This is a genomic window from Pleomorphomonas sp. NRK KF1 (assembly GCF_023721755.1).
Lineage (GTDB): Bacteria > Pseudomonadota > Alphaproteobacteria > Rhizobiales > Pleomorphomonadaceae > Pleomorphomonas.
In genome coordinates this window covers 1-417,902 of the sequence record NZ_JAMDLH010000004.1, presented here as the reverse complement: position 1 = coordinate 417,902, position 417,902 = coordinate 1, and the positions used below count along the sequence as shown (strand labels likewise).

Below are 417,902 nucleotides of genomic sequence, written 5' to 3'. Positions count from 1 at the left end.
CTTGCTCTCCCACGGGCTTGGTGTCCCTAAGGGGCGTCGGTCTCCCGTCCACCACCGCAACCGAAAGGATACCAGATCGCGGTGGGGCTAAGTTACAAGGGCGCGCGATATCGGGCGCCGAAGCGATGCTCGCCGACAGCCTTACGCCCCCGAGAACGTCACCTTCACGCCGCGCTGGCGGAAATAGGCCTGCATCAGCTTGCGGCCGGAGCGGTTGCCCTGCGCGAGGCGGGCCGGGTCGAAGACGGCTTCCTTCTGGCCGGCCTCGGCCAGCGCGGCCTTGAGCGTGGCGATGTGCAGGTCGAGATCGGCATTGTCGGCCTGCAGAGAGTCATAAACCCGCTCGATGGCGTCTGCGACGGTCGGTTGGCTCACGGTCGGCTCCTTGTTTCTTTTCTGGCGGTGTTCGCCATGATGTCCGCCCCGACCGTATCGTGATGAAAGCCCGCCCCGTCAATGGGGGATATGGGGCGGATGCGATCAGGCCGCGTCCTCCGCCTCCAGCCTTGCCCTCAGCGTGTCCAGCACCCGGCGGGCGGTGGCGATGTCCTCGGGGGCGAGGCCGTCGGCCAAGGCGGCGGCGCGGGGCGCGTAGAGGCGCAGCGCTTCCTCGTAGGTCTGCCGGCCCCGGTCGGTGAGCACCACGAGGTGGGCGCGCTTGTGGTGGGGGTTGGGCTCGAAGGCGACGAGGCCGTCCTTTTCCAGCTCGTTGACGATGCGCTGCACGTTCTGCCGGTTGGCGCCGAGGTCGCGCGCCAGCCAGGCGACGGGGCGCGGCCGGCGGGCAAAGGCGATGGCGCCCAGCATCTGCCAGCGGGCGCTGGTCAGCCCCAGGGGCGCTACCATGCGGTCGCCCCAGGTCAGCGTCAGGTTGTTGGCCCGGAACAGGGTGAGGATCAGCCCGGTCAGGGCGTCTCCGGCGGGGGCGCGGCCGTCATCGGTCATTGTCACCATCTGTTGTTATTGACACCATGATGTCAAATATGCATCTTGATGACGATACTATCGAGGCGTCGCCGATGCAAGGTGGCGCCGGCAGTCCGGAGTTTCCGACCATGAAGAAGTTGATCCATCCCGTGGCCGGGGTGCTGGCCCTGTCGACCATCGTCGTCTTCTGGCTGTCGACGGCCGTCTCCGAGCTCATCGGCGCGCCCGAGACCGTGACCCTGGTAAAGACCGCCATTCCCTGGGGCTTCCTGCTGCTGATCCCGGCGCTGATGGCGACGGGCGGCACCGGCCTGTCGCTGGCAAGGGGGCGGCGCGGCGGGCTGATCGGCGTCAAGCTCCGGCGCATGCCGATCATCGCCGCTAACGGGGTGCTGATCCTGGTCCCCGCCGCGCTGTTCCTGGCCATGAAGGCGCGCGACGGCGCCTTCGACGGCGCCTTCTACGCCGTGCAGGCGATCGAGCTGGTCGTCGGCGCCGCCAACCTCGCCCTCCTGTCCCTCAGCCTGCGCGACGGCCTGAGGCTGAGCGGGCGGCTGCGGCGGGGGAGGGGGTGAAGAGGGAGGGTGATATGGACCGATCGCCTCGTTCTGCCCGAGGTCCTGCGCCTTCGCGCAGGATGACAATTTATTGATATGAAACAAATACTTGGTCGGATCTCCGAGAACCTCGCCGGTCATGTTGCGCGACCTCAAAGGCCCCGCCCCCTTACCTTTGCCGTGGCAGACCGCCGGATGAAGTGATTGAGATATATCTATTTGTTATATATAGCTTTTGTCATCCTCTGCGAAGGCAGAGGACCTCAGGCAGGATGGAGCGATCGGCCGATATCGAGCGCCCCTCACATGACGAGCGCGAATGCCTTGCCCACGCCGCGCCAATGACAAAACCGGCCGGATGGCTCCGACCGGTTGCGATGCTGTCGCGAAAAGCAGCTCGGCTCAGAACTTCATGCCGACGCCGACGCTGACGACATGCTGGGATAGATCCGCCTCCTTCGAGCCGATTTGCTTTTCGAAGAACTTGTTGTAGCGATACTCGGCGCGCCCGAAGAGCTTCTGCGTGAACGCATAGTCGGCGCCGGCACCGATCGTCAGGCCGTGGAAGTACTCGTTGAAAGTGCCGGTCGCGACGGTCGTGTTGGCCTTGTCGACGATCCGCGTCGCCACATAGCCGGCCGTCGAGTAGAGCAGCAGGTTGTCGAAGGCATAGCCGACGCGGGCGCGAATGGACCCGGACCAATCGGAGCTGAGTTTGTCCGTACCGAGAAGGGTGTAGGTGTCGTCGTAGCGGCCGAGAGTTTTTGCGTTGCCGCCAGTGTAGGTCACGTCGCCTTCGAGGCCCAGCACGAAGTTGCTGTCGAGCTGTTCCTGGTAGCCGGCGAACAAGCTGACATGCGCGCCGGGGAAATCCTGCGTAGTGTTGCCGAACTTGGAGCCATCGGCACGCGTCAGATCGCCGCCGCCGGTGACGCCGAACTGCATGCCGGTCCAGTCGATGGTCCGCGTGGTTGCCGGCTGGTCCGAGATGCTGGGCCGAAGCACGTCCATGTCGGCGGCCGACGCCGTCGATACCGTGAGAGCTGCGACAGCGGCAGCAAGAGCGAGACGCATGAAATTCCCCTTCCTGGGTGGCTGATGACTGCCGGAACGGTCGGGTCCGCGCCTTTCCCGTCATCGACCAAGCGCTCGCGTCGACCGGTTCGGCAGCGAACCCCGTCGAAGCAATTGGTTACAAATTAAGGTTGATGGTTGGTTAAGGTTGTGAGCGATAGCGACGCACGCTTTCCGTTTCATGCATCAGTATTAATGCTACCATGCCTGCACACCCCGTCGGTGGCGGATTGTGCCCGAGGCGCCTTTACGGCCTCGCCGCCGGCTCCGCCAGGCGGGCGTTCTCAACGAACAGGCCCATGTGCGTTCCGCGTCCGGTGATGACGATTTCGGAGCCGCTTCTCAGTTGCTGCTGGATATCAGGCGGGAGGTCGCACAGCTTGTCATTGAGTGTCCGCATTCCGGCAAGACGGACCGAGGTCTTGCAGGACTTTGCGCCGGTATGCTCCAGCGACGCCACGGCGAATGTCATGCTCGTCTCTTCACCCCACAGGAGCGCCACATAGAGCGGAATGGTCGTGGTCACAAACATGTGGCTGAAGGCCGCGAAGGCGATTGGAGCCAGAACAACGCTTACGAGACGCTGCAGGCTGGTTTCCATTTTGGGGTTGCGCGGCAGGTGGGCCATCAACGCGATCCCGAGCATCGCTGAGATCGCTGCGGTCAGCAGGGCGTAGTACTTCACGCTCTCGACGTAAGCGGCCGATGGCAAGAACTGATGCGGCGCGAAACCGTAGGGCAGGAAGAGAAACGAGAAGAGCAGGAAGCCGGAAAGGCCGATCTTGAACGGGGTCAACCCGCGCTTCATCCGAAATCCATCGCCCTGGTTCATCGCCGCACGCTGAGCCACTCCATCCGCCGGCAGGCATAACACGCCTGCCGGGTGCAACGCTACCAAGGCGAGTGGTGACGGCGCCCGCCTTCGCCCCGACCGTATCGTGATGAGGCGCCCGACCCGGGTCTGACGGCTTCATGCAACGAGAACAAGCGGCTGGCGCCCACTCAACCGCCGATGATCGCCATCACCGGCGCGCGGGCGTCTTCGCCGATGTCCTGGGCATCCAGCGCGTTGTTCAGAAGCGCCGTGTCGCAGCCGTGGTCGCGCAGCCAGCGGGCGATGGTCTCGGCCCGGTCCTGGCGGTCGCGGACGAGTTCGGTGGCGAGGCGGAGTTCGGGCGCTACCGCCTTGATGCTGCGCTCGCCCACGTCGATCTCGACAAAATGCGTCCAGGGGCCGTCGCCCCGCGCCTCGATGAAGGCGGATTCGGTGGGCGTTTCGACGGTGCTGGCGTCGACCTCAACGCCGTCCACCTCGTAGGCGGCGTAATACTGGCCGCCGCACTCCAGCCAGGTGGGCGGGGTGAGGCAGCGGAAGCCGGCGAGCGCCCGGGCGAAGATGTCGATCTCGGCGCGCGTGCGCACCAGAAAGTCGACATCGGCCGCCTCGATCGGCGCCCCGCGCAACAGATCGGCGGCGGTGCCGACCAGCCGGTAGTCGAAGCTCCCCTCCCGCTCCACCAGATCGAGCACGGTGGCGAGCGTGTCCTGCAACTGCCCAAGTGTCAGTGTCATGGCGCCGGTCCCTTCGGCGACATTTTAGCAGAGTTGCAGGGCTGGACGAATGCGGTCTTCTGCGTGTGGGGGAGCCTCATGGCGCGGCTTGCGCGGGATCGTCTGCCTTGGCAGAGGAGGGCAGCCGCGCGCTCTCGGCCGCGTCGGAGCGGTAGCCGTCGAAGCAGGGACCGCCATGACGGGTCAGTTCCCGATCCGTCAGCGACAGGAGCGCGGCCGGGTTGCCTTGCACGGCGTCTCTGAACGCATCAGCCGTGAGGGACGCGAGCGCGGGATCGAGCCGCCGCAGCAGGCGCGGCCCCCACTTTCCGTTGCCGGTCCAATGGTTGCGCCCGAGCAGCATCAGGTCGATGAGGCGCGGGTAGAGCTGCGCGGCGGTGGCGGCAATCTCGTCGGCCGGTCGCTCGGCGCGCAGGTCGTCGGCGAGGTCGGTCAGGATGTAGCGCAAGGCATCGAGCGGCGCGCCGGCGAGCGGTTTCGGCCCCGCAGCAAGGATCTGCCGCGCCCGTTGCTGCAGGGTGGCGGCCTCGTCCGGTGCGTCGCCGAGAATCACGCCGTTCGACACCATGTCGATGATGACGGGGACGCCGCGCTCCGCGTCGTTCTCGAAGAAGTAGGCGAGCGTTTCCGGGTCTTGCACGAAGGCCTCGACGGGAAAGCCGTCGAGCACGAAGGACTCCCGCCACGCCCGCTCGAGCCTGGGGTAGAGGATCACCATGTCGATGTCGGAAAAGGCGTTGCCGTCGCCGCGCAGGATCGAGCCGGCCACGAACAGGTGCGATGCACCCTTGAAGCGGGTGGCAAGGCATTTGCGGGCCGCCGCCAGCGCGGCTTCGATGAGCTGGTCCTGCATGCTGTCGTCCTCCATCGGGTGGGACGCGGCAGGCACAAAAAAACCCGCTCGCATCCGGCGGGTCGATCGGTTTCGTCTGAAGCGGCTCTACCTCATGACGCACCCAACCGCCGCGCGGCGGTGGTCGAGGACGTCGAGAGGGCGAGCATGGTGATCATGGGGGGAGGCTAGCGCGGGGGCGGGAATTGTCAACGGCGTTGGGTGGGGGCATGCGGTGGCAAGGGGCGAAGGGAGCCCGATATCGGCTATTGCCTCTTCCTGCCCGAGATCCTCTGCCTTCGAGAGAGGAGGACAGTATGATGGAACAGGAGACCAGCCGGAGAGCGTTGCGCCATCCGATGCGCGACGCTCTATCCAGCGAACGACGCACTATCCCGCTGTTTCCTATACATAAAGCTGTCCTCCTCTGCGCAGGCAGAGGATCTCGGGCAGGAAGAGGCGCCGCCGGACATATCGGCCGCATTTGCCCCGGCGTGGCGTTGCGGTAGCTTGCTCCCCGCCTTGCCCGACAGGGCTCGATGCTGGAGCGGCCACCGCGATGGAACGAGACGATCTGGAAATCTATCTGCACCAGCAGATCCCGCTGACCCGGGCCATGGGCGTGTCTGTGCGGGCCGTCACATCGGGCACCGTCACCCTCGCCGCCCCGCTCGCGCCCAACCTCAATCCCAAGGGCACCGGCTTCGGCGGCAGCGCCTCGACCCTCTGCATCGTCGCGGCCTGGTCGACGCTGTACGCCCGCCTGACCGACGCCGGCCTGCCATCGGAGATCGTCATCCACACCAACACGATGGAGTATCTGCGGCCGATACAAGGGGAGTTCGTGGCGACGGGAGCGATCAGCGCCGAATCCGATTGGCCGGGGTTCCTGAAGACGCTGGAGAGCCGGAAGAAGGCGCGGATCGAGATCGAGGCGGGGCTGAGGTGCGGGGACGAGGCGGTGGGGGCGTTCAGGGGGCGGTTCGTGGCGTTTTTGAGGGAGGGGAGAGCGGACTGATGCCGGGCGCGTCAGGATGAGCGCTTCGAGAGGAGGAGTGCCCTGATGTGCAGGAACCAGAGCACCAGCATCAGGTCTATGAACGGGCAGACCTGAAAGAGCGAGCGGCGTACATGGAGGGTGACGAGGTCAGCCGTTCCGCCGCAATCGCTCGCGACGGTCTGTGGTATGACGGTCTCCCACAGAGACTGAGCGACGTCGAACAAAAGCGGCAGTATAGCCAGCGCGATGACGGTGGAGACGGCCAGGTTCTTGGGCTTGCTTCCCAGGAAGGCGCTGAGAACCGGAACTCCCGCTTCTCTCTTGCGCACCACGGCAAACATGACGATCGCCGAAAAGGCCGCGGCAAGGACTGCCCAAGGCAGCAACACGACGTAGAAACCCAAGAACAAAGGGCCCCCGCTGTCGCACACCGGGTTCGGCGCGTACAGCTCGGATGAGAACATCATGTCACCGAACTTGGCCGGCAGCTGCAGCCACAGGAGGGCGGAGCCGACCAGCCAATAGCGGAGGCGGTTGTCGGAGGTTGTGAACAACTGGCTCACGGCAGCACCGCCGGAGGCACGACACGGGCGCTTTCAACGAACAGGCCCCAAGAGGTTCCTCGCCCGGCTACGACGATCTGCGTGCCAGGGCTCAGCTCTTGATGGAGCGAGGGTGGGAAGTTGCAGAGTTGGTCGCTATACCATGGCATGTAGTCAAGGGTGATCGGTGCGTTGCAGAACCTCGAATTGATCGACTCTCGCCCGTTGACAGCGTAGATTATTTCAACTTCTTGCTGAGAGCAGATGGCTGCTATTATTGGAACTAAACTTGTTACAAGTTGGTGGCCGAGGATGAAAAACATAATAGTCGCAAAAGCAGGGGTAAACACATTGAATGTAACACTGGTCTTGTTTGCATTCGGCGACTCGGACATGAGCAGAAAAGCGGTCGGCAGACCGCACACAAGGCCGCTTATTAAGGATATGTATTTTACTTCAACGAGATATTTGGGTGACGGCAGGAACTGATGGTTCAGCGCCAGGAGTGCATACGGCACCAGTGAAAAGCACATCGCCATAAAAGCGAACAGGCCGAGGGCAACCACTAAGACGGGTGGCCTCTCCCGAAGTGAAGTTTCACTGTCCATCGAATTGCGCTCTTCGACACGTGCCTCAGCGAGGCGTAGCACGCTTGACGGGTGGTGCGCTAGCAATGTGGGGGGGGGAGGGGGGGCGCTATATGGGCCGATCGCTTCATCCTGCCTGAGGTCCTGGCCTTCGCCAGGATGACAATTCTATATATAGGGAACAAGCGGATAGCGCGTCCACTCCGGATGGTGGCGTCACTCAATCCCTTGGTAAAGGCGTAGCACGCTTGACGGGTGGTGCGCCAGCAATGCGGGTGGTGGGGAAGGGGGAGACCTATATCGGCGGCGAGTCCTTTTCTGCCTGAGGTACACCTTGAATTCGCGCGCGAATTCAAGCGACCTTCGCCAGGATGACGGATCTATATGGAGGGAGGGGAGTCCTATATGGGCCGCGAGCCCCTTTCGGCCTGAGGTCCTCGCCTTCGCAAGGATGACAATTTATATATAGGTTACATGCGGATAGCGCGCAGATCACTGGATATTGCGTCGCCCTCCGCTTTGGCGCGCCGTCCGATCAAGCTGTCTCCCGCCTCCATCAAGCTGTCATCCTGGCGAAGGCCAGGACCTCGGGCAGGAAAGGGCGCGCGGGCACTATCGGGCGCTCTTGCGACGCTGCTGAAGGCTCCCATCCCCCCAAAACGCCACCGCCGCCGGCTCTTTCGAACCGGCGGCGGATGTCGCTCGCGGGGTGTCGGCGGGATTACCGCGAGGCGAGGTTTTCTTTTTCGGGGAGGGGTTGGACGGGGACGCCCGGCCAGATCTTCTGGAGGTTGCCGGAGATGACGAGGTCGCTCTCCGTCAGGCCGGAGAGGATGGCGATGTCGGGGCCGTCGGTGCGGCCGGTTTCGACCATGCGCTGTTCCACCGTGCTGTCCTTGCCGATGACGTAGACGTATTTGCCGAGCTGGCTGGAGCCGAGGGCCACTTGCGGGGCCATCAGCACGTCCGGCTGTTCGCCGACACTGAGACGCAGGTGGACGTATTGGCCGGGCAGGAGGTCGAAGGTGGCGTTGGCGATGGTGGCGCGGGCGGCGACGGTGCCGGTGGAGGCGTCGAGGCGGTTGTCGATGAAGGTGAGCTTGCCGGCGTAGGCCTTGCTTCCTTCCTGGCCGGGCAGGGTGATTTCGGCCGTCACCTCGCCCTTTTCGAGCGCGGCCTTGATGGCGGACAGCTCCTTTTCGGCCGGGTTGAAGGTGACGTAGATCGGGTCGAGCTGCACCAGCGTGTTGAGCTCCGTCTGGCCGGAGGTGACCAGCGTGCCGACCGACGCGGCGCCCCGGCCGACGCGGCCGGCGAAGGGCGCGCGGATGGTCGAGCGCTCGATGTCGAGTTCGGCCGCCGCCACCGCCGCCTTGTCGATGGCGATGCCGGCCTCGGCCTGCAACAGCGAACTGGTGCGCTGGTCGAAGCCGTCTTTCGCCAGGAAGCCCTTCTGCGACAGCTCCTCGCCGCGGGCGAGGTTGGAGCGGAGGTACTCCACCTGGGCGGTGTCGCGGGCGAGCTGGGCCTTGGCCTGGGCGAGCGCCGTCTGCGCGTCGCGGTCGTCGATCACATAGAGCACGTCGCCCGCCTTGACGTCGGCGCCGTCGGCCACCACGCGCTCGCGCAGATAGCCGGTGACCTTGGCCTGCAGCGAGACGGACTGGATGGCCTCGGTGCGGGCGGGATAGTCGAGATAGACCGGCAGCGTGCGCTTTGCCACCTTCTCGACGGGGACGGGCATGGCCTGGGGCGCCTGCTGGGCGGGGGTGGCCGCCGCCGGGGTGGCGAAGAGGTCGCCGATCGGCACGTGCTGCGACACGTAGCCCTGCACCGCCGGGTGGAACAGGCTGGCGCCGCCGGCCACCACGGCGAGGGTGAACAGGGAGGTGATGGGGCGTTTGGTGAGGAATGACATGGCGGAAACTCCGGTCACTCGGCGGCCTTGGCGAGGTCGTCGTCGACCTCGTTGGCGGCCACGGGATGATGGGCGTGATGGAAGAGGGCGGCGTCGCGCTCGACGGCGGCGGGGTTCCACCGCTCGCGCAGGCGCTCGATCACCACGTAGAACACGGGGGTGAAGACCATGGTGAGCACGGTGGCCGCCAGCATGCCGCCCACCACCGTGGTGCCGAGCGACTGCCGGCTGGCGGCGCCCGCCCCGGTGGCGAGCATCAACGGCACCGCGCCGAGGATGAAGGCGAAGGCCGTCATCAGGATGGGGCGGAGGCGCAGGCGGGCCGCTTCGGTGGCCGCCTCGACGATGCCGAGGCCGTCGTCGCGCCGCTTGCGAGCGAACTCGACGATCAGGATGGCGTTCTTGGCGGCGAGGCCGATCAGCATGACGAAGCCGATCTGCGAGTAGACGTCGATCTGCATGCCGCGCCACTGGATGGCCCCGAGCGCGCCGAACAGGGCGAGCGGCACGGTGAGCAGCACCACGAAGGGCATGGTCCAGCTCTCGTACTGGGCGGCGAGGATGAGGAACACGAAGACGATGGCTAGGATGAACACCGCCGTCGCCGCCGAGCCGGCCTTCAGCTCCTGGAAGGTGATGCCCGTCCACTCGTAGCCAAAGTCGCGCGGCAGCGTCTCGTTGGCCACCCGCTCCATGGCGGCGATCGCCTGGCCCGAGGAGAAGCCGGGGGCGGGGCCGCCGTTGATCAGCGCCGAGGCGTTGGAGTTGTAGTGCGGCACGGTTTCCGGGCCGACGGTGGGCTTCAATTCGCCGAGGGTGGAGAGCGGCACCATGCCGCCCGTGTTGTTGCGGACGTAGAGGCGCGTGAGATCGGTGGCCGAGGAGCGGGCGTCCTGGTCGGCCTGCAAGGTGACGCGGAAGGTGCGGCCGAACAGGTTGAAGTCGTTGACGTAGAGCGAGCCGAGATAGATCTGCAGCGTGTTGAAGATATCCGGCAGGCTGAGGCCCAGGAGCTTGGCCTTGTTGCGGTCGAGGTCGTAGACGAACTGCGGCGTCGACGTGCCGAAGGACGAGAACAGCTGCTGGGCGTTGAGCTCGGGCTGCTGGCGGGCGGCGGCGAGCAAGCCTTGCGTGGCGTCGTTCAGCGCCTGGCTGCCCTGGCCGGAAAGGTCCTTCACCTGGAACTCGAAGCCGCCGGTGGCGCCGAGGCCGGGGATGGACGGCGGATCGAAACTGAGCGCGAAGGCGTCGGGGATGGCCATCAGCTTGGGCCGGACTTCCTCGACGATGCGCGAGGCGTGCTGTTCGGGCCCGCGCTCTTCCCACGGCTTGAGGATGGCGAACTCCACCGCCGAGTTGGATTGGGCCGCCGACGTCAGGAAGTTGAGGCCGGAGATGGCGCCGACGATCTCGACGCCGGGCGTTGCCTCCAGAATGTCGCGCACCTGTTCGGCCACGGCGTTGGTGCGCTCCAGCGAGGCGCCGTCGGGCAACTGGACCACGACGAAGAAATAGCCCTGGTCTTCCACCGGCAGGAAGGTGGAGGGCGTGCGGTTCCAGAGCCAGTAGGTGGCGCCGATGGTGACGACGAACAGGGCGAGCACCAGATAGCGCAGCCTGACCAGCCCGCCGACGCTGGCCGCATAGGCGTGCGACATGCCATTGAAGGCCGAGTTGAACCAGCGGAAGGGCGCGAAGCGCACCGCCCCCTGGTGGCGCAGGAAGGCGGCCGACAGCGCCGGGCTCAGCGTCAGCGAGTTGAAGGCGGAGATGCCGACGGAGATCGCCACGGTGAGCGCGAACTGGTTGTAGAGCTGGCCGGTGACGCCGGGGATGAAGGCGACGGGGATGAACACCGCCATCAGCACCGCCGTGGTGGCGATGATGGGGCCGGTGACCTCGCTCATCGCCTTGCGCGTGGCGGCCAGCGGCTTGAGGCCGGCCTCGATCTGCCGCTCGACGTTCTCCACCACCACGATGGCGTCGTCGACGACGAGGCCGATGGCCAGCACCATGCCGAGCAGCGAGAGCATGTTGAGCGAGAAGCCGAGGAGATACATCACCACCAGCGTGCCGATCAGCGACACGGGAATGGCGATGGCCGGGATGACGGTGGTGCGCCAGCTTTGCAGGAAGATGAAGACCACGGCGATGACCAGCACCAGCGCCTCGCCCAGCGTCTTCAACACGTCGTCCATCGACGCCTGCACGAAGGTGGTGGTGTCGTAGTGGATGGCGTAGGCGATGCCGGCCGGGAAGCGCTTGGCCAGCTCCTCCATCCTGGCCTTGACGCCAGCCTGAAGGTCGAGCGCGTTGGAGCCGGGCATCTGGAACACGCCGAGCGCCACCGTCGGGTCCTTGCCGAAGAAGGCGGAGGAGGAATATTGCAGCGCGCCCAGCTCGATGCGAGCGACATCCTTGAGGCGCACCACGGCGCCGCTCGCCGCGTCGGCGCGCAGCACGATGTCGCCGAACTCCTCGGGGCTGGAAAGGCGGCCAACGGCGTTGACCTGCATTTCGAAGGCGGTGCCGGCAGGCGCCGGCGCCTGGCCGATCTTGCCGGCGGCGACCTGCACGTTCTGCTCGGCGATGGCCTGTTGGGCGTCGACGGCGGTCAGCCCGAGGTTGGCGAGCTTGTCGGGGTCGAGCCAGACGCGCATGGAATAGCGCCGCTCGCCGAACACCTGCACGTCGCCGACGCCGGGCACGCGCTTGAGCGGATCGAGGATCTGCAGCGCGGCGTAGTTGCTGAGCGCCACCGGATCGACCGAGCCGTCGGGCGAGGTGAGGTTGACGATGAGGACGAAGTTGGGGTTCTGCTTCCTGACCGACACGCCCGTCTGGTTGACGATGGCCGGCAGCGAGGACGAGGCCTGCGACACGCGGTTCTGCACGTCGACGGCGGCGGTGTTGATGTCATAGCCGACGTCGAAGGTGACGGTGATGGTCGACGAGCCGTCGTTGGAGCTCGACGAGGACATGTAGGTCATGCCTTCGACGCCGTTGATCTGCTGCTCCAGCGGCGTGGTCACCGTGTCGGCCACCACCTGCGCGCCGGCGCCGGGGTAGTGGGCCGAAACCACCACCTGCGGCGGCGATATCTCGGGAAACTGGGCGACCGGCAGCAGCACGTAGCAAATGGCGCCGGCCAGCACCATGATGATGGCGATGGCCGAGGCGAAGATCGGTCGTTCGGTGAAGAAGTTTACCATGTGCAGCCCTCGCCGCGACCGGTGGCGGCCGCCATCCAGCAGGGAACCGCCTCGCCGCCGAGGCCGTTGTTGAAGCGATCGCCCACCTCACGCAGCTCGCGGCGCAGGCGCTCGGGGTGAACCCGGTCGGCCCGCATGACGGTGAGCACCAGGGGATCGCGGAGGAGTTCGTCCAGGGTGAGTTCGTGCTTCATGGCGGGTCTCCTGCGCGGCGGGCGGATAGTGGAGGAGGTAGAGCTTTGATGGGCATCGGGTTTTTCCGAAAACCGGGGGCCACTTTTCGGCCCGATGCTTGGTTATTGGTTTGGCATCAGGTTTTTCCGAAAACCGGCAAGCCACTTTTCGGCCTGATGCCTAGACTAAGTGTGCAGGGGGTCGTTGCCGCTCCCGGTGGGAGCTGGCCTTGACGCGTTGGAAAGGGGGTGTTACCCGTCAGTAACATTCCGGACGTTACAGATCGGTAACATGGGCGTCAAGGCGCCTTGGCATGATGGGCAATGACGAATTGGTGAGCTGCTGCGTGAAGAGGCCGCGAGAGCGGATCATAGAGATGGCGCAGCTGCTGTTCCGCAAGCACGGCATCCGCGGCGTCGGCGTGGACGCCATCGCCGAGGAAGCGGGCACCAACAAGATGACGCTCTACCGCCACTTCGGCTCCAAGGACGAGCTGATCGCCGAATGCCTGCGCGAGACGGCCCGCACCGCCGATCCCTTCTGGCGCGACCTGGAACAGAATTTCCCCGGCGACCCCCTGGCCCAGCTGCACGAATGGGTGCGCGCCGTGGCCTCCTACGCCAGCATGGAAGCCGGCGGCTGCGACCTCGTCACCGCCGCCTTCGAACTCCCCGAACCCGACCACCCCGCCCGCCAGGTGGTGGAAGCCTTCAAGCACGAGCAGCGCCAGAAGCTGGTGGGGCTGTGCCGCAAGGCGGGGATCGAGGAGGCGGAGAAGCTGGCCGACACGCTGGGGCTGTTGCTGGAGGGGGCGAGGGTGAACCGCAGAAGCGTGGGGCCGGATGGGCCTTCGGCACGGTTCGTGGCCCTGGCGGAGGCGGTGATCGCGTCGTTCAGCGCGGCGAGCGGGAAGGTGGGGGAGGAGCGACAGGTGGAGGGGGCGTAGGGGCGTCAACATAGCGATAACACGCTCCGTGCCGACTATAATTCGGTTGGCGCCTCTGACTTGATCCGTGGACCTATTTAGCTTTGCACGTTATTCTGGAAGTTGACATTTACACACAAAAGTTGAGAGAACAAATAAAGAACACGCATTCGCGAAGAGTTGCGGGTGGGTGTAGACTCAACTAATCGGCTAGGATGGATACTACAGTCGTAGGGAAATGGAAGGCGGCTTTTGAATGTCAAATGCTGTTGAGCCGCGTTGGCACGGCGATAATTATCAGTCCCGCTTTTTTTGGATCCACGCCGCGTCTCTCCTCGACCCCGAACGTCAAGACGTAGTTGAGGTCACCTTTGAGGCTGACGGCCCGAAGGCATTCGATGATGTAGTTGTCCGTTACGAACCTGGTCGGCCAAGTGCAACGGGATCTGGCCAAGTCACGGTCGATTATCATCAGATTAAGTGGCATGTAGATCGTAGTGGCCGCTTCGGCTACGAGGACCTTACTCTTCCCTCATTCATAAATGCGAAGAGCGTATCTATCCTTGAACGTCTAAAACAGGCGAAGGAGAAGGCACCATTGGGAGCTGCCTTTCATCTTATCACCACCGACAAACTGAAGGATGGCGACCCACTGAATGACATTCTTTCGCTAGTGGACGGATCACTTCGCCTTCAAGTTCTGAACGAAGGCAAGACTCCCGCTAGCAGAATGGGCAAAGTACGTGAGTGTTGGCGTGATCATCTCAGGCTCTCCAACGACGATGAACTTTTCAATATCCTAGACGGGCTACATATTAGAGACAACTATCCAGGTCTCGATTTCCTGCGGGAACAAGTTAGTTTGAGGTTCAGACTGGTTGGCTTAGTCGGAGCTGAGGATACGGCCACCTTTCATTATGATGAAGCGGCAAAGCAGCTGAAGATCAAGAACATAAACCGGCTTAACCGCTCCAGTTTTGAGGAATGGTGTCGGTCTGAGAAATGGATTGTTCAAAAAAGGTCAGCCCCGCGCCGTGGTATCTCTATTAGGACATTTCAGGCTAGCTCTATACCCTCTGACATGTTGGAAGCTTTACCTGATTGCACAATCACCCTCACTGATTACTTCGATGGACGCTATCTGCGTGCCGGCAAGACCTGGGCAGACCTTAAACCACCGATTGTCGACTTTCTGAGGAGAAAACTCTCAGAGCGGGCGAGTATGCGCCTCTTCCTTGATGCTCATTCCTCAGTAGCATTTCTTGCAGGTGCAATACTGGGCTTCAAGACCGGCGCGGACGTTGAGGTTGTTCAGAAAGGTATGAACAACCCCGGGCAAATTTGGGATGCGATGGACGGTAACGATGGCCCGCTGCCAGAGATTACAATCGAGGGAATAGGAGACAGCAAGGATATTGCACTGTCTGTGGGCCTTGCCCGTGATCCGATCCAGCAGGTTAGGGAGTATGTCGCGAGATCGCTTCCCGATGTCGGAACGATCATGCACGTTACCCCCTCTGACGGAGTTACCCAAGACGCAATTAAGGGCGGCACGCATGCTGCGGCGATAGCGAGAGTCATCGCAGGTAAAGTCGCTGCAATTCGCAAGCCCGGCGGAACAGTTCATGTGTTCGTGGCAGGACCCAACGCTTTCTCTTTCTTGCTAGGGCAACAAGCAGAGTCGATGGGGTGTTGTGTTCCCTATGAGTTCGATTTTGGTGGCCGCGTGGACGGCAGTTACCAACCCACCTTCAGCATCTAGAGGAACAAATGGAACTTCGCCCACAGTTTGATGCCTTCTTGCGCGACATTCGCCCCAGCGAGCGAAACAAGGAGGAATGGAAGCGAGGGTCGAGCACTCTCCGCACGCGCCTGTTGGCTGATCCCGATCTGTCACCGATCATTACGACAACCTTTCTTCAGGGTAGTGTAAGGCGATCGACAGCAGTGCGTCCGACGGGCGGTAAGCGGTCGGATGTCGATGTCGTCATCGTCACGACCATCGACCACAACGTCGAGACCCCGGCTGTTGCGATGACGCGGTTCGAGCCGTTCCTAAACCAGCACTATGCCGGCAAGTGGGTCAAACAAGACCGTTCGTTTGGAATCGAGATGTCGTACGTTGATCTCGACCTCGTTGTAACCGCCCTCCCGGTTGAGCCCAATATTCGAGAGGCGCTCTCGGCAATCTATCGCAGCAAGGCTGTTGAGACCGACGAATCAATCGAAGAGGCCGCGAACTGGGTCGTAAATAAGAGTTGGAGGCCAACGCAGCCATTCGAAACAGCAACAAAGCTGGAAGAGGACACCGCCTCGAAGTGGCGTCAAGATCCGCTTATGCTGCCTGATCGCCAAATCAGAGATTGGGGTCCAACCCATCCACTCGCCCAGATCCAGTGGGCCGCCAGCAAGAACCAGCGGTGTAACGGCCACTTCGTGAACGTAGTACGTTCCATAAAGTGGTGGCGGCATGAGCATATTGACCAACTACCCAAATATCCCAAAGGCTATCCACTCGAACACATGATTGGATACGTTCTACCTGACGGTATTGCATGTGTTGCCGAAGGGGTCGTTAAGGCCTTTGAAGGGATACGCGACACCTTCAGACCATTCGCCGACGCTGGCACTGTCCCGAACCTTCCCGATCACGGTGTACCTAGCCACAATGTGCTCAAGCGCCTTTCCGTCGACGACTTCAAGGCCTTCCACGCGCAGGTGACGAAGGCTGCGGATCTCGCACGGCGCGCGCTGAATGAAACTGATAAGGATGCGAGCGGCGCGTTGTGGCAGGAGTTGCTTGGAAAGTGCTTCCCTCTCCCTAGTCCCGGTGGCGGCGATCGAGATAGAGGTTTCGGCCAACCTTCCGCCCCAGCCACTCCCCGACAGTCGGATCGCTTCGCTTGAAAGATGACACTACCGCACGATTTGGCCAAGGGTATCGATTCGCTACCGGAGAAGCATCCTCGCTTCGAGCTTGCTGAGGGCTGGACCGACCGATCACAAGGCATGTGGTCTTTTCGATTTCGTGCTCGTCTCTCGACTGACCCGAGTGAACACATGCCGTTATGGAGCGGCTGGCATCTAGTTGTGGCCGGCTCTCCAACTGACCGCGAGATTCGCATTTATCCAGACGCCATCGACGGTATCGTGGCTACTTTTCCCCATCAGGATTTTAACGGGGAACCCACCGAAGGGCGGCCGTGGCGAACAGGCAAGCCCTGCCTAGAGCGACCGGCTTTCGTTTTTAGGCGCGACGGTTGGTCAGGGGAACCTCAGGAATTTGAGGATCGCTTAGTCTGGTATATTGGCCGCCTTCTCCGATGGATTGATGCTGCGGCTCAGAGCCAGCTTTTGATCGATGGCGATCCGCTCGAACTACCAATGCTGCCAACGGCGGATATGACCCGAGTTCTTGGGTTTCGCGAGACAATTGAAGATTTGGTCTGGTGGGAAGGGCCGATCCCCTCTTGGGGGTTTGCCGGCATTTCGCAAGTCCCGGGTGCACGTTCTTCCGTTGTGTCAAACTTCATGGGCCCGGACCGCCGCAGCATAAGGAGGGTTCCCTTAAGCAGTGCCATACCGGTTGATATCAACCGCGTGGACGCGGTGTGGTTCACCCTGCCAGCTCTTGTTGTATTCGAGCCTTGGCGGACGGCTGCGAGTTGGGCTGAACTAACAAGGCTTTGTGCAAGCGTTTCAGTCGACCTTCCCGCTATACTTTCCGACGCCGGAGCTCGCCTCCGGCGTGTTCAGAGGCTCAAGGACCCGCAGCCGATCTACTTACTTGTTGGATTTCCCCTCGAAGAAGCTCTCGGCGGCCCACCGCAGAGGTTTCACTGGCTCGCCATTCAAAACATGCAGCTGTGCAGGCGTACTGATGTGCGAAGGGGCTTTTCAGGGACAGCCGCCGCTCGGCGCGCATGGGATGCCGAGCTCGCTACCTCCGCGAGAAAGCTAGACTGGGTGCTGTCGGCTAATTGGGCTCCCGATCAGCTCCGCAGGCGCGGAGAAGCCGAAAATGGTGTGCGTGCGAAGACCGTTCTAGTCCTGGGATGTGGAACACTTGGGGCAGCAATCGCCGAGAACCTAGTTCGGATGGGGGTTACCCAAATGGGTGTCCTCGATTGCGACACCTTGCAGGTCGGAAACCTCAGCCGCCATATACTGACAATGACCGATGTTGGACACAACAAAGCGGTTCGACTGGCTAGTCGGCTGAATATGGTGGCACCGGATTCCAATATAAGTGCTTTTCAGTTCAGTTTTCCACCGTCAAGGCAGGCCGATATCGATAGGCTAAAGGGTTGGGATGTGGTCATTGATTGTACTGCGTCAGATGCCGTGCTGCGAGATATGGCTACGTTCGAATGGATGACTGAGCGAGTATTCATCAGTCTCTCAATGACGTGGGGAGCGAAGGGACTTTTCGCTTACACGGCGTCTGAAACCGCCTTTCCGGTGGTTGATGCGACAGAGCGCTTCAGAGCCGCGTCGGCTGTACATGATGCAGAAGCGATTGGTGAGAACGCCGAAGCAATTGGTGAGATGGAGGGCATCGGGTGCTGGCATCCAGTGTTTCCAGCTTCCGCAGACGACGTCAACCTGTGGGCTGCCGTCGGCTCCAAGTTCATACGGGGCGCAATCTTGAAGAGAGAGAAGACCGCTTCGCTATACCTGCAGATGGAGGACGGAAGCGTTGAACGACGGGATATCCGACTCGATTGAGTTCACCGAGGATGGACCCGAGGGAGCGTCTATATGGCTCTCTTCTCATGCTATTGCAGCTATGATCGAGGCCGCGACCAAGGCTGGTCGTTGCGAAACGGGTGGCATTCTCATTGGCAGATACGGAGCGGAGGGGTGGAGTGCGGACGTTGTAGAGGCCACACCCAAACCGAAAGGTTCAGGATCAGGCTGGTTCTGGTTTCGGCGGTCTAAAACTGGGTTGGCTAGCCTTCTCGAATCTCGTTGGCAAGCGGGGCTGTACTATGTGGGTGAATGGCACTCACATCCAGGCGGCGTGCCGGTGCCAAGTCGTGATGACGTTCGTGCGATGCGAAGGATTGCAGGCGACCAGAGTTATCATTGTCCATCACCAGTTCTGATGATCCTTGCGGGACGCCCCAGAACTGGCTGGTCGGTCTCGTCGACGCTATTTCGCCGTGGACATGAGGTCCGTCTTGAGGCTGGGCGGAAGTAGGTGCGCGACGTAAAACCCTGTTGTTCGCCCTTGCCCGCCACCTCTCTTGTGTTATATATTCATATAACTAATGGAGACTCCCATGCACACGACCAATCTGCGCAAGGTCGGCGGTTCGATCATGCTGGCGGTGCCGCCGGCGCTGCTCGACGTCCTGCAACTCTCAGCCGGAGCCAAGGTAGGCCTTGCCGTCGACAATGGGCGGTTGGTGGTCGAGCCCAAGGCGCGGCCGCGCTATGCGCTCGATGAGTTGCTGGCTCAGTGCGACCCGGCGGCCGAGGCCGCGCCCGAGGATCGCGAGTGGCTTGATAACGGGCCGGTCGGTGGCGAGCTTCTGTGATGGAGCGGGGCGATATTTTTCTCGTGTCGCTCGACCCGACCGCCGGTCATGAGCAGCAGGGAACGCGGCCGGTGCTGATCGTCTCGCCCGGGGCGTTCAACCGGGTGACGCGGGTGCCGGTGGTTCTGCCGATCACCAGCGGTGGCAACTTTGCCCGCACGGCCGGGTTTGCCGTTTCGCTGATGGGAGCAGGCACGCAGACGACGGGCGTGGTGCGCTGCGATCAGCCCCGCGCACTCGATATCGGCGCGCGGCGCGGGCGCAAGCTGGAAAGCGTGCCGGAAGCGATCATGGACGAGGTGCTGGCGCGGCTGGCGACGATCCTGGAGTAAACCTTCGGTGCCGCAGCGGTTGTCCCTTCTGTCCGTAAGCTCCTTGAGCTGCTAGCCGCGCGGAAGGAACTATTGACCCAGAACCGTAACGGCCACAAAGACCGCCAGCATAAGCAGGCCCAGTATCACGACGCCAACAAGCATCTGCTCGACTGTCGTCCATAGAGCGCCTTCTGGTCGCTGTCCGGTCAGCGCCGACAAGACGTCAATGACCCTATCAATGGTGTCGATAATGCGCTTCATCCCCATCACCCAACATGCCGCTCCAAGAACCCCAGCAAATACTCGTGGTGTTCGTTCTCTGCCGCGCTGCCGGGGATAAGATCCTGCCCCTCGGAGTAATGAACCTCGGGCGTTCGGCCGTGCTGCTCCAGGCGGGCGGCCAGCCGGCGGGTCATGTCGACGGACCATACCCGGTCGGCGGTGCCGTGGCTGAGGAAGAGCGGGCCGGGGTAGCGTTCGATTTCGATGGGGGTTGTCGGCAGGAGGTTGTCGCTGGTGCCGCGCCAGGTCCAGGCCCGGTGCGCCGGGTCCCAGGGTTGCCAGCCGGGGTCGCCGCTGTCGCGATAGCGGCGCGCGTCGAAGGCGCCGCAGACGACGTCGGCGGGCTGTGCGCGGCGACGGCGTCGGGTAGGCCGGCGAGGCCGTCGCGCGCCATCAGCGAGGCCAGCAGCAGCGCGTGCTCGGCGCCGCGCGACACGCCGTAGAGGGCCACCTTGCCGCCGGTCGCCGGAAAGGCGCGAAGGGCGGCGAGCGCTTCGACGCCGCGATCCAGCGGCACGTTGTCGATGCTGCCGGCGTTCCAGGCGTTGCCGCCCCTGGAGTAGCCGTAGGGGAAGGCCAGGAAGCCATGGGCCGCCAGCAGCACGGCGTTGCGATGGCTCCAGCCCGACAGGGCCCCTTCCGATCCTTGGAAGATCATGACGGCCGGAAACGGCCCGTCGCCCGGAGGGCCGTATGTGGTGCCCCAGTCGGGGATCAACCTGCGGACGATCTTCAGGCTCATGCCGTGCTCCTCCGGTGCGGGGCCTCAAGGACCGCGCCGCCATCGACGCGTCGCCTCACCCATACCGCTCCGCCATGTATCGCCCCGGCGCCATCCCCAGCGTCTTGCGGAACATGGTGACGAAGCTCGGGGCGCTTTCGTAGCCGAGGTCGGCGGCGACGCGTTGGATGGAGGCGCCGGCGGCGAGCCATTTGACGGCCAGCATGACGGCGAGGCGCTGGCGCCAGCGGCCGAAGCTCATGCCGGTTTCGTCGGTGATGCGGCGGGCCAGCGTGCGCTCGCTGAGGCCGGCGCGCCGGGCCCAGGCGGAGAGCGGCGCGCGGTCGGCCGGGTTGGCGAGCATGGCCTCGGCCAGCCGGCGCAGGCAGGGGTCGGCCGGCATGGGCAAGTTGAGGTCCTCGACCTTGGCGGCGGCGATCTCGTCGATCAGCACGGCGAGCAGGCGGCCGTTGGCGCCGCCTTCCTCGTAGAGCGCCGGCAGCCGCGCGGTGCGCGCCATCAGCTCGCGCAACAGCGGGCCGACCGACACGGCCCGGCAGGCCGGCGGCAGGCCCTCGCTCACCGTGGGGTCGATGAAGGCGTTGTAGCCCTCCAGCACGCCGCTCATCTTGATGGCGTGCAGCGCGCCGGCGGGAATCCAGATGGCGCTGCGGGCCGGCACGATCCACAGGTCGCCCTCCACCTCGCAGCTCAGCGCGCCGCTCTGCACCAGAATGAGCTGCGACTTGGTGTGGGTGTGATAGTCCAGCTCCAGCTCGAGCTCGCCCACCGCCTGGGCCAGAAAGCCATAGGTCACCACCGGCCGGGGCACCTCGTCGGGGTCGATCCAGTCGTCCGGCGGCATGTGGATGTTGAGAAGCGGCATGGCGGAAAGATGATCCCCCGGCGGCAGTTTGGCAAGATCGAATAACAATGTGTCCAGACTTCGTAATGACGCCAGGGGGTCGGCTTCCTATTTTTTCCGGCAGGCAATCGATCGGGGCCCGGCGAACGGAGGCCGGCCCTCGGGATCTTGCGAAAGGACGGCCATGAACAAGCTCATCGCCTTTCCCGTCCGCGGCGCGCTCAACCGGCTGCACCGCGACGCCGAAAGCTCGGACCGCGCGCTGATCGACGAGGTGACCGGCGGCCTCTCGGCGGTGCCGAGCGGCGCGGCCGTCGCCGACATGATGGCCGAGGAACAGGCCGATTACCGGGGCGTCTGCCAGGGGCTGTCCGGCAACTTCATGTCGGTGTCGCCCGCCTATGGCCGCTTCCTCTACATGACGGCGCGGGCCTGCAAGGCGCGGCGCATCGTGGAGTTCGGCTCGTCCATGGGCGTGTCCAGCATCTATCTGGCCTCGGCGCTGCGCGACAACGGCGGCGGCAAGCTGATCGGCAGCGAGATCGAGACGTCGAAGGTGGTGCGGGCGCAGTTCCACCTGGGCGCCGCCGAGCTGGGCGACCTCGTGGAGATCCGCGAGGGCGACGCGCTGGAGACCTTGAAGGACGTCGGCGGCCCGGTGGACATGCTGCTGCTCGACGGCGCGATGTCGCTCTACCTGCCGGTCTTGAAGCTCATCGAGCCGCACCTTGCCCTCGGCGCCCCCGTGCTGGCCGAGAATGCCTTCGCGGCGGATTATCTCGACTATGTCGGCGATCCCCGGAATGGGTATTTGACGATGCCGCTGCCGATCGACCGGGGGCGGGGGAATGTGTACTCGGTGCGGGTGGGGTAGGGGAGCGTGGGGTAGGGAGCGTGATAGAGGCCGGGGAGATATCTCGTCCTGAGGTCCTGGCCTGCGCCAGGATGACAATTTAATGATATATGCCAAAGGGATGCGTCGCGTTTCCGCTGTACATCCGGTGACCGAAAGACGCTCCCGCTTCTATCCCTCTCCTGTCATCCTGGCGCAGGCCAGGACCTCAGGCAGGAAGGGGCGCGGGGGTTAGTATCGGGCTCCGCTTGGTTCTTGGAGGGTGATATCGGCCGGGGAGATTTCTCGTCCCGAGGTCCTGCGCCTTCGCGCAGGATGACAATTAATTGATATGAAACAAGGGGATGCGTCGCGTTTCCGGCGGGCGGTCGGTGAGCGAAAGAGGCTCCCGCTTCTATCATGCTGTCCTCCTCTGCGAAGGCAGAGGATCTCAGGCAGGATGGAGCGCGGGGGTTAGTATCGGGCTCCCGCTTCTATCCCTCTCCTGTCATCCTGCGCGAAGGCGCAGGACCTCATGCAGGAAGAGGCGGTGAGGGCGATATAGGGCTCCGCTTGGTTCATGGAGGGTGATATCGGCCGGGGAGATTTCTCGTCCTGAGGTCCTCGCCTGCGCGAGGATGACAATTAATTGATATGAAACAAGGGGATGCGTTGCGTTTCCGGCGGGCGGTCGGTGACCGGAAGAGGCTCCCGCTTCTATCCCTCTCCTGTCATCCTGGCGCAGGCCAGGACCTCAGGCAGGAAGGGGCAAGGGGGTGATATAGGGCGCCCTTGGTTCATGGAGCGTGATATTGGCCGGGGAGATATCTCGTCCTGAGGTCCTGGCCTGCGCCAGGATGACAATTTACTGATATGAAACAAAGAGTTGCCCCTCGCCTCTTCCCGCTCACCCTTCCCCCGTGATGTCCCGTCTTGCCTTGTCCAGCTCCTCGGCGTAGCGGCGGAGGAGGTATTGTTCGGTGAGGAGGCCGATGACCTTGCGGGTGTGGGGGCTTTCGACCACGGCGAGTTCTTCGGCGTTGGCGGCCTCGAACAGTTTGGCGGCGTCGGCCACCGTCATCGAGGGCAGCAGCATGGCCTCGCGGTGGCGGAGGAAGGGGGCGATGTCGGTGCGGCCTTCGGCGGTGTCGGGGGCGTAGGCGTCGGCCACCACCACGATGCCGGCATAGCCGCCGTTGCCGTCGACGGCGATGGCGCGCTGGGTGGAGCCCAGCGGGAACATGGCGCGGAAGCCGTCGAGGCTGAGGCCGGCGGAGACGGTGCGCACGTCCGAGCGCATCATCCTCGACACGGTGAGAGAGCGCATGCGGCCGATGTCGTTGGCGCTGCGGATGGTTTCGCCGCGCAGGTGCAGGCGCCAGGTGGAGAAGGAGTAGCCGAAGGTTTCGCGCACCACCACGGCCGAGACGATGGACGCCGTGAGCACGGCGCTGGCGATGGCGAGGTCGCCGGTGGTTTCCAGCACCAGGAAGGCCATGGTCATGGGGCCGCCGACGATGCCCACCGCCATCGACGCCATGCCGATGACCGAGGCGATGAGCGGCGACAGGTCGGGCGCGAGGCCGGTGGCGATCAGGATCAGCGCATAGGCCTTGCCGACGAGCGCGCCGAGGTAGAGCGAGGCGAAGAACAGGCCGCCGCGAAAGCCCGAGCCGAGCGACAGCGCCGAGGCCGTCGCCTTCAGCACGAACAGGGCCAGCAGCATCTGCCAACCGGCCGAGGATTCCAGCGCCACATGCAGCGCGCCGTGGCCGGAGGCGAGCACGTGCGGGGTGAGAAGCGCCAGGCCGCCGACGCAGGCGCCGCCGATGGCCGGCCGCGCCCAGCCGGGGATGCGGGCGAGGCGGAAGGCGCGCTCGACGCCGGTGGTCAGCTGCATCACGGCCACGGCCAGCAGGCCGCCGACGAGGCCGAGCAGCAGGAAGGGCGCGAGATCGGAGGCGGTGAGGATGGGCACGTGACCGACTTCCACCGTGGTCTGGAAGGCGCCCAGCCAGTCGGCCGTCAGGCTGGCGGCCAGCGAGGCGGCCAGCACCGGCGCGACGAGCGCCACCGAATAGGTGCCGATGATCAGCTCGAAGCCGTAGAAGGCGCCGGTGATCGGCGCGTCGAAGGCGGCGGAAATGGCCCCGGCGGCGGCGCAGCCCACCAGCGTGCGGATGTCGCGTCGGCGCAGGCGCAGCGCCTCGGCCAGGCGCGAGGCGAAGCCGGAACTCGCCTGGGTGTAGCCGGCCTCCAGCCCCACCGAGGCGCCGAAGCCGGAGGAGATCATGGTTTGCAGCGCCACCAGCAGGCTTTCGCCGATGAACATGCGGCCGCCGTGCAGCGCGTTGGCCTCGATGGGGTCGACCGGCTGGCGCTTCAGGCGGCGGCGCGTGGCGACGGCGAGCAGGGCGAGGAGGACGCCGCCGACCACCGGCATCAGCGCCAGCGCCGGGTGGACGAGGCTCTCCTGCTCGCTCAGCCGCTCGCCCGACGGCAGCATGAAGAGCCACTGGTGGGCGAGGTTGGTGATCCGGCTCATGGCGGTGACGACGACGCCGGCAAGGCACCCCACCACCGTCGCCAGCGCCACGAGCCCGAGCTCCCGGTAGCGGCGCAGCCGGATCAGCAGGCGAAAGGCGGCGATTGTGAGGGCGGAGAGGCTGGGCATCGGACGTCGGCTGGCGGTGGAGGGGCGGGGCGGAGAGGCGCGTCGGGCCGAAGCCCACGGGGGGGTAACGCCTTATCGCAGTTTCGGATGCGATGGAAAGGGAGGGGGGTGGTGGGTGAGGCGGTTGCCGGTGAGTTTCCGCCTCCATCTGGCTGTCCTCCTCTGCGCAGGCAGAGGATCTCGGGCAGGAAGGGGCGAGCGGTTGATATCAGGCTTCAGGGAAAGGGAGCTTGATAGTGGCCGGGGAGATTTCTCGTCCTGAGGTCCTGCGCCTTCGCGCAGGATGACAGTTAAGTGATATAAAACAAATGGATAGCCGTTTCGCTTGGGTGGGCGCGGTGGCGATGCTTCATCGGTGGCAAGCGAAGCGGTGGCGTGCGACGCGAGACGAGAGGTCGGGGGCGTACGATGCGGTAGCAAGGTCCACGTGCGGCTTATCCAACTGTTCCCTCTATATAAATTGTCATCCTGCGCGAAGGCGCAGGACCTCAGGCAGAAAGGGGCGAGCGGCTGATATAGATCTCCCTTGGTTCATGGAGCCCGATATCGGCCGGGGAGATTTCTCGTCCTGAGGTCCACCGTGCATTCGCTTGCGAATGCACGCGGCCTTCGCGCAGGATGACAGTTAATTTATATAAAACAAAAGGATAGGCGTTGTGCTTGGGTTTGGGGGGTGCGCCCTCCATTGGGGGTACGCGATGCGCTAGATGGGTGTTTGCGCGGCTTATCCCGCTGTTCCCTCTATATAAATTGTCATCCTGCGCCTTCGCGCAGGATGACAGTTAATTTATATAAAACAAAAGGATAGGCGTTGTGCTTTGGTTTGGGAGGTTGCGCCCTCCATTGTTGGCATGCGATGCGCCAGATGGGTGTTCGCGCGGCTTATCCCACTGTTTCATCTATATAAATTGTCATCCTTGCGCAGGCGAGGACCTCAGGCAGAAAGGGGCGAGCGGCTGATATAGATCTCCCTTGGTTCATGGAGCGTGATAGGGGGCGAAGCGCGCTCTCGTCCTGAGGTTCTCTGCCTTCGCAGAGAATGACAGGAAATTGATATAAAACAATTACTTACCCTTGCCTCGGCTCGCCGTTGACGAACTCTCTCCCGCTTCCCGCTTCCCACTCCGGCGCGGCGGGGCAGGGGGAGAGGTCGAGGAAGCGCGGCTCGGGGCCTGGCTTGCCGCGCTCCACCCAGTCGCGCTTGGCGCGCAGGTAGTCGGTGAGTTCGGCCAGCTCCGCCGCCTTGCGTTCGAGCCGGGCCAGCGCCTCGTCCATCAGCTCGACCTCGCGGGCCGGCGTCAGGCCCTGGCGCTGCAACTCGGCGGCGATGCCGGCGATCTCCCTGAGCGGCAGGCCGATCGCCTGGGCGAAGCGGATCATGCGGGCGGTGGAAGCGTCGCGCTCGGAGAAGATCTGGTAGGGGTTGCGGCCGCCCTTGGCCCCGGTTTCCGGCGCGAGCAGCCCCTTGCGGACGTAGAAGCGGATGGTGTCCTGGCTGAGACCCGTCCGCGCCGCGAATTCGCCGATCAGCATGTGACACCCCTTGACCATGGACCTTGGTCCAGCCTTATCAAGGATGCTCCATTACATCCGGAGCCCTTCCATGTCGAGCGATCCCCTCACCATTCCGCCGCGTTCCCTGGCCTTCGTCACCGGGGCGACCGGCCTTCTTGGCAACAACCTGGTGCGCGAACTGCTCGCCGAGGGCTGGCGCGTGCGCGCGCTGGTCCGCTCGCCGGAGAAGGCGGCGCGGCAGTTCGCCGGCCTCGACGTGGAGATCGTTGAGGGCGACATGCTGGACGTGCCGGGCTTTGCGGCGGCGCTGGCCGGCGTCGACGTCGTCTTCCACACGGCCGCCTATTTCCGCGACTCCTACAAGGGCGGCAGCCACTGGCCGGCGCTGAAGGCGGCCAACGTGGACGGCACGCGGGCGCTTCTCGCGGCGGCCCATGCCGCCGGGGTGCGGCGCTTCATCCACGTCAGCTCGATCGCCGTGCTCGACGGCGCGCCGGGCGCCCTGATCGACGAGACCATGGAGCGCCAGGAGCGCGACGCCGACGACTACTATCGCAGCAAGATCCTGTCCGACCGCGAGGTGCTGGCCTTTCTCGATGCCCACCCCGATTTCTGGGCGGCCATGGTGCTGCCCGGCTGGATGCACGGGCCGGGCGACATCGGTCCCACCTCTGCCGGGCAGACGGTGCTGGACGTGGCGGAAGGGCGCCTGCCCGGCGTGCCGCCGGGGTCGTTCTCGGTGGTGGATGCGCGCGACGTGGCGCGGGCGCTCATCCTCGCCAACGCCAGGGGGCGGCGCGGCGAGCGCTACATGGCCGCCGGGCGGCACATGACCATGGCCGAACTCGTTCCGCAGATCGCCGCGGCGGCGGGGGTGAAGGCGCCGTCCTGGCGCATCCCCCAGGCGCTGCTCTACGTGATCGCCGCCGGCAACGAGGTCTATGCCCGGCTGACCGGCAAGCCGGTGCTGCTGAGCTGGGCCGTGGCGCGCTCCATGGCGCGGGAGGCCGGCCGCACGCGCTTCGACCCCCAAAAGAGCCAGCGCGAACTCGGCCTCACCTTCCGCCCGCTGGCCGAGACGCTGGCCGACGAGGTGGCGTGGTTCAGGAAGAATGGGGTTCTCACGGCAGGGTAGCGGCAAAGGCTGCCGGCAACCGTTTCCGACGGGCACAAACTGCCGGGTGTGCCGGCCTCGCTACGCCTCCATGTCGATCGCGGCGCGCTGGGCGAGCCAGGACATGTAGGTGTCGACCGAGTAGGTGCCGGCGCTGCCGTTGCGGGCACGGATGACGGAGGACGAGGTGTCCTGCGTCTTCACCATGTCGCTCACCTGCCTGTAGACGGCGGCGGCCGTCTCGCGGCTGAGCGAGGCGACGTTGGGGAAGAAGATGTGGTTTTGTCCGGGCTCGCCCACCGGATCGGTCCAGTTGGGGTCGGCGCCGACGACCGGTTCGGGGGGCGTTGGCGTGTCGGAAGCCAACGTGCTTGGTGCCGATACCGTCGGTGCCGAGAAGCCTTCACTCGTGGCATCGGTTGTCGGGCTGGTCGTCTCCGGCTGCGAAGTTGCCGCCGAGGCGTCATGTCTATTGATGTAATCGGTGATGAGGGAAAGATAGGTTTCCAGTGAATCGATTTGTTGCTGATCGTATCCACCGCTGACGACCCGTCCGACATCTTCGTGATTTTCTATCCTGACCTCGACGAAACCCCTGACCTTTCGTGCGGTGTCGATCGTCAGGCTGGTGATGTTGGGAAGGCAGATCGTGTGGTCTTCGTGGTTGGCGGCGGCTTGGATTGCCTTGAGGCGAGCAACGAATTCCGCATGCCTCGCAGCCTCGTCGGCCCGCCGTTGCTGTTCCTGCGCTTTTTCCTCGGCGCTTGGTATGATCACCGTGAGTTTCGACTGCTGGTCGTCCGAACGAACGACGGGTATCGACCTTCCAAGAATGGCGCGGATGCCATGGAGGCCGCCTTCAGCCGCCGTGTTCACCGGATCGGTCGCGGGCGCTGCCACGGCTGGCGCCTCGGTTCCCTGGGAGCGCGATAGCGCGGGAAGGCGGAGGCTATCCTCCGGTCTTACTTTGGGTGGATTGGCGATGACCCTGGCGATGCCCCGCAAACTGCCATCGATCGAACCGGTTGCCATGCTGGCCTCCACTGCTGCTCGCAGGTTGTGTCGCATGTTTCGTGCCAACCCTGCGTTCAGCCTCGGCGCGCCTCCCCCCCGACATAACGCCTGATTAGCTCGACCTCGGCGGTGAGCGCGGCGGCGCGGGATTCGACGCCGAGGCGGGCGAACTCGGCGGCGGCTTTCGTGCGGTCGTCCATCTCCCACTTGAGGAGGGCGCGGATGTCGTCCTCGGTGAGGTGGCGGCGTTCGGCCTCGCTGGTGCCGGTGCCGAAGACATGGCGGACGAGCGAGGCGCTTTCCTCGCGCGCCGGCACCGCCTCGGCATTGTCGAGGGCGGCGACGAGCTGCCTGAGCAGGGCGGTTTCGGCCTTGTCGCGCCGCTTCATGGCCGCGGCGAGGTCGCCGCGCAGGTGCGTTTTCAGGGTTTCGACGGGGAAAGTTGAGGTGTCCATCATTTATCTCATTGCTCCTTTTCGTTCCCTATCATAAGCATGATTCGGAACTTTTGGGAGTCTTTTTGATGGCGAACATGCTGCTCACCGTCGATGAAGCCGCCGAGGCGCTGAAGCTGCACCCGAAGACGGTGCTGCGCCACATCCGCGAGGGGCGGCTCGAGGCGACGCGGATCGGCAAGGCCTATCGCATCGACCGCTCGAAACTCGACGCCTTCGCCGGCCTCGCCCAGGGGCACGCCCGGCCCGCCGCCGGCGCCCGCGCCACCGTCATCGTCGACGTGCCGGACATCACGGTGGAGGCGGCCGAGCGGCTGGCGACCTTCCTCGGCGCCGCCGCTCTCTCCGGCGACGCCGAGACGCCGCCGCTCACCATCAACACCGCCTTCGACCCGGTGAACAGCGCCTTCAAGGTCGTGCTGATCGCCGCGCCGGCCGACGCGGCGCGGATGCTGGAGGTGATCGAGATGGGCCTCTCCCGCTGAGCCTCGCTCGAAGTCCGCTCCGGTTCTCGAACCCGTCGCCAAGGGCATCCGCCCGAAAAGTTGCAGACTTTTCGGGCCAAGCGGATGCCCAGGGATGCCTCACCCCAGCGAGTTTGGAGCGAGGCTCCGGAGCCCTACGACGGGAGCGCGATATCGACCCCTCGCTCTACCTTCCTGAGGTCCTCGCCTGCGCAAGGATGACAATTTATATAAATGGAACAATGACATATAGCGTATCGCTTGGCCTCTGAGGTTTCCCCATCCGCCAAGGCGGAACGATGCGCATCCCTGGGATGCAAGCGGCCTATCCCACTGTCACATTTATATAAATTGTCATCCTTGCGCAGGCGAGGACCTCGGGCAGAAGGGGGCGCGGGGCTTATATAGGGCTCCCGTTGACGAATGGTGCCTGATATCTGCGGCTCGCTCCACCGTCCCGAGATCCTCTGCCTTCGCAGAGGAGGACAGCTTGATGGGGAGGGGATTTATTGGGCTCCACATCGGACGCTTTGGGGGGGGCTGGGCGTTGTGTTGACGTTGTCACCACAAAGGATCATAACGAGGCATGTCCAAGCAGCAAGCCACAGCCGACGTCAACATCCACCTGCGCGCCCGCCCGCAGGACCGGGTTCTGATCGACCGGGCCGCCGAGCTGGTGGGCGCCAACCGGTCGCAGTTCATGCTGGCTTCCGCCATCAAGGAGGCCAAGGCGGTGCTGCTCGACCAGACCTCCGTCTATATGGACGCCCCCGCCTTCCGCAAAACCCTCGACTGGATGGATGCCCCCGTCACGCCCGAGGAAGCCGAAGGGGTGAAGCGCCTGATGGCCGCACGGACGAACTGGTCCCGTGGCTGACGACGGCTTTCCATTCACGGCGCCGGCCCTGCTTTCCGACGATCACGACATTGGCGCCTTCCAGTCGGGCGAACCCAGCCTCGACGACTGGCTGCGCGGCCGCGCCCTTGCCAACATGGCGCTCGGCGCCAGCCGCACCTTCGTGTCGTGCCAGGCCGGAGGCCGCCGCGTCGTGGGCTTCTACGCCCTCGCCATGGGGCAGATCCTTAATCAGGAGGCCGTCGGTTCGGTTCGGCGCAACATGCCCCGGGTCATTCCGGCGGTCGTGCTCGGGCGCCTCGCCGTCGACACGGCCTGGCAGGGCAAGGGGCTCGGCGCCGCGCTGCTGAGGGATGCCGTGCTCCGCGCCCTCAGGGCAGCCGGGGACGTGTCGGCCCGGCTGGTGGTGGTCCACGCCATATCGCCGGAGGCCGAGGCCTTTTACCTCAGGCACGGGTTCAAGCGCCTGCCGGTCGATGCGCCGACGCTGGCGCTGGATCTCATGAAGGTCGCCAGGCTTTAGCTTGTGCTTTTTGCCAGCGCTACTTTCGTCGCGGTCGGGTGGCGGGCGACGGCGCGTGGGGCCGGGCGCGGATGAGGTGTCGGGCGGACGGGGCCATGCGGGCCGGGGCGGCGGATCGCTAGAATTGGCGATAGTGTAACCTGTTAATTTTCTCAATATCGACGGGTTTTGCCCGAAGTTTAGGCAGAAGTCGTTTGGGCGGCCCGATGGCAACGTTACGATCCCTTTCGGGAGATGGCGAAGGTCGATCCGATCGATCATCCTGCCGTGTTTTGGGAAAACAGATGTTTTACCGCGAAACGTGCAACGTCTTCTGAGGGCGAAATCGCATTGGTTGCGAGAAAATCTGATTGCGCCATCGGAGTATCTATTCTCCTCCATTGGTTGAGCGGTCGCGAAGACTGCAAGCGAAAGATATTATGTTTTCTATAAATCGATGCCTGGGCCGTGATCGTAAATTAAGAAAACCGATTTCTATTATGGCCTGCTCCAGTTTTTACTTAAGGGTCTGTTCAGCAGTTCCACCCTAATCATTTCATATGTTGTTATGGGAGGGCCAATTGAGCAAGTTTCTGAGTCGTTTCAGCCTGGGAACGGTGCTGGGCTTTTTCACGCTGCTCATCTGCGTCGCGGTCATCGGGCTCAGCGCCCGGCAGATGGTCGCCAGCTACTCCTCGTGGCAGACGGCGCGCACCGTCACCGCGCTGACCAACCAGAACGTGGCCGTGTTCAACGTGCTGCAGGCGCTGCGCTACGAACGGGTGGAAACCGACACGGTTCTGCGCCTGCCGGCCGACAAGGCACAGGCGATGCTCGGCGGCCTTGCCGACTATCGGCGGACCGTGGATACCAACATGGTCAAGGTGGCGGGCGAACCGCTCACCGACGTGCCGGCCTGGGCGGCGACGGCCAAGGCGATCGACGAGGGCTACCGGACCGTCCAGGCGCTGCGCGCCAGCGCCGACGCCAACCTTGCCGTGCGCGCGGAGGCGCGCGACGCGGCGCTGCTCGGCAGCTACATGAAGGACACGGCCGGCATCGTGGCGGTGTTCGAAGCCGCTTCCAAGCAGCTCGACGCCGAGATCCGTCGCCGCGACGCGGCGAGCGGCGAGCTGCTGCTCACCAAGCAGATGGCCTGGAACACCCGCTCCGTGTCCGGCACGCCGGCCGTGCTGCTGCAGGGCGCGCTGGCCGCCGGCAAGCAGCTTGCCCCGGCCGAGGCGCGCGCCATCGTCGCCGGGCGGGCGCAGGCCGAGATCGCCTGGGCCAGCATGAAGGAAATGGCCAGGACGCAGGACCTCGGCCCGGCCTTCGAGGCCGCGGTGAAGACCGCCGACGCCGCCTATTTCTCCGGCGCCTTCAACGACGCCTATCTCAAGGCGCTCGACGACCTCACCACCGGCGACAAGACGGCGCTGACCTTCGACGCCTTCAAGGGCGAGATCACCGTGGCGCTCGCCAAGATCGCCGCCGTATCCAGCGCCGTGCTCGACGTGGCGCTTGCCCGCACCGAGGCGGTGGCGAGCCGGCAGCAGGGTCTCTTCATCGCCTATGCCGCGCTGATGGCGCTGGCGATGGCGCTGTCGCTGGTGAGCTACCTGGTGGTGCGCCGGCACGTCGTCCGGCCGCTCGACGCCATGACGCGGGCGATGTCGCGCCTTGCCGACAACGACCTTGCGATCGATATCCCCGGCGCCGGCCGTGGCGACGAGATCGGCGCCATGTCGTCGGCGGTGGGCTTCTTCAAGGACAAGCTCGCCCACAACCGCCAGCTGGAACAGGAGGTCGCCGCCGAAAAGGCCAGGGCCGAGGGCGAACGCCGCCGCGTCATGACCGAAATGGCCGACGACTTCGAGGCGGCGGTCGGCTCCGTGGTGGGCGCCGTCTCCACCGCCTCCCACCAGCTGCAGGGCGCCGCCCAGACCATGTCGGCAACCGCCGAGGAGACGACGCACCAGTCGACGGCGGTGGCCGCCGCCGCCGAACAGGCCTCCTCCAACGTGCAGACGGTGGCCTCGGCCGCCGAGGAGCTGGCGGCCTCCGTCGGCGAGATCGGCCAGCGCGTGCAGCACTCGGCCCAGATCGCCGGCGAGGCGGCCCGCGACGCCGACAGTGTGGCGGCCAAGGTGGGGCGGCTCGCCGAGGCGGCGCAGAAGATCGGCGCCGTGGTCGAGCTGATCAACTCCATCGCCGGCCAGACCAACCTGTTGGCGCTGAACGCCACCATCGAGGCGGCGCGGGCGGGCGAAGCGGGCAAGGGCTTTGCCGTGGTGGCCGCCGAGGTGAAGAACCTCGCCGACCAGACGGCCAAGGCGACCAGCGAGATCGCCCGGCAGATCGAGGAGATCCAGGGCTCGACCCTGGAATCGGCCTCGGCCATCGGCACCATCACCACCACCATCCGCGAGATGAACGATATCGCCATGGCCATCGCCTCGGCCGTCGAGGAGCAGGGCGTTTCCACCAACGAGATCGCCCGCAACGTCCAGCAGGCCTCGGCCGGCACCAGCGAGGTGTCGTCCAACATCGTCGGCGTGACGCGGGCGGCCTCCGAAAGCGCCGCCGCCTCCACCCAGGTGCTGGCCTCCGCCTCCGAGCTGAGCCGCCAGTCGGCAAGGCTGGGGGAGGAAGTGGGGAAGTTCCTCGCCACCGTCCGGGCGGCCTAGCGGCCTGACCGAAATTCTACTGGGGCGGGCATAGGGCTTAGTGTTCTGCGCTTCCGGTGCTCACGAACGTTTAGTTCGCTCCGCTCCGGTTCTCGAACTCGTCGCCAAGGGCATCCGCCCGAAAAGTTGCAGACTTTTCGGGCCAAGCGGATGCCCAGGGATGCCGCGCCCCAGCGAATTTCGCCTCAGGCCGCAGGAGCCCTACGAGTTGGGGAGCGTGATAGTGGCGGCTCGCTTCTCCGCCCCGAGATCCTCTGCCTTCGCAGAGGAGGACAATTAATTTATATGAAACAACAAGTTAGTTCGTCTGCTAGCCGGCGGGCGGGCTGTCTCCCGCTTCTATCAAGCTGTCATCCTGGCGAAGGCCTCTTGAATTCGCGCGCGAATTCAAGGTGGATCTCAGGCAGAAAAGGACGAGGGGGACGTATAGGGCTCCCCTTGGGCGCCCGATATCGGCGGCTCGCTCCTCCGTCCCGAGATCCTCTGCCTTCGCAGAGGAGGACAGCTTGATGGGGAGGAGGAGATAGGTCGGCGGAGTGGATCGTGTCGCTTGGCGGGCGCTTCGGGCCAAGCTCCCGCTTCATATCCCTCTCCTGTCATTCTCTGCGAAGGACGCTTGCATTCGCGAGCGAATGCAAGGTGAACCTCGGGCCGAAAAGGGCACGGGGCTTCTATAGGGCTCTCCTTGGTGAAGGGAACTCGATATCGGCCGATTGCCCCACCGTCCTGAGGTCCCCGCCTGCGCGGGGATGACAGGAAAGTGATATAAAACAATGTTTTATGCCGGTTCGCCTATCTCTATCAGTTTGCTCTCTGTAAAGGCGCAGCGATGCGCTCTCCATGGTGGTGCGCGGGTTATCCAACTGATTCCTATATATAATTTGTCATCCTTGCGCAGGCGAGGACCTCGGGCAGAAAGGGGCTCTGGGCTTCTATAGGGCTCCCCTTGGTGAAGGGCGCCCGATATCGGCCGATTGCCCCACTTTCCTGAGGTCCTCGCCTGCGCAAGGATGAAAATTTATATAAACGGGGCAATGGGATAGGCGTAGCGAGCAGCCTCTGAGGTCTTCCCCTCCACATAAGGCGGCGCAATGCGCTCTCCATGGTGGTTCGCGGGTTATCCAACTGATTCCTATATATAATTTGTCATCCTTGCGCAGGCGAGGACCTCGGGCAGAAGGGGGCTCTGGGCTTCTATAGGGCTCCCCATGTTGAAGGGCGCCCGATATTGGCGGCTCGCTCTACCTTCCTGAGGTCCTCGCCTGCGCAAGGATGACAAATTATATAAATGGAATAATGGGATAGGCGTAGCGCCTCGCCTCTGAGGTTTTCCCCTCCACATAAGGCGGCGCAATGCGCTCTCCATGGTGGCGCGCGGCTTATCCAGCTGATTCTATATATAAATTGTCATCCTGGCGTAGGCCTCTTGAATTCGCGAGCGAATTCAAGGTGTACCTCAGGCAGAAAAGGGTGTGGGGCTTCTATAAGGCTCCTTTGGTGAGTGGCGCCCGATATCGGCGGCTTGCTCTACCGTCCCGAGGTCCTGCGCCTGAAGCGCAGGATGACAATTACATGATATAAAACAATTACTTATATCGTCTCTGGTGCCGGCTGCGCCCCTCTCGCCCCTACTCGGTGATCTCCGGCTCCACCAGTTTGGCGAGTTTGCGGAGCGACTCCTGCCAGCCGAGATAGCAGGCTTCGCGGGGGATGGCGTCGGGGATGCCTTGTTGGACGATGGTGACGTCGGTGCCGACCGACACGGCGGTGAGGCTCACCGTCACCGTCATTTCGCCCGCCGGGCCGGGGGCGTCGAAAACATCGGTGTAGACCAGCCGTTCGCCGGGGACGAGCTCCTGGTAGGTGCCGCCGAAGGCGTGGCTGGCGGCGGTGGTGAAGTTGCGGAAGCTCATGCGGAAGGTACCGCCGACCGTCGGGTTGTGCTCGTGTACGGTGCAGGTGAAGCCGTTGGGCGGCAGCCAGCTCGACAGCGCGTCGGGCTCGACGAAGGCCCGGTAGATCTTTTCGGGCCGGGTGGTGAAGACGCGGTGGAGTTTCACGGTGCTGGTCATGATCGGTCCTCCCTGAAGCCTATATGTGTTTCCCCTCATGCCAACCATAGCACGACCGGGGCCGGGCCGGGAGCGCCGCCGCGCCGGTTGGTGTAAAAGGGATCGGGGAGAACCGACATGACCGCCTATTTCGTCGCCCAGATCCGCATCGACGACCCGGACGAGTACCAGCGCTATCTCGACACCTGCGATGCCGTCTTCGCCCGCTTCAATGGCGAATATCTCGCCGTCGATCCCGCGCCGACCGTGCTGGAGGGTGCGTGGCCCTATTCCCGCTCGGTGTTGATCCGCTTTCCCTCGGAGGCCGATCTTCTCGCCTGGTACAACTCGCCCGACTACCAGCAAATCCTCAGCTACCGCCTCGCCGGCGCCGAGTGCGACAGCATTCTGCTGCACGGCAAGGACGAGGGGTAGCGCCGGGTCAGCGAGCGGCGAAGCGCTTCCGGGCGGCGTCGGTGACGGGCATGTAGAGCGACACCGCTGTGCCCTCGGGATCGCGGAACTGGAAGGTCTTGTTGCCCCAGGGCATCACCTTCAGGTCGTGGACGAGGGTGACCTTGTCTTTCAGGCGCGCGTAGGCGGCGTCGATGTCGTCGACCTGGAACTCCAGGATGGCGGTGCGGTTGCGGCCGGGTTCGGCGCAGCCGGCCTGCCAGAGGGCGACGGTGTCCTCGGCGCCGATGGCCAGCGTGCCCGACGGCGTGACGATCTCGGCGAACACCGGCGCCAGCCAGTCGGCAGTGATGCCGGTCACCATCTCGTAGAAGGCCACCATGGACTTGATGTCATGGGCGATGAGGCGCGTGGAGGCGAATTTCATGACTGTCTCCCGTGGGGCGGCTTAACGTTGGCCGTTACATATGATACGATACGGTATCGTAGCGAAAGAGTCGAGAGGGTGTGATGGGGACCGCGCGTGGGGACGCTTCCGAAGGGGGCGAGGTGATGGACGAGCGGGTGCGGCGGTCGCGGGCGGCGGTGCTGGCCGCCACGTCGGACCTGCTGTTCGAGCGCGGCTATTCCGGCGTCAGCGTCGACGAGGTGGCGCGGCGCTCGGGCGTGGCGAAGACCACCATCTACCGCCATTGGCCGTCCCGGACCGACCTGTTGCGCGACGCCTGCGCCAGCATCGGCACGCCGCAGACGGCGCCGGATCTCGGCAGCCTCAGGGCGGATATCGCGGCGCTGATGGGCGCCCTGGCCGAGGCGCTGACCACGGCGCGCTGGACCGCCGTGCTGCCGTCGATCGTCGATGCCGGCGAACGCGACCCCGACATGGCCGAGATGTATCGCCGCCTGCAGCAGGGCTATTCGTCGCCGTTCGAGGCGGCGATCCGGCGCGGCATCGACCGGGGCGAACTCCCCGCCGACACCGACGTCGCCGCCCTCGCCGCCGCGCTGATCGGCCCGCTGTTCTTCCGCCGCTGGTTCGCCCGCGAACCGCTGACCGAGGGCTTCGTGAGGGAGATCGTGCGGATCGTGGTGGGGTAGGGGTCAGGCGATGCCGAGCCTGTATTTGTCCATCAGTTGCCAGAACCAGTCGACGTCGAGGTTCTGAACCCGGCGGTCCTCGATCACGGTCGGAGCCGTACGGTCGAAGAGCGCGTAGCAGATTTCCGCGTCGTCAAGGCGACTGCGGTAGGCGATGCCGTCGACGTTGTCCCTGAGCGCGTGAATGGCCTTGGACCACGCTTGGGCCACCGCGTAGGGCAGGCCGGAATGGGTGATTTCCGCCGTGGCGCCGAGCCGCGACAGGCCGGGGCCGTGCAGTTCGACGAGCCTGAGGTCGCGCGTCACCCGGAGGGCCGCGTAGGCTTTCGCCTCGATGAAGTCGAGGCCAAGGGTCGTCTGGCCCGGCGACTGCAGGAACACCTCGGCGAAGGCGCCATCCACCGTTTCGGCCGCGTAGAGAACGCCATAGCTGCCGTCGGGGGCATTGAAGCGGCCCGCGTTCGTCCGGTCGTGGAAGATCGGGTCGAAAGCCGCGGTGTGGAAGCGATGGACAAGCGTTCCCGCCGCCAGATGATGAATGGCAGGCTTTCGCGCATCGATGTCGGCGGGCGGCGATGTCGGCGGGCGGCAGCGGGCCGCTCAAGATCCCATTTCGCCGTAGCGCCTCGCGGCCTCGACGACGCGGTCGACGTTGCCCTCCTTGAGGACGTCGATCGGCTTGCGGCCATCGAGCAGGGCGTCCGGCTGGATCATGAAGTTGAACACCGCCCACGGGCTCCGGGTGGGCAAGGCGTCGCGAACCTCTTTCAGGCCGGGAACGGGCCGGCCGTCGCTCAGGAACTGCGCCGTCGGGTAGCGGTGATCGTCGCCGGGGCCGGGCACCGTCAAGAGGTGGCCGTCCCGGACCTTCTGGTTCACCGCCTGACGCGAGATGCCGTTCAGGAGCGTTCGGACCTCGCCGAGCGTATAGGCGCCGCCATTGGCCCTGAGGTCGGCCAGCGCCTGCTGCTTGCCGCGCAGGATGGCCCTCGCCCGGGCGTCGGGCTCGTAGGCCGAGTTGTTCGGGGGGGACGTGTCCAGGGCGGTGTTGGCGAGAGGCATGGCAATCTCCTTGACCCCCAATATAGGACGGGTGTCCTCGGGCGTCAATTTCGACAACTTGGACAAGCATGCGCTTACACCCCGCTGGTTGCCCCGTGGGTCTCCTCCGCCGCGCCCTTCTCACCGCAGCCGATACTCCCGCTCCACCCTGACGGGCAGGAACGCGACGAGGTCCGCCGTGTCGAACTCGACCTGGAGATCCAGCCGTTTCTGCCTCGCCCACGCCATCGCCGCTGTGGCCTCGGCGGGCGGCGCCTTGGTGGCGAGGCTGCAATTCGTGGCGCGAGCGCCCCTTGGCCGGCCTTGAGAAAAACAGCTATGGAGGGTTGGGGCGCCATCGCCTTGCCGAATGAACGCGGAGAGTTTCCGATTGAAAAAGCTTCTGTCCATTGTGCTTGTCATCGTCACCGCCTTGGCGGTCACCCTCGGCTGGCGCTGGTATAGCTACGTGAGCAACACGGACAGCCCCTATGACGAAGTGGGAATCGAGCTGAACAGCCGCATGCCCCTGCCGCTGCGCAAGTGGGGCTGCGACAGGTTGAAGGCGACCTTCGGCGCCGTGCTGCCGCCCTATGGATGCAGCGCCGAAGACGGCAAGACCTGGATCGAGTGAGGTTGGGGGCTTGTCACCTGCTGGCGCGCGAGCGGCGGCGATGGCCCCTCACCGCAACCGGTAGCTCCGCTCCACCCTGACGGGCAGGAACTCGACGAGGTCCGCCGTGTCGAACTCGACCTGGAGATCCAGCCGCTTCTGCCTCGCCCATGCCATCGCCGCCTTGGCCTCGGCGGGCGGCACCTTGGTGGCGAGGCTGCAGTGCGGGGTCCAGTTGCCCTCGCGGTAATGCGGGTCGCAGAGGGCGGGGTCGATGTGGCGATGCAGCCTCTGGTGCAGCGCCATCAGGGCATCGTTGGGGCGCGGTCTCGCCCAGAGCACCAGAAGATCGTTGTCGAAACAGGCGATGCCGTCGAAGGCGATGGTCAGCATGGACTGGGCGGCGAACACCTCGTCCAGCGCGTCGACGACGCGGCCCGGATGGTCGGGGAAGACGGCCAGCGTGAGGTGCGGCGGGTAGTCGAGGGCGGCCATCGAGGCGCTGGCCTCGAAGGCGCTCGCCTCGTCCCAGAGCTTCAGGATGGGAGCGGCCGTGTCGTTCAGGCACTTGAGGGTGATGGCATAGGGCATTGGCTCACCCTGCATCCTCTTCTGGCGGGAGGCCTGATCCTTGCACGAGCTTCGTGACGCGGGAAGACGATACCGCCCCGCCAGACGGCAGGTGAAGCGGGCTCGCCACGACATGGAAGCGTCTGGGGTCGAGCAAGCGCTCGACGAATGGCAGGCTCGGCGCATAGAGGAAGCTGCCGCCCGGCTGAAGCCGGTCGAGGATGGTCATGTAGGCGATGGCATAGCGCTTCGCTTCGCTGCCCGAATGAAGGTGCGCGTGGACGAAGTGCAGGCTGAAGGACAGGTGGGCGACGATCGTCCGCCAGCCTCCGGGCGCCGTGGGAGGGCTGAACCAGTCGCCGGGCATGGCCTGGCCATGGTCCGAAGCAAGGCGATCGATTCCCCAGGCCGGGTACCCTTGCGAGCGCAGGAAACCGACCAGTTCGGCGGCTTCTCCGCAGCCGATGTCGAGCAGCGGGCCGGTGAGGTCGTCACCGGTCAGACCGAGGATCTCGCATTGCAGGGACGGCGAGTATTGCCGGCAAATCGGGGCGGCGCCGTTCAGCACATCGTCGAGTGCGCCGACCGAGCGCAGCATGCCCAAGGTGATGTCCTGCAATCGGTCGTGGTGCGCGCCGAGCGCTGTTCCAGCGGACCCTTCCGGTTCGTCGGTCGCGTCGGCGATGACGTCGGTCATGGCTCGGTAGGAGTCCAGCACGCGCGCCCGATCCTGCGCGGAGGGCCGCATGTACTGATAGCGGTCGAGCAGATAGGCGAGAAACCCGTTCGCCATTCCGACCGCGAGAGACTGTCGCGCGCTGGCCGACGACAGCTCGACCCTGATGGTCTCCTGGTGGCGGGACAGAAAACAGGACATCGGCTTGGAAATCCGCCGCAGCTTCGGGAGGCCGGAGACGATGTCTCGGAGCGTCGTGTGCTCATTCTCGTTGAGACGATGTCGTAGAAGCGACAGTGCGGTTTCCATGCCGGTCCCTTTCACGTCCCAGAGGAAGCGTCGAACAGGGCGCTCGAAGAGCCGAGGCGCTTCCATATCTTCACGCTCGAAAGCAAGTTGATGTGTGGCAAGCCGATCTGCGAACTTGTCGCCCGACCCGTGGCGAGATCGGCACCGTACGACGCTCCGGCCGCCCGGTCGAGGGACCTCGGCCCCCTTGCCGATCGCCGCCTCTCCGGTTACCTTGATCCCGTGCTAGGCGATGCCCCCGGATGATGATGGGCGGCGGCCGGCGCAAATCCTCCCTTTCAGATCCAATTTCGAGGATGGCACATGTGTGACCATTTGTTTGTCGTGACCGGCGGCCCCGGTTCGGGCAAGAGCACGTTGATCGAGGCGTTGGCGCGGCGCGGCGTCGCCAGCATGCCGGAGGCCGGGCGGGCGATCATTCAGGATCAGGTGGCGATCGGCGGCACGGCGCTGCCCTGGGGCGACCGGGCGCTTTACGCCGAGCTGATGCTGGGCTGGGAGCTGCGCTCCTACCACGAGGCCGAGGCGATGGCCGGGCCGGTGGTGATGGATCGCGGCATTCCCGACGTGATCGGCTACCTGACGCTGATCGGCCTTCCCGTGCCCGCCCATGTGGAAGAGGCGGCGCGGCGCTTCCGCTACAACCGCAAGGTCTTCCTCGCCCCCTACTGGGAGGCGATCTTCACGGGGGATGCCGAGCGCAAGCAGGACAAGGCCGAGGCAGAGGCAACCTGCCGCGCGGTGGCGGCGACCTATGCGCGGCTCGGCTACGAACTGGTGGAGCTGCCATTCGCCAGCGTGGAGGCGCGGGCGGAGTTCGTGATGGAGCGGGGGGGCGGTAAAGTTGACCGTCCAGCTCCGGAGTCTGCCGCGCGGACGCAACAGCAAGGATCAACACACTGGGTGTGACGCGGCAACCCTAAACGTCAGATTGCCAACGGAGGTGAGTTGTGCTCCATTGCTAAATACTTCAATCCGATATCAATTAGCGGATAACTAGGAATTATCGGCTCATGACTGAAGACAAAAACTCTGTTTGGCAAGAGTGGAGCTCGATATTGCCGTCAATTGATCTTAATATTTGGTCGTCCAAAGATCATATCGTTGGGGACATTGTAGGTCGCCTGATCACGGACGATGTTCACAGTGCCGCCTTTAAGAATAATTTCCAAAGATGTGCGTTCAGAAATTGTTCTATAAATAGTTGTCGATGGAGAGAGGTTGATTTCAAAGACTGTGCTTTTACGAGTACTGTATTTTTTGACTGCGACCTAAGCGGTGGGTCGACGGTCTCCTGCACATTTTCTAAATGTAGATTCGTTGATTGCGATTTTACAGGGGCTGCATTCCACGAGTGTATATACAATGATTGCCTATTCGAGCGTTGCAAGTTTCAGACCTCGATGATCAGAAATTCAAGACTTAGCCGTTGTAGTTTCTCAAGCTGTGAAACATCAAACAAACTATTTGATGGATGCCTACTGTTTGACAACATTTTCAATGAAACGCGACTGGACTTCAGATCTATTATTGATAATTTTGGGCTTACTATTCAGCAAATTTCTTCAATTCTAATTCGAAACGATAGATCCTATCCAGGCTCAACTCAACATGAATTCCATGACAGCGTGTATGAATATAAAGAGCTGAATCCATTCGAGATCTTTCGCCTATCTTTCTACTTAGGTGGTTCAGAATTCTCTGATGGCGCTATCCTTGATAGTGTTTTTGATCCGAAATCATGGACATTCATGGTTCGGGCGCCTGTTAACTTTTCTCGACTTTTGCAGGATTTCGCAGATTTTATTCTTTTTTTGTACGACGGGAGCAGTTGCCCATCTTTACTTGTGCTCAAGTTGTCCATCTTGTCAGATGAAATATGGAGTACGTTTGCAGAGAAATATGAAGACGCACATCTCGCGCAAACGGCCGCAGGAATACATCTGCAATGCCTGCAACGCCTTGACCTGCTAGAGCAAGTGAGCCAATTGATTGCATCAAACGGCGGCAATAGAATAGTTTATAGATCTTTTGACGATGCCGACGATGAGCAAATAGCAGCCGTCGCGAACGATCTATCTAAGAAGCTGAAGGACGCCTCAGTTTCTATCCGACCTCGAAATTCACCAGTTGATATCGTTTTTACGATTGGTAACTCTGTAACACTCCTTCTCGGAATCTATATTTTCCTCAATACCCGCACTCGCTTTCAATTGCAGAAAATTGGAAAACAGCCGCTAGCAGAAGAAATCGGCACGATAGTGAACTTTGAAATTGGCGGAGCTCAAAAAGAGGAGATGAAAAGTCTATTGGTGATTAGTGGAAGCGTACCAAAAGTAGCTCATTTCCGGTTTGATATTAATTTCAGTGGAGCAATGCTTAAACGACTTAAGGATGTCATTCAGGATGTCAGGCTAGAGAAGTAAGCAAAGTCTCAAAAGCTCGCCCCGAGGCGATTATGTTTTCTCGAGTCGTAAAATAGTTAATTCTAATTATTTCTCCTGTTCCGTCATACGGGAAATACAAAGACGACCCTCTTACTATTGGCAATTGTATATTCACGGCAACTTCGAGGAAGTTTGATCTGAATTCTTCAAAATCTCCTCCGTTTGTATTTGGGAAGTATGCCGTCGCCAAGTACCCGCTTTCAATTGGAGCAAGAGAAACCGGTAGCCCACTAGTTGCGCGCCGCAGGGTGTTGTACTGCTCAATCACGAAGGATTGAGCGCTGAAGAGGAGATCCAGATACCTCTGTGGCCGCCTAGCCAAATCAGTGATGACTCTTAATGCCGCAGCGTCAAGGGCACATCCAATGACATCAACGATTTCGCTAAAATATGACCTAGCGGAGGCCGGATGCAGGATTGCCGCGACCTTGGCCGAATTTAGTCCTAGACCTTTAGTCAGGCCGCGAACCCTTATTATTCGAACAGGTCCATCCAGATTGATACTTCCAAGAGGTGAAGGGACTGACTGATCTGCAGCCTCGTCAATGACCAAAATATCTCCTGGTCTCAATGCAGTTCTCAGATTTTCGATCTCTTCCGGGCTTCTGTTGTATCCAATTCCATACCGCGGCTGCGTGACAATGAGAGCAATTGGATCACTTGAGAGACGATCAATAAGCGAAATATCATTTGCTGTTATCCTGTAACCATTTCTGGGGCTCGATGGGAAGAGGCCAACATTCAACCCAAGCAGCTCGGCTTGTTCTATTGATGCAAAATATGAAGGTAACTCAAATATTACTTCCGATACTCCTAAGTATTTCAGGTAAGAGGTTACGCACATAAGCGCCGACGACACGCCGGGAGCCATTGTAAATTCATTCAGAGGTACATCCCTTTTTTCAAACGCTGAAATAGCGCCACCGATTATCATTTTTTCTTCATATATTACATCCCCAGTGTCGGTTCTATACCCGCAGAGCTGGTCAGCGGTCATAATGAGCGGATCATAACTCGCAGCTGTCGGCACTACCGTGTCCATGACAGCGCCTGGCTGGGCAATCCAGCTTGCTGAGGCGACTATGCCCTTAAATCTATCCGCCACGTCGTCAAAGTCCTCGGCATAAACATGCATTTCCGGAGCCAGACGGTTTGGAAGGACGCGGCGAGTCATGAGCCGATAATTCCTAGTTATCCCACCCTCAATCTCCCCAGCGTGTTGGCCTTCAACACCGCTTGTTTCAGGCGTTCGTCGCTGACGTGGGTGTAGATTTCGGTGGTGGAGATCGAGCGGTGGCCGAGGAGGCGTTGGACGAAGCGGATGTCGATGCCGGCTTCGAGCAGGCTGGTGGCGGCGGAGTGGCGCAGCATGTGCGGGGTGATGTGGCGGGCGAGGCCGGCGGCCTTGACGAGGCGGTGGAGGCCGTGGCGCACGCGGTTGGTGGAGAGGCGGGCGCCGGTCTTGCCCACGAGGAGCGGCGTGGAGGGCGCGGCGCGCGTCAGCCCGTTGTCGCGCAGGAAGGCGCGGAGCTCGGTGACCACTTCGGTCGAGGTGAGGAACACCTGTCGCTCGCGATTGCCCTTGCCGTGAACGCGCAGGGTCCGGCGCTCCAGATCGATATCGCCGACCGAGAGCGAGGTGAGCTCGGAGACGCGCATGCCGGTGGTGAACATGAGCAGCACGGCGAGCGCCATCTGCGGTCCGGCCTCGCGGCGGACCTCGAACAGGCCCCGCAACTCCTGGGCGGTCAGGCAGCGCGGGAGCCGCTTGGCGAGGCGGATGCGCACCTCGGCCAGCCGGAAGGGCGTCGTCTCGATGTCGCCGCGCCGTTCGCACCAGGCAAACATGGCGCGGAGGCAGGCCAGACGTCGCTTGACGGTGGCCGGTGCGAGATTGCGCGCGGTGGACAGCCACTCGGCATAGGCGGTGAGCCCGGCCGGCTCGGCCGGCGACGGTCCGGCCGCTTCACCCAGATAGCGGGCCAGCTCCTTGAGATCCTGGCCGTAGGCCTTGACGGTGTTGGCGGAAAGGTCTCTGCCGCCCTGGCAATGGCGGAGGAAGGCGGCTGAGGTCGCAATGAGGTCCATCTGGGTCTCCAGGGGAAAAATCCGTGTTTCATCAGCCGACTAGCACGGAGGGGACGGCGCCGACACCGCGCAGGCGGCGACGGGTCGCAGGTCTGATACCGCTGGATGTGACGTGCGGACGATGCGGGCCTGCCGGCTCGGCCAAGACCTCGTCGAACCGCCATTCGCCAGCGTGGAGGCGCGGGCGGATTTCGTGATGGGGTGGGTGGCGGTAAAGGGAGAAAAATGCATCTCCGGCGCGCACCCTCGATAAACGTCGTATGGTAACCTTGGTTTTTTGGGCGATTATGCCCACACCGACAGGCTGTCCAAGGGAGTGTGGTCATGGCGCAGGTTGAGGAAGACTTTCCGTTTGGCGCGGCGCACGCCTCGATCGTGACCGGCAGCCGGACGACGTTGCAGATCGCCGACTCGGTGCTGCGCATGGTGGCCAAGCCGGTGCCGGAGGAGATGATCGGCTCGGAGACGCTGCGCCGCCTCGTCGAGGAAATGTGGATGTGCATGATCGATGCCGGCGGCGTCGGCATCGCGGCGCCGCAGGTCGGCATCTCCTGGCGGCTGTTCATCGGCGCGGCGATGAACATCCTGCCGTCGACCGTGTTCATCAATCCGGAGGTCGAATATTTCGGCGAGGCCGATGTGCTCGGCGAGGAAGGCTGCCTCAGCGTGCCGGGCTGGCGCTCGGCCAAGGTGCTGCGCCACCCCAAGGTGACCGTGCGCTACCGCGATCTTGCCGGCGCCGCCCGCGTCGCCACCTACGAGGGGCTGGCGGCGCGCATCGTCCAGCACGAGTTCGACCACCTCAACGGCAAGCTGTTCATCGACTTCGACGACAGCCCGGATGTCGATCATCCGCTGCGGCGGCGGGCGCTCAGGGCGATGACCGAAATGGAAGAGCGCATGAAGGTCGAGGTGGAGGACGCCTGACGCCGTGGGCGGGAGACGGACGGTTCCAGCGATTGCGGCCGATCGGCGCAGACCGGCCCGCGCAACGAGGAGGTGGGCATGCGGACCATCGTCATCACGGGCGCCAGCGACGGCATCGGCGCCGCGGCGGCGCGGCAGCTCAAGGCCGGCGGGCACCGCGTGGTGCTGGTCGGGCGCTCGCCGGCCAAGACCGAGGCGCTGGCGCGGGCGCTCGACGCGCCGTTCCACGTGGCCGACTACGCGCGTCTCTCGGAGGTGAAGCGGCTGGCCGGCGAGCTTGCCGCCTACGAGCGGATCGACGTGCTCGCCAACAATGCCGGCGGCATCATGGGGCCGCGCACCGTCACCGAGGACGGCTTCGAGAAGACCTTCCAGGTCAACCACCTGGCCGGCTTCCTGCTGACGCGCCTTTTGATGGACAAGCTCGCCGCGAGCGGCGCCAGCGTGATCCAGACATCGAGCTTTGCCGCCAACGTCTGGGGGCGGGGGTTGGACGTCGACGATCTCGGCCAGACGCGCGGCTATTCGCCCACCAGCGCCTATGGGCGCAGCAAGCTCGCCAACATCCTGTTCACGCGCGAGCTCGACCGGCGCCACCGCGCCGACGGCATCGCCGCCGTGGCCTTCCATCCGGGCTTCGTGCGGTCGAACTTCGCCGAGGACACCATCTTCTTCATGCGCTGGTTCTACCACACGCCGCTGCGCTACCTCGCCACCATCAGCCCCGAGGCCAGCGCCCGCCGGCTGGTGAGGCTCGCCGAGGGAGCGCCGGGCCGCGACTGGCAACCGGGCGAGGTGTATCTGAAACGCGCGCGCATGCCGGTGCTGTTCCGCGACGACGGAAGCGTGGCGCGGGCGCTGTGGGAGCGCAGCGAGGATATGGTGGCGCCGTTCGTCGGCTGAGCGATTGGGGCCGGTGTCGCAGAAATGAAATGATATAACGTTACGGTGCTTCCGTTGCCGATTGTGCCCCTTTCGGCCGCATCGGGAAGCCGTGACCGGTTCCCCAGCGCCCCCGTTGATGAAGAGCGGCGGGGGCGCTTTTCGTTTTTGGGGGGGAAGCGCGATATCGGGCGTCGAGGAGAGGGCGCGTGATAGCGGCCGGGAGCTTCGTTCTGCCTGAGGCCCTCTGCCTGCGCAGGCGGCGCTTTGCTCGCCGTTTGTCGTTCTGTCTCCCCTAACCATAAGGCTGTCCTCCTCTGCGAAAGCAGAGGACCTCAGGCAGGAAGGGGCCATGAGGGTAATATCGGGCGCCCGTGGTTAGGAGAGTTTGATATGGGCCGAGGTGCGTTCTCGTCCTGAGGTCCTAGCCTTCGCCAGGATGACAGTTAATTGATATGAAACAAGGGGATGCGGCGTGTTTCCGGTGCGCTTCCGGTGGCCGGAAGGGGTTCCCGTTCCCATCACTCTCCCGTCATCCTGGCGAAGGCCAGGACCTCAGGCCGAAAAGGGCGCGAGGGTGATATCGGGCTCCCCTGGTTTCGGGAGTTTGACATGGGCCGAGGTGCGTTCTCGTCCTGAGGTCCTGGCCTTCGCCAGGATGACAATTAATTGATATGAAACAAGGGGATGCGGCGTGTTTCCGCTGTGCTTTCCGTGACCGGAATAGGCTCCCGTTCCCATCAGGCCGTCATCCTGGCGAAGGCCAGGACCTCGCGCAGGAGGGGTGTGAGGGTGATATCGGGCGCCCGCTCCTATCACTCTCCCGTCATTCTGGCCTTCGCCAGGATGACGGTTAATTGATATGAAACAAGGGGATGCGGCGTGTTTCGGCTGCGCTTTCGGCGGCCGGAAGGGGCTCCCGCTTCTATCATGCTGTCATCCGGGGCGTGCCGGGGCGTCTGCTGCACCACTTCGTGCGCAGCTACTTGGAGACCGGGCGCTGCGACTTCTCCAACCGCGAGATCCGCCGCGACCGCGCGTTCAACCTTCCCGACTTCAAGGACAACCTCGAAACCCGCCTGATCCTCCTGCGCCGCCGACTGGAAGAACGCGGCGGCCCCGTGCGCCTCCTCCGTCCGGAGCGGGGCCAGATCCGGCTGGTGATCGACGGCGTGCCGGAGATCAGGGTGGTGGAGGCGTAGGGGGCGTGTCGCCAAAGGCGAAGGGCCGCGCTGGGCGGCCCTTGCAGGTTTGGTGTCGCTTCCGAAGCCGTTCTGTCAGCGGACCGAGCGGATCATGGCGATCATGACGACGCCGATGACGGCGACGACGGCGACCGTGGGGAAGATCATCTGGTAGCCGATGGCCGAGATGGCGACGGCGGCGATGGCCGGGCCGAGGATCTGGCCGCCGGTGTTGGCGAGGTTGAGCACGCCGAGGTCCTTGGCGGCGGTGGCCGGGTTGGGCAGCACCTCGACGTTGAGCGCCTGATCCACCGAGTTGAAGATGCCGCTGCCGATGCCGGCGATCAGCGCGTAGACCAGCATGGTCCAGGGCGCGGTGGAGAAGAAGGGCACCAGCGCGCCGACGGCGACCATCAGCCCGGCGAGCGCCACCGGGCCCTTGCGGCGGCCGATCTTGTCGGAGATCGGGCCGGCCACCAGCGCCATGGCCAGCGCCGTGACCATCAGGATGATGGAGATCAGCTCGATCTGCCGGCCGACGTCGCCCTCGGCCACCTTGAGGTAGTCGGTGAGGATGAACAGCTGGTAGCCCTGGATGGCGAAGGTGGCGGTGGTGATCATCAGCTTGCCGAACAGGGCGAGGTAGTAGTCGCGGGCGTTGCGGCGGGGAATGGAGAAGTTGTCGAGGATCATGTCGCGGCTGAGGGTGCGCCTCGGCATCGGCCGGCTGGAGGCCTCGCGCATGATCATCGCGGCGATCGGCCCCGACAGCAGGATCAGCACCGCCATGGAGACGAAGCCGGTCATCAGGTCGTCGAGGAAGCGGGCGTTGAAATACTGCCCGCCGTAGAGGCCGAGCGTGAAGCCGAAGGCGTAGATCGACGAGATGGTGCCGCGGTGGGCCGGGGCGATCCGGTCGGAAATCACCGCCAGGAGCGGCGCGACGATGGCGTTGAGGAACACCTGGAAGATGCACCACTCGACCAAGAGCAGGCCGACGCTGTCGGCCTTGCCCATCAGGATCAGCATGGCGGCCGAGCCAACCGAGCCGGCGATCAGCCAGGGCGTGCGGCGGCCGAGGCGCGAGCGCGTCAGGTCGGACAGGGCGCCGATCAGGATGTTGGCGACGGTGGCGACCACCATGGCCGCGATCGACAGCATGGCGATGATGTTGGCCTTGTTGCCGGGATCGATGATGGCGACGCGGGCCGGCAGCAGCACGGTGGCGGTGCCGAAATAGGGCCCGAGCCACAAGAGCACGCCGGCGCAGAGCGCGATGCCCAGGCGATAGGGAACGCGCGGCTGCTCGGCGTCGCCGATGGAGGCAGACCAGGGGAGGGCGGCTTCGCCCTCGGACGAAGGAACAGAGGTCATGGGAAATCTCCGCAGGGATCGACCACGCCGCCGGGGATCAGGGGGTGGGCCCCGGCGGCGGGTCGGCTCGGCAAAAGGGGGGGATCAGTTGCCGGCGATCTTGCCAGTGACGTTGCCAGTGACATTGATGGTGGCGGTGAGACGGTCGGGATCGCCCCAGAAGCCGGCGGCTTCGACGCGGATGAGACCGGATGCGACGCGGATGCGGCGGGTGGCGGCATCCCAGCGGCCGAGCGGCAGCAGCGAGGCGGTCACCTCGACCGTCTTCCGCTCACCGGCGGCGAGATCCACCACGGCAAAGCCGAGCAGCTCGCGCTCGTCGGCCCGGTCGCCGTCGGTGCGCGCACCATAGACCTGCACCACGTGATGGCCGGCCACGGCACCGGCGTTGGCCACCGTGACGCGGAGCTTGAGGCTGTCATCGCCGGCCGGATCGACCTGCATGTCGGACAGGCGATAGGCCGAGTAGGACAGGCCGAAGCCGAGGGGGAAGTCGGCGGCGACGCCGTTCTTCTGCATCAGGCGGTGGCTGTACCAGTGGTCGTAGGTGATGGCCTTGGCATCGCGGTCGAAGAAGGGCGTGTCCCTGGCATCGGCCGGGATCGGGTAGGGCAGGCGGCCGCTGGGGTTGCGCTTGCCGAAGACCACCTCGGCCAGCGCGTGGCCGCCTTCCATACCGGCGTACCAGCCGATGAGGATGGCGGGCACCAGATCCTTCCAGTCGTGGACGATGACGGCGCCGGCCGTCTCGATCACCACGACGGTGCGCGGATTGACGGCGGCCACGGCCCTGATCAGCGCCACGTCCTCCGGCAGCAGGCCCAGCGACAGGCGATCGCCGCCGGCTTTGCCGCCGCCGACCACGCTGGTGCCGCCGCCGAGGGTTGCGAGCACCTTGTCGCGCTGGGCGCGTTCCGCGTCGTTCCGCGCCTCGGGGTAGAGGGCGAGGAGGTCGGCGCGGGTTGCCACCGAGCCGTCGACGAACTCGCCTTCGTCGGCCGAGGTATAGCCGACGACCACGACGGCTGCGTCGGCCTTGGCGGCCAGCGCGGCGGCCTTGGCCGGATCGCCGGACGCGTCGGAGTGCAGCGCGACGGAGGTGCCCTCAAGCGCCTTGCCGAGGCCGGCGAGCGGGGTGACGACATAGGGCGCGCGCACCGACGACGAGCCGAGGTCGCCGGTGTTGGGCGTGTCGCAAAGGCGGCCGACGACGGCAAGCGAGGCGAGCTTTCTCGGATCGAGCGGCAGCACCGGGGCGGCGCCCACCGTCTCGTTGCGCAACAGCACCATGGCGCGGCCGGCCGCCTCGCGGGCGAGGGCGACGTGATCGGCGGAGGCGACCACCGACGGCGCGGGATCGGCGGCGTCGCGCTGGGCATAGAAGCGCAACTGCGTCTTCAGGATGCGCAGGCCGGCGCGCTCGACGTCGGCCCAGCTGCACTTGCCGCTGTCGAGGTCGGCCGGCAGGCGTTCGCCGCGCTGCTGGCGCATCGGCGCCTCGACGTCGAGCCCGGCGACGAGGGCCTTGCCGCCGTCGCGCATGCCCCAGATGAAGTCGGTGATGACGAAGCCTTCGAATTGCCAGGTGTCGCGCAGCGTCCTGGTCAGCAGGTCGGCGTTCTGGCCGGCCCAGGTGCCGTTGACCGAATTGTAGGAGCTCATTACCGCGAAGGCGCCTTCATCGATGACGCGCTTGAAATGCGGCAGGAAGGTTTCGTGCAGGTCGGCCTCGGCAATGGTGACGTCGACCGAGAAGCGGGCGTTCTCCATGCTGTTGAGCGCGAAGTGCTTGGCGCAGGCCATGGCATGGTGCTGGATGCCGCGCGTCAGCGCCGCGCCCATCTCGCCGAGGATCACCGGCTGGTCGGAGTAGGTCTCCTGCACCCGGCCCCAGGCCGGATGGCGCGGCAGGTTGATGCAGACGCCGCCGAAGAAGTTGGCGCCGAGGGCGCGGATTTCCCGGCCGATCACCTCGCCGACCTTCTCCTCCAGTGCAACGTCCCAGGTGGCGCCGCGCGCCATGGAGACGGGGAAGCAGGTGGAGCGGCCGAGAACCGAGCCGCGCGGACCGTCGGCGAAGCGCACGCCGGGAACGCCCAGCCGGTCCACCGCGCCCATGACGTAGGGGTAGACGTTGTAGCCGTCCTCGACCAGGCTCTGCATGGCCTCCCAGAAGGGCTGGTCGCCACCGAGCAGCGAAAGGCGTTCGTCGGCGGTCATGCGGGCATAGAGCGCGCGGGCTTCGTCAACGGGCTTGGCGCCTTTGCGCACCCGGTCGACGGCCTGCGTGAAGGTGTCTGGGGCGAAGGCTTCCGGTGCCGGCGACGCAGCGTCGGGCGCCGCCTCCGTGTGGGGGCGGTTAAGGGTCATTCTGGTCCTCCCTCGAGTAACGCGATGCGCCTTACTTAATACATACTAGGTATTCTGTAAAGCCGGGGCGCGACGCTGACGGAGGCGAAAAAGATGTGCTATAAGAAGGCCATCCGTGAATTTACGAAGAGAGTCGATTCCCTTGGCCCGAGAGCTTTCACCCCCGCCCCGCCTGACGCGCGAGCGCAAATCGGCCGACGCGCGCCGCTCGCAGATCATCGAGGCGGCGACCCAGCTGATTGCCGAGCGCGGCTTCTGGGGGGTGACGCTGCGGGACGCCGCCGTGCTCTGCGGCATCACCGAGGCGGGCGTGCTGCATCACTTCCAGAACAAGGCGCGGCTGTTGATCGCCGTGCTGGAGTATCGCGACGAGGCCGACTTCCAGGCGCTGGCCGGGCTGCTCGGGGTGAGTCGGGACGACATCGACCTCGATCCGCTGCCGGTGACGCTGCGCCAGCTCTGCACCGCCCTGATCCGCCGCAACGCCGGCCAGCCGGAAATCGTCCGCCTCTACAGCGTGCTCAACGCCGAATCGCTGGAGCCGACGCACCCCGCCCACGGCTATTTCCAGGACCGGGAAGACATGGCGCTCACGCTGTTCGCCCGGTCGATCCGGGGCGTTGCCAACGCCGAGCACGTCGCCCGGCACGTGCTGGCCCTGATGGACGGGCTGCAACTGCGCTGGCTGCGCAAACCCGACGAGATCGACCTTGTCGACGAATGGAACCGCCTGTTCGACCACGCCTTCGCCAAGCTGGAAGTTGCGAGGTAGGGGGAGAGGGGCGCTTGGCTGAGGGCGCGTGATACGGGCCGCCCACTCTCCCGCCGGACTTGCCGCCGCCATCCGCACTACCACGGATGCGCGGCCGGTGTCGCATAAGTGCAATGGTATAACGTTACGCCTCCTCTGTCACTTCGGACAGGGGAGCTCCAGATGCGCTTGATCAAGACATTCCTGATCGCCTTCGCCGCGACGTCGGCGATCGTGCCGGCCGCCGTCGCCGCCGACGGCGTCGCCAAGAACGTCATCGTCATGATTTCCGACGGCGCCGGCATCAACACCTGGCACGCGGCGAGCTACTACCGCCACGGCGGCCTGGGCCACGAGGTCTATGACGGCTTCGACACCAAGCTGTTCATGTCGACCCACCCGCTCAACACCAACAAGGAGCCGACGGGCACCGACGAGGGCTCGGTCAAGTTCGATTCGGCCGCCATCTGGGATGCCGCGCCGGTCGACACCGTCTTCAAGGGCGCCATCGGCGACTATGCCGGCTTCTTCGCCGGCTACGACTACGTCCGCGCCGACGTGACCGACAGCGCCGCCGCCGCCACGGCGCTCGCCACCGGCCACAAGACCTACAACAACGCCATCAACTGGTCGAACACCGACCAGCGCCTCACGCACATCGGCGAGATGGCGGTGGAAAGCGGCCGGGCGCTGGGCGTCATCACCTCGGTGCAGTGGAGCCACGCGACGCCGGCCGGCTTCCTCGCCCACAACCGCAGCCGCAACGACTATGTCGGCATCGGCAAGGAGATCGTGGAGAGCGGCCTTGCGAGCGTCGTCATGGGTTCGGGCCACCCCTATTTCGACAAGAACGGCAAGCCGATGGAGCCCAAGGACGACGCGGCCTTCAAGTATGTCGGCGGCAAGGACACCTGGGAGAAGCTGAAGGCCGGCGCCACCGACTACAAGCTGATCGAAACCCGCGCCGACTTCGAGGCGCTGGCCGCCGGCACGCTGGACCTCGGCGGCAAGACCAAGGTGCTCGGCACCGTGGAAAACAACGCCACGCTGCAGTTCAACCGCGCGGGCGTCGCCGCCGGCAACCTCCTCGCCAATGAGCCGGACCTGCCCACCATGACGCGCGGCGCGCTGGAAGTGGTGGCCAAGGACCCCGACGGCTTCTTCCTGATGGTCGAGGGCGGCGCCGTCGACTGGGCCGCGCACGCCAACAACCTGCCGCGCCTCATCGAGGAGCAGATCGACTTCAACCAGTCGGTCGAGGCGGTGGTCGACTGGGTGGAGGCGAACTCCTCCTGGGACGACACGCTGGTGATCGTCACCACCGACCACGGCAACGGCCTGCTCCTGGGCCCGGATTCCGACAAGGCCGCCTATTCGGACATCGTCAGCCAGGGCGCCGGCGCGCTGCCGCTGGTCCGCTGGCACAACGACAACCACACCCGCGAGCTGGTGCCGCTCTACGCCAAGGGCAAGGGCGCCGACTTCTTCACCACCGTCGCCAAGGCGGAAGCCGGCCTCGCCGCCTACCATGTGCCGGCGGAAAGCCAGGTCTTCGTCGACAACACCGACGTCTACAAGGCCAGCGCCAAGGCCTTCGGCTTCAACGCCCAGTACTGACGCCGACAGCGATAGCAGGTCGCCGATCGTGCCCCGTTCGGCGACCTCGGGAGGGCCGGTCCCCGGTTCCCCAGCGCCCCCGCTGATGAAGAGCGGTGGGGGCGCTCTCGTTTTCTGGGGGAGGGGAGCGTTATATGGGGGCGGTTCGGGGAGCGCTATATCGGCGTTGCGCCCCTTTCTGCCCGAGGTCCTCGCCTGCGCAAGGATGACAATTTATATATAGGGTACAGGCGGATAGCGGTTGTATACGCTTGCGGGCGTTGTGTTCCGCGCGGGTGGCAGTGATGACGCGTTGGGGGGTGGCGAGCGGCCTATCCCACTACTCCCCTCTATATAAAGCTGTCATCCTTGCGCAGGCGAGGACCTCGGGCAGAAAGGGGCGCAACGCCGATATCGGTCTCCCTAATCCACGGTTGCACACCCCCCGCATTTCCGCGAAGCTCGGCCCATGAATCCGGGCTGGGTCTACATCGTCACCAACAAGCCGCAGGGCGTGCTCTATGTCGGCGTCACCTCCGATCTGGAGGGGCGCATCTGGGAGCATCGCAACCACGTCTATCGCGGGTTTTCCGACAGTTACAATTGCACGCGGCTGGTCTGGTACGAGGACTACGACGAGATCGTCGACGCCATCGCGCGCGAAAAGCAGGTGAAGCACTGGAAGCGCGGATGGAAGATCAAGGCGATCGAGGAGATGAACCCGGAGTGGGAGGATCTCTTCGAGACGATCATGTGGTGAGGGGGAGCGTGATATCGGCGTTGCGCCTCTTCCGGCCTGAGGTCCTCGCCTGCGCAAGGATGACAGCTTTATATAGAGGGGAGTAGTGGGATAGGCCGCCTGCGAAGCCCCAATGCGTCATCGCCGCCATTACGCGGAACACAACGCCGCAAGTGAACGCAACCGCTATCTGTTTGTCACATATGTATAAATTGTCATCCTTGCGCAGGCGAGGACCTCAGGCAGAAAGGGGCGAGGGGTTGATATCGGACTCCCCCTTTTCCCCCTCAGCCTCTCTCTCCCTCAACCCCTCCCGCGCCCCGGAAATGGATAGTTTTCCGGATCTCTGGTATGATCTTTTTATGTAGACATCATACTCGACTCGGTTTTATGGTCGCCTCGCATTCCGGTTTGTTCGATGTGCAACGACCGCGTCCCCGACGCGAGCGAGGAGTTTTGCCGTGTCCATTCGTACCTGCCTCACCGCCCTTCTGGCGGCGTCCGCCCTCGTGGCGTTTCATCCCACCACGAGCCTTGCCGCGCCCAAGACGGAGCTGGTGCTGGCCATCGGCGGCGAGCCCGACGATGGGTACGATCCGGTGCTCGGCTGGGGGCGCTATGGGCATCCGCTGTTCCAGTCGACGCTTCTGACGCGCGAGGCGGATCTTTCGACGACGCCCGATCTCGCCACCGCCTGGAGCCTGAGCGACGACCGGCTGACCTGGACGGTCAAGGTGCGTGAGGGCGTCAAGTTTTCCGACGGCACGCCGCTTTCGGCCAAGGACGTCGCCTTCACCTTCACTGAAACGGCCAAGTCGGGCGGCGCCGTCGATCTCTCCGTCATGGAAAGCGCCACCGCCACCGACGACGAGACGGTGGTGATCAAGCTCAAGCGGCCGTGGATCACCTTCGTCGAGAACTTCTACTCGCTCGGCATCGTGCCGGCTGCCGAATATGACGCCGGCTATGCCCGCAAGCCGGTCGGCTCCGGCCCCTACCGCATGGTGTCGTGGACCGAGGGCGAGCAGCTGATCGTCGAGGCCAACCCGTTCTACTACGGCAAGACATCGCCCTTCACCCGCATCACCTTCCTGTTCACCGGCGAGGACACGTCGCTGGCCGCCGCCAACGCCGGCAAGGTGGACGTGGTGTCGGTGCCCGCGACGCTGGCCGACAGCTTGCCGAACGGCTTCAAGGCGGTGATCGCCGATACCGTCGACAACCGCGGCATCGTGTTCCCCATGCTGCGCAACGAGGGCAAGACCGACGCCGGCGGCTACCCGATCGGCAACGACGTGACCTCGGACATCGCCATCCGCAAGGCGATCAACCTCGGCCTCGACCGCAAGGCGCTGGTCGACGCGGTGCTGCTCGGCCACGGCACGCCCGCCTACGGCCCGGCCGACGGCCTGCCGTGGTCCAACCCGGAGGGGCGGCTCGACGAGGACGTCGACGCCGCCAAGGCGCTGCTCGATCAGGCCGGCTGGGCGCCGGGCGGCGACGGCGTGCGCGTCAAGGACGGCCTCCGCGCCGCCTTCGACGTGATCTACCCCTCCAGCGACAGCGTGCGCCAGGGCCTCGCGGTGATGCTTTCCGAGCAGATGAAGGCGCTGGGCATCGAGATCACCCCCAAGGGCGACACCTGGGAGGGCATCGGCCGGCTGAAGCACGCCAACCCCGTTCTGTTCGGCTGGGGCAGCCACAGCCCGCAGGAGGTCTACAGTCTCTACCAGAGCGATTGGGCCGGCATCGAGTCCTACAACGCCGGCTATTTCAGCAACGCCGCCGTCGATGCCCACTTCGCCGAGGCGCAGGCGGCGGAAAGCCTCCAGGCGTCCTACCCCTTCTGGAAGCAGGCCGAATGGGACGGCAAGACGGGCTTCTCGGCCAAGGGGGACGCCGGCTGGGCGTGGATGGTCAACCTCGACCACGTCTACTTCGTCAGCGAGTGCATCGACGTGGGTGAGACGCAGATCGAGCCGCATGGCCACGGCTGGCCGATTACGTCGACGCTGCAGAACTGGAAGTGGACCTGTAACTGACCGAAATTCTACTGGGGCGGGCATCTGGCATAGAACGCTGCGCTTCCGGTGCTCACGGACCTCAAGTCCGCTCCGCTCCGGTTCTCGAAGCCATCGCCATCTGCCGCACCCCAGCGAATTTCGGACCAGTTCCAAGAGGTGGAACTCAAGTGACTATCTGGACCCGATTCGTCGCGATCCGCTTCCTCCGGCTGGCCTTGTTGCTGGCCGGGGTGGCGGTGGTCGCTTTCGCGCTGGCCAAGCTGTCGCCGGTCGATCCGGTCACCGCCTATCTCGGCCCCAACATTGCCAAGGTCGGCCCCGAGCAGCGGGCGTTGATCGCCGCGCGCTGGGGGCTCGACCAGCCGGTGACGGTGCAGTTCCTCCATTGGCTCTCCAACCTCGTCTCCGGCGATTTCGGCTGGAGCGCCACCTACAACGCGCCGGTGACGGCGGTGATCGGCAGCCGCGTCGCCGCCTCGGCGGCGCTGATGGGGCTGGCCTGGCTGCTCTCCGGCGTCATCGGCTTTTCGCTCGGGGTGATCGCCGCCACCTTCCAGGGCGGCTGGTGCGACCGGATCATCCGCGTCTACGCCTACGTGCTGGCGTCGACGCCGACCTTCTGGATCGCCATACTCTTGCTGATGGGCTTCTCGGTCGCGCTCGGCTGGACGCCGGTTTGCTGCGCCGCGCCGATCGGTCTCTTGCCGGGGGAGGCGACGCTGTTGCAGCGCCTCCATCACCTGATCCTGCCGCTGGTGGCGCTTTCCATCCTGGGCATATCGCAGATCGCGCTGCACACCCGCGCCAAGATGATCGACATCCTGGAATCCGACTTCGCCACCTACGCCCGGGCGCAAGGGGCGAGCCGCCTCGACGTGGCGCTGCGCCACGGGGCGCGCAACGCGGCGCTGCCGGCCATCACCGTGCTGTTCGCCTCGCTGGGCGAGTTGTTCGGCGGCTCCATCCTGGCCGAGCAGGTGTTCGCCTATCCCGGCCTCGGCAGCGCCACCATCGAGGCCGGCGTGCGCGGCGACGTGCCGCTTCTCCTCGCCATCGCCATGGGCACGACGCTGTTCGTCTCGGTGGGCAACACCATCGCCGACATTCTCTACGTGGTGGCCGATCCGCGCATCGACCTCGCTTCCGACGCCGCCCTCAGGGAGATCGGACCATGACCGCCGTCGCAGACGACTGTTGCGTCACCCCCGCCCCGCGCTTCGGCACGCGCAAGGCGGTGCTGATCGTCGCCGCCCTGGCCGCCGCCGGGCTTGCCGCCGTCATCGTCTTCGCCCTGCTGTCGGGCGATGCCGGCGTCGTCACCAACTTCCGGGCGCGGCTCGCCGCCCCGTCGTTGTTCCACCCCTTCGGCACCGACGCGCTCGGCCGCGACATGCTGGCGCGCACGCTGAAGGGGCTGGCTCTCAGCTTCCGCGTCGGCCTGTTCGCGGCGACGGCCTCGACGGTCATCGCCCTGGTGCTGGCGCTGGTGGCGGCCGGCGGGCCGCGCTGGGCCGACGCCATCGTCGCCTATCTCGTCGACATGACCATGGGCCTGCCGCATCTGGTGCTGCTCATCCTGATCTCCTTCGCCTTCGGCGGCGGCGCCAACGCGGTGATCATCGCCGTGGCGCTCACCCACTGGCCGCGCCTCACCCGCATTCTGCGCGCCGAGATCCTGCAACTGCGGCAGGCCGAGTACGTGACGATCTCGCGCAACTTCGGCAAGTCGCCGCTCCACATCGCCCGCCATCACTTCGCGCCGCATCTCATTCCGCAGATGCTGGTGGGGCTGGTGCTGATGTTCCCGCACGCCATCCTGCACGAGGCGGGGCTGACCTTCCTCGGCTTCGGCATCGAGCCGACGACGCCGGCCATCGGCGTGCTGCTGTCGGAGAGCCTCAGGTACCTCACCGCCGGCAAGTGGTGGCTGGGCCTGTTCCCCGGCCTGGCGCTGCTCATCGCCGTGCTGGCCTTCGACGCCATCGGCAACGGCCTCCGCACCCTGACCGATCCGCGCGGGAGCCAGTCATGACGCTTCTTTCCGTCGACCGCCTGACGGTCGCCTTCCGCCGCTACAGCGGCCTGATCGACCGGGTGGACATCGACTGCCTCGCCGACCTCACGCTCGACGTGGCGCGCGGCGAGATGGTGGCGCTGTTCGGCGCCTCGGGGGCGGGCAAGAGCCTGTTCGCCCACGCCGTGCTCGGCCTGCTGCCGCCAAACGCCGTGGTCAACGGCTCGATCCGCTTCGAGGGCGAGCGTCTCGACGCCTCGCGCATCGCCCATCTCAGGGGGCGGCGCATCGCCCTGGTGCCGCAATCGCTCAGCCATCTCGATCCGCTGGCGACCGTCGGCCGGCAGATCGGCTGGGCGGCGAAGCGGGTGGGGCGCAAGGGCTTCACGCGGGAGGACGCGGTGGCGGCGCTCAACCGCTTCGGGCTCGACGAACTGTTCCTTGAGAGCTACCCGCACACGCTGTCCGGCGGCATGGCGCGACGGGTGATGCTGGCCATCGCCTCGGTGGGCGACCCCGACCTCGTCATTGCCGACGAGCCGACCAACGGGCTCGATCCGGTCAATGCCGAGAAGGTTTTCGGCTTCCTGCGCGGCTTTGCCGACGACGGCAAGGGCGTGGTGGTGATCAGCCACGACCTCGCGGCGGCGGTGGCCTCGGCCGACCGGGTGGCGGTGCTCAGGGACGGCGCGCTGGTGGCGACCGAGCAGGCCGCGACCTTCATGCGCAACGGCGGCGAGGGGCTGACGCCCTACGCGCGGGCGCTGTGGAGAGCGCTGCCGCAACACGAGTTCAGAGCCTGACCCGCAGTTCTACTGGGCCGGGCACCTAGCTTCGTCTTCTGCGCTTCCGGTGCTCACGAACCTCAAGTTCGCTCCGCTCCGGTTCTCGAATCCATCGCTATCTGCCTCGGCCCAGCGAACTTCGGGCCAGGCTCTCACGGAGGCCGGTTCATGCTTGAGGCGCGCGACATTTCCTTCCGCTACGGCCCGCGCGATCCGCTGGTCGTGCAGGGCTTCGACCTCGCCATCGGCCCCGGCGAGGTGGTGGGCCTTGCAGGTCCCTCGGGGCGCGGCAAGTCGACCATCGGCCGGCTGCTCGCCCGGCACCTCCGCCCGACGGCCGGGGCGGTGACGGTGAACGGCGCTCAGCCGCCGGCGCGCGGTTTCAACCCGGTGCAGTTCCTGTCGCAGACCCCGATCTTCGCCGCCAATCCGCGCTGGACGGTGGGGCGGATCGTCGGCGAAGCGTGGACGCCCGACGCCGACACCGTGCACGGCCTCGGCGTGCGGCCGGCTTGGTTCGACCGCTTCCCGCACGAACTCTCCGGCGGCGAGCTGCAGCGCATCACCATCCTGCGCGCCCTGGCGCCGGGCTTGCGCTACCTCATCGCCGACGAAATCACCTCCATGCTCGACCCGCTGGCCCAGGCGGAGATCTGGAAAGCGCTGCTCGGGTTGGTGAAACAGCGCGCCATCGGCCTCCTCGCCATCAGCCACGACGCGCATTTGTTGGGGCGCGTGGCGGATAGGGTGGTGACGGTTTGAGGGGGATGGGTGAGGGGAGTGTGATAGGGGCCGGGGAGATTTCTCGTCCTGAGGTCCTGGCCTTCGCCAGGATGACGGTTAATTGATATGAAACAAAGGGATAAGTCGCGTTTCCGGTGCCAGTTTGGTGGCCGGAAGGGGCTCCCGTTCCCATCACTCTGTCATTCTGCGCGTAGGCGCAGAACCTCGGGCCGGAAGGGGCGCTGAGGGAGATATCGGGCTCCCGCTCCTATCACGCTGTCATCCTGGCGAAGGCCAGGACCTCGGGCCGGAAGGGGCGCTGAGGGAGATATCGGGCGCCCGCTCCCATCACTCTCCCGTCATCCTGGCGAAGGCCAGGACCTCGGGCCGGATGGGGTGCGAGGTTGATATCGGGCGCCCCTGTTTGGTGGAGCTTGATATGGGCCTGGGAGATTTCTCGTCCTGAGGTCCTGGCCTTCGCCAGGATGACGATTAATTGATATGAAACAAAGAGATGCGGTGTGTTTCCGGTGCCAACTCGGGGGGCGGAAGTGGCTCCCGTTCCCATCACTCTCCCGTCATCCTGGCGAAGGCCGCTTGCATTCGCGCACGAATGCAAGGTGGACCTCGGGCAGGAAAGGGCGATGTCGGTGATATCGGGCTCCCGTGGTTAGGGGAGCTTGATATGGGCCTGGGAGATTTCTCGTCCTGAGGTCCTCGCCTTCGCGAGGATGACAGGAAATGGATATGAAACAAAGAGATGTGGTGTGTTTCCGGTGCGCTTTCGGTGAACGGAAGGGGCTCCCGCTCCCATCACTCTCCCGTCATCCTGGCGAAGGCCAGGACCTCGGGCCGGATGGGGTGCGAGGTTGATATCGGGCGCCCCTGTTTGGTGGAGCTTGATATGGGCTGGGGCGCGTTCTCGTTCTGAGGTCCAGCTTGCATTCGCGCGCGAATGTAAGTGGCATTCGCCTGGATGACGATTAATTGATATGAAACAATAATTTAGATGTCTCTGGCGCGTCCTCAAACATAAAGGGCGCGGCCCCGGAGGGTCGCGCCGCTTTGTTGTGGGGCTCGTCAGTTCGACTGGCGGGCGGCCTGGAGGGCGAGGAGTTGGTCCTTGCAGGGTTGGGAGACGCTGGCGGCGTTGTCGCGCAGGCACTGGGCGAGGCGGCCGTTGCCGAACTGGATGCCGGCGCAGAGGGTTTTCAGGTCGGTCTCGCAGGCGGTGCGGAGGGTCATCATCTGCTGGCGGCTGAGCTGCTGGGCCGAGGCGGCGGTGGCGCAGACGACGAGGGCGATGGTGAGGAGGGTACGCATGGGAATCTCCTTGATCAGAGCAGTTTCAGCAAAAGTGGGAACCGGTTTTGCGTCCGAAACCGCGGCAGAGAGCTGGAAGGGCAAGGGTCAGCCGCGGGCGAGGCGGGGCACCCGCGCCGCTTCGAGCTGTTCGGGGGTGAGGGTGGCGCGCAGGGCGGTGATGGCGCCCTTCAGCGTTTCGGCCTTCGCCGCGTAGTCCTTGAGGGCGTCGGCCAGCGCCTCGGCGCGCCCGAAGGCTTCGGGGCCCTCCAGCTTCTCGTCCGGCGCGCCGATCAGCGACAGCACGGCGTCGCGCTTGGGCACCAGGGCGATGAGGGCATTGGTGTAGGCCCGCCAGGCGGCCTCTTGCTCGGGGCGGATGCCGATGGCCGTTTCCTGGGCGGACAGCGCGCTGGCGAGGCGGAAGCGCAGGAGCGCGCCGGTGTAGGTGTGCCTGACGGCGGCAAGGCGACCCTCCAGATAGGGGCGGTCGAAACCGGCCTCGGCGACGGGCCAGTCGCCGTCGGCATAGCCGGCCGGCGCCATGGGGGCGGCATCGTCGGCGCGGACGGCGAGCGGGAGCGTGACGAGAAGGGCAGTGGCAAGAAGGGCGATCAGATAGGCGCGTCGCATGGCAACCTCCGTGTGTCTGCGATGGAGAGACCATGGCGGCCGCAGTTTTCGGCGGAATGTCGCGCCTGTAGGAAAATGTAGCGGTTTGTTGCAGGGGGGCTGACGACGGGCATCCGGGGGGCTCGTCCGGACGCAGTTCGGAACGCAAAACCGGTTCCCGCCTTCGCGCTACGGTATGCACATATCTGCGGCGAGAGGATCCAGGGACAGTGTAACGCGGAGGATCAGGCTGGCTTGGCTTTTTGGAGCGCGATATCGGCGTTGTGCCCCTTCCGGCCTGAGGTCCTCGCCTTCGCAAGGATGACAACTTGATAGAAAGGGGAAACAGCTGGAGTGCACGCGTACAGCTTGATGCCGCATGAGCGGCAAGCGTTGCCGATGACAGCGCGATGCAAGGAGCCCTCCACCTAACCGATTGTCATCACTACATATAATGCTGTCATCCTTGCGAAGGCGAGGACCTCAGGCCGGAAGGGGTGCAACGCTGATATAGAGCGCCCACGGATGCAGCGCGACGATGGGGGTGTGGGAAAGGCGGACCTGATATCAAGCCTTCGCCCTGTGGTTTTCCCCGCACCAAGGATAGGCGCTCGGGGACGTGTGCATGCCATAGCACTTTTGCCGGAACGGCTTCAGTGGTTCGACCGAGACATTTGCATTCGCTTGATACAAGCCTCGGAGCAAATGTCTCGGTCAAGTGAACCACTGACAAGCTATTGTTTCTAGTGGAGCTTTTGAATTTGACATTTGAGCTGACGCTCTATGTCAGGCGGGACTCAAATGTCAAATTCGCTCCACTAGCCCGGCCGGAAGCGCGGCAGGGTGAGTTCGACCTTGCCGCCGCGTTCGTCCTTGCCGAGCCGGATCTCGCCGCCCTGGGCCTCGATCAGCGTGCGGGCGACGGCGAGGCCGAGGCCGGCGCCGCCGGTGGCCCGCGCCCGCGACGGTTCGGCGCGCACGAAGGGTTCGAGCAGCAGCTCGGCGTCCGCTTCGGCAAAGCCCGGCCCGTCGTCCGCGATGACGATCGTCAGCCGGTCGTCGGCGGCCTGAAGGCTGACGCGGGCGCGCTGGCCGTATTTGACGGCGTTGTCGACCATGTTGCCGACGACGCGGCGGAGGGCGAGGCGGTCGCCGATCACCCAGGCCTCGCCGTCGGGCGGCGCCGCCTCCAGGGTGGCGGGCAGGCCGGCCCGGCGGAAATCGGCGACTTCGCCGCGCAGGACCTCGGCAAGGTCGAGCATCTCCTCTTCGAGGGCGCCGACGCCGGCGCGCGAGGTGAGCAGGGCGTTGTCGAGCAGGTCGATCATGTCGGTGATGTCGGCGGTGGCGCGCTCGCGCTCGGCGGGGTCGGGCAGGCGTTCGAGGCGCAGGCGCAGGCGCGTGGCGAAGCTGCGCACGTCGTGCTGGATGCCGCCGATCAGGGCCATGCGCGAGCGGGTCATCACGCGCAATCGGTTTTGCAGCCGGTCGAAGGCGCGGGTCAGCGCCCGGATCTCCGGGGTGGACGAGCGGATGACCGGCAGCGGCACCGGTTCGCCCGAGGGATCGATGGCGTCGACCGCTTTCGCCAACTGCGTCAACGGCCGGATTTCGCGGTGAAACAGCAGGAGGGCAATGAAGGCGAACAGCGTGCCTATGAAGCCGGCGGCGAGGCCGGCCGGCTGGCCGAAGAAGGTCACGAGGAAGGGCGTGCGCGCCTCGACCACCAGCACCGCGCCGTCGGTCAGCATCACCTCGAAGACCAGCGGCCGGGCCGAGCGCGCCTTGGGGCGGAAGGCGCCGTCGGGCGGCGGCCAGAGCCGGACCGACAACAGGCGGCCGCCGTCGAGCGTGCGATAGGCTTCGTATTCGGCCTGCCCGCTCATGTCGTCGCCGGCGTCGAGAGTGGTGGCGGCGGGCGCAAGCGACAGCGACAGCAGCGAGGATTGCAAGGCCCGCAGCACGAGCGGCCGGCGGTCGGCGGGCGTCGTCGAGAGGAGCTCGGTCATCGCGCTCAGCTGGGCGGCGGGCAGGCGCGTTGCCGCGAGGGACAGGTCGTTGGTCCGGTAGAACAGGACGATCAGGGCGAGCCAGAGGGCGAGGAGGGCGCTGGCGCCGATGGCGAGAAGGCGCGCCGCCAGGCCGAACCGCATATCAGGGAACCTGGCGCACGGGCACGGTGAGCAGGTAGCCGCCGTTGCGGACCGTGTTGATCAGGTTGCAGCCGGGGCTCAGCGCGTCGAGCTTCTTGCGCAGGCGGGAGACGAGGATGTCGACCGTCCGGTCGAAGGGGTCGGCGCTGCGGCCGTGCGTCCAGTCGAGGATCTGGTCGCGCGACAGCACGCGGCGTGGGTGCAGCACGAAGCAGGCCAGGAGGTCGAACTCGGCGCTGGTCACGCCGACGAGCTCGCCGTTGGCGCCGACGAGCTGGCGGGCGTCGATGTCGATGACGAAGGCGTCGAAGGCGAAGCGGCGGGTCGCCGTCTGCTGCGGCGCGGCGGAGGCCCGGCGCAGGAGCGCGCGGATCCTGGCGAGCAGCTCGCGCGGGCCGAAGGGCTTCACCACGTAGTCGTCGGCGCCGATTTCCAGGCCGACGACGCGGTCGGTCTCGTCGCTCTTGGCGGTCAGCATCAGGATCGGCACGTTGCCGGTGTTGCGCAGCCGGCGGCAGATGGACAGGCCGTCCTCGCCCGGCAGCATCAGGTCGAGCATGACGAGGTCGGGCTGCAGGCGCTCCAGCACCCGGTCCATGGCGCGGCCGTCCTCGGCGAGCTCGACGACGAAGCCCTCCCGCCCGAGCAACTCGGCCGTCAGGCGGCGGATTTCCTCGTCGTCGTCGACGAGCAGAATGGTTTTGGAACTTGTTTCCATGACCGAAGGACGACACTTCGCGGATGAAAAATCAACTGCAAAACGCGGGCTTGTACAAAACGCTACAAGACGGAAATCTCTTTCAACATCATGACATTGCCGGTTCAAGCGGCAGCAAAGGCAGCCCCTCAGCTTCAGTGAAAATCTCGAGACTGCGGCGAACGCGCCGTCACGGCGGATCGGAACGATGAACCAGATTGTCAGGCAGAAAGACGCGAGCCGGACGGCGCCGCCGTCTCCTCCCCCGGCCTCCTTGCCGGACGCGCCGGTCGACAGGCCCGCCGTTGCCAGGCCGCGACCGGAGCCGCGCCGGACGAACCGGCTCGTTGTCGCCGGCCTCGGCGCTCTTGCCGTTCTCCTGACAATTCTTGTCGGCATGCGCTATCTGGTGCCGCGCCCGGTGGACGTTGTGACGGTGGCGCCGGGGCCGTTCCGGCCGGAGCTGTCGGGCCCCGGCGTGCTCGACGCCCTGTCGAAGGCCAACGTCGGCTCCAGCCTGCAGGGGGTGATCACCAAGCTGGCCGTGGAGCGCAACGACCGGGTTTCCAAGGGCGATCTGGTGGCGGAAATCGCCGCCGACGACCTCAGGGCGGACCTCGACGCGGCCAAGGCGGCGCGCGAGGCGGCGCGACAGTCGGTGGAGGCGGCCGCCTCGGACGTCCGGCGCATGGAGGCGACGGTGGAGAACGCCCGCGCGACGCTGGCCCGGCAGAGCGCGCTGCTGCCAGGAGGCGCCACCAGCCGGACGACATTCGAAAGCGCCGAGACGGCGGCGCGGCAGGGCGAGGCCGACCTCGCCAAGGCCCGCTCGGCGCTGCTCGGCGCCAAGGCGGAGGAGGCGTCGGCCGCCGCCGCCGTGGCCGCCAGCGAGGCGCAAGTCGACAAGTCGGTGATCACCGCGCCGATCGGCGGCGTCGTCGTGTCGCGCAACCTCAACCTCGGCGACGTCGCCGCGCCGACGAGCCCCATCGTCACCATCGCCGATCCCGCGAGCATCGTGCTGTCGGCCCGCTTCGACGAGAGCACCATCGCCCGCATCGAACCCGGCCTTGCCGCCACCATCGTGTTCGGCGGCGAGGCCGCCTTTGCCGGAACGGTGGTCCGGGTCGGCCGCGAGGTGGACCAGGAAACGCGGGAGTTCACCGTGGACATCGCCCCGGCTCGATTGCCGCCCAACTGGGCGCTCGGCCAGCGCGGCACCGCCGTCATCTCGCTCAAGGGCCGGGACGACGCCATCGCCGTTCCGGTGTCGGCCATCGTCCGTCGCGACGGGGCGGCCGGCGTCTGGCTGGCGAGCGGCGGGCGGGCGGCGTGGCGACCGGTCGAGCTCGGCCGCGTCGGCGGCGGGCGGGTGGAGATCCCAAGCGGTCTTTCGGCCGGCGACAGGCTGATCGTCTCGCCCCATGGCGTCTATCGGCTGATGCCGGTCGCGGGCGAGCGGGGCGCGTCATGAACCTCGCGCTCAAGGACGTACGCCACAACTTCGGGCGCTTCCTGATGACGGTGGCGGGCGTCGCCTTCCTGGTCACGGCCTCCATCGGCATGATCGGCCTCTATCGCGGCATCGTCGCCGACGCTCTCCTGGTGATCGACCGCATCGGCGCCGATCTCTGGGTGGTGCAGGGCGGCCGCGCCGGGCCGTTCTCGGAAAGCTCGGCCATCTCCTCGGACATGGACCGGCGGGTGGAGGGCGTGGACGGCGCGGCGGGCGTGCGCCGGTTCGTGCAGATCAGCCAGCAGTTCGAGCACGAGGGGCGCACCCTTCGGGCCTCGCTGACCGGGCTCGACTACCCCAGGGACACCGGCGCCTGGGTGCCGCTCGTCTCGGGACGCCACCTTGCCAACGGCCATTTCGAGGCGATCGCCGACGCGAGCGTCGGGCTGGTGCTCGGCGACGTCGTGCGGCTTGGCCTGGACGACTTCACCATCGTCGGGGTGACCAGGGGCATGGTGGACATCAGCGGCGACGGGTTGCTGTTCGTCACCGTCAACGACGCCATGGCGGTCGCCCAGCGGCGCACCAGCGAGGAGGTGCTGCTGGCCCGCGGCGCCTCGGGACGGGCGACATCCGGCTCCGGCAGCTCGGTGGCGCAGGACAGCAAGATCGCCGCCGTGCTGGTGACGCTCGACCCGGCGGCGGACGAGGCGGCGGTGCGCCGCGCCATCCTCGCCTGGGGCGACGCCAACGTGCTGAGCCGCGCCGACCAGCGCAACCTTTTGCTGGACCAGCGCCTGTGGCGGCTGCGCATCCAGATCCTCGCCTTCACCGGCGTGCTGCTGGTGGTGATGGCCATCGTCATCTCGCTGATCATCTACATGCTGACGCAGGAGAAGCGCCACCAGATCGCCATGCTGAAGCTGATCGGCGCGCGCAACGGCGTCATCGTCGGCATGATCTCGGTGCAGGCCTACCTGATCGGCGCCGGCGGGCTGGTGCTGGGGCTGGGGCTCTCCAACCTGATCTTCCCCTTCTTCCCGCGCCGGGTGGTGATCGACCCCGGCGACATCGTGCTGCTGGCGCTGGCGATCGCCGTCATCTCGGGCTTTGCCAGCCTTCTCGGCATCTCGCGGGCGCTGAAGGTCAGGGCGCAGGAGGTGCTGTCGTGAGCGCGCCGGTTCTGAGCGTGCGCGACGCCCGCCGCCATTACGCGAGCGGCGACACCATCGTGCGGGCGCTCGACGGCGTTTCGCTCGACATGCGGGCGGGCGAGGTGGTGGGCATCATGGGGCCGAGCGGTTCGGGCAAGAGCACGCTGCTGTTGATCGCCGGCCTTCTGGAACCGCCGACCTCGGGCGAGGTTCTCATTCGCGGCGAGCGGGTGTCGGCGCCGGATGCCGAGCTGGACGGGTTGCGCGACTTCCGCCGCCGCAACATCGGTTTCGTGTTCCAGAAGGCCAACCTCATTCCCTTCCTCACCGCCGCCGAGAACGTGGCGCTGGCGCTGGAAATCGACGACGTGCCCGCCCGCCCGGCGCTGGCCTATGCCGAACACCTTCTCGACAGCGTCGACCTCGGCCATCGCATGGGCAACCTGCCGGCCCGGCTGTCGGGCGGCGAGCAGCAGCGCGTCGCCGTCGCCCGGGCGCTGGCCAACGACCCGGCGCTGATCCTCGCCGACGAGCCGACGGCGGCGCTCGACAGCGTGCGCGGGCGGCAGGTGATCGGCCTGTTCCGCGAGATTGCCGACACGCGGCGGGCGGCGGTGGCGGTGGTCACCCACGATCCGCGCGTGCTCGACCTGTTCGACCGCACGCTGGAACTGCGCGACGGGCGCATCGTGGCCGAGACGGTCGCCTGACGGGCCGCAACAAAACGACACAAAACGCAACGGCGGCGAAAGACCGGGGACACGTGGCGGCGCGATCGTCGTCCCATGCCAGCCGTGCCCGCGGCTTGCCCCAGATGGAGGCTTTCACGATGTTCAAACCCCTGCTTGTCGCGCTTGCAATCCTCGCCGGAGCCATGTCGACCGGCGCCAGCGCGGCGACCGGCGCCGTCGCCACCGGCAACGTCAACTTGAGGGCCGGGCCGTCGACGGCCTATCCCATCGTCACCACGGTTCCGGCCGGGTCGGGCATCGTCACCCACGGCTGCCTTGCCGACTACAGCTGGTGCGACATCGGCTTCGCCGGCCTCAGGGGCTGGGTGTCGGCGCGCTATATCCAGATCGTCTACAACGGCGCGCCGGTGGTGCTGTCGCCGGCGGTGGCGCCGAGGGTGGGCGTCGTCGTGGTCGGCTTCAACCAGACCTACTGGAACGCCCACTATGCCGCCTATCCCTGGTACGGCTCCTGGGCGCGCTACTATCGGCCCTATCCGGCCGTGCCGCCGCGCGTCACCTCGCACGACCGCTCGGTGACCTGCGCCGACGGCAGCTGCACGGCGACGCGCTCGACCACCGGCATCTACGGCGGCTCGACCGGCCAGGTCCGCACCTGCGCCGGCGGCGAATGCAGTGCGACGCGCACCACCGTCGGCCCCCAGGGCAACTCCGCCACCCGCGTCCGCAACTGCAGCGCCAACGACCGCTCCTGCAGCGTGACGCGCACGGGCCCGGCCGGGGGGACCGCGACGCGCTTCTTCGGGCGGTAGGGCTGCCTTTTCAGGGAGCGTGATACGGGCCGAGGTGCGATCTCGTCCCGAGGTCCACCTTGCATTCGCACGCGAATGCAAGAGGCCTTCGCCAGGATGACGGTTAATTGATATGAAACAAGGGGATGTGGTGTGTTTCCGGTGCCAACTCGGTGACCGGAAGTGGCTCCCGCTCCTATCACTCTCCCGTCATCCTGGCGAAGGCCAGGACCTCGGGCAGGATGGGGCGATGTCGGTGATATCGGGCTCCCGCTTCTATCACGCTGTCATCCTGGCGAAGGCCAGGACCTCAGGCCGAAAAGGGCGGTGGGGGCGATATCGGGCGCCCCTGTTTGGTGGAGCTTGATATGGGCCGCCGAGCTCTACCTTCCTGAGGTCCTGCGCCTTCGCGCAGGATGACAATTAATTGATATGAAACAAGGGGATGCGGCGTGCTTCCGGTGTCAGTTCGGTGACCGGAAGTGGCTCCCGCTCCTATCACTCTCCGTCATCCTGGCGACGGCCAGGACCTCAGGCAGGAAAGGGCGCGAGGGTGATATCGGGCTCCCGCTTCTATCACGCTGTCATCCTGGCGAAGGCCAGGACCTCAGGCCGAAAAGGGCGATGGGGGCGATATCGGGCGCCCCTGTTTGGTGGAGCTTGATATGGGCCGCCGAGCTCTACCTTCCTGAGGTCCTCGCCTTCGCGAGGATGACAATTAATTGATATGAAACAAGGGGATGCGGCGTGTTTCCGGTGTCTGTTCGGTGACCGGAAGGGGCTCCCGTTTCTATCACCCTCCCGTCATCCTGGCGAAGGCCAGGACCTCGGGCAGGACGGGGCGGTGTCGGTGATATCGGGCGCCATTGGTTCGGGGAGCTTGATATGGGCCGCAGCGCTTTCTCGTCCTGAGGTCCTGGCCTTCGCCAGGATGACAGTTAATTGATATGAAACAGGTAGTTGCGGCGTGTTTCCGGTGTCAGTTCGGTGACCGGAAGGGGGTCCCGTTTCTATCACGCCGTCATTCTGCGCGAAGGCCGCTTGCATTCGCGCGCGAATGCAAGGTGGATCTCAGGCCGAAAAGGGCGCGAGGTTGATATCGGGCTCCCCCGGTTAAACGACAAGGGCGCGACCCCTGAGGCCGCGCCCTTTTCCGTGTCTGTTCTGATCCCTTACGCCGCCCGGATCGTCGCCAGGAAGCGCTTCATTTCCTCGGCGAGGGCTTGCGACTGGGTGGAGAGGTCGCCGGCCAGTTCGTTCACCCGGCCGGCGGCGTCGCCGACGCTTTGGGTGGTGGCGGCCACCGTGGAGATGTTGGCGGTGACTTCGGCGGTGCCGGCCGACGCCTGGGCGACGTTGCGGACGATCTCGTGGGTGGCCGAGCCCTGCTGTTCGACGGCCGAGGCGATGGCCGAGGAATAGTCGCTCATCGACTGGATGGTGCCAGCGATGGAGCCGATGGCGGTCACGGCGCGGTCGGTCGACGACTGGATGGCGCCGATCTGGTCGGAGATGTCGGCGGTGGCCTTGGCGGTCTGGGTCGCCAGCTCCTTCACTTCGGCGGCGACCACGGCGAAGCCGCGCCCCGCTTCGCCCGCCCGCGCCGCCTCGATGGTGGCGTTGAGCGCCAAGAGGTTGGTCTGGGCGGCGATGTTGGAGATGAAGGCGATGATGTCGTTAATCTTGCCGGCGGCGTGCGACAGCTCCTGTACGATGGACGCGGTGCTGTTGGCCTCGGTGACGGCGGTCTGGGAAATGTCCACCGACTGCGCCACCTGACGGCCGATCTCGCCGACCGAGCTCGACAGCTCCTCGGCGGCGGCCGAGACGACGGCGACGTTGGCCGACGCCTGTTCGGCGGCGGCGGCGACGGTGTTCGACCGGCCGGCGGTGTCCTCGACGCTGGCGGCGAGGTCGCGGGCCGACAGGCTGAGCGTTTCCGAGGCCTGACCGACGGCGCCGACGATGCCGCCGACGGCCTGTTCGAACATGTCGGCGAGGCGGGCCATTTCCTGCCGGCGCTGCTCCTGGCGGCTGGCCTCGTCGCGGGCCGCTTCCTCTTCCAGCGCGCGGTTGCGCAACAGCGAGGTCTTGAACACCTCGACCGAGGCGGCCATGGCGCCCATCTCGTCGCGCTTGCCGACGCCGGGGATGGCGGTGTCGAGGTCGCCCTGGGCGATGCGGCCGATGGCGCCGGTCATCGACGTCAGCGGGCGGATGACGCGGCGGCGCACCACGAAGAGCACGGCGGCCGAGCCGACGACGGCGGCGATCAGCGAACCGAGCGACACCCAAAGATTGGAGCGGCTCTGGGCGATGGTGGCGTCGAGCGCGTCGGCGGCGACGTTGAAGGCGGCGTCGCGCAGGCCGATCACCTTCTCCCACATGGCGACGGTGCGGCTGCGATAGCCGGCGCCGTCATAGGGGAACTTGCCGTCGGCAAAGCCCGGCTCCACCTCGGCGAGGATGCCGGCGTAGTAATCTACGTAGCCGCTCTTGGTGTCGGCGAGGGCGGCCTTGAAGGCGGCCGGGGTGTCCGGCAGGTCGCCGAGCGCGGCGAGCGTGCCCCACACCTGGTTGGTGGGCCCGCGCAGCATCGCCAGCTCGACCTTCTGCTCGGGGGTGACGGGCTGGGCGGCGGCCACCACGGTCTGCATGGTGCCGGCGAAGCGGCCGCCGTAGTTGCGCAGGTCCCAGGCGGTGGAGGCGATGTTGGCCCAGCGGAAGGCGACGCCGCTCGAGCGCGACAGGAGGCGCGTCTGCGTCGCCATGACGGTGCCGGCTGACGTGTTGATGGCGGTGAATTTCTCGGTGATCGCCTTGACGGCGTCGCCGCGCTGGTCGACCGGCAGGGCGAGCTTCTCGTCGGAGAGGGTCCGGGCCGCCTTGAACTCGGTCTCGATGCCGGTCATCGCGGCATTCAGCGCGTCGGCGCCGTCGAGCCCGTCGGCGGTGGCGGCGTCGACGGCGGCGCGGGCCTTGGCCATCACCGCGTCGGTCTTGCCGCGCAGGGTGGAGAGCTCGCCGGAGGCCTTGATCTCCTCGGGCGACTTGCTCTGCGATAACAGCGTGGTGAGGCCGCGCTCGCCGTTCATCTGGTTGGGGATGTCGGACACCGCTCGCAACGTTGCGAGCCGGACGGCGCCCTGTTCGGCTTCGGCGAGAACGCCATACTGGCGCAGGGCCGCCGAGGTGGCGATGGCGCAGGCGATGAGGGCGATGAACAGGATCGAGATGGACAGCAGGCGGCTCAAGGACATGCACACAACTCCGTTGAAGCGATACACGATTGAGTGCAACCGGCTGAACGTGACGTTAACGGGGAGCGTAAACTTGCGGAGGGAGGTCAGATTTGTGGGGGATTGGGGATGTTACGGATGGGGCGAGGGGAGGGAAAAGGGAGCTTGATAGGGGCCGCAGTGCCATCTCGTCCTGAGGTCCTGGCCTTCGCCAGGATGACAGTTAATTGATATGAAACAAGGAATTGCGGCGTGTTTCCGGTGCCAACTCGGTGGCCGGAAGGGGCTCCCACTCCTATCACTCTCCCGTCATCCTGGCGAAGGCCAGGACCTCGGGCAGGACGGGGCGCGGGGGTGATATCGGGCGCCCACTCCTATCACGCTGTCATTCTGCGCGTAGGCCGCGTGAATTCGCGTGCGAATTCACGGTGAACCTCAGGCCGAAAAGGGTGCGAGGTTGATATCGGGCTCTCTTGTTTCAGGGAGCTTGATAGGGGCCGCGGCGCCATCTCGTCCTGAGGTCCTGGCCTTCGCCAGGATGACAGTTAATTGATATGAAACAAGGAATTGCGGCGTGTTTCCGGTGCCAACTCGGTGGCCGGAAGGGGCTCCCGCTCCTATCACTCTCCCGTCATCCTGGCGAAGGCCAGGACCTCGGGCAGGAAAGGGCGATGTCGATGATATCGGGCTCCCGCTCCTATCACGCTGTCATTCTGCGCGTAGGCGCAGAACCTCAGGCCGAAAAGGGCGATTGGTCGATATCGGGCTTTCTTGTTTCGGGGAGCATGATAGGGGCCGCAGCGCCATCTCGTCCTGAGGTCCTGGCCTTCGCCAGGATGACAGTTAATTGATATGAAACAAGGAGTTGCGGCGCGTTTCCGGGGTCAACTCGGTGGCCGGAAGGGGCGCCCGCTCCTATCACGCTGTCATCCTGGCGAAGGCCAGGACCTCGGGCCGGAGAGGGCGCGAGGTCGATGTCGGGCGCCCGCTCCTATCACGCTGTCATTCTGCGCGTAGGCGCAGAACCTCAGGCCGAAAAGGGTGCGAGGTTGATATCGGGCTTTCTTGTTTCGGGGAGCTTGATAGTGGCCGCAGCGCCATCTCGTCCTGAGGTCCTGGCCTTCGCCAGGATGACAGTTAATTGATATGAAACAAGGAGATGCGGCGTGTTTCCGGTGCCAACTCGGTGGCCGGAAGGGGCTCCCGCTCCTATCACTCTCCCGTCATCCTGGCGAAGGCCAGGACCTCGGGCCGGACGGGGCGCGAGGTTGATATCGGGCGCCCGCTCCTATCACGCTGTCATTCTGCGCGTAGGCGCAGAACCTCAGGCCGAAAAGGGCGCGAGGTTGATATCGGGCTCTCATGTTTCAGGGAGCATGATAGGGGCCGCAGTGCCATCTCGTCCTGAGGTCCTGGCCTTCGCCAGGATGACAGGAAAGGGATATGAAACAAGGAGATGCGGCGTGTTCCCGGTGCGTCGGCGGAGACGAGGTGAGGCTCCCGCGTCCATCAAGCTGTTCTCCTCTGCGAATGCAAGGTGGACCTCATGCCGGAGAGGGCGCGGGGGGGGATATCGGGCATCGCCGTCTCCGCTCTATCCCCTTGGTTAACCGGCAAATCTCCAATGTCCCAGGCTATTTGATTGTTTTTGTTAACGAGTGGGCAAGGCAAAGGGGGCGATGCTTTGGGCGGGTTGAAGGAGTGGGCAACCATGCGGTGGCACTGGACAATCGGCGCTTTGGCGCTTCTGGGTGGCGTGGCGCTGGCCGCTCCGGCGCTGGCCGAGGACTGGCAGATTGCGAGCGTGAGCGGCAAGGCCTTCCGTCTCGAGGGCGCGTCCTGGGTGCCGGTCAAGGCGGCCGAGGAGATCGCCGTGGGCGACACGGTGAAGACGCTCGGCTCGGGCACGCTGACGCTGACGCGCCAGGGCGTGACCGTGACCGTCGCGCCCAACAGCCGCGTGCAGATCGCCGAGCGCATGAACGGCACGTTCACCGACGTGATCCAGACCGCCGGCAGCACCGAGGTGGAGGTCGACCCCAGGCGACGCATTCGCCTGGCGGTCGCGACGCCCTACATGGCGGCGGTGGTGAAGGGCACGGTGTTCACCGTGTCCACCTTCCAGGGATATTCGGAAACCACCGTGCAGCGCGGCCGCGTGGCGGTGATCGACACCCGCAACCGGCTGGAGGCCGAGGTGACGGCCGGGCAGGCGGCCAAGGCCGGGCCGGCGTCGCCGCTGTCGCTTTCCGGCGACGGCACGCTCGACACGCCCGAACCCTTCAAGGGCAAGGTGGTGACGCGAGCGGCCGACGGCACGCTGACGGAGTCGGTCAACGGCGCCGGCAAGACGGTGACCAGCCGGGCCGGCGGCAACGCCAACGGGGCCGGCAACTCGGAAAACAGCAATGCCGGCGGCAACGCGGGCGGCAACGGCAAGGGCAACTCGGGCAATAGCAACGCCGGCGGCAATTCCGGCAACTCCGGCAGCAACAACGCCGGCGGCAACTCCAATGGCGCCGGCAATTCCGGCAATAGCAACGCGGGTGGGAAATCGAAGTGATGGCGAGCCGGATCGACGCGGCGATCGTCTGGGCGGCGGCGCGGTTCGGCGCCGTTTCGCGGGCGCGCCTCGTCGAGCTGGCGATCCGGGCGGCCATGGTGGCGGCGGTGGTGATCGCCGCCGGCCTGACGGGCTGGCTCGACAGGCTCGACGACCGGCTGACCGACCTGCGCTTCGGGGCCGCCACGCGGGCGCCCGGTTCGTCGCTGGTTCTGGTGGACATCGACGCCAAGAGCCTCGCGGCCGTCGGCGTGTGGCCGTGGGACCGGACGATCCACGCCCGCCTCGTCGAGCAATTGGAGGACCTTGGCGCCCGGCAGATCGCCTTCGACATCGACTTCAGCGCCCGCTCCAACCCGGCATCCGACAAGGCCTTCGCCAAGGCGATCGGCGCGGCGGAGGTGCCGGTGTTCCTGGCCGCCTTTCGCCAGAGGCTGGCGGCAGGCGATACCGACATTCTGCTGAACCGGCCGATCGACATGCTGGCCGCCGAGGGCTGGCCGGCGCTGGTCAACGTGCCGGTGGACCGCGACGGCCGCGTCCGGCGCTTCCCCTCGGAAATGACGGTGAACGGCGAGCGGCTCGACGCCCTGCCGGCGCTGATGGCCGGGGCGGGCGCGGGGCAGGGGCCGATCGCCATCGACTATTCCATCGACGCGCGCGCGCTGCCGCACGTCTCCGCCTCCGACGTGCTCTATGGCAGGGTGAAGCCCGAGGCGGTGGCCGGCAAGACGGCGCTGATCGGCGCGCGGGCGCTGGAGCTGCACGACATGTTCCTGGTGCCGCGCTGGGGCATGGTGGCCGGCGCCGAGGTGGTGGCGCTGGCCTCGGAAACGCTGACGCAGGGCCGCAACCTTGCTCGCCTGCCGGCGCCGCCCCTGGCGCTGCCGCTGATGGCGCTGGCCCTCGGACTGTCGCTGCTGCCGGCGCGCCGGGCGCTGATGTCGCTCGCTGCACTGGCCCTGCTGACCGAGGCGGCGGCGGTGGCGCTGCAGGTTTCCTCGGCGCTGGTGCTGCCGACGGCCATGCTGCATGTGGCGGCGGCCGGGCTGATGGCGATGGTTCTCTTTCGCGAATACGGGCTGCGCTGCGCCATGCTGACCGTGGCGCGGCGCGAGACCGTCAACACCCGCCGCTTCCTGGAGCGGGTGATCGACGACGGCTTCGACGGCATCGTCCTGATCGACGAGCGCGACGGCCTGACGCGCATCAACGGCGAGGCGATGAGGCTTCTCGGCCTTGGCGATGCGACCCCCAAGACGGTGGCCGACCTGCCCGCCCCGCTGCCGGCCGTGGTGGCGGCGGTGCGCCGGCCGGACGGCGGCCGGGCCAGCGCCGTCGACATGGTGGAGCTTGGCGGCCGCGTACTGGAATACTCCGTCGTCGCCTTCCCGCTGGAGGGCGGCGCCTTCCGGCAGGGCGTCAACCGCATGTGCGTGTCGGTGGCGTTGCGCGACGTGACGGCGCGTCAGCGCGTGGCCGACCGGCTGCGCCACATGGCCCTGCACGACGAGCTGACCGGCCTTGCCAACCGCGCCGGCCTTGCCGAACTGGCGACCGGGGCGGGCGGCGCGCTCATCTATTTCGACCTCGACCACTTCAAGGCCGTCAACGACAGCCTGGGCCACAAGACCGGCGACCAGCTGCTCGTCGAGGTGGCGCGGCGGGCCGAGGCGCGCGTCGGCGGCGCGGGCATTCTGGCGCGCATGGGCGGCGACGAGTTCGCCGTCTACTGCCCCGAGGGGCTGGACGCGGCCGGCGAACTGGCCGCCGCGCTGCTTTCCGATTTCGCGACGCCGTTCACCGTCGGCGGCCACCGGGTGACCGTGGGCGCCAGCTTCGGCGTGGCCGGCGGCGACTGGGACTGCCGCGACCTCAACATCCTGATGCGCCGGGCCGATCTGGCGCTCAACGCCGCGCAGAAGCAGGGCCGCCGCCGCATCGCCCATTTCGAGGCGGCGATGGAGGCGAAGCTGATGCGCCGGCTGATGCTGGAGAGCGAGCTGGCCGCCGCGCTCGACCGGGGCGAGCTCCACGTGGCCTATCAGCCGCAATACGACCTTCGCACGGGCGAGGTGGTGAGCGCCGAGGCGCTGATGCGCTGGCGCCACCCGAGCCTGGGCAACGTGCCGCCCAACGTGTTCATCCCCATCGCCGAGGAAACCGGCCTCATCCACCAGCTGACCGGCTGGATGATGAAGCGCGCCGCGCTCGACGCCGTGGCCTGGGCGCGGCCCATTCCGGTGGCGGTGAACGTCTCGGTGCTCGACCTCAAGTCGGGCGACGTGCCGGCCATGGCGGTGGCGGCGCTGGAGCATTCCGGCCTGCCGGCCAGCCGTTTCGAGCTGGAGGTGACCGAATCCGCCTTCGTCGGCGCCGACCCCACGGTGAGCGACGCCTTCGACCGGCTGCGCGCCCGCGGAATCGCCCTGGCGCTCGACGACTACGGCACCGGCTACGCCTCGCTGGGCTACCTGCACCGCTTCCCCTTCACCGTGCTGAAGATCGACAAGAGCTTCGTCGACGGCGTGCCCTGCGACCCCGACGCCATGGCCATCCTGCAATCGGTGGTGGTGCTGGCCCGCGGCCTCGGCCTGAAAACCGTGGCCGAAGGTGTGGAACTGCCCGAACAGCGCGACGCGCTGGAACAGCTTGGCTGCGACATCGGCCAAGGCTACCTGTTCTCGGCGCCGGTGAGCAACTCGGTGCTGGCGAAGATGCTGGCGAAGGAACGCGCGGCGGTGGGGTAGGGGGGAGCTCCCCCTTTGCTATCACGCCGCTGCAATGTGAAGCTCCCGTTCCCATCAAGCCGTCATCCTGGCGAAGGCCGCTTGCATTCGCACGCGAATGCAAGGTGGACCTCAGGCAGAAAGAGGCGAGGGGGAGCTATAGCGCTCCCCTTTCCATCAGGCTGTCCTCCTCTGCGAAGGCAGAGGATCTCAGGCAGAAAGAGGCGAGGGAGGCATATAGGGCGCCCTCATTCATGGAGCCTGATATCGGCCGAAGCACCTTCGCGTCCTGAGGTCCTGGCCTTCGCCAGGATGACAATTTATTGATATAAAAGGGCTATTTCCTCGCCTCACCCGTGTCTCTGCGGTGCCCCATCATGCCGCTATGAGGTGAAGCTCCCGCCTCTATCAAGCCGTCATCCTGGCGAAGGCTAGGACCTCAGGCAGAAAGAGGCGAGGGGGGACTATAGGGCTCCTCCTCTCCATCACGCTGTCATCCTGGCGAAGGCCAGGACCTCAGGCAGAAAGAGGCAAGCGAGATCTATAGGGCGCCCTGTTTCATGGAGCCTGATATCGGCCGGGGAGCCTTCGCGTCCTGAGGTCCTGGCCTTCGCCAGGATGACAGTTAATTGATATAAAAGGGTAATTCCGCGTCTCACCCACCATCGCGCCGCTACGAGGTGACGCCCTCCTCCCCATCACGCTGTCCTCCTCTGCGAAGGCAGAGGACCTCAGGCAGGAAGAGGCGAGGGAGAGCTATAGGGCGCCCTGTTTCATGGAGCCTGATATCGGCCGAAGCACCTTCTCGTCCTGAGGTCCTGGCCTTCGACAGGATGACAATTTATTGATATAAAAGGGCTATTTCCTCGCCTCACCCGTGTCTCTGCGGTGCCCCATCATGCCGCTACGAAGTGAAGCTCCCGCCTCTATCAAGCCGTCATCCTGGCGAAGGCCAGGACCTCAGGCAGAAAGAGGCGAGGGGGGACTATAGGGCTCCCCTTCCCATCAAGCCGTCATCCTGGCGAAGGCCAGGACCTCGTGCAGGAAGAGGCGAGGGGGAGCTATAGGGCGCCCTCATTCATGGAGCGTGATATCGGCCGGCCAGCTCTACCTTCCTGAGGTCCTGGCCTTCGCCAGGATGACAATTGATTGATATAAAAGGGCTGTTTCCTCGCCTCACCCGTGTCTCTGCGGTGCCTCATCGCGCCGCTGCGAGGTGAAGCTCCCGCTCCCATCAAGCCGTCATCCTGGCGAAGGCCAGGACCTCAGGCAGAAAGAGGCGAGGGGGGACTATAGGGCTCCTCCTCTCCATCACGCTGTCATCCTGGCGAAGGCCGCTTGCATTCGCACGCGAATGCAAGGTGGATCTCAGGCCGAAAAGAGCGAGAGGGAACTATAGCGCTCCAACTCCACCCCTCATTCACCACACCGCCCCACTCCCCACCCCTCCATCTTGCCTCCGCCGCCGCCTTGGCGTATCTCCATCCCATCGCGAAAAGCGATCGCTTCCCTTGATCCGCCCGTTGGCGGAGTAAACAGGTGGACGACTTCCCGTCTTCAGCATTCGCTGAAGATTGGTTGGTCGAGCAGCCGCTGATCGATCAGGTCGAACCGACCTGATCGGCGGGTGCTCCGGCGATCAAGCACAAGCGGTCGGCGCTCGGCGCTGATCGACCAGCGATTTCCAGAAACCATCCGTCTGCCCGGCGCATCCCCGCGTCTGGCGCCTTGTGCTTGGACTCCGTCCGGTCGCCGTCAACCGCGATCGGCGCATCGCCATGGATTGCTCCCATGAACAGACCCCTCATCGTCATCTACGCCACCATCCTGCTCGACGCGGTCGGCATCGGCCTCATCTTTCCCATCCTGCCGACGCTGCTCGCCGAGGTGACCCACGCCGGCAACGTCGCCCCCTACATCGGCATCATGACCGCGCTCTACGCGGCGGTGCAGTTCGTGTTCGCGCCGGTGCTGGGCGCGCTCTCCGACCGGATCGGCCGGCGGCCGGTGCTGCTGATCTCGCTTCTGGGCGCCGCCATCAACTACCTGCTGCTCGCCTTCGCCGGCAGCCTGACGCTGCTCCTCATCGGACGGGCGATCGCCGGGCTGACCTCGGCCAACGTGTCGGTGGCCACCGCCTACATCACCGACATCACCCAAGAAGACCAGCGCGCCCGCCGCTTCGGCCTGATGAACGCCATGTTCGGCATCGGCTTCATCGTCGGGCCGGTGCTGGGCGGCACGCTGGGCGACCACTGGCTGCGCCTTCCGTTCATCGCCGCCGCCGTGCTGAACGGCGTGAACCTCCTGATCGCGCTGTTCATTCTGCCGGAATCCCGCGCACCCTCGCGTGAGCCGGTGAACCTCTCCGCGCTCAACCCGCTGAAGCCGCTGGCCTGGGTGGTCCAGGTGAAATCCCTCTGGCCGCTGATCGTCATCTTCTTCCTGCTGTCGGCCACCGGCGAGGCCTATGGCACCAGCTGGGCGCTGTGGGGCGGCGACGCCTTCGGCTGGAACGGCATGATGATCGGCCTGTCGCTGGGCGCTTTCGGCGTCTGCCAGACGCTGGCGCAAGCCTTCCTGCCGGGGGCGGCGGCAAAGCTGCTCGGCGAGCGCGCCGCCATCCTCACCGGCCTCACGGGCACGTGCCTCGCGCTGATCGCCATGGCCTTCGCCACAAAGGGCTGGATCGTCTTCGCCATCATGCCCCTCTTCGCCCTCGGCGGCATCGGCGTGCCCACCCTGCAAGCCATGGCAACGCGAGAGGTGAGCGAAAGCCAGCAAGGCCAGTTCCAGGGGGTGCTGGCCTCAGCGCTGAGCCTGGCGTCCATCGTCGCCCCGCTGGGGTTCTCCAGCTTCTACGCCGTGGTGCGCGGGACGTGGCCGGGCGCGGTGTGGCTGAGCGTGGTGGCGGTGTATGCGGTGGCGATGGTGATGGTGGGGCGGAGGAGGTGATACGCGTTTCGCTTGAACTGGACTCATCCAGCTCAAGCGAGCTTCGGCCTGACCGGCCGGGCGCTTCCGCCTCTGTCAGGTTTCGCCGAAAGGTCGAAACCCCACGAAAAGGCTTGATTGAGTCTTTCCAAAGTCGTTTTGGCAGCACAGTCTCATGTCGGCAGAAAAGCCGTGTCCATCTGCTGGTATTATTGGATAATTTTCCCATACGACGATGGGTTTCGAAAAGTTCCGCTTTCAGACGACGTGGCCTTAGTGTCCCGCCTTTCGAATTCGGTCGCTTGACGTCTCTCTACCGTTTGAATGAGTATTTTTGCCTGTAGCTTGCTGAGGTCGTAATCGCCCTGTATGACTTGAAACATACGTATGAAAATATAGCTTATTAGCGCTCCAATCACTCCGGAGGTAACTCGCGTAGAGACTGACCAAACGCGAGGGAAATTGGAACTTAAGTACGCGTCTAGTGGGTTAGCGATGACTAAAAAGATCATAGCACCCAAGACGATGATCACGAGAAGCCTAAGTGATCGTAGAATGCGGTCCATCGCGCCTGCTAATTTCCTGATCTCTTCGACTGTGAACTGATCGGCATTGGTAAATGGTAATCCGCGAGCGAGTCTCACTAACACGCCTGCCGCTATAACGGACATAGATACCAGTAGGGCCTGCTTTGATGTGTCCCAAGTAGACACAGAGATAGCTACGGCAGAAATGCCGCCAACCACCATCGGTCCCAGGGCTGCAAACCCGAGTCGCATCAAGCCCTCCCCAGGCTCAGGCCGTTATTCTACCATCAAACAAGAAGCGACGATGCACCTCTTTAAATTGCCGGAGCACGTCCTCTAAATCCAAGAGCGAGCTTGAAGTTCCCATACGCTTGACATTCATATCGAGCGAGAGGCGGGCATCGCTTCCCAAGAACTCTCCATCCTTGCCCTTTACCCGAATTTGCCCATCGGGCAGGTCCCGGAGCCCAGACTCAAGGTTCCGCATAAACTGCTTATCGATCCGCCGACGTTGGGCTCGATATCCAATGCTAACTCGAACCTCAAGAGCGGCCTCGGACGGCATCTGGTCTATCAGTTGTTGAGCCTTGAGCGGTCCGAGAAGATCATCGAGTATCTTCTTCGCCGAGTTGAATGATGATACGATCCGATCTCCCAGCCCCCGAGTTTCTGTGTACTCTCTGATTTTTGCTTCGTCTTCGGTATACGGGGCAAGGCGCGTTTCTTGAGGAATCGTCTCTGGTACGATGCCGCCGATTTGTATTTCTTTGATATCGCCGAGATCTGCTCCCATTTGCTCTCGATCGAATACCGATTTTAGGACTATGCGGTTTCCGGGATGCAAGTAGCCGCTCTTCTCGCAGAGCATCCAGTTGAGGTAATCTTGGATGGGCCCGGTCGATAACGCCTGATGCTGTATCTGATAGAAATGATCTCCAATCGCGCACCAGTATGTTATCGCGTGCACATACTCGGAGCCTTCCGGCGCTTTCATCTCATATATGCTGAGCTCCGATAGAACCTCGTCAAGCGACCTGTGCTCCTCGTCTTTTGAAACGAGATCAAGTATAGCTTGCATGTCTCCAGGCAGAAATAAGCATATATTACCGAATACGAGATCTTCTTCTCGATTTATATGTATATTATTTAGCAGTAGCTTGTTTTCTGTAGCGTTTGGAAAGGATGTCATTCTATGGCTAGCTTTTGAGCGTAGCGTATCGCCGGAGCCCATAGGCTTTTCGAGGGCGTTACTAATTGCGGAGGCGAGTGACTCAGTACCGCAAATGCTGACGGCGCGGTCGAGGCGACGATAATGAACTTTGCACCTTTTGGATTTTTGCACTTCAATCTCCAACGCTTGAAACGCTGGCGTGCATGCTAGAGTGCCAAATGTCTTTTGGGTAGTGACTTTGCGCGATGTATACTAATTGAATAAACGCCATGCTGACAAAGGCCTAGCATGAAAGCCGCCTTCAGTTTCGAAGGCTCAAGTGCGGAATATTGACATTGCGCGGGTACGCCAATGTGCAATGCTTTTTCATAGGGCTGTGTATACCGCCTTCTCACTCCACGCCGTCCCTCTCTCTGACCGGCATGAGATTGGTAAAAGCTGAACGGTGCCGTGCAATCCGGTTCGCTATCCCCCTGAGACTATACTGTTTTCGATGTGATGGCCGAAGATTACTCGTTCCGTCCCGTCTCTATCCCCCTCAATCCCCGACAGCGGAGTCTGAGTCATTTTGTTGCTCGGTTCTGAAATGAATCTACGTCCCAACACCCCGATGCCTACACTCTCGCGAAGAGCAAACGGTGGGTAGCTACTCCTACGCGATTGTACTGCGTGTCGCTCGCGTGTTGGGGTGGTAAAGTTAACGCGGATAACAGCGATGGAGAGTGATCATGGGTAATAACCTACACGTCTCTTACGATCTTATGGATCCCGGTCAAAACTATGACAAAGTAATCGACAAAATTAAGTCTTTGGGTGAGTGGGCTAAAATTCATAAGTCGTTTTGGTATGTAAATTCAAGTTATACGGCGGCTGAGGCGGTAAACATTGTTTGGTCTGCAATGGATGTGAACGATAAGCTTTATATTTTCGATGCAAAAAACAATAGTGCAGCTTGGGAAAATCTATCAGATGAAGTTGCTGAATTTATAAAAAATAGATGGTTGAAATAAGAGCGTCTTGTCCTGGCCTTCACCGGGATGATGACAGACCGACAGGACGGGCGCAGGCGGCAGCCGCTACCGTTGGCTGTGGGTAGCTGTTGGGCGAGTTTCCCCGCAACCCGCCCCGCCATTAACACCTCGCTCCGCCCTGGGGCACTTGGGGCGCCGGCTTCCCTAGGGTTACTGTCCCTTCCCCACCCTTTCCCCGTTAACTTTTCCCCCTCACCATAACCCTTGCCCCACGACGCGCCCGTCGGCTCCATCAAGGAGAGCCGGCATGGCAGATGACATGATGAACAGGCGCGCCTTCGGGCGGACGGATGAGCGCGAGCGGGACGGCGGTCGGCCGTACTGCAGCGGGCGGGGGATGGAGCCTATCGGCCAGCCCTTGAACCGGGCGCTGGGGCGGATTGCCGCCGAGGGCGGTGTCGACCTCACGGGCGTCGTCGGCGAGCGCCGGGTGGCGCATCGGCTGCCGGGGTTGGCCTCGGCCGAGGTGCCGCCGCGCTGGAAGGGCCGGCCGGAGACGGTGACCGACCGCGCGCTGGAGGGGCAGCCCGACACCTGGTTCTCGGCGGCGCAGATGAGCCGCGACGAGGTGCGGGCGCTGTTCGACTATCGCGATGACGGCCGGCTCTACTGGCGCGAGCTGACCGGGCGGCGGCGGCCGGAGGCGGGCGGCGAGTTCTATCGCAAGAAGCTGGACGCCGGCCCGATCTGGACCATCCAGCTCGGCAGCCGGGCGACTGTCACGCGCTACATGCGCCGCTACCTCGTGTGGAACTGGCACTTCGGCGGCACCGACCGGGTGCTGCTGCCGATCAACGGCGACACGCTGGACGACCGCATCGAGAACATCCGCCTGGGGGCGCCGGTTGGCGGGTTTGCTGCGGCCGAGGCGGCGGCCGTGCCCCGGGTGGAAACGGGCGTCACCTGCCCGTGCTGCGGCGGGCTGGCGCCGGTTCTCTCGCCCAACCTGATCGCCCGCGCCTACGAGTTGCCGCCGCAGCAGGAGGCGATCCTCGCCCGCGTCTGGGCCGGCAAGGGCAAGCCGGTGACCGGCGAGGCGATCATCGGCGAGATGTATGCCGACGATTTCGACGGCGGGCCGGAATACGAGACGGCGCGCAAGTATTTCAAGACGCAGCTGTGTTTGCTGAGGAAGCGCATCGAGGGCTCGGGCGTGCGCATCGAGGCGGCCGGCTATCAGCGCGGCTACAAGCTGGTGCTGGGTGCGGAGGAAGGCAAACCGGAGACGGGTAGGGTGGCCGAGACAGACGAGGAGTGATCCGTGCCGCGCAAGGGGAAAGTGGATGCCGGTTGGCTGCTGGGCCGGCTCGTCGACGAGGCCACCGCCGACATCGCCGACCTCTACGACGCCGAGGGCAAGTTGAAGCCGGTGGCCGACTGGCCCGAGGTGTGGCGGCAGGGCCTGGTGCAGGGCGTGGAGATCGAGGAGCGCTTCGAGGGCCGCGGCAACGCCAGGGAGCAGGTGGGGTTCGTGAAGAAGGTGCGGCTGAGTGATCGGCTGAAGCGGCTGGAGCTGATCGGCAAGCACATCGGGGTGAAGGCGTTCGAGGAGACGGTCAGGGTGAAGGGGCTGGAGGGGCTGGGGGAGCGGTTGATGCGGGCGCGGAAGAGATTGGCGGAGGAGGGGGATGGGTAGGTTCATGGAGCGCTATATCGGCCGCTTGGTTCCGTCTGCCCGAGGTACACCTTGAATTCGCGCGCGAATTCAAGCGGCCTGCGCAAGGATGACAGCGTTATGTATAGGGATGACAAGCGGTTAGGTGGGGGCTCCGTCCCGTTCCGCTGCGATTTCGCGATGCTCATCCCTTGCTCCGCTTCGAGCAGCCACTCCGCGCGCTCCAGCTATCTCCCGCTCCTATCATACTGTCATCCTTGCGAAAGCGAGGACCTCAGGAAGGTTGAGCGAGGGGGACGTATCACTCTCCCTCGGTTCATGGAGCGTGATATCAGCGGCTTGGTTCCGTCTGCCCGAGGTCCTCGCTTTCGCAAGGATGACAGTACTATATTTAGGGATAACAGCTGGTTAGGCGGCGGTGCTGCGGGTGCGTGGTGCTCTTGGAGAGCGCACGCATGACCGCTCATCCCGACCCCAACGAAGATCTCATTCGCCTTGCGGCCGAGTGCCGGTACGATCCCGACCGCTGGTCGATCGCCGCCTATGACTGGGGCGAGGGGGATCTGGCCGCGCACGCCGGCCCGCGCGCGTGGCAGCGGGAGATCAACCGGGAGATACGGGATCATCTCAACGATCCCGCCAAGCGTTTCACGCCGCTCCGCATCGCCGTCGCTTCCGGCCACGGCATCGGCAAGTCGGCCGAGATGGGGATGCTGTCCAACTGGGCGATGTCGTGCTGGGCCGATTGCAAGATCGTGGTCACCGCCAACACGCGCTCGCAGATGCAGACCAAGACGGCGCCGGAGGTGGGGCTGTGGTTTCGCCGCTCGGTGACGGCGCACTGGTTCGACACGCAGGCGCAATCGATCCGCAGCCGCGACAGCAAGCGGGCCGACAGCTGGCGGCTCGATTTCGTCACCTGGTCGGCCGAGAACACCGAGGCTTTCGCCGGGCTGCACAACCAGGGGCGCATCATCCTGCTGCTGTTCGACGAGGCCTCGGCCATCGCCGACAAGGTGTGGGAGGTGGCCGAGGGCGCGCTGACCGACGAGGAGACGGTGATCGTCTGGGTGGCCTTCGGCAATCCGACGCGCAACGCCGGCCGCTTCCGCGAATGCTTCCGCCGCTATCGCCACCGCTGGATCACCCGCCACATCGACAGCCGCTCCGTCGAGGGCACCAACAAGGCCTACCTGCAATCGATCGTCGACGATGCCGGCGGCGAGAACAGCGACGTGGCGAAATACCGCGTGCGCGGCGAGTTCCCCAGCCAGTCGCCGATGCAGTTCATCGGCGAGGCCGACGTGGAGGCGGCGCGGGCGCGGCACCTCCGGCCCGAGCAATATGGCTTCGCGCCCAAGATCATCGGCGTCGATCCGGCCTGGACCGGCGTCGACACGGTGGAGATCGTGCTGCGCCAGGGGCTGATGGTGAAGAGCCTTGCCAGCCTGCCGAGGAACGACAACGACGTGGAGGTGGCGAACCTCATCGCCCGGCTGGAGGACGAGGAGGGCGCGGAGGCCGTGTTCGTCGACGCCGGCTATGGCACGGGCATCGTTTCCGCCGGGCGGACGATGGGGCGGAACTGGCGGCTGGTCTGGTTCGCCGGCAAGCCGATCGATCCCGGTTACCTCAACAAGCGGGCGGAGATGTGGGGCACGCTGAAGCGCTGGCTGAAGGACGGCGGCGCGCTCGACCCCGACGACCGCATGCTGTCCTCCGACCTGATCGGCCCGGAAACCGTGCCCCGCCTCGACGGCAAGATCCAGCTGGAAAGCAAGGCCGACATGAAGGCGAGGGGGATTCCGTCGCCGAACAGGGCCGATGCCCTGGCGCTGACCTTCGCCGAACCGGTGGTGAAGCGGGGGGCTGGGGTGGGGGCGACGGCGCGGCGGGCGGCGGAGGAGAGGTACGACCCGCACGGGGGGCTGTGAGGGGTTTAGGCCAGTTCTTGTCAGTCATGGATAGCGCTGGTGTGGTTCCTGGAGCGCTATATCGGCCGGGAGTTTCATTCTGCCCGAGGTCCTCGCCTTCGCAAGGATGACAGATTTATATGAATGAAAACAGCATGATAGCGTAGCGCTTCTCGCTCTGGCTCCCGCTTATATCACGCCGTCATCCTTGCGAAAGCGAGGACCTCAGGACGGTAGAGCGAGGGGGGAGTATCATGCGTCCTTTGTTCGGTAAGCCCGATATCGGCCGTTCGCCGATCAGGCCGCATCACTGATCCGGATGTCCAGCTTGAGGCCGAGCGCGGTCAGCATGTTGATCAGGCTGTCCAGGCTGAACATGCCGATCTTGCCCCGCATCAACGCGGAGACGCGCGGTTGGGTGACACCAAGCGCCTTGGCGGCTTCGGCCTGGGTCCAGCCCTTCGCCTTGATCGCATCTTCGATCGCATCCATGAGCGCGGACCGCAACTTCATGTTCTCGGCTTCGGCCGGCGTATCCTCGATCGCGTCCCAGACGCTTGCAAATCTCTGACTGGTCATTTGCGCAGTCTCCGTACCAAGTCGTTGTAGCGATCCTTCGCCAGTTTCACGTCGGGCAGGCTCGTCTTCTGCGTCTTCTTCTGGAAGCAGTGCAGAACATAGATCGCATCCTCAAACTTCGCGACGTAGATGACGCGAAACTGCCCGGCGGCGTCGGTAATGCGGATCTCCTTGACGCCGCTACCGATCGAGGACATGGGCTTGGAATCGAATGGCTCTTTGCCGCGTTGCACTCTGTCGAGCTGCCGCCCTGCATCCCGTCGCGCTTCCGGGGGAAACTCGCGAAGATCGTCGAGCGAGGTCTTCTCAAACACCACGTCTTTCATGGTGATTATATACATTTCGGTATAACGGAGTGCAAGTGCAACATCTGCCCATGCGCACATCGGGCAGGCTCCGTTTGCCAATGTGCTCTATTCTTTTCCTGCGCCGGTCACGCCGTCCCTGTCCCCTCCGGCGCGGCGTCGAGGTCGATGGCCTCGCTGCGGGCGTAGCAGGTGCAGACGACGACGTTGACGTAGGTGAGCAGGGCGAGGCCGACGAGGGCCATCAGATAGCCGCAGGCGAGGCCGATGGGGTCGAGGGCGCCGTCGGGTGTCACCAGCGTCGGCAGCAGCTCGAAAGTGGCGAGGTGGGCGATGATGATCAGCAGCCAGACGACAAAGGCGGCGACCAGCGCCAGCACCAGACGCCAGTAGACCGTGTGGAGCGACATCACGCCCCGGATGAGCGCCCGGTGCAGGCCGGCGCCCTTGCCCGTGATGCCGGCGGGAATCCAGCTGCCGAAGAGGGTGACGATCAGCGGTAGCGCCAGCACCAGCAGGCCGGCGACGATCAGCAGTTCGGCCAGCGGCGGATACATGCCGAAAATCATCAGCGCCGTGGTGCGGTAGGTGGCGTAGAGCGTGACCGCCGTGAGGAGGACGGCGATCAGCACCACCTTGAAGCCGGCGGCCATGGAGCCGGGCGCGGTGAAGCCGGCGGCGCGGGTCAGGGGGGTGCCGAACAGCACCAGAAACGGCAGGTTGGTGGAGAGATAGAGGCAGGCGACGATTTCGCCGACGTGCCCCGGCTCGGCGAACAGCCCGAGGCCGATCAGCGCCTCCCAGCCGACGATCAGGAGCGCCAGCAGAAGGTAGAGGAGGTAGTGATCGCGCATGATGCGCGCCGATCTGACCAGCATGGTTCGCTCCCCGCGATGATTGGCGCCCTGCCTATCGCAAATGCCTTGCAAGCGCTACCGCCGCCTGCCAACCGCACCTCGGAAACCCCACCCGCCGTATGGACGAGAGGTACGATCCATACGCGGGGCTATGATCCATGTGCCTTTCCTCGTCCACTCCCAAGGTGGAGCAATACAAGACCTCGGCGCAGGCGCAGGAGCCGGATAACGGCGCCATTCAGACGGCGGCGGCGCGGCGGGCGACCGACCGGCTGAGGGCGGGGGCGTCGACCATCCTCACCAGTGCCAATGGGGTTCTCGATAGTGCGAATACCCAGAAATCCGTGCTCTTGGGGGTGTAATGGAAGCGCGCGCCAATGAAACGCAGGTCCAGTATCACCGCCGCCGGGCCGAGGAGCTGAAGCGGGTTCGCCAGCCGTGGGAATCCACCTGGACGGGCCTTGCCGATTTCGTGGCGCCGCACCGGCTGCGCCTGGAAGCGGCCAACGAGCGGGCGATCTCGCGCAAGCGCATTCTCGACCCCTCCGGCACCTTCGCCTGGCGGACGCTGGCCTCCGGCATGCACTCCGGCCTGACGTCGCCGGCCCGTCCCTGGTTCCGCTTCGCCACCGTCGATCCGGAGCTGCGCGAATGGGGCCCGGTGAAGCTGTGGGTGGACGAGGTGGAGGCGATCGAGCGGCGGATGTTCCAGCGCTCCAACGTCTACACCGCCTTCCACGAGGGCTACGGCGACATCGGCCTGTTCGGCCAGTCCTGCGGCATATTGATCGAGGGCGGCGACGACCCGCTGCACATGATCCAGCTGCTGCATGGCCGCTTCTGGATCGCCCGCGACGCCGAGGGCCGGGCGACGACGCTTTACCGAATGCTCAGGTGGTCGGTGGAGAAGATCGTCAGGCGGTTCGGGCTGGATACGATCTCGTCGTCGATCCGCTCGGCCTATGACGCGGGGCGCTACGACCAGACCTTCGACATCTGGCACGCCATCGAGCCGCGCGTCGGCCGCGACCCGCAGAAGATCGACAAGCGCAACAAGCCCTTCCTCTCCAACTACTGGGAGGTCAATGGCGGCGCCGGTTCGAGCGGCGACGGCCTGCTGGAGGAAAGCGGCTTCGACAGCAACCCGATCATCTGTCCGCCGTGGCTCGTCTGCGGCGACGACAGCTGGGCGCAGTCGCCCGGCATGGACACCATCGGCGACGTCAAGTCGCTGCAGGCCATGGTGCGCGACAAGCTGGAGGTGATCGCGAAATTGGCCCGGCCGCCGTTGCAGGGGCCGACCTCGCTGAACGGCAACCCGATGTCGCTTCTGCCGGGCGCCGTCACCTTCGTCGACGACCCGACGGGGAAGGGATTGCGCCCGGTGATGGAAGCGTCGCCGCAGATCGGACCGCTGCTCCAGGACATTGCCGAGACGCGGCAGCGCATCGCCACCGGCTTTTACGCCGACCTGTTCCTGATGCTTTCCAACATGGAGGGCGTGCAGCCGCGCAACCAGATGGAAATCGCCGAGCGCAAGGAAGAGAAGCTGCTGGCGCTCGGGCCGGTGCTGGAGAACATCTACAACAACCAGCTGGAGCCGTGCGTCGACCGGGCCTTCGAGATCGGGTTGAAGCGCAACCTGTTCCCGCCGCCGCCGCGCGAGATCCAGAACCAGCGCCTCGCGGTGGAATACATCTCGACGCTGGCCCAGGCGCAGAAGGCGGTGGCGACAGGCGCCGTGGAACGGCTCGTCGGCTTCGCCAGCCAGTGGGCGGCGATGAAGCCGGAGGTGCTGGACAAGCTCGATGCCAACCAGTCGATCGACGTCTACGCCGACCTGATCGGCGCCCCGGCGGCCATCGTGGTGCCCGACGACAAGGTGCAGGAAGCGCGGGCGGCGCGGGCCGAGGCGGAGCAGCAGGCGAAGATGGCCCAGATGGCGAAGACGGTGGCGCCGGCGATTTCGGCTGGAGCGGATGCGGTGCGGGCCGGGAAGGAGGCCGGTGTGGATCCGGCAGCGGCGCAGCAGTTGATGGCGCAGCTGGGGATTGGGGGTTCGTAAGGGAGACCGATATCGGCCGGAGAGCTCTACCTTCCTGAGGTCCTGCGCCTTCGCACAGGATGACAGCTTTATGGGAAGGGGCGCCCACCTAACCGCTTGTTCCAAAATATCAATTTCCTGTCATCCTGCGCGAAGGCGCAGGACCTCGGGCAGAACTGGGTGAGTGGCTACTATAGGGCGCGTCCGAATGGCGCCCATGCCGGATTGCGCGATTTAACCTCCTAAAATCAACAGGATATCTTTGTGATGCTCGATGAGTTCCAAGCGCGTGAGGCGCGGGATGTTGAGGCGCGGAAACACGCTGCCGAGGAGGAGGCCGATCTGCGGGAGGCTTTCCGGCTGATGATGGAAACGGCCGAGGGCAAGCGGGTGGTGTTCTGGCTGCTCGGCCGGGCCGGGCTCTACGCCAATGCCTTCGATGCCGGCAGCGAGGCGGCCGAGCGCTATCGCCTGGGGCGGCAGTCCCTGGGCCTCGAAATCCTGCAGAAGCTCGATCTGGTGGACGCGCGGCTCTACCCGCGCCTGCTGCTGGAACGCGGCGAAGCGAGGGAACTGGAACGGGCCGCCCGCGTGGCCGGCGGCAAACCGAGCGAGGATGGGGAATATGCTTGATCGATGGATGGTTGGCGCGGCGTTCGCGCCCGAGGGTGACGGCATGGGCGACGGCGGCGATGCCGGCGCGGCGCCAGTCGGCGGAGTACAGCCGGAAAGCCTGATGTTCCCGAGCGAGGCCGCGCCCGCCGAGGGCGAGGCCTCATCGCCCGAGGGCGAGGCGCCGGAGACCGACGCCCCCAACCCCGCCGACGAAGTCCCGGAAGACGGCCGCTACGACTTCGACCTGCCCGAGGGCATGGCGATGGACGAGAAGCTGGCCGAGGCGATGCAGCCTGTCCTGAAAGACATCGGCCTGACGCGCGGCCAGGCGCAGGCGCTGGCCGGGGCGCTCGCCGCCCATCGGCAGGCGGAAGCGTCCGCCGGCGCCCATGAGTGGGCCGACATTCAGACCGGCTGGATCGCCTCGGCCAAGAAGGACCAGGAGATCGGCGGCGCCCGCTGGGACGCCTCGGTGGCCACCGCGCAGGGGGCGCTCGCCCGCTTCGGCACGCCGGGGCTGCGCACCTTCCTCACCGAAAGTGGCGGCGGAAACCACCCGGAAGTTATCCGGTTCATGGCGCGCGTCGGAAGCGCGATCGCCGAAGACCGGCCGGAGAGCGGCGGGGCAGGGGCAGGACGCCCCGTTGATGCCGCCCACCTGCTGTTCCCGAGCGACAAGCCCAAGGGGTAAATGACACATGGCCACCGTTGGCACCTACTACCCGAACCTGATCGACGCGCAGAAGCAGAGCGCCGAGGGCACGGTTCTCGAAATCCTGTCGCAGCAGAATCCGGTGCTGGACGACGCGATGGTCACCGTCTGCAACCAGCAGGCCATCCATCGCCACATGATCCGCACCGGCCTGCCGTCCGTCGCCTGGGGCCGCCTCTACAAGGGCGTGCCGCAGTCGAAGGCCACCGTGCAGCAGGTGGACGACACCACCGGCTTCCTGGAGGCGCGCTCGGAGATCGACGTGCGCCTCTTGGCGCTCGCCAAGGATGCCGCCAAGCAGCGCCTCGTCGACAGCGCGCCGTTCCTCGAAGCCATGAACCAGGAGATGGCGACCGGCATCTTCTATCACGACGTCGCTACCACGCCGGAGAAGTTCAAGGGCCTCGCCGCCCGCTACAACGCCTATTACGACGGCCCCAACGCCACCAAGCCCAACGTCGCCGCCGGACAGGTGATCGACGGCGGCGGCCGCGGCGCCGACAACACCTCCATCTGGTTCGTCACCTGGGGCGACCACGCGACGTCGCTGCTGACGCCCGAGGGCATCCCCACCGGCGTTCAGGTGGCCGACAAGGGCGAGGAAGTGACGCTGGATGCGGCCGGCAACAAGTTCTACGTCAAGTCGACGCTGTTCTCCTGGCACGTCGGCATGTTCGTGAAGGACTGGCGCTACAACGCCCGCATCGCCAATATCGACGTCTCCGACATGATGGCGGGGTCGGTGGACATCTGGAAGCTCCTGCGCGAGGCCTACTATCGCCTGCAGTCGCGCCGGCTGAACGCCACGTCGAGCCGCATCGCCATCTACATGAACCGCGATGTGCTGGAAGTGCTGGACGCCCAGTCGTCCGACCGGTCGCTCATCACCAATGCCGGCACGGCCAACTACAACGCGCCGGGCCTCAAGCGCGACAGCGTCGAGGGCAAGGAAGTGCTGACCTATCGCGGCATTCCGATCCGCGAAACGGATGCACTGCTGAACACGGAAGCGGCTCTCCCCGCTTACGCCGGCTGACCGTCTGAGCCGAAACTCTACTGGGGCGGGCAGCACTGGCATTCGTCTGATCCGAAAAGTCTGCAACTTTTCGGGCGAATGCCTTGGCTTAGCGTTCTGCGCTTCCGGTGCTCACGGACCTCAACGTCCGCTCCGCTCCGGTTCTCGAACGCGTCGCCATCTGCCGCGCCCCAGCGAGTTTCGATCTCAGACTTTGCCACTCCTGCACCCGTTGCGACGGGCGCTTCCCGAGCCTAATTTTTCAAGGAATCCAACATGATCCTGGACACTCAGGCGCTGTTCTCGGACGCTCAGGCGGTGACCGCGACGGCCGCCTCCACCAACACCATCGACTTCGGCCCGATCTCGCCGGCCACGCGCAACCTCGACGTCGGCAAGGGCGACGACGTGGCGCTGCTGGTGCAGGTGGTGGAGGACTTCAACAACCTCACCTCGCTTCAGATCGACCTGGAGCTCGACAGCACCACGACGTTTACGCCCGACCGCGTCATCCCGCTCGCCACCGTGCCGCTCGCCAAGCTGAAGGCCGGCTCGCAGGTCGCCTGCGACGGCCTGCCGCGCGGCCTGACCCTGCAGTACGGCCGCCTCAAGTACACCGTCACCGGCACGGCGCCGACCACCGGCAAGATCACCGCCGGCGTGGTGGCCGGCGTGCAGTCCAACGGAGTGGCCATCTGATGCGCGTCACCGCCGTCCGCAAGGGCTACTTCGGCGGCAAGATCCGCGACGCCGGGGAGGTGTTCGATCTCCCCGACGCGCTGATGCGGGACGGGCTGAAGCCGTCGTGGGTGGAAGCGGAGGGAGAGACGCCGCCTCCTCCGGATGGCGAGGGCGAAGCCGCCGCAACCCCGCGCAAGCGCGGGAGAAAGCCGAAGGCGGCAACCGCGCCCGACGCCCCCGAAGGCAACGGCCTGACCGAAGCCCTCGGCGGCCCCCCGCCCGATTGGCTGCCGGGGGACTTGGGCGAATGAGACAAGGATGAATGAGACAGGCGGGCTTCGGCCCGCCTGAGCTTTTATGGGGGAGCGGTGCCCTATATTGGCCGCGTGCCTCTTTCGGCCTGAGGTCCTCGCCTTCGCAAGGATGACGATTTATATAGAGGAAACATTGGGATAAGCCGCTTCTCAAGCTTCCTTCGCGCTATCGCCAGCCACGCGCGGGCATGGCATCTCGTGAGAGAGGCGCACCGCTATCCGATTGGTACATATATATAATTCTGTCATCCTTGCGCAGGCGAGGACCTCAGGCAGGAAGGGGCGGTACGCTGATATAGGTCTCCCACGAACCGCACCAACGCCGATAGCTCTCCCCTTCACCACATGATCGTCTCGAACAGATCCTCCCACCCTGGGTTCATCTCCTCGATCGCCTTGATCTTCCACTCGCGCTTCCAGTGCTTCACCTGCTTTTCGCGCGCGATGGCGTCGACGATCTCGTCGTAGTCTTCGTACCAGACCAGCCGCGTGCAGTTGTAGCTGTCGGTGAAGCCACGAAAGACGTGGTTGCGATGCTCCCAGATGCGCCCCTCCAGATCGGAAGTGACGCCGACGTAGAGCACGCCCTGCGGCTTGTTGGTGACGATGTAGACCCAGCCCGGATTCATGCGGCGAGCTTTGCGGAAACGCGAGGGGTGTGCAAGGGAGACTTATATAGGCCGCTCGCTCCGTTCTGCCTGAGGTCCTCGCCTTCGCAAGGATGACAATTTATATAAATGATACAGGCGGATAGCGGCGCGCCTGAACCTGCGAGCGCCATACTCCGCAGCATGACAGTGATGGCGTTTGGGGGCTTCTCGCAACGCTTATCCCACTGACTCCTATATATAAATTGTCATCCTTGCGAAGGCGAGGACCTCAGGCAGGAAGGGGCGGTACGCCGATATCGGGCACCCTTGGGCGCCCATTCATCGAGGGCGCGCAATCCCCCGCTCATCCCCCCACCTGTACTTACCTCACTCGCCCCCGCTCAAGTATATCCGCCACTTTCCGTGCGCCGCTGCCACACCTTCCGGCAAAATCGAGACATATTGCCGTCTCGGCGGCCCAAGCTCGCCCGTTTAACGAAGCGTTAACCAATCTAGACGGCTAACTGGAGCAACGACGCTCGGAAGCGCTCGCGGGATGACGTGCCCGGAGAAGACATCGCCCCATCCACCAGCCGGTCCACGTAGTGAGCCGGATTCGGTTTCTTCCCGATAGTTGGGTCGGCTGCGATGCGTCAAGTTTACTCACCAAGTCCACTTTTGTGACGGACTGATCCGCGGGGGTGTTTCTTGACCTCTGTTCTCGCTCTCCTTGCCGGGCTTTACGCGGCCCAGGCGGCCGGCCCGAACGGCTTTTACGACATGTGCGCCGTCACGGCGGCCGAGTGCCAGCCGGTGGCGGCAACGCGCAGCCTGGGCTTTGACGAGATCGACAGGATCAACCGCGCGGTCAACGGCGAGATCCGCCCGGTGGTGGAGCCGGAGGGCAAGGACGTCTGGCTCTTGGCGCCGAGCGAGGGCGACTGCGACGACTACGTGATGACCAAGCGCCACCGGCTGATCGCCGCCGGGCTCGGCAGCGACGAGGCGCGCGTCGCCGTGGGGGTGGCCAAGGGGCAGCTCCACGCGGTGCTGGTCGTCCGTCTCGGGCCCGAGTTCTACGTGCTCGACAACCTGACCGACGAGATGCTGCCGGTTGAGCGCTCGGACGTCCATATCCTCACCGTGCAGTCGCCGGCCAACCCGCGCGACTGGCTGAAGGCGCCGGGCAGGCGGTGGCGGCGGGGCGGTAGGGAGGCTTTGTTTCTCGCGCAAGCCCTGGCGTATAACCGGCTCCGCTTTCGACCGAGGGAGACCGGGAATGGACCTTCGCTACGGCCTTGCCGGCCCCGCTGACGCCGCCAACCTCGCCGCCCTCTCCATCGAGGTGTGGCTGCACACCTATGGGCGGGACGGCATCCGCCAGGCCTTTTCGGACTACGTGCTCAACGAGTTCACCGTGGAGCGGTTCGTGGGCCATGTCGCCGATCCGCGCGGGGCCGTGCTGAAGTGCGAGCGCGGCCCATATCTCCTCGGCTATCTCCGGCTGGATTTCGAGGCCGCCTGCCCGACAGTACCCGGCGTCACCGGCGAGATCGCCACGCTCTACGTCCGGTCGCGGCATGCACGGCAGGGTATCGGCGCGGGCCTTCTCGCAGAGGCGGCGGGCCTTTGCCGGGCGCGGGGGCTTGAGAGGTTCTGGCTGGCCGTCAACCACGAAAACACGCCGGCCCTCCGGTTTTACGAGGCGCAAGGCTTCCGCCGCCAGGGCTCGCGCGACTTCGAGCTGGAGGGGGAGCGGCACGAGAACTTCATTCTGGTGAGGGGGGTAGGGGAGTGAGGGGCGGAGCCGGTGCGGGCTGATCGGGGAGCCTGATAGCGGCCGATTGCCCCCTTCTGCCCGAGGTCCTCTGCCTTCGCAGAGGATGACAGGAAAGTGATACAAAACAATATATTAGAGCAGTTCCAGCAAAAGTGGGTGCCGATTTTGCGTCCGGAATTGCGTCTTAACAAATAGATAGAGTTTTCGGGCTCCGGAGAGGCGTCGTAAAGGCTGGCAGGTTGTCATCGGTTGTCCAGTTTTTCTCAATATAGAGCTGTCTTCCTCTGCGAAGGCCGCTTGCATTCGCGCGCGAATGCAAGGTGGACCTCGGGCAGGATGGGGCGACGAGGGGTATATCGGCCGATGGCGACAAGTCAGGCGGGGCTCGCCCATCTCATCCGTCAGAGCGCCACGACAGCGTTCAGCCGGATGCTGCCGGTTTCGCCGGCCCGGTCGTGCGGACGGACGATGATTTCCACGTCTTGATCGAAGGCGGTGAGCATGCGCATCAGACGCTCCACCGACCAGCCGCGAAAGTTGCCGCGGAGAATGTGCGACAGGTCGGGCTGGCCGATGCCGAGCCGCTTGGCGGCAGCGGATTGCGTCAGCTTCCGCGCCTTGATGAGCCGATGCAGCACGACGACGATCTGCGACTTGAGCATGGCTTCCCCCGCGTCGGGAAGCTCCAGATCGGCGAAGATGTTGCCGCTGCCGGCCTCAACGATCGCAGGCTCTTGCTCTGTTGTCATGGCTAGCGCCCTCCTTTGTTGAAGTGCTGGCGATAATGCTCTTCGGCATCGCGCAGTCGTTGCTTGATCAGGTCGATCTCGTGTTTCGGTGTCTCCGCGCCCTTTTTCGATTTCTTCTGGAAGACATGAAGCACGTAGACGGCCTCGACGAAACGGACGGTGTAGACAGCCCTGAACGTGTCGCTGTCGTGATCTTCGACGATCTCAAGAACGGAGCGTCCTCCGAAACCCTTCAGCGCCTTGGCGTCCAGAGGTTCTTCACCGCACTGCACGAGGTGAAACGCATGACCGAAATGCCGCCTCACCTCTTCCGGCAGGGCCACCAGGTCCTTCTTTGTGAAGCCAACAAAGAAGCACCGCTTGGGAGTGAGAGGCGGCAAAGTTATGGGTCAATTATGGGTATTTATCCATGACCTGTCAATGCATTTGCGGCGCGTTTCTCACGCCACCGCCACCCATCCCCGGAACGAGAAGGCGGCGTAGAAGAGGGCGATTTCGGAGAAGCCGGCGTCGCGGAGCAGGGCTTCGTCTTCCTCCGTCGTCAGGGCCGGCAGGTGCCGGGCCATCTGGGCGGCGGCGTCCGGGGTGGGGTTGCCGGCGAAGGCGAGCGAGCGGGAGAGCCAGCGGGTGAGGTCGGCGCCGGGGGCGGCGCTGTGGTGGGCGACCACCAGGGCCGCGCCGGGGCGGAGGCGGCGGTGGATCTCGCGCAACGTGCGCAGGCGTTCGTCGCGGTCGAGGAAATGCAGGGTCAGGAGGCAGGTGGCGCCGTCGAACGGGCCGGATGGGGCGGCGTCGACGGTGCCCAGCCGGAGGTCGGCGCGGCCGGCGTGCGGGCCGAGCATGTGGCGGGCGAGATCGAGCATGCCGGCGGACGGGTCGACGCCCAGGAAACGCCAGCCGGGCTGGCCTTCCGCGAAGGCGCGGAGCTCCAGGCCGCCGCCGGCCCCGACGACCAGGATCTCCCCTGTGTCGGGCGCGCGCTCGGCCAGCAGGATGGCGGCCATGCGGTGGAGATCGGCAAGGCCGGGCACCTTCTTCGGCGTCGCCTCGGCATAGCCGGCGACGACGGCGGGATCGTTGAAGGGCGACATCAGCCGAACACCAGCGCGCGATGGACGGAGAGGGCGGCGGTGGCGCCGTCGGCGACGGCGAGGCTGACGCTGTGCGGCGCGTGGGCGATGTCGCCGGCGGCGTAGAGGCCGGGGACGGTGGTCTTGCGTTCGGCGTCGGTGGTGACGATCTCGCCCAGCGGGCCGTCCTCGACGGTGGCGCCGAGCTCGGCGGCGATGGGGCTTCCGAGGGTGGAATAGGGCGACACGTAGAGCGCGTCCACCGGCACGTCGCGGCCGTCTTCCATGATGGCCGCCGTCATCTGCGGGCCGTCGCCGACGAACTCGGCCAGCCGCGCCGGCTCCACGGCGACTCCGCGCCTCTCCAGCATCGCCGCCGCGTCGGCGTCGAGGTCGGCGCCGTTCGTGAACAGCGTGGTCGGCCCCCATTCGGCGACGAGGCAGGCCTGATGGGCGGACATCGGCGTCCGCCAGAGCACGCCGAGCTTGCGGTCCGAGAACTCGAAGCCGTGGCAATAAGGGCAGTGCAGCACCGTCTTGCCCCAGCGCTCCCAGAGGCCGGGGATGGGATCGAGCCGGTCGCGCAGGCCGAAGGCGAGGATGGCGAGGTGGGAGGAGATCGTCTCGCCGGTGGCGAGGGTGAAGGCAAAGCCGCCGCCCGTCGCCTCGGCCGCCACCGCCTCGCCGTCGATGACGCGCACGGTGGGATAGGTGGCGAGTTGCTGGCGCGCCGTCGCGAGGATGTCGCGCGGGGCGCTGCCGTCGAAGCCGAGGAAGCCGTGCGAGGCGCTGGCGAAGCGGTTGCGCGGCTGGCCGGCGTCGATCACCACCACGTCGCGGCGGGCGCGGCCGAGATAGGTGGCGGCGGCGAGGCCGGCAAAGGCGCCGCCGACGATGACGACATCATGCTGCATGGGGGGCTCCTGGGTCGGGCTTTTTGGTGGGGCTTTCGGGTGAGGCTTTCGGTTGAGGCTTTCCGGGGGCTGGCGGCGGATTTCATGTAACTTTGTAAGTTACGATTCGCGGCTTTTCAAGCGGCGACCGGGTGGCGACGGTCGGTTGATCGTGAAGAACGGCCGACCCGGCGCGGATGTTCCATCGAAGGCTGATCCGAGGCCGAAGGAGCGACGCCGGCTATCAGGCCTGGAGCTGCCAGCAGTTTTCCGAGGAAACGCTGCGGCTCTCGTGGTCGGCGTCCTCCTGATCGGCCTGCCGGTGTCGAGAATGAGCGGTGACAACTTCGCGCCCGAGATCGCGGCCGTCCGTCGGGAAACCGGCGGACGGCTTTGAGGTTGGGGATGACGGGGGAGCCCGATAGCGGCCTTGAGATTTCTCGTCCCGAGGTCCTGCGCCTTCGCGCAGGATGACAAACTATATGAATGAAAACAAATATATAAGGCTGTCATCCTGCGCGAAGGCGCAGGACCTCAGGCAGGGCGGAGCGAGGGGCTGATATCGGGCGATCGCGGCGACCGAAGCTTGTCGGCGCCGGCGATGCGGTCGAGCCATTCGGCCATCAGCTGGCGTTCGCCGGGGCTGAGGGCGGTGAGGGTGTCGAGGTTGGCGCGGAGGGTGATGGCGGCGACTTCGGGGGCGTCGGCTGGCGCGGGGGCGGTCGCGGTGATGGCAGCGATCAGGGTTTCGCGGGCGGTGGTGGCGAGGCTCATGTCGCGCGCTTCGGGCGGCATGGCGTTGAGCGTCATGACGGTGCCGGTGGCGACGGCCTGGATGAGCGCTGTCGCGCGGGCTTCCTCCATCCTGAGACGGCCGGCGGCGGCCAGCGCCCGCACGAAGTGGCGGAGCACGCCGAGGCTCGTGCCGCTTGTGGAGGCGGGCGGCATGCGCGGGGCGGTGAGGATGGCGTGGAGGGCCGGGTTGTCGACGCCGAAGGCGACGTGAAGGTCGAAGGCGCGGCGGAAGTTTTCCAGCGGGTCGGCCGATTGCTGGCGCGTCGATTTGGCCGCCACGTATTTCCACAGGCCGTGTTCGGCGGTGGCGTCGAGGAGGCCCTGCTTGTCTTGGAACAGGCGATAAAGGGTGGGCGCCTGCACGCCGGCCGCCGCCGCCACGGCGCGCGTGGTCACCGCCGCCGCCCCACCGGAGCGGAGCAGCGCTTCGGCCGCTTCGAGGATGCGGCTGCGGGCGGATGTATCGTCGGATTCACTCTCCATGGCTCCGAGAATATCACTGGCAGCGGAGAGTGGGTAGCGTTGATAGCGGCTTCATGTTATCATTGATATCAGAATCAGGTTATCAGCGATACGGAGTGAAGCCATGACCATCGCGAACAAGGTCGTCGTCATCACCGGCGCCGGCAGCGGCATCGGCCGCGCCACGGCGCTGCATCTCGGATCATTGGGCGCCAAGGTGGTGCTGGGCGCGCGTCGGGAGGCGGAGATCGCCGGGGTGGCGGAGCGCATCCGGGCCGAGGGCGGCGCGGCGGACCATCGGGTCACCGACGTGACCCAGGCGGAGGCGGTGGCGGCGCTGGTGGGGCGCGCCGTCGAGCGGTTCGGTCGGCTCGACGTGATGGTCAACAATGCCGGCATCGCGCCGCTGTCGCGCCTCGACGAGGGGAAGGTGGCCGAGTGGGAGGCGATGATCGATGTCAACTTGCGCGGCGTGCTCAACGGCATCGCCGCCGCGCTGCCGGCCTTCGAGACGGGCGGCGGCCACATCGTCAACGTGGTGTCGACGGCCGGCCTCAAGGTCGGGCCGGCCATGGGCCTTTACGCCGCCACCAAAAACGCCGTCAGGACGCTGACCGAGGCGCTGCGGCAGGAGTCGACATCGGGTCTGCGGGTGACGGAGATTTCCCCCGGCTTCGTTTCCACCAACCTCGGCGATTCCATGCCGGAAGGGCCGATCAAGGAGGCGATGATGGCACGGATGCAGGAGATCGCGCTGCCGGCGGAGGCGGTGGCCAAGGCGATTGCCTATGCGATCGATCAGCCGCCGGAGGTGGAGATCGGCAGCATCGTCATCCGGCCGACCGTGCAGGATTGAGGGAGAGGGGAGGCCGATATGGGCGGGGCGCCTCACCATCGCGAGGTTCATCGATCCGAACCGGTCATGGGCGAGGACGGTCTCACTTCGCCGCTTGCGAGCGTAGCGCGTCCGGGATGATCAGCTTGCGCCGGACGGCGTTGACCGTGGCGGCCATCTTGTTGCTCACGCCCATTTTCTGGAAGATGTTGTTCCAGTGGAACCGCACCGTGGCGCGCGAGATGCCGGTGATCTCGGCGATTTCCCAATCGGTCTTGCCGGAGGCGGACCAGCACAGCACGTCCTTTTCCCGCGCCGTCAGGCGGGGAAAGTCGCCCGCCGCGTGAAAGCGCAGATAGGTATCGTAGAAGACCGACGACAGCAGGAAGACGTCGGCGAGACCCTCGATGTTCTGCTCGCCCTCGCGCCGCGACCGCGAAATGCCGAAACCGGCGATCTCGCCGGCCGTGTTGACGATGGACACGCTCATGCCGTCGGCAAGGCCCGCGTCCTCGGCCTCCCGCATCAGCGTCTGCCAGGCGTCATGCGTCTGCCCGTGAAAGCGCGGCGTCTGGGAGAGCTTGGCGATGGCCTGCGACCAGAAGAAGGCGCCGGGCCGGCTGATGATGAGCTGGAACACCGGGTCGACGAGGTGGCGGGCCTTCTCCCGGTAGTATTTCATCCAGTCTTCGGGGTAGGTGGTCCGCAGTCCGTGAAAGGCGCTTTTGCCGATGGAGGGGTGATCGGTCATCAGCCAAAGCATCGCCTTGTCGTAGCCGAGATGGGCGGCGAAGGCGCGGTAGATATCGAAGGCTTCCTCCGCGGTCTGGGCATTCATGATGGCCTCGGCAGCGGATTGGAGCTTGCTCATCGCATACCCTATCAACGTTGTCAGGTTTCACGCTCGCGCGGCGGCTGCTAAATATTCAACAGGCTTAGTTTGGTTAAATTCTCTGTCAGTTCATGAATACCTCGTCCTGGCCGAGTTGAGGACAAGTCCCTCATTTCAGCATCAAACACGTCGATCGTAAACGTTCGATGTCGCAGCAGTTGCGGCAATTTTAGTCATGTCTTTTGTCGAGAGGGCAAAATGATCAAAGCGGCTACATCCATCTTCGGGGCGTTTCTTGTATCGATTGCAGTGGCTGGGTCCGGACACGCTGCCGGCGAGAGCAAGCTGATCGCCGCCGTGCCGACCATCAAGACGGATACCGCCAGCCTCAAGCAGGCGGCGGCGAAGGGCAAGGCGGCGGGTTGGAGCGTGCCGACGAGCGCCAAGGCGCTCGGCCTTGACGGCACGTGGAAGTTCACCACCCACCGCAAGGAGAAGGGCATCGTGGTCTTCCTGCGCGGCAAGGTCGCCTACGGCTCGGGCAAGAGCAGCAACGCCTTCACCGACTACACGATCATGAGCAACAAGAAGGAGCCGACCTCGCCGGTGCTTGTGGTGCTGAAGTCGGGCAGCAAGCAGGTCTGGTACATGCCCTTCAGGAAGGGCGGCCAGCTGACGCTGCTGAACATCGCCAACAAGGAACAATGGCTTTCGTTTTCGAAGTGATGCCAACGCGTCGGCGGTTCGCGGCCAACGTTAGAGTAGTTCCAGCAAAACCGGTTCCCACTTTTGCTGGAGTTGCTCTAGGCGGGCCGTCGGCGAAGGGGGAAACATGGCGAGATATCTTGCGACGTTCTTGCTCGTTCTGACCTCTCTTCTCTCGGCGGGACTGTCCGCCCAGGCGCGGGAGGGGAAAGCCGACTTCAGGTTCGAGGGCGAGGTCGAGTCCTTCATCGGCGAGAGGCCGACGCTCCTGATCTCCGTGGAGCGCCGGCTGGGCGAGCGCTGGATCCGCTTCCCCGAGCTGGGATGCGGCTACAAGGCGGAAGGAAACGGCGAGAGTTGGCACGCGGAGCTGATCGAGGGCGATCAGTCCTGCTCGCCCGGCTTTTCCGTGTTCGTCAGGGCGGGTAGCGATGTTTCAAGGCAGGACCCGTGGTGGTTGGGAATTCGGACCCAAGGCGCTTCCGGCGGGATGGGCTTCAGTGGCGGCTTGAAGAGCGTCGGCGACACCGACATGCACACCCGGCGCTTGTGTGAGCGCCGGAAAGAGGACTGCAATCCCTGGACGAGCGAATATGCCGACGCGGACCTTGAGCCGGTTCAGGTGGTCGAAGAGGAGCTGTGCATCCTTTGGGGGAGTAATCACCAGAAGCGTCCTTACAAGATTGAAGAGGATCTGCTCAAGGACGACAGGGACGTCGTGACGCCCCTCAATCTCGCGGCGTTGTCGCCGTCCTGCGTCATGGGGCCAGAGGGCTTCGAGCGCCAGAGGGCTTCGAGCGGTGGACCCTGCAACTGACCGGGGAGCCTTTGGGCGGCAGCCTGACGAGCCCGGACCTGAAAAAGGGCATGTATCTGACGGCCGCCGTCTGGACCAATCCCGACCAGCGGGAAGACGACCCGGACCAGATCATTCGCGCGCTGGCCCGTCTGCCGGCCGGCCGGGCCCTGAGGCTCGAATGCATGACGGCCGACCTCAAGCCGTGCAAGGCAACCGTCGAGAACCGGAATGCCGATGTCGATCAGCCCGAGCTTACCCTGACCTACTCGGCCGGGAACCCGAGGGGAGAACAGCTCGCCTTCTTTCTCAACCTCGAACGCGAGCGGCGGACGCGGCTTCTCGAGGGGCGGTCGACCGAGGGCAACATGTATTGGGACGGGTATTTCAGCCCGGGCCGCTACGACTCGCTCACCAAGACGATCGAGTACGGGCGTTTGCTGGGCGGATATGCCGTCTCGCGGGTGATGCTGCTGGGCAGCTGCGGCAAGGATGTCGGCAAGGCGGCGCTGTCGGAGAACGCCTACGTGGCGGTAAACGATGGGCTGGGGCGCTTCAAGCGATGGGAAGCGCGGGGCATGAGGATCGCCGGCACCATCGATGTGCCGCCGGGCTTCGAGATGGTGTTCAACCGGATCGGCAACTTCAGGGACTGGTTCAGCGAAGAGGAATACGCGCAGTTCGCCGACGTCCTCAAGAACTACACCTGTTCGAGCCCCGAACTGCGGCAGATGGAGCAGAACATGGTCTCCTTCATCCATCGCGACTTCATCAGGCAGCTGGTGCGATAGGGCATCACGCGGTCGGACCGTGGGGGGCGACGCTGGCGGGCAGCCCCCCGCATCGGCTTTCATCATCATGGAGACGTGGCAATGAAGAAGCGCCTCAAGCCCCTTTCGGTCGGGATATCCGCCTTCCTTCTCGGAGCGGTTCTCCTCGATGGTCCTGCTTTTTCGAGATCGATCATCGACATCTGGATCAAGCCGGGAATGGTGGGCAAGTTCGTCAAGGGGTCGATCGGCAGCGGCGAATTTCAGCTGCGCTATGTCGGGGAAGAGTTGACGCTGATCTACAGCGGCTCTCCCTGTCGATCGCGGCTGTTCAATGCGCAGGCCCCCTCGGAAGAGGTCATGGTGAGCTTTGAAGAGATGCAGAAAGGCAGGGGCGGAGAAGCCTGCCCGTCCGGCCCCCGCCTGGACTTCTCCTCTCGTGCCGACGGGGCCTTCACGCTGGAATGGTGGCACAAGGGCCGGCTGATGCGCAGCGCGGTGCTCTGGGAGGCGGGAACGCCGCCGCCGCCGCTCGAGCTTGCCAAGGAAGAGGGCGGGGATTCCAGGCTGAGGCAAGCACTCGGCCTGACGGAGAATACGCCGCCGCCGGCGGGGCCGAAGGTGATCCGGCAACGACTGGGCATCGAACTGCTGGCCGACCCCGATGGAACCATGCGCGTTGGCCGCATCGCGGACGGATCGCCGGCGCTCGATCCGAACTCGTCCCGGCCACGGAGCGGTGATGTGGTCGCCAGCGCCTATCCGAGGGGAGGCGAGGAGAAGGTGTGCGCCGATCTTGCCTGCATCGAGGCGATGGTCGCCGCCATGCCCGATGGAGAGCGGCTCTTTCTCGCCGGTCCCGAAGAGTACAACACAAAGGACTTGCGCGTTCTGCCGCCGATCATACCGGACAACGTCGCATGGAAAACGCTGGCGCGAGGCGAGAAAGCCGAAGCCGTCTTCCCCGAGCAAACGATGAATGCCTATCTCGCGGCGCTGCTGACCGGCCTCGTCATCGATGGAAAGACAACCTTCGAGATGAAGGACTGGACCGGGAAGGCATCGACCTACCTGGCCATGGTCATCGGGCAGGCGTTGCCCGATTCTCCCGCCGAGCGGGCAGGCCTGCGCGCCGGCCAACTGATCTGGGATTCAAGCTACCCGAGCACGACGCCGTATGCTTGGCGAGCCGGCATCGTGGAGATGGGATGGGCCCGGAAGGAGCCGCAGGCGCGCATCGCGGTCAAGGACGTCCAGGACGACATCTATCTGTCGCTTCAGGAGCCGGGGCATCTGAAAGACGGGCTCCCGCATTTCGGGGCCGGCGACGGGTCCGACGATCTCGCTCGCATGTTCGGCGGCAGCCTGATGATGGAGCGCATGCGCCTGCTGGCTCTCGGTGATTTCGACAGGCTGGAAGAGCTTCTGGAGGCCGACAGCAGCGGCGCCACAAGCGCGGCCGGGCTGGTTGGCGCGGTGCTGGACGCCGTGGCGCCCGGCGCCCTCAAGGCGAACGCCCAGACCTCGCGCTACTCCGGCCTGATGGCCATGTACGGCGTCTTGCGCGCCCGCCGCCTCGGCTCCTGCGGCGAACCGATGGATGCCATGCAGCGTGTGAACACGCGCTGGACCCGATGGGTGAACGGTTACAACCAGACCGTCCGTGAGAGTGACCGGATCACGACGACCACGAACTATGACGTCCCGCGCGGGTTCGGCGAGATCGTGGAGGTCGCGGGATCGCAGGTCTCCGGGCTGGAGTACGAGCAACTGCTTGTCCTGTTCGACGAAATGAACTGCGACCACCCGCTGCGGCGCGGCCTTGAGGACAACATGCGGGCGTTCTTCCACGGACAACCGGCGGTGTTCCGGCCAGCGCTGTAGAGCGTCGGACACCGCCTTGTTTCTCTGGGACGGCGGGAGTATGGGAGCGCGGCAACTTGAGGTGGCGGGCGCGGGGGCGCTCGGCGCTGGTTTGGTGGGGTCGGGGTCGGTATCATGATTCTTCGCGGTGAGTATTTCTCGCCCGTGCTCCAGATGGAGACGCGGGTGTCGGTGTTCGTGCCCAATGGGGTGGGGGCGGGCGGCAAGCGGTCGGCGGTGTATCTCTTGCACGGCATCTGCGGCCGGTCGGGCGACTATCTCGACTACACCACGCTGGCGACCTTCGCCGCCGAGGGCGAGGCCATCGTGATCATGCCGGAGGTGGCGCGCAGCTTCTACGCCGACATGCGCTATGGCCTCGACTACTTCACCCACGTGGCCGACGAGCTGCCGCGCGTCTGCGCCGACCTCTTCAACGTCGACACGGCGCGCGAGCGGACGGGCGTGGTCGGCGCGTCGATGGGCGGCTTCGGCGCGCTGCGCGTCGCGCTCTCCCGGCCCGAGCGGTTCGGCTGGTGCGCGGCCTTCTCCTCGCCCTGCCTCAACCTGCGCGAGGATTTCGACCTTAAGGCGCGCGACCTGACGGTGGAGGCGCTGAAGGGCATGTGGGGCGAGCGGCTGATCCGGGATTTCCAGGCGGTGCTGGGCGAGGACCTCGCCTACGACCCCCGGCTCGACGTTCCCGCCCTGGCGCGCGGGCTTGCCGGGGCGGCCGTCAAGCCGCGCATCCGCACGGCCTGCGGCCTGTCCGACGCGTTCTTCCTCGCCGACAACCGCCGCTTCGCCGCGGAGATGGAAACGCTGGGCTTCGATTACGGCTACGAGGAATGGGAGGGCGGCCACGACTGGGCCTTCTTCGGGCCGGCGCTCGAGAAGGCGCTGAAGTGGGGCGCGGCCGGGTGAGGGGGAGGATGATAGGAGCGGCGAGATTTCTCGTCCTGAGGTCCTGCGCCTTCGCGCAGGATGACAGAATTATATTTTAGAAACATATAGATAGATTGTCATTCTGCGCGAAGGCGCAGAACCTCGGGACGAGATGGCGACAGGCTGGTATCGGGCGACGCACGATCCATGGCGATTTGCCGGCTCGTGGTGACACGCCGTTCACACGGCCACGAAGCTGCCGTCGAAGAAGAGTTCTACGCCGCCGACGAAGCTGCTCTCGTCGGAGGCCAGGAACAGCACCGCCCTGGCGGTTTCCTCGCTGTGGGGCGCGGCTGGGTGAGGGGAGGATGATAGGGACGGCGAGATTTCTCGTCCTGAGGTCCTGCGCCTTCGCGCAGGATGACAGAATTATATTTTAGAAACATATAGATAGATTGTCATTCTGCGCGAAGGCGCAGAACCTCAGGACGATATGGCGACAGGCTTGTATCGGGCGACGCACGATCCATGGCGACACGCCGGCTCGCGGTGACGAGCCGGTCACACGGCCACGAAGCCGCCGTCGAAGAAGAGTTCTTCGCCGCCGACGAAGCCGCCGTCGTCGGAGGCCAGGAACAGCACCGCCCTGGCGGTTTCCTCGCTGTGGGGCGCGGCTGGGTGAGGGGAGGATGATAGGGGCGTCGGGATTTCTCGTCCTGAGGTCCTCTGCCTTCGCAGAGGATGACAGAATTATATTTTAGAAACATATAGATAGATTGTCATTCTGCGCGAAGGCGCAGAACCTCAGGACGAGATGGGCGAGAGGCTTGTATCGGGCGACCCGGCGGCTCATGGCGATTTGCCTTCACACGGCCACGAAGCCGCCGTCGAAGAAGAGTTCTTCGCCGCCGACGAAGCTGCCCTCGTCGGAGGCCGGGAACAGCACCGCCCTGGCGGTTTCCTCGCTGTGGGGCGCGGCCGGGTGAGGGGAGGCCGATAGGGGCGGCTCGCCCGACCTTCCTGAGGTCCTGCGCCTAAAGCACAGGATGACGATTAATTGATATGAAACAAGGGGATGCGTCGCGTTTCCGGTGCTTCTCAGGCCGCGAGATGAAGCTCCCGTTCCTATCCCTCTCCTGTCATTCTGCGCGAAGGCGCAGAACCTCAGGACGAGATGGGCGAGAGGCTGGTATCGGGCGACGCTCGATCCATGGCGATGCGCCGGCTCGTGGCGACGCGCCGTTCACACGGCCACGAAGCCGCCGTCGTCGGAGGCCGGGAACAGCACCGCCCTGGCGGTTTCCTCGCTGTGGGGCGCGGCTGGGTGAGGGGAGGATGACGCCTTCGCGGAGGGGGAGGCCGATAGGGGCGGCTCGCCCTACCTTCCTGAGGTCCTCTGCCTTCGCAGAGGATGACGATTAATTGATATGAAACAAGGGGATGCGTCGCGTTTCCGGTGCTTCTCAGGCCGCGAGATGAAGCTCCCGTTCCTATCCCTCTCCTGTCATTCTGCGCGAAGGCGCAGAACCTCAGGACGATATGGGCGACAGGCTGGTATCGGGCGACGCGCCGGTTAGACGGCCACGAAGCCGCCGTCGACGAAGAGTTCTTCGCCGCCGACGAAGCTGCCGTCGTCGGAGGCCAGGAACAGGACTGCCCTGGCGATCTCGTCGGTGTGGGCGAGGCGGCCGAAGGGGATGGTCTGGCGCATCCAGTCCTCGGCGCCGGCGTTGGCATCGAGGTAGGTGCGCATGGCCGGGGTCAGCACCATGCCGGGGGAGACGACGTTGACGCGGATGCCCCGGCCCTTCAGGTCGATCGTCCACGTTCGTGCGAAGGAGCGCATCGCCCATCTGGTGGACGTCTTCCTGAGCGGCATCATCCGGCGCTGACGTCCGGCTGGCGGCGTATTCCTATATAAAACAAATAGATGGAAGCTTGCACGGCTTCCCGTCGAACCATCTTCCCGCCGCCGGGGCATAGCCTTCGGGGCGGGGACGAGGGGGCGCGTCTTTCGCGGGGCGGGGCGAAATTCGAACGGAACCCATGGCCGGGTGGGGCGTTGGGCCCTCACAAACCCAACTTTTCAATGGAGCTGTCCCCGCGGCTTTCCGCTGTTTTCGTCATTGCGATTGCCGCCAAGATTTGCCCGGAAACAAGGAGCGTGCACGTGTTTCCAGTCTTGGCCTCCCTTCTGGTCGGCGCCATCGGCCTGTTTTTTCTGATTGGCGGGGTGTGGCTCGTCTCGCTGGGCGGATCGGCGTTTTACGCCGTTCTCGGCCTGCTGCATCTCGGCTCAGCCTTCCTCTTCTATCGGCGGCGGGCGACGGGGCTGGCGCTTTACGGCTTCATGCTGCTGATCACCCTTCTCTGGGCGCTGTGGGAGGTCGGGTTCGACTGGTGGGCGCTGTCGGCGCGGGGCAGCCTGCTGATGGTGATCGGCGCGCTGCTTCTGTTGCCGCCCGTCGTCTGGCCGCTCGCCGAAAAGGGGCGGAAATGGCACGGCTACGGCGCCTCCAGCGCCATTCTGGCCAGTTGCCTCGCCCTGGTGTCGGTGGTCGGCGTGGGGTCGATGTTCAACGATCCGCATGACACGGCGGGGGCCTTCAGCGACGCCCGCATGTCGGAAACCAGCGACGTCGAGACCCGTATCCCCGATGGCGAATGGCATGCCTACGGGCGCACGGCCGCCGGCCGGCGCTACTCGCCGCTCGAGCAGATCACCCCCGACAACGTCGACAATCTCAAGGTGGCCTGGACCTACCACACCGGCGACGTGCGCGGACCCGACGATCCCGGCGAAACCACCTATGAGGTGACGCCGCTGATGGTCGACAACACGGTCTACATCTGCACGCCGCACAACCTGGTGATCGCCCTCGACGCCGTCACGGGCAAGGAAAAGTGGCGGTTCGATCCGCATCTCAAGCAACCCGCCTCGCAGACGACCCAGCACCTGACCTGCCGCGGCGTCTCCTATTTCGACGGTTCGGCCGTCGCCGGGCCCACCACCGCCGGCAACACCGGGCTGGGTGCCGCCGCCACGGCCGCCGCTCCCGGCGCGACGGCGCCTGCCGATCAGGCCGCCGCCAGTGAGACGCCCGCCAGTGAGGCGCCCACCGACGAAACCGAGGGTCAGCGCGTTTCCGAAAGCGCCGCCGAGGTGACGACGGGCGCCGCCGGCGTGCCGCAGAACGTCGTCACCGGCCAGGCCGAGCGCGACGCCCCGAACCCGGTAATCAACCGGGAACCGCCCGGCGCCCTGTCCGTCCCAATCGATCCGACCTGCGTCAGGCGCCTGTTCGCCCCGACGTCCGACGGCCGCCTGATCTCGCTCAGCGCCGAAACCGGCCAGATCTGCCCCGGCTTCGGCGGCGAGGACGGCACCGTCAACCTGTGGGCCAACATGCCCAACATCACGCCCGGCTCGATCTACTCGACATCGCCGCCGGTGGTGACCGATCGCCTGGTGATCGTCGGTGGAGCGGTCAACGACAACGTCGCGACCACCTCGCCGTCGGGCGTGATCCGCGCCTATGACGCCTTCACGGGCGAGCTGGTGTGGAACTTCGACGCCAAGAAGCCGAACGACACGGCGCCGATCGCCAACGGCCAGGTCTACAGCCAGAACTCGCCCAACTCGTGGAGCGTTTCGAGCTACGACCCCGATCTCGGCCTGATCTACCTGCCGATGGGCAACGAATCCCCGGACCAGTATGGCGTCGGCCGCAGCCCCGAGGTCGAGAGATACTCGTCGTCGATCCTGGCGCTCGATGCCGACACCGGCGAGGTGGCCTGGGTGTTCCAGACGGTGCATCACGACCTCTGGGACATGGACGTGCCCGCCCAGCCCAGCCTCGTCGACCTGACGATCGACGGCAACCGCGTGCCCGCCCTGGTGGCGCCGACCAAGCAGGGCGAGGTCTTCGTGCTCAATCGCGCCACCGGCGAACCGGTGCTGCCCGTCACCGAGGAGCCCGCGCCGACCGGCGGCGTCCCGGGCGAGACGCCTGCGCCGACCCAGCCGGTGTCGGCCGTCTCGTTCAAGCCCAAGCCGCTCACCGGGAGCGACATGTGGGGCGCGACGCCGCTGGACCAGATGGTCTGCCGCATCCAGTTCCGCCAGCTCGAATACGACGGCCGCTACACGCCGCCGACCGAAAAGGGATCGATCGTCTATCCCGGCAACTTCGGCGCGTTCAACTGGGGCGCGGTGGCCGTCGATCCCAACCGGCAGGTGATGTTCGCCATGCCGGTCTACCTGGCCTTCACCTCGAAGATGGTGCCGCGCTCGGACGATTATGCCCGCGTGGTGACCAAGGACGGAGAGGCCGTGTTCAACGAGAACTTCGGGGCGCCCTATGCCTCGAAGATGGGGGCCTTCCTGTCGCCCCTCGAACTGCCCTGCCAGTCGCCGCCGTGGGGCTACGTCGCCGGGGTCGATCTCAAGACCGGCAAGACAGTGTACCAGCACGTCAACGGCACCGTGCGCGATCTGTCGCCCATTCCGCTGCCCTTCAAGATGGGCGTTCCCGGCATCGGCGGACCGATCGTCACCAAGGGCGGCCTGGCCTTCCTCAGCGGCACCATGGACTACTACGTCCGCGGTTACGACCTGAAAACCGGCAAGGAGATCTGGCGCGATCGCCTGCCGGCCGGCGGCCAGGCAACGCCGTCGACCTACATGGGCGCCGACGGCCGGCAGTATCTCGTCGTGGTGGCCGGCGGCCATGGTTCCACCGGAACCGAACCCGGCGACGCCATCATCGCCTACGCGCTGCCGAACGCCTGACGGGGCACGCCCCGACGAAGGGGCGGCGCCGACCAACCACCGACAACCAATCAAGGGAGTGCTCACATGCTGTGGAATGCATCGAAGATCAAGGGTTACACCGTCGTCGCCACCGATGGCGAGATCGGCACCGTCAGCGATCTGCTGTTCGACGACCAGAGCTGGCACATCCGCTGGCTCGTGGTCGATGCCGGCACCTGGTTCACCGACCGCAGGGTGCTGCTGCCGACCTCGACGCTGGGCCACGCCAACGCCGAGAACGAGACCTTCTCGGTCAAGCTGACGCGGCAGCAGGTCAAGGACAGCCCCGACGTCGACACCCAGCGGCCGGTGTCGCGGCAGGCCGAGCGCGACATCTACCACTATTACGGCTGGAGCCCCTACTGGGGCGTCGGGCTCTATTCGGGCGGCTACGGCAGCGGCATGACCGCGCCGACGCCCGTCATGGTGCCGCCGCCGGACACCTCGCGCGTTGAGGCCGAGGCGATGGAGGCGCAGCACCGGCGCGACGACCCGAACCTGCGCAGCGTCGACACCGTGGTCGGCTACTACATCAAGGCCACCGACGGCGACATCGGCCACATCGAGGACATGCTGATCGAGGAGTCGGACTGGAGCATCCACTACCTGGTGATCGACACCAAGAACTGGTGGCCGGGCAAGAAGGTGCTGATCCTGCCCAGCTCGGCGCAGGACATCAACTGGGACGACAAGACCGTGTCCGTCGACGTCAGCCGCGACAAGGTCAAGAACAGCCCCGTCTACGACGAGTCGACCATCGTCGACCGCGATTACGAGAACCAGTTCGGCGCCTACTATAACGACTCCGATCCCCGCATGCGCCGCCTCGGCTAGCGAAACTCTACTGGGGCGGGCATCCCTGGGCATCCGCTTGGCCCGAAAAGTCTGCAACTTTTCGGGCGGATGCCCTTGGCTTAGTGTTCTGTGCTTCCGGTGCTCACGGGCCTTAAGCCCGCTGCGCTCCGGTTCTCGAACCCGTCGCCATCTGCCGCGCCCCAGCGAGTTTCGCCCGAGCTAGAATTTGAGCCGACACCGGTGTGTCAAGGACGCCGGGGTCGGCTTTCCCATGCAAAGATGCGAGGGCGCCATGAAGATCGAAACCAAGGACTATCGCGTTCCCGAGGGGCACAAGGTCGACCTCGGCAAGTGGCCGACGCGCGTCGAGCCGGTCTACAAGTCGAAGGCCGATTACAAGGTGCGGCTGAAGCGCGCCGTCGGCGAGCTCAGCCGGCAGCAGCGGATGCTCTATGCCGGCAACCGGAACGCCGTTCTCCTGATCTTCCAGGCCATGGACGCCGCCGGCAAGGACGGGGCGATCCGGCACGTGATGTCCGGCATCAACCCGCAGGGCTGCCAGGTGTTCAGCTTCAAGCACCCCAGCGCCGAGGAGCTCGACCACGATTTCCTGTGGCGGACGACGCGCAACCTGCCCGAGCGCGGGCGCATCGGCATCTTCAACCGCTCCTATTACGAGGAGGTGCTGATCGTGCGCGTGCATCCGGAGATCCTGATCAGCGAGGGGCTGCCGGACGCCCTCAAGAAGGAGAGCCACATCTGGCGCGACCGCTACCGCTCCATCACCGACCTCGAACGCCACCTCGACCAGAACGGCACCCGCATCGTCAAGTTCTTCCTGCACCTCTCCAAGGACGAGCAGCGCAAGCGCTTCCTCGCCCGCATCGACAACCCGGAGAAGAACTGGAAGTTCAGCGTCGACGACATCAAGGAGCGGCAATACTGGAGCGCCTACATGCGCGCCTACGAGGACTGCCTTGCCGCCACCAGCACCGACCACGCGCCCTGGTTCGTCGTGCCGGCCGACGACAAGAAAACCGCCCGTCTCATCGTGTCGCAAATCATCCTCGACACCTTCGCCGACCTCAAGATGAGCTATCCGACGGTGGACGAGGAAAGGCTGCGCGAGCTGCAATCGATCCGCACGCAGCTGGTGGAGTGAGGCGGGGCGTTGCCAACTGCCTCTTTACGGCTCCCCGAACTGTGCCGAAGACTGATCCTGTCCAATGCGCTGACCTGGGAATCTCGGGACGGAAACGAGAAGTATAATCTGGCGTCCATTGAGGGTGCGCTGGTCAGCGGCGAGCATGACACTGTCATATATTACCTGTATCCAAGCTCTTCGGATGGTGTGGATGTAGAGTTCGTCGTTGTGAGCAGCTATCGGAAGGCATGGAACTTTGCCCATGTGAAGCGCCGCGACAAGATCATCCAGCCGATCAAGAAATTCTACTATCAGCGGCATAGGGTGCCGAAATAGAAAAGGCCCCCGAAGGGGCCTTATGCGAGAGTGCCTTACCGTGGTATGCCGACCTCTAGGAGGTGCACCTGCAACAGCGACCTTGCGGAAGCCTCGCTACCTGCTGCTGGTCTGTATATAGGGCATTTTGCCCTGTTTTGTCAATGTGAGGTTGACATCGCCGGCGTCACTCGCAGCCGATTTCGGCCTGGATTTCCCGCACTTGCTGGCGGCTGTGGCAGACGTTTTCGCAGGGTATGCCGTCGTGGTCGCCGTCGGCCCGGCGGTAGCCGCCGCACCAGAGCGCGACCGCCTCGCGACAGCTGTCGACGGTCTTGCAGGTGGCGCCGCGTACCAGGACGATCATGTTCGTGCTCGCCAGCGGAGGACGCGGAAAGGCCCCGGCCGGCGAGGGGGCGGCCAGAAGCAGCGCAGCAAGGGCGAGGGGCCACCGGGAAGGCATCTTGTTCGACCGAGCAGGGATTTCCGCAGAATTACGCCGAGTGGGGGCGTGCGTCCATGCAACTCGCGTCGAAGGCGGTTCGCCCCAGGACATGCGGCGCAACCCGGAACTACCCCGCCCCCATCACGCTGTCCTCCCCTCCCCATCATGCTGTCCTCCTCTGCGCAGGCAGAGGAGGGCAGCATGATATGCAGGAAGAACAATCGGTTGGGTGACCTACCCATCCGGCCGGTGCCCCTTTCTGTCGGCTTGGCGTGAACCGTCGGCCGACTTGCGGGTTGTGTCGGCATGACCTACGCCGCTCTCCTTCCCTCCGCCCTCATCGGCGCCATCGCCAGCGCCCGGTCCATGACGCCCATGGCGATGATAGCCACGGTGCGGCTGGCCGGCCGGAACGTGCCGGGGCGCCTCTACCTGCTGGATCACCCCCTCTTCAAGCTCGGCGCCCTGGCCATGGGCTTTGGGGAGGTGCTGGGCGACAAGATGAAGTCGGCGCCCGACCGCACCGTCTTCCTGGGCTTGCTGGCGCGCGTGATGAGCGCCGGCATCGCCGGGGCGGCGCTGGCTCCGCGCGGACGGGAGAAGGCCGGGGCGGCGCTGGCGGTGGGCACGGCCGTTCCCCTGGCCTACACCACGCTCGCCGGCCGCAAGCGGGCGATGACCTCCATGGGACAGACGCCAAGCGGCCTGATCGAAGACGCCCTGGTGGTGGCGGCCTGCGCCGGTGTCGTGGCCCTGGCGATGAGGCGCGGGCGGTGAGTGCCCCTGCCGATTTCGCCGTTTCCCGTCCATAGGCGTGTTGACCGCCGCGCCGAAAGGCATTGATGTGCCGGCGGCAGGGAGTTCCGGCGCGGGTGGCTGTTCATGGTGGGGTTGGTCGACATCAACGAGGCGGTGCAGAACGTGTCGGAGGCGATCTCCAGCGTTCTCGACGTCGACGTCATCATCTCCGATGCCGAGTTCCGCAAGGTGGGCGACACCAAGCGGCACTTCAACCGGGAAGTGACGGAGATCCGCGACACCTACGTCATCGGCCACGTGCTGCAAACCGGCGAGACGGCGACCATCGCCAGCAAGGCCGACAGCCCGCAGTGCATGGCCTGCGTGGAGCAGGCCGAGTGCAACCTCGAAGCCATGATCTGCGTGCCGATCGAGCGCGAGGGCGCGCGCGTCGGGGCCATCGGCCTCATCGCCATCACCGAGGCGGCGCGGGCCAAGCTTCTGGACAACCGCGACAATCTCGTGGTGTTCACCCGCCGCATGGCCGACCTGATCGTCAGCAAGCTGATCGAGCAGGAGACCGCCGAGAAGCTGACCATCGCCAAGAACCGGCTGACCGGCATCATCGACTCCATCGAGGAGGGCATCGTCGCCGTCGACGCGGCGGGGCGGATCGTCCACACCAACGCCGTGGTGGAAGAGGTGCTGGGCGCCGACGGCGCGGCGCTGATCGGCCAGCCGGTGCAGGCTTTCTTCAGCGGCGGCTACGTGGGGACGCTGCTTTCAGAGGGAACGGCCTTCACCAACATCGAGCTGCGCGTCGGCGAGCAGGGGCGCGGCACCCACGTGCTGATTTCCGGCAAGCCGGTGGCCGAGGGCGAGAAGACCGCCGGCTCCATCCTGGCGCTGAAGAAGATGGACGACGTCTACAAGGTGATCAACAACCTGACGTCGTCGCCGCTGGCCACCTCGTTCGACGAGATCGTCGGCGCCAGCCCGCAGATCGCCCGGCTGAAGCGCGAGGCGCTGAGCGTGGCCGCCTCGGGCTCCAACATCATGATCACCGGCGAAAGCGGCACCGGCAAGGAGCTGCTGGCGCGCGCCATCCACCACGCCAGCCCGCGCGCGGCCAAGCCCTTCGTGGCGCTCAACTGCGCCGCCATGCCCGAGACGCTGATCGAGAGCGAGCTGTTCGGCTTCGAGGACGGCGCCTTCACCGGCGCGGCGCGCGGCGGCCGTCCCGGCAAGTTCCAGCTGGCCCACGGCGGCACCATCTTCCTCGACGAGATCGGCGACATGCCGCTGCACCTTCAGCCCAAGCTGTTGCGCGTGCTGCAGGAAAAGACGGTGGAGCGCCTCGGCGGGCACAAGTCCGTCGCCGTCGACGTACGCGTGATCGCCGCCACCAACCGGGTGCTGGAGGAACTGGTGGCGCGCGGCGAGTTCCGCGAGGACCTCTACTACCGGCTCTCCGTCATTCCGCTGCACATCCCGCCGCTGCGCGCCCGCGTCGGCGACGTGAAGCTGCTGCTCGCCCACATGCTCCGCCTCTACGGCCAGAAGCTCGGCAAACCCATCAAGGGCTTCTCGGCCAATGCCGAGGAGGCGCTCACCGCCTGGCCGTGGAAGGGCAACGTGCGGGAACTGGCCAACGCCGTGGAATACGCCGTCAACATGGAACAGACGCCCTACGTCACGTTCGAAAGCCTGCCCCAGAGGATACGGGAGGGGGCGAAGGTGGCGTCGGCGGGGGCGGGGGTGTCGGCACCGGCGGCGGGGGTGCTGCGGAGCGCGGAGACAGAGGCGATCCGCAAGGCGCTGGCGGAGTGCGGGGAGACGTTGGAAGGGAAGAAGCGGGCGGCGGCGATGCTGGGGATCAGTCTGGCGACGCTGTACAGGAAGAGGAAGGGGATGTGAGGGGGGGGCAGAGGTGTGCCTTGCGTTGCGTGCTATTGAATGAAGCTCAAATGATCAAGAGCGACGCACCAACGCGCCTCACAGAGCGGATTTTGCTTCTTAAGCTAAAAATCAGGGGCATCGTAGTCAGCAATCTCTCCATGGAATGACGATGTATCGACCGTCATGTCGTCAATGACTGGCTCGGAATCAACGATTCTGCCACGGAAGGTCCCTGGGAAGCTCTCTGAAGTTTCCAGCGGATCGTTCGTGTTCATTCCATAGCGCAGGACAACATACCAAGTCAGTGGCCCCTGAAACTCATCTTCTTTGAACCGGATCTCTTTCTCGAAGGTTTCCACCGTGTCAACCTGCGTCGACGTCGAAAGGAGATCTAGATCTGACCAGGCCTGTGTGTCCTGATAGTTCATCGTTTGCACTGCTTCGACGATCTTCTGGCGCAACATTTTGTCCTTGTCATCCATATCCTTCACCCGATCATCGGAGTGCCAATGCCGATTCTCTCAATGTATCGCCATTTCAACGTTTCGCAGAGACCGACGATATCGGGATAGATGTGACTCTGATCTATGCCCATTTTGAAAAGCGTCCGTCGAAACCTCGATCGCATTCTGGCCGGAATGATGAACTTGTCAGCGCTCCTTGGTAGCCACGGCCGGTCAGGTTGATTATGGGCCGAAAACAAACCACGCTGGTTTACAATCCTCGGTGCCGACTTCGCAGGTATGAGAAACATCACGCGATCGATCGCGAAGGGATTCGAGTCCTTTACAGGGTCTACAACGTCCTCAGAAGGGATATTGACTGCATGGACGACAGCATTCTCGTTTGGCTCCCCACTTGAAATCGCAAAATAGCAGGCAACTAGGGGATTGGTAGTCCAATCCAGCAGGCGGGTTGGGAGGCCGTGATGCTGTGCAACTGCAAGCCAATTCCAGTCGCCCGTTACAGAAAGCTGGAACATCGGTCCTGCCGATTGCTGGAACGCGCGAAAGACCCTTTCCTCGTAGAGAGCTGAGTATACGGCAGGCGGTCTCCCAACTGTCGGTATGAACTCGTGTTGCTCTGAGCCACACCCCCGAAAGACTCTCATGGGATGGGCTTTTGCGTCGATAAACTCGATGAATTTGATCCAGTGAGTCTGTGTTTCGCGGACCATCGCTTCATATTCTGCTGGTCCTGGCGCGCCATGCGGGCGCTTATCGAGTACGCGAGGCAGCGATTTTCGGGATGGTTGCGTCGTCGTCATGGTGAGGGACTCCGCATAGCGTGGTAGAGAGCGCTAGGGAAATCACCCGCTATGCGCGATACTGGAAAACATAGCTGGACAGTCCGGCGATCACGCTCTGGCCAGAATACCACTTTGGGGTCTCCTATTCGCTCGCGTACTTCGTCGCAGGTTGATGGCGACTCGCTTGATCCGATGATGAGAAGATCAATCGGCCCTTCTACTCGGCTCTCTCCGTTCCAGTCTATGAAAGTAAAAGCAGTCGAGCCTCCGAGGTTCTCGATCCAAATTTCGGTCTGCATGACGAGCGATTTCGCCTCGAAGCGTCCGACACCGAGGAGACGGAGTTTCTGATCATTTCTGCGACTTTGGCGAAGCTCGGGCAATTGTGACGGGGGAAGTAGCGGTAGCCGTGCATCCTCGACGAAGTAAGCGACACTACGTGCTGCGAAGTCTGCTGCTTCGACAGGTTCCAAACCTCGCTCACCCCATGCGTGCGCAAAAGCTGCGGCGAGAACGTCCCCCGCACCAATACGGAAATAGCTTTCCGCGGAGTAGCTCTTTATCGAAATTGGGTCCCCGCCGAAAAATACTTGCAGCCCTCCAAAACCATCCTTGGTTAGGATGATCTGCGGAGCAGGTTTATCTTCGAAAACATTTTGCGCTGCTTCTGCGAGGTAATCTTCTGTCGGCAATTTACCGTCTAGTCCACCAAAACCGAGAAGCTCCTCTTTAGAAAGGATCACCGCCAGTCTGTCGGCCTTCGAACCATTTTTGTGGAATTTTACGTAAGAATTTTGCGGGGCGTAAACAACAGTGCGACCCTTAACCTCCGCAGTTCCCTCCATAAGCCCAAAACGCAGTACGACATCGCCGGCAACAATGAGCGGCTTCTCTTGCTCTGCTTCAGCGGGGATAGGGGGAACATAAGATTTCTGCAGAGTATCGAGATATTCGAAGATCAGCTCGTGTTTGGTTGGTTCCAGCTTCCCGATAATCCCGAAACTGGCAAGGGTTGCTTCGACGTCTTTTCTCCATGCATTCGGCACGTAGGTGTGGAGCACCGTGTTTTCTGACAGCTCGCTCACCGCGATGGCCGCTCGCATTCCTGATCCGAACAAGCGCTCCCATTTCGGATACTGGCAATGTTCAAGATACGTGCCGCCGGCAATAATCATGCTCGCATGACCTCAACAGAGCAACGAGTAGCTGAAGCAAAGTCTACAACTGCGATGTAACGTGATCCAGCTTCCACACAGGTTATTAGCTGGGCGAGTCCCTGAAAAGCCGCCAGGGTGCCTACGATGTCGCCGCTATTCGTCACGCAAACAAGGCTGCGCCACTTTTCATTTTCAGAGATTTGGACGAACAGTATGTCACCGTCTTCAATACTTTGCACGTGGTCCGACCTGATTCCGACAAGATCGACATTGAAACGAAGGTCACAGCTATCTTCCATGACCACAGGTCTTCGCCTCGTCGCAGCTTGGCGAGTGCTCTTTGGCGCGTACCCTGCCATCAGGTAGTCCCCCTTCTTGAACGGGGATATGCCAGCTCCACACATTCGCGGTGCTTTAGGCAACCGTTGCACTGACCGCATGCATACTCATGGACGTGGCATGAAAAGGTGAGACCGATCAGCTCGTATGGAAAGCCCGAAGTTCGCAAGAGCGTTCTTGTTGACATCCGTCGTGCAGGGGCAGTGACACGCACACGTCCTTCCTGCAACGAGAGGGTACGGTCGAGGGATTTCAAAAAGGGTGTCTTTCCATCAGCGTGCTGATCTGTTGACACCGAACCAAGGATAATCTCTGTCGCGCCCTCAGGCATCAGTTTCATGGCCGCGAGTGTTACAAGCATTTGATTTCTATACGGCCAGAACTCTTCGGCTGATGAACCGTTCGCAGCCGCCTTTGCCGCCATCGAGCCAGATCCTAGAGACGAAAGGTTCGCGTAGATTATGCGGTGTTCGAGACCAATCTGGCTGCATAATGCAGAAGATGCGGCTATTTCACCCTTGGCTGCGCGCTGACCATAGTCGACGGTGACGCATACATCGGGCCTAAGCCACCATGCTAGAGCTGACGAGTCTAGCCCGCCCGAGAACAGAAGCGCCCTCATCTCAGAGAACTCCAGATCGCGCGGTAAACTGCTGTTGTGAAATCATTTGTTATCGTGCAGCCAGTTCCCTCCAGCATTGTCAGACTTTCCTGTCTCGGCACTTCCGCGAGAGCTACAACTGGGATTCCCAGATTCCGAGCATATCCAACCTCAAACAACGTGCCCGCATCCTCTCCGTCGATTACCGCGAGAACTGTGCCGCACGACCGTAGTCCCTCAAGGTCCTTGTTCGCGATGTAATCAGGGCCACCAAAAGCGCCTACATCGTGAATTGGCGAAAACACATCTCCACCTAGTATCGCCAGGCAGCCACGCATCTCTTCGACGAGCCACCTTTGCGGAAGCGTAAAGAAGGGCGCGGCGATGTATATGCGACTAGCTGTTTCTCCGTCTGCAAACGGAGCCAAGTCCTCAAGCCCATCAAGCGAAACTTGCGTTCCGCGCGTCGATACATAGCGTGCAACCGCGCGTGATGCGAAGTCGGCAGCCTCGGCCGCCGGCCATTTGCGTTCGCCCCAAAGGTGGGCGAAGACGGCGCTGAAGATGTCGCCCGAACCCAGCTTGAAAACGGTTTCCGATCGATAGGCGGGAATCTTTATGTTACCGCTTGGCTGCATGACCACAGCTCCGAGCGGGCCGCGCTTGACCACAACGATGTCGGCACCGAAGCGATCGCGTATAGTCTTGTAGTTCCAAGGGTCACTGCTGCAAGCGCCATACTCAAGCTCCGCCTCGTTGAGTACGACAGCGAGTTCTTTCGCTGTTGAACCATTGGCATGAAAAAGGAGGGCCGCCGCTGGATGCTGGGGGTCGTAGATCGCGCGTTCGGCGCTTATGGTTGCATCGCCTTCGACCATACCGAACCGCAGTACCACGTCGCCGCTAGCCGAAAGTGACGGAAATGGGATGTCGGGTGTGCCGACAAGTTCTGGCACGGAGAGGGGGTGAAGGTAGTGGAACGCGATATCGTGCGTAATCTCCTGTAGATCTGCCGTCATCCCCAATCCGCGCATGGTCTGTCGTACGTCTTCTGCCCAGCCAGCACACGCATAGGCTACTAAGCGCGAGTCTGGCGAAAGCCCAGATAGCGCTACAGCCGCGCGCCCTGCGGATCCAAAGATACGCGACCAGTGAGGGCGTATGCATTCCTCACGGTAGACGCCGCCAACGATGATCATGCTGTACGTCCGCCGACAACGTGGCAATGGCCTGAACCGAGCTCAGTAACAGTTACGACGTACTCCACCCCGTTCTGTAGGCACTCAAGGAAAGTTGCGTAGTTCTGGAATGAGGCTAGCGTGCCAACAATCATCCCGTCGGATCTGATTGCTACTGCAATGGGGTGCTTTTCAAAAAAATCCGTGCCGATCCGGAGAGCGTCACCTTTTGAAAGACCGGAAAGAGCAGGAAGGCGTATTCCCTCTAAGTCAGTGTCTATACTGATACTGCATTGGTCGGCGCCTTCAAACCCGCCCGAACCAGCTCCTTCAGCATCTTTGCCAATCTTCGGTTTCAGTACGCCCAAATCCTCAGGACGTTTACGGTTACCCGTCGGTTTGCTCTTGCCAGCCATCGAATCAAGCCTCCAGTTCTAATTTTAGGAGATCGCTTGATGAAACGTAATCGGATTAGTTGAACAGCGTCCGCATATCCCGCCACATAATGGCGTCAAGAAGAGACGCCCTAACCTGAATCGCTTTCGCGAAATCGAGGAATTTTTTCTCGAGAGCTTCGTAGTCTTTCGGTAGGCGATAGTTCTCAGGGAACAGTCCCATAAGTGTCCCTGCCCGAAGGACATGAACATCAAGGATGGCGACCTCATCGCTCCCTAACCAATTCCTGACAATCCAGGACGCGGTTTTGGGGCCAATGCCAGGTAACTCCATCAGCTGCTGACGAAACGTATGATGATTGTCAGTCTGCGGTGGGCGCTCACGGATCGCATTTAGTGCAACATGGAGCCGATCAGCCCGTTGCCGTGGGTAGCGGTATTTATGCCACCTTCCCTTTACTAAGAGCGGCATACTGAGCAGCTCCTCGATTTCTTGACGAGAAGGGACCGGGTCAGAGGAATAAACGCCGGCCTCGAAAAGGTGCTCCCATGCGGCGCGATTAAGCTCCATCTTCACGCCGTAACCGCCCAAAAGGCAAAACGCCAAATCTTCGGCTAATGGAGTGCCTTTTGGACTGACGTAGTCCTCAGGGTCATCGGCCTCGAACTCTGCCATTTTGGCCCAATACGCTGGACTGCCTACCCAACCGCTCAGGCCAAAACGTACGCCGGGCACGACTTCGTCGTCAGGGCGGAAACGAGGTGCGGGATTCGATATAGCGGACATGGCCAAAACTGTATATGCAATGCATATGAATGACAAGATCCCAGAGATTGTCCGTAGGGTCGAGAGCAAACGGCGCGAGACGCTGATGTCTCAGGTTGAGCTGTCGCGCTTGCTGAATGTCCATCAGGGGCATTTATCAAAGATATTGTCCGGAAAAGCGCCGCTTTCGAAAAAGATGTCCTTACGAATGGCGGATCTTTTGAGTGATTGGCCGCACGCGGTATCGAGCGACCCTGCTCTGGAGCAAGAGCTTCTTGCTGCCGTTAGGGGTTCGAGGGTTTTTCAAGAATTTATTCGAGTAGCTCTTAGAATGCATAATTGTTGACCTTCATTATGCATTTCGTATAATTGGTTCGATGGGGAGCATTCCTGTAGCAGTCATGCCTCGATAACGGACGTGGCTGGCCGATTGAAGCTACCTCTTCAAGAAGCGGGGCCTTCCGCTCACATGCTCTCCGGTTACTTCTCCTTAACGTATTCTCATTTTGCGAAATCGCGAAGCGGTGAAAAACCGTTTCCAGTCAGCCGGTTGGTCGTTCTCGCTTCTCATTTTGCGAAACCTCGCGGGTGATGGCCGGCTGGGGCGGGAGGAGCGAGGCGGGTGGGGGTGGCTGATGAGGCCGGATCGGGGGCGCGGGGCGTAGCGGAAGATTACTTATCGGGCGTGCCGCTGTGATGGGCAGGGCGCGGCTCTTGCCGGGCGGCCGGGGCGTGGCGGCGGCCGAGGGCGGGAGGCGGTTCCGGAAAGGATATCAGGGTGTTGGGCGGGACGGGCGGGCGGGCTGGTGCCGGCCGGTCCGGGATTTGGCGCGCCGATTGGGCGGCTTTCCGCCGTCCGGGACGCCCCCGGCGCGGCATAGCCCTTTGGCGTGAGAGCGCCGCGTCGGCCAATTCTGGCACAGGCCGTGCAATTCAGTGTTTGCCGGCAAAGACGCCGGTCGAGTGAAGTTTAAACGTGGGTAACGACGAGAGGTCGTTTCAGAGGTCAGGTCATCGGGTCGGGCAGGCCGGATGATCCGAAGGGGCGGTTCGGGGGAATACGCCAATCATAGGCTTTTTGCCGAAGGAATGTCTTGCGTGGCCGGTGTCGATCGGCCGCGAGGCCGGAGGTTTGTACTTTTCGGCCGGGTTCAAGTGGAGAGAAGAACATGTGTGCGTTCAATCAACCGAAGAATACTGACGATGCCACCATCAACAAGGTGCGCGGGGCCATCGTCCATCGCGGCCTGTGGATGGGGCTGATCCTGATGGAGGCCAAGAAGCGCGGTCTCGACTGGGAGAGCATCGGCCATCAGGCGATCTTCGACACCGGCTGCCTGCACGGCGACGGCATCAAGGAGCGGATGGACACCGAGGGCAGCATGGTTTCCTTCGGCGAGACCTTCTTCACCGAGGACGTGCGCAAGATCTTCGAGATCGAGGTGAAGAAGCTCGACGAGAGCGAGCTGGTGCTGGAGTACGGCCATTGCCCGCTGGTCGCCGCCTGGAAGCAGATCGGCGTCGACAGCGAGGTGATGGCCAAGCTCTGCGACATCGCCATGTCCGGCGACCGGGGCATCGCCAGCCGCTTCGGCGAGTTCGAGTTCGAGCTGGGCAAGACCATCGCCGAGGGGCACCCGGTGTGCGAAGTCAAGTTCTCGCGGCGGGCATGACCGACATGACCATCGCCCGGCTCGACGCCCAGACCTACCGAACCTATGTCGACATCCTCAAGAAGGAGCTGATTCCGGCGCTCGGCTGCACCGAGCCGATCGCCGTCGCCTATGCCGCTGCCTATGCCACCGCCGTGCTGAAGACCCGCCCGGAGCGGGCGGAGGCCTGGTGCAGCGGCAACATCGTCAAGAACGTCAAGGGCGTGGTGGTGCCCAAGACCGGCGGCCTCAAGGGCATCGACGCGGCGGCCATCGCCGGCATCGTCGGCGGCGACGCCAAGGCCGGCATGCAGGTGCTGGAGGCGGTGGAGCCGGTCCAGCGGCTGGAAATCCGTCAGCTGCTGGAGGCCGGCTACTGCCGCACGCATCTGATCGAGGGCGACGAGACCCTGCACATCATCGTCAAGGTGTTCGCCGGCGAGGCGTCGGCCGAGGTGTCGATCAAGGGCTCGCACACCAACATCTGCCGCGTCGTCCGCGATGGCGAGGTGCTGGTCGACCGCGAGGTGGCCGTCGGCGCGGCGGCCGACGACGGGGCGTCGGCGCTCAACGTGCGCGACATCATCGCCTTCGCCGACACGGTGGAGATCGAGGACATCGCGCCGATCATCGCCGACCAGATCGAGAAGAACACCCGCATTTCCGAGGAAGGGCTGAGCGGCCACTATGGCGTCGGCGTCGGCCGCACGCTGCTGAAATACGCCGGCTCCGACATCCGGACGCGGGCGAAGGCGCGGGCGGCGGCCGGCAGCGATGCCCGGATGAGCGGCTGCGCGCTGCCGGTGATCATCAACTCGGGCAGCGGCAACCAGGGCATGACCGCTTCCCTGCCGGTGATCGCCTATGCCGAGGAACTGGCGGTGGGCGAGGACATGCTCTATCGGGCGTTGGTCCTCTCCAACCTGATCGCCATCCACCAGAAGACGCTGATCGGCAAGCTCTCGGCCTTCTGCGGCGCCGTCAGCGCCGCCTGCGGGGCGGGCGCGGCCATCACCTACATGCAGGGCGGCGACTTCGCGGCGATCTCGCGGACGATCACCAACGCCATCGGCAATGTCGGCGGCATCGTCTGCGACGGGGCGAAACCCTCCTGCGCCGCCAAGATCGCCTCGGCGGTCGACGCGGCGATCATGGCCCATCACCTCGCCGTGGAAGGGCAGGCCTTCTCTGACGGCGAGGGCCTGGTGACCGCCGACGTGGAGGGCACCATCGCCAACATCGGCCAGGTCGCCAGCGTCGGCATGAAGGGGACCGACCTCGAAATATTGAAACTGATGATCGGTGCGTAAGTCCGCTCCGGCGGCCATGCGAGGCGATTTTCCCAAGCAAAGTCCCGGCACCGCATAGACCAACGGAGCCAGGACACACCGTTTTCCCATCGAAGAAGAAACCTTAAACGTGGAGTGACATGATGGAAAAAGCACTGAACCTCAAGAAGGTCGTCCTGTTGGCCGGCGCGTTGTCGGCCTACTGGATCGGCTCGGGCTTCTCGACCGGGCAGGAGATCCTGCAATTCTTCGCCAGCTCCGGCACCAAGGGCCTGATCGCCGCGCTCATCTTCATGGTGATCATGAGCGTGTTGACGTTCCTGCTGTTCAGCGTCGGCCAGCGGAAGCAGTTCAAGAACCCCTATGACGTGTTCGAACACTACTGCGGCAAGTATGTCGGACAGGTCTACATCTGGTACAGCGTCGCCCTGATCTACGGCATCATGGTGGTGATGCTGGCCGGCGCCGGCGCCACCATCCACCAGTATTTCCAGGTGCCAACCTACGCGGGCATCTGGATCATCGGCCTCCTGGCGCTCGGCACCACGCTGCTCGGCGTCGAGAAGCTGATCAACATCATCGGCACCATCGGGCCGGTGAAGATCGTGTTCATGGTCATCGTCGGCTGCGCCGGCCTCTACACGCTGTCGCAGCAGCCGGGCCTTCTGGCCGCCGCCGACGCGGCGATGCCGACGCTGGGCTTTGCCCAGGCCTCGTCCAACTGGGCCTGGTCGGGCGCGCTCTACGCCTTCCTGGCGCTGATCGTCAGCATTCCCTTCCAGGTGGCTTGCGGCGCCTCGGCCGGCAGCCTCAGGGAAGCGCGCGTCGCCGCCATCGTCGGCGTCGCCGGCTTCACGCTGGCCATCGTCATGCTGGTGCTGGCCGAGCTGGTCTACCACGACCTGATCGTCGGCGAGCAGGTGCCGACGCTGGCGATCACCAACGCCATCTCGCCGGTGCTGGGCTTCATCTTCACCGCGCTGATCGTCTTGTGCATCTACTCGGCGGTGGCCTCGTTCCTCTTGATGACCGTGCGCAAGTTCGCCGCCGACAAGACGATGAAGTTCAACCTGATCGCCACCGGCCTTGCCGCCGTCGGCATCGTGTTCGGCGGCATCCTGCCGTTCGACCAGCTGGTCAACCTCTTGTTCCCCTTCGCGGGCTACTCGGCCATCGTCTTCGCCGGCTTCATGATCTACAAGGAGTTCATCGCCCGCAAGGTCGAGGGCGCCGTCGGCCCGGCCGCGATCGAGAAGGCGAAGTAACACCGCGTTCGTCGGACAGCGTCCTCGGGTTCCCCCTGCCGAAACGGTGCGGGGAACCCGTTGGCGTTTCATGGCCGTAGCCGAAAGGCGGGCGTCTCGAAGGTGGACCGGGGGCGGATAGGGCGCTAGAGCATCATCCGACCGGAGTGAAACGAGGGTCGAAAAGATGATGCTTCCCAAACAAGAGTATAGAGCGCCGATCTGATTCAATCAGATCGAATAGCGCTCTATGCCCGCTACGCCGCGTCTTCCGGAGAGCTCCATGACCACGACCACCACCCATCTCGCCATCGGCAGCCTTGCCGTGGGCATTTCGGTGCTGGCGCTGAAGGCCTTCGCCTACTGGCTGACCGGCTCGGTGGCGCTGCTGTCGGATGCGCTCGAGAGCATCGTCAACGTGGTGACGGCGCTGGTGGCGCTGGTCGCCATCCGCGTCGCCGCCGCGCCGGCCGACGCCGCCCACCCCTATGGCCACTACAAGGCGGAGTTCTTCAGCGCGGTGATCGAGGGGGCGATGATCATCGTCGCCGCCGTGCTGATCATGAACGAGGCCTGGAAGGGCCTGTTGTCGCCGCGCCCGCTGGATGCGCCCTTCGAGGGCCTTCTGGTCAACGGCTTGGCGACGGCCATCAACGGGCTGTGGTGCTGGGTGCTGATCGTCTGGGGGCGGCGGCACAAGTCGCCGGCGCTGGTGGCCGACGGGCACCACCTTCTCTCCGACGTCTTGTCGTCGGGCGCGGTGGTGGTGGGCGTGCTGCTGGCGGTGCTGACCGGCTGGTACGTGCTCGACCCCATCCTGGCCGGGCTGGTGGCGATCAACATTCTCCGTTCGGGCTGGAATGTGGTGACCTCGTCGCTGAGCGGGCTGCTGGACGAGGCGGTGCCGGAAGAGCAGCTGTCGCGGATGCGCACGGTGATCGCCACCGCCACGGACGGCGTCATAGAGGTGCACGACCTCAGGACGCGCCACGCCGGCCGCATGACCTTCGTCGACTGCCACCTGGTGGTGCCCGGCACGATCACCGTCAACGAGGCGCACGCCAAATGCGACGCCATCGAGGACGCCCTGCGCGAGGAGTTCGGCGACGTGACCATCACCATCCACGTGGAGCCGGACAGCCAGGCCGAGGAGGGGCCGGCGCTGGTATTGTAGGGCGGTGCGGGAACCGGGGCGCGGCGCGCCGGGTTGATGGAGCCTTCAGGCTGGAGGAGGCCGGTATGACGGAGTTCGAAGGCGGGTGCCTGTGCGGCGCCGTGCGTCTCAAGGCAACGGGGCGGCCCTATAGGGTGGGCCTCTGCCACTGCATCGACTGCCGCAAGCACAGCGGCGCGCTGTTCCACGCCTCGGCGATCTTTCCCGAGGAGGCGGTGGAGGTGAAGGGCGAAACCTCCGATTACAAGGGGCGGCACTTCTGCCCGCGCTGCGGCTCGTCGGTGTTCGGCGTAAGCGGCGACGAGGTGGAGGTGAGCCTGGGTTCGCTCGACGCCCCCAACCAGCTGACGCCCACCTACGAACTATGGTCCATCCGCCACGAAAGCTGGCTGCCGCAGTTCTCGCTGAAACACAGCTACGAAAGGGACCGCGAGGGCACGGGGCGGTATGAGGATTAGGGGGAGGGGGAGGAGAGGGAGACCTATATCGGCCTTGCGCCCCTTTCTGCCCGAGGTCCTCGCCTGCGCAAGGATGACACATCTATATAGAGGGGCATTGGGATAAGCCGCCCGCGAAGCCCCGCTGTATCATCACCGCCACTACGCGGAACACAGCGCTTGCAAATGCATTCAACCGCTGCCCGCTTGTATCCTATATATAAATTGTCATCCTTGCGCAGGCGAGGACCTCGGGCAGAAAGGGGCGCGCGGCTCATATAGGGCGCCCCCGGGGGCAAGCCGCCGACATAGAGCTCCCCTTACGCGCCCCCCTCCAGCTTTTCCGACGAGAACCACACATCGCGATAGATGGCGAGGGCGGTGTCGTCGGGGGTGCGGTCGGTGGTGCGCCAGATGGAGCGGAGGGCGCGGACGGCGGCGGGGCTTTCCGGCAGCTTCTGGGGTTTCACCTCGTCGGAGGCGCCGACGCAGGGGATGAACCAGGCGCGCATCAGGGGGGTGACGGCGAAGCCGCCGTTGCAGGCCCTGACGAGCAGCGTCACGGCGATGTCCTCGCTCGGTCGCCAGGGGAAGATCAGCCGCCCCTCGGGGTTGAGGGCGTCGAGCCAGTCGACCGGCGGCGCGGCGACGCCGGCGTTCACGTAGATCACGTCGGATTTCGGCAGCGGCTGGGCCGTGGCGTCGCCGGTCACCACCGTCACGCCCTCCATGGGGGCGAGGTTGCGGCGGGCGAGCTCGGCGAGGCGCTCGTCGATCTCGAAGGCGGTGACCGAGCCGGTGGGCAGCACCAGCATCTGCAGGATGGCGGTGTAGTAGCCGGCGCCGGCCCCGACGTGGGTCACCGCCTCGCCGGCCTGAGGGGCGACGGCGCCCATCCAGGCGGCGTGCAGGGAAGGCTCGCCGTTGTTGATGCCCTTGGCCGCGTCCAGCGTCACCAGCACATCCTGGTAGAGATAGGCGGGGTCGGCGCTCGGCGTGTCGACGGGGCGGCCGTGGAAGACGATGCGCCAGGGCCCCGGAGGGCAGAAGGCCTCGCGCGGGATGGTCTCGAAAGCCCGCGCGAGCCGGGGGTCGGACCACTTGCTGGCGGCGCCCATCAGCCGGGCGTAAAAACTCCTGATTTCCTCGATGCCGGCGCGTTTTGGCATGACGGGGCCTCGTGTTCCGGAAGGGGGTATCAGGGACATATGGGGGCGATCGCCGAGATGGGAAGGTGGGAGGGGGAGAAGGAGCACGATATGGGCGGCGCGCCGTCTCGTCCCGAGGTCCTGCGCCTTCGCGCAGGATGACAGTTAATTGATATATAACAACAAGTTATGTCGAGCTTGATCCTCTGTCTCCCGTCTCCATCAAGCTGTCCTCCTCTGCGGAAGCAGGCTTGAATTCACGTGTGAATTCAAGGTGGATCTCGGGCAGGATGGAGCGCGACGACGCTATAGAGCGACGGGAGTTCCAGCTTGCCTTTTGTCCGTTAAACAGGACAATTAGTCATGGGCACAAACCATCAGACCAAGCCGTTCGACACTGCCGAGCATCTTCAAACCGGTGATGACATCGCCGCTTATCTGGAGGCTGCGTTCGAGGACGGCGATCCGGCGCTCGTCACCCATGCCCTCGGCGTGATCGCCCGGGCGCAGGGGATGAGCAAGCTCGCCCGCGATACCGGCCTCGGGCGGCAGAACCTTTATGTGGCGCTGTCCGAAGGCGGCAACCCGACCCTGGCGAACTTCATGGCCATTACCAAGGCGCTTGGGTTGGCGGTTCGGGTGGAGCCGGTTCAGCATGGCGCGGCGGAGTGAGGGCTATCTTCTGGAGACCGATATAGGCGCCTGAGATTTCTCGTCCTGAGGTCCTGCGCCTTCGCGCAGGATGACGGCTTTATATAAATGAAAACACATACATAGATTGTCATCCTGCGCGAAGGCGCAGGACCTCAGGACGAGTGGGGCGCGAGGCGGATATAGGGCGCCCCATCCCTCAGCTTGGCGTCCCCACCTCCGGGTTGAGGTCCGACAGGGCCAGTTTGCGGAGCAGGCTTTCCAGCGTCGCCTGTTCGTTCGCCGTCAGGGCGGCGAGGACCTTGCTTTCGAAGGCCATGTCTTCGCGGAAGGCGCGTTCGGTGAGGTCGGCGCCTTCGGGCGTCAGCTGGACCAGCATGCTCCTGGCGTCGTCCGGGTCGGGCAGGCGGGTGATAAGGCCGGCCTTTTCGAGGCGGGCGAGGCGGGCGGTGAGGCCGCCGGAGGAGATCATCAGCCAGCGGTAGAGCTCGGTGGGGCGCAGGCAATAGGGCGGGCCGGAGCGGCGCAGCGTGGCGATGACGTCGAACTCGCCGCTGTCGATGCCGTATTTTCGGAAGATCGCCTCGATCGGCGGGCGCAGGCTGAGGGTGATCCAGCGCATGCGGCCGAGAATGGCCATGCCGGCCGTGTCGAGATCGGGCAGCTCGGCCGCCCATTGCGCGCGCCGCGCGTCGACGCCGTCCTGCGCACCGTCCGGTTGTCTTGACATCAAGACGTCTCCTGTTATCTTGATGTCAAGATAACTCTGTCGACGGATGCAAGGCAATGACCCATATCAACCGTCCTCAGCTGTCAAAGGTTCCCGTCTGCGTCACCTGCGGCACGCAATATCCCGAGGCCGAGCGGATGGAGGGCTGCCCCATCTGCCAGGACGAACGGCAATATGTCGGCTGGGGCGGGCAGCGTTGGACCAGCTCGGCCGAGGTGGCCGCAGGCCACGAGATCCGCTTCGAGGATGCCGTGGGGGTGATGACGCTGCAGCTTTCGCCGCGCTTTGCCATCGGCCAGCGCGCCTTCCTGATCCCCCAGGCGGGCGGCATGGTGATGTGGGAATGCCTGCCCACGGTGACCGACGCCGCCGTGGGCCGGATCGCCGGGATGGCCGGGGACGGGGGCGGGGTTCAGGCCATCGCCATTTCGCATCCGCACTTCTATTCGGCCATGCTGGAGTGGAGCGTCGCGCTGGGTGGCGTGCCGATCTACCTCCACGAGGCGGACGAGGATTGGGTGAGTTTCGACAGCCCCTACCTGCGCTTCTGGGACGGCGATCGTTTCCCGCTCACCGACGCCATCGACCTCGTGCATCTGCCCGGCCATTTCGAGGGCAGCAGCGGGCTTCTGTGGAAAAACGGGCCGCGCCCCGGCGGCAGCCTCTTCCCCGGCGACGCCATCCAGATCGGCATGGACAGGCGCATCGCCAGCTTCATGTACAGCTATCCCAACGCCATCCCGCTGGGGCGCAGGTCGCTGGCCCGGCTGAAGGCCAAGGTCGACCCGCTGGCGTTCGCCGATCTCTACGGCTCCTTCGAGGGCAAGGAGATGATCGGCGACGCGAAGGAGAGGGTGGAAGCGTCATTTGCCCGATATGAGGCGGCGCTAGAGGGGTAGGGGAGTCCGCAAGGAAAACGGCGCGAAACCGGTTCCCGCTTCGCCGAACTGCCCCGGGAGAAGACCATGAGCCCGACCAAGCTCGGATGGCTTGCTTGCCTCTTCGTTTTCAGCGGGGCCACGCTTGCTCACGCCACCTGCCTCACATCCGTCACCGAGCTCAAGGCCAAGGGCATAAAGGCACATTGGCTGGAGGCGACCGCCGATGATGGCAAGCCGCTCAAGATCGTCATCGCCGACGGAGCGGGCGGTCTCGTCTATTCGGCCAGCAAGGCCGGCGAGCTGTGGCTGACCGGGAAGGCGTCCGTCTGTCGGTCCGGAGGCGCGACGACGGTGACCTTGAAGAACACCAAGGCCACGAAGAATGTCCCGATGGTCACAAGGATGGTGCTGCCCTCCACCCTGTCGGCCCCCATCGTCAACGACGAGATCAGGCTGGCGGGAGGCGCCTGGAGGGGGACGTTTGTCGGGCGCTAGAGCGCTATTTACGAGCTGCCACGCCTCGGCGAGTTTCGGGGGGAGCGCTTGAGCGGCAGCGCTATATTGGCCGATTGCTCTACTCGTCCTGAGGTCCTGCGCCTGCGCGCAGGATGACAGCTAGATATTTGTTTTTATTATATAATCTTGTCATCCTGCGCGAAGGCGCAGGACCTCGGGCAGAAAGGGGCGAACGGCAAGTATCGTGCGCCCTCTCACCTTCACTCGCGCCGATCCCGACGGAAATCGCCGCGACTGCGTGTCACTGCCAATCAAAGAGGAGGGAAAACCATGCGCATCACCGTTGAAACCACCGTTGCCGCGCCGATCGCCGAGGTGTGGCGGGCCTATGTGAACCCGGAGGACATCAAGGCGTGGAACGCCGCCTCCGACGACTGGCACACCACCACGGCCAGCGTCGACCTCCGCGAGGGCGGGGCGTTCTCCTCGCGCATGGAGGCGAAGGACGGCAGCCAGGGCTTCGACTTCGCCGGCACCTATACGAGGATCGTGCCCGAAGAGCGCATCGAGTACGCGTTCGGCGACCGGACGGCCGAGGTGCTGTTCCATGAGCGGCCGGAGGGCGTCCACGTCAGCGTCAGCTTCGATCCCGAGACGACCTTTCCGGAGGAGTACCAGCGCGCCGGCTGGCAGGCGATCCTCGACAACTTCAAGCGCCACGTGGAGGGGCGGACGGCCTGAGCACGCCGTTCGTTACCATCGCGGGCCGGTTGCTTTTCAGCCGGTGAGGGGAGCGGGATATCGGTGGCTCGCTCCATTCTGCCCGAGGTCCTGCGCCTTCGCGCAGGATGACAGTATTATATTAATGAAAACAGTTACATAGCTTGTCATTCTGCGCGAAGGCGCAGAACCTCGGGACGAGAAGGTGCTGAGGGAGATATCAGGCGGCCAACGCGCATGGCCCCCTGATATCGCCGATCACTCTCGCCGCAACCTGGCGTCGGTTCATCGCTCGCGCCGAGTCCTTTGGGCGAATTGTCTACCTCGGAAAACAAGATTATGAAGGGTCCCCTTATTGGGAGTTTCCCTTAGGACGCCGTTCGGTCTGACGGAACCGGACCGGCGCTCCAGGTTGGTGGTTGGAGGACTATCGGAACGTCGTGGCCAACGCTTCTCGAGGAGGAAAAGCGTGGACAGGTCGGAGGAACGTCACGCACGGCACATCAGGGACACGCTGGCCGCCGGCGGGGCGGTCCGCTCGGTCGTCGCCGCGTCGTGGCACCGGTCGCAGGAGCTGCATAAGCTCGATCCGGCGGCGCCGCGCCCGCCGGTCTGGCGGTTGACCGAGCAGGAGATCACGCTGGCCCGGCAGCCGCTGGAGCCGCTGATCGCCTGCGCGGAAAGCGCCATGGACCGGCTGCATGCGGCCGTCGGCGGCGTCGGCTGCTGCGTGCTTCTGGCCGACCGCAACGGCGTGCCGCTGGAACGGCGGGGCGCGGCCGGCGACGACGCCACCTTCAGCGCCTGGGGCCTGTGGATCGGCACCCCATGGAGCGAGGACAGCCAGGGCACCAACGGCATCGGCACCGCCATCGCCGAGCAGCGGCCGGTGACCATCCATCGCGACCAGCATTTCTTCAGCCGCAACGCGCTGCTCAGTTGCACCTCCTCGCCGATCCACGACGCCGACGGGCAGTTGGCGGCGGTGATCGACGTCTCCTCCTGCCGGGCCGACCTGACCGAGGGCTTCCTGACGCTGATCGCCCAGTCGGTGGTCGACGCCGCGCGGCGCGTCGAGTGCGATCTGTTCCGCCGCGCCTTCCCCGGGAAACGCATCGTTCTGGCGCCGTCGCCCGAGGGGCGGGCCGATGCGCTCATCGCCGTCGACGGGCACGAGCTGATCGTCGGCGCCACCCGCGCCGCCCGGCAGTTGCTCGGCCTCAGCGCGGCGGATCTCAAGGGACACACGCCGATCGGCGATCTGATCGCTCGCGAGAGGGAGGCCGACGACCTCGCCGCCGGTGAGCGGGCGGTGGTTCAGCGGGCGCTTGCCCGGGCGCGCGGCAACGTGTCGCACGCCGCCGAGTTGCTCGGCATCAGCCGCGCGACCCTCCACCGCAAACTGAACAAGCTCGGTTTGCATGAGCGGGTCGCCCACGCCTAGGCTGATCCACATCCCCTCATCCGACTGTCGCAGAACTGCGACACTGGCGGCCAGCAGCGGTGGTGAGCCGGCTGGATATTGGATTTTGCGTACGCAACTCTCCGGACAGCGCGATCAACGCGCGCCCTGTCTGGGAGGACAAGATGACCTATCAGAGCACCGTCAAGGCCGCCGACCTGCCGTTCCGCACCAAGTATGGCAACTACATCGGCGGCGAGTTCAAGGACGCGCTGAGCGGGCGCACCTTCGACAACCTGTCGCCGATCACCGGCCAGAAGCTTTGCGAAGTGGCGCGCTCGGAAGCCGCCGACATCGAGGCGGCGCTGGACGCGGCGCACGCCGCCCGCGAGGCCTGGGGCAAGACCAACGTCGCCCAGCGCGCCTACATCCTCAACCGCATCGCCGACCGCATGGAGGAGAACCTCGGTCGCCTGGCGCTGGCCGAGACCTGGGACAACGGCAAGCCGATCCGCGAGACGACGGCCGCCGACATTCCCTTGGCCATCGACCATTTCCGCTATTTCGCCGGCTGCCTGCGCGCCCAGGAAGGCACGCTCAGCGAGATCGACCATGACACCATCGCCTATCACTTCCACGAGCCGCTCGGCGTCGTCGGCCAGATCATTCCCTGGAACTTCCCCATCCTGATGGCCGCCTGGAAGCTCGCCCCGGCGCTGGCCGCCGGCAACTGCGTGGTGCTGAAACCGGCCGAGCAGACGCCGGCCTCGATCCTCGTGCTGATGGAGATCATCGGCGACCTGTTGCCGCCGGGCGTGCTCAACGTCGTCAACGGCTTCGGCCTCGAGGCGGGCAAGCCGCTGGCATCGTCGAAGCGCGTCGCCAAGATCGCCTTCACCGGCGAGACCTCCACCGGCCGGCTGATCATGCAGTATGCCGGACAGAACCTGATCCCGGTGACGCTGGAGCTGGGCGGCAAGTCGCCCAACATCTTCTTCGCCGACGTTATGGCCGAGGATGACGACTTCTTCGACAAGGCCATCGAGGGCTTCGTGATGTTCGCCCTCAACCAGGGCGAGGTCTGCACCTGTCCGAGCCGCGCCCTGGTACAGGAAAGCATCTACGACAAGTTCATCGAGCGGGCGCTGACCCGCGTGCACGCCATCAAGCAGGGCAGCCCGCTCGACCCGGAGACGATGATCGGCGCCCAGGCCTCCGAGGAGCAGCTCAACAAGATCCTCGGCTATTTCGACATCGGCCGTGAGGAGGGCGCCAAGGTGCTGACCGGCGGTGCGCGCGCCCACCTCGGCGGCGATCTCGAAGGCGGCTACTACGTGCAGCCGACCGTCTTCCAGGGCAACAACAAGATGCGCGTGTTCCAGGAAGAGATCTTCGGCCCGGTGGTCTCCGTCACCACCTTCAAGGACGAGGACGAGGCGCTGGAGATCGCCAACGACACGCTCTATGGCCTCGGGGCCGGCGTCTGGAGCCGCGACGCCAACCGCCTCTACCGCTTCGGCCGCAACATCCAGGCCGGCCGCGTCTGGACCAACTGCTACCACGCCTACCCGGCCCACGCGGCCTTCGGCGGCTACAAGCAGTCGGGCATTGGCCGCGAAACCCACTCCATGATGCTCGACCACTATCAGCAGACCAAGAACCTGCTGGTCAGTTACAACCCCAAGAAGCTGGGCTTCTTCTAGAGCCTGGCCGAAATCCGCTGGGGCGGGCAGCTAGCCTAGAGTGCTGCGCTTCCGGTGCTCACGAACCTTAAGTTCGCTCCGCTCCGGTTCTCGCACTCGTCGCTATCTGCCGCACCCCAGCGAATTTCGCTTCAGGCTCTCTTCGCCTGGTCGAAATCCGCTGGGGCGGGCAGCTAGCTTAGAGTGCTGCGCTTCCGGTGCTCACGGGCTGTTTTCTAGGACGCAACGCCGGACGCAAAACCGGTTCCCACTTTTGCTGGCGTTGCTCGAAGTCCGCTCCGCTCCGGTTCTCGCGCTCGTCGCCAAGGGCATCCGCCCGAAAAGTTGCAGACTTTTCGGGCCAAGCGGATGCCCAGGGATGCCGCACCCCAGCGAGTTTCGCTCCAGGCTCTGCGAGCCCTACGTGCCAAGAATAGGAGCGCCGATCTGGGGAAGCCGGGTCGGCGTTTCGAGCTGTTGGTGGGAGGGGAGCGCTATATCGACCGCTCGTTCCGTTCTGCCTGAGGTCCTGCGCGAAGGCGCAGGACCTCAGGCAGAAAAGGGCACTGTGGGCATTATCAGGCACCCCCTGCGATCCAGAGCATTCGCCGGGCTGCCAGTTTTGCTGATTCTTCGGCGAATGCCTAGCGGATGAGCGCTTCGAATTCATCCGGCGTGGTCCGCTTGGCGCCCCCCATGCGATTGGTCTTAGCTACCCACGGCCTCGTCCCCTCGACAAGCCAGTCGTCGCCGAAGCGGATCAGACTGAAGCCGACCAGGAAATCGCGGCCGTCGAACGAAAGAAGGGCGACGCGTTCGGTTTCGGCGTCACCCTGAAACAACTTGGCGTGTCCGGAGAAAAGGCGCTGTTGCCGTTCGCTGTTCACTTCTTCCGGCAACGGGGTGCCGATTTTCGAAATTGAAAGTTCTGACAGGCGCTCTGCCTGTACAGCGTCGAACATATCCCACGCAGCTGTCGGGTAGTCTGGATTGGCGTAGGAATGGCCCTCCAGAAGCGTGTCTATGATCACAGGATTGTTCGCCAGCATCAGACTGTAAGTGAGAAACTGGACATCTTTTGCCATCATACCCGCGTAGAACGCTTTGTTGACCGAGATGAAAAAGGGATCGTTGGCCGGCATCGCGAAAGAGGGCATGATCACCTTGAGCTGCCCGGCTTGCGCCACGAAGTCGTAGCCCTCGCTCATGCGATCGACGGCGGTCGTCGCCAGAATGGCCTCGAAATCCTGTTTCTTCACCGCATCCAAGAAGCCGGTAACGGCCTCTTCCGGCGTTTTGAAATGGGCCTCTTCGGCAGCATAAGCCTCGGTCAACGAGAGACTGGCGACGACAGCGACGACGGCAACGATCCAAGACTTCAACAAACGCATGATGCTCTCTGCCAGTGACTGTGGCCCGGTTCCATTTTCCGGAACCGAAAGCCGAGTGTCCGGCCCATTTCACGGCGACGCACCGACGCCATCGGTGGCGTTGAGGAGGCGGTGTTTCGCCTGGGCATAGCGGTCAGTCTTGCTGTTTTCCCGTGTGCCAGCAAGGGCGTGTAACCACGACGTGTTCCCGGGGCGAACTCGGAACCGGATGCACGGATGCCGCCGGGCGGGCGTTCCGTCTCTACCATCTGATCGGATCGTCACGGAAGGGGAGCCGCCTTGCGCCAATATGGCTCTCATTGATGTTGGATCTGTATCATCGTCATCTCAATGGGACGGGCGCCGTGATCCGGCACGTCATGGTCGGCGCGAGCGATGTCGGGCGCTCCAGGCGCTTCCATGGCGCGGTGCTCGGCACACTGGCGCCGGGGTGTTGGAGAACGACCTCGGCGAGGAACGTCATCCGGCCTGCTTTCTGTCCGCTTGCAGGGTGGCGACAAGCCTCAATGAAGTCCCATGATTTCAGGTATTTGCAGATTTCGGCGAGAGACTTCTCCTGCGAGAATGGCCGGTTCGATGGCCGCCATTTCCCGAGCCGTCCGAGTGCGGATGGATAGCCCGTTCGTCACCATCCCATGCCGGATCGACATCCATCCGGGAAAATACCCAGGCGATGGATAGTGTTGGATCGGTATATTTTTCAATGTTACACCTTAACGCGCGGGTGCAAAGTGGGCGGGTCGTGGTGTTCCGGCACTGCGGGCTCTAGAGCATTGTGCGGAAAAGTGGAAACCGGTTTTCCGCAAAAACAATGCGACAACAATGAGATAGAGCTTGTTGGCGAACCAGAGTTCGCCGGACAGGCTCTTGTTCGAAAAGCATTCCGCGTGAAAGCGTAAATGTCAACTTGCCGGATGAGGAGAGGCGCCCGGTCTTTGCAGGAGGAGTTACTATGTCCAGTAAAGCCGTTATTGCATTCGCGCTTGCCACTCTGATGGCCGGCGCGTCTCTCGCCGCCGATGCCTCCAAGCTGATCCTGCCGGGTGACATCACCCTTGAGCAGGCCGACAAGGCCATCGCCGCCGCCAAGGCCAAGGCCATGGAGCAGGGCACGCTGATGAACATCGCCATCGTCGATGCCGGCGGCAACCTCAAGGCCTTCGCCCGCATGGAAGGCGCCTTCCTCGGCAGCGTCGACATTTCGATCAAGAAGGCCAAGACGGCCCGCCTGTTCAACATGCCGACCAAGGATCTCGGCGATCTGGCCCAGGTTGGCCAACCGCTCTACGGCATCGAAGTCACCAACGACGGCCTCGTGGTCTTCGGCGGCGGCGAGCTGATCAAGGACAAGGACGGCGTCATCATCGGCGCGATCGGCGTGTCCGGTTCGTCCGTCGAGGATGACATGGCCGTTGCCCAGGCCGGCGCCGCCGCCGCCAACTGATCGCCAAAACCACCTCAGGCGGGACCGGCTCGACACGTTCGGGCCGGTTTTTCTTTTGGCGAGGCGAGCGGCCGATATCGGGCGGCGCTTCCCCTCCATCCTGATCGGATCGGCACCGAAAGGGAGCGACATCGCACCGAAATTGGCCGTGAACGGTGCTAGGTTCCCGTCATCGGCAATTCGGAGCGGGAACATGATCAACCACGTGGTGGTCGGCTCGAACGACATCGAGCGGTCCAAGGACTTCTACGACGCGGTGCTCGGCACGCTGGGGGCGGGGGAGGCGGTTCGCAACGTGGCGGCGAGTGGCCATGTCAGGTTGTTCTACCGGCACGACGGCGGGTCGTTCTGCGTCAGCCAGCCGATCGACGATCGTCCGGCGAGCCCTGCCAACGGCGGCACCATTGCTTTCCGCTGCGCCTCGCCCGAGGGTGTCAGGGCCTTTCACGACGTGGCGGTGGCCCATGGCGGCGTCTCCATCGAGGACCCGCCGGGCGTGCGCGACAATCCCGTGGTCGGGCCGGTGTATCTCGCCTATGTGCGCGACCCCGACGGCAACAAGCTCTGCGCCATCCACAGGGGGGCGGCATGAGCGATCATTCGAAGGCGCTGCTCAACCGCCCCGGCGTCGGCTTCACGGCCAGCGTCGCCCAGGGCTGCGACCTCCGGTTCAGCCGCGTCATCGTCGACCGTCCGACGCTGATCGTGGTCGATCACGGCTCGAAGATCCTGGAGGCGCCCGGCGGGTCGTGGACGGTGGCGGGCGGCGAGGGCGTGGCGCTGGCCGGCGGACAGACCTTCGACGTGACCAACCGCCTGTCGGACGCCGGCCGCTATGGCGCGCGCTGGCTGGTGTGGGACCCCTCGATCATCGCCTCCTTCGAGCGGAGCGGCGAGGGCGCGACGGTGCAGGGCGTGGCGGCGTTCGGCCGGCTGGACGCGGGCTTTGCCGAGGTCTTCGACCGTGCCATCGAAGCGATCGGCGACGTTGATGGCGTGCCGGAGGCGGTGGCGCGGCATCGGCTCACCGAGGTGCTGGTCTGGCTGTCACTTCAGGGCATCCGCTTCTCGTCGACGGAGAGCCCGAGCTTTGCCACGCGGGTGCGGCGGCTGATCGAGGGTTCTGCCGATGCGCGCTGGACGGCGGCGGAGGTGGCCGATCGTCTCGCCGTCAGCGAGGCGACGCTGCGCCGCCGCCTTGCCGCCGAGGGAACCACGCTGGGCGATCTCCTCGCCGACGTGCGCATGGCCCAGGGCATGCTGCTGCTGCAATCGACCGATCTCTCCGTCAACCGCGTGGCGCTGGAAGTCGGCTACGAATCCGCCTCCCGCTTCGCCATCCGCTTCCGCCGCCGCTTCGGCTTCCCACCCACGGCGATCCGGGGGCATGCAAGAGGGGCGGTGAGCGTGGGGTGAGGGGAGCTTGATAGTGGCGTCGGCGCCCTCTCGTCCTGAGGTCCTCGCTTTCGCAAGGATGACAATTTATATATAGGATACAAACGGATAGCGGTTGCGTGCACTTGCGGGCGTTGTGTTCCGCGTAGTGGCGGTGATGACGCATCGGGGCTTCGCGAGCGGCTTATCCCAGCGCCCCTCCGTATAGATGTGTCATCCTTGCGCAGGCGAGGACCTCAGGCAGAAAAGGGCGCAACGCCGATATCGGTCTCCCCACATCACCACATGATCGTCTCGAACAGATCCTCCCACGCCGGGTTCATCTCCTCGATCGCCTTGATCTTCCATTCGCGTTTCCAGTGCTTCACCTGCTTTTCGCGCGCGATGGCGTCGGTGATCTCGTCGTAGTCCTCGTACCAGACCAGTCGCGTGCAGTTGTAGCTGTCGGAAAACCCGCGATAGACGTGATTGCGATGCTCCCAGATGCGTCCCTCCAGATCGGAGGTGACGCCGACGTAGAGCACGCCCTGCGGCTTGTTGGTGACGATGTAGACCCAACCCGGATTCATGGGGTGAGCTTCGCGGAAATGCGGGGGGTGAGGCAACCGTGGATTGGGGGCGCCCTATAGATCCCGCGCGCCTCTTTCTGCCTGAGGTCCTCGCCTGCGCCAGGATGACGGCTTGATGGGGGCGGGAGCCTCATTCGTGATGCGATGGGCGGGTGGGTAGGCCACAAGAGGCGCCCGGGGCAAATTCCCGGGCAAGCTTGACAAGCTCCACCCGGAAGGCGACGACAACATCGCCAAATTATTGAGATTGCGTAATCTCGCACCTGCGTGCCCGGGAATTTGCCCCGGGGTACCCGCATGAGATACTATCTAATTGTTTTATATCAATTAACTGTCATCCTGGCGAAGGCCAGGACCCAGGACGAGATGGCGCTTCGGCCCATATCAGGCTCCAAAAGGCGAGGGCGCCCTATAGATCCCGCTCGCCCTTTTCTGCCCGAGGTCCTCGCCTGCGCAAGGATGACAATTTATATATAGGATACAAGCGGATAGCGGGGCGCATATACTTGCGAGCGGTGTGTTCCGCGTCGTGACGGTGACGCCGTGTGGGAGCCCAGCGAGCGCCTATCCCACTGCTCCCCTCTATATAAAGCTGTCATCCTTGCGCAGGCCGCTTGAGTTCGCGCGCGAGCTCAAGGTGTACCTCAGGCCGGAAGGGGCGCGACGCCGATATAGATCTCGCCGACGCCCATACCGCGCTTCCCTCTCCAGCCCTCACCCCGCTTCGACGCGCCTTTCGCCGGCGAGGGCCAGCGCCTTTGCCTGGTCGGGCATCAGGGGGCGGCCGAGGAGGTAGCCTTGGAGGTGGGTGCAGCCGCCGTTGCCGAGGATCTCGGCCTGTTCCTCGGTTTCGATGCCTTCGGCGGTGCATTGCAGGCCGAGGGTGGAGGCGAGCGCCAGGATGGCCTGGATGATCGCCTGGCTGGACGACTTGTCGGCGACGCCTTCGACGAAATAGCGGTCGACCTTGATGCGGTCGATCTGGAAGTCGATCAGGTAGCGCAGCGAGGAATAGCCGGTGCCGAAGTCGTCGAGCGCGATGTTGACGCGCGCGTCGCGAAGGTTGCTCAGAACCGCCTCGACCCCGCTTTCCATCTGGAGCAGCGTCGACTCGGTGATCTCCAGCTCCAGCCGCTCGCTCGGCAGGCCAGAGAGCCGGAGCGCCCGGCGAACCTGCGCCTCGATGGCGCCGGCGCGGAACTGCACCGGCGACAGGTTGATCGAGACGAACAGCGGCGCCGGCCAGGTCATGGCCTCGGCGCAGGCCTTCTCCAGAACCCAGGCGCCCAGGCGGTTGATGAGGCCGGTCTCCTCGGCGACGGGGATGAACTCGTCGGGCGGCACCGCGCCGCGCGTCGGATGCCGCCAGCGCAACAGGGCCTCGAAGCCGGCGAGGCGGCGGCCGGCCGCTTCGTAGATCGGCTGGTAGACGAGGTAGAACTGCCCGAGCTCCCAGGCTTCGTCGAGGTCGGCCTGCAGCTCGCGGCGCGTTTCCATGGCGCTCGCCAGTTCGGCCGAGAAGACGCGGATGAGGCCGCGGCCGTCCGCCTTGGCCTTGAACAGGGCGAGGTCGGCGTTCTTCAGGAGGGCGCCGAGGTCGCGCCCGTCGCGCGGGCAGAGCGAGATGCCGATGGAGCTGGAGATGGTGAGGTGATGGCCCTCGATCTCGAACGGCTCCCCGATGGCGGAGACGATGATGTCGGCGATCCTGAGGGCGTTGATCTCGTCCATCACGCCCATGCAGATGATGGCGAACTCGTCGCCGCCGAGGCGGGCGATGCGGTCGGTGGGACCGAGATGTTCGACCAGCCGCCCGGCGACGGCCGCCAGCAGCTTGTCACCGATGTCATGGCCCAGCGTGTCGTTGATGGTCTTGAAATAGTCGAGGTCGGCGAAATAGAGCGCGTAGGGCGAGACGCCGTCGTCCCTGTCGAGCCGTTCCAGCCACTCGACGAAGCACAGCCGGTTGGCGAGGCCGGTCATCACGTCGGTGCGCGCCTGACGATACTGCAGGGCGGCCTGCCTGCGATCGCGCCGCAACTGGCGGATCCACAGCGCCGTGACGATCAGGATCACCGCCGAGATCACGAAGGCGGTGACCACCAGCGGAATGACCGTGCGGCGGATTTCGTCGTTGACGGTCCGGGCCGCCACGCTGACGACGACCGACGCCGGATAGCTGGCGAGCCGGCGGACGGAGGCGTAGCGCTCGTCATCGCCGAGGATGCCGGCCGGAACGAGCCCGCCGGCGGCGGGCAGGGCGAACAGCGCGTTGGCATCGTGCCTCGGCGGATTGGCTTCCGCGTCCATGTCCAGTACGAGCGCCGGCGACTGGGCCATGACGGTGCCGTCGTCGAGGATGAAGGCGATGAGGCTGCCCTTGCCGACGTCGACGCGCGCCAGGCGGCTGGCGAAGTAGCCCTGGTCGGAAGCGGCGTTGACGACGCCGAGGAAGTCGCCGTCGGCGCTGGTGAGGCGACGGGTGAGCACCAGGTTGGGACGGCCGGCGATACGCCCGAAGAGCGGTGGGCTCAGATAGGTCGGAGGCCCGGTCAGGTTCTGCATCGCCTTGAAGTAGGGCCGGTCGCCGAAGTTGAAGTTGGGCATGGGCCAGGTCCGGGTGGACGCCAGGACACGCCCGGTTTCGTCGACCACCGCGAGCGCGTCCAGGAAGGCGAGGCCGGACTTGCGCGCGCGCAGCATCTCGTTGGCCGGCCGGGTCGTGGTTTTGGCGATCAGGGAGAGCTGATCGTCGACGCCACTGGATTTGAGATGGTCCGCCACGCCGACGAGCACCAGATCCATGGCCTGGAAGGCGTAGTTGATCTCGTCGGACATCACGTCGGCGATGTTCGCCTGGATCCTGAGCTGCTTCTCGATCGTCCTGACGCTCAGTTGCGCGGCGGCCGACAGCGTCGCCACGGCGATGAACAGGATCAAAAACGCATCGATAATCAATATGATGATTTCAAGAGGCGAGACCGCCGAATGGGGCGCGTCCCTCATCTTTTCGATTTCGCGAAGCAATTTCGGCCTGCCATTTCCGCGTGACGAGCGTCTATTCTACCCCAGATAGATTACCAATAGTGGAAGCTTTGCAGTGAACGCCAGCTTACTCCGATGACGCAGATTCAATATTGAGTCTGTTGGACTATACTAAAATCCATACCGAAGGAAAGTCTGCGGCGGATCTGGCGAAATGGACAATTGTGCCTAAGCGTGCCCGGCGAGCGGGGCTCGCCAGTATGCTTCATCTCATTGATTTCATGTATGTTTCTGCCCTTTTGGGCGGGCGGCGGGGCGCTCGGCCCCGCGCGTCTCGGCTACTGCACGACGCTGCCGGTGTGGGCGCTCTGGCTGGCCGCGATGGGGAAGCCGGCCCTCTTCAGCTCGGCGCGCGCTTCCTGGCTCGCCATGGACAGCAGGTAGGCGACGAAGGGCAGATCGCAACGCTGGGCCTGCTGCGCCATCTGCTCGGACAGGGCGGCGATGTGGTGGAGCGTTTCCACCGGGGTCCTTGCAAGATTTGTCATGGCCGATCTCCTCTCAGCCCGGAGGCGGCGACACGCCGCCTCCAACCCAACACGAACCTCCGGCAGCCGTCGAAGGTTCCCCCGATCCAGCAAACGTGATCGGCGGGACAGGAAGGCGGCCGCGTTGACGAGGGGCCGGGGATCGGTAGACTCGCCCTGCGATCGGAGGTTCCATGGACGCCGCGCCGCTCTATCTTCTGACCTCGCTCGCCCTGGTCGGCAGCCCCGGACCCAACACCATGAGCCTTGCCGCCATCGGCGGCGCCTTCGGTGCGCGCCGGGGCGTTCCCTACATGATCGGGCTCGATCTCGGCATGGTGGCGGTGGTGGCGCTGGTGGGCTCGGGCCTGTGGGCGGCGATCCTGTCGTTCCCCGGCATCGCGCCGGTGGTGACGGTGGCGGCCAGCGCCTACCTCGTCTACCTCGCCTTCCGGATCGCCACGGCGCCGCCGATCTCCCGCATGGAAGCGCCGGGGCGGGCGCCCGGCGTGCTGCCGGGGGTGCTGCTGTCGCTGACCAACCCCAAGGCTTACGTGTCGGTGGCGGCGGTGGTGTCGCGCTTCACGCTGCTGCCGGGCCGGTCGGTGGCCGACGAGCTCCTGAAGGGCGGCCTGTTCCTGGCGCTGGTGGTGATCGTCAACGTGCTGTGGCTGGCGGCGGGATCGCTCCTCGCCCGCGCGGTGACCAACCCGAGGGTGAGGCGATGGGTGAACGTGACGTTCGCGGCGGTGCTGGTGCTATCGGTGGCGGCGGCGTTTCTTTGAGGGGAGCGTTATATCGGTGTTGCGCCCCGTTCTGCCCGAGGTCCTGCGCCTAAAGCGCAGGATGACAGTTAATTGGTATAAAACAAATAGATAGAGCGTTGTGTATGGGTCTGGGCGGGCGTGCCCTCTATTGGGGGGCAATGCGCCGAGTGGGTCGGCGCGCGGCCTATCCAACTGGTCCCTCTATATAAATCGTCATCCTGCGCGCAGGCCGCTTGCATTCGCGTGCGAATGCAAGGTGGACCTCGGGCCGGAAGGGGCAAAGGGTTGGTATAGCACTCCCGCCTCCATCAGGCTGTCCTCCTCTGCGAAGGCAGAGGATCTCGGGCAGGAAGGGGCGCCGAGGGATGTATCGGCGGGCTGGCGAGAGTGGGAGCATGATATCGGCGGCTTGCTCCACCGTCCTGAGGTCCTCTGCCTTCGCAGAGGAGGACAGGAAAGGGATAGGGAACGGGTGCCTGGCATGTGTCCGCTTGCCCTCGCCCTTCGGCCTTTCCACGCTTCGAGGTGAAACTCCCGCTCCCATCAACCTGTCCTCCTCTCTCGCAGGCAGAGGACCTCGGCCCGGAAGGGGCTGTGAGGGATGTATGGGGTGGAGGTGTTGCATCGGGCCTTTGCGTGGTAGAGCATGCGTCGGGTCGTTCCAGACACAGGACGGTTGCCAATGTGTTGGAGCGGCCTTTGAAAAAGCGCCCGCCGGCCAAGTTGAATGGTCGCCGAGCGCATGCTCCGGCGTCATTGGCTGGAGCCCCCGCGCGCCCTGTCGCTTGACCATGGAGTTGCCCGAGGAGTCATGAGCCGGATCTCTAGAGTTCTCTGCGTCGCGGCCTGCGTTGCGGCTTGCGTGGCGCTCGTCGCCATGCTGTTGCCGGGAGCCGCGTCGGCCAACATACGCGGGCCGTCGGGGCTGCCGCTGCCGCGCTTCGTCAGCGTCAAGTCGAGCAAGGTCAACGTGCGACATGGCCCCGGCACCGACTATGCCGTGAAGTGGAGCTTCGTGCGGCGCGGCCTGCCGGTGGAGATCTATCAGGAGTACGGCAACTGGCGGCGCATTCGCGACTGGACCGGGGAGGACGGCTGGATTTTCGGGCCGCTGCTGTCGGGCCGGAGAACGGCGCTGGTGGAGCCATGGTCGGGCGGCGAGGCGGCGCGGCTCAGAAAGCGCCCCGACGGACCGGTGGCGGCGGTGCTGGAGCCCGGCGTCATCGTCCGGCTGCGCGAATGCGACGGCCGGTGGTGCGAGGTGGCGACCTCGAAGGTGTCCGGTTTCGTCAAGCAGGACCGGCTGTGGGGCGTCTACCCCGGCGAGCGGTTCAAGTGACGTGACGGGGGCGGCTCATAGCCTGCTTCAGGGGCCGCTCCGGCGGGTGGCGCTGCTCGTGGCGCTTCTCAACCTTGGCTATTTCGGGGTGGAGTTCGCGGTGGCGCTGGCCATCGGATCGGTGTCGCTGTTCGCCGACAGCGTCGACTTCCTCGAAGACACGGCGATCAACCTCCTGATCGTGCTGGCGCTCGGCTGGTCGGCGCCGGCCCGGGCGCGGGTGGGCATGGCGCTGGCCGCGATCATCCTGGTGCCCGGCCTCGCAACGCTGTGGACCGCCTGGCAGAAATTCATGGAGCCGGTGGCGCCGGAACCGCTGGCGCTGTCGCTGACCGGGCTCGGGGCGCTTGCCGTCAACCTTGCTTGCGCGCTGCTGCTCGCCCGCGTGCGCCACCACGGCGGCAGCCTCGGCAAGGCGGCGTTCCTGTCGGCCCGCAACGACGCGCTCGCCAACGTGGCGATTATCGCCGCCGGCCTCATCACCGCCTTCCTGTGGCAAACCACCTGGCCCGACCTGATCGTCGGCCTCGCCATCGCGGCGATCAACGCCGACGCGGCGAAGGAGGTGTGGGAGGCGCGGGAAGAGGGGAAGGCGGGGTGAAAGGGGGAAAGGTGGGGGAGACCCATATGGGCGTCGTCGCCTTCTCGTCCTGAGGTCCTGGCCTTCGCCAGGATGACAATTGATTGATATAAAACAGATATTTATGCGGCTTGTGGCTCGCCCGGCCGACTTGTCGCCCGCTGCCATCACGCTGTCCTCCTCGGTGAAAGCCGAGGATCTCGGGCCGGTCGGGCGAGAGGCCGATATCGTGCGCCACCCATCAGGACGGCGAAGGGCAGACGGCTTCCCGGATGGCTGCGAGCCTGTCGTTAGCCATGTTTCCCTAGAGCCCGTCCGGCGAACTCTGGTTCGCCAACAGGCTCTAGCTCTTTGTTTTTGAAGCAACTCCGGACGCAAAACCGGTTCCCACTTTTGCTGGAGTGGCTCTAGGTCCGCAGGACTGCGATTGCCGGGGCCATGAGGCCTGAATAGATTGCCACCTCAGGCTGCTGACGCGGTTTGGCTCGCCTTTGTCATAGGGAGTGACGCCTGAACCGGGATGTCTCTTCAGCGGCGATTCGAGGGGCGCCCGGTGGGCAGGGCTGGAGGACGTTCGGGACATGTACGATTACGAGATGTGGCGATGGCTTTTCGCGGCCTGCCTGACGGGCTTTGTCGGCGGTTACATCGCGATCCTGACCAATCGCAATCCCTGGATTTGGGGCGTGGTCTGCTTCTTTACTTCGGGGCTGGGCATCATCGTGCTGATGATCCTCGGCAAGGCGCCGGAGCCGAAGCCGCTCCCCCGCGCGGCCTGGGAGATCAACCTCGACGCCGCGCCGGCGCCCGTCCCCGTGCGCCCCGAGCGCGCCTGGTGGGACCACCTCAAGGAGATCGACGCCGACGTTCGGGAGGCGGCCACTGAGGTGGCCCAGCTGTCGGACGACTATGAGGACGTGCTGGCCGACCAGTTCGTTTCGCCGGCCGACAAGAAGGACTATCTCCGCTCGCTGGTCGAGGCGCTCAAGGCGCAGCATGCCGCGCTTCTCGAACAACAGGCCGGCGAGAACGAGGCGGAGCTGCCGTCGATGCAGGCCAAGCGGAAGCTGGCGCTGGAAAAACGGGTCGACCGCTCCCGGGCGATGATGGCGGAGATCACGGCCAACGGCATGGTCTGCCGGCAGACCGGCAAGAAGGTGGCCATGATGCAGCTCTATGCCGGCCGCCAGATCGACGATCACGGCTATGCCTACCTCCGCTACGAGGACGGCACGGCCGAGCTCCGTTCCGGGGACTATTTCACGCTGGCGCCGAGCGACGGGCCGTAGCCTCGGCCCCGACGGGCGGCTTTCCCGTTTCCCTTCTTGTGAGTATACGTGCATAACCGACTGTCGCGCCGGCGATCGGCGGCGCATATTATGGGTGTATTCCCAAAACGGAGTCCGGATGGCGAGACCGCAGAAGCCCCGCACCGTCAGCGACGACTTGCCTGCCAGCTATTTCAAGCCCCAGGGCATTCCGATGGTCTCGCTCAGCGAGATCGTGCTGACGCTGGACGGACACGAGGCGTTGCGCCTCGTCGACGTCGAGGGGCTGGACCAGCAGGAAGCGGCGCTGAGGATGAACGTGTCGCGGTCGACGCTGTCGCGCATCCTCGGCGAGGCGCGGCGGGTGACGGCCACCGCCATCACGCGCGGGCTGGCCTTGCGCATCGAGGGCGGCAGCGTGACGCGGCCCAAGGATGGCGGCTGCGGACACAGGCCGAAGGACAGCTTCGTCGAAGGGGATACGCCTGCGAAACTGAAGGACGAAGACCGATCATGACCCTGCTTGCCGTTCCCTCCGACGCCCCCGGCGGCTTCGACGCCGACATTTCCGGCCACTTCGGCCACTGCGACGCCTTCTCGCTGTTCCGCATCGACAATGGCGCGGTGGTGGAATCGGCCGTGCTGCCGGCCCTGCCGCACGACAACTGCCTGGCGCCGGTGCGCCAGCTGGCCGAACGCGGCGTCACCGCCATCGTCGCCTACGGCATGGGCGCGCGGCCGCTCTCGGGCTTCCTCGCCTCGGGCATCCAGCCGTTCTACGCCGGCGAGTGCCGCAAGGTGGGCGAAGTGGTGGACGCCTTCGTGAACCAGCAACTCCCCGCCTTCAGTGACGACCACACCTGCGCGCATCATGCGGAGGGTGAAGACTGCCACCACTGAAAAAGCCGGCCTGAAATTCTACTGGGGTGCCACACCCCAGCGAATTTTGAGGCCGGCTTTGGGAGCGAGCTGGAGGGGAGGGTGATACGGGCCGCCGCGCCTTCTCGTCCTGAGGTCCTGGCCTGCGCCAGGATGACAGTTAATTGATATATAACAAAGAGATACACGGCGTTTCACCCGCATCTCTGGCAACCAGCAAAGCTCCCGCCCCTATCCCCCTCCCGTCATCCTGGCGCAGGCCAGGACCTCAGGACGAGAAATCGCAGCGGCTCGTATCGGGCTCCCTGAGCAGGGTGCGTGATATCGGCTTCTGTGCGCCTTGCCTGTCGCCGGCCGGTTCCACGTCGGATCATCGCCGCGCTGCGATTCGATAGCCGTGGCGGTGGTTTACAAGGGAATGGCCCTGATATGCCCACACTCGATTGGATCGGTCGCGCGGTAGCGTGCAGCACGCCGGAGGAAGGCGCCAACGGCGACCGTCAGGTCGAGAGGCTTTGACGATGGGCGATCATCCTGCCGAGTTCCTGCTCTATGTCGCCGAGGATGGGCAAACGCGCATCGACGTGCGGCTGCGGGATGACACGGTCTGGCTCAACCAGCTTCAACTGGCCGATCTCTTCCAGACGACGAAGCAGAACATCAGTCTGCACATCAAGAACCTGTTCAGGGAGGGTGAGCTGGAGCCGGGGGCAACTGTCAAGGATTACTTGACAGTTCAAACCGAGGGACGGCGGACCGTCTCCCGCGCCGTGGCCCACTACAATCTGGACATGATCATAGCCATCGGCTTTCGCGTGCGGTCGTCGCGCGGAACGCAGTTTCGGCAATGGGCCAACGCGAGGCTCGGCGAGTACATCATCAAGGGCTTCGTCATGGATGACGAACGCCTCAGCCAGGCCCGCCACGACTACTTCGACGAGCTTGTGCGCCGTATCAGGCGCATCCGCGTCTCGGAGCGGCGCTTCTACCAGAAGATCGCCGACATTTTCGCGACCAGCGTCGACTACGATCCGAAGTCGGACATCACCAAGACCTTCTTCTCTACGGTCCAGAACAAGTTCCACTACGCCATTCACGGCATGACCGTGCCTGAGGTGATCGAGGCGCGCGCCGATGCGGCGCGGCCGCTGATGGGCATGACGTCCTTCAAGGGTATCGTACCCAGAGCGGCCGACGTGACCAGCGCGCTGAACTATCTGAGCGAGGATGAGCTGGTGGCGATGGAGCGCATCGTCTCGCAATATCTCGACTTTGCCGAGGGACAGGCGGAACGGCGCATCTCTTTGTTTTATATCACTCTCCTGTCATCCTCGCGAAGGCGAGGACCTCAGGACGAGAAGGCGCGGCGGCTTGTATCGGGCTCCCTGAGCAGGGTGCGTGATATCGGCTTCGGAGCCTCTTTCTGCGTGAGATCCTCGCCTGCGCAAGGATGACAATTTATATAGAGGTTTCAGTGGGATCGGCCGGTCGCAAGCTGACTGGGCGAAGCGGATGCCTGCGATAGCAGGCGCTCCTACCGCCTCGCCCGATACGCCTCCACCAGCTTGTCGAGGAAGGTGAACAGCTTTTCGTTCATGGCGGTGTAGTCGTTGGCGCGCAGGGCGGCGGGCTGCTGGACGAAGCGGTTGGTCTTGCGGGCGGTGAGGTCGGCTTCGGAGGCGGCTATGAGGAGGTCGATCACCTCGGGGGTGAACTCCATGTGGCACTGGAAGCCGTAGGCGAGCGGGCCGTATTCGACGATCTGGCGTGGGCAGCCTTCGCTTGTGGCGATCACCACCGCGTCGGGCGTCAGGCCGGGCATGTCGGAGTGCCAGTGGCCGACTTCGAGGGTGGGGCCGAAGTGGGCGAACTTGTCGTTGGCAAGGCCGGCCGGCGTCAGCGTGATGGGGAACTTGCCGATTTCGGTTTCCGGGCTGTGCTCGCAGGGCGCGCCGAGCGCCTCGCCCATCAGCTGCGAGCCGAGGCAGACGCCGACGACGACCTTGCCGGCGGCGATCGCCCGGGCGATCAGCGCCTGCTCGGCACGGCTGTCGAAATGCGGGCAGTCCTCGACCGTGGTGGCCGGCGACTGCGGGCCGCCCATCACCGCCAGCATGTCGAAGCCGTCGACGGAGATTGGTAGCGGCTCGCCGAGATAGACGCGGGAGTAGGCCACGCTGTGGCCGCGGCTCGCCGCCCAGGTTTCATAGGCGCCGGGCGCCTCGAAGGCTTCATGGACGACGATGTGAATGCGCATGGCTCGGCTCCTTTCGGCTGGGCGGCGACCTTAGCGGAGGAAGCGGGGCGAGCGGAAGCCCCGGCGAGGGGCGACACAGTTGTAACGAAGCGTATCGCGGGCCTCGCCGTCGCGACGGCTGAATACAAAGCATCGGTATATTCGCGATTGCCAAAATAATGGTATGGGCAAACATGCCGTGGCCAGGGCGGTTGCGGCGAGAGCGGCAGCGGCCTCGTGCCGGCACTGCCCGGCGATCGGCATGGGGTTGGAGGCAACGATGAGCGAGATGACGAGCGGCCGGCAGTTCAGCTGGCGGGCCATGACTTCGATGATGACCACCGGCGGCTTCCTGATCATGGGCGTCACCGGCCTGATGCTGTTCGCAACGCCCGAGGGACGGCTCGCCTATTGGGTCGACTGGTCGCTGGGCGGCCTCACCAAGGAGGAATGGGGGGCGATCCACGTCACCTCCAGTCTGTTGTTCCTGATCGCCGGCTTCATCCACCTGTGGTTCAACTGGCGGCAGTTCGTGGCCTATCTGCGCCACCGCTTCCAGCAGAAGGTGTCGATCCGGCCCGAGGCGCCGGTGGCGACGGCGCTGCTGGCCGTGCTGGTGGCGGGAACGCTGTGGGGCGTGCCGCCCTTCACCTGGGTGCTCGACCTCAGCGCCGCCATCAAGGCCTCATGGTCGGTGGACGCCAGCCTGGAGCCGCCGTTCGGCCACGCCGAGGAAGCGACGCTGGACACCATGGCGCTGCGCACGGCTACGCCGGTGGGGGCGATCGTCGGCGCCATCCGCGAGGCCGGATATACGGTGGAGACCACGGCCGACACGCTGCGTCGGGTGGCCGACCGCAACGGTGTCAGCCCGGCCGAGATCTGGGTGGAGGTGGTGAGGCGCGTGCCCTCCGTCGTTCCGGCGCCCATCGACGCCAGCGCCGCCTGGACGCCCGAGCTGGTCGACCAGCGCTTCGAGGGCGCGGGCTTCGGCGCCAAGACGCTGGCCGAGGTGGCGACCGAGCTGGCGCTTCCGACCGACGAGGTGCTGGCGCGCCTTCAGGCGGCCGGCATCGCCGCCGCCCCCGGCGACCGGCTGAAGGCCGCCGCCGAGGACGCCAAGGCGACGCCGACGGAACTTCTGAAGGTGATCCTGGTGCCCGGCTTCAAGCTGCCGGAGTGAGGGATGGTGGCGCGCCGCTTGGAACCGGGCGGCGCGCCGGCCGTTGTCCCGTCAGCGCCCGGCGTTCTGCCGGCGTGGCTTGCAGGAGGGGCGGCGCTGCCGCCAGAGACGACATGCTGTTTTGCCGCCGCCGGAAAGAGCCCCTCTGCCGGGCCATGAAGATCGCCATCCTCTGGACCGCCGTGGCGCTGGTCGTCGCGCCGGTGGTCGGCCGGATCATCGACGAGCAGGGGAAGTAGGTTTGCGCAGGGGGCGCTTCTGTGCGCATATAGTGTGCGCATGAACCGTGAGGGCTTCCCATGTCAGCTCAACAAGCCTCTCGCAAGGCAACCAACCTGTCGCTCGACGCCGAACTCGTCCGAGAAGCGCGTGCTCATGGCGTGAACATCTCCCAAGCGGCCGAAGCCGGGGTGAGGCGGGCTGTGGCCGATGCGCGGGCCGAACAATGGCGGCGCGACAATGCCGTCGCCGTTGCCAGCTCCAACCGCTGGGTGGAAGAGAACGGTCTGCCGCTCGATCGTCATCGGCAGTTTTGATGGCTCGGTTCGACATCTTTCCCAACGCCGACGGCAAGGGCTTCCTGCTGGATGTCCAAGCCGATCTGCTCGATGGCCTCAATACCCGCGTCGTCGTGCCGCTCATTCCGATCCGGTCGGCTCCGATGCCGGCCAAGCGGCTCAACCCGGTGTTCGAGATCGAGGCTGAACCCCACGTGATGGTCACGCAGTTCATGGCGGCGGTGCCCAAGGCTTTGCTGAAGGCTCCTGTCGCCAGTCTGATCGATCATGACGTTGAGATCGCCAACGCGCTGGACATGCTGTTGGTGGGGTTCTGAAGGGCTGACGCGCCGGTGAGGAAGCTCGCTCCCCCTCAACGTCGCATCTGGCGCGCCCAGCGGCCGGGCGAGGTGCCCATCAGTTTGCGGAAGGCGCGGGTGAGGTGGCTTTGGTCGGCAAAGCCGGCGGTGGCTGCCGCCTCGGCGATGGCGACGCCGGAGAGGATCAGCCGTCGGGCAAGGCGCAGGCGGGCTTCCAGCCGGTGTTCGGCCGGCGTCAGACCAAAGGCGCGGCGATAGAGCCGGTGCAAGTGGAAGGGCGACAGGCCGGCAAGGCGGCCAAGCGCCCGGAGGTCGACATCCTCATCGAGCCGTTCGCCGGCAAGACGCCGGGCGGCGCGCAGCGGCCGGGGCATCGGGCCGGGTAGGGCCGCGCGTGGGGCGAGGCGATCGGTTTCCGCGAGGAGGGTGGCGCGAAGGCCGTTCGTGTCGGGGCGGCCTGCTTCCGCTGCTGCGAAGAGGGCGTCGAAGGCGGCGCGCCAGGCGACATCCCGAACGGCGGTCGCCTGCCAGGGCGGCAGTTTGCCCGGCGGAAGGGCGACGACGCGATGGCTGCCGCCGGCGCTGGCGGCGAAGGCGTGCGCCGTGTCGGGCGGGATGACGAAGCCGTCGCCGGGTTCAAGGCAATGCGTGCCATCGGGGAGGACGACGTGGCGCGTGCCGGCGTCGACGAGGCCGAGGATCAGCGACAGGTGGGCGTGCAGCGGCGTCGCGGCGACGGAGCCGTCCACCCGCACCGTCTCGACCGCGCCGGTACCGTCGCGCCCGTGATGAACCTCGCCCGCCACGGCTGTCCTCAGTTGATGTCGTCAGTTGATCGCCGGCGCGAACAGCGCCATCAGCGTCATACCAGCCTCGCCGGCCCGGATCGAGTGCAGGGTGGCGGGCGGGATGATCATCAGCGCCCCCGCGGCATAGTCGACCGGCTGGCCGGCGAGATCGGCGACGCCCCGGCCGGCGACGACGAAGTGCTGTTCCACCTGCCCATCGTGCCGGTGCGGCAGCATCGCGCCGCCGGGGGCGATGCGCACCATCAGCGTCGAGAAGGCGCCGCCGGTGGCCGCGCCCCGGACGAGCGGCTTCAGCTCGACGCCGGGAAAGGTGGGATGCGCCGTCCAGCCCTCGCCGGACGCACCGGGCGCGGCGCGGTTGCCCTCGGCCATTGTGTCCAGAAGCGTCTTCATGATCCTGCCTTTCGCGGGTTCGGAGGCGTGGGTGCCTCGCGGTTGACGGGGGCAGGATAGGAGGGGAGGGCGGCGACGGATTGGACGATGTTGCTGTTTTTGGGGGGGCGGCGGAGGCCGTTATCCAAGGCTCCATTGCGCAGTCTCTCCCCGATCCGTCACAAGGCGAACGAGAGCGTCGAGGCGATTGTCTTCCCCAGTCGATTGACCGAGCTCGTCGCCGACACTCCGCGCAAGAACTCTGACTTGCTCGCCGAGCTCGCCGACCCGGCGCCGCACCAGCGGCCAACCCACGCCGGCTTCCTTGGCAAACTCCCTCCAGCCGTCGGCGTTCATGTCCTGTAGCGTCGCCCTCTTGCCGAACCGCATGGCCATGTTGGGGGCGAGTTCGGGGTAGGCGATCGTCGACAGGAGATCGTAGAGCGGGGCCAGCCTCGGCCCCTCCTCACCATAGAGGATCGAGACGTTCTTTCCGTGCGCGTCGGCATTGCCGGCGATCAGGTTGAAAACGGCGGCGTCCAGCAGTTTGAGCACGTCGACGGCGGGCCGTGCCGAGACGCGCCGGACGAGATCGAAGCAGTCCTTGAACGTGGGGCCGCCTTCGCTGGCGTATTTGGTTTCCGGCGGCACGCCGAGGGCTTGGCAGAAATCTTCCTGATGCAAGCGGCGTACGATGCCGTTCGTGTCGCGACGGCGGTCATATCGCTCGACCAGGAGGAACGGGCGGCGCTCAGCGGATCTGAGTTCGACCGGCGCGACATCCAGCCCGACGGCGGCCGCCAGTCGCATCACGAAGGCTTCGTTCTCGGCCGTTCCCGGAAAGCGCGCGATTGGCGGCTTCAGAATGTGCGTGGTGGGCTGGTCGGGCAAAGGCAGCGCGACTTGCCCATTGACCAGAACGACGGGCACCTTGGATTGCGCGCCGGCCAGAGACAAGCGAAGCCCTTCCTGACCGGCCAGAAGCGGGCGCATCGGCAGGGCGTCCAGAACGCGGAGAATGCCCGCCTCGTCGAGCGGTTCGGGCTGCCGTCTGGCCAAAATGTCCGGCTCGGAAGGCACCTCGCCGGACGGCAGCAGTTGCAGTGCGCCGGCAACATCGCCGCCCAGGCGATCGAGCAGCGCGAAGTCGTTGGCGGGCGAAACTCCCAGCGCCTGCGCGGCCGCGGTCCGCTGCCCCTCTTCCGGCAGCAGGCCACCGAAGAACGGGCGGCATTCCCGCCGGCTGAACGGAGCGGCGCGCAGGGGCAGCGAGGCGGACAGGGAGCGCGGCGCGACGCCTTCCAGCCACGAGGGGGCATAGGTAAAAGCGATGTCGCCGTGCCGATCCTGCGTGAACTGGCCGACAACCTGTCCGTCCCACCAGACGTTGAGGCGTCTGTCCGTCATCGTGCCCCCTCTCCGGGCAACTGGATATCGATCGCGCAGCCAAGCGCTTGCAACACCTGCAGCACCTTTCCGATCTGCGCCGTCGGCTTGCCGGCTTCGAGGTCGACGATGAACCGCAGCCCGACGCCGGAAGCACCCGCAAGCTCGTCCTGCCGCAAGTCTTGCGCCTTGCGGGTAGCGCGGACGATGTCGCCGATCTCGGCGGGGCTGAGGATGCGTTTGCTCATGTTCTTTCCCGAGCGGGAAAATAGCCCAGAATCCTGGCGCCTGTCCAGGAAATTTTCCCGAGCGGGAAATCTACATGGATGAGGGCCGGGCGATCGTGAAAATTTCCCGATCGGGAAATCGGGTGGCATGCCGGACATTGGCTCTGAGTGCCTGCGCCACTGCTTCGGACGACACGTGGCCCTTCATATCCGCCTCTCCGCAGCCCAACGAAACGCACCGCACGGTCGTCTGCATGGAACCGGCAGGGCCTCTCCGGAATTTGGTTAGGGTGGATCGATATTTCTCGCGGGGGACATCCTCTCCGCGCCCCTTTAGCCATGGAGGCCGCACATGACACTCGGCACAATCCTGATCATCATCCTCATTCTTGTCCTGCTCGGCGCGCTGCCGACCTGGCCCTACTCCTCGCGCTGGGGCTACGGCCCGTCGGGCGGCCTTGGCCTCATCCTGCTGATCATCATCATTCTGGTGTTGATGGGCCGAATTTAGCGGCCAACCGCGTCCGTCACTCGACGGCTGGAACGAATACGCCGCCGCGATGGAGAGATCCGTCGCGGCGGTTTCTCGTTGATGCTCCGCGCCCTACGGGTCGCCGTTCTGGTTCACTCGGGCAGCAGGCTGCGCAAGTCTCTCCGACCATCAACCACGCGGACGATTTCAACTATTTCGATGGGGCCGTCGTCCGTGTCCGGTTCGGTTTCGTAGAGCAGCACAAAGGGGCTTTCGACGAGCATGCGGGCCGCCGGATGGATGTCTGGGCGCCGTGCGCCGAGGCGTGGCTGATCGGCCAGGAGCTGCGCCTTATGCTCCATCCGCGCCAGATAGCGATCGGCTGCCGATGGCTGTTCCGCGCCGATCGTCAGGTAGATGTCGATGAGATCGGCTCTGGCTTGGGGCGTCCAGACGAGTCTAGCCGGCATGACGCGAGGCGGTCTTGAGCTTGGCGCGCGCCTCTTTCCTCAGTTCGTCGAAATCGAGCGGTGCCGCCGGGCCGCTGGCCTTGCCCTCGTCCCACAGCGCCTTGAGGCGGCGGATTTCCTCGGCGCGGGCCAGCCACTTGGCTTCCCAGTCGCGCATGGCCTCGCGGACGATCTCGCTGGTGGTGGCATAGGCACCGGTGCCGACGGCTTCGCGCATCATCGCGGCCTGCTGTGCGGTCAGGGCGAGGCTCATCTTCTCGACGTTGGGCATTGTCGCCTCCTGCTCGTTGGTAGGAAAGTTTACTACCACTATCGCATCCTGCCAAGATGATCGATCGCTGGCCGGTGGAGTTGAGACCTATATCCACCTTGCGCTTCATTCTGCCCGAGGTCCTGCGCCTTCGCGCAGGATGACAGAATTATATAATTAAAACATATAGATAAATTGTCATCCTGCGCGCAGGCCGCTTGAATTCGCGCGCGAGTTCAAGGTGGACCTCAGGCAGAAGAGGGTGAGAGGCACCTATCGGACGCCCCCCGTCACCGCGCAAACCACCGCCTGCCTAGAGTGCGGCACGGTTTTCGAGGTGGTTCATGGCATCGACGGTTTCCATTTGCAATCTGGCCCTTGGCCATCTCGGCGCCGACAAGATCGACGCGCTGTCCGAGGCGAGCAGCGAGGCGCGGGCGTGCAATCGCTTTTATGGGCAGACGCTGGACGCGCTGCTGGCGGCTGGTCCCCCCTGGCGGTTCGCCCGCCATGCGACGGTGCTGGCCGAGGTGACCGGAACGGCGGCCGGGGCGGGCAGTCTCGGTCGCTGGGCGCATGCCTATGCGCTGCCGGTGGACCTGATGCGGGTGCGGGCGCTGCGGCTGCCCGACGGGCCGCTGTCGGATGACGGCGCCTATCCATACGAACTCTCCGGCGACCGGCTTCATGCCGATATCTCGCCGGCCGTGCTGCACTACATCCGCCGGATCGACGACCCCAGCAAGTTCACGCCGCTGTTCGTGGAGGCGCTGTCCTGGCACCTCGCGGCACGCCTCGCCATGCCGCTGACGCGCGACGCCGGCCAGCGGCAGGCCGCTTTCCAGATGGCCTTGCAGACGCAGGCGGCGGCCAGCGCGGCGGATGCCAACGACGAGCCCGCCGACGTCGGCTTCGTTTCCGACTACGAAAGGGTGCGCGGGGCATGACGCTGAGGGCCTATCAGCCGGCTTTCGTCGGCGGCGAGCTGTCGCCCGCCCTCTGGGCGCGGGTCGACACCAAGAACTACGCCGTCGGCCTGAAGACGGCGCTGAACCTGACCATTCAGGCCCACGGCGGGGCGCAGAACCGCGCCGGCCTGGAGTTCGTGGGCGAGGTGAAGGCGAGCGGTCACCGAACGCGGCTGATCCCCTTCCAGTTCAACGAGAGCCAGTCCTACGTGATCGAGTTCGGCGAGGGCTCGCTGCGCTTCTGGCGCAATGGCGGGCTGATCATCGCCCCGGGCGGCGGCATCTACGAGCTGGCCTCGCCCTATGTGTCCGCCGACCTCGACGAACTGGTGTTCGCCCAGGAAGCGGACGTGATGTACATCGTCCACCCGCGCCACCCGGTGAAGAAGCTGTCGCGCTATGCCGATAACAACTGGACGCTGACGGAGCCGACCTTCGCGCCGGCCATGACGGCGCCCACCACCATCGCCGCGGCGGCGCAGAGCAGCACCTCCGGCCAGACCGGCTACAAGGCGCGCACCTATCGCTACAAGGTGGCGGCGGTGAGCGAGGCCAGCGGCGAGGAGAGCCTGCCCTCGGGCGAGGCCTCCTGCGTCAACGACCTTTCCATCGACGGCGGCATCAACCGTGTCAGTTGGAGCGCGGTGACCGGCGCCAGCAAATACGTGGTCTACAAGTTCTCCAACGGCTCGTTCGGCTACATCGGCTCGACCACCGACCTGTTGCTCGACGACGAGAACATCACCGCCGACACGGCCGACGGGCCGCAGATCGGCCGCAACCCGTTCGACGGGCCGGGCAACTATCCGCGCGCCGTCACCTTCATCCAGCAGCGGCTGGCGCTGGCCTCTACCGACAGCGAGCCGCAGGCGGTCTATCTCTCGCAGACCGCCAACTACGAGAACTTCGGCTACGCCTCGCCGGCAAAGGACAGCGACGCCATCACCTTCCGCATGCGGGCGCGGCAGGTGAACATCGTCCGCTCCATGCTGGCGGCGCGCTATGGCCTGTTGCTCCTCACCTCGTCGGCCGAATGGGTGGTGACGGGCGGCTCGGCGTCGGACGCCATCACGCCCAGCGCCATCGTCATCGCCAACCAGGGCTATCGCGGCGCGGCGCCCGTGCAGCCGATCAACGTGGGCGAAACCGTGCTGTTCGCCCAGCGCTCGGGCGGGGTGATCCGCGACTTTTCCTACAGCTACGGCGACGACGCCTGGGTGGGCAAGGACCTGACCATCATGAGCCGCCACCTGTTCGAGAACCGCTCGATCAAGGCCTGGGCCTATGCGCAGGCGCCGAGCTCCATCGTCTGGGTGGTGCTGGACGACGGCTCGCTGGTGTCGCTCACCTACATGAAGGAACACGAGGTGTGGGCCTGGACGCGGCACGAGAGCGGCGCGGGGGCTGTGTTCGAGGACGTGACCACCATCGCCGAGAATGGCGAGGACGTGCCCTATTTCGTGGTGAGGCGGACCATCGGCGGCGCGACCAGGCGCTATATCGAGCGGCTGCACAGCCGCGCCTTCGACCGGGTGGAGGACGCCTTCTTCGTCGACTGCGGCCTCACCTATTCGGGGCCGCCGGTGACGCGGCTCATCGGCCTTTCCCATCTGGAGGGCTGCGAGGTGGTGGCGCTGGCCGACGGCAACGTGGTGCGCGGCCTGACGGTGGAAGCGGGCGCGGTGCGGCTGCCGGTGGCGGCGGCCAAGGTGCACGTGGGACTGCCGTATGAAGCGGTGCTCAGGACGCTGGACCTCGACTTGGGCATGGTGAACGAGCTGGGCAGCGCGCAAGGGCGGTTCAAGTCGGTGTCGCGCGTGGTGCTGAGGGTGGAGAAGACGCGCGGCATCTTCGTCGGCCCGCGCGACGAGGCGCGCGACGGCGAGCGCATCGTCGAATTCAAACAGCGCTCCACCGAGGCGTGGAACCAGGCGATCGGCCTTTACACCGGCGACATCGACATGGTGCCGCCGGCCGACTGGAACCGCGCCGGCGGCCTCTACGTCAAGCAGTTCGACCCGCTGCCCATGTCCATCCTCGCCATCATGCCGGAGGTGACGCTTGGGCGTTGACATCCAGATTGTACCGGCGCGCGGCAAGCACTGCCGGTCGATTGGCCGGCGCATGCGTGCGACCGACGTCACGGAGGTGTGGCGGGCCGGCCGGGTGGGGCCGGTCACGGCGCTCCGCCGGTCGATGCGCCAGTCCACCGCCTTCACCGTGCTGATCGATGGTCGGCCGGAGATCATGTACGGCGTCGGCGATCTCGACGTGCTCGCCGGTGTCGGCGGCGTCTTGCTGCTCGGCACCGACGCCATCACCGAGAACTGGCGCTGGTTCCTGAGGGCGACGGCCGAGGGACTGCCCGGCCTGTTTGGTCGATACGAGGTGTTGCGCAACGCCGTGGACCGCGAAAACGCCGGCTCGCTACGCTGGCTCAAATGGCTGGGCGCCACGTTTCTCATGGAGATCGACGTCCACGGCCACCCCTTCGTTCTGTTCGAGATGAGGAAGCGCCGCGATGTGTGATTTGGGAACCGCATTGATGGTCGGCGGCGGGCTGTTGAGCGGCGCCGGCCAGATCGCCAGCGCCAATGCCCAGTCGAAGGCCGCCCGCTATAACGCCGAGGTGCAGCGGCAGAACGCCATGCTGGCCGAGCGGCAGGCCAAGAACGTGCTGGATGCCGGTACGCGCGAGGAGCAGAAGCAGAAGGCCATCACGCAACAGCTTATGGCCAAGCAGCAGGCAGCGATGGCCGCCAACGGCGTCGATACGACGTTCGGCACGCCACTCGACCTGATGGTGGACACCGCCAAGCAGGGCGCCATCGACGCGCTGACCATTCGCACCAACGCCTACCGGAACTACGACGACGTGCGCAACCAGGCCGTCAGCGCCCGCAACCAGGCGGCGCTCTACGACATGGAAGCCAAGAACAGCCGCACGGCGGGGATACTGGGCGCGTTCGGGTCGATGGCGTCGAGCTTTGGCAGCGCGTATTCGAATTCCGTGAAGATGAATCCGAAGACCGGCGGCGGCGGGGGGTAATCCCGATGGATCGGGCAAGGTGCGGCTGCAATATGCGGTGGCATACCTCTTGACCGTGTGGCAGTCTGGCGACACAAAAAAGGGTGTCGCACGTGTCTGCCAATTTCGGGCATCTCAGCCGGATCAGCCCAGAGCTTCATAGACTTGGCGTATTGGCGGAGCGTTTTTTCGCCGAAGACGCCAATACGTCGCTGATCAAGAGCCGCCAGTTCGGCGAGCATATGCTGAAGGAGATCGCGGCGCTCTCCGGCGTCTACGATCCCACGGCGCGTGAGACGGCCAACGAGCTTCTGAGGCGGCTCGCCACCCAGCAGGTTTTGCCCCGCGAGGTGGCCGACGTGTTCCATGCCGTGCGCAAGAGCGGCAACGAGGCGGTGCACGGCCTGGGCGGCACGCCGGCCGAGGCGCTGTCGGCGCTGAAATTCTGCCGGGCGCTGGGCGTCTGGTATCGGCGGGCCTATGGCCGCGATCCTAATTTTCAGCCCGGCCCTTTCGTTCCACCCAGATCGTCGTCGGATATCGATCAGGCGACCCAAGCCGAGCTGGAGGATCTGCGCCGGCAGGTGCGCGAGGCGGAAGCGCGGCTCGCGGCTGCCAATGCCTCGGCTGAGGAACTCGCCAAGGCGCGCGCGGCGGCCGAGGAGCTCGCCAGGCAGGCGGCTGCCGACAATGTCGTCTGGGAGCGGACGGCGATCGAGCTGGAGGCCAACAAGACCGACCTCTCGCGTCAGCTCGCGGCCTTGCAGAAGGCGGCCGAGGCCCAGCCCCAGCAAGTTCAGAAGGAGCTTCAGCAGGCCGGCGTCAAGGCTGCCGGACGGCTTGAGCTCGACGAGCGCCAGACCCGGCGGCTGATCGACGTGCAACTGGTCGACGCCGGCTGGGAGGCCGACACCACGCTTCTTCGCCATTCCCTCGGCACGCGGCCGGAGGCGGGGCGCAACCTTGCCATCGCCGAGTGGCCGACCGACAGCGGCCACGTCGATTACGCGCTGTTCGCCGGCCTTATCTGCGTCGGCGTGATCGAGGCCAAGCGCGAGTCGGTCGATGTTCCCTCGACGCTGGTGCAAGCCGAGCGCTATGCGCGCGACATCCGTCTTGCGCCGGAAAATCTGCCGGAGGACGGACCGTGGCAGCACGGCCTCGACAAGCCGTTCCGGGTGCCCTTCGCGTTCGCCACCAACGGCCGGCCCTATGTGCGGCAATGGCTGACCAAATCGGGCATCTGGCACCGCGACGTGCGGCGGCCGACCAACCACGCCACGCCCATGACGGCTTGGTTCGCGCCGCAGGACCTTCTCGACAAGCTCAAGGTGAACGTGGACGCCGCCGCCGGCAGCCTCGCCGAGGACAGCTTCGGCAAGGGCAGGATGCGCCCCTACCAGGAAGAGGCGATCGCGGCGATCGAGGAGGCGATCGATGCCGGCCGGCGCGACATCCTGGTGTCCATGGCGACCGGTACCGGCAAGACGCGGACGGCCATCGCGCTGATGTATCGCCTGTTGAAGCACAAGCGGTTCCGCCGCATCCTGTTCCTGGTCGACCGCAAGGCGCTGGGCAAGCAGACGAGCGACGCGCTGGCGACGACGGAGATCGAGGGGCTTCTGAACTTCGCCCAGATCTACAAGGTGGCCGGCCTCGACAAGAAGCTGCCGGAGGCCGATGACCACGTGCAGGTGGCCACCGTGCAGTCGCTGATCGCCCGCATTCTCAACGAGCCGGACCCGGCCCGGCGGCCGACGCCCGGCACCTTCGACTGCATCATTGTCGATGAGGCCCATCGCGGCTACACGCTGGATGCCGAACTGAGCGAAAGCGAGGTCGGCTTCCGCAATCTCGACGACTACCAGTCGGCCTATCGGCAGATCCTCGACTATTTCGATGCGGTGAAGGTGGCGCTCACCGCCACGCCGGCGCTTCATACCCGCGAGATCTTCGGGCCGGCCATCTTCCACTACGGCTACCGCCAGGCGGTGGTGGAGGGCTACCTCATCGACCATCTGCCGCCGAAGCGCATTACCACGGCCCTGTCGGAAGCCGGCATTCATTTCAAGGGCGGCGAAGAGGTGGAGATCATCGACCGCAGGACGGGACAGATCGACCTCTTTGCGTTGCCGGACGATGTGCCGCGCGACTACGAGGTCGGCGAGTTCAACAAGAAGGTCTACTCCGAGCCCTTCAACCGCATAGTCTCAGGCGTCATCGCCAGGGAGATTCCGCCGGACAGGCCGGGCAAGACCTTGATCTTCGCGGCGCGCAACGAGCACGCCGACGACGTCGTTCGCCTGCTGATCGAGGAGCTTGAGGACGAATACGGCAAGGACGCCGTGCCCGACGGCATGGTGATGAAGATCACCGGCAAGGTCGACAATGCCGACGACCTGATCCTGAAGTTCAAGAACGACCCTTATCCGAAGTATGTCGTCACCGTGGACCTTCTGACCACCGGCATCGACGTTCCCACCATCTGCAACCTGGTGTTCGTGCGTCGGGTGAGGAGCCGCATCCTCTACGACCAGATGATCGGTCGCGCCACGCGGCTCTGCCCGGAGATCGGCAAGGAGAATTTCCGCATCTTCGACGCGGTGGACCTCTATGCCGAATTGCAGGAGATGAGCGACATGCGGCCGGTGGTGGTCAAGCCGGATATCTCGCTCGGCCAGCTGGTCGCCGACCTCGGCAAGGCCGACACCGAGGACGAGCGGACCTGGGTGGCCGGACAGGTGATCGTCCGCATGCGGTCGCTTGCCAAGCGCATGGCCGACGAGGCGCGCGAGAGCTTTGAACGCCATACCGGCGAGTCGCCCGAGAGCGCCATCGAGCGCCTTGCCAAGCGCTCCGGCGCCGAACTCCGGGCGTGGCTTACAGCCCATCCGCGTGCCGTCGAGCTGCTGGAGTGGCGGCGGCGCGGCGCGGGCGGCGGCGATGGCGTGGTGATCGCCCCGCACGAGGACGAGCTGTTGCGCATTGAGGAGGTGTTCGGCAAGAACACGACGCCGGAGGACTACATCACCGGCTTCGAGCGCTTCGTGCGCGAGAACATGAACCGCGTGCCGGCGCTGATCGCCGTGACGCAGCGGCCGCGCGACCTGACGCGCAAGCAACTGTCGGAGCTGGCCGGCCTGCTCGACGAGAAGAACTATTCGGAATCCATGCTGCGGGCGGCCTACGGCAAGGCGCGCAACGCCGACATCGCCGCGCACATCATCGGTTTCGTGCGGCAGGCGGCGCTCGGCGATCCGCTGGTGCCCTATGCGAAAAGGGTGGACGACGCCATTGCCCGGATCGAGGCCAGGGGCGTGTGGACCAAGGATCAGAAGCGATGGCTCTACCGCATCGGCCGGGCCCTGCGCGACAAGCCGGTGGCCGACCCGAGTCTGCTCGATCAGGGTGTGTTCGCCGACAAGGGCGGTTTTGGCCGCATCTCGCTGGAGTTCGACGGCAAGCTCGACGATGTGCTGCGCACCATCAACGAGACGATATGGCCGCCGTCGGCTGCCTGAGTTGACCGCCACGACCCACCCGCTACAACACCCAAAACATCCCCGAACCTTGAGATTCCCAAAGCCATGAACGCCAATGCCATCGTCCAGAAACTCTGGCGCCTCTGCACCATTCTGAGGAAGGATGGCATCACCTACCAGCAGTATGTCACCGAGCTGACCTACCTTCTGTTCCTGAAGATGATGGCCGAGCGCAACCGCGAGACCGGCAGCCTGCCCAAGGGCATGCGCTGGGCCGATCTCGTCAAGGCCAACGGCCTTGCGCAGCTGGAGCACTATCGCAACACGCTGACCACGCTGGGCGCCACCAGCACGCGCCTCGGCAAGGACGACGCCCTGGTGCTCAAGCCGGGTGAGAGCGCCACCAAGGAAGAGCGCCAGCGCTATGCCGACGCCCGGCCGCTGCCGGACATGGTGCAGAAGATCTTCGACAGCGCTTCCACAATCATCCGCGAGCCGCAGAACCTGGCAACGCTGGTCACCGCCATTGATGACCTCGACTGGTTCTCCGAGGAGCGCGACCAGTTCGGCGATCTCTACGAGGGGCTGCTGCAGAAGAACGCCGAGGAGACCAAGAAAGGCGCCGGGCAATATTTCACCCCGCGCGTGCTAATCGAGGTGATGGTGCGGCTGATGCAGCCGCAGCCCGGCGAGGTGATCCAGGACCCGGCCGCCGGCACCGGCGGCTTCCTGATCGCCGCCGACCGCTACATGAAGGCGCGGAGCGAAGGCTATTTCGATCTTCCCGACAGCGGGGTATGGCAGAAACGCCACGCGTTCCACGGCATGGAAAACGTAGCGGGCACGCTGCGTCTGTTGCTGATGAATCTCTATCTGCACGATATTGAGAACGACAATATAGATCTCGGCGATACACTATCCAAAAAGGGGCAAGACCTGGATCGGGCAAACCTGATCCTCACCAATCCGCCCTTCGGGCCGGCAGGCGGCCCGCCGACACGCGACGATCTCGTCATCACACGCACCGTCTCGTCCTATCAGTTGCCCTTCGTCGAACACTGCATCCGGGCACTGAAGCCCGGCGGCCGGGCGGCCATCGTCGTGCCCGACAACGTGCTGTTCGAGGACGGGCGTGGCAAGCAGCTGCGCCAGAGGATGATGGACTGGTGCGACCTTCACACCATCCTGCGCCTGCCCACCGGCATCTTCTACGCCCAGGGCGTGAAGACCAACGTCATCTTCCTGACGCGCGGCAAGACCGAGACCGGCAACACCAAGGCGGTGTGGATCTACGACCTGCGCGCCCAGATGCCGAAGTTCGGCAAGACGACGCCGCTGACCGAGGCGCATTTCGAGGGCTTCGAGGCGGCTTTTGGCGACGACCCCCACGGCAAGAAACGCGGGCCCGACGAGGGCGAGGCGGGCCGCTGGCGCAAGTTCAATCGCGATGAGATCGCCGGCCGTGGCGACAACCTCGACATCTCCTGGCTGCGCGAGGCCGAGGACGAAGCGGAAGAAGGCCTGATCGAACCCTACGACATCGCGGCCGCCATCATGGGGCATTTGCAGGCTGCCATGCTGGAGATTGAGGGATTGATGGCGGAGTTGGGTGGCGACGCGGCGGAGGCGGCGCAATGAGCGCTGAGATCTCCAGCATGTATATCAGGGGCAAGGCGGCGCTGGCTGTCAACAAACCCGTTGAGCCCGTGCCTCCAGGTTGGGCATGGGTTCTATTGAGTGACATTGCGCGGCAGGAAACGGGGCACACTCCGAGCCGCTCCCACCCAGAGTGGTGGGGCGGAGATGTTCCTTGGATTGGTATTCGGGATGCGGGTCTCCACCACGGGGGCGTCATCTACGAGACTTTGCAGACCACGAACCATCTAGGGCTGGCGAACTCTTCTGCGCGATTGCTGCCAAAAGGAACGGTGTGTTTGTCGCGAACGGCTTCAGTGGGCTATGTCACGATAATGGGGCGCGACATGGCGACGAGCCAAGACTTTGCGACTTGGACCTGTTCAGACGCTCTGCTTCCTGAATTTCTTCTGAAGGCGTTGATGGCCGAAGGCGAAAACCTTCGTAAGTTTGGCAAGGGCACAACGCACACTACAATCTATTTCCCGGAGATACGTGCGCTTCATATTTGTCTCCCCCCCTTTGCCGAGCAAAAGCGCATAGTGGCCAAGCTGGATGCTCTGAACGCGAAATCCGCCCGCGCCCGCACCGAACTCGCCCGCATCGAAACCCTTGTCGCCCGCTACAAACAGGCCGTGCTCAGCAAGGCGTTCAGTGGGGAGCTGACGAAGGATTGGCGCAATGGAAGGACGGGACTTGTCGAATGGCGAACCTTGCCGCTTGACCAGCTAGTCGCAGACGGGCCGACAAATGGTTGGTCGCCCAAAGCCGACGGCGCATCGAGCGGGCTAAAGTCGCTTAAGCTATCGGCCACCTCGAGTGGCAAGCTTCGCCTAGATGCTGAAACTATCAAGTATCTCAATCAGAATATCGCGGGAAATTCAAAATATTGGTTGCTACCAAATGATATTCTCATTCAGCGGGCCAACTCTCTAGAGTTGCTCGGTACTACGGTTCTGTTCGATGGCCCCCCTCGTGAGTTTATTTATCCGGATCTGATGATGAGGATTAGGGCTGACGATGCAAAAGCTAACCCTGTCTACCTTGCGACTTATCTAAACAGCGATCCTGCGAGGTCGTACTTCCGAGCCCATGCCACCGGAACGGCTGGCAACATGCCAAAAATCAACGGCGCTGTTGTCCGTGGTACTCGCATTCCGACTCCTCCTCTCGCCGAACAACACGAAATTGTCCGCCGTATCGAGTCCGCCTTCGCCCGGATCGATCGCCTCGCGGCTCAAGCCAAGCGGGCGCTGGAGCTGGTGGGCAAGCTGGATGAGGCGATCCTCGCCAAGGCGTTTCGCGGCGAGCTGGTGCCGCAGGACGACAGTGATGAGCCGGCCGAAAAGCTGCTGGAACGCATCCGCGCCGAGCGCGCAGCGGCGCCGAAGGTCAAGCGGAGCCGGGGGAGAGGATGAGAGTCTACATCGCGAATTTCGGAAGGTCGAACTGGGCTTGGCCATCATGTTTGCAACGCAACTCAGTAGTGACCATGACGGAAGTGGATGGCTTTGAGTTTTGGCAGGCTGGTGACCGAGAGGGTTTCATTGCCAAAGCCATGAAGCGGCGCACTGCCGCCGGCCTCGAGCCTACCCGATCGGTCGCGTCACGTTGGTTCAACCTGATAACCGCGATTGCGGAGACCTCTGATGACGTTTGGATCCACCGCGAGAAGGATCAATTGTGGTGGACAAGATCGCTCTCCGATGCTCCCAGCTTCGAGCGGCAGTTCGAGCCGCTTCCGGACAGGCGCGACGTCATCGTCTGTTTCAAGCGGTGCGAGCCATGGCGGAACATGACGTTGCAGAACAACGGCTTGCTTTGGAAGGCGCTTCATCCGAAGGCGCGCGAGTTCCTCTTTACAGAAGGTACACTTATGCAGCTGAGCTCTGACAACGCCAATTATGCCCTTGCACTGATAGAGGGCCGCTCCCTCGAGCCGTGGCATCTTTTGCCCGACTGGAAGAAGAAGGCGGCAAAGAAGGAGCCCGGCACAGTATTCAGCCCTAGACAGATAGCTGTCGCTCGAATGGCTATGACTGCGAAGGGAACAGTCGACGACGCCAACGGCCAGCTCGTTCTGAAGAAGGTGAAGAACAAGGATCTGCTGATCCCTGATGCCGAGTTGGAGGCCTACATAGACTCTCTCATCGAGGCTCAGGGCGCTATCTGTGCCTTGACCGGACTGGCGTTGCAGTTCGATGGCACCGAAACCGATAAGCAAATGTTGGCTTCGCTTGATCGGAAAGACAGCAACGGCCATTACGCGAAGGGCAATCTCCAAGTGGTTTGCCGCTTCGTCAACAAATGGAAAGGCGACATGCCGGACCCTGAGTTCCGACGGCTGATGGACATTGTCCAAGACGTCGAGCGTCAGTGAGAGAAACCATGCTCATCCCTGACTATCAAACCCTCATGCTGCCCGTCCTGCGCCTTGCCGCCGAGGGGGAAACGCGGGTGGCCGATGTGGCCAAGCGGGTGGCCGATGAACTCGGGCTGACCGCCGAGGAGCGCGAGCAGTTGTTGCCGAGCGGGCGGCAGCGGGTGCTGCATAATCGCGTTCACTGGGCGAAGTTCTACTTGAGCAAGGCGGGGTTGATCGCCTCGCCGGCGCGTGGGCGCTTCGTGGCGACGGAGAAGGGCAAAGCGCTGCTCGCCAGCGGGCCGGAGCGGATCGACGTGGCGCTGTTGCTGCAGGATCCGGAGTTTCGCGCCTTCTACCGCAACGAGGGTGGCGATGCGGCGGAGGGCGCTGGCGGAGAGGTATCTGACGCCGCGCCGGTGACGACGACGCCGGAAGAGCAGATCGATGCCGCCCATGCCACCTTGACGGCGGCGCTGCGCGACGAGCTGTTGCAGCGCATCCTCGCCAACAGCCCGGCCTTCTTCGAGCAGGTGATCGTCGATCTCCTGGTTGCCATGGGCTATGGCGGCAGCCACAAGGATGCCGCCGCCCAGCTCGGCCGCAGCGGGGATGGCGGCGTCGACGGCGTCGTCAACGAGGACCGGCTGGGGCTCGACCGCATCTACGTGCAGGCCAAGCGCTATGCGCCAGGAAGCCCGGTGGGGCGGCCCGACGTCAACGGCTTTGTCGGCAGCCTGGTGGGGCTCGGCGCCACCAAGGGCGTGTTCGTCACCACCTCCACCTTCAGCCAGCCGGCCCGCGATTTCGTCAAGCACCTGACGCAGCGGGTGATCCTGATAGATGGCCGGGAACTGGCCGACCTGATGATCGAGCATGGCGTGGGGGTGCGCGAGTACCGCAAGGTGGCGTTCAAGCGGCTGGACGAGGATTTCTTCGGGGAGGAGTGACGGGGCGGTTATCGGAGTTGGCACATAATCGGGAGTTATGCGGCAGATCCGATAAGGCGCGCGCCGATCCGGAGCGCTATATCGACGGCTTGCTCTATTCTGCCCGAGGTCCACCTTGCATTCGTACGAATGCAAGCGGCCTGCGCGAGGATGACAGGAGAATTATATATTGGGAACAGGCGGATAGCTCGCGCCCCCTTCCTGTCGGGTGATGCGTAAGCAACTGTTTCATATGTATAATTCTCCTGTCATCCTTGCGAAAGCGAGGACCTCGGGACGAAAGAGGTGGGCGGCTGGTATCGGGCTCGTCTACTCCCCCAGCCCCCGGCAGGCTGCCCTGACCAGCCACTCGATCTGCGCTTCGAGGGCGGTGAGTGGTACCGATCCGGAGCGCTATATCGACGACTTGCTCCATTCTGCCCGAGGTCCACCTTGCATTCGCACGAATGCAAGCGGCCTTCGCGCAGGATGACAGGAGAATTATATATTGGGAACAGTCGGATAGCTCGCGCCCTTCCTATCTGGCAGTCATCCCCGCGCACGCCGCTTGCATTCGTGCGAATGCAAGGTGGATCTCGGGCAGGATGGAACGAGCCGCTGGTATCGCGCTCTTCTTCCCATCAACTTGTCCTCCTCTGCGCAGGCAGTATCTCGGGTAGGCAGGGGGATATCGGGCGGGTTCGATGGCGGGGAGGCGAACGCTGTAGCGTTTAGCGGTACTGGTCCGGAGCGCTATATCGGCCGGGAGTCTCGTTCTGCCCGAGGTCCTGCGCCTTCGCGCAGGATGACGGAATTGTATAATTAATACAAATATTTAGATGTCATCCTGCGCGAAGGCGCAGGACCTCAGGACCAGAACGCGAACCGCTGGTATCAGGCTCCCCTCACTCCCCCAGCCCCCTGCACGCCGCCCTGACCAGCCACTCGATCTGCGCTTCGAGCGCCGTCAGCGGGACCGCCACCAGGCGCTCTTCCAGCCCCAGGGTGACGATGCCGTGGACGGCGGCGAAGAGGGTGCGGGCGGCTAGGGTTTGCTGGGCTTCGTCCATGTCGGGGACGAGGAGGGTGAGGGGTTCGGCGACGTGGCGGAACAGGCGGAGCTGGTCGTCGGCGGCCCAGGCGGGGAGGGCGGTGCCTTCGGCGAGGCGGAGTTCGAACAGGGTGCGCCAGAGGCGGAGGTTGCCCTTGGCGAAATGCAGGTAGGCATGGGCGATGGCGACGAGGCGGTTCACCGCGTCGGCCTTGGATTCGAGCGGCAGCGCGTCGGAGGCGGCGGTCAGCGCCTCGCCGAGGCGACCAAGGGTGCGCGAGGAGACGCGCAGCGCCAGTTCGTCGAGATCAGTGACGATGTTGTAGAGGCCGCCCAAGGCTATGCCGATGTCGGCGGCGAGGTCGCGCGCCTTGAGGCTGGCCATGCCCCCCTCGGCGATGCGGCGCTCGGCGGCGTCGGTGAGGGCGGCAAGCTGCGCCTGGCGCCGTTCGGAGAGGGGGGCATTCATCCGTCTTCACCTTGAAATTGCGAGGCGTGAACATCGTTCATTTCAGTCTTGAACAATGTTCATTCTTCCGCTATATCCATCTCATGAACAATGTTCATATCACGGAGGCGGGGTGAGGTGAAGAGCGTGGCGGGGGAGCTTTTCCATCGTCATTTGCGTTTCATCTGCCGATCCGCTTCCTTGTTCCCCCTGGCCGTATCGCCCCCAAGGCCCTCTCGGGAGGTTTCATGACCAAGCCGCTCCTCATCCAGCGCCGTTTCGGGCCGCTGTTCCTGGTGCAGTTCTTTTCGGCCTTCAACGACAATTTCCTGAAGAACGCCCTGGTGTTCACCATCCTGTTCCAGATGGGCGTCGCCGGTGGCGAGGCGCTGGTGACGATCGCCACCGGCATACTGATGCTGCCGTTCATCTTCCTGTCGGGCCTCGGCGGTGAGCTCGCCGACCGTTACGACAAGGCGCGCGTCGCCGGCTGGCTGAAGCTGGTGGAGATCGCCATCGCCGGCCTGGCGGTGCTGGGCTTTGCCATCCAGTCGATTGCCGTGCTGATGACGGCGCTGGTGCTGTTCGGCGTGATCTCGGCGCTGTTCGGGCCGATCAAATACGGCATCCTGCCCGACCTCCTGGCGCCGTCCGAGCTGCCGCGCGGCAATGCGCTGGTGGAAGGGGCCACCTTCATCGCCATTCTCACCGGCACCTATGCCGGCGGCTTCGCCACGGGCGCCTATGGCGGTCCATGGGTGTTCGGCGTCGCCATGATGGTGCTGGCGGTGGCCAGCTGGATCGCCGCGCTCTACGTGCCCAAGGTGGGCGCCGCCGCGCCGGAGACGGTGATCGACCGCAACGTCGCGCGCTCCACCGTGCGCCTGATCGGCGAACTCTGGGGCGAGCCGCGCCTCTGGCGCACCGGCGTGATGGTCAGCCTGTTCTGGATGTTCGGCGTGGTGGCGATGGCGCTGATGCCGACCTTCGTGAAAGACATCCTCGGCGGACGCGAGGTGGCGGTGTCGGCCTACCTCACGGTGTTCGCGGTGTCGATCGCCGTGGGGTCGGCGCTGGGCGCCTGGCTGTCGGCCGGCCGCATCGTGCTGCTGCCGGTGCCGGTGGCCTCCGTCGCCATCGGTCTCGCGGCGCTCGATCTCGCCTGGACGCTCAGCGGCCTGACGCCGGCGCCGTCGACCGAAAGCCTCGCCGAGTTCTTCGGCCGGCCCGGCGCCATTCATGCCGCCATCGACCTCGCGGCGCTGGCGATTGCCGGCGGCGTGTTCATCGTGCCGTCGTTCGCCGCGGCGCAGCACTGGGCGCCGGTGGAGCGGCGCGCCCGCGTCGTCGGCGCCATCAATGCGTTGACGGCTCTGTTCATGGTGGCTGGCGCCGGCACGGTGGCCCTGGCCCAGGCGCTGGGCGCGACGGTGCCGATGGTGCTGGTGGCGCTCGGCCTCTTCGCCTTCGGTTCGGCCGTGTGGATCTTCAAGGTGCTGCCGACCAACCCGCTCAGCGATTTCGTCTCCATCCTGTTGCGCGCCGTGTTCCGCATGGAGGTGACCGGCCTCAAGCACGTGCCGCCGGCCGGTGAGGGGACCATCGTGGCGCTCAACCACACCAGCTTCCTCGATGCCGTCGTCGCCGTGTCGCTGCTCGACCGCAACCCGGTGTTCGCCATCGACCACACCATGGCCGAGGCGTGGTGGGTGAAGCCCTTCCTGCGCTTCACCCGCGCCATGCCGCTCGACCCGACCAAGCCGCTGGCGACGCGCGCGCTGATCGCCGCCGTCAAGGCCGGCGAGACGCTGGTGATCTTCCCCGAGGGGCGGATCACCGTGACCGGCACGCTGATGAAGGTCTATGACGGCGTCGGCCTGATCGCCGACAAGGCCGAGGCGCCCATCGTGCCGGTGCGGCTTTCGGGCCTGGAAACCACCGTGTTCAGCCGTTTGAATTCCATGCAGGTGAAGCGGCGCTGGTTCCCCAAGGTGACGGTCAATATCACCGAGCCGGTGCGGCTGTCTCTGCCGGAACATCTGAAGGGCAAGGCGCGCCGCCAGGCGGCGGGCAACGCGCTCTACGGCATCATGTCGGACATGATGTTCCGCACCACCGACACCGACCTCACCATCTTCGAGGCGATGGTGGCCGCCGCCCGCCAGCACGGCGCCGGGCGCATGGCGCTGCGCGACCCGGTGGGCGGCAAGCTCAGCTACCGACGCATGCTGATGGGCGCGCGCATCCTCGGCCGCAAGTTGTCGGCGCTGACGGCGCCGGGCGAGACGGTGGCGCTGATGGTGCCCAACGCCGTCGGCGGCGCGGTGGCCTTCCTCGGCCTGCAATCGGCCGGGCGGGTGCCGGCGATGATCAACTTCACGGCCGGAGCGGCCAACATCCTCGCGGCCTGCGAAGCGTCGAAGGCCAAGGTGTTCGTGACGTCGCGGGTGTTCGTGGAAAAGGGCCGGCTGGAGCCGCTGATCGCCGCGCTGGAAGGCAAGATCAGGATCGTCTGGCTGGAGGACGTCAGGGCCAGCGTGACGCGGCTCGACAAGCTGGACGCTTTCCTCAACTGGCCGACGCGGCTGAGGAAATCCGGGCCGGACGATGCGGCGGCCATCCTGTTCACCTCGGGCTCCGAGGGGACGCCGAAGGGCGTGGTGCTCAGCCACCGCAACATCCTCGCCAACGTGGCGCAGGTGGCGGCGCGCATCGACTTCTCGCGCACCGACACGGCCTTCAACGCGCTGCCGATCTTCCATTCGTTCGGTCTCAGCGCCGGGCTGATCCTGCCGCTGGTCTCGGGCGTGCCGGTGTTCCTTTACCCGACGCCGCTGCACTACCGGATCATCCCGGAGCTGGTCTACCAGACCAACGCCACCGTGCTGTTCGGCACCGACACGTTCCTCTCCGGCTACGGCCGCATGGCGCACCCCTACGACTTCCGCTCGCTGCGGCTGCTCGTTGCCGGCGCCGAGGCGGTGAAGGAGACGACGCGCAAGCTCTACGCCGAGAAGTTCGGCCTGCGCATCTTCGAGGGTTATGGCGTGACCGAGACGGCGCCGGTGCTGGCGCTCAACACGCCGATGCACAACCGCGCGGGAACGGTGGGGCGCCTCTTGCCGGGCGTCGAGCATCGGCTCGAGGCGGTGGAGGGCATCGAGGCCGGCGGGCGCATGTACGTGCGCGGGCCCAACGTGATGCTCGGCTATCTCCGGGTGGAGAACCCCGGCGTGCTGGAAGCGCCCGAGGGCGGATGGCACGACACCGGCGACATCGTGGCGCTCGACGACGACGGCTTCGTCGCCATCAAGGGCCGCGCCAAGCGCTTCGCCAAGATCGGCGGCGAGATGGTGTCGCTGGCGGCGATCGACGCGCTGGCGACCCAGTGCTGGCCGGACGCGATGTCGGCCGCCGCCAGCGTGCCGGATGCCAAGAAGGGCGAGCGGATCATCCTGGTGACCGACAGGAAGGACGCCACAAGGGAGGAGTTCATGGCGTTCGCGCGGGAGCGCGGCGCGACGGAACTGATGATGCCGAGCGAGGTGCTGGTGGTGCCGGGATTGCCGCTGCTCGGGTCGGGGAAGACGGACTTTGCGGGGTTGGAGCGGCTGGTGAAGGAGAGGGTGGCCGGCGGGGTGTGATGTTGCCGGCTGGTTGAACGTTGGGGGCTTCGGGGGAGCGTGATAGGGCCCTCGGAGCCCTTTTCTGCCTGAGGTCCTGCGCCTAAAGCGCAGGATGACAATTAATTGATATAAAACAATAGGATAAGCGTCGAGCTAGGGTTTGGGGAACAATGCGCGCGCTATCGGGGTAGATGATGGGGCGCTATCGAGGCAAGCGCTACTGTGGTGAGGTTCGCGAGCGGCTTATCCAATTGTTCCGTATATATAAATCGTCATCCTTGCGAAGGCGAGGACCTCGGGCGGGAAAGGGCGAGGGGGATGTATAGGGCGCCCTTCACCATCAAGCTTTCCTCCTCAGCGAATTCAAGGTGGATCTCGGGCAGGATGGGGGAGGTGAGTGCTATATCGGGCTCAGGCGTCGATCGTGTTGCCCCTCCAAGCGCTTCAGACCACCACGGAAACCTCAAGTCCTTAGCGTCGCACCGACAGCGTCGGACCGCCAGGCGTCCTGGCGCGCAAGCGACATGAGGACCAGATGCCCGTTGTGCCGACCTATGAAGACCGGGGCATCCGCCTCGACCCCGGCCTCAACTTCCGCGACAACACCCACGCCACGCCGGAGATGTTCGGCTCCGGCATCGGCACGGCGCTCGGCGGCGTCGGCAAGGGGCTGGCCGACATTGGGCAAGCGGTGTCGGAGGCGACCATCGCCAAGGAGAAGGCGAGGGCAGAAGCGGCGGGTGGTGCCAAGGCACCGCCCGATCTCGCCCATGTGGAAAACGAAGCGGCGGCGAACCTGGCCGTTCAGCGCGTTGCGGCCGGCCTCGTTCAACTGAGAAACGGGAACAGCGAGACGCCGGGCTACGGTTCTGAGACGGGAACAGGGCCGGTCGATAGTTTTCTCCGGCACCAGGAGGATATCGACAAGTTCGTGCAGGAGACGCGCGACAGACTAACCTCAGATGAGCAGGCCATCTTCGACGGGAAGGTCGCTTCGATCGTTTACGATGCGAAGACGCAAGGGTTTGAAGCCCAGGCGCAGGCGCGGAAGGAAGAAATTCCGAAAGGTTTCTGGGCGGGGGCTCGTACCTACCAGGATCAAGCCGTCGAGGCGGGGGGCGACGAAGCGCGCTATCAGAGCTCCCTCGCCCTGGGGCTCAAGGAGATCGAGAAACTTGGCTTCCTTCAGCGGTGGGAACCCGAATACGCGGAGCAGGTGACGGCGGCTTACATCTCCGACACTCGCAAGCGCGCGACGCTGAAGATCGCCGAGGCCGACCCGATCGAGGCCCTGAAATACAGCCTCGACTATGCCACTGAACTGACGAATGCCGACAAGATGGCGCTTCACGACGCCATGGAGCCGGGCCTGAAGGCGGCGATGAAGCGCGAGAGCGCTCACTACAGCCAGGCGAATCCGGCCCCGGACCAGTTCGCGGCAACCGACCTGCCGCCGGCCGCCTATGTGCTGCTCGGTGCCATCGGGCAGACGGAAGCGTCCTCCTATGATGCCCGGAGCGGTGGCGGTCGCTTCGATGATTTCGCAACCTATCCGGACGAGATCGGCATCGGTGGCGCATCTAAGGCTGGCCGATACGGGCTCGACGGTTCTACGTGGGTGCGTGTCGCTGGCCAAGCGGGACTGCCCGATTTCAGCCCTGCCTCGCAGGACCGGGCTGCCTGGTGGCTGGCCAGGAAGAACTACAATGTCCAGACCGGCCGCAGCCTGGAAGAGGATATCAGCGCCGGCCTTTGGAATGACATCCGCAAGGAGCTGGCGCCGACGTGGGCAGGGCTTGCCAAGCTCTCCGACGAGGATTTCGTGAAGCTCATGGGCGTCCGGGCCGCCATTGCCAACGGTGGCGGGCAGACGCCGCCGCGCGGCATCGGCTCCGATGTGACAGCCACAGGGAACGCCGGGGTTGCACCGCCTATTGGCGCTCCCGTGCTGACGCCGACCGTGCAACTGCCGCCCGAAGTGGAGGCCGTTCTGGCCAGGCTCCCTCAGGCCCGGGCCGATGATCTCAGGAAGGCTGCTCTGGCAGGCGTGTTGGAAAGCGGGCAGGACAGAGCTCGGGCCGACATGGTGCTTGGGGCGACCAGAGCCGAGGCCTATCGACAGCGGATCGACAGCGGCGACAAGACCCTGACGCTGCGCGAGATCGACGAAGACGTGGTGCTGAAGCCCGACCAGAAGGCGGAGCTGCGACCTGCCTGGGAAGCCAAGAACCAGGAGAGGTTGGAGACGGAGCGGAATGTCCAGAAGTTTACTGTAGGGGAGCTGAAGTTAGACCCTTACAGCAAGGAGGGATTCGCCCAAAATGATGCCGTGTGGGATCAGCTTGTAAGCTGGCAAAGTCCAGAAAAAGCATTGCCTATTCTTAAGTCTTTGGTGAGGCAAACCAATATTGTCCCGGCGAAGATTGTCAATGGTATTCAAGTTATGCTCGCCTCGAGGGATCCGGAGAAAGTTCAGGGTGCACTTCAACTGGCGCAGCAACTGATGAGCGTGTCCAATGGTGCTTTTAGGAGTGATGTCGATGGTGGGGGGGTGGAGGACGCGGCTATCGATTTCCGGTATATGGTAACTGAGCTTGGTTACTCGGCCCAGGAGGCGTCCGAGTATTATATCCGAGTCAATGATCCAAATTATAGGCCGGCAATCGATAAGCAAAATATTGATGATGCGCTTCTCACAATTAATATCGATGATATCGTTCGCTTGTTCGGAATGGGAGAAATGGCTCCATTTCCTATATTTGATTCCGATCAGGAAAAAGAAATACTAGATTTGTATAAGGAAATATATCGCCGTGAGGCGGGGAGTGCCCCTTATCTATGGACTGCTAAGGCGAGGGCCGATGAAAAGTTCTCGCGGTTGTACGGTGTAACACTTTCTATGGGCTTTCCGGTGATCGCGAAGTATCCACCGGAAGCCTACTACCCGGATATTGGTGGCTCCACACAATGGATGCAGGAGCAGCTATTTGACGCCGTACGAGCGGCTGTAGGTGATCCGACGATAAAACCTGGCGAGCTCATGATTGAACCTACGGACGATACAGAGCATCGATTGGCTGCGGGAAGGCCCCCTGCCTATGAGGTGTTCATCGTTCGAAAGGACCGGGACGGAAAGCCAACCCGTGAAAGGGTTTTGTCTGGGTTTGGCTTTGTATTCGACCCAACCGGGCCTTTGGACGAGCAGAACAAAACTGACGCTCATATTTATGCTGAGACTCGTTTGGCCTATTTTCAGGCGAGGCAGGCGGAGCTTCGCCATCGCAAGATTGTAATCGACCAAATGGGTGGAAAGGGGTTCAACACAAGCAAGGAGGCAATCGACCAGGAGCTATTGGTCATCGATAAGCTCGCTGAAGAGTTGCGATCTTCTATCGAGTCTTCGACTCAGGCGCCGAGTGGCACTCACACAAGCTTAGGCCGGCGAACGCTATGGATAAAACTATATAATCAATCGGGAGATATCGGCAACGCACCAACGGCTCCGCAGGCAGACCCTGATCCAGGATTCATGGTAGCGATTGGCCCCGCCTTACGTATAGGAAACAGTGCAGCTTCTCTCCTCTTGAGTGAAGAAAATAGTGTCAAGGGAGCCGATATTCTGACTCCAGCTTTCGATCCCTGGAAACGAGCCAAAGGAACAATATACGCCCGCTATCCGAAGCAACTCGCCACCCTCCTCAATGAGAAGGCTTTCAACGCATGGGCGGCGCAGATTGATCAGGAGATCAATGATGAGCGTCTGATTGCAGCCTCGGGCCTAAAGGGCAAAGCAATGGTCACCTTGGCGGGTGCTGTCGACATTGCGGACCTTTTTCCCGTAGGAAAGATCGTCCCGTTTAGCCGTAGCGGCTATAAGTGGGCTGTTTCAACATTTGGACGCAAGCCCGCTAGAGCTATGGTTGCCGGAGCTCGGGGCGCTGTTGAGACGACGATTGGGGAAATAGCCTTCCATGCTTCTCAGCGGACGCGCTCTGCGAGCGAGACCACCTCAAGTATAGCAACAGAGGCCCTCCAGGGTATAATTGATGATACTTTGAGATGATGCTGGGTTTACGGAAGGCAGGGGTACTTTGCTCAAGCCCTATTTCTTTCGGGCTCATTCTTGTGCCCCCTCCATTGAGGCATGCACAGCTCAGGGTGAAGGATGTCAGGGCCTTCCTGATTGGGTTGATAACGGTTTAGGCTGCTCTATGGTTGCGCACATCCATGGAGCAGCCCGATGCGTGTTTGTCTCCTTCCTCTCCCTTCTTCTGCCATCATCGGCCATGGCTCAACCAGACGGGCGGCCGAGCCTTTCCGAGATTTGGCAGGCGGCGTGGCGGTTGGAGACGGTTGTCGGGGCGTGGCAAGCCGGCGAGATGCGGCGTGCCGATCTCGATACGCTCGATCCGGCCTTCGATGCCTGGCAGGCGTCGGAGGGCACCGACTATCGGGATTATCCGGCGGAGCTCGGTCGGCTGCGGAACAGGCCGGCTTATGATGCCTGGACATCCCAGCTCGACAGGGAGTTGCGTGACCGGCGGACGCTCGGTTCCGACGGATGAGAGGACGCCGGCAGACCCCACGCACTACCCATAGGGAATACGCCAGGACCGCATAAACACGCGGTGACGAACCGTGTCGCGGTCGCTATGGTTGTGCCATGTTTGTGAATCTCTTCACGCGTGTTTGGTGGGTGGCTGTCGCCGCCTGTGTCTTGCCATCGGCCGCATCGGCGCAAACGGCGGACCTTGGAGCCTCTTCGGGGCTCTGGCAGGCGGCATGGCGGCACGAAACGGTGCTGGGGGCGCTGTCGTCCAACCAGATGTTCGGTGCCGACGACGGCACGGTCGACCCTGGCCTCGATCCGGTTGGGGATATCTGGGGAACCGACTATTGGGCCTATGCCGATCGCGTGACGAACGTCTTCAACCGCAAGCAGCTTCTTGTCTGGAAGAGGCAAGTCGACATGGAGGTGACCGACCGGCGGGTGCTCGAGTCCGCCGGGTAGAAGCCGTGCCGGAAGCGGCGCTCGGGCACGATCTTTTTGAGTTGAGGCATTTTCTTCGCGCGAACCGGTATCCGCTTTGCTCGAGAATGCTCTGGTTTGGCTTTAGACGATATATGGCAGGGACCATCGAGGGGTTCTCCCGGAATGGACAGGGGAGGAGTTGACCGTGCGGACGTTCGTTCTGGGGGTGGTGATGGCGCTCGCCGTGTTGCTTGGCGGTTTTCACGCCGAGGCCGGCAGCGTTGCCATGACAGCGGATGGGTTCGTCGATCTGAGCAAGTTCGACGAGCTGGAAAAGGCCGTTATCGTCAAGACCGCCGAAAACATGGTCATCGAAAGCATAGAAGGTCTTCGCGATGAGGTTTTCGCGGGAAAAGATGGCTCGCTCAAATTCAGGAAGTTGTTTGCATTTTCCTATGTGCTGCTCGCTGCCGAGGCCCACCGCGCAGGTCTTGCGCCACTTGCCAAGCTGAATATGTTCAAGGCGCAGATCCTGACGGAATATATCCGTGGGGATACTGACCTCAAGAAGACGCAACGCTATGATGAGAAGATCGAGAAAGAAAAGCAGCAGTATTTCGACGAGGTGATCGCTCGGAACGCAAACAAGACTCATTCGAGCCTGACTCAGGACGGGATCGACGCCCATGCCCGGCCCATTGCCGAGGACATTCTGGCCATCGCCAAGGAGAAGGCGCTCGGCAAATGACAGCCGCAGGTCTAGAGCATGTTGGCGAACCAGAGTTCGCCGGCCGGCTCTAGTTCTTGATATCCCTGCGGATGGCCTTGCCGATGAAGAAGGCAAGGCAGGCGGCGATCACGCCGGCGGCGATGCTGATGAACTCCATGGCGTCCCACCTAAAGCCCAGGATCTGGGTGCTCCTGAGGATGATGTGCCCCAGAATGGCGAGGCCGATCGCCACGGGGTAGCCGACGGCGTTCCGGACCTTGAACAGGCCGACGATCAGCGATGCGATCGACGCGACGTCGAGGAGCTTCACCACAAGCATCACGAAAAACAGGGTCATCTTCCGAAGCTCCCGAGGCGTTGTCGCGGCCCGTTGGCGGGCGGCGAGTCGTGGCTGGCAGTTTGTGCTACCTGAACTGGCATTCCAAGAGGGTTTGCCCGGATAGCGGTTGGCCCGCAGGCCGGCGCGCGATGAAACAAACCCGGCGGCCCTAGGGTCTCGCACATCGAGTCCCCCTTGTCGCGCCGCCATGGCCGAAAGCGGTTGCCGCTTTCCCCTGTCGGTGCCTCTCAGAAGGTTCGCCCATGACCATTGCGAGCGAAGCCAACCGCTCCGGCCCCTACGCCTGCAACGGCGCAACCACCCATTTTCCCTATGCCTTCAAGATCTTCGAGGCGGCGCATGTCCGCGTCATCCTGACCGACGAGGCGGGCGTCGAGACCACGCTGTCGCTCGGGGCCGACTACGCGGTGTCGGGCGTCGGCGAGGATGGCGGCGGGGTGGTGGAGACGGCGGTCGCCCATCCCTCCGGGTGCCTGGTGACGCTGGTTCTCAACGTGCCGTTCATCCAGGAGATCGACCTCGAAAACCAGGGCGCCTATTTCGCCGAGACGATCGAGAGGGCGCTGGACGAGGGCGTGCAGCGCGACCTGCAACTGGCCGAAGAGGTGGCGCGCGCCTTCAAGCTGCGCGCCTCGGCCGATCTGGTGGCGGCGGGGTCGGTGTTCGTCTCAGACGGGAACGGCGGCGCCACGGGCGGGCCGTCGGCGTCCGATATCGAGATGGCACGGGACATCGCGGTTGCCGCCAAGGGAGCCGCGGTGCAGGCCGCTGCGACGGCCGGTGACAAGGCGGAGATTGCCGCCGACGCCGCCGATAGGGCCGAGACGGCGGCGGCCTCGGTGGAGGGCGCCGTCTCCTACGCCGTCGAGCAGCAGCTGACCGATGATGAAAAGGCGCGGGCGCTGGAGAATCTGGGGCTCGACAAGGCCCTGACGCCCTTCGGCTTCACCGCGGCGGAGGGGCAGAGCGCCTTCGATCTCGGCATGTCGCCGGCGCCCAACGCCTGCATCGTGTCTCAGAACGGCGCCTGGCTGACCGGCGGCGTCGACTACGTCATTGCGGGATCGACGCTGACGCTGGCGACGGCAGCGGAAGCCGGCGACCGCATCTCCGGCGTGGTGATCAGCTCGTTCGAGGTGGCCAACGTCATGCAGCCGACCGCCAATCTCGCGGACCTCGGCGACAAGGCCGCAGCCAGGGCGAATCTGAGGCTGGGATCGGCGGCGGTGGAGAATGCCGGGACAGGGCCGGGGGAGGTGCTGAGGCTGGATGCGGGAGGCAGGATTCCGGCGGTAGACGGGGCGCAGATTGTGGGTATCGGCCGGAAGTTAATCTCCATCACAAACATCGACGCGGCGACTTTCGCGGACATTGTACTACCGGATGGGTATTCCCAAGTTGAGCTACAGTTGCTGGGTAATACGGCTGCGCACATACTGTCAATGCGAGCTCGGGTCAAAGGTGCCGGCTCTCTTCTTGCCGGAGCGACGGACTACAAAGGCATATTCCAGTATCGTGTAACCGGTTGTGCCACTACAGACTTTTCGTCTGGGGCTGCCTCATTTGCGCTTAATCCAAGCGTCGCCTGGACTGACGTCGACATACTTTTGGACAATCTTTCCGGTCTTGTGCGGGCAAATGGTTGGCTCGCTGGCGCGGAGTTTTCTGCGGCCGGACGCATCCAGACGCCAGGCCCTTATGATTTGGTTAGGCTAATACCCAGCACCGGAACCTTCACGTGTGTCTGTAGGCTCTTTGGCATCAAGGATGCATCATGACCCTAGCAAGAAATCTCGCCGCGCTTGCTCGACGCGTCGTCGGAACAGGCGCCAACAATCTTGTCGCTCTCGATGTCGCGGGAAAGCTTCCTGCCATTGACGGGAGCCAGCTTATCAATCTTCCGTCGTCGCTAAAACGCGGCGTGTCGGTGTCGTTGACCGGAACAGCAGTCGACTTTACGGGGCTACCTCCCGGCATTCAATTGCTGAAGGTGGCCTTTTTCGGCGTGAGTACCACCGGTAGCGGTGATGGAATTATACAGCTCGGAACAGAGACCGGTTTCGCCGTAACGGGATACCTGTCAGGTGGAGGCGCGGCCGGCGGCTCTAACTCTACGGGCGGTCACAGCGCGACGAACGGACTGCTGTTTAGTGCGCCCGGCGCGGCCAGCGGGGTGTCGTCGGGCATACTGACGATAGCTCGGGTCACCGGCAACAAGTGGGTTTCCGGTTTGGCAAGCGGTCGCGATGACGTGAACTACTTGTTCGGCGCTGGTGGCAGGAAAGAGCTGGCCGAAGAACTTACCCGAATTCGCCTAACAACGATAAACGGCGCGGACGTGTTCGATGCCGGCAAGGTTAACATCTTCTGGGAGTGATCATGCGCATTGAAGTCGACATCAACACCGGAGCCTTGACGGAGCACCCCGACCTAGAGCCGACATGGTCTCTCGACGATATCCGCGCCGCCAAACTTGCCGCGATCTCGGCGACCGCCGACGCTCTGCTAGCCACCGGCGTGCCGATCGACGGAGGCTTGCACATCGCCCTTGATGACGGGAGCCGCGCCGGCCTCACCGCCATGGCCGCGACCGCAACGGCCGCCTCGGCCGGTGCCGTGACGTGGCCTGAAAGTTACTCGCGCGGTTGGATTGCCGTTGAGAACGTGCGCATTCCACTCGCGACACCGGTCGCTGGCCTGACGCTGGCCGTCTCGGTGGGCAACTGGTACGCCGCCATCGTCCAGCACCGGCGCGACCTCAAGGACGCTGCTCTCGCCGCCGAGGACGCCGCTGCGCTCGATGCCATCGATGAAACCGCTGGTTGGCCGGTGTGATGGTGACGCCCCTCTTTTCCGACGCCGATCCCACCAATGAGGTGCTGGTCCGGCTTGGCGAACTCAGCGCCGGCGTCCAGCACCTTGTGCGCGACTTCGGCGACGAGAAGATCGCCGCGCGCGACAATCGTGCCGCCATGCATCGCCGCCTCGATGAGCAGGCGCGCGAGCTTGCGGCGCTGAAGACCGAGCTGACGCTGAGCCGGCAGGCGGTCGAGGACATGGCGCGGACGCAAAGTGAAACCGTGCTGCCGGCCGTCGCGGACTGGCAGGACATAAAGACCACCGGCCTCAGGCTCGTCGGCGTGCTGGCCATCGGCGGCGTCAGCCTGGGCGCCACGCTGGCCTGGTTCTCCGACCAGGCCGCCGCGTTCCTGCGCCACTGGCTCAGGATCGACTGAACCCGGCGCGCCAGTCCGCAAACCCACCCCGCCCTATGGTCTCTCCAGCAAAAGCGAGCAGCGGCTTGGCCGCGTGCTCCGGCTGGAGTTCGTCATGAAACGACCAAAGCTCGTACCCAACGCCGGCCGAGTGCTCAGGCGGTCCTGGACCTGCCGTGTGCTGATCGCCGGCGGCCTGCTCACCGCCGCCGAAGCGGTGCTGCCCTATCTCTCCGGCAGCGAACTGATCCCGCCGGCGGTCTTCCCCTTCGTGGCCTTCGCCGTGGTGTTCGCCGCCTTCGTCGCCCGCTTCGTCCTTCAGGAGACCTTGCACGATGCCGACGATTAAGCTGACGCCGACCAAACGCGCCCGGGCGGCCATCGCCGCCTTGCTGCTGTCGGCCGGGGGCGGCGGGACGCTGGCGCTGATGCCCGGCTCCGCGCCGATGCCCGACGACGTGGCGCTGGCGGTCACCGTGCTGGTGAAGCCGTGGGAGGGGCGCTCGCTCACCGCCTATCTCGACACCATCGCCCAGCCGCCGGTGTGGACCATCTGCGATGGCGACACGCAAGGGGTCAAACGCGGCATGATCGAGACGCCGGCCGGCTGCGACAGGCGCCTCGCCAGCCGCATCGTCCGCGACTACCGCGAGAAACTCGTCGCCTGCATTGCCAACTGGTCCGCCGCGCCCCTCTCGTGGCGGGCGATGATGAACTCGCTCGCCTGGAACATCGGCGCCGGCGCTGCCTGTCGGTCGACGGCGGCTCGGCTCGGCCGGGCCGGGCGCTGGCTGGAAAGCTGCACGGCCGCCACCGCCTTCAACCGGGCCGGTGGGCGCATGATCGTCGGCCTCGCCCGGCGGCGCGGCATGGGCGATGCCGCGCGCATCGGCGAGGGCGAACTCTGCGTCTCGGGGGCGCCGTGATGCTCGGCCTTCTGAACAAGCTCGGCGCCACGGTTGCCGCCATCGCCGGCCTCGTCGTCGGCGCGGCCATCACCTTCGCCGCGCTCAGCCTCTACGACGCCTGGATCGACGATCCGGCCGTCGCCCGGGCGGCGCGCGAGGGGTTCGTCGCGGCGTCGGAGAAGCTGGCGCTCGAGGGTCAGATCCAGGAAATGCGACGCCAGTTCAAGCTGGCGGAAACGGCGGCGGCCAGCGATCGGGCGCGGGCCGAGGCGGCAAGCAGGGATGCGGACGATGCGTGGAAGCGGTACGAGGCGGCGGTGGCCGCCGATGGTGGCGATGATGGCTGCCGCGTCACTGACGGCGATCTTGGCTGGCTGCGGAACGCTCGACCAGCGCCTCACGGCGGCATCAAGTGAGATCGGCCGGCAAGCGGCCGGCGTCAGTCTACCGGCGCTGCCGCCCCGCTGCCGCGAGCCAATGCCGCGCGTCACGCCGAGGGCGGGCGAGAAATGGCGCGCCGTGCAGGGGCGCTGGCAGATCGTCGCCGACGGCGTCGACCGCCGGACCGCCGACTGCGCCGCCTTCTACGACGATGTGCGGGCCGGCTTGTCCACGCCATCGCCTTCCACGCCGCCAAGCCGATGAAGCGCCTTGATTCCAGCGGTGGGGGATGGCAGAAACAGGCGCCCTGGAACGGGGCGCGTGCGGCAAGCGCCGCTCCGCCGGTTCCGCGATGGGCCTGTAGCTCAATGGTTAGAGCCGGCCGCTCATAACGGTCTGGTTGCAGGTTCGAGTCCTGCCGGGCCCACCACTTTTCTCTTCATTGCCGGAGGTCGGCGATTCCGAGTTCTTCCCAGAGCCACAGGAAGCTGTAGGTTGCCATGGGATCGTCGGGCGGGCGGTGTGCCGACTGGTTTTCCAGGTATTTCAGCCACTCGGCGGCCTTGCGTCGTCCGGCGGCGGTCTTGTCGGCATGGTCGTCTCCGCCGGCCCTGGAGAGTTTATCCCAGGTTGCGGCGGCGGGATGCCAGCCGCTACTCTTGCTTATCGCGCGATTCCCCGTGGGAGGGAATGCGGTCGGGCCGAAGCGTTATCGGGGCTTAAGAGGGGGCGATGATGGAGTCTGGAACCGCGACGTTGCTGATGATCCTGATCTGGATCCTGCTGCCGATTCCATTTGTGTTGATGCGCGCGCCCGCCGGCGCCAACAGGTTCGGCGAGGTTGGCCGGCCGATGGGGTTCGGTCAAGCGATCGGCGCCTTTTTCTCCAACTATTTCAACTTCTCGGGGCGTGCCAGCCGGTCGGAGTTCTGGTGGGCGATCCTGTTCCTGTTCATCGTCAACACCATTGTCTCGTTCATTCCGCTTCTTGGCGCGGTGTGGACGCTGGGCATCTTCTTCCCGTCCATCGCGCTGGCAGCGCGGCGGCTGCACGACATCAACCGTAGCGGCTGGTTCCAGCTCTTGTCGTGCCTGTTCCCGATCGGGACGATTGTGCTGATCGTCTGGTATTGCACCGCGCCGAGGGATGCGGCGGCCGGCTGATCGAGTGGTCCTGGTTTTTCTGGGGTCTTCGCCGACCAAATTGAAGCATCTGGTCGTCCAGCGAAGACTCCGGGTGGCGGATCAAGGAGATGGTGGACGGCAGGACGGCGAACCGACCGGCGGGCTGCTTCCATCGCCGACCGGCGTTGTGCGCGTCTCCCTCAGCCAGGGGATGGCGCCGCTTCGCCCCTTCTCACGAGATTCGTTTGAGCTGTTCGACTTCGGCGTGTTGTTCCCTTGCCTTCGTCACGATCTCCTTCGCCGCCACCGGGCGGGAGAAGTGGAAGCCTTGCGCCTCAGTGCAGCCGTAGCGGCCGAGCATGTCGGCTTCGGCGCGGGTTTCGACGCCTTCGGCCAGGACCGAGAAGTTGAGCTGGGCGCCGAGGTTGATCAGGGCGCCGATCAGTTGGGCGTTCTTTTCCTGGGCGTCGATGCCGGCGATCAGGGAGCGGTCGATCTTCAGCCGGCCGAAGGGCAGGGAGGCCAGCTTGACCAGCGAGGAGTGACCGGCGCCGAAGTCGTCGATGGCGATCTTCACCCCGGTGTCCACCAGCCGCCGGAGTTCGGCGCCGACGCCCGTGAGGTCGTGGATGGTTTCCTCGGTGACCTCCACCTCGAAGCGGTCGGGGCGGATGGCGAAACGGTCGATGGTGGCAAGCAGGATGTCCACCGGCTTGCCGGTCAGGAACTCGCCTGGCGAGATGTTGATGGCCACCGTGGAGCTGGTGTCGCCGGCATGGGTCAGCGCGCGCAGCAGGCGGCAGGCCTCGGTGGCGACGAAGGCGGTGAGGCGGTCGCCCATGTCGGCGCCGCGCACCGCCGCCAGGATCTCCGGCGGGCTGATGGCGCCGAGCTCGGGGTGGGACCAGCGGATCAGCGTCTCGTGGCCGATGACGGCGCCGGTCCCGAGGTCGTGCTGGCCCTGGAAGACCACGTCGAGGCGGCGGTCCGCGAGGGCGTCGCCGATCTCCGCCTCGATGCGCTGGCTGCGCTGGAGCTGGATGCGCAGCTCGGCGTCGAAGCGGGAGACGCGGCGCTTGCCCTTCTCCTTGGCGGCGTAGAGCGCGATGTCGGCGGCGGCGAACAGCCCGGACAGTTCGGCCGCGTCCTGCGGGAACAGGGCGAGGCCGATCGAGGCGCCCACCGGCGAGGCGATGCCGTCGGTGACGAAGGGCCGCTCCATCGCCGCCACCACTTTCTCGCACAGGGCTTCGGCCCGCTTCCCGTCGTCGGCGGCGTCGATGATGAGGGCGAACTCGTCGCCGCCGAGCCGGGCGATGAAATCCGACGGCTGGCAGGCGCGGGAGAGCCGCACGGCGGCCTCGATCAGCACCTTGTCGCCGACGAGATGGCCGTGGGTGTCGTTGATCAGCTTGAAATTGTCGAGGTCGACGACGGCAAGCGCCAGCGCGGCGCCCCGCGCCTCGCGGGCCGACAGCTCGGCGTTGAAGGCGGCCCGGTTGGGAAGGCCGGTCAGGCTGTCGTGGTTGGCGAGGTAGTCCAGCTTGCGGTTGGATTCGTTGAGTGAGCGGGCGAGCGCCTGCGAGCTGAGGCGGGCCTCCTCGCCCTGCCAGAACCGCGCCGAGCCGCGCCTGGCCTGCAGGATCATCATGACGAGCAGCAGCAGCGTGTTCGCCCCGATCACCGCGCAAGGGAGGTTGCCCTGGGCAAGGAAGGTGCCGGTGGTCGCCAGAAGAATGGGCGTGAAGAACAGAATGCCCGGCTGGGCCAGCGTCATGCTCTGGATGAGCGCGCCGGCGGAGATGCCGGCCATGAGGAAGGCCGTCAACGCGCCCGCCATGGTCTCGATGTCGCCGACCTGCATCAGCGGTACGGCCGACCAGATGAGGCCGGCCAGCAAGGCGAAACTGCCAAGCTGCCTGAGGCAGGCCTCGGTGTCGCGGGTGGCCTCGGGCCCGCTGCGCAGCCGGAGAAGCCAGAACCCGCGCACGATGGCGACGGCGACCACGGCGGCGACCCACCAGGGGATCCACCAATAGCCGCCCTCGATGTTGAGGACGACGGCGCCCGACAGGGCGATCAATACGGACGAGATCAGCGTGGTCGGCAAGTTGGCGAGGGCAATGGACAGCTGCTCGGCCCGTATCTCCTGGAGATACGGCCGTTCGCTCAGAGGGTCGTCCCGTGCAATGCCGGGGCCGGTCGCTCCCATCCATGCCCTCCAAGGCAAACAAGATGTGAATCGGATTGAAGAAACGTCTCTTCGCCTTCGCAAGATCCGCGCATGTCTAGCTATCGTATCCTCTATTATTTGAGCGTCCATTAATGTGCGCTGGAGTGTTTTACTCCGAGCTTGTGCGTGATTTTGAACGAATGGCGCGCGCCATTTGAACTGTTCGTTCACGACCATCCGTATTACTTACAGTGCATGCCGCTATTGCACCTTTGGGCCACGCCGAGGCGGTGCCTTGTCGGCGCTCTACATGTCGGAAGCAACGTGATGGAGCTGAAGGGCTTCGCCACCGACCGGTGCGCATCTGCTTGTCCGAAAAGTCTCACAACTTTTCGGGCGGATGGTTTGCCGTGCGCATCTGCTTTTCCGAAAAGTCTGCAACTTTTCGGGCGAATGCTAGATCCCGCCGAAGGGGTAATCGCCGGCCATCATGACGGCGGTGAAGATCAGGATCGCGGCGACAGTCGCCAGAATGGCGACGACAGGCCAGCTGATGCCGTCCCGGCGGTCGCGCCGGATATCTTCCGCCAGGACCTTGAACTTTTCGGGGTCGCCGTGCTTGAGCCGGCGAAACTGGAAGAGCTTGCCCATGCCGCTGAAGAGGTTCCGGCAAAGTCGGCTTTCCGGAGCCTCTGCCTCCCTGTTTTCCGCAGCTCCCGGCCGCTCCGCTTGCGCGGGCGCACGGGATGGCGCGTCACGTTTGCCCGAGAGGATAGCCGGCAAATCCTAATCAGGGATTGATGGAACTTGCTGCGCTCGCTCAGATGGTGACAGCCGAGACGGCTGATCTCGGAAAGGGGCGGCCACTCCCACGGTCCGCCAGTGACGTCGTGCGGGCCGGGCTGCGGCTTCTGGAAGAGCACGAAGCCAAGGTCAAGGCCCTTCAGGACGCGCTGATTGCCGGGGAAGACTCCGGCGAGCCGCAGCCGTTCGATTTCGAGGCGTTCAAGGCTCGAAATCGGGTGGAGCATGAAGGGCGGTGAAGACCCTCGCGTTCTCCCCCGCTGCGGCGGACGGGCGCTACGCTGTGCACACATCTGCGGCGAGGGGATCTATAGGCAGTGGAGCGCGGAGGATCGTGCTGGCTCGGCTTTTGGAGCGCGATATGGGCGTCGCGCTCCATCCTGCCTGAGGTCCTGGCCTTCGCCAGGATGACGGGAGTGTGATGGGAGAGGGAGCTCCTTCCGGTCGCCGGAAGCGCCGCGGAAGCACGACGCATCCCATTGTTTTATATCAATTAACTGTCATCCTGCGCTTTATGCGCAGGACCTCAGGACGAGAAATCTCCCCGGCCTTATCAAGCTCCTTGAGCCAAGGGAGCCCGATATCACCGACATCGCCCCTTACGGCCCGAGGTCCACCTTGCATTCGCGCGCGAATGCAAGCGGCCTTCGCCAGGATGACGGGAGAGTGATGGGAGCGGGAGCCCCTTCCGGTCGCCGGAAGCGCCGCGGAAACACGACGCATCCCCTTGTTTTATATCAATTAACTGTCATCCTGCGCTTTATGCGCAGGACCTCAGGACGAGAAATCTCCCCGGCCCCTATCAAGCTCCTTGAACCAAGGGAGCTCGATATCAACCCCTTGCCCCCTCCTGCCCGAGGTACACCGTGAATTCGCGTGCGAGTTCACGGTGTACCTCGGGCAGAACGAAACGCAACGCCGTTATCCCGCTCCAAAAGCCAAGCCAACACGATCTTCACGCCGCGCCCAACTCCCTCACGAAGGCCTGGACGCGGTCGCTGAGGTCGCGCGACTGGGCGTCGAGGTGGCTGGAGAGGGTCATCAGCTGGGTGGCGGCGGTGCCGGTCATCTCGGCGGCGGCGCCGACGCCGGTGATGGTCTGCGTCACGTCGGCGGTGCCGGCGGCGGCGCGTTGGGTGTTCTGGGCGATCTCGCCGGTGGCCGCGCCCTGTTCCTCGACGGCGCCGGCGATCGCCTCGGAGGTGTGCTGGATGCGGTCGATGGTCTCGACGATGTGCGAGATGGATTCGACGGCCAGCGTGGTGGCCGACTGAACCTCGGCGATCTTGCGGCCGATCTCCTCGGTGGCCTTGGCGGTCTGGTCGGCGAGAAGCTTCACCTCGGAGGCGACCACCGCGAAGCCCTTGCCGGCATCGCCCGCTCGCGCCGCCTCGATGGTGGCGTTGAGGGCCAGGAGGTTGGTCTGGGCGGCGATGGAGTTGATCAGCGTCACCACCTCGCCGATTTCCTGGGCGGAGACCGAGAGCACCTCGACGTTCCTGGCCGAGGTCTCGGCCTCTTCGGCGGCGGCGCGGGCGATCTCGGAGGAGTTGGACACCTGCTGGGCGATCTCGTCGATGGAGGCCGACAGTTCCTCGGCGCCGGCCGCCACGGTCTGCACGTTGGTCGAGGCCTCCTCGGCGGCGCCGGCCACCTGCTGGGCCTGCCGGGCGGTTTCCTCGGCGGTGGCGGAAAGGTTGCGGGCGCTATCGGCCACTTCGCCCGACGACTTGCCGAAATCCTCCGACAGCACGCGCATGCGCTCGGCGAAGTCACGGGTCAGCGCGGCGGTCCGTTCCAGCCGCTCGCGCTCCACCGCCTGCCGGCCGGTCATGTCGTTGCGCAGCGCCTCGGCATCGATGAGGCTCCGCCGCACCTGGTCGAGTTCCTCGGCCATCCGGCCGAACTCGTCGCGCCGGGCGGTGGCGAAGGCGGCGGTGAGGTCGCCGCGCGCGATGGCCTGGAGGGCGCGGGAAATGCCGGTGACACCGGTGGACACGCCCCGGTCGATCTTCAGGCTGAGGGCGGCCACCAGGAGCAGCGCCGCGAGCAGGATGGCGATCGCCGTCGTCTGGAAGCTGGCGACGAGGCCGTCGAACGTGGCGTCCACCGTCTTGGCTTCGGCTTCGGCCAGCGTGCGGACGGTGCCGAACTTGTCGGCGATCTCGGTGACGATGTCGTCGATGCGGCCGTCGAGGTCGCGGATGTCCTGCGTGACTTCCGTCGACTTCTCGATCGCCGGCAGCATCTCGGTCTCGTAGAGGGTGGCGAGGCGCCCGAGCGCCGCTTCGCCGGCCTTCAGCGCCGCCGCCCAGTCGCGCCGGCTGACGTCGAGATCGCGGTTGATGACACTGTCGGCGATGATGCGATAGAGGCGGGCGCCCAGCGCACTGGCGTTGGCGGCCTCGTTGGCCTCGGCGGCGATGGTGGCGCCGCTGTCCTGGGTGGTGCGGATCCAGTTGAGGCTGTACCACGTGGCCGCCGAAAGAAACACGAGCAGCGCCGTGAAGATCACCAGCAACGACCTCAGCTGAAACCTGATCGACAGCATGTCCACTTCCGCCTGCGCTCGAGGACCTCCGCCTCGGCGCGCCGTGCGGCCGCGATGCGGTTCATTCGTGCATACTGTCGCCGAAGCAGAGATAATTTTCGGTTACGCCGGAGAAGTGCGGCGCCGGCGGGGGGCAAACCTTTCGGCTCATACCCGTTCCGCTTGATCTGGCTGCATCCGGCTCAAGCGGGTTTCGGCCTGACCGGCCGGCGCCCGGTCGGGCGCTTCCGTTTCCGCCAGCTTCCGCCCGGAAGGTCGAAACCTGACGGAAGCGGTATCAGTCGATGGTCAAGGCCGGCTCGGTCACGACCACGTCGATGCGGCCGGAGGCGCAGAGTGCCTTGTCGGCGGTGGGGAAGTAGCGGAAGGCCTCGCCGAAGCAGGCCGACAGCCGGGCCTTCGCCTCGTCGATCAGCGCCTCATCGCCGGCGCAATAGGTGATGCGCGTGCCCTGCTTCTGGATTCGCGTTCCCTTCTGGATCGGGTCGGGCGTCGAGAAGCCGATCGCTCCCAGCACGCGCCGCACGCTTTCCGCCGCCTCGGCCTCGCCGGCGCTGGGATAGCGGACGATGGCGATCTTGCCGGCCGCCGAAGGGAGCGGCGAGGCGCAGGCAAGGGCGCTGCCTTGGCCCAGGATGGCGCCGGCCGAGGCGGAGGCCAGCACCGGCTGGCTGAGTTCCCACGCGGTGTCGAGGCTCACCGCTCCGCCGCTGTAGGAAAAGGCATTGTCGCGAAGGGCCGGATCGAGCGGCAGGGCCGTGAGCAGGATGCGGACGGAGCGGGCCTGCGGCAAGACGGATGCGTCGGCGGCCCGGTAGAGCGGTACGATTTCCTCGGGCACGAAGGTAGCCTTTCTCAGATCGTCGAAGGCGGACACCGCATAAAGCAGCCCGCCGCCGCCGTCGCTGGCCCGGTACTCGATGGCGACATCGTAGACGACGGTATCGGAGAGCGCCTTGAGGGCGGTCTGCGAGGTGCCCGTGAGTTCGCCGGCGTCGTCGTAGGCGAGGGTGACGCGGAGAAGGCTGGTGCCGGCGTTGACGAGCTTCTGCTCGGCATAGCCTTGCTGGCCGTCGGGCGTCCGTACGCGGACGAAGGCGCCGTTGGTGTCGCCGACCGACAGCAACTGCCCCCGGCCGATCGTCGCCAGCGTCTCGGCGCCGGCATTGGCGAAGCGATAGATCGACAGATCGGTGCCGGCCACCGCCAGGGCGCGCAGCGGCGTTTCCCCGGAAAAGCCACCGATCTCCTGCCGGACAATGTCGGACAGCGGCGCCGTGGAGGCGTAACCGCCGAGGGTCGCCATCATCCCGAGGGTCGGTCGCTGCGCGGCCGGGACGAGGGCTCCGGACAGCCACTCTCCGGTCACCGTCTTGACCGGCAGATCGGCCTCGGCCGTCCTGTTGGCGGTGAAGTCGGCGCAGGAGGGCAGCTTCGCCCCGCCGGCGAGCTTCTCGAACCTGGCGTTCCAGTCGGCGATGGCGTGGGAGAAATAGGAGTAGAGGAAAAAGGCGTCGAGATAGGTCTTGCCCAGACAATAGCGCCGCTCCGCTTGCGACAGCGCTTCCGCCGCATCGAACTGTTCGAACAGCCTGCGCTCCGCCCGGTAGTTGGCCTTGGTCGGGTAGAGGATCAGCGGCAGCGGATTGCCGGCATGATCGGGGGTCTGGCCGAACCTCCGCAAGTCGTTCGCGACCAGGGCAAGCACCCTGCTGGTGTCGCCATAGGTGTTTGCGACGGGCTGAGGCGGTGGAGCTTCGTCCGAGAAGCGGGGATCCCTTGCCTGCCGCTGGGCCTCGGCCATCTGCCTGTCGAGCACATCGACGAGGCTTCGGGTGAAGGTGTTGTCGTCGTCGGCCACGTCGCCGCTCAGGGTGGCGAACCAGATGGTCTCGTCGGCGGTGTCGATCGCCATCCGGGTCACGCCCGGCTTGTAGGTCTCGGGTCCAGAGCCGGACACAGAGGCGAGCGACAGCGGCAGCTCGTTGCGGCAGGCGTCGAGGATGATGTAGCGCAGCGAAACGTCCAGCGCCGCCAGTCGCTGCCGGATGATTTCGAGTGGCAGGCCGAACTGCCGCACGTCCTCCTGGTAGGTGGGGTTGAAGTCGGCGGGAATGAGAATGTTGTCGGTGCCGTCGGTCACGCCATGGCCGCCGAAATAGACCAGCACCACCGGCTTCTTGCCCGAGGCCGATTTCAGTTGCCCCACGTCGAGCGAGAAGCGGTTCAACGCTTCCAGGATGTCGTTGCGCGTCACCCGGCCGCCGTTGTGCCGGGGTTCGGTGATGTGGAAATTGGCATTGGCGAGCGCCTTGACCACCCTCGGCGTGTCCCTGGCGACGCCGGGCAGGCTCGGCAGGCGCACGCGATCGGTCGCGTCGTAGTCGGATACGCCAATGACGAGGGCGAGGCGCGGCGGCAGGGCGCCGTTGCCGTCGGGGGGGAGCGACTCCCCTGGGAAGGGCACGCTATCCTCGGCGACTTCGGACGTGGCGCCGATCGTGGCGCCGATCGTGGCGTCGGTCTGCTGCGCGCGCGTTGAATCGGCCGGGATCGCGATAAATGTCAGTGCGGCTACAAATAAAGACAAGAAATGGCAAAGAAATAACATCCGCGACCGAGTCATCGCAGCCACCCAGATGTTGCTAAGTTAATTCAACTTATCATATAATACGTATGTCTTCAAGACAATCTAGGGGGGTCGAATGCGCAACAGTGTCTTTCTGGCTTTGATCGCCGGCCTGACAACGGCCGGACCTGTCGTTGCACATAACGAGTGGGGGACGTTCAATCCCGATTTCAATGACGAGGCCGCGCCGCTTCTCAGGGAGATGGAGAAGCTGAACAACTCGACGATGGATGAAGACAAGAGGTATTTCTATTCCAGAGTGTTGTTGTGGAAGCCCGGGCAGACGCTGAAAGGATGCTTCATCGGCGGAACGCAGAGCGAGAGAAGATCCATTTTCAACTCCGCCGCCAAGCTTTTGACCGATGCGAAAATCAACATCGCCATCGATTTCCAGAGCACGGACCCATTTCCCGACTGCAAGAAGAACGCGCAAGGGCTCTATACCGAGGAGATCCGGATCGCCGTCGGGGCCGGCGCGCCCTGTTGCAGCGCCCGGATCGGGCGCAACGGCATGAGGAAGGCCAACCTCGACGAGGCGAACATCTTCCTGGGCGGCGCGCCGCAGGGCTGGCAGGTGTGGCACGAGTTCATCCATGCCCTCGGCTTCTTCCACGAGCACCAGAAGCCCGATGCGCCCTGCCGGTTCGACTATGCGGAAGTCAAGCGGCTGTGGGGTTGGGACGAAGCCAAGGTCAAGGCGAACTTCGACCGCCTGAACAACGACGAGAGGGACCACCGGTTCTCAAGCGGCTTCGACCGCAAGTCGATCATGGACTATTACCAGACAAGCCCGACCATGCTCGTCGATGGCGTGAAAAGCCCCTGCTACAATCCTACGCCGGGCACGGCGCTGACCACGACCGATCTGGAAGGACTGCGGCTCGCCTATCCGATGTCGGCCTCGCCCACCTCGCACACCCAGCGCATGACGCGCGTCCGCGCCGTCGTCGACCTCGGCGGGGTGTCGCCGGGGCTCAGGGAACTGATGGAGATGGAGTGAGCGGACGCATGTCGGAGGCGCTCTCGTCGCCGGAGAAAGGCGCCCCGGGTGCGCCGGGGCCGCCACTTTAGCGTTTGCAGGACCGGCCAACGCGGTCACGCGGAAGGGCTGCGTGCATATTGAAAAAGTTGCGGTACGGTCGGCGATACTACCAAAAACACCCAATGATAGAAATAACTATCGTTAAGCTGTCATAAATCATTCGCTGTTAACCATAAGGCGCCGGCAGAAGCGAGTGGGCGCGAATTGTCCATCTCGGCTGACAAATCGCTCTGGTGGCGGGGCTTCGTCTCCATTTCAGGAAACGCAATGCAACAACGGGCCTGCGCAGCGCAGGTCACGGAGGGATTCTCATGGCATTTCGGCTTCAGCTTCGTGGCCAGCTGCTGCTCGCCTTCGGCGTCGTCATCGCCGGAGGGCTGGGGAGCGGCCTGTTCGTGCAGATGGCCAACCAGTCGGTCGCCCAGAACGTCGGCTGGACGATCCACACCTACGAGGTTCTTCAGGCGGCCGACCAGACGTTGGCCGCCATGGTCAACCAGGAGACCGGCCTGCGCGGCTACCTTGTGACGGGCAACACCGCCAACCTCGAGCCGCTGAAGGTCGGAGAGGCCGACTTCAAGGCGGCGTTCGACAAGGCGCGCAGCCTGACCAGCGATAACCCGACCCAGCAGGCGCGCCTCGCCGATCTCGCCAAGGAGGTCCAGGCCTGGCAGGACAACGTGTCGCACAAGGCCATCGACCTGATGGCCAAGCCCGAGACGCAGGAGGCGGCGCGCGACATCGAGCGCCAGGGCGTCGGCAAGGCGTATTTCGGCAAGCTCCGCGCCATCCTCGCCGCGTTCAAGGACGCCGAGGCCTCGCTGCTGGCCTCCCGCGCCGAGGCCATGGAGGCCGCGCAGGGCACCATCACCGTCGCCACCTTCACCTCGATCGCCCTCAGCATCCTGATCGGCCTCGGGTCCGCCTTCCTGATCAACCGCCGGGTCGCCGCGCCGATCCGCGAGAGCATCGGCGTCATGGCCGACATGCAGGCGGGCAACTACGACGTGAAAATCGGCCACGCAGAGCGCACCGACGAGATCGGCGCCATGAGCGCGGCGCTCTCCGCCTTCCGTGACGAGCTCGCCCGCGCCGCCGAGATGCGCCGCGAGCAGGAAGCGGCGCGCGAGGCCAGCGAGGCCTCGACCCGCGCCAGGGCCAGTCTCGCCGAACGGTTCGTCGGCCGCATGGAAGCGCTGGCCGACACCTTCGGTCGTTCGTCGAGCACCATCGCCGATGCGGCGCGCAACCTGTCGGCCACCGCCGAGGAAACCTCGCGTCAGGCGCAGGCCGTGGCCGGCGCCGCCGAGGAGGCCGCCTCCAACGTGCAGACGGTGGCCGCGGGCACCGAGGAGCTGTCGGCGTCGATCCGGGAGATTTCCGGGCAGGTCGGCAACTCCAACCGCATCGCCCAGGAAGCCGCCCAGGCGGCCGACCAGAGCGCCCACAACATCCAGAGCCTTGCCACCGCCGCCAACCAGATCGGCGAGGTGGTGGACCTGATCTCCAACATCGCCGCCCAGACCAACCTTCTGGCGCTCAACGCCACCATCGAGGCGGCCCGGGCCGGCGAGGCGGGCAAGGGCTTCGCGGTGGTGGCCGCCGAGGTGAAGCAGCTCGCCGACCAGACGGCCAGGGCCACCGACGAGATCAGCCGCAAGGTCGGCGAAATCCAGGTGGCGACCGACACCACCGTCGGTTCGATGTCGCAGATCACCAAGACCATCGTGCAGATCCAGGAGGCCTCGCAGGCCATCGCCTCGGCGGTGGACCAGCAGGGCGTCGCCACCTCGGAGATCGCCCAGAACACCCATCGCGCCGCCGCCGGCACGACCGACGTCACCGCCAACATCTCGGGCGTCAGCGGCGCCGCCGAGGTGACCGGCGCCTCGTCGGTGGACCTGATGCGCCTGTCCGACGACCTGTCGACGCAGGTGACCAGCCTGCAGGAAGAGGTCCGCCAGTTCGTGACGTCGCTGCGCGCCGCCTGACGGCTCCGCAACGACAAGGAAGGATCAGGCCCGGCCCCGCGCCGGGCCTTTTCGCATGGGGACTACAGCGAACATGAGAATGGTCTCAAGCTGGTTGCGGTTTCGAGAAGGCCGACGGCCTCCATTCGGATCAGCAACCGTTCGGCGTCCATTTCGGGGTTGCGGAAGCGTTCCCGCATCTTGCGCAGCGCCGGGACGGCAGATGCGGTGGCAAGGGTGATGGTGTTGGCGATGAACACGTCCGCAGACAGCGCATCGAGGCCGAGGGGCGAGAGAACGTCCGGCGGAAAGTGCTTCAGGTTGTCCGTGACCAGCACGTCGGCCTTGGCCTTGAGGGCGGCGGCCAGGACGTGGCCATCCTTTGGGTCCGGAAGCCGGGCGCCGATGTTCAGGAACTCGCCATAGTCGGTGACGGTCGCATCCTCGAAGGCTCGCTCCATCGCAGACCGATGCTTGGCGGCGCGCGCTCGTGCGTCGCCTTCTCCTCTTTCTCCAAGGATGGTTTCTATGGCGCGTTCGGTCTCGTCCAGCACCGCCGCCGACCAGCGCACCCGAAAATGCCCCGCTTCCGACAGAGTGAGAAGAAGGTTGCGCTTCAACGCTCCGGCGAGAACGTTCGCATCGACGAAAGCGGTGAAGCGATTGGCGAACATTCTTCAGATCATGTCCCGGTCCAGTTCGGCGAGATCGGACAGGGCCTGGCTGCGTCTGTCGTCGCGGCTGCGCTGATAGGCAAAGAGATCCTCGGCCTTGATCCGCCGATGCCGCCCGACCATCGAATAGGGAAGCTCGTCCTTCTCCAGCAGCGACACCAGGAAGGGGCGGGACACGTTCAGGATGTCGGCCGCCTGTTGGGTCGTCATCATCCTGTGGAGCGGGACGAGCGTCACCGCATCGCCGCTTCCGATATGGCGAAGCAGCCCCATGAGAAGCCGCGACAGCGCCGGTGTCAGCACGATTTCGGATGGTTGTTTCTTGCCGTCCTCCATCACGCGCAGCTTGGTGTCGCCGTCCATTCCGGCGGCGATGATCTGGCGAAGCTGGTTCGCGGCGGCCATCTCCTGCTCGGACGGCAGTCGGCCGCCGATCTCGGAAACACTCGCTGACAAGGCCATGGCATCCTCCAGGATTGGAAACTCATTATAGGCCAGAAATCGGATCTGCCAATAATCGAAATAAACGAAACAAACGAAATAAACGAAATAGGTTTCGGCACGGGTTCGATCGCAGGCGCCAACGCATGTGTCTGTATCGCCCCTCATCAGACCGCCGGTGCGGGCTTCGGATTTACCGCTGCCCTGCCGCCCCATCCAGCACCAGGCGGCGGGCGAGGGCGAGGGCCCTTTCGTCGCCTAAGGCGGGGAACAGGCGGTCGCGGTGGCGGTGCATGGCGAACCAGACGATCACCTCCAGGATGCCGCGCGCCGTGGCGGCGACGGTGGCCTCGTCGTCGGGCAGGTGCAGGGCGAGGAAGGCGACGAGCCCCTTGAGGTAGCGCGTCTTGGCGCCGAGCACGTGGATGTCGCGCACGGCGTCCATCTCCAGCGACAGCCGGTCGAGCAGCCAGATCAGCCGGTAGCGGGCGGAGAGGAAGGCGAAGGTCTCGTCGACGATGGCCGAAAGCGTCTCGCGGAAGGGCAGGGCGGGGGTGCGCCCGGCCGGCGTCAGCACCGGCCACTCCAGCGTTTCCGGCGTCAGGATGGCGTCGATCAGTTCGACGACGCCGTCGAGCCCCGGCGCGGCGAGCGGTGGCGTCACCTCGGAGAGCCGGCCGGCGGCGCGGAGCACCGCCAGCTTCAGCAGGGCGTCCTTGCCTTCGGCGTAGTTGTAGATCGATCCGGCCGAGACGCCGGCCGCCGCCGCGATGTCGGCCACCTGCGTCAGGCGATAGCCGCGCTCTGTGAACACGGCGAGCGCCGCGTCGGCGAGGGTGGCAAGGCGGTCGGGGTCTTTGCGTCGCATCCGGGTTTCCAACACTTGTTTTAAATGAACGATTCGTTCATTTATTGAATCATACGCCTTCGGACCGGAAAAAGGCATCCGGTTTCAACCCGCATCATCCCGTCCATCCTCGTCCGCTCCGGTCGGACGCTGCGGAGTACACGCCATGAACGGCCTCGCTTCGGGAACAAGGCTACAGACACGCCTCTTCTGGGTCGACAACCTGCGGAACGTCGCGGTGCTCAGCCTCGTGCTTTTCCACACCGCGCGGCTGTTCGATCCGGAGCCCTGGCACATCAAGGACCGGCACACCTATCTCGCCGCCGACGTGGTGGTGGCGCTGTTCAACGTCTGGGGCATGCCGATGCTGTTCCTGCTGGCCGGGTTCAGCATGATGCTGTCGCTGGAGCGCCGCAGCGCCGGCCGTTTCGCAGGCGAACGCGTCACCCGCCTGTTCGTGCCCTTCGTCTTCGGCATCTTCGCGCTGGTGCTGCCGCAGGTCTATCTCGAACGCATCGCGCCGGCCGATCTCGTGACGCAGTCGCCGCTCAGGCTCGACGTCGGCTTCATCGACTTCCTGCCGCGCTTCTTCGACTGCTGCTACGACAAGGCCAACTTCAGCTGGCATCACCTGTGGTTCCTGATCTACCTGTTCGTCTACTCGCTGGTGCTGCTGCCCGTCTTCCTGGCGTTGCGGTCGGCGGCGGGTCGGCCGCTCCGGGGCGCCTTCTCGGCCGGCTTTGCCAACCTTCCGATGCTGCTGCTGCTTGGCCTGCCGCTAATCGTCACCGAGGCGAGGCTGCGGCCGCGCTATGGCAGCAGCCACGCGCTGGTCGGAGACTGGGCCAACCACGCCCATTTCGCCTGGCTGATGCTGGTGGGCGCACTGTTGGCGCTGACCGAGGCGCCGCGCGCGGAGATCCGGCGGCGGTTCCCTGTTCTGGCCGGGCTGGCGGCGCTGCTGATCGTGACGGCCCTTTTCCACCGCTTCGTGACGCCGCTGCCGATGACGCGGCTGACCTGGACGACCCTCCGGACGATGTGCGAATGGGTGCTGCTCCTCGCGCTTATCGGCGGTTTTGCGCGGTTCGACCGGCGCGTTCCCTGGCTCACCGGTTTCACGCCCTACGCCATGGCCTTCTACATGCTGCACCAGACGATCATCATCGCCCTGGGGTTCCTCACCATCGGCTGGAGCGACGCACCGCTTTCAAAATACCTTGCTATCGTCATTTCTACCACGGCTGTCAGCCTGGCGCTCGCCGCCCTGATCGACCGCCATCCGGTCAGCCGCTTCCTGTTCGGCATGGCCGGCAAGAGGCGGCGGTGATCGGCGGTTTCGGGGATGTGTGAAGGAAAATTCTTCGAAGCGTCATTTGAGTGAAGCAAAACTCCATTACGAGGCATCCATTGCGAAAACAGCGAGGGGTGCCATGTCGGCCGCAGTCGAGATCACGGCGATCGAAAAGCGCTATGGGGATACCGTCTCCCTTCGTTCGGCCTCGCTGTCGGTGCGGCCGGGCGAGTTCATGACGCTTGTGGGGCCGTCCGGTTGCGGCAAGTCGACGCTGCTCCGGATCATCGCCGGCCTGGCGCCGCAGACCTCGGGCGAGATCGCCATCGGCGGCGAGCCGGTCGATCATCTGCCGCCCAAGGCGCGCGACGTCGCCATGGTGTTCCAGTCCTACGCCCTCTATCCGCACATGACGGTGGCCGAGAACATCGCCACGCCGCTCAGGATGCGCGAGCTGCCGCGCGGCGCCCGCCTGCCGCTTCTCGGCCGCCTCTGGCCGGGCGTCGGCGAGCGGCGCGCCCGCATCCGCGCGGCGGTGACACGGGCGGCCGAGATGGTGGAGATCGACGGCCTCCTGGCCCGGCGACCGGCGACGCTCTCCGGCGGCCAGCGCCAGCGCGTGGCGCTCGCCCGCGCCATCGTCCGCCATCCGCGCGTCTTCCTGATGGACGAGCCGCTCAGCAACCTCGACGCCCGCCTGCGCGTCGCCATGCGCGGCGAGATCACCGCGCTGCACCAGAAGCTCGGCGCCACCTTCATCTACGTCACCCACGATCAGGTCGAAGCGATGACCATGTCGAGCCGCGTGGCGGTGATGATGGACGGCGGCATCGTCCAATGCGCCAGTCCGGCCGAGCTCTACGCCGACCCGCGCGACCTGCGCGTTGCCCGCTTCATCGGCTCGCCCGAGATCAATGTGCTCTCCGTCGACGCCCTCATCGCCGCCAACGCCGGCTTCGCCCCGCTCGCCGCCGAGTGGAAGGGCGCTGCCCACGCCGCCTTCCGTCCGGAAGCATTGCGCCTTGTTTCTGACGGCCCCGGCCTTGCCATCGCCTGCCGCGTCGAGCGCGTCGAGGGTCTGGGTCACGAGACGCTGGTCTTCCTTCGCACCGAGGTCGGCGGCCATCCGCTGACGGCGCGCCTTCAGGCCGGCGCCTTCGCCCTCTTTTCCGGCGACAGCGCGGTGGCGCGCCTCTCCCCCGACGACGTCTTGCTGTTCGACGGCGCCGGCCAGCGGCTCGACCGCCGCCACGTCACCCCGACGGGAGGCTACGCCCATGGCTGACATCGTGCTCACCGAAGCGCCGGCCGCCGCCCGTCCGCGCCGGCTCGGCGCCGTGCTGCCGGCCCGCGTCGCCTATGCCATGGCCATTCCGGCGGTGGCGCTGATGGTGCTCACCGTGCTCGCCCCGATCGTCGTCATGCTGGCGATGAGCTTCACCGACTATCGCTTCGGCGAGGACGCGATCCCCTTCGTCGGGCTCGACAACTACCTGCAGCTTCTGAACGACCGCACCTTCCGGCGGGCTCTGTTCAACACCTTCGCCTATGTCGCCATGGTGGTGCCGGGCTCGGTGATCCTGGGGCTGCTGCTGGCCGTGCTGATCGACGGGCTCGACCATGGCGGCCGGCTCTACCGGCTGGTGTTCTTCCTGCCGGTCACGGCCACCGTCGTCGCCATGGCCATGGTGTGGAAGTATCTGCTGCACGGCACCATCGGCCCGTTCAACCTGCTGCTCGTCGCGCTGGGGCTGCCGGCCATCGACGTGTTCGGCGATCGCAGCCTGGCGCTGGCCGGCCTTGCCGTCATCAACATCTGGAGCCTTGCCGGCTTCAACATGGTGCTGTTCTCGGCCGGGCTGACGGCCGTGCCGCAGGACCTTTACGACGCCGCCGCCATCGACGGCATGGACGACAAGCTCGACCGCTTCTTCTCGGTGACGCTGCCGCTTCTCGGGCCGACCATGATGTTCGTGCTGGTCACCTCCACCATCACCGCCTTCAAGGTGTTCGACACGGTGGCCGTCATCACGCGCGGCGGGCCGCGCGGCGCCTCCGACGTGCTGCTCTACACCACCTATCTCGAAGGCTTCAGCTACTTCCGCATGGGGTCGGCGGCGGCGATGACCACGGTGTTCCTGGCGATCATGCTGGTGTTCGCCTGGGTGCAGGCCCGCGTCCTCGATCGCAGGGTGCACTACTGATGTCCGCGCGCCGCTCGCCCTACCGCATCCGCCCCGGCCAGATCCTCGCCCATCTGGTGCTCTTGTTCCTGGCCTTCCTGTTCCTGTTCCCCTTCTACGTACTGCTGGTCACTTCGGTGCGCACGCCGCAGGAGCTGTTCACGCCGGACTTCCACTGGCTGCCGGTCGAGTTCACCGGTCTCAAATATTACATCCAGTCGGTCACCCAGTCGCCGGTGCTGACCTTCATGAAGAACGGCGTCGTGGTCTGCGCCGGCATCCTGATCGTGCAGCTGCTCACCGCCATTCCCTGCGCCTACGCGCTGGCAAAGTATGAGTTTCGCGGCCGCGACCTGCTGTTCGCCACGGTGCTGTTCTGCCTCACCGTGCCGATCCAGGCGCCGGCATTGCCGCTCTATCTCGGGCTCAACGCCATGGGCGCGCTCGACAGCTATTTCGCGATGATGGCGCCGTTCTTCCTGTCGGTGTTCGCCATCTTCCTGTTCCGGCAGACCTTCAAGTCCTATCCGGACGAGATCATCCAGGCCGCCCGGCTCGACGGCATGTCGGAGAGCGCGATCCTCTGGACCATCGTGGTGCCCGCATCCTTGCCGGCCATCGCCGCCTTCGCGGTGTTCTCGGTCACCGCCCACTGGAACGACCTCTACTGGCCGCTGATCGTCGTCCGCTCCAACGAGCTGATGACGCCGCCGCTCGGCCTTGCCTATTTCACCGACGTCGAGAGCGGGGAGAACTACGGCGCGCTGATGGCGACCGCCGCCATTCTCACCGCGCCGCTGATGCTGGGTTTCCTCATGGCGCAGCGGCACTTCATCCGCGGCATCACCACCATGGGCCTGAAGTAGTCGGGCCCCAGTCCGTTCCGGGTTCCGGCGGTGGCCGGGGTCCGGCGGGCAGGATGGGATTGCGCCCCATCCCGCCCCGGCCGCGGCGGTTCCGCGCGCCGTTCCTGTCGTCCACCGAAGCAACGGAGAACACCCATGAACAGGCTCATCGGCGTCGCAGCCGTAACGGCCAGCCTAGCCTTCGCCGCCGCCTCCGCGCAAGCGGAAGTCACCATCGAGGTCATGCATCCCTGGCCGGGCCACAACCACTTCCACGAGGCCGAAGCCAAGGCCTTCATGGAAAAGCACCCGGACATCAAGGTCGTCTTCCGCGCCTCGCCGGAGAGCTACGACGCCGGCCACCAGGCGATCATCCGCGACGCCATGACCGGCAACCTGCCCGATGTCTACCACTCCGGCTATCACCTGTTGCCGGCGATGGTGCGCGTTCTGGAGCCCAAGGGTCAGATCGTCGACCTCAAGCCGTTCATCGACAAGGAAGGCGGCCAGGGCTGGCTCGACGACAACTTCAACCCGGCGATGATCAACCTGACCACCGTCGACGGCAAGATCTGGGGCATGCCCTTCAACGCCTCGACGCCGATCATCTTCTACAACAAGGAGCTGATCGAGAAGGCCGGCGGCGACACCGCCCACCTGCCGACCGACTGGGACGGCTGGCTTGCCCTCGGCGCCAAGGTGGCGGCCCTCGGCGGCGGCGTCACCGGCGCCTCCTACACCATCGACGTCTGGCCGGACGACTGGCTGTGGCGCGCCCTCATCTCGCAGCAGGGCCAGCCCTTCATGAACGAAGACGGCAAGACCGTGGCCTGGAACGGCGACAGCGGCCGCGCGGCGCTGGAGCTTGCCCGCCGCTTCGTCACCGAAGGTGGCATGAAGCAGATGGAGTTCGATCAGGCCCGCCAGCAGTTCGTCGCCGGCCTCACCGGCTTCACCGTGCAGTCGGTCAACTCGGCCCGCTCCTTCGAGGAGATGTCGGCCGGCAAGTTCACCGTCGGCACCGCCGTCTACCCGGTGTCGAACAAGGAAGCCGGCAAGGTGCCGACCGGCGGCAACGGCGCGCTGATCCTCGCCAAGGACGCCGAGAAGCAGGCCGCCGCCTGGGAGTACGTCAAGTTCATCTCCTCGCCGGAAGGCCAGAAGATCGCCGTGCTCGGCTCGGGCTACATGCCCACCAACCAGAAGGCCATGGCGCCGGAGCTGCTGGGCGACTTCTACAAGAGCCACCCCAACTGGCGCACCTCGCTCGATCAGATCGACCGCGCCGCGCCCTGGGCCGGCTACCCCGGCACCAACGCCGTGGAGATCTGGCGCACCCAGCGCGACCTGATCGCCGAGGTGATGAGCGGCGACCTCTCGGTCGACGACGGCCTTGCCGAGATGGTCAACGCCACCGACGACCTGATCGCCAAGTGACATGAAGCGCCGGAGCGGGGACATGCCTCCGCTCCGACCGCCCCCGCGCCCCTTCCTTTCCGGATGATCGACATGACCGACTTCGCCGCCTTCACTGCCTTTACCGCCCCCGGCCGCTTCCTCAAGGGCAACATCCACACCCACACCAACCGGTCGGACGGTCGCCTGCCGCCGGACGAGGTGGTGAGCCGCTACCGCGCCGCCGGCTACGATTTCCTGTCGATCACCGACCATTTCCTGCCGTCCTACGGCTTCCCGATCACCGACGCCGGCCCGGTGGACGGCCTGACGCTGATCCTCGGCGCCGAGCTGCACGCCCCGCGCACCGAGATGAGCGACCTCTGGCATCTGGTGGCCGCCGGTCTGCCGGCCGACTTCGCGCCCACCACTGAGGACGAGGACGGCCCGGCGTTGGCCCGCCGCGCCAGGGCGGCCGGCGCCTTCGTCGGCATGGCCCATCCGGCCTGGTACCAGCTGTCGCTGGCCGACGCCGAGACGGTGGCCGACGCCTGCCACGCGGTGGAGATCTACAACCACGGCTGCCAGATCGTTCACGACAAGGGCGACGGCGCCTACATGCTCGACGGTCTCGCCGACAAGGGCCGGCGCCTCCTCGCCTATGCCTCCGACGACGCGCATTTCAAGGCGCCCGATTTCGGCGCCGCCTGGGTGATGGTGAAGGCGGCCGACAACAGCGCCGAGGCCATCCTCGCCGCGCTCAAGGCCGGCGCCTTCTATTCGAGCCAGGGGCCGGAGATCCATAATCTTGCCTTCGAGGGCGACCGGCTGGTCGTCGAGTGCTCGCCGGCCTCGGGCGTTCTCGCCATCGGCCGGGGCTACCAGTACGAGCACAGCTTCGGCACCGGCATGAGCCGCGTGTCGCTGCCGCTCGACGGGCTGGAAGGCAGCCCGTGGCTGCGCGTCATCGTCACCGACGCCGTCGGCCGCCGCGCCTGGAGCAACCCGGTCTGGCGCCTTCGCTGATCGGCGTGAAACATTGGGGCGCAGAGCGAAGGCGCCAGGTTTCTTGTTGGAGCAGCCGCTTTTCGATCAGGTTGGTTCAACCTGATCGGCGGGTGCTCTGGCGCTGACTGGTGTAGGCTCCCAGAGAATCGAGCGGAGACGAGAACACGGTGGCCGATACGCTGTTCGGACGGGGGCTTCTGGCCGAGATCCAGGGTGCGATGGACGAGATGCCCGAGGCGCTGGCGCGGGTGGGCGGCTACATCCTTGGCCAGCCGGAGGCGGCCATCCGCGCCTCGACGGCCGAACTGGCGCTGCAATGCGGGGCGGGCGAGGCGAGTATCGTCCGCTTCTGCCGCCAGATGGGCTTTGCCGGCTTCCGCGAACTGAAGATCGCGCTGGCCTCCGACATCGCCTATCGCCGCTCCGACGAGACGCGCGGCTCGTCCGAGCTTGCCGACCGCATGATCACCGCCCTCAAATCGACCTCGGACACCATATCCGAGGCCGACCTCAAAGAGGTGGCGGCGCGCCTCGCGGCGGCCCGCCATGTCGACGTGTTCGGCTCGGGCGTGTCCGGCATCGTCGCCGAGCTGTTCGCCTACCGCTTCTCGCGCCTCGGCCTCGTCGCCCGCGCCTTCCAGGACCCGATCCTCGCCGACGAGGTGGCCGGCGCGCGCGGTGGCGACAGCGTGGTGATCGCCATTTCCGAAACCGGGCTGACGGTGCCGACGGAGCGCTTCCTCACCCAGTCCCGCGCGGCCGGCGCCTTCACGGTGGCGATCTCCGGCCGCCAGTTCGGCGGGCTCGAAGACCTCTGCGACGTCGTCTTCGTGGCGACGCCGGTCTCCCCGCTGCCCCAGCGCGGCGAGATGAGCCCGGTGGCCGCCAAGCTATTTATCTGCGACCTCCTGGCCCAGGAGGTGACGGCGGCGCTGTCGGCGGCGTGAGGTAGGAAAAGTTGCGCCTCGATGCCAAACGGCTCAGGCGAGCATCGCGAGCCCGTGCTTCTGGACGATGTCGAGCAGCTTCAGCGCCGGGCCGCTCGGCCGCTTGGCGCCGGTTTCCCACTTCTGCACGGTGGACTCGCTGGTGTTGAGATAGCGGGCGAACACCGGCTGGCTGACGCGGTTCCTTTCCCGCAGCGCCTTGATTTCCTCGGGTGAGAGGACCACCGGCACCGACAGACACGTCTCGTCGAAGGTCTTCATCGTCTCCTTGTCGATGGTGCCCGACTCGTACATGCCAAGGACGGCGCTGTGGATGGCCTCGAAGGCGTCGCTCTTGAACTTACGCTTCGCTGTCATGGCAAATCTCCACCAATGCGCCGACCTTCAGCTCGGCTTCCAGATCGCTCGCCGTCTTCCGGCGGTAAAGCTCCGCGAGCTTGCGGAACGCTTCCAGCTCGTCGTCGTCAATGTTTGCTCGATCCTGCTTGGCGAACAGGTAGGTGAACACCCAGAACTCACCAGCCTTTGCGAGCACAATCGAGCGATGACGGTTTTCGTTGAGCCGCTTCTTGAACACGCCGCCGCCGAGATCGTCGGCCTGACCAAGCGCCACTTGCCGGATTGCCTTGGACAGCTCCTGATCGGAGATCCTCGCCTTGCGGGCAGCCTTGGCAAACCAAGCTGTCTTGAATGTACGCTCTCGCATGTCTCTAGGTAGCACTCAGTGCTACCGGATTCAAGAGGAGCCAACATCTGCCCTTTGGATCAGAGTCTCTGGGGACACTCGATGAGCTGGCCGTCATCCTCGTTGGGGGAGGCCCGCCGGTTGGGACCGGCGGGCCATCCGGCAGTGGCTCAGGCCGCCGGGCGCGGCACGGCGCCGCTCGGCAGGCGGTCGGTGGCGATCCAGCGCATGACGGCGACGACGGCGGCGAACACCGCGAGGATGCCGACGATCCACAGCGTCGAGGAGACCGCGTGCCGGCCGAAGGTTGCCGCCTGGTAGAACAGTACCGACGCGCCATAGGCAAGGCCCGACGTCCAGGCGCTGGCGAAGATCGCCCAGCCCGTACCGGTTTCCCGCCAGATCGCGGCGATCGCCACGATGCAGGGCATGTAGAGCAGCACCGCCAGCAGGTAGGCGAAGGCTCCCGCCGTGCCGTCGAAGCGCGCGGCCATCGCGGCATAGGTGCCGACCGACACCTCCTGCTCGCTGGCGGCGGCTTCCTGGTCGGCGACGTCGCCGACGCTGAGGCCGAACGGATCGCTGAAGCTTTCGGTGAAGGCGACGAAGTTCTCCGGGATGGTGGCGAAGGCGGCGGCGACACCGCCCCACAGCCCGGCGTCTTCTTCCTCCCCGGCGTCGGCGGGCGCGCCGTCGATGTTCTCGTAGAGCGCGTTGAGCGTGCCGACCACGGCCTCCTTGGCCAGGATGCCGGTGAAGATGCCGACCGTGGCCGGCCAGTTCTCCTCGGTCATGCCCATCGGCGCGAAGACCGGCGTGATGCTCTCGCCGATGGCCGCGAGCACGGACCGATCGGTGTTGTCATTGCCGAAACTGCCGTCGGTGCCGACGGAGTTGAGGAAGCCGAGCAGCACCACGACGGCGATGATCATCTTGCTCGCCTTCAGCACGAAGGCCTTGAGACGATCCCAGGTGGTCCTGAGCACGCCGCCGAACGTCGGGACATGGTAGGGCGGCAGCTCCATGATGAACGGCGACGTCTCGCCCCTCAGCACGGTGGTCTTGAGGACGAGGCCGGTCAGAACGGCCGCGGCGATGCCGATGAGGTAGAGCAGGAAGACGATGTTCTGCCCGGTGGTCGGGAAGAAGGCGGCGGCGAACAGCGCATAGACGGGCAGACGGGCGCCGCAGGACATGAAGGGCGCCATCATCGCCGTCATGACGCGGTCGCGCCGGTTGTCGAGGGTGCGCGTCGCCATCACCGCCGGCACGTTGCAACCGAAGCCGAGGATCATCGGAATGAACGACTTGCCGGGCAGCCCGATTGCCCGCATGAAGCGATCCATGACGAAGGCGGCGCGGGCCATGTAGCCGGAATCTTCGAGGAGCGACAGGAAGAGAAACAGGAAGGCGATCACCGGCACGAAGGTCGAAACGGTCTGGATGCCGGCGCCGATGCCGCCGGGCAGCAGGGTGATCAGCCAGTCGGGAGCGCCCCAGCCGGTCATCAGCTTGGTCGGCTCGTCGACCAGGACCGTGCCGAAGAGCAGGTCGAAGAAGTCGATGAAGACGCCGGCGAAGTTGATCGCAAACAGGAACATCACGTACATCACCACCAGGAAGATGGGGATGCCAAACGCCCGGCTGAGCACGACGGCGTCAATCCGGTCGGAAACGGTCTTGGCGACGCGGCGCTTGTCGCGGGCGGCGGCTTTCGCCACCTCGCCGGCAAAGCGATAGCGGGCATCGGCGAAGATGATGTCGGCGTCCTCGTTGGCTGACGCTTCGAGGGCCGCCTTGGCGGTCGACGCGGCGCTCCGGCAGGACGGATCGGTGAACCAGTCCAGCCCGTCGACGCCTTCGATCAGGCGGGCCGCCAGCCATTCCGGCGCGGCGTTGCGGGCCAGCGTCTTCTGACCGATCTTGGCGGCGAGTTCGGCCACGGCGGCATCGGCCGCCTTGCCGTAGGACAGGCGCTTGGTCGGCGCCGCTTGCCGGCCGGCCTGGGTGATGGCCTTGCGCAGGGCTTCGATTCCCTTGCCGCGCGAGGCGACCAGCGGCACCACGGGGCAGCCGAGGCCAGCGCTGAGGGCGGCGATGTCGATCTCGATGCCGTGGTCGGTAGCGACGTCCGTCATGTTGAGGGCGACGATCACCGGCACCCGCATCTCGATGAGCTGGGCGGTGAGGTAGAGGTTGCGTTCGAGGTTGGCGGCATCGACGACGTTGACGATGAGCCCCGGCTCGCCGGACAGGATGTAGTCGCGGGCGATCGCCTCGTCGAGACCGCTCGACGACAGGCCGCCGAGCGAGTAGGTGCCTGGCAGATCGACGACGGTTACGGTTTGCCCGTCCTGGACGTAGGTGCCCTCCTTGCGGTCGACCGTGACGCCCGGCCAGTTGCCCACCTTCTGGCGCGATCCGGTCAGGGCGTTGAAGAGCGTCGTCTTGCCGCAGTTGGGGTTGCCGACGGTGGCGATCGTGAGGCCGGTCATGGCGCGAGCCTTTCGAGCTTGAGAGCGGCCGTTTCGGCCTTGCGCAAGGAGAGGGAGAATCCCCTGAGGCGGATCTCGATCGGGTCTCCGAGGGGGGCGACCCGCATGACCGTGAATTCCGTCGCGGGCGTCAGCCCCATTTCGAGGAGGCGGGAGCGAAGATGCCGGTCTCCCGGCATATAACCGACGACCTTTGCGCGGTCGCCGACGGCCAACGGTCTGACGAGTGTGTCCATGGAGCTATCCATCCTGATCGGTCACGAGGATTTTCGAGGCAAGCCCGGCTCCGATGGCGATGCGCGAGCCGTTGATCGCCAAGAGCAGAGGTCCGCAACCGCCGCCCTTGACCACCGTCACCGCCACGCCGCCGAACACCCCGAGGTCGGCGAGGCGGCTTCGGCAGCGCTGGCCATGGTCGATGTCGACGATGCGCAGCGGCTGGCCCTCACGCGCCATGGTCAGCGGAATGGCCGGTATCGAGCGCCGCTCTCTTTCCATGAAGGTCAATTGATCGCCCCTTCGCGTCTACCGGAGGTTGGTGTGCGATTGCCTCGCAAAAGCGAAACAACATTACGTCTTGGCTCAATTGTTCCGCATCCGGTGAATTGCGAATGATTATGAGTTTTATTACCTCGTTCAATTTCTCAGGTTTTCGGCCATATCCGGGGGCGCGCGTCTTCATGAGAGGGCGATTTCCGGCCGTCGGTTCGGCGGGCAGGAAGGGAGTTGAGCCGTCGTCTTCGTATCGATGCCGATGTGGCAGCTGCCGCAAACGTGAACTTCGGTGATGTAGGGCACTACGGTGAAAGGACGGAATTGCGGCTTGATTTGCCGGTTCCGACCAAGGAAAAACCCTTTTAGCTTGGGTATATAGGAATCATCACATGTTTTGGGGTGGTTGCTTGAATGAACGATATTGAACTCGGCGCGGCGCTGTCCTTTGGCGGTCTTGATTGGCGGGTGCTGGATGTTCGCGACGGCGCGGCGCTCGTCATCACCGAGCGGATCATCGATCAGCGCCCCTATCACGACGCCTACACGGAGATCACCTGGGCCGACTGCGCCTTGCGGCGCCATCTCAACGGCGCCTTTCTCGACGGCTTCGGCGCGGCCGACCGGGCGCGGATCGTGCCCGTCGTCAACAAGAACCTCGACAATCAGTGGTACGGCACGCCGGGCGGGGCTGACACCGAGGACAGCGTGTTCCTCCTCAGCATCGAAGAGGCGGTCTGCCGCTATTTCGGCGACAGCAGCGCCAAGCTCTACGACGAGGGGCGAAAGCGGCGCTACTGGTTCGAGCGCAAGGACGAGAACAACGCCAAGCGGTCGGCCCATCTCTGGCGCGGCGACGGCGGCACCTGGTGGTGGTGGCTGCGCTCGCCCGGCCGCCTCGGCGTCAAGGCCGTCTACATCCACGGCGACGGCAACATCGGCATCCAGGGCAACAACATCCTGAAGGGCAACCTCGCCGACGGCTGGTGTACCGGCGGCGTCCGTCCAGCCCTCTGGCTCAGAGCCTGACCCAAGGGGGCTCACGCCGTCTCGCGGCGCCACTCGATGAGCTGGCCGTCTTCCTCGTCCCAGCGCTCGCCGGTGCGGGTGAAGCCGGCGCGTTCGAGGACGCGGATGGAGGCGGTATTGGCGGGGCTGGTGTCTGCGGTGATGGCGCGGACGGCGGGGTTGGTTTCGGCCCAGCGCAAGATGTCGCGGATGGCCGCGCCGGCATGGCCTTGCCCCTGCCGGCTTGGCGCGATGCCGTAGCCGATGTCGATCACGCCGTTCTCGGGCGGATGCGTGACCGAGCAGAGGCCGACCAGTTCGCGGTCGCTGACGATCAGCCAGGCGACGGGTGAGAAGCTTTCGCGCACCAGGGCGGCCACCTCGGCCAGCATCCCGAGGATCTCGGGCGAGGCGATCGGTGTGTCGGCCAGTCGAAGGTCTCTCGGCGCGCGGCCCTCGATGAGCGCTGCGAAATCCTGTTCGGTGGCTTCGACGATCATCATCGCCTCATGACTGCTGGGCTTGGCGATCTCCGTCATCGTCCTCGTCCTCGTCCTCGCCGACGATCGCCTTGGCCGAGAACACGAACTGGCAGCGGACGCCGTCGGGGGCGGCGGTCCAGTCGGCGCGGCCCATGGGGTCGTGGGCGAGGCTGTTGCGGATCAGCATCGAGCCGAAGCCCTTGCCGGGGCCGACCTCCACCGGCGGGCCGCCTTCCTCGCGCCAGTCGAGCCTCACCCGCGCGCCTTCGCCCTCGGGGCAAGGGGTGAGCGTCCAGGCGATGTGGACCTTGCCGTCGGGCGTCGACAGCGCGCCGTATTTCAGGGCGTTGGTGATCAGCTCGTGCAAGGCCAGCGCCAGGCCGAGGCCGGTGCGCGGCGCCAGCTCGGCGTCGCCGTCGGCGGTGATGACGATGCGGTCGTCGAGCTGGTAGGTGACGGTGAAGGTGTCGCGGACGATGGCGCCGAGGCGGCTGTCGCCGGGGCCGGCCAGGATGCGGATCTGCGCCTTGTTGAGCGCGGCGATGCGGTCGCCGAGGCTCTCTCGGGCGGCCTCGATCGACGGGGCGCGGCGCAGCGTGTTCTCGGTGATGATCTGGATGATGGTCAGGATGTTCTTGACGCGGTGGGCGCTCTCGCGCGCCACCATGTCGAGCCGCTCCTCGATCTGCTTTCGCTGCGTCAGGTCCTGCACGGCGCCGAGCACGCGCTCGGGGCGGCCCTGGGCATCGCGGACGACGGTGCCGCGCGCGCCGATCCAGGTGATCTGGCCGTCGACCAGCAGGCGCAGCTCGTGGGGCATCTCGACGTCGGCGCCGGCGGCGCTGTCGGCGGCGAGGCCGATCAGGCGGGTGGCGTCTTCCGGATGGATGCGGTTCAGCACCTCGACGATGGGGACGTCCTCCATCGTCTCCGGCAGGCGCAACAGGTCGTGGAACAGGCGGGAGCCACGCACCGTGCGGCGCTGGAAGTCCCAGTCGTAGGTGCCGAAGCCGCCGCCTTCCTGGGCGAGGCGCAACAGCTCGGTCTGCCGTTCGAGGTCGCGCTGGGCGCGCCAGCGCTCGGTCACGTCATGGCCCTGGACGAAGATGCCGGTCATCTCGCCCTGGGCGTCGCGGATCGGCTGATAGACGAAGTCGACGTGCCGGAGCCTGGGCTCCGCCATGCCGCTTCCGCGCAGGAACACCGGCACGTCCTGGCCCGAGTAGGGCGTTCCCGTGCGCCAGACCTCGTCGAGGATATCCGTGAAGCCCTGGCCGACCACCTCCGGCAGCGCCTCGGCGAGGCTGAGGCCGACGAGCGTGTCGCGCCCGACCAGCCGGCGGTAGGCGTCGTTGGCCAGTTGGAAGACGTGGGTCGGGCCGGTGAGCACGGCGATGAAGCCGGGCGCCTGCTCGAACAGTTCGCGCAACAGGGCGATCTCGCCGAACAGCTTGTCGCTGGCCGTCTGCACCGCCTGCGCTCGGGCCAGAACGCCTGACTCGACCATGTTGGCGCGGGCGTCGCGTTCGCGCAGCTGCTGGAGTTCGGTAACGTCCTGCGTGTGCTGGAGAATGTAGGCGAGTTCGCCGGCCTTGTTGCGGAGCGGCGTGTGGGTGGCGCTCCAGTAGCGGAGGGCGGGCGGTTCGCCGGGCCGCGAGGTGTCGTAGGGCACCAGCGCCACGTGGTCGGGCTGGTTGGTCTCCAGCACCCGGTTGAACGAGGCCGTGAGGATCCGATACTCGTCCGAAGCGGGGTCGGCGGGGAAGGCCTCGAACAGGTGGCGCCCGATGATTTCCTCACGACTATCGCGGCCGACCGCCTTGAGATAGGCGTCGTTGCAACCGGCGATGATCAGATCCCGAGTAAAAATGACATAGGCGTTCGCCGAGGCATTGAATAGGTCTCGAAGATCCAGATCATCGGCCGCCAGTTTGCTGAACATCGTCATCCCGCCGCATCAAGGCGACCGGAGAATGACAAAAATAACCTTACCTTTCAACGACAAAAGAGGGGCTCCATCCTCGGGATTTCCCGCGTGGGGCGATGGCGACCGACGGCATGTCCATATGGACCCCGTTCACGCGGGTGGGCGATGTCGCCGCCGGCCCGCGCTGCCCGTCGTCTCGGCTCAGAAGCTGATCTTCAGTCCCGCGTCGGCGGACCATGAGCTTGAGTTGTCGGAGTAGCGTCCGACCTTGGCGTTGGTGAACAGGGAGAGGTTGTCGCTGATCATCAGTTCGCCGCCGATGCCGATGCGGGCGCCGAGGACGTTGCGGTCGTCCATGGTGCTGACGGTGAAGTCGGTGCCCGACAGGCTGGCGCTCATGTCGGCCGAGCCGAGGCGGGTGGCGTTGACCAGTTCGCCGGTGAAGGTGACCTTGCCGAGCTTGCCGTCCTCAAGGCGGGCGGCCTTGGACAGCTTGATGCCGACGATGCCTTCCAGCGTGTGGGTGGTCTGGTCGTCGTAGGAGATGTTCTGCGACGAGCCGTGCTCGCTGTAGGCGCCGAAGCCGGCGGCGGTGTAGCGCAGGGCGGCCGACGGGGTGAGCGACCAGTCGCCGGAGAGGGCATAGTCGCGCGACAGCCGCAGCTCGGGCGAGAAGAACCAGCCGTTGAGGTCGCCCTGGGCGGTCTCGGTGGTGTTGACGGTGCGTTCGGATGTGGCGGAGAGGCCGCCGCCGACCATCTGGGCGTCCAGGGTGTAGGCGCCGAGCGGATGGCGCCAGTAGGCGCCGCCGAAGCCGAAGGTGCCGGTTACCTTGCCCGAGCCGTCGTCGGCCTTGTTGACGAGGCGGCTGGCGCCGGCCAGCAGGCCGACGCGCTCCTGGTCGAACTGGTGGTCGATGCCGACGGCCAGGCCGTAGTGGGACGAGGTGGTGTCGGTGGCGTTGTAGAACTGCTGTCCGCCGAAGCCGCGCGCCCACAACAGGTTGGAACCGCTGACGGCGACGCCGTCGCCCATGATCTTCAGCGGGTCCTGAATCCTGGGATTGACCTCGTCATAGCCGAGCATCTGCGAGGCCGCTTCCGGGGCGGGCGGCGCCGAGCGGTCGATGTCGAGATTGAGGATGCCGTTCATGACGTTGAGAACGGACTGGCCGTAGGAGCGCTGGACGTCCGGTACCGAGGCGACGTTGGTCGCCTCGACGGCGTTCAGCGTGCCGGTGCCGTTCGCGTCGAGAGAGGTAACGACGCTGATATTGCTGTTGGTCGCGGTGGCGGTGTTGTTGGAATCGTCGTATCCGATGACATCCAACGTGTAACTGCTCGTCGTTTCAAAATATATATTGTTTCCGATGCTGTTCCGGAAATAAACACTTCCATCAAATGTTGATCCTTCATAAATATAAAGATTATTGTTATCTCTAAGATAATATATAGAATACGTTGATCCGGATATATTCCCGTAATTTCTAATTGTTGAATTCTCTCCTTGCACTGAAATAGCTGTATCTGATGCTGTTATTATTCCGAAATTTCGTATTTCAGAATTTTCACCGGCGGCGTATATAGCTGTAATGCTTTTTGCTCCACTTGTGTTGTTATATCCTATGATTCCTGTAGAATTATTAGATAATTTAAAATCATTTCCATACGCATCTATACTCGAATCTCTGCCGTAAATTGCTCCAGAATTTGTTATATTTAGGTCGCCTTTATCGCTTGATATCGACACATAATTTGAAATTAAGGTTCCATCTTCCGTCAGTGTGAGGGAAATATATGGTAAATCAATGTAGAAATTTGCGAGATTGCTTATAAGGCCGCCGGTTGAGGTGTTTGTAGCTTTCCCTGAATATGTGTACTCAAGCTGGGTACTTGGGGTGCCAGACGCCGAGAATCTGAAGTTTGGAGCGTCCTGAATGGTAGAGTCCGAATTGCTGGAGCCACTTTCGGTAATATAGATCGTGCTGTCTGCCGCGGATGACGACGTTACCGCAGTCGACGAGATCAGCACGGTCGACAGGGCGCAAGCGGAGATACTGGTCAGAAATCTGTTCCGGTTGGCAATAAATTTCAAAGTGCAGGTCATTTCATTTCCAGCCTTTGGCTGTCCGGACAGTATCGTGATAGACAAACGGTTCTGAAGCACTTTGCTATGTGAGGTTGTTTGCCTTGGCAATGTGGTGAGAAAGCCCATGGGGCCTCATATTGGTGCGGTACGGCGCGGATCGGGTGTCCTGTCGACGCAGCGGAAGGGAATCTGGCGGAAAAATACATTGGTTACATCAAGTTACAGTGTTGTTGCAAATCGGCAACGCGGGCGAGATTAGTTAATTCTAACGTGTCATTAATTCACAGGATGGCGCCGTGAAGTCGTTGTGTTGCTTATACAATCTGGAGTTATAAGTGCCACTTTGGCTGTCGGAAGCCCGGTTGGCGAAGACAAGACGAAGCCCCGCCGGATCTCCAGCGGGGCTCACATTCTGGTATTCAGTTCTTTAGCTATTCTTGGTCTCTTCTCAGAAGCTGATCTTCAGTCCTGCGTCGGCGGACCATGAGCTTGAGTTGTCGGAGTAGCGGCCGACCTTGGCATTGGTGAACAGGGAGACGTTGTCGCTGATCATCAGTTCGCCGCCGATGCCGATGCGGGCGCCGAGGACGTTGCGGTCGTCCATGGTGCTGACGGTGAAGTCGGTGCCCGACAGGCTGGCGCTCATGTCGCCGGAGCCGAGGCGGGTGGAATTGACCAGTTCGCCGGTGAAGGAGACCTTGCCGAGCTTGCCGTCCTGAAGGCGGGCGGCCTTGGACAGCTTGATGCCGACGATGCCTTCCAGCGTGTGGGTGGTCTGGTCGTCGTAGGAGATGTTCTGCGACGAACCGTGCTCGCTGTAGGCGCCGAAGCCGGCGGCGGTGTAGCGCAGGGCGGCCGAGGGCGTCAGCGACCAGTCGCCGGAGAGGGCATAATCGCGCGACAGCCGCAGCTCGGGCGAGAAGAACCAGCCGTTGAGGTCGCCCTCGGCGGTCTCGGTGGTGTTGACGGTGCGCTCGGAGGTGGCGGAGAGGCCGCCGCCGACCATCTGGGCGTCCAGGGTGAAGGCGCCGAGCGGATGGCGCCAGTAGGCGCCGCCGAAGCCGAAGGTGCCCGTCACCTTGCCCGAACCGTCGTCGGCCTTGTTGATGAGGCGGCTGGCGCCGGCAAGCAGGCCGATGCGCTCCTGGTCGAACTGATGGTCGATGCCGACGGCCAGACCGTAGTGGGAGGAGGTGGTGTCGGTGGCGTTGTAGAACTGCTGGCCGCCGAAGCCGCGCGCCCACAACAGGTTGGAGCCGCTGACGGCGACGCCGTCGCCCATGATCTTCAGCGGGTCCTGGATCCTGGGGTTGATCTCGTCATATCCGAGCATCGGCGAGGCCGTCTCCGGGGCGGGCGGCGCCGAGCGGTCGATGTCGAGATTGAGGATGCCGTTCATGACGGTGAGCACGGACTGGCCGTAGGAGCGCTGGACGTCCGGTACCGACGCGACGTTGCCCGCCGCGACGGCGTTCAGCGTGCCGTTATTAGCGTCATTGAGGGATTTGACGATGGTGACATTGCTGTTGGTTGCGGTGACGGTGTTGCTGCTTGAGACGTATTCCGAGACATCCAGCGTGTAGCTTCCGGTTGTTTCAAAATATACACTGTTGTCTGACGTTCCATAGAAATCCACGCCGCCGATAAAAGACGAGCCATCGTATATGTATAGGTTATTATTCCCCATTTTATATTTTATTGCGGCGTCACCACCAGATATTGTGCCGTAATTCATGATTGTCGAATATCCGCCCGAGATGGTTACGCCGTACGATGTTCCCGTTATCTCGCCTTGGTTGTAAACTAAAGATTCACTTCCATATAAGTAAACACCAGTTCCGCTTTTGTAATTAACAAGTCCATCTGAATAATATCCTATAACTCCAGATAGATTATTCGCTATTCTGTATGCGTCGCCGTTGGCGTAAATGCTGTATGTTTTTCCATAAATTGTTCCGTTGTTAGCGATTGATACATAATTTCCATCCCCAAGTATTGATTGTCCTGTTTTGGAAAATAGAGTTCCATCATTTATTATTCTGATGTACGATTGTACTGAAGGGATGTAGAAAACAGATTTTTGGTAATCCTCTCCGGAACTCGTGTTGTTTTGGGCTGTACCTGAGTAGACATATTCGAGGTAGCTGGCCGAAGTGCCCGAATTGTCGAACCTGAAGACTTCGCTTCCGTTGGTGGCGAGGTTTGTATCGCTGGAGCCTGCTTCCGTGATCACGGTGGTCTCGTCCGAAGGACTGCCCGCGGACGCCGGCGTTATCGTGGCGGGCGAAAACAGCGCGGCGGACAGGACGCAGACGGAAACGCCCGTCAGAAACGTGTTCCGGTCGAAAATAGTGCGCGACGTGAAGTCCATTCTCAGCCCCAGTCTTTTTGAAACGTCAGTCGTTCGCGGGCGGCAAACGACATTTGTTCGATCGGTAAGGGGCGATCTCAAAAATGGCAATCCGGAAGAATATCTTTTATTATCAAATACTTGTAAGGTATCTTGCAGTCGTGTAAGGTATCTTGCAGGCCGGGCTCGTCCTCGCTTTGCGTGGCCTTGTTTCCATGGGGTTAGCTGGCTGTGGCAAAAGAACCACGTCGCCAGCATTTGTGAGTTTTGACGAGGCGCAGGCCGCTGGAACAAGCCGGCGGCGACCTCTGGGCGACCGTTTGGGGCAGGGTTGATTCGTCGACTGGCGTTGCTTTGCGGGCTGCCGCAACGCCGGACACAAAACCGGTTCCCACTTTTGCTGGTGTTGCTTTGGGTTTGCCGCAACGCCGGGCGCAAAACCGGGTCCCACTTTTGTTGGCGTTGCGGTGCCCCGCTCAGCCCGGCGGGCGGTGGGCCGGGAAGGTCAGCGTGGCCACGACGCCTCGTGGGTCGGCGTTGGCGATCTCCAGAGACGCACCATGGGTTCGAGCCACTTCGCCGACGATATGCAGGCCCAACCCCATTCCGTTGACGTTGCCGGTGTTCGAGGCGCGATAGTAGCGGTCGGTGACGCTGGTCAGCTCGTCCTCGGGGATGCCGATCCCCTGATCCTTGACGGATATGGCGACACCTGTGCCTTGGCTGACGGCCGAGACGAGGATTTCGCTGTCCGCGGGGGAGAATTTGCTGGCGTTGCCGATCAGATTGTCCAGCGCGACGGCCACCATGCGCCGATCCAGCCTCAGCTCCGCGACGGCGAGCCGGTCGGGCAGGTCCAGGCGGATGGCATGGTGTGGGTGCATGGCGCGGCATCGCTCCACCGTGGCGGCGAGCATCTCGCCCAGGGCGACGGGCTCGAAGCGAACGGCGGCGCCGGTTTCCTCCAGCCGGGCGCGGCTCAGGGACACCTGCAGCACCTCGCGCAGGTCGCGGGTCGCCACCTCGATGCGGCCGAGGCGGTCGCGATTGGCGTGATCGTCGGGTGGCAGGGTGCTGAGAAGGGTGCTGGCGCTGTTGCGGATCACCGCCAGCGGCGTCTGATACTGGTGGCGGATGATGTCGACGAAACGGGCCTGCTCGGCCCGCCCGAGCTTTTCCCTGACCAGGGCCTCCTCGGCGACGGTCTTGGCCTGGCGCAGGGCGGCGGTGCGCTCCTCGGCAAGGACGTTGGCCCGTCGCTCCGCCCGTTGGGCCAGACGCTGACTGATGCCGATCTGCCGGCGTTGGTAGAGATGGTTGCCGCGGATCACCATCGAGAGCCCCATGAGAATGGTGAAGGGGCCCATCGTCACCCAGTAGTCGCGCTCGCCAAGTCGCAGGATATCCGGCCCGCCCAAAAGGCTGACCACCGACGACACCGCGAATCCGGTCTGGGTGGTCTGGGCCAGAAGGGCGGTAAGGCTGCCGGGGCGCCGGGTCCGGAGATAGATGCGAAGATAATAGGCGACCAGGACGAGGACCGACAGGATGGCCGCGAGCATCAGCGGCGTTATGACGGCCGTGTAGGGAACGAGATCGAGGTAGAGATTGGCGAAGCCGAACAGGTTGTAGACCATGGCGCCGACGATGAAATGTCGCATCCATCTGGGCGCGCGGCCGGGAAATATCTGGTCGTGGATGAAGACAAGATTGCCCAGGACGATCAACAGGCTGGCTATCGAGAAGAGGATGTCGCCGGTCGCCCCGACGAAGCCGGGAAGAAGGTTGGAGTGGCAGGCCACCAGAAAGGCGTTGCTGAACATCAGTCCGGCGAAGCTGAGAAAGAAGCGCCGTCTGGATTGCAGCCAGAAGAAAAGGCTGATCAGCAGGGCGATGACGGACAGCGCGATGAGGCTGGCCGAGAACGACATCCAGCGCAGGGAATAGTCGAGAAGCCCGGCGGTGGTCGCGATGCTGGCCTTCAGCGTCACGGTGCTGCCGGTCGAGATCCGGAAATAGAGGGTTGCCTCGTTGGTGTCCGGCAGCATCAGGGGCGCCGTGTAGAACAGCTTCCAAGTGCCCGGCTGCTGGTCCTCGTGGAAGGTGCCGCGATGAAAGACCGTGAAATCCTGGCTGCTTCCAGGGCTTGAGGTCTTGGGGACGTAGATGTCCAGGACGCGCAGGAAGGGCGGCTGGGCGATCAGGGTCAGGTTCGGCTGCCAGATGGAATCCGTGGTCAGGGTGACTTTCAGCCAGACGGTGTCCGAGGTGTAGCCCGCCGTGGGAATGTCCTTGACGGGCAGAAAGTCGGATGGCGGGACGGTGCCGTCGACCATGTCGGATATGGTCAGACTTCCTGTTTTGTCCCGCAGCATGGCGAAATGGCCGGCCAGTGAAATCTGTTCCTTGTCTTTGTTTAGTAAAGATAAATTCAATGGCGGTGAGGCCATGGGGCTTGCGAATGACGCGTTCAACGCTAAAAACATGACGAACAGGCCAAGCAGCGGAGCGCGACAGACCTGAAACAGTCCGAAGGAAAACCACCGGCGCCGGTTGCTCCGAGGTGCGGTTTTCTCGCCGACAGACCCAGAACAGAAACGAGGTAGGGCCTGATGCGGGTCGCGTTGATCGAGGACAATCTCGCGCTGAGAAGCAGTCTGGCAGATTTTCTGAGCGTGAAGGGGCATCAGGTCCACGAGGTTGGGGAGGCGATCGAGTTCTACCAGCTTCTGCGCAGTCAGAAGTTCGACGTGGCCGTCGTGGATATCAACCTGCCCGACTACGACGGTTTCTCGATTACGCGCTATCTCACGTCGAAACAACACTGCGCCGTCATCATCACCTCGGTGCGCGAAGCGCTGGAAGACCGGGTGAAGGGCTACGAGGCGGGCGCCGACATCTACATGACCAAGCCCGTCGACCCCGAGGAACTGGTGGCGGCGATCGAGATGATCGGTCGCCGGTTCAACGCCGAGCGCAAGGGCGAGGAGACGCCGCCGCCGGAGACGGGCGAGGGCTGGCGCGTCGACAACGACAGGCGCTGCCTGTGCGCGCCCAACGGCGAGCTGGCGCCGCTGACGGCGCGGGAAGTCCGCCTGCTGCGGGCGCTGGCCGAAAAGGATCGCAACATTCTCAACCGCCGCGACGTCGAGAATCTCATCGGCGAGGACGGGCAGATCAGCCGCGGCAGCCTCGACACCTTCCTCAGCCGCCTCCGGGCCAAGGTGCGCGACAAGACCGGGCTGGAGCTGCCGCTGGCGACCAACCGCAACCTCGGCTTCTCCTTCCTGGCGCCGATCGATACGCAGTAGGACGGCTGGCGTCCGGAGCGGTTCCGGCAACAGCCGAGGGGAACTATATCTCCCCTCGGTGCTCGCCCCGGTCAGGGACTGGGCGACGACATTTGCCGCCGCGCAGGGGTGTTCTTGTCGTTGCTGCCGTAGACGAGCCACGACGGCAGGTGCTTCCAGGCGGGCCGGCCGGCGCGTCTCCCGATCTCAGCCCTTGATGAAGGCCAGCACGTCGGCGTTGAAACGGTCGGCTTCGGTTTCGGCGAGGCCGTGCGAGGCGCCGGCGTAGACCTTCAGCGTCGAGCCGGCGACGAGCTTGGCGGCACGCTCGGCGGAAGCCTTGATCGGCACGATCTGGTCGTCGTCGCCGTGGATGATCAGCGTCGGCCTGTCGATGGCCTTGAGGTCGTCGGTGTAATCGACCTCGGAGAACTCGTGGACGCAGTCGTACTGGCCCTTGATGCCGCCTTGCAGGCCGATGCGGCGGAAGTTCTCGCGAAGGCCTTCGTTGACCGCCGCGCCGTCGCGGTTGAAGCCGTAGAAGGGGACGGTCAGGTCGTAGAAGAACTGCGAGCGGTTCTTGGCGGTGCCTTCGCGGATGCCGTCGAAGACGTCGAGCGGCGTGCCGTCCGGATTGGCCGGCGTCTTCAGCATCAGGGGCGGCACGGCGCCGACCAGAACCACCTTGGCGACGCGGGCGGTGCCGTGGCGGCCGATGTAGTGGGCAACTTCGCCGCCGCCGGTGGAGTGGCCGACCAGCACGACATCCTTGAGGTCGAGCGCCTCGATCAGCTCGGCGAGGTCGTCGGCGTAGCGGTCCATGTCGTTGCCGGTCCAGGTCTGGTCGGAACGGCCGTGGCCGCGGCGGTCATGGGCGACGACGCGGAAGCCGTTCTGGCCGAAGAACAGCATCTGCTGGTCCCAGGCGTCGGACGACAGCGGCCAGCCGTGCGAGAAGACGATGGGCTGCCCGGCGCCCCAATCCTTGTAGAAGAGCGTGGTGCCGTCGGTGGTGGTGAAGGTGCTCATGGCAATGTCCTCTGGGTTAGAAAGATTGTGTGCGATTTGTTTGCACGCGATCTATATGCCGAAGGCGAGAGCGGATGTCAATCGCTTGCGAATAGATCGCGCACGAATTATTTATGACAAGTGGCGTCCGCTGGCCGACAGTCGGGGCTAGAGGTCCGGAATCGCACGGAAGCCAAAAAAGATAGAGCGGGGCGGATGATGCTGCTATCGCTCGTCGCAAGCTGGAGAAACGCCGATGACCGCCACTGCCGATCCCGTCGCCGCGCCGCCGCGCATCGACGATCTCCTGTGCTTCTCGATCTATTCGGCCGGCCTCGCCTTCAACCAGCTCTACCGGCCGCTCCTCGAGGAGATCGGCCTCACCTATCCGCAGTTCCTGGTGATGGTGGCGCTGTGGGATCGCGACGGGCGGACGGTGAAGGAGGTCGGTGAGGCGCTCTATCTCGATTCCAGCACGTTGACGCCGCTGTTGAAGCGTCTGGAGGCGGCGGGCCTGATCTCGCGCAGCCGCAACCCGAACGACGAGCGGCAGGTGCTTCTTCGCGTCACCGATCAGGGCACCGCCCTCCGTCCGAAGGCGGCTGCCGTCGCCTGCGCCATCGTCGACACCGTCGGCATCAGCGCCGAGGCGGCCGGCGCCTTGCGGGCGGGGCTCGACGGCATCCGCGACAAGATCCACGGCCACACATGAAAACGGGCGCCGTTTGACCGGCGCCCGCATCGTTCTTTGCCTATGCGATGGCTTATGCCGCGTTGAGGCTCTTCACGAAGTCGCCGACTTCCTGCTGAAGCGCGGCGGACTGCTCGTTCAGCCGGTCGGACAGCGTCATCAGCTGGGTCGAGGCGGCGCCCGTCATCTCGGCGGCGGTGCTGACGCCGGAGATGTTGGAGGTGACGTCGGTGGTGCCGGCTGCCGCCCGCTGGGTGTTGCGGGCGATCTCGGAGGAGGCGGCGCCCTGTTCCTCGACGGCGCTGGCGATGGCGGCCGAGGAGTCCTGGATGTTGCCCACCGTCTTGACGATGCGGGAGATCGCCTCGACCGTGCCGCCGGTGGCCGACTGGATCTCGGTGATCTTGCGGCCGATCTCGTCGGTGGCCTTGGCGGTCTGGTCGGCCAGCTGCTTCACCTCCGAGGCCACGACCGCGAAGCCCTTGCCCGCTTCGCCGGCACGGGCGGCTTCGATCGTGGCGTTGAGCGCCAGAAGGTTGGTCTGGGCGGCGATGTTGGAGATCAGCGTCACCACCTCGCCGATCTGCTGGGCGGCCTGCGACAGCGTCTGGACGTTCTGCGAGCTGGTCTCGGCCTCCTTCGCCGCCTCGCGGGCGATGGTGGAGGAGTGGGTGATCTGCTCGGAGATCTCCTGGATCGAGGCCGACAGTTCCTCGGCGCCGGCAGCGACCGTCTGCACGTTGGTGGCCGCTTCCTCGGCCGCGCCGGTGACGGCCTGGGCCTGGCGGGCGGTCTCCTCGGCGGTGGCGGAGAGGTTGCGGGCGGCGTCGGCCACTTCCGTCGACGAGGCGCCGAAGCCGCTGGCGAGCTCCTGCATGCGGCTGACGAAGCGCTCGGCCCTCTCGGAGCGCTTGCGCATGGCGGCGTCCTCGGCGGCCTTGGCCGCTTCCTGCGCCTTGCGGGCCGTCTCGGCGTCGATGAGGCTGAGGCGGAAGGACTCGAGCCCGCCGGCCAGTTCGCCCACCTCGTCCTTGCGGCCGATGCCGAGGATGGAAATGTCGTAGTGGCCCGACTGCATCGTCTTCATGGCCTCGACCAGCTTGCCTATCGGCCGCGTCACGCCGGAGGTGAGCAGGAGGATGGCGAGGCCGATCACCACCACCACCATCAGGCCGATGAAGCCGAGCGTCGTCCAGACCGAGCTCCAGGAGGCGGCGGTGTTGGCCTCGCTCGCCGCCTGCGTTTCGGCCAGGAGAGCGGTGTTGATGACGATCGACTTCTTCTGAATGGCGACAATCCCGGGGTGGCACGTGCCGGTCAGGACCGCCAGAGCCTTGGCGTTCTCGGCGGCGTCGGTCGACTGGGACAGCTTGATGACCTCGCCGCAGGAACCGGCCATGATCTGCCGGATGTCCGACTGGATGCCTTCGAGCTCGACTTTCTTTCCGGGCGCGCCGGTCGCCGCGAGCCCCATGAACTTGTCGATTTCCGCGAGGGCGGCGTCGCGGGCGGCGGCCGCGGCCCGGTTGTCTTCCTCGGTGGTCGCGGCGGCGTTCCAGTAGAGGCTGGTGACGAGATCCGACACCGCCCGGTTGGAGCGGGCGAAGCTCAAGCTGGCCGCCGAGCCGCCGTTGAGCAACTGTCCGTAGCCGTTGTCGATGGCGACCATCTGGTAGACGGCGTAACCGCCGCCGGCCAGGGCACCCATCCCCAGAAGTACGAGTAAGGTAGACACTTTTGCCAAGATTGACAAATTTGCGTAAGTCAAAATGCCGCCCTCCAAAGTTCAGCCTGCACTTTTTGGTGGCAGTCTGGCGCCGGTAACAAATTTTGGGAAATCGTGGTTAATAAACATCTAAGCGGCCAAGTTATTTTATTGTCATTTCTCCCTATGTTACGCTTTTCGACTAATATCGAGGTCTGGATTCGGTGTCGCTGGCAGAGCTCGAAAAGTATTGGTCGATCCGACCCGTTCCGCTCTTCTTCTTCGTGACAGATGCTCGCACCGGCGCGGTTTTCCGCGCTTTTGTGCGGGTTTCGTCCTGGAGCCAGCCCCCGATAGGGCGCCGATCGCGGCGGATTCTCCGGCTGGCGGCAAGTTGTCGTGGCGTGGAGTCTCCGCTTGTCGTGTCAGAAAAAGCGGCGAAGCAACGCTATGGTCAAAACTGGCAGTACTTGTCGAATCATGTGAAATTGTTTCTATTTCGAAAGGAAATCAAAGCCATACGCGACATGTTTAGAACTCGCGTCGCTTTGGCGCCGGAGTTCAGATACCGGGGGGCGATCTGAAACATGAAGCAGGCGGCAGATCGTGACCCGGATCGGCTGATGCGCGCGATCCTCAGCCGCGCTCCGGTGGGCATCGCGGTGATCGACCATGGCGGTCACTATATCTCGGTCAACCCCACCTATGCCGAGATCTACGGCTATGCCGCCGACGACATGCTCGGCCAGAGCTTCCTGATGGTGTTCCCGGAGGATGCGCGCGACGCGGTGCTGGCGCGCCACCAGGATTTCCTGGACAACGGCGGCCATCTCGGCGGCGAGTGGGCGGTGGTTCGACGCGACGGTGCGCGCCTAACCGTGTGGTCGAGTTCCGTATCGTTTCCGTCCGGACGCGGCAAGCCCGACCGGCTGGTCTACGTGCTCGACATCACCGAGCACAAGAAGGCCCAGGAGCAGGAGCGCATCGCCGCCACCGTCTACCAGACCACGTCCGAGGCCATTCTGGTGGTCGACGCAGAGAGCCGCGTCATCTCGGTCAACCCCGCCTTCACCCGGCTGACCGGCTGGTCGCAGGCCGAGGTCGAGGGGCGCGATCCCGACATGTTCCGTTCCGACCGGCACGATCAGGCCTTCTATGACGAGATCTCGCTCACCGTGGAGTCGGAAGGGTTCTGGGCCGGCGAGCTATGGGACCAGCGCAAGTCGGGCGAGTATTATCTCCGGGAAACGACGATCACCGTCGTCAAGGACGCATTCGGCAAGATCAAAAACTACGTCATCGTGTTTTCCGACATCACCGCGCGCAAGTCGGCCGAGGACATCATCCGCTGGCAGGCCAACTACGATTCGGTCACCGGGCTGCCCAACCGGCACCTGTTCACCGACCGGCTGGCCGAAGGCGCGCGGCAGGCGAACGAGACCGGCCGGACGATGGCGCTCCTGATGATCGATCTCGATCGCTTCAAGGAGATCAACGACACGCTCGGCCATTCGGTGGGCGACCGATTGCTGGCCAAGGTGTCGGCCCGCCTTCAGGAGTGCGAGCGGCCGGGCGACACCATCGCCCGTGTCGGCGGCGACGAGTTCGCGCTCATTCTCAACGGCGTTTCGGACATCGCCGAGATCGAGGCGGCGGCGCGCGACGTGCTCAAGCGCTTCGAGGCGCCGGTCACCATCGACTACGAGCAGATGTTCGTCACCGCCAGCATCGGCATTTCGCTCTATCCCGGCGATACCCAGTCGCTGGAGGAGCTGTTCCGCAACGCCGACCAGGCGCTCTACGCCGCCAAGGCATTCGGGCGGAACTGCCTGCACTTCTTCACGCCGGCGCTGCAGCGGGCGGCCAACGTGCGCATGCGCCTTGCCAACGATCTCCGGCAGGCGATCACCGAGCGGCAGTTCGTCGTCCACTACCAGCCGGTGGTCGACCTCAAGACGGGGCGGATCGCCAAGGCGGAGGCGCTGGTGCGCTGGCAGCACCCGACGCGCGGCCTCGTCAGTCCGGGCACCTTCATTCCGCTGGCCGAGGAGACCGGGCTGATCGTGCCTCTGGGCGACTGGGTGGCGCGGCAGGCCATCGCCCAGGTGGCGCGCTGCCGCGCCGTCTACGCCGCCGATTTCCAGATGGCGATCAACCAGTCGCCGACGCAGTTCCGCAACTCCGCCTTCTCTGGCCTTGGCTGGGTGGGCGAACTGGCCCGGCACGGGCTGACCGGCTCTGCCATCTGCCTGGAGATCACCGAGGGCCTGCTGCTCAACGCCGAGCCGCAGATCATGTCCAACCTGATCGCCTTCCGCGACGCCGGCATCGAGATCGCCATCGACGACTTCGGCACCGGCTATTCGTCGCTCGCCTACCTCCGGCGGTTCGACATCGACACGCTGAAGGTCGACCGCTCCTTCGTGGCCGAGCTCGACGGCGCCGGCCTCGACATCTGCGAGGCGATCATCGTCATGGCCCACCGGCTGGGGCTTCAGGTGGTGGCCGAGGGCGTGGAAACCGCGCAGCAGCGCGACATCCTCAAGTCGATCGGCTGCGACTACGCCCAGGGCTACCTGTTCGCCCCGGCGCTGCCGCCCGCCGCCTTCGAGGCGATGCTGGCCAAGCAGGACAAGGCGCCCGAGTCCGAGACCGAGACCGGCGCCGACCACCGGGCGGCATCGGCCGAGTAGGGCAGGGAACGGTTGCCGCGGCGGCGCATCTTCCGTAACGATCCTGTTTTCGGGCGATGCCCGGCGCGGGAGGCCGAATCATGATGCTTGAGACCGACGGGTGGAGCGAGGTCCGGCTTGCCGACGCACGGTGCTTCGAGATGGCGTCCGAGGCGACGGGCGAGACCTATCGCGTCCTGGTGCGCATTCCCTCCGAGCCGCCGCCGCCCGGCGGCTACCCGGCCCTCTGGATGCTCGACGGCGACGCCAGCTTTCCGCTCTGCCTGCCCCAGGCCATCCAGCCGGCCTCCGGCCGCGAGGACCCCGGCGTGATCGTCGCCGTGGGCTTTCCCGGCGGGGCGAGCTTCGACGTCGACGCCCGGGCGCGCAACTACACGCCGGAGCCGGACGGCGACACCGGCGATCTCCACTCGCCGGCCTTCGGCGGTGCGGCCGGCTTCCTGCGCTTCCTCACCGAGGAGCTGCGGCCGGCCATCGCCGCCCGCCTGCCGCTCGACGAGAAGAGGCAGACGCTGTTCGGCTTTTCCTATGGCGGCCTCTTCACGGTGTTCGCAGCGCTCGGCGATCACGGTCGCTTCCAGCGCTACTGGGCGGCCAGCCCGTCGCTGTGGTTCTCGGGCGGCCTGCTCTTGCGCCGCATGCGCGCGGCGGCACCGGTGGTGGCCGGCGAGCGGCTGGTGCTGACCGTCGGCCGCGACGAACAATATCCCGCCCGCGATCCCGGCGAAGAGCGCCGCCGCCATCTCGACCGCCGGGCCATGGTCGATGGCGTCACCGAAGCCGCCGTGCTGATCACCGCCGCCAACCCCGACCTCCGCACCGAACTGATCGTCGCCGCCGACCACGACCACTTCGACATGCTCATGCACGGCGCCCGCCGCGCCCGCCGGCTGGCGTTCTGCCGGCCCTGAATGGCGAAAGGGGGCGATGCGCCATACAAGGCGAGGCTCCCGAGGTTGCTGACCGACATCGGGCGTAACAGGCGCAACTCCAGCATAGACGCGATAGAGCCGGATATCACTGCCTCGCCCTTTCCGGCCTGAGGTCCTGCGCCTTCGCGCAGGATGACGACCTATATTGTTGTTTTCATTTATATAAATTGTCATCCTGCGCGAAGGCGCAGGACCTCAGGCAGGATGGAGCGCGACGCCGATATCGCGCTCCCGCGCTCCTTTCCGGCCCTGAAGCGCCGAAAGGGGCGACCCGGAGGCCGCCCCTTCTTGTTCGAACGTCTTGGTCTCTGTCAGAACGTCGTCGCGAGCTTGAAGGAGACGCTGCGGGGTTCGCCGTAGAAGTTGAACACCGAGGTGCCGCCGACGCGCTCGTAGTATTTCTCGTCGAACAGGTTGTTGACGGTCAGCGTCGCCGTGACGTTGTCGCTGAACTTGTAGCCGGCCTGCAGGTCGACCACCGCGTAGGCTGGGGCCTCTATGGTGGTGGCGCTGGCGACGCCGGTGCCGGAGTTGACGGATCTCGCCACGTTCTTGAACGAGGAGAACACCTTGACGCCGCCGCCGACGAACAGGCCGTCGGTCCAGTCGCCGCGCCCGTCGAAGGTGTACTTGGTCCACAGCTGCAGCATGTGCTCGGGGGTGTAGAACTCCGAGCCGGCGGCCCGCGTCGTGTTCTTGTACTCGGTGTCGGTGTAGGTGTAGCCGAGCGCCACCTCCCAGTTCTCCATCACCTCGCCGCTCACCTCGGCCTCGAAGCCCCTGAGGTGGGCCTTGCCGAGCCCGAGATAGCTGCCGAGGTTGTCCGGGTCGGAGATGGCGCGGTTCTCGTCGTTGAGGTCGAACAGCGCCAGCGAGGCGTTGACGCCGTCGAACAGCTCGGCCTTAAGGCCGACTTCGAACTGGCGGCCGGTGCGCGGGTCGAGGAGGTTGCCGGAGACGTCGGTCGCCGTCTGCGGCTGGAACACCTCGGTGTAGCTGCCATAGACCGAGACGTCGTCGGTGAGGTCGTAGACGATGCCGGCATAGGGCGTGAACTTGCCCTTCTCGCTCGACGACGTGCTGCCCGAGGTGGTCTCGAACCAGGAGAAACGTCCGCCGCCGATCAGCGTCAGCGGGTCGATGGGCTTGACGCGCAGCTGGCCGTAGAGGCCCCACTGCGTGAGGTCGGTTTCGGTGGCCGCGCCGTAGGTGACGGTCGGCTTGGCGAGGTCGTCGTTCCAGTCGTAGATGTTCTGGTCGCCGGCGATGGTGCCGGTGGCGCTCCGGAGCGAGCTGTCGGTGGTGCGGTAGTCGGCGCCGGCGATGATGTTGTGTTCCTGGCCGAACAGCTCGAACGGCTTGGAGACGTGGGCGTCGAGCGACACCGAGTCCTGGCTGTAGTCGCGGGCGAGCCAGCGGGTGTCGGCCGAGCCGTTGATGTCGCCGTTGGCGAGCGCGTAGCTCGACGCGTAGGCGTAGAGGAAATCGACGTCGACGTGCGAATAGAGCGCCGATACCTTGGCGTGGCCGCCGTCGTCGAACTTGTGCTCGACCTCGGCGATGTAGTCGGTGACGTTGTTCTCGAAGTTGTTCCACTTGGCGCCGGTGTAGGTGGAGCGGTCGAGATCGAGCAGCGTGCCGTCGGCCAGCGTCGGCAGGCCGTTGAACGGCGTGATGTCGCGCTGGCGGTGGTTGATGGTCAGCGTCGCCGTGGTGTTGTCGGTGATGTCGGCGGCGACGGTGCCGTAGGCGACGGCCACCTTGTTGTCGACCGTGTCGACCCAGCTGTCCTTGGCCGACAGCGCGCCGACGAGGCGGCCGCGCACGCTGCCCGACTGGTTGAGCGGGCCGGTGATGTCGCCCTCGATGCGCTTGCCCTTCCAGGTATCGAAGATGGTGTTGACCTGGGTCTTGTACTGGTCGGAGGCCTGCTTCAGGCGCATGTTGATGGCGCCGCCCGGCTCCGAGGCGCCGCCGAACAGGCCGGCCGGGCCGCGCAGGATCTCGATGTGGTCGACGGTGGCCATGTCGGGCTGGGTGCCGTAGATCGAGGAGACCGGCGTCGGCAGGCCGTTGAGGTAGAGGTAGTCGTATTCGAAGCCGCGCGAGAAGAGGCTGGAGCGGCCGTCGTCGTTACTGAGCACCACGACGCCCGGCGTCTTGCGCAGCACGGTGTCGAGCGAGGTGAAGTTGCCGTCGTCCATGCGCTTGCGGGTGACGACGGTGGACGACTGCGGCACCTCGCGCAGCGGGCGGGTGTCCTTGTCGCCGACCGAGACCAGCTTGGAGGCGTAGCTGCCGCTGCCTTCGGTCTCGTAGGTGGCGCCCTCGACGACGATGGGCTCCAGCTCGGTGGCGTCGGCCATGTCGGCGGTGGCGGTCGGCTCCTGGGCCTTCACGGCGGAGATCGTGCCGGCCAGCATGGTCGTCGCCAGGAGAACGCGGGCGATGCCATAGGCCCGGCAGGTGCTTGTAAAGTCGCTCATCCATACCCCCAAAGACGGCGGAGCCCCTCCGCCGCGCCGCGGCCGGCCTTCCGCGCGGAGGGCCGCTTGCCGCGACAAAACTTGACTGTGAGATCGCTCTATTTCTATAGGTGGTCGGGATGGCGTCCGCTGTCGTTAACCGGTCAGAAACTTATGCAGGAGGCTCAAGTGAGTGGCGTGCCGACCCCTTCGCCCAGCGCCTCCGGCAACCCGGTTTTGACCCGGCGCGCCTTGCGCACGCAGGGCGTGCGACTCCTGGACGACGGGCGGCAGGGCGACGAGGTGGTGGCCTGCGGGCTCGTCGGCGCGGTGCGCATGGAGTCGGGCATTTACGCCAACTTCGGCCGGCGCATGCAGATCAGCGACCTCGAAATGGAGGTGCCGCTCAAGGAAGAGGTGACGATCAAGATCTTCCTGGAAGGCCACGTCGAGGCGTCGATCGACGGCGAGCCGATTCCCATGCCGCGCCGCACCGCGCAGGGCCGCTGGGTGCCCTCGGCGATCATCGCCTCGCATCGGGAGGGCGCGCGGCTGCGCCGCACGGCGCGCAAGGGGCAGTATCTCGACAAGATGGTGATCGGCCTGCCGCGCGACTGGCTGAGGCGCTGGCAGGGCTTTGCCGACACGCCGGCCGGCCTGCAGACGCTGATCGACGGTCGTCCCGGCTTCTGGCGCTGGCAGCCGAGCTCGCGCGTCGAATTCCTGGTGCGGCAGATGTTCGACATCGCCGCCCGCAAGCCGGCTTTCGCCACCATGCAGCTGGAAAGCCATACCATGGCGATCGTCTCGGAGGCCCTTGGCGACACCTTCGCCTCGGGCGCCGACGCGGTGGCCGCGCCGGGCGGGCTGACGGCCACCGAGCAGCAGCGGCTCTATGCGCTGGTCAAATGCATCGACCGCAAGCCCGGCTGCGAATTGTGCCTGACCGACGTGGTGGGCGAACTCGCCACCAGCCCGGCGACGCTGCAGCGACTGGTGCGCAAGGCGCACAACTGCTCGTTGGCCGAGTTCATTCGCAACAAGTATCTCGACGACGCCCGGCAGGCGCTGATGTTCACCGACCGGCCGATCTCCGACATCGCCTACGCCGCCGGCTACACGCACCTCTCCAACTTCACCGCCGCCTTCCGCCGCCGGTTCGGCCACCCACCGTCGCAGTTGCGGCGGCAGGGCGCAACATAGGGTCGAGGCCGCTCACCAGACGAGATCGACGGCGGTGTCGACCGCCCGCCGGGTCCCCTTGACCACGGCGCCGGAGAAGACTTCAGCCCTGTCGACCAGCACCTTGCCCTTGTCGAGGGCGACGCCGAGCGGCCCGCGTGGCGGTGGCGCGGGAGCGGGCTCGCCGCCGGCGGCTTCGAGCGGCAGCGGGGTTATGGGCGTCGAGGAAGCGACCGGCAGTGGCGCGGGCAGTGGCGGCGGCGCCACGCCGGCCGCCAGCGGATCGCGCGTCTCGCAGGCGGGCAGGCAGCTGTCGAAGTGGGCGACGCCGGCCGGGGTCGTCTCGCGCACCCGGAAAATCGTGCTGACGGCGCTCTTGGGTTTCAGGACGGGCTTGTCGGGCGGCAGCGGCGCGATCGGTTGATCGGCCGTGATCGGCAGGTCGAGCGAGGCGGTGGTCAGCGGCGTTCCGCCGACGCTGGCGACGCCGGAGGCCTCGAAAGGTTGGGCGACTTCGGCGGAGGGCGGCGTCGTCGCGGCCAGGCGTGGCGCGGCCTGCTGGCTGCCGACCACGAAAACCGCCCCGGCGCAGGCGGCGCCGACGCCGATGCCCAGCGCCCACTGCCAGAAGATCACCGTGGAGGCGAAACGCCCCGATCGACCGCTGCTGACCATCTCGATGTCCTCGGAAAAACGTCGGAGGATCGAGTGTTCGCACGGATTCGTGGCTTTTTGTTTCGGCGAGATGGGCGAAATCGGGGCAATGTTTGACGTTGTGTTGCGGCCCGATCAGGGCGCGCCGTCACCGTGGCTGTCGCGCTCGACCCAGACCATGCGGTCGAGCAGCCAGAGCTTGGAGAGCATGGCGACGGCAAGGCCGGTGCCGGTCAGCGGCAGGTCGAGGAGGATGAGGCCGGCGAGGAGGATAACAGCACCGGCGACGCCGAGCGCGGTCAGGGCCCGGACGACGGGCCGATGGTGGGCAAGCGCGGGGTCCTGGCTACGGGCGAGCCAGATGCGCTCGCCGATGACGCCGCGCGACATCCAGTTGTCGGTCGAGGCCGGCGGCGGGAAGAGGCGTGGGTTGAGCCAGGTCCAGGCGAGCACCAGCGCTATGGGCGCCAGCGCCCACCAGTCGATCCACACCCGGCTCCAGGCGGCGAGCGCCAGAAGCGGCAGGACGGACAGGCGCGACCAGCCGCTCCAGGGGTTGGTGTGCCGCGACCATGCGGCATCGCTCATGCCCATCATGGTTTCGGCGGCGCGGAAGCTCTTGTCCTGATCCATGCCCGCCATTCTAGAGCAGTTCCAGCAAAAGTGGGTACCGGTTTTGCGTCCGGAACTGCGTCTTAACAAAGAGATAGAGTTTTTCCGGTGAACCCAAGTTCACCGGGAGAACTCTAGGGCAACACCAGCAAAAGCGGCACCCGATTTTGCGTCGGGAACTGGAAATAGGGTCTCAGTATGGTCCAGATAGCAAAAAGACCGGGCGAACCTGGTCTTCTCTCTAGTGCCTCGATGATCAGTGCCAGTACATCCGTGGTCAAAGACCAGAAGCACAAGTGGAGTTTCGAAACTCACAGTCAGTCATGTGGGCGGTGTCGATCGAAATTCAAGGGGCGGAGCGTTCCTGTCCCTGAAATTGGCCGATCAAGCTTGCGCCGGGCTGGCCGTGGCGACTCCGACAATCAGGCGGCGCGGATGTTCTGCGCGGCGTTGCGGCCGGTCCGGCTGTCCTGGACGATATCGAAGCTCACCTTCTGGCCGTCGCTGAGCGAGGTCATGCCGGACTGCTCGACGGCGGAGATGTGGACGAACACGTCCGGCTGGCCGCTGCCGACTTCGATGAAGCCGAAACCCTTGACCGAATTGAAGAACTTGACGGTGCCGTCGCTCGTGGAGATATTCCTTGCAATTTGCATGATTACTCGTCGCCCGGCATGGTGCCGAACGTGATTATTTGCGACATTTAAAAGGAAGATCGTAATGGCGCCTGGGCGCTGAAACAACGTTTGTCAACAAGATCGACGCTGGATACATATACCAAAACGGAATATTACACAAGCGCCGCCTTTAATATTGTACTGAAGCCGAGCTTGGCCCTTCAATTCTCTGGACTGTTCGAGGGAATGTCAGGGCCGCTCGGAGTGTCGACGGCAGGGCCGCTCAGGACTGCGGGGCCGCGGCCACCGGCATCACGGCCGGACGCGGACGGGCCGGACGTTCCTTCGGCTTGGGCATCGGCAGCAGGCCGTCGCGCTGGGCCTTCTTGCGGGCGAGCTTGCGCGAGCGCCGGATGGCGTCGGCCTGTTCGCGCTTGCGCTTTTCCGAGGGCTTCTCATAGGCGCGGTGCGCCTTCATTTCGCGGAGGACGCCCTCTCGCTGCAGCTTTTTCTTGAGGACGCGAAGAGCCTGATCGACGTTATTGTCTCGTACGAGAACCTGCACTGAGTTTCCGATCCTTTGGGAGAGCAGAGGCACCGCTCCGGAAGCGGCGATCGACTGGCTCCATCCGACTTTCCGCCTCGGGCGCCGGAGATTCCCGGCGCGGGCGGAGCGTTCCCGGAGAGACGGAGGGGTCCCAATTTGCAACCTCCGACCAGCGTCACGCCTTCCTTCTATGATATTTCGCGCCAAAAAGCCACCCTTTGAGAATAAATCCGTTTTCGCCCTTGTGTCGATTTGGTGGCGGGTGCATATTACTGGCCTGTCAATCTGAATTCTTGGCGCCTGAATCTTGTCATTTTCTGACATGGCAAGCCTTTAGAATTTCGGGCCGTGCGACGAAATCAAGTATTTCATCTTTCGCTGCGGTATAAATTCATGGCGGTGTGTATAGGTCGATTGTTCCCCGGGTGTATCGACTTGCGATAGCCGCTTCCGTCAGCGCTTCACCGGAAGGCAAACATCATGACGACCATGGACGCGCAACGCCGATCGGGTCCGCCGGCCGGATCTGTCGCCCCCAGCCATGTCTTCCATGTCGGCGATGCCGTGCTTCTGAGGCGCAGCTACCTTCATGCCGCTGCCGCCGGGGTCTACCACGTCACCGCGACGCTGCCGCCCTCGGACGGCCAGTTCCAGTACCGCGTCCGCAACGAAGACGAGCGCCACGAGCGCGTGGTGACGCAGGACCGCATGGAGGCGGTTGTCGCCGGCAAGCGGGGCACCCTCGGGACGCCTCTCAGCTGACAGTTTCCTGCGATGAAGTCTTCTAGACAGCACGCCATGACGGCTTGAGAATCGGTGGCAACAAGCCGCCGATCCGTCGGGATGGCGGCTGATGAGCTACGGCGAAAACCTCTGGATCTTCTTCCTGCTGCTGGCGGGCATCATCGTGGTGCCCGGCATGGACATGATGTTCGTGCTGGCCAACGCCCTGACGCGCGGCCGGCGCGCCGGCATCGCCGCGACGCTGGGGCTGATGGCCGGCGGCGTCTGCCACACGCTGTTCGGCACGGTGGCGGTGGCCGGGCTCAGCCGGCTGATCCCCACCGTCTCAGGCGCCATGCTGATCGCCGGTTCGGCCTACATGATGTGGATCGGCCTGACGCTGGCGCGCAGCTCCATCGTCATCGACCGGGTGGATGGCGACATTGCCGGGTCGAGGGCGGTGTTCGGGCAGGGCGTCGTCACCTGCCTGATGAACCCCAAGGCGTGGCTGTTCATCCTCGCCGTCTACCCGCAGTTCATGTCGCCGGTCTACGGCCCGCTGTGGCCGCAGGCGGTGGTGATGGGCACGATGACCGTCGCCACCCAGTTCGTCGTCTACGGCGGGCTGGCGCTGGCGGCGGCGCGCGGCCGCGACGCGCTCGTCACCAACCCCGGCCTCACCGTCTGGGTGGGCCGGGCGGCGGGGCTGCTGTTGATGGCGGTGGCGGCCTATACGCTGCTGCGCGGCTGGAGCCAGCTGTAGGCTACGGCTCCGGTCAGGGCACCTGGGTGATGCGGCCGCTGCCCAGGATCTGCGAGCGCCGCATCACCGGCCGGCCGCTGATTTCGACGTTGCCGCTACCGTAGATCGAGGCGGCGGCCTCTGACTGGGCGTTCACCTCGGCATCGCCGCTGCCGTGGATGGCGACCTCGGTGGAGCGCGCCGTCAGGTTCTTGAGGCGCGCCGATCCCGACCCCATGATGTTCACCGAAACGACGTCGGCGGTTCCCGTGGCGGCGATGTCGGCGCTGCCCATGATGCTGAGGTTCAGCTGGGGCTGCTCGATGTCGGTCAGCGTCAGGTCGCCACTGCCGAGCATCTTCCATTCGGAGATCGGCGGCCCTGACAGGGCGATCTCGAGCCCCGACGCGTTCCAGCCGGGGTCGCAGTCGAGCGTCAGCCGGCCGCCCCCGATCCGCACATGCTCGATCAGCGAGGGGTCGCCACGGACGACCGCTTCCGCCTTGTCGCCCGGCCTGTAGGTGATGGAGCCCGGCACGTCGATCTGCAGGCCGTAGCCGGAGGTGAAGGGCAGCGTGATCTCGCGACTGGTGGAGGTGGCGCCGCCGCAGGAGGAGGGCAGGACGCCCCACAGCTTCCGGGCTTCGGCCCAGCCGTGCCCGGACAGTCCGACGCCCAGCGCCAGGAGGGCGAACCCGCCGATCAGGCCCGTGGTCGCGACGATTGCCAGCTTTCCGGTCATGTTCCAGTTCCTTCAACGATATCCTGCCGCGCGAGGCGGAAATGCAGGCGGGCGTAGCGGCCGAGCAGGCGGACGCCGGCGCCGAGGATCATCAGCAGCAAGGCGCCGCCGCCGACGACGCAGCTCAAGAGGCCGGCGCCGATCAGGAAGCGCGGCAGCGCTCCGGTCATCATGGGGTCGCCGAAGGGCAGGAGGCCGGCGCCGAGCATGGTGTTGACGGCGATCGCCGCGATGACGGCCAGGGCGCCGGCAAGGCCGACCGTGACGGCGAGAGTCACCAGCAGCAAGGGCAGCAGCACGACGATGTCGACGATGGCGAGGCCGCCGAGCGCCATGGCGGCCGCCAGAAGGTTCGTCACGCTCCAGTGGGTTTCGAAGCGGCGGAGACCGGCCTCGGCGCGCAACTCGCGGGCGATGCGGGCCGGATCGCCCAGGGCGGCGGCCACCTCTTCCTCGCTGCGGCCCGAGGCGTCGGCGAAGTGGGCGGCATAGTCGGCCAGAATGTCGTCGATCTCGTCGGACGGCAGGCCGGCCAGTTGATGTCTCAGCGCGGTCAGGAAGGCGTCCCTGGTCATGGCAGGTCCTCAAGCAGTGTGTCGACGGCGCCGGTGAAGCTCTGCCAGTCGCGGCGGTGGGCTTCGAACACCGACTGCCCCAGCGGCGTGAGCCGGTAGTATTTGCGCGGCGGCCCGCTGCTCGACTCGACGAGGCGGGTGGCGACGAGGCCGTCGTTCTGCATGCGCCGCATCAGCGGGTAGATGGTGCCTTCGCCCATGCCGACGGCGGCGACCAACCGGCTGGCGATCTCGTAGCCATAGTTCTCGCCCTTCGAGAGCACGGCGAGGACGCACAGGTCGAGCGCGCCTTTTCTGAGCTGAACCAGGATGGAGTCGGCCATGGCATCTCCGTTTCTGATCGGGTGGATATAACAAGCTACCTGCTTATGCAAGGTACCTGTTTGCAGAATCTGTCGCGGGATGTGGGCGCACTTCTGTGGTGCTGCTTTTGTGGGGGGATGTGTATTTCGAGGTATAAGCCGCGCTATCGCCGGTCAAACGACCATGCAGACAGCAAAAAGGCCGGGACGAACCCGACCTTCTCTCCAACGCCTCCATGATCAGTGCCAGTACATCCGTGGTCAAAGATCAGAAGCGTCAGTGGTGTGTGTACACTCACAGCATGACAGATAGGTGACGGGCCCGGATGTTCAAGGGGCAGGGGGCGTTTTTCCTGACTGCATCTGCGATGGCCGGCAATTGCGTGGCGACGTTCGTTGGCTTACCATTCCTGTTGTTGCCATGAGGTAGAATGAAGCTCACCCGACGAACCCTCTGAATCTCCCCGAGCCAGGCGCTGGCATCGGGGCTTGAGCGCGAAGCCCGCCGGCTCTCGCGCCGCTCGTGTTTGCCCTGACACATTCAGAGATCGTCATCATGGACAACTATTTCGACAGCCCCTTCCGGGGCGTGACCCTCGACAGGCAGGTCACCAATCCCAACATCGTCGTCGGCCGCTACAGCTACTATTCCGGCTATTACCATGGCCACAGCTTCGACGATTGCGCCCGCTACCTGATGCCCGACGAGGGCGTCGACCGGCTGATCGTCGGCAGCTTCTGCTCGATCGGCTCGGGCGCCGCCTTCATCATGTCTGGCAACCAGGGCCACAAGCACGACTGGATCAGCAGCTTTCCCTTCTACTGGATGCCCGAGGTGCCGGCCTTCGCCGGGGCCGAGGACGGCTATCGCCCCTCGGGCGACACGGTGATCGGCAACGACGTGTGGATCGGTTCGGAGGCGGTGATCATGCCCGGCATCACGGTGGGCGACGGCGCGGTGATCGGCACGCGCGCCCTCGTCATCCGCGACGTCGAGCCCTATACGATCGTCGGCGGCAACCCGGCGCGGCCGATCCGCAAGCGCTTCGACGACCGGCAGATCGGCCTGTTGCTGGAGCTGAAGTGGTGGGAGTGGGACGAGGCGGCGCTCACCGGCGCCATGCCGCTTCTGACCAGCGGCGACGTCGACGGCCTCCACCGCTATTGGCTGAGCCTGAAGGCTTGACGACCGCGCCTGTCCCGCTCCGGCGGGGCAGGCCGTTCAGCCGGTCTCGCCGCTGCCCAAGGAGGGCTGCCGGGCCGGCCGGCCCGCGTCGCGGCCTGACTGCCGGAGGCGGGCGCGGGCGAAGCGCTCCACCGCCGCCTGCTGGCGGGGAACGGTGGCGAAATCGGTGCTGATGACGCGCTGCCCCACCGGCCAGGGCGCAATGGCGGCCAGCTTGAAGCACTGGCGGCCGAGGGGGAGGCCGCGCACCGTCAGAGAGCAGAGCGCGCCGAGGACGAGATAGGTGGCCGAGAGCAGCATGCCGAAGGTCAGCATCCAGACGACGCCGAGCGCGAGGCCGAGGCGACGGCGGGCGGGCGTCGTCGGTGCGTCCTCTCCGCCGAGGTCGTGGATATGCACTGCGTCCCGACCGAAAGGACAGATGCTGAGCCCGGCCATTTCGATGGCGGCGCGCGACAGCGGCTCACCGCCGGGGACCCGGCCGAAGATCGCGGCGCCCGCGAGCCAGAGACACGCCGTCCAGGCTCCGCCGAGCGCAAACCACAGGAACCTCGCCGCGAACCGCACGCACCCCTCCGACAACGATGTCGACGCGGGCGCAGGATACATGTCCGAAGTTGTCTGGCAATAGGGTGGAAACGCCAGGGTGGTGGCTTTCCGGTGGCAGGCTTAAAATTGGAAAACGTCCAGTTCGCAATAGATGGGGCGATCAGCCGGCGCGGCGGCGGGCGAAACTTGTCTCGGCCGCGTGCCGGCGGGCGACGTCGGCCAGTTCGATGCTGACAACGCGGCGGCCGACCGGCCACAGCGAGATGCCGGCCAGCTTGAAGCACTGCAGGCCGAAGGGAATGCCGATGATCGTCAGGCAGTAGACGATACCGAGCGCGAGGTAGGACAGGCAGAGCGCCAGGCCGAAGGTCAGGAGCCACAGCACGTTGAACACGAAGCCGACGGTGCCGGTGACGGCGGTGACCGGCGTCACGCCCTTGCCGTCGAGTTCGCGCACGTGGACCACGTCCTTGCCGAAGGGAAAGGCGCTGAGCTTGGCCATCTCGATGGCCGCCCGCGTCAGCGGCAGCCCGACGATGGACAGCGCGAACACCGCCGCGCCGAGCAGCCAGAGAAGCGCCGTGAAGGCGCCTCCGAACACGAACCAGATGACATTGCCGGCAAAGCGCATGATCTATCCCATGGGGCAGGGCGGAGAATCCCGCCAGAGCACCCGCCGGTCAAGTTGACCCAACGTGATCGAGAAGCGGCCGCTCAGGCGCATAGGTGGGGATCGGAAGGCGTGGTGGCAATCGAAAGGAGGGAGAGCTTTTTGGGCCCCTTCGCATCCGAGCGCCGTACATTCTCCCGTCGATCACGGTTCAATTTTGCACGAGTCGGAACCTTGCCTTCCGTGTTCGTCCTAGCGCTTGTGCCGTTAGGCCATGGACGCTTCCTTGCTTGAGAGCGCCGCCAGGGCGGAAATGTACTCCGACATGTTATGGTGCCTGACAAACGCCGATGGCCAGGAGCTGGCAATCGAACGGCTCAGGCGGGATGCCCAACCTGGATCCTCGATCGCGTTGCTGTCTTGAAGCCAAATCGACTTTCCCACATGGAAGTAACCGAGCGGAGGAGAAAAAGGGACTGCGTCCGCAGAGTTCACGATCCTCAACGTGATGTCTCCTAGCTCGCCGTAGTATTCCCGAAACCTCCTCAGTCCCACCGCCGGCGAACCGAATGTGACGATTCCCTGCAAGTTGTTGTCCACGATGGATGGATGGCGTGCGCGCAACTTGACCGCAAACAGCTTAGCCAGTGCGCCGCCGAGCGAGTGTCCGGTAATGTATAGAGCGCGCCCGCCCAGATCCATGTTGCCGAGGATGTTCAACAGTGCCTGCAAGCTGGGGAGGCCGGATGATTTGTCCTGGTAGTCCAGTGTATTTTGAAAGCCACGATGAACGAGGACACGTTCAGAGGTCTCGCCACAATCCCGCAAGGGGACGGGCCATGCGCGGAAGTTGGAAATACTCCAGTCGATACGTTCCCTTGTCCCCCGGAAGGCGACAACAACCGCATAGTCATTCGTGAAAACGCGGCAGAAGCCGCGCCTGAAGCTGCCATGTACATACTGTTGGTCGGCGAACCGATTTCCTTGAAGAAGGAAATGTTTCTGGTTTAGCGGCCCGCGATACACTGCTTTGGAGATTTTTGCGAGATCCAAGACGACTTCGGTAGAGAATGCTCCCAGCATCATCCCACCCCTCCGTTGCCTTTTCGATTGTCATTGCAAGTATCAACTGAATCAAGTCGACTTTGCACCTCAGCGCGCATCTGCTGGTGGGTCAGGGTCTATGGGCCGCGATCAGCAGCATCAGCGGCTTTTCCATATCGGCCTCGGTGAGGTCGGGCGCCGCTCGCACCTCGTCGGCCGTCGGGGCGAACTCCTCGATGCGGCGGAGCGCAAAGCCTTCCTCGATCAGGGTGTTGAGCGTGGTGGCCATGGTCCGGTGGTGTTTCAGCACGTCTTTGACGAACCATTCGACACGGCGCTCGCCCTCGGCCGAATAGCCGTTGACCGGCCACGTCGGGCGTCCATCCTCGTCGGTCATCCAGCGCGGATGGGCCGGCGCCATGTGGATCGGGTGTTCGATGGAAAAGACGAGGTCGCCGCCAACAGTCAGCGCGGCGGCGATGGTGCGCACCAGACGGCGGAAGTCCCTGACGTAGTGAAAGGCCAGCGAGCTGTAGACGAGGTCGAAGGCCGCCTCGGGCAGTTCCAGCGTTTCGAGGTCGGCGATGCGGTAGGCGATGGCGGGGTCGTCGGTGTCCTGGCGGGCGCGGGCGATCATCCTCTCGGAGAGGTCGAAGCCATGGACCGACGCCACGCCTTGCGCGCGCATCCAGCGCGCCGCCCAGCCGAAGCCGCAGCCGAGATCGGCCACCCGCTTGCCCTCAATGGGCGGCAGCATGGCGCGCACGGTCGGCCACTCGGTGGCGCCGTCGAGGCCGATCACCTGCCGGGGGTACTGGGTGTAGCCGGAGAAGAAGGCGGGGTCGTCGTAGATGTTCTGCGCCATGGTCCTGTCCCTGGACAGGGGCAGGACCGGCCCTCCGGCTGCCTCATCCTGCCCGAGCTTCTCTGCTTTCGCAGAGAATGGCGGACCCATAAATGAGACAGACGGATAGGGCGCTGAGGTGTCCTTGCTCAGTCGGAAACCCTGACCCAGATGTTGCGGCTGACCAGGCGGCAGGTGTTGCTTCCGCCCAGCACGGCGGCGGCTTCCTTGGGCAGAACGATGCTGACGGTCGAGAGGTGCTCGATCTCCGTCTCGCTCTTCAGCGTCAGCCGCCAGGTCATCTTGCTGCCCGCGCCCTGTCCGGCCGGGAGCTGGCCGAAGAGTTCGGGAAAGACCTCGGTCGTCCAGGCGTTCTCTCCGGCATTGCGCCAGGCGATCCGGCTCAGACCTTCCGCCGAGAGCCGGCGCGACATTTCAAGCTGGTCGGGATGGAACGGCGCTTTGAAGGCCAGTTTTCGCGGCGTCAGCCACTCCGCCGGCAAATCGGCGGGCGATTTCGGGAAGGCCTGTTGCATCAGGGTCGGGCAGCCTTCGAGCTTCGTCTTGCCGAGACGGGCCTGCCACAGGCCGGATCGCGGCGCGATGCCGGGGAACAGTTCGATCGGCGGCTTCCCGGGCGGAAGCTCGTCCGGCTGTCGTTTGCCCTCCGGCAGATCGACCGGCAATCCGGGCGGCAGGCAATGATCGGGACCCGAGTAGAGGTAGCCGTCGCTCTGGGCGCCGAAGCCGGCCAGAACCCCCGGCAGTTCGGTTCGCCCGATCCATGTGCCCCGATGGGTCCGGGCATCGACGACGAGAATCGCGTCCGGGTTCGGGGACGGCCCGTAGATGCGTTCCATGTCCGGCCTCACGTCCCGCTCGGGGGAAATGAACTCGGCCTGTCCGCTTGCGTCGATGGAGATGACGGGGCTGTTGCAGGCCAGCGCGGCGGACGAGAAAGAAGCGGTCGCCAGAAGGGCAAGGCAGGTCGCTGCGAGGTGTCGGCGCATGGGTCAGTTCCCTCGGATGATCGAAAGGGCGCGGTCGAACTCGGCCGGCGTAACGGTTCTGGAGCCGGATGACGCGGCAGCGCCGACCCTCAGGTTCTTGCGAATGAGGTCGAACTCGTCCGTCGAGATGTAGGGCGAGAATTCGCACAGCATCTGCCCCGCTCCGGCCTCGAGGCAGTTGTCGCCGCCGGGCTGGTTGAGGCCGATGAGCTTGAAGTTGCCGGCGGGGTCGCGATCCCAGAACCAGGTGGCGATCCGGCCGTCGGGAAGCGGACGGCCGACCTCGACCGACCAGAGCGCCGGCAGCCGGCCCGAAAGCCGGGGGTTGGGGTGGGCAAAGTCGCAGGCTTCATCGCCGCAGCGGCGCAGAACCTGCCCCGTGGTCAGCGTGAACTGCAGGGTTTGCAGGACGCGGGCAAGTCTCTCGTCTCCCCGATCGGGATCCGCGCACAACGGCCCGACGCGCGTCGGATAGCAGCCGCGCTCGCCGAGAGGCCAGTCCCTGGGGTTGAGAAAGATCGAATGGGCTGAACTTGCCTGCTCGGCGAACTCGGCGCGCGGAAAGGGTTTGGCGCGCTCGACCTCCGCCACCCAGTTCTCGGGCAGATGGAAGAACAGGCTGGTCGCCGCATCGCGCATGTCGCAGTTGGCAACCGTGCGGTCGCCCGGCAGGCATCGGTGCGGATAGTCCGAAAAGGCCTTGCCGCCGGCTTCCTTGCCGTTGTCGCAGGCGTCGGGGCCGTGGCCGTCGCCATCGGCGCAGTCATCGTTCCGGGACGACTGGCGCTGCGGCGGGTCCCATTTCAACGTCGCCTTGACGAGTTGGTAGGCGGCCAGCACCTGCGGGTCCGTGCTCTGGAACATGCAGAACTGGCCGAGTGCGCCCACCTCCTCGCAGGGACCGTTCATGGCAACCCACTGGCGCGGGCCGAGGACCAGCGCGTCGTCGCCGCCGGTTCGGAAGAGGTTGACGCGCGGCGGAAACGCCTCGCCGGCGGCCTGAGCGCCTGCCGTGTAGCCCTCCGTCGTCGGATGGTCGGTCCACCAGCCGGCCGGCAGCATGAAGGAGAGGCCCGTGTTGCCGTCGGACACCGGGCAGGGCGCCGGCCCCTCGCAGGAATAGGCGACATCCTCGCCCGCGCCGGAGGCCGCCCCGGGAGGGGCTTCCGCCTTCTCTTGAGGCGTCCCGACCTCGAAGGAGAGGCGCGCCTTCTCCCGGCGCTCGCCGGAGGCATCCTCGCCCTTGTAGACAAGATCGTAGGCGCCCGGCTCGGTGGGCGCGTTCAGCGGCTGGCCGGCCGCAAGTTCGCCCAGCGTCCGCCCCCAGTCGATCTGGGTTTCGCCCTGCCAGATCTCGATGCCGTCGTTGCGCAACTGGCGGCCGATTGTCTCGACCGGAATGGGCGCTCCCGGCGCCACCACCGGCGGCGCCTTGAGGGTGACGGCGGGATCGGCCTCGACGACGATGTCCATTTCGTCGAGCGTGTCGCCGCCCCAGGTCTCCAGCCGCAGGAGATAGGTGCCGGGCGCCGCGAGTTCGATGGCGGCATCCTTGGCGCCTTCGGTCCCCTCCACGGTGCTGTAGGTGATGGCGGCGTCCGGGTTGGCGTTTCCGGCCGGGTAAAGCCTCAGCGCCAGTGCCGCGCCGCCGGTCTCGCTGCCCTCGGCCATGACGCCGAGTTCGATCCGCGCAACGCCTGGCGCATATGGCCCCCGGTTGACCATGCCCGCCTTGCCCGGCTCGAAGGCGGCTTGCTCAAGCGGGCGGACGAAGAGGATGGCGTCGGGCTTGAACCCGGAAACCCAGCCGTCCTCGGGCGGCATCTCGGCCCAGTCCATTTCCGTTGCGTAGCTGAAAAGGCGGCAGCGCGGCTCCTCGATGAAGTAACTGCCGGGCGGCTCGAACATCCACGCGGCCGCCGTGGCATCGGCGTCCGCCAGGGCGCGGCACTGCTCGGCCGTGCCATCGCGGGGGAATTGCGGTTGTGCTGGCGCTGCGACCTCAGCTCCGATCGATTGCCCGGTTGGCTGGAGCTGAATGGCGCGCATCAGCGGGCGGCCGGGGAAATGCGTTGTCTCGCGCGGCGGCGCCATGGCGATGGCCTCGCTCAGGGCATCGGACAGTTCGCCGGCATTGGCCGCCTCGATGTAGCGGCCGCCGGTGTTCTCGGCGAGGCAGGCGACCTCCGCGCCTTCTTCCTTCGACAGGCCGAAGCCCACCACATGCGCCGTGAAGTTGACGCCGGCCGCCTCCAGCTCCGAGGCCAGCGCACACGGATCGGCCTCGCATGTCTCAAGCCCGTCGGTGACCAGCACGACGGTGGCGCTTTCCTCGCCATAGCGCAGCGCCTCGGCGGCCTGCCGCACGGCGGCGGAAAGAGGGGTCTTGCCGAGAAAGCGCATGGCGTTGACCGCGCCGACGATGGTGGCGCCGGTGTTCTTGCCCGGCGGCACCAGCAGCTCGATGTCGCCGCAGTTGCCCTTGGAACGGTGGCCATAGGCGATCAGCCCGAGTTCCTGTCCAGCTGGCAGGCGCGTCACCACGTTGGCGACTGCCTCGCGGGCGATTTCCAATTTCGGCCGGCCGTCGATCTGCCCCCACATGGAGCCGGAGCCATCCATGACGATGATCGTGCGTGGGGCGTCCTGGGCCAGGGACGCCGGGATCTGAACCAGCATAAGCCCGGCCAGAAGGCCGCCGAGTGTCAGCAAAGCGTGCTTCATGACCGCCTCCCTTCAAGCCGATGCCGCGACGGGCTGAGCAGGGGCGCGCCGGCCCGATGCCCATGCGGCGGCCTTGCCGCCGATGTCCCTGAACTTTCCCGAGAGGTCCCGCAGGCGGGCGCGCCAGTCGGGGTCGGGCACCTGTGCTTGGGTGGTCTTGAAGAAGACCTGCAGCATGCAGGTGATGGCGAGGGGTTCGAGCAGGGCCGCCTTGACCGCCCAGGCGAAAAGAAGAGCGAAGACGAAGCCGCCCGCGCTGAGCGCGCCGGGCAGGAGATAGACAAGCGCGGCGGCGGGCGCGAGCGCCAGCAGGAAGACGACGAAGGACAGCCCGTAGATCATCACCGCCAGCCAGGCCGCATTGCGGAACATGGTCTTGTAGTTCTGGCCATAGAGCACGAGGGCCTCTTCCGCCGAGGCCCAGGGGTTGGCCGCGCGGGTGCGCAAGGCATGGGCAAGGATCACCTCGTCGGTGAAACCGACGGCGACCTTCAGGAAGCCACGGAAGGCGCGGGCCGCCGCATCGAGGCCCGGAATGGGCAGGATCGACGCGATCCCCTCGACCAGCCCGGCGATGGCGGCGATGACGCCCTTGACGAGCTGGTCGATGCCGAAGAGCACGCTGGCCTCGGTGAAGCGTTCGCGCACCATGCGGCTGCCATAGGCCACCTGTCCTTCGCCATCCGGCAGCGCGCGGCCGTCCATCAGCTCCACGAGCACGGCGATGTGCCCGGCCTTGACGAGGTAGAGAAGGTATTCCCTGAGAAGATAGAGGGCGACCGCCACGATGCCGAAGCCGGCCAGTCCGCCAAAAAGCGTGCTGGAGGCCAGGAAGTCCGCGTCTCCGAACTGGCCGACGCCGTAACCGACGGCCGCGCCCGTTCCGGTCGCGATCACATAGGCGCAGACCATGGCGAAATAGACGACCATGCGGAAAAGAAGAAAGGGCGCCGTGCGCGCCATGAGCGCCAGAGCGCCCGACAAACTGAAGTCCCACATATGCCTTGATCCTCGAAGGGGCATGAAGAAGCATGTCCGGGCAAGGAAATGCCTGCCCGGACAGAAGGTAGATTTCGAGGACGCTTGGGTCTTGGGTCTGGCGGCACCGAGTTACGGGTGCGGCGGCACAGGTTGCGGGTTAAGCGAGACCGGCCCGCACGTCCCTGGGCGTCACGCCGTAGGTTTGCTTGAAGCGGCTGTTGAACCAGGACAGGTCGCCGAAGCCGGCGTCCATGGCGATTTGCGCGATGTTGAGGTGCTGCGACGCCGGATCGGTCAGCATGCGATGGGCGCGTGCGAGGCGTCGGCTGGCCACATGGTCCCGGAAGGAGGTTCCTTCCCGTTCGAAGAGGGCGCGAACATAGCGCGAGGAGAGGCCCAGCCGGCTGGCGACGCTTTCGGCGGTCAGTCCGGGCGTGACGAGGCTCCGCTCGATCTCCCTTTTCACCTCCCTCAGTCGGGCGGCCCGCACACCGCGTCCGGCGGCAATCTCGGTCGCCTCGCGCGTGGCGCCGAGGGCCATCAAGGCGAGATCCTGCACATGCGCCACGGCCTGCACCGCCTCTTCCGGGGCAAGCGCCGGCAGTTCTGCGTGGAGGCTGCGGGCGTAGCCGAGCAGCAGTCGCCACTGCGGCGTCAGCGCGGCGGAGCGCCTGAGCATGGCGTCGAGCCCTGCCGAGGCTGCGCCGAGATGGGCGCGGGGGATGGAGACGTAGATGCCCTCCATATGCTCGCCGCCAAAACGCACGGTTCCCGGCACCTCCCCGGGATCGGCATAGATGGACCCCGGAAGCAGCATCTCTTCCTTGCCGCCGATCTGCGCAATCGTGCCGCCGCCCGCGAGCGGGATGTGAAACATGACGTCGTCTCGACAGTCGGCCGCGTGACCCTGCGTCCGGATGGCCGTCGACGCCGAGTGCCGCCCGTGGCCGATGATCACCCCGGGCAGGACCGCGATCGAGGTCTCGGACCTGAAGGCATCGCGGTCGTCGGGGATGAAGTCGACCTTCGTCATGCTGGCGACGACGCTGCGAAACGCATCGACGCGCTGCGCCCGGTCGAAATCCTGCGATCGAATGGACAGAACCGTCATGACGAGCCCCCCGCAGCCCTCTTCTTCGCCGGTGTTCGCGATCCCCATCAACGGCAGTATACATCATTTTACGTATGTTTCGGCAGCAAGTGCGCGTGGCGGGAGGGCCGAAGGCGCGGGGGGGGGGAGACGGTGCCTTGGCCCATCCTTGATCGTCGTCCCCCTTCATCCTATAATGACTACTGTAGTCATATGAGGCTTGAGAACGGGGAGCTTGAGATGCGCGAGATCCAGTTGCGAGACGCCAAGGCCAGCCTGTCGGCGGTGGTCGATCAGGCTGTCGCGGGCGAGCCGTCGGTCATCACCCGGCACGGACGGAAGGAAGCCGTCGTCCTGTCGTTTGCCGATTACGAACGGCTTGCGACCGTGCCGTCCTTCGGTCGCCTGCTGGCCTCCTCGGGCCTTGAGCCGGGCGATCTCGACCGCGACGAAACGCCTTCAAGGGACTTCGGCGGCTGATGTACCTCGTCGACACGAATGTCCTGTCGGACCTGGCGGCGCCCGTTCCCCGGCCCGATCTTGCCGACTGGCTCGACCGACACTCGGCGGACCTCTATCTCTCCGCCATCACGGCGGCCGAGGTCGTGGCGGGCATCGCCAAGCTCCGCCGTCTGGGCTCGACGGCCAAGGCCGACCGTCTCACGGACTGGTGGGGCGCAGTGGAGCACCTCTACGGCGCCCGCATCCTCCCCTTCGGCCTGTCCGAGGCCCGAAAGGCCGGAGACTTCACCGACCTCGCCCGCGCCGCCGGCCAAGCTCCAGGCCTCGCCGACACCGCCATCGCCGCCACGGCAGCTGCGAATGGCTTGGTCGTGCTCACGAGGAACACGAGTCACTTCGCCGTGTTTCCGGTGAAGGTGGTGGACCCGTTCGAGGAGAGGCCGGAGTAACGGATTGATCCGAAGTCAGGCTCGCTTCAGGATCTCGTTGATGCGGCTCTGCCAGCCCTTGCCGCTCGCGCGGAAACGTTCGACGATGTCGCTGTCGAGCCGTAGCGTCACCGACACCTTGGTCGGCGCCTTCTGTGGGCCGCGAACTCGGCGCATCTTTTCTGCGAGTTCCGGGAAGACCTCTGCGAACGGCTTGGCCTGAGCCAGTTCTTCATCCGTCGCTTCGGGGCTGTCGGAGACTGCGTCCCAGTCGGTCTTGCTGTAACCGCGTCCGGGCTGGAACTCCGCCTTTTTGTTCTTGTCGGTCATGATGGCAACCTTCGCTCCGTCTCTCTCGCAAGTTCAAAGGACTAGTGTCGAAGAGTGCAAGGTCTCAGTTAGGTTGCGTGATCCAATTTAAGCAATCTTTGATTTTTCTCCAGGAGAGTAGGGCGGCTAACTCCCTCGGTCAGGAACATCTGGACTTGGCTCACGTCTGGCTTCTGTCCTTGGCTTAATTAGGATTTATGTCGTGAAAACTGATGATTATATAAAGAATATGATTTCTGGGGGGTCGATCTATAGTAGGATAAGATCCTTTGTCTCTTCCCGGTCTTCATATATATCGCTAGTGATTAGCATTTTGACTGCTCTTGGGGCTATATACGGATTCACAAGATCAAGCTTTCTGCGAGAGCAGGATAACAAGATAAACAGACTATATGAAATGGAATCAAAGATGTTTGATGCCGAGTTAGAAAACGCAAAATTGCTTTGTTTATACTCAGACTATAAAGAATATAATGTTGACTGTGATGCGAGCGACGCTGCTGTTTCCTCCAAGAACGCAGGATACGTGTCATTGTCAGTAAGTTTTCTCGAGTCTATTGATGAATACAATCAGGAGTGGTGTAAGAAATGGCTGGGGTATTTTTTTATGAGAGAATGCAGCATATATGACGAATATAAAGCTGAAATTTCTAGTAACGCGGATGGTGCGATTAATTTGATTTGGGAGAAAAGAAAAATGGTGGCTGAGCAGAACAAGAAATCTAGTCAAGCTCAGTGAAATCAGTCGTGTATCCGCAATCTTTGCTCCCCTACCGCCCCACGCTCGCCCGCTCCACCTTCACCGCTTCCTCCTTCTTCCGCTTCACCTTCAGCGGGGTCGTCGACTCGCGCACTATCAGCTGCGTCGGCAGCACGATCTGCTCGGACGGGGCGTCGAGGCCGGCGATGAGGGCGAGGAGGAGGTTGACGGAGGCGCGGGCCATCTGCTGCAGCGGCTGGCGGATGGTGGTCAGCTGGGGGTGGAGCTGCGAGGCGATGGGGATGTCGTCGAAGCCGACGACGGAGATGTCGCCGGGCACGGAGAGGCCGGCCTCGCGGATGGCGGCGATGGCGCCGTAGGCGGAGGTGTCGTTGGCGGCGAAGATGGCGGTGGGCCGGTCGTCGAGGGCCAGCAGCTTCTGGGCCGCCTCGAAGCCGCTCTTGCGCAGGAAGTCGCCGTCCACTTCGAGGGCCGGGTCGTAGGGGAGGCGGGCCTGGGCCAGCACGTCGCGATAGGCGCGGCGGCGGTCGCGCGCCGAGGTCAGGCGATCGTTGCCGGAGATGAAGGCGATGCGGCGGTGGCCGAGCTCGATCAGGTGGCGCAGAGCCGCGCAGCCGCCCTGGTAGTTGTCGGCGGTGACCGAGGGGAAGGCCGACTCGATGCCCTGCTCGATGGTGACCACGGGAATGTGGGCGGTGGCCATCGATTCGAGATAGTCGGACTCGTAGGGCAGGATGACGATGACGCCGTCGGCGATCTGCCGGAGCATCTCGATGATCGAGTGCGGCGGCCGGCGGTCACAGACCGGCAGCGAATAGACCAGCATCTCGTAGTCGGCGGCGCGCGCCACCGCGCCCATGCCGAGGAGGAGGTCGGAGGTGAAGGGCGTGTGCAGCTCGGCCACCACGCCGATGATGCGCGTGCGGGCGCCGGTCAGCTTCTGGGCGGCGCGGTTGGCCACGTATCCCATCTCGTCGGCGATGCGCAGGATGTCCTCGCGCTTTTCGGGCGAGACGCCGGGGCGGTTGTTGATCGCCCGCGAAGCCGTCATCAGGGAAACCCCGGCGACCTTGGCGACCTCGGCTAACGTTGGATAGTGTCGCTTCATCATTTGGTCGAATTGTTTCCGGGCCTCGAAACTGTTTGTCCGAAGCCCCGCGGGCTGTCAACTGCGCCGATGGCCTCCGCGCCTTGAAAAGACGCGGAAAACCGCCGACCGTGGGTGGCGGGCAACGAGATACACCCCTCCAGCAAGAGCCTTCGCGAGCGCGGCGTCAACGCCCAACTGGTAGAGTTGACGCGACAGAACGTTAGCGCTAACGTTCGGCTGTCACCCGTTGCCAGAGCATCGGCCGAAAAGTGGATTTCGGTTTTCGGGGGACCCGATGCGGGTATCTGGCTCAACGTGATCCTTGGGAGGAGAAGGTGTCTTCTAAACTCGTTTCAAAACTCTCGGCGCTCGCTTGCGGCGCCGCCATGATGGCCGTCGTTCCGTTCGCGGCGCATTCGGCCGACAAGGTCATCTCGGTGTGGGACCTTCAGACCACCGAAGGCGCGGTCAAGGTCATCCGCGACGCCGCCGACCGCTTCGAAGCGGCCAACCCGGGCTACAAGGTCGAGGATACCCATATCCTCAACGATGCCTACAAGACCAAGATCAAGATCGCCTTCGGCGCCAACGAGCCGCCGTGCGTGTTCAGCTCCTGGGGCGGCGGTCCGTTCCGCGAGTATGTCGCCGCCGACCAGGTGGTCGACCTCACGCCGTATCTCGACAAGGATCCGGCCTTCAAGGACCGCTTCGCGCCGGCCAGCTTCGGCGCCGTCACGGTCGACGGCAAGATCTACGGCCTGCCGGCCGAGAACACCGCCATCGCCGTCGTCTTCTACAACAAGGAGATGTTCGAGAAGCTCAGCCTGACGCCGCCGAAGACCTGGGACGAACTGCTCCATGTCATCGACGTTCTCAAGCAGAACGACATCGCTCCCTTCGCGCTCGCCAACAAGAACAAGTGGACGGGCTCGATGTACTACGGCTACCTCGTCGACCGCATCGGCGGCCCCGAGGCCTTCGCCAACGCCGCGCAGCGCAAGGATGGCGGCTCGTTCGCCGATCCGGTGTTCGTGGAAGCCGGCAAGCGCCTGCAGGAGCTGGTCAATCTCGGCGCCTTCCAGAAGGGCTACAACGGCCTCGACTATGACGTCGGCGGTTCGCGTCGCCTTCTCTACACCGAAAAGGCCGCCATGGAGCTGATGGGCACCTGGGAAGCCTCGACCATCGGCAACGAGAACCCGGAGTTCGCCAAGAAGCTCGGCTTCTTCCCGTTCCCGTCGGTTCCCGGCGGCAAGGGTGACCCGTCCGATCTGCTCGGCACGCTCGGCGACAACTTCGTCTCCGTCACCAAGGCCTGCCCCGAGCAGGAAAAGGCCGTCGAGCTGATCAAGTTCCTGACCGACGACATCGCCGCTGCCGGCCGCGTGGCCGACTCGCGCATGCCGCCGATCAAGAACCTCAAGATCGACAACCCCTTCCTGCAGGAAGTCTCCAAGCTGGTCACCGATGCCAAGAGCGTGCAGCTCTGGTGGGACCAGGAGCTGCCGCCGAAGCTCGGCGAGCTGCACAAGGACACCTCGCAGGCGCTGTTCGGCCTGTCCAAGACGCCTGAGCAGGTGGCCGAGGAATTCGAGGCCGCTGCCAAGGCAGAGCTGAAGTAACCTCCTCCCGAGAACAGCCCGCCGACGGTACGCCGCCGGCGGGCACAAACATGAGGGCCAACCTGCGAAAGCGCCGGAATCGAGCCCCAAGGACCGTGGACGGAGGATCTCCACCGTGACCGACATTACGACGCGCCCCGCCGACGGCGGAGCGGGAGGGACGGTCTTGTCTCTCAAGACCTTCGCGCCGGCCATCTTTCTGGCGCCGGCCGTCCTGCTGCTCGCCGTCTATCTTCTCTACCCGCTCGTCGACAGCTTCCGCCTGTCGATGTTCGACTGGAACGGCCTCGGTTCCGATGCCCGCTTCGTCGGGCTCGACAACTGGAAGAAGCTCGCGTCCGACGCGCTGTTCTGGGAAGCGGCGTGGAACAACATCCTGCTCGCCTTCTTCTCGGTCGTGGTGCAGATGCCGATCGCGCTGGTGCTGGCGGTGGTGCTCGACAACGCCGGCAAGGGCTCGCGCATCCTCAAGATCCTCTACTTCCTGCCGCTTCTGATGTCGTCGGTCGCCCTCGGCGTCCTGTTCAAATACTTCTACGACGTCACCTTCGGCCCGCTCAACGCGCTGCTCGACTTCGTCGGCCTCGGCTACCTGGCCCAGGACTGGCTCGGCGACACGCGCTTCGCGCTCGGCGCGGTGATCGCCGTCGTCTGCTGGCAGTACATTCCCTTCTACATGGTGCTGTTCATGGCCGGCCTCGCCTCCTTCCCGGCCGACATCTCGGAAGCGGCCAAGCTCGACGGCGCCTCGGAGACGACCATCTTCTGGAAGATGAAGCTGCCGCACCTCAAGGGCACCATCCGCACCGCCATCGTCCTCTCGGTCATCGGCGCGCTGCGCTACTTCGACCTCATCTACGTGATGACCGGCGGCGGACCGGAGGGCGCCTCGGAACTGATGGCCACCTACATGTATCGCAACGTCTTTTCCTCGTTCCAGCTGGGCTATGGCAGCACGGTGGCCTCGGGCATGTTCATCGTCGTCATCCTGATCGCCTCGGTGCTGATGCGCCTGTCCAAGCGCTACGAGACGGAGGTCTGATCCATGGCCAGTTCCCCCGTCGCCCGCGTCACCGGCCGCATCGCCGTTCCCGTCCTCGGCCTGTTCTGGCTCGCCGTCACCACCGTGCCCTTCCTGTTCATGGTGATGACCAGCTTCAAGTCGCAGCAGGAGTCCTTCTCCAGCTCCGTCTGGGCGCTGCCCGAGGCGCTCGACCTCGTCAACTACAGAAGCGTGCTCAACGGCCCCTTCCTCACCTACTTCAAGAACTCGGTGATGGTGGTGGTGATCTCGGTCGTCCTGATCATGCTGATCTCGGCCATGGCCGCCTTCGCCTTCGCCCGCATGCGCTTCCGCTTCAACGACGCGCTGTTCGGCCTGATCGTCGCCGGCATGATCGTGCCGATACACATCACGCTGGTGCCGATCTACCTGATGACGCGCCAGATGGGCCTCTACGATAGCCAGTTCGCGCTGATCGGGCCCTATGTGGCGACGTCGCTGCCGATCTCGGTGTTCATCCTCACCGAGTTCATGCGGCAGATCCCCAAGGAACTGGAGGAGGCGGCGCGGCTCGACGGCTGCGGTCCCTTCGCCATCTTCTTCAAGGTGTTCCTGCCGCTGTCGGGACCGGGGCTTTCCACCATCGCCATCTACAACGGCATCATGCTGTGGAACGAGTTCATCTTCGCCTACGTGCTGACCTCGTCGACCGGCACCCGCACGCTGCCGCTCGCCATCTGGGACTACCAGGGCCAGTACACCTCCAACATCCCGGCGATCCTCACCGTCGTCACCCTCACGTCGCTACCCCTCGTCGTCGCCTATGCCTTCGGGCAGGAGAAGATCGTCAAGGGCATGATGGCCGGCTCGCTCAAGGGCTGAGGCTTCGGAGACGCATTTCATGACCAGCATTACCCTCTCCGGCGTCAACAAGTCCTTCGGCGCCAACTTCCCCGTCATTCGCGACGTCGACCTCACCATCGAAGACGGCGAGTTCTGCGTGTTCCTCGGCCCGTCGGGCTGCGGCAAGTCGACGCTCCTGCGCATGGTGGCGGGCCTGGAGACCGGCTACACCGGCCAGATCCGCATCGGCGACCGCGTGGTCGACAAGGTGGAGCCGGCCGACCGTGAGGTCGCCATGGTGTTCCAGAACTACGCGCTCTACCCGCACATGTCGGTCTACGACAACATGGCCTTCGGCCTGCGCCAGGCCAAGACGCCCAAGGACGAGATCGACCGCCGCGTTCAGGAGGCCGCCCGCATCCTGCAGATCGAGGCTCTGCTCGACCGCATGCCCCGGGCGTTGTCCGGCGGCCAGCGCCAGCGCGTCGCCATCGGCCGCGCCATCGTGCGCCAGCCCAAGGTGTTCCTGTTCGACGAGCCGCTTTCGAACCTCGACGCGGCGCTCCGCGTCCACATGCGCTCGGAGATCGCCACGCTGCACCGCAACTTCCCGGCCGCGTCGATGATCTACGTGACGCACGACCAGACCGAAGCCATGGCGCTCGCCGACAAGATCGTGCTTCTCCATGCCGGCAAGGACATGCTCAAGCACGGCTCGATCGCCCAGGTCGGCAAGCCGCTCGACCTCTACCACCGGCCGCGCAACCTGTTCGTCGCCGGCTTCCTGGGGTCGCCGACCATGAACTTCCTGGAGGCGACCTTCGTCGCCCAGGAGCCTGCCGGCGCCCGCGTCGTCCTGAAGAGCGGCGAAGAGCTGGTGGTGCCCGTCGACGGTTCGGCGCTCGCCGCCTCGGCGCCGGTCACCCTCGGCGTCCGGCCCGAGCATCTGGCGCCCGTCGCCGGGGCCGCGCCGCAGACGCTGACGCGCAAGGTGTCGGCGGTGGAGCATTTCGGCGAGTACAGCTTCGTCTACCTCGACGGCGGCACCCCGGCGCCGCTGATCGCCAAGGTGCCGGGCGATGGCGGGGTGAAGGCCGGCGACAGCGCCACCTACGCCGCCCCCGCCGACTGCTGCCACCTGTTCGACGCCGACGGCATCGCGCTCACCCACCTGACCAATACCTGATCTTTCCCCCGAATTTTCAGCAGGACGGCCTTTGGGCCGCGAAGAGTTCATCATGACCCTCGTTTACAAAGATCCCAGCAAGCCGATCGCCGATCGCGTCGCCGACCTCATGGGCCGCATGACCATCGACGAGAAGATCGCCCAGATGCACGCCATGTGGCTGGTGCTCGACGAGCACGGCAAGCACCGCCCGCGCACCGAGGACGCCTTCATCGGCCAGTCCGACGAGACGACGCTGACCGACATGCTCAGGAAGGGCCTGGGGCAGATCACCCGTCCGCTCGGCACCCGCTCGATCGACCCGGCCGAGGGCGTCCGTGCGCTCAACAGCCTGCAGAAGTTCCTGGTCGAGGAAACCCGCCTCGGCATCCCCGCCATCAGCCATGAGGAATGCCTCTCGGGTATGATGGCGCGCGGCGCCACGCTGTTCCCGTCGTCGCTCGCCTATGGCGCCACCTTCAATCCCGAGCTGATCGAAGAGGTCGGCAAGATCATTGGCGAGGAAGTGCGCTCGCTCGGCGGCCACCAGGGCCTCGCGCCGGTTCTCGACGTCGCCCGTGACGCCCGCTGGGGCCGCACCGAGGAAACCTTCGGCGAGGATCCCTATCTGGTCGGTGTCATGGCCACCCGCTACGTACGCGGCATGCAGGGCCCCAAGCGCGATTTCCTGGCCACGCTGAAGCACTATGCCGGCCACTCCTTCTCCGAAGGCGGCCGCAACCACGCGCCGATCCATCTCGGCTGGCGCGAGCTCAACGACATCTTCCTGCTGCCGTTCGAAATGGCGGTGAAGCAGGCCAACGCCGGCTCGGTGATGCCGGCCTACCATGACATCGACAACGAGCCGAGCCATGCGTCGAAGCACCTTCTGACCAAGGTGCTGCGCGAGGACTGGGGCTTCGACGGCCTCGTCGTCGCCGACTATATCGGCGTCAGCCTGCTCTATCAGCATCACGGCCTTGCCTCCAACCAGGCGGAAGCGGCGGCTCTCAGCTTCAACGCCGGCCTCGACCAGGAACTGCCGGGCGAGGACTGCGCCACCCATCTGCGCGAGGCGCTCGACCGGGGCCTGATCACCATCGACAAGATCGACGAGATCGTCCGCCGCGTGCTGACCGAGAAGTTCCGCCTGGGCATCTTCGAGAAGCCCTATGCCGACGACACGGCGATCCGCCTGCAGAGCCCCGAGGCGATCGACGTCGCCCGCAAGGTGGCCGAGCAGTCGGTGACCATCCTGTCCAACAACGGCATCCTGCCGCTCGATCCCCAGAAGAAGGTGGCGATGATCGGCCCGGCGGCCGACGATCCGCTGGCGCTTCTCGGCGACTACTCCTTCCCGGTCCACCTCATCCTGTCGGACGCCAACGAGAGCGCCGCCACGGTGGTGACGCCGCGCGCCGCCTTCCAGGCCGCCGCCGGCAACGCCAACCTGATCTACGCTCGCGGCTGCAACATCCTCGACGAGCGCAAGTCCGGCGCGCCGGTGTTCCCGGGCGACGTCGACGATTCCTCGGTGGTTACCCAGGTGTCGACGGTGTCGACGCGCACCGACATGATCGCCGATGCCGTCGAGGCGGCCAAGGCGGCCGACGTCGCCATCGTCTGCGTCGGCGACCTCTCGGGCATCTTCCAGACCGGCACGGTGGGCGAGGGCTCGGACGCCGACACGCTGGAACTGCCGGGCGTGCAGCAGAAGCTGCTCGAAGCCGTCGTCGCCACCGGTACGCCGGTGGTGGTCGTGGTGTCGGCCGGCCGCCAGTACAATCTCGGTGGCCTGGAAGACAAGGTGGCCGCCCAGGTGTGGACCTTCTTCGCCGGCCAGGAAGGCGGCAACGCGCTGCATGACGTGCTGACCGGCAAGGTGGAGCCGTCGGGCCGCCTGACGCTGTCGGTCCCCAAGAGCGTCGGCGCCGCGCCCTACTTCTACAACCACAAGCTCAAGAGCTCGGGTACGCCGATCGCCCGCCACTTCGGCAGCCAGTACCCGTTCGGCCACGGCCTTTCCTACACCAGCTTCGCGTTCGAGGAGCTGAAGCTGAAGTCGGAGAAGGTGGACGTGGAGACGGGCGAGATCGTCGTCAGCTTCAAGGTGAAGAACACCGGCAGCCGCAAGGGCGTCGCCGTGCCGCAGCTCTACATCCGCGACTGCCTCGCCTCGGTGGTGCGGCCGGTCAAGGAGCTGAAGGCCTTCGGCCGCGTCGAGCTTCAGCCGGGCGAGACGAAGACCGTCACCTTCACCGTGCCGGTCGACATGCTCTGCTTCACCGGCCCCGATGGCTACCGCATCGTCGAGCCGGGCGAGCACGAGCTGCAACTCGGCGCCTCCAGCGCAGACATCCGCCAGCGCGCCAAGGTCGAGGTGACCGGCAAGACGCGCCAGCTGCCGAAGAAGTGGAAGATGGAGAGCAAGTTCTCCGTCGCCTGATTAGTCTGACAAAAAAGCCACGGTCGGGGGGAACGGTCTCCCCGGCCTGACTTCAACCTTGAAAATGAATCGTTTCGATAGGATAGTTGACGGGAGGATTTCAGGATTTCAGAGGCCGGATGCGCTCCGCCTCATCGGGTTTCCGGCGATGATAACTCCCGCGTCGCCGGAGAACGCGCGGTCGCTTCCCAACCGCGCATCACGCCCCCGGCGTCGGATGCGAGGCGGATCTCCCCCCGGAGTCCGCCTCGCTGGCGTTCTGGCGGGAGGGGGAGAGCAAGCGGCCGGCTTGGGGCAGCCAGTCGGTCTCGGGGCTTCAGCGAAGGGCGCGCTGGACCAGCGCCGTGTCGACATATTGCTGCATGCGGACGATCCGGCCGTCCTTCAGCTCGTAGAGATGGGCGAAGTGCGCGGTCATGGACTTTCCGGTCGCCTTGTAGGTGCCGGAGTAGACGCCGAAGGCGGCGACGCGGTCACCATCGGCCAGGTAGGTGTGAACCTCGGCCTTGTAGCCGTCCCACTCGGTGGCAAGGCGATGGAAGACGCCTTTCATCAGGGCGTCGACGCCGACATAGCTGCCGGCATAGGGAAAGCCCTCGGCCTCCGTCCATTCGACCTCGGGGGAGAGAACCGCGAGCAGGTTCCGGCCGTTCTCCTCGGAGGACCCTTCATAGGTCCTCCGGATGATGTCGCGATTGTCGGTCATCTCAGCCCCACTTCATTTCGCCGGTGGCGACCTTGGAGCCGATATCGATGGCGACCCCCATGCCGAGGTTGGGGAAGCGGGCTTCCATCGCCGCCTTGAGGGACGCGGCGTCGCCGGCCTTGGCAAGCTCGTCCTCGAAGGCGAGAAGATACGACCTCGTATGCTCGATGGCCGAGGCATCGGTGGCCGCCTCCGGCACCAGATGGCCGGGCACGACGATCTGCGGCTTGCGGGCCGCGATCGCGTCGAGGTTGGCGATCCAGGCGGCGCGCTGTTCCTTCGCCTGGGTGTCGGCGGTCCAGACGTGGACGCCGGAGAAGATCATCACGCCGCCGAACACGGCCTTCAGCGAGGGAACCCAGAGGTAGCGGCGGTTGGCGAGGCCTTCGGCGGCGACAATCTCGACGATCTCGCCGTCGACCGTCAGCGACGGACCGTCAAAGGCTTCCGGCAGAACGATGTCGGCGAGCGTCTGCGGACCGTTCTCCTTCAGCTGCGGTCCCCAGACGGCCAGCTTCTTCTCGACATTGCCCTTGATGGCGGCGAGCGTGTCGGAGGCGGCGATGACCCTGGCGTTGGGGAAGGCTTCGCGCACCGGCTTGAGGCTGAAATAGTAGTCGGGGTCCGACTGGCTGATGTAGATGGCGGTCAGGCGCTTGCCGGTCGCCTTGATCGCCTCGGCCAGCGCCTTGCCGTCGGGATAGGTGAAGCCGCCGTCGATCAGCAGGGCCTCGGTCGGACCGGACAGAAGAACCGGGGCGCGGAAGAAGCCGTTCTGTCCGGCGGGAAAGTGTTTCCATTCAAGCGAGGAAGCGGGGGCGTTGGTGGTCATCGGATGTCTCCGTCTTTCAACTGTGTCGGGATAGGGGATCGGTGTGTCGGGAAGGCTCAGGCGGTCGGGAGCCGGGCGGCCCGGAGCTGGGCTGTCAGCGCCTCGATGTCGCCGAACAGGGCGCCGGTCGGCAGCAGCCGGCTGCCGCTCTCGTCTTCCACGACCAGCGTCGGCACGCCTTGGGCGCCGAACCGCGCCATCTCGCGGCGGGCGGCGTCGATCCGCGCGCGGTAGGCGGCGAGCAGCTCGGCGTCCGGCTCCAGAACCCGCCGCGCCGCTTCGGCGAAGCCTTCGCGGGACAGGACCTCGGAGACGACCTGAAGGCTGGAGTTGTCCAGGCCTTCGACGTAGCGGGCCCGCTGCAGCGCCTTCAGCGCCTCGAAGGCGCGCTTCGGCTCGGTCAACGCCACGGCGACCACGCCGAGCGTCGCGGGGGCCGAGTCGAACAGCCCGCCGGTCGCGCCGAGGACGTTGACGCGGTAGCTGTCGGAGAAGGTCTGCCCGGTCAGGCGGGAGATGCGCTGGTCGTTCTGCCAGGCATAGGCGGCAAAAGACGCATCCATCGGCCGGGCGTTCTCGCCGGCGAACAGGCCGGTCGGCGCCAGCTGCACGGTCACGCCCTCGATCGCCGAGAGCTGGTCAAGTGCCGGAGCGGCGCCGTAGCACCATCCGCAGAGAGGGTCGAAGAGATAGGTGATACGCATGTTCGGTGCCTCGTGATGTTGTGAGGGCACCATACCGGCCGTCGACTTATGGATAAATCAGGCGCAATTTGATAATCTGTATGTCAACGGCTTACAATTGAGGGGAGCCGGCATGGAAATGGTCAATCTGAACAGGCTCGCCTATTTCGCCGCCGTGGTGGACGCCGGCTCGTTCACGCGCGCGGCGGAACGGCTCGGCATCACCAAGACCGTCGTCAGCCAGCAGGTTTCCAAGCTGGAGGAAGAGCTGAAGACAGCGCTTTTGATGCGCACGACGCGGCGGGTCGAGCCGACCGAGGCCGGGCGGCTGCTTCATGCGCGCAGCGTCGTCATCCTCCGCGAGGCAGAGGACGCCGTGGGAGAGATCGCCCGCAGCAACGCCGAACCCAGCGGCACTCTGCGGGTCGCCGCGCCGAACGACTACGGGACCTCGATGATCGCACCTTTGGCGGCGCGGTTTTCGCAGCGCTATCCGTTGTGCCAGGTCGATCTGCTGCTGTCCGATACGCGGATCGATCTGGTCGCCAACCAGATCGACCTCTCCATCCGCGTCGGCTGGCTCGACGATTCCAGCTTGCAGGCGCGCCGCATCGGCGCCTTTCGACAGTATGTCGTCGCCGCGCCGGCTCTGGCCGGAAGCCTTGTCGTCGGCGATCCCGAGGATCTTGCCGAGCTGCCGTTCGTCGCCAACGGGGCGCTGAAGGAACCCCTTGTCTGGCATTTCGTGAAGGACGACTTCGAGCGCCGCACGGTGCGCATGCGCCAGCGGCTGGCGATCAACGCGACGCCGGCCGTGCTGGCGGCGACGCTGGCGGGGGGCGGCATTTCCGTGCTGCCGGACTTCCTGGTCGAACAGCCGATCGCGGCGGGGCGGCTGGTCAACCTCGTGCCGGAATGGTCGTTGCCGGCCGGCGGCATCCACGTCGTCTATCCCACGACCCGCTTCCGCCCGCCCAAGGTCAAGGCCTTCGTCGCCATGCTCGCCGCGAGCGCCCGCGCGCCGGCGCCCTGACGTCATTCCGCTAGAGTTCCAGCAAAAGTGGGTATCGGTTTTGCGTCCGGAACTGCGTCTTAACAAAGAGATAGAGTTTTTCCGGCGAACCCGAGTTCACCGGAAAGACTCTAGAGTAGGCGCGGCCTGCCGGACCGGTCGCTTCCCAACCGTGCATCACGCCCCGGCCTGCGCTTCGCTGGCGCCCTTGGGGGCAACGAACCTGCGTCCCGGACAGCGTTTGCGGAGATCAGTTGGCCTCGGTGTCGGACGAACCTCGCCGCCGTTCGGCCTCAGCCTCGGCGACGAACGCGCGCAGCAGCGCCACCCGGTGCGGGCGAAAGCTGCGACCGGTCGGGCGAAGGTCTCCGATGCGGTCCACCCTGAAGCGTCGGAAGGCGTTGCGGCTGCAACATTTTGCTATCAGGATCAGCGCCTTGTCCAGATAGGTGATCGAGAGCGGCCAGATCTCCCGCTCGCTCGTCCGGCCTTTCTCGTCGGTATAGCGAATGGCCACGGCCTCTTCCTGCCAGCAGGCCGAGCGAAGGGCGGCCATGTCGATGGATGGGGCGGCGGGCGCGGTGGGCCGGTAGATGCCGTTGACGGCGTGGGCGGCCTGCAGTTGCAGCCGCTCGGGCAGCATCGCCGTGATCTTGGAGAACACCGCCTCGGCGGCCCGCGCCAGCTCGGGGTCGCCGACGTGCTTGACCTCTTCGAGCCCGAGCACCAGCGCCTCGATCTCGATCCGGTTGAACATCTGGGGCGGCAGGGCCATGTCCTCGACCAGACGGTAGCCGAAGCCGGTGGCCCCCTCGATGGTCGCGCCGGCCGCCCGGAGGCTGTCGATGTCGCGATAAATGGTTCGAACCGATACCTCGGTCTCCTCCGCCAGCCGGTCGGCGGTCACCGGACTGGGCAAGCTGCGGAGAGCCTGGAGCAATCGCAGCAATCGGTCGCTTCGCGCCATCTTCGACCCCTTACTGTCGACTTTTGTCAGTAAGGCTAGCGGATATTGGGCCTCGGTTCCATAGGCATTCCGCCAGGAATTCGACGCGAGGAAAAGCGATGTTTCGCCCCAACAGTCTCATACTCTACGTGGATGACGTCGATCGCAGCACGGCGTTCTACCGGGATATACTCAAGGCCGATCCGGTCGAAACGTTCCAGGATTTCTCGGTCTTCGTGCTGGGTGAGGGTTTTGTTGTCGGCTTGCAGTCGAAGCACGCCATCGACCCCAAGCCGCAGCCGTCTTTCGGCGGTTTCGAACTGTCGTTCAGCAACGCCACCAAGGAGGACGTGGACGCGCTCCACGCGGCATGGACGGCAAAGGGCGTCGAGATGGTGCTCGAGCCGACCACGCTCGAGTTCGGCTACACCTTCGTGGCCGCCGATCCCGATGGGCACCGGCTTCGCGTCTGCGCGACCGACACCACGAACGTCACTTGACAGGGACGGGGCGGGTCGTAGCCGCGCCCAATTGCCGGATGCGAGGCGGATCTTCCCGGAGGCTGCCTCGCTGGCGTTGGGGGGGGCGAAGCGTGGGGCAGGAAGGTCTATATCGGCCGGTTGCCTTCTCCTGCCCGAGGTCCTCGCCTTCGCGAGGATGACAGGTAATTGATATGAAACAATCGGTTAGCATGCTCACCTTCCTATAGGGTCGTCATCCTCGCGAAGGCGAGGACCTCAGGACGAGAAGGTGGTGAGGGTTGTATCAGGCGGCGGAGGGGGTGCTTGATATCGGATAGGAGTTTAGCTCTACCCGAGGTCCTCGCCTGCGCGAGGGGCTGATTCATACATGCAATTCAGTTACATAACCCATCCGTGGGACATCTTCCTCCGCCAAGCCGATGATCTCGGCAGAATGGCGCGGTGGAACTCGTAGGGGGTGCCGCGCATAATCCCTGTGTGGGCGTCGGGTTCCGACAGGCGCCCGACGATGCAGCATCGGCTCCGGCCGAAGCGGGGAGGGCAGGAGATGGCGTCGGTGATCCTCTTCCATTCGGTTCTCGGTTTGCGTCCGATGGAGCTAGCCGCCGCCGACAGGATGCGCGCGGCCGGACACAGCGTTATGGTGCCCGACCTCTTCGGGGGAGTAACGGCCGAGACCGTCGACCGCGGCATGGAGCTCGTCGAGGAGATCGGCTGGGACACCATCCGCGAGCGCGCGCAAGCCGCCCTCGCCGAACTCCCGGCCGCGACGGTTCTCGCCGGCGTTTCCATGGGTTGCGGCGTGGTGGCCTCCGTCTGGCCGGAGCGGCCGGAGACGGCCGGCCTGTTGCTGCTGCATGCCCCGGCAGAGGTGCCGGCCGGCATGAACCTTACCGGCCTCAGGGCGCAGTTGCATGTCGGCGAGCACGACGATTTCTGGCCGCCGGAAGAGCTGAGGCGCTGGCAGATGGCGGCGGAGCTGGCCGGCATGGCCGCCGAGCTTCACATCTACCCCGGCGCCGGCCACTTCTACACCGACCCCAGCCTCCCCGACCATCACGGCCTTGCGACGGAGGAGACGTGGAAACGGGCGCTGAAGTTCCTGGGGGAGGTTTAGGCGGGCTGCGTCAACCGTGCTAGGCTGGTGCCATGAAACGATCGGTTCCAAAGCCCCGTTCCCCCGCTGCCGACAAGGCCATCGTGCTCGGACGGCTGGCTTTTGCTAGCATTTGCGCCGTCGAGGGCATCACGCTCAGCCTTGGTTCCGAGCGCATGTTTGCCGAGTTCGACCGGCAGGGGCTGTCGCCGGAGCAAAGGCGCAAGGCTCTCCTGGAGAAGCACGCCAAGAAGGCTTGACGTCGGTGCTCTACGACGCACTCTCCGATCCCTACAACCAGCGGGAGCGGCAGGAGACCGCCAGACAAACGGGGACAGCCGCCGTCCGCGCGTGCAATTTAGTGGGTTGACTTAGAGTGCGCTCTAACCGGTAGCTTCCCGTGCGTCATGACGAGAGATGGGCGGCCATGAAGATCGGGGAACTGGCACGGCGTTCGGGACTGTCGACCTACACCATTCGCTACTACGAACGGATCGGGCTGCTTCCCCGTGCCGACAGGGACCGCTCGGGCCAACGCGACTACGACGCGTCGATCCTGACCTGGATAGAGTTTCTCGACCGCCTCAAGGCGACCGGGATGCCCATTCGGGAAATGCTGCGCTACGCGGCCTTGCGGGAGCGCGGCGCCGGCACGGAAGTGGAGCGCGGCGCGTTGCTCGAACGGCACCGCGAGCGTGTCCGCGCCCATATGGCGGAGCTCGAAGCCTGTCTTCTCGTCCTCGACACCAAGATTGCCGGATATGCCGGCAAGGAACAGAGGAAGGACGACCATGACGCACCAATCCCCGAACGCCGGCGAAAGCCGGCTGGACCGCGGCAAGCGGGTGCTCGCTGAAATCGACGGCGAGGCCGGGCACAAGGTGATCGCCGCGCTCCAGGATATCGCTCCCGACTTCGCAGACTACGTGTTCGAGTTTCCGTTCGGCGACATCTACAGCCGCCCCGGCCTCGATCTGCGCGCCCGCGAGATCGCCACCATCGCGGCGCTGACCGCCATGGGAACCGCCACCCCGCAGCTGAAGGTGCATATCGAGGCGGGGCTGAATGTCGGCGTGAGCCGGGAGGAGGTCGTCGAGACCATCATGCAGATGGCCGTTTATGCCGGTTTTCCGGCGGCGCTCAACGGCCTGTTCGCCGCCAAGGAGGTCTTCGCCGCCCGGTTCCCCTCGTCTGACGGGCAGGGGTAATCCGCCGAACGACCGCTTCGGTGGTGGCGAAGGCAGGAGCGGTGCGCCCTTGACGGGCGCCTCTCTCAATGCCCGCCGCCACCGCCTCGCTGTGCCGCCGGTTTCTTGACCATGGGCAGAGCGACGAGCAGCACGCCGAACAGCACCGTCAGGATCAGGAAGATGTCGTTGAAGGCCATCACCGAGGACTGCTGCTGGGCAAGGCCGGTCAGCTTCGAGATGGCGGCGAGGCGGGCGTTGCTGCCGAGTTCCGACAGGCTGTGCTCCATGCCGGCGATGGTCGACATGGCGGTGGAACTGGTGATGTTCACCGCCTCGCGCAGCCGGTCGAAGTGCAGGTCGGTGCGGTTGGTCATGATCTGGTTGATCAGGGCCAGACCGACGGCGCCGCCGAGGTTGCGGGTGAGGTTGAACAGGCCCGAGGCGTTCTTCATCTCGGCCGGCGGCAGCGTGCCGAGCGCGATGTTGTTGATGGGGATCATGCAGATCATCATGAACACCCCACGGAACACCTGCGGCCAGAACAGCTCCCAGAAGTCCCAGTCGGCGGTAAATCCGGTGGAGAGCCAGGTGGCGACGGCGATGCCGGCAAAGCCGATGCCCATCATGACGCGCGGGTCGAGCTTGGTGGAGAGGCGGCCGGCGATGGGCGCCGTCAGGAGCATGGCGACGCCGGAGACGAACATGGTCTCGCCGATCTGCAAGGCCGAGAAGCTCCTGATACGGGCGAGATAGACCGGGTAGAGATAGGTGAGGCCGTAGAGGCCGATGCCGAGGCAGAAGGAGAAGGCGCTGCCGAAGGCGAAGTTGCGGTTGGCGAAGGCCTTGAGGTCGACGATCGGGTTGTCGCGGGTCAGCGCGCGGAAGAAGAACACGATGCCGCCGATCACCATGATGCCGGTGAGGATGGCGATGCGCTCGTCGGCCAGCCAGTCCTTGCTGGGGCCTTCCTCCAGCACGTATTCCATGGAGCCGAGGAATGCGGCCATGGCGGCGAGGCCCCACCAGTCGAACACCTTGAACAGGCTGAAGTCCGGCTCGTCGAAGTCGATCAGGAAGTAGCTGGTCACGGTGACGAAGATGCCGGGGATGATGTTGACCAGGAACAGCCAGTGCCAGGAGAAGATCTCGGTGAGGTAGCCGCCGGCCGTCGGGCCGATGGTGGGCGCCAGCGTGGCGACGAGGCCGATGATCGGCGTCACCAGTCCCATCTTCTCGCGCGGGAAGATGGTGTAGGCCGAGGCGAACACGGTGGGGATCATGCCGCCGCCGATGAAGCCCTGCACGGCGCGCCAGAGGATCATCTCGTTGATCGAGGAGGCGAAGGCGCACATCATCGACGCCAGGGTGAAGCCGCCGGCGGCGATGGTGAACATCCAGCGCGTCGAGATCATCCGCGACAGGTAGCCCGACAGCGGGATCATGATCACTTCGGCGATCAGATAGGAGGTCTGGACCCAGGAGATCTCGTCGTTGGCGGCACCTAAGCCGGCCTGGATCTCCGACAGCGAAGCCGAGACGATCTGGATGTCCAGGATCGCCATGAACATGCCGAACACCATGCAGATGAAGGTGAACAGGCGGCGCGTCGTGAAGGTGGGGCCGGCACCGGCCTGGGCAATGGCGGACATGGGGAGGACCGAAAGCTCTTTCGGCCGAGGGTGCGCGGCGGGAGGCGCCCCGCGCGCAAGCCGGTCGGATCAGGAAAAAGGTGGGCGACCGGCCTGGTTGGGCCGGCGCCGGGTATCAGCTGGCGGGCGCGACGGCGGCCGTCTCGGTGTTCGTCGGCGCGGTGCGCGGATCGGCGGCGACCACCACGGAGAGACCGGGGCGGAGCTTGCCGCTCAAGGCGACGTCGTCGGGCACCGAGATGCGCACCGGCAGGCGCTGCACCACCTTGGTGAAGTTGCCGGTGGCGTTGTTGGCCGGCAGCAGGCTGAACACCGAACCGGTGGCCGGCGACAGGCTCTCGACCTTGCCGAGGATGGTCTCCTCCTCGCCGAGGGCGTCGACGGTGATGCGCACGGTCTCGCCGGGAACCAGCTCGGCGAGCTGCGTTTCCTTGTAGTTGGCCTCGATGTGGGCGCTGCCGGTGGCGACCAGCGAGGCGAGCTGCTGGCCGGGCGTCACGTAGGTGCCGACCTCGAAGGCCTTGTTGCCGACCACGCCGTCGACGGGCGCGCGGATCTCGGTGAACGACAGGTCGCGGTTGGCCTTGTCGAGGGCGGTCTGCAGGCTCTTGCCGGTGGCTTCCGCCTCGGCCTTCTGCGCCCTGAGCACCTCGATGTTGGCCTCGGCCACGGCGACGGCGGCCTCGGCGGAGGCCAGCGCGGCGCGGGCGGCGTCGCGGGCGGTGCGGGCGTCGTCGAGCTGCGACTGGGCCGACACCTTGTTCGACACCAGCGTCGACTGGCGGTCGAAGTCGATGTCCTTGGATTCCAGCGTGGCTTCGGCCGAGGCGACGCCGGCCTTGGCCTGCGCCACCTGCGCCTCGCCGGCGAGGATCTGCTTGTCGATGCGGGCGATGGTGGCGACGTTGCCGACGAGCGCGTTCTCGGCCTGGGCGACGGCCAGCGCGTAGTCGCCGCTGTCGACGCGGGCGAGAACGTCGCCCTTCTTGACCAGCTGGTTGTCGGCCACCATCACCTCGGTGACATAGCCGGAGGCCTTGGCGGCCAGCGTGGTGATGTCGGCGGCCACATAGGCGTCGTCGGTGGAGACCAGGAAGCGGCCATCGGTCCACCAGGCATAGCCCGTCTTGCCGCCGAACCAGGCGGCGGCGCCGAGGAGGGCGACCAGGACCAGACGGCCGGTGATGCCGCGCTTCTTCTTCGGTTCGGCCGGCGCCTTGGCGGCCGCCTCGTGGTGCGGCGCCTCACCGACGGGCTTGTGCTGAGCTTCGGCGGCCGGGCGGATCTGAGTGACAGTGGCTTCCGAGCCGTCGCTTTCGTGGGCGGCGTTCGTTTCGCGCTTGGCCATTGAAATCTCCATCTGTCCGTAGAGCGGACGGCGCGGGCTGATGGCGCCCTGCGACTAAAGTCTTAAGTGTTGTTCCTATGCGTCAAAGGTGTTATCTCATGACCGAACCGTTCGGTCAATCGCAGTATTGGCGCTTGGTTGACGATTTGGCCCTTTCATGGGCAGTCTCAGCAAAACGTGATCGTGGCGCCGGATTTCCGTGAACGCCGATCGCCAAAAGGCAGGCTGGCCCTCGGGTCGCAAATGCCGACAATGAACGACGCGGGCGGAATCAGCGCCGCGAGGGCAGGGGTGGATGAGCAAGGTAGCGGCGCAGCCCGGCGGATCGGCAGCCGGCGTGGAAGGGCACGACAGCGAGAAACGGCGCCAGATCCTCGATGGCGCCCGTGAGGTGTTTCGCGCCAAGGGCTACGAGGGCGCCTCGATGGACGCCATCGCCAAGGCGGCCGGCGTCTCCAAGGGCACGCTCTACGTCTACTTCACCAACAAGGACGAGCTGTTCGAGCAGCTGATCGCCGACGAAAAGCGGGAACTGGCCGCCGCGCTCGACGCCTTCCAGCCGGCGGCCGAAAGCTTCCGCGACAACCTGCGCGCCTTCGCCCTCAGCTTCAACGAGCTGCTCACCGGCGAGAACCACATGTCGTCGATCCGCATGGTGGTGGGAGCGGTGGAAAAGTTCCCCGCCGTCGGCGCCCTGTTCTTCCGGGCCGGCGCCGAGCGCGGCACCACGCGGCTGACCGAGGTGTTCGGCGAGGCCGTGGCCGACGGCCGCCTGAGGCCCTGCGACCCCACCGTCGCCGCCCACCACTTCATCGCGCTGTGCACCTCCGAGGTGATGAAGAAGGCGCTGTTCGGCGCCGCGCTGCGGCCAACGCCCGAAGAGGCCATCCGCATCGTCGACAACGGGCTCGACGTGTTCCTGAGCTACTACCTCGCCAAGGACTGACGGGCTGACCGAAATTCTACTGGGGCGGGCATCCCCAGCGAGTTTCGGCTCAGCCCCTTGGAGCCTCACATACTCAGAGCCCTATATTGGCGTTGCGCCTTGTTCTGCCCGAGATCCTCTGCCTTCGCAGAGGAGGACAGAACTATGCATATGAAGCAACGTGTTGGCCGCTTGCGATCCTGATTATCAAGCTGTCCTCCTCTGCGAAGGCAGAGGATCTCGGGCAGGAAAGGGCGGCGCGTGTGGGATCGGGCTCCCTGCCATCCGCTGCGTTCAAGCCGCAAGGACGGACGAGACGAAGTCGGAGAGGGTGACCTTGCCGCGGCGGGGCGCTTGCTGCCTGTCGAAGTCGTTGTCCACGATGGCGGCGGTCATGCCTGCGTAGGAACGCGCCGCCGCGTCGGAGAAGCCCAGGGACCGGAAGGTTTCCTCCCAGCGGTCGCGCCCGGTCACGTCCAGCCCGATCTCCCGGCCAAGGGCGGCGGCGAAGGCGTCGGCGACGTCTCGCGGCGTGTAGGGTGCGGACCCCTCGACATAGACGACGCCGACATCGTCCAACCGGCTGACGAGCCGGTCGGCGGCCGCCTCGCCGAGATCGCGCGGTGCGACCATGGGGATGGGCATGTCGGCCGGGAACATGCTCGGCAGGCTGCCCGACTGCCGAACGATTTCGGCAAGCCCGATCCAGTTGGTCATGTAGTAGGCGCCACGGTTGATGGCGGCGGGAATGGACTGGCGCTGCAATCCCTCCTCCAGCGCCCACAGCGTTCCCAGGTCGCCGATGCTCTCGCCGGGCTGCGCGCCATAGGTCGACACCGCGACGACCTTTTCCAGCCCTGAACCGTCGAGCGCTGCCAGGATGTTGGCGATGGTCCGGCGCTCCGTGCTGTCGGTGTCGCCGGTCGGGTCGGCGGGCGGATTGAGCAGAAAGGCCCGCTTGCCAATGCGAAAGGCCGCCTTGAGCGAGGCGACGTCCTCGGCGTCGGCCTGAACGATCCGGGCGCCCTTGTCGCGCCAGGCCGTTGCGTGCTCTGGTCGGCGGGTCAGGACGGTCACCGCCTCTCCCCTCGCCAGCAGCGCGTCGGCGACCGCGCCGCCGACGTTCCCGGTTGCTCCCATGACGACATACATTTGCGTGTCTCCTGAATTGATGGAGGCCACACTATCGTCAATTGCTGCCAATTTATGGCAGCATAGTTGCGCGCCTTCTGCTCGGTCCGCCTTGTCGCGCACCGAGGATAAATCGGCTTCTCTGGGAGTCCGGGTGCCGATGGAATGTCATTCATACTGCCAGATCGAGGCAGTGGCAGGAGAAACGACGATCATCGTCATAGCAAGTGGCCCGCTTAGCCTCATCGAGGTCGAACGTCAGCCTCAAGGCCAGAGCCAACGTTCTACGGAAGCGGGCATCCTTCCGATCCCAAAGGTCTGCAACTCTTCGGGCGGATGGCTTGGCTTTGGGGCGCTTGACGTTCTCGACCCGGTAGCCATCTGCCGCACCCGAGCGAGTTTAGCTTCAGCCCCTTGGAGCCCTTCATGCGGAGCATGATATCGGCGTCGCGTCCCTTTCTGCCCGAGATCCTCTGCCTGCGCAGAGGAAGGCAGAATTATAGATATGAAGAAACGTGTGGGCCGCTCGCGATCCTCATTATCAAGCTGTCCTCCTCTGCGAAGGCAGAGGATCTCAGGCAGGAAAGGGCGGTGCGTGTGGGATCGGGCTCCCTTCAATGAGGAAGTCCGCCCCAGATTTGTTCTTACCGCATCATGTGTGCCGCCAGATCGAGGCAGCGGCAGGAGTAGCCCCACTCGTTGTCGTACCAGGCGATCAGCTTGGTCAGGCCCTCGGAGGTCTGCATGCCGGCCTTGGCGTCGAAGATGGAGCTGTGGGGGTTGCCCCGGAGGTCGGTGGAGACGACGGCGTCGTCGCAGTATTCGAGGACGCCGCGATAGGCGCCGGCCGAGGCGTCGCGGATCGCTTCGCAGATCTCGGCGTAGGAGACCTTGGTGCGGAGGCGGCAGGTGAGGTCGACCATCGACACGTCGGCCACCGGCACGCGCACGGCCATGCCGTTGATGCGGCCGTTCAGCGAGGGAATGACCTTGCCGACCATGCGCGCCGCGCCGGTGGTGGCGGGGATGATGTTGCCCAAGATGCCGCGGCCGAAGCGCCAATCCTTGCGCGCCACGCCGTCGACCGGATTCTGGCTGGCGGTGACGGCGTGGACGGTCAGCATCAGCGCCTCTTCGAGGCCGTAGAGGTCGTCCATCAGCTTGGCCAGCGGCGCCACGCAGTTGGTGGTGCAGGAGGCGTTGGAGACGATGGTCTCGCCGGCATAGGCGTCGGCGTTGACGCCCATGACGAACACCGGCGTGGCGTCGGTGGGCGGACCCGAGATCACCACCTTCTTGGCGCCGGCCCTGATGTGCCCCTCGGTGCTGTCGAGGGTGAGGAAGCGGCCGGTGGATTCGATGACCAGGTCGACGCCGGCATCGGCCCAGGCGATGGCGGCCGGGTCCTTCTCCTCGAAGGCGACCACCTTCCGGCCGTCGACGATGAGGGCGCCCTCCGCCGTCTCCACCTTCCCGGGGAAGGCGCCGTGCACGCTGTCGTATTTCAGGAGATAGGCGAGGTGGTCGATGGGCAGGAGGTCGTTCACGGCGACCACTTCCAGATCGCTCCTGTCCCGCGCGGCGCGGAAAACCATGCGGCCGATGCGGCCGAACCCGTTGATGCCAATGCGAATCTTGTCAGCCATCGTTGTTCTCCATTTTTCCTCTCACATTTTCATACTAGGTCGCATAAAATGGAGCGTCGATTAATTTTTTGCGAAGTGGTACAAAATGACAGCCAAACCCGCCCGTGGCCGTCCCCGCGCCTATGACCCCGAGGAGGCCCTGGCGGCCGCCCTCGACGAGTTCCGCCGGCGCGGCTATACCGCCACCTCGCTCGACCACCTGTCGGACGCCACGAAGATGGCGCGGCCGAGTCTCTATGCCGCCTTCGGCAACAAGCTGGAGATCTATCGCAAGGCCGTCCGCCAATATGCCGAGGAGTCGGCCGAGCGGCGGCGGCGCGCCCTGTTCGAGGAACCGGTGCTCGACAAGGGCCTCGAGGCCTACTTCGGCGAGATCGTCGCCGCCTACGTATCGAAGGAAGGCGAGCCGCTCGGCTGTCCGGTGCTGAGCGTCATCTCCGGCGAGGCGGCGGCCGATCCGGAGATCGGGGCGGAGCTTTCGGCCGCCGTGGGCAAGACCGACGCGCTGTTCCTCAAGCGGATGACGATGGCGGCCGAGGCGGGCGAGATTGCGCCGGGCGCTGACATCAGGGGCCTCGCGGCCATGCTGGCGGCGCTCCAGCACAGCCTGGCGCTGAGGGCGCGCGCCGGCACGCCTAGGCCGGAGCTTCAGGCCATCGCGCGCGCGCATGTGACGCTGGCGCTGCGAGCGGCGGGTGCTGCACGCCCGAATTAAATGAGTCCTCGCGTCATATTAAGGTTTCGTTTACCATCTTTTGCGACCGTCAACCGTCCCGGGCCGATGCTTGGCGCGCCGTGATCGGTCCGGGGACCTCGGCTCGCGAGGGAGCCCTGCTCGAATGGCTCCTCGTGCCCGGACGCCCTCCCTTCGGGGACTTCCCTTTCGTTTCAGCATCCGAGCCAGGAGGCTCACATGGCCTACGCCGTCGCGCTCATTCACGAAGAAGACAACCGCAGTTTTGGCGTGTCCTTTCCGGACTTTCCCGATTGCCATTCGGCGGCTACCAACCTCAACGATGCGATCGCCCGGGCCGCCGTGGCGCTGGCTGCCCACGTGAAGAACCTCGACGAGCACAAGATGCCGATCCTGCGCACGCTCGACGACATCCGCCGCACGCAGGAGCTTCACGAGGCGATCATCGCCGCCGTGCCGGTGGAGATGCCCGGCAAGCCGGTGCCGGTGCAGATCACGCTCAACGAGCACCTGCTCGCCGCGCTGGACCGCGCCGCAAGGACGGCCGGCGTCACCCGGTCCGAAAAGATCGCCGAGGCCATTCGCGCCAGCCTGAAAGTGTAAGTGCCTCTCTCCGTCATCGACGATCATTCAGGAGGCCACGACCATGTCACGCGATCTGTCGCTGCATCCCGGCATTGTCCTCAGGGATGAGTTCCTCAAGCCGATGGGGATATCGATTCCCGCGCTGGCCGAGGCGATCGGCGTTTCCAGCAGCCTGATGGGCGAGATCTGCAACGGCCGGCAGGGCATGTCGGCCAGCATCGCCCTGAGGCTCGGCCGCTACCTTGCCTTCGATCCGCAGTGGTTCATGACCATGCAGTCGAAATACGATCTCTCGGCTGCCGCCGAGGACATGGCCGAGGCGCTCGACCTCATCCGGCCGTGCGAGGCGGCCTGACTTGTGAGGCCGGCCCGCCTCATGCCGGGGCAGGGCCGGTTGCCAAATCACGGGCGGATGCGTTAGCGCCATTCGCGATGGGCGGGGGCTCCTGCCCTCAGGAAAGGTTTGTTCGGTGACGTTGCGTTCGGTCGCGTTTGCTCTTCTTGCCACGGCGGCCCTTTCGGGCTGCGCGCTGTTCGGCGACGACCTCAAGCGGTCGGAGCGGCCTATCCCGCCCAAGCTTCTTTCGGAAATGAACGCCAAGGGGCTGGGCGCCGCCTCGCCCATCCTGATCCGCGTGTTCAAGCAGGAGAGCGAGCTCGAACTGTGGAAGATGGACCGCACCGGCCGCTATGCGCTGCTCAAGACCTATCCGATCTGTCGCTGGTCGGGAAAGCTGGGTCCGAAGACGACGGAGGGCGATCGCCAGACGCCGGAGGGCTTCTACTCCATCGCCCAGCGCCAGATGAACCCGGACAGCCGCTACTACCTGTCCTTCAACCTCGGCTTCCCCAACCGGCTGGAGGCGGCGCTCGGCTATGAGGGCTCGGCGCTGATGATCCACGGCGCCTGCTCGTCGCGCGGCTGCTACGCGGTGACCGACAACGCCGCCTTCGAGATCTACGCCCTGGCGCGCGAGGCCTTCCGGGGCGGCCAGCCGGCCTTCCAGGTGGAGGCGCTGCCCTTCCGCATGACGCCGGCCAACCTGGCGCTGCACCGCAACGACCCCAACATGCCCTTCTGGCGCAACCTCAAGGAAGGCAGCGACGCTTTCGAACTGACGCGAAAGGCGCCGCGCGTCGGCTATTGCGGCGGTCGCTACGTGTTCAACGCGGACAACGTCGACGGCTCCGTCGACCCGCTCGCGCCCTGTCCGCCGCTTCAGGTTGACGCCGAGCTGTCGGCCGCCGTCGCCGCCAAGGCGGCCAGGGACGATGCCGCCGCCGCCGCCATCGCCGCCGCCAACCCGGCCATGCCGGCCATGAGCTACGTCGACGGCGGCATGCACCCGGCCTTCCGCGCCATCCTGCAGGACAAGGGCGCCAAGAAGCTGTCCAAGATGACGTCGGAGAAGACGCCGGTCAGCCAGCCCGACGCGGCGCTGGCCGACCCCTACACGCCCGATCTGCCGGCGCGATTGACGGTCGGCGCCGGCGGACCGTCGTCCTGACGTGGGCGAAAAAAGGCTCTTGCTCCTATAGTCGCTAGAGGTTGTAGCACTTCGATCATGAGAATCGGAGTGATGTCATGACCGAGGCAACCCAGCAGGACCGGTACCGCGTCGGCGGCATGGATTGCGCTTCCTGCGCGCAGAAGATCGATACGGCGGTGCGCCGCCTGCCGGGCGTCGCCGACGTTTCGGTGTCCGTCACCTCCGGCACCATGACCGTTCACCACAATGGCGACGAGGCGCTGGCGTCGGCCATCACCAAGCGCGTCTCCGGCCTCGGCTATCAGATCGCGCCGCTCGCGCCCGCCGCACCCAAGCCCGAAGCGGAAGAGAAGGCCTGCGGTTGCTGCCATCATGATCATGACCACGGCGATGATGATCATCACGGCCATGACCATGAGGGGCACGATCATGATGCGCACGGTCACGATCACGATCATGCCCACGGCGCCGCCGACGAGGTTCCCGGCCTGCACGGCCACGACCATGGCCCGATGACCGGCCCGTGGTGGCAATCGGCCAAGGGGCGGCTCACCATCATGGCCGGCGCGGCGCTGGCCGTCGCCTGGGGGCTCGGGCACCTGTTCCCGGTCTATGAGGAATGGATCTTCGCGGTGGCGATGCTGGTCGGTCTGGTGCCGATCGCCCGCCGCGCCATCATGGCCGCGCTGGTCGGCACGCCCTTTTCCATCGAAATGCTGATGACCATCGCCGCCGTCGGCGCGGTGATCATCGGGGCGAGCGAGGAGGCGGCGACCGTCGTCTTCCTGTTCCTGATCGGCGAACTGCTGGAGGGCGTGGCGGCCGGCAGAGCCAGGGCGAGCATCCAGTCGCTCTCCAAGCTGGTGCCGAAGACGGCGCTGCTCGAAAAGGGCGGCAAGACCACCGAGGTTCCGGCCGAGAGCCTGGCGGTCGGCGCCACCATTCTCGTCAGACCGGGCGACCGCATTCCCGCCGACGGCATCATCCTCTCGGGCGAAAGCTCGGTCGACGAGGCGCCGGTGACCGGCGAGAGCACGCCGGTGGTGAAGGGCGTCGACGCCTCCGTCTACGCCGGCACGGTGAACGGCGAGGCGGCGCTGCGCGTCAAGGTGACGGCGGCGGCGGCCGACAACACCATCGCTCGGGTGGTCAAGCTGGTGGAGGAAGCGCAGGAATCCAAGGCGCCGACCGAGCGCTTCATCGATCGCTTCTCGCGCTACTACACGCCGGGCGTCGTCGCCGTCGGCGCGCTGGTGGCCGTGTTGCCGCCGCTGCTGTTCGGCGGCGCCTGGGACGAATGGATCTACAAGGGCCTCGCCATCCTCCTGATCGGCTGCCCCTGTGCGCTGGTCATCTCGACGCCGGCCGCCATCGCCGCGTCTCTGTCGTCGGGCGCCCGGCGGGGCCTGCTGCTGAAGGGCGGTGCCGTGCTGGAAACCGTCGGCAAGGTGACGGCCGTCGCGCTCGACAAGACGGGCACGCTGACCGAGGGCAGGCCGGTGGTGACCGACGTCGTCGCCTATGGCCGGCCGGAGGCCGAGGTCATCAGGCTCGCCGCCGCGCTGGAGACCGGCTCCAGCCATCCGCTGGCCAAGGCGATCCTCGATCGCGCCGCCAAGGACGGCGCCGACGTGCCGCCGGCCAATGAGGCCAAGGCGCTGGGCGGCAAGGGCGTGACCGGCCTCGTTGAGGGCGCGGAGATCCTGCTGGCCTCGCCCAAGGCGGCGGCCGAGCGCGTTGCCCTCAGCGACGAGCAGTCGGAGCGCATCACCGCCTTCAACGACGAGGGCAAGACCGTGTCGGTGCTGGTGACCGGAAACGCCGTGGCCGGCATCCTCGCCATGCGCGACGAGCCGCGCGCCGATGCGGCGGCCGGCCTCAAGGCACTGGCCGACCACGGCATCCGCACGGTGATGCTAACCGGCGACAACCGCCGCACCGCCGAGGCGATCGGCCGACAGCTGGGCATCGAGGTTCGCGCCGAGCTGCTGCCCGAGGACAAGCAGCGCATCGTCGGCGAACTCAAGGCGCAGGGCCTCAAGGTGGCCAAGGTGGGCGACGGCATCAACGACGCCCCGGCGCTGGCGGCGGCCGACGTCGGCATCGCCATGGGTGGCGGCACCGACGTGGCGCTGGAAACCGCCGACGCCGCCAGCCTGCACGGCCGCGTCGGCGATATCGCCGCCATGATCGCCCTGTCGAAGCGCACCATGGCCAACATCGGCCAGAACATCACCATCGCCCTCGGTCTCAAGGCGGTGTTCCTGGTCACCACCATCGCCGGCATCACCGGCCTCTGGCCCGCCATCCTGGCCGACACCGGCGCGACGGTTCTGGTGACCATGAATGCGTTGAGGCTGTTGGCGCCGACAAAGGGGTGAGGCCGTCAGGCGTCGCCGACGGCTAGCTCGAAGCCTTCGTCGATCCAGCCGGTGAGGCCGCCGGCCATGATCTTGACGGGGCGGCCGAGGTCGGCGAGGCGGAGGGCGCCGCGGGCGGCGCCGTTGCAGTGCGGGCCGGCGCAATAGGTGACGAACAGCGTCTCCTCCGGCCACTCCGTGAGCTTGGAGCGGATGATCTTGCCGTGCGGCAGGTTGATGGCGCCGGGCACGTGCCCCTTGGCGTAGAGGGCGGGGCCGCGCACGTCGAGCAGCACGAAGTCGGCGCCCTTAGACAGCGCCTCATGCACGTCGTAGCAGTCGGTCTCGAAGGTGAACTCGGCGGCGAAGTGCTCGCGGGCGATGTCGCTCGGCGCGGCGGGAATGGCGGTGACCGCTGATGTCATTGAATTCTCCTGCATCCTGGTGATGGCAGGATCTTGCTGTTGGACGCGCGCGCTTGCAATTGGCGCGGATGACATTGTACGTAAAGATCATGCCAAACGACATGTCCCACCCGGCAACTCAAGGACCGCTCGCCGTGGCGCTGCTCTACGACGGGCTCTGCACCTTCGAATTCGGCATCGTCGCCGAGGTGTTCGGCCTCTATCGGCCGGAGATGGGGCCGGGCTGGTACCGCTTCCTGAGCGCGGCCATCGAGCCCGGTCCGCTCCGGGCGCACGGCGGCTTCACCATCATGCCCGACGAAGGGCCGGAGGCGATCGATCAGGCCGACATCATCGTCGTGCCCGGCTGGAAGGGCGCCGACGCGCCGGTGCCGGAGGCGCTGTGCGCACGGCTCAGGGCGGCGCATGGGCGCGGCGCGCGGCTCGTCTCGATCTGCTCGGGCGCCTTCGTGCTGGCGGCGACCGGCCTTCTCGATGGCGGCACCGTCTCCACCCACTGGCGTTATGCGGAGGCGTTGCAGCGGCGCTTTCCGGCCGTCACGGTGGACGCCGCCTCGCTCTATCGCGAGCATGACGGCGTGTTCACCTCGGCCGGTAGCGCGGCGGGCATCGATCTCCTGATCGAGATCGTGCGGCGGGATTTCGGGGCGGAGGCTGCCAACTCGGTGGCGCGGCGGCTGGTGGTGCCAGCCCATCGCTCCGGCGGGCAGGCGCAGTTCCTCGAGCGGCCGGTGCCGGCCCGCCCCACCGGCGAGGTGGCGCCGCTGCTCGACCGGATGCGCGAGACGCTCGGCCGCGACTGGACCACCGAGGCGATGGCCAAGGCGTGCCGGATGAGCCTTCGCACCTTCCTGCGCCGCTTCCAGGAAGCCACCGGCATGAGCCCCGGCGACTGGCTGATCTCCGAGCGCGTCGAGGCGGCGAAAAGCCTGCTGTCGTCGGGCGACCTCGCCATCGACAGCGTGGCCGCCGCCGTCGGCTTCGGCAGCGCCCACGCGCTCCGCCATCACTTCCGCAGGAAGGTGGGTCTCACGCCGACGGAGTATCGGTCGCGGTTTATGAAGGTGGAGCGAGGGGTGGGCGACGTCAGGCCTGTTTCCGTCTAGCCGGCGCCGGCAAGGACACGGCTTCGGATGGCGCCTGCGAGTCCGGAACCTCCGCGCCGAGGCGGTGCGCCACCAGTTCCTGGAGGCGCCAGAGGTTGCGGTCGTGGATGCCGAGCTGTTCGAGATGGGCGACAGTGTTGCGGAGATACTCGGCGCCGGAGCCCACATGGCCGCAGGCGCGCGCAAGCGTTTCGGCCACCTGTTCAAGGGATTGCTTGGCGACGACATAGCGCCCGGTCGGCGCGACCCAGAAGCACAGTGTTCGGACCTTCCGCCCGTCGATCACGCAGGTGATCCAGCGGGCGAAGCGCAAGTTTTCCGGGGTGTCCACCTCGCGCCGCAAGAGTTCGGTCAATGCCGCCAGCCTGTCTTCGTGGCGGACGCGGAAGGCGACGCCCTTGCAGTTGCCGCCGCGCTGCAAGGCCATCATCAGGCCCGGCCCGGATGGGGTTCCGCGCCATCGCCGCAGCGGGATGCAGAACGAGCGATGCCAGCCGTGGGCGACGGCGAGCCGGGTCTCCTCGGGTTCGAAAACCGGTTTCCAGATCAATGAGCCATAGGCGAAGATCCAGAGTTCGTCGCCGGCTTCGGCGTCGAGCCGCGCCGCCTCGGCGACAAACGCGTCGTCGCCCAGCAGCACCTCGTCGGCGTCCGGACCAGGGTCGACCTCGGTTCTCAGGGTTCTGGCGACCAGCTCTTCCGTAAGCATCATCCGGCGGGCAGGCGGCATGCGGTCTCCTCGTTGCGCGACGGACCGGTGGCGCGCCCGTCGCTCCACCAGGTCGATGGCCGCCAATCAGACCCGTTTGCGCACCGGAGCGCAACGATGGATTTGTTGTCGCCGCGAAAGGCAGCGGTGAGCGCCGCCTTCCGGGCTTTTCCTCCTCGTTGGGTGGCTCAGCTGGCCGGATAGCCGGCGGCGGTGAGGGCTGCGCGCAGGGCGGCCTCGCTGGCCGGGCTTTCGACGCTGACCCGGTGGACGGTGGGGTCGGCCTCGATCTTGGCGTCGGCATCGACGCCCTGAAGCGCCTTGGTGACCGAGCGGGCGCAGCCGCCGCAGGCCATGTTGGGAATGGTGAACTGGTACATCGTGGGGCCTCCTTGGGGTTGAATGATCGTGAGATAGGGCTTCCAAGCGTTGGAAGGTCAAGGGGCCTGGCTTGCCGTTGGCTTTTATCGGCCCCATGTGAGAAGGGGCTTGACCTTCCCATGGTTGGAAGCCCCATCTTCCGGGGATGAACAGTCAGGAACAGAAGGAAGCGGCCATGAATGCCCCCGCCCGCACCACTTCATCGTCGTCCAGCCAGATCTCTCTGCCTATCGGGGGCATGACCTGCGCCTCCTGCGTCGGCCGCGTCGAGCGCGTGCTCAAGGCGGTGCCGGGCGTCGAGACGGTGTCGGTCAACCTGGCGACGGAGCGGGCGAGCATCACCACCAACGGCGAGGTCGACCGCGCCAGGCTGGTCGATGCCGTGGAGATGGCCGGCTACGAGGTGCCGGCGGCCCCGGCGACGGAGGCCCGCGTCGAGCTGACTGTGGAGGGCATGACGTGCGCCTCTTGCGTCGGCCGGGTCGAGCGGGCGCTCAAGGCGGTGCCGGGGGTCGACGAGGCCGTCGTCAATCTTGCGACCGAGCGCGCCACCATTCGCGGCACGGCCGAGGCGGCGGCGCTGGTCGAGGCGGTGGAGACGGCCGGCTATGACGCCCGGCTGATCGAGGCGGCGAGTGTCGCCGACAGCCTTGCCGAGGATGCCGAACGGGCCGACCGGAAGGACGCCGAGCGGCGGGCGCTGGCCCGCGACCTGATCGTTGCGGCGGTGCTGACGGCGCCGGTGTTCGTCATGGAAATGGGCTCGCACCTGTTCTCCGGCATGCACATGCTGATCGCCGACACCCTGGGCATGCAGGGCAGCTGGTATCTGCAGTTCGTGCTGACGACGCTGGTGATGTTCGGTCCTGGCCGGCGCTTCTACGCCAAGGGACTGCCGGCGCTCTGGCGTCTGGCGCCCGACATGAACTCGCTGGTGGCGGTGGGCTCGCTCGCCGCCTACGGCTATTCGCTGGTGGCGACCTTCGCCCCCGGCCTGCTGCCGTCAGGCACGCTCAACGTCTATTACGAGGCGGCGGCGGTCATCGTCACGCTGATCCTGCTCGGCCGCTTGCTGGAAGCGCGCGCCAAGGGGCGCACCTCCGAGGCGATCCGCCGCCTCGTCGGCCTTCAGGTCAAGACGGCGCACGTGCGTCGCGACGGCAAGGTGACCGATCTTCCCATCGCCTCGGTGGCGGCCGGCGACGTCGTCGAGGTGCGGCCCGGCGAGCGGGTACCCGTCGATGGCGAGGTGATCGAAGGCGACAGCTTCGTCGACGAGTCGATGATCACCGGCGAGCCGATCCCGGTGGCCAAGACCGCCGGCGGCAAGGTGGTGGGCGGCACCGTCAACCAGACGGGCGCCTTCGCCTTCCGCGCCACGGCGGTGGGTGGCGACACCGTGCTGTCGCAGATCATCCGCATGGTCGAGGAGGCGCAGGGCTCCAAGCTGCCGATCCAGGCCATGGTCGACCGCATCACCATGTGGTTCGTGCCGGCGGTGTTCGCCGTGGCGGCGCTGACCTTCGCGGTCTGGCTGATGCTGGCGCCGTCGTCGCCCTTGACCTTCGCGCTGATCAACGCGGTGGCGGTGCTGATCATCGCCTGCCCCTGCGCCATGGGGCTGGCGACGCCGACCTCGATCATGGTCGGCACCGGCCGGGGCGCCGAACTCGGCGTGCTGTTCCGCCGGGGAGAGGCCTTGCAGCTTCTGAGAGACGCCAAGGTGGTGGCTGTCGACAAGACCGGCACGCTGACCGAGGGCAAGCCGGCACTGACCGACCTGGAACTGGCCGAGGGCTTCGATCGCCCGGCGGTGCTGGCGCTGGTGGCGGCGGCCGAGAGCAAGTCCGAGCATCCGATCGCCCGCGCCATCGTCGCTGCGGCCGAGGCCGAGGGGCTGGAGTTGCCCCAGGTGAGCGACTTCGGCTCGGTGACCGGGCTGGGCGTGACGGCGGTGGCCGGCGGCCAGCGCGTCGAACTGGGCGCCGACCGCTACATGGTTCAGCTGGGCTTGGACGTGTCGGGCTTCGCCGATGTGGCCCGAAGGCTGGCCGGCGAGGGCAAGTCGCCGCTCTACGCGGCCATCGACGGCAAGCTGGCGGCCATCGTCGCCGTGGCCGACCCGATCAAGCCGGCGACGCCGGCCGCCATCGCCGCGCTGCACGACCTTGGCCTCAAGGTGGCGATGATCACCGGCGACAACGCGCTGACGGCCAAGGCCATCGCCGCCCGCCTCGGCATCGACGAGGTGGTGGCCGAGGTGTTGCCGGACGGCAAGGTGGAGGCGGTGCGCCGGCTCAAGGCCGAGGGCACGCTGGCCTTCGTCGGCGACGGCATCAACGACGCGCCGGCGCTGGCCGAGGCGGATGTCGGCCTCGCCATCGGAACGGGCACCGATGTCGCCATCGAGGCGGCCGACGTGGTGCTGATGTCGGGCAGCCTGCAAGGCGTGCCCAACGCCATCGCGCTGTCCAAGGCGACCATCGGCAACATCCGCCAGAACCTGTTCTGGGCCTTCGCCTACAACACGGCGCTGATCCCGCTGGCGGCCGGCGCGCTCTATCCCGCCTTCGGCATCCTGCTGTCGCCGGTGTTCGCGGCCGGCGCCATGGCGCTCTCCAGCGTGTTCGTGCTCGGCAACGCCCTGAGGCTGCGTCGCTTCGCGGTTTGAGACTTGATACCCGTAGCGTTTGATCCGGACTCATCCAGCTCAGACGCTACGGCATGCACACATCGCCAAGAGCGTACCCATGGATGCAGCGCGCAATGATAGGAACCTATGAAAGAGGGCGCCTGATATCACCCCCCTCGCCCTATGCGGCCTGAGGTCCCCGCCTGCGCGGGGATGACAGAATTATACAATAAAAACATATATATAGATTGTCATCCTTGCGCAGGCGAGGACCTCAGGCCGGAAGGGGAGCAACGCTGATATAGAGCGCCCATGGATGCAGTGTGCAACGATGGGGACGTGGGAAAGGCGAACCTGATATCAAGCCTTCGCCCTTTGGTTTTTCCCGCACCAAGAATAGGCACACTGGAGATGTGTGCATGCCATAGAGCTCAAGTTGGTTTCGGCCTGACCGGTCGGCGCCCGGACAGAAGCGGTTCGAGACGTAACAAGGAGAGGGCAGATGAATATCGGACAGGCGGCCAAGGCTTCCGGCGTGTCGGCCAAGATGATCCGTTACTACGAGCAGACCGGGCTGATCCCCAAGGCCGACCGGCGGCAGTCGGGCTATCGCGACTATTCGGACACCGACGTGCACATGCTGCGCTTCATCCGCCGGTCGCGCGACCTGGGCTTTTCCGTCGCCGAGATTGCCGAACTGCTCGACCTCTGGCGCGACGAGGGGCGGGCCAGCGCCGAGGTGAAGCGGCTGGCCCAGAACCACATCGACGATCTCAACAGGCGGATCGCCGCCATGCAGGACATGACCAACACGCTGTCCCAGCTGGTCTGCGCCTGCCACGGCGACGACCGGCCGCAGTGCCCGATCCTCGAACGGCTGAGCAGCGATGCCGACGACGAGGACCTGTCGATCCAGCCGCGCAGAGGGGCGGTGGCGGGGTAAGCGGTCGGAGCTGGCCTTTGCTCCGCCGCTCGAACAGACGTTTCTGGCCGGCAAGGGCCTTCGCCGGCCAAAATGAAACACTGGGTCGTCAGACGAAGACCTGAGGTTCGCCGGCTGAAGAGCCGCTTACTTGATGCCCTGAGCGTTGAGATGCGGGCCGTATTTCTTGTCGCTGCCCTGGATGTGATTGATCAACCAGTTGCGCAGGAAGTTCATGACTTCCAGCGTCAGCGTGCCCGCTGCACCCGACTTGAACTTGGTCTGAATGGCCACGGCCTGCTTGGTCAGCGCCTCGTGCTCCTGCTTGTGAGCGGCCGAGGCCGGATAGCCGGTCTGGGCGAAGAACTTCTCCTCGTTCTGGAAGTGGAAGACCGTGTAGGAGATCAGGCTGTCGAGAACCGGCCCCAGCTTGTCGGCGCCTTTGCCGGCCTGGATGGCGTCGTAAAGCTCGTTGACCAGAGCCACGAGTTTCTTGTGGTCGTTGTCCAGGCTGGCAACGCCGACGCTCAGTTTCTCGTTCCATTCCATGATGGGCATTTGGCTTTCCCCCTTGCTCGGTCCGACGAACCGTTCAGGCCGTCATCCGACCGACGACTTCGGTCAGCCGGGAGCCCAGGTCGCTCGCCTGCTGGCCAAGATTGATGCACTGTTCGCCACTGGTGTCGGCGGCCTTGGAGATCTCGCTGATCAGGCCGGAAATCTCGCCGGCCCGACCGGCAATCTGACTGGCGCTGCTGGAAATCTCGCGCGTGACGGCCGTCTGTTCATCCACGGCCGACGCGATCACCAGTTCGGCTTCGGCGATCCTGGCCACGATTGCCGCCAGTTCCGAGGTGGCGGCGCCGGCCTGGTCGCTGATCGCGACAATCTTCTCAATGCTGAGGTTGATCTCTTCCGTCGCCCTGGACGTCTGCGTTGCCAGATCCTTGACCTCGGCGGCGACGACGGCGAAGCCCTTGCCGAACTCGCCGGCCCTGGCCGCCTCGATGGTCGCATTGAGCGCCAGAAGGTTGGTCTGGCGAGCAATGGCATTGATCAGGGCCACCACCGGCTTGATGCCGTTGCCGGCGTCCACCATCGACTGGATGGTCTGGTTGGCGAACGCGACCTTGTCACTTGCCGATCGCGTGATGTCGACCGAAGCGCTGGCCTGTCGGGCGATCTCCTCGATCGAGGAACTCATCTCTTCCGCTGCGGCTGCCACCGCGGAAACGCTGGAGCTGACCTGTTCGGCGGCGTTGTCGGCGGACATGGCCCGAAAGCCGACTTCCATGTGGGACATTCCCCAGGAGTTGATGAAGCCGATCAGGGTCTGCATGTCATCGGTGATGGCCGCGACGGCCGGCCGGTTAGCGTCATCGATCGGCGGAGCGGCAGGGGCATCATCGGCCGCCACCGGTTCTTCCTGCGGGGCGGTTGCGGCAGCGGCGTCGGACGGGTCTTCCGTCCTGTCGGGCACGGCCTGCGACACCGGCTGAGGCAAGGGGAAAAAGCTTCCCCAACAGGCCAGCGAGGTGAAAGCCAGGGCGCCAGTCGTCAGGTAGACGCTGTGAAAAAACAAATCGGCTCCGACAAGCGTCAAAGCACAGAGAGCCAAGCATGCCCTCAATACTGGTGACCTGATACCCATTGGTTCCACTGCCGATCTGAGCGATCACGTCGGTTTGCCGCTCATTCTTGCGGACAATACGAGGGCGGCGTAACCATAGGATTAACCCGTCACGTAGCAATTACCTCTACGCGATTTGAAGACGATGGAAATTCTTATCAATGGACATAGACTTTAGTTGGTCACTACGAGAAACAGTGAAGTTTCCCCGGCCACGCGGCAAGATGTCGCGTTCCGTCATGCCCTGTAGGGGCGCGAGACGGCGATCGCCCTGCGCTGCCCGGGTTCCATCGGGCGGTGTCGGCGGAGGACTGGCCGGTCTCAGTTCAGCGTGTAGACCCCGTCGCGCATGACGAATTCCGCCGGCCTGATCAGCCGGTTGTGGGCGACCTGCACCGAATGCAAGGGGCCGTCGAGCTTCTTCGTCCAGAAATCCAGGAAGCGGCGCAGCGTCGGGAAGTCGGGGAAGATGTCCAGGTCCTGCCAGACATAGCTCTGCAGGAGGCTGGGGGCATCGGGGCGGTAGTAGAGGATTTCGGCGGTCGTCAGACCGTAGCCTTCAACCTGTTTGCGGAACTCAGGGGAAACCAGCATCTGGCACCTCGCACGATCTCCAAAAACAGGAGCAGGCTAACAATGTGGCGGCAGAAAATCAAGAATATACGTGAGTATTATCAATTATTTAGCACTCGTTTAGGGTGTCTGCTGCCAGCTTATTGATGGTGATGTGGAGAGCGCAAGGGTGGGCGATGCGGCGCCAAGGAGCGTGATATCGGCCGCTCGTTCCATCCTGCCTGAGGTCCTCGCTTTCGCAAGGATCACGGCCTGATATATGGGGAACAATCGGGAGCGGTTTGCGCCCTTACATAAGTTGCTGTGTCCCTCGTGGTCACTGGGCTCTACCGCAAGAGAACCTTGCGAGCGGGTAACCGTTTGTCCCCTCTATATAAATTGTCATCCTTGCGAAAGCGAGGACCTCAGGCAGGATGGAGCGAGGGGCCAATATCGCGCTCCCTCTATATCACCCTGTCATCTCCACATTCGCGAAGGCGCATCCCCCGCCGTGGCGGAAGGACCGCATTCCGGAACAGGCGTCTCACTCCGCCGCGTCGAACAGCGGCACCTGGGTCATTTCCGGCACCAGCACCATGCCCTTGTCGGTGATGCGGATTTCCGGGATGACCGATAGCGGGATCAGGTTGAAGCCCATGTAGGGCAGGGTGCAGCCGGCCTTCTCCCACTCCACCTTCAGCGCCTGCACTTCGCCGGCGACGAGGTGGACGCGCTTGTCGGACATCAGTCCGGCCACCGGCAGCGGCACCATGGCCGTCACCACGCCGTCGCGCACCACGCAGATGCCGCCGTGCTCGGCCTCGATGGCCTTGAGCGCCACGGCCATATCGGCCTCGTTGGTGCCGGCGATGATGATGTTGTGGCTGTCGTGGCCGACCGAAGAGGCGACGGCGCCGTGCTTCAGGCCGAAGTTCTGCAGAAGGCCGCGCGCCACGTTGCCGTCCGACTTGCCGTGCCGCTCGACAACGGTGACGAAGGCGAGGTCGTGGCGGTCGAACAGCGTCTGCCAGTCGTTGGCCGGCTCCAGCTCGATCTTGACATGCTTCAGCACGATGCCCGGCAGCTCGGCGCGGATGACGTTGGCGGTGACCGGCGCCGTCGGCAGATCGGGCGTCAGCTTCAGCTCCTTGGGCAGATGGATGGTGGCGTAGGCGGCGTCCGGGTAGCGGTAGCGCGCTTCCAGCGTCGATTCCAGCGTCGGGGTGATGGCGCGGCGGTCGACCATCAGCTCGCCGCCGTACCAGGTCGACTGCGGCACCAGGTCGTCGTCGAGCAGCACCAGGTCGGCGCGCCGGCCGCCACCGAGGCCGCCGATCTCGCCGTCCATGGCGTAGCGCGTGGCGCCGGAAATCGAGCCCATCGCCCAGGCGGTGGTGCGCGGAATGCCGATGCGGTAGGCCTGCCGCACCACCCAGTCGAGGCCGAAGGCCAGGAGGTCCTCGGCGTCGCGGTCGTCGGTGCAGACGGCGACGCGGCGCGGCGAGGCGCCCAGCTCGGTGATCGTCTTGATCGCCTCGGGCAGCGAGTGCCAGGGCGTGGTCGGCGGGCCGCCGCGCAGGAAGATCCAGACGCCGGCTTCGAGAAGGTCGTCGGCGATGTCGCGGTCGGTGGCCTCGTGGGTGTCGGTGACGCCGGCGGCGGCATAGGCGGCGACGAACTCGCGGCCATAGACGTGGCCGGAGACGGGGCGGCCGCGACTGAGAGCAGCGGCGATGATGGCGTGGCTGCGCTCGTCGCCCATGGTTACCGGCACGAAGTCCATCTTCTCGCCGAGAGCCACGGCCTCGGGCCACTTGTCGAACAGCGCGCCGATCTTCTCCGGCGTCAGGTCGCCGCCGGCCGTTTCCAGCTCGGGCGAGGTGGCCGGCACGGTGGAGGCCAGCGTGTGGAAGATGGAGAGCGGCGCCTCGCGGGCGTCTTCCATCATCGCCTCGATGCCGGCGACGTCCATCACGTTGCCGATCTCGTGGCTGTCGCAGAAGATGGTGGTGGTGCCGTTGAGCAGCGCGGCCTCGGCATAGGCGCAGGCCGTCACCATCGAGCTTTCGATGTGGATATGCGGGTCGACGAGACCGGGGCCGATGATGCCCCCCTGCGCGTCGTAGATGGAGGCCGAGCCGCCGCGATAGCTGCCGGCTTCCTTGACGGCGGCGATGCGCCCGCCGGAAATCCAGATCTCGCGGTCGTTCAGGATGCGCTCGGAATAGGTGGACAGCGCGCGGGCGCCGGTGATCACCAGGTCGGGGTCGGCGCGGCCGGACGCGACGTCGGCCAGGCGACGGGTCAGAAGGTGCAAGGGCTTGACGGAAAAACGCGTCGGCTTGGCGGTACTGGACATCCGGACCTCGGGCTCTATTCAACAAAGCCCCACCGGCCGGGCCGATCGGGGCCAAGCCATGGTAAACGCCGGATGAGGCGATTCAAAGCTGAAAGTCGAGGTGGGGCGGATGGACGGACAATTGCCGCCATAAGTCTGCCAGGGTAGCGTTCAACCCCGACGGGAGCGACTGGCGTGCAAGGGATGCGGCGCGGCGCTTTATCTCCGATCTCGTATTCACACGGCCAAAGATTGTTCGGAACAATGTCCGCTACGATTTACAAGAGAGCACTGGTCGCGGTTTTCCTTTTTGCGCTCAACGAGTTGCTTCTTCTGCTGTTCCTCGTGCTTTCATTTGCCGCCTTGGGGAGAGGGGTGGATGGCGAGGTTGAGGCCATCTGCTTGGAAGAGTATCCCGACAAGGCGACGCACACGTTCGGCTCGCCTTGCTATGATCCGCCGTATATCCACGCTTTCTACGCTCTGGCGGCCGCTCTCGTGTTTGCTGTGCTGGTTTATTCTCTGATCTCATTCTTGAAAAGGCCGGCGAGTTCGATCGGAAATCACGAGTCTATGCTCGATTTTCTTCCTGCGGAAGTGAGGGATTCGCTGGAGGCTTATGCGGGCGTTTTATGTTTCTTGCTGCTGCCCGTTTCGGCGCCTTTCTTCCTCGTCGCGTTAGTAGCGTGGTCGGACTCGCAACATGTTTGCCCGTTCGGAAATCAATGCAGCGATGCACGGGCGATCATGTGGTTTGGCTGCACGGTTGGCGTGCTGGCGCTTGGGCTCTTCGTTGTGCTGCTGCGCTTTTTGTTGAGACGTCGCACAGGTGTTGGGACCTGAGGCTCGACGTAGCCTGCTGGACCGGTCGCCTTACCCGACAGGAGTTTGCGCTCGAAGACCGGCATTCCAGTTCCGGACGACCGACCTTCTCCTCCGCTTCCGGTCTATGAGCCCAGGCCCCAGCCGCCGCCCTTGACGACATAGGCGTCGCGGTTGGCCGCCTCGGGAGGGACTTCGATGCTCAGGGCTCCCAGCAGGGTTTTCGTGTTGGCGGCGATGAGGTCGGCCAGTTTCTTCAGGTTCGCCTTGTCGAGCGCCCCGAGGTGGCTGGCGAGTTGCCTTGCGATGTCCGGGACATGCGTGTCGCGCAGGCGCCTGCGGGCGGCTCCCGTTGCGATGCCGAGCTGTTTCAGGAAGTCGTCGAATTCATCGGAGCCGATGTCCCCGATCCTGTTCGCATTCCCTATCCTGTAGGCCAGCTCGTCGGTCAGGTTGGTGTCGAGGCGGGTCGGCATGACGTCGTAGCGTGGCGACAGGCGGCTCGCGCCTCCGTGTCCGTAAAGGGTGGCGAAGTTCTTGGCGTGGCCGTCCACGTTGCCGACCAGAAGATCGAAGATGGTGGCTCTGATGAAGAACAGCCGCTCCTCGGCCGGGCTGGATGTCGAGTTCAGGACACGCGCGATGCCCCCGACATCGAAGCGGCGTTCGGGCGTTCCACGACGTTCGTATTTCATCGAGGAGGGCAGCCCGAGCGCCTGGGCGAAGTCTTCCTGATGGATGCGAACCACGCGGCCGTCTTCATCCAGGGAGCGGTCGTAACGCGTCACCAGCAAGGCGTCGACGCTGGAGAAGGGGATGACCTTGACGTCGGCGGTTGGAAACCCCGTGTCCCGCGACAGGCGCATGGTCGTGGCTTCGTGAAGGGCGTCGTTTGGGTGGTCCGGGTCCGGCACCTTGAGAATGTGCGTCGTCGGGGCGCCGGAGCCTTGCACGGGTTCGGCAAAGCGCCCATCGGGGAGCACGGTCAGGGCGATCTTCGACTGCATCCCGGCCAGAGGGGAGGGGTCGTGCATGTCGCCGGGCAGCGTCCGGCGGCGATGCAGGGAGGCGACGATCTCCTCCATGCGGGCCTCGGAGAGGGACGTGTAGTCGGTGTCGTAGTTGCCCGGCACCTTCACGGGCGGCGCCCCCTCGGGCAGCACCGAGAGCGCGCCGGCGCAATCCTTGCCCATGTGGAAGAGGAGTCCGACGATGTCGTCGCGGGAGATTTCGTGGCGCCCCATGATCGAGGCGAGCGCCTGGTCTCTTTCCTGAAGCAGGTTGTCGAAAAACGCTCTCGCCTGAACGTCCCTGTAAGGCTCGTCCGTCAAAGGCAGGGCGAGGGAGAGAGGGATGGCATCGGGGTCGCGCAGGTAGTCGCGCGCGTAGGCGAACTCGACGGCGCCGGATGGCAGGCGCGAGAGCTTGCCGATGGGGTCACGGAAACCATCGAGCCGGACGTCAAGGGTTGCCATGATCTCAGATCTTCCTTGCCGTGAGGACCAGGCCGATGGACCGGGCGACCTCCAGGGCCTTGTTCATCTCGATGGTCGCCTTGCCGGTTTCGAGGTCGGAGACGAAGCGGCGGCCGACGCCAGCGAGGTCGGCGAACGCCTGTTGCGAAAGCCCCTTGGATTTCCGAGCCTCCCGGACCAGCGCGCCAAGATCCGCGACCTCGCCGATCACCGCGCTCTCTCGGGCGGATGAACGCGGCGCGGCGGCGCGGAGGGGGGATGGAAGCGTGATCTCTTCCCCTTTGGCGAGGGGCGTGCTTGTCGTCGGTTTCGCCATCTTTGCCTCGGCACTGTTACCGTACGGGAGCATACGCCGTATCAAGGGATGGTTCAACGGTGGTTGTTACCGTACGGGAGCAATCGGCGACGATCTGGCGGATCTGACCGGGATTGCTCCCGAACGGGAGCAGATCGGCGTGTCTCGTCGAAGCAGATCGAAGCGCGAGGCGGATATCCGTCTGGCACCCAATGGCCGTCTGAGCAATTTCTGGTAGCATGGCGCGGTGGGACAAGTTTCAGGGGGAGTCCATGAAAGTTTGGGCATGTCTGGTCGTCATGTTGCTTTGCACGCCGGCTTCGGCACAGGTGCTGACGGAAAAGGAGAGCACCCTCGTATCCAACCTCACTGCCGCAAGGGTGCTGGGGGAGAAGTGCAAGGACCGGTACGTTTTCGACAAGAAGAAGATTGCTCTTATTTCCAAGCAATACGGCGTCGACATCGATGCCAAGAAATATCGTGCGGAAATGAAGAAGCAGACCGCACTGATCAATCGCTACTACAAGAAGATTGGTCCCAAGTTCTGTGATTTCTATTACAAAGAGATGGTCAAGGGGCGTATGGGGGACGTCATCGCCAAGCGGTAGGCCAGCGAGAAAGGCGAACCGCTCTCAGCTGGCATTTCGTGCGACTGGAGCATTTGTTTCGCTACAATTTCGGACGCAAAACCGGTTCCCACTTTTGCTGAGATTGCTCCAGGAAGAGGCTGTTCCCCAGGGCGGGCCGTGCGACGGGATCGCGAGCGCATAGCCCGGCGCCACTCATGCCGCTTCCGTCAGGTTTCGACCTTTCAGGGTGGAGACTGACGGAGGCGGAAGCACCCAACCGGACGCCGACCGGACGCCGGCCGTTTGGGCCGAAGCCCGCTCAAGCTGTATGAATCAAGATCGAGCGGAACGGTACTTCCCGCCCAAATCAGCCCGATCACGCCGATTTGAACATCGCGTGAGGAACCATCTGCTCAAGCCGCCAAAAACGACATGCCCCGCTCCATCCGGTCGGGATGAAACGGGGCACGCGCATTTCCTCGATCCGGCAATCGCGATCCATTTCTTAGCAAATGGTCGAGATTGTCAGTTTTCGTGCGACATACATGGGGTTGTCGCAACGAATTGTTAGGCAATCATTCAGAACTGGAGGTCGCTCAAGGAAGCTATTGTCCAGCGAAGTCTTGCCTCGATCGAGGATCGATTGCTTAGGTTCACCGGTCACCTCCTTTCGTTTGTTGCGGACAGGTAGGAGCATGAACCCGATTTCATAAGGCCGCAAGTCAAAAAACAAAGGTGACTATCGATATCCGTATTTGATCAGAGGCCATTGGTCGATGTTGGCCGATCACGCCGGAGAACCGATCGGTCAATCCGGTCTTTCGGCCCGGTGGCGGCGAAGGGGCGACAAATCGCCATTGCCGCAAGGCGTTAGCGGAAAAGTCATACCAATCAAGCCGCGAGAGCGGCAGTTGGTAACGTCTGGTGAACGATGTGGGGCGGCTTGCATTGACGCGGCGCGGCCACAATTCTATGGGAGCGAACGTTCGTTCGCATCCTCGGGTGCGCAAGGGGATACACCTATGGACTATGGCATGGCGGTGCCAGAGCGGCACGAAGCGCGGCACGAAGCCCTGACGGCGCAGCAAGACGAGCGGCGGTCGCACATCCTCGACGCCGCGCGCACCTGTTTTTCGCGCGCCGGCTTCCACCGCACCTCGATGCAGGAGATCTGCGCCGAGGCGAAGATGAGCCCCGGCGGGCTCTACCGCTACTTTGCCTCCAAGGACGCCATCATCGAGGCGATCGCCCAGGAGGAGCAGTGCGCCGGCCGGCGCATTCTGGAGATCATGCTGGAGCCGGGCTCGCTGCACGACCGGCTGCTGCGCTGCGGCCTGGCCTACATCGACACCATGCGCGACCGGCGGTCGGTGCAGATGATGCTCGAGGTCTATGTCGAGAGCATGCGCAACACGGCGGTGGCCGACTTCTTCGCCAAGTGCGAGGTGGAGAACCGCAAGCTGATGCACGAGGTGTTCGCCCAGGCCAAGGCGTCGGGCGAGATCGCCGCCGATGCCGATGTCGAAACGATCATGATGACGCTGGTCGCCTTCGCCGACGGCGTGATCCTGCGCATGGGTCTCAACCCCGACTACGACGTCGAGCGGGCCGAAACCATCCTGTCGCGGGTTGTCACCGCCGTCCTGGAAAATGAGGCGCCGAAAGCCGCTCACCCCTTGGCAAATGCGGGGTGAGGCCACATGTGTTCGCAGATTAACTTTTGTTCATGTTTCAAGGCCGGCAACAACCGGCGGTGGGGAAGTTCCGCGATGAAGTTCTGGGTCATGCCACTGGCCGGCGCGCTGCTGGCCGGTACGATCGTAACGTTGCCGGCGCTGGCGCAGGACGAGGCCGCGGCACCCGCCGCGACGCAGGAGGTCGTGCCGACCGTCAGCGTCATCGAGGCGAGCCGACAGACGCTCAGCCAGAAGGTGATCGTGACGGGCACGCTGGTGGCCCGCGAGCAGGTTCTGGTGACGCCGGGCGTCGAGGGCCTGAAGATCGAGAGCATCCATTTCGACGCCGGCGACCGGGTCGAGGAGGGGGCGGTGCTGGCGCGCCTCGCCGTCGACACCATCGACGTGCTGCTCGCCCAGAACACCTCGCAGCTCGCCTCCACCGACGCGCAGATCGCCCAGGCGCGCGCCCAGGTTTCCTCGGCCGAGGCGCTGGTGACCCAGACGAGCCAGGCGTTCCAACGCGCCCAGGCCCTGGTGGGAACCAATGCCATGGCCAAGGACGCCTTCGACCAGCGCCAGCTGGCGGCCGAACAGGCCAAGGCCCAGCTCCAGGTCGCCAAGGAGGCGCTGAGCGCCGCCGAGGCGCAGCGCAAGCTGGTCGAGGCGCAGCGGGCCGAGACGGAGCTTCGCCGCTCCAAGACGGAGATCAAGGCCCCGCGCGCCGGCCTCATCCTCAGCCGCAACGCGGTGGTGGGGCAGGTCGCCTCGGCCAGCGGCGATCCGCTGTTCGTCATCGCCGAGGACGGCGACATCGAGCTCGACGCCGACGTGACCGAGACGCTGCTGCCGGAACTGGCGGTCGGCCAGAAGGTGACGGTGCAGCCCGCCGGGTCGAACTCCACGGTGGCGGGCGAGGTGCGTCTGGTGCTGCCGAAGATCGATGCCGCAACCCGGCTCGGCAAGGCGCGCATCGCCCTGCCGGACGGCAAGGACCTGCGCGTCGGCGCCTTCGCGCGCGGCACCATCGAGGTGGCCAGGAGCGAAGGACTGGTGCTGCCGGTGACGGCGGTGAGCGACGAGAACGGCACGCCGACGGTGCAGGTGGTCAAGGACGGCGTCGTCGACACCCGAGAGGTGAAGACCGGCCTCACCGATGCCGGCCTCGTCGAGGTGACCGACGGCCTCGCCGAGGGCGAGCTGGTGGTTTCCAAGGCCGGAACGTTCCTGAGGGGCGGCGACAAGGTCAAGCCGCAAGTGACGGATAGCGCGGGAGTGAAGGGATGAACTGGAATTTTTCCGCCTGGGCGATCCGCAATCCGGTTCCCCCCATCCTGCTGTTCGTCTGCCTGATCGCGCTGGGGCTCTACTCGTTCTCCCGGCTGCCGATCACCATGATGCCGAACATCGACCTGCCGCTGATCTCGGTGACCATCACCGACGGCGGGTCGGCGCCCTCGGAGCTGGAAACGCAGGTGACCAAGCCGGTGGAGGACGCGGTGGCCGGCATTTCCGGCGTGCGTCACATCTACTCGACGGTGACCGACGGCGTGTCGTCCACCGTGGTCGAGTTCAACCTCGACGTCGCCACCGACCGGGCGCTCAACGACGTCAAGGACGCGGTGGCCGAGATCCGCAGCGACCTGCCGGGTACCATCGACGAGCCGGTCAGCCGGCGCATCGACGTCGAGGGCCAGGCGATCATCACCTACGCGGCGGCTTCGCCGGCCATGACGCCGGAGGAGCTTTCCTGGTTCGTCGACGACAAGGTGATCCGCGACCTGCAGACGGTGAGCGGCGTCGGCCGCGTCGAGCGCATGGGCGGCGTCAAGCGCGAGATCCAGGTTCAGATCGACCCCGACCGCCTGATGGCGCTCGGCATCACCGCCTCGCAGGTCAACGCGGCGCTGAAGTCGGTCAACGCCGACCTCTCCGGCGGCAAGGGCGAGGTGGGCGGCCAGACGCAGGCCGTGCGCACGCTGGCCAGCGCCCGCACGCTCGCCGACCTCGCGGCGACGCGGCTGCCGCTCGGTGACGGTCGTGACATCCGCCTCTCGGACGTCGGCCAGGTGGTCGACCACTGGGCCGAGCCGAAGTCCTTCGCCCGCCTCGACGGCCGCCCGGCCGTGGCCTTCGCCATCTACCGCGCCAAGGGGGCGAGCGACGCCTCGGTGTCGGAAGGCGTCGGCAAGGTGGTGGATCGCCTCGCCAAGGACTATCCGGGCGTGTCGATGAAGCGCATCGACGATTCCACGGTGCAGACCTACAACAGCTTCGAGAACTCGATGAAGACGCTGATCGAGGGCGCGCTGCTCGCCGTCATCGTCGTCCTCCTGTTCCTGCGCGACATCCGGGCCACCATCATCTCGGCCATCGCGCTGCCGCTGTCGGCCATTCCCACCTTCTTCGCGCTCGACATGCTGGGCTTCTCGCTCAACATGGTCAGCCTTCTCGGCATCACGCTGGTGACGGGTATCCTGGTCGACGACGCCATCGTCGAGATCGAGAACATCGTCCGCCACATCCGCACCGGCAAGAAGCCCTATCGCGCAGCGGTGGAGGCGGCCGACGAGATCGGCCTCGCGGTGATCGCCATCTCGACGACCATCATCGCCATCTTCTCGCCGGTCAGCTTCATGAGCGGCATTTCCGGCCAGTATTTCCGGCAGTTCGGCCTGACGGTGGCGCTGGCGGTGTTCTTCTCGCTGCTCACCGCCCGCCTGATCACGCCGATGCTGGCCGCCTACTTCATGAAGACGCCCTACACCGGCGACGGCGAGGACGGCCGCCCCGTCTATCGCGGTTTCGTGCGCACGGCGCTGCGCCGGATCATCTGGTTCGTGCCGTTCGGCGTGCTGGCCTATTTCGGCGTCTACTGGCTGAAGGACAGCGGCCCGCTGGGCGAGAGCTCGGGCATCTTTGAGGGCGTCGACGCCACGGTGAACTTCCTCACCCGCTCCGGCGGCGAGATGACGGCGCTGTGGATGGCGGTGGGCGTGGTGTTCTTCGCGCTATTCTCGGCCTGGCTCACCCGTCCGCACCCCGAGGAGCACGAGGGCGGCCCCTTCGTGCGCGCCTATGCCGCCTTCCTGAAGGTGACGCTGTGGTCGCCGAAGGTGCGCGTGCGCGGCCATGTGTTGAGCCTGCCGGTGATGCCGGTGGTGACAATCATCGCCTGTCTCGCCACCTTCGTGTTCGCCATGGGGCAGGCGGCCAAGCTGCCGACCGAGCTGTTCGCCCCGGGCGATGAGGCGCGCATCGTCACCTCCATCGAACTGCCGCCGGGCTCGACGCTCGACGACACGCAGGTGGTGACCGACACCATCGCCGACCGTCTCCATGCCTTCGAGGAGGTGAAGAGCGTGTTCGTGATGGGCGGCACCTCGCCGACTGGCACGCTGGAGACGCGCCGCGCCGCCGTCATCGTCAACCTGCTGCCGCGCACCGAGCGCGTGCGGACCCAGAAGGAGATGGAGTACCAGGTCCAGGACGTGCTGCGCACCATCCCCGACATCCGCTTCTTCTTCGTCAACGAGCGCGGCGACCGCGAGGCGACCGTCGGCGTGCTGGGCAAGGACGGCGAGGCCGTGGCCAAGGCGGCGGCGGCGCTCGAGGAGGACATGCGGGGCAATCCGATGTTCTCCAACCCGTCGGCGCTGTCGTCCTTCGCCCGGCCGGAGATCCGCGTGACGCCGCGCCGCGACATCGCCTCCGACCTCGGCGTGTCGACGGATGCGCTGTCGCAGACGCTGCGCGTCGCCACGGTCGGCGACGTCGACGCCAACCTTGCCAAGTTCACCGATGGCGACCGGCAGATCCCGGTGCGCGTGCAGCTCGACACCGCCGCCCGCGGCAACATCGAGACGCTCGCCGCCCTGAAGATCCCCACCGCCTCGGGCACGCCGGTGCCGCTGTCGGCCGTCGCCGACATCGGCTTCGGGCAGGGGCCGTCGACCATCGACCGCTACGACCGGGCGCGCCTCGTCAAGGTGGGTACCGACATGATGCCGGGCTTCACCTCCGGCCAGGGGCTCGACGAGATCAACGCCCTGCCGGCGGTGAAGAACTTCCCGGCCGGCGTCACCATCCAGAACACCGGCGACGCCGAGATCCAGGCCGAGATCTTCGAGGCCTTTGCCGTGGCGATGATCGCGGGTCTGACCATCGTGTTCATCGTGCTGATCCTGCTGTTCAACAGCGTGTTCCAGCCGATCACCATCCTCGGCTCCATTCCGCTGTCCATTGGCGGCGTGGTGGCGGCGCTGCTCATCACCGGTTATGCCGTGTCGATGCCGGTCATCATCGGCATCCTCATGCTGATGGGCATCGTCACCAAGAACGCCATCATGCTGGTGGACTTCGCGGTGGAGCGTCAGAAGCACGGCCTCAGCGAGACCGAGGCGATCATCGACGCCGGCCGCAAGCGCGCCCGCCCGATCATCATGACGACCATCGCCATGGTGGCCGGCATGTACCCGGCGGCGCACGGCGGCGGCCAGGGCGCCGAGTTCATGGCGCCGATGGCCATCGCGGTGATCGGCGGCCTGCTGGTGTCCACCGTGCTGTCGCTGGTGTTCATCCCGTCCTTCTACCTGATGATCAACCGGCTCAACCGGGCCATCGCCTGGGTGTTCGGCAAGATCGCCGATCCCAACGAGTCCGACGAAACGGAGATCGAGGCGGAGACCGAGGCCCACCCGCCGGCGCCGGCCCGCCCCCATCTGGTCTCGACCACGCCGGTCGGGCCGAGGCCAACGCTCCTGGGGCCGGACGGCGCGCCGCTCGCCGCCGAGTGAGGGCCGAGAAAAGATGACAAGGCCGCGCTCTTCGCGAAAGTGAGGGGCGCGGCTTTCGTTTGGGCGGTCGGCTTCGGGCCGGGCTCACGCCCCGCCGGGGGCGATGTCGGCGATGCGGAACTGCGACATGGCCTCGCCGATCGCCTCTCGGAGCGTGCCGTCGTTGGCGTCCAGCCAGAAGGCGACGGCGGCGTGGATGGCGGCGACCACCGTTGCCGCGGCGAGGCGGGGCGCAAGGCATGTTGCGCCATCGACGCCGGCTCGTCGGCCGATCTCGAGGGCAACGGCCTGTTCTATGTCGAGATCCGCCTTGGCGGCTTCGGCGAACAGCGACGGCTCGGCGCGGATCAGTCTGGCGCGGCTGATCCAGTCGCGGTCGGGTTCATCCTCGAACAGCGTCATCAGGGCGGCGCTGAGCGCCTCATGGAGCGACAGCTCGCCGGGCTGGGCGGCAAGGAGCTCGCACAGTCGCTCGGCTCGCATGGTGGCGCTGTCGATGATGGCCGCTTCCTTGCTCGGAAAGTAGTTGTTGAAGGTGCGCGGGGAGACGTCGGCCTCCGCCGCGATCTCTTCAATGCGCACCTGCGAGACGCCACGCTCCAGCGCATGGCGAAGGGCGATGGCGCTGAGGTTGGCGCGCACGGCGCGCTTCTTCCGTTCGCGCAGTCCGAGGGGAGGGCTATCCATTGTCATGCGGTCGATCTTACCTTCATTGGTGGAAAAGACCACTCGGGCAACGGGTTGCAGGCTGGGTTTCCAAGGCGACGGACGGCGGGCGACCCCGACTGAGGAGGACGAAGTCGTTCGAGTGGGGTAATAAATGCGTGACTGTAATAATTTCATAAACAGTAATATTGCGTGACACGCAAAATTGTGAGACGGTGCACAGGTGGAGACGCCATCGGCCGATGCCGATCGGGCGCAGGCCGGTCAGGCCGAAACCGGCTTGAGCCGGATGAGTCCGGACCAAGCGGAACGCGTATCACCGGCCGGAGACGGCAATCGAGTTCCGGCGACGACCCGAAAGGCACGAGAGACGACCGTCGCGTCGGCTGGCCTCAGGTCTCTGCGCAAGCACGCACCATTGCCAAAGGAGCAAAACCGTGACCATCGAATTCAGCCATTGGCCCGAGAACTACGGAAAGTCCTTCCAGGTGACCAAGATCCTTGGGCTCGCCTCCCTTGGATTCGCCGATGCCACCGAGATATTCGAGGCTTGCAAGCGGATCGATCCCAACGTTGACGAGACGTGGGTGCGGGAATGGCTGGCGACGGCCGAGGCCGTGGAGCGGCATGGCCGGCAGGCCGAGGCGGTGGGCAACTGGTACGCCGCGCGAGACGCCTATTCGCGCGCCTGCAACTACATCCGGACCGCCGAGTTCATGGTGAAGGACGACGAGGCCCAGAAGGTTCGGCTGATCCGCAAGTCGATCGAGCTTTTCGAGCGAGCCGGGGAGTATTTCGACGTCCGTCCCGAGAAGGTGCAGGTCCCCTATGAGGACGTGCTGCTGGACGGCTACTTCTTTTCGCCGCGCTGGGTCGACGGCCCGAAGCCGACCCTCTTCGCGCTCAATGGCGGCGAGGAGCATTCCACCGAGAACTACTTCAATCTCGGCCCGGCCTTCATCGAGAGCGGCTACAACTTCTTCGTCTACGATCAGCCGGGCACCAGCCTGTCGCTCTACGAGAAGGGCAAGACGCGCCGCGCCGACAGCGAGGCGTTCCACTCCAGGGCCATCGACTTCCTCCTGACGCGGCCGGAAGTCGATCCGAACAAGATCGTCGTGTTCGGCGAAAGTTTCTCGGGTTACGACTCCCTGCGCTTCGCCTCCTTCGATCAGCGCATCGCGGCGGTGATCTCGGACGGCGGCACGCACAAGTTCGACTGGACTGCCATGCTCAAGTGGATGCCCCCCAGCCTCGCCGCGCACGGCCTTCGCATCCTCGGCGCCAAGAGCCTCGACGAGTTCGCGAACGACCCGAAGTTCGCCTACGATCTCGAAGGCGTCCTGCATCAGATCGAGTGCCCTCTCCTGATCGTCCATGGCGCCGAGGAGGCGCTGGTCCAGCCCAATCCGCTCCGGCAGGCGCTGACCAACTACGAGCAGGCCGGATCCAAGTCCAAGACGTTCCTGCCGCTCGAGGAGCGTCGCCTCGGTGGGCTGGAGCACTGCCAGGTCGACAACAAGCACGTGACGCGCGAGGTGGTGCTGAACTGGCTCTGCTCGATCGGTCTCGGGCCGTCGGCGCCGCGCTACGCCTGATGGGTTCGCGCCGGGTTCGTGCCGGTCGCGGTCGGCACGGCCGCCTTCTCCTCCGCCGGTCAGGTTTCAGCCTGCCTGGCGGGAGCGGGGATGTCCGCAAGGCGCGGCTTTCGTTTGAACGCTTCGGTCCGAACGGCGAATGCACGTCCCGGCACGGTTGGCGATAGACTTCGCCGGGAGTGCTTCGGGAGGGCGTGGCATGAACGTGCCCGAGATCGGCGACCGGCTGACCGACAAGTCGGCGGTGCCGGATGAGGCGGCGGTTCGCGAGTGGATGGGGGAGGCCGCCTTCGGTTGCTGGACGGCGCTCAGGGAGTGGATTTCCGCCTCCTACCCCGGCGTGGTCGCGCCCGACTGGATCTATGGCGGACGCAAGCACGGCTGGTCGCTGCGCTACAAGAAATCCAAGGCCTTCTGCACGCTGCTGCCCGAGTACCGCGCCTTCTCGGTGGTGATCGTGCTGGGCGGGGTGGAGCGCGACAAGGTGGAGGCGCGGCGCGACGAGCTCGGTCCGCGCCTGATGGCGCTCTACGACGCGGCGGAAACCTTCCACGACGGCAAATGGCTCAGGATCGCCATCGCCTCGGATACGGACCTTGGCGACGCAAAGGCGCTTCTCGTCCTGAAGCGCCCGCCGAGGGCGTGAGGCGGTTTATCCTTGGCGGCTCTTCCAGCGCGCGGCGAGCAGCGGATCCCACATGGCGGCGGTGGCCGACATGACGAGATCGGCGCCCATGGCGAGGCGCTGGTCGATGTCGCCTTCCGTCATGACGCCGCCGACGCTGACGACGGCGAAGGTCGCCTTGAGGCGATCGCGGATGGCAATGAGGCGGGCGGTCATCTCGGTGGCGACGCCGGCGATGGCGGCGCCGCAGACGCCGCTCTTCAGGCGGCCGTTGCCGGGAAGCGCCTGGTTGCCAGCGGCATCGACGATGGAGAGCGGCACGGTGTTGATCGCCGCGACGCCGTCGATGAAGGGCAGGCAGGCCTCGATCACCGCGGCGAGGTGGTCTTCCGGCAGCGCGCCGATCTTGATGATCAGCGGTGTGTCGCCGATCCGCTCCTTGATCTTGCGGACGATGGACGCGGAGGTGCGCGCGTCGCGGAACAGCTCGCCCTCGGCGCTGGCGACGTTGGGGCAGGAGAAGTTGGCCTCGATGACGCGGGCGCCGGCCGCCTTGGCCAGCGCCGCCGTGTGGGCGAAGTCGTCCTCAAGGCCGCGCCCGTCGGCGCCGGGGGTGCCGACGATGCTGACCACCATGAGCTGGCCGGGCCGCATCGCCCCGGCCGCGCGGCGAACGTCGGCCTGCCAGTGGGCCGGCGCCATGCTGGGCATGCCGAAGGAGTTGGTGATGGTGAGGCCGTCGACCGACTGCGGCGCAGGGGCGACGGTGCGGGTGGTGTGGGCGTCGGCTTCGGCCAGCATGTCGGTGGCGATGAACAGGCAGTTCGGCACGGGATGCGAGGCGCGGGCGATGCTGCGCACCGTCTTGTAGACGGGCACGTCCCAGCCGAGGCGGGCGTAAAGCTCGACATAGGCGGCGTTGAGCAGCGGGCCGGCCGGCACGCCGATCGGGGAGGAGAGATCGAAGCCCAGGAAGGACCATGTCTTCCCGGTGGCCGGCATGGGCGGGATGGCGCCGGCGTAGACCGGGCCGGCGCTGAGGTTCTCCTCGTAGGATTTGCCGATGTCGTAGGTCGGAGGAAGAAGCGTCATCGCGAGGAGTTCCTGGGTTGCCATTGCCATGAGGCCGATACCACACTGGACGTGACGATGAAACGATCGCGGCGCCGATGAGCCATGCGTTGTTTTCTTTTTGTTCACATCCGCAAGGCTACGGTTGCGCCCAAGGGTTGGATCGCATTCAATCCACACTTGGTTTCTCGTGCGGGTGGTTATGTCATGACGCTGCGGTCTGTCTGGAACTGGCTCCTGCTCCCGGTTGTGCTTCTGGGGCTTCTCGGCTTTGGCTCTCTTGCGGAAGCCAGTGACGGCAAGTCGGGGCCAAAACTCTACGGTGAGAGTAGTGATTGGCGCGTGTACCTGGACGAGGAGCGAGCGTCTTGTTCACTTGCTCTGAGGTTTGAGACGGTCTACTTCCTTTTCAATTCCGTTACTGTTGGTGGGATAACGAAATATCACGTTTCCTTTGGAAGTAATGATTTTAGTCCCGAGGATGTGCTCTATAGATATGAGATCAAGAACGAGAATTCGACTTTAATGTCCATGCAGGGGCGCGGGTTCAGGGCTCCTGCGGGCATTGGGTACGTCATGGTCGGACCGTTTGATGCGGATGTGCTCGGGGCGTTTGCCAACAGCAAGACTCTCCATGTGAAGACCGACGGTATCGGCGGCGGCGATTACCGGTTGGGTAGGTTCCGCAAGGGTTTTGCTCTGCTCTACGATTGCCTGAAGGATTTGAAAGGCGGGAAGCCCTCCGCGCCCGAGGCACGCCGGATGAACTGAGCGGCCGGGCGGCGTTCTTCCGGTGATGATGTTTTCTTTTTGTTCACATCCGCAAGGCTACGGTTGCGCCCAAGGGTTGGATCGCATTCAATCCACACTTGGGTTTTGGGAATGGGGCGTTCTCACCATGCCAGCGGTGCTTCTTCGTCTGCGGCTTGTCGTCTTTGTCTTGCTGTATCTGCCGTTCCACGGCCTGTCGTATGGTTACAGTGCGTTGAACGGAGACTATTACGTTCCCGACAAGGACTACGACGACAAGCCGGGTTGGTCCGTCGGTGTGAACATGCCGAGAAAATCGTGTTTGACCTTCACGTTCTTCGAGGGTGACGCGATGCTCATGTTGGGTGGCGACCATAGCCGGGGCGACCTGAACTTCTTCGCGATGATGTCGGGCAAGACGTGGAAGTATGTGGGTGACAAGAAGTACGCCGTCGAAGTCCACTATGACGGCGATCTGTCGTGGGAGGGGAAAGGGTTCGGCGTCGAGGTTTCAAGCTACAAGGGCGTAACGATCGAGAATTTGACGGCGGACGATGTCGGACGTTTCGCTCGCGGGAACGGTCTGTCGCTTGTCGTCAATGGAAAGACGCAGGCGCGCTTCTCCCTGGATGGCGCGCAAGACGCCGTTCATCGCATGCTCGCCTGCGCATTGGAGGTCGAGGCGGGACGAGTGCCGCTTGATCCGACCCCGTCCATCATTCCATCCCTGGACGCGCGGAACCACCCGGAAACCGCCGTCGCGCAGGTGAACAGGCCGCCAAAGTCGGACCTCTCGCCCACCAGGCGGGAGCCGAAGCGCGAGCCGGCGCCGCAAAGGCCCGAGGAAGGGCGCGACGCATCGTCTCAGGCAGCGCGTTACGATGAAGGCGACAGCTGGACTGTGGATATCAACAAGGGCGACCGCGTTTGCCTGATCGATATTTCTCTCGGAGAGCAAAGTCTGCTTATTCACTTCTTCGCGTCATTACACGGCGGTCCGATATATAGTGCGACTTTTGTGGACAAGTTTCCGTCGGAGAAAGGAAAGTATTTCTATGAAATAGGTGGACGCTGGGTTTTTTCCTCGGGTGAGGCGACGGCGTTCAATTACAAGGGGAAGGGTTACTATAAAATCGATGGTCTGGCTGCCAGTTTTGTAAAGGACGTCGCTCAGACCGACGCCCTGTTGGTCAGATTTGACGCTACAAGGTATGGTGAGTTCGACGTGAAGGGCTTTCGCCCAGGACTAGGTCGGTTCAGCGACTGCGTGCGCGAGTTCGGCGTCGCCTCTCCGGAGGTTCGTGAGGAGCCCGATGACGTCGCCTCTGCGGAGGTCCGTGAGGAGATCGACAGCATCTATGATGGCGGGGACGATTGGACGGTAGCTGCCGACAGAGCAAAAAGAACGTGCTCCGTCGCCCTCGATTACGGTTCAAAAGGGATAATTCTGGTTTCAAGGCCAGCCAGCACCAAAGCGACCTATTACATGGCGTTTGTTCGGGAACATTGGAGCCCGGCGAAAGATGAGTATGAGCTCGAAGTCGTAAACGAGACGCAGACCACCTTTCGGGTGACGGCCAAGACCTTCAAGGACAGTAAATCCGGATATGCCGTGCTTCATGAGTTGAACCAGGACTTCGTTGACTTCCTCACGCACAGCAAGATGCTGCGGACAAAGGCAAAAGGCATCCCGCCCGGGCGTTATGATCTGAGTGGCTTCGGCCATGCGTTCGAGCGATTTTCCGATTGCCTGGAGGAGGTGAGAGGCGAGGCGCCTCGTCCCAAGGTGCGCCGGATGAACTGACCGGACGCAGCGCATCCTGTTAGGCTTTATACCCCTATAAGGTCACGTCTTTTACCGTGAAAACCGGGCGCTAAGGTCTCCGCATCACAACAGCGGAGACATCTTCCATGCGCGTATTTCTGACGGGTGCGACCGGCTTCATCGGCTCGCATATCGTGCCGGAGCTTCTGGCGGCCGGGCACGAGGTTCTGGGCATGACCCGGTCCGACCGGGGCGTCGAGGCGCTCAGGGCGACGGGCGCCGCCGTCCACCATGGCGAACTCGAAGACCTCGCCAGCATTCGGGCCGGCGCGGCGGAGGCCGACGCGGTGATCCACACCGCCTTCGACCACGACTTCAGCCGGTTCGTGGAGAACTGCGAGAAGGACCGGCGGGTGATCGGGGCGCTCGGCGAGGTGCTCAAGGGCTCCAGCCGGCCGCTGATCATCACCTCGGGCGTCGGCATGGGCGAACAGGGCGGTGGCAAGCCGGCCATCGAGACGGTGTTCAACACGGCGCATCCCAACCCGCGCATCGCCTCCGAGGAGGCCGGCAACGCGGCGCTTGAGGCGGGCGTCGACGTGCGCGTGGTGCGGCTGCCGCAGGTGCACGACACCGCCAAGCAGGGGCTGGTGACGCCCTACGTCGCCATGTGCCGGCAGAAGGGTGTCGCCGGCTATCTCGGCGAGGGGCTCCATCGCTGGTCGGCGGGCCATGTCGGCGACGTCGCCAAGCTCTACGTTCTCGCTCTCGACAAGGGGCAACGGGGCGAGCGCTACAACGCGGTGGCGGAGGAGGGCGTCAGCGCGCGCGAGATCGCCGAGACGGTCGGCGCCGGCCTCGGGCTTCCGGCTCGCTCGATCGCGCCGGAGGAGGCGCAGGAGCAGTTCGGCTGGTTCGCCATCTTCGCCGCTCTCGACCTCAGCGCGTCGAGCCAGTGGACCCGCCAGCGCCTCGGCTGGACGCCGACCGGCCCCGGCCTGATCGAGGATCTTCAGCGGATGGACTATTCGGCGAGCGCCTGACAACCGAAAGCGGCCGCTCCGGCGAAAGGCCGGGGCGGTCTGCCCGCAAACCCGCGATGCCGCCCGATAGGTATCTGTCGAAATTGTCTAGTCCGTTCGTATATCCGGGTTCCTCTTCTAGTTAAAAATGCCAATGATCCATATATCTGCTTAATGATTTCAAGTCATTTGGTCTTCGTTATTGTATTTTGTTCTCTCAAATAGGAATTTTAGTTTGTCGGTAACCTGAGTCATGGGAATCATCTCCAGTCAATTTTGGAGGGTTCCATGACGATTGGCCGATATGTAGCGCTTGGTCTTTTGCTGTGTTCCACGGTGGGGGCGAATCCGGCCCTGGCCGAGGACGAATACGTGGCCGCCGCCCGTGCCTATGTTGAACAGCATGTCGTTCCGTTCCTGTCCGAGGCGGTGGTCGTCGATGCGATCAACGCGCAGAATGCCAAGTTCGCCGGTTTGCAGCAGGCCGACGTCGACGCGCTCGACCAGAAATGGCGGGCCGAGGTCGAAGCCGGCGACAAGCCGATGATCGACGAGGCGCTGGCCTCGCCTCTGTCCAAGTTCCTGATGGAACAGCGGGAAGCGTCGGAGGGCGTGATCACCGAGCTGTTCGTCACCGACGACAAGGGGCTCAACGTCGGTCAGAGCGATCCGACGTCGGACTACTGGCAGGGCGACGAGGCCAAGTGGCAGAAGTCGTTCCAGGCCGGTCCGGGCGCCATCTTCGTGGACGAAGTCGAGAAGGACGAGTCGACGCAGCAGCTGCAGACGCAGGTGAGCGCCACCATCGTCGATCCGAAGACCGGCGCGGCCATTGGGGCCATCACGGTCGGCCTCAACGTCGAAGGTCTTTGAGAGCCCGACCCGAAACTCTACTGGGGTGGGCATCTGGCTTAGTGTTCTGCGCTTCCGGTGCTCACGAACCTCAAGTTCGCTCCGCTCCGGTTCTCGAACCCGTCGCCATCTGCCGCGCCCCAGCGAGTTTCAGATCAGGCTCTGAGAGCCAACGCTTCGTACCGGTGAGACGCGGCCCCGCGAGAGGCCGCGCCCGTCGGTGCGCCACGATCCGTGGCCCGAGCCTCGGATGCCTTCCAAGTCGCGGAGACGAAACGGACCATGCCGCAAGCGCTTCTCAACCTTTCGCTCAAGGCCAAGATCGCCGCCATTCTCACCGCCGTGATCCTGCTGGTCATCGCCGCCACGGCCCTGGTTTCGCTGCGCAGCACCACGGCGATCATCGGCGAGGAGTTCGCAGACGCCCGCTTGCAGATGACGCAGCTGATCGCGGCGGCGGCCGAGGGCGGCATCAAGTGGAAGAAGAAGGACGTCGTCGCCGAGGCCTACGCCGAGTTCATCCGCGAGCCGACGCCCCCGATCCTCAGGGTGCGCGTGCTCGCCGCCGATGGCTCGACGATTACTGATTTCGCAGCGGCCAACGCCGACGCCGCCTATATCGACGCCCAGGCGGGCGACATGCTGGCGGCCAGCCCGACCGTCGGGTCGTCGCGCGCCGTCGACGGCGCGGTGCTGATCGTCATGCCCGTCGGCAAGGACAAGGTGGGCAAGCCCATGGGGCACATCGCCATCGCCTGGCGGACCGACACCCTGTCGCACTACATCAATGCGCTGACCGGACAGATTTCGGCGTCCCTTCTGGGCGGCGCCGTCGCCATGATCCTCATCGTCCTGCACTTCATCGGGCGGATCGTCACCCGGCCGCTCGGCCTGCTCAAGCAGTCCATCGGCGCGCTGGCCGACGGGCGCACCGATCTCGACGTTCCCTATCGCGGCCGCGCCGACGAGATCGGCCAGATCGCCTCGGCTGTGGAGGTGCTGCGGCTCGGCGTCGAGGAACGGCTTCGCCTGGAAGACGAGCAGCGCCAAAGCTATGAGCAGCAGCGCAGCCGCGAGCAGCGCTTGAGGGCCCTGTCCGAGGCGTTCCGCGACGCCGCCACCCGCATGCAGGGGACCGTCGACGAGCAGATGACCGCCCTCAAGGCGACGGCGGAGGGATTGTCGACGACGTCCAGCGACACCCGGCGCCGGGCCGAGGCCATGCGCGACAAGTCGAACTCGGCCTCGTCGAACGTGCGGTCGGTGGCCGCGGCGGCGGAGGAGCTGTCGAGCTCGATCCAGGAGATCGGCGAGCAGATCCGCCGGTCGACGGAGGCCGTTGCCGAAGTGGATGCCGAGGCGGTTTCCTCGTCGGGGCAGATCAGCGCGCTCAGCGATGCCGCCGACCGCATCGGCGCCGTCGTCGACCTGATCCGGGGCATCGCCGCCCAGACCAACCTTCTGGCGCTGAACGCCACCATCGAGGCGGCGCGCGCCGGCGAGGCCGGCAAGGGCTTTGCCGTGGTGGCCTCCGAGGTGAAGGACCTTGCCGGGCAGACCGCCAAGGCGACCGACGACATCGCCTCGCAGGTGGCCCAGATCCAGGCCAGCACGCGAACGGCCGTCGATGCGATCCAGGGCATCACCCACAAGATCGCCTCGGTGAAGGCGCTGTCGGATGCCATCGACGCGGCGGTGACGCAGCAGTCGCTGGCCACCGACGAGATCAGCCGGTCCATCGCGACGGCGGCCGAGGGAACGGCGATGGTGGCCGGCGAGGTCGAGACCGTGGAAGCGGCGTCGGCGGAGACCGTCAGCGTCGCCGGAGAAGTCAACGTCACCGCCCAGACGGTCGAGCGGGGCATCCGGGATTTCGGCGACATCGTCGAGGAGTATCTCGCCAACTCCGCCGCCGCGTGACGGCGAGCCCGGTTTAGCTGGCAGCGTGGTGGGGTGCCTTGCGCCCCACCGTCTCGGCCCAGGCGAGAACCGCGGCTTCGTCCGGCGGCAGATCGTGGCCGAGGCCGCCGTGGAAGGCCGCCCATGCTACGGCATGTTCGACGCGGACGCCGGCAAGAAGCGGTGTGTCGGCCAGCATGGCCCGGCCGAACAGCGAGCGGAAGCCGCCGCCCTCGATCTCCCGGATGCCGAAGCGGCTGAGAATGAGAAGGTCGAGGCCGGCGTCGATCTGGCGTTCGAGGTTGCCGGTGATCTCGGCCATGATCGAGGTGTCGAGCTTGCACGAGGTGGAGAGCGGGCCGAGGTTCTGCGAGATGGGGCGGACGGTTCCGCTGGCGAGGTCGGTCAGCGCCAGGCCGGCGCCGCCTTCGGCCTTTCCCTGGACCACGCCGCCGACACGCCCGCCCGCTGCCGCCACCTTGCGCGCGACGCTGGCAAGGAGCCCGTCGATATCGGTTTCCGGCGGGTAGAGGATGGCGGCGAGGATGGCCATGTCTGCGTGTCTCTCTCGGTGGTGGGAACGCCCGTCGGCGCAAGCGTAGAGCGTCCCTTTCCCTCTTGTCAAAAATGCCGCTCCAAAGGCGGATTTTCTGGAGTTCTTCTAAAAGCTTACCTTGGAGGGGTGCCGAATTCATGGATTGTAAACCACCCGCATAAATAGTGCCCGAAGTTAGGGATTCTTGGACGAATCCGGTTCTGTCCTCCGGAGGGCGGCATGGCGGCTTGGGACGATTTTAGCGGGCATACGAAGGCCTATGGCATCGACACGGCGGCCAGCGATGACATTCGCGCCGCCTGGCTGATCCTCGATCCGCACATGGAATCCATCTTCGCGGCCTTCTACAGCCGCTGGGGGCAGGAGCCCAAGCTGGCCGCCCTGGTGCGCGGGCGCATAGACCACCTCAAGAAGGCGCAATACGACCACTGGAAGCGGCTGTTCTCGGCCCGTTTCGACAAGGATTACTTCGAGAGCGTGCGGCGCGTCGGCCTCGCCCACGTGCGCATCGGCCTGGAGCCGCACTGGTACATCGCAGGCTACAACGACGTGTTGCAGCAGGTCTCGGTGATCATGGGCAAGCACGCCCGCCTGTCGGGCGCCAGGGCGGCGCGGATGATCGCCGCCGTGACCAAGGCGGCGATGCTCGACATGGATATCGCCGTGTCCGTCTATGGCGAGACGCTGATCCAGCAGATCTCCGACCGGGAAGACCGCGTCCATGAGGCGATCGGCGAGTTCGACGCCTCGATCAACGGTCTGCTCGGCAAATTCGCCAAGATGACGTCCGACCTCGGCGCCAGCTCGGGCGCGCTCGAAACGCAGGCCGCCTCGGTGACGGCGCGTTGCGACAGCATCCGCGATTCCCAGCAGACGACCGGCGAGGGCATCGCCACCACCGCCGCCGCCACCGAGGAGCTGCATGCCTCGATCGGCGAGATCGGCCGCCAGGCCGGGGCGTCGCTTGCCGTTTCCTCCAAGGCGGTGGATGGCGCCCGCCGCACCGCCAGTTCGGTGAAGGGCCTCGCCGACGCCGTCGACAAGATTGGTTCGGTGGTCGAGCTGATCTCGTCCATCGCCGCCCAGACCAACCTTCTGGCGCTCAACGCCACCATCGAGGCGGCGCGGGCCGGCGAGGCGGGCAAGGGCTTCGCCGTCGTGGCGCAGGAGGTGAAGTCGCTCGCCTCGCAGACGGCACGGGCGACCGAGGAAATCACCGGCCAGATCGCCGCCATCCAGCAGGCGACCCAGCAGTCCGTCGCCGACATCTCCGGCATCACCGAGACCGTCGAGGAAGTGGCGCGCATCGGCACGGCCATCTCCGCCGCCGTCGAACAGCAGTCGGCGGCCACCGCCGACATCGCCGGCTCGGCCATGGGCGTGTCGCGCTCGGCCGAGGAGATCGCCACCGCCATCGGCGAGGTGGTGGAGGAAGGCCGGAAGACCTCCGCCACGGCGGGCCGCGTCTCCAGCATTTCCCACGAGCTGGTGGAGCAGGCCGGCGTGCTGAAACAGTCCGTCGCCACATTCACGGCCAAGGTGGCGCAGAAGTAGCGCCCCTGTCGCGAGGTCGGCTCACAGGCTGATGAGCCGACCATCGGATATCGTTCGTTGACTCTACCGGGCGCTCGCGTCTTTACGTGCCGCCGTATGATGGCCTATTGGCTGTTGCAGATGGTGCCCGCGTTTGGGCGCCATCCTCCTGTCTTACAGCCCGTCCGGCGATCTCTTGTTCGCCAATAGGTTCTAGTTCTTTGTTTTTGAAGCAACTCCGGACGCAAAAGCGGTTCCGGCTTTTGCTGGGGTTGTTCTAGATCTCGTAGCCGTACTTCTTGAGGATGTCGGCGACCGCGTCCTTGTTCACGAAGCCTCTGCGGACTTCTTCAAAGACATCGCTCACGCCGCTTTCCGCGCTCTTCATCTCGCTGTATCGCGCGTCGTCCGGCGTCAGCATGATGTAGGCGTTGTCGGTATGGCTGTAGACGAGCTTGATGTCGTCGCCATATTGCGCCTTGAGCTTGCGCTCGGCTTCGACCGTGTTCATCAGCCGTTCAAGGCGAAGACGGGCGTCGGCGTCCGCTTCCGAGGTGCCCGTCGCTTTGATGTCCTTGATCGGGTCGCCGTTGCTCCAGCCGCCTGCGATGTAGAAGAAGTCATCGCTCATGTAGGCGGAGTATGCTCCGTCCTTCCGTGGCCCCAATGCGGTCACCGACGTTTCGGTCATGCCGACATCGGTATCTTGCAACTGCGCCTCGTATCCCGATCCGGGAATGACGGAGGCCTTGTCGCCTGGCACGTCCTTGAGGGCCGCGATCTGATCGGCAAGGCTCTCTGTGGTGCCTTGAGGTTCGTTGGCATTGACGGTCCTAAGCAGAGACTGGCCTTCTTGTTCGTCGAGGCTGTGGCCTGACGTGATGATCGAAAGGCCGTTGATGGACGTTCTCCCGCTCCCTGCGGTCGAAGAGCCGGATTGTTCCTGCAGTCCTGCCAGCGAGGCCTGCATCATGTCCGAAAGAAGGGACCTCGGGCGGGAAACGTTGTTGTTCGCGACTTTCAGGTCGCCGATGGCGCCTGCTTTGGTGATCTCCTCAGCGGTTCCATCGGCGCGTGATGAGGACGCGCCGGTGGCAAATAGGGAGGTCAGGAGCGGCTTGGCTGCCAAGGAGGAGATTTGCATCGTCCGGGTCGCCTTTCCTGATGGGGGCTGCGGTGGTTAGAGCCGTAAGTGTGCCGATGGCTTGTCCGCGGCTTGCGCCGGTGGACGGCGGGCAGGGCGGCGGCGCCACCTCTTGGGGGCAGAATCTGCCCGGTGAGGGCAAAGATTGCCGTGCCGGGAGGGCCTGGGGGCTATTGGTGGGCCCCAGGCGGTCGATAGGACCTAGTGGACTGATCCGTCTGACATATCCCGTCTCGCCGGAGGCGCGCCCCGGTCCGTCTAGACCGAGTAGCCGTACTTGTTCATGACGTCGTTGGCCACGTCCCCGTCCATGTAGCCCATGCGGACATCGCGGATCACGTCCTGTATCCCGCTTTCGACACTCTGCATCTCATTGTATTTTGCATCGTCCGGCGTCAGCATGATGTAGGAATTGTCGACTTGGCTATAGACGAGCTTGACGTCGTCACCATATTTCGACTGGAGTTCCTTTTCGGCGGAGACCGAGTTCATCAGTCTTTCAAGGCGTAAACGCTGGTCGGCCTCGATCGCGTCGTCCGAGTTGCTTTTCTTCATCGGGTCTCCGGTGCTCCAGTCGCCCTCGATGCGGAACCAGTCGTCGGTCGTGTAGGCAGAAGTTGCCCCGAACCCCAGTGCGGTGTTCGCCTTGGCCGACGTCTCCTTCATGCCTCCGTTGATCTGGATTTCGATCACCTCAATGCCGTCACCCGCCTTGGCCTGGGCCTGGTCGTTGTCGGCATCGGTCTCCCTGGGTACGAAGGAGGTGAGGGTGTTGCGAAGTTGATCCATATCCGAGCTGGAGACCGTTCTCAGCAAAGATACGCCCTGCCGCTGATCTATGCTGTGACCGGACGTGATGACCGAGAGTCCATTGATGACGACGGTTTCCTTCTTGTCGGCTTCCGAGTTGGCCTTTTCTTGAATTTCGACCACGGATGCCTGCATCTCGTCCGCCAGAAGCGATGCCGGACTGGAAACGACGTTGTCATTCGTCTTCGCTGTGCTTGGCGCGGTTTTGGCGCCAAAGCGGGTGGAGGTATCGTCGGCCTGCGACGCCGCGCTGCCGGTTGCCGGGAGGGAGGTGACGGTCGGGATGGTACCCAGAACGGGGAGTTGCATCGAACTGTTCGCCTTTCCGGTTGGAGTGGTGGGGCATCTCTCGCATCAATTGTGCCAACCGCGTTCCGAACGGCGGCGTCCCAGGTTGTGGTCAGGTGGAGAAACCGTCTGGATATCTTGATCCCATGCATATAGTACGCTATGCGTATCGTTATGACGGATCGCGCGAAAAGAGAAGCGGCCACCCTGATCAAGGCGGTGTTGGCCTTCGGGCGCAGGCTGCGGGCCGAGCGTGCGTCCGGACGCGTCACCTCGTCGGCGTCGAGCATGCTGAACACGCTGCACGTGCATGGGCCGATGTCGGCGAGGCAGCTGGCGCGGGAGGAGCGGCTGCAGCCCCAGTCGCTGACCAGGATCGTCAAGCGGCTGGAGGAGGACGGGCTGATCGCCCGGACACGCAGCGAAGAGGACCAACGCGAACTCATCATCGCGCTGACATCCCAGGGTGTCGGCGCGCTGGACGCGGATTTGCTGGAGCGCGGGCAGTGGCTGGTGCAGGTGGTCTCGGAGGCCCTGGGCGATCAGGACCGGGCCTTGCTGGCCGATGTGTCGCGCATCCTGCTCAAGCTCGCCTTTCACAATGTGGATTCAGTCATGCAGGGGGCGCACATGCCGGATTGGGTTCAATATGCCATCTTCTGGCACATCTATCCGCTGGGCTTCGTCGGCGCACCGAAAGTCGCCGATCCCACGGGGCCGGTGGAGCACCGGCTGGAGAAGATCGTCGATTGGCTCGATTACGCCGTCGAGCTTGGCGTTTCCGCGATCTTGCTGGGGCCGATCTTCGCTTCGTCGACGCATGGCTATGACACGATCGATCACTTCCGCATCGACCCGCGCCTCGGCGACGAGGCCGACTTCGACCGCCTGATCGCCGCCGCCAGTCGGCGCGGCCTGCGCGTCGTGCTCGACGGCGTGTTCAACCACGTTGGGCGCGCCTTCCCCCGGTTCGTCGAGGCCGAGGCCAACGGTCCGGGTTCAGAGGCGGCGCGCTGGTTCCGTCCGCTCGGCGATGGCGGCGACTACGCCACGTTCGAGGGGCACCGGAGGCTTGTCGCGCTCAACCACGACAACGACGCCGTCGCCGATTACGTGGTCGACGTGATGACGCACTGGATGGATCGCGGCGTGGCGGGCTGGCGGCTCGACGCGGCCTATTCCACTCCGCGCGCCTTCTGGACGAAGGTGTTGCCGCGCGTGCGCCACGCCCATCCGGATGCCTATGTCTTCGGCGAGGTCATTCACGGCGACTATGCCGGCTTCGTGCGGGAGACCGGCATGGATGCGGTGACGCAATACGAACTCTGGAAGGCCGTGTGGAGCGCCCTCAACGACACCAACTTCTTCGAGCTGACCTGGGCGCTCGACCGCCACAACGCCTTCATGGACGCCTTCGTGCCGCTGACCTTTGTTGGCAATCACGACGTGACTAGGATCGCCAGCCAGCTGACCGACGCGCGTCACCTGCCTCATGCGCTGGTGCTGCTGTTCATGAGCGGCGGCGTGCCTTGCGTCTACTATGGTGACGAACGCGGCTTCCGGGCGGTCAAGGGCAGTGGGGCAGGCGGTGACGACGCCCTTCGCCCGGCCTTCCCGGAGGGGCCGGCCCTGCTTTCGGACGATGGATTGCCGGTCTACCGGCTTCATCAGGACCTGATCGGTTTGCGCCGCCGAAACCCCTGGCTGGTTCGGGCCAAGAGCGAGACCTTGCATCTCGACAACAAGCACATGGTGATCAAGGTGCATGCCGAGGGCAATCGCCTGATCCTGGCGCTGAATGTGTCCGACGAGGCGGTTCGCGTGCCCGCCGGGGGCGCCGACAGCCTGCTGCTGGGACATGGCACGCTCGAAAGGGGTGCCGGCGTCGTTGCCCTGCCGGGGCACGGCTGGGCCGTGCTGTCGGGGTGAGGCGCCTTCGATCCGAACCGCGCTATCGGGCGACGGGCAGGGCGTTCAACCATCATTTCATCGCAAACTACATGCGATCCGTCTCAGATCGATCGCCGCCGTTGACTTCAATTGGCGCTTACTCCAAGCCTCACAGGCGTAGGAGGCTTGGCCTCAGTATTGATTGCCAAATATCATTGATCAGGCATGTGAATATTTCGAGTTCATCTTTTGGGGGCGTTTTGGCCCTTTGAAAACAGCGCCGCGTTTCCGGCTGTCGGTGTCGCCTGACGATCCCGGCGGCCGGAGGCGCGGCGACACAATCCCGTTCGTTTTCATGTGATCGTGTCCGGCTCGGGCCGCCGGAGGATCTCCGGCAGCCCGTCCGTGCCTTGCGGCTCGTCAACCGGCCTTGCGGGCCTTGCGGGCGGCGTAGCGCCGGTCGCGCTCGGCCTTGCGGGCGGCCTCGTCTTCGAAGACGCGGGCGATGCGGGCCTTGTTGGCGGCTTCGCGCTCGTCGGCTTCGGCGCGGGCAGCGGCCTCGATGGCGGCTTCACGCTCGGCCGCCTCGGCGGCAATACGGTTCTGTTCTTCGAGCTTCACCCGCTCGCGCTCGGCGCGACGTGCCTCGCGGGCCTCGGCGATGGCGATGCGTTCGGCCTGCCGGGCCTCGCGGTCGGGCGCGGCGGCGGCGATGGCGGCGCGATAGGCTTGAAGCTGGGCTGCCTTGGCCTCGATGGCGTTGCCGCGGCGGTCGTGAAGGTCTTTGTTCTTGATGGTCTTCAAATCTCTGATCCTGTTGGGAAAGGACTATCTGCCGGCGCGCTTGTGCGCCGGCTTTGCGGCCAAGGCGTGGCTAGCGCCCGTCTGGCGAACTCTGGTTCGCCAACAGGCTTTAGCTCTTTGTTTTTGGAGCAACTCCAGACGCAAAACCGGTTCCCACTTTTGCTGGAGTGGCTCTATCCTCGGCCTCCTTGGCAAGACGGGCCTCCCGCAAGCGGGCCGTCTTCTCGTTGCGGGCCGTGGTGATCGCGTCGAGCTCCTCGAAAGCCTGTCCGCGCGCGAAGAACTGCGACTGGGTCTTGCCGAAGGCGATCTCGGCCTGCTGCCGCGACTTGCTGTATTGCTCGGCCATGGGAAATCCTCGTGCCAATAAAAAAGGCCAGGCAAGATGCCTGACCTCGTTTGGTGTCCGCTCTCGCAATGCCAGTACATCCGTGGTCAAGGGAGAGCAGATATCCGATCAGGCAGCCTGGAGATTGCCGGCCGACTGCTTGCCAGTGCGCTTGTCGGTTTCCAGGTCGTAGCTGAGCTTCTGGCCCTCGGCGAGGTCGCGCATACCGGCGCGCTCGACGGCGGAGATGTGGACGAAAGCGTCCGGACCGCCGTTGTCAGGCTGAATGAAACCGAAACCCTTGGTGGAGTTGAACCATTTTACAGTGCCAGTGTTCATGATGAACCCTTTCGCAGCATGATTGAAGATCGCGACGCGGGAGCGTCGCGGAAGGTGATAACGATGCTTTAAAGGGAGGGTTCGTTCAAAACGCACTGCAAAGCACGTCGTAACCAAAGCTCGGCAAAAAAAGATCGATGGACCATCGAATAAGGATTTCCGCTGAGATAGTCAACCTTTATTTTGTGGCTCGATGTTTTTCTCGTGAAACCGGCCTTTCTACGAAGGATAAATCTTGCTTCTTTTCGGGCTGAACCTCGCTTTTCGCGACGAATTCACATCACGCGGGCGTCGCCGCCGCCGTCCGCATTTTTGCTTTCCCTTCGGTGGGCGGATGCTCTAGAACACCGGCCAAACGCAAACCCGCCCACCGGAAGGTCGATACGCCATGGCGCGCGAGTTCATCTATTACATGCACGGCACCACCAAGTCTTACGGTGGTGGCAAGAAGGTTCTCGACAACATCCACTTGCAGTTCTACCCGGATGCCAAGATCGGCGTTCTCGGTCCCAACGGCTCGGGCAAGTCGACGCTCCTGAAGATCATGGCCGGGCTCGACAAGGAATTCACCGGCGAAGCTTGGCTCGCCAAGGGCGCTACCGTCGGCTACCTGTCGCAGGAGCCGCAGCTCGACCCGAGCCTCGACGTGTTCGGCAACGTCATGCTGGGCGTCGCCAAGGACAAGGCGCTGATCGACGAATACAACGCGCTGATGATGGACTACTCGGACGAGAACGCCGAGAAGGCCACCAAGATCCAGGACATCATCGACGCCAAGAACCTGTGGGATCTCGACAGCAAGGTCGAGATGGCCATGGACGCGCTGCGCTGCCCGCCGGGCGACGCCGACGTTTCCACGCTGTCGGGCGGCGAACGCCGCCGCGTGGCGCTGGCCAAGCTGCTGCTTGAGAACCACGACCTCTTGCTCCTCGACGAGCCGACCAACCATCTCGACGCCGAGTCGGTCGCCTGGCTGGAAAAGCATCTGCGCGAGTTCCCGGGCGCCGTGCTGATCGTCACCCACGATCGCTACTTCCTCGACAACGTCACCGGCTGGATTCTGGAACTGGATCGTGGTCGCGGCATCCCCTACGAGGGCAACTACTCGGCCTACCTCACCGCCAAGGCCAAGCGCCTGGAGCAGGAGGGCCGCGAGGCCGCCGCCCAGCAGCGCGCCCTGGAGCGCGAGCGCGAGTGGATCGGCGCCAGCCCCAAGGCCCGTCAGGCCAAGTCGAAGGCGCGCATCAAGTCCTATGACGAACTGCTGCGCCGCAACGAGGAGCGGCAGACGGTCACCAACGCCCAGATCGTCATTCCGCCCGGCCCGCGCCTCGGCGACAATGTCATCAAGGTCGAGGGGCTCAACAAGGGCTATGGCGATCGCCTGCTGATCGAGGATCTGTCGTTCTCGCTGCCGCCCGGCGGCATCGTCGGCATCATCGGTCCCAACGGCGCCGGCAAGACGACGCTGTTCCGCATGATCACCGGCCAGGAGACGCCCGACAGCGGCTCGATCACCGTCGGCGAGACGGTGAAGCTCGGCTATGTCGACCAGAGCCGCGACGCGCTCGACCCCAACAAGACCGTCTGGGAGGAAATCTCCGGCGGCGCCGACGTGATCTACCTCGGCAAGAAGGAAGTGAACTCGCGCGCCTACTGCTCGTCGTTCAACTTCAAGGGCGGCGACCAGCAGCAGAAGGTGGGCTCGCTCTCCGGCGGCCAGCGCAACCGCGTGCACATGGCCAAGATGATCAAGTCGGGCTCCAACGTGCTGCTGCTCGACGAACCGACCAACGATCTCGACACCGAAACCCTGGCCGCCCTTGAGGACGCGCTGGAGGATTTCGCCGGTTGCGCCGTGATCATCTCGCATGATCGCATGTTCCTCGACCGCCTCGCCACGCACATCCTCGCCTTCGAGGGCGACAGCCACGTGGAGTGGTTCGAGGGCAACTTCGAATCCTACGAGGAAGACAAGAAGCGCCGCCTCGGCGCAGATGCGGTCAACCCGCACCGGGTGAAGTACAAGCCGCTGACGCGGTGATACGATCACGGGCCGCCGGCGATGTCGGCGGCCCGGTTGGGAAAGGCGAGGGGGCTGCCAACGTCGACGGTCTCCCCTCCGCCGCGGCCATGACCGCCGACACAGGTCATTTTCCTGCCCGGGGAGGCGTCGGCGCGTCAGGAGAAGAGCCCGCACGTGAGAGGTCGCGATCTGTTTCAGTCAGATCGAAGGCCTCTGTCTCTTTGTTTTCACGCAACTCCGGACGCAAAGCCGGTTCCCGCTTTTACTCTAGACTTTACACGGAGTTTGCGCCGCGCAGATTGGAGGGTGTCGTCCCGAACCGCCGGCGAAACGTCCGATTGAAATAGGAGAGGTCTCCAAAGCCCAGCTCGTAGGCGATGGTGCTGATGGCCCTCTGCTCTCCCTGGCGACTGATCGATGCGCGCGCCAGATCAAGGCGGCGTTCCAGAACATAGCGTGAGAAGGTCGTTCCCTGGCGCTGAAACAGCTTCTGGACCAGACGCGGCGTTACGCCGAGGCGGCGGGCGAGGTTCGATAGGTCGAGATCGGAATCCGACAGGGACTCCTCGATGACCGCCTTGATCATGGTCAGCCGGTCACCGGCCCTGCCTCCATCCGAGCTTCGATCGATATATTCGAGAACCAGCGGAAGTATCTGCTTGAAGTGGCTGACCACCAACTCGGCCTCGCCGGGTCCGGGGGCTCCACGCATCAGCAGATAGGCGCCATGCGTGATCAAAAGCTGCAAGGGAGGATGCGCCTTCGGGATCGGCTTCAGCAGGAAGCGATCGATGGAGCCGCGTGGCACCGGAAACGCCTCGATCGGCATCCGTCCGCAGTCGATGCGGCCTCCCTCGGGCAACGCGAGCTCGAAAGGCAGCGCGCTTGACAGAAGCAGGAAGTCGCCGCTTGCCGCGGACAGCCTCTGCTCACCCTGCCGCACAATAAGCGGCCCCTCCATGCTGCGCAGCATCAATAGGCTGTCGGCTCCCGGCTCGCCTTGGCCGACAACGGTGATCGTCTCCGGAGCCATGAAGCAGGTCATCACCTGAAGCTCTGCCACGCGGCATGCCATGCCACGAACGAAGCCGAACCTCCCGGATCGAGGCGTAATCTCGACCGGCCCTAGAACGGAGGCCAGCATCGAATGGGCGAGGCGGCGAATCTCGTCCTCGCCGAGGTGGTCGCCGTCAAAATGAATCGGTTCCGTCGACTGAATACGCATCTCGATAGCCGTCACATTTCTACAACAGTTCCGCCTCGGCGAGGGGGCGTTCGCATTTGTCCCATTCACGTTCGCGCAAAACCAAGTCAGGGCCTCGATGCTCCAGATAACCTTACTTATAAATTCATCTTTATCCAATTTCTGCGAGCGCATCCACAGCCGCGTCGTCGGAATGAAGCCCGTTGGTCTGGAGTCCACAATGCGTCGTTACCTCAGGGCGAACACCTGCCTCGCTGTTCTCCCCTTCTTCGCGGTTCTCGCCCCTTCGCCCGCCGTTTCCCAGGATGCCGTCAGTGGGGAGGCGGTCGCCGAACTGGAAGAGATCGTCGTCACCGCAACCCGCAGTTCCCGGCCCGTCGCCAGCATTCCGGGCTCCGTCATTGTCATCGGCGAAGACAAGCTGCAGGAGCAAATGCGATTCACGAGTGATCCGGCGACCATCATCTCCAAGCTTGTGCCCGGTTTTTCCGTTGCCAACCAGACGATGTCCGGGGCGTCCGAAACCTTTCGTGGCCGCAGCATTCTCGTGATGGTCGACGGTGTTCCGCGCAACACCCCGCTCCGCGACGTGTCGCGCACGCTCTCGCTGATCGACCTCACAACGGTCGAGAGAATCGAGGTTGTGAATGGAGCCAGCAGTCTCTACGGGTCCGGCGCGACAGGCGGAACGATCAACTTCATCACCAAGAAAGGCGAGGAGGGTAAGCCGACGGTCACGGTGGAGACCAAGGTGAAGGCGTTTACCGGAAACCTGTCAGAGTCGGCGGCGCCCAGCGTTTCGGTCACGGCGTCGCAGAAGATCGGCGACTTCGATTACTTCGTTTCCGGCAGCGGGGAAATGCTCCGCAAGACCTTTGACGGCAGCGGAAACGAACTTCCTTCCGATGCCATGCTAGGACAGGGAGGCGGAGACCGCACCAAGACGGGCAATGTCCATGGTCGCCTTGGCTATGAGATAGAAAGCCGTCGCTTCGAGGTCTCCGCGGAACTGTCGCTGCTCGAACAGAATCCGGAATGGTTCTCGAACTATCTGGCCACGCCCGCCGTGCCTGATTATTCGGCCCCCTATACCGGGTTGTCGGTGCTCGACAAGACGAACAGCTTCACGGCGAGCTATTCCGACACCGATTTCAGTCTCGGCGGCCTTGAGATCAAGGCCTTCCACAACGACACCGAAAAGCGCTTCCCCTTTACTCGCTTCGACACGGCGGTGAACAACCAAGTCTACTACTCCGGAAATCCGGCATCGCCGGCGGCCGATTTCGCGCAGGGCACCCTTTTCAGCCAGCGCACCGGCGTAAATGCGTCGGTAGACACTTCGCTCGACATGCTGAAGGACGGAATGTCGGTCACCTGGGGTCTGGATTATGTGCATGATCACACATACCAGACGCTGGCCAACGGCTGGGACGTCATCAGCCCTATGACCCAGGACTCCGTTGCCGGATTCGCGCAATTTCTTGTGCCCGTCACCGACGCCCTTCAAATTCAGGCAGGCGCCCGTTACGAGCGGTACTTCCTTGATGTCGAGGATTTCCGCCGGCCGGAGATCTACTACATCAATCGCGCCTATCCGGCCATTGACGTCATCGGCGGCGAGTTCGACTATGACAACTGGACCTTCAACGTCGGCGCGACATTTGACCTGACGCCGGAGCTTCAGGCCTTTGGCGGCTTCTCCCAGGGTTTCTCCTTGACCGACATCGGCGGCTTCACCCGGCGAGCGGGCGCCAACTCGTCCGCCGAACTGTGCGACGCCTATGGCAGCCTCGCCTGCCCGGGCGCCGGGACGCCGGACTACCAGGTCAACTATTCCAACATCGCGCCCGATCCGCAGGTCGTGAACAACTACGAGGTGGGGCTGCGCGGCAACTGGACGGATTTCGGAGGCACGCTTTCCGCCTTCCTTTCGACATCGGAGAACGGCGTCAACTACGACGTCGCCAGCAATCGCGTCCTGCAACGCGAGGAAGAGGTGTGGGGCGCCGAGGCCACCGGCTGGTGGCAGATGACGGACCGCTTCACCCTTGGCACGGTGCTCTCCTACCAGGAAGGCCGGTATGACACCGATGGCGACGGAAGCATCGATGGGTGGCTGCCGAACAATCGAATCGCGACGCCATTCCGCGGCCTCGTCTATGGTACCTATGTCTTTGAAAACGGGTTGAATCTCCGGGGCGAGGTAAGCTTCTTCACCGGTCGCGACAAGATCAAGACCGTCCCGGAGATCGAAGGCGCGGTCCTGCTGAACGTGCTGGCCAGCAAGAAGGTGGGCGCCGGGGAGCTCAGCATCGGCATCGAGAACTTGCTCGATACCGACTACATGAACCCGACGGCCAGTGCGACGCGCAACAACGTCGTCAACGGCCAGGGGCGCACGGTAACCGTCGGCTACAAGGTTACATTCTGACATGATCAGTCTGTCGATCGGCGGAGATGGCGTTGTCCATCTCCGTCTCTGTCACCCTCGAGGCGAGGGGGACGAACAAGATTACCTCGACGCTCTTGACCGGATCTCGTCCATTCAGGCCCCTTTTGTCATGATCGTCGATCTGAAGGAGCCCGGACATTTGTCCCGCGAAGGCGAGTTGCGCCAGGCAGCCTGGGCTAAGGCGACCCGCGAGCACATCGCCGTGACCTGTCGCGCGCTCGCTTTGGTGAAAGAAAAACCGAGCGAACGCAGTCGCCGCTCCTTCGAGCGGCTTTGGTCGATTCCCGTGCATGTGACGAACGATCGTGACGAGGCGCTACGCTTTGCCCTTCATCACCTGAACGAGCAGAACCGGACGGACTGACGATGATCCTCGATACGGCATCACCGCGCCCCTGGCGCATCAGGTCGCGGCTTTTCGCCGTCCTCGCCGGGCTCTATCTGGCGCAGGGAATACCCGGTTACCTGCTGGTCGCGGCCATTCCGCCCATCATGCGCGAGCAGGGCGTGTCGAGAACGGTGATCGGGCTTCTCGCGATCCTGATGATCCCGCTGACGATCAAGTTTCTCTGGGCGCCGGTTGTCGACCGCGTCCGACCGATGGCGATCGGCCACCGCCGGGGCTGGATCGTCCCGACGCAGATCGGCACCGTGCTCTGCATCCTCGCGCTCTCCTTCAATCCGCCAACCGATTTCTGGTTTGTCTTTGCCATCGGTTTCGCCCTGGCGATCCTCACGTCGACCCAGGACATCGCGACCGACGGCTACGCAACCCTCGCGCTGCGCGAGGAAGAGCGCGCCGTGGGCAATGCAATCCAGGGCGGCGCGGTGGCCTTCAGCGTCATAATAGGCGGAACCCTGTCGCTTGTGTTGTACGACTGGTTCGGCTGGCGACCGATGATCTTCGTCATAGCAGCCGTCTCCGCTCTGCCGCTGGGCGCTGTTGCCTTCATGCCGGAGGATGACAAGACCGCCACCCGCGAGGCGAGCAACCCACCGTCATTGCGTGCGTTCATGGCTCGACCAGAGGCCGTCGCCGTCCTGTTCATCGCTCTGACCTACAGGGCCAGCGAGGGGCTGGTGAAGTCCATGGAAGGCTCCTACCTGGTCGATGCCGGTCTTCCTCTGTCCTGGATCGGCTACCTCAGCGGCATATCGGCGGCCACCGCCGGCATTGCCGGCTCGGCGGTGGCGGCGCTGCTGGTGCGCCGCACCGGCACCGGCGGCACGCTCATGCTGCTCGGTTTGCTTAGAACCCTCTGCTTCCTGATGTTCTCGCTTCACGCGGCGGGCCAGATGACCGGCATGTGGGTCCTGCTGGGCGCGGCCGGTTTCCAGACGCTGATCCGATACATGGAGGTCGTCGCCCTCTACAGCCTGTTCATGGCCGTCGCTTCGCGGGAGCAGCCCGGCACCGACTTCACGATCCTCAGTTGCGCCCAGATCATCGTCTATCTGCTTGGCTCGATGGTGGCGGGCATGATTACCGATAGGCTCGGCTATCCGACTCTTTTCTTCTCGGCCACCGTGATATCGGCGGCGGCGGTCTATCTCACGGTCCGGCAACTCGCTCTGATGAAGCTGGCGTCAAGGATGCGGCCCGCGGATGGTCTGGTCGGCGGCAAAGGCTGATGGCGGCCCATCACCGGCGCGGTTGTCCCCATGATGTCGCGGTGTCTGTCCTCGCTGGCAGTTCCGGAGGCGACAGTCGACGCGAGCGGCTTGGTTGTCGTTGGCTTTTGGTCTAGAGCTTCCCTGTGAGCGCAGGCTCGCCGGGAATGCACCCTCCTTTCATGACGCAGTTCTGGGCGCAATACCGGTTCCCATTTTGGCGGAACAGCCAGAGTGCTTGCTCCGACCCGAGCGAGGAGGCAGCTCCCATGGCCGACTGGTCGCCTGAAACCTACCTGAAGTTCGAGGACGAGAGGACGCGGCCGGCGCGCGATCTCGTCAACGCTGTGCCACTCGCCAATCCGTCCTTCGTGGTCGACATCGGTTGTGGGCCGGGCAACTCCACCGAACTCCTGGTGGAGTGCTTTCCGGCGGCGCGGCACCTCGGCTTCGACACCTCGCCGGCCATGCTCGACAAGGCGCGGGCACGGCTGCCGAACGTCGAGTTCCGGCTGGCCGACGCTGCCACCTTCAAGCCGGATGCGCCGCCCGACCTGATGTTCGCCAATGCCGTGTTCCAGTGGTTGCCCGGCCATCTCGGCCTCATCGTCCACCTGATGGGCGAGCTGGCGCCCGGCGGCGTGCTGGCCGTGCAGATGCCCGACAATATCGCCGAACCCTCGCACGCGCTGATGGCCGAGGTGGCCGCCTCCGGTCGCTGGACCGACAAGCTCAGGGACGCGGCCCGCGCGCCGCTGCCGCCGGTCCGGGCCTATTACGAAGCCTTGAAGCCGCACTGTCGCCGGCTCGACATCTGGCACAGCATCTACAACCATCCGCTGGCCGACGCGGCGGCGGTGGTGGAGTGGGTGCGCTCCACCGGCCTCAAGCCCTTCCTCGATCCGCTCGGCGAGGGCGAACGGGCCGACTTCCTCGCCGCCTATACCGAGAAGGTGGCCGAAGCCTATCCGCCGCTGAAAGATGGCGGCGTGCTCCTGAGATTTCCGCGACTGTTCATCGTTGCCAAGAGGTAGACCATGGCCGACACCGTTACCCTCACCATCAGCCGCGACGAGGCCATCGTGCTGCACGAGTGGCTGGCCCGCGTCGTCGACGACGAGAATGCCGAGGGCATCGAGGAAACGCTGGAGGACGATGCCGAGGTGTGGGCGCTCGACGCCGTGCTGATCCTCCTGGAACAGGCGCTCGACGAGCCGCTCAGCGAGAACTTCGACAAGATCCTGAAGGGCGCCCGCAAGCGCCTGAAGGACGCCAACGGCCCGTGGCCGTGGGATGCGGGCGGGGAAGAGCAGGCCCCCTAGGATCCAGCCCGAAAACTCTACTGGGGCGGGCATCTCTGGGCATCCGCTTGGCCCGAAAAGTCTGCAACTTTTCGGGCGGATGCCCTCGGCTTAGTCTTCTGCGCTTCCGGTGCTCACGGACCCTTGGCATTGGCGGTTTACCGCCAATGCCCGGTGTTTGCTCAACGCAACTCCGGACGCAAAACCGGTTCCCACTTTTGCTGGAGTTGCTGGAAGTCCGCTGCGCTCCGGTTCTCGAAGCCGTCGCCATCTGCCGCGCCCCAGCGAATTTTGGGGCCAGCTCCGGGAGCGCTCTGGAGGAGCCGATCGCTTTCGGTTGTGACTGACCTCAAGTCCGCTTCGCATCCCGCGTCGGCGGCACCTGCCGGACCTCTGCGCGTTCTCGGTCGGCTCTCTAAACTCCAGGTGGTGAAGGAGCGTTGCCGGGAATCCTCAGCGTCCGTTTTCTCCACTATCGTAATGTCCCGATAAGTCTTTCCACTCATGCGCATAGATCGGCGGGTGGCCATAGTGCCGGCCGCCTCGATCCGGCTGCGGTCCGGTCGTGGCCGCGCGGCGGAAACCCGGCCTAGGGGAGGCCGGGGAACATTCGCCGGCTGATGTGGTTAGTTGCGTGGAGGGCGCCATGACACCGACGGTCCTGATTACGGGGGCAAGCCGAGGCGTCGGCCTGGAGCTCGTCCGCCAGTATCTTCAACGCGGGGCGCGCGTGCTCGCCATCCACCGGCCCGGACCGATACCGGAGGCGCTGGCGTCGCTCTATGCCGACCACGCCGACCACATGAGGCTGATCGCCCTCGACGTTCGCGCGGCCAGCGCCATCGTCAATCTGGCGGCGCGGCTGTCGGAGCGGATCGACATCCTCATCAACAACACCGGCATGCTGATGGGAACCGGCTATGCGCCCGCCGGCAACCTGATCGGCGGCACCCTGCGCGCCTCCCTGCAGGTCAACGCTACCGGGCCGCTGTTCGTGGCGCAGGCGGCGCTGTCCAACATGACGCGCGGCGGCAAGATCGCCACCATCCTGCCGATCGGCGACGTGCGCAGCCTCGACCTGCTCGATGAGGATGCGCGGCAGGCGGCCAAGGCGGCCGTGGTGAAGGTGATGCAGTCGCTCGCCCACGATCTCAAGCCGTCCGGCGTGGCGGTGGCGCTGATCCACCCAGGCGCGGTCGGCCCGGGACCGGATGGCGGGGAGGCCGAGGTCAGCCTTGCCGAAAGCGCGCGCGGCATCGTCGGCGTGATCGACGCGCTGACGCTGGAGACCACCGGACAGTTCTTCGGCTTCGATGGCGGTTCGGCCGAGGAGTGAGCGGTTTTTCGGCCTGCCGCATTTCCATAAAATTCTAGGCATTTCGTGAAAGCGATATCCATTTGTAGGCTTTATTTTGCCCTTTACGCTTTCTGTGGGTGGTGCCGGAATGCTCGAAACGAATTTGGTCGACTTCAAGAGTCTCGCGCTCGATCCATCTCCGGATCGCAAGAACGAATTGCTCAAGGGTGTCTCGTCGCTGTTCGCCTTTACGTCCGAACGCTGCACGCTCGAGCAGATCGAAATCTACGACGACGTCATTACCCGCCTGTCGGAAATGGTGGAGATCGAGGCGCGCATCTTTGCCGCCGAGAAGATCGCCCCGTTGCGCCGGGCGCCGGAACGGGCCGTCCGCACCTTTGCTCGGGACGACGAGGCCGCCGTGGCCTCGCCGGTGCTCAAGCAGTCGCCCGTGCTCAACGATCATGATCTCGTCGCCATCGCCGAGGAGAAGGGACCCGATCACCTGAAGGCGATCGCCCAGCGCTCGGTCCTCAGCGAACGGGTGGCCGATATCGTCGTCAGCCGCGGCGACGTCGAAGTCCGTCGCCTCGTCGCCGGCAACTACGGCGCCCGCCTCAGCGAGATTGCGCTGGCCTGCATCGTGCAGCAGGCGCTGTCCGATTCTCGCACCGCCGAGATCCTCGGCCGCCGCCCTGACACGCCGGACGCCATCATCTCGCAGGTGATCGGCAAGGCCGTCGATCAGGTGCGCTCGACGGTGATGGGCGAGAAGAACGACGATCTCGAAGCCAATCTCGCCGAAGCGGCGCGCCTTGCCGAGGCGCGGCTGTCCAACTCCTACTGGCTCGGCCTCTACGATTTCGAGTCGGCCTGGGAGCGCATCCGCCAGCAGGGCGGCGAGCGCATCGTCTCCGAGGAACTGCTCTGCCAGTATGCCGTGGAGGATCGCTTCGCCGACGTGGTCGCCACCTTCGCGCTGCTCACCGACCTCGACATCGAGGAAGCCAAGCACTGGCTGGTGCGCGTCGACACCGAGCCCTTCGTGGTCATGGCCCGCGCGCTCGGCCTGCGCTTCGCCACCGTGCAGGAAATGCTGAAGTGCGGCCCGTGGAAGCACCGGCTCGACAACTGGCAGCGTAACGACGCGCTCACCCAGTTCCAGCAGATCGATCCGCGCGTCGCCCGCGCCCGCATCACCGCCTCGCGCGGCGTGCGCAGCATCGGCTGAACGAACACTGCCGAGATCCGGCACTCGAAAGCGGCGGTCCATCCGGTTGTCCGGTTGGGCCGCCGATGCTTTTGCGGGCGGAGTTGACCGAACAAGAAGATCGTTTCCTAGGGCTTCATACCCTTGCGAAAACTGACAACTCGTAAGAAATTCGGCAACCGTGTCCAAACAAGTTTCGATCCCGGATGCCGAAACACTTCGGGTTAAGGAATCTATTGTAGCAAAAAGCCAAGAAGAGACGCAGAACCTGGGTCCGGCGCCGATTCGCAGTACCATGAACGCGGTGCTCTCGGAGACTCAATCCAATGTGGCCGTTTCGCCATCAATCTTCAGCGGTGCTTGAGGCGCTCGACCGATCTCTGGCCGTGATCGAACTCGAGCCGGACGGCAAGATCATCACGGCCAACACCAACTTCCTCAACGTCGTCGGTTATCGGCTGGAGGAGATCGTCGGCCGGCATCACTCGATGTTCGTCGACCCGGAGGACGCGAAGACCGAGGCCTATGCCGCCTTCTGGCGCGCCCTTGCCGCCGGCGAATTTCAGGCTGCCGAGTTCAAGCGCCTGGCGAAAGGGGGGCGGGAGATCTGGATCCAGGCGACCTACAACCCCATTCTCGACCGGTCGGGCAAGGTGGTGCGCGTCGTCAAGTTCGCCTCCGACGTCACCGCCCGCAAGCTCGACGACGCCGACGTTCGCGGACAGGTCACCGCCATCAACCGCGCCCAGGCGGTGATTTCCTTCAAGCCGGACGGAACGGTGATCGACGCCAACGACAACTTCCTGCAAGCGCTGGGCTATCGGCGCGACGAGGTGATCGGTCGGCATCATTCGATGTTCGTTGCCCCCGAGGAGCGCGACACGCCTGAGTATCGCGCCTTCTGGAACGACCTCAGGGCCGGGCAGTTCAAGTCCGGCGAGTTGCGCCGCATCGGCAAGACCGGCAAGGACGTCTACATCCAGGCAACCTACAATCCGATCTTCGACATGGGCGGCCGGCTGTTCAAGGTGACCAAGTTAGCCACCGACGTGACCCGCGTCGTGGTCGAGCGCAAGGCGCGTCAGGCGACGCAGTCCGACATCACCCGCGACCTCGACGAGGTGGCGGGCATGGTGGCGCGCTCCGACGTGGCGGCCGAAACGGCCAGCGGCGTCGCCGGGGTCACGGCGTCCAACGTCCAGGCGGTCGCCGCCGGGGCGGAGGAGCTGGCGACATCGGTGACGAAGATCAGCCAGCAGGTCGGGGTGGCGCTGTCGGTGTCCGAGCAGGCCGTGACGCAGGCGGAGGCCGCCAACCGTGTGGTGTCCGGCCTCGCGGCGGCGGCCCAGAAGATCGACCAGGTGGTCGAGCTGATCAACGCCATCGCCGGCCAGACCAACCTTCTGGCGCTCAATGCCACCATCGAGGCGGCGCGGGCCGGCGAGATGGGCAAGGGCTTCGCCGTCGTCGCGCAAGAAGTGAAGCAGCTGGCCGCCCAGACCTCGAAGGCCACCGAGGAGATCGCGGCCGAAGTCGCGGGCGTGCACTCGATCACCGCCGAGGCGGTGTCGACCATCTCCGACATCTCCTCGATCATCACCCAGATCAATGGCGTGTCCTCGTCGATCGCCACGGCGGTCGAACAGCAGGCGGCGGTGACGCAGGAGATGTCGGGCAACATGCGGACGGCGGCCAACGGCGTCGAAAGCATCGTCGGCACGCTGGGCGAAATCAGCCGCTCGGTGCGCAGCATCCACACTGCCACCGAAACCCTCCAGCAGGCAGCCCTCGCCATCGCCTGATGGCCGGCTTCCTCACCTGATGCGACCGCGCGCGACGACCGGCACCGCGCGGGGCGCCGCTTCTTCGGTCGAGTAGAGATAAACCTCGTCGACCATGTTGGTCACCACGCAGGCGTGGTTGGGGACGATGCGCAAGCGGTCGCCGACCTTGAGGTCGATCGGGCCGGTGCTGACGAGGCGGCCGTGTTCCTCCGACAGCTGGTCGATGGCGATGTCGTCGCGGCCAAGCACATGGCCGTAGCCGGTGAGGCCAAGGAGATCCGAGGTGAGGGCCTTCGAACCGGCGTCGATGATGGCGCGGTTGGCGGCGGGCACCGAGACCACCGTCGTGAGCACGGTGAGGGCGCAGTCGTCCCAGCCGCAGGCGCCGCGCGCCACCAGCGAACGATCGTTATAGACGTAGGTGCCGGGTCGATACTCGGTGACGACGGGCGCCTCGGCGGCGTGCATCATGGTCGGCGTGCCGCCCGAGGTGATCACCGGCACGGTGAGCCCCCCGGTCTCTATCAGCGCCTTGGTCTTGCTCATGAAATCCTGCACCGCCGCTTCGCCGCCGGCCGGCGGGTAGGTCATCAGGCCGCCGAAGGCGAGGCCGGGCGCCACGGCGATCCGGCCGGCCAGCGCCGCCGCGTCCTCCGGCGAGGCGACGCCGCAGCGGTTGGCGCCGGTGTCGCATTCGACGAGCACGCGAAGCGGCGATGCCTGACCCGCGAAGGTCCTGGACAGGCCCTCCACCACATCGGCGCTGTCGGCGACCACCGAGAGCCGCACCTTGCCGGCCAGCGCCGCGAGGCGGGCGAGCTTCTCCGCGCCGACGATGTTGTAGGTGATCAGCACGTCGGTGATGGCCGAACTCCCCGCCACCATGGCCTCCGCCTCCGACACCTTCTGGCAGGTGATGCCGACGGCGCCGGCCCCGATCTGCATGTCGGCGATGGGCGGCAGCTTGTGGGTCTTGATGTGCGGCCGGACCTTGAAGCCGTGAACGTTGGCATAGGCCTGGAAGCGCCGGATGTTGGCGCGGACGATATCGGCGTCGACCACGACGCTCGGCGTGTCGAGGCTGTCGGCAAAGGTTTCCATCTGGGGCATTCCGATCTTCGACGTGGCGAAACCGTGCTGAATCCCGGCAATGACGGGTCCGCTCCGGCTTTGGGCGCGTTGGCTCAATGCGCTCTTGACAAACTATGGACCCTGTATCTCAATACGTCAATCCAGTAACACGGACTCATGTCCGGTATATTGGACAATCTGACGCATGATCAGCAATAAAGGGAACAGAATGAACACGACCATCCGCACCGGCGGCATGCTTGCCGCGTCGGTCTTCCTCCTGCTGTCGACATCAGCCTATTCCGAGGCCAGCAAGCTCGATGACGTGCTCGCCCGCGGCCACCTCGTTCTCGGGACCGGCAGCACCAATGCGCCCTGGCATTTCAAGAGCGCCGACGACAAGCTGCAGGGCTTCGACGTCGACATGGGCCGCATCGTCGCCAAGGCCCTGTTCGGCGATCCCGACAAGATCGAGTATGTGATCCAGTCGTCGGACGCCCGCATTCCCAACATCACCACCGACAAGGTGGACATGACCTGCCAGTTCATGACGGTGACCGGCGAGCGCGCCCAGCAGGTGGCCTTCACCGTTCCCTATTACCGCGAGGGCGTCGGCCTGATGATGAAGGGCGACAGTCCGTATGCCGACTATGCCGCGCTGAAGGCGGCGGGCTCGTCGGTCACGGTATCGGTGCTGCAGAACGTCTATGCCGAGGACATGGTGCACGCCGCCCTGCCGGAGGCCGCGGTCGACCAGTACGACTCGGTCGATCTCATCTATCAGGCGCTGGAATCGGGCCGCTCCGACGCGGTCGCCACCGACCAGTCGTCGCTCGCCTGGTACATGGCGCAGAACCCCAACCGCTACAAGGACGCCGGCTACGGCTGGAACCCGCAGACCTATGCCTGCGCGGTCAAGCGCGGCGACCAGGACTGGTTGAACTTCGTCAACACGGCGCTGCACGAGGCGATGACCGGCGTTGAGTTCGACTTCTACTCCAAGTCGTTCAAGACCTGGTTCGGCAAGGACCTCCTGCCGCCGGAAATCGGCTTTCCGGTGGAGTTCAAGTAACGAGCCTTTGGCAAGAGCGGAGGCGCGCCTCCGCTCTCCTCCTTTGCAAGCAGCGAGGCACCATGGGCTATACGCTGAATTTCGCCGTGGTCTGGCGCAACTTCGACCGGCTGCTGGAGGGGCTGGCGCTCAGCCTCGGCCTTGCGGTCGTATCCATCCTCATCGGCGCGGCGGTCGGTCTTGCCGTCGCCTTTGCGCTGATATCCAAGTACCGAGCCGCCTCCTGGCCGGCGACGGCCTACGTGACGCTGATCCGCAACCTGCCGATCCTGGTGCTGGTGCTGTTCGCCTATTTCGCGCTGCCGCAGATGGGCGTGAGACTCGACAAGATCGAGAGCTTCGTCGCGGTTCTCGCCATCTATTCGGGCGCCTATCTGGCCGAGGTGTTCCGGGCCGGGCTTCTGTCCATTCCCAAGGGGCTGACCGAGGCCGGGCTGGCGATCGGCCTGACGCCGATGCAGATCCGCACGACCATCATCGCGCCCTTGATGCTGCGCAACGTGCTGCCGTCGATGTCCTCGACCATCATATCCCTGTTCAAGGACACATCGCTCGCCGCCGCCATCGCCGTGCCGGAGCTGACCTTCCAGGCGCGCAAGATCAACGTCGAGAGCTTCCGGGTGATCGAGACGTGGATCGTCGCCTCCGCGCTCTATGTCGCCACCTGCGCCCTCATCGCCGCGCTGATGCGGCGCATCGAGCGGCGCCTGGCCCTGCCGAGGTGACGCCATGAACCCGTCCTTCCTCGATCAGCTGTGGCTCGCCCGCAACGTCATCCTCTCGGGTCTCGGCCTGACGGTGTCGATCTCGCTTCTCGCCATCCTCGCGGGGTCGGTGCTCGGCGTGGTGGTGGGCCTGTCGCTCACCTACGGCGCCCGCCCGGTCCGCCTCGTCTTCCGCGTCTACACCGACATCATTCGCGGCACGCCGGTGCTGGTCCTGGTGCTGGCGAGCTACTACGTCTCCTCGGCCGTCGGCGTGAACCTCGATCCATTCTCGGCCGGCGTACTGGCGCTGGCGATCTTCTGCTCCTCGCATGTGGGCGAGATCGTGCGCGGCGGCCTTCAGGCGATCCCCAAGGGGCAGACCGAGGCGGCCAAGGCGATCGGCCTCACCTTCGGGCAGACCTTCGCCTACGTGCTGTGGCCGCAGGCGCTACGCCAGTTCCTGCCGGCCTGGGTCAACACCGCCGCCGAGATGGTCAAGGCGTCGACGCTGCTGTCGGTGATCGGCGTCGCCGAACTGCTCCTGCGCACCCAGGAGATCATCTCCCGCAACTTCATGAGCCTCCAGTTCTACTTCTTCGCCGGAGCGCTCTATTTCGTCGTCAACTACGGCATCGAACGCTTCGGCAAATACGTCGAGCGCAAGACCGCCGTCCCCTCCTGAGGATTTCGATCCATGTCCAAGACCATTCTCGAAATCGAGGGACTGCGGAAGACCTACGGCCCGCTGGAGGTGCTGAAGGGCATCGACTGCGCCGTCCACGAGGGCGAGGTGATCGCCATCATCGGTTCGTCCGGGTCGGGCAAGACCACGCTCCTGCGCTGCATCAACATGCTGGAGGACTTCGAGGGTGGCACCATCCGCCTCGACGGCGAGGAGATCGGCTATCACGTCGAGGGTCCGACGCGCCGGCGCAAGAGCGAGAAGGACATCGCCCGCCAGCGGGCGCTGACCGGCATGGCCTTCCAGCAGTTCAACCTGTTTCCGCACATGACGGCGGAAGAGAACGTCATGCTCGGCCTTCTCAAGGTGAAGCGGCTGCCGAAGGACGAGGCTCGCGCCATCGCGCTCAAGTGGCTCGACCGCGTCGGCCTCGGCGACCGGGCCGGCCACTTTCCCGGCCAGCTGTCGGGCGGCCAGCAGCAGCGCGTCGCCATCGCCCGCGCCATCGCCATGAACCCGCGACTGATGCTGTTCGACGAGGTGACCTCGGCGCTCGATCCGGAACTGGTCGGCGAGGTGCTGCAGGTGATCAAGGGCCTCGCCGCCGACGGCATGACCATGCTCCTGGTCACCCACGAGATGCGCTTCGCCTACGAGGTGGCGTCCCGGGTCATCTTCATGAACCAGGGCGTCATCGGCGAGGACGGCAACCCCAGGGAAATGTTCGTGGCGCCGAAGACGGAGCGCCTCGCGGACTTCCTCAAGACCTCCAGTTTCAACTGAAAAAGAGAGTGTTTTCATGACTATCAAGCGTTACGGCACCGGCGGAACCGGTGCGGGCGGACAGCCGCTTCCCTTCGCCCGCGCCGTGGAAGCCGACGGCTGGCTCTACGTGTCCGGACAGGTGGCGATGGAGGGCGGCGAGATCGTCAAGGGCGGCATCGTCGCCGAAAGCCGCAAGGCGATCGACAACCTGATCGCCATCCTGAAGGAGGCCGGCTATGGCCTCGACGACGTGGTCCGCGTCGGCGTGTGGCTCGACGATCCGCGCGACTTCTGGAGCTTCAACGGCGTCTACGCCGAGTATTTCGGGGCCAATCCGCCGGCCCGCGCTTGCGTGCAGTCGAGGATGATGGTCGACTGCAAGGTGGAGGTCGAGTGCGTCGCCTATCGCGCCGACCGCAAGTGAACGTTGCGGGTGGGCCGGTCTCGCAAGGAGGCCGGTCCATGCGATTTGAGGGGTAAGATGCCAGATACCGTCGAGGACATGACGTCAAGGCGAGCGCGCGGGCTCGATCGTGCCTTCGATATCCTTGAGTTCCTGCGCGTCCGGCGCCAGCCGATGCGCCCCAACGAGATCGCCTCGGAGATCGGCGCGCCGCGCTCGTCGGTCTACGAACTCGTCAACCTGCTGCTCCGGCACGGCATGCTGGACTACCAGGGCGGCGACGGTCGCGTCTTCCTCGGGCGGCGGCTCTACTTCCTCGGCGCGGCCTATGCCGAGCAGTTCGACTTCATGCGCGAGTGCGACCGGGCGCTGGCCCATCTCGCCGAGGAAACCCGCGAGACGGCGCAGATGTGCCTGCTCGAAGGCAACAAGTACACCGTCGCCATGATGCGCGAGAGCGCGCGGCCCTTCCGGATATCCTCCAGCATCGGCGAACTGGTGCCCATTCCCTGGACGGCGTCCGGGCGGCTGCTGGTCTCCCATCTCGACGACCAGGGCATCCTCGACCTGATCCCGGCCGACGACTTCGTCATGCCCGACGGCCGGCGCCTCGACCCCGCCGCCTTCATCGCCGAGGTGCGGCAGGCCGGGCGCGACGGCTATTTCACCTTCAACAGCCAGGTGGATACCTACACCCACTGCTTCGCCGCGCCCATCCACCAGGCCGACGGCGCCTGCATCGCCACCCTGTGCCTCGTGGCGCCCAAGGAAGACGGGCTGCGCAACCGCGCCGCCTATGTCGACGCCCTGACGCGCGCCTGCCAGGAGATTTCCGAACGGCTGGGCGCCAATCCGGACCGGCTGCGGGACGCACGCAAGTCGTAGCGGGAGACCAGGAAATATGGCCAACTCTAGGCGGGTGAACATCGTGAAGGTGGGCGATGCTCTCTACGAGAGTTTGCCTGATGGAGTTCTGAAGCCTCTCAAGGGCGATTCCGACTGGGCGCGCGTGGATGCCATGACGGAGGAGGAGGTGGAAGCCGCCGCGCTCTCCGACAAGGACTGCCAGCCTCTAAGCGACGAGGATTGGGCCAAGGTGAAGCTTGTGGCCCCTTCAAGACATCCGTGACCATCCGGTCGGCTTCCGACGTGGGCGGATGGTTCAAGTCCCAAGGACAGGGATGTCAAACCGGCATGAGAAAGGCGGGACGGTGAGCCCGCCTTTTCCTTTTGGACTTACGACCGGTAGACCACCTCCACCATGGCGACGCCGGTCACTTCCGGTACGCTGAAGCAGACGCGGCCGTAGGCTTGCGTGAAGGGCAGGGGCGCGCCGTCGGGGACGAGGCGGACCGCTTCGACGGGGGCGTCGACCTTCAGCGACACGGCGATATCGCGGAGCGTCACGAGGTCCTGGATCGGCTGGATGTTGCTGTCCCAGAGATAGCCGCGCAGGGCCGGCGTCGCGTGCATGAGATAGACGACGTCGCGGTTGCGCTTCGGTTGCCGGCGCACCGTCGCCCGGCCGGCTCGCGGCAGGCTGGTGGTGATCATCCGTTCGCCGCCGAGGGCGACGACGATGGCGCGCTCGACCATTTCCAACAGGCGCACGGCGCCAACTTCGGTGTAGACGCGGAACACCGGGTGGGCGAGGTAGGTGACGGCACCCTTGCGGCTGCCGCCGTCGTAGCCGCTGGGATCGGGCCGGCGCGGCACGTTGATGTGGCCGGAGAAGTGCTTCGGCGTCCGGTCGAAATAGGGCTCGTAGACGCTGCCGAGCGTCTCGCCGTCGGTGACGCGGATACGCTCGGACGGGGCATACATGAAGTTCGGTTCGTCGATGCCGTCGGGGCGCCACTCGGGCGTCGGCAGCAGGTAGTCGCCGCCGGCCATGGGCGAGGTGCCCTCCCAGGCGGCGCCGACGTCGAGCACGAAGCCCTCGGCATCGAGGCCGCTCTTGCCGGTGAGCAGCAGGCGGCCGCCACCGGCGAGATAGCGCTCCAGCTTCGCCTTGAGGGTGGGGCCGACCGGCACGGCGTCGGGCAGGATGACCAGGCGGTAGGGCGAGAGATCGCTTTCGAGATCGAGCACGTCGAAGGTGAGGCCGGCTTCCAGGAGGATGCGCGTGGCGCCGTCGTCGCTGGCGTGCTTCTGGGCCGGCGCCTCGATGCTGGTGGCGTCGAGCGTCGCAGCCTCAAGGGAGACGAGGCCGATCTCGGCGCGGTTGACGCTGCCCTCCGCCCAGGCCTCGCGCTTCTCCACCCAGTCGTAGGCGGCGCCGACGATGGCCATGGTCGAGGGATCGACGCGGCCGGTCGGATGCAGGTGGTCGCCGATCGAGCAGCGGGCGCCATGGGCCAGCATGGCCCCGCATTCGTAGATCAGCGCCTCCGGCCGCTTGTAGCCGCCGATCTCGCCCCAGGTGAAGTGGAACTTGCCGGTCATGCCGAGGAAGGGAATGCCCAGGGAATCGACATAGCGGGCGCTGACGGGGAAGTGGTCGTAGCCCCAGCCGGCCGTCGGCAGCGATTCCAGTTCGAGGTGGCTGTAGTACTTGGCGATGTGCTCGCGGCTGCCGCGCCGGATATGGCCGGAGTTGAAGAACAGCGGCATGCCCGGCGCGCGGGCCCGCACGGTGTCCTTCACCTTGCGATAGAAGCCGTCGAGCGCCTCGGCGCCGAACATGGTGCGGTCCGCCTCGGACGTCCAGTCGAGGCCGCGCGCCTCCATCGCCGCCTTGGCATAGGGCGAGATCGACGGCAGCTGGCTGCAGATGTCGATGAAGATGCCGTCGCCGTCGGGGTAAAGCTCCAGCACCTCGTCGATCTGCGCGGCGAGATAGTCGAGATAGGGCGAGGCGAAGTCGAGATAGGCCCAGCCGGACGGGTCGTTGCGCGACTGCGGCAGGTGGCCGTCGGGCGTCACTATGCGCCAGTCGGCATGGGTGAAGGCGGCGTGCTCGTCCCAGGCGGCCGAGAGGTAGATCGGGGCTGCGATGCCCTCGCCGTGCAGCGCGTCGAGCTGGGCGCGCAACAGGTCGAAGCCCAGGCCGGGGTGCATCCGGCCCACCTTGGTCGGGTGGTAGGACAGGCCGTGATGGCACTTGGAGAAGATCGTGACGGAGTCGACGTGGGCCTCCTTGTAGGCGCTGGCGAAGGCCCGCGCGTCGAAGCGGGAGCCGATGCCGTCGATCAGGCCGGAGGTGTGAAAGTCGAGATGGATCTGGCGAAAGCGCATGATGGGGAGGTCACTTGTGATGGATGGGGGAGGCGTCGTGCAGCGTGGCGCCGTCGGCGGCGAAGACCACGAAGGCCGAGCGGTTGGCCTTGAGTTCGATCTGCTGGCCGAGCCGCTTGTCGGACTGGCTCGGAACCAGCTGGGCAAAGTAGCCGTCGAGGGATTCGGAGTCGGTGGTGCGGAGGGTGCGGGCGTCCGAATAGACCAGCGTCTCGCGGCCCAGCGCCTCGACCACGGTGACCTCGGCGTCGGCGATGTGGACCTCGCCGTCGTCGCCGAGGGCTTCGGGCCGGATGCCCAGGGTGACCGCGTCGCCGAGTATCGGCAGCGTCTCGCCGGGCGCGAACTCCAGGTCGAGCGGCGGCCGTCCCTCGCCGAGCGAGAAGCCGACCGAGCGGCCGGAAAGCCGCATGACGCGGGACGCGATGAAGTTCATGCGCGGCGAGCCGATGAAGCCGGCCACGAAGCGCGTCGCCGGCTTGTTGTAGAGGTCGAGCGGCGAGCCGATCTGCTCGATGTTGCCGCCGTTCATGACGATGATGCGGTCGGCCATGGTCATGGCTTCGGTCTGGTCGTGCGTGACGTAGAGCATGGTGGCGCCGAGCTCGCGGTGCAGGCGGGATAGCTCGATGCGCATCTGCGAGCGCAGGGCGGCGTCGAGGTTCGAAAGCGGCTCGTCGAACAGGAACACCTCCGGCGCGCGGGTGATGGCCCGGCCGATGGCGACGCGCTGTTTCTGGCCGCCCGACAGCGCCTTGGGATACTTGCCGAGGTGGTCGGTGATGCGCAGGATCTCGGCGGCGCGCGTCACGGCGGCCTCGATCTCGGCCTTCGGCCGGCGCGCCACCTTGAGGGCGAAGCCCATGTTCTGGGCCACCGTCATGTGCGGATAGAGCGCGTAGTTCTGGAACACCATGGCGACGCCGCGATCGGACGGTTCGGCGGCGGTGATGTCGTGGCCGGCGATGGAGACCGAGCCGGAGGAGATCTCCTCAAGGCCGGCGATGGAGCGCAGCAGCGTCGACTTGCCGCAGCCCGACGGGCCGACCATGACGACGAACTCGCCCTTCTCGGCGGCGAAGGACACGCCGGAGAGGACCGTCAGGGTGCCATAGCGCTTGACGACGTCGCGGACTTCGAGATGGGGCATGGCGGTATCTCTATTTGCCGAGGCCGGCGAGGCTGCGCACGAAATGGCGCTGGGCCAGCAGGAAGATGACGATGAGGGGAAGGGTGGCGATGGCGAGGCCGGCCATCAGGGCGGGCCAGTCGGCGCTGTATTGGCCGGTCAGCCCGTAGATGCCGACGGGCAGGGTGCGCACGTCTGATTTGGTGAGCATCAGCAGGGCGAGAATGAACTCGTTCCAGTTGAACACCGCCTGGAAGATGGCGCCGCTGGCGATGGCCGGTCCGGAGAGCGGCAGCACGATGCGGAAGAACACCTCCAGCCGACCGCAGCCGTCGAGCCGCGCCGCCTCCTCCAGCTCGCGCGGGAACTCCAGGAAGAAGGTGTAGAACAGCATCGTGGTGAAGGGGATGCCGTAGGCCGCGTAGGGCAGGGCGATGGCAAGGCGCGAGTTGAGGAGGCCGGCGCCGGAGACCAGCTGGTAGAGCGGCACCATGACGCTTTGCAGCGGCACGGCGAAGCCGGCGACGATGGCGACGTAGACCCAGCGCATCACCGGCCGCTCGGAGCGGGCGAGGATGTAGGCGGCAAGGCTCGATGCGAAGATGATGATGAAGACCGACAGCGCGGTGACTAGGATCGAGTTGACGAGGAAGCCGCTGATGCCGATGCCCCAGGCGCGCTCGAAGGCGGCGAAGCTGAACTGCTTGGGCAGGGCGAGCGGCCGGGTGAACAGCTCGGCCTGGCTCTTGAAGGCCGAGATGACCATCACGAACACCGGCAGCAGCACGAACAGCGTCCACAAGGAGACGACGGCGTGCAGGCCGATGGCGACGGTGCGGGAGCGAAGGGTCATGATATCTGCTCCTTAACCGCGCCGCGACAGGCGGACCTGCAGCCAGCCGAGCAGCGCCGCCGTGACCAGCAGCACGACGGCCATGGCGTTGGCGTAGCCCATGTTTCCGAAGGAGAAGGCCTGGGTGTAGGTGTAGGTGCCCAGAACCTGGGTGGCGTTGGCCGGCCCGCCGCCGGTGGTGACGAAGACGAGGTCGAACACCTTGAAACCGCCGATGACGGTGATCAGCGTCGCCAGCACCAAGACGTTGCGGATGCCGGGAAGCGTGATGTACCAGAAGGCCTTGAGGCCGCGCGCGCCGTCGAGCGAGGCCGCCTCGTAGTGTTCCTTGGGGATGGCCTGCAGGCCGGCGAGGATCAGCATCATCTGGAAGCCGACGTTCTGCCAGGCGGCGATGAGCAGCAGCATCCACAGCGAGATCGACGGATCGCCCAGCCAGCCGAGCTTCGGCGTCGGCAGGCCCAGCGCCTTGACCACGGCATTGAGCGGGCCGACGTTGGGGTCGAGGATCAGCATCCAGACGAAGGCGACGGCGATCGAGGAGATCACCACCGGCATGAAGATGATGGTGCGGTAGAAGACGCCGCCGCGCCGGATGCCCCGGTCGAGGATGGCGGCGAGGATGGCGCCGCCGCCGACCTGCGAGATCACCGATCCCACGACGATGAAGACGTTGTTGGAGATCGCCAGCCAGAACAGCGGGTCGGTGACCGCCCGGCGATAGTTGGCGCCGCCGACATAGGTCCAGTTGGCGGACGTCATCGAGAAGTCGAAGAAGGAGCCGATCACGGCGACGATGGCCGGGATCAGGATGAAGACGCCGACGAGGATGAGCGCCGGGGCCATCATGGCCGTGGCTGAGACGGCGCCGGCCTTCATCGCCGGCCGTCTGCCGGCTGGCTTGGATGTCGGTGGAAAGGGCATGCTGCTACCTGGCGGCCGTCGCCGCCGGAGGGCGGCGGGAGGAGGGCAAGGGGGGAGAAGGACCGGGGAGACGCATCGCGTCGCCCCGGTCGAGTGGCGCCGGTCCCGGGGGGAGGGACAGGCGCCGGAACGGCCTTGGCCGCTTACTTCTTGGCCTGCACGGCCAGCGCCGCCTCGCGCACCTTGCCGACGGCCGCTTCCGGCGTCAGCGTGCGGTTCAGCACTTCGACGGTGGCGTTCATGTAGGCGTCGGCCACGGTGGCCTCGAGCAGCGCGTCGAGCACGTTGACGCCCTCCTTGACGGTGGCGACTTCGCTCGCGATGTCCTTGAAGCTCTGCGGCACGCCCTCGGCCTTGTCGATGAGCCTGGTGTTGGAGGGCAGGAACTGTACCTTCTCGGCGAACTTCAGGGCCTGCTCGTCGGAGACCAGGAAGCTCAGCCATTCAACCGCTTCCTGGGGATGGGCGGTCTTGGCGGAGACCTGATAGCCCTCGGGCACCAGGAAGTTGGCGTCGGGGTTGCCCTTGCCGCCTTCCATCACCGGCAGGCGGAAGAAGCCGTAGTCGGTGAAGCCGGCCTGATCGAGCGCCGAGGTGCACCAGCTGCCGCAATACTCCATCGGCGAGGCGCGGGTGATGAACATGGAATCGGCGATGGCGTATTCGGTGGCGTTCGGCGCATCCTCGAAGCAGCCGGCGTCCTGCAGGTCGATCAGCGCCTGGAAGGCCTTGGCATAGCCGGGGTCGGTGTAGAGCTGGTCGGCCGGCCGCGACAGGTCGTAGTCGGCGGCGGTGGCCTCGACGCCCATGGCGCGCTCGTTGAGCATGGTCATCCAGTGGATGGCCTTCCAGCGCGTCTTGTTGCCGAGCGGCATCGGAATGGTGTCGGGGTCGATCTGGCGGATGGCCTTGCAGAGGCCGCCGAGTTCGCCCAACGTCTTGGGCAGTTCGAGCTTGTGTTCGGCGAAATAGGCCTTGTCGTAGAAGACGTATTTGGTGACCGCGTCGGTGGCGACGCCGTAGAGGCGGCCGTCGTAGCGGAAGGAATCCAGGAGGCCCTGCGGCAGCACCTTGGCAAAGCCGCCGGGCACGTCGCCGTAATCGGTGATGTCGAGCGCCAGCTTGTCCTTGACGAGCTGGGTGGCGCGATCACCGGCCCAGTTGAAGAACACGTCCGGCCCATCGGAGCCGACCAGCGCCACCTTCAGCGCCGTCTTGTATGGGTCGCCCGGAAAGATCTGGTGCTCGATGCTGACGTTCGGATGGGTCGCCTTGAAGCTCTCGGCGGCCTCGGCGATGAATTCCTTGTAGCCGTTGTTGTCGAGCGTCCACATCTTGATGACGATGTCTTCAGCGCGCGCCGGAGCGGCAAGAATTGCGGCGCCCAGAATCGCACTGGCGACAAGGCGCACCTCTCCATTAAACCGGAATCGCATGGTAATCTCCCTAACCCTCTAGGATGAAACGGCGAACGAATTCCGTCTTGGCGCGGATGCTCATGTGGGCATTGATATCGAACCGTTTCGATAGGATCGTATCGTCGGGTTTTTGGCTTGACAAGTATCGAACTATCATCGAACAGCGATATGTGGATGAGTTGAACCTGTTTCCCCGCGATGCGGATGCGGTTGTCCGTCCGATCCGGTGCCGTCGTGCGCAAGCCGACGGAGCGATTATGAAAACGGTTCGATAGGCCGAAACAGGCGGAAAAGGGCGAGGCGATGGCGACGATCAGGGATGTGGCCCGTCACGCGGGCGTCTCCATTTCCACTGTGTCCCTGGCCCTCAACGGCACGGGGCCGGTGAGCGAGGAGACGCGGGCGCGCATCGACGCGGCGGTGGCCGCCGTGCGCTACACGCCCAACCTGATGGCGCAGAATTTGAAGCGCGGCCAGTCCAAGCTGGTGGGCATGGTGCTGGGTGATGCCGCCAACCCGTTCTTCGGCCGGCTGTTCGGCACCATCGACAAGCACATTTCCGGCCACGAGCACATGTTGATCGTCGCCAACCTCGCCTCCGATCCGGATCGCGAGCTTCGGACGCTGACGCTTCTCAAGCGGCACCGGGTGGCGGGCATCATCATGACGCCGCTCAGGAACGATCCCGAGTTCGCCGCCCATCTCAACGAGCTGGATGTTCCCGTGGTGTTGGTCGACCAGGACGTCGACGGCACGGCGCTCGACTTCGTCACCTCCGACCACCGGCGCGGCGCGGAGATGCTGACCGAATACCTGGCGCGGCTCGGCCATCGCCGGATCGCCTATGTCGGCGGCCAGCGGAACATGTGGGTGGCGGAGCGCCGTCTGGAGGGGTTTCGCTCGGCCATGGCCGAGGCCGGGCTGGAAGTGGACCCGGAACTGGAGATCGTCGCCGACTACAGCGCCGACCTCGCCTATGAGAACGTCATGCGCCTGATGTCGTCGCCGGGGCGGCCGACCGCCATCCTGGCGGCCAACAACTACATGGCCATCGGCGCCTTGCAGGCCGTCAACGATCTCGGCTTCCGCTGCCCCGACGACGTGTCCATCGCCGGCATCGACGTGGTGGCGTGGAGCAGCATCGTCATGCCCCGCATCACCACGGTGGAGCAGCCGATCGACGAACTCGCCCGCGTCGCCTCGCTGTGGATGATGGAGCATGTGCGCGGCGAGGCCGAAAGGGACGGCGAGCGGCGCTGCCACGTCGCCGAGCCGAAGCTCGTCATCGGGCACTCCTGCGCGCCGCCGCCCAAATAGGCGAGGGCCGGGGGCGTTCCCCGGCCGATCGCCGTTGCTCAGAGCGCGAAGCCGCCGTCGATGGTCAGGCTGGCGCCGGTGACGTAGCCGGCTTCGTCGCGGGCGATGTAGGAGACGAGGCCGGCGATCTCCTCCGGCTCGGCCATGCGCTTCAGCGGCACCATGCCCATCACCATGTCCATCCCCTCGTTGCCGAGGGCGCCGATCATGTCGGTGCGGGTCGGGCCGGGCTGAACGTTGTTGATGGTGATGCCGCGCGGCGCCAGATCGAGGGCGAGGCCCTTGACCATGCCGGCCACCGCCGCCTTGGTCGTCTGGTAGACGCTGGCGCCGGGGAAGCCGCTGCGCTGGGCGATGTTGCTGCCGATGGTGACGATGCGACCGCCGTCCTTCATGTGCGGCAGCGCCGCCTGGATGGCGAGGAACACGCCGCGCACGTTGACGTCGAGCTGCAGGTCGAGATCCTCGACCAGTACCGCGTCGACGAGCCCCATGCGGGCGACGCCGGCATTGACGACGATGACGTCGAGCCGCCCGAAGCGGTCGATGGTGGCGCCGACGGCGGCGACGAGATCGTCCTTTTTGGCACTGTCGGCCTTGATCGCCAGCGCCGTGCCGCCGGCCGCCCCGACCTTGCCGACCAGATCGTTGGCCGCGGTCTCGCTCGACACGTAGGTGAAGGGCACGGTGTAGCCATCGTCGGCCAGCCGCGACACGATGGCGGCGCCGATGCCGCGCGATCCGCCGAAGACCAGGGCAACTTTCCTGTTGTCGTCACTCATCGTCATTCTCCGTTTTTGACTGATCAGTCCATAATTGGGCAGGCGAAGGGCGCTCTCCCGGCGTCTTGTTGTTATCTGGCTCTGAAACGCTCCACCGCGAAGGCGGCGAGGGCGTGAAGGTGTTGGGCTCCGGCGCCGCCTCTGGCGGCAAGCTGGAGGCCGCTCATGGTGATCTCGATGAAGGACGCCGCCTGTTCGATGTCGATCTCCGGATCGATCTCGCCCAGCCTCTGTCCTTCCCTCAAACGTTCGATGACCTTCGCCCGGAAACCGGCGATCATCCTCTCCCGCATCTCCATGAGCTCGGGGTCGGTGACACCGAACTCGCCGACCGATCCGGCCCCGAGGCAGCCCTTGCAGCGCAGCGCGTCGTCGTCGGGAATGAGCCCGACAAGCAGGTCGCGCAGGCCGTCGAGCGGCGAGGCCGGCGTGGTCAGGCGGCCGATGTGACAGCTCGTCGCGTTGCGCTGGTAGGCTTCCAGCGCTTCGAGATAGAGCCGGCGCTTGTCGCCGAAGGCGTTGTAGAAACTCTGGCGGCCAATACCCATCGCCTGGACAAGGTCTTCCGTCGACGTCGCCGCGAAGCCCTTGGACCAGAACACATCGGTGGCCGCCTTCAACGCGGCATCCCTGTCGAACTCCCGTGGTCTTGCCATGGGGAAGGGGTAGCGGTTCTGGACTGATCGGTCAAGAATGGAGCGATCACGTTCGCGTGGGGGATGGGGAGATCTTTCATCGCCGATGGTGATAATGTCCAATCAAGGACAGGCTTGACCACGAACGAACCGCTGCCATGCGAGGTCGATCGCGACGTTTGCCACAGCAGCGTGGTTCCTCTTTCTGCGCCCTGACAAGCCATCGCAGCATCGAGCCTAAATGCGGTGCGGGTAACTTGGTGAATGGTGTTGACCGCGCATGCCGACAGGGCTTCTCTGCTTTGCTGGCGGATGAGACGCCTGGCCAATCGCACAATCGGCGATGAGACATAAAATGCGTTGGGGAAGGGAATGTCGCAGCATCCACTGTGGAGCGCCTGTGAGGTCAAAGCGGCGCCGATTGTTCAGAAGTCGCTGACGGATACGGTCGAGGAACGTATCCGTGAAATGATCGTTTCGGGGGCTCTTGAGTTCGGCCAGCAGATTACCGAACGACAGCTGGCAGATCAGTTCGATGTATCCAAGACGCCGGTACGGGAAGCCATGGCGCGACTTGTGTCGGAAGGATTGCTCGAAGTCAAACCGAGGACGGGCAACTTTGTCTTCAGCCCAACGGAAGGCGTGATCACGCAGATCACCGACCTCCGTCGTCTGCTTGAGTGCGGTGCGCTGAAATCGGCGTTGCGCCACGACCGCGACGGCTTGCTCGCCGAGCTGCGCGACAACGTCGCCCGGTCGCGCCATGTGCATGAAAGCGACGATCCGTCGCAGAGCTACCGCAAGCTCGACAACGCCTTCCACGCTACCCTCTTCGCCTACGCCGACAATCCCTATCTGAGCCAGGCCTATGACGTCATCGCCCACAAGGTGCGGGCCATGCGCAACCGGCTGACGTTTCCGCCTGCTTTCATTCGTGTCTCCTTGGCGCAGCACGAGGAGGTCGTCGATCTCCTGGAGAACGATCGCGTCGGCGAGGCTGTGATGCATCTCGACTACCATATTGGCGCGAGTTTCTCAGACCGGGCTCGCCGGTTGCTGGCAAGCGGCGCCTGAACGAAAAATGCCGGCCCCGATGAGGGGCCGGCAGTCGCGCGGATCGCGGAAGGTTTCGGCTGCGTCAGGCCTTGATCGTGTAGGCGTGGTAGGTTTTCACCACGTCGTCATTGAGCGCCTGGCCGATGCCGGGCAGGTCGGGCACCTTGTAGAGACCGCCCGTCGGCTGATGATCATGGATGCAGAGTTCGCGGATGCCCGGCTTCAGCGCCCAGGTGTGGTGCTCGTGGATGATGAAGTTCGGGATCGTCGCCTCGATCTGTAGCGCCGCCGCCTTCGACACCGGCGCGCCGCAGACATGGATCTGCACGGTGGCGTCGTAGAGATTGGCGTAGTCGCAGATCTTCTTGCCTTCGGTGATGCCGCCCGCTAGGCAGAGATCCGGCTGCACGACGGCCAGCGACTGGTTCTCGATCAATGGACGGAAGCCCCAGCGTGTATAGGAGCGCTCGCCTGTCGACAGGGGAATGCTCGTGTTCTGCGCGATCTTGGCGAAGTTCTTCGCGTTCATCGGATGCACGGGCTCTTCATAATAGAAGATGTTGTACTTCTCGATGGCGCGGGCGAACTGGATCGCGGCGTTGGTGCCGAGGAAGGAGTGGATCTCGCAGATGATGTCGACGTCGGGGCCGATGGCCTCGCGCATCGCCGCGATCCGCTCCTCGCCCATGCGCACCTGGTCGGCGAGCATCAGGCCGAAGTAGTTCTGCACCACCTCGCGCTTGTGGTAGGGGCTGTGTGTGCGCGTGATCTGGATCGGGTCGACCTTGATCGCCGTATAGCCCTGCGACACCGCGTATCTGGCGGCCTCGGCGTACTGCTCCGGCTTCAGCAGGATTGCCATGTGCTCGTCCCAGCCGAACTGCAACTGGCTGGCGTAGGTTCTGAGGTTATCGTTCGTCTTGCCGCCGAGCAGCTGGTAGACCGGGGCGTTCAGCGCCTTGCCCCGGATGTCCCACAAGGCGATGTCGATGGCGCTCATGCCGCCATAGAACACCGGTCCGCCGCTCATGCCCCAGAAGGTGGCGCGGAACAGGTTCTCCCAGATCGCCTCGACCTTCATCGGATCCTTGCCGAGCACGTAGGGCGCAAGGTCCTTGATGATGGCGACGCCCGCCTTGGCTCCGGCGCCATAGGCCAGGCCGACCTCGCCGACGCCCGAGATGCCTTCGTCGGTATTGACGCGGATCAGGATCGGATTAACGCCGGCCATGTCCTTGTGACGTTTGCCAATATCGCAGTCGAAAACTTCAATGGAGGTGATTTTCATGTCCAGACGCTCCTCTTGATTGGCCTTTTGCCCGTGGTTGGCCGCGGCGCGGCGGGGCCGCGCCATGGCGCGGCCATCAGGCAGTCACGGTGTAGGCGTGGTAGTGCTTGACGACTTCGTCGTTCAGCGCCTGACCGAGACCGGGCAGATCCGGCACCTTGTATTTGCCGCCGGCCGGCTGGTGGTCGTGCGTGCACAGCTCCCGGACGCCGGGCTTCAGCGCCCAGGTGTGGTGCTCGTGGATGATGAAGTTCGGGATGGTCGCTTCGAGCTGCAGAGCCGCCGCCTTCGACACCGGACCGCCGCAGACATGCACCTGCACGGTTGCGTCGTAGAGGTTGGCGTAGTCGCAGACTTTCTTGCCTTCGGTGATGCCCCCGACGAGGCAGAGATCGGGCTGCACGACGGCGAGGGACTGGTTCTCCATCAGCTCGCGATAGCCCCAGCGGGTGTAGGAGCGCTCGCCGGTCGCCAGCGGGATCGACGTGTTCGCGGCGATCCTGGCGAAGTTCTTCGCGTTCAGCGGGTGAACCGGCTCCTCGTAGTAGAAGATGTTGTAGGGCTCAAGGATGCGGGCGAGCTGCATGGCGGCGTTGGTGCCCAAGAGCGAATGGATCTCGCAGATGATATCGACGTCGGGCCCAACGGCCTCGCGCATCGCCGCGATGCGCTCTTCGGCCATGCGCACCTCGTCGGCGAGCATCAGGCCGAAGAAGCTCTGGTGCACGTCATGGCGGAACGGCGGCACGTCGTTGCGCAGCACCATGATCGGGTCGACCTTGAGGGCGTCGTAGCCTTGCGACACCGCGTATTTGGCAACCTCGGCGTACTGGTCCGGCGTCTTCAGCGCCGCCATGTGCTCGTCCCAGCCGAACTGCAACTGGCTGGCGTAGGTTCTGAGGTTGTCGTTCGTCTTGCCGCCGAGCAACTGGTAGACCGGGGCATTCAGCGCCTTGCCCCGGATGTCCCACAGGGCGATGTCGATGGCGCTCATGCCGCCGTAGAACACCGGTCCGCCGCTCATGCCCCAGAAGGTGGCGCGGAACAGGTTCTCCCAGATCGCCTCGACCTTCATCGGATCCTTGCCGAGCACGTAGGGCGCGAGGTCCCTGATGATGGCGACGCCCGCCTTGGCCCCGGCGCCATAGGCCAGACCGACCTCGCCGACGCCCGAGATGCCTTCGTCGGTGTTGACGCGGATCAGGATCGGGTTGACCCCGACCATCTCCTTGTGGCGGGTCGCGAGTTCGCAGTCGAACACTTCGATCGACGTGATTTTCATTGCGGATTTCTTTCGAGAATGTGGGGATGGGGAGGCCCGCCCGAGCCTCCCCGGAGTGCGTCACGCCTTGATGGTGAAGGCTTGGTAGCGGCGCATGACGTCCTCGTTCAGCGTCAGGCCGAGGCCGGGCAGATCCGGCACCTGGTACTTGCCGTCGACCGGCACGTAGTCCTCCACGCAGAGTTCGCGGACGCAGGTCTTCATCGACGCCGTGTGCATCTCGTGGATGATGAAGTTCGGGATGGTCGCTTCGAGCTGCAACGATGCCGCCGTCGTCACCGGGCCGCCGCAGACGTGGATCTGCACGGTGGCGTCGTAGATGTTGGCGTAGTCGCAGATCTTCTTGCCCTCGGTGATGCCGCCGCACAGGCAGAGGTCCGGCTGGACCACGGCGAGAGACTGGTTCTCCATCAGCTGGCGATAGCCCCAGCGGGTGTAGGAGCGCTCGCCGGTCGCCAGCGGGATCGTCGTGTTCCTCGCCACCTTGGCGAAGTTGTCGGCATTCAACGGGTTGATCGGCTCTTCGTAGTAGAAAATGTTGTACTTCTCGATGGCGCTCGCGAACTGGATTGCCGAGTTGGTGCCGAACAGCGAGTGGATCTCGCAGATGATGTCGACGTCGGGACCGACCGCCTCGCGGATGGCGGCGATGCGCTCCTCGCCCATACGCAGATGATCCTGCGTCAGGATGCCGAAGAACTTCTGATTGACGATCATGGCGCCGTTCTTGTCGATCTGAACGGGGTCGACCTTGACCGCGTCGTAACCGTCGGCAATGGCGGCGCGGGCGGCGGCGGCGTACTGCTCGGGCTTGTAGAGGAGGTTGAGGCCTTTGCCACCCCAGCCGAACTGCAACTGGCTGGCATAGGTGCGCAGGTTGTCGTTCGTCTTGCCGCCGAGCAACTGGTAGATGGGCGCATTCAGCGCCTTGCCGCGGATGTCCCACAAGGCGATGTCGATGGCGCTCATGCCGCCGTAGACGACCGGACCACCGCTCATGCCCCAGAAGGTCGAGCGGAACAGGTTCTCCCAGATTGCCTCGGACTTCATCGGATCCTTGCCGAGCACGAACGGTGCGAAGTCCTTGATCATGCCCATGGCGGCGTTGTAGCCGGCGCCGTAGGCGAGGCCGACCTCGCCGAGACCGGATACTCCTTCGTCGGTGTTGACGCGGATGATGATCGGGTTCGAGCCGGACGTCGGGTCCTTGCTGCGGATGTTGCAGTCGAAGACCTCGATGGATGTGATTTTCATGGGACAGGTCCTTTCGGTGTCCGCACCGATCGCGGTGCGGACGTGATGCGGAGAAGGTGAGGGACGGGGTGGCCGGTCAGGCCTTTCGCTCGCGCGGTACCCGGAGCGTTATGAGCACCAGGATCGACAGGAGCGGCATGATGGCCATGGCCCAGAAGGCGCCGGTCATGCCGTAGGTCTGGTCGACATAACCCAGGATCTTGCCGCCCAGGAAGCCGCCCAGGCTCGAGCAGGAGTTGATGAAGGCGATGGAGACGGCGAGGCCCGACGGGGTCAGCATCGCCGAGGGCATCGGCCAGTACGGCCCCATGTAGGCCATGCCGAAGCCGAAGATCGCCACGGCCGCCAACTGAGCCGAAAGAGTGTGCGTCAGCGCCATGACGACGAAGGTGATGCTCACTGCGGCCATCGGCAGGGCCGAGTGCCACTTGCGCTCGCCGGTGCGGTCCGACGACATGCCCCACAGCGGCAGCGCGATGAAGCCGACTGCGTAGGGAATGGCCATCACCCAGCCGATGTCCGAGTCGGAGAGGCCGAAGTCCATGGCTCGGAACAGACGCGGCATGTAGAGCTGCGCGGTCTGTACGGCGGCCTGGACGCACATGTAGACGGCGGCGAGCTTCCACAGCGTGACGTTCATGAGGACGTCACCGAGCCTGGCCTTCGGCTGGTTCGCGAACTTCGCCTGCTCGCGCTTCAGCTCGCTGGTGAGCCAGGCGCGGCCCTCTTCCGGCAGCCACTTCGCGGTCTCGGGCCCATCGGCGAAGACGAAGAAGCAGAGGATGCCGAGGAGCACGGTCGGCACGCCCTCGATCATGAACAGCCAGCGCCAGCCCTCGTAGCCGGCGACATGGAAGTGGCCGACGATGTAGCCGGAGATAGGGCCGGCGACGATGGCCGAGGCCATGGCGGCGAGCATGAAGAAGGCGGTGACACGGGCGCGTTCGCGGCCGGGGAACCACAGCGCCATGTAGTAGATCATGCCCGGGAAGAAGCCGGCCTCGAAGATGCCGAGCAGGAAGCGGGCCCAGATGACCTGTGTGATCGAAGTGACGAAGAACATCACCATGGTGGAGAGGCCCCAGCCGATGATGATCGTGCCGATCCAACGCTTGGCGCCAATGCGCTCGATGATCATGTTCGACGGGATTTGAAAGATCAGATAGGAGATGAAAAACGCCGAGACAACATTTCCGAAGTCGATGGCGGTCATCGTCATGGACTCGCCCATGCGCAGCGCAGCGAAGCTGATGTTCGCCCTGTCCATTGTGTTGAAAAAATATAGTAGAAACGAAAATGGGACGATCATTTTCCAGGCGAGGCGCATCGTTTTGCGCTCGATTGGTACGTAATTGCCTTCATTTAGGGCGCCATCTTGAGTTACCATGGTGTATTTCCTCCCAGAAATATTCGAATTTGCCGGGAGGATAGGATGCGGGAACGCGGCGTCAATTCAGGAAATTGATGCGAGATATATCAAGGCCTGCGACCGTCGTGGTGTATGATGTATCTCTGTCGAGCCGACTGCACCCACCCTGTTCCGGAGGCCGGATTTCGCCGACGGCCGTTGTCCTCATGCGATTGTCTTGGCAAGATGGGCCAAGGCTTCACGGCCTCGGATTGCCGCCCGGAGCGACCCTTGAAAGCCATCGCCACGCCGCACTGGCGCCTGGAATTGTTGCCCGCCTCGCCCTACTGCGTGCGCTACGTGGTGGCCGAGAACGAGATCGGCTTTGCCTATGATTGCCAGACCGGCGAGCATTCGATCGGCACCGACCGGCGATCGTCCTTCAAGGTGCGCGCCAACAGTCTGGCGGTGCGGGCCAAGGGCTGGGACGTCTATTCCAGCTCCCGCCGGGGCGGCGAGTATCTCCGACTCATCTGCAAGGACTTCGAGGTCCGTCGCGGCTGCCACGACGTCGTGGACGAGACGGCGGCCGGCATTGCCCGTCGGCTCAGAAGCCTGCTGATCACCCAGGCCGACATGCTCGATTGCGAAGCCCTGGTGCTGGCGCTTCGGGACCGCGTCGATGGTCTCCCGGAGACCGGCGCGGAGCCGAGTGCGGACTGGATCACGCCTCGGCGGCTGCGCCTTATCGACGACCTGATCGACGCCAGGCTTTCCGAGAATCTTCTGGTCACCGACCTGTCGGCGGCGCTCGGCTTGTCGACGCGCTATTTTGCCCGCGCCTTTCACAAGGCGACGGGGCGATCGCCGCGCGAGTACATCATCGAATGCCGGCTGCGCCGGGCCCGGGCGCTGATCGAGACGACCGACCGGTCGCTGGCGGACATCGCGCTGGAGTGCGGCTTTTCTTCGCATGCGCACATGACCTCGCAATTTGTGAAGAGGGTCGGCGTCGCACCAAGCGCCTTGAGGTCGGCGTAGCAATCGCTCGTCCGTTCATGTTCGCTTTTTGAAAGCCGGTGGCGGTGGCCTTCGCTAGCTTCGCGGCGAAGGAGCCTCACATGCAGTTCACTCACGAAGACATTGAAGATGCACTGAAGATCGTGCGCCAGGTCGTGCCGCCCACGCCCGCCTATGCCTGGCCGCTCTTGGCCAGGGAGAGCGGGGTCGAGGTGATCGTCAAGCACGAGAACCACACGCCGACCGGCTCGTTCAAGGCGCGCGGCGGGCTGGTATTCGTCGATGCGCTCAAGCGCGAAGGGTTGCCGAAAGGCATCATTACCGCGACGCGGGGCAACCACGGCCAGTCCATCGCCATCGGCGCCCGGCAGGCGGGCATACCCTCGGTGATCGTGGTGCCCGAGGGAAACTCGCGCGAGAAGAACGCGGCCATGGAAGCGTTCGGGGGCGAGCTGTTGATCGCCGGCCGGGATTTCGACGAGGCGCGACGGGTCGCGGCCAGCGAAGCGAGCAAGCGGGAGTTCCTGAGCGTTTCGTCGTTCAGCCGCCATATCGTTCGCGGCGTGGCGACCTACGGCTGGGAGCTGTTTTCGCAGCACCCCGATCTCGACGCGGTGTTCGTGCCGATCGGCATGGGGTCGGGCATCTGCTCGCTGATCGCCATGCGCAACCTCCTGAACAGGAAAACCGCCATCATCGGCGTTTGCGCCGAGCGGGCGCCGGCCTACGCGCAAACGTTCCAAGGCAAGCGCCGCGTGATCGGCACGGAGGCCGCGACCTTCGCCGACGGCATGGCCTGCAAGGAGCCGCCGGAAGAGGCGGTGGACATCGTGCTCTCCGGGGCGGCCGACGTGGTGACCGTCAGCGAGGACGAGATCGCCGAGGCGATCCGCTCGCTCTACAGCGCCACCCACAATGTCGCCGAAGGCGCCGGCGCGGCGGGCTATGCCGCCCTGATGCGGCACCGCCACAGGTTCCGGAACAGAAAGGTCGCCGTGATCCTGACCGGCGGCAACATCGACCGCGACCTCATGGCCACGGTCCTCTCGGGGCACACGCCGCCGGCCTGACGCGTGGTATCTCGTCGCTCCGCTTGGGCTCCTAACGCCAGGCGATCGTCCTGTAGAGCCGGCAACCCAGGACGACTGCTATTTCCGTGCAGAGAAGAGCAACTGGAACCCAAAGGCCGACATGGAACGGATCTTGGCTACTGGTGCGCAACAGGTATCCGAGAGTCAGAAAAGGTCCGTTCCACAGCAAGACGCCGATACCCGCCGCAACAGTGAAGGTCATCGGCTGAATGCAGAACACGCCGGCCGGCAAGGCCAGGTAGATTCGGACGACCGGAATGGTCTGTCCGATCAGGGTGACCCAGAAATGGTTGCGTCGGTAGGCGTTGGCGAGGCGCTGGTAAGTCTGTGTGCTGAAGAAGACGTACTTCCCGAAACGTGCGACGGCGTCTTCGACGAGCGGTCCGCCAAGAGCGCGACCAATCCCATACCATATGATGGAACCGGCGAGGGATCCCGTTGCCGTGGCAAGGATGGTCATGACGAGAGTCAGGCCATCGGAAACCGCCATACCCAGCAGCATGAACATGACATAGGACGGGAAGATTGGGGTGAACTTCTCCGCCAAAGCGATGAACATCACTCCGATCAGACCGAAGTTCAGGAATGCATTGATGATGTGGGAAAAGTCCATCATGGCAACCATGTTCTGCTTATCGTCGCCTGATCCGGTAAACCGACGCCGGTGGAATATTCTGGAACGTTCTGCCGACCCGGTTCGCCTGAAGATCGAGTTGGACGAGCGTCCCATTCGGCACGGAGCACCGATATCCGTAAGTGAAGAGGAAGAAGGACCCGTCCGGGTGCAAACAATCGAATGCCGCCTTGAGGATCGTTGCTACCTTCTCTTGCGGCATGGTCAGGAAGGCCAGTCCGCAGATGATCGCGCCGACCGGAACACCGTCGAAGATCTTGTCCCGATCAAGGTCAGCCGCATCCATCCGGAGAACGCGCGCGTTGGGAAACCGCGTCTGCAGGAGGTGGGCGAAGCGGGAGCTGTGTTCGATCAGCGTCAGATCCTGCTGCCGCACGCCGCGTTTGATCAGTGCCTGCGTGAACACGCCGGTCCCCGGGCCGAGTTCGAGAACGGAACCGGACCTCACCGAAATGTCTTTCGTCATGAGCGATGCCAGCGCCCGCCCGGAAGGGAAGATGGCAGCAACACTGCGTGGGTGGCGGAACCATTCACGGATGAAAAGGAGGCCGTCAGTGATCGTCATGGCGCTCCTCCATCGTGATCATGAAGGGCATGGATGGTTCGTCGTCTTTTGACGTTGAAAACATGATGGATGTCCCGTCGGTGCGAAGAATGGCCGGCTCTTCTTCAGGCCGGCGCCCTGAGCGATGTCTCCGCCTGGATGTCGACGGCCTGTCGTGCCGCACCAGCCACAGGGCGCAAGATCGCGACTCAGGTTTGCGGAAATGGCTCAGGGATCAGGCGACGTGGCGGCTGGCATCGGCGCCGTAATATCTGACGTAGCGTTCGGAGATCCGATCGACCGGCAACACGATCATCACGTCGGTGGTCCCGAAGGGGTGATCGACGACGGCGCCACGACCGACCATGGCGCCAAGGCGGAGATAGCCCTTGATGAGCGGCGGCATTCCGGCGAGAGCGGCGCGCATGTCCACCGCCTCGATCGGCAGCCGGTTCATGGAAACGGCCCGTTCGGGACGCGCTTCGACCAGCCAGTCGGTGTCGGCCGAGGCATGGTGGTGCAGGAAGGACAGCGGCAGGGCGAGAGTGTTGGGATCGGTGCCTTCGAAGGAGGCGCAACCGATCATGGCATCGACGCCGTTGTTCAGCACGTAGGCCCAAATGCCCTGCCACAGGAGCTCGACGGTGCGCTTGCTGCGATAGGCCTTCATGACGCAGGAGCGGCCGAGTTCAAGGAACTCAAGGCCGGCGTGGCGGGCAAGGAGCGGCTCGATGGAAAACTCACCAGCGGTGTAGAAGCCGCGATGACGCTCGGCCACCTTCTGGCGCAAAAGGCGATAGGTGCCGACGATGCACGGCCGCGCCCGGCGGAAGGGTCGGATCTCGACGTCGTCGTGATCGAGAACCAGCAAGTGATCGCAGTAACGGTCGAACGCATCGGCATCGCGGCGGCGCAAGAGAGTGCGCGGGTCGGCGGTCGCCTGCATCTCTCCGTAGAAGACGCGATAACGCAGCGCCTGGACGGCGCGAACCTCGCCGGCAGTGCGGGCGAGCCGCACCTCCAGCGCGCCCAGGTAGCCGAGCGATGCGCCATCACCGGTCTCACTCCCCCTCAAGCGCCTTGCGGGATAAGCGTTGGAAAGTCCGAACATGAGAACCTCTGCCAAAGGAGTTCACCTGAGATGTCTGGCCGCGTCCTCGAACGCCGATTTGCCGGCAATCTGTCGCGCCAGGCCGAAAAGAGGCCTGAAAGCCCGGTCGTGCGGCTTTTTTGCAAGGCGCTGCCGGGAAGAGCCTCCAACGAGGTCTTCTGGGCAGGGCTCCAGACGTTGGTTGATGCGTCTGCTGCTGGTCGAATGAGCCTGAAATGGCCTCGGTGTGGCGCTACTCCAGACCGAAATGCCCTTCGATCAAGCGCCCAACCTTTTCGAGGCCACGGCCATCGCCGCGCAGGCGGCTACGACGCCGTGGTGCTCGACCGGCAGCCGCCGGAAGGCGATGGCCTCATCAGGATCCCCAAGCTCGGGGCGTGCGACAATGTCGCCGGCCAACTCGCCGGGCTGGCCAAGGAGGAGGCCGACTGTCGCGCCAGGCCTTTCGCCTGGGAGGAAACGCCGGCTCGTACTCGCTCCCTGTTACGCTCCCCGGCGAGGTGAAACTGCCACGGTTGGCGGCGCCCTGCCTGAAGGACCTGAGCCCAGGGATGGAGCCGGTGCGAACGTCGGTCGTATTGGCGGAAGCAGTCGCCAGACCCGCGAAATAGGAGCTCCAGCCGTTGCAGGCCATCAACCTCTCGGCGAGCATTGTCTCCATTGGTCCGCTCCGTTGTGTTCGTTCGGCAGACCCATAGTTTTTGCGACGCCGCTAGAAAATCCTTCAGAACTGCAACTCGCCATGCAGAAATGAATCGTTGCAAGTTCGTATTGCAAGCTCGATTCAAAGATCAGTGTCGGCGCAATTTTGGGGGCGGCGGGTATCAGACCGCTGTCGGCCTGTGCGCATTTCCGTATCCGTTTCTATCACGTTCGTTTGGGTGCGCACCGCATCGGATCGATGGTCGTGATGGACGGAAAGGGAAGGGGAGCCGGCCCCCGGTTCTCGCCGGGAGTGAGGGCGGGAACCGGGGGTACGGTCAAGCCGCGGGCCTCGGGGGGACGAGGTCGGGGAGGCGGCTTTGGAGCATCATCCGACCGGAGTGAAACGAGGGTCGACAAGATGATGTGTCAGTAAAGAACCGAGAGCGCCGATCTGATTCATTCAGATCGAACGGCGCTCTTGGAGGACCAGTCGCGTCGTGACGCGAGTGGCTCGCCCGGCGGTGTGAGGGCGCCGGGCAAGTTCGGGGCGATCAGGCCAGAACGCTCCGCACCGCCTTGACGACGCCGTCGGTGGTGATGCCGAAGAACTCGTAGACCTCGGGCGCCGGGCCGCATTCGCCGAAGCGGTCGATGCCGACGACAGCGCCTTCGAGGCCGACATACTTGCGCCAGTAGTCGGTCACGCCCGCCTCGACGGCGACGCGGGGGATGCCGGCCGGCAGAACGTCGTTCCTGTAGGCGGCGTCCTGCTGCTCGAACACGAAGTGCGAGGGCAGGGAGACGACGCGGGTGGCGACGCCCTCGGCGGCGAGCTTCTTCTGCGCCTCCATGGCGAGGCCGACTTCCGAGCCGGTGGCGATGATCACCGCGTCGGGCTTGCCGGCGCAGTCGCTCAGCACGTAGCCGCCGCGCTTGATGGCCTCGATCCGGGCGGCGTCGCGGCTCTGGTGCGGCACGCGCTGGCGCGTCAGCACGAGGGCGGTCGGGCAGTCGCGATGCTCGATGGCCGTCTGCCAGGCGACGAAGGTTTCAACGCTGTCGCAGGGCCGCCAGACGTCGAGGTTGGGCACGAGGCGCAGGGTTGCCGTCTGCTCGACCGCCTGATGGGTCGGGCCGTCCTCGCCCATGCCGATGGAATCGTGGGTGAGCACGAACAGCGAGCGCACCTTCATCAGCGCCGCCATGCGGATGGCGTTGCGGGCATATTCGGAGAACACCAGGAAGGTGGCGCCGATCGGCAGGAAGCCGCCGTGCAGCGCCAGCCCGTTGACGATCGCCATCATGCCGAACTCGCGGATGCCGTAGTCGAGGACGTTGCCGCCTTCCTCGAGGGCATTGGCGCGCAGATGCTTGCAGCCGTTCCACTCGGTCATGGTGCAGGCGTGCAGGTCGGCGGAGCCGGACAGGACCTCCGGCAGCAGCGGCGCCAAGGCGTTGAGCGCCCGCTGCGAGCCGTGGCGGGTGGCGACGCTCTTCGCCTCGGCGTCGATGGTCGCCAGGAGCTTGGCGGCTTCGGTGGCGAAATTCTCCGGCAGCTGGCCGTTGATGCGGCGCTCGAACTCGGCGGCCTCCTTGGGGAAGGCGGCGCGGTAGGCGTCGAACAGGGCCTGCCACTTCTGCTGGCGCTGGATGCCGGCATCGCGGCCGTTCCAGGCGGCGCGGACGTCGTCGGCGATCTCGAAGGGGCCGGAGGTGATGCCGAGCGCGGCGCGGGTGGCGGCGATCTCGGCCACGCTCAGCGGGTTGCCGTGGACGCCTGGGGTGTCCTGGCAGTTGGGCGAGCCCTTGCCGATGATGGTGCGGCAGCAGATCAGCGTCGGCTTGTCGGTCTGGGCCTTGGCCTCCTGGATCGCCTTGTCCACCGCCTCGACGTCATGTCCGTCGACGCCGGTGATCACATGCCAGCCATAGGCCTCGAAGCGCTTGGGCGTGTTGTCGCTGAACCAGTCGGAGACGCGGCCGTCGATGGAGATGCCGTTGTCGTCCCAGAAGGCTATCAGCTTGTTCAGCTTCCATGTGCCGGCCAGCGAGCAGGCCTCGTGCGAAATGCCTTCCATGAGGCAGCCGTCGCCCATGAAGGCGTAGGTATGGTGGTCGACGATGGGGAAGCCGGGGCGGTTGAACTCGATGCCAAGCAGCTTCTCGGCCAGCGCGAAGCCGACGGCGTTGGCAATGCCCTGGCCGATCGGGCCGGTGGTGGTCTCGACGCCGGGCGTATGGCCGTATTCGGGGTGGCCGGGCAGGCGACCGCCGAGCTTGCGGAAGTTCTTGATGTCGTCGAGCGACACGTCATAGCCGGTGAGATGCAGCATCGAATAGATCAGCATCGACGCATGGCCGTTGGACAGGACGAAGCGGTCGCGGTTGACCCACTTCGGGTCGGCCGGGTTGTGGCTGAGGTGGCGGGTCCACAGGGCGGTGCCCATTTCCGCCATGCCCATGGGGGCGCCCGGATGGCCGCAGCCGGCGGCGTTGACCGCGTCGATGGTCAGGATGCGAATCGCATTGGCCAAGGCGGTGGATGATGGAAATGGTGACAGCATGTGGTCTCTCCTCGCGTTCCCCCGGCCATTCCCCTCGCTCTCTGGCGTAATGACCGAAAATTGCTCTAACACGCTATAGTTCGGTATAAAAAAAGTCAAAATAAATAACGGATCAGTCGCAAAAATACGCTAATGGCTGTCTATTGAGCGTATGTTTGCGAAAATGGCGCAATTTCCGTTGAGATTCACGCGGTTGCGGAAGGGCGGCGCGCTGGCTCGTTTACCGTGTGATGGCGATCGGGTATCATGCGCAACCGACCGGTATCTGCGGCCGGTCCGGCGGTTTCCTGATCGAGACGAGAAGCGCCTAAGAAGTTGAAAAGGGAAACGCCGTGGTGAGTGCGAGGGACGTTATCACTGATACGAGTGGTACCCATCTTCCCGTGGAAAGCCGGGATCTGTTCTCGCTGATCGCCAGGAATGGCGCCGTTTCCCGGTCCGAACTGGAAAGGCTGTCCGGAAGTTCGCGCACCACCGTCGTTCAGCGTCTGGGCATGCTGTTCAATGCCAATCTGGTTCGCGAAACCGAAAAGGTGCTGCCGACCGGCGGCCGGCCCTCCAAGCTGCTCAGCCTCAACGAGGAGTTCGCGCTGATCGCCGCCGTCGACGTCGGCGAGAGCCAGACGCGGGTGGCGCTGACCGACCTGACGCCCAAGATCCTGGCCGAGGAGGTGTTCGCGACCGACCTCGACGACGCGCCGACATCGATTCTGGAGCAGATCGCCGCCTGCCTCGAACGCCTGCTGCCGCAGGTCGGGCGGCCGATGGACGACGTGATCGGTGTCGGGCTGTGCCTGCCCTCGCGCATCGACTACAAGAACGCGCGGGTGTTCGGCCCCTCCGTCATGCACGGCTGGTACGATTTCGACATTCGCGGCTGGTTCCGGGATCGTTACGACATCCAGGTTTTCGCCGATAACGACGTCAACCTGATGGCGCTGGCCGAGTACAAGACCTACTGGCCCGACGAGGACTGCTTCTTCTTCATCAAGGCCGGCACCGGTATCGGCGGCGGCTTCATCAGTTGCGGCGAGGTCTATCGCGGCGGGCGCGGGGCGGCGGCCGACATCGGCCACATTCAGCTCGACCTGCCGAACCCGCCGCTCTGCCGCTGCGGCAAGCTCGGTTGCCTCGAAGCCTACTCCGGCGGCTGGGCGATCGCGCGCGACCTTCGCGCCATGGGGATCGAGGCCAGGAATGCGCGCGACGTGATCAACGTCGTCAAGCGCAACGTGCCCGAGGCGATCCAGCTGATCCGCGCCGCCGGCAAGGGCTTCGGCGAGGTGACGGCCAATGTCGTCAGCGTCCTCAACCCGAACCTCGTGGTGGTCGGCGGCACCCTCGCAGAAGCCGGCGAGCACTTGATGGCCGGCATCCGCGAACTGGTCAACCAGCGCTGCTTGCCGCTGGCGACGCAGAGCCTGCAGATCGTCAAGGCCAAGAGCGGCGACCGCGCCGGCATCCTGGGCGCCGCCCATCTGGTGTTCGAGGAGCAGCTTGCCGGCGTCGGCAGGTGCCGCGTCGGCGAGCGGGGCCACATGGCGCGATGAGCGGCGCGGGGGCGTCGATGACGCCAGCTCCTCGCTGAGGCATTACAGCCGTTTGTGGCAGATGTCCTCTGTCCCAGGACGGAGGACGCCGCTTGTTGGACCGCGTCGATCGCGTTCCCACCATTTTCCGTGCTTTCCAACGAAAAACGCCCGGGACGTGAAGTCCCGGGCGTCGGTCTGGATCGCGCTAGGTGTGAGAGCTGCCCTTAGCGGGCCGCGTTCCAGCCCTTGTATTCGTTGACGTTGTCGCGCGTCACCAGCTTGGAGGGAAGCAGGGTGACCTTCTGCTTCGGCTCCTTGCCGTTCAGGAGGTCGACGCCGATTTCCATGGCGAGCTGGGCCATGGCGTAGGGATCCTGGCTGGCCGAGGCCTGAACCATCGGGCTGTCCGGGTCCTTCAGGACGGCTTCGATGTCGGGGGCGCCGTCGACCGAGGTGAAGATGATGTTGTTGCGGCCGGCCTGCTTGGCGGCGAGGTTCGAGCCGATCACCTGCGGGTCGTTGATGGCGAAGACCGCGTCGATCTTCTCGAAGCGGGTCAGCATGGCCTGCATGACGTTGAGGCCGCCGTCACGCGAGCCGAGGGCGTTCTGGTCGTCCGAGAGCACCTTGATGCCGGGGTTGGCGTCGAACACCTTCTTGCAGCCGACGACGCGGTCGATGACGGCCGACACCTGGTTGCTGTTCTGGATGATGACGTCGCCCTTTCCGTCGAGCTTGTCGACGATGTACTGGCAGGCGATCTCGCCGGCCTGGACGTTGTCGGTGGTCACGGTGGCATCGGCGCCGACGGCGGCGGTGTCGACGGCGACCATCGGGATGCCGGCGGCCTGAGCGCGGGCGATGGCGGGCGCAACGGCCTCGGAGTCGGCGGGCGTGAACAGGATCAGGTCGACGCCGGCGGCGATGAAGTTGTCGATCTGGGTGAACTGCTTGTTGAGGTCGTAGTCGTAGCCGAGGGCGATCACGTCGACGTCGGGATTGATCTCCTTGGCCTTGGCGGTCGCGCCGTTGGCGAGGGCGACGTAGAACGGGTTGCCCATCGAACCGATGGAGATGCCGATCCTGTTGAGATCCTTGGCGGTTGCCGTGCCGACGAGGGCGAGGGCGACGGACGCGAAAAGCACAGAACGAAGCAACATGGTCTTACTCCTCCAGGGGGGTGCCGCTTCCCTTGTCTTGCCGGGGCGGCGGCGGCAATCCGGCGCGAAACCTCCTCGCGACGGCTTTCTTAAGAGCGCGGTTTTCCATTCGCCGCCGGGGTGGCGGCGACGTCACGCTCGGGAACTTGGCGAATGCGCTCCGTCGGCTGTCAGGTCCTGGCGCCGCCCTTGCTGCGCAGGCGGTCGAGCGCTACGGCGATGATGATGACGAGGCCCTTGATGATGTACTGCCAGATGTCGGAGACGCCGATCAGCACCAGTCCGTTGGACAGCACGGCGATGATCAGCGCACCGATCAGCGTGCCCCAGATGGAGCCGACGCCACCTGTGAACGAGGTGCCGCCGAGGATGACTGCCGCGATGGCGTCGAGTTCGTAGGCCTGGCCGAGCTGGGTACCGTTGGCGGCGAACAGACGGGCCGCGCTCATCACGCCGCCGAGGCCGGCCATGATCCCGGAGAAGCCGTAGACGAACAGCAGCACGGCCCACACCTTGATGCCCGAGAGGCGGGCGGCGCTCTCGTTGCCGCCGGTGGCGTAGATGTGAACGCCGAGCACCGTCCGCCGCAGGATGGCCCAGGTGACGACCACCGACAGGAAGGCGATGATCACCAGCCAGGGGATGCCGAACAGATAGCCGTTGCCGATGAAGGCGAAGGGCAGCTGCGAGTTGAAGACGGTGGTGTCGTTGCCGAGCAGTCGGGCGACGCCGCGCACGGCGGTGAGCGAGCCGAGCGTCGAGATGAACGGCGGCAGGCCGATGAAGGCGACCAGCGAACCGTTGATGAGGCCGAATATCAGGCCGGCGAACAGTGCCAAGGGTATGCCGATCATGCCCATGTCGGGCACCAGCGAGCCGATCACCGCGACCATGGCCGAGGCGGCGAGGATGGAGCCGACCGAGAGGTCGATGCCGCCGGTCAGGATGACCGCCGTCATGCCGCAGGCGAGCACGGTGTTGATCGAGGCCTGCTGCATGACGATGGAGAGGTTCTGCGGCGAGATGAAGCGGCCGGACATCAATTGGAAGGCGATGCCGAGCAGGATCAGGATCGGCAGCATGCCGACCGTGCGGATGATCTGCTGGATGAGGAACTGGCGATTGGCGGCGGACTTATCGCTGGTGAGCGTGGCAACCGACGTTTCCTGGGACATGGCGGTACTCTTGTCTTGCTGGAACCTGTCTGGCGACAACCGGGCTCGCCGAACACGCTCCATCTTCTTGTTTGATAGGCATTTCCGGATGCAAAGGCGGGCTCCGCCCCTGCCGGAACTGCCCTGGACAGGGCGTCAGGCGGCGGCGCTCGGTTGGGCGAGGCCGGCGGCCAGGGCAATGATGTTTTCCTGCGTGACCTCGACACCGGTGGTGCCGCCGACCTCGCCGACGATGTGGCCTTCGCGCATTACCAGCACGCGATCGGCGATGCCGACCACCTCCGGCATCTCGGAAGAGATGACCAGCACGCCGACCCCCGCCTGCACGAGGTCGTCGATGATGCGGTAGATCTCCGACTTGGCGCCGATGTCGACGCCGCGCGTCGGCTCGTCGAGAATGAGCACGCGGGGCCGCGTCTCCAGGAGGCGGGACAGCAGCACCTTCTGCTGGTTGCCGCCGGACAGCGATCCTACCTCAACGATCGGACCGGCGACGCGGATCGACAGCGCCTTGATGGCGTCGATGGCCCTTTGCCTTGCCTTGCCGAGGTTCAGCAGGCCGCCCTTGCCGGCGTCGCGGCCGACGACCTGCAGGTTGATGTTCTCCTGCACCGTCATGTCGAGGAACAGGCCCTGTCCCTTGCGATCCTCGGTGAGGTAGACGATACCGGCGTTGACCGCCTGGATCGGCCTGACGATATCGAGCGGTTTGCCGTCGAGTTCGACGCTGCCGGCGGTGCGCGGGTCGGCGCCGTAGATCAGGCGGGCGAGTTCGGTGCGGCCCGAACCGACAAGGCCGGCCAGCGCCAGCACTTCGCCTTGATGCAGATCGAAGGAGCAGGCGTTGACCCGCCGGCCGCCGTCGCTCATGCCGCGAACCTTGAGGATGACCTCGCCGCGGCTGCCCTTGGCGTCGTGGTCCTTCTTGTAGAACTTGGAGAGGTCGCGGCCGACCATCATCTTGACCAGCGCCTCGGCCTTGAGCTCGTCCCGCGTCAGCGTGCCGACGTAGCTGCCGTCGCGCAGCACCGAGCAGCGGTCGGCCAGTTCGTAGACCTCGGCCATGCGGTGCGAAATGTAGATGATGGCGAGGCCATCGGCGCGCAGCGTGCGGATGAGGTCGAACAGCTTGTCGGTTTCACGCGAGGACAGGGCCGTGGTCGGCTCGTCCATAACGAGGATGCGGGCGTTGGCGTGGATGGCGCGGGCGATCTCCACCATCTGCCGCTCGGCGATGGACAGCGTCGAGACGATGGTGGCCGGCCCGAAGGTGGCGCCCAGACGGTCGAGCACGCCCTGGCAGTCGGCGCGCATGCGGGCCCGGTCGACCTGGCCGCCCGACGACAGCTCACGGCCGAGGTAGATGTTCTCGGCCACCGTCAGGTTGGGCGACAGGCTGAGCTCCTGGTAGATGACGGCGATGCCGAGCGTCTTGGCGCTGAGCGGGCCGTCGATATGGACGGGCCGGCCTTCGATGCGGATCTCGCCGCCGGGATCGGCGCGATAGGCGCCCGACAGGATCTTCATCAGCGTCGACTTGCCGGCGCCGTTCTCGCCCATCAGCGCATGCACTTCGCCGGGGTGGACGGCGAGATTGACGCCCGACAATGCCTTGACGCCCGGGAAGGTCTTGGAAATGCCTGCCATTTCCAGGAGAGGCAGTCCTGTCTCGGCGCCCGCCTGCGGCAACGCAGTCGCATTCATCGCTTCCTCCCTCTCTCCCGCTCTTGAGACGAGCTGATGTTCTGGTTCGCCAAGGTTCGCGTCCGCCACGCGCCTGGTGTGCCCGGATTTGCCGATCCGGGATGGGGCGGAATCGCCGCCCATTCCTCCTGAGCCAATGGCGTTGCCCGTGATTCCTCGTCATCCCGCGCAAGACCATATTTGCTACAAAATTGACCCACAATATGTGTGTTGTCAATCTTAAGTGTGGAATCTTAGTACAAAAATTTTACAAAATAGACTCGGTTATCGATGGTTGTGTGCAATAGTCCGCATGCAATGCAGGGTTCCTCGCGGTCCGGCGGAATGGTCGGCCTCGGCCGGCCGCCTTGAAGGCCGGCCGGATTTGCTTGGGTAATCGCGCGCAGCGGCCATCCTGGACCGCCGTCTGCCATCACGCCTCTTGCATCATCGGCGCAATCGACATAAACATATCTTTATGTCTATCGTTCGTTTGGCCGGGGGACCGGCGGCTTCCTTCGATGATGTGGTTTCGGTGCTGAGGAGCGCCGGCGAGCCGACGCGGTTGCGGCTTCTGGCGCTGTTGTCGCTGGGCGAGGCGACGGTGAAGGACCTCACCGAAGTGCTGGCGCAGAGCCAGCCGCGCGTGTCGCGCCACCTCAAGCTTCTCACGGAGGCTGGGCTGGTCGAGCGGTTGCCCGAGGGCGCATGGGCCTATTACCGGCTCGTCGACGAAGGGCCGGCCGCCGCGCTGACGCGCAAGCTGATCGCCAGCATCGACCCGACCGATCCTGCTGTCGAATCCGACCGCCGCCGGCTCGATGCCATCAAGGCGGCTCATGCCGCCGACGCACAGCGCTACTTCGCCCTCAATGCCGCCAGCTGGGATCGGCTCCGGACGCTGCACGTCGCCGAGCATGACGTGGAAGCGGCCATCCGCGCCGCCGTCGGCGACCGTCCGGTGCAGAACATGCTGGATGTCGGCACCGGCACCGGCCGCATGCTGACGCTGCTCGCCGATCGCTACGGTCGCGCCGTCGGCATCGACATGAGCCACGACATGCTCTCCGTCGCACGCGCCAATCTCGCGGCGGCCGGCATCGACAATGCCCACGTTCGCCAGGGCGACGTGACGGCGCTGTCGGTCGGGGCAGGGTTCGACCTGGTGGTCATCCACCAGGTGCTGCACTATCTCGACGATCCCGCGCGGGCGTTGCGCGAGGCGGCAGCGGCGCTCGCCCCTGGTGGCCGGCTGTTGATCGTCGATTTCGCGCCGCATGACCACGAGTTCCTGCGCTCGGGTCACGCCCACCGCCGGCTCGGCTTCAGCCACGAGCAGATGCGCGGCTGGATCGAAGCGGCCGGCCTTGCCTTCGACCGGGTCCACGACCTGCCGCCGGAGACGGCGGACGGCCTCACGGTATCGCTGTTCCTCGCCGCCGACCGGCGGATCGAGATGGCCGACCATTTGCAACGCTTCGCCTGATACGACACGACTTTTCGGGAACATCACCATGCGGTTCAGTCACAATCTCGGCGCCCTCGACCTCGGCGTCTCCTTCGAGTTCTTCCCGCCCAAGACGGAGAAGATGGAAGAGACGCTGTGGGCGTCGATCACCCGGCTGGCGCCGCTCGGCCCGCGCTTCGTGTCGGTGACCTATGGCGCGGGCGGCTCGACGCGCGAGCGGACGCACGCCACCGTCGCCCGCATCGTCCGCGAGACGAACCTGAAGCCGGCCGCCCATCTCACCTGCGTCGGCGCCAGCCGCGCCGAGATCGACGACGTGGTGCGCGGCTATCGCGACGCCGGCGTCCGCCACATCGTGGCGCTCCGGGGCGATCCGGCCGGGGGTCTCGGCACCCGCTATCAGCCGCACCCCGAGGGCTACGCCTCGACCCCCGATCTCATCGCCGGCATCCGGGCGATCGGCGATTTCGAGATCTCCGTGTCGGCCTATCCCGAGCAGCATCCCGAGAGCCCCGACATCGCCACCGACATCGCCATCCTCAAGCGCAAGGTGGAGGCCGGGGCGACCCGCGCCATCAGCCAGTTCTTCTTCGACAACGACAAGTTCGAGCGCTACGTCGACCGGGTGCGCGCCGCCGGCATCGACGTGCCGATCGTGCCGGGCATCGTGCCGGTGGTGAACTTCGAGCAGTCGGCCGCCTTCGCCAAGAAGGCCGGGGCATCGGTGCCCGCCTGGCTGGCCCATCGTTTCGAGGGGCTGGAAAACGACCCGGCGACGCGTCAGCTCGTGGCCGCAGCCGTCTGCGCCGAGCAGGTCATGGACCTGATCGATCGCGGCTTCCGCAACTTCCACTTCTACACCATGAACCGGGCCGACCTCGTCTATGCTATCTGCCATATGATGGGACTGCGCGCGAAGACCGAGGATTTGGTTCTCGCCACGTGAGCTTGAAACCCGACCTCAAGTAACGTTATGCTGAGTTATCTATTTTTTGATAAACTCGCCTAATAGAGGTAGAATCGTGGACCCGATCAAAAATCCGTTCGTCCCTGGGGCAGGCAGTCCTCCGCCGGAACTCGCGGGCCGTGACTCCCTCTTGGAGCAGGCGCGGATTGCCATAGCTCGTGTCAAACGCGGCACTCCGGCGAAAAGCCTGATACTAGTCGGGCTTCGAGGCGTCGGAAAAACCGTTCTTCTTGTCCGCATCAAGGAACAGGCGGAACGGGACGGTATCAAAGCCTTGTTGACCGAAGCGCATGAAGGCAAGTCTCTTGCCGCACTCTTGATCCCACAGCTTCGCTCAATACTCTACTCCCTCGATATCATCGCGAATGCCAAAGAGAAAGTTTCGCGTGGATTGCGAGTTCTTCGGAGTTTCATCGGCTCCATCAAGGTGACCCACAACGAAATCGAGTATGAGCTGGGAGTGGACCCGGAAGTTGGTGTTGCCGACAGCGGGGATTTTGAAGCCGACCTTTCCGCGCTGTTCGTAGCGGTGGGTGAAGCTGCCAAAGCGGCCGATACGGCGGTGGCTCTCCTGATCGATGAGCTGCAATACCTGAATGAAAAGGAGTTCGGCGCACTGATAATGGCCGTGCACAAGATCAATCAGGAGCGTCTGCCGTTTTTGCTCGTGGCGGCGGGTTTGCCTCAAATTCTGGGCTTGGCCGGGAACTCCAAGTCATACGCCGAGCGACTTTTCGATTTTCCACGTGTCGATGCCCTGCCGCCAGAAGCGGCGACATCGGCCCTGGCAGAACCCGTTGCGCCATTCGGGGTATCGTTCTCGCCCGATGCGTTGACGCGAATGCTCGAAGTAACCGAGCGCTATCCCTATTTCCTGCAGCAGTGGGGATATGAAGCCTGGAATGTTTCCGCTGGCCCGGAAATCGGCGCGCCGGATGTGGAGTTGGCAACGGGAAAGGCGCTGAGAGTTCTTGATGAGAGCTTCTTCAGGGTGCGGTTCGACAGATGCACCCCGTCAGAGAAGCGTTATTTGCGCGCGCTGGCGGAGCTGGGGCAAGGGCCTCAGAAATCCGGCGCAATCTCGGAGGTACTGGGAGTCAAGGTGAGCACGGTCGCACCAATCCGTGCGAAGTTGATCCAGAAGGGCATGATATACTCCCAGCAACATGGAGATACTGCTTTCACTGTTCCAATGTTCGATGCCTACATGCGGCGGGTCATGCCGGGAAACGATTGGAAGTCCGCTTGAAACGTAGACCTGCCAAGGAGCTTGCGATGGTTCTCACTTCTCCGACCGAACGCCGCCTGCGCGAGCTGGCCGCCCAGCGCATCCTGGTGATCGACGGCGCCATGGGCACCATGATCCAGCGCTTCAAGCTGACCGAAGCCGACTTTCGCGGCGAGCGCTTCAAGGACTGGCCGAAGGACCTCAAGGGCAACAACGACCTGTTGTCGATCACCCGGCCCGACGTGATCTTCGACATCCACAGCCAGTATCTCGAAGCCGGCGCCGACATTCTGGAGACCAATACCTTCTCCTCGACCTTCGTCGCCCAGGCAGATTACGGCATGGAGGAGCTGGCCTACGAGCTGAACCTCGAATCCGCCCGCATCGCCCGTCGGGCCGCCGACGTCTACACCGAGAAGACGCCGGACAAGCCGCGCTTCGTCGCCGGCGCGCTCGGGCCGACCAACCGCACGGCGTCGATCTCGCCCGACGTCAACAATCCCGGCTTCCGGGCCATCACCTTCGACGAGCTGCGCCGCGCCTATGCCGAGGCTGTGCGCGGCCAGATCGACGGCGGCGCCGACATCATCATGATCGAGACGGTGTTCGACACACTGAATGCCAAGGCGGCGCTGTTCGCCACCGAGGAGGTGTTCGAGGAGCGGGGCCTGCGGCTGCCGATCTCGGTGTCCGGCACCATCACCGATCTCTCGGGCCGCACGCTGTCGGGCCAGACGGCCGAGGCCTTCTGGTATTCGGTGCGCCACGCCGGGCTGCTCTCCATCGGGCTCAACTGCGCGCTGGGCGCCCGCGAGATGCGCGCCCACATCGCCGACCTGTCGCGCGTGTCGGATACGCTGATCTGCGCCTATCCCAACGCCGGCCTGCCCAACGAGTTCGGCGAGTATGACGAGAGCCCCGAGGCGATGGCCGCACTGGTCGGCGAGTTTGCCACCTCCGGCCTCGTCAACATCGTCGGCGGCTGCTGCGGCACCACGCCGCCGCATATCAAGGCGATCGCCGAGGCGGTGAAGGGCCTGCCGCCGCGCGTGCCGCCGAAGATCGATCCGCGCATGCGCCTCTCGGGCCTGGAGCCGACGGTGATCGGGGCCTAGCCGATACCAGCCGAACCGCCTATTGCTGTAACCGTGACCTGATTGCCGGGATAATCCTTGCCATGACCGATACTTCCGCCTCTTCCGCCAGCTTCGTCATGGTCGGCGAACGGACCAACGTCACGGGCTCGGCGCGCTTCCGCAAGCTGATCCGCGAGGGCGATTACGCGGCGGCGCTGGCCGTGGCGCGCGACCAGGTGGAAGGCGGGGCGACGGTCATCGACGTCAACATGGACGAGGGCTTGCTCGACAGCGAAGCGGCCATGGTCAACTTCCTGAACCTGATGGCGGCCGAGCCGGACATCGCCCGCGTGCCGGTGATGGTGGACTCGTCGAAATGGACGGTGATCGAGGCCGGCCTCAAGTGCCTTCAGGGCAAGGGCATCGTCAACTCGATCTCGCTCAAGGAAGGCGAGGACGCCTTCATCCACCACGCCAGGCTGGTGCGCCGCTATGGCGCGGCCATGGTGGTGATGGCCTTCGACGAGACGGGGCAGGCCGACACCTACCAGCGCAAGATCGACATCTGCGCCCGCAGCTACAAGATCCTGACCGAGACGGTCGGCGTGCTGCCCGAGGACATCATCTTCGATCCCAACATCTTCGCGGTGGCGACCGGCATCGAGGAGCATAACAACTACGGCGTCGACTTCATCGAGGCGACGCGCTGGATCCGCCAGAACCTCAGGGGCGCCCACGTGTCGGGCGGCGTCTCCAACCTCAGCTTCTCTTTCCGTGGCAACGAGCCGGTGCGCGAGGCGATGCACACCGTCTTCCTCTACCACGCGATTGCCGCCGGCATGGACTTCGGCATCGTCAACGCCGGCCAGCTCGGCGTCTACGACCAGCTCGACCCGGAACTGCGCGACCTCTGCGAGGACGTGGTGCTCAACCGCCGGCCGGACGCCACCGAGCGCCTCGTTGACGCGGCGGCGCGCTATGCCGGCACCGGTGCCAAGGAGCGGGTGGTCGATCTCGCCTGGCGCGAGCTGCCGGTGGAGAAGCGGCTGGAGCACGCCCTCGTCCATGGCATCACCGAGTTCATCGAACAGGATACCGAGGAGGCGCGGCTCAAGGCCGAGCGGCCATTGCACGTCATCGAAGGGCCGCTGATGGCCGGCATGAACGTGGTCGGCGACCTGTTCGGCGCCGGCAAGATGTTCCTGCCGCAGGTGGTGAAATCGGCCCGCGTCATGAAGCAGGCGGTGGCCTGGCTGATGCCCTTCATGGAGAAGGAAAAGGAAGAGCTGGGGATCACCGAGGATTCCTCGGCCGGCACCGTGCTGATGGCGACGGTGAAGGGCGACGTGCACGACATCGGCAAGAACATCGTCGGCGTCGTCCTCGCCTGCAACAACTTCAAGGTGGTCGATCTCGGCGTGATGGTGCCGGCGCAGAAGATCCTGGACACGGCGCGCGAGGTGAAGGCAGACATCATCGGCCTCTCCGGCCTGATCACCCCCTCGCTCGACGAGATGTGCCACGTGGCCGCCGAGATGGAGCGGCAGGGCTTCGAGGTGCCGCTGATGATCGGCGGCGCCACGACGAGCCGCGTCCACACCGCCGTCAAGATCCACCCCAATTACGCCAAGGGGCAGGCTGTCTACGTGACCGACGCCAGCCGTGCCGTCGGCGTGGCGTCGTCGCTCCTGTCCGACCGCAAGGTGGTCTACATCGACGACATCAAGGCCGAATACGCCCGCATTGCCGAGGAGCATGCGCGCAGCCGCGAAGAGAAGCGGCGGCTCACCATCACTGACGCCCGCGCCAACCGCTTCGCGCCCGCGTGGGAGGGCTACGTGCCGCCCCGGCCGACGTTCCTGGGCACCAAGGTGTTCGAGAGCTACGACCTCTCGGAACTCGTGCCCTATATCGACTGGACGCCGTTCTTCTCCACCTGGGAGATGCGCGGCCGTTACCCGCAGATCCTCGACGACGCCACCTATGGCAAGGCGGCGCGGCCGCTCTTTGAAGACGCGCAGGCGATGCTGAAGCAGATGGTCGAGGAGAAGTGGCTGACGGCCCGCGCCGTCATCGGCTTCTGGCCGGCCAACGCGGTGGGCGACGACATCGAGCTCTACACCGACGACGACCGCCAGGAGCGGCTCGCCGTCTTCCACGGCCTTCGCCAGCAGATGGCGCGCGGTAATACGCGGGCCAACTTCTCGATCACCGACTTCGTGGCGCCGAAGGAAACCGGCCTTGCCGATTATGTCGGCGGTTTCGCCGTCAGCACCGGTTTCGGCGAGGACGCCGTGGCCGAGCGTTTCTCCCGCGCCAACGACGACTATTCCAAGATCCTGTCGCAGTCGCTGGCCGACCGCCTCGCCGAGGCCTTCGCCGAGCGCATGCACGCCCTGGTGCGCTGCGAGTTCTGGGGCTACGCGCCCGACGAGACGCTGACGCCGGACGAGATCATCGCCGAGAAGTATCGCGGCATCCGCCCGGCCCCCGGCTATCCGGCCCAGCCCGACCATACCGAGAAGGGCACGCTGTTCCGGCTGCTCGATGCGACCGAGAAGGCAGGCATAGAGCTGACCGAGAGCTACGCCATGTGGCCCGGCGCCGCCGTCTCCGGCCTCTACTTCAGCCACCCCGACAGCCAGTATTTCGGCGTCGGCAAGATCGACGCCGACCAGGTCGCCGACTACGCCGCCCGCAAGGGCTGGGACATGGCGACGGCGGAGCGCTGGCTGGCGCCGATCCTGAACTACGAGCCGAAGCGGGCGGCGGGGTAGGTGGTGGCAATAGCGTTGAGCGCATGGAGCGCGATATCGGCCGGATAGCTTTGCTCTGCCTGAGGTCCTGGCCTGCGCCAGGATGACAGCTCTATATGACGGGGCAGTGGAATAAGCCGCGTGCGAACTCACTCAGCGCATCGCATGCCCTCACGGTGGGTTCGACCTCGAAGGTCTAAGCGCAGCGTTCTATCTATTTGTTCTATATCAATTTCCTGTCATCCTCGCGAAGGCGAGGACCTCAGGACGAGAAGGCGCTGAGGCTTTTATCAGGCTCACTTGTTAGCTCCTGCGATCAGCCGTTCTTTCAGACTTCGCGAGCGTGACAGTTTGATGGAGGCGGCCGCGCGCCGTGGCGCGCGACCCCGTTTTCAAAGCTCGACGAACAGGTCGGCGGCGGGCGTCGAGAGAACCGCGACGGCGAGGGCTTCCTTGAGTTCGGTCCAGCGTGCTTCGTCGGCGGGCGTGGCTTCGCCGGCCTTGCTCTTGCGGCCGAGGCGGATGAACTCCTCGCCGATCGCTCCCTCTATGAGCGCGAGGCGCAAACGGCGGCCGGCGATCTCCACCTCGAAGTACATGCGGCCGGTGACGCCTGCCGGCCCTGGCACGTCGGCGGCCGGGTCGGCCTTGTAGGCGCCGCGCGTCACCGCGCGAGTGACAAGCTCCAGCGCGTCCCTGAGGCCGGGGCCGGGGAAGGCGGTGAAGACGCTGATCTCGTCGCGGTCCGGCGTCGCGCCGGGGCTGAGCCTGGCAAAGGCGTGCTGCAGCAGCCGGTAGCCCAGCGCCAGGCCGCCGATGCTGGTGCGCCCGTGATAGGCGACGCAGTCGGCGAAGGTGACGCGCAGCAGCGTGCCGTGGTCGATCACCTCGATCGGGGCCGGCGGCGGCGGAACGGTCCAGGCGGGGATCTCCCGGCTTTCGAACAGGTCGCCGATCGCCATGCTCCTGAGGCGGCCGATCAGGTCGTGCTTGTAGGCGAGGTAGTCGGCCTGCGCCTTCGGCCCGCCGCCGCCGTCCTGATAGTTCACCACCATGTCGATGAAGCGGTCGTCGAAGACGCCGGGCTTGGGCCAGTAGGCCCGCGCGGCGTTGCCGATGGCCACCTCGAAGTAGAAGCGGCCGGCCGGGGCGGGGGGCGCCTCCGGCGGGCCGAGCCGCGTGTCGACCACCAGCCGCCCGTCGGTGACGGCCCGCGCCACCATTTCCATGGCGGCGTGGACGCCATCGCCGGGGAAGGCGGTGCGCAGGCGGATGTCGTCGCGGCGCGGCGGCGCGCCGGGCGACAGGTCGGCGAAGGCCCGCTCGAACAGCAGGAAGGTCAGCGTGCAGGCGATGAGCTGCGACGGCCCGGCATAGGCCAGGAGGTCGTCGTGGCGGATGGCGAACGCGCCGTCGCGTTCGCGGACTTCGAGAAAGGTCTTCACTTTGCAGTACCCGCCAGGGCGCCCGGCAGCATCAGCGCTTCGACGTCGACGGTGCCCTTCATCATGTCGTTGTCGATGAGGAACGTCATGTCGTCCTTGATGCTGGCGATGTCGGCCTCGGTCAGCGTGTCGGTGAAGTTGCCCCAGGCGGCCAGCTTCTTGCCGTCCTCGAGCGGGATGCCCTGTTCCTTGGCGCCGATCTCGGTGGCCTCGTCGAGATGGGCGAGCACCCAGGCGGTCGCCTCGGTGTTGACGCGCTGCACGCGGGCGACGGCGTCGGGGTGCGCGTCGGCGAAGGCCTTGGAGACGCCCATCACCAGCACCGGATTGACGAGGCCGTCGGCGGTGGCGATCACCGTGGCGCCGGCTGCTTCCGCCTTGATCTTCAGGCTGGCGGCAAGCAGAGCCGCGTCGGTCTGGCCGGCCACGAGGGCGGCCTGCGACTTGGGCAGGTCCATGCCGATGAACTCGACGTCATCAAGGCTCATGCCCTTGGAGGCGAGCGCCGCCGCCAGGATCTGGTGCAGGACGGTGCCGCGCGGGCCGACCACCTGCTTGCCCTTGAGGTCTTCGATGGTCGTCGGGCCGCCGGCCTTGCCGAGGATGGCGAAGGTCTCGGCCGGGCGGCTGACGCCGGCGGCGATCAGCACCGGGTTGCCGCCGGCATTGGCGAGCAGCACCGAGGTGGTGTTCATGACGCCGCCGATGTCGAGCGAGCCGGCGGCCATCGCCTGGGCCTGCTGGGCGCCGGAGGTGATGTTGTGCCAGTTGATCTTGACGCCGTCGGCGGCGAACTCCTTCTCCAGCAGTTCCTGCTTGCGCATGACGATGGTCTGCAGGTTGAACGGCGATTCCACGTAGGAGATGTTGATCTCCTTCAGCGGCTCGGCGGCGAAGGCGCTGCCGGCGCAGAGGGTGGCGATGGCCAAGGCGGCGGCGGAACGGACGAGCGATCTCAACATGAGCGTTTCTCCTGAGTGATTGATTATGCTTGGGAAATGGTGTCGCCGAGAACGGCGGCGGTGATGGTGGCCACCTCTTCGGCAAGGCCGGGCGCCGCCAACGGGCGGGGGTGGGGGAGGTCGATGTCGAAGACGGCCGTCAGGCGTCCGGCCTGCATGATGGCGACGCGGTCGGCAAGGCGCACCGCCTCGGCGATGTCGTGGGTGACGAGGATGGTGGTCAGCGGGCGGCGCAGCCGGATGGCGGCGAACTCGCCGTGAATGCGGCTGCGCGTCAGCGCGTCGAGGGCGCCGAACGGTTCGTCGAGCAGCAGGATGTCCGGCTCGCGGCAGAGCGCGCGAGCCAGCGACACGCGCTGCGCCATGCCGCCGGAGAGCTGGTGCGGCCAGGCGTCGGCGAAGGCGGCAAGGCCGACGGTTTCGAGCGCGTCGGCGATCCGGCTCTCGGCCTCGGCGCCGCTGGCGATGTGCTTCAGGGCCAGTTCGAGATTGCCGCGCACCGTCTTCCAGGGCATCAGGCGCGGCTCCTGGAACACCATGCCGAAGCGGGCGCTGGCGGCTGGGCCGTCGGGGCCCTCGAAGGCGATGGTGCCGGCATCGGGGCGTTGCAGTCCGGCGACGTGGTGCAGGAGCGTGGTCTTGCCGCAGCCGCTATGGCCGACCACGGCCAGCAGCTCGCCCGAGGCGATGGTGAGGTCGATGCCATCCAGCGCGTCGATCGAGCGACCGGAGATGTCGAAGCGGCGGCGGAGGCCGGTGATGGTCAGGCCGTACACGGCGTCAGCCCTCCAGTCCGCTGACGCGGCCGGCGTCGGCGCGCCAGGGCATCAGCCGGGCGGCGGCGCGGCGGAACAGCCAGTCGGTCAGGGCGCCGAGCGCGGCGATGGCGAAGATGCCGACGAAGACGCGGTCGGTGCGGGCCATCTCGCTGGCGTCGATGATCAGGTAGCCGAGGCCGGCCGAGGCGGCGACCAGCTCGGCGCCGACCAGCGCCCGCCAGCTGTAGCCGAAGCCGAGCCGGAGGCCGTTGACGATGCCGGGCAGCGCCGACGGCAGCAGCACGTGCAGCGCCGTCTCTCGGCGGGTGAGGTCGAGGGTGCGGGCCAGCTCGATCAGCTTGCCGTCGGCCTCGCGGATGCCGGCGAGAGCATTCATGTAGACGGGGAAGAAGCTCGCCAGCACGACGATGGTCAGCTTCGATGCCTCGCCGATGCCGAGCCAGAGAATCAGCAGCGGCACCAGCGCCAGCGGCGGCGTGACGCGCAGCGCTTCGAGAACCCAGCTGAGATAGCCGCCGAGCGGCGCGAAGATGCCGGTGAGAAAGGCCAGCGGCAGGGCGAGGAGGGCGGTGAGGGCAAAGCCGAACAGCACACGCCACAGGCTGGCGACAATGTGCCGCAGCAGCTCCCCATCGACCAGAAGCTCGCCGGCCGCCTCGGCGATGCGCCCCGGCGAGGGCAGCAGGTAGGCGTTGGTCAACCCGGCCGACGAAGCGATCACCCAGACCGCGAGAACAGATAGCGGCAGGATGGCCGGCCGCAGATCATTTTTGCATCTCATTCGCATGTTCAATGCATGGTGGATGGCAGGCAGACGAGTCAACTACGCGCTTACCCGGATGAGGCGGGGATAACCGCTTGGGATGTCGAGGTCTCTCGACGTCAGTTTCCGCGATGACCCGTTGCAGCGGCCGCTGCCCTCCAAGTTCCGGGGTCGAGGCTTGCGGCCGAAAGCCCTCCTCCGACGCCTTCGGCTCACGCGACGGTCGCGGCCGACAACATATGCGCCTTTCGGAACAGGATCGGCAAGCGAAACGCGGCTCGCCCATGGCTTGACATGCTGATTCCAGCGAGGATGGCGGCGCAAGCGCCTGAGTGTCGCATAACTTCACAATTGTCAGAAATTTGTGAACTTATGGCGATGCCCATATGATGCCCCGGTCGCTGCCGCGCGGCTGTCACCGGGCTTCCGGGGCGGCTTCGATGCCTCGAAGGCGCAAATGAAAAGCCGTTGCAACAGGCGTTTTCCAGCCAAATACCGTAGAGGTTGCGCGTGACGCGCGCCCTGCCACCACCGCGCGCCATTCTCCCCGACGCCACTACGACTAAAGGCGTAGGTCGTAGGTGATCATTCTAACTTCACTAATTGATGTTTTTTTGTGATGTTGAAATCGCTTTTGCAGAAAGGGTGTTTCCGTGTCTGACCTGCGTTTTGCCACTCGCCTCAATTCATTCGCCTGTCGTCCGGAACTGGAGTGGCCCGGCCTCAGCGGCAAGCCCTCCGTCACCCAGATGGCGGCGCGCGCGGCCAAGGTGAGCGGGCTTACCGACGTCGATCTCAACTTTCCCGACCACGTCCCGGGGCAGCCGGCAGCCATGGCCCGCCAGGTTCGCGATCTCGGTCTCGAGATCAACGGCCTCGCCATGCGCTACTACTCCAACCCGGCCTTCAAGATCGGCGCCTTCACCAACCCCGACCCGGTCGTTCGTCGCGAGGCGATCGACATGACCAAGCGCGGCATCGACGCGGCCCGGGAAATGGGCACGGCCCTGATGACGCTGTGGCTCGGGCAGGATGGCTTCGACTATGCGTTCCAGGCCGACTATCGCAAGCTGTGGCAAGACGAGATCGAGGGCATTCGCGAGGTCTGCGACCATGACCCCGACTGCCTGATCAGCATTGAGTACAAGCCGAACGAGCCGCGCTCCTTCGCCGTGATGCCCGACTGCGCCACCACGCTTCTCGCCATCGCCGACGTCGCCCGGCCGAACCTCGGCATCACGCTCGACCTCGCCCATGTGCTCTACGCCGACGAGCAGCCGGCTTTCGCCGCCGCACTGGCCGGCAGCCACAGCCGCATTCTCGGCATTCATCTCAACGATGGTTATGCCAAGCGCGACGACGGCCTGATGGTGGGCTCGGTGCATCCGCTGCAGACCATCGAGCTCCTGCGCCAGATGCGCGCCGACGGCTACGGCGGCGCCATCTACTTCGACACCTTCCCCGACACCACCGGTCTCGATCCCGTTCACGAATGCGAAGTGAACATCGCGACGGTGCGCCGGATGTTCGCCGTCATGGATCGTCTCGACGGCGACAATCGTCTTGCCGCGGCCATCGCCCGGCAGGACGCCGTTTCGGCCCTCGCCATTGTCAACGAACTCACCTTTGGCGGCGCCTGAATCCGTCGGCGCCGACGTCGGCGCCGGCCACTTTCTACTTGATGGGAGGACGACGACTATGAGGACCATTTTCAGATCGACAGTCTGCGCGACGGTCGCCCTGGCGTTCATGGCCGGTTCGGCCTGGGCGGCGGAGCTGGCCAAGCTGAACTCCGACACCGAGAAGGACCGCATCACCTGGTCCGAGCTCGACGCCAAGTTCGGCCCGATGCCGACCCTGAAGTCCGGCCTGCGCGTCGGCGGCGTGTCCAAGACGCTGACCAACGAATACTGGCGGTCGCTTGGCGAAGGCTATCAGAAGTATGCCGACAAGGTCGGCGTTTCGGTTGTCTATCAGGCCGCCCAGAGCGAGGGCGACCAGCTCGGCCAGCTGACCATTGCCGAGGGGTTGATCACCCAGGGCTACGACGTGTTGCTGGTGTCGCCGCAGACCGACGCCAACCTGCAGCCGATGATGGAGCAGGCCAAGGCCGCCAACATTCCCGTCGTCAACGTCAATGACGCGGTGATCCCGAGCGCCGAGCACTATGTCGGCAACGTCCAGCGCGACAACGGCGTGCGCGTCGCCCGCTGGTTCATCGAGAACCGTCCCGAGGGCGGCAAGGTGGCCATCGTCGAAGGGCAGGCCGGCGTCTATGCCGCCGTGCAGCGCACCGACGGCTTCAAGACCACCATCACCACCGACTCCGACAAGTTCCAGGTGGTCGCCTCGGTGCCGGGCAACTGGGACCGCCAGACCTCCTATGACGCGGCCACCAACATCCTGCAGCAGCACCCCGACCTTATCGGCTTCTACTGCAACAACGACGGCATGGCCCTCGGCGTGGTCGAGGCGGTCAAGGCCGCCGGTCTCGCCGATAAGGTGGCGGTGTTCGGCACCGATGGCATCTCCGACGCCTATGCCTCGATCAAGGCCGGCGAACTGACCGGCACGGTCGACAGCTTCCCGGTTCTCACCGGCGAAGTCGCCATGGAGACCGCCCTGCGCCTCGTGTCCGGCCAGGCGCTGCCGCGCGTCGTCTCTACCCCGCAGGCGCTGATCACCAAGGACAACGTCGCCCGTTATCAGGATGCCGGCGACAACCTGCGCGCCGTGCTGATCGAAGACGAGAAGAAGTAAGTCTCTTGAGGAGGGGCGCCGGCCGTGCGGTCGGCGCCCGCCGGAGGATGTATTGATGAACCAGCCCGTACCCCGTCTGCGCTTCGAAGGGGTGACGAAGGAGTTCCCCGGCGTGCGCGCGCTGTCCGACGTGACCTTCGAGGTCGCGGCCGGCGAAATCCACGCGCTGCTCGGCGAGAACGGCGCCGGCAAGTCGACCTTGCTCAGGATCCTGTCGGGCGGGTTGCGCCCGACCTCCGGAAAGGTTCTGGTCGATGGCCGCGAACTCGTGCTGCGCAAGCCGATCCAGGCCCGCGCCGCCGGCATCGCCATGATCCACCAGGAATTGCAGCAGGTGCAGCACCTGACCGTGGCGCAGAACATGTTCCTCGGCCACCAGCTGACGCGGCTCGGCGGCCTGGTGGTCGACAGGGCCGAGCAGCAGCGGCGGGCCGCCGTGGCGCTCGCCCGCATCGATCCCTCGATCGATCCCGCCGCGCCCATCCGGACGCTGAAGGTGGCGCAACGCCAGATCGTCGAGATCGCCCGCGCTCTTCTCGACGAGGCGCGCATCGTCGCCATGGACGAGCCGACGTCCAGCCTGACGCCGAGCGAGTTCGACCGGCTGGCCGAGATCGTCGCCAGCCTCGCCGCCAGCGGCGTCTCCATCATCTACGTGTCGCACAAGATGGACGAGGTGTTCCGCATCGGCCACCGCGCCACCATCATGCGCGACGGCGCCGTGGTCGGCTCGCGCAGCCTGGCCGGCGTCGACCAGAAGGAAATCGTCTCGCTGATGGTGGGGCGCGAGCTCAGCCAGGAGACCCACCGGTCGTTCGTCACCGACGAGGTCAAGCTTGAGGCGGTGGGGCTCAGTTCGGCGGTGTCGCGGGTGCGCGACGTCTCCTTCCGCCTGCACAAGGGCGAAGTGCTCGGCATCGCCGGCCTCGTCGGTTCGGGACGCTCCGAGCTGCTGCGCCTGATCGCCGGCGCCGACCGCCGCTCGGCCGGCACGCTGACCATCGACGGCAAGCCCGTCGCCTTCCGCAACCCGCGCGAGGCCATCGCCGCCGGTGTCGGCCTCTGCCCGGAGGAACGCAAGCGCGAGGGCATCATCCCGCTCCGCTCGGTGACCAGCAACCTCAGCCTGCCGTCGCTGCGCCGCCACTCGGTCGGCGGCCTGATCGCCCGGCGCCAGCTCGACAAGGCGGCCGAGCGGCACCTCAAGGGCGTCAACCTCCGGCCCTTCCTGCCGGATCGGCCGATCCGCCTGTTCAGCGGCGGCAACCAGCAGAAAGGCATCATCGCCCGCTGGCTGGCCGCCAGCAGCCAGATCCTGCTGTTCGACGAGCCGACGCGCGGCATCGACGTCGGCGCCAAGTCGGAGATCCACGCGCTGATCGAGCGGCTGGCCTCGGAGGGGCACTCGATCATCGTCGTGTCGTCCGAGCTGCCCGAGGTGATCCGCCTGTCCGACCGCGTGCTGGTGATGCGCGAGGGCGAACTGGCGGCCGAGCTTCCGAGCGAGGGACTCACCGAGCAGCGGATCGTCGCCCACGCCATCCCCGGCTATGCCGGCCAGTCCATTTCCCATTCCTGACGGGTGCTTCCCATGTCGTCTGTTTCCCCTACCGATGGTGCCGATGGTTCGTCCCTGCGGGCGCCGCGTACGCTTGCCCTGCGCGACGCCGGCACGCTGATCGGCCTCGTCGTCATTCTCCTGGTGTTCGCGCTGCTGGCGCCGGGCTTCATTTCCGAGCGCAACCTTCTCAACATCCTGCAACAGTCGAGCCTCAACGCCTGCCTCGCCCTGGGCATGACGCTGGTGATCGTGTCGGGCGGCATCGACCTCTCGGTGGGGCCGACGGCGGCGCTGTCGGCCGTCATCTCCGGCTCGCTGCTCCTGGCCGGCGTTCCGGTGCCGCTGGCCATCCTGGCCGGCCTGATGCTCGGCGCCCTCTGCGGCCTGATCAACGGCGTCCTGGTGGCGGTGGTCGGCCTGCAGCCGTTCATCGTCACGCTCGGCACGCTGTCGACCTACCGGGCTCTGGCGCTGATCTACACCGGCGGCAATCCGGTGCTCGGCATCCCCGCCAGCTATCGCGCCATCTTCAACGGCACCGTCTTCGGCGTTCCCTCGCCGATCCTGATCGTCGCCGTGGTGGCAATCGTCGCCTGGGTGCTCCTCAAGAAGACGCCGCTCGGCGAGTATCTCCTGGCGGTGGGCGGCAACGAGGAGGCGGCCTATATCGCCGGTGTGCCGATCGCCCTCACCAAGATCGCCGCCTACGTCATCTCCGGCTTCCTGGCCGCGCTGACGGCTTCCATCCTGATCGGGCGACTCGGCGCCGCCGAACCGATCCTCGGCAACCTCTGGGAGCTCGACGCCATCGCCGCGTCGGCCATCGGCGGGGCGTCGCTGATGGGCGGCAAGGGCTCGATCATCGGCACGCTGCTCGGCGCCATCATTCTCGGCGCCATGCGTAACGGTCTGACGTTGATGAACGTTCAGGCGTTCTATCAACTTCTCGCCACCGGTCTTATTATCCTCGTCGCAATGATCATCGACCGCATGACCAGGGGTAGAGGATGAACACCGGCAGTCTTGACCTGAAGTCCGTGGGTCCGCGCATCCGCATGATGATGCCGCTCCTGACGCCGCTCGAAGCCAAGGTGGTGGACACGGTCTTCGGGCTCCGGGACTTCAACGAAGAGACGACGCTGAAGGAGATCGCCGGTGAGGCCGGCGTCTCCGAGGCGATGGTGGTCAAGATCACCAAGAAGCTTGGTTTCGCCGGCTTCCGCGAGTTCCGCAACGCCGTCGCCCTCTACAACCAGCTGCCCACCTCGGAGATGCATCAGGAGCTGTCGCCGGACGACACCTCCGAGGAGATCATCCAGAAGGTGTTCCACACCTCGATCCACGCGTTGCAGGAAACGCTGGCCATCCTCGACGTCGCCGCCTTCGACCGCGCCGCCGACCTCATCCACCGGGCACGCCAGCGCGACTTCTACGGCGTGGGCGGTTCGGCCCAGATCGCCCGCGACGTGGCGCACAAGTTCCTCCGGATCGGCATCCGCAGCGCCGTCTACGACGACGCCAACATGATGCTGATGTCGGCCTCGCTCCTGGGCGGCGACGATGTCGTGGTGGCCTTCTCGCACTCGGGCAACACCACCGCCGTCATCGAGGCGGTGCAGCTCGCCCGCAAGAACGGCGCCCGCTCGATCGTTCTCACCAACTACGACACGTCGCCACTGGCCCAGATCGCCGACGTCGTCCTGTGCTCCACCGCGCAGGGCTCGCCGCTGATGGGTGAAAACGCCGCCGCCCGCATCGCCCAGCTCAACATCATGGACGCGGTGTTCGTCGCCGTCGCCCAGCGCAACTACCGCGCCGCCGAGCAGAACCTCCAGAGGACCATGTCGGCCGTGAATTCCAAACGCAAAGACAGGATGCCATGACCGACAAGCCGCTCGTGACCGTGTTCGGAAGCCTTCACTACGACATCATGGTCGACAGCCCCGACCGGCCGCGCAAGGGCGAGACGCTGGCGGGGTCGGCCTGGTTCCCGAAGTGCGGCGGCAAAGGCGGCAACCAGGCGGTGGCGGCGGCCAAGGCCGGCGTTCCCGCCGCGATGATCGGCGCCGTCGGCGACGACGACTTCGGCCGGGCGCTCATCGCCAATCTCGACCGGCGCGGTGTCGACCGCCGCCACGTGCGCGTCCTCGGCACGGCCGGCAGCGGCATGTCGGTGGCGATCTTCGATGCAGACGGCGACTATGGCGCGGTGATCGTGTCGGGCGCCAACCTGTCGCTGGGCGAGGCGGATGTCGTCGCCGCGTCCGAACTGCTCGCCCGCACCGGCATCCTGGTGCTGCAGAACGAGGTTCCCGACGCGGCCAACGCCAAGGTCGCTGCCGCCGCGCGGGCGGCGGGCGTCCGCGTGCTACTGAACGCCGCCCCGGCGCGCGCCCTGTCGGCCGAGTTGCAGGCGAACGTGGACATATTGGTGGTCAACGCCGTCGAAGCTGCCGACGTTTCAGGCCGGGAGGTCACCGGCCCGTCGGATGCCCTCGGGGTGGCCGCCGAGCTCGCCCAACGCTTCCTCCACGTGGTGGTGACGCTCGGCGGCGACGGGCTGGTCTATGCCGGCGCCGACGAAGCCCCCTATGCCCTGCCGGCGGTGCCGGTCCGGCTGGTCAGCACCCACGGGGCGGGCGACGAGTTCATCGGCGTTCTCGCCGCCGGCCTCGTGCGGGGCGAAGCGATGCGTCCGGCGCTGGAAGCCGCCAACGCCGCCGCCGCCAGGCTGGTGTCGACGCCCGAGAACGAGCGCTGACGGGCGCGCAAGGCTTCGCTTCCTCGCCCCGAACGGCGGGGGAGGGCAGCCTTGCCACGTCGACCGAAATTTTCCGCTTGCCCTCGCTGCCCGGCCTTGGCGTGCTACTATGTCCGTCCGGTCGCTCCAGCCAAGGCGGCGCTCGCTCTGGCTTTCATGACGGTCCTCCGTTATCCGAACGACAGACCCGCCAGACTCCTGCTCGACCGCATCCGCGCCGAATGGGCGCGGCACCAAGCCGGCGACAGCCAGGAAGACAGAGCATGCCCGTTTTCGAGAGCCAGCTGACCGAGGGGAACCTCAAGAACTCCCACATCTACATCACGGCCGTTCTCGGGCGCCTGACCGAGCCGGTGGAAGGTGTGCCGGCCAAGCCGCCCCGGGCGATCCGCCTTGACTACAAGGGCCTGAAGGTCACAGCCGAGATTCCGAAATCGCAGCACGGGCGCCCGCGCAAGTTCATTCGCGAACGGGATTTCGTGAAAGCCTTCTTCGAACGCACCGACGCCGCCGTCGGCGATACCGTGCTGTTCGAGGAGGTCGGCCCGGCCCATTTCCGCCTGGACCTCAGAAAGGCCGTCGCGTCTTGATCGACGACGGTCGCAGGCCTTGGCTTGGTGAAGCATTTGCCAGTCGTGCAGCCGACCTGCGGCTCTGGCGCATCGGGTCGGTGCCGGGGTATCCCGACGGTTACTCATTGGGTGGATGGGCAGCGGAGGCGTAGGAGAGCGTCGGAACGCGCCTTCCTCTCGGCAGCGAGGTCCCCTTCACCAGGACGCAAGAAGCAGCAGTTTGCGATCCGGGTCGACAAGCAGGACCGTGTGATCGCCTTCGCCAAATGCGTGAAATATCTTGTCGCTGTTGAAAACGTCTTGGATGATATCGTCTTTGACGGAGCGTTCGCCGTTGCCGCCGCACGAAGCGCCGAGGGTCACGACGGATGCTCTATCGCTACGGTCGTCCAGCATCTTTTGGTTCGAGAACTTCTCGAACACTGCGCCGACAGAAAAGCCCCGGCTCTTCTTTTGTGCGCCCTCAAGATCGAGAAGTCCTCTTGAGGTTGGATGATCGCTGGCGAGGGCTTTGCCAATTTCGTTTTGCGACAATGATTCCAGCGAGTACAGGGCCGAAAAGCAGCCCATTTCGATCCGCTTGTCCAACAGCTTGGGCCGCCCGAACTCGGGTGGAATGAAGCTAGTGAGGTCGCGACCGACGCCGACGAGGTAGTACTGGAATGCGACGAAGAGCAGTGCAACGGCTATTGCCAGCACCACCAACTTGACCAAGGCGAAACGAACAAATCCGGCTCTGCGCATGGGGGCAGCCTCCAGCCCTTTCTGCGAGGCATCGGCGCTCATGCGGCGGCAATCCATCCCTTGGCACTAAGGGTGTCGAAGGCGATGCCGATCTGGCGTGGCGAGAAGCGCTTTTTGCGGTCGTTCCAGGCGTGGACCCGAACTGTCGCCTCATCGGCGGTGGCGGCATGTTCGTTTTTCATCACCCAATGAACCGTCGCGAGCAGCTCGAGGCCGAATGGCGTTTCGAAGCCCTCGACAAGGTCGGCGACGCGGTCGAACCGGGCAACCGTTTCGCCCTTGTCGGCAAGGAAGGCTTCCGCATCCTTCACCGCGCCTGGCACCAGTTCGATCTGCTTGTCGGGTGCATCGCCACCATCGGCGTAACCGGTCACGAGGTGGCCTTCGACGGCTCGCAATACGTGGCGCAGGTTCTCGGCATAGGGGCCGTAGGGCGCCTTGGAATATTTCAGGCGCAGCGGTTCGCCCGCTTCCTGCATGAAGTACATCAGCTTGTGGACTTCGAGCAGCGTCACGAATGGGTCCATCAAGCCGCCGAGGTAGCGCTGCACCAGTGCGACTAGCGCGGCGCGCCCAGGCGTCATGTCGGGCACGTCGAGCGACTTCGTGGCGACGGGGGCGCTGTTCGGCTCGAAGATGATCACGTCGAGATCGTCGAGGTCGCGCAGGGCTTCAACGATGCGTGGACGCACCTCCGACCAGTCGAGCCCACCGAGGCCGCTGCCAAGCGGCGGGATGGCAATCGAACGGATGCCGCGACCACGGATCTCCTCGACGAGGGCCTTCAGGCCGGAGTCGATGTCCTCCATCCGGCTTTTGCCACGCCAATGGCGCTTGGTCGGAAAGTTGATGATGAACTTCGGATTGGTCATGGTCCGCGTCTCGAACACGAACATCCGGCCCGGCTGCACTTCATCGCGCGCGCAGGCCACTTCATAGGCTCTGAAGTTCTCCGGAAAATCGTTCTTGAACTGCAAGGCGATGCCTCGCCCCATGACGCCGACGCAGTTCACCGTGTTGACGAGCGCTTCCACGTCCGCCTGGAGAATGTCGCCTGTCTTGAACTCAATCATCGCCACCCTCCCTCAATAGTACCAATCCGGTTTTACTCTCACCTTCGGTCGATGCGCTGCCTTGCCCATCGTCGCGACAACCTGCGCTCCCACTCTTTCCGAATGAACTCCGATACCCTTGACGAGCTCCCACGGGAAGCTCTTGTGCATCAGAAATTCAGCCATCTTGTGATCGCGGCAGGAGACCCAACTCTGCGCACTGATGGCGTCCCAGTTCAGTTGGTCGAGCATCGCCAGGTCGCCGTAGAAATCTGCCGCGCGGTTGGCCGCGTTGATGTCGGTGAACGCCCAGCGCCGCCTGTTTTCCTCAGCCCACTCGACCACCTCGCGCATGTCGGCCATCAGATGCACGACCGAGTCTTGCCCATCCTTGTAGGCCACATTGGGGTGATTCCGCTTCGAAATGACATAGAGCATTACGGAGCGAGGGCAGAAGTAGAACGGCACGTAATCGCCGACGCAGGTGCCGGCGTGACACTCGACGGGCAGGTGCAGCCGATCGGTCTTGATCTCGCTATTGCCGATAACGGCGGTATCCGCCCGCTTTGCCATCACCGAGTCCGGCCACACGCATCCGTCGGCGACAATCGAGGCAAGATTGTCGACATGGACGATGTGGTAGATCTTCGGGTTGGCGGGAACAGGCATCGTCAGGCGGCTACCTCCCCGTCTTCAGGACTTGCCGCGAAGATAGATTCCGCAACGCGCCATCGGCGATGCCCCATGTGAGGTTGCTGATCCGGTTGAGGTCGCCGTTGGCCATTCCCGTTCCGTTCATCTCACCTTGGCTTCGCATATGTCGCAGCCGTCGTTGCTGGCTATCGAGGAAACGATGATACTCTTCGATCATCAGCATCGCGACAATCGGCTGGTCGCGCTTATCAACCGCAACCCGTTCCAGAGCGCACTCAGTCTGCCCGAGCGAGCATTGCTCAGATGGGGCGAACCCCGAGGCTTCGGTTCGTACCGAGACAGCTCATCCCCTCACGCGAAGATCGCCGGCATTTCCGAGGCGAGTTCGTGGATGGTTTTCAGGACTTCCTTGAGGTGGTGGCGCATGGCCGCTTCGGCGCGGTCGGGGTCCTGGGTTTCGATGGCCTTGAAGATTTCGGCGTGCTGTTCGGTGAGCAGCAGCAGGTGCGCCTTGTTGGGCAGGCTGAGGAAGCGGACGCGGTCCATCTGGCCCTTGACGCCCTGTATGAGGCGCCAGGAGCGGGGCATGCCTGTGCCTTCGCTGATCGTGCGGTGGAAGGCGTCGTCGAGGGGCATGTAGTCTTCGGGGCGGCCGGCGTTGGCGGCGTGGTGCTGGTCGTCGATGAGGCGGGAGAGGTCGCGGATCAGGGCGGCCGACGGCTGTTCGGCAGCGCGGCGGGTCACGGCGGCTTCCAGCGCTTCCCTCAGGAACTGTGCCTCCATCACCTCGGCGACGCGGATGGGCGACACGATGGTACCACGCTGGGGGAAGACGTCGACCAGGGTTTCCTCGGCGAGGCGGATCAACGCCTCGCGCACCGGGGTGCGACTGACGCCGAGGCGAAGCGCCAGTTCCTTCTCGCTCAGGGCCTCGTTGGGCTTGAAGACGAGGCCGATGATCATCCGCTTCAGAAGGCCGTAGACCTGAGCGCCGATGGGCAGCTTGGGGTCCAGCTCATAACCGGCGGCGGCAGTTGGCGGCACGTTCGTATCTCCGAGTGAGATACTACCATGGCATAAGGCTGCGCCGGCTGTCCAGCGGTTTTGCCGCGAAACCGGGCCGGGTCGGGGTATTCTATCCCTTTGTTTTCACGCAAGTCTTTTTGCAACGTTGCCATAGCTTGCCGCCGGTGGCGACTGTCGGTCGCGGTCGGCGCTCGCGGGGCAACGGGTGCCCGCGAGCGGTCCGGTCGCGTGGTGGCTGGCGGCGATCCGTCAGCGGGAGGCGATGAAGCGGTCCAGCTTGCCCAAGGTCTGCAGTCCCAGCTCGATGGCGCCGAAGCCCTTGGCCTCCTGGAACTCGGCGGCGGTGGCGAAGACCATGCCGAGCGTCACCTGCGTTCCGCCGTCCACCTCCTCGAAGGCGCCCCAGGCGTCGGCGTGCTTGGGGCCGTTCTCGCCCCAGAGCAGCGTGTAGCCGAAGCGCTCCTCGGGTCGGACGTCGTGATAGAGGTGGTGGTTCGGGTAGACCGTGCCGTCCGGGCCGATCATGTCGAACACCCACTCGCCACCGGAGCGGAGGTCGATGCGCTGGGTCCGGCAGGAGAAGCCGTCCGGCCCCCACCACTGCGGCAACGCTTCCGGGTTCATCCAGGCGCCCCAGACGACGCTGCGCGGCGCCTTGATCATCCGCTGAAGGATCATGGTGCGTTGGGCGACGCCGGTGAGATTGTCGAGGCCGGCGCCGAAGCCCTGCCGATAGCCGGCTTCCATGTCTTCGGCCAGCGAGGAGAGCTGCACGGTGACCCGCAGACGGCTGCTTTCGCTGGTGCCGGAGACGCTCGCCGTCACCAGCGCCGCCGACTGCGTCACGCCCTCGGAGGAGATCACCTCGTAATTGACGCTGCGCTCGGCCGGCCGCAGCTCCAGCCAGCCGGCCTCGCAGCGAATGTCCGGCTGGCCCGCCACCTTGCAGAGCGATATCTCGCGGCCGCCCACCCGTGTGTCGGCCTCCAGGAACTCCACGGTGACGGCCGGCGTCGGGGCGGCCCACACGGCTCGCGCCGCCGGGGCGGTCCAGGCCTGCCAGAGGGTGGAGGGCGGCGCCGCCACCTCCCGTTCGAAGGTCAGCGTGGCAAAGCGGCCCGCGCCGCCGTGATCGATGCTCGTCGTCATTGTCCGCGCTCCTTCATCACGTTCATCACATAGGCGTTCAGCCGGTCGAGGCGGCCTTCCCAGATGGCTCGCTGGTCGTCCATCCAGGTCCGGGCCGGCTCCATGGCCTCGGGCACGATGGCGCAGGTGCGGACGCGACCGTCCTTGGAGGTGACGATCAGTCCCGCTTCCTCCAGCACGGCGAGGTGCCGCATCACCGTCGGCAGCCTGAGGCCGGTGGGCTCGGCGAGATCGGTGACCCGCGCCGGCGTTTCGGCGAGACGGGTCAGGATCGACCGGCGGGTGGCGTCGGCCAGCGCATGGAAGAGCAGCGACAGATCGGGATCATGCTTAGTCATGTTGCTAAGTATTGCCTGCTGTCGAATTTGGCGCAAGAGAAAACTTAGCTGATTTGCTAAGTTTTGGCCGATGACGAGAAAGGGGCGGATGCCGGCAAGGTGGCCGGGCATCCGCCCCATATGCGCGAAGGATCGAACGAGGAGACCGCGTCAGGAGACGCGGCCGCTCCGGAAGGCTTCGATGGTCTTGATGGCGCCGCGCAGTTCGGCGAGGCCCTTGAGGCGACCGACGAAGGAATAGCCGGGGTTGGACTTCTGGCCGATGTCGTCGCCCATCAGGTGACCATGATCGGGCCGGAAGGGGATTTCGGCATCCGCCCGGCCGACGGAGCGCCGTCGCTCCTCTTCGGTCAGGATGGCCGCCGCGACGCCGATGAGGTCGGTGTCGCCGCCGAGATGATCGGCCTCGTAGAACGAGCCGTCCGCCTCGTGGGCGACGTTGCGGAGGTGGACGAAGTGGATGCGCGGGCCGAACTCCCTGGCCATGGCCACGAGATCGTTCTTCGTGTTCGAGCCGAAGGAGCCGGTGCAGAGCGTCAGGCCGCAGGCTTCCTGAGGCACCGCCGCGAACATCTTGCGGACGTCGTCGGCCGTCGACATGACGCGCGGCAGGCCGAAGATCGGGAAGGAGGGGTCGTCGGCGTGGATGCAGAGGCGGGCGCCTTCTTCCTCGGCCACCGGCGTGATTTCCTTGAGGAACTCGACGAGGTTGGCGCGCAGGTCGTCGGGGCTGATCTCCGAATAGAGCTGCAGCATGTCGCGGAAGCTGTCGCGGGTGTAGGCGAAGTCGCGGGCCGGCAGCCAGTCGATCAGGTTGCGTTCGAGCTCGGCGAGCTCGTCGGCGCTCTTGGCGGCAAGGCGCGCCTTGGCGGCGGCGATCTCGGCCTCGGTGTAGTCGGCCTCCGCCCCCTTGCGCTTCAGGACGAACAGGTCATAGGCGGCGAAATCCACCTTGTCGTAACGGAGCGCGTAACCGCCGTTGGGCAGGCGGAACATCAGGTTGGTGCGGCTCCAGTCGGTGATGACCATGAAGTTGTAGCAGATGGTCTTGACGCCGGAGCGAGCAACGTTGCGGATCGACTGCTTGTAGTTGTCGATCTTTTCCCGATAGTTGCCGGTGCGGGTCTTGATCTCCTCGCCGACGCCGATGCTCTCGACCACCGACCAGGTGAGGCCGGCGGCTTCGACCTCCGCCTTGCGCTTCTCGATCTCGTCCACCGTCCAAACCTGGCCCTGGTTCATGTGATGAAGGGCGGTGACGATGCCGGTGGCGCCGGCCTGCCGGGCCTTCTGAAGGCTGACGGGATCATCGGGGCCAAACCAGCGCCAGGTCTCTTGCATGGTGGGATACTCCAGGGAAGCGGTGAGCCGAAATCATCGGAACAGGAAGGCGGTGAGCGTGGCGGCAAGGCCGCGATCCAGCAGGCTTCTGAGGTGCTGGATCGTCGCCTTGCGGAACGGCGCGTCGCCGGCAATGGCGGGCGGGAAGATCTCGCCGAGGGAAAACAACGCGTCGGCCAGCGCCGCCGGGTCGTCCTTGTGCTCCCTGGCGATGGCCGTCAGGCGGGCGGCCATCGGGTCGGCCACGAGCCAGGCGCGGCCCTGATCGTCGCCCTGACGCAGGAAGGCCATCCAGGCGGCCACCGTCAGCGGCACCACCCTCGGCGCGTTCTTGACGGCGATGCGCTCGGCGGCGGGCGCAAGCAGGCGTGGGCCGAGCTTCTGCGAACCGTCGGAGGATATCTGCAGGGTGAGATGGCGAATGCCAGGATTGCGGAAGCGCTCTTCGAGGTCGCGGGTGTAGGCGGCAACGTCGGTGCCCGGCACCGGCGGCACGGTGGGGATGATGTCGTCGTCCCACAGCTGGCGGATCACCTTGGGCAGCAGCGGGTCGGCCATGGCCTCGGCCACCGTCTCGATGCCGCCGAGCACCGAGAGATAGGCGAGCGTCGAATGGGCGCCGTTGAGGCAACGGAGCTTCATCGTCTCGAAGGGGTGGACGTCATCGGTGAGGATGGCGCCAGCCGCCTCCCAGGCCGGGCGTCCCCCAGGGAAGCGATCCTCGATCACCCACTGATGGAAGGGCTCGGCCACCACCGGCCAGGCGTCATCGAGGCCGAGGCCGGCGTTGACGATGGCGCGGTCGGCCTCCTTGGTGGCCGGCGTGATGCGGTCGACCATGGAGGAGGGGAAGGCGACGCCGTCGGCGACGTAGCGGCCGAGGTCGGCGTCGCGGAGCTGGGCGAAGCGGGTGACCACGGCCCGCGTGATCCTGCCATTCTGCGGCAGGTTGTCGCAGGAGAGAACCGTGAAGGGCGGCACGCCGGCATCCCGTCGCAGGCGCAGCGCCTCGACGATCAGGCCCGGCAGGCTGCGCGGATGCATGGGGTCGGCAAGGTCGGCCGTCACCATCGGGTGCGCCTCGTTGAGACGGCCCGTGGCGGGGTCGTGGCAGTAGCCCTTTTCGGTCACGGTGATGGTGACGACGCGGATCTCGGGCTTTGCCATCGCCCGGAGCACCGCGTCGAGTTCGGTGGCGGCATTCAGCACGTCGAGGAAGGCGCCGATCACGCGGAGCCTGTCGTCGCCGTTCTCGCGGCAGAGCAGGGTGTAGAGCCCGTCCTGCGGCTTCAGGGCATCGACGACGTCGGGCGACCGGAGGTTGACGCCGACGATGCCCCAGTCGGTGGCACCGGACGCCAGCACGTCGTCGGTGTAGACGCCGAGATGGGAGCGGCCGAAGGCGCCGAGCCCCAGGTGGACGATGCCGGGCGTCACCCTGGTCCGGTCGTAGCCGGGGCGGGCGACGGCGGCGGGCAGGGTGGGAAGGCTGGCGGCGCCGAGGCGTCTGGCGGATGTCGGGTCGGACATGTCGCTCATCTCCCCGGCTAGAGCCGATAGGCCGTCTTGGCGAGGCGATAGGCGAGGTCGTGCGCCACCTCATGGGCATCGTCGAGGCCGAGGCGGTGCTCGGCGACGAGGCGGGCGAGGAAGCCGCAGTCGACGCGGCGGGCGACGTCGTGGCGGGCCGGGATCGACAGGAAGGCGCGGGTGTCGTCGTTGAAGCCGACGGTGTTGTAGAAGCCGGCCGTCTCGGTCATCTGTTCGCGGTAGCGGCGCATGCCCTCGGGGCTGTCGTGGAACCACCAGGCCGGGCCGAGCTTCAGGGCCGGGTAGTGGCCGGCGAGCGGCGCCAGCTCGCGCGAGTAGACCGTCTCGTCGAGCGTGAACAGGATGATGGTGAGATCGGCGCGGTTGCCGAAGCGTGCGAGCAGCGGGCGCAGCTCCTCGACATAGCCGGTGGGTCCGGGAATGTCGGCGCCCTTGTCCTTGCCGTAGGTGCGGAAGATCTCCGGGTTGTGGTCGCGGCGGGCGCCGGGGTGGATCTGCATGACCAGACCGTCGACGGTGGACATCTTGGCCATCTCGGTCAGCATCTGCGCCCGGAACAGCTCGGCGTCCTCGGCCGATGCGTTGCCCGTGCGGACGCGGGCGTAGAGGGCGGCGGCGTCCTCGTCCCCGAGGTCGGCGGTGCGGGCGGTCGGGTGGCCGTGGTCGGTCGAGGTCGCGCCGCCCACTTCGATGAAGTAGCGGCGGCGGTCGGCGAGCGCGGCGAGATAGCCGGCATAGGTCGCCGTGTCGTGGCCGGTGAGGCGGCCGAGCACTTCGAGATTGTCGGCAAAGCCGGGGAAGGCGGGGTCGACGACGGCATCGGGCCGGAAGGCGGTGACGACGCGGCCCTTCCAGCCGCTCTCGCGGATCTTGCGATGGTGGCGCAGGTCGTCGAGCGGGCTTTCGGTGGTGGCGATGACCTCGATGTTGAAGCGCTCGAAGAGGGCGCGCGGCCTGAACTCCGGCTTTTCCAACGCGGCGTCGATGGTGTCGTAGAGTCGGTCGGCGTTGTCCTTTGTGGGCACCTCGGTGATGCCGAACACCGTCTCGAAGGCGTGGGTCAACCAGATGTAGGACGGCGTGCCGCGATAGAGATGGAAGTTCTCGGCGAGGACGCGCCAGATCTTGCGCTTGTCGGTTTCCACCGGGCCGCCGTCGAGGCGCGGTACGCCCACCTGCTCGGGCCGGATGCCCTGCGAATAGAGCATGCGGTGGACGTAGTGGTCGGGGATGACGAACAGGCTGGCCGGATCGGCGAAGGGTTGGTCGTCGGCGAACCAGGCGGGGTCGGTGTGGCCGTGCGGGCTGATGATCGGCAGCTTGGCGATGCCGGCATAGAGGTCGCGGGCAATGGCGCGCGTCGCCGGATCGGCCGGAAACAGCCGGTCGGGGTGAAGGGTGAAATGGCCTGATGCCCTGGACATGTGTCGTCTCCCGTTCCGCCGCCGCCCGATTCAGGCGAGGCAGGCGCTTTCCTCTCCGGCAACAAATACGGTTTTGCCCGCGCCGCCCATTATCAAATGGACCGGTCGCACGCTTGCCGCGCCGGACAGCGCTTCGGGATATCCTCCCTCGAAGCCATTGTCCCTCCCTTGCCGACCGTTCCTCACCGTATCGTCAGGGCCGGCAGTCCGCCGGGCCCATCGTTTGAATGGTGGACCAGCAGTTTTTGATTGCCGATGCCATTCTAGACGTCTACCATACTACTCGTCAACGAGGCGCGTGGAGGAATGACGCGCTCGTCTTCTTGGGAGGAACCCATGGGATTTCTGTCTCGGGCCGCACTGACGGCTGCCTGCGGGATGGCGCTGGCCGTCTCGTCGCTCGGCGTTGCCTCGGCCGCCGACTACACGCTGAACATCAACACGGCGCTCACCACGACCGACCCGCTCTACAAGGGCCTTGAGGACCTCAAGAAGAACGTCGAGGCGCGTTCGGAAGGCAAGCTCGCCGTCCGCCTGTTCCCCGGCTCGCAGCTCGGCAAGGACGAGGACGTGCTGGAACAGGCGCGCGCCGGCGCCGGCAACGCGGTGGTGGTCGACGGCGGCCGTCTCGCGGTGTTCGTCAAGGACTTCGGCGTTCTCTCCGGCCCCTACCTCGCCTCCGGCTACGACGGCATCCGCAAGGTGGTGACCTCGCCGCTGCTCGACGACATGGCCAAACAGCTGCATGACAGCGCCCAGTTGCAGGTGCTGTCGTTCAACTGGTGGCAGGGCGAGCGGCATCTCCTCACCAACAAGCCGATCAAGGTGCCGGCCGATCTAGAGGGCATCCGCATGCGCACGCCCGGCGCGCCCGTCTGGACCGAGACCGTCAAGGCGATGGGCGCCACCCCGGCGCCGATGGCCTGGGCCGACGTCTACTCGGCCTTGCAGACGCAGGTGATCGACGCCGTCGAGGCGCAGGATCCCGCCGCCTACGGTTCGCGCCTCTATGAAGTCACCAAGTACCTGACCAAGACCGGCCACTTCAACCTGATCACCGGTCTCGTCACCTCGGCCGCCTGGTTCGACGCGCTGCCGGCCGACCTGCAGACCATCCTCAAGGAAGAGTCGCTGAAGGCCGGCGACGTCGCCTCGCACGGCACCGAGGCGGCGCTGGTCGACCTTGAAGCCAAGATGGCCGCCGCCGGCATGACCATCAACGAGATCGACGTGACGCCGTTCAAGGAAGCGACGGCGGGCGTCTACGAGAAGCTCGGCTACACCGACCTGAAGAAGAAGGTCGACGCCATTCTCGCCCAGTAATCCCCCGATCGCCGCGCGTCCTGACGGAGGCGCGGCGATCCTGTATCCTGTTGCCGCATCGGATTTCCCAAAGCCCGATTTCGTCTTTCCGGGTCCGATGCCCTGATTTTCCGGAGCCTGCGTCATGTCCTTACAGATCATGCGCGTGGAGTCCGTCGTGGCGCGAATTCTGCTCGCGGTCATGGTCGGGCTCGTCTTCATGGCCGGCGTCATGCGCTGGTTCGGATATCCGCTCGTATGGTCGATGGACGTGGCGCAGCTGCTGTTCGTCTGGGCCTCGTTCATCGGCGCCGACATGGCGATGCGCAAGCGCGGCCTGATCGCCGTCGACCTGTTCGTGCGCTGGATACCGCCCCGCTACCGGGTCTATCTCGACATCGTCACGGGCGTGGTGATCCTCGTCTTCCTGCTGTCGCTCAGCTACCTCGGCTACAAGCTGGTGATGCTGAACCTCGAACGGCAGTTCGGCGACAGCGGCATCAGCTATGCCTATGTCACCGCCGCCGTTCCCATCGGCTGCCTGCTGCTGGCCATCACGCTTGCCGGCCAGCTCATCGAGGCGATTCGGACCGCCACCGGCCGGCCCATTCTCGTGTTCACGCCCACCCGAACCAAGGAAGAGGCGCTGGCCGCCGCCGCGGAGAGCGAACTATGACCGGCGAAATGCTGCTTCTTGTCGGCCTGTTCTTCGGCCTTCTGATCGTCGGCGCGCCCGTGGCCTTCGCCATCGGCATCTCCGGCTTTTCCTTCTTCGCCATATCCCAGGTGATGCCGGCGTCGATCGGCGTCCAGCAGGTGGCCTCGGCCTCGCAGAGCTTCCCGCTCCTGGCCGTGCCCTTCTTCGTGCTGGCCGGGCACATGATGAACAAGACCGGCATCACCTCGCGGCTGATCCGATGTTCGGAGGTGCTGGTGTCCTGGATGTCGGGCGGCATGGCGCAGGTCTGCATCGTGCTGTCGACGCTGATGGGCGGCGTCTCCGGCTCGGCCGTCGCCGATGCCGCCATGGAGGCGCGCATCCTCGGCCCGGATCTGGTTCGCAACGGCTATTCCAAGGGATTCACCGCCGCCACCATCGCCGTCGGCTCGCTGATCACCGCCACCATCCCGCCGAGCCTCGGGCTGATCCTCTATGGCTTCGTCGGCAACGTCTCCATCGGCCGGCTGTTCCTGGCCGGCATCATTCCCGGCCTGATGATGATGACCGGCCTGATGATAACGGTGTGGTTCGTCTCGCGCCGCCGGGGCTATCGGTCGGCGACCGTCAATCGTCCCAGCTGGAGGGCCGTCGGCGGCGCGGTGTGGCATGCCAAGTGGGCGCTGCTGTTCCCGGTGGCGCTGCTCGTCTCCATCCGCAGCGGCGTGTTTACGCCGTCGGAAGTCGGCGCCTTCGCCGTGGTCTACGCGGTGGTGGTCGGCGTGTTGCTCCATCGCGAGCTGACGTGGCAGGGCGCCATGGAAGCGCTGCTGCACGGGGTGATCGACAACGGCCTGATCGTGCTGATCATCATGTTCTCGGGCATGGTGGGCTACGCGATCATCTTCGATCAGGCGCCGCAGGCCATCGCCCAGGGCATGCTGAGCCTGACGCAGAACCCGACGGTGATCCTGCTTCTGATCGTCGTGTTCCTGCTGATCGCCGGCTGCTTCATCGAGGCGACGGTGCTGGTGCTGCTCTTGACGCCGATCTTCCTGCCCATCGTGCTGCAGCTCGGCGTCGACCCGGTGCATTTCGGCATCGTCATGATGACCATGGTCACCTTCGGCGGCATGACGCCGCCGGTCGGCGTCGCCATGTTCACCGTCTGCGGGCTTCTCGACTGCACCATCGACGAGTATCTCGTCGAGGCGCTACCGCACATCGCAACAATCCTGTTCCTCGTCGCGATGTTGATCCTGTTCCCCCAGATTTCTTTGTTCCTGCCCAATCTGTTGATGTAGGCGCAGCGCCGGACATCGCAGGCTCGAGAGCCGGTTGGCAGAACGCCAGCCGGCTCTTTTTTGTCCTGTCATTCCAGCGGAATGCAGCCGGAACCTTCTCTTGGGGGAGGGCCTTGAACGGGGGCGGCGCAGGCGTTCAGGAGGCTTTCTCTCCCCAACTCCATACGACTTTTGGCTGACCTTGACAGACGGAATGGGGTGCTTTAGCTCCTTTGCTAACACGACGTAGCAAACGGTAGCGCAGCCTTCGGTCCTTGCAGAACCCGCATTTCGCGGGCCGCTGGCGGCTGCGCGATCGGGTGCACCGCCATGGCCGATTTCCTCTGAAACAACTGGACGACAAACCCATGTTCGCGATGAAGCTTCCCGCTACCCTCGACCAGATCACGCCGGCCAAGAACGAGGTGCTGTTCGTCACCAACGCCGACCTGCGCGAGAGCGCCAACGTCGAGTGCTGGCCCGTCGAAGCCAAGTACGAGGCGCTGCTGGAGAAGGCGCTCGCCGATCATTTCGGCAAGACGCTGAAGCGCGCCCATCCGATCAAGGCCGACAAGGGGCACGGCTTCATCGCCAGCCAGCGCGAGGGATCGGACGTGTTCGCGGCGATCGATCCCGACGCGCCGGTGATCGTGCTGCTGACCGCCTGGCAGTATTCGCACCACATCGCCCCGTCGCTGGCCACTCATCGCGGTCCGGTGTTGCTGCTCGCCAACTTCGACGGCACCTGGCCGGGCCTCGTCGGCATGCTGTGCATGGCCGGCTCGCTCACCGCGCTCGGCCGCAACTACTCGCGTCTGTGGTCGGAGAACTTCGACGACGCCTTCTTCCTTGCCGGCCTGAAATCCTGGCTGGAGACGGGCAAGATCGAGCATGATCTCTCCTACCTCACCGATATCCCGGCCGATCATCCGCTGATGAAGAGCGAAGCGGGCAAGGCGGGCGCCGCCCTCGGCGCCTGGTCGCTGCGCAACAAGGAAATCCTCGGCCTGTTCGATACGCTCTGCATGGGCATGATGAACGGCGTCTTCCCGCAGAAGGCGCTCTGCGACATCGGCATGCCGCTCGAAAGCCTGTCGCAGGCCGACCTGTTGGTCGAGATGGCCAAGGTGCCGGATGCCCTGCGCGAGGACTGCGTCGCCTGGTATGAGAAGCGCGGCATGAAGTTCCGCTTCGGAAAGGACGCGGCGACGGAGCTGACCCGCGATCAGGTCAAGGAGCAGTGCGCGATGATGATCGCGCTTGCCCGCTACGCCGAACGCTTCGGCCTGTCCTGCGTCGGTGTGCAGTATCAGCAGGGCCTCGCCCGCTCCTGCGCCGCTTCCGACTTCGCCGAGGGCGCCATCGGCTCCGCCGAGCGGTTCCCGATCCCGGCCGAGGACGGCCATATCATCCGCGAGGGCAAGCCGATCCCCTGCGCCAACGAAGTGGACATGGGTACCGCCATTCCCCAGACCATGATGTTCCGCCTGCTCGACAGCCTGGGCCTGCCGTCGGAGACGACGCTGCACGACATCCGCTGGGGCAGCAACTGGGACGGCAAGTTCGTCTGGGACTTCGAGATCTCCGGCGCCGTGCCCTTCGGCCACCTCAAGGGCGGCATTGCCGGCGCCACCGGCTATCGCCAGCCGGCGATGTACTTCCCCAAGGGTGGCTCGACCATCACCGGCCAGGGTAAGGCGGGCCGTCTTCTCTGGGCGCGCGCCCACTATGAAGGCACCTCCGTCATCATGCAGATCGGCACCGGTCACGCCGTCGAGCTGCCCGAGGCCGAGTTCGAGCGCCGCCGCAAGGCCACCTGCTACGAGTGGCCGCTGCTGAACGCGGTGCTCGACGGCGTCGGCCGCGACGAGCTGATGTCCGGCCACCAGTCCAACCATGTTACCATCGCCTATGTGGACGAGGACAAGCTCGCCGACGTGCTCAAGGCCTTCGTTGCCCAGGCGATCACCCAGAACATCAAGGTGCAGGTGGCCGGCGACGCGCGCGCGCTGCTCTGACGGTATCCATTTCGCGAGACGATGATGACGAACTCCAACAAGTATTCAGGCGTCTGGCCGGTCATGCTGACGCCCTTCACCGACGCCGGCGAAATCGACTGGGCGTCGCTCGAACGGCTGATCGACTGGTATGTCGCCGCTGGCGTGTCCGGCCTGTTCGCCAACTGCCAGTCGAGCGAGATGTTCTTTCTGAGCCAGAAGGAATCGGTCGCGCTCACCCGCTTCGTGCTTGAAAAGACCGCCGGCCGCGTGCCGGTGGTCGCCTCGGGGCATACCGCCAATGCCGAGAGCCAGCAGATCGAGCAGCTTCACGAGATCGGCGAGACCGGTGTCGACAGCGTCATCCTGATCTCCAACCGTCTGGCGCCGCAGTCGGCGTCCGACGCGGTGGTGCTGGAGAAGATCGCCGCGCTGACCGAGAAGGTGCCGGGCGACTTCGGCCTGGGCATCTACGAGTGCCCCTATCCCTACAAGCGGCTTCTGTCCGACGACGTGGTGAAGTGGTGCGCCGGGAGCGGCCGCTACACCTTCATCAAGGACACCTGCTGCGACATCGACGTCATCCGGCGCCGGCTGGCGCTGACCAAGGGCTCGTCGCTCAACATCGCCAATGCCAATACGCAGACGCTGCTCGCATCCTTGCGGGCCGGCGCCTCCGGCTATTCCGGCGTGATGGCCAACTTCCATCCCGAGCTCTACGTCTGGCTCTGCGCCAACCATTCCACCCAGCCGGAAACGGCGGATGCGCTGGCGCGCTATCTGACGACCGCCTCGCTGATCGAGAACGTCGATTATCCGATCTCGGCCAAGGACTTCCAGCGCCGGATCGGCAACTTCTCGTCGGCGACCGCGCGCGTTCGCGAAGCCGGTCCGTTTCTTCGCTCCCAGCTCTACGATGTGGTGGACCAGATGGTCGCTCTCGGAGAGGACGTGGCGAAGACGCTCGGCATCAAGGGAAAGGCTGCATGAGCCACGCTGCACATCCCTCCGGCGCGAAGGTCGTTCTACGGCACAAGGGCTATGTCCTGCCGCCGAACCACGGCCTTTTCGACAGCTGCCACGCCTCGACTTTGGTTCGGTTGGGCGACGGCACCCTTCTCGTGGCCTATTTCGGTGGCCGGCGGGAAGGCGAGGGCGATGTCGCCATCTGGCTGTCGCGCGGTGACGGATCGACCTGGGCGGCGCCCCGCCGCCTGATGGCCGAGGAGGGGCTTGCCCACTGGAACCCGGTGCTGTTCGCCGAGGGCGGCGCCGTCCACCTGTTCTACAAGGTCGGACCGACGGTGCACGACTGGACTACTCGCTGGTCGACGTCGCTCGACGGCGGCCTCACGTGGTCGGCGCCGGTCCCCCTGGTTGCCGGCGACACGAGCCCGCGCGGTCCGGTCAAGAACAAGCTCATCCGTCTCTCGTCCGGCGAGTGGCTGGCGCCCGGTTCGGTCGAGACGTCGGACGTCTGGGACGCTTTCGCCGATCTGTCGGCCGACGGCGGAAAGACCTGGGTGCGCCGCGACGTGCCGTTCCAGCATCGCCGCCCCGCCGCGGCCGGGCAGGGCGGTGACGTGTGGGCGGGCCTCGCCGCCGAGGCGCTTTGGGAAACCAACCCCGAGACCGTGTTCAAGTGGGATGGCGTCATCCAGCCCACGGCCTGGGAAGACGGGGCAGGCGTGCACATGCTGATGCGTTCGACGCGCGGATCGGTCTATCGCACGGACTCGACCGATCTCGGCCGCAGCTGGTCTACGGCCTATGCCACCGCGCTGCCCAACAACAACAGCGGCATCGATCTCGTCCGGACGACGGGCGGCATGCTGGCGCTGGTCTACAATCCGGTGGCGGGCAACTGGGGGCGTCGTACGCCGATTTCCCTTGCCCTGTCGCCAGACGACGGCAAAACGTGGGAGAACTGCCTCGATTTCGAGACGGAGGAGGGCGAGTTCTCCTATCCGGCGATCATCGAGGCGGGCGGTGCGCTTCATGTGACCTACACATGGAATCGTAGCGCCATCGCCCACGCGATCGTAGAGTTCACGGGTCGCTGACGGCGCCCGGGGAAACCATCAGGCCCAATGTGGACTGGGAGCGGCGATCCCTCGGCTGGGACGAGGCCGGATCGCCAAACGAAGGGGAGCCACACCGGTTCCTCGCAACGAAGAAGGCTGGAGGAGACATTATGAAGACTCTAGGACTCGTCATGTCCGCGATCCTCGCGCTCGGTATCACCGGTGCGACCGCGCAGCAGATCACCTATCCCACCAAGAACATCTCGGTGATCATTCCCAAGAACCCCGGTGGCGGCACCGACACCTCGACCCGCCTGACGCTGGAGTACGCCAAGCAGTATCTGCCGAGCGGCATCATCTTCGTTCCGGAGAACAAGCCGGCCGGCAACGGCGTCACCGGCCTGATCGAGCTGGCGCATGCCAAGCCCGATGGCCTGACGCTCGGCACCACCACCGTCGAGCTGGCGATGTTCCCGCACCAGAAGAAGGCGCCGGTGACCTATGCCGACTTCACGCCGCTGGTCGCCCAGATCGCCGACCCCTGCGCGGTGGTCGTTCGCGCCGACAGCGCCTACAAGACGCTGCAGGAGCTGATCGACGCCGCCAAGGCCGAGCCGGGCAAGATCCAGGTCGCCAACTCCGGCGCCGGCGCCATCTATGACCTTGCCACGTCCAACATCGAGAAGAAGTTCGGCGTCAAGTTCAAGCACATCCCGTTCAACGAGGGGACCGGTCCGTCGATCGCCGCCCTCGTCGGCGGACATGTCGACGCCGTCATCACCACCCCGGGTTCGGCCAAGTCGCAGGTCGATGCCGGCGTGCTGAAGATCCTCGGCGTGATGGATGATCACCGCTTCGCCCTGTTCCCGGACGTTCCGACCTTCGAGGAGGCCCTCGGTGCCGACGCGGGCGTCGCCATGCGCGCCTGGGCCGCCATCGCGGCGCCGGCCGATCTGGACCCGGCCGCCAAGGAGCAGCTCGTCGCCGCCTTCAAGGCCGTGCTCGCCAACCCCGAGTATCAGGAAGCCATGAAGAAGCAGGGTATCGTTCCGGGCACGCTCGTCGGTGACGACGTCGCCAAGATGATGCAGGCCGACCATGACCTCTACAAGGAACTGATCGCCGAAGCCAAGTAAGCGGCAGATCGACAAGCGGATCCGCGCGGCCGATGCGCCGCGCGGATGACACCGGAGACGCATCATGAGATCAGCCAATGTCGTCGTCGCCATCCTCTCGGTGCTGCTGGGGGCGACCATCCTCTGGCTTGCCGGCGACCTGACCCATTTCGACGAGTACGGCGTACCCGGAGAAGCCTTCTGGCCAAGCGCCATTGCCTGGCTGTTCATCGTGCTCGGCTGCGTGCAGGGGGCGGAAGTGGCTTTCGTCCGGTCGGCGCATGCCGGACGCACCGTGGACCTTCACTCGGTGCCGGTTCGCATCGCCTTTCTCGGCGCCGCGATCGCGCTGGTCTTCGCCGTGCTGCTCACCTATTTCGGTTTCATCGCCGCTTCGGCCGTTTTCGTGCCGACCCTGATGCTGCTGATGGGCTCGCGCAGCCCGCTGCAGATCTCGCTGACCACCGTCGGCGTCATCGCGGTGGTCTGGGTGTTCTTCGTCCTCATCTTCAACAACGAGCTGCCGCCGCCTTCGCTCTTCGAATGACGGCCGGGAGACGCTCTCCATGATCGACATCCTTCACGCCGCCGAGATCGTCTTCAGTGCCCAGTCGCTGGTGATGCTGTTCCTTGGTGTCTTCGCCGGCATCCTCATCGGTGCCCTTCCCGGCCTGACGGTCAACATGGGCATCGCCCTGTTGCTGCCGCTGACCTTCACCTTCGAGGGCATGGCCGGCATCCTGATGCTGCTCGGCGTCTACTGCGGCGCCATCTACGGTGGCTCCATCACCGCCATCCTCATCAACACGCCTGGCACCCCGGCCTCGGCGGCCACCGTGCTGGACGGCTATCCCATGGCCACGAAGGGAGAGGCGGGCAGGGCGCTCGGCCTGTCCACGGGCTCCTCGGTGTTCGGCGGCGTGTTCTCGACCATCGCACTGATTCTGGTGGCCCCCCAGCTTGCCAAGGTGGCAACCGGCCTGTCGGCGCCCGAGTATTTCGCGCTCGGCGTCTTCGGCATCTCCATCATCACCTCGGTGTCCTCGCACTCGATCATCAAGGGCCTGATGGGTGGCGCCATCGGTCTCGCCATCGCCTGCATCGGTCTCGATCCGATGACCGCCGGCATGCGCTTCACCTTCGACAGCTACTATCTGATGGGCGGCATTTCCTTCGTGCCGATCCTCGTCGGCCTGTTCGCCTTCTCCCAGGCCATGCTCGGCATGGAAGACAACGCCGTCGAGAAGGGACGCAGCAAAGATCGCAAGGTGAAGGTCAAGATCGATCGCGTGCTGCCGACGTGGCTGGATTTCCGCCGCGTGTTGCCGACCTACGTCCGCTCGTCGGCCATCGGCACGGTGATCGGCTCCATTCCCGGCACCGGCGGCGATATCGCCTCGTTCATTTCCTACACCGAGGCCAAGCGCTGGTCGAAGCACCCCGAAGAGTTCGGGCACGGTTCGCCCGAGGGCGTCTCCGCTCCCGAGGCGGGCGCCAACGCGGTGTCGGGCGGCGCCATGGTGCCGCTGATGACGCTCGGCATTCCCGGCGATGGCGCCACCGCCATCATGATGGGCGCCTTCATGGTGCAGGGGCTTCAGCTCGGGCCGATGCTGTTTACCGAGCATCCGGTCGAGGTCAACACGATCTTCATCGGCCTGTTGGTCGCCAACCTGCTGATGGGCGCGCTGGGCTTCCTCGGCATTCGTCTGTTCACCAAGGTGATGATCGTGCCGCGCAAGGTGCTGGTGCCAATCATCCTCGTGCTGTGCGCGGTCGGCAGCTACTCGGTCAACCACACCATGATCGACGTGTTCGTCATGATGATTGCCGGCGTTCTGGGCTATGTGATGATGCGGCTCGACTTTTCGATGTCGCCGATTGTCATCGGCATTATCCTGGGGCCGATGGTGGAGGCCAACCTTCGTCGTGCCCTGATCATGTCGGACGGGGACTTTTCGATCTTCGTGACCCGGCCGATTTGCGCGATATTCCTCGCCATCGCCGTTCTTACGCTCCTCCTGCCGGTCGTCGGACCGAAGTTCGGCGCCTGGCGGCGCGCCCGCAAGGCGATGTCGGCTCCAGACGCCGAGGGCCGCACGGCGGAATGAACACCCACAGTGCGCGGGCTGCCCGGCTGCCCGCGCCATCTTCTTCGGCACGCCTTGTCGGCGGCCGCACCGATGTGGAGAGTTGGCTTTGGACGAGAAGGTGACGCAGGATACGCCGCGCCCTCGGACGATCGAGGAGATCGCGGCCGAGATCGGCGTGTCCGTCACCACGGTGCGCCTCGTCATCAACGGACAGGCCGAACGCTATCGCATCAGTGCGCGGACGCGCCAGGCGGTGGAGGCCTACGTCGCCAAGCATGGCTATGTGGTCGATCACGCGGGGCGCAGCCTCAAGCTCAGGCGCAGCGATGCCGTCGGCTGCATCGTGCCCGATCTGGCCAACGCCCACTTCGCCAGGTTGATCGCCCAGTTGGAAGAGCGTTGCCGGAACCGGGGGCTCGTTCTGCTCACCGCCTCGACGCACGAGAAGCCGGAGCGGGAGCGCCAGACGATCAGCGGCCTTCTGGCGCGCGGCGTCGACGGCATCATCATATCGCCCTGCGAGCAGCCCGAACCGGCGCGCTTCGTTCGACGCGGGCAGCGCAACGTGGCCACGGTGGTGATCGACCGCGCCTTTCCCAAGACACTGTTTCCAACCGTTGTCGGAGACAATGAAGCCAGCGCCCGCCGGTTGACCGGGCAGATCATGGCCGAGAGTGGCGGTGACGTGTTCTTCCTCTGCGCCCGACCGGAAATGCCCAGTATCGCCGCCCGTATTGCCGGCTTCACGGATGCCTTCGGCGCGGCCGGCGCCAGCGAGCGCCTTCTGACGGACCCCGAGGACGACAGCGCCTCCTCCGGTCACCGGTTGATGGCGGATCTGCTGGCGCGTCTCGGCAGGCCGCCGAAGAGTTTCATTTCGTCATCGCTGCTGATCCTCGAAGGCGCGATCCAGGCGCTTGTCGACCGGTTTGGAAGCGTTCCTAGGGACATCATTCTCGGGACGTTCGACTATCACCCCCTGATGGAACTCAGCTCCAATCGCGTGCTGTCGGTCCGTCAGGACACGCTCAGGATCGCCGACGTCGCCTTCACCTGTCTGGTCGATGCCATGGAGAAGGGAAGCGACGAGGCGTCCTCGCCGGTTCATGTCATTCCCGGCGCCCTCTTTGCCGACCGCCAGCGCCTTCCGGAGTAGCGAGCCAACCATCTGCCTTCATTGAGGAAGCGTGGCGCGGGTGAGGTCGCCTTGCCCGTGCGGCGGCCTGCTTAGTCTCGACAGTGCTTCCAAGCTGTAATAGTGAGGTCGCACTTGGAGGAAGCGCCCCGTCATGTCCGTTGCCATCGTCATTCCCGCCCGTTACGGCTCCCAGCGTCTTGAGGGCAAGCCGATGCTGACCATCGCAGGCATCAGCCTGCTGGAACGCGTCTGGCGCATCGCCCGGACCGCCAAGGGGGCGTCGCGCGTGGTGATCGCCACCGAGGACGAGCGCGTGGCGTCATTTGCCAGGGGCTTTGGCGCCGAGGCGGTGATGACTTCGGAGCAATGCCGCAACGGCACCGAGCGGGTGGCCGAGGCGATCGAGGCGGCCGGCATCGTCGAGAGCGGCGTGATCAACTTCCAGGGCGACGCCGTGCTGACGCCGCCGTGGATTCTCGAGGAGATGATCGCCGCCTTCTCCTCGCCGTCCGGCTTCGACATCGTGACGCCTGCGGTGCGGCTCACCGACGATGCGCTCGCCGAGCTGCGTGCCCACAAGGAAAAGGCGCCGTCGAGCGGCACCACCGTGACCTTCGACCTCAATCACAACGCGCTCTATTTTTCCAAGCAGATCATTCCCTTCATTCGCAAGCCGGGGTTCGCCAGCGTCTATCGCCACATCGGCCTCTACGGCTACACGCAGGCCGGTCTGAGGCGCTATGTCGCGCTGCCGCCGTCGCCGCTGGAGAACACCGAGGGGCTCGAGCAGCTGCGGGCGCTGGAGAACGGCATGACGGTTCGCGTCGTCGAGGTCGACTATCGGGGGCGGACCCATGCCTCGGTGGATACGCCGGAGGATGTCGCCGTCGTCGAGCAGTTGATCGCCCGCGAAGGCGAACTGGTCTGAACGCGAGGAGCGTACCGATGCATCTTATCCTGGTTCGTCATGGCAACACGTTCGGCCCCGGCGACAAGGTCGTCTGGGTTGGCGCGCGCAGCGATCTCGATCTGGTGGAAAAGGGACGCGAGCAGGCCGCCGCCGTGGCCGCCGGCCTCAAGGCCGCCGGCTTGCGGCCGTCCAGCATCTATGCCGGCCCGCTCAAGCGGACGCGGCAGACCGCCGAGATCATTTCGGCCGATCAGGGCGTCGACGCCGACAGGATCGTCATCAGCGACGATCTGCGCGAGATCGATTATGGCAGCTGGGAAGCGCGCTCCAACGACGAGATCCGCGCCGAGGTCGGCGATCAGGTCATCGACGACTGGCAGAAGCGTTCCGTCTGGCCGGATGGTTTCGGTTGGCAACCCGGCGAGGCCGGGGTGATCAACGGCTGGAAGAGCCTGCTCGTCCGCATCCGCAAGGAGAATGAGGACGATGCCGTCGTGCTGGTCGTGTCGTCGAACGGCATCTTCAGGCTGGTCGCCAAGAGCCTCGGTCTGTCGCCAGAGGAGGCCAAGATGAACACCGGCGCCGTGGCGCACCTCGTCGGCGACGGCGTCTGCTTCTCCGTCAAGGCCTGGAACGTCGCTCCGGCTGACCTCTCGCTCTGAGTCCCGCCGGGCGAAAGCGGTTCACCTCAAGCGAAGAACAGCCAGGTCATGAGCAGGAACAGCGGCGCCAGGATGCCGAAGGACCAGGCGAGATAGCCGAAGAAGGAGGGCATCCGGACGCCCGCGCCCTCGGCGATCGACTTGACCATGAAGTTGGGCGCGTTGCCGATGTAGCTGTTGGCGCCCATGAACACGGCGCCGGCCGAGATCGCCACCAGCGTCGTCGACATCTCGCCCATCAGGTGCTGCGGGTCGCCGCCGGCCAAGTTGAAGAAGACCAGATAGGTCGGCGCGTTGTCGAGGAAGGATGACAGGAGGCCGGTCGCCCAGAAGTACATGGCGTTGACCGGCGAGCCATCCTCGGCGGTGACGAGGCTGACCAGCGGCGCGAAGGCGCCGTCGTGGGCGGCGCGCAGCATGGCCAGCACCGGAATAATGGTCACGAAGATGCCGGCGAACAGCTTGGCGACTTCCAGGATCGGCCCCCACTCGAAGCCGTTGCGGACGCGCAGCGCCTTCGGCGTCAGCCAGAGCGAGGCGGCAGCGGCGGCGATCAGGATCAAGTCGCGGGAGAGGTTCTGAAGCTCGACCTCGACGCCGAACACATGGAAGCCGATGCCCGGCTTCCACGAGCCCGACAAGAGCACGGCGCCGACCACCACCGCCAGAAGCGCGATGTTGCGCCGGCCCTCTACGCCGACGCGGCCGGTGTCGGGCGTCGGGTCGAACTTGCCGCGGAAGTCGTCGTCGTTGTGGTAGAGGCGGTAGTCGATGGCGAAGAACAGCCCGAGCAGGATGACGGCGGCGAAGGCGGTCTCCTTCAGCATGTGCAGCGTCGTCCAGAAGAAGCCGACGCCCCTGAGGTAGCCGAGGAACAGCGGCGGATCGCCGAGCGGGGTGAGCGAGCCGCCGATGTTGGACACCAGGAAGATGAAGAAGATGACGACGTGGACGTTGTGCCGGCGGCCGTCGTTGGCGCGCAGCAGCGGCCGGATCATCACCATGGAAGCGCCGGTGGTGCCGACCACCGAGGCGAGCAGCGTGCCGATGGCGAGCAGAGACAGATTGGTCTTCGGCGAGCCGTGCAGGTTGCCGGTGATGAGGATGCCGCCGGCGATGGTGAACAGCGCCCCGAGCAGGATGACGAAGGGCAGGTAGTCGAGCAGCACGGTCTCGGCCAGCGGCTCGACGACCGCTTCGCCATGAAGGAGCGTGAAGGGGGCGATGAAGGCCAGCGCCCATGCGGCGGCGATCTTGCCGAAATGGTGGTGCCAGACATGCGGCGCCAGCAGCGGGAACAGCGCGATCGACAGCAGGATGCCGACGAAGGGCACCGCCCAGATCACCCCGAGCGCCGCGCCGTCAAGGCCGTGGCCGCCGGTGGAGGCGAAAGCGGGAGAGGCGAGGAGGAGGAGGGATGCCGGCAACAGGGCCGGAAAGGTTTTGGATGCACGCCCAAGCGCAACGCGGAACACTCGAAAGCTCGTCAAAAGAACCGTCCTCACACCACTGTTAAAAACCACTACCGTGGTCGACCAAACCACCTTCAAGCGCGTCTCGCAATCTCGCGGTGGTCAGCAATCGCACGGAAGTGGAAAGGGCATCAAGACCGCATGCCCTACCGAAGGATGTGGATCCTCTAGGAACCAGATCCCCACATTTGGATCGACCGATTGTGTGCAACAAAATTTTTACTGTTGCACACTTGCGCCTGTGTGCAACGAAATTATAATTGATGCACACAGGGGCGCCAATGGCCATCATCTCTCATTCCCGAACCGCCCAAGTCGCCTACCAGGACTTGCTCAGGCTTCATCTCGACGAATTCGCTTCGGAGTTGATCGGCAGCATCGAAGAACGGCCGCGCAACGGGCGGGTCTATCTTTACGACAAGTTCCGGATCGGCACAGAGATCAAGAGCCGCTATCTCGGTGAGGGCACGCCCGAGCTGCGCACACGCCTAAGCCGCGCCGTCGAGCTGAAGGCCGAGGGCGAGGAGCGCCGCAAGACAATGGCGCGGCTGGCCCGCGTGTTGCGCGCCGAAGGTTTCATGGCTACCGACCGCGACACCGGTTCCCTGCTGCTGGCTTTTGCCCGTGCCGGGGTCTTCCGGCTGGGCGGTACGCTTGTGGGCACCGCCGCCTATGCCCTCCTGCAGGGCGACCTGGGGATTCGCTTCGATTCCGAAGAGCTGGCACAGACCGGCGATATCGACTTTGCAAGTTTCGAGCGACTTTCGGTGGCGCTGGGTGACGAGGTCGAAGAGAACCCGGGCGACATCTTGCAGGCGCTAAAGTTCGACCCGGTGCCGGGGGTGGTGGATCGGCAGGTCTGGAAATGGCGGCAGAGCAGGGGCGCGGCGATGGTCGAGTTTCTAACGCCGGCCTTTGGTGACGAGAGGGTCAAGCCGCTGCCGGCGCTGGGCGTGAGTGCGCGGGCCCTCAACTATCTGAACTTTCTGATCGCCGAGCCCATCCCCGCGGTGGCTCTTTATCGATCGGGTGTGCTGGTGCAGATCCCCAGACCCGAGCGCTTTGCGATCCACAAACTGATCGTCGCCGACCGACGCCAGGGCGGCCCCGATCAAGCCAAGTCCCGCAAGGACCGTGGTCAGGCGGCCTTCCTGATCGAGATCCTTTCCGAAGACCGGCCTGACGACCTGCGCGAAGCCTATGAAGATGCGCTTTCACGAGGCCCGCGCTGGCGGGAGCGCCTGGAGGCGAGCCTTGGGCGCATGCCGAAGACAGCGGGGATTCTTCGCAGTCTGAGGTAATGGTGCCTCTCACGTCTCGAACCTGCCAAGCTGGCATCTGGTTGCTGAAAAGGCACCGAATGCCAGACTAAAAAATAGGCACCTCTTGCATTGAGTAAAAACCAGCCACTGCCGCTTGCCTTTGCCGTCGTGCTCGGGCATCCCTAGGGCATGAGCCACTTCGACCTCGCCATTCTGGTGATCGACGAGAATGCCGTGCGCGCCGCCATTATCGAGGATGGGCTGCGGGAGGCCGGGCACAGCCACGTCACCGTCGTTCACACGGTGAACGGCATCGCCCGCGTCATCGAGGCGACCCGGCCGGACGTGATCATCATCGACATTGAGAACCCCAACCGCGACATGATGGAGCACCTGTTCCAGCTGACGCGGTCGGTCAGCCGGCCCATCGCCATGTTCGTCGACCGTTCGGATTCGGCGTCGATCGAGGCGGCGGTGGAGGCGGGCGTGTCGGCCTATATCGTCGATGGCCTGAAGAAGGAGCGGGTGAAGCCCATCCTCGACATGGCGGTGATCCGCTTCAACGCCTTCAGCCGGTTGCAGAGGGAGCTGGCCGACGCCAAGTCGGCGCTGGAAGATCGCAAGGTCGTCGAGCGGGCCAAGGGCATCCTGATGAAGCTCCGCAACCTCAGCGAAGAAGAGGCCTATGCGCTCATGCGCCAGACGGCCATGAACGAGAAGAAGAAGCTGGTCGACATCGCGCAGTCCGTGGTGACGGCGGCCGGCCTTCTGATGTGATGGAGCCACGGCGATGACCACGATCGACCATCCCGATATCGCCGCCCCGGCCGTCGTCTCCGGCCCCGAGCAGACGCACCTTCGCGCCGGGTTCATTCCGCTGGTCGATGCCGCCGTGCTGATCGCCGCCGCCGAACTGGGCTTTGCCGCCCGCGAGGGACTGACGCTCGACCTCGTTCGCGATGTCTCCTGGGCCAACATCCGCGATCGCCTGGCTTTCAAGCAGTTCGACGTCGCGCACATGCTGTCGCCGATGCCGATCGCCGCCATGCTGGAACTCGGCTCCAATCCGTCGCCGACCATCGCGCCATTCGCGCTGGGGCGTGGCGGCAACGCCATCACCCTGTCTGTGCGCCTGTTCGAGGCCATGCAGGCGCGGGCCGGCCTTGCCGATGACGCCTCCGCGCTCGATTGCGCCAAGGCGCTGGCCACCATCATTGCCGGACGCAAGCAGAGCGGAATGCCGCCGCTGACGCTCGGCATGACCTATCCCTATTCCTCCCATAACTACGAGCTGCGCTACTGGCTGGCGGCCGGCGGCATCGACCCCGACCGCGACGTGCGCCTCGCCGTGGTGCCGCCGCCGATGACCTCGGACGCGCTGTCGGCCGGGGCGATCGACGGCTTCTGCGTCGGCGCGCCGTGGAACATGATCGCTTCCGAAAAGGGCGTCGGCCGCATCGTCGCCACCAAGCAGGACATCTGGGCGTCGTCGCCGGAGAAGGTTCTGGGCATGCGCCCCGACTGGGCGGACCGCAACCGCGACAGCGTCTCCCGCCTGATCGTGGCGCTCGCCGCCGCCGCCCGCTGGTGCGACGATCCGGCCAATCACGACGCGCTGGCCGACATCCTGGCGCAGGCCGCCTATGTCGGTGCGCCCGCCGAGATCATCCGCCACGTGCTGGCCGGCCAGTTCGCGCTCGACGCCAAGGGCAACCGGCGCGCGGTACCCAACTACTTCGTGTTCCACGGCGCCGAGGCCAACTGCCCGTCGTCGGCGCAGGCGCTCTGGGTCTACAGCCAGATGGTCCGCTGGGGGCAGGCGGCCTATTCGCCGCAGGGCACTGCCACGGCGGCCTCGGCCTTCCGTTCCGACCTCTACACAGCGGCGCTTGGGCTTTCCGAGCGGCCGTGCGAGGAAGATGTCGCCGACCCCTTCATCGACGGGCGCGTCTTCGATCCGGGGGCGCTGGAGGCGTATATCAGAGGCTTCGGTGCGCCCAATCAGGGTGCATCTGCCTAGGCGACCGCCGTCCTTTTAAGCAGAATGTCGTAGGGCGCGAGATTGGGCGGCGGATGCTCCGGTTATCAAAATGCCTTTGAAAACAAGAACCATTCCATTCTAGGCCAAGGTGGCACGGCCGTTGCTTTTATAGACTTGCCTCGGTCAACGGCGACCTGAAGGCAGGTGGGCGCTCTGTAGCGCACAACATCCATCCGACATCGACGTCGCAAGCTCCTGCTGGCGGGATCCTCCCATCCCACGACCGGCTCGGCTTCGCGGCGTTTTTTGTTGTTCAGGCTCCGCCAATTCGAGGGCATTCCATGACCGATATCTCCCGGCGCTCCTTCCTGAAGACCTCCGCCACGGTGGCGCTGCTCGGCGCCGTCCGCACCGCCTTTCCATCCGGCGCCTTCGCCGCGACGGCCGGCCCGGAAGTGACCGGCGTCAAGCTCGGCTATATCGCGCTGACCGACGCGGCGCCGCTGATCGTCGCCAAGGAGAAGGGGCTGTTCGCCAAATACGGCCTGCCGGACGTCGAGGTGCTGAAGCAGGCGTCCTGGGGCGCCACGCGCGACAACCTGGTGCTCGGCGGTGCCTCGAACGGCATCGACGGCGCCCACATCCTGACGCCGATGCCCTACCTGATCTCGGCCGGCGCGGTGACGCAGAACAACATACCGGTGCCGATGTCCATCATCGCCCGGCTCAACCTCGACAGCCAGGGCATCTCGGCGGCCAAGGAATACGCCGGCACCGGCGTCGGCCTCGATGCCGGCAAGCTCAAGGAGGCCTTCGCGGCCAAGAAGGCGGCCGGCGGCGAGGTGAAGGTGGCGATGACCTTCCCCGGCGGCACCCACGACCTCTGGCTCCGCTACTGGCTGGCGGCCGGTGGCATCGATCCCGACAAGGACGTTTCCACCATCGTGGTGCCGCCGCCGCAGATGGTCGCCAACATGAAGGTCGGCAACATGGACGCCTTCTGCGTCGGCGAGCCGTGGAACGAGCAACTGGTCAACCAGGACATCGGCTTCACCGCCTGCACCACCGGCGAGCTGTGGAAGGGGCACCCGGAAAAGGCTCTGGGGATGCGCACCGACTGGGTCGAGTCCAATCCGAACGCCACCAGGGCGCTCTTGATGGCGGTGATGGAGGCCCAGCAGTGGGCCGACAGCATGGACAACAAGGAGGAGATGGCGGCGATCCTCGGCAAGCGGCAGTGGTTCAACGTGCCGCCGAAGGACGTGCTCGGCCGCCTCAAGGGCAACATCAACTACGGCAACGGCCGCGTCGAGGAGAACACCGGCCTGGAGATGAAGTTCTGGAAGGACCACGCCTCCTATCCCTTCAAGAGCCACGACGCCTGGTTCCTGACCGAGAACGTCCGCTGGGGCTACATGCCGGCCGATACCGATATCGCGGCGCTGGTCGACAAGGTCAACCGTGAGGATCTCTGGCGCGCGGCGGCCAAGGAGCTGGTCATCGCCGCCGCCGACATACCCCAGAGCACTTCGCGCGGCGTCGAGACCTTCTTCGACGGCAAGGTCTTCGACCCGGAAAACCCGCAGACCTATCTCGCGAGCCTTGCCATCAAGGCCCTTGCCTGAGCCTTCCAACCCATCGGAGACAGCCCCATGACTGCCACCGCCAGAAAGGCACCGATCGAAGCCGTCGGCCGACCGGCCGAGCCGGGCAAGGTCGTGCCGCTCGGCCGCGCGCCGGCGAGCCGGTTCGATGCCGGCCGCACCGCCGCGAGCCTCGCCCGCAACGTCATTCCGCCCGTCATCGTCTTGTTGGTGCTGCTCGCCGTCTGGCAGGTCAGCTGCTCGGGGCCGGGCGCGTCGCTGCCGCCGCCGTCGCAGATCTGGACCGACAGCTACGACCTGATCGCCTATCCCTTCTTCGAATATGGCTCGCAGGACATCGGCCTCGCCTGGCGCGTGCTGATCTCGCTTGAACGCGTCGGCATCGGCTTCGGCCTCGCCGCCGTGGTCGGCGTGGCGATCGGTGCGCTGATCGGCCAGTCGGTGTGGGCGATGCGCGGCCTCGACCCGATCTTCCAAATCCTGAGGACGGTGCCTCCGCTCGCCTGGTTGCCGCTGTCGCTCGCCGCCTTTCAGGACAGCAACCCCTCGGCCATCTTCGTGATCTTCATCACCTCGATCTGGCCGGTGATCATCAACACCGCCGTCGGCGTGCGCAACATTCCCGAGGACTATCGCAACGTCGCCCGCGTGCTGCGGCTGAACCAGCTGGAGTTCTTCCTGCGCATCATGCTGCCGGCGGCGGCGCCCTACATCTTCACCGGCCTCAGGATCGGCATCGGTCTCTCGTGGCTCGCCATCGTCGCGGCGGAAATGCTGACCGGCGGCGTCGGCATCGGCTTCTTCATCTGGGACGCGTGGAACTCGTCGCGCCTTCCCGACATCATCGTGGCGCTCGTCTACATCGGCGTCACCGGCTTCGTGCTCGACAAGCTGGTGGCCCTCCTGGGGCGCGTCGTCGCCCGCACCAGCGCAGCCGCCTGAGGAGGGCCCGGACATGAGCGCCTACCTGAAAATCGACCACATCGACAAGAGCTTCGAGCGTGGCGGTGTCGCCACCCATGTGCTCGCCGACATCACGCTGACCATCGACAAGGGCGAGTTCGTCTCCATCATCGGCCACTCGGGCTGCGGCAAGTCGACTCTGCTCAACCTCGTCGCCGGGCTGACGCCGGTCACGGCCGGGGCGATCCTCCTCGAAGGACGCGAGGTGAACGAGCCCGGCCCCGAGCGCGCCGTGGTGTTCCAGAACCATTCGCTGCTGCCGTGGCTCAGCGTCTACGAGAACGTCAACCTCGCGGTGTCCAAGGTGTTCGCCGGCCGGAAGAGCCGGGCCGAGCGGCACGACTGGGTGATGCACAACCTCGATCTGGTGCAGATGGCCCACGCCGGGGACAAGCGGCCGGCCGAGATCTCCGGCGGCATGAAGCAGCGCGTCGGCATCGCCCGCGCGCTTGCCATGGAGCCGAAGATCCTGCTGCTCGACGAGCCGTTCGGCGCGCTCGATGCGCTGACCCGCGCCCACCTGCAGGACGCGGTGATGGATATCCATGCCCGCCTCGGCAACACGATGATCATGATCACCCATGACGTCGACGAGGCGGTGCTGCTCTCCGACCGCATCGTCATGATGACCAACGGCCCGGCGGCCCACATCGGCGAGGTGCTGGAGGTGCCGATCCCCCGGCCGCGCGACCGCATCGCCCTGGCGTCCGACAGGTCCTACCTCAGGTGCCGGCAGGCCGTACTGAAGTTCCTCTACGAGCGCCACCGCTTCGTCGAAGCCGCGGAGTAAGCCATAATGACCGAGAAACTCGTCATCATCGGCAACGGCATGGCCCCCGGCCGCATGCTGGAAGAGCTGTTCGAGAAGGCGCCCGGCGCCTATGACGTCACCATCTTCAACGCCGAACCGCGCGTGAACTACGACCGCATCATGCTGTCGCCGGTGCTCTCGGGCGAGAAGAGCTTTGACGACATCGTCATCCACGACGACGCCTGGTATGCCCGCAACGGCGTGACGCTCTTGAAGGGCGCCCGCGTCACCGAGATCGATCGGGAAAGCCGCAAGGTCACCGCCGCTGACGGCCGCTCCGCCACCTACGACAAGCTGGTGATCGCCACGGGATCGACGCCGATCATCATCCCGGTGCCCGGCCATCAGCTCTCCGGCGTGCTCGCCTATCGCGACCTCGACGACGTCGACCGCATGCTGGAGATCGCCCGGAAGGGCGGCCGCGCCATCGTCATCGGCGGCGGCCTTCTCGGCCTCGAGGCCGCCTATGGCCTGAAGCGCCAGGGCATGGAGGTCACCGTCATCCACCTGATGCCGACCATCATGGAGCGGCAGCTCGACCCGCCGGCCGCCTACATGCTGAAGAAGGCGCTTGATGACCGGGGCATCGACATCATCACCAAGGCCAACACCAAGGCGATCCTCGGCACCGACAAGGTGGAGGGCATCGAGCTCGACGACGGCCGGATCATCCCCGGCGAGATGGTGGTGATGGCGGTCGGCATCCGGCCCAATTCGACGTTGGCCCGCGCCGCCGGATTGGAGGTCAATCGCGGCATCGTCGTCGACGACGGCATGACCACGTCGGATCCTGATATCTTCGCCCTCGGCGAATGCGCCGAGCATCGCGGCGTCTGCTACGGCCTCGTCGCGCCGCTCTACGAGAGCGCCAGGGCGCTGGCCGATCGCCTGGCCGGCGGTTCGGCGGAGTATCAGGGCTCGGTGACCAATACCAAGCTGAAGGTCACCGGCATCAACCTGTTCTCGGCCGGCGATTTCGCCGAGGCGCCGGACCGCGAGGAGATCGTGCTGCGCGACGCCTCGGCCGGCGTCTACAAGCGACTGGTGCTGAAGGACAATCGCATCGTCGGCACGGTGCTCTATGGCGACACGGCCGACGGCTCGTGGTTCTTCGACCTGATGAAGAAGGGCAGCGACGTCTCGACCATGCGCGACACGCTGATCTTCGGCCAGTCGTTCCAGGGAGGGGCGCCCCTGGACCCTATGGCGGCCGTTGCAGCCTTGCCCGATGACGCGGAAATCTGCGGCTGCAACGGCGTCTGCAAGGGCAAGATCACCTCGACCATCACGGGCAAGGGCCTGACGACTCTCAACGAGGTGCGGGCGCACACCAAAGCCTCGGCCTCCTGCGGCAACTGCACCGGCCTCGTCGAACAATTGATGAAGCTGACGCTGGGCGACCGCTACAACCCGGCGGCCGTGACGCCGATGTGCGACTGCACCGACCTCGGCCATGACGACGTCCGCCGCCTGATCATCGCCAAGGGGCTCAAGACCATTCCGGCCGTCATGCAGGAGCTGGAATGGAAGACCTCTTGCGGCTGCGCCAAGTGCCGGCCGGCGCTCAATTACTACCTCGTCTGCGACTGGCCGGACGAATATGCCGACGACTACCAGTCGCGCTTCATCAACGAGCGCGTCCACGCCAACATCCAGAAGGACGGCACCTATTCGGTGGTGCCGCGCATGTGGGGCGGCGTCACCTCGGCGTCCGAACTCAGGGCGATCGCCGACGTGGTCGACAAGTTCCAGGTGCCGATGGTCAAGGTCACCGGCGGCCAGCGCATCGACTTGCTGGGCATTCAGAAGGAGGATCTGCCGGCCGTCTGGGCCGATCTCGGCAAGGCCGGCTTCGTCTCGGGCCAGGCCTATGCCAAGGGGCTGCGCACGGTGAAGACCTGCGTCGGCTCGGAATGGTGCCGCTTCGGAACGCAGGATTCCACCGCCCTCGGCATCCGGCTTGAGAAGTTCATGTGGGGCTCGTGGACGCCGGCCAAGCTGAAGCTCGCCGTCTCCGGCTGCCCGCGCAACTGCGCCGAGGCCACCTGCAAGGACATCGGCGTCATCTGCGTCGACTCTGGCTTCGAGATCCACTTCGCCGGTGCGGCCGGGCTGGAGATCAAGGGCACCGAAGTGCTGGGCCAGGTGAAGACCGAGGACGAGGCGCTGGAGCATATCGTGGCGCTGACGCAGATGTACCGCGAGCAGGGCCGCTATCTCGAACGCATCTACAAGTGGGCCAAGCGCGTCGGGCTCGACGAGATCCGCCGCCAGATCATGGACGATGCGGAGAAGCGCAAGGGCTACTTCGACCGCTTCGTGTTCAGCCAGACATTCGCCCAGGTCGACCCCTGGTCCGAGCGCGTCTCGGGCAAGGACAAGCACGAGTTCAAGCCGCTGGTGGTCACCGGCTTCAGCGAAGCCGCCGAGTAAATCCAACAGAATCAGGAGAGTAGGATGACCTGGGTCACCATCGGCCGCCTTGAGGATATTCCGGTTCGCGGGGCGCGTTGCGTCGATACGCCGGAGGGGCGGATCGCCGTGTTTCGCACCGCCGACAACCAGGTGTTCGCCATGGAGGACAGCTGCCCGCACAAGCGCGGGCCGCTCAGCCAGGGCATCGTCCACGGCACCAGCGTGACGTGCCCGCTGCACAACTGGGTGATTTCCCTGGAATCCGGTTCGGCGCAGGGCGCCGACGTCGGTCAGGTTCGCACCATGGCCGTGCGCAATGATAACGGCACGCTTTTGCTCGACCTCGCCGAGCTGCGCATCGCCGCCGAGTGACTGACCGGAGAGCTCGCCCTGATATGGTCACGGAAACCCGCACCACCTGTCCCTACTGCGGCGTCGGCTGCGGCGTGCTCGTTCGTGTCGAGGATGACGGGCGGACGACCGTCACGGGCGACCCCGATCACCCCGCCAACTTCGGCCGGCTCTGCTCCAAGGGCTCGGCGCTGGCCGAAACGCTCACCGATGACGGCCGCATCCTGCACCCGGAAGTCGGCGGGCGAGAGGCCGGCTGGGACGAGGCGCTCGACCTCGTGGCCAGCACCTTCAAGGAGACCATCGCCGAGCACGGTCCCGAGGCCGTCGCCTTCTATCTGTCCGGGCAGTTGCTCACCGAGGATTACTACGTCGCCAACAAGCTGATGAAGGGCTTCATCGGCGCCGCCAACATCGACACCAACTCGCGCCTCTGCATGGCCTCGTCGGTAGCAGGCCATCGCCGCGCCTTCGGCTCGGACACCGTGCCGGGCAACTACGAGGACATCGAGCTCGCCGACCTCGTGGTGATCGTCGGCTCCAACATGGCCTGGTGCCACCCGGTGCTCTACCAGCGCCTCGCGGCGGCCAAGGCGGCGCGGCCGGAGATGGCGGTGGTGGTGATCGACCCGCGCCGCACCGCGACGAGCGACATCGCCGATCTGCACCTCTCCATTCGCGCGGACGGCGACGTGGCTTTGTTCAACGGGCTGATGGCGCATCTGCACGCCACCGGCCATGTCGACCGGGCCTTCGTGGCCTGGCACACCGAGGGCTTCGGCGCGGCGCTCGGCGAGGCGCGGCGCTTCGGGCCGCATGAGCTGTCCGCCGTCACCGGCCTGACGCAGGCAGAGATCGCCGCCTTCTACGAGCGCTTCGCTTCGACCGAAAAGGTGGTGACGCTGTTCAGCCAGGGGGTGAACCAGTCGTCGTCGGGCAGCGACAAGGTCAACGCCATCATCAACTGCCACCTGATGACCGGCCGCATCGGCCGGCCCGGCATGGGGCCGCTATCGCTCACCGGCCAGCCCAACGCCATGGGCGGGCGCGAGGTGGGCGGGCTCGCCAACATGCTGGCGGCGCACATGAATCTGGACAATGCCGACGACCGCGACCGCGTCGGCCGCTTCTGGCGTGCGCCGGCGGTTGCCGAGCAGCCGGGCCTCAAGGCGGTGGACCTGTTCGAGGCGGTGGGCGACGGCCGGATCAAGGCGCTGTGGATCATGGCGACCAATCCGGTGGTGTCGATGCCCGAGGCCGACCGGGTGCGCTCTGCCATCGCCGCCTGTCCCTTCGTCGTCGTCTCCGACATCCAGCGCGATACCGACACGGCGCGGCTCGCCCATGTGCTGCTGCCCTCGCTCGGCTGGAGCGAGAAATCCGGCACCGTCACCAACTCCGAGCGGCGCATCTCCCGTCAGCGTGCCTTCCGCCCCGGCCCCGGCGAGGCGCGGGCCGACTGGTGGCAGTTCGCCGAGGTGGGCCGGCGCATGGGCTTTGGCGAGGCCTTCGCCTATGCCGGGCCGCACCAGGTGTTCGCCGAGCACGCGGGGCTCTCCGGCTTCGAGAACGGCGGATCGCGCGATTTCGACATTTCCGCCCACGCCGGCATCGACGCCCTGGAGTATGAACGTCTTCGGCCGTTCCTGTGGCCTGCGCCGGCCGGTTCGATGCCGCCCGATGGCAGCAGCCGCTTCTTCGCCGATGGCCGCTTCTTCCATGCCGACGGGCGGGCGCGTTTCGTCGCCGCGAGGGGCGAGGCCGAGCGTCGTACCAACTGGGGTTTCCCCTTCGTGCTCAACACCGGCCGCATCCGCGACCACTGGCACACCATGACGCGCACCGGCAAATCGCCGCGCCTGTCCGCCCACCTCGCCGAACCCTTCGCCGAGATCCACCCGGCCGACGCCAGGGCCTGCGGCATCGACGACGCCGATCTCGTGGAGATCGACAGCGCCGATGGCGGCCGTGTCATCGTGCGTGCCTTGCTCACCGACCGGCAGGCGCGTTGCAACCTCTTCGTCCCCATGCACTGGACGGGCGAGACCTCGGCGCTCGCCCGCGTCAATGCGCTGTTTCCGGGGCGTGTCGACGCGACCTCCGGTCAGCCGGCGCTGAAGCACGCCGCCGTTCGTCTGCGCCGTCATGACAGCGAGCTGCATGGTTTCCTGGTCTCCGAGAAGAAGCCCGAGGGTGTCGGCACCGACTATTGGGCGCTCGCTCGCGCCGATTATGGCTGGCGGCTGGAACTGGCCGGCTCGGAGCCTGCCGAGGGCTGGGAGAACTGGCTGCGTCGGGTGACAGGCCTGCCTTCGCAGGTGGACGTCATCGGCTATCATGAGCGAACGGGGACTCGCATGGCCGCCTTCGCGGGCACGCGCCTTGTCGCCGCGCTCTATGTGGCGGCAGGGCCGGTTGCCGTCTCTCGCGCCTGGGCGGCCGAACAGCTCGGCCAGAGTTTTGCCGACCCGCACCGCCGGGCCGACGTGGTGGCCGGACGGCCGGGCAAGGGCGGGGCGGACAAGGGCGCCATCGTCTGCTCCTGCGCCTCGGTCGGCATCAACGACATCCGCGCCGCCATCGCCTCGGGCTGCGGTTCGGTGGATGCGGTGGGCGCGGCGACGGCGGCCGGCACCAACTGCGGCTCCTGCCGCCCGGAGATCCGCCGCATCCTGGAAAGCATGATGCTTCAGGCGGCTGAGTAATGCGCAAGTCAAGCAGCTTTTCGGCTTGGATCGAAGGCCCGGCGGGTGTGGATCATGGTCCAGAGGACGGTGACGCGCCTGCGTG

386 protein-coding genes, 1 tRNA gene and 2 pseudogenes are annotated in these 417,902 nt (G+C 65.1%); 223 read left to right on the top strand and 166 right to left on the bottom strand.

What is annotated here, in order from left to right; all coding sequences use genetic code 11:
- Positions 1–141 precede the first annotated feature (141 nt).
- A complete protein-coding gene (locus M4J39_RS13395) occupies positions 142–375 on the bottom strand; it encodes a hypothetical protein (protein WP_251728626.1) in 234 nt (77 codons plus the stop codon).
- A 105-nt stretch (positions 376–480) separates the two neighbouring features.
- Positions 481–945: a MarR family winged helix-turn-helix transcriptional regulator gene (locus tag M4J39_RS13390; RefSeq protein WP_251728623.1), complete on the bottom strand. Its 465-nt coding sequence runs from the start codon at positions 943–945 to the stop codon at positions 481–483.
- 110 nt (positions 946–1,055) lie between these two features.
- Between M4J39_RS13390 and M4J39_RS13385 the strand changes: the two genes are divergently transcribed.
- A complete protein-coding gene (locus M4J39_RS13385) occupies positions 1,056–1,502 on the top strand; it encodes a hypothetical protein (RefSeq protein ID WP_251728621.1) in 447 nt (148 codons plus the stop codon).
- A gap of 384 nt (positions 1,503–1,886) precedes the next feature.
- On the opposite strand, the gene M4J39_RS13380 is transcribed toward M4J39_RS13385, so the two are convergent.
- The 4 genes from M4J39_RS13380 to M4J39_RS13365 all read right to left on the bottom strand — a co-directional run bounded on the left by M4J39_RS13380 (position 1,887) and on the right by M4J39_RS13365 (position 4,983).
- Positions 1,887–2,558, bottom strand: a complete 672-nt coding sequence (locus tag M4J39_RS13380) for an outer membrane protein (RefSeq protein WP_251728619.1) — start codon at positions 2,556–2,558, stop codon at positions 1,887–1,889.
- 247 nt (positions 2,559–2,805) lie between these two features.
- On the bottom strand, positions 2,806–3,456 hold the full coding sequence (locus tag M4J39_RS13375) for a hypothetical protein (protein WP_251728617.1): 651 nt from the start codon (positions 3,454–3,456) through the stop codon (positions 2,806–2,808).
- A gap of 104 nt (positions 3,457–3,560) precedes the next feature.
- Complete coding sequence (locus tag M4J39_RS13370) at positions 3,561–4,130, bottom strand: hypothetical protein (protein WP_251728615.1); 570 nt, start codon at positions 4,128–4,130, stop codon at positions 3,561–3,563.
- Between the two features lie 76 nt (positions 4,131–4,206).
- A complete protein-coding gene (locus M4J39_RS13365) occupies positions 4,207–4,983 on the bottom strand; it encodes a nucleotidyltransferase domain-containing protein (protein ID WP_251728613.1) in 777 nt (258 codons plus the stop codon).
- A gap of 538 nt (positions 4,984–5,521) precedes the next feature.
- Here M4J39_RS13365 and M4J39_RS13360 point away from each other — a divergent pair.
- Positions 5,522–5,980, top strand: a complete 459-nt coding sequence (locus M4J39_RS13360) for a thioesterase domain-containing protein (protein WP_251728611.1) — start codon at positions 5,522–5,524, stop codon at positions 5,978–5,980.
- 11 nt (positions 5,981–5,991) lie between these two features.
- On the opposite strand, the gene M4J39_RS13355 is transcribed toward M4J39_RS13360, so the two are convergent.
- The 5 genes from M4J39_RS13355 to M4J39_RS13335 all read right to left on the bottom strand — a co-directional run bounded on the left by M4J39_RS13355 (position 5,992) and on the right by M4J39_RS13335 (position 12,415).
- Positions 5,992–6,525, bottom strand: a complete 534-nt coding sequence (locus tag M4J39_RS13355) for a hypothetical protein (RefSeq protein WP_251728609.1) — start codon at positions 6,523–6,525, stop codon at positions 5,992–5,994.
- Positions 6,522–7,112, bottom strand: coding sequence for a hypothetical protein (locus M4J39_RS13350; RefSeq protein WP_251728607.1), 591 nt, complete (start codon positions 7,110–7,112; stop codon positions 6,522–6,524). Before M4J39_RS13350 ends, M4J39_RS13355 begins: the two co-directional genes overlap by 4 nt.
- Positions 7,113–7,812: 700 nt before the next feature.
- A complete protein-coding gene (locus M4J39_RS13345; protein WP_251728605.1) occupies positions 7,813–9,009 on the bottom strand; it encodes an efflux RND transporter periplasmic adaptor subunit in 1,197 nt (398 codons plus the stop codon).
- A gap of 14 nt (positions 9,010–9,023) precedes the next feature.
- The gene (locus M4J39_RS13340) at positions 9,024–12,221 is read right to left on the bottom strand and encodes an efflux RND transporter permease subunit (protein ID WP_251728596.1); all 3,198 of its coding nucleotides are present in this window, start codon (positions 12,219–12,221) and stop codon (positions 9,024–9,026) included.
- Positions 12,215–12,415: a hypothetical protein gene (locus tag M4J39_RS13335; RefSeq protein WP_251728595.1), complete on the bottom strand. Its 201-nt coding sequence runs from the start codon at positions 12,413–12,415 to the stop codon at positions 12,215–12,217. Before M4J39_RS13335 ends, M4J39_RS13340 begins: the two co-directional genes overlap by 7 nt.
- Before the next feature lie 293 nt (positions 12,416–12,708).
- Between M4J39_RS13335 and M4J39_RS13330 the strand changes: the two genes are divergently transcribed.
- The 7 genes from M4J39_RS13330 to M4J39_RS13305 all read left to right on the top strand — a co-directional run bounded on the left by M4J39_RS13330 (position 12,709) and on the right by M4J39_RS13305 (position 19,195).
- The gene (locus tag M4J39_RS13330) at positions 12,709–13,341 is read left to right on the top strand and encodes a TetR/AcrR family transcriptional regulator (RefSeq protein ID WP_371875447.1); all 633 of its coding nucleotides are present in this window, start codon (positions 12,709–12,711) and stop codon (positions 13,339–13,341) included.
- Positions 13,342–13,576: 235 nt separating this feature from the next.
- Complete coding sequence (locus M4J39_RS13325; protein ID WP_251728593.1) at positions 13,577–15,082, top strand: SAVED domain-containing protein; 1,506 nt, start codon at positions 13,577–13,579, stop codon at positions 15,080–15,082.
- Between the two features lie 8 nt (positions 15,083–15,090).
- Complete coding sequence (locus M4J39_RS13320) at positions 15,091–16,227, top strand: hypothetical protein (RefSeq protein WP_251728591.1); 1,137 nt, start codon at positions 15,091–15,093, stop codon at positions 16,225–16,227.
- Positions 16,228–16,230: 3 nt separating this feature from the next.
- Positions 16,231–18,048, top strand: a complete 1,818-nt coding sequence (locus M4J39_RS13315; RefSeq protein WP_251728590.1) for a ThiF family adenylyltransferase — start codon at positions 16,231–16,233, stop codon at positions 18,046–18,048.
- The gene (locus M4J39_RS23085; RefSeq protein WP_371875446.1) at positions 18,020–18,523 is read left to right on the top strand and encodes a Mov34/MPN/PAD-1 family protein; all 504 of its coding nucleotides are present in this window, start codon (positions 18,020–18,022) and stop codon (positions 18,521–18,523) included. Before M4J39_RS13315 ends, M4J39_RS23085 begins: the two co-directional genes overlap by 29 nt.
- An 82-nt stretch (positions 18,524–18,605) precedes the next feature.
- A complete protein-coding gene (locus M4J39_RS13310) occupies positions 18,606–18,863 on the top strand; it encodes an AbrB/MazE/SpoVT family DNA-binding domain-containing protein (protein WP_251728588.1) in 258 nt (85 codons plus the stop codon).
- Positions 18,863–19,195, top strand: coding sequence for a type II toxin-antitoxin system PemK/MazF family toxin (locus tag M4J39_RS13305; protein WP_251728586.1), 333 nt, complete (start codon positions 18,863–18,865; stop codon positions 19,193–19,195). The genes M4J39_RS13310 and M4J39_RS13305 overlap by 1 nt, the downstream gene beginning before the upstream one ends.
- Positions 19,196–19,264: 69 nt before the next feature.
- Here M4J39_RS13305 and M4J39_RS13300 read toward each other — a convergent pair whose 3' ends face one another.
- The 3 genes from M4J39_RS13300 to M4J39_RS13290 all read right to left on the bottom strand — a co-directional run bounded on the left by M4J39_RS13300 (position 19,265) and on the right by M4J39_RS13290 (position 21,066).
- Positions 19,265–19,438, bottom strand: a complete 174-nt coding sequence (locus M4J39_RS13300; protein WP_251728584.1) for a hypothetical protein — start codon at positions 19,436–19,438, stop codon at positions 19,265–19,267.
- 151 nt (positions 19,439–19,589) lie between these two features.
- Positions 19,590–20,201: a S9 family peptidase gene (locus M4J39_RS13295; protein WP_251728582.1), complete on the bottom strand. Its 612-nt coding sequence runs from the start codon at positions 20,199–20,201 to the stop codon at positions 19,590–19,592.
- A gap of 55 nt (positions 20,202–20,256) precedes the next feature.
- Positions 20,257–21,066, bottom strand: coding sequence for a helix-turn-helix domain-containing protein (locus M4J39_RS13290; protein ID WP_251728641.1), 810 nt, complete (start codon positions 21,064–21,066; stop codon positions 20,257–20,259).
- Between the two features lie 163 nt (positions 21,067–21,229).
- On the opposite strand from M4J39_RS13290, the gene M4J39_RS13285 reads away from it, so the two are divergent.
- Positions 21,230–21,919 (top strand): O-methyltransferase, encoded by a 690-nt coding sequence (locus M4J39_RS13285; RefSeq protein ID WP_251728580.1) that lies wholly within the window; start codon positions 21,230–21,232, stop codon positions 21,917–21,919.
- Between the two features lie 865 nt (positions 21,920–22,784).
- Here the strand turns inward: M4J39_RS13285 and M4J39_RS13280 are convergent.
- On the bottom strand, positions 22,785–24,551 hold the full coding sequence (locus tag M4J39_RS13280) for a chloride channel protein (RefSeq protein WP_251728579.1): 1,767 nt from the start codon (positions 24,549–24,551) through the stop codon (positions 22,785–22,787).
- 1,068 nt (positions 24,552–25,619) lie between these two features.
- Positions 25,620–26,084, bottom strand: a complete 465-nt coding sequence (locus tag M4J39_RS13275) for a MerR family transcriptional regulator (RefSeq protein ID WP_251728577.1) — start codon at positions 26,082–26,084, stop codon at positions 25,620–25,622.
- Between the two features lie 70 nt (positions 26,085–26,154).
- Between M4J39_RS13275 and M4J39_RS13270 the strand changes: the two genes are divergently transcribed.
- Entirely contained in the window at positions 26,155–27,201 is a 1,047-nt protein-coding gene (locus M4J39_RS13270) for an SDR family oxidoreductase (protein WP_251728575.1), read from the top strand.
- 60 nt (positions 27,202–27,261) lie between these two features.
- Here M4J39_RS13270 and M4J39_RS13265 read toward each other — a convergent pair whose 3' ends face one another.
- Positions 27,262–28,212 (bottom strand): hypothetical protein, encoded by a 951-nt coding sequence (locus M4J39_RS13265; RefSeq protein WP_251728573.1) that lies wholly within the window; start codon positions 28,210–28,212, stop codon positions 27,262–27,264.
- A gap of 56 nt (positions 28,213–28,268) precedes the next feature.
- Positions 28,269–28,652: a GatB/YqeY domain-containing protein gene (locus tag M4J39_RS13260; protein ID WP_251728571.1), complete on the bottom strand. Its 384-nt coding sequence runs from the start codon at positions 28,650–28,652 to the stop codon at positions 28,269–28,271.
- 65 nt (positions 28,653–28,717) lie between these two features.
- Between M4J39_RS13260 and M4J39_RS13255 the strand changes: the two genes are divergently transcribed.
- From M4J39_RS13255 to M4J39_RS13240, 4 genes are all read left to right on the top strand, one after another.
- Positions 28,718–29,134: a helix-turn-helix domain-containing protein gene (locus M4J39_RS13255; protein WP_251728569.1), complete on the top strand. Its 417-nt coding sequence runs from the start codon at positions 28,718–28,720 to the stop codon at positions 29,132–29,134.
- A 565-nt stretch (positions 29,135–29,699) separates the two neighbouring features.
- Positions 29,700–29,990: a DUF1778 domain-containing protein gene (locus M4J39_RS13250; protein ID WP_251728567.1), complete on the top strand. Its 291-nt coding sequence runs from the start codon at positions 29,700–29,702 to the stop codon at positions 29,988–29,990.
- Entirely contained in the window at positions 29,983–30,492 is a 510-nt protein-coding gene (locus tag M4J39_RS13245) for a GNAT family N-acetyltransferase (RefSeq protein WP_251728565.1), read from the top strand. The genes M4J39_RS13250 and M4J39_RS13245 overlap by 8 nt, the downstream gene beginning before the upstream one ends.
- A 560-nt stretch (positions 30,493–31,052) precedes the next feature.
- Positions 31,053–33,158 (top strand): methyl-accepting chemotaxis protein, encoded by a 2,106-nt coding sequence (locus M4J39_RS13240; protein ID WP_251728564.1) that lies wholly within the window; start codon positions 31,053–31,055, stop codon positions 33,156–33,158.
- 1,628 nt (positions 33,159–34,786) lie between these two features.
- Here M4J39_RS13240 and M4J39_RS13235 read toward each other — a convergent pair.
- Positions 34,787–35,230: an SRPBCC family protein gene (locus tag M4J39_RS13235; protein WP_251728562.1), complete on the bottom strand. Its 444-nt coding sequence runs from the start codon at positions 35,228–35,230 to the stop codon at positions 34,787–34,789.
- Between the two features lie 117 nt (positions 35,231–35,347).
- On the opposite strand from M4J39_RS13235, the gene M4J39_RS13230 reads away from it, so the two are divergent.
- Complete coding sequence (locus M4J39_RS13230) at positions 35,348–35,644, top strand: DUF1330 domain-containing protein (protein WP_251728560.1); 297 nt, start codon at positions 35,348–35,350, stop codon at positions 35,642–35,644.
- Positions 35,645–35,651: 7 nt separating this feature from the next.
- Here the strand turns inward: M4J39_RS13230 and M4J39_RS13225 are convergent, their stop codons facing one another.
- A complete protein-coding gene (locus M4J39_RS13225) occupies positions 35,652–36,050 on the bottom strand; it encodes a VOC family protein (protein ID WP_251728552.1) in 399 nt (132 codons plus the stop codon).
- 83 nt (positions 36,051–36,133) lie between these two features.
- Here M4J39_RS13225 and M4J39_RS13220 point away from each other — a divergent pair, with 83 nt between their 5' ends.
- Positions 36,134–36,721: a TetR/AcrR family transcriptional regulator gene (locus tag M4J39_RS13220; RefSeq protein ID WP_251728550.1), complete on the top strand. Its 588-nt coding sequence runs from the start codon at positions 36,134–36,136 to the stop codon at positions 36,719–36,721.
- 3 nt (positions 36,722–36,724) lie between these two features.
- Here the strand turns inward: M4J39_RS13220 and M4J39_RS13215 are convergent, their stop codons facing one another.
- Together M4J39_RS13215 and M4J39_RS13210 are read right to left on the bottom strand one after the other, a co-directional pair.
- Entirely contained in the window at positions 36,725–37,252 is a 528-nt protein-coding gene (locus M4J39_RS13215; RefSeq protein ID WP_254004915.1) for an RES family NAD+ phosphorylase, read from the bottom strand.
- 69 nt (positions 37,253–37,321) lie between these two features.
- Positions 37,322–37,783, bottom strand: coding sequence for a hypothetical protein (locus M4J39_RS13210; protein ID WP_251728548.1), 462 nt, complete (start codon positions 37,781–37,783; stop codon positions 37,322–37,324).
- A gap of 370 nt (positions 37,784–38,153) precedes the next feature.
- Here M4J39_RS13210 and M4J39_RS13205 point away from each other — a divergent pair, with 370 nt between their 5' ends.
- A complete protein-coding gene (locus M4J39_RS13205) occupies positions 38,154–38,396 on the top strand; it encodes a YdgA family protein (RefSeq protein ID WP_251728546.1) in 243 nt (80 codons plus the stop codon).
- Positions 38,397–38,444: 48 nt separating this feature from the next.
- Here M4J39_RS13205 and M4J39_RS13200 read toward each other — a convergent pair whose 3' ends face one another.
- A complete protein-coding gene (locus tag M4J39_RS13200; protein ID WP_251728544.1) occupies positions 38,445–38,966 on the bottom strand; it encodes a 2'-5' RNA ligase family protein in 522 nt (173 codons plus the stop codon).
- 4 nt (positions 38,967–38,970) lie between these two features.
- Positions 38,971–39,930: a hypothetical protein gene (locus tag M4J39_RS13195; protein WP_251728542.1), complete on the bottom strand. Its 960-nt coding sequence runs from the start codon at positions 39,928–39,930 to the stop codon at positions 38,971–38,973.
- Between the two features lie 303 nt (positions 39,931–40,233).
- On the opposite strand from M4J39_RS13195, the gene M4J39_RS13190 reads away from it, so the two are divergent.
- Together M4J39_RS13190 and M4J39_RS13185 are read left to right on the top strand one after the other, a co-directional pair.
- Complete coding sequence (locus M4J39_RS13190) at positions 40,234–40,839, top strand: AAA family ATPase (RefSeq protein WP_251728540.1); 606 nt, start codon at positions 40,234–40,236, stop codon at positions 40,837–40,839.
- Positions 40,840–40,943: 104 nt separating this feature from the next.
- Positions 40,944–42,356, top strand: a complete 1,413-nt coding sequence (locus tag M4J39_RS13185) for a pentapeptide repeat-containing protein (RefSeq protein WP_251728539.1) — start codon at positions 40,944–40,946, stop codon at positions 42,354–42,356.
- On the opposite strand, the gene M4J39_RS13180 is transcribed toward M4J39_RS13185, so the two are convergent.
- Both M4J39_RS13180 and M4J39_RS13175 read right to left on the bottom strand, forming a co-directional pair.
- Positions 42,340–43,551 (bottom strand): aminotransferase class I/II-fold pyridoxal phosphate-dependent enzyme, encoded by a 1,212-nt coding sequence (locus M4J39_RS13180; protein WP_251728537.1) that lies wholly within the window; start codon positions 43,549–43,551, stop codon positions 42,340–42,342. The genes M4J39_RS13185 and M4J39_RS13180 overlap by 17 nt on opposite strands.
- Positions 43,552–43,568: 17 nt before the next feature.
- Complete coding sequence (locus tag M4J39_RS13175; RefSeq protein WP_251728535.1) at positions 43,569–44,465, bottom strand: tyrosine-type recombinase/integrase; 897 nt, start codon at positions 44,463–44,465, stop codon at positions 43,569–43,571.
- Between the two features lie 324 nt (positions 44,466–44,789).
- Here M4J39_RS13175 and def point away from each other — a divergent pair, with 324 nt between their 5' ends.
- The 3 genes from def to M4J39_RS13160 all read left to right on the top strand — a co-directional run bounded on the left by def (position 44,790) and on the right by M4J39_RS13160 (position 47,476).
- A complete protein-coding gene (gene def / locus M4J39_RS13170; RefSeq protein ID WP_251728533.1) occupies positions 44,790–45,392 on the top strand; it encodes a peptide deformylase in 603 nt (200 codons plus the stop codon).
- Between the two features lie 78 nt (positions 45,393–45,470).
- Positions 45,471–46,295: an SDR family NAD(P)-dependent oxidoreductase gene (locus M4J39_RS13165; RefSeq protein ID WP_251728531.1), complete on the top strand. Its 825-nt coding sequence runs from the start codon at positions 45,471–45,473 to the stop codon at positions 46,293–46,295.
- 854 nt (positions 46,296–47,149) lie between these two features.
- Positions 47,150–47,476, top strand: coding sequence for a hypothetical protein (locus M4J39_RS13160; protein ID WP_251728529.1), 327 nt, complete (start codon positions 47,150–47,152; stop codon positions 47,474–47,476).
- A gap of 75 nt (positions 47,477–47,551) precedes the next feature.
- On the opposite strand, the gene M4J39_RS13155 is transcribed toward M4J39_RS13160, so the two are convergent.
- Both M4J39_RS13155 and M4J39_RS13150 read right to left on the bottom strand, forming a co-directional pair.
- Positions 47,552–48,832, bottom strand: coding sequence for an MFS transporter (locus tag M4J39_RS13155; RefSeq protein ID WP_251728527.1), 1,281 nt, complete (start codon positions 48,830–48,832; stop codon positions 47,552–47,554).
- A gap of 84 nt (positions 48,833–48,916) precedes the next feature.
- On the bottom strand, positions 48,917–51,202 hold the full coding sequence (locus tag M4J39_RS13150) for a beta-glucosidase (protein WP_251728525.1): 2,286 nt from the start codon (positions 51,200–51,202) through the stop codon (positions 48,917–48,919).
- A 142-nt stretch (positions 51,203–51,344) separates the two neighbouring features.
- Between M4J39_RS13150 and M4J39_RS13145 the strand changes: the two genes are divergently transcribed.
- From M4J39_RS13145 to M4J39_RS13110, 8 genes are all read left to right on the top strand, one after another.
- Positions 51,345–51,974 (top strand): TetR/AcrR family transcriptional regulator, encoded by a 630-nt coding sequence (locus M4J39_RS13145; protein WP_251728523.1) that lies wholly within the window; start codon positions 51,345–51,347, stop codon positions 51,972–51,974.
- Positions 51,975–52,136: 162 nt separating this feature from the next.
- Positions 52,137–53,570: an alkaline phosphatase gene (locus M4J39_RS13140; protein WP_251728522.1), complete on the top strand. Its 1,434-nt coding sequence runs from the start codon at positions 52,137–52,139 to the stop codon at positions 53,568–53,570.
- Between the two features lie 448 nt (positions 53,571–54,018).
- On the top strand, positions 54,019–54,309 hold the full coding sequence (locus M4J39_RS13135) for a GIY-YIG nuclease family protein (protein WP_251728520.1): 291 nt from the start codon (positions 54,019–54,021) through the stop codon (positions 54,307–54,309).
- Between the two features lie 440 nt (positions 54,310–54,749).
- Positions 54,750–56,330, top strand: coding sequence for an ABC transporter substrate-binding protein (locus M4J39_RS13130; RefSeq protein ID WP_251728518.1), 1,581 nt, complete (start codon positions 54,750–54,752; stop codon positions 56,328–56,330).
- A 149-nt stretch (positions 56,331–56,479) separates the two neighbouring features.
- A complete protein-coding gene (locus tag M4J39_RS13125) occupies positions 56,480–57,487 on the top strand; it encodes an ABC transporter permease subunit (protein WP_251728516.1) in 1,008 nt (335 codons plus the stop codon).
- The gene (locus tag M4J39_RS13120) at positions 57,484–58,344 is read left to right on the top strand and encodes an ABC transporter permease (RefSeq protein WP_251728514.1); all 861 of its coding nucleotides are present in this window, start codon (positions 57,484–57,486) and stop codon (positions 58,342–58,344) included. Before M4J39_RS13125 ends, M4J39_RS13120 begins: the two co-directional genes overlap by 4 nt.
- Entirely contained in the window at positions 58,341–59,129 is a 789-nt protein-coding gene (locus M4J39_RS13115) for an ATP-binding cassette domain-containing protein (RefSeq protein WP_251728512.1), read from the top strand. Before M4J39_RS13120 ends, M4J39_RS13115 begins: the two co-directional genes overlap by 4 nt.
- 150 nt (positions 59,130–59,279) lie before the next feature.
- Entirely contained in the window at positions 59,280–59,873 is a 594-nt protein-coding gene (locus M4J39_RS13110) for an ABC transporter ATP-binding protein (RefSeq protein WP_251728511.1), read from the top strand.
- 1,041 nt (positions 59,874–60,914) lie between these two features.
- Here the strand turns inward: M4J39_RS13110 and M4J39_RS13105 are convergent.
- The 4 genes from M4J39_RS13105 to M4J39_RS13090 all read right to left on the bottom strand — a co-directional run bounded on the left by M4J39_RS13105 (position 60,915) and on the right by M4J39_RS13090 (position 64,619).
- Positions 60,915–61,157, bottom strand: a complete 243-nt coding sequence (locus M4J39_RS13105; RefSeq protein WP_251728509.1) for a cysteine rich repeat-containing protein — start codon at positions 61,155–61,157, stop codon at positions 60,915–60,917.
- 87 nt (positions 61,158–61,244) lie between these two features.
- Positions 61,245–61,769: a hypothetical protein gene (locus tag M4J39_RS13100; RefSeq protein ID WP_251728507.1), complete on the bottom strand. Its 525-nt coding sequence runs from the start codon at positions 61,767–61,769 to the stop codon at positions 61,245–61,247.
- A 797-nt stretch (positions 61,770–62,566) separates the two neighbouring features.
- Positions 62,567–63,901: a cell wall metabolism sensor histidine kinase WalK gene (locus tag M4J39_RS13095; protein WP_251728505.1), complete on the bottom strand. Its 1,335-nt coding sequence runs from the start codon at positions 63,899–63,901 to the stop codon at positions 62,567–62,569.
- A gap of 1 nt (position 63,902) precedes the next feature.
- On the bottom strand, positions 63,903–64,619 hold the full coding sequence (locus M4J39_RS13090) for a response regulator (RefSeq protein WP_251728503.1): 717 nt from the start codon (positions 64,617–64,619) through the stop codon (positions 63,903–63,905).
- Positions 64,620–64,806: 187 nt separating this feature from the next.
- Here M4J39_RS13090 and M4J39_RS13085 point away from each other — a divergent pair, with 187 nt between their 5' ends.
- From M4J39_RS13085 to M4J39_RS13070, 4 genes are all read left to right on the top strand, one after another.
- The gene (locus tag M4J39_RS13085; RefSeq protein WP_251728501.1) at positions 64,807–66,072 is read left to right on the top strand and encodes an efflux RND transporter periplasmic adaptor subunit; all 1,266 of its coding nucleotides are present in this window, start codon (positions 64,807–64,809) and stop codon (positions 66,070–66,072) included.
- Positions 66,069–67,226 carry an ABC transporter permease gene (locus tag M4J39_RS13080; RefSeq protein WP_251728500.1) on the top strand — a complete coding sequence of 386 codons (1,158 nt, stop codon included), beginning with the start codon at positions 66,069–66,071 and terminating at the stop codon, positions 67,224–67,226. The genes M4J39_RS13085 and M4J39_RS13080 overlap by 4 nt, the downstream gene beginning before the upstream one ends.
- Positions 67,223–67,918 (top strand): ATP-binding cassette domain-containing protein, encoded by a 696-nt coding sequence (locus M4J39_RS13075; RefSeq protein WP_251728498.1) that lies wholly within the window; start codon positions 67,223–67,225, stop codon positions 67,916–67,918. Before M4J39_RS13080 ends, M4J39_RS13075 begins: the two co-directional genes overlap by 4 nt.
- A 119-nt stretch (positions 67,919–68,037) precedes the next feature.
- Positions 68,038–68,712 carry an SH3 domain-containing protein gene (locus tag M4J39_RS13070; RefSeq protein WP_251728496.1) on the top strand — a complete coding sequence of 225 codons (675 nt, stop codon included), beginning with the start codon at positions 68,038–68,040 and terminating at the stop codon, positions 68,710–68,712.
- A gap of 1,151 nt (positions 68,713–69,863) precedes the next feature.
- Here the strand turns inward: M4J39_RS13070 and M4J39_RS13065 are convergent.
- The gene (locus M4J39_RS13065) at positions 69,864–71,951 is read right to left on the bottom strand and encodes a methyl-accepting chemotaxis protein (RefSeq protein ID WP_251728494.1); all 2,088 of its coding nucleotides are present in this window, start codon (positions 71,949–71,951) and stop codon (positions 69,864–69,866) included.
- Between the two features lie 1,690 nt (positions 71,952–73,641).
- Between M4J39_RS13065 and M4J39_RS13060 the strand changes: the two genes are divergently transcribed.
- From M4J39_RS13060 to M4J39_RS13050, 3 genes are all read left to right on the top strand, one after another.
- A complete protein-coding gene (locus tag M4J39_RS13060; RefSeq protein WP_251728493.1) occupies positions 73,642–74,493 on the top strand; it encodes a FecR domain-containing protein in 852 nt (283 codons plus the stop codon).
- Positions 74,493–77,243, top strand: coding sequence for an EAL domain-containing protein (locus M4J39_RS13055; protein WP_251728491.1), 2,751 nt, complete (start codon positions 74,493–74,495; stop codon positions 77,241–77,243). The genes M4J39_RS13060 and M4J39_RS13055 overlap by 1 nt, the downstream gene beginning before the upstream one ends.
- 1,770 nt (positions 77,244–79,013) lie before the next feature.
- The gene (locus M4J39_RS13050; RefSeq protein ID WP_251728489.1) at positions 79,014–80,177 is read left to right on the top strand and encodes a TCR/Tet family MFS transporter; all 1,164 of its coding nucleotides are present in this window, start codon (positions 79,014–79,016) and stop codon (positions 80,175–80,177) included.
- A gap of 774 nt (positions 80,178–80,951) precedes the next feature.
- Here M4J39_RS13050 and M4J39_RS13045 read toward each other — a convergent pair.
- Positions 80,952–81,761, bottom strand: coding sequence for a hypothetical protein (locus tag M4J39_RS13045; protein ID WP_251728487.1), 810 nt, complete (start codon positions 81,759–81,761; stop codon positions 80,952–80,954).
- Between the two features lie 821 nt (positions 81,762–82,582).
- Here M4J39_RS13045 and M4J39_RS13040 point away from each other — a divergent pair.
- The 4 genes from M4J39_RS13040 to M4J39_RS13025 all read left to right on the top strand — a co-directional run bounded on the left by M4J39_RS13040 (position 82,583) and on the right by M4J39_RS13025 (position 86,434).
- On the top strand, positions 82,583–82,864 hold the full coding sequence (locus tag M4J39_RS13040) for a hypothetical protein (protein ID WP_251728486.1): 282 nt from the start codon (positions 82,583–82,585) through the stop codon (positions 82,862–82,864).
- A gap of 268 nt (positions 82,865–83,132) precedes the next feature.
- Entirely contained in the window at positions 83,133–84,143 is a 1,011-nt protein-coding gene (locus M4J39_RS13035; RefSeq protein WP_251728484.1) for a hypothetical protein, read from the top strand.
- A 3-nt stretch (positions 84,144–84,146) separates the two neighbouring features.
- A complete protein-coding gene (locus tag M4J39_RS13030) occupies positions 84,147–84,521 on the top strand; it encodes a terminase small subunit (RefSeq protein WP_251728482.1) in 375 nt (124 codons plus the stop codon).
- Between the two features lie 434 nt (positions 84,522–84,955).
- On the top strand, positions 84,956–86,434 hold the full coding sequence (locus M4J39_RS13025; RefSeq protein WP_251728480.1) for a terminase: 1,479 nt from the start codon (positions 84,956–84,958) through the stop codon (positions 86,432–86,434).
- Positions 86,435–86,710: 276 nt separating this feature from the next.
- Here the strand turns inward: M4J39_RS13025 and M4J39_RS13020 are convergent, their stop codons facing one another.
- The 3 genes from M4J39_RS13020 to M4J39_RS13010 all read right to left on the bottom strand — a co-directional run bounded on the left by M4J39_RS13020 (position 86,711) and on the right by M4J39_RS13010 (position 88,175).
- Positions 86,711–86,992: a helix-turn-helix domain-containing protein gene (locus M4J39_RS13020; protein WP_251728478.1), complete on the bottom strand. Its 282-nt coding sequence runs from the start codon at positions 86,990–86,992 to the stop codon at positions 86,711–86,713.
- Positions 86,989–87,318 (bottom strand): type II toxin-antitoxin system RelE/ParE family toxin, encoded by a 330-nt coding sequence (locus tag M4J39_RS13015; protein ID WP_251728476.1) that lies wholly within the window; start codon positions 87,316–87,318, stop codon positions 86,989–86,991. The genes M4J39_RS13020 and M4J39_RS13015 overlap by 4 nt, the downstream gene beginning before the upstream one ends.
- A gap of 107 nt (positions 87,319–87,425) precedes the next feature.
- Positions 87,426–88,175 (bottom strand): hypothetical protein, encoded by a 750-nt coding sequence (locus M4J39_RS13010; RefSeq protein WP_251728474.1) that lies wholly within the window; start codon positions 88,173–88,175, stop codon positions 87,426–87,428.
- Positions 88,176–88,312: 137 nt separating this feature from the next.
- Here M4J39_RS13010 and M4J39_RS13005 point away from each other — a divergent pair, with 137 nt between their 5' ends.
- From M4J39_RS13005 to M4J39_RS12975, 7 genes are all read left to right on the top strand, one after another.
- Positions 88,313–88,516, top strand: a complete 204-nt coding sequence (locus M4J39_RS13005) for a hypothetical protein (protein ID WP_251728472.1) — start codon at positions 88,313–88,315, stop codon at positions 88,514–88,516.
- The gene (locus M4J39_RS13000; RefSeq protein WP_251728470.1) at positions 88,516–90,219 is read left to right on the top strand and encodes a portal protein; all 1,704 of its coding nucleotides are present in this window, start codon (positions 88,516–88,518) and stop codon (positions 90,217–90,219) included. The genes M4J39_RS13005 and M4J39_RS13000 overlap by 1 nt, the downstream gene beginning before the upstream one ends.
- 246 nt (positions 90,220–90,465) lie before the next feature.
- A complete protein-coding gene (locus M4J39_RS12995) occupies positions 90,466–90,831 on the top strand; it encodes a hypothetical protein (RefSeq protein WP_251728469.1) in 366 nt (121 codons plus the stop codon).
- Positions 90,824–91,504 carry a hypothetical protein gene (locus tag M4J39_RS12990; RefSeq protein WP_251728467.1) on the top strand — a complete coding sequence of 227 codons (681 nt, stop codon included), beginning with the start codon at positions 90,824–90,826 and terminating at the stop codon, positions 91,502–91,504. Before M4J39_RS12995 ends, M4J39_RS12990 begins: the two co-directional genes overlap by 8 nt.
- Before the next feature lie 7 nt (positions 91,505–91,511).
- Complete coding sequence (locus M4J39_RS12985; protein WP_251728465.1) at positions 91,512–92,561, top strand: major capsid protein; 1,050 nt, start codon at positions 91,512–91,514, stop codon at positions 92,559–92,561.
- A gap of 255 nt (positions 92,562–92,816) precedes the next feature.
- Complete coding sequence (locus M4J39_RS12980) at positions 92,817–93,239, top strand: Bbp16 family capsid cement protein (protein ID WP_251728463.1); 423 nt, start codon at positions 92,817–92,819, stop codon at positions 93,237–93,239.
- Positions 93,239–93,532 (top strand): hypothetical protein, encoded by a 294-nt coding sequence (locus M4J39_RS12975; RefSeq protein WP_251728461.1) that lies wholly within the window; start codon positions 93,239–93,241, stop codon positions 93,530–93,532. Before M4J39_RS12980 ends, M4J39_RS12975 begins: the two co-directional genes overlap by 1 nt.
- A gap of 341 nt (positions 93,533–93,873) precedes the next feature.
- On the opposite strand, the gene M4J39_RS12970 is transcribed toward M4J39_RS12975, so the two are convergent.
- Positions 93,874–94,164 carry a GIY-YIG nuclease family protein gene (locus M4J39_RS12970; RefSeq protein ID WP_251728460.1) on the bottom strand — a complete coding sequence of 97 codons (291 nt, stop codon included), beginning with the start codon at positions 94,162–94,164 and terminating at the stop codon, positions 93,874–93,876.
- Positions 94,165–94,833: 669 nt separating this feature from the next.
- Between M4J39_RS12970 and M4J39_RS12965 the strand changes: the two genes are divergently transcribed.
- Together M4J39_RS12965 and M4J39_RS12960 are read left to right on the top strand one after the other, a co-directional pair.
- The gene (locus M4J39_RS12965; RefSeq protein ID WP_251728458.1) at positions 94,834–95,439 is read left to right on the top strand and encodes a transglutaminase-like cysteine peptidase; all 606 of its coding nucleotides are present in this window, start codon (positions 94,834–94,836) and stop codon (positions 95,437–95,439) included.
- Positions 95,405–95,923, top strand: coding sequence for a GNAT family N-acetyltransferase (locus M4J39_RS12960; protein WP_251728450.1), 519 nt, complete (start codon positions 95,405–95,407; stop codon positions 95,921–95,923). The genes M4J39_RS12965 and M4J39_RS12960 overlap by 35 nt, the downstream gene beginning before the upstream one ends.
- 383 nt (positions 95,924–96,306) lie before the next feature.
- Here the strand turns inward: M4J39_RS12960 and M4J39_RS12955 are convergent, their stop codons facing one another.
- From M4J39_RS12955 to M4J39_RS12935, 5 genes are all read right to left on the bottom strand, one after another.
- Positions 96,307–96,654, bottom strand: a complete 348-nt coding sequence (locus tag M4J39_RS12955) for a helix-turn-helix domain-containing protein (protein WP_251728448.1) — start codon at positions 96,652–96,654, stop codon at positions 96,307–96,309.
- 2 nt (positions 96,655–96,656) lie between these two features.
- Positions 96,657–96,977 (bottom strand): type II toxin-antitoxin system RelE/ParE family toxin, encoded by a 321-nt coding sequence (locus tag M4J39_RS12950; RefSeq protein WP_251728447.1) that lies wholly within the window; start codon positions 96,975–96,977, stop codon positions 96,657–96,659.
- A 117-nt stretch (positions 96,978–97,094) separates the two neighbouring features.
- Positions 97,095–97,745 (bottom strand): class I SAM-dependent methyltransferase, encoded by a 651-nt coding sequence (locus M4J39_RS12945; RefSeq protein ID WP_251728445.1) that lies wholly within the window; start codon positions 97,743–97,745, stop codon positions 97,095–97,097.
- Positions 97,745–98,638: an NAD(P)/FAD-dependent oxidoreductase gene (locus tag M4J39_RS12940; protein WP_251728443.1), complete on the bottom strand. Its 894-nt coding sequence runs from the start codon at positions 98,636–98,638 to the stop codon at positions 97,745–97,747. Before M4J39_RS12940 ends, M4J39_RS12945 begins: the two co-directional genes overlap by 1 nt.
- Before the next feature lie 513 nt (positions 98,639–99,151).
- The gene (locus tag M4J39_RS12935) at positions 99,152–99,895 is read right to left on the bottom strand and encodes a TetR/AcrR family transcriptional regulator (RefSeq protein ID WP_251728441.1); all 744 of its coding nucleotides are present in this window, start codon (positions 99,893–99,895) and stop codon (positions 99,152–99,154) included.
- A gap of 103 nt (positions 99,896–99,998) precedes the next feature.
- Here M4J39_RS12935 and M4J39_RS12930 point away from each other — a divergent pair, with 103 nt between their 5' ends.
- Positions 99,999–100,730, top strand: a complete 732-nt coding sequence (locus tag M4J39_RS12930; protein ID WP_251728440.1) for an SDR family oxidoreductase — start codon at positions 99,999–100,001, stop codon at positions 100,728–100,730.
- An 82-nt stretch (positions 100,731–100,812) separates the two neighbouring features.
- Here M4J39_RS12930 and M4J39_RS12925 read toward each other — a convergent pair whose 3' ends face one another.
- Positions 100,813–101,580: a LuxR family transcriptional regulator gene (locus M4J39_RS12925; protein ID WP_251728438.1), complete on the bottom strand. Its 768-nt coding sequence runs from the start codon at positions 101,578–101,580 to the stop codon at positions 100,813–100,815.
- 219 nt (positions 101,581–101,799) lie between these two features.
- Here M4J39_RS12925 and M4J39_RS12920 point away from each other — a divergent pair, with 219 nt between their 5' ends.
- The 5 genes from M4J39_RS12920 (at position 101,800) to M4J39_RS12900 (ending at position 106,599) form a co-directional block, all read left to right on the top strand.
- Positions 101,800–102,267: a hypothetical protein gene (locus M4J39_RS12920; RefSeq protein WP_251728436.1), complete on the top strand. Its 468-nt coding sequence runs from the start codon at positions 101,800–101,802 to the stop codon at positions 102,265–102,267.
- A 106-nt stretch (positions 102,268–102,373) separates the two neighbouring features.
- Positions 102,374–103,063, top strand: a complete 690-nt coding sequence (locus M4J39_RS12915; RefSeq protein ID WP_251728434.1) for a hypothetical protein — start codon at positions 102,374–102,376, stop codon at positions 103,061–103,063.
- A 50-nt stretch (positions 103,064–103,113) separates the two neighbouring features.
- Positions 103,114–103,833: a hypothetical protein gene (locus M4J39_RS12910; RefSeq protein ID WP_251728432.1), complete on the top strand. Its 720-nt coding sequence runs from the start codon at positions 103,114–103,116 to the stop codon at positions 103,831–103,833.
- Between the two features lie 81 nt (positions 103,834–103,914).
- Positions 103,915–105,696, top strand: coding sequence for a hypothetical protein (locus M4J39_RS12905; RefSeq protein ID WP_251728430.1), 1,782 nt, complete (start codon positions 103,915–103,917; stop codon positions 105,694–105,696).
- A gap of 114 nt (positions 105,697–105,810) precedes the next feature.
- Positions 105,811–106,599, top strand: a complete 789-nt coding sequence (locus M4J39_RS12900; RefSeq protein WP_251728428.1) for an alpha/beta hydrolase family protein — start codon at positions 105,811–105,813, stop codon at positions 106,597–106,599.
- Positions 106,600–106,800: 201 nt separating this feature from the next.
- Here the strand turns inward: M4J39_RS12900 and M4J39_RS12895 are convergent.
- Positions 106,801–106,899, bottom strand: a pseudogene (locus M4J39_RS12895) (oxidoreductase); the annotation flags it as partial.
- A gap of 189 nt (positions 106,900–107,088) precedes the next feature.
- On the opposite strand from M4J39_RS12895, the gene M4J39_RS23080 reads away from it, so the two are divergent.
- Positions 107,089–107,253 (top strand): hypothetical protein, encoded by a 165-nt coding sequence (locus M4J39_RS23080; protein ID WP_371875445.1) that lies wholly within the window; start codon positions 107,089–107,091, stop codon positions 107,251–107,253.
- A gap of 880 nt (positions 107,254–108,133) precedes the next feature.
- On the opposite strand, the gene M4J39_RS12880 is transcribed toward M4J39_RS23080, so the two are convergent.
- Complete coding sequence (locus M4J39_RS12880) at positions 108,134–108,442, bottom strand: SDR family NAD(P)-dependent oxidoreductase (protein WP_251728426.1); 309 nt, start codon at positions 108,440–108,442, stop codon at positions 108,134–108,136.
- Positions 108,443–108,730: 288 nt separating this feature from the next.
- Between M4J39_RS12880 and M4J39_RS12875 the strand changes: the two genes are divergently transcribed.
- The 3 genes from M4J39_RS12875 to M4J39_RS12865 all read left to right on the top strand — a co-directional run bounded on the left by M4J39_RS12875 (position 108,731) and on the right by M4J39_RS12865 (position 113,330).
- Complete coding sequence (locus tag M4J39_RS12875; protein ID WP_251728424.1) at positions 108,731–111,352, top strand: PQQ-binding-like beta-propeller repeat protein; 2,622 nt, start codon at positions 108,731–108,733, stop codon at positions 111,350–111,352.
- A 66-nt stretch (positions 111,353–111,418) separates the two neighbouring features.
- On the top strand, positions 111,419–112,207 hold the full coding sequence (locus tag M4J39_RS12870; protein ID WP_251728422.1) for a PRC-barrel domain-containing protein: 789 nt from the start codon (positions 111,419–111,421) through the stop codon (positions 112,205–112,207).
- A 253-nt stretch (positions 112,208–112,460) separates the two neighbouring features.
- Positions 112,461–113,330, top strand: a complete 870-nt coding sequence (locus tag M4J39_RS12865; RefSeq protein ID WP_251728420.1) for an ADP-polyphosphate phosphotransferase — start codon at positions 112,461–112,463, stop codon at positions 113,328–113,330.
- 484 nt (positions 113,331–113,814) lie between these two features.
- Here M4J39_RS12865 and M4J39_RS12860 read toward each other — a convergent pair whose 3' ends face one another.
- Positions 113,815–113,994 (bottom strand): excalibur calcium-binding domain-containing protein, encoded by a 180-nt coding sequence (locus M4J39_RS12860; RefSeq protein WP_251728419.1) that lies wholly within the window; start codon positions 113,992–113,994, stop codon positions 113,815–113,817.
- Positions 113,995–114,378: 384 nt separating this feature from the next.
- Between M4J39_RS12860 and M4J39_RS12855 the strand changes: the two genes are divergently transcribed.
- Positions 114,379–114,849, top strand: coding sequence for a DUF4126 domain-containing protein (locus M4J39_RS12855; RefSeq protein ID WP_251728417.1), 471 nt, complete (start codon positions 114,379–114,381; stop codon positions 114,847–114,849).
- A gap of 105 nt (positions 114,850–114,954) precedes the next feature.
- Positions 114,955–116,727, top strand: coding sequence for a sigma-54-dependent Fis family transcriptional regulator (locus tag M4J39_RS12850; protein ID WP_251728415.1), 1,773 nt, complete (start codon positions 114,955–114,957; stop codon positions 116,725–116,727).
- Between the two features lie 104 nt (positions 116,728–116,831).
- Here the strand turns inward: M4J39_RS12850 and M4J39_RS12845 are convergent, their stop codons facing one another.
- The 7 genes from M4J39_RS12845 to M4J39_RS12815 form a co-directional block, all read right to left on the bottom strand.
- Positions 116,832–117,191 (bottom strand): hypothetical protein, encoded by a 360-nt coding sequence (locus M4J39_RS12845; protein ID WP_251728413.1) that lies wholly within the window; start codon positions 117,189–117,191, stop codon positions 116,832–116,834.
- Positions 117,192–117,196: 5 nt separating this feature from the next.
- Entirely contained in the window at positions 117,197–117,976 is a 780-nt protein-coding gene (locus M4J39_RS12840; RefSeq protein ID WP_251728412.1) for an FRG domain-containing protein, read from the bottom strand.
- Positions 117,973–119,133 carry a hypothetical protein gene (locus M4J39_RS12835; protein WP_251728410.1) on the bottom strand — a complete coding sequence of 387 codons (1,161 nt, stop codon included), beginning with the start codon at positions 119,131–119,133 and terminating at the stop codon, positions 117,973–117,975. The genes M4J39_RS12840 and M4J39_RS12835 overlap by 4 nt, the downstream gene beginning before the upstream one ends.
- Positions 119,134–119,473: 340 nt before the next feature.
- Complete coding sequence (locus M4J39_RS12830; protein ID WP_251728408.1) at positions 119,474–120,076, bottom strand: 7-cyano-7-deazaguanine synthase; 603 nt, start codon at positions 120,074–120,076, stop codon at positions 119,474–119,476.
- Positions 120,073–121,074: a PfkB family carbohydrate kinase gene (locus M4J39_RS12825; protein WP_251728406.1), complete on the bottom strand. Its 1,002-nt coding sequence runs from the start codon at positions 121,072–121,074 to the stop codon at positions 120,073–120,075. Before M4J39_RS12825 ends, M4J39_RS12830 begins: the two co-directional genes overlap by 4 nt.
- A 176-nt stretch (positions 121,075–121,250) precedes the next feature.
- Positions 121,251–121,649: a hypothetical protein gene (locus M4J39_RS12820; RefSeq protein ID WP_251728405.1), complete on the bottom strand. Its 399-nt coding sequence runs from the start codon at positions 121,647–121,649 to the stop codon at positions 121,251–121,253.
- 55 nt (positions 121,650–121,704) lie between these two features.
- Positions 121,705–122,415, bottom strand: a complete 711-nt coding sequence (locus tag M4J39_RS12815; RefSeq protein ID WP_251728403.1) for a hypothetical protein — start codon at positions 122,413–122,415, stop codon at positions 121,705–121,707.
- Between M4J39_RS12815 and M4J39_RS12810 the strand changes: the two genes are divergently transcribed.
- From M4J39_RS12810 to M4J39_RS12785, 6 genes are all read left to right on the top strand, one after another.
- The gene (locus tag M4J39_RS12810) at positions 122,414–122,740 is read left to right on the top strand and encodes a helix-turn-helix transcriptional regulator (RefSeq protein ID WP_251728401.1); all 327 of its coding nucleotides are present in this window, start codon (positions 122,414–122,416) and stop codon (positions 122,738–122,740) included. The two genes, M4J39_RS12815 and M4J39_RS12810, sit on opposite strands and share 2 nt — an antisense overlap.
- Positions 122,741–123,563: 823 nt before the next feature.
- A complete protein-coding gene (locus M4J39_RS12805; RefSeq protein WP_251728400.1) occupies positions 123,564–124,067 on the top strand; it encodes an L-2-amino-thiazoline-4-carboxylic acid hydrolase in 504 nt (167 codons plus the stop codon).
- Positions 124,064–125,356: a serine dehydratase subunit alpha family protein gene (locus M4J39_RS12800; RefSeq protein ID WP_251728398.1), complete on the top strand. Its 1,293-nt coding sequence runs from the start codon at positions 124,064–124,066 to the stop codon at positions 125,354–125,356. The genes M4J39_RS12805 and M4J39_RS12800 overlap by 4 nt, the downstream gene beginning before the upstream one ends.
- 119 nt (positions 125,357–125,475) lie before the next feature.
- On the top strand, positions 125,476–126,600 hold the full coding sequence (locus M4J39_RS12795; protein ID WP_251728396.1) for a hypothetical protein: 1,125 nt from the start codon (positions 125,476–125,478) through the stop codon (positions 126,598–126,600).
- Between the two features lie 262 nt (positions 126,601–126,862).
- Positions 126,863–127,753 (top strand): cation diffusion facilitator family transporter, encoded by an 891-nt coding sequence (locus tag M4J39_RS12790; RefSeq protein WP_251728394.1) that lies wholly within the window; start codon positions 126,863–126,865, stop codon positions 127,751–127,753.
- A 65-nt stretch (positions 127,754–127,818) separates the two neighbouring features.
- Positions 127,819–128,211, top strand: a complete 393-nt coding sequence (locus M4J39_RS12785) for a GFA family protein (RefSeq protein ID WP_251728392.1) — start codon at positions 127,819–127,821, stop codon at positions 128,209–128,211.
- A 299-nt stretch (positions 128,212–128,510) separates the two neighbouring features.
- Here M4J39_RS12785 and M4J39_RS12780 read toward each other — a convergent pair whose 3' ends face one another.
- Positions 128,511–129,359, bottom strand: a complete 849-nt coding sequence (locus tag M4J39_RS12780) for a protein-L-isoaspartate O-methyltransferase (RefSeq protein ID WP_251728390.1) — start codon at positions 129,357–129,359, stop codon at positions 128,511–128,513.
- A 342-nt stretch (positions 129,360–129,701) separates the two neighbouring features.
- Here M4J39_RS12780 and M4J39_RS12775 point away from each other — a divergent pair, with 342 nt between their 5' ends.
- Positions 129,702–130,010, top strand: a complete 309-nt coding sequence (locus M4J39_RS12775) for an addiction module antidote protein (RefSeq protein ID WP_251728388.1) — start codon at positions 129,702–129,704, stop codon at positions 130,008–130,010.
- 178 nt (positions 130,011–130,188) lie between these two features.
- Here M4J39_RS12775 and M4J39_RS12770 read toward each other — a convergent pair whose 3' ends face one another.
- Positions 130,189–130,719 (bottom strand): MarR family winged helix-turn-helix transcriptional regulator, encoded by a 531-nt coding sequence (locus tag M4J39_RS12770; RefSeq protein ID WP_251728386.1) that lies wholly within the window; start codon positions 130,717–130,719, stop codon positions 130,189–130,191.
- Positions 130,720–130,775: 56 nt separating this feature from the next.
- Between M4J39_RS12770 and M4J39_RS12765 the strand changes: the two genes are divergently transcribed.
- From M4J39_RS12765 to adh, 5 genes are all read left to right on the top strand, one after another.
- Positions 130,776–131,618 carry an MBL fold metallo-hydrolase gene (locus tag M4J39_RS12765; RefSeq protein ID WP_251728384.1) on the top strand — a complete coding sequence of 281 codons (843 nt, stop codon included), beginning with the start codon at positions 130,776–130,778 and terminating at the stop codon, positions 131,616–131,618.
- A gap of 66 nt (positions 131,619–131,684) precedes the next feature.
- A complete protein-coding gene (locus M4J39_RS12760) occupies positions 131,685–132,095 on the top strand; it encodes a hypothetical protein (protein ID WP_251728382.1) in 411 nt (136 codons plus the stop codon).
- 291 nt (positions 132,096–132,386) lie between these two features.
- On the top strand, positions 132,387–132,797 hold the full coding sequence (locus tag M4J39_RS12755; protein ID WP_251728380.1) for an SRPBCC family protein: 411 nt from the start codon (positions 132,387–132,389) through the stop codon (positions 132,795–132,797).
- Positions 132,798–133,245: 448 nt separating this feature from the next.
- The gene (locus M4J39_RS12750) at positions 133,246–134,220 is read left to right on the top strand and encodes a GAF domain-containing protein (RefSeq protein ID WP_251728378.1); all 975 of its coding nucleotides are present in this window, start codon (positions 133,246–133,248) and stop codon (positions 134,218–134,220) included.
- A 143-nt stretch (positions 134,221–134,363) separates the two neighbouring features.
- Positions 134,364–135,881 carry an aldehyde dehydrogenase gene (gene adh, locus M4J39_RS12745; protein ID WP_251728376.1) on the top strand — a complete coding sequence of 506 codons (1,518 nt, stop codon included), beginning with the start codon at positions 134,364–134,366 and terminating at the stop codon, positions 135,879–135,881.
- A 623-nt stretch (positions 135,882–136,504) separates the two neighbouring features.
- Here adh and M4J39_RS12740 read toward each other — a convergent pair.
- Positions 136,505–137,251, bottom strand: a complete 747-nt coding sequence (locus M4J39_RS12740; protein ID WP_251728374.1) for a hypothetical protein — start codon at positions 137,249–137,251, stop codon at positions 136,505–136,507.
- A 994-nt stretch (positions 137,252–138,245) separates the two neighbouring features.
- On the opposite strand from M4J39_RS12740, the gene M4J39_RS12735 reads away from it, so the two are divergent.
- From M4J39_RS12735 to M4J39_RS12725, 3 genes are all read left to right on the top strand, one after another.
- Positions 138,246–138,695: a heme-binding protein gene (locus tag M4J39_RS12735; protein WP_251728637.1), complete on the top strand. Its 450-nt coding sequence runs from the start codon at positions 138,246–138,248 to the stop codon at positions 138,693–138,695.
- A gap of 193 nt (positions 138,696–138,888) precedes the next feature.
- Complete coding sequence (locus tag M4J39_RS12730; RefSeq protein ID WP_251728372.1) at positions 138,889–139,287, top strand: VOC family protein; 399 nt, start codon at positions 138,889–138,891, stop codon at positions 139,285–139,287.
- Entirely contained in the window at positions 139,284–140,111 is an 828-nt protein-coding gene (locus tag M4J39_RS12725) for a helix-turn-helix transcriptional regulator (protein ID WP_251728370.1), read from the top strand. The genes M4J39_RS12730 and M4J39_RS12725 overlap by 4 nt, the downstream gene beginning before the upstream one ends.
- Positions 140,112–140,368: 257 nt before the next feature.
- Here M4J39_RS12725 and M4J39_RS12720 read toward each other — a convergent pair whose 3' ends face one another.
- The 3 genes from M4J39_RS12720 to M4J39_RS12710 all read right to left on the bottom strand — a co-directional run bounded on the left by M4J39_RS12720 (position 140,369) and on the right by M4J39_RS12710 (position 144,192).
- Complete coding sequence (locus M4J39_RS12720; protein ID WP_251728368.1) at positions 140,369–140,659, bottom strand: GIY-YIG nuclease family protein; 291 nt, start codon at positions 140,657–140,659, stop codon at positions 140,369–140,371.
- A gap of 714 nt (positions 140,660–141,373) precedes the next feature.
- Positions 141,374–143,665: an EAL domain-containing protein gene (locus tag M4J39_RS12715; protein WP_251728366.1), complete on the bottom strand. Its 2,292-nt coding sequence runs from the start codon at positions 143,663–143,665 to the stop codon at positions 141,374–141,376.
- Between the two features lie 317 nt (positions 143,666–143,982).
- Entirely contained in the window at positions 143,983–144,192 is a 210-nt protein-coding gene (locus M4J39_RS12710) for a hypothetical protein (protein ID WP_251728364.1), read from the bottom strand.
- 173 nt (positions 144,193–144,365) lie between these two features.
- Between M4J39_RS12710 and M4J39_RS12705 the strand changes: the two genes are divergently transcribed.
- The 7 genes from M4J39_RS12705 to rhuM all read left to right on the top strand — a co-directional run bounded on the left by M4J39_RS12705 (position 144,366) and on the right by rhuM (position 150,458).
- A complete protein-coding gene (locus M4J39_RS12705) occupies positions 144,366–144,956 on the top strand; it encodes a LysE family translocator (RefSeq protein ID WP_251728363.1) in 591 nt (196 codons plus the stop codon).
- 793 nt (positions 144,957–145,749) lie between these two features.
- Complete coding sequence (locus tag M4J39_RS12700) at positions 145,750–146,277, top strand: SH3 domain-containing protein (protein ID WP_251728361.1); 528 nt, start codon at positions 145,750–145,752, stop codon at positions 146,275–146,277.
- Between the two features lies 1 nt (position 146,278).
- The gene (locus tag M4J39_RS12695) at positions 146,279–146,878 is read left to right on the top strand and encodes a cation transporter (RefSeq protein WP_251728359.1); all 600 of its coding nucleotides are present in this window, start codon (positions 146,279–146,281) and stop codon (positions 146,876–146,878) included.
- Positions 146,879–147,438: 560 nt separating this feature from the next.
- Positions 147,439–148,146, top strand: a complete 708-nt coding sequence (locus tag M4J39_RS12690; RefSeq protein ID WP_251728357.1) for a hypothetical protein — start codon at positions 147,439–147,441, stop codon at positions 148,144–148,146.
- 118 nt (positions 148,147–148,264) lie between these two features.
- Positions 148,265–148,642, top strand: a complete 378-nt coding sequence (locus M4J39_RS12685) for a DUF134 domain-containing protein (RefSeq protein ID WP_251728355.1) — start codon at positions 148,265–148,267, stop codon at positions 148,640–148,642.
- Positions 148,639–149,025, top strand: a complete 387-nt coding sequence (locus M4J39_RS12680) for a NifB/NifX family molybdenum-iron cluster-binding protein (protein ID WP_251728354.1) — start codon at positions 148,639–148,641, stop codon at positions 149,023–149,025. Before M4J39_RS12685 ends, M4J39_RS12680 begins: the two co-directional genes overlap by 4 nt.
- Before the next feature lie 500 nt (positions 149,026–149,525).
- Positions 149,526–150,458: a RhuM family protein gene (gene rhuM, locus M4J39_RS12675; protein ID WP_251728352.1), complete on the top strand. Its 933-nt coding sequence runs from the start codon at positions 149,526–149,528 to the stop codon at positions 150,456–150,458.
- Positions 150,459–150,538: 80 nt separating this feature from the next.
- Here the strand turns inward: rhuM and M4J39_RS12670 are convergent, their stop codons facing one another.
- The gene (locus tag M4J39_RS12670; protein ID WP_251728350.1) at positions 150,539–151,261 is read right to left on the bottom strand and encodes a type 1 glutamine amidotransferase; all 723 of its coding nucleotides are present in this window, start codon (positions 151,259–151,261) and stop codon (positions 150,539–150,541) included.
- 259 nt (positions 151,262–151,520) lie between these two features.
- On the opposite strand from M4J39_RS12670, the gene M4J39_RS12665 reads away from it, so the two are divergent.
- The 4 genes from M4J39_RS12665 (at position 151,521) to M4J39_RS12655 (ending at position 153,258) form a co-directional block, all read left to right on the top strand.
- A complete protein-coding gene (locus M4J39_RS12665; protein WP_251728348.1) occupies positions 151,521–152,423 on the top strand; it encodes a DUF4405 domain-containing protein in 903 nt (300 codons plus the stop codon).
- Positions 152,424–152,536: 113 nt separating this feature from the next.
- The gene (locus M4J39_RS22925) at positions 152,537–152,662 is read left to right on the top strand and encodes a hypothetical protein (protein ID WP_256469743.1); all 126 of its coding nucleotides are present in this window, start codon (positions 152,537–152,539) and stop codon (positions 152,660–152,662) included.
- Between the two features lie 60 nt (positions 152,663–152,722).
- On the top strand, positions 152,723–152,959 hold the full coding sequence (locus tag M4J39_RS12660; RefSeq protein ID WP_251728347.1) for a type II toxin-antitoxin system CcdA family antitoxin: 237 nt from the start codon (positions 152,723–152,725) through the stop codon (positions 152,957–152,959).
- The gene (locus M4J39_RS12655; protein WP_251728345.1) at positions 152,959–153,258 is read left to right on the top strand and encodes a CcdB family protein; all 300 of its coding nucleotides are present in this window, start codon (positions 152,959–152,961) and stop codon (positions 153,256–153,258) included. Before M4J39_RS12660 ends, M4J39_RS12655 begins: the two co-directional genes overlap by 1 nt.
- Positions 153,259–153,293: 35 nt before the next feature.
- Here M4J39_RS12655 and M4J39_RS12650 read toward each other — a convergent pair whose 3' ends face one another.
- From M4J39_RS12650 to M4J39_RS12635, 4 genes are all read right to left on the bottom strand, one after another.
- The gene (locus M4J39_RS12650) at positions 153,294–154,046 is read right to left on the bottom strand and encodes a helix-turn-helix domain-containing protein (RefSeq protein WP_251728343.1); all 753 of its coding nucleotides are present in this window, start codon (positions 154,044–154,046) and stop codon (positions 153,294–153,296) included.
- Positions 154,047–154,067: 21 nt separating this feature from the next.
- The gene (locus M4J39_RS12645; protein ID WP_251728336.1) at positions 154,068–154,442 is read right to left on the bottom strand and encodes a cupin domain-containing protein; all 375 of its coding nucleotides are present in this window, start codon (positions 154,440–154,442) and stop codon (positions 154,068–154,070) included.
- Between the two features lie 120 nt (positions 154,443–154,562).
- Positions 154,563–155,828, bottom strand: a complete 1,266-nt coding sequence (locus tag M4J39_RS12640) for a type II toxin-antitoxin system HipA family toxin (RefSeq protein ID WP_251728334.1) — start codon at positions 155,826–155,828, stop codon at positions 154,563–154,565.
- Positions 155,825–156,055, bottom strand: coding sequence for a helix-turn-helix transcriptional regulator (locus M4J39_RS12635; RefSeq protein ID WP_251728333.1), 231 nt, complete (start codon positions 156,053–156,055; stop codon positions 155,825–155,827). Before M4J39_RS12635 ends, M4J39_RS12640 begins: the two co-directional genes overlap by 4 nt.
- Positions 156,056–156,386: 331 nt before the next feature.
- Here M4J39_RS12635 and M4J39_RS12630 point away from each other — a divergent pair, with 331 nt between their 5' ends.
- Positions 156,387–156,545, top strand: coding sequence for a DUF3309 family protein (locus tag M4J39_RS12630; protein WP_251728331.1), 159 nt, complete (start codon positions 156,387–156,389; stop codon positions 156,543–156,545).
- A 113-nt stretch (positions 156,546–156,658) separates the two neighbouring features.
- Here the strand turns inward: M4J39_RS12630 and M4J39_RS12625 are convergent, their stop codons facing one another.
- Positions 156,659–156,976, bottom strand: coding sequence for a type II toxin-antitoxin system RelE/ParE family toxin (locus tag M4J39_RS12625; RefSeq protein ID WP_251728329.1), 318 nt, complete (start codon positions 156,974–156,976; stop codon positions 156,659–156,661).
- Entirely contained in the window at positions 156,966–157,247 is a 282-nt protein-coding gene (locus tag M4J39_RS12620) for a type II toxin-antitoxin system ParD family antitoxin (protein WP_251728327.1), read from the bottom strand. Before M4J39_RS12620 ends, M4J39_RS12625 begins: the two co-directional genes overlap by 11 nt.
- Positions 157,248–157,570: 323 nt before the next feature.
- On the opposite strand from M4J39_RS12620, the gene M4J39_RS12615 reads away from it, so the two are divergent.
- From M4J39_RS12615 to M4J39_RS12575, 9 genes are all read left to right on the top strand, one after another.
- Positions 157,571–158,173 carry a hypothetical protein gene (locus M4J39_RS12615; RefSeq protein ID WP_251728325.1) on the top strand — a complete coding sequence of 201 codons (603 nt, stop codon included), beginning with the start codon at positions 157,571–157,573 and terminating at the stop codon, positions 158,171–158,173.
- Complete coding sequence (locus M4J39_RS12610; protein ID WP_251728323.1) at positions 158,170–160,266, top strand: hypothetical protein; 2,097 nt, start codon at positions 158,170–158,172, stop codon at positions 160,264–160,266. Before M4J39_RS12615 ends, M4J39_RS12610 begins: the two co-directional genes overlap by 4 nt.
- Positions 160,256–160,723, top strand: a complete 468-nt coding sequence (locus M4J39_RS12605; RefSeq protein WP_251728321.1) for a hypothetical protein — start codon at positions 160,256–160,258, stop codon at positions 160,721–160,723. The genes M4J39_RS12610 and M4J39_RS12605 overlap by 11 nt, the downstream gene beginning before the upstream one ends.
- Positions 160,716–161,243: a hypothetical protein gene (locus M4J39_RS12600; protein WP_251728319.1), complete on the top strand. Its 528-nt coding sequence runs from the start codon at positions 160,716–160,718 to the stop codon at positions 161,241–161,243. Before M4J39_RS12605 ends, M4J39_RS12600 begins: the two co-directional genes overlap by 8 nt.
- Positions 161,244–161,335: 92 nt before the next feature.
- Complete coding sequence (gene hsdR / locus M4J39_RS12595) at positions 161,336–164,743, top strand: type I restriction-modification system endonuclease (protein ID WP_251728317.1); 3,408 nt, start codon at positions 161,336–161,338, stop codon at positions 164,741–164,743.
- A 66-nt stretch (positions 164,744–164,809) separates the two neighbouring features.
- On the top strand, positions 164,810–166,342 hold the full coding sequence (locus tag M4J39_RS12590) for an N-6 DNA methylase (RefSeq protein ID WP_251728315.1): 1,533 nt from the start codon (positions 164,810–164,812) through the stop codon (positions 166,340–166,342).
- Complete coding sequence (locus tag M4J39_RS12585; RefSeq protein WP_251728314.1) at positions 166,339–167,757, top strand: restriction endonuclease subunit S; 1,419 nt, start codon at positions 166,339–166,341, stop codon at positions 167,755–167,757. The genes M4J39_RS12590 and M4J39_RS12585 overlap by 4 nt, the downstream gene beginning before the upstream one ends.
- Positions 167,754–168,719 (top strand): hypothetical protein, encoded by a 966-nt coding sequence (locus tag M4J39_RS12580; protein ID WP_251728313.1) that lies wholly within the window; start codon positions 167,754–167,756, stop codon positions 168,717–168,719. The genes M4J39_RS12585 and M4J39_RS12580 overlap by 4 nt, the downstream gene beginning before the upstream one ends.
- Positions 168,720–168,727: 8 nt before the next feature.
- On the top strand, positions 168,728–169,651 hold the full coding sequence (locus M4J39_RS12575) for a restriction endonuclease (protein WP_251728312.1): 924 nt from the start codon (positions 168,728–168,730) through the stop codon (positions 169,649–169,651).
- An 884-nt stretch (positions 169,652–170,535) separates the two neighbouring features.
- Here M4J39_RS12575 and M4J39_RS12570 read toward each other — a convergent pair.
- A complete protein-coding gene (locus M4J39_RS12570; RefSeq protein ID WP_251728310.1) occupies positions 170,536–171,150 on the bottom strand; it encodes a TetR/AcrR family transcriptional regulator in 615 nt (204 codons plus the stop codon).
- Positions 171,151–171,377: 227 nt separating this feature from the next.
- Between M4J39_RS12570 and M4J39_RS12565 the strand changes: the two genes are divergently transcribed.
- The 5 genes from M4J39_RS12565 to M4J39_RS12545 all read left to right on the top strand — a co-directional run bounded on the left by M4J39_RS12565 (position 171,378) and on the right by M4J39_RS12545 (position 180,475).
- Positions 171,378–174,773 carry an acyl-[ACP]--phospholipid O-acyltransferase gene (locus tag M4J39_RS12565; protein WP_251728305.1) on the top strand — a complete coding sequence of 1,132 codons (3,396 nt, stop codon included), beginning with the start codon at positions 171,378–171,380 and terminating at the stop codon, positions 174,771–174,773.
- A 517-nt stretch (positions 174,774–175,290) separates the two neighbouring features.
- On the top strand, positions 175,291–178,818 hold the full coding sequence (locus tag M4J39_RS12560; RefSeq protein WP_251728304.1) for a hypothetical protein: 3,528 nt from the start codon (positions 175,291–175,293) through the stop codon (positions 178,816–178,818).
- 181 nt (positions 178,819–178,999) lie between these two features.
- Positions 179,000–179,320: a hypothetical protein gene (locus M4J39_RS12555; protein ID WP_251728303.1), complete on the top strand. Its 321-nt coding sequence runs from the start codon at positions 179,000–179,002 to the stop codon at positions 179,318–179,320.
- A 98-nt stretch (positions 179,321–179,418) separates the two neighbouring features.
- The gene (locus M4J39_RS12550; protein ID WP_251728301.1) at positions 179,419–179,766 is read left to right on the top strand and encodes a hypothetical protein; all 348 of its coding nucleotides are present in this window, start codon (positions 179,419–179,421) and stop codon (positions 179,764–179,766) included.
- A gap of 166 nt (positions 179,767–179,932) precedes the next feature.
- On the top strand, positions 179,933–180,475 hold the full coding sequence (locus M4J39_RS12545; RefSeq protein ID WP_251728300.1) for a hypothetical protein: 543 nt from the start codon (positions 179,933–179,935) through the stop codon (positions 180,473–180,475).
- Between the two features lie 49 nt (positions 180,476–180,524).
- Here M4J39_RS12545 and M4J39_RS12540 read toward each other — a convergent pair whose 3' ends face one another.
- Positions 180,525–180,794 (bottom strand): hypothetical protein, encoded by a 270-nt coding sequence (locus M4J39_RS12540; RefSeq protein WP_251728299.1) that lies wholly within the window; start codon positions 180,792–180,794, stop codon positions 180,525–180,527.
- 245 nt (positions 180,795–181,039) lie between these two features.
- Here M4J39_RS12540 and M4J39_RS12535 point away from each other — a divergent pair, with 245 nt between their 5' ends.
- The 10 genes from M4J39_RS12535 to M4J39_RS12490 all read left to right on the top strand — a co-directional run bounded on the left by M4J39_RS12535 (position 181,040) and on the right by M4J39_RS12490 (position 186,465).
- The gene (locus M4J39_RS12535) at positions 181,040–182,575 is read left to right on the top strand and encodes a hypothetical protein (protein WP_251728297.1); all 1,536 of its coding nucleotides are present in this window, start codon (positions 181,040–181,042) and stop codon (positions 182,573–182,575) included.
- Positions 182,572–183,174 carry a hypothetical protein gene (locus M4J39_RS12530; RefSeq protein ID WP_251728295.1) on the top strand — a complete coding sequence of 201 codons (603 nt, stop codon included), beginning with the start codon at positions 182,572–182,574 and terminating at the stop codon, positions 183,172–183,174. Before M4J39_RS12535 ends, M4J39_RS12530 begins: the two co-directional genes overlap by 4 nt.
- Before the next feature lie 2 nt (positions 183,175–183,176).
- Positions 183,177–183,632, top strand: a complete 456-nt coding sequence (locus M4J39_RS12525; protein ID WP_251728294.1) for a hypothetical protein — start codon at positions 183,177–183,179, stop codon at positions 183,630–183,632.
- Positions 183,632–184,033, top strand: a complete 402-nt coding sequence (locus M4J39_RS12520) for a DUF1515 family protein (RefSeq protein ID WP_251728293.1) — start codon at positions 183,632–183,634, stop codon at positions 184,031–184,033. Before M4J39_RS12525 ends, M4J39_RS12520 begins: the two co-directional genes overlap by 1 nt.
- 94 nt (positions 184,034–184,127) lie before the next feature.
- Positions 184,128–184,361: a hypothetical protein gene (locus tag M4J39_RS12515; protein ID WP_251728292.1), complete on the top strand. Its 234-nt coding sequence runs from the start codon at positions 184,128–184,130 to the stop codon at positions 184,359–184,361.
- Positions 184,348–184,938 (top strand): lysozyme, encoded by a 591-nt coding sequence (locus tag M4J39_RS12510; RefSeq protein WP_251728291.1) that lies wholly within the window; start codon positions 184,348–184,350, stop codon positions 184,936–184,938. The genes M4J39_RS12515 and M4J39_RS12510 overlap by 14 nt, the downstream gene beginning before the upstream one ends.
- The gene (locus M4J39_RS12505; RefSeq protein WP_251728290.1) at positions 184,938–185,336 is read left to right on the top strand and encodes a hypothetical protein; all 399 of its coding nucleotides are present in this window, start codon (positions 184,938–184,940) and stop codon (positions 185,334–185,336) included. Before M4J39_RS12510 ends, M4J39_RS12505 begins: the two co-directional genes overlap by 1 nt.
- Complete coding sequence (locus M4J39_RS12500; RefSeq protein WP_251728289.1) at positions 185,287–185,565, top strand: hypothetical protein; 279 nt, start codon at positions 185,287–185,289, stop codon at positions 185,563–185,565. Before M4J39_RS12505 ends, M4J39_RS12500 begins: the two co-directional genes overlap by 50 nt.
- 90 nt (positions 185,566–185,655) lie before the next feature.
- A tRNA-Ile gene (locus M4J39_RS12495) sits at positions 185,656–185,731 on the top strand.
- A gap of 302 nt (positions 185,732–186,033) precedes the next feature.
- Positions 186,034–186,465, top strand: a complete 432-nt coding sequence (locus M4J39_RS12490; RefSeq protein ID WP_251728288.1) for a DUF805 domain-containing protein — start codon at positions 186,034–186,036, stop codon at positions 186,463–186,465.
- A gap of 193 nt (positions 186,466–186,658) precedes the next feature.
- Here the strand turns inward: M4J39_RS12490 and M4J39_RS12485 are convergent, their stop codons facing one another.
- Both M4J39_RS12485 and M4J39_RS12480 read right to left on the bottom strand, forming a co-directional pair.
- Positions 186,659–188,638, bottom strand: a complete 1,980-nt coding sequence (locus tag M4J39_RS12485; protein ID WP_251728287.1) for a bifunctional diguanylate cyclase/phosphodiesterase — start codon at positions 188,636–188,638, stop codon at positions 186,659–186,661.
- A 417-nt stretch (positions 188,639–189,055) separates the two neighbouring features.
- Positions 189,056–189,250, bottom strand: a complete 195-nt coding sequence (locus M4J39_RS12480; protein WP_251728286.1) for a hypothetical protein — start codon at positions 189,248–189,250, stop codon at positions 189,056–189,058.
- Positions 189,251–189,423: 173 nt separating this feature from the next.
- On the opposite strand from M4J39_RS12480, the gene M4J39_RS12475 reads away from it, so the two are divergent.
- On the top strand, positions 189,424–189,642 hold the full coding sequence (locus M4J39_RS12475; RefSeq protein WP_256469751.1) for a type II toxin-antitoxin system ParD family antitoxin: 219 nt from the start codon (positions 189,424–189,426) through the stop codon (positions 189,640–189,642).
- Between the two features lie 716 nt (positions 189,643–190,358).
- Here M4J39_RS12475 and M4J39_RS12470 read toward each other — a convergent pair.
- Both M4J39_RS12470 and M4J39_RS12465 read right to left on the bottom strand, forming a co-directional pair.
- Positions 190,359–191,954: a methyl-accepting chemotaxis protein gene (locus M4J39_RS12470; protein WP_251728284.1), complete on the bottom strand. Its 1,596-nt coding sequence runs from the start codon at positions 191,952–191,954 to the stop codon at positions 190,359–190,361.
- A gap of 277 nt (positions 191,955–192,231) precedes the next feature.
- Positions 192,232–194,544, bottom strand: coding sequence for a caspase family protein (locus M4J39_RS12465; protein ID WP_251728283.1), 2,313 nt, complete (start codon positions 194,542–194,544; stop codon positions 192,232–192,234).
- Between the two features lie 115 nt (positions 194,545–194,659).
- Between M4J39_RS12465 and M4J39_RS12460 the strand changes: the two genes are divergently transcribed.
- Positions 194,660–195,583, top strand: coding sequence for a M12 family metallopeptidase (locus M4J39_RS12460; RefSeq protein ID WP_251728282.1), 924 nt, complete (start codon positions 194,660–194,662; stop codon positions 195,581–195,583).
- A gap of 353 nt (positions 195,584–195,936) precedes the next feature.
- Positions 195,937–197,616, top strand: coding sequence for a methyl-accepting chemotaxis protein (locus tag M4J39_RS12455; RefSeq protein ID WP_251728281.1), 1,680 nt, complete (start codon positions 195,937–195,939; stop codon positions 197,614–197,616).
- A 62-nt stretch (positions 197,617–197,678) separates the two neighbouring features.
- Here the strand turns inward: M4J39_RS12455 and M4J39_RS12450 are convergent, their stop codons facing one another.
- The 3 genes from M4J39_RS12450 to M4J39_RS12440 all read right to left on the bottom strand — a co-directional run bounded on the left by M4J39_RS12450 (position 197,679) and on the right by M4J39_RS12440 (position 199,578).
- The gene (locus M4J39_RS12450) at positions 197,679–198,269 is read right to left on the bottom strand and encodes a PIN domain-containing protein (RefSeq protein WP_251728280.1); all 591 of its coding nucleotides are present in this window, start codon (positions 198,267–198,269) and stop codon (positions 197,679–197,681) included.
- A 3-nt stretch (positions 198,270–198,272) separates the two neighbouring features.
- Positions 198,273–198,731 carry a helix-turn-helix domain-containing protein gene (locus M4J39_RS12445; RefSeq protein ID WP_371875449.1) on the bottom strand — a complete coding sequence of 153 codons (459 nt, stop codon included), beginning with the start codon at positions 198,729–198,731 and terminating at the stop codon, positions 198,273–198,275.
- A 172-nt stretch (positions 198,732–198,903) separates the two neighbouring features.
- Positions 198,904–199,578 (bottom strand): TetR family transcriptional regulator, encoded by a 675-nt coding sequence (locus M4J39_RS12440; protein ID WP_251728277.1) that lies wholly within the window; start codon positions 199,576–199,578, stop codon positions 198,904–198,906.
- 145 nt (positions 199,579–199,723) lie between these two features.
- Here M4J39_RS12440 and M4J39_RS12435 point away from each other — a divergent pair, with 145 nt between their 5' ends.
- From M4J39_RS12435 to M4J39_RS12405, 7 genes are all read left to right on the top strand, one after another.
- On the top strand, positions 199,724–200,887 hold the full coding sequence (locus tag M4J39_RS12435; protein ID WP_251728275.1) for an acyltransferase family protein: 1,164 nt from the start codon (positions 199,724–199,726) through the stop codon (positions 200,885–200,887).
- Positions 200,888–200,990: 103 nt separating this feature from the next.
- On the top strand, positions 200,991–202,136 hold the full coding sequence (locus M4J39_RS12430; protein WP_251728274.1) for an ABC transporter ATP-binding protein: 1,146 nt from the start codon (positions 200,991–200,993) through the stop codon (positions 202,134–202,136).
- A complete protein-coding gene (locus M4J39_RS12425; protein WP_251728273.1) occupies positions 202,129–203,055 on the top strand; it encodes a carbohydrate ABC transporter permease in 927 nt (308 codons plus the stop codon). Before M4J39_RS12430 ends, M4J39_RS12425 begins: the two co-directional genes overlap by 8 nt.
- On the top strand, positions 203,055–203,900 hold the full coding sequence (locus M4J39_RS12420; protein ID WP_251728272.1) for a carbohydrate ABC transporter permease: 846 nt from the start codon (positions 203,055–203,057) through the stop codon (positions 203,898–203,900). Before M4J39_RS12425 ends, M4J39_RS12420 begins: the two co-directional genes overlap by 1 nt.
- Before the next feature lie 135 nt (positions 203,901–204,035).
- Positions 204,036–205,316, top strand: coding sequence for an ABC transporter substrate-binding protein (locus tag M4J39_RS12415; protein WP_251728271.1), 1,281 nt, complete (start codon positions 204,036–204,038; stop codon positions 205,314–205,316).
- A gap of 72 nt (positions 205,317–205,388) precedes the next feature.
- Positions 205,389–206,300 carry a PHP domain-containing protein gene (locus M4J39_RS12410; RefSeq protein WP_251728269.1) on the top strand — a complete coding sequence of 304 codons (912 nt, stop codon included), beginning with the start codon at positions 205,389–205,391 and terminating at the stop codon, positions 206,298–206,300.
- Between the two features lie 149 nt (positions 206,301–206,449).
- The gene (locus tag M4J39_RS12405; protein ID WP_251728268.1) at positions 206,450–207,229 is read left to right on the top strand and encodes an SIS domain-containing protein; all 780 of its coding nucleotides are present in this window, start codon (positions 206,450–206,452) and stop codon (positions 207,227–207,229) included.
- Positions 207,230–207,262: 33 nt separating this feature from the next.
- Here the strand turns inward: M4J39_RS12405 and M4J39_RS12400 are convergent, their stop codons facing one another.
- The 5 genes from M4J39_RS12400 to M4J39_RS12380 all read right to left on the bottom strand — a co-directional run bounded on the left by M4J39_RS12400 (position 207,263) and on the right by M4J39_RS12380 (position 210,907).
- Positions 207,263–207,586 carry a DNA-binding transcriptional regulator gene (locus M4J39_RS12400; protein WP_251728267.1) on the bottom strand — a complete coding sequence of 108 codons (324 nt, stop codon included), beginning with the start codon at positions 207,584–207,586 and terminating at the stop codon, positions 207,263–207,265.
- A complete protein-coding gene (locus M4J39_RS12395) occupies positions 207,570–207,935 on the bottom strand; it encodes a type II toxin-antitoxin system RelE/ParE family toxin (RefSeq protein ID WP_251728266.1) in 366 nt (121 codons plus the stop codon). The genes M4J39_RS12400 and M4J39_RS12395 overlap by 17 nt, the downstream gene beginning before the upstream one ends.
- Positions 207,936–208,084: 149 nt before the next feature.
- Positions 208,085–210,409 (bottom strand): Fe(2+) transporter permease subunit FeoB, encoded by a 2,325-nt coding sequence (gene feoB, locus M4J39_RS12390; protein WP_251728264.1) that lies wholly within the window; start codon positions 210,407–210,409, stop codon positions 208,085–208,087.
- Positions 210,406–210,645, bottom strand: coding sequence for a FeoA family protein (locus tag M4J39_RS12385; RefSeq protein ID WP_251728263.1), 240 nt, complete (start codon positions 210,643–210,645; stop codon positions 210,406–210,408). Before M4J39_RS12385 ends, feoB begins: the two co-directional genes overlap by 4 nt.
- A gap of 4 nt (positions 210,646–210,649) precedes the next feature.
- A complete protein-coding gene (locus M4J39_RS12380; protein WP_251728635.1) occupies positions 210,650–210,907 on the bottom strand; it encodes a FeoA family protein in 258 nt (85 codons plus the stop codon).
- 408 nt (positions 210,908–211,315) lie between these two features.
- Between M4J39_RS12380 and M4J39_RS12375 the strand changes: the two genes are divergently transcribed.
- Positions 211,316–211,930: a DUF6273 domain-containing protein gene (locus M4J39_RS12375; protein WP_251728262.1), complete on the top strand. Its 615-nt coding sequence runs from the start codon at positions 211,316–211,318 to the stop codon at positions 211,928–211,930.
- Between the two features lie 11 nt (positions 211,931–211,941).
- Here M4J39_RS12375 and M4J39_RS12370 read toward each other — a convergent pair whose 3' ends face one another.
- From M4J39_RS12370 to M4J39_RS12350, 5 genes are all read right to left on the bottom strand, one after another.
- Positions 211,942–212,448, bottom strand: a complete 507-nt coding sequence (locus M4J39_RS12370) for a GNAT family N-acetyltransferase (protein ID WP_251728261.1) — start codon at positions 212,446–212,448, stop codon at positions 211,942–211,944.
- The gene (locus tag M4J39_RS12365; RefSeq protein ID WP_251728260.1) at positions 212,417–214,333 is read right to left on the bottom strand and encodes a PAS domain-containing protein; all 1,917 of its coding nucleotides are present in this window, start codon (positions 214,331–214,333) and stop codon (positions 212,417–212,419) included. Before M4J39_RS12365 ends, M4J39_RS12370 begins: the two co-directional genes overlap by 32 nt.
- A gap of 186 nt (positions 214,334–214,519) precedes the next feature.
- Positions 214,520–215,647, bottom strand: coding sequence for an autotransporter outer membrane beta-barrel domain-containing protein (locus M4J39_RS12360; RefSeq protein ID WP_251728259.1), 1,128 nt, complete (start codon positions 215,645–215,647; stop codon positions 214,520–214,522).
- A gap of 1,207 nt (positions 215,648–216,854) precedes the next feature.
- A complete protein-coding gene (locus M4J39_RS12355; RefSeq protein WP_251728258.1) occupies positions 216,855–218,042 on the bottom strand; it encodes an autotransporter domain-containing protein in 1,188 nt (395 codons plus the stop codon).
- 1,190 nt (positions 218,043–219,232) lie between these two features.
- Positions 219,233–221,131 carry an ATP-binding protein gene (locus M4J39_RS12350; RefSeq protein ID WP_251728257.1) on the bottom strand — a complete coding sequence of 633 codons (1,899 nt, stop codon included), beginning with the start codon at positions 221,129–221,131 and terminating at the stop codon, positions 219,233–219,235.
- 237 nt (positions 221,132–221,368) lie between these two features.
- Between M4J39_RS12350 and M4J39_RS12345 the strand changes: the two genes are divergently transcribed.
- Entirely contained in the window at positions 221,369–222,067 is a 699-nt protein-coding gene (locus M4J39_RS12345) for a response regulator transcription factor (RefSeq protein ID WP_251728255.1), read from the top strand.
- A gap of 186 nt (positions 222,068–222,253) precedes the next feature.
- Here the strand turns inward: M4J39_RS12345 and M4J39_RS12340 are convergent, their stop codons facing one another.
- The gene (locus M4J39_RS12340; protein WP_251728254.1) at positions 222,254–223,075 is read right to left on the bottom strand and encodes an alpha/beta fold hydrolase; all 822 of its coding nucleotides are present in this window, start codon (positions 223,073–223,075) and stop codon (positions 222,254–222,256) included.
- Positions 223,076–223,310: 235 nt separating this feature from the next.
- Here M4J39_RS12340 and M4J39_RS12335 point away from each other — a divergent pair, with 235 nt between their 5' ends.
- Positions 223,311–223,766, top strand: a complete 456-nt coding sequence (locus M4J39_RS12335) for a MarR family winged helix-turn-helix transcriptional regulator (protein ID WP_251728253.1) — start codon at positions 223,311–223,313, stop codon at positions 223,764–223,766.
- Positions 223,767–223,818: 52 nt separating this feature from the next.
- Here M4J39_RS12335 and M4J39_RS22920 read toward each other — a convergent pair whose 3' ends face one another.
- Positions 223,819–225,453: a methyl-accepting chemotaxis protein gene (locus M4J39_RS22920; RefSeq protein WP_256469741.1), complete on the bottom strand. Its 1,635-nt coding sequence runs from the start codon at positions 225,451–225,453 to the stop codon at positions 223,819–223,821.
- A 620-nt stretch (positions 225,454–226,073) separates the two neighbouring features.
- Between M4J39_RS22920 and M4J39_RS12325 the strand changes: the two genes are divergently transcribed.
- Together M4J39_RS12325 and M4J39_RS12320 are read left to right on the top strand one after the other, a co-directional pair.
- Positions 226,074–228,143 (top strand): bifunctional diguanylate cyclase/phosphodiesterase, encoded by a 2,070-nt coding sequence (locus tag M4J39_RS12325; RefSeq protein WP_251728252.1) that lies wholly within the window; start codon positions 226,074–226,076, stop codon positions 228,141–228,143.
- A gap of 80 nt (positions 228,144–228,223) precedes the next feature.
- Positions 228,224–229,054, top strand: coding sequence for an alpha/beta hydrolase (locus M4J39_RS12320; protein ID WP_251728251.1), 831 nt, complete (start codon positions 228,224–228,226; stop codon positions 229,052–229,054).
- A 332-nt stretch (positions 229,055–229,386) separates the two neighbouring features.
- On the opposite strand, the gene M4J39_RS12315 is transcribed toward M4J39_RS12320, so the two are convergent.
- Positions 229,387–231,561 carry a TonB-dependent siderophore receptor gene (locus tag M4J39_RS12315; protein WP_251728250.1) on the bottom strand — a complete coding sequence of 725 codons (2,175 nt, stop codon included), beginning with the start codon at positions 231,559–231,561 and terminating at the stop codon, positions 229,387–229,389.
- Positions 231,562–231,729: 168 nt separating this feature from the next.
- On the opposite strand from M4J39_RS12315, the gene M4J39_RS23075 reads away from it, so the two are divergent.
- On the top strand, positions 231,730–232,743 hold the full coding sequence (locus M4J39_RS23075; protein ID WP_251728249.1) for a helix-turn-helix domain-containing protein: 1,014 nt from the start codon (positions 231,730–231,732) through the stop codon (positions 232,741–232,743).
- Positions 232,744–232,755: 12 nt separating this feature from the next.
- Here M4J39_RS23075 and M4J39_RS12305 read toward each other — a convergent pair whose 3' ends face one another.
- The 4 genes from M4J39_RS12305 to rpsU form a co-directional block, all read right to left on the bottom strand.
- The gene (locus M4J39_RS12305; protein WP_251728248.1) at positions 232,756–233,397 is read right to left on the bottom strand and encodes a hypothetical protein; all 642 of its coding nucleotides are present in this window, start codon (positions 233,395–233,397) and stop codon (positions 232,756–232,758) included.
- A 114-nt stretch (positions 233,398–233,511) separates the two neighbouring features.
- Complete coding sequence (locus tag M4J39_RS12300; protein WP_251728247.1) at positions 233,512–234,009, bottom strand: DUF6653 family protein; 498 nt, start codon at positions 234,007–234,009, stop codon at positions 233,512–233,514.
- Positions 234,010–234,410: 401 nt separating this feature from the next.
- Positions 234,411–234,644 (bottom strand): cold-shock protein, encoded by a 234-nt coding sequence (locus tag M4J39_RS12295; RefSeq protein ID WP_251728246.1) that lies wholly within the window; start codon positions 234,642–234,644, stop codon positions 234,411–234,413.
- A 244-nt stretch (positions 234,645–234,888) separates the two neighbouring features.
- Positions 234,889–235,170 carry a 30S ribosomal protein S21 gene (gene rpsU / locus M4J39_RS12290; protein ID WP_251728245.1) on the bottom strand — a complete coding sequence of 94 codons (282 nt, stop codon included), beginning with the start codon at positions 235,168–235,170 and terminating at the stop codon, positions 234,889–234,891.
- A gap of 462 nt (positions 235,171–235,632) precedes the next feature.
- Here rpsU and M4J39_RS12285 point away from each other — a divergent pair, with 462 nt between their 5' ends.
- Both M4J39_RS12285 and M4J39_RS12280 read left to right on the top strand, forming a co-directional pair.
- Positions 235,633–235,914: a hypothetical protein gene (locus M4J39_RS12285; RefSeq protein ID WP_251728244.1), complete on the top strand. Its 282-nt coding sequence runs from the start codon at positions 235,633–235,635 to the stop codon at positions 235,912–235,914.
- Positions 235,915–236,005: 91 nt separating this feature from the next.
- Positions 236,006–236,638, top strand: coding sequence for a LysE family translocator (locus M4J39_RS12280; protein ID WP_251728243.1), 633 nt, complete (start codon positions 236,006–236,008; stop codon positions 236,636–236,638).
- A gap of 13 nt (positions 236,639–236,651) precedes the next feature.
- Here the strand turns inward: M4J39_RS12280 and M4J39_RS12275 are convergent, their stop codons facing one another.
- From M4J39_RS12275 to M4J39_RS12265, 3 genes are read right to left on the bottom strand one after another with little or no spacing between them, the layout of a single operon-like run.
- Positions 236,652–237,359, bottom strand: a complete 708-nt coding sequence (locus M4J39_RS12275) for a GIN domain-containing protein (RefSeq protein ID WP_251728242.1) — start codon at positions 237,357–237,359, stop codon at positions 236,652–236,654.
- A complete protein-coding gene (locus M4J39_RS12270) occupies positions 237,356–237,934 on the bottom strand; it encodes a DUF1700 domain-containing protein (RefSeq protein ID WP_251728241.1) in 579 nt (192 codons plus the stop codon). Before M4J39_RS12270 ends, M4J39_RS12275 begins: the two co-directional genes overlap by 4 nt.
- Positions 237,931–238,257 (bottom strand): PadR family transcriptional regulator, encoded by a 327-nt coding sequence (locus M4J39_RS12265; protein WP_251728240.1) that lies wholly within the window; start codon positions 238,255–238,257, stop codon positions 237,931–237,933. Before M4J39_RS12265 ends, M4J39_RS12270 begins: the two co-directional genes overlap by 4 nt.
- Positions 238,258–238,792: 535 nt before the next feature.
- Here M4J39_RS12265 and catB point away from each other — a divergent pair.
- Positions 238,793–239,422 (top strand): type B chloramphenicol O-acetyltransferase, encoded by a 630-nt coding sequence (gene catB / locus M4J39_RS12260; protein WP_251728239.1) that lies wholly within the window; start codon positions 238,793–238,795, stop codon positions 239,420–239,422.
- Between the two features lie 36 nt (positions 239,423–239,458).
- Here the strand turns inward: catB and M4J39_RS12255 are convergent, their stop codons facing one another.
- From M4J39_RS12255 to M4J39_RS12220, 8 genes are all read right to left on the bottom strand, one after another.
- Entirely contained in the window at positions 239,459–239,989 is a 531-nt protein-coding gene (locus M4J39_RS12255) for a YccF domain-containing protein (protein ID WP_251728238.1), read from the bottom strand.
- 142 nt (positions 239,990–240,131) lie between these two features.
- Positions 240,132–240,602 (bottom strand): YccF family protein, encoded by a 471-nt coding sequence (locus M4J39_RS12250; RefSeq protein ID WP_251728236.1) that lies wholly within the window; start codon positions 240,600–240,602, stop codon positions 240,132–240,134.
- A 246-nt stretch (positions 240,603–240,848) separates the two neighbouring features.
- Positions 240,849–241,667, bottom strand: a complete 819-nt coding sequence (locus tag M4J39_RS12245; RefSeq protein ID WP_251728235.1) for a lipase family protein — start codon at positions 241,665–241,667, stop codon at positions 240,849–240,851.
- Positions 241,668–241,755: 88 nt separating this feature from the next.
- A complete protein-coding gene (locus M4J39_RS12240) occupies positions 241,756–242,490 on the bottom strand; it encodes a bifunctional 2-polyprenyl-6-hydroxyphenol methylase/3-demethylubiquinol 3-O-methyltransferase UbiG (protein ID WP_251728232.1) in 735 nt (244 codons plus the stop codon).
- 128 nt (positions 242,491–242,618) lie between these two features.
- The gene (locus M4J39_RS12235; RefSeq protein ID WP_251728230.1) at positions 242,619–243,479 is read right to left on the bottom strand and encodes a hypothetical protein; all 861 of its coding nucleotides are present in this window, start codon (positions 243,477–243,479) and stop codon (positions 242,619–242,621) included.
- A 3-nt stretch (positions 243,480–243,482) separates the two neighbouring features.
- Positions 243,483–246,203: a VWA domain-containing protein gene (locus tag M4J39_RS23070; protein ID WP_371875444.1), complete on the bottom strand. Its 2,721-nt coding sequence runs from the start codon at positions 246,201–246,203 to the stop codon at positions 243,483–243,485.
- 12 nt (positions 246,204–246,215) lie between these two features.
- Positions 246,216–247,202 (bottom strand): hypothetical protein, encoded by a 987-nt coding sequence (locus tag M4J39_RS12225; protein WP_251728228.1) that lies wholly within the window; start codon positions 247,200–247,202, stop codon positions 246,216–246,218.
- A 139-nt stretch (positions 247,203–247,341) separates the two neighbouring features.
- On the bottom strand, positions 247,342–248,295 hold the full coding sequence (locus tag M4J39_RS12220; RefSeq protein WP_251728227.1) for an AraC family transcriptional regulator: 954 nt from the start codon (positions 248,293–248,295) through the stop codon (positions 247,342–247,344).
- A gap of 219 nt (positions 248,296–248,514) precedes the next feature.
- Here M4J39_RS12220 and M4J39_RS12215 point away from each other — a divergent pair, with 219 nt between their 5' ends.
- Both M4J39_RS12215 and M4J39_RS12210 read left to right on the top strand, forming a co-directional pair.
- Positions 248,515–248,754 carry a type II toxin-antitoxin system Phd/YefM family antitoxin gene (locus M4J39_RS12215; RefSeq protein ID WP_251728225.1) on the top strand — a complete coding sequence of 80 codons (240 nt, stop codon included), beginning with the start codon at positions 248,515–248,517 and terminating at the stop codon, positions 248,752–248,754.
- Positions 248,754–249,185: a PIN domain-containing protein gene (locus M4J39_RS12210; RefSeq protein WP_251728224.1), complete on the top strand. Its 432-nt coding sequence runs from the start codon at positions 248,754–248,756 to the stop codon at positions 249,183–249,185. Before M4J39_RS12215 ends, M4J39_RS12210 begins: the two co-directional genes overlap by 1 nt.
- Positions 249,186–249,200: 15 nt before the next feature.
- On the opposite strand, the gene M4J39_RS12205 is transcribed toward M4J39_RS12210, so the two are convergent.
- Positions 249,201–249,494, bottom strand: a complete 294-nt coding sequence (locus tag M4J39_RS12205) for a BrnA antitoxin family protein (RefSeq protein ID WP_251728223.1) — start codon at positions 249,492–249,494, stop codon at positions 249,201–249,203.
- A gap of 409 nt (positions 249,495–249,903) precedes the next feature.
- Here M4J39_RS12205 and M4J39_RS12200 point away from each other — a divergent pair, with 409 nt between their 5' ends.
- The gene (locus M4J39_RS12200) at positions 249,904–250,233 is read left to right on the top strand and encodes a hypothetical protein (protein ID WP_251728222.1); all 330 of its coding nucleotides are present in this window, start codon (positions 249,904–249,906) and stop codon (positions 250,231–250,233) included.
- 31 nt (positions 250,234–250,264) lie between these two features.
- Here M4J39_RS12200 and M4J39_RS12195 read toward each other — a convergent pair whose 3' ends face one another.
- Positions 250,265–251,323: a LacI family DNA-binding transcriptional regulator gene (locus M4J39_RS12195; RefSeq protein WP_256469749.1), complete on the bottom strand. Its 1,059-nt coding sequence runs from the start codon at positions 251,321–251,323 to the stop codon at positions 250,265–250,267.
- A gap of 317 nt (positions 251,324–251,640) precedes the next feature.
- On the opposite strand from M4J39_RS12195, the gene M4J39_RS12190 reads away from it, so the two are divergent.
- From M4J39_RS12190 to M4J39_RS12170, 5 genes are all read left to right on the top strand, one after another.
- Positions 251,641–252,927 carry an extracellular solute-binding protein gene (locus M4J39_RS12190; protein WP_251728220.1) on the top strand — a complete coding sequence of 429 codons (1,287 nt, stop codon included), beginning with the start codon at positions 251,641–251,643 and terminating at the stop codon, positions 252,925–252,927.
- Positions 252,928–253,042: 115 nt separating this feature from the next.
- Positions 253,043–253,969 (top strand): ABC transporter permease subunit, encoded by a 927-nt coding sequence (locus M4J39_RS12185; protein WP_251728219.1) that lies wholly within the window; start codon positions 253,043–253,045, stop codon positions 253,967–253,969.
- Positions 253,970–253,972: 3 nt separating this feature from the next.
- Complete coding sequence (locus M4J39_RS12180; RefSeq protein WP_251728218.1) at positions 253,973–254,812, top strand: carbohydrate ABC transporter permease; 840 nt, start codon at positions 253,973–253,975, stop codon at positions 254,810–254,812.
- Between the two features lie 19 nt (positions 254,813–254,831).
- Entirely contained in the window at positions 254,832–255,959 is a 1,128-nt protein-coding gene (locus M4J39_RS12175) for an ABC transporter ATP-binding protein (RefSeq protein ID WP_251728217.1), read from the top strand.
- A gap of 52 nt (positions 255,960–256,011) precedes the next feature.
- On the top strand, positions 256,012–258,384 hold the full coding sequence (locus M4J39_RS12170) for a glycoside hydrolase family 3 N-terminal domain-containing protein (RefSeq protein WP_251728215.1): 2,373 nt from the start codon (positions 256,012–256,014) through the stop codon (positions 258,382–258,384).
- Positions 258,385–258,700: 316 nt separating this feature from the next.
- Here the strand turns inward: M4J39_RS12170 and M4J39_RS12165 are convergent, their stop codons facing one another.
- Genes M4J39_RS12165 through M4J39_RS12155 form a run of 3 tightly spaced genes read right to left on the bottom strand, consistent with a single transcriptional unit; the run spans position 258,701 to position 260,626 of the window.
- On the bottom strand, positions 258,701–259,090 hold the full coding sequence (locus tag M4J39_RS12165) for a nuclear transport factor 2 family protein (RefSeq protein WP_251728214.1): 390 nt from the start codon (positions 259,088–259,090) through the stop codon (positions 258,701–258,703).
- A 1-nt stretch (position 259,091) separates the two neighbouring features.
- Entirely contained in the window at positions 259,092–259,922 is an 831-nt protein-coding gene (locus M4J39_RS12160) for an MBL fold metallo-hydrolase (protein ID WP_251728212.1), read from the bottom strand.
- 56 nt (positions 259,923–259,978) lie between these two features.
- Entirely contained in the window at positions 259,979–260,626 is a 648-nt protein-coding gene (locus M4J39_RS12155) for a DsbA family protein (RefSeq protein WP_251728205.1), read from the bottom strand.
- A gap of 112 nt (positions 260,627–260,738) precedes the next feature.
- Here M4J39_RS12155 and M4J39_RS12150 point away from each other — a divergent pair, with 112 nt between their 5' ends.
- Positions 260,739–261,638, top strand: coding sequence for a LysR family transcriptional regulator (locus M4J39_RS12150; RefSeq protein WP_251728203.1), 900 nt, complete (start codon positions 260,739–260,741; stop codon positions 261,636–261,638).
- A 229-nt stretch (positions 261,639–261,867) separates the two neighbouring features.
- On the opposite strand, the gene M4J39_RS12145 is transcribed toward M4J39_RS12150, so the two are convergent.
- Positions 261,868–262,584 (bottom strand): YafY family protein, encoded by a 717-nt coding sequence (locus M4J39_RS12145; protein ID WP_251728200.1) that lies wholly within the window; start codon positions 262,582–262,584, stop codon positions 261,868–261,870.
- A 98-nt stretch (positions 262,585–262,682) separates the two neighbouring features.
- Between M4J39_RS12145 and M4J39_RS12140 the strand changes: the two genes are divergently transcribed.
- The 5 genes from M4J39_RS12140 (at position 262,683) to M4J39_RS12120 (ending at position 265,349) form a co-directional block, all read left to right on the top strand.
- On the top strand, positions 262,683–263,063 hold the full coding sequence (locus M4J39_RS12140) for a VOC family protein (RefSeq protein ID WP_251728199.1): 381 nt from the start codon (positions 262,683–262,685) through the stop codon (positions 263,061–263,063).
- 529 nt (positions 263,064–263,592) lie between these two features.
- A complete protein-coding gene (locus M4J39_RS12135) occupies positions 263,593–264,162 on the top strand; it encodes a dienelactone hydrolase family protein (protein ID WP_251728197.1) in 570 nt (189 codons plus the stop codon).
- 32 nt (positions 264,163–264,194) lie between these two features.
- On the top strand, positions 264,195–264,401 hold the full coding sequence (locus M4J39_RS12130; RefSeq protein WP_251728195.1) for a hypothetical protein: 207 nt from the start codon (positions 264,195–264,197) through the stop codon (positions 264,399–264,401).
- A 167-nt stretch (positions 264,402–264,568) separates the two neighbouring features.
- The gene (locus M4J39_RS12125; protein ID WP_251728193.1) at positions 264,569–264,997 is read left to right on the top strand and encodes a MerR family transcriptional regulator; all 429 of its coding nucleotides are present in this window, start codon (positions 264,569–264,571) and stop codon (positions 264,995–264,997) included.
- The gene (locus M4J39_RS12120) at positions 264,933–265,349 is read left to right on the top strand and encodes a carboxymuconolactone decarboxylase family protein (protein WP_251728191.1); all 417 of its coding nucleotides are present in this window, start codon (positions 264,933–264,935) and stop codon (positions 265,347–265,349) included. Before M4J39_RS12125 ends, M4J39_RS12120 begins: the two co-directional genes overlap by 65 nt.
- A 65-nt stretch (positions 265,350–265,414) precedes the next feature.
- Here the strand turns inward: M4J39_RS12120 and M4J39_RS12115 are convergent, their stop codons facing one another.
- Positions 265,415–266,980, bottom strand: a complete 1,566-nt coding sequence (locus tag M4J39_RS12115; protein WP_251728190.1) for a DHA2 family efflux MFS transporter permease subunit — start codon at positions 266,978–266,980, stop codon at positions 265,415–265,417.
- A gap of 115 nt (positions 266,981–267,095) precedes the next feature.
- Entirely contained in the window at positions 267,096–268,328 is a 1,233-nt protein-coding gene (locus M4J39_RS12110; RefSeq protein WP_251728188.1) for an HlyD family secretion protein, read from the bottom strand.
- Positions 268,329–268,623: 295 nt separating this feature from the next.
- On the opposite strand from M4J39_RS12110, the gene M4J39_RS12105 reads away from it, so the two are divergent.
- Positions 268,624–269,274 (top strand): TetR/AcrR family transcriptional regulator, encoded by a 651-nt coding sequence (locus M4J39_RS12105; RefSeq protein ID WP_251728186.1) that lies wholly within the window; start codon positions 268,624–268,626, stop codon positions 269,272–269,274.
- Positions 269,275–269,547: 273 nt separating this feature from the next.
- On the opposite strand, the gene M4J39_RS12100 is transcribed toward M4J39_RS12105, so the two are convergent.
- The gene (locus M4J39_RS12100) at positions 269,548–270,405 is read right to left on the bottom strand and encodes an NAD(P)H-binding protein (RefSeq protein ID WP_251728184.1); all 858 of its coding nucleotides are present in this window, start codon (positions 270,403–270,405) and stop codon (positions 269,548–269,550) included.
- A gap of 623 nt (positions 270,406–271,028) precedes the next feature.
- Complete coding sequence (gene gap / locus M4J39_RS12095) at positions 271,029–272,030, bottom strand: type I glyceraldehyde-3-phosphate dehydrogenase (RefSeq protein ID WP_251728182.1); 1,002 nt, start codon at positions 272,028–272,030, stop codon at positions 271,029–271,031.
- An 85-nt stretch (positions 272,031–272,115) separates the two neighbouring features.
- Here gap and M4J39_RS12090 point away from each other — a divergent pair, with 85 nt between their 5' ends.
- The 5 genes from M4J39_RS12090 (at position 272,116) to M4J39_RS12070 (ending at position 277,180) form a co-directional block, all read left to right on the top strand.
- Positions 272,116–272,745: a TetR/AcrR family transcriptional regulator gene (locus M4J39_RS12090; RefSeq protein ID WP_251728180.1), complete on the top strand. Its 630-nt coding sequence runs from the start codon at positions 272,116–272,118 to the stop codon at positions 272,743–272,745.
- A gap of 198 nt (positions 272,746–272,943) precedes the next feature.
- On the top strand, positions 272,944–273,327 hold the full coding sequence (locus M4J39_RS12085; protein ID WP_251728179.1) for a type II toxin-antitoxin system HicB family antitoxin: 384 nt from the start codon (positions 272,944–272,946) through the stop codon (positions 273,325–273,327).
- Between the two features lie 43 nt (positions 273,328–273,370).
- Positions 273,371–273,664 carry a HigA family addiction module antitoxin gene (locus M4J39_RS12080; RefSeq protein ID WP_251728173.1) on the top strand — a complete coding sequence of 98 codons (294 nt, stop codon included), beginning with the start codon at positions 273,371–273,373 and terminating at the stop codon, positions 273,662–273,664.
- Positions 273,665–273,779: 115 nt separating this feature from the next.
- Positions 273,780–274,817 carry a L,D-transpeptidase family protein gene (locus M4J39_RS12075; protein WP_251728170.1) on the top strand — a complete coding sequence of 346 codons (1,038 nt, stop codon included), beginning with the start codon at positions 273,780–273,782 and terminating at the stop codon, positions 274,815–274,817.
- 77 nt (positions 274,818–274,894) lie between these two features.
- The gene (locus M4J39_RS12070) at positions 274,895–277,180 is read left to right on the top strand and encodes a heavy metal translocating P-type ATPase (RefSeq protein ID WP_251728169.1); all 2,286 of its coding nucleotides are present in this window, start codon (positions 274,895–274,897) and stop codon (positions 277,178–277,180) included.
- A gap of 5 nt (positions 277,181–277,185) precedes the next feature.
- On the opposite strand, the gene M4J39_RS12065 is transcribed toward M4J39_RS12070, so the two are convergent.
- Positions 277,186–277,584, bottom strand: coding sequence for a rhodanese-like domain-containing protein (locus M4J39_RS12065; RefSeq protein ID WP_251728167.1), 399 nt, complete (start codon positions 277,582–277,584; stop codon positions 277,186–277,188).
- 68 nt (positions 277,585–277,652) lie between these two features.
- Here M4J39_RS12065 and ftrA point away from each other — a divergent pair, with 68 nt between their 5' ends.
- A complete protein-coding gene (gene ftrA, locus M4J39_RS12060; protein WP_251728165.1) occupies positions 277,653–278,690 on the top strand; it encodes a transcriptional regulator FtrA in 1,038 nt (345 codons plus the stop codon).
- On the opposite strand, the gene M4J39_RS12055 is transcribed toward ftrA, so the two are convergent.
- Complete coding sequence (locus M4J39_RS12055) at positions 278,671–279,420, bottom strand: gamma-glutamylcyclotransferase (protein WP_251728163.1); 750 nt, start codon at positions 279,418–279,420, stop codon at positions 278,671–278,673. The genes ftrA and M4J39_RS12055 overlap by 20 nt on opposite strands.
- A gap of 167 nt (positions 279,421–279,587) precedes the next feature.
- On the bottom strand, positions 279,588–279,779 hold the full coding sequence (locus M4J39_RS12050; RefSeq protein WP_251728162.1) for a heavy-metal-associated domain-containing protein: 192 nt from the start codon (positions 279,777–279,779) through the stop codon (positions 279,588–279,590).
- Positions 279,780–279,955: 176 nt separating this feature from the next.
- On the opposite strand from M4J39_RS12050, the gene M4J39_RS12045 reads away from it, so the two are divergent.
- Both M4J39_RS12045 and cueR read left to right on the top strand, forming a co-directional pair.
- Positions 279,956–282,451 (top strand): heavy metal translocating P-type ATPase, encoded by a 2,496-nt coding sequence (locus M4J39_RS12045; protein WP_251728160.1) that lies wholly within the window; start codon positions 279,956–279,958, stop codon positions 282,449–282,451.
- Positions 282,452–282,914: 463 nt separating this feature from the next.
- A complete protein-coding gene (cueR, locus tag M4J39_RS12040) occupies positions 282,915–283,355 on the top strand; it encodes a Cu(I)-responsive transcriptional regulator (RefSeq protein WP_251728158.1) in 441 nt (146 codons plus the stop codon).
- Positions 283,356–283,481: 126 nt separating this feature from the next.
- On the opposite strand, the gene M4J39_RS12035 is transcribed toward cueR, so the two are convergent.
- The 4 genes from M4J39_RS12035 to M4J39_RS12020 all read right to left on the bottom strand — a co-directional run bounded on the left by M4J39_RS12035 (position 283,482) and on the right by M4J39_RS12020 (position 287,875).
- Entirely contained in the window at positions 283,482–283,892 is a 411-nt protein-coding gene (locus M4J39_RS12035; RefSeq protein ID WP_251728156.1) for a bacteriohemerythrin, read from the bottom strand.
- A 34-nt stretch (positions 283,893–283,926) separates the two neighbouring features.
- Positions 283,927–284,916 (bottom strand): methyl-accepting chemotaxis protein, encoded by a 990-nt coding sequence (locus M4J39_RS12030; RefSeq protein ID WP_251728155.1) that lies wholly within the window; start codon positions 284,914–284,916, stop codon positions 283,927–283,929.
- A 369-nt stretch (positions 284,917–285,285) separates the two neighbouring features.
- Complete coding sequence (locus M4J39_RS12025) at positions 285,286–285,558, bottom strand: usg protein (protein WP_251728152.1); 273 nt, start codon at positions 285,556–285,558, stop codon at positions 285,286–285,288.
- 502 nt (positions 285,559–286,060) lie between these two features.
- On the bottom strand, positions 286,061–287,875 hold the full coding sequence (locus tag M4J39_RS12020; protein WP_251728150.1) for an adenine deaminase C-terminal domain-containing protein: 1,815 nt from the start codon (positions 287,873–287,875) through the stop codon (positions 286,061–286,063).
- Between the two features lie 243 nt (positions 287,876–288,118).
- Between M4J39_RS12020 and M4J39_RS12015 the strand changes: the two genes are divergently transcribed.
- Positions 288,119–288,697, top strand: a complete 579-nt coding sequence (locus tag M4J39_RS12015; protein WP_251728148.1) for a hypothetical protein — start codon at positions 288,119–288,121, stop codon at positions 288,695–288,697.
- A 104-nt stretch (positions 288,698–288,801) separates the two neighbouring features.
- Here M4J39_RS12015 and M4J39_RS12010 read toward each other — a convergent pair whose 3' ends face one another.
- Positions 288,802–290,151, bottom strand: a complete 1,350-nt coding sequence (locus M4J39_RS12010; protein ID WP_251728147.1) for a type II toxin-antitoxin system HipA family toxin — start codon at positions 290,149–290,151, stop codon at positions 288,802–288,804.
- Positions 290,152–290,155: 4 nt separating this feature from the next.
- On the bottom strand, positions 290,156–290,467 hold the full coding sequence (locus M4J39_RS12005; RefSeq protein ID WP_251728145.1) for a helix-turn-helix transcriptional regulator: 312 nt from the start codon (positions 290,465–290,467) through the stop codon (positions 290,156–290,158).
- 251 nt (positions 290,468–290,718) lie between these two features.
- On the opposite strand from M4J39_RS12005, the gene M4J39_RS12000 reads away from it, so the two are divergent.
- From M4J39_RS12000 to M4J39_RS11985, 4 genes are all read left to right on the top strand, one after another.
- Positions 290,719–291,054 (top strand): hypothetical protein, encoded by a 336-nt coding sequence (locus tag M4J39_RS12000; protein WP_251728143.1) that lies wholly within the window; start codon positions 290,719–290,721, stop codon positions 291,052–291,054.
- A gap of 983 nt (positions 291,055–292,037) precedes the next feature.
- Positions 292,038–292,709, top strand: a complete 672-nt coding sequence (locus M4J39_RS11995; protein ID WP_251728141.1) for a TetR/AcrR family transcriptional regulator — start codon at positions 292,038–292,040, stop codon at positions 292,707–292,709.
- Between the two features lie 75 nt (positions 292,710–292,784).
- Positions 292,785–293,978, top strand: coding sequence for an efflux RND transporter periplasmic adaptor subunit (locus M4J39_RS11990; protein ID WP_251728140.1), 1,194 nt, complete (start codon positions 292,785–292,787; stop codon positions 293,976–293,978).
- Entirely contained in the window at positions 293,975–297,487 is a 3,513-nt protein-coding gene (locus M4J39_RS11985) for an efflux RND transporter permease subunit (RefSeq protein ID WP_251728138.1), read from the top strand. Before M4J39_RS11990 ends, M4J39_RS11985 begins: the two co-directional genes overlap by 4 nt.
- Positions 297,488–297,571: 84 nt before the next feature.
- Here M4J39_RS11985 and M4J39_RS11980 read toward each other — a convergent pair whose 3' ends face one another.
- On the bottom strand, positions 297,572–298,180 hold the full coding sequence (locus M4J39_RS11980; RefSeq protein ID WP_251728136.1) for a TetR family transcriptional regulator: 609 nt from the start codon (positions 298,178–298,180) through the stop codon (positions 297,572–297,574).
- A 410-nt stretch (positions 298,181–298,590) separates the two neighbouring features.
- On the opposite strand from M4J39_RS11980, the gene M4J39_RS11975 reads away from it, so the two are divergent.
- Positions 298,591–299,751 (top strand): alpha/beta hydrolase, encoded by a 1,161-nt coding sequence (locus M4J39_RS11975; RefSeq protein ID WP_251728134.1) that lies wholly within the window; start codon positions 298,591–298,593, stop codon positions 299,749–299,751.
- A 199-nt stretch (positions 299,752–299,950) separates the two neighbouring features.
- Positions 299,951–300,397, top strand: coding sequence for a DUF3788 domain-containing protein (locus M4J39_RS11970; RefSeq protein ID WP_251728132.1), 447 nt, complete (start codon positions 299,951–299,953; stop codon positions 300,395–300,397).
- Between the two features lie 6 nt (positions 300,398–300,403).
- Here the strand turns inward: M4J39_RS11970 and M4J39_RS11965 are convergent, their stop codons facing one another.
- Positions 300,404–301,468 carry a hypothetical protein gene (locus tag M4J39_RS11965; protein ID WP_251728130.1) on the bottom strand — a complete coding sequence of 355 codons (1,065 nt, stop codon included), beginning with the start codon at positions 301,466–301,468 and terminating at the stop codon, positions 300,404–300,406.
- Positions 301,469–301,552: 84 nt separating this feature from the next.
- Here M4J39_RS11965 and M4J39_RS11960 point away from each other — a divergent pair, with 84 nt between their 5' ends.
- The 5 genes from M4J39_RS11960 to M4J39_RS11940 all read left to right on the top strand — a co-directional run bounded on the left by M4J39_RS11960 (position 301,553) and on the right by M4J39_RS11940 (position 307,756).
- A complete protein-coding gene (locus M4J39_RS11960; RefSeq protein ID WP_251728129.1) occupies positions 301,553–302,218 on the top strand; it encodes a hypothetical protein in 666 nt (221 codons plus the stop codon).
- Between the two features lie 22 nt (positions 302,219–302,240).
- On the top strand, positions 302,241–304,001 hold the full coding sequence (locus M4J39_RS11955) for a hypothetical protein (RefSeq protein WP_251728127.1): 1,761 nt from the start codon (positions 302,241–302,243) through the stop codon (positions 303,999–304,001).
- Positions 304,002–304,108: 107 nt separating this feature from the next.
- Complete coding sequence (locus tag M4J39_RS11950) at positions 304,109–305,005, top strand: SDR family oxidoreductase (RefSeq protein ID WP_251728125.1); 897 nt, start codon at positions 304,109–304,111, stop codon at positions 305,003–305,005.
- A gap of 267 nt (positions 305,006–305,272) precedes the next feature.
- On the top strand, positions 305,273–305,857 hold the full coding sequence (locus tag M4J39_RS11945; RefSeq protein ID WP_251728123.1) for a hypothetical protein: 585 nt from the start codon (positions 305,273–305,275) through the stop codon (positions 305,855–305,857).
- A 261-nt stretch (positions 305,858–306,118) separates the two neighbouring features.
- Positions 306,119–307,756 carry a methyl-accepting chemotaxis protein gene (locus tag M4J39_RS11940; RefSeq protein WP_251728121.1) on the top strand — a complete coding sequence of 546 codons (1,638 nt, stop codon included), beginning with the start codon at positions 306,119–306,121 and terminating at the stop codon, positions 307,754–307,756.
- Between the two features lie 13 nt (positions 307,757–307,769).
- Here the strand turns inward: M4J39_RS11940 and M4J39_RS11935 are convergent, their stop codons facing one another.
- Positions 307,770–308,288 (bottom strand): DUF2478 domain-containing protein, encoded by a 519-nt coding sequence (locus tag M4J39_RS11935; protein WP_251728119.1) that lies wholly within the window; start codon positions 308,286–308,288, stop codon positions 307,770–307,772.
- A 222-nt stretch (positions 308,289–308,510) separates the two neighbouring features.
- On the opposite strand from M4J39_RS11935, the gene M4J39_RS11930 reads away from it, so the two are divergent.
- Complete coding sequence (locus M4J39_RS11930) at positions 308,511–309,845, top strand: globin-coupled sensor protein (protein WP_251728117.1); 1,335 nt, start codon at positions 308,511–308,513, stop codon at positions 309,843–309,845.
- A gap of 256 nt (positions 309,846–310,101) precedes the next feature.
- On the opposite strand, the gene M4J39_RS11925 is transcribed toward M4J39_RS11930, so the two are convergent.
- Both M4J39_RS11925 and M4J39_RS11920 read right to left on the bottom strand, forming a co-directional pair.
- A complete protein-coding gene (locus tag M4J39_RS11925) occupies positions 310,102–310,953 on the bottom strand; it encodes a hypothetical protein (RefSeq protein WP_251728115.1) in 852 nt (283 codons plus the stop codon).
- Between the two features lie 273 nt (positions 310,954–311,226).
- Positions 311,227–312,087 (bottom strand): hypothetical protein, encoded by an 861-nt coding sequence (locus M4J39_RS11920; protein WP_251728114.1) that lies wholly within the window; start codon positions 312,085–312,087, stop codon positions 311,227–311,229.
- A gap of 153 nt (positions 312,088–312,240) precedes the next feature.
- Between M4J39_RS11920 and M4J39_RS11915 the strand changes: the two genes are divergently transcribed.
- Positions 312,241–313,995, top strand: a complete 1,755-nt coding sequence (locus M4J39_RS11915; RefSeq protein ID WP_251728112.1) for an alpha-amylase family glycosyl hydrolase — start codon at positions 312,241–312,243, stop codon at positions 313,993–313,995.
- 381 nt (positions 313,996–314,376) lie between these two features.
- On the opposite strand, the gene M4J39_RS11910 is transcribed toward M4J39_RS11915, so the two are convergent.
- The 3 genes from M4J39_RS11910 to M4J39_RS11900 all read right to left on the bottom strand — a co-directional run bounded on the left by M4J39_RS11910 (position 314,377) and on the right by M4J39_RS11900 (position 315,427).
- Positions 314,377–314,760 carry a DUF6481 family protein gene (locus tag M4J39_RS11910; protein ID WP_251728110.1) on the bottom strand — a complete coding sequence of 128 codons (384 nt, stop codon included), beginning with the start codon at positions 314,758–314,760 and terminating at the stop codon, positions 314,377–314,379.
- 109 nt (positions 314,761–314,869) lie between these two features.
- On the bottom strand, positions 314,870–315,109 hold the full coding sequence (locus tag M4J39_RS11905) for a hypothetical protein (RefSeq protein ID WP_251728109.1): 240 nt from the start codon (positions 315,107–315,109) through the stop codon (positions 314,870–314,872).
- Between the two features lie 108 nt (positions 315,110–315,217).
- Positions 315,218–315,427, bottom strand: a complete 210-nt coding sequence (locus M4J39_RS11900) for a cold-shock protein (protein WP_251728107.1) — start codon at positions 315,425–315,427, stop codon at positions 315,218–315,220.
- 388 nt (positions 315,428–315,815) lie between these two features.
- Here M4J39_RS11900 and ettA point away from each other — a divergent pair, with 388 nt between their 5' ends.
- Positions 315,816–317,471 carry an energy-dependent translational throttle protein EttA gene (ettA, locus tag M4J39_RS11895; protein WP_251728105.1) on the top strand — a complete coding sequence of 552 codons (1,656 nt, stop codon included), beginning with the start codon at positions 315,816–315,818 and terminating at the stop codon, positions 317,469–317,471.
- Positions 317,472–317,727: 256 nt separating this feature from the next.
- Here the strand turns inward: ettA and M4J39_RS11890 are convergent, their stop codons facing one another.
- Positions 317,728–318,831 (bottom strand): AraC family transcriptional regulator, encoded by a 1,104-nt coding sequence (locus M4J39_RS11890; RefSeq protein ID WP_251728103.1) that lies wholly within the window; start codon positions 318,829–318,831, stop codon positions 317,728–317,730.
- On the opposite strand from M4J39_RS11890, the gene M4J39_RS11885 reads away from it, so the two are divergent.
- The 8 genes from M4J39_RS11885 to M4J39_RS11850 all read left to right on the top strand — a co-directional run bounded on the left by M4J39_RS11885 (position 318,776) and on the right by M4J39_RS11850 (position 328,330).
- Positions 318,776–321,088, top strand: coding sequence for a TonB-dependent receptor (locus tag M4J39_RS11885; protein ID WP_251728102.1), 2,313 nt, complete (start codon positions 318,776–318,778; stop codon positions 321,086–321,088). The two genes, M4J39_RS11890 and M4J39_RS11885, sit on opposite strands and share 56 nt — an antisense overlap.
- Before the next feature lies 1 nt (position 321,089).
- The gene (locus tag M4J39_RS11880; protein ID WP_251728100.1) at positions 321,090–321,473 is read left to right on the top strand and encodes a hypothetical protein; all 384 of its coding nucleotides are present in this window, start codon (positions 321,090–321,092) and stop codon (positions 321,471–321,473) included.
- Between the two features lie 2 nt (positions 321,474–321,475).
- Positions 321,476–322,741 carry an MFS transporter gene (locus tag M4J39_RS11875; protein ID WP_251728099.1) on the top strand — a complete coding sequence of 422 codons (1,266 nt, stop codon included), beginning with the start codon at positions 321,476–321,478 and terminating at the stop codon, positions 322,739–322,741.
- Between the two features lie 248 nt (positions 322,742–322,989).
- Positions 322,990–323,754 (top strand): trans-aconitate 2-methyltransferase, encoded by a 765-nt coding sequence (gene tam / locus M4J39_RS11870; protein WP_251728097.1) that lies wholly within the window; start codon positions 322,990–322,992, stop codon positions 323,752–323,754.
- Positions 323,755–323,757: 3 nt separating this feature from the next.
- Positions 323,758–324,042: a hypothetical protein gene (locus M4J39_RS11865; RefSeq protein ID WP_251728095.1), complete on the top strand. Its 285-nt coding sequence runs from the start codon at positions 323,758–323,760 to the stop codon at positions 324,040–324,042.
- Positions 324,043–324,667: 625 nt separating this feature from the next.
- On the top strand, positions 324,668–325,357 hold the full coding sequence (locus tag M4J39_RS11860; protein ID WP_251728093.1) for an SDR family NAD(P)-dependent oxidoreductase: 690 nt from the start codon (positions 324,668–324,670) through the stop codon (positions 325,355–325,357).
- A 109-nt stretch (positions 325,358–325,466) separates the two neighbouring features.
- The gene (locus tag M4J39_RS11855) at positions 325,467–326,549 is read left to right on the top strand and encodes a DUF2336 domain-containing protein (RefSeq protein WP_251728088.1); all 1,083 of its coding nucleotides are present in this window, start codon (positions 325,467–325,469) and stop codon (positions 326,547–326,549) included.
- Between the two features lie 305 nt (positions 326,550–326,854).
- Positions 326,855–328,330 (top strand): PAS domain-containing methyl-accepting chemotaxis protein, encoded by a 1,476-nt coding sequence (locus M4J39_RS11850; RefSeq protein ID WP_251728086.1) that lies wholly within the window; start codon positions 326,855–326,857, stop codon positions 328,328–328,330.
- A 12-nt stretch (positions 328,331–328,342) separates the two neighbouring features.
- On the opposite strand, the gene M4J39_RS11845 is transcribed toward M4J39_RS11850, so the two are convergent.
- The gene (locus tag M4J39_RS11845) at positions 328,343–329,413 is read right to left on the bottom strand and encodes a D-TA family PLP-dependent enzyme (protein ID WP_251728633.1); all 1,071 of its coding nucleotides are present in this window, start codon (positions 329,411–329,413) and stop codon (positions 328,343–328,345) included.
- Between the two features lie 226 nt (positions 329,414–329,639).
- On the opposite strand from M4J39_RS11845, the gene M4J39_RS11840 reads away from it, so the two are divergent.
- The 7 genes from M4J39_RS11840 to M4J39_RS11810 all read left to right on the top strand — a co-directional run bounded on the left by M4J39_RS11840 (position 329,640) and on the right by M4J39_RS11810 (position 334,141).
- Positions 329,640–330,455 (top strand): transporter substrate-binding domain-containing protein, encoded by an 816-nt coding sequence (locus M4J39_RS11840; protein WP_371875448.1) that lies wholly within the window; start codon positions 329,640–329,642, stop codon positions 330,453–330,455.
- A gap of 62 nt (positions 330,456–330,517) precedes the next feature.
- Positions 330,518–331,180: an amino acid ABC transporter permease gene (locus tag M4J39_RS11835; protein WP_251728082.1), complete on the top strand. Its 663-nt coding sequence runs from the start codon at positions 330,518–330,520 to the stop codon at positions 331,178–331,180.
- A 4-nt stretch (positions 331,181–331,184) separates the two neighbouring features.
- On the top strand, positions 331,185–331,844 hold the full coding sequence (locus M4J39_RS11830; protein WP_251728080.1) for an amino acid ABC transporter permease: 660 nt from the start codon (positions 331,185–331,187) through the stop codon (positions 331,842–331,844).
- Positions 331,845–331,856: 12 nt separating this feature from the next.
- Positions 331,857–332,627, top strand: coding sequence for an amino acid ABC transporter ATP-binding protein (locus tag M4J39_RS11825; protein ID WP_251728079.1), 771 nt, complete (start codon positions 331,857–331,859; stop codon positions 332,625–332,627).
- 16 nt (positions 332,628–332,643) lie between these two features.
- On the top strand, positions 332,644–333,033 hold the full coding sequence (locus M4J39_RS11820) for a RidA family protein (protein WP_101288564.1): 390 nt from the start codon (positions 332,644–332,646) through the stop codon (positions 333,031–333,033).
- A gap of 57 nt (positions 333,034–333,090) precedes the next feature.
- Positions 333,091–333,897, top strand: a complete 807-nt coding sequence (locus M4J39_RS11815) for an IclR family transcriptional regulator (RefSeq protein WP_251728078.1) — start codon at positions 333,091–333,093, stop codon at positions 333,895–333,897.
- Positions 333,898–333,913: 16 nt separating this feature from the next.
- Entirely contained in the window at positions 333,914–334,141 is a 228-nt protein-coding gene (locus M4J39_RS11810; protein ID WP_251728076.1) for a hypothetical protein, read from the top strand.
- Between the two features lie 107 nt (positions 334,142–334,248).
- Here the strand turns inward: M4J39_RS11810 and M4J39_RS11805 are convergent, their stop codons facing one another.
- From M4J39_RS11805 to M4J39_RS11785, 5 genes are all read right to left on the bottom strand, one after another.
- Entirely contained in the window at positions 334,249–336,249 is a 2,001-nt protein-coding gene (locus M4J39_RS11805) for an alpha-amylase family protein (RefSeq protein WP_251728075.1), read from the bottom strand.
- 10 nt (positions 336,250–336,259) lie between these two features.
- Positions 336,260–337,399 (bottom strand): ABC transporter ATP-binding protein, encoded by a 1,140-nt coding sequence (locus M4J39_RS11800; RefSeq protein ID WP_251728073.1) that lies wholly within the window; start codon positions 337,397–337,399, stop codon positions 336,260–336,262.
- A 10-nt stretch (positions 337,400–337,409) separates the two neighbouring features.
- The gene (locus M4J39_RS11795) at positions 337,410–338,231 is read right to left on the bottom strand and encodes a carbohydrate ABC transporter permease (protein WP_251728072.1); all 822 of its coding nucleotides are present in this window, start codon (positions 338,229–338,231) and stop codon (positions 337,410–337,412) included.
- 12 nt (positions 338,232–338,243) lie between these two features.
- On the bottom strand, positions 338,244–339,110 hold the full coding sequence (locus M4J39_RS11790; RefSeq protein ID WP_251728070.1) for a carbohydrate ABC transporter permease: 867 nt from the start codon (positions 339,108–339,110) through the stop codon (positions 338,244–338,246).
- 188 nt (positions 339,111–339,298) lie between these two features.
- Positions 339,299–340,591 carry an ABC transporter substrate-binding protein gene (locus tag M4J39_RS11785; RefSeq protein ID WP_251728067.1) on the bottom strand — a complete coding sequence of 431 codons (1,293 nt, stop codon included), beginning with the start codon at positions 340,589–340,591 and terminating at the stop codon, positions 339,299–339,301.
- A 285-nt stretch (positions 340,592–340,876) separates the two neighbouring features.
- Here M4J39_RS11785 and M4J39_RS11780 point away from each other — a divergent pair, with 285 nt between their 5' ends.
- On the top strand, positions 340,877–341,890 hold the full coding sequence (locus tag M4J39_RS11780) for a LacI family DNA-binding transcriptional regulator (RefSeq protein ID WP_251728066.1): 1,014 nt from the start codon (positions 340,877–340,879) through the stop codon (positions 341,888–341,890).
- A 38-nt stretch (positions 341,891–341,928) separates the two neighbouring features.
- Here M4J39_RS11780 and M4J39_RS11775 read toward each other — a convergent pair whose 3' ends face one another.
- Together M4J39_RS11775 and M4J39_RS11770 are read right to left on the bottom strand one after the other, a co-directional pair.
- The gene (locus M4J39_RS11775) at positions 341,929–342,672 is read right to left on the bottom strand and encodes a 3-oxoacyl-ACP reductase family protein (RefSeq protein WP_251728065.1); all 744 of its coding nucleotides are present in this window, start codon (positions 342,670–342,672) and stop codon (positions 341,929–341,931) included.
- A gap of 71 nt (positions 342,673–342,743) precedes the next feature.
- On the bottom strand, positions 342,744–343,328 hold the full coding sequence (locus M4J39_RS11770; RefSeq protein WP_251728064.1) for a TetR/AcrR family transcriptional regulator: 585 nt from the start codon (positions 343,326–343,328) through the stop codon (positions 342,744–342,746).
- 351 nt (positions 343,329–343,679) lie between these two features.
- Between M4J39_RS11770 and M4J39_RS11765 the strand changes: the two genes are divergently transcribed.
- Positions 343,680–344,381: a GntR family transcriptional regulator gene (locus M4J39_RS11765; RefSeq protein ID WP_251728063.1), complete on the top strand. Its 702-nt coding sequence runs from the start codon at positions 343,680–343,682 to the stop codon at positions 344,379–344,381.
- A 64-nt stretch (positions 344,382–344,445) separates the two neighbouring features.
- On the opposite strand, the gene M4J39_RS11760 is transcribed toward M4J39_RS11765, so the two are convergent.
- The 4 genes from M4J39_RS11760 to M4J39_RS11745 form a co-directional block, all read right to left on the bottom strand.
- Positions 344,446–345,651 (bottom strand): mandelate racemase/muconate lactonizing enzyme family protein, encoded by a 1,206-nt coding sequence (locus tag M4J39_RS11760; protein WP_251728062.1) that lies wholly within the window; start codon positions 345,649–345,651, stop codon positions 344,446–344,448.
- 76 nt (positions 345,652–345,727) lie between these two features.
- A complete protein-coding gene (locus M4J39_RS11755) occupies positions 345,728–346,933 on the bottom strand; it encodes a mandelate racemase/muconate lactonizing enzyme family protein (protein WP_251728061.1) in 1,206 nt (401 codons plus the stop codon).
- 60 nt (positions 346,934–346,993) lie between these two features.
- The gene (locus tag M4J39_RS11750; RefSeq protein WP_251728060.1) at positions 346,994–348,187 is read right to left on the bottom strand and encodes a mandelate racemase/muconate lactonizing enzyme family protein; all 1,194 of its coding nucleotides are present in this window, start codon (positions 348,185–348,187) and stop codon (positions 346,994–346,996) included.
- Between the two features lie 76 nt (positions 348,188–348,263).
- Positions 348,264–349,496, bottom strand: a complete 1,233-nt coding sequence (locus M4J39_RS11745; protein WP_256469747.1) for an MFS transporter — start codon at positions 349,494–349,496, stop codon at positions 348,264–348,266.
- A 330-nt stretch (positions 349,497–349,826) separates the two neighbouring features.
- Between M4J39_RS11745 and M4J39_RS11740 the strand changes: the two genes are divergently transcribed.
- Positions 349,827–350,576 (top strand): helix-turn-helix domain-containing protein, encoded by a 750-nt coding sequence (locus tag M4J39_RS11740; RefSeq protein ID WP_251728059.1) that lies wholly within the window; start codon positions 349,827–349,829, stop codon positions 350,574–350,576.
- Between the two features lie 80 nt (positions 350,577–350,656).
- On the top strand, positions 350,657–351,625 hold the full coding sequence (locus M4J39_RS11735) for a threonine dehydratase (protein ID WP_251728058.1): 969 nt from the start codon (positions 350,657–350,659) through the stop codon (positions 351,623–351,625).
- 31 nt (positions 351,626–351,656) lie between these two features.
- Here M4J39_RS11735 and M4J39_RS11730 read toward each other — a convergent pair whose 3' ends face one another.
- The 4 genes from M4J39_RS11730 to tkt form a co-directional block, all read right to left on the bottom strand.
- Positions 351,657–352,271, bottom strand: a complete 615-nt coding sequence (locus M4J39_RS11730) for a DedA family protein (protein ID WP_251728057.1) — start codon at positions 352,269–352,271, stop codon at positions 351,657–351,659.
- Positions 352,272–352,278: 7 nt separating this feature from the next.
- Positions 352,279–352,845 (bottom strand): class I SAM-dependent methyltransferase, encoded by a 567-nt coding sequence (locus M4J39_RS11725; protein ID WP_251728056.1) that lies wholly within the window; start codon positions 352,843–352,845, stop codon positions 352,279–352,281.
- A 214-nt stretch (positions 352,846–353,059) separates the two neighbouring features.
- A complete protein-coding gene (locus M4J39_RS11720; RefSeq protein ID WP_251728055.1) occupies positions 353,060–353,935 on the bottom strand; it encodes a GNAT family N-acetyltransferase in 876 nt (291 codons plus the stop codon).
- Positions 353,936–355,131: 1,196 nt separating this feature from the next.
- The gene (gene tkt / locus M4J39_RS11715) at positions 355,132–357,144 is read right to left on the bottom strand and encodes a transketolase (protein WP_251728054.1); all 2,013 of its coding nucleotides are present in this window, start codon (positions 357,142–357,144) and stop codon (positions 355,132–355,134) included.
- A 335-nt stretch (positions 357,145–357,479) separates the two neighbouring features.
- Between tkt and M4J39_RS11710 the strand changes: the two genes are divergently transcribed.
- Positions 357,480–358,694: an ROK family protein gene (locus tag M4J39_RS11710; protein WP_251728053.1), complete on the top strand. Its 1,215-nt coding sequence runs from the start codon at positions 357,480–357,482 to the stop codon at positions 358,692–358,694.
- Positions 358,695–358,900: 206 nt separating this feature from the next.
- On the opposite strand, the gene M4J39_RS11705 is transcribed toward M4J39_RS11710, so the two are convergent.
- From M4J39_RS11705 to M4J39_RS11695, 3 genes are all read right to left on the bottom strand, one after another.
- Positions 358,901–359,833, bottom strand: coding sequence for an ABC transporter substrate-binding protein (locus tag M4J39_RS11705; protein ID WP_251728629.1), 933 nt, complete (start codon positions 359,831–359,833; stop codon positions 358,901–358,903).
- Positions 359,834–360,006: 173 nt separating this feature from the next.
- Positions 360,007–361,011: a ribose ABC transporter permease gene (locus tag M4J39_RS11700; protein ID WP_251728052.1), complete on the bottom strand. Its 1,005-nt coding sequence runs from the start codon at positions 361,009–361,011 to the stop codon at positions 360,007–360,009.
- 135 nt (positions 361,012–361,146) lie between these two features.
- Positions 361,147–362,715, bottom strand: coding sequence for a sugar ABC transporter ATP-binding protein (locus M4J39_RS11695; RefSeq protein ID WP_251728050.1), 1,569 nt, complete (start codon positions 362,713–362,715; stop codon positions 361,147–361,149).
- Positions 362,716–363,172: 457 nt separating this feature from the next.
- Here M4J39_RS11695 and M4J39_RS11690 point away from each other — a divergent pair, with 457 nt between their 5' ends.
- The 4 genes and pseudogenes from M4J39_RS11690 (at position 363,173) to metH (ending at position 370,210) form a co-directional block, all read left to right on the top strand.
- Positions 363,173–364,180, top strand: coding sequence for a metalloregulator ArsR/SmtB family transcription factor (locus M4J39_RS11690; protein WP_251728049.1), 1,008 nt, complete (start codon positions 363,173–363,175; stop codon positions 364,178–364,180).
- A gap of 28 nt (positions 364,181–364,208) precedes the next feature.
- Entirely contained in the window at positions 364,209–365,108 is a 900-nt protein-coding gene (gene metF / locus M4J39_RS11685; RefSeq protein ID WP_251728048.1) for a methylenetetrahydrofolate reductase [NAD(P)H], read from the top strand.
- A 76-nt stretch (positions 365,109–365,184) separates the two neighbouring features.
- A complete protein-coding gene (locus M4J39_RS11680) occupies positions 365,185–366,378 on the top strand; it encodes an AAA family ATPase (RefSeq protein ID WP_251728047.1) in 1,194 nt (397 codons plus the stop codon).
- A gap of 26 nt (positions 366,379–366,404) precedes the next feature.
- Positions 366,405–370,210 (top strand): annotated as a pseudogene (gene metH / locus M4J39_RS11675) (methionine synthase).
- Between the two features lie 371 nt (positions 370,211–370,581).
- On the opposite strand, the gene M4J39_RS11670 reads toward metH, so the two are convergent.
- From M4J39_RS11670 to M4J39_RS11655, 4 genes are read right to left on the bottom strand one after another with little or no spacing between them, the layout of a single operon-like run.
- On the bottom strand, positions 370,582–371,634 hold the full coding sequence (locus tag M4J39_RS11670) for an FmdE family protein (RefSeq protein ID WP_251728046.1): 1,053 nt from the start codon (positions 371,632–371,634) through the stop codon (positions 370,582–370,584).
- Complete coding sequence (locus tag M4J39_RS11665; protein ID WP_251728044.1) at positions 371,631–372,596, bottom strand: ABC transporter substrate-binding protein; 966 nt, start codon at positions 372,594–372,596, stop codon at positions 371,631–371,633. The genes M4J39_RS11670 and M4J39_RS11665 overlap by 4 nt, the downstream gene beginning before the upstream one ends.
- A 23-nt stretch (positions 372,597–372,619) precedes the next feature.
- Positions 372,620–373,372 (bottom strand): ATP-binding cassette domain-containing protein, encoded by a 753-nt coding sequence (locus M4J39_RS11660; protein ID WP_251728043.1) that lies wholly within the window; start codon positions 373,370–373,372, stop codon positions 372,620–372,622.
- A 4-nt stretch (positions 373,373–373,376) separates the two neighbouring features.
- Entirely contained in the window at positions 373,377–374,156 is a 780-nt protein-coding gene (locus M4J39_RS11655; protein WP_251728042.1) for an ABC transporter permease, read from the bottom strand.
- Positions 374,157–374,800: 644 nt separating this feature from the next.
- Here M4J39_RS11655 and M4J39_RS11650 point away from each other — a divergent pair.
- The 7 genes from M4J39_RS11650 (at position 374,801) to M4J39_RS11620 (ending at position 381,810) form a co-directional block, all read left to right on the top strand.
- Positions 374,801–375,778 (top strand): sugar phosphate isomerase/epimerase, encoded by a 978-nt coding sequence (locus M4J39_RS11650; protein ID WP_251728627.1) that lies wholly within the window; start codon positions 374,801–374,803, stop codon positions 375,776–375,778.
- A gap of 58 nt (positions 375,779–375,836) precedes the next feature.
- Entirely contained in the window at positions 375,837–376,898 is a 1,062-nt protein-coding gene (locus M4J39_RS11645; RefSeq protein ID WP_251728040.1) for a substrate-binding domain-containing protein, read from the top strand.
- A 55-nt stretch (positions 376,899–376,953) separates the two neighbouring features.
- The gene (locus M4J39_RS11640; protein WP_251728039.1) at positions 376,954–378,477 is read left to right on the top strand and encodes a sugar ABC transporter ATP-binding protein; all 1,524 of its coding nucleotides are present in this window, start codon (positions 376,954–376,956) and stop codon (positions 378,475–378,477) included.
- A gap of 12 nt (positions 378,478–378,489) precedes the next feature.
- Positions 378,490–379,470, top strand: a complete 981-nt coding sequence (locus M4J39_RS11635; protein ID WP_251728038.1) for an ABC transporter permease — start codon at positions 378,490–378,492, stop codon at positions 379,468–379,470.
- Entirely contained in the window at positions 379,467–380,342 is an 876-nt protein-coding gene (locus tag M4J39_RS11630; protein WP_251728036.1) for a MurR/RpiR family transcriptional regulator, read from the top strand. Before M4J39_RS11635 ends, M4J39_RS11630 begins: the two co-directional genes overlap by 4 nt.
- Positions 380,339–381,220: a PfkB family carbohydrate kinase gene (locus tag M4J39_RS11625; RefSeq protein WP_251728035.1), complete on the top strand. Its 882-nt coding sequence runs from the start codon at positions 380,339–380,341 to the stop codon at positions 381,218–381,220. Before M4J39_RS11630 ends, M4J39_RS11625 begins: the two co-directional genes overlap by 4 nt.
- A 263-nt stretch (positions 381,221–381,483) precedes the next feature.
- Positions 381,484–381,810 carry a hypothetical protein gene (locus M4J39_RS11620; RefSeq protein ID WP_251728034.1) on the top strand — a complete coding sequence of 109 codons (327 nt, stop codon included), beginning with the start codon at positions 381,484–381,486 and terminating at the stop codon, positions 381,808–381,810.
- A 177-nt stretch (positions 381,811–381,987) separates the two neighbouring features.
- Here M4J39_RS11620 and M4J39_RS11615 read toward each other — a convergent pair whose 3' ends face one another.
- The 10 genes from M4J39_RS11615 to uxaC form a co-directional block, all read right to left on the bottom strand.
- On the bottom strand, positions 381,988–382,578 hold the full coding sequence (locus tag M4J39_RS11615; RefSeq protein WP_251728033.1) for a hypothetical protein: 591 nt from the start codon (positions 382,576–382,578) through the stop codon (positions 381,988–381,990).
- Positions 382,575–383,609, bottom strand: a complete 1,035-nt coding sequence (locus M4J39_RS11610) for a macro domain-containing protein (RefSeq protein ID WP_251728031.1) — start codon at positions 383,607–383,609, stop codon at positions 382,575–382,577. The genes M4J39_RS11615 and M4J39_RS11610 overlap by 4 nt, the downstream gene beginning before the upstream one ends.
- Before the next feature lie 12 nt (positions 383,610–383,621).
- Positions 383,622–384,257, bottom strand: coding sequence for a DUF4433 domain-containing protein (locus tag M4J39_RS11605; RefSeq protein ID WP_251728029.1), 636 nt, complete (start codon positions 384,255–384,257; stop codon positions 383,622–383,624).
- Positions 384,258–384,267: 10 nt separating this feature from the next.
- The gene (locus tag M4J39_RS11600) at positions 384,268–384,465 is read right to left on the bottom strand and encodes a hypothetical protein (protein ID WP_251728028.1); all 198 of its coding nucleotides are present in this window, start codon (positions 384,463–384,465) and stop codon (positions 384,268–384,270) included.
- Positions 384,466–384,593: 128 nt separating this feature from the next.
- Entirely contained in the window at positions 384,594–385,286 is a 693-nt protein-coding gene (locus tag M4J39_RS11595) for an FCD domain-containing protein (protein ID WP_251728027.1), read from the bottom strand.
- 231 nt (positions 385,287–385,517) lie between these two features.
- Positions 385,518–386,417, bottom strand: a complete 900-nt coding sequence (locus M4J39_RS11590) for an SRPBCC family protein (protein WP_251728026.1) — start codon at positions 386,415–386,417, stop codon at positions 385,518–385,520.
- A complete protein-coding gene (locus M4J39_RS11585) occupies positions 386,414–386,755 on the bottom strand; it encodes a helix-turn-helix transcriptional regulator (protein ID WP_251728025.1) in 342 nt (113 codons plus the stop codon). The genes M4J39_RS11590 and M4J39_RS11585 overlap by 4 nt, the downstream gene beginning before the upstream one ends.
- Positions 386,756–386,905: 150 nt before the next feature.
- Positions 386,906–388,096 carry a mannonate dehydratase gene (gene uxuA / locus M4J39_RS11580; RefSeq protein ID WP_251728023.1) on the bottom strand — a complete coding sequence of 397 codons (1,191 nt, stop codon included), beginning with the start codon at positions 388,094–388,096 and terminating at the stop codon, positions 386,906–386,908.
- A gap of 33 nt (positions 388,097–388,129) precedes the next feature.
- On the bottom strand, positions 388,130–389,626 hold the full coding sequence (locus M4J39_RS11575; RefSeq protein ID WP_251728021.1) for a mannitol dehydrogenase family protein: 1,497 nt from the start codon (positions 389,624–389,626) through the stop codon (positions 388,130–388,132).
- A gap of 17 nt (positions 389,627–389,643) precedes the next feature.
- Entirely contained in the window at positions 389,644–391,071 is a 1,428-nt protein-coding gene (gene uxaC, locus M4J39_RS11570; protein WP_251728020.1) for a glucuronate isomerase, read from the bottom strand.
- A gap of 336 nt (positions 391,072–391,407) precedes the next feature.
- Between uxaC and M4J39_RS11565 the strand changes: the two genes are divergently transcribed.
- The 12 genes from M4J39_RS11565 (at position 391,408) to M4J39_RS11510 (ending at position 404,253) form a co-directional block, all read left to right on the top strand.
- Positions 391,408–392,394, top strand: a complete 987-nt coding sequence (locus M4J39_RS11565) for a C4-dicarboxylate TRAP transporter substrate-binding protein (protein WP_251728019.1) — start codon at positions 391,408–391,410, stop codon at positions 392,392–392,394.
- 124 nt (positions 392,395–392,518) lie between these two features.
- Positions 392,519–393,049: a TRAP transporter small permease gene (locus tag M4J39_RS11560; RefSeq protein WP_251728018.1), complete on the top strand. Its 531-nt coding sequence runs from the start codon at positions 392,519–392,521 to the stop codon at positions 393,047–393,049.
- Positions 393,046–394,335 (top strand): TRAP transporter large permease, encoded by a 1,290-nt coding sequence (locus M4J39_RS11555; RefSeq protein WP_251728017.1) that lies wholly within the window; start codon positions 393,046–393,048, stop codon positions 394,333–394,335. Before M4J39_RS11560 ends, M4J39_RS11555 begins: the two co-directional genes overlap by 4 nt.
- A gap of 347 nt (positions 394,336–394,682) precedes the next feature.
- Complete coding sequence (locus M4J39_RS11550; RefSeq protein WP_251728015.1) at positions 394,683–396,332, top strand: signal transduction protein; 1,650 nt, start codon at positions 394,683–394,685, stop codon at positions 396,330–396,332.
- A 24-nt stretch (positions 396,333–396,356) separates the two neighbouring features.
- The gene (locus M4J39_RS11545) at positions 396,357–397,301 is read left to right on the top strand and encodes a dihydrodipicolinate synthase family protein (protein ID WP_251728014.1); all 945 of its coding nucleotides are present in this window, start codon (positions 396,357–396,359) and stop codon (positions 397,299–397,301) included.
- Entirely contained in the window at positions 397,298–398,374 is a 1,077-nt protein-coding gene (locus M4J39_RS11540; RefSeq protein WP_251728013.1) for an exo-alpha-sialidase, read from the top strand. The genes M4J39_RS11545 and M4J39_RS11540 overlap by 4 nt, the downstream gene beginning before the upstream one ends.
- Positions 398,375–398,526: 152 nt before the next feature.
- Positions 398,527–399,471 (top strand): tripartite tricarboxylate transporter substrate binding protein, encoded by a 945-nt coding sequence (locus M4J39_RS11535; RefSeq protein ID WP_251728011.1) that lies wholly within the window; start codon positions 398,527–398,529, stop codon positions 399,469–399,471.
- A gap of 64 nt (positions 399,472–399,535) precedes the next feature.
- Entirely contained in the window at positions 399,536–399,997 is a 462-nt protein-coding gene (locus M4J39_RS11530) for a tripartite tricarboxylate transporter TctB family protein (protein ID WP_251728010.1), read from the top strand.
- 19 nt (positions 399,998–400,016) lie between these two features.
- Positions 400,017–401,561 carry a tripartite tricarboxylate transporter permease gene (locus M4J39_RS11525; protein WP_251728009.1) on the top strand — a complete coding sequence of 515 codons (1,545 nt, stop codon included), beginning with the start codon at positions 400,017–400,019 and terminating at the stop codon, positions 401,559–401,561.
- Between the two features lie 88 nt (positions 401,562–401,649).
- On the top strand, positions 401,650–402,699 hold the full coding sequence (locus tag M4J39_RS11520) for a LacI family DNA-binding transcriptional regulator (protein WP_251728008.1): 1,050 nt from the start codon (positions 401,650–401,652) through the stop codon (positions 402,697–402,699).
- A gap of 133 nt (positions 402,700–402,832) precedes the next feature.
- The gene (gene kdsB / locus M4J39_RS11515; protein WP_251728007.1) at positions 402,833–403,609 is read left to right on the top strand and encodes a 3-deoxy-manno-octulosonate cytidylyltransferase; all 777 of its coding nucleotides are present in this window, start codon (positions 402,833–402,835) and stop codon (positions 403,607–403,609) included.
- Positions 403,610–403,626: 17 nt separating this feature from the next.
- Positions 403,627–404,253 (top strand): histidine phosphatase family protein, encoded by a 627-nt coding sequence (locus tag M4J39_RS11510; RefSeq protein WP_251728005.1) that lies wholly within the window; start codon positions 403,627–403,629, stop codon positions 404,251–404,253.
- A 26-nt stretch (positions 404,254–404,279) separates the two neighbouring features.
- Here the strand turns inward: M4J39_RS11510 and M4J39_RS11505 are convergent, their stop codons facing one another.
- Entirely contained in the window at positions 404,280–405,743 is a 1,464-nt protein-coding gene (locus tag M4J39_RS11505; protein WP_251728004.1) for a sodium:proton antiporter, read from the bottom strand.
- A gap of 263 nt (positions 405,744–406,006) precedes the next feature.
- Here M4J39_RS11505 and M4J39_RS11500 point away from each other — a divergent pair, with 263 nt between their 5' ends.
- The 9 genes from M4J39_RS11500 to M4J39_RS11460 all read left to right on the top strand — a co-directional run bounded on the left by M4J39_RS11500 (position 406,007) and on the right by M4J39_RS11460 (position 417,817).
- Positions 406,007–407,026: a GSU2403 family nucleotidyltransferase fold protein gene (locus M4J39_RS11500; RefSeq protein WP_251728003.1), complete on the top strand. Its 1,020-nt coding sequence runs from the start codon at positions 406,007–406,009 to the stop codon at positions 407,024–407,026.
- Positions 407,027–407,176: 150 nt separating this feature from the next.
- Entirely contained in the window at positions 407,177–407,764 is a 588-nt protein-coding gene (locus M4J39_RS11495) for an ANTAR domain-containing response regulator (RefSeq protein ID WP_251728002.1), read from the top strand.
- Between the two features lie 13 nt (positions 407,765–407,777).
- Positions 407,778–409,007, top strand: coding sequence for a CmpA/NrtA family ABC transporter substrate-binding protein (locus M4J39_RS11490; protein WP_251728000.1), 1,230 nt, complete (start codon positions 407,778–407,780; stop codon positions 409,005–409,007).
- Positions 409,008–409,309: 302 nt separating this feature from the next.
- The gene (locus tag M4J39_RS11485; RefSeq protein WP_251727999.1) at positions 409,310–410,593 is read left to right on the top strand and encodes an ABC transporter substrate-binding protein; all 1,284 of its coding nucleotides are present in this window, start codon (positions 409,310–409,312) and stop codon (positions 410,591–410,593) included.
- A 27-nt stretch (positions 410,594–410,620) separates the two neighbouring features.
- Entirely contained in the window at positions 410,621–411,514 is an 894-nt protein-coding gene (ntrB, locus tag M4J39_RS11480) for a nitrate ABC transporter permease (protein ID WP_251727998.1), read from the top strand.
- 13 nt (positions 411,515–411,527) lie between these two features.
- Complete coding sequence (locus M4J39_RS11475) at positions 411,528–412,325, top strand: ABC transporter ATP-binding protein (protein WP_251727996.1); 798 nt, start codon at positions 411,528–411,530, stop codon at positions 412,323–412,325.
- Positions 412,326–412,331: 6 nt separating this feature from the next.
- Positions 412,332–414,779, top strand: coding sequence for a nitrite reductase large subunit NirB (gene nirB, locus M4J39_RS11470; RefSeq protein WP_251727995.1), 2,448 nt, complete (start codon positions 412,332–412,334; stop codon positions 414,777–414,779).
- Positions 414,780–414,803: 24 nt separating this feature from the next.
- On the top strand, positions 414,804–415,133 hold the full coding sequence (gene nirD, locus M4J39_RS11465; RefSeq protein WP_251727994.1) for a nitrite reductase small subunit NirD: 330 nt from the start codon (positions 414,804–414,806) through the stop codon (positions 415,131–415,133).
- Between the two features lie 23 nt (positions 415,134–415,156).
- Positions 415,157–417,817 (top strand): nitrate reductase, encoded by a 2,661-nt coding sequence (locus tag M4J39_RS11460; RefSeq protein ID WP_251727993.1) that lies wholly within the window; start codon positions 415,157–415,159, stop codon positions 417,815–417,817.
- Positions 417,818–417,902: the final 85 nt, after the last annotated feature.

What these genes read in the sequence shown, in the direction of transcription:
- M4J39_RS13390 (WP_251728623.1), bottom strand. Translation starts at nt 945, where the DNA reads ATGACCGATGACGGCCGCGCCCCCGCCGGAGACGCCCTGACCGGGCTG.
- M4J39_RS13385 (WP_251728621.1), top strand. Translation starts at nt 1,056, where the DNA reads ATGAAGAAGTTGATCCATCCCGTGGCCGGGGTGCTGGCCCTGTCGACC.
- M4J39_RS13380 (WP_251728619.1), bottom strand. Translation starts at nt 2,558, where the DNA reads ATGCGTCTCGCTCTTGCTGCCGCTGTCGCAGCTCTCACGGTATCGACG.
- M4J39_RS13370 (WP_251728615.1), bottom strand. Translation starts at nt 4,130, where the DNA reads ATGACACTGACACTTGGGCAGTTGCAGGACACGCTCGCCACCGTGCTC.
- M4J39_RS13365 (WP_251728613.1), bottom strand. Translation starts at nt 4,983, where the DNA reads ATGCAGGACCAGCTCATCGAAGCCGCGCTGGCGGCGGCCCGCAAATGC.
- M4J39_RS13360 (WP_251728611.1), top strand. Translation starts at nt 5,522, where the DNA reads ATGGAACGAGACGATCTGGAAATCTATCTGCACCAGCAGATCCCGCTG.
- M4J39_RS13350 (WP_251728607.1), bottom strand. Translation starts at nt 7,112, where the DNA reads ATGGACAGTGAAACTTCACTTCGGGAGAGGCCACCCGTCTTAGTGGTT.
- M4J39_RS13345 (WP_251728605.1), bottom strand. Translation starts at nt 9,009, where the DNA reads ATGTCATTCCTCACCAAACGCCCCATCACCTCCCTGTTCACCCTCGCC.
- M4J39_RS13340 (WP_251728596.1), bottom strand. Translation starts at nt 12,221, where the DNA reads ATGGTAAACTTCTTCACCGAACGACCGATCTTCGCCTCGGCCATCGCC.
- M4J39_RS13335 (WP_251728595.1), bottom strand. Translation starts at nt 12,415, where the DNA reads ATGAAGCACGAACTCACCCTGGACGAACTCCTCCGCGATCCCCTGGTG.
- M4J39_RS13330 (WP_371875447.1), top strand. Translation starts at nt 12,709, where the DNA reads ATGATGGGCAATGACGAATTGGTGAGCTGCTGCGTGAAGAGGCCGCGA.
- M4J39_RS13325 (WP_251728593.1), top strand. Translation starts at nt 13,577, where the DNA reads ATGTCAAATGCTGTTGAGCCGCGTTGGCACGGCGATAATTATCAGTCC.
- M4J39_RS13320 (WP_251728591.1), top strand. Translation starts at nt 15,091, where the DNA reads ATGGAACTTCGCCCACAGTTTGATGCCTTCTTGCGCGACATTCGCCCC.
- M4J39_RS13315 (WP_251728590.1), top strand. Translation starts at nt 16,231, where the DNA reads ATGACACTACCGCACGATTTGGCCAAGGGTATCGATTCGCTACCGGAG.
- M4J39_RS13310 (WP_251728588.1), top strand. Translation starts at nt 18,606, where the DNA reads ATGCACACGACCAATCTGCGCAAGGTCGGCGGTTCGATCATGCTGGCG.
- M4J39_RS13305 (WP_251728586.1), top strand. Translation starts at nt 18,863, where the DNA reads ATGGAGCGGGGCGATATTTTTCTCGTGTCGCTCGACCCGACCGCCGGT.
- M4J39_RS13300 (WP_251728584.1), bottom strand. Translation starts at nt 19,438, where the DNA reads ATGAAGCGCATTATCGACACCATTGATAGGGTCATTGACGTCTTGTCG.
- M4J39_RS13295 (WP_251728582.1), bottom strand. Translation starts at nt 20,201, where the DNA reads ATGAGCCTGAAGATCGTCCGCAGGTTGATCCCCGACTGGGGCACCACA.
- M4J39_RS13290 (WP_251728641.1), bottom strand. Translation starts at nt 21,066, where the DNA reads ATGCCGCTTCTCAACATCCACATGCCGCCGGACGACTGGATCGACCCC.
- M4J39_RS13285 (WP_251728580.1), top strand. Translation starts at nt 21,230, where the DNA reads ATGAACAAGCTCATCGCCTTTCCCGTCCGCGGCGCGCTCAACCGGCTG.
- M4J39_RS13280 (WP_251728579.1), bottom strand. Translation starts at nt 24,551, where the DNA reads ATGCCCAGCCTCTCCGCCCTCACAATCGCCGCCTTTCGCCTGCTGATC.
- M4J39_RS13275 (WP_251728577.1), bottom strand. Translation starts at nt 26,084, where the DNA reads ATGCTGATCGGCGAATTCGCGGCGCGGACGGGTCTCAGCCAGGACACC.
- M4J39_RS13270 (WP_251728575.1), top strand. Translation starts at nt 26,155, where the DNA reads ATGTCGAGCGATCCCCTCACCATTCCGCCGCGTTCCCTGGCCTTCGTC.
- M4J39_RS13265 (WP_251728573.1), bottom strand. Translation starts at nt 28,212, where the DNA reads ATGGCAACCGGTTCGATCGATGGCAGTTTGCGGGGCATCGCCAGGGTC.
- M4J39_RS13260 (WP_251728571.1), bottom strand. Translation starts at nt 28,652, where the DNA reads ATGATGGACACCTCAACTTTCCCCGTCGAAACCCTGAAAACGCACCTG.
- M4J39_RS13255 (WP_251728569.1), top strand. Translation starts at nt 28,718, where the DNA reads ATGGCGAACATGCTGCTCACCGTCGATGAAGCCGCCGAGGCGCTGAAG.
- M4J39_RS13250 (WP_251728567.1), top strand. Translation starts at nt 29,700, where the DNA reads ATGTCCAAGCAGCAAGCCACAGCCGACGTCAACATCCACCTGCGCGCC.
- M4J39_RS13235 (WP_251728562.1), bottom strand. Translation starts at nt 35,230, where the DNA reads ATGACCAGCACCGTGAAACTCCACCGCGTCTTCACCACCCGGCCCGAA.
- M4J39_RS13230 (WP_251728560.1), top strand. Translation starts at nt 35,348, where the DNA reads ATGACCGCCTATTTCGTCGCCCAGATCCGCATCGACGACCCGGACGAG.
- M4J39_RS13225 (WP_251728552.1), bottom strand. Translation starts at nt 36,050, where the DNA reads ATGAAATTCGCCTCCACGCGCCTCATCGCCCATGACATCAAGTCCATG.
- M4J39_RS13220 (WP_251728550.1), top strand. Translation starts at nt 36,134, where the DNA reads ATGGGGACCGCGCGTGGGGACGCTTCCGAAGGGGGCGAGGTGATGGAC.
- M4J39_RS13210 (WP_251728548.1), bottom strand. Translation starts at nt 37,783, where the DNA reads ATGCCTCTCGCCAACACCGCCCTGGACACGTCCCCCCCGAACAACTCG.
- M4J39_RS13200 (WP_251728544.1), bottom strand. Translation starts at nt 38,966, where the DNA reads ATGCCCTATGCCATCACCCTCAAGTGCCTGAACGACACGGCCGCTCCC.
- M4J39_RS13195 (WP_251728542.1), bottom strand. Translation starts at nt 39,930, where the DNA reads ATGGAAACCGCACTGTCGCTTCTACGACATCGTCTCAACGAGAATGAG.
- M4J39_RS13190 (WP_251728540.1), top strand. Translation starts at nt 40,234, where the DNA reads ATGTGTGACCATTTGTTTGTCGTGACCGGCGGCCCCGGTTCGGGCAAG.
- M4J39_RS13185 (WP_251728539.1), top strand. Translation starts at nt 40,944, where the DNA reads ATGACTGAAGACAAAAACTCTGTTTGGCAAGAGTGGAGCTCGATATTG.
- M4J39_RS13180 (WP_251728537.1), bottom strand. Translation starts at nt 43,551, where the DNA reads ATGACTCGCCGCGTCCTTCCAAACCGTCTGGCTCCGGAAATGCATGTT.
- M4J39_RS13175 (WP_251728535.1), bottom strand. Translation starts at nt 44,465, where the DNA reads ATGGACCTCATTGCGACCTCAGCCGCCTTCCTCCGCCATTGCCAGGGC.
- def (WP_251728533.1), top strand. Translation starts at nt 44,790, where the DNA reads ATGGCGCAGGTTGAGGAAGACTTTCCGTTTGGCGCGGCGCACGCCTCG.
- M4J39_RS13165 (WP_251728531.1), top strand. Translation starts at nt 45,471, where the DNA reads ATGCGGACCATCGTCATCACGGGCGCCAGCGACGGCATCGGCGCCGCG.
- M4J39_RS13160 (WP_251728529.1), top strand. Translation starts at nt 47,150, where the DNA reads ATGCGGCGTGTTTCGGCTGCGCTTTCGGCGGCCGGAAGGGGCTCCCGC.
- M4J39_RS13155 (WP_251728527.1), bottom strand. Translation starts at nt 48,832, where the DNA reads ATGACCTCTGTTCCTTCGTCCGAGGGCGAAGCCGCCCTCCCCTGGTCT.
- M4J39_RS13150 (WP_251728525.1), bottom strand. Translation starts at nt 51,202, where the DNA reads ATGACCCTTAACCGCCCCCACACGGAGGCGGCGCCCGACGCTGCGTCG.
- M4J39_RS13140 (WP_251728522.1), top strand. Translation starts at nt 52,137, where the DNA reads ATGCGCTTGATCAAGACATTCCTGATCGCCTTCGCCGCGACGTCGGCG.
- M4J39_RS13135 (WP_251728520.1), top strand. Translation starts at nt 54,019, where the DNA reads ATGAATCCGGGCTGGGTCTACATCGTCACCAACAAGCCGCAGGGCGTG.
- M4J39_RS13120 (WP_251728514.1), top strand. Translation starts at nt 57,484, where the DNA reads ATGACCGCCGTCGCAGACGACTGTTGCGTCACCCCCGCCCCGCGCTTC.
- M4J39_RS13115 (WP_251728512.1), top strand. Translation starts at nt 58,341, where the DNA reads ATGACGCTTCTTTCCGTCGACCGCCTGACGGTCGCCTTCCGCCGCTAC.
- M4J39_RS13110 (WP_251728511.1), top strand. Translation starts at nt 59,280, where the DNA reads ATGCTTGAGGCGCGCGACATTTCCTTCCGCTACGGCCCGCGCGATCCG.
- M4J39_RS13105 (WP_251728509.1), bottom strand. Translation starts at nt 61,157, where the DNA reads ATGCGTACCCTCCTCACCATCGCCCTCGTCGTCTGCGCCACCGCCGCC.
- M4J39_RS13100 (WP_251728507.1), bottom strand. Translation starts at nt 61,769, where the DNA reads ATGCGACGCGCCTATCTGATCGCCCTTCTTGCCACTGCCCTTCTCGTC.
- M4J39_RS13095 (WP_251728505.1), bottom strand. Translation starts at nt 63,901, where the DNA reads ATGCGGTTCGGCCTGGCGGCGCGCCTTCTCGCCATCGGCGCCAGCGCC.
- M4J39_RS13090 (WP_251728503.1), bottom strand. Translation starts at nt 64,619, where the DNA reads ATGGAAACAAGTTCCAAAACCATTCTGCTCGTCGACGACGACGAGGAA.
- M4J39_RS13085 (WP_251728501.1), top strand. Translation starts at nt 64,807, where the DNA reads ATGAACCAGATTGTCAGGCAGAAAGACGCGAGCCGGACGGCGCCGCCG.
- M4J39_RS13080 (WP_251728500.1), top strand. Translation starts at nt 66,069, where the DNA reads ATGAACCTCGCGCTCAAGGACGTACGCCACAACTTCGGGCGCTTCCTG.
- M4J39_RS13070 (WP_251728496.1), top strand. Translation starts at nt 68,038, where the DNA reads ATGTTCAAACCCCTGCTTGTCGCGCTTGCAATCCTCGCCGGAGCCATG.
- M4J39_RS13065 (WP_251728494.1), bottom strand. Translation starts at nt 71,951, where the DNA reads ATGTCCTTGAGCCGCCTGCTGTCCATCTCGATCCTGTTCATCGCCCTC.
- M4J39_RS13060 (WP_251728493.1), top strand. Translation starts at nt 73,642, where the DNA reads ATGCGGTGGCACTGGACAATCGGCGCTTTGGCGCTTCTGGGTGGCGTG.
- M4J39_RS13055 (WP_251728491.1), top strand. Translation starts at nt 74,493, where the DNA reads ATGGCGAGCCGGATCGACGCGGCGATCGTCTGGGCGGCGGCGCGGTTC.
- M4J39_RS13050 (WP_251728489.1), top strand. Translation starts at nt 79,014, where the DNA reads ATGAACAGACCCCTCATCGTCATCTACGCCACCATCCTGCTCGACGCG.
- M4J39_RS13045 (WP_251728487.1), bottom strand. Translation starts at nt 81,761, where the DNA reads ATGCAAGCTATACTTGATCTCGTTTCAAAAGACGAGGAGCACAGGTCG.
- M4J39_RS13040 (WP_251728486.1), top strand. Translation starts at nt 82,583, where the DNA reads ATGGGTAATAACCTACACGTCTCTTACGATCTTATGGATCCCGGTCAA.
- M4J39_RS13035 (WP_251728484.1), top strand. Translation starts at nt 83,133, where the DNA reads ATGGCAGATGACATGATGAACAGGCGCGCCTTCGGGCGGACGGATGAG.
- M4J39_RS13025 (WP_251728480.1), top strand. Translation starts at nt 84,956, where the DNA reads ATGACCGCTCATCCCGACCCCAACGAAGATCTCATTCGCCTTGCGGCC.
- M4J39_RS13020 (WP_251728478.1), bottom strand. Translation starts at nt 86,992, where the DNA reads ATGACCAGTCAGAGATTTGCAAGCGTCTGGGACGCGATCGAGGATACG.
- M4J39_RS13015 (WP_251728476.1), bottom strand. Translation starts at nt 87,318, where the DNA reads ATGAAAGACGTGGTGTTTGAGAAGACCTCGCTCGACGATCTTCGCGAG.
- M4J39_RS13010 (WP_251728474.1), bottom strand. Translation starts at nt 88,175, where the DNA reads ATGCTGGTCAGATCGGCGCGCATCATGCGCGATCACTACCTCCTCTAC.
- M4J39_RS13005 (WP_251728472.1), top strand. Translation starts at nt 88,313, where the DNA reads ATGTGCCTTTCCTCGTCCACTCCCAAGGTGGAGCAATACAAGACCTCG.
- M4J39_RS13000 (WP_251728470.1), top strand. Translation starts at nt 88,516, where the DNA reads ATGGAAGCGCGCGCCAATGAAACGCAGGTCCAGTATCACCGCCGCCGG.
- M4J39_RS12995 (WP_251728469.1), top strand. Translation starts at nt 90,466, where the DNA reads ATGCTCGATGAGTTCCAAGCGCGTGAGGCGCGGGATGTTGAGGCGCGG.
- M4J39_RS12990 (WP_251728467.1), top strand. Translation starts at nt 90,824, where the DNA reads ATGCTTGATCGATGGATGGTTGGCGCGGCGTTCGCGCCCGAGGGTGAC.
- M4J39_RS12985 (WP_251728465.1), top strand. Translation starts at nt 91,512, where the DNA reads ATGGCCACCGTTGGCACCTACTACCCGAACCTGATCGACGCGCAGAAG.
- M4J39_RS12980 (WP_251728463.1), top strand. Translation starts at nt 92,817, where the DNA reads ATGATCCTGGACACTCAGGCGCTGTTCTCGGACGCTCAGGCGGTGACC.
- M4J39_RS12975 (WP_251728461.1), top strand. Translation starts at nt 93,239, where the DNA reads ATGCGCGTCACCGCCGTCCGCAAGGGCTACTTCGGCGGCAAGATCCGC.
- M4J39_RS12970 (WP_251728460.1), bottom strand. Translation starts at nt 94,164, where the DNA reads ATGAATCCGGGCTGGGTCTACATCGTCACCAACAAGCCGCAGGGCGTG.
- M4J39_RS12960 (WP_251728450.1), top strand. Translation starts at nt 95,405, where the DNA reads ATGGACCTTCGCTACGGCCTTGCCGGCCCCGCTGACGCCGCCAACCTC.
- M4J39_RS12955 (WP_251728448.1), bottom strand. Translation starts at nt 96,654, where the DNA reads ATGACAACAGAGCAAGAGCCTGCGATCGTTGAGGCCGGCAGCGGCAAC.
- M4J39_RS12945 (WP_251728445.1), bottom strand. Translation starts at nt 97,745, where the DNA reads ATGTCGCCCTTCAACGATCCCGCCGTCGTCGCCGGCTATGCCGAGGCG.
- M4J39_RS12940 (WP_251728443.1), bottom strand. Translation starts at nt 98,638, where the DNA reads ATGCAGCATGATGTCGTCATCGTCGGCGGCGCCTTTGCCGGCCTCGCC.
- M4J39_RS12935 (WP_251728441.1), bottom strand. Translation starts at nt 99,895, where the DNA reads ATGGAGAGTGAATCCGACGATACATCCGCCCGCAGCCGCATCCTCGAA.
- M4J39_RS12930 (WP_251728440.1), top strand. Translation starts at nt 99,999, where the DNA reads ATGACCATCGCGAACAAGGTCGTCGTCATCACCGGCGCCGGCAGCGGC.
- M4J39_RS12925 (WP_251728438.1), bottom strand. Translation starts at nt 101,580, where the DNA reads ATGAGCAAGCTCCAATCCGCTGCCGAGGCCATCATGAATGCCCAGACC.
- M4J39_RS12920 (WP_251728436.1), top strand. Translation starts at nt 101,800, where the DNA reads ATGATCAAAGCGGCTACATCCATCTTCGGGGCGTTTCTTGTATCGATT.
- M4J39_RS12915 (WP_251728434.1), top strand. Translation starts at nt 102,374, where the DNA reads ATGGCGAGATATCTTGCGACGTTCTTGCTCGTTCTGACCTCTCTTCTC.
- M4J39_RS12910 (WP_251728432.1), top strand. Translation starts at nt 103,114, where the DNA reads ATGTATCTGACGGCCGCCGTCTGGACCAATCCCGACCAGCGGGAAGAC.
- M4J39_RS12905 (WP_251728430.1), top strand. Translation starts at nt 103,915, where the DNA reads ATGAAGAAGCGCCTCAAGCCCCTTTCGGTCGGGATATCCGCCTTCCTT.
- M4J39_RS12900 (WP_251728428.1), top strand. Translation starts at nt 105,811, where the DNA reads ATGATTCTTCGCGGTGAGTATTTCTCGCCCGTGCTCCAGATGGAGACG.
- M4J39_RS23080 (WP_371875445.1), top strand. Translation starts at nt 107,089, where the DNA reads ATGGCGACACGCCGGCTCGCGGTGACGAGCCGGTCACACGGCCACGAA.
- M4J39_RS12880 (WP_251728426.1), bottom strand. Translation starts at nt 108,442, where the DNA reads ATGATGCCGCTCAGGAAGACGTCCACCAGATGGGCGATGCGCTCCTTC.
- M4J39_RS12870 (WP_251728422.1), top strand. Translation starts at nt 111,419, where the DNA reads ATGCTGTGGAATGCATCGAAGATCAAGGGTTACACCGTCGTCGCCACC.
- M4J39_RS12865 (WP_251728420.1), top strand. Translation starts at nt 112,461, where the DNA reads ATGAAGATCGAAACCAAGGACTATCGCGTTCCCGAGGGGCACAAGGTC.
- M4J39_RS12860 (WP_251728419.1), bottom strand. Translation starts at nt 113,994, where the DNA reads ATGATCGTCCTGGTACGCGGCGCCACCTGCAAGACCGTCGACAGCTGT.
- M4J39_RS12855 (WP_251728417.1), top strand. Translation starts at nt 114,379, where the DNA reads ATGACCTACGCCGCTCTCCTTCCCTCCGCCCTCATCGGCGCCATCGCC.
- M4J39_RS12850 (WP_251728415.1), top strand. Translation starts at nt 114,955, where the DNA reads ATGGTGGGGTTGGTCGACATCAACGAGGCGGTGCAGAACGTGTCGGAG.
- M4J39_RS12845 (WP_251728413.1), bottom strand. Translation starts at nt 117,191, where the DNA reads ATGGATGACAAGGACAAAATGTTGCGCCAGAAGATCGTCGAAGCAGTG.
- M4J39_RS12840 (WP_251728412.1), bottom strand. Translation starts at nt 117,976, where the DNA reads ATGACGACGACGCAACCATCCCGAAAATCGCTGCCTCGCGTACTCGAT.
- M4J39_RS12835 (WP_251728410.1), bottom strand. Translation starts at nt 119,133, where the DNA reads ATGATTATTGCCGGCGGCACGTATCTTGAACATTGCCAGTATCCGAAA.
- M4J39_RS12830 (WP_251728408.1), bottom strand. Translation starts at nt 120,076, where the DNA reads ATGAGGGCGCTTCTGTTCTCGGGCGGGCTAGACTCGTCAGCTCTAGCA.
- M4J39_RS12825 (WP_251728406.1), bottom strand. Translation starts at nt 121,074, where the DNA reads ATGACGGCAGATCTACAGGAGATTACGCACGATATCGCGTTCCACTAC.
- M4J39_RS12820 (WP_251728405.1), bottom strand. Translation starts at nt 121,649, where the DNA reads ATGGCTGGCAAGAGCAAACCGACGGGTAACCGTAAACGTCCTGAGGAT.
- M4J39_RS12810 (WP_251728401.1), top strand. Translation starts at nt 122,414, where the DNA reads ATGGCCAAAACTGTATATGCAATGCATATGAATGACAAGATCCCAGAG.
- M4J39_RS12815 (WP_251728403.1), bottom strand. Translation starts at nt 122,415, where the DNA reads ATGTCCGCTATATCGAATCCCGCACCTCGTTTCCGCCCTGACGACGAA.
- M4J39_RS12805 (WP_251728400.1), top strand. Translation starts at nt 123,564, where the DNA reads ATGTGTGCGTTCAATCAACCGAAGAATACTGACGATGCCACCATCAAC.
- M4J39_RS12800 (WP_251728398.1), top strand. Translation starts at nt 124,064, where the DNA reads ATGACCGACATGACCATCGCCCGGCTCGACGCCCAGACCTACCGAACC.
- M4J39_RS12795 (WP_251728396.1), top strand. Translation starts at nt 125,476, where the DNA reads ATGATGGAAAAAGCACTGAACCTCAAGAAGGTCGTCCTGTTGGCCGGC.
- M4J39_RS12790 (WP_251728394.1), top strand. Translation starts at nt 126,863, where the DNA reads ATGACCACGACCACCACCCATCTCGCCATCGGCAGCCTTGCCGTGGGC.
- M4J39_RS12785 (WP_251728392.1), top strand. Translation starts at nt 127,819, where the DNA reads ATGACGGAGTTCGAAGGCGGGTGCCTGTGCGGCGCCGTGCGTCTCAAG.
- M4J39_RS12780 (WP_251728390.1), bottom strand. Translation starts at nt 129,359, where the DNA reads ATGCCAAAACGCGCCGGCATCGAGGAAATCAGGAGTTTTTACGCCCGG.
- M4J39_RS12775 (WP_251728388.1), top strand. Translation starts at nt 129,702, where the DNA reads ATGGGCACAAACCATCAGACCAAGCCGTTCGACACTGCCGAGCATCTT.
- M4J39_RS12770 (WP_251728386.1), bottom strand. Translation starts at nt 130,719, where the DNA reads ATGTCAAGACAACCGGACGGTGCGCAGGACGGCGTCGACGCGCGGCGC.
- M4J39_RS12765 (WP_251728384.1), top strand. Translation starts at nt 130,776, where the DNA reads ATGACCCATATCAACCGTCCTCAGCTGTCAAAGGTTCCCGTCTGCGTC.
- M4J39_RS12760 (WP_251728382.1), top strand. Translation starts at nt 131,685, where the DNA reads ATGAGCCCGACCAAGCTCGGATGGCTTGCTTGCCTCTTCGTTTTCAGC.
- M4J39_RS12755 (WP_251728380.1), top strand. Translation starts at nt 132,387, where the DNA reads ATGCGCATCACCGTTGAAACCACCGTTGCCGCGCCGATCGCCGAGGTG.
- adh (WP_251728376.1), top strand. Translation starts at nt 134,364, where the DNA reads ATGACCTATCAGAGCACCGTCAAGGCCGCCGACCTGCCGTTCCGCACC.
- M4J39_RS12740 (WP_251728374.1), bottom strand. Translation starts at nt 137,251, where the DNA reads ATGCGTTTGTTGAAGTCTTGGATCGTTGCCGTCGTCGCTGTCGTCGCC.
- M4J39_RS12735 (WP_251728637.1), top strand. Translation starts at nt 138,246, where the DNA reads ATGGCCGGCGCGTCTCTCGCCGCCGATGCCTCCAAGCTGATCCTGCCG.
- M4J39_RS12730 (WP_251728372.1), top strand. Translation starts at nt 138,889, where the DNA reads ATGATCAACCACGTGGTGGTCGGCTCGAACGACATCGAGCGGTCCAAG.
- M4J39_RS12725 (WP_251728370.1), top strand. Translation starts at nt 139,284, where the DNA reads ATGAGCGATCATTCGAAGGCGCTGCTCAACCGCCCCGGCGTCGGCTTC.
- M4J39_RS12720 (WP_251728368.1), bottom strand. Translation starts at nt 140,659, where the DNA reads ATGAATCCGGGTTGGGTCTACATCGTCACCAACAAGCCGCAGGGCGTG.
- M4J39_RS12715 (WP_251728366.1), bottom strand. Translation starts at nt 143,665, where the DNA reads ATGAGGGACGCGCCCCATTCGGCGGTCTCGCCTCTTGAAATCATCATA.
- M4J39_RS12710 (WP_251728364.1), bottom strand. Translation starts at nt 144,192, where the DNA reads ATGACAAATCTTGCAAGGACCCCGGTGGAAACGCTCCACCACATCGCC.
- M4J39_RS12705 (WP_251728363.1), top strand. Translation starts at nt 144,366, where the DNA reads ATGGACGCCGCGCCGCTCTATCTTCTGACCTCGCTCGCCCTGGTCGGC.
- M4J39_RS12700 (WP_251728361.1), top strand. Translation starts at nt 145,750, where the DNA reads ATGAGCCGGATCTCTAGAGTTCTCTGCGTCGCGGCCTGCGTTGCGGCT.
- M4J39_RS12690 (WP_251728357.1), top strand. Translation starts at nt 147,439, where the DNA reads ATGTACGATTACGAGATGTGGCGATGGCTTTTCGCGGCCTGCCTGACG.
- M4J39_RS12685 (WP_251728355.1), top strand. Translation starts at nt 148,265, where the DNA reads ATGGCGAGACCGCAGAAGCCCCGCACCGTCAGCGACGACTTGCCTGCC.
- M4J39_RS12680 (WP_251728354.1), top strand. Translation starts at nt 148,639, where the DNA reads ATGACCCTGCTTGCCGTTCCCTCCGACGCCCCCGGCGGCTTCGACGCC.
- rhuM (WP_251728352.1), top strand. Translation starts at nt 149,526, where the DNA reads ATGGGCGATCATCCTGCCGAGTTCCTGCTCTATGTCGCCGAGGATGGG.
- M4J39_RS12670 (WP_251728350.1), bottom strand. Translation starts at nt 151,261, where the DNA reads ATGCGCATTCACATCGTCGTCCATGAAGCCTTCGAGGCGCCCGGCGCC.
- M4J39_RS12665 (WP_251728348.1), top strand. Translation starts at nt 151,521, where the DNA reads ATGAGCGAGATGACGAGCGGCCGGCAGTTCAGCTGGCGGGCCATGACT.
- M4J39_RS22925 (WP_256469743.1), top strand. Translation starts at nt 152,537, where the DNA reads ATGCTGTTTTGCCGCCGCCGGAAAGAGCCCCTCTGCCGGGCCATGAAG.
- M4J39_RS12660 (WP_251728347.1), top strand. Translation starts at nt 152,723, where the DNA reads ATGTCAGCTCAACAAGCCTCTCGCAAGGCAACCAACCTGTCGCTCGAC.
- M4J39_RS12655 (WP_251728345.1), top strand. Translation starts at nt 152,959, where the DNA reads ATGGCTCGGTTCGACATCTTTCCCAACGCCGACGGCAAGGGCTTCCTG.
- M4J39_RS12645 (WP_251728336.1), bottom strand. Translation starts at nt 154,442, where the DNA reads ATGAAGACGCTTCTGGACACAATGGCCGAGGGCAACCGCGCCGCGCCC.
- M4J39_RS12640 (WP_251728334.1), bottom strand. Translation starts at nt 155,828, where the DNA reads ATGACGGACAGACGCCTCAACGTCTGGTGGGACGGACAGGTTGTCGGC.
- M4J39_RS12635 (WP_251728333.1), bottom strand. Translation starts at nt 156,055, where the DNA reads ATGAGCAAACGCATCCTCAGCCCCGCCGAGATCGGCGACATCGTCCGC.
- M4J39_RS12630 (WP_251728331.1), top strand. Translation starts at nt 156,387, where the DNA reads ATGACACTCGGCACAATCCTGATCATCATCCTCATTCTTGTCCTGCTC.
- M4J39_RS12625 (WP_251728329.1), bottom strand. Translation starts at nt 156,976, where the DNA reads ATGCCGGCTAGACTCGTCTGGACGCCCCAAGCCAGAGCCGATCTCATC.
- M4J39_RS12620 (WP_251728327.1), bottom strand. Translation starts at nt 157,247, where the DNA reads ATGCCCAACGTCGAGAAGATGAGCCTCGCCCTGACCGCACAGCAGGCC.
- M4J39_RS12615 (WP_251728325.1), top strand. Translation starts at nt 157,571, where the DNA reads ATGGCATCGACGGTTTCCATTTGCAATCTGGCCCTTGGCCATCTCGGC.
- M4J39_RS12610 (WP_251728323.1), top strand. Translation starts at nt 158,170, where the DNA reads ATGACGCTGAGGGCCTATCAGCCGGCTTTCGTCGGCGGCGAGCTGTCG.
- M4J39_RS12600 (WP_251728319.1), top strand. Translation starts at nt 160,716, where the DNA reads ATGTGTGATTTGGGAACCGCATTGATGGTCGGCGGCGGGCTGTTGAGC.
- M4J39_RS12590 (WP_251728315.1), top strand. Translation starts at nt 164,810, where the DNA reads ATGAACGCCAATGCCATCGTCCAGAAACTCTGGCGCCTCTGCACCATT.
- M4J39_RS12585 (WP_251728314.1), top strand. Translation starts at nt 166,339, where the DNA reads ATGAGCGCTGAGATCTCCAGCATGTATATCAGGGGCAAGGCGGCGCTG.
- M4J39_RS12580 (WP_251728313.1), top strand. Translation starts at nt 167,754, where the DNA reads ATGAGAGTCTACATCGCGAATTTCGGAAGGTCGAACTGGGCTTGGCCA.
- M4J39_RS12575 (WP_251728312.1), top strand. Translation starts at nt 168,728, where the DNA reads ATGCTCATCCCTGACTATCAAACCCTCATGCTGCCCGTCCTGCGCCTT.
- M4J39_RS12570 (WP_251728310.1), bottom strand. Translation starts at nt 171,150, where the DNA reads ATGAATGCCCCCCTCTCCGAACGGCGCCAGGCGCAGCTTGCCGCCCTC.
- M4J39_RS12565 (WP_251728305.1), top strand. Translation starts at nt 171,378, where the DNA reads ATGACCAAGCCGCTCCTCATCCAGCGCCGTTTCGGGCCGCTGTTCCTG.
- M4J39_RS12560 (WP_251728304.1), top strand. Translation starts at nt 175,291, where the DNA reads ATGCCCGTTGTGCCGACCTATGAAGACCGGGGCATCCGCCTCGACCCC.
- M4J39_RS12550 (WP_251728301.1), top strand. Translation starts at nt 179,419, where the DNA reads ATGTTTGTGAATCTCTTCACGCGTGTTTGGTGGGTGGCTGTCGCCGCC.
- M4J39_RS12540 (WP_251728299.1), bottom strand. Translation starts at nt 180,794, where the DNA reads ATGACCCTGTTTTTCGTGATGCTTGTGGTGAAGCTCCTCGACGTCGCG.
- M4J39_RS12535 (WP_251728297.1), top strand. Translation starts at nt 181,040, where the DNA reads ATGACCATTGCGAGCGAAGCCAACCGCTCCGGCCCCTACGCCTGCAAC.
- M4J39_RS12530 (WP_251728295.1), top strand. Translation starts at nt 182,572, where the DNA reads ATGACCCTAGCAAGAAATCTCGCCGCGCTTGCTCGACGCGTCGTCGGA.
- M4J39_RS12525 (WP_251728294.1), top strand. Translation starts at nt 183,177, where the DNA reads ATGCGCATTGAAGTCGACATCAACACCGGAGCCTTGACGGAGCACCCC.
- M4J39_RS12520 (WP_251728293.1), top strand. Translation starts at nt 183,632, where the DNA reads ATGGTGACGCCCCTCTTTTCCGACGCCGATCCCACCAATGAGGTGCTG.
- M4J39_RS12515 (WP_251728292.1), top strand. Translation starts at nt 184,128, where the DNA reads ATGAAACGACCAAAGCTCGTACCCAACGCCGGCCGAGTGCTCAGGCGG.
- M4J39_RS12510 (WP_251728291.1), top strand. Translation starts at nt 184,348, where the DNA reads ATGCCGACGATTAAGCTGACGCCGACCAAACGCGCCCGGGCGGCCATC.
- M4J39_RS12505 (WP_251728290.1), top strand. Translation starts at nt 184,938, where the DNA reads ATGCTCGGCCTTCTGAACAAGCTCGGCGCCACGGTTGCCGCCATCGCC.
- M4J39_RS12490 (WP_251728288.1), top strand. Translation starts at nt 186,034, where the DNA reads ATGATGGAGTCTGGAACCGCGACGTTGCTGATGATCCTGATCTGGATC.
- M4J39_RS12485 (WP_251728287.1), bottom strand. Translation starts at nt 188,638, where the DNA reads ATGGGAGCGACCGGCCCCGGCATTGCACGGGACGACCCTCTGAGCGAA.
- M4J39_RS12480 (WP_251728286.1), bottom strand. Translation starts at nt 189,250, where the DNA reads ATGGGCAAGCTCTTCCAGTTTCGCCGGCTCAAGCACGGCGACCCCGAA.
- M4J39_RS12475 (WP_256469751.1), top strand. Translation starts at nt 189,424, where the DNA reads ATGGTGACAGCCGAGACGGCTGATCTCGGAAAGGGGCGGCCACTCCCA.
- M4J39_RS12470 (WP_251728284.1), bottom strand. Translation starts at nt 191,954, where the DNA reads ATGCTGTCGATCAGGTTTCAGCTGAGGTCGTTGCTGGTGATCTTCACG.
- M4J39_RS12460 (WP_251728282.1), top strand. Translation starts at nt 194,660, where the DNA reads ATGCGCAACAGTGTCTTTCTGGCTTTGATCGCCGGCCTGACAACGGCC.
- M4J39_RS12455 (WP_251728281.1), top strand. Translation starts at nt 195,937, where the DNA reads ATGGCATTTCGGCTTCAGCTTCGTGGCCAGCTGCTGCTCGCCTTCGGC.
- M4J39_RS12450 (WP_251728280.1), bottom strand. Translation starts at nt 198,269, where the DNA reads ATGTTCGCCAATCGCTTCACCGCTTTCGTCGATGCGAACGTTCTCGCC.
- M4J39_RS12445 (WP_371875449.1), bottom strand. Translation starts at nt 198,731, where the DNA reads ATGGCCTTGTCAGCGAGTGTTTCCGAGATCGGCGGCCGACTGCCGTCC.
- M4J39_RS12440 (WP_251728277.1), bottom strand. Translation starts at nt 199,578, where the DNA reads ATGCGACGCAAAGACCCCGACCGCCTTGCCACCCTCGCCGACGCGGCG.
- M4J39_RS12435 (WP_251728275.1), top strand. Translation starts at nt 199,724, where the DNA reads ATGAACGGCCTCGCTTCGGGAACAAGGCTACAGACACGCCTCTTCTGG.
- M4J39_RS12430 (WP_251728274.1), top strand. Translation starts at nt 200,991, where the DNA reads ATGTCGGCCGCAGTCGAGATCACGGCGATCGAAAAGCGCTATGGGGAT.
- M4J39_RS12425 (WP_251728273.1), top strand. Translation starts at nt 202,129, where the DNA reads ATGGCTGACATCGTGCTCACCGAAGCGCCGGCCGCCGCCCGTCCGCGC.
- M4J39_RS12420 (WP_251728272.1), top strand. Translation starts at nt 203,055, where the DNA reads ATGTCCGCGCGCCGCTCGCCCTACCGCATCCGCCCCGGCCAGATCCTC.
- M4J39_RS12415 (WP_251728271.1), top strand. Translation starts at nt 204,036, where the DNA reads ATGAACAGGCTCATCGGCGTCGCAGCCGTAACGGCCAGCCTAGCCTTC.
- M4J39_RS12410 (WP_251728269.1), top strand. Translation starts at nt 205,389, where the DNA reads ATGACCGACTTCGCCGCCTTCACTGCCTTTACCGCCCCCGGCCGCTTC.
- M4J39_RS12400 (WP_251728267.1), bottom strand. Translation starts at nt 207,586, where the DNA reads ATGACAGCGAAGCGTAAGTTCAAGAGCGACGCCTTCGAGGCCATCCAC.
- M4J39_RS12395 (WP_251728266.1), bottom strand. Translation starts at nt 207,935, where the DNA reads ATGCGAGAGCGTACATTCAAGACAGCTTGGTTTGCCAAGGCTGCCCGC.
- feoB (WP_251728264.1), bottom strand. Translation starts at nt 210,409, where the DNA reads ATGACCGGCCTCACGATCGCCACCGTCGGCAACCCCAACTGCGGCAAG.
- M4J39_RS12385 (WP_251728263.1), bottom strand. Translation starts at nt 210,645, where the DNA reads ATGGACACACTCGTCAGACCGTTGGCCGTCGGCGACCGCGCAAAGGTC.
- M4J39_RS12380 (WP_251728635.1), bottom strand. Translation starts at nt 210,907, where the DNA reads ATGGAAAGAGAGCGGCGCTCGATACCGGCCATTCCGCTGACCATGGCG.
- M4J39_RS12375 (WP_251728262.1), top strand. Translation starts at nt 211,316, where the DNA reads ATGAACGATATTGAACTCGGCGCGGCGCTGTCCTTTGGCGGTCTTGAT.
- M4J39_RS12370 (WP_251728261.1), bottom strand. Translation starts at nt 212,448, where the DNA reads ATGACGGAGATCGCCAAGCCCAGCAGTCATGAGGCGATGATGATCGTC.
- M4J39_RS12365 (WP_251728260.1), bottom strand. Translation starts at nt 214,333, where the DNA reads ATGTTCAGCAAACTGGCGGCCGATGATCTGGATCTTCGAGACCTATTC.
- M4J39_RS12350 (WP_251728257.1), bottom strand. Translation starts at nt 221,131, where the DNA reads ATGCTGCGGGACAAAACAGGAAGTCTGACCATATCCGACATGGTCGAC.
- M4J39_RS12345 (WP_251728255.1), top strand. Translation starts at nt 221,369, where the DNA reads ATGCGGGTCGCGTTGATCGAGGACAATCTCGCGCTGAGAAGCAGTCTG.
- M4J39_RS12340 (WP_251728254.1), bottom strand. Translation starts at nt 223,075, where the DNA reads ATGAGCACCTTCACCACCACCGACGGCACCACGCTCTTCTACAAGGAT.
- M4J39_RS12335 (WP_251728253.1), top strand. Translation starts at nt 223,311, where the DNA reads ATGACCGCCACTGCCGATCCCGTCGCCGCGCCGCCGCGCATCGACGAT.
- M4J39_RS22920 (WP_256469741.1), bottom strand. Translation starts at nt 225,453, where the DNA reads ATGGGTGCCCTGGCCGGCGGCGGTTACGCCGTCTACCAGATGGTCGCC.
- M4J39_RS12325 (WP_251728252.1), top strand. Translation starts at nt 226,074, where the DNA reads ATGCGCGCGATCCTCAGCCGCGCTCCGGTGGGCATCGCGGTGATCGAC.
- M4J39_RS12320 (WP_251728251.1), top strand. Translation starts at nt 228,224, where the DNA reads ATGATGCTTGAGACCGACGGGTGGAGCGAGGTCCGGCTTGCCGACGCA.
- M4J39_RS12315 (WP_251728250.1), bottom strand. Translation starts at nt 231,561, where the DNA reads ATGAGCGACTTTACAAGCACCTGCCGGGCCTATGGCATCGCCCGCGTT.
- M4J39_RS12305 (WP_251728248.1), bottom strand. Translation starts at nt 233,397, where the DNA reads ATGGTCAGCAGCGGTCGATCGGGGCGTTTCGCCTCCACGGTGATCTTC.
- M4J39_RS12300 (WP_251728247.1), bottom strand. Translation starts at nt 234,009, where the DNA reads ATGGATCAGGACAAGAGCTTCCGCGCCGCCGAAACCATGATGGGCATG.
- M4J39_RS12295 (WP_251728246.1), bottom strand. Translation starts at nt 234,644, where the DNA reads ATGCAAATTGCAAGGAATATCTCCACGAGCGACGGCACCGTCAAGTTC.
- M4J39_RS12285 (WP_251728244.1), top strand. Translation starts at nt 235,633, where the DNA reads ATGACGACCATGGACGCGCAACGCCGATCGGGTCCGCCGGCCGGATCT.
- M4J39_RS12280 (WP_251728243.1), top strand. Translation starts at nt 236,006, where the DNA reads ATGAGCTACGGCGAAAACCTCTGGATCTTCTTCCTGCTGCTGGCGGGC.
- M4J39_RS12275 (WP_251728242.1), bottom strand. Translation starts at nt 237,359, where the DNA reads ATGACCGGAAAGCTGGCAATCGTCGCGACCACGGGCCTGATCGGCGGG.
- M4J39_RS12270 (WP_251728241.1), bottom strand. Translation starts at nt 237,934, where the DNA reads ATGACCAGGGACGCCTTCCTGACCGCGCTGAGACATCAACTGGCCGGC.
- M4J39_RS12265 (WP_251728240.1), bottom strand. Translation starts at nt 238,257, where the DNA reads ATGGCCGACTCCATCCTGGTTCAGCTCAGAAAAGGCGCGCTCGACCTG.
- catB (WP_251728239.1), top strand. Translation starts at nt 238,793, where the DNA reads ATGGACAACTATTTCGACAGCCCCTTCCGGGGCGTGACCCTCGACAGG.
- M4J39_RS12250 (WP_251728236.1), bottom strand. Translation starts at nt 240,602, where the DNA reads ATGCGCTTTGCCGGCAATGTCATCTGGTTCGTGTTCGGAGGCGCCTTC.
- M4J39_RS12245 (WP_251728235.1), bottom strand. Translation starts at nt 241,667, where the DNA reads ATGATGCTGGGAGCATTCTCTACCGAAGTCGTCTTGGATCTCGCAAAA.
- M4J39_RS12240 (WP_251728232.1), bottom strand. Translation starts at nt 242,490, where the DNA reads ATGGCGCAGAACATCTACGACGACCCCGCCTTCTTCTCCGGCTACACC.
- M4J39_RS12235 (WP_251728230.1), bottom strand. Translation starts at nt 243,479, where the DNA reads ATGCGCCGACACCTCGCAGCGACCTGCCTTGCCCTTCTGGCGACCGCT.
- M4J39_RS23070 (WP_371875444.1), bottom strand. Translation starts at nt 246,203, where the DNA reads ATGAAGCACGCTTTGCTGACACTCGGCGGCCTTCTGGCCGGGCTTATG.
- M4J39_RS12225 (WP_251728228.1), bottom strand. Translation starts at nt 247,202, where the DNA reads ATGTGGGACTTCAGTTTGTCGGGCGCTCTGGCGCTCATGGCGCGCACG.
- M4J39_RS12220 (WP_251728227.1), bottom strand. Translation starts at nt 248,295, where the DNA reads ATGACGGTTCTGTCCATTCGATCGCAGGATTTCGACCGGGCGCAGCGC.
- M4J39_RS12215 (WP_251728225.1), top strand. Translation starts at nt 248,515, where the DNA reads ATGCGCGAGATCCAGTTGCGAGACGCCAAGGCCAGCCTGTCGGCGGTG.
- M4J39_RS12210 (WP_251728224.1), top strand. Translation starts at nt 248,754, where the DNA reads ATGTACCTCGTCGACACGAATGTCCTGTCGGACCTGGCGGCGCCCGTT.
- M4J39_RS12205 (WP_251728223.1), bottom strand. Translation starts at nt 249,494, where the DNA reads ATGACCGACAAGAACAAAAAGGCGGAGTTCCAGCCCGGACGCGGTTAC.
- M4J39_RS12200 (WP_251728222.1), top strand. Translation starts at nt 249,904, where the DNA reads ATGTTTGATGCCGAGTTAGAAAACGCAAAATTGCTTTGTTTATACTCA.
- M4J39_RS12195 (WP_256469749.1), bottom strand. Translation starts at nt 251,323, where the DNA reads ATGAAGCGACACTATCCAACGTTAGCCGAGGTCGCCAAGGTCGCCGGG.
- M4J39_RS12180 (WP_251728218.1), top strand. Translation starts at nt 253,973, where the DNA reads ATGGCCAGTTCCCCCGTCGCCCGCGTCACCGGCCGCATCGCCGTTCCC.
- M4J39_RS12175 (WP_251728217.1), top strand. Translation starts at nt 254,832, where the DNA reads ATGACCAGCATTACCCTCTCCGGCGTCAACAAGTCCTTCGGCGCCAAC.
- M4J39_RS12170 (WP_251728215.1), top strand. Translation starts at nt 256,012, where the DNA reads ATGACCCTCGTTTACAAAGATCCCAGCAAGCCGATCGCCGATCGCGTC.
- M4J39_RS12165 (WP_251728214.1), bottom strand. Translation starts at nt 259,090, where the DNA reads ATGACCGACAATCGCGACATCATCCGGAGGACCTATGAAGGGTCCTCC.
- M4J39_RS12160 (WP_251728212.1), bottom strand. Translation starts at nt 259,922, where the DNA reads ATGACCACCAACGCCCCCGCTTCCTCGCTTGAATGGAAACACTTTCCC.
- M4J39_RS12155 (WP_251728205.1), bottom strand. Translation starts at nt 260,626, where the DNA reads ATGCGTATCACCTATCTCTTCGACCCTCTCTGCGGATGGTGCTACGGC.
- M4J39_RS12150 (WP_251728203.1), top strand. Translation starts at nt 260,739, where the DNA reads ATGGAAATGGTCAATCTGAACAGGCTCGCCTATTTCGCCGCCGTGGTG.
- M4J39_RS12145 (WP_251728200.1), bottom strand. Translation starts at nt 262,584, where the DNA reads ATGGCGCGAAGCGACCGATTGCTGCGATTGCTCCAGGCTCTCCGCAGC.
- M4J39_RS12140 (WP_251728199.1), top strand. Translation starts at nt 262,683, where the DNA reads ATGTTTCGCCCCAACAGTCTCATACTCTACGTGGATGACGTCGATCGC.
- M4J39_RS12135 (WP_251728197.1), top strand. Translation starts at nt 263,593, where the DNA reads ATGGCGTCGGTGATCCTCTTCCATTCGGTTCTCGGTTTGCGTCCGATG.
- M4J39_RS12130 (WP_251728195.1), top strand. Translation starts at nt 264,195, where the DNA reads ATGAAACGATCGGTTCCAAAGCCCCGTTCCCCCGCTGCCGACAAGGCC.
- M4J39_RS12125 (WP_251728193.1), top strand. Translation starts at nt 264,569, where the DNA reads ATGAAGATCGGGGAACTGGCACGGCGTTCGGGACTGTCGACCTACACC.
- M4J39_RS12120 (WP_251728191.1), top strand. Translation starts at nt 264,933, where the DNA reads ATGACGCACCAATCCCCGAACGCCGGCGAAAGCCGGCTGGACCGCGGC.
- M4J39_RS12115 (WP_251728190.1), bottom strand. Translation starts at nt 266,980, where the DNA reads ATGTCCGCCATTGCCCAGGCCGGTGCCGGCCCCACCTTCACGACGCGC.
- M4J39_RS12110 (WP_251728188.1), bottom strand. Translation starts at nt 268,328, where the DNA reads ATGGCCAAGCGCGAAACGAACGCCGCCCACGAAAGCGACGGCTCGGAA.
- M4J39_RS12105 (WP_251728186.1), top strand. Translation starts at nt 268,624, where the DNA reads ATGAGCAAGGTAGCGGCGCAGCCCGGCGGATCGGCAGCCGGCGTGGAA.
- M4J39_RS12100 (WP_251728184.1), bottom strand. Translation starts at nt 270,405, where the DNA reads ATGTATGTCGTCATGGGAGCAACCGGGAACGTCGGCGGCGCGGTCGCC.
- gap (WP_251728182.1), bottom strand. Translation starts at nt 272,030, where the DNA reads ATGGCTGACAAGATTCGCATTGGCATCAACGGGTTCGGCCGCATCGGC.
- M4J39_RS12090 (WP_251728180.1), top strand. Translation starts at nt 272,116, where the DNA reads ATGACAGCCAAACCCGCCCGTGGCCGTCCCCGCGCCTATGACCCCGAG.
- M4J39_RS12085 (WP_251728179.1), top strand. Translation starts at nt 272,944, where the DNA reads ATGGCCTACGCCGTCGCGCTCATTCACGAAGAAGACAACCGCAGTTTT.
- M4J39_RS12080 (WP_251728173.1), top strand. Translation starts at nt 273,371, where the DNA reads ATGTCACGCGATCTGTCGCTGCATCCCGGCATTGTCCTCAGGGATGAG.
- M4J39_RS12070 (WP_251728169.1), top strand. Translation starts at nt 274,895, where the DNA reads ATGACCGAGGCAACCCAGCAGGACCGGTACCGCGTCGGCGGCATGGAT.
- M4J39_RS12065 (WP_251728167.1), bottom strand. Translation starts at nt 277,584, where the DNA reads ATGACATCAGCGGTCACCGCCATTCCCGCCGCGCCGAGCGACATCGCC.
- ftrA (WP_251728165.1), top strand. Translation starts at nt 277,653, where the DNA reads ATGACATTGTACGTAAAGATCATGCCAAACGACATGTCCCACCCGGCA.
- M4J39_RS12055 (WP_251728163.1), bottom strand. Translation starts at nt 279,420, where the DNA reads ATGCCGCCTGCCCGCCGGATGATGCTTACGGAAGAGCTGGTCGCCAGA.
- M4J39_RS12050 (WP_251728162.1), bottom strand. Translation starts at nt 279,779, where the DNA reads ATGTACCAGTTCACCATTCCCAACATGGCCTGCGGCGGCTGCGCCCGC.
- M4J39_RS12045 (WP_251728160.1), top strand. Translation starts at nt 279,956, where the DNA reads ATGAATGCCCCCGCCCGCACCACTTCATCGTCGTCCAGCCAGATCTCT.
- cueR (WP_251728158.1), top strand. Translation starts at nt 282,915, where the DNA reads ATGAATATCGGACAGGCGGCCAAGGCTTCCGGCGTGTCGGCCAAGATG.
- M4J39_RS12035 (WP_251728156.1), bottom strand. Translation starts at nt 283,892, where the DNA reads ATGCCCATCATGGAATGGAACGAGAAACTGAGCGTCGGCGTTGCCAGC.
- M4J39_RS12025 (WP_251728152.1), bottom strand. Translation starts at nt 285,558, where the DNA reads ATGCTGGTTTCCCCTGAGTTCCGCAAACAGGTTGAAGGCTACGGTCTG.
- M4J39_RS12020 (WP_251728150.1), bottom strand. Translation starts at nt 287,875, where the DNA reads ATGTCCAGTACCGCCAAGCCGACGCGTTTTTCCGTCAAGCCCTTGCAC.
- M4J39_RS12015 (WP_251728148.1), top strand. Translation starts at nt 288,119, where the DNA reads ATGTCCGCTACGATTTACAAGAGAGCACTGGTCGCGGTTTTCCTTTTT.
- M4J39_RS12010 (WP_251728147.1), bottom strand. Translation starts at nt 290,151, where the DNA reads ATGGCAACCCTTGACGTCCGGCTCGATGGTTTCCGTGACCCCATCGGC.
- M4J39_RS12005 (WP_251728145.1), bottom strand. Translation starts at nt 290,467, where the DNA reads ATGGCGAAACCGACGACAAGCACGCCCCTCGCCAAAGGGGAAGAGATC.
- M4J39_RS12000 (WP_251728143.1), top strand. Translation starts at nt 290,719, where the DNA reads ATGAAAGTTTGGGCATGTCTGGTCGTCATGTTGCTTTGCACGCCGGCT.
- M4J39_RS11995 (WP_251728141.1), top strand. Translation starts at nt 292,038, where the DNA reads ATGGACTATGGCATGGCGGTGCCAGAGCGGCACGAAGCGCGGCACGAA.
- M4J39_RS11990 (WP_251728140.1), top strand. Translation starts at nt 292,785, where the DNA reads ATGAAGTTCTGGGTCATGCCACTGGCCGGCGCGCTGCTGGCCGGTACG.
- M4J39_RS11985 (WP_251728138.1), top strand. Translation starts at nt 293,975, where the DNA reads ATGAACTGGAATTTTTCCGCCTGGGCGATCCGCAATCCGGTTCCCCCC.
- M4J39_RS11980 (WP_251728136.1), bottom strand. Translation starts at nt 298,180, where the DNA reads ATGACAATGGATAGCCCTCCCCTCGGACTGCGCGAACGGAAGAAGCGC.
- M4J39_RS11970 (WP_251728132.1), top strand. Translation starts at nt 299,951, where the DNA reads ATGAACGTGCCCGAGATCGGCGACCGGCTGACCGACAAGTCGGCGGTG.
- M4J39_RS11965 (WP_251728130.1), bottom strand. Translation starts at nt 301,468, where the DNA reads ATGACGCTTCTTCCTCCGACCTACGACATCGGCAAATCCTACGAGGAG.
- M4J39_RS11960 (WP_251728129.1), top strand. Translation starts at nt 301,553, where the DNA reads ATGCGTTGTTTTCTTTTTGTTCACATCCGCAAGGCTACGGTTGCGCCC.
- M4J39_RS11950 (WP_251728125.1), top strand. Translation starts at nt 304,109, where the DNA reads ATGCGCGTATTTCTGACGGGTGCGACCGGCTTCATCGGCTCGCATATC.
- M4J39_RS11945 (WP_251728123.1), top strand. Translation starts at nt 305,273, where the DNA reads ATGACGATTGGCCGATATGTAGCGCTTGGTCTTTTGCTGTGTTCCACG.
- M4J39_RS11940 (WP_251728121.1), top strand. Translation starts at nt 306,119, where the DNA reads ATGCCGCAAGCGCTTCTCAACCTTTCGCTCAAGGCCAAGATCGCCGCC.
- M4J39_RS11935 (WP_251728119.1), bottom strand. Translation starts at nt 308,288, where the DNA reads ATGGCCATCCTCGCCGCCATCCTCTACCCGCCGGAAACCGATATCGAC.
- M4J39_RS11930 (WP_251728117.1), top strand. Translation starts at nt 308,511, where the DNA reads ATGGCGGCTTGGGACGATTTTAGCGGGCATACGAAGGCCTATGGCATC.
- M4J39_RS11920 (WP_251728114.1), bottom strand. Translation starts at nt 312,087, where the DNA reads ATGCAACTCCCCGTTCTGGGTACCATCCCGACCGTCACCTCCCTCCCG.
- M4J39_RS11915 (WP_251728112.1), top strand. Translation starts at nt 312,241, where the DNA reads ATGACGGATCGCGCGAAAAGAGAAGCGGCCACCCTGATCAAGGCGGTG.
- M4J39_RS11905 (WP_251728109.1), bottom strand. Translation starts at nt 315,109, where the DNA reads ATGGCCGAGCAATACAGCAAGTCGCGGCAGCAGGCCGAGATCGCCTTC.
- M4J39_RS11900 (WP_251728107.1), bottom strand. Translation starts at nt 315,427, where the DNA reads ATGAACACTGGCACTGTAAAATGGTTCAACTCCACCAAGGGTTTCGGT.
- ettA (WP_251728105.1), top strand. Translation starts at nt 315,816, where the DNA reads ATGGCGCGCGAGTTCATCTATTACATGCACGGCACCACCAAGTCTTAC.
- M4J39_RS11885 (WP_251728102.1), top strand. Translation starts at nt 318,776, where the DNA reads ATGCTCCAGATAACCTTACTTATAAATTCATCTTTATCCAATTTCTGC.
- M4J39_RS11890 (WP_251728103.1), bottom strand. Translation starts at nt 318,831, where the DNA reads ATGCGCTCGCAGAAATTGGATAAAGATGAATTTATAAGTAAGGTTATC.
- M4J39_RS11880 (WP_251728100.1), top strand. Translation starts at nt 321,090, where the DNA reads ATGATCAGTCTGTCGATCGGCGGAGATGGCGTTGTCCATCTCCGTCTC.
- M4J39_RS11875 (WP_251728099.1), top strand. Translation starts at nt 321,476, where the DNA reads ATGATCCTCGATACGGCATCACCGCGCCCCTGGCGCATCAGGTCGCGG.
- tam (WP_251728097.1), top strand. Translation starts at nt 322,990, where the DNA reads ATGGCCGACTGGTCGCCTGAAACCTACCTGAAGTTCGAGGACGAGAGG.
- M4J39_RS11865 (WP_251728095.1), top strand. Translation starts at nt 323,758, where the DNA reads ATGGCCGACACCGTTACCCTCACCATCAGCCGCGACGAGGCCATCGTG.
- M4J39_RS11860 (WP_251728093.1), top strand. Translation starts at nt 324,668, where the DNA reads ATGACACCGACGGTCCTGATTACGGGGGCAAGCCGAGGCGTCGGCCTG.
- M4J39_RS11855 (WP_251728088.1), top strand. Translation starts at nt 325,467, where the DNA reads ATGCTCGAAACGAATTTGGTCGACTTCAAGAGTCTCGCGCTCGATCCA.
- M4J39_RS11850 (WP_251728086.1), top strand. Translation starts at nt 326,855, where the DNA reads ATGTGGCCGTTTCGCCATCAATCTTCAGCGGTGCTTGAGGCGCTCGAC.
- M4J39_RS11845 (WP_251728633.1), bottom strand. Translation starts at nt 329,413, where the DNA reads ATGGAAACCTTTGCCGACAGCCTCGACACGCCGAGCGTCGTGGTCGAC.
- M4J39_RS11840 (WP_371875448.1), top strand. Translation starts at nt 329,640, where the DNA reads ATGCTTGCCGCGTCGGTCTTCCTCCTGCTGTCGACATCAGCCTATTCC.
- M4J39_RS11835 (WP_251728082.1), top strand. Translation starts at nt 330,518, where the DNA reads ATGGGCTATACGCTGAATTTCGCCGTGGTCTGGCGCAACTTCGACCGG.
- M4J39_RS11830 (WP_251728080.1), top strand. Translation starts at nt 331,185, where the DNA reads ATGAACCCGTCCTTCCTCGATCAGCTGTGGCTCGCCCGCAACGTCATC.
- M4J39_RS11825 (WP_251728079.1), top strand. Translation starts at nt 331,857, where the DNA reads ATGTCCAAGACCATTCTCGAAATCGAGGGACTGCGGAAGACCTACGGC.
- M4J39_RS11820 (WP_101288564.1), top strand. Translation starts at nt 332,644, where the DNA reads ATGACTATCAAGCGTTACGGCACCGGCGGAACCGGTGCGGGCGGACAG.
- M4J39_RS11815 (WP_251728078.1), top strand. Translation starts at nt 333,091, where the DNA reads ATGCCAGATACCGTCGAGGACATGACGTCAAGGCGAGCGCGCGGGCTC.
- M4J39_RS11810 (WP_251728076.1), top strand. Translation starts at nt 333,914, where the DNA reads ATGGCCAACTCTAGGCGGGTGAACATCGTGAAGGTGGGCGATGCTCTC.
- M4J39_RS11805 (WP_251728075.1), bottom strand. Translation starts at nt 336,249, where the DNA reads ATGCGCTTTCGCCAGATCCATCTCGACTTTCACACCTCCGGCCTGATC.
- M4J39_RS11800 (WP_251728073.1), bottom strand. Translation starts at nt 337,399, where the DNA reads ATGCCCCATCTCGAAGTCCGCGACGTCGTCAAGCGCTATGGCACCCTG.
- M4J39_RS11795 (WP_251728072.1), bottom strand. Translation starts at nt 338,231, where the DNA reads ATGACCCTTCGCTCCCGCACCGTCGCCATCGGCCTGCACGCCGTCGTC.
- M4J39_RS11790 (WP_251728070.1), bottom strand. Translation starts at nt 339,110, where the DNA reads ATGAAGGCCGGCGCCGTCTCAGCCACGGCCATGATGGCCCCGGCGCTC.
- M4J39_RS11785 (WP_251728067.1), bottom strand. Translation starts at nt 340,591, where the DNA reads ATGCGATTCCGGTTTAATGGAGAGGTGCGCCTTGTCGCCAGTGCGATT.
- M4J39_RS11780 (WP_251728066.1), top strand. Translation starts at nt 340,877, where the DNA reads ATGGCGACGATCAGGGATGTGGCCCGTCACGCGGGCGTCTCCATTTCC.
- M4J39_RS11775 (WP_251728065.1), bottom strand. Translation starts at nt 342,672, where the DNA reads ATGAGTGACGACAACAGGAAAGTTGCCCTGGTCTTCGGCGGATCGCGC.
- M4J39_RS11770 (WP_251728064.1), bottom strand. Translation starts at nt 343,328, where the DNA reads ATGGCAAGACCACGGGAGTTCGACAGGGATGCCGCGTTGAAGGCGGCC.
- M4J39_RS11765 (WP_251728063.1), top strand. Translation starts at nt 343,680, where the DNA reads ATGTCGCAGCATCCACTGTGGAGCGCCTGTGAGGTCAAAGCGGCGCCG.
- M4J39_RS11760 (WP_251728062.1), bottom strand. Translation starts at nt 345,651, where the DNA reads ATGAAAATCACCTCCATTGAAGTTTTCGACTGCGATATTGGCAAACGT.
- M4J39_RS11755 (WP_251728061.1), bottom strand. Translation starts at nt 346,933, where the DNA reads ATGAAAATCACGTCGATCGAAGTGTTCGACTGCGAACTCGCGACCCGC.
- M4J39_RS11750 (WP_251728060.1), bottom strand. Translation starts at nt 348,187, where the DNA reads ATGAAAATCACATCCATCGAGGTCTTCGACTGCAACATCCGCAGCAAG.
- M4J39_RS11745 (WP_256469747.1), bottom strand. Translation starts at nt 349,496, where the DNA reads ATGATCGTCCCATTTTCGTTTCTACTATATTTTTTCAACACAATGGAC.
- M4J39_RS11735 (WP_251728058.1), top strand. Translation starts at nt 350,657, where the DNA reads ATGCAGTTCACTCACGAAGACATTGAAGATGCACTGAAGATCGTGCGC.
- M4J39_RS11730 (WP_251728057.1), bottom strand. Translation starts at nt 352,271, where the DNA reads ATGGTTGCCATGATGGACTTTTCCCACATCATCAATGCATTCCTGAAC.
- M4J39_RS11725 (WP_251728056.1), bottom strand. Translation starts at nt 352,845, where the DNA reads ATGACGATCACTGACGGCCTCCTTTTCATCCGTGAATGGTTCCGCCAC.
- M4J39_RS11720 (WP_251728055.1), bottom strand. Translation starts at nt 353,935, where the DNA reads ATGTTCGGACTTTCCAACGCTTATCCCGCAAGGCGCTTGAGGGGGAGT.
- tkt (WP_251728054.1), bottom strand. Translation starts at nt 357,144, where the DNA reads ATGCTGTCACCATTTCCATCATCCACCGCCTTGGCCAATGCGATTCGC.
- M4J39_RS11700 (WP_251728052.1), bottom strand. Translation starts at nt 361,011, where the DNA reads ATGTCCCAGGAAACGTCGGTTGCCACGCTCACCAGCGATAAGTCCGCC.
- M4J39_RS11695 (WP_251728050.1), bottom strand. Translation starts at nt 362,715, where the DNA reads ATGAATGCGACTGCGTTGCCGCAGGCGGGCGCCGAGACAGGACTGCCT.
- M4J39_RS11690 (WP_251728049.1), top strand. Translation starts at nt 363,173, where the DNA reads ATGTCTATCGTTCGTTTGGCCGGGGGACCGGCGGCTTCCTTCGATGAT.
- metF (WP_251728048.1), top strand. Translation starts at nt 364,209, where the DNA reads ATGCGGTTCAGTCACAATCTCGGCGCCCTCGACCTCGGCGTCTCCTTC.
- M4J39_RS11665 (WP_251728044.1), bottom strand. Translation starts at nt 372,596, where the DNA reads ATGTTGAGATCGCTCGTCCGTTCCGCCGCCGCCTTGGCCATCGCCACC.
- M4J39_RS11655 (WP_251728042.1), bottom strand. Translation starts at nt 374,156, where the DNA reads ATGAGATGCAAAAATGATCTGCGGCCGGCCATCCTGCCGCTATCTGTT.
- M4J39_RS11645 (WP_251728040.1), top strand. Translation starts at nt 375,837, where the DNA reads ATGAGGACCATTTTCAGATCGACAGTCTGCGCGACGGTCGCCCTGGCG.
- M4J39_RS11640 (WP_251728039.1), top strand. Translation starts at nt 376,954, where the DNA reads ATGAACCAGCCCGTACCCCGTCTGCGCTTCGAAGGGGTGACGAAGGAG.
- M4J39_RS11635 (WP_251728038.1), top strand. Translation starts at nt 378,490, where the DNA reads ATGTCGTCTGTTTCCCCTACCGATGGTGCCGATGGTTCGTCCCTGCGG.
- M4J39_RS11630 (WP_251728036.1), top strand. Translation starts at nt 379,467, where the DNA reads ATGAACACCGGCAGTCTTGACCTGAAGTCCGTGGGTCCGCGCATCCGC.
- M4J39_RS11625 (WP_251728035.1), top strand. Translation starts at nt 380,339, where the DNA reads ATGACCGACAAGCCGCTCGTGACCGTGTTCGGAAGCCTTCACTACGAC.
- M4J39_RS11620 (WP_251728034.1), top strand. Translation starts at nt 381,484, where the DNA reads ATGCCCGTTTTCGAGAGCCAGCTGACCGAGGGGAACCTCAAGAACTCC.
- M4J39_RS11615 (WP_251728033.1), bottom strand. Translation starts at nt 382,578, where the DNA reads ATGAGCGCCGATGCCTCGCAGAAAGGGCTGGAGGCTGCCCCCATGCGC.
- M4J39_RS11610 (WP_251728031.1), bottom strand. Translation starts at nt 383,609, where the DNA reads ATGATTGAGTTCAAGACAGGCGACATTCTCCAGGCGGACGTGGAAGCG.
- M4J39_RS11605 (WP_251728029.1), bottom strand. Translation starts at nt 384,257, where the DNA reads ATGCCTGTTCCCGCCAACCCGAAGATCTACCACATCGTCCATGTCGAC.
- M4J39_RS11600 (WP_251728028.1), bottom strand. Translation starts at nt 384,465, where the DNA reads ATGCTGATGATCGAAGAGTATCATCGTTTCCTCGATAGCCAGCAACGA.
- M4J39_RS11590 (WP_251728026.1), bottom strand. Translation starts at nt 386,417, where the DNA reads ATGACGACGAGCATCGATCACGGCGGCGCGGGCCGCTTTGCCACGCTG.
- M4J39_RS11585 (WP_251728025.1), bottom strand. Translation starts at nt 386,755, where the DNA reads ATGACTAAGCATGATCCCGATCTGTCGCTGCTCTTCCATGCGCTGGCC.
- uxuA (WP_251728023.1), bottom strand. Translation starts at nt 388,096, where the DNA reads ATGCAAGAGACCTGGCGCTGGTTTGGCCCCGATGATCCCGTCAGCCTT.
- M4J39_RS11575 (WP_251728021.1), bottom strand. Translation starts at nt 389,626, where the DNA reads ATGTCCGACCCGACATCCGCCAGACGCCTCGGCGCCGCCAGCCTTCCC.
- uxaC (WP_251728020.1), bottom strand. Translation starts at nt 391,071, where the DNA reads ATGTCCAGGGCATCAGGCCATTTCACCCTTCACCCCGACCGGCTGTTT.
- M4J39_RS11565 (WP_251728019.1), top strand. Translation starts at nt 391,408, where the DNA reads ATGGGATTTCTGTCTCGGGCCGCACTGACGGCTGCCTGCGGGATGGCG.
- M4J39_RS11560 (WP_251728018.1), top strand. Translation starts at nt 392,519, where the DNA reads ATGTCCTTACAGATCATGCGCGTGGAGTCCGTCGTGGCGCGAATTCTG.
- M4J39_RS11555 (WP_251728017.1), top strand. Translation starts at nt 393,046, where the DNA reads ATGACCGGCGAAATGCTGCTTCTTGTCGGCCTGTTCTTCGGCCTTCTG.
- M4J39_RS11550 (WP_251728015.1), top strand. Translation starts at nt 394,683, where the DNA reads ATGTTCGCGATGAAGCTTCCCGCTACCCTCGACCAGATCACGCCGGCC.
- M4J39_RS11545 (WP_251728014.1), top strand. Translation starts at nt 396,357, where the DNA reads ATGACGAACTCCAACAAGTATTCAGGCGTCTGGCCGGTCATGCTGACG.
- M4J39_RS11540 (WP_251728013.1), top strand. Translation starts at nt 397,298, where the DNA reads ATGAGCCACGCTGCACATCCCTCCGGCGCGAAGGTCGTTCTACGGCAC.
- M4J39_RS11535 (WP_251728011.1), top strand. Translation starts at nt 398,527, where the DNA reads ATGTCCGCGATCCTCGCGCTCGGTATCACCGGTGCGACCGCGCAGCAG.
- M4J39_RS11530 (WP_251728010.1), top strand. Translation starts at nt 399,536, where the DNA reads ATGAGATCAGCCAATGTCGTCGTCGCCATCCTCTCGGTGCTGCTGGGG.
- M4J39_RS11525 (WP_251728009.1), top strand. Translation starts at nt 400,017, where the DNA reads ATGATCGACATCCTTCACGCCGCCGAGATCGTCTTCAGTGCCCAGTCG.
- kdsB (WP_251728007.1), top strand. Translation starts at nt 402,833, where the DNA reads ATGTCCGTTGCCATCGTCATTCCCGCCCGTTACGGCTCCCAGCGTCTT.
- M4J39_RS11510 (WP_251728005.1), top strand. Translation starts at nt 403,627, where the DNA reads ATGCATCTTATCCTGGTTCGTCATGGCAACACGTTCGGCCCCGGCGAC.
- M4J39_RS11500 (WP_251728003.1), top strand. Translation starts at nt 406,007, where the DNA reads ATGGCCATCATCTCTCATTCCCGAACCGCCCAAGTCGCCTACCAGGAC.
- M4J39_RS11495 (WP_251728002.1), top strand. Translation starts at nt 407,177, where the DNA reads ATGAGCCACTTCGACCTCGCCATTCTGGTGATCGACGAGAATGCCGTG.
- M4J39_RS11490 (WP_251728000.1), top strand. Translation starts at nt 407,778, where the DNA reads ATGACCACGATCGACCATCCCGATATCGCCGCCCCGGCCGTCGTCTCC.
- M4J39_RS11485 (WP_251727999.1), top strand. Translation starts at nt 409,310, where the DNA reads ATGACCGATATCTCCCGGCGCTCCTTCCTGAAGACCTCCGCCACGGTG.
- ntrB (WP_251727998.1), top strand. Translation starts at nt 410,621, where the DNA reads ATGACTGCCACCGCCAGAAAGGCACCGATCGAAGCCGTCGGCCGACCG.
- M4J39_RS11475 (WP_251727996.1), top strand. Translation starts at nt 411,528, where the DNA reads ATGAGCGCCTACCTGAAAATCGACCACATCGACAAGAGCTTCGAGCGT.
- nirB (WP_251727995.1), top strand. Translation starts at nt 412,332, where the DNA reads ATGACCGAGAAACTCGTCATCATCGGCAACGGCATGGCCCCCGGCCGC.
- nirD (WP_251727994.1), top strand. Translation starts at nt 414,804, where the DNA reads ATGACCTGGGTCACCATCGGCCGCCTTGAGGATATTCCGGTTCGCGGG.
- M4J39_RS11460 (WP_251727993.1), top strand. Translation starts at nt 415,157, where the DNA reads ATGGTCACGGAAACCCGCACCACCTGTCCCTACTGCGGCGTCGGCTGC.